We start from the raw sequence: 459818 nt of genomic DNA on the forward strand, positions 1-459818 counted from the left end.
ACAAGTGCCGAGCATGGGAGACACACGGCGGGTGCTAACGTCCGTCGTGAAAAGGGAAACAACCCAGACCGTCAGCTAAGGTCCCAAAGTTATGGTTAAGTGGGAAACGATGTGGGAAGGCTTAGACAGCTAGGAGGTTGGCTTAGAAGCAGCCACCCTTTAAAGAAAGCGTAATAGCTCACTAGTCGAGTCGGCCTGCGCGGAAGATGTAACGGGGCTCAAACCATACACCGAAGCTACGGGTATCACCTTCGGGTGATGCGGTAGAGGAGCGTTCTGTAAGCCTGTGAAGGTGAGTTGAGAAGCTTGCTGGAGGTATCAGAAGTGCGAATGCTGACATGAGTAACGACAATGGGTGTGAAAAACACCCACGCCGAAAGACCAAGGTTTCCTGCGCAACGTTAATCGACGCAGGGTTAGTCGGTCCCTAAGGCGAGGCTGAAAAGCGTAGTCGATGGAAAACAGGTTAATATTCCTGTACTTCTGGTTATTGCGATGGAGGGACGGAGAAGGCTAGGCCAGCTTGGCGTTGGTTGTCCAAGTTTAAGGTGGTAGGCTGGAATCTTAGGTAAATCCGGGATTCTAAGGCCGAGAGCTGATGACGAGTGTTCTTTTAGAACACGAAGTGGTTGATGCCATGCTTCCAAGAAAAGCTTCTAAGCTTCAGGTAACCAGGAACCGTACCCCAAACCGACACAGGTGGTTGGGTAGAGAATACCAAGGCGCTTGAGAGAACTCGGGTGAAGGAACTAGGCAAAATGGCACCGTAACTTCGGGAGAAGGTGCGCCGGTGAGGGTGAAGGACTTGCTCCGTAAGCCCACGCCGGTCGAAGATACCAGGCCGCTGCGACTGTTTATTAAAAACACAGCACTCTGCAAACACGAAAGTGGACGTATAGGGTGTGACGCCTGCCCGGTGCCGGAAGGTTAATTGATGGGGTTAGCTAACGCGAAGCTCTTGATCGAAGCCCCGGTAAACGGCGGCCGTAACTATAACGGTCCTAAGGTAGCGAAATTCCTTGTCGGGTAAGTTCCGACCTGCACGAATGGCGTAACGATGGCGGCGCTGTCTCCACCCGAGACTCAGTGAAATTGAAATCGCTGTGAAGATGCAGTGTATCCGCGGCTAGACGGAAAGACCCCGTGAACCTTTACTATAGCTTTGCACTGGACTTTGAATTTGCTTGTGTAGGATAGGTGGGAGGCTTTGAAGCGTGGACGCCAGTTCGCGTGGAGCCAACCTTGAAATACCACCCTGGCAACTTTGAGGTTCTAACTCAGGTCCGTTATCCGGATCGAGGACAGTGTATGGTGGGTAGTTTGACTGGGGCGGTCTCCTCCTAAAGAGTAACGGAGGAGTACGAAGGTGCGCTCAGACCGGTCGGAAATCGGTCGTAGAGTATAAAGGCAAAAGCGCGCTTGACTGCGAGACAGACACGTCGAGCAGGTACGAAAGTAGGTCTTAGTGATCCGGTGGTTCTGTATGGAAGGGCCATCGCTCAACGGATAAAAGGTACTCCGGGGATAACAGGCTGATACCGCCCAAGAGTTCATATCGACGGCGGTGTTTGGCACCTCGATGTCGGCTCATCACATCCTGGGGCTGAAGCCGGTCCCAAGGGTATGGCTGTTCGCCATTTAAAGTGGTACGCGAGCTGGGTTTAGAACGTCGTGAGACAGTTCGGTCCCTATCTGCCGTGGACGTTTGAGATTTGAGAGGGGCTGCTCCTAGTACGAGAGGACCGGAGTGGACGAACCTCTGGTGTTCCGGTTGTCACGCCAGTGGCATTGCCGGGTAGCTATGTTCGGAAAAGATAACCGCTGAAAGCATCTAAGCGGGAAACTTGCCTCAAGATGAGATCTCACTGGGACCTTGAGTCCCCTGAAGGGCCGTCGAAGACTACGACGTTGATAGGTTGGGTGTGTAAGCGCTGTGAGGCGTTGAGCTAACCAATACTAATTGCCCGTGAGGCTTGACCATATAACACCCAAGCAATTTGCTTACTTCGAAAGAAGCATCAGATTGCGGTGTGTGAAGACGAAAGAACCGAAAGTTCGAGATACTCACAAAACACCAAGCTATTACATACCCAATTTGCTGAAGCGCGGCCATCTGGTCACGACTCAGTACCCGAATTTCTTGACGACCATAGAGCGTTGGAACCACCTGATCCCATCCCGAACTCAGCAGTGAAACGATGCATCGCCGATGGTAGTGTGGGGTTTCCCCATGTGAGAGTAGGTCATCGTCAAGATTAAATTCCGAAACCCCAATTGCGAAAGCAGTTGGGGTTTTGTTTTTGTCCGCAGAAAAACTCATACAGCAATACCGGACAGGTTCACGCTGTCACCGTCTCCCGACAATGCTAAGGTTCGCCCCTGGCGTTTGTATTTTCCAAGGAAGCCTTTATGCCGGACGCGACGTCCCTCAGTGCTGGTTTTATGGTGGTTCACGGCAACCGCCTGGACGAGTTGCGCAGCCTGGTGGTCAGCTGGATGCGGCGCTACCCGCTGGCTCCCCTGGAGAATGAAATCGCGTTGGTGCAAAGCAATGGCATTGCCCAATGGCTGAAGCTGGCACTGGCGGAAGATTCTGAAGAAGACGACATGGGAGGCTGCGGCATCGCTGCCGCCATCGACGTGCAGTTGCCCGGCAGCTTCATGTGGCAGCTCTATCGCATGGTCCTGGGCCGCGACGAAATTCCGGTCAAGTCCCTGCTCGATAAAGCCCCGCTGACCTGGCGCCTGATGCGCCTGCTGCCGCAATTGATCAACCAGCCGCACTTCGAGCCGTTGCAGCGTTTCCTGACCCATGACACCGATCTGCGCAAACGCTATCAACTGGCTGAGCGTCTGGCGGATCTGTTCGACCAATACCAGGTGTACCGAGCCGACTGGCTCGAAGACTGGGTGGAAGGTCGCCATCAAACACGAAACGCCAGGGGCGAAGCCAAACCCCTGACCCCGGCCAATTGCTGGCAGGCAGAGTTATGGCGCGCACTCTTGCTGGATGTGGGAGAAGAAGGCATGGCGCAAAGCCGTGCCGGTGTCCATCAACGATTTGTCGAACGTATCAACCATCTCGAAGCCGCCCCCAAGGGATTACCCTCGCGAGTGATCGTTTTCGGGATTTCTTCCCTGCCTGCTCAAGCCCTGGAAGCACTGGCGGGGCTGGCACGATTCAGCCAGGTCCTGCTGTGTGTGCATAACCCGTGTCGTCACCATTGGGCGGACATCGTCGCCGATAAAGACCTGTTGCGGCATCAATACAAGCGTCAGGCTCGCAAGAGCGGCATGCCGGTAGTGATCGATCCGCAAACCCTGCATCAGCATGCTCACCCGCTGCTGGCCGCATGGGGCAAGCAGGGGCGGGACTACATCAACCTGCTCGACAGTTACGACGATCCCAACAGCTATCGTTCGGCATTCCGCGACGGGCGCATCGACCTGTTCAGTGACGGTCAGCCGCTGAATGTGCTCAACCAGTTGCAGGACGACATCCTCGAGTTGCGTCCCCTCAACGAGACTCGGGAGCGATGGCCCGCTATCGATCTTGAGCAGGACGAATCGATCCGTTTTCACATTGCCCACAGCGCCCAGCGAGAAGTCGAGATCCTCCACGATCAACTGCTCGCGCGCTTCAGCGCCGATCCGACACTGCGACCCCGGGACATCATCGTGATGGTTCCGGACATCGACAGCTACGCCCCGCATATTCGTGCCGTGTTTGGGCAGCTTGACCGCCAGGATCCTCGCTTCATTCCGTTTACTCTGGCTGACCAGGGCCAGCGTGGTCGTGATCCTTTGCTGATCGCTGTTGAGCACCTGCTCAAGCTGCCTGACAGCCGATTCCCCGTCAGTGAGATTCTCGATCTGCTGGACGTCCCCGCACTTCGCGCTCGTTTTGGCGTCGAGGAGCGTGACCTGCCGACCCTGCACCGCTGGATCGAAGGTGCCGGCATTCGCTGGGGCATGAATGCCGAGCAACGTGCCGGGCTCGGGCTGCCTGATGAACTTGAGCAAAACAGCTGGCGTTTCGGCTTGCGACGGATGTTGCTCGGTTATGCCGTTGGCAGCGCCGATGCTTATGAAGGTATCGAACCCTACGACGAGATCGGTGGCCTGGACGCTGCGCTCATCGGCCCGCTGGTTGCGTTGCTCGACGCGCTGGAAGTGGCTCACCACGAACTCTCTCAGCCTGCATCGCCGGGGCAATGGGGCTTGCGCTTGCAGGCCTTGGTGCAGTTGTTCTTCCTTGCTGGTAACGAACACGATGACTACTTGCTGGCCCAGCTCGAGGAGCTGCGTGAGACCTGGCTCGAGACCTGCGAATCCGTCGGGTTGCAGGATGAGTTGCCGTTGACCGTCGTCCGTGAAGCCTGGCTTGCAGGTCTGGATCAGGGCCGTTTGTCCCAACGCTTTCTGGCCGGTGCGGTCAACTTCTGCACCTTGATGCCCATGCGCGCCATCCCGTTCAAACTGGTGTGCCTGCTGGGCATGAATGACGGCGATTATCCGCGCGCGCAGCCGCCGCTGGATTTCGATCTGATGGGCAGTGATTACCGTCCGGGCGACCGCTCCCGGCGCGAAGACGACCGCTACCTGTTACTGGAAGCCTTGTTGTCGGCACGGGACCAGCTCTACATCAGTTGGGTGGGCCGCAGCATCCGCGATAACAGCGAGCGGCCTGCGTCGGTACTGATCGGCCAGTTGCGTGATCACTTGGCCAGCGGTTGGCGATTGTTGCAAGGCGACGAGGATCTGCTGGAGGCCATGACGCGGGAACACCCGTTGCAACCCTTCAGTGCTCGCTACTTTCACGACGGGGATGAATCGTTCAGCTACGCCAGCGAATGGCAGGTGCTTCATCAGGCGGCAGAGCAACAGGCAAGCGCCGAAGTGCTCGGGCCCCACGTTCAGGACGAACCACTGAGTCTCGGTCAGGTGCAGGATTTCCTGCGCAATCCGGTACGGCACTTTTTCAGCCAGCGACTGAAGGTCTTCTTCGAGGCGGCAGAAGTGCCGTTGGCCGATGAAGAGCCTTTTGTCCTGGATGCGTTGCAGCGTTACAGCCTCAGCGACCGTTTGCTCGAAGCGGCGCTGGCAGATCCGGGTAATTCCGGGCGGGCACTGGAGGATCAGGCGAAACGTTTGCAGAACAGCGGTCTGCTGCCCATGGCCGGATTCGGTGAGTGCCTGCAACGCGAGTTGATCGAGCCATTGCCTGACTTGCTGCAACGCCACCAACAGCTCCTGGCGTTGTGGCCAACACCGCTCAGCAGCGCGTTGCCGGTCAGTCTTGAACTGCAGGGCTTGCACATTGAGGGCTGGCTCAGCGGCCTGCATCAGCGTGCTGATGGTGGTTTGTTGTCTGTCACAACGATCCCCAACAGTATCGGCTCGATCAAGTCGCGCAAATGGCATCGACTGACACGCCCGTGGGTCAATCATCTGATGGCTTGTGCCAGTGGCATGACGTTGACCACCGCATTGGTGGCCAGCGACGACAGCCTGTTGCTCGGTCCGCTGGACCCGTCCACGGCGCGGACAATTCTCGGTGACCTGTTGATGGCCTGGCAGTCGGGTATGCGCCAGCCTCTGCCGATCGCGGTCAAGACAGCCTTCGCGTGGCTGGGGCAAATCGACCCGGTCAAAGCCGAGGCCGCTGCGCGCAAGGCCTATGAAGGTGATGGGCAGACAACGGATGGAGAGCGCCGCGAAAGCCCGGCACTGGCTCGCCAATTTGCCGATTACGATGCCTTGGTCGCCGATGAGACGTTCCCCCAGTGGTGTGACGCGCTTTATCGCCCGCTTCTTGAAGCACCCTGGCGTTCACTGTCCGGCGAGGAGTTGCGCTGATGAGCACGAAGACACCTCTGGCCCTGGCATTCCCGCTGCGTGGCAGTCAACTGATCGAAGCCAGCGCCGGGACCGGCAAGACGTTCACTATTTCCGCGTTGTACCTGCGTCTGGTGCTTGGCAATGGTGAGGAGGACAGTGGTTTCGGACGTGAGCTGCTGCCGCCGCAGATCCTCGTCGTGACCTTCACCGACGCCGCGACCAAAGAGCTGCGCGAACGCATTCGCACGCGGCTCGCCGAGGCCGCACGATATTTCCGCGATGAAACACCGCCCCCCGACAGTCTGATTGCCGAGTTGCGTGATCAGTACTTGCCCGAGCAATGGCCCGGCTGCGCAAACCGCCTGGATATCGCCGCCCAGTGGATGGACGAGGCGGCGGTGTCGACCATCCATAGTTGGTGCCAGCGCATGTTGCGCGAGCACGCATTCGACAGCGGCAGCCTGTTTACCCAGACCCTGGAAACCGACCACAGCGACTTGCTGGGGGAAGTCCTGCGCGATTACTGGCGGCTGTTCTGTTACCCGATGCAAGGTGACGCCTTGAATTGGGTGCGCAGCAATTGGGGCGGGCCGGCGGCGCTGCTGCCGCGGATTCGTGCACTGTTCGCCAGCGAGCGCGATACCCTTGAAGGGAAAGAACCCGCCGAAGTGATTTCGCAATGCTTGCAAGAGCGACGGGCGGCCCTGATCGAACTCAAGAAACCCTGGCTGCAGTGGGCGGACGAGCTGCTTGCGATCTGTCACCAGGGCGTTGCCGGCAAGGCTGTCGACGGTCGCAAGATGCAGGCACGCTATTTCGAGCCCTGGTTTGAAAAGATCAAAGCCTGGGCCGAGGACGAATCCCTCGAGCAACTGGATATCGGCACCGGTTTCACTCGCCTGACCCCGGATGGCATGGCCGAAGCCTGGAAGGGCGAAGCGCCTCGACATCCGGGGCTCGACGCGATGGCCGGCCTCAAGACCTGTCTCGATGGGTTGCCAACGCCTGATGCCGCCGTACTGCAACATGCGGCCCGCTGGGTCGGTGCGCGATTCGAGGAAGAGAAGCGCCGTCGCGCGGAAATGGGTTTCGACGACATGTTGTTGCGCCTTGATGCGGCCTTGCAGTCCGATGGCGGCGAACGACTGGCAACTCTGATTCGTGAACAGTTTCCGGTCGCCCTGATCGATGAGTTCCAGGACACCGACCCGGTGCAATACCGGATCTTCGAGAGCATCTACCGCATTGAAGAGAACAGCCCCGAGTGCGGTCTGTTCCTGATCGGCGACCCGAAACAGGCGATCTACGCTTTTCGCGGCGCCGACATCCATACCTACCTGCGCGCCCGCCAGGCCACCACCGGCCGCCTGCACACCCTGGGTACCAACTTTCGCTCAAGCCACGGCATGGTCAGCGCGGTGAACCATGTGTTCGAGCGCGCCGAAGCCCGGGGGTCAGGGCGCGGCGCTTTCCTCTTTCGGCAGAAGAATGGCGACAACCCGGTGCCGTTCACGCCGGTTGCCTCCCAGGGCCGCAAAGAAGTCTTGCGCATCAATGACCAGGCAATCCCGGCCTTGAACATCTGGCATTTGCCGGCCGAACAATCGTTGTCCGGTGCGGTGTACCGGCAACAACTGGCGGCTGCCTGCGCCAGTGAAATCACGGCATTGCTCAATGGCGGGCAGCAGGGGCAAGCGGGGTTCACCCAGGACGGAAAAGCCTTCAGGGGCTTGTTGCCGGCGGACATCGCCATCCTGGTGCGCGACGGCAAGGAAGCGCAGGCGGTTCGTGCGCAATTGGCCGCCCGTGGCGTGCGCAGTGTTTACCTGTCGGACAAGGACTCGGTGTTCGCCGCCCAGGAGGCGCATGACGTGCTGACCTGGCTCAAGGCCTGTGCCGAGCCGGATGTCGAGCGACCGCTGCGGGCTGCATTGGCCTGCATCACGTTGAACCTTTCGCTGACTGAGCTGGAGCGGCTGAATCAGGATGAGTTGGCCTGGGAATCCCGGGTCATGCAGTTCCGGGGCTATCGCGAAGTCTGGCGCAAGCAGGGCGTACTGCCGATGCTGCGACGCCTGCTGCACGACTTCCGCCTGCCCCAGGCGCTGATCGCCCGCAGTGACGGCGAGCGCGTCTTGACCAACCTTCTGCACCTTTTCGAACTGCTGCAACAAGCCGCCGCCGAACTCGATGGCGAGCAAGCCCTGATCCGGCATTTATCCGAGCATCTGGCGTTGTCCGGGCAGGCTGGCGAAGAGCAGATCCTGCGTCTGGAAAGTGATGAGCAATTGGTCAAGGTCGTGACCATTCACAAGTCCAAAGGCCTTGAATACCCGCTGGTGTTCCTGCCGTTCATTTGCTCGGCGAAACCGGTGGATGGCAGCCGCCTGCCGTTGCACTACCACGATGAATCAGGCAATGCCCAGGTCACGTTGAAGCCGACGACAGAATTGATTGCCCTGGCTGACGATGAGCGTCTGGCCGAGGATCTGCGCTTGCTCTATGTCGCCCTGACCCGGGCGCAACACGCCTGCTGGCTGGGGGTGGCCGACCTCAAGCGCGGCAACAACAATGGCTCGGTGCTGCATCTGTCGGCATTGGGTTATCTGCTGGGCGGCGGTGCGCCGTTGGCCGATTCCCCGGCGTTGCAGCTTTGGTTGCGGGATCTGCAACAGGACTGCCCGGCGCTGGCGTATGCCGAGATGCCTGAAGCGACTGCAGAGCATTACCGGCCACCGCAAAACGACGCGGCGCTGCTGGTTCCGCTGGTTCCGAAACGCAAGGCCAGTGAAAACTGGTGGATCGCTTCCTACAGCGCGTTGCGCATTGGCGACACCCTGAGTGTCGGCACCGACGAGGCGCCGGAGAGCCCGCAGGCGCAAAAACTGTTCGATGACGAACGCCTCGACCCACAGGCCCCCAGGGAAGTGGTAGCCGGCGGCGGCGATATCCATCGCTTCCCGCGCGGCCCGAACCCCGGCACCTTCCTCCATGGCTTGCTCGAATGGGCGGGAGGCGAGGGTTTTGCTGCGGCACCGCAAGAGGTGATCGACGCCATTGCCCGTCGCTGCAACCGTCGAGGCTGGGAGGGCTGGATCAGCACCTTGAGTGACTGGCTGCAGCATCTGCTCAAGTCTCCGCTGCAGCTGGGCGGCGGTCAGGCACCGGTGATATTCGGCCAGCTGACGCAGTATCAGGTCGAGATGGAGTTCTGGTTCGCCAGCCATAAGGTCGATGTGCTCAAGCTCGATGCGCTGGTGTGCCAATACACCCATAACGGCGTGGCCCGGGTGGCCGCGGAACCGGTGTTGCTCAATGGTATGTTCAAGGGTTTCATCGACCTGACGTTCGAACATGACGGCCGCTACTACGTTGCCGACTACAAATCCAACTGGCTCGGCGTCGATGATGCGGCCTACACCGCGCAGGCCATGGAGCAATCGATTCTCGACAACCGTTATGACCTGCAATACGTGTTGTACCTGTTGGCCCTGCACCGCCAGCTCAAGGCGCGGCTCGCCGATTACGACTACGACCGGCATGTCGGCGGTGCGTTGTACCTGTTTTTGCGGGGTACGCGTGCGGCCAGCCAGGGTGTGTTTTTCGCCCGCCCGCCAAGAGAGCTGATCGAGCGTCTGGACAGACTGTTCCAGGGCAAGCCAGAGCCCAAGGCCGAACCCGCCTGGGAACAGGGAGTACTGTTATGAATCGCACATTCGCCGATTTGCTGCCCACATCGCTGGCAGCCGAAAGCCTGGCCGAGCTGGCGCCGCTGAGTCGTGCCGACGACTTGCTGTTGTTGCTCACGCGTTGGGTCGAGCGTGGCTGGTTGCGCGCGCTGGACAAAGCCTTTGTGGCGTTTTTGCATGAACTGGCCCCGGAAGATGATCCGTTGGTGTTGCTGGCAGCCGCGCTGACCAGCCACCAATTGGGCCACGGGCATGTCTGCCTCGACCTGTTCGAGACGCTGAAAGAACCGGACTTCGCCCTGTCGTTACCACCCGAAGGTGACGTGCAAGGCGGCGCGATGCTGTTGCCCTCGCAATTACTGGGATCGCTGGACGGTGCTCACTGGTGCAAGGTGCTGGCCGCCAGCAACCTGGTCGCACTGGCCGCTGACAGTCGTGACAACGTGCGCGACCGGCCTTTGGTTTTATCGGGCAAACGCTTGTACCTGCGCCGCTATTGGGCCTACGAACGGCGGATCGACCTTTCGTTGCGCGAACGTTTGACGCAACACGAATCCACGCCGAGCGACTTGCTCCAGCGCCTCACCGGTTTGTTTGGTCCTGCCCGCTCCGGTGAGGTGATCGACTGGCAGAAGCTGGCCTGCGCCCTGGCGACACGCAGTGCCTTCAGCATCGTCACGGGGGGGCCGGGAACCGGCAAGACCACCACCGTCGTGCGCTTGCTGGCGTTGCTCCAGGCGCCGGCGGTCGAGGCTGGCATGCCCCTGCGCATTCGCCTCGCCGCACCGACCGGCAAGGCCGCTGCGCGTCTGACGGAATCCATCAGCCAGCAAGTCCGGACCTTGAAGGTCACCCAAGACATACGAGACAAGATCCCCTCCGACGTCACCACCGTTCACCGCCTGCTCGGCAGCCGACCCGGGACTCGTCATTTCCGCCATCACGCGGGCAATCGCCTGCCGCTGGATGTGCTGGTGGTGGATGAGGCCTCGATGATCGACCTGGAAATGATGGCCAACCTGCTCGACGCCTTGCCGGCCCATGCGCGCCTCGTGCTGTTGGGTGACAAGGATCAACTGGCTTCGGTAGAAGCCGGTGCGGTATTGGGGGATCTGTGTCGCGACGCGGAGGCTGGCTGGTACAGCCCGCAGACACGCCAGTGGCTGGAAGCCGTCAGTGGCGAAAACCTGCAGGCCAGCGGCTTGCAGGAGGACGCGCAGGGCACTCATCCATTGGCCCAACAGGTCGTGATGTTGCGCCATTCCCGGCGATTCGGTGAAGGCAGCGGCATTGGCCAACTGGCTCGCTGGGTCAACCAGCAGCAACCCGAAGAAGCCCGCAAGTTGTTGTCGGCGCGAAGCCATGACGATGTGTATTGCCTGGCCCTCAAGGGGGAGCAGGATCGGGCCCTGGAACGTTTGCTTCTCGACGGCCATGGTGAGGCCCCGCAGGGTTATCGACATTACCTGAGCGTGCTGCGCAATCAGCGTCCGCCACTGGACAGCCCGCTGGAAGATTCGTGCTGGATTGATTGGGCTCGACAAGTGCTGCAGGCCTTCGACGCGTTCCAGTTGTTATGTGCCGTGCGCAAGGGGCCGTGGGGTGTAGAGGGCTTGAACCAGCGGGTGACGGAGGCATTGCTCAGGGCACGCCTGATCGACAGCGACCAGCAGTGGTACGAAGGTCGCCCTGTCTTGATGACCCGCAACGATTACGGGCTGGGTTTGATGAACGGCGATATCGGTATTGCCCTCAAGCTCCCGGAACAGGAAGGCCACGGGACTGGGAAGCAGGTTCTGCGTGTGGCGTTCCCACGCAATGATGGCCAGGGTGGTGTGCGATTTGTCCTGCCCAGCCGTCTGAATGATGTCGAAACCGTCTACGCCATGACCGTGCATAAATCCCAAGGCTCGGAGTTCGCACATACCGCGTTGATTCTTCCCGATGCCTTGAATCCGGTACTCACCAAGGAACTGATCTACACCGGCATTACCCGGGCCAAGGACTGGTTCACCTTGATCGAGTCGCGTGCGGGCGTGTTTGAAGAGGCGGTGAAACGCCGGGTCAAACGCTTGAGCGGGCTGATGCTGGAGCTAAAGGAAGCCAGCGAGCCGATAGGCTGAAAGGTCAGTAATCGGCAAACAGCATCTCCCGGCTTTCCCCCATCAGCAGGCCCTGATTCTGCTCGGTGACCGCGCGGATGTAATCCCACAACAGGGTGATCCGCTTGAGCTTGCGCAGGTCTTCGCGGCAGTACATCCAGAATTGTCGGGTGATATTGATTTCCTGCGGCAACACCGGCAGCAGGCGCGGGTCCTGGGTGGCGAGGAAGCACGGCAGGATCGCCAGTGAGCGTCCTTGCTGCGCGGCCACGAACTGCGCGATCACGCTGGTGCTGCGCAGGTTGGCGCTGGCGCCGGGCAATACGTTGGCCAGGTACAACAGCTCCGAGCTGAACGCCAGGTCGTCGACGTAACTGATAAACGAATGTTTGGCCAAGTCTGCCGGGCGGCGGATTGGCGGGTGGTTGTCCAGATAGTCCTGGGTCGCGTACAGCTGCAATCGGTAGTCACACAGTTTGCAGCAGACGTATGGACCATGCTCCGGGCGCTCCAGGGCGATGACGATGTCGGCCTCGCGCTTGGACAGGCTGATGAAGTGCGGCAGCGGCAGGATATCCACCGAAATGGCCGGATAGGTGTCGACGAAGTGACTCAGCTGCGGCGTGATGAAAAAGCTGCCGAAGCCTTCGGTGCAGCCCATGCGCACATGACCGGACAGCGCCACGCCAGACCCGGAAACCTGCTCGCACGCCATGTGCAGGGTACTTTCGATCGACTCGGCATACCCCATCAACCGCTGGCCTTCGGCGGTCAGGACAAAGCCGTTGGTCCGGGATTTTTCGAACAGCAATGTGCCCAGCGCGGTTTCCAGGGAACTGATGCGTCGCGACACCGTGGTGTAGTCCACCGCCAGGCGCTTGGCCGCGGTGCTGGCCTTGCGGGTGCGGGCGACTTCAAGGAAAAACTTGAGGTCATCCCAGTTCAGCGAACCGAGGGAGGTGATGTTTTTTTGCATGTTGGACCGGTTTTTATGTGCGTTCTTATTAGAAGTTTGCACATCTATACTCCAAAAACAGTCCGTTAACCAATTCGCGGCACACGCCTCATCTCAAGGCGAACTTTTCGTCTTGGCTCCTAGATAAAAACAACTTCCGGAGACCCACATGAACGTATCGCTCACGCCCAACGAAACCACCGTGCAAAAGGTCAAACTGTTGATCGACGGTCAGTGGGTCGAATCCAAGACCACCGAATGGCACGACATCATCAACCCGGCGACCCAGCAAGTGCTGGCCAAAGTGCCGTTTGCCACCGCCGAAGAAGTCGACGCAGCCATCAGCGCCGCCCATCGCGCTTTCCAGACCTGGAAGCTGACGCCCATCGGCGCGCGGATGCGCATCATGCTCAAGCTCCAGGCGCTGATTCGCGAACACTCCAAGCGCATCGCCGCGGTTCTGAGTGCAGAGCAGGGCAAGACCATTGCCGACGCCGAAGGCGACATTTTCCGTGGCCTGGAAGTGGTCGAGCACGCCTGTTCCATCGGCAGCCTGCAAATGGGCGAGTTCGCTGAGAACGTCGCCGGTGGCGTCGACACCTACACCCTGCGCCAGCCAATCGGCGTGTGCGCCGGCATTACCCCGTTCAACTTCCCGGCGATGATTCCGCTGTGGATGTTCCCGATGGCCATCGCCTGCGGCAACACCTTCGTGCTCAAGCCGTCCGAACAGGACCCGATGTCGACCATGCTCCTGGTGGAACTGGCGATTGAAGCGGGCATTCCAGCCGGCGTACTCAACGTCGTGCATGGCGGCAAGGACGTGGTCGACGGGCTCTGCACCCACAAGGACATCAAGGCGGTTTCCTTCGTCGGTTCAACCGCCGTCGGTACTCATGTCTACGACCTGGCCGGTAAACACGGCAAGCGCGTGCAATCGATGATGGGCGCGAAGAACCACGCCGTGGTGCTGCCGGACGCCAATCGCGAACAAGCGCTGAATGCGCTGGTGGGTGCCGGATTTGGTGCCGCCGGTCAACGCTGCATGGCCACCTCGGTGGTGGTGCTGGTGGGCGCGGCCAAGCAATGGCTGCCGGATCTCAAGGCGCTGGCGCAGAAGCTCAAGGTCAATGCTGGCAGCGAGCCGGGCACCGATGTCGGCCCGGTGATCTCGAAAAAGGCCAAGGCGCGGATTCTCGACCTGATCGAAAGCGGCATCAAGGAAGGCGCGAAACTGGAGCTGGACGGTCGCGAGATCTCGGTTCCCGGTTACGAGAAGGGCAACTTTGTCGGCCCGACCCTGTTCTCCGGCGTGACCACCGACATGCAGATCTACACCCAGGAAATCTTCGGTCCGGTGCTGGTGGTGCTGGAAGTCGCCACCCTCGATGAGGCCATCGCCCTGGTCAACGCCAACCCGTTCGGCAACGGCACGGGTCTGTTCACCCAGAGCGGCGCGGCGGCGCGCAAATTCCAGAACGAAATCGACGTCGGTCAGGTCGGTATCAACATCCCGATTCCAGTGCCGGTGCCGTTCTTCAGCTTCACCGGTTCGCGCGGTTCCAAGCTCGGCGACCTCGGCCCGTATGGCAAGCAAGTGGTGCAGTTCTACACTCAGACCAAGACCGTCACCAGTCGCTGGTTCGATGACGACAGCGTCAACGACGGTGTGAACACCACCATCAACCTGCGTTAAGGAGCCGGACATGAAAATCGCTTTTATCGGTCTGGGCAACATGGGCGCGCCGATGGCGCGCAACCTGATCAAGGCTGGTCATGCACTGCGCCTGGTGGACCTGAACAAAGCCGTGCTGGCGGAGCTGGAGCAACTGGGCGGCAGTATCAGTGCATCGGCCCGCGAAGCGGCAGAGGGTGCCGAATTGGTCATCACCATGCTGCCTGCCGCGGTGCATGTGCGCAGTGTGTGGCTGAGCGAAGACGGCGTGCTCGCCGGTATCGGCAAAGGTGTTCCGGCCGTGGATTGCAGCACCATCGATCCGCAGACCGCGCGGGACGTAGCCACCGCCGCTGCCAAACAGGGCGTGGCCATGGCCGATGCACCGGTCTCTGGCGGCACCGGTGGTGCAGCCGCCGGGACGCTGACCTTTATGGTCGGCGCCACCCCCGAACTGTTCGCCACCCTGCAACCGGTACTGGCGCAAATGGGCCGCAACATCGTCCATTGTGGTGAGGTCGGCACCGGGCAAATCGCTAAAATCTGCAACAACCTGCTGCTGGGGATTTCCATGGTCGGCGTCAGCGAAGCCATGGCGCTGGGCGATGCCCTGGGCATCGACACCAAGGTGCTGGCGGGCATCATCAACAGCTCCACCGGGCGTTGCTGGAGTTCGGAGATGTACAACCCGTGGCCGGGCATCGTTGAAACAGCACCGGCGTCGCGCGGTTACACCGGTGGTTTCGGTGCCGAACTGATGCTCAAGGATCTGGGGCTGGCCACTGAAGCGGCGCGTCAGGCGCACCAGCCGGTGGTACTCGGCGCGGTGGCCCAGCAGTTGTATCAGGCGATGAGTTTGCGTGGGGAGGGGGGGCAGGACTTCTCGGCGATCATCAACGGCTATCGCAAGCCGCAATAGCAAGGCTGTGGCAAAAAACTGTGGGAGCGAGCTTGCTCCGGGCGGCGTTCCGACGATGAGGTCGTTACAGTCGACATTGATGGTGACTGACCCACCGCTATCGCGAGCAAGCTCGCTCCCACAGGGTACGGCGTTTACCTATAGATATTGACCGGGAGATCACGTCGGGTGATCCCCCGGTTTTTTTGTATCAGGCAAACACGAAATATTTGCGCACGGTTTCCACCACTTCCCAGGTGCCTTTCATCCCCGGCTCAACGACGAAAATGTCGCCGGCGCGCAGGTGGATCGGCGCCATGCCTTCCGGAGTAATGATGCAGTAGCCTTCCTGGAAGTGGCAGTACTCCCACTTCACGTATTCCACATACCACTTGCCCGGCGTGCAGATCCAGGTGCCCATGATCTTGCTGCCGTCTTCGCTGGTGTAGGCATTGAGGTTGACGGTGTGCGGGTCGCCTTCGAGTTTTTCCCATTTGCAGGCGTCGAGCACGGGCAGCGGGTGGGTGTCGCGAAGAACGGTAATCGGTGCGGTCATGATGACTCCGGGCAGTGGGCTCAAGAACTGAAGTCGCACCCTATAGCGCCTGCCCAACCCTCAGTTGTCTGTGCTCGACACTGAGCTGTCCAGAAACGCACGCTCCTCAATTACGGTTCAGCGGGCAGTCGAGCCTGGATTGTTCGAGGCTGTTCCCGAACTCGACCAATTGCGAGTGCTGTTGCGACAGCGCCGCTATCCGCTCGGCGATTTCCTGTTTTTTGCTGGCGATGACCTGATGTGCCTGTTCCCACGGCAGCTGTGGGCCATGATGTCCGGCGAAGATCGGCTGCAATTCCTTGAGCCTGAAACCCAACTGCTGGGCACATTTGATGAACATCAGCAGGTCGACGCTGTGCTGGTCATAGATGCGGTACTTGCCCTGACGGCGAGCGGCAGGCAGCAGGCCAATCGACTCGTAGTGACGGATGCTTTTGACAGTGGTGCCGGAGCGCTGCGCGGCTTGGCCGATGTACATGGGAAGGTCCTTTTCTCCGAGGATAAAGCTCGGCGCATTATCGACCGACTCAAGCGCCGGCGATAGCTTCGGCTTGGCGTAACCAGGCCGCATGCCGGTCTGCGCTGGCGCCGAGAATTGGCCCGAAGGTGAGGGTTCGGGTTGGCTTGATGCCACAGAATTCCAGCGTGGTTTTGCGGACCTGATGCAAGCCGGGCATGCGGTAGATCCATCGGTAGTACCAGGGCGGTGTGTCCATGGTCACCAGCAGGTGAGCGGTTCGGCCGCGCAGGAGTTTGTCGGGGAAGGCTTTGCCCTGGCGATATTTGAAGGCAAAACCCGGCAAGAACACCCGGTCGAAAAAGCCTTTGAGCAAGGCCGGTACGCCGCCCCACCAGATCGGATATACCAGCGTCAGTTGTTCGGCCCACAGGATATCAGCCTGGGCGTTACGCAAGTCGTCTTCCAGCGGCTGGATCTGCTGATAGCCTTCGCGCAGTACCGGGTCAAAATCCATGCTGCCCAGAAACAATTGACGCACTTCATGCCCGGCGCGCACTGCCGACAATGTGTAACGCTCGGCAAGGGCGGCGCAGAAGCTGTTGCCGGACGGATGCCCGAGGATCACCAGTATTCGCTTACCCATCATCGCTGTCCTTGAGGATCAAACCTCAAGGATAAAGTCTGCCCCTCAGGGGAGAGTCAAGGCGTGCAGCAGGGCCTTGGCATAGCCGGGTAATGCGGCGAAGTCCCGGGCACAAAGCAACAGTTTGCGTTGGCCCCAGGGTTCTTGCAGGGCGAGGCTTTTGAAGGACAGTCCGCCAGGCCCGCGTTCGACCGCGGCCAGCGGTACGATTGCCAGTCCCGCCCCTCGGGCGACCATGCGCATTACGCCATCGAAGCCATCGGCACGGATGCGAATCTGCATGCGCAGGCCGGCGTGAAGCGCCTGTTCTTCCAGGTACACCGCCAAGGCGCTGTTGGCATTCAGGCTGACGTAGTCGTGATGCAGTGTGTCGGTGAAACTCACTGAGGTCGCATGAGCCAAGGGATGATCTCGAGGCATGATCAGCACCAGCGGATCATCGCGGAACGCTTGGGTCTGCAGGTCATCGGTGTCCACCGCGTCGGAAACGATGCCGAGGTCTGCCGCCCCCTGGCGCAAGGCATGGGTGATGCGGGTGCTGGGCAGTTCCTGCAGGTCGATGTCGAGATTGGGGTGGCGGTGCAGAAAGTCCGCGAGCAACTCTGGCAGGTACTCGGTGATCGCTGTGGTGTTGCACAGCAGCCGCACCTGGCCTTTGACGCCTTGGGCGTATTCGGCCAGTTCCTGTTGCAGGCGTTCGGCCTGTTGCAGCAGGACCCGGGCGTGTCGGGCCAGGGCATTGCCGGCCGGCGTCGGGCTGACCCCACGACGATTGCGCTGAAGAAACTCGACGCCCAGCGACGCCTCCATGGCGCGAATTCGTGCACTGGCCGCTGCCAGGGACAAATGACTGCGTGCGGCGCCGGCGGTGATGTTGCCGGTGTCGAGGATGTTCAGGTACAGGCGCAGGTCGGTCAGGTCGAAGTGCATTGCAGCAACCTCTAGATAGGTGTTGTCTGGGCCGGCCTCTTCGCGGGCAAGCCCGCTCCCACAGGGGATTTGTGAACAACACATAACCACTGTGGGAGCGGGCTTGCCCGCGAAGAGGCCAGTCGCTGCAGTGAAATACTCAGCCTCTGCCAAGGCAAGAGGCAGCCTCAGTATATGGCAGATTTTCAATCAACCCCCGCGGGCTCACCATGGCCCCATGAATACACTCTCGGCGTTTTATCAGAATCTCGGTTTAGCCCTTTCAATGCTGGTCATTGGCACCTTTGTGCTGGCCGGCATGATCAAGGGCGTGATCGGCCTCGGCCTGCCGACCGTTGCCATGGGCCTGCTCGGTCTGGCTATGGCGCCGACACAGGCTGCGGCGCTGCTGATCATTCCGGCGACCCTGACCAACGTCTGGCAATTGGCATTCGGCGGGCATCTGTCGGGGCTGGTCAAACGGCTGTGGCCGATGTTGCTGGCGATTTTCATCGGCACCGGGGCAGGCACGCTGTGGGTGGGCATGAGCGGTGGCCATTGGGTGGTGCGGGGGTTGGGCGCGGCATTGTTGCTGTATGCGCTGAGCGGTTTGTTTCTGCCGACTGTGCGCGTGGGGCGGCGCAGCGAACGCTGGCTCGGTCCGCTGTGTGGCGTGCTGACCGGCGTCATCACTTCGGCCACCGGCGTGTTCGTGATTCCGGCGGTGCCCTATCTGCAAGCGCTGGGTTTGAGCAAGGACGAGCTGGTACAGGCGCTGGGCCTATCGTTCACCGTCTCGACCCTGGCCCTGGCTGGGGGATTGCTATGGCGTGGCGCGCTCGGCGGGGGCGAGCTGAGCGCATCGCTGCTGGCGCTGATTCCCGCCATGCTCGGCATGTGGCTGGGGCAATCGCTGCGCCAGCGGATCAGCGCCCTGTGGTTCAAGCGCGTGTTCTTCGTTGGCCTGGGTGTGCTCGGCGGCCATTTACTGATCAGCGGCTAGCGGACGACGGGCTGATCATCTCGATGGCGCGGATCTCGAAGTCCCGTTCCAGGTATTCATCGCGCTGTTCGAGGAACTGCTTCATGTGCGGCAGGTTCGAGTGCACGTCGAGGTGGGCCTGGGATTGCCAGATCTCGTAGAAGATGAACAGGGTCGGGTCCTGTTTGTCGCGCAACATGTGGTATTCGATGCAACCGGGTTCGGTTCGGCTCGCTTGCACGTAGCCGCTGAAAAACGCTTCGAAGGCGTCGGATTTTTCCGGGTGGGTCTTGGCGTGCAGGATGAAGCCCTGGATTTCACTCATCTACATCTCTCCTCAAGTCAGAACTGGCGTCAGTCTAAGGCAACAATCAGCTGTTGATTCGTGCTTGTAGATCAAATGAATTTTGCTCAATCGAGGCTTACTCCGCGCGAGGCCGATCGGTACTCTGCCGCCATCCGATTCCCGACCTTCCCGAGACCTCCCATGAAAAAAGTCCTGCTACTCAATGGCGGCAAAAAATTTGCGCACTCCGACGGCCGCTACAACACCACCCTGCATGAAACCGCGTTGAGCGTGCTGGATCGCGGTGGCATGGATGTCAAAACCACCTTCATCGACGAGGGTTACGACGTCGCCGAAGAAGTGGCCAAGTTCCTCTGGGCCGACGTGATCATTTACCAGATGCCCGGCTGGTGGATGGGCGCGCCGTGGACCGTGAAAAAGTACATCGATGAAGTCTTCACCGAAGGCCATGGCAGCCTCTATGCCAGCGACGGTCGCACCCGTTCGAACGCGTCGCAGAAGTACGGCAGTGGCGGCCTGATTCACGGCAAGCAATACATGCTGTCGCTGACCTGGAACGCCCCACAGCAAGCCTTCGACGACCCGACCGATTTCTTCGAAGCCAAAGGCGTGGACGTGGTGTACTTCCCGTTCCACAAGGCCAACGAGTTCCTGGGCATGACCGGTTTGCCGACGTTCCTCTGCGTGGACGTGATGAAGCGTCCGAACATCGAAGGCGACGTGGCGCGCTATGAGCAGCATTTGGCTGAGGTGTTTGGCCTCAAGGCTTAACGCTCGGCTACTATCCGATGCAACGGCCAGGAAGATCGCAGCGCCGATTCGCAAACGAGGACACACGTGAAAGCCAGATCCGATGAATTGCAGGTTTTCGTCTGCGTGATTGAATGCGGGTCGATTTCCGCGGCGGCCGAGCAGGTCGGGCAAACGCCTTCGGCGGTCAGTCGTACGCTGTCGCGGCTGGAGGCCAAGCTCGACACCACCTTGATCAATCGCACCACGCGGCGCATGGACCTGACCGAAGAGGGCAAGTACTTCTTCGAACACGCCAAGCGCATTCTCGATCAGATGGACGAGCTCGAAGAGCGCCTGTCCTCACGCCAGCAAACACCGTCCGGGCGGCTGCGGATCAACGCGGCATCACCTTTCATGCTGCACGCCATCGTGCCCTACATCGATGAATTCCGCAGGCTCTACCCTGACATCCAGCTCGAGCTCAACAGCAATGATTTGATCATCGACCTGCTGGAACAGAGCACCGACATCGCCATCCGCATCGGCACCCTGAGCGACTCGACGCTGCATGCCCGCTCCCTGGGTTGCAGCCCGCTGCACATCGTCGCCAGCCCGGCCTATCTGGAAAAGCACGGCACACCGCAAGCCGTGGCTGACCTGGCCAACCATACGCTGCTGGGGTTCACCCAGAACGAAGGCCTCAACCAATGGCCGCTGCGTTATGTGCATGGCGATCGCTGGCCTATCCAGGCATCGATCAGCGCCTCCAGCGGCGAAACCATCCGCCATCTCGCACTGGACGGCCAGGGTATCGCCAGCCTGTCGCATTTCATGACCATCGAAGACATTCGTGCCGGACGCTTGAAAGTGTTGCTGGCCGAGTTCAACAGCGGATATCGCCAGCCGATCAACGCGGTGTACTACCGCAACTCGCAACTGGCCCTGCGGATTCAATGCTTTCTGGACTTTATCCAGGGCAAGTTGGCCGATTATGCGAGCGCGGATTTCAAGGGCTGATTCGTGATTCCTGCGCAAAAGTGAATTGGGTCGGCAGGGATTTTTCCTCAGGGATCGCTGCCGGATACTCCTTGCATCACTTATCCACGCAGGGAGTTGCTCCATGAATGTATTCGTTACCGGTGCCGCCGGTTTTATCGGCGGCTCCATCGCCACGGGCCTGGTCCAGGCTGGCCACAACGTCACCGGTCTGGTGCGCAGCGTCGAACAAGCCGATGAACTGCGTGCACTGGGCATCACCCCGGTGATCGGCACCCTCGACGACTCCGCCCTGTTGGCCGATCAGGCGCTTGCTGCCGACGCGGTGATCAACGCCGCCAGCAGCGATCATCGTGGCGCGGTGCAAGCCTTGCTCGATGCCTTGCGCGGTTCTGGCAAAGTGTTCCTGCACACCAGCGGTTCGAGCATCGTCGGTGATGCCTCGGGCGGTAAATCCAGCGATGTCATCTACTTCGAAGACAACCTGCCGAAACCGACAGTCGACAAGGCGGCGCGCGTGGCCATCGACAACCTGATCCTGGCGGCGGCCATGGACGGGGTGAACTCGGCGGTGATCTGCAACACGCTGATCTACGGCCACAGCTTGGGCGTAAGTCGTGACAGCGTGCAGCTGCCGCGTCTGCTGAAACAGGCGCGCAAAAGCGGTGTGGTGCGTCATGTCGGCCCGGGCCAGAACATCTGGTCCAATGTGCACATCGAGGACGTGGTGGCGCTGTACCTGCTGGCGCTGACTGAAAACGTGCCTGGCACCTTCTACTTTGTCGAAAGCGGTGAAGCGTCGTTCATCGACATGACCACGGCCATGGCCCAGGCGCTGAATCTGGGCGAACCGCAGGACTGGGCGCTCAAGGATGCGGAAGCCGAGTGGGGGTATGAAATGGCCAACTATGGTTTGGGCTCCAACAGCCGGGTGCGTGGCAAGCATGCGCGGGAATTGCTGGGTTGGGTGCCGAAGCGGACGTCGGTAGTTGAGTGGATTCGGGCCGAGATGGTGTGAGTTCGCTTTAGACCGCGTTATCGTTCTTCGCGAGCAAGCCCGCTCCCACATTCGACCGCATTCTTTCTGACGGGGCGCGATCAATTGTGGGAGCGGGCTTGCTCGCGAAGACTTTTTCGATGACACAGATGATGGCCGGTCGGCCCCCGATTCCGTAACATCCGCACACTCTTTTTCGTCTCTCCCTGTGTGCGGTTCCCCATGAAAGCAAAACGTCTACGCGCCGATGTCCTGGCCGGACTTACCACCTCCTTCGCCCTGTTGCCCGAGTGCATCGCTTTCGCGCTGGTGGCCCATCTCAATCCGTTGATGGGGCTCTATGGCGCGTTCATCATCTGCACCCTGACTGCGCTGTTCGGCGGGCGACCGGGCATGGTGTCCGGCGCGGCCGGCTCGATGGCCGTGGTGATCGTCGCGCTGGTGGTGCAACACGGCGTGCAGTATCTGCTGGCCACGGTGTTGCTGGGCGGGTTGATCATGATGGCGTTCGGGCTGCTCAAGCTCGGCAAACTGGTGCGCATGGTGCCGCACCCGGTGATGCTCGGCTTCGTCAACGGCCTGGCGATCATCATTGCCCTGGCGCAACTGGAGCACTTCAAGAGCGGGGAGGCCTGGTTGAGCGGTACGCCGCTGTACATGATGATCGGGCTGGTCGCGGTGACCATGGCCATTGTCTACGTGCTGCCGCGCCTGACCCGTACGGTGCCGCCAGCACTGGTGGCGATTCTCGGCGTGGGCCTGGCGGTGTATCTGCTTGGCCTGCCGACCCGCACCCTGGGCGACATGGCGCACATTGCCGGTGGCTTGCCGACGCTGGCGCTGCCGGACATTGCATGGAACCTGGACACTCTGCGCATCATCGCGCCCTACGCGATCCTGATGGCGCTGGTCGGGTTGCTGGAAACCCTGTTGACCCTGAACCTCACCGACGAAATCACCGAGAGCCGTGGCTACCCGGATCGCGAGTGCGTGGCGCTGGGGGCGGCGAATCTGGTGTCCGGTGCGTTCGGCGGCATGGGCGGTTGCGCCATGATCGGCCAGACTATGATCAACCTCAGTTCCGGCGGGCGCGGGCGCTTGTCCGGGATGGTGGCCGGGGTGTCGATCCTGTTGTTCATCCTGTTTCTGTCGCCGCTGATCGAGCGTATTCCGCTGGCCGCGCTGGTGGGGGTGATGTTCGTGGTGGCGCAACAGACCTTCGCCTGGGCTTCGTTGCGGGTGCTGAACAAGGTGCCGCTCAACGACGTGCTGGTGATCATCGCGGTGACCGTGATTACCGTGTTCACCGATCTGGCAATGGCGGTGCTTTGCGGGATCATCATCGCGGCGCTGAACTTTGCCTGGCAGCAGGCCCGACAGTTGTATGCCGACAGCCACCTGGAGAACGACGGCAGCAAGCTGTACCGGGTGCATGGCACGCTGTTTTTTGCCTCGACCACACCCTTTCTCAATCAGTTCGATCCGGCCAACGACCCGGCACAAGTGACACTTGATTGCCAACACCTGAGCTTCGTCGACTACTCGGCCATCGCCGCGCTGGGCACCTTGCGCGAGCGCTACACCAGGGCCGGCAAGCACTTGCGGGTGCTGCATTTGTCCGAGCGCTGCAAGAAATTGCTCAAGCGCGCCCGGATGCAGCACGACTGAAATCAAACAGGCAGGTGCGATGAAAATCCGCCTGCCTGATTTTCATTATTTGCGACAACTCATACCTCTGTGCGACACCCCTTACCTCTGCACGAAAATTACTTTCACCTCGTTTGAAAATCACCTGCCGAAATGTTTTAAGAGTTTCACAAATATTTCGACGTGACCCTCTCGAGGAGTACCGCATGACCCTGTCCTTCGGCTATTGGCTGCTGGTGTATGCCGCCATCGCCATCATTGCACTGATCGTTCTGATCGCCCGTTACCGACTCAACCCGTTCATTGTCATCACCCTGATTTCCATCGGCCTGGCGCTGGTGGCGGGCATGCCGCCGTCGGGTGTGGTGGGGGCGTACGAGGCCGGGGTCGGCAAGACCCTGGGGCATATCGCATTGGTGGTGGCGCTGGGCACCATGCTCGGCAAGATGATGGCCGAGTCCGGTGGCGCCGAGCAGGTGGCGCGGACCTTGATCGACCGTTTCGGCGAGAAGAACGCGCATTGGGCGATGGTGACCATCGCGTTTCTGGTGGGGCTGCCGCTGTTCTTCGAAGTCGGTTTCGTCTTGCTGGTGCCGATTGCCTTTACCGTGGCGCGGCGCGTGGGCGTGTCGATCCTGATGGTCGGCTTGCCGATGGTCGCCGGGCTTTCGGTGGTGCATGCGCTGGTGCCGCCGCACCCGGCCGCGATGCTGGCGGTGCAGGTGTATCAGGCGTCGGTGGGGCAGACCTTGATGTACGCGATCCTGATCGGCATTCCGACCGCGATCATCGCCGGTCCCCTGTACGCCAAGTTCATTGTGCCGCGCATTCAGCTGCCGGCGGAAAACCCACTGGAGCGCCAGTTCCTCGAACGCGAGCCGCGCGACAGCCTGCCGGGTTTCGGTATCACCATGGCGACCATCCTGTTGCCGGTGGTACTGATGCTGATCGGCGGCTGGGCCAATCTGATTTCCACGCCGGGCAGTGGTTTCAACCAGTTCCTGCTGTTCATCGGCAACTCGGTGATCGCGCTGTTGCTGGCCACATTGCTGAGCTTCTGGACCCTCGGCCTGGCCCAGGGCTTCAACCGCGAATCGATCCTCAAGTTCACCAACGAATGCCTGGCGCCGACCGCCAGCATCACCTTACTGGTGGGCGCCGGCGGTGGTTTGAACCGGATTCTGGTGGACGCCGGCGTCACTGACCAGATCGTCGGCCTGGCCCACGAATTTCATTTGTCGCCGCTATTGATGGGTTGGCTGTTTGCCGCGTTGATGCGCATCGCCACCGGTTCTGCCACTGTGGCCATGACCACCGCTTCAGGCGTGGTTGCTCCCGTAGCCATTGGTCTGGGTTATCCCCATCCGGAGTTGCTGGTGCTGGCGACTGGCGCCGGGTCGGTTATCTTTTCCCACGTCAATGACGGCGGCTTCTGGTTGATCAAGGAATACTTCAACATGACCGTTACCCAAACCTTCAAGACCTGGACCGTGCTCGAGACGTTGATCTCGGTCGTTGCTTTCGCGTTGACCGTTGGCCTTTCTTACCTGATTTAGCCGGAGCCACTTGCATGGACATCCTCTACCAGATCCGCGCCCGTCAGGACTCCTTCAGCGCCGGTGAAGGACGCATCGCCCGCCTGATGCTCGACGACGTAGGATTTGCCGCCTCCGCCAGCCTCGATGAACTGGCGCTACGGGCGGAGGTCAGCAGCGCCACGCTGTCGCGCTTCGCCCGTACGGTCGGCTGTAAGGACCTGCGTGACTTGCGTTTGCAACTGGCCCAGGCCAGCGGCGTCGGCAGCCGGTTTCTCGACCCGGCGGGCACGCCCGAGCAGTCGGCGTTCTACGGGCAGATCGTCGGTGACATCGAGTCGACCTTGCGCCAGCACCTGGCAGCGTTCGATGAGTCGCGTTTCGCTGATGCGGTGAAACTGCTGGGCAAGGCGCGGATGATTCATGCGTTCGGCATGGGCGGCTGCTCGACCCTGTGCAGCGATGAACTGCAAGTGCGCCTGGTGCGTCTCGGCTATCCGATCGGGGTGTGCCACGATGCGGTGATGATGCGCGTCACCGCCGCCAGCCTCAGTGCCGAACAGGTGGTGATTGTCTGCTCGTTGACCGGGATCACCCCGGAGCTGATTGAAACGGTGGAGCTGGCGCGCAACTACGGCGCACGCATTCTGGCAATCACCCGGGCCGATTCACCGCTGGCGCAACTGGCTGACATCGTCCTGCCGCTGCAAAGCGCCGAAACCTCGTTCATCTACAAACCCACGGCAGCGCGCTACGGCATGCTGCTGGCCATCGACGTGCTCGCCACCGAGTTGGCCCTGGCCAATCCTGAAGACAATCAAGAACGTTTGCGGCGGATCAAACTCGCCCTCGACGAATACCGCGGCGGCGACGATCACTTGCCGCTGGGAGACTGACATGCAGTACGACACGCTGATTCGCAACGCCCTGATCATCGACGGCAGCAACAGCCCCGGTTACCCCGCCGACGTGGCCATTCTCAACGGGCGCATCGAGCGTATCGGCGACTTGCGCGATGCCCGTGCCAGCGAAGAAATCGACGCGCAGGGCCATGTGCTGGCGCCGGGTTTCATCGACGTGCACACCCATGACGACACTGTGGTGATTCGTCAGCCGCAGATGCTGCCAAAGCTCAGCCAAGGCGTGACTACGGTCATCGTCGGCAACTGCGGGATCAGTGCGTCACCGGTGAGTTTGCGCGGCGATCCACCGGACCCGATGAACCTGCTGGGCACGGCCGCTGCGTTCGTTTATCCGACCTTCGGCGACTACCGCGCGGCCGTCGAAGCGGCGAACACCACGCTGAACGTCGCCGCACTGGTCGGCCACACGGCGTTGCGCAGCAATCATCTGGACGACCTGTTTCGCACCGCCACGGCAGAAGAAATCAGCTCGATGCGCGAGCAGTTGCGCGAAAGCCTTGAGGCCGGTGCCTTGGGCCTGTCCACCGGCCTTGCCTATGCCAGCGCCTTCTCGGCATCCACCGAGGAAGTGATGCAACTGACCGAAGAGTTGACCGCGTTCGGGGCGGTCTACACCACCCATTTGCGCAGCGAATTCGAACCGGTGCTGGAGGCCATGGACGAGGCGTTCCAGATCGGTCGCCATGCGCAAAGCCCGGTGATCATTTCCCACCTCAAATGCGCTGGCGCCGGTAACTGGGGGCGTAGTCCGCAGCTGCTGGCGTCCCTGGAACAGGCGGCGAAGACCCACCCGGTGGGTTGCGATTGTTATCCGTATGCAGCGAGTTCTTCGACGCTGGATTTGAAGCAGGTTACTGACGCCCATCGCATCACCATCACCTGGTCGACCCCGCACCCGGAGATGGGCGGCCGCGACCTGATGGACATCGCCGCCGAATGGAATGTGCCGTTGCTGGAGGCCGCTCGCCAACTGCAACCGGCCGGTGCGGTGTACTACGGAATGGATGAGGCGGATGTCCGCAGAATCCTCGCGCATCCGCTGTCGATGGTCGGCTCTGACGGCTTGCCGGAAGACCCGTTTCCACACCCACGCTTGTGGGGCGCATTCCCTCGGGTGCTCGGACATTTCAGCCGTGACGTAGGACTATTCCCGCTGCACACCGCCGTGCACAAAATGACTGGGCTGTCGGCGGCACGCTTCGGTTTGAAGGCGCGCGGTGAAATACGCGAAGGCCATTGGGCGGACCTGGTGTTGTTCGATCCGGCGACCATCCGTGATGTCGCCGATTTCAACGACCCGCAGCGGGCGGCGCAAGGCATCGAAGGGGTATGGGTCAACGGTGTGTTGAGCTACCGCGATGGCCAGGCCAACGGGCGCAGGGAAGGGCGGTTCCTGGCCCGGGAAGGGGATTTGCGCACGGGTTTTCAGTGAGTTTCGAGGACTGCGTCAAACCCGGTGGGTTTGGCGAAACTCACCCGGCGGCATCCCGCGCCGGCTTTTGAACGTGCGGTGAAACGAGCGGGGTTCGGTGAAACCCAGGTATTGGGCGATGTCCTGAATCGGCAGGGTGCTGTTGAGCAGGTAATGCTCGGCCAGCTCCTGGCGCAGGTCATCGAGGATCTGCTGGTACGACGTACCGGCCAGATGCAGCTGGCGTTGCAGCGTGCGCACTGACACCGCGAGATGCTCGGCCACCTGCTCCTTGCGTGGCAGACCTTCCTTGAGCAACTTTCGCAGGATGCTTTTGACCCGCTGTTCCAGCGACGCGTCCTCCAGTGTGGCCATCAATCCCTGGGCATGTTCTTCCAGCGTGCGCAGCAATTGCGCATCGGCCTGGCGCAATGGCAACTGCAAATACGGCAACGGGACAATCAGCGCCGAATAAGGCTGGTCGAACAGCACCGGACAGTCGAAGAACTGCTCGTACTCTACCAGCGTCGTGTCGGCCGGACAGGCATGTTCCAGCCAGACGGCGGCCGGCGACATTTGCGTGTCGGCGATCCAGCGCGCGTATTGCAGCCAGGAACCGAGCACGTTTTCCACCAGGTGACGGCGAATTCGCGGGCGCTGATGGCGGCATGTCCAGATCAGGTGCACCTCGCTGCCTTGCACCTCGGCGCGGCTGACGCCCATGTCTCCCACCAGCTTCTCGAACGGCATGATGCGGCTCATGGCGTCGCCCAGTGTCGCGCAGTTCATGGTGATGTAACCCAGCACGCTCCAGGAGTTGGGCAACACGAAACGTGCGGCGTTGAGACCGAACAACGCATCGCCCGAGTGTTCGCAGAAATAATCGAGCAGCCGCTCATGGGCTTCACCCGGCAACCGCAGGCTGTTGTCACTCAACTGCTGTGCCTGCAACCCGGCAGCCGCCAACGCAGGCTCGATGGCCATGCCCAGTTGTTCGGCATGACGCAGGTATTTGAGCAGCGGCGGAACTGAAGTGAAACCCAGGGATTGCATGATCGTATTCCTTTGATCAAGGCCCGCGTGCGCGGATGAATGCCCTGAAAGGTAATTTGAAACCACGGCTAAAGTAAATGGCTGGCGCCTGCGCGACGTTTGACTCAATTGGCTACTCGAACTGGCCGGATGCGACCGTGACACTTTCGGGCGGCTGACTAGTATGGGGGCCTGAAAATATCACTGATCAGAACCGCAAAAGGACACACGCATGCGACGCTGGAACGGCTGGGGAGATGCAACCACGGTGGTCGAACTGCCGGCCCAGGGCGCGAGTTTTCTCGCCCGGCGGGTGGGTGACGGTCGAGCGCTGCCCGATGCGACGCTTGAGACGGCATTGGCCCGCGTGCCCCCGTCGCGGTTGCAGCAACACTTCTTGTACAGCGTGGATGCCCATGATCGTTTGCTGCATGCTCGCGGCCAGAGCCTGCCGGACTGGCTGGCGTTGCGTGAGGGCGCGTTGGGGAATTATCCCGACGCCGTGGCCTATCCCGTGAGCGCTGAACAGATTCGCCGGTTACTGCTGCTCGCCCATGAACAGGACCTGTGCCTGATTCCTTATGGCGGCGGCACTTCGGTGGCCGGTCACATCAACCCACCGAGTTCCACGCGGCCGGTGGTGACGGTTTCCCTGGCCCGCATGAATCGCCTGCAGGACCTCGACGAAGAGAGCCTGCTGGCCACCTTCGGCCCCGGCACCAGTGGACCGCAGGTGGAAAGTCAGTTGCGCGCCCGTGGTTACACCCTGGGGCATTTCCCGCAGTCGTGGGAGCTGTCGACCCTGGGTGGTTGGGTCGCCAGCCGTTCCAGTGGCCAGCAGTCGCTGCGCTATGGGCGGATCGAGCAACTGTTCGCCGGCGGGACCCTGGAAACCTTTGCCGGACCTTTGGAAATTGCCTCCTTTCCCGCCTCGGCGGCCGGGCCCGATCTGCGCGAAGTGGTGTTGGGCTGTGAGGGCCGTTTCGGGATCATTTCCGAAGTGAAGGTGCGGGTCAGCGCACTGCCTGCCGATGAGCGTTTCTATGGGGTGTTTCTGCCCGATTGGCCCAAGGCGCTGCAAGCCATCCGCCAGTTGGCCCAGGCGCGGGTGCCGCTGTCGATGCTGCGCCTCTCCAACGCGGTGGAAACCGAAACCCAGCTGGCGCTGGCCGGTCACCCGCAGCAGATCGCCTGGCTGGAAAAGTATTTGGCCCTGCGCGGCGCCGGTGCGGGCAAATGCCTGCTGACGTTCGGCGTGACCGGCAACCGGCGGCAAAATGCGCTGTCCCTGCGTCAGGCCCGGCAGCATCTCAAGGCGTTCGGCGGGGTGTTTACCGGCACCTTGCTCGGCAAGAAGTGGGCGCAGAACCGTTTTCGCTTTCCCTACCTGCGCGAGAACCTGTGGAACGCCGGTTACGTGGTGGACACCCTGGAAACGGCCACTGACTGGAGCAACGTCGATAACCTCCTCACGCTGATCGAAAACAGTCTGCGCGACGCCTTGGCTGCCGAAGGCGAGCGGGTGCATGTCTTCACCCACCTTTCCCATGTCTACGGCGAAGGATCGAGCATCTACACCACCTATGTGTTTCGCCCGGCGGCGGACTACCCCGCCACCCTGGCGCGCTGGCAGGCACTCAAGCAGGCGGCCAGCCAGACCATCGTCGACAACTGCGGCACCATCAGTCACCAGCATGGCGTGGGCAAGGACCACGCACCGTACCTGCGGCGGGAGAAGGGCGCGCTGGCGATGGAAACCCTGCAGGCACTGAGTCGGCATTTTGATCCGGCCGGGCGACTGAACCCTGGCACGCTGTTGCAGGAGTGACGGCCATGAGCCTGGACTGGAACGCGGCGTGGCGACAGCAGGTGCTGCCGAGGCTGGCGGATGAAACCTGGGACCTGATCGTCATCGGCGGCGGCATCAGCGGTGCCGGTATCCTGCGTGAAGCCGCGCGCCGAGGGTGGCGTTGCCTGCTGCTGGAGCAGCGTGATTTCGCCTGGGGCACCTCCAGCCGCTCTTCGAAAATGGTCCATGGGGGCCTGCGTTATATCGCCAAGGGCCAGTGGCGCCTGACCCGCGATTCGGTCCGCGAACGCCAGCGCCTGCTCGACGAAGCGCCGGGGCTGGTGGAGCCAATGAGTTTCATGATGCCGCATTACCGTGGCGGTTTTCCCGGACCGCGGGTGCTGGGTGGTTTGCTGTCCATCTATGACGCCTTGGCCGGGCGGCGCAGCCATCACTTCCATGACGCGCAACAACTGCGTTACCTGGCGCCCGGGGTGAAGGAAGATAACCTGCTGGGCGGCACCTGTTTTATCGATGCGCTGACCGATGATGCCCGCCTGGTGATGCGCGTATTGGGCGAGGCCCGGGCCGACGGCGCCGTGGTGCTCAATGGCGTGCGCGTGCAGCAATTGCTGCGTGAGGAGGGGCGCGTTTGCGGGGTTCAGGTCGAAGACTGCGAGGGCGGCGGATTACAGACATTGCGTTGTGCTGTGCTGGCCGTGGCCACCGGCGCGTGGGCCGAGCGCTTGCGCCTGCCCGATGCACCTCGCCAGTTGCGCCCGTTGCGTGGCAGTCATCTGTTGTTGCCGGGCTGGCGCCTGCCAGTGGCGCAAGCCTTCACCTTCCTGCACGAGCGCGACCGTCGACCGGTGTTCGTTTTCCCTTGGGAGGGCGCCACGGTGGTCGGCACCACGGACCTCGATCATCACGGCGATCTGGACCAGAGCGCGAGCATCAGCTTTGATGAACTCGACTATCTGCTGGCGGCCTGTAGCCAACAGTTCCCCCAGGCCGGGGTGGTCGCAGCCGATGTGCTGTCGACCTGGTCGGGCGTGCGCCCGGTGGTGGGCAGTGCGGCGGGTGAGCATCAAGACAAGCCGTCGAATGAAACCCGTGAGCATGTGCTGTGGCAGGAACCTGGTTGCGTGACCCTGGCCGGCGGCAAGCTGACCACTTTTCGCCCGCAGGCGATCGAAGTACTCAAGGCCTGCGCGACCATGCTCGAGCGCCCCTTCAAAGATGACGCCGCGCCGGTGTTCGCCCCCGTGCCGCCGCTGGCGATACCGGGACTGAGTGCCAATCGGTGGCGGCGCCTGGCCGGGCGGCATGGCCGTGACCTGCCGAGGCTGGCGCAACTGATCACCGAACTGGGCCACGACAGCGTCGGCGGCACTGACACCTTGTGGGCGGAACTGGCCGTTGCCTGCGATGGGGAAATGGTCCTGCACCTGGATGACCTGCTGCTGCGCCGAACCCGCCTGGGCCTGTTGCTGCCGCGCGGTGGCGAGGATTATTTCGCTGCCATTCGCCAACTCTGCCAACCGCGACTGGGCTGGGACGATGAGCATTGGCAGCAGGAATTACAGCGTTATCGGGCGTTGTGGCAACGCCATCATGGTGTGCCGGATGCCGCGCATTGATGCCCATTGAAGAGAGCTCCATGGATAACCACCCGAACAAGCGTTACCTGTTGGCCATCGACAATGGCACCCAGAGCGTGCGCGCGCTGCTCTTCGACCTGCAGGGCAATCTGCTGGGCAAAGGCAAGGTCGAGTTGCAGGCCTATTACTCCACTCAACCCGGCTGGGCCGAACAGGACCCGGAATATTACTGGGCAAAACTGGGTGAGGCCTGCCAGCAGTTGTGGCAACAAACCGGCATCGATCGTTCACAGATTGCCGGTGTATCCCTGACCACCCAGCGCGGCACCGTGATCAATGTCGATGCCCAGGGCAAGGCGCTGCGCCCGGCGATCCTGTGGCTCGATCAACGCCAGGCTGAAGTCAAAGGCGGCATCAAGGGACCGTGGGGCTGGCTGTTCAAACTGGTCGGCGCGCAAGCCACGGTGGACTACTTTCGCGCCCAGGCCGAGGCCAACTGGATCGCCCGCAATCAGCCTGAGGTCTGGGCGGTGACCGACAAGTTTTTGCTGCTCTCGGGGTTTCTCACCCATCGCCTTTGTGGGCGCTTTGTCGATTCCGTGGGCTGTTGCGTCGGTTACCTGCCGTTCGACTTCAAGCGCTTGCGCTGGGCCGCACCCGCCGACTGGAAATGGCAGGCGCTTGCGGTGCGTCCCGAGCAACTGCCGAGCCTGCACAAGCCCGGTGAAACCCTGGGCTACATTAGCGCCGAGGCCAGCCGCCACACCGGGATTCCCGAGGGGCTGCCGCTGATCGCCGCGGGTGCCGACAAGGCCTGTGAAGTCGTGGGGTCCGGCGTCGTCGACCCAAGCACCGTGTGTCTTTCCTACGGCACCACGGCGACGATCACCAGCACCCGGTCGCGCTACCTGGAAATCGTCCCGTTGATTCCGCCTTACCCGTCCGCGGTGCCGGATCAATACAACTGCGAGGTGATGATTTATCGCGGCTACTGGATGGTCAGCTGGTTCAAGAACGAATTCGGCCTGCGGGAAATGCAGCAGGCCAAAGCCCAGGGCGTGGAGCCCGAGCAACTCTTCGATGCGCTGGTCGACGCCGTGCCGCCGGGCTCCATGGGGTTGATGCTGCAACCCTACTGGTCGCCCGGTATCCGCGATCCGGGTGTGGAAGCCAAGGGTGCGATGATCGGCTTCGGCGACGTGCATACCCGCGCGCACATTTACCGGGCGATCCTCGAAGGTCTGGCGTACGCCTTGCGTCAGGGCATGGAGAAGATCGAGAAACGTTCGAGGGTCTCCATCACGCGCTTGCGCGTCGCCGGAGGAGGTTCGCAGAGTGATGCCGCGATGCAACTCACGGCGAACATTTTCGGCCTGCCGGCCGAGCGTCCGCATGTCTACGAAGCGTCCGGCCTGGGCGCGGCCATTTGCTGCGCGGTGGGGCTGGGGCTGCACGCGGATTTCCCCACGGCGATGGCCGCCATGACGCGGGTCGGTGCGGTATTCATGCCGCAACCCGAGGCGCAGCAGATCTATGAGCGACTGTACAAAGAGGTCTACCTGCGCATGTATCGACAGCTCAAGCCGTTGTACCAGAGCATCCGCAAAATCACCGGTTACCCCGCCTGAAAGAACACCGCAGATCCCCCTGTGGGAGCGGGCTTGCTCGCGAAGGCGACGTGTCAGTGACATCAATGGTGACTGACACTCCGCATTCGCGAGCAAGTCGGATCGCCGCACCGCCGCTCCCACAATGGTCAGCGGTGTTTTCACGCCACCTCATGTGGCGCTATCGGAGAACTTTTCTGGTGAGATTGGACAGTGTCAGGGGCGGGGTCGGTTGTTAGGCTCAACCCCCACTGCACATCCAATAAGAACCAGGCAATGAAGCTGACATTCCCCCTGTTGCTGCTTTGTGCAACGGCCCCGACAGCCTGGGGCTGGTCGAACCATACGGTGGGCAGCTACCTGGCGTTGCAGGATTTGCCGACGTTGCGTGATGCACCGCAGGTCGAAGTCGAGCCGCTGGAACAGTTTCTTTCGCAGCAATACCAGGCCGTGAGTGCGTTGCTCGATGAGCAGGAGCGTTTCGCCCGCGAGCACTTCGCCCAATACCCGCCGCGCCCCGACAACCTGCGATTGCCAGCGGTGCCTGGGGACAATCTGCGCCACGACTTCCTCACCGCACTGCGCATCAATCCCGGGATTCATCTGGCGATGGTCATCCAGCCGATGCCGGGCAAGGATCTGCCCGAGCGTGAACACCTCAAGGCCGAACAAGTCATGGTGGAGCAGACGCTCTCACCGTGGAATCGCCAGCGCTTCATCCTTGTGGCTGACCACGAGCAAGTCGCGCCCCTGGCCGTGTTGGCCAGCGCCGCCGACGAGCCGGATTACGGCCACGACATCAACCTGTTCAGCGACAACCCCGGCGAAGTCGGCGCGTTGTACGGCTTCGGCCCGCAGCCCTTCGGTGACGCGCGGTTTCAGTACAGCTCCCAGGCGCCCTTCCATATGGGCTTCTTCCATGAGAGCCCGGTGGTGTACGCCGCTGCCGGATTTCTTCAGCGCAGCTGGCCGGACTGGCGCGCCTACCAGTACATGGGCTTGGCGCGACTGGCGTTTGCCACTGGCCATCCATATTGGGGTTATCGATTTCTCGGTTGGGGCCTGCACCACGTTCAGGACATGACCCAGCCGTATCACGCCAAGCCGCTGCCCGGTGTCGAACTGGCGAGCCTGCTGGTGCTGGAAGGCAAGGCCCTGGCCGGCTTCGATGCCGACAAGCATGCAGCCATCGAACGAGTCGCCACCCGGCACATGGAAGTGGAGAAGTATCAGTCGACCTGGCTTCGTCGCCTGCTGCGCGCCGGCCAGGCACACCCGATGCTCGGCGCTTATGCCGACTTTGCACAGGACGCCCGTTATCCGCCGTACTCGGTGGACTACCTGCGCGAAGTGGTGAGCGCCGAGTCCGTCGACCAATCCGCAGCGTTTGATGAAGCCATCGGCCAGTGGCTGGACACAGCACCGATCACCAGCGATTTCAGCAGCGGTAATCAGCTGCAGCGCGAAGACTTCGACCATCCGGCACTTAACCGGCAGCTTTTCAAACTGCTGGGGCATTTCGGCGCCCACAGCCGGATTTACGCCAGTGCGGGATTGGTACCATAGCCATCGCTGCAACGGCGTCAGAAGACAAAAACAATAAAACCAGGGAAAGAGGAACGGATCATGAGCACTCGATTTCGCCTGTCTGGCGCGGCGCTTCCCGGCGTGGGCCTGGCAGGGCTGCTGCAACTGTGCGCAGTCGACGGCGTGCAGGCCAAGGAGTTCAGCGTGCTGGACAACCAGATCACCGGTTCATTCGACAGTACCTTGTCTTATGGCCGCTTGTGGCGGGTCCAGGGCCGGGACAAGAACAACGATGACGTCAACACCAACGACGGCAATCGCAACTTCGACACCGGGCTGGTTTCCGAGGTGTACAAGATCACCTCGGAGCTCGAGGCCAACTATCAGAACTACGGGATGTTCGTGCGCGGCACCGCGTTCTATGACACGCAACTGATGGACAAGCGCAACGATTACTACCGCAACAACAACCCGTCGCAACCCAGTCAGAGTTTCCCGCAGGACGACCACTTCACTGACCAGACCCGCGATATCGCCGGCAGCCGGGTGGAGATGCTCGACGCGTATCTCTATGGCAACTGGGACGTCGCGCAGATGCCGCTCACGGCACGTATCGGGCGCCAGGTGTTCAACTGGGGTGAGGGGATTTTCTACCGAGGCGGGATCAACACCACCAACCCGGTGGATGCGGCCAAGTACCGTCTGCCCGGGGCCGAAGTCAAGGAGGTGCTGGTACCGGTGGAAGCGCTGAGCTTCAACATTGGCCTGACCGACAGCCTGACCATGGAAAGCTTTTACCAGACGAACTGGAAGGAAACCCGCATCGACCCGGTCGGCACGTTCTACTCGCAGACGGACCTGTTCGCCGACGGCGGCAACACCGCCTACAACAACTTCAGCGGTACCGCGCTGGACACCCCGGTGCCTGGCTTCGGCAACGTCATCGATCTGTACAGCGCGCTAGGCAACAACCCGTTGCTCAACCAGGCCCTGAGCACCACCGGCCTGTACGCCAACGGGGTCACCCCGGCCTTTGGCAACACCGTCAAAGTGGCCACGGTCGGCAAGGATTTCAATGCGCGCAACGACGGCCAGTTCGGTTTCGCTTTTCGCTACATCGCAGAAGAACTCAACAGCACCGAGTTCGGGTTGTACATGGTCAACTACCACGCCAAGGAGCCGACCATTTCCGCCGATCTGGGCGGGTACCAGGGCATCGACATGAATGCCCTGACCAACCTGTTGGCCGGTGTCGCCGGCAGTCAGGCGGGGCAACTGGCCAACGGCCTGGCGACCATGGACGTGCTGGGCAATATTCAGGCGCATCGGCGCTACGCCGAAGACATCCGCATGTACGGCTTCAGTTTCAACACCACCCTGGGCCAGGCGTCGGTGTTTGGTGAAGTGGCCTATCGGCCGAACCTGCCCATCGGGGTTGCCGCCACCAACGACCTGATCGGCGACCTGGCCAACGGCGCCGCCGCAGCGGCAGGTGGCCAGACCATCAACATCGGCGGGCAGCAGGTCACGCTCGACAGCCAGATCAATAACGCCGAGCGGGTGGAAGCGTTCAACACGTCCATGGGCACCATTTACAACTTTGGCCCGAGCCTGTCATTCGACTCGCTGTTCGGCGTATTCGAGCTGGCGTCCGAGCACCTGCGCGGCAGCAGCCTGCAATACACCGCGTATGACGGCAGTACCCGTTACTTTGCTGGCACCGGCAACTTTTCCTACGTGTCCGGCGGCGAGCGCAGCGACCAGGTCAACCGCAATTCCTACAGCTACACCGCGATGCTCAACGGCACCTGGAACGACGTGTATGCCGGGGTCAACGTCTCGCCTTATGTCGTCTACAAGGATGACTTCGAGGGCAACAGCTATCAGGCGGGCAACATCATCGAGGGCCGCAAGGCCTACACCCTGGGGGTCAAGGCCAACTACCAGAACAAGCTGGAGGCCGAGCTGCAATACACCGAGTTCTACGGCGGCGGGCAGGACAACGGCCTGCGTGACCGCGACAACGTCGGCTTCAACCTCAAGTACTTCCTTTGATTGCTACACGCAGACCCTGTGTGGGAGCGGGCTTGCTCGCGAAGAGGGCGGCACATCCAAAACACATGTCGCCTGACACACCGCTTTCGCGAGCAAGTCGGATCGCCGCACCGCCGCTCCCACAGGGGATCTGCTGTGTTTTGCAGGCCAGCTGGATTTTTTCGGAGAACGATCATGTTTCACACTTCACGACTGACCAAGACCGCGCTGGCGCTGTTCCTGAGCCTGGCCGCCGGCAGTGCGCTGGCCGCGGTCACGCCCCAGCTAGCCGAGCAATTGAAGACCACGCTGACGCCGCTGGGGGCCGAGCGTGCCGGCAACTCCGCCGGCACCATTCCGGCCTGGAACGGCGGTATCAGCCAGGCGCCGGCGGGCTACAAGCCGGGCCAGCATCACCTGGACCCCTATGCGGCGGACAAGCCGTTGTTCACCATCACCAAGGCCAACCTTGAACAGTACAAGGCCCACCTCAGCCCGGGTCAGATCGCACTGTTCAACAGCTACCCCGACACCTTCCAGATGCCGGTCTATCCCTCTCGCCGGTCGGGCTCGGCGCCGCAGTGGCTGTATGACAACACCTTGAAAAATGCGACCGCGACCAAGCTGCTCGATGGCGGGAGCGGTTTTGCCGATGCCTATGGCGGTGTGCCATTCCCTGTGCCCAAGGATGGCATCGAGGTGCTGTGGAACCACATCACCCGTTATCGCGGCATCTATGTGGTCCGTCGTGCCTCCGAAGCGCCGGTACAACGCAACGGCAGCTTCGCGCTCGTGACCTCGCAGCAGGAAGGGCTCTTCAACTATTACCGCCCGGGCGGGCAGTTTGCCGACCTGAAAAACATCCTGTTCTACTACCTGGCGTTCGTGAAGAGCCCGGCCCGGCTGGCGGGCGGTGCGGCACTGGTTCACGAGACCCTGGACCAGCTCAAGGACCCGCGTCAGGCCTGGGTCTACGACGCCGGCCAACGCCGTGTGCGCCGGGCGCCGAACCTCGCGTATGACACCCCGATCGCCTCATCCGACGGCCTGCGCACGGCGGACGATACCGACCTGTTCAACGGCTCGCCAGACCGCTACGACTGGAAGCTCAAGGGCAAGCAAGAGGTCTACATTCCCTATAACAACTACAAAGTCGGCAGCCCTGAGGTGAAGTACGAGCAGTTGCTCACACCGGGCCACCTCAACCCTCAATTCACCCGTTATGAGCTGCATCGGGTCTGGGTGGTCGAAGGCACGCTCAAGCCGGGTGCACGGCATATCTATTCCAAACGCGTGCTGTTTCTGGACGAGGACAGTTGGGGCGCCGCATTGGTGGATCAATACGACGGGCGAGGGGAGTTGTGGCGGGTGTCGATGGCTTACCTGAAAAACTTCTACGACCTGCCCACTACCTGGAGCGCGCTGGACGTATTCCATGACTTGCAGGCGCGTCGTTACTACGTGCAGAACCTGGATAACGAAGAGCCGGCCACAGTGGACTTCGCCCAACCGGTGCCGGAAGACGCGTACTTCATGCCGTCGGCATTGCGTCAGCGCGGGACGCGGTGATATTGGCCATTGGGAAGATTGCCGGGTTTTGGTTTACCAGGATGTGCTAACCTGCAATCAATGATTTCATTGATTGCAGGAGGCATCATGGCCAGCATCACAATTCGAAACCTTGATGAGAAGCTCAAGGAGCAGTTGCGTATCACAGCGGCTCATAACGGACATTCCATGGAAGAAGAGGCTCGCCTGATTCTGGGCCGGGCCTTGGCGACTGTTGATCGCGCCGGTGGACTTGGAAGCAGGATCCGCAACAGATTCAGCGCTCTGGGCGGAGTCGAGCTTGATCTGCCAGAGCGTTCAGAGAAAGCAACGGCGGTGGATTTTTCTGAATGATCGTGCTCGATACCAACGTTCTTTCAGAGTTTATGCGGGTTGAGCCTGAAACCCGGGTGCTTGCCTGGGTTGATGCGCAGCCGGCGATGGATCTGGCAGTCAGTGCGGTAACGGTGGCAGAAATACTCCACGGCATCGCACGCCTGCCTTCGGGCAAGCGCAAACAAAAACTTGAAGCCCATGCCATGGCCATGTTCGAAGAGGACTTTGCCGGACGCATTTTGCCGTTCGATGCTCATGCCGCTGTTGAGTACGCAACGCTGACAGCCGGTGCTGAAGCAAATGGACGTGCGGTTTCAATGGCAGATGCGCAAATTGCCGCCATTTGCCGAAGCCATGGGGCGGCCATAGCCACCCGCAATGTACGAGATTTCGAGTTCAGCTGTGTTGAAGTGATAGATCCCTGGATGAGCTGAGTTCCCCTGTAGGAGCGAGCTCGCTCGCGAAGAATTTGCCAGCGCCGCGATCATTCAGAATGCACGCGTTATCGTTGACCACCATCGTCGGAGCGCCGCCCGGAGCAAGCTCGCTCCTACAGGACGAGCCTGAAGTCATCACACGCGGAAGTGGCTCACCATCTGCTGCAATTGACCACCCAGCCGCGCCAGTTCAATGCTGGACTTGGCGGTCTCATCGCTCGCCGCAGCGGTCTGTTCGGACACGTCACGCACGTTGATGATGCTGCGGCTGATCTCCTCGGCCACGGCGCTTTGCTGTTCGGCAGCGGCGGCGATCTGCTGGTTCATCGACTGGATGTTGGACACCGTGCGGGTGATGTTCTCCAGTGACTCGCCGGCCTTGCGGGTCAGGGCCACGCTGCTGTCGGTGAGGACGCGACTGTTGTTCATCACCGCCGACACTTGTTGCGTGCCGTTCTGCAGGCCGGCCACCAGGCCTTCGATTTCCTCGGTGGATTTCTGCGTGCGCTGGGCCAGGCCGCGGACCTCGTCGGCCACCACCGCAAAACCACGACCGGCTTCACCGGCACGGGCCGCTTCGATGGCGGCATTGAGCGCCAGCAGGTTGGTCTGTTCGGCGACTGCCTTGATCACGTCCATGACGCTGCCGATCTTGTCGCTTTCCCGTTGCAGCACGCTCATGGCCTCGGTGGAACGTACCACCTCACTGGCCAGGCGCTCGATCTGGGCGATGGCTTCGTTGACCACTTTGTCACCTTCACGGGCTTCGCCGTCGGCTGCCGCAGCAGCTTGCGAGGCTTCTTCGGCGTTGCGCGCGACTTCCTGCACGGTGGCGGTCATCTCGTGCATGGCGGTGGCCACCTGATCGGTCTCGACTTTCTGGCTGTTGACCCCGGCACTGGTCTGCTCGGTCACGGCCGACAGCTCTTCGGCGGCGCTGGCGATCTGGGTCACGCCGTCGCGGATGCCGCTGATCAAGTCGCGCAGGGTTACGCCCATGCGCGCGATGCCTTGCTGCAACACGCCGAGTTCGTCGCGACGGGTGACCAGCACGTTGTGGGACAGATCACCGCTGGCGATGCGATCGACCACCGCCAGGGTTTCGCGCAATGGTCGGGTGATCTGGCGAGTGATGACCACGGCGGCAATGACGCCCACCAGTAACGCCAGCAACGTGCTGATCAGCTGCAGAGTGCGCGCCCGGGCGCTTTCGGCGTCACGGCGGTCGAGCTGGATCTGGTACAGCTGATCGCTCTGGGACACGATGGCGGCGCCCTGGTCGGTCATTTCCTGGCGCGCTTGCACCGCGGCATTGCTGGCGGCCTTGTAGGTCTGCAAGGCGCTGCGGTAGTTGCCCAACGCGGTTTCCAGCTGACGCAGGGCGTCTTGCCGGGAGTCGGCGAAATGCACGTTAAGCGGTTTCAGGCTGGCGATGGCGGCGTCCAGTTGGCCGACGGCTTTTTGCTCGGTCTCGGCATTGGTACTGGCGGTGTAGCCGCGCACTTCGTAGCGGGCCAGCAGGAACGCTTCCTTGGCCGCGGTGATGGCCTGGAACTGTTCGAAGCGCTGGTCGCTCAACGGCATTTGTTGCACGCGGGTATTGATGTCATTGATCAGCGTGTTGGCGGTTTCGGCGTTGGCACTCATGGCGTCGCGGGCACTGTTGCCGGCGAGATAGGCGCTGCGCATCTTGCCCAGGGACGTCCTGTAGGCATCGATGACAGTGCCTTGCTCTCGCAGCAGCTTGAGGTTTTCCGGGCTCTTGAACTTCGCCAGCAGGGCTTGCTGCTGGGCCGAGAAGGCGTCGAGGGTGGTCTGCACGTTCTGCGCGGCGGTTTCGTCGCCGTTGGTCAGCATGTATTGCAGGCGAACCACGCGCAGCTTGGTCAGGCCGGCGTTGAGCTGGGTGATGTCGCTCATCCAGTTGCTGCGGTCGATCAACCCGCCCAGGCTGGTCCAGCCGGTCAGGGCCAGGACGCAGGTCAGTGCCAGGACCAGGCCAAATCCCAGGCCCAGTTTCAGGTTCACGCTGATGTTGCCGAACCAGCTATTCATCACATTCCTCCAGGAACTTGGTACTTCTTTATCGTCGGTTGGCTGGAAGATTGTTTTTATTGGAAGCCGCCAAGCTGTGTAAGCAGGATGTATCGGCAGCAATCCCGGGAGCTGAAAGGATTTTTCCGCAGGGTTTGTGTAACAAGATTTTTACAGCGCTTTTAAGCTTTTTTTCACATGCGTTTCACCAGTCACCGACGCGCCTTTCTTTAACCTGCCGGGATCTAATGAGGTAGTGCGTGCCGGCGAGGCGGCTTGATGTGGAATTAAGACTGAGTCTTTTCGGGATAAAACGCTCGATCGATCTGAGCCGCTTCGCCCGTTATCGCAACGCTGCGGTGGTGTTAGCCTCGGCGTTGCTGGTGATCCCGTTGACGGTGTTCTTGCTGCGACCTGCCGCCGTTGCGGACCTGGCTCACGGCAATGTGCCCGGTGCACAGGCGTTGATGACCGGGTGGGCCAAGGGCGACCTGATCGTGCTGGTGCGCCACGTCGAACGCTGCGATCACTCCTCGGCGCCTTGCCTGGTCGGCAATGATGGCATTACCGAGCGCTCGCGCCGTGTCGCCATGGGTGTCGGTGCGCACTTCCAGAACCTGGGCCTGGACAACGCTGATATCTACAACAGCCCGATCCTGCGGACGGCGCAGACCGCCAGCTTCATGTTCAACAAGGTCGGCACGGGCGAAGACTGGTTGATCAGTTGCAAGGGCACCATGCTGCGCGACGCGTTGGCGCACAAGGTGGCCGGGCGCAACCTGATTCTGGTGACCCACAGCGAATGCATGGACCAACTGGAAAAAGACCTCCATTTGCCGACTTCGACCCTGGGTTACGGGGCCTCTTTGTTTATCTCCGCCGAAACGCCGCACACTCCGCGCATGCTTGGCTTTATCGAAGCCTCGGATTGGCCGACCGTGACGCCCCGTTGAATTTAACCATCCCTTCGAATCAGGACTGAGCATGCAGACCGCTTCCCGCTTTTACTGGGTGAATTTTGGTATTCCGCTGGCCTGCGCGGTCGCGGTGTTCCTGATGTTCGACATGACCAGCATCGACATCGCCTTCAACAATTACTTTTTTGATCCGGTGACGCAGACGTACCCGTTGGACCAGGTCCATCTGTTCGAAAAAATTACCCACAAATGGGCGAGGATCATTCCGAACTGGACCGGCGAAATTGCAATTGTCGGTGCCTTGCTGTCATTTCTCTGGCCGCGTCTGAAGGCTGAAAAGCACTCGAAAATCATCGCCTTCCTGGAAAAAATCAAAGTCGCACCGGTACTGCGCTTTGCCAACCGTCATCGACGCGACTTTCTCTACGTGGTGTTCGCGTTCTCCATCAGCACCGGGGTGATTCACTATCTCAAGGGCCACACCAGCGTGTATTGCCCGATCGAGACGACCCTGTACGGCGGCAAGATGGAGCACATTGAGTGGTATGAAAATTTCGACCTGCTGAAAGTCGCCGGTGAGGGGCGCTGCTGGCCGGGCGGACATGCGTCGGGCGGTTTCACCATGCTGGCGTTGTACTTCGTGGCGCGCCGTTATCGCTGGCGCTATTCGAAAGCGATCATGTACGGCTCGCTGACCCTCGGATTCATCTATGGCACAACGCGGGTATTACAAGGGTGGCACTACATGTCCCACACCTTCTGGGCCGGGATCTTCGTGTGGCTGGCGTGTTTGCTGACGGCGCTGGCGTTTTACGGGCGAGCGAGGCTGGAACAGCCGGTGCTCACCAGAGCGGAACAACCGGTGTTGGCGGCTCAGCCTCAATCTGTGAATTGAGTTGACGATTGAACCGCAAAACCCGCACTCCGAAAGGGCTGCGTTTTTTTTTAAAAAAAAGCCCGCGGGAGGGCGGGCAAACCGTAGTTTCTTGAATGAGCGAGCGAAATGTACAGGCTGGCGCGGGGTGGTGGGGTGAAGAAAAATTCATCTCGCTCCAAGCCCCGTACCAGAGCCTGCGACACCGCTACGGCAAATGATCGGCGGCAAAGTCGGTTTCCGACCGGGCACGCAAGCGGCCCTTGCGGCAGGCTTGCTGGAACCGCTCGAAATCACGCTCGTTGTGCTCGGTATAGCCCTGGGCATATTTATAGAGCGCGTCGGCCAGTGCATCGCTCTTGCCGATGTAGCCGCTGATCACCGCCGCGTGTCCGGAAGACTTGGCATGAGCGCGAGCCAGGGCCCGGCCGCAGAGCCGGCCATAGGCGGCGAATGCGTCGCCATCGAAGGTCTCGAGTTCGGCGGAGATTTTCATATCGCGCAATTGCCGCACATAGAAATGCCGCCCGCTGGGACCGGTGGTCCAGCCGAGGAACAAGTCGCTGGCCGATTGCATCAACCGCTGGCCGTCGACCACCCGTTGCCCCTCATGCCGCACCCGCGACCTGGTCTTCACGTAGCCGGCGAGCACCGAGCGTCGCGCTTCCTTGAATTGCAGGAACAGCGGGAACTGCTGATCGTCGGTCAGCAGCGCCACCAGGCAACGGGTGCCGACACTGCCCACGCCCACCACTTTGAACGCCATGTCCTGAACGTGAAAACGCGATAGCAGTTCACGGCGGTCCGCTTGCAGGGTGCCGCGATAGTCGCGCATGAAGGTGTCGTAGAGCGGACGCCAGTCCGAGAGGCGCAACCAGTCGTCATCGGCGTCCAGCAGCGTGGTGTTTTTGTGCAGGTGGAAAATTTCCGGCAGGTCATCGCGAATGATCAGACGGCCATGGGTGTCGCGTTCGCTGATTTTCGGCAGCAGTTCGGCATGGGTGCGACGTTCGGCTTTGGCGATGGCGCGTTCCACATGGTCCAGGGTGCTTTTGTTGGCCTGCGCCAGCAGGTCGTCATAGCTGATGGATTCGTACCAGGTTTCCAGCGAGCTCTGTTCGGCGCACTCCAGCATGGTTTTTTGATAGGCACTCACCACGTCATGGCAGATGTTTTCCTCAACGGATTCCCCATGGCGCAAGTCGCGGGCGGCCACCAGGAAACTCGCCACCAGGCGTTTCAAGTCCCACTCCCACGGCCCGGGATGGGCTTCGTCGAAGTCGTTGACGCTGAACAGCAGATTGCGCTCAGGCGTCGCGAAACCGCCGAAGTTCATCAAGTGGCTATCGCCACAAATCGGCGAAACCAGCCCCATGTTCGAGGTGCCCGCCAGGTCGTGGGCCTGCAGCAGCGCATTGCCGCGATAGAAGGTGAAAGGCGACACCAGCATGCGTCCGTAGCGCAACTCCACCAGCGATTTGACGCGTCCTTCACTCGATGCCTTGATCAGCGGTATGGGGTCGCGGTCGACATTGCCCAAGGCTGCTTGCGAACTGCGGGAGCACTTCTTGCGCGCATCCTTGCCTTGCTTCAAACGGTCGCTGAGGGTGGTCATGGAGGCCTATTCGACAGGGGTTACAGGGCGATTGCGAAATGAGTGTAGAAGGGCTTTGCGGGTTCGTCCGAAACCACGTTCAAGTATCCGTGGTGTGCTGCGATGACCGTGGCTCTGGCGTTGGACGGTCCCAATGAGACCGCCCATTTTCCAGGATCAAACCTGCATCTGCAGCCGTCGCCCAACCACATCCAGCAAATCGCCGGCCATCAGGACGTATCGATCCATCTCAAGCCTCCACTTCGTCGAGTGGCGCGATGTTGTCCAGTGCCCGGTTCACCAGCAATTGCGCCAGCACGGCCAACTGCTGGATCGCCAGGGCGATGTTTCGACGCGAACTCTCAAGCTCGCAGGCAAGGTCGGTGCTCATGACGTTGAGCGAGGCCAGGGTTTCACTGGCGTGGGTGAGCAGGGACGGTGTGTCGATGTTGGGGCGGAGGGTGAAGACGTGGCTGATGGGGTCGAGGTGATTGGGGTTGCGGAGGCGGGCGCTGATGGCGGGTTCGGTGAGGTCGGAGAGGTTGGAAAAGTCGGGTGTTTCGGTTGTTGAGTCAGGTGCAGTGTTTGGCGGATTGGGACTATGTTTTTTCATGATTGTGCTCCGTCTTTGGTTGAAGGAGCTGCCAGCTATCTGCTGTCAATCAGATGTGGGTGGCAGCTGTACGCGGGTTGACAGACCGGAGAGCAACAAAACCGGTGCATCCGAAGATGCCCCACGCACAGCCACCATAAGACAGAACGCGCAGAAGCATGCCGTTTTATCGGGAAGAGTGGAAGGTAGCTCTTCAGCCTGTCAAAGCCGATCACTGATTTGCAGTGACCGACGAAGGCTATCTTCGAGAGGCAGCATCCGCCAGTTCATGAAAGACGATGCGTTTTGCGGGAAATGTCCTAGGACGTGAGGAAGGCGTCGAGATGGGTAACCGCTTGGATGCTGAGCCAAATCGATTCGCAGTAATGTCCTGTATGCAATACATTCGATCACCAATGTCACGGTAACCGAACATGGATCAATCTCTTCTGCTATCCCGCCTGGGACACCAAATACGTGAAAAGCGTAAGAGTCACGGACTGACGCAATCAAGAGTTGCCGAGCTTTCCGGGTTGCCGCGGCAGAAAGTTATTGCCGTGGAAAAGGGTACATCCACCGTTGCGATGGTCGCGTATGCCCGAGTTTTGTGCGCATTGGATTGTGAGCTTTCTGTGAATCCGGCAGCACTGCCAACGCTTGAAGAACTAGGTGAACTTTTCGAGTGAAACGACGGCTTTTGCGTGAGCACAACAGCTTACAAGTCCGCCAATTTTACCGTGTGCTTGAAATGATGCTCCCAAAGCCTGACCCCCAACCTACCCGTCCGGTCCAGCGAAGACCCCACCGTCAAATCCGTGATCAACGTCGGCTGCAACCCCGCATCAAACAGAGCAAACCCCGCCGCCAGGCAGCAGGTCTCGGTCTGCAGGCCGCACACCAGCACGCGTTCGACGTTGAGGCTTTTCAGGTAGTCGATGGTTTCCGGTGTGGGCGCGTAGCCGTGCTTGATAAAGATGCGGTCGGCCGGGATCAGGCTGTCATCGTCCGGTGCGGGGTGCCAGCCGAGCTGTTTTTCGAAGGGGGTTATGGATTCGTCGTGGTGCTCGACCGTGGCGACACTGGGCAGGGTGCCGATCAGCTTCTGGATACCGTCGATCAGCCACTGCGGCGGGGCGAAGCCGGGTTGTACGTCGATGATCAGGAGGGCTTGGCGCATGGGCTTCTCCGAGGGGATGGCAGTGATAGGGGCGACCGTGGATGCAAAATATTCTGGAGGGTTTCGCTGGGCTCTTCGCGGGTAAACCAGCTGCGAAGCTCAGCCGTTACCGATGCCCATATTGCACCATGCACATAACAGCCTAGCGCGACGGCCTATGTGGCCCTATCGTCAGATTTCACCTGCCACAAAGTGCTTTTGTGAGTTGTGAGCGTACGATGTAACTCACGTTTTCGCTGAATTCCCGGGGGAGCGAAAGAGGCGACTGAGCGGTATGGCATTGGAGAAAAATCATGATTCGCAAGCACTACTTGAAAGCCCTGGCGATGCTGCTGATCGCCGCTGGCGTGCAGTGGGTGACGCTACCCGCTTACGCGACCGAGCAGGGTCAACAACGGCGTGAAGCTCGCGATACCAGGCAGGAAGGGCGATCCACCGCCCGGCAAACCAAGGATGAATGCAGAAAGGGTAGTGACAAGAGCAACGTGGAATGTCGCCAGGACAAGCGCAGCACCAAGCAGGATACCCGTCGCACAGCCCGGGATATCAAGTACTGATCGTTAGCGTGGGTCCTGATTGCGCCTGCCGGCAGGCCGGTCAAGCGCTTCGGGATTTCGAGAGATGGTGGATGTCCGCTTCGATCCAGGGCGGACATCATCGAAATGCGCTGTAGTCATGGTGGTCGTTTGCGCAAGAACGATGATACAGCCGTACCATCTCCATGTTCTGGCTTGAGACTCATCCGAACGTCACCAATACCTTGGCCGATTCATCCGCACGCGCGGCGGTAGCGAAGGCTTGTTCGAAGTCTTCGAAGGCGTAGCGATGACTGATCAGCGCGGTGGTGTCGATCCGGCCTGCGGCGAGGATCTCCAGCACCTCGCCAAACTCGGTGGGATAGGCCATGGCGGTGGTCACTTCCATCTCCTTGCCCAGCGCCATCGCCAGATCCATGGCGACCGGTGCGTGATGCACCGCCACCACCGTCAGATGCGCCCCGAAACGTGCGCGGGCGATGATTTGGGGAATAACCGGCGCTGCGCCCGACACCTCGATGAATTCGTCGGTATCCACCACTGGCATCCCGTAGAGCGTGCTTGCGCCATGGCGCTGGCCGATTTCAGCCCAGAGATCGCAGTTGTCGGGATTGAAGGTGGCGTTTGCACCGAGTGCGCGCGCACGCTCCAAACGTGAGTCCACTCGATCGACGGCAATGATGTCCGCGACGCCGCGCAGACGGAGCATTGCCACGACGCCGAGCCCGATGGGACCCGCGCCGAAAACGACTACTTTGCTGCCAGCGCCGGCACGCGACCGGTTGACGCCGTGCAGCGCGACGGCGAGCGGCTCGACCAGTGCAGCGGTTTCGAAGTCCAGCGTGTCGGGAATGGGGTAGACCGACGACTCGGCCATGACATTGCGCACGAGAATGTGCGAGGCGAAGGCCCCAGGACCTCCGGAGCCGATCATGTTCGCAGGCGTCGTCGGGTTGACCACCACGCGCTGGCCTTTATGCAGCGCCGTCACTCGCGCGCCCACCTCCTCGATCACGCCCGAGAATTCATGCCCGAGCGACAAGGGACCATCGCCCCCCATCGGCAGGCCACCGGCGCGCGCATAACCGAGGTCAGAGCCGCAGATACCGCAGACCACGACCTTGACCACAATATCGTCCGGCCCGGCACTGGGGCGCTGTACCTGCTCGACACGAATATCGTCAGGTCCGTGAACCGTTGCATGAAGCATCAATTTCGTCATAGCAGAGTCCTTCATTTCAGATTGTGATCCAGGCGCGCTTGCGCGCCGACAGTCGAATTGCATCGAGCACCTGTTGGCCTCGCGCAGCGTCGTTGAATGTGGCGGCACGCTCGGGGATCGCGGGTGCGCGATTTTCGATCCGCGTGCGCATCTCGGCGAACAGGCGCGCATAGGGCGCAACATCGAAGCCCATGGTGTGCCAGCGGTCCTGCTCGGTCTGGATCAGCTCGGCGACGGGAAAAGCTGTCGGCATTGCGTTGACCAGATCCGCGGGCATCTCGATGCGCCGCACGCCATCGGCGTCGCTCACCCAGACTTCTTCGGGGTCACCAAACGTCGCGCCGCTCTGAATCCACGCGCCGCCTGCGCTGCCCACTACTTTGGTGGCCATCACCAGCGGCCCCGGCGCGGCCAGCGCGGCGATGATTGACCCGGCAACACCGCTGTCCGTTTCGAACTGCACGCTGTAGCAATCGTCGGCTGTCATGGTGGGGCGCCCGGGCGCCAGCGTCTGCAGCATGCCGCTGACACGAGCGATGGGGCCGAACATGTATTCGACCTGATCGATCATGTGCGAGCCGAATGCGCCAAGGAAACCGCCGCCCTGGTCAGCGTCCTCCCACCAGTCGCTGAGCTTGCTTGTCGAGTCCTGCAGGCCCGGTTGATGGTAGATGCGCAGGAAATGGCGCGGCGTGCCGATCAGCCCCGACTGAACGACGCGCCGCAACAGCGCCTGCGCGCTGTCGAAGCGGAATTCGGCGCCGAGCAGGTGATGAACACCTGCCTTTGTCGCGGCTTCGCGCATCTGCGCCGCTTCGGCGGCGTCGCGGGCAAAGGGTTTTTCGCACACGACATGCCGCCCGGCGGCGATCGCGGCCATCACCGGTGCATAGTGTGCGTGCGGGGGCGTTGCCACCGTAACGAGCTGTATCGCCGGATCAGCCAGCACCTGGGCCAGACTATCGGTCGTCAGTGGGATACCCAGCGGCGCGGCGCGGGCGATGGTGCGGGCACGGTCTCGGCCGACGATGGCGCGCACCTCGAACCCGGCCTCGCGCAGCGCACGGACATGGGTGAACAGGCCGAAGCCGGTGCCGACCACTGCGGCACCTATGGGATGAGTCATCAGAGGTCGCCTCCATGCAGGACATGATTGAGCGCCGCGATGCAGTGCCGTGCAATTTCGCCGGACAGCACGCTCATTGCGCCACCTCGCCACTGATGATCGGCACGATGTCTTGCAGCGCCTCTTCACCACGTTCTTGCAGCACGGCCAGCGCAATACGGCGCAGCGTTACCTGCGGCGGCTCGCCCTGTGTGCCAATCAGGCGCAAACTCATGCCGCCATGGACATGGCCGAAGGACTGGACCCAATTGCCGGCGATGCCGGGCTGGCCTTGCGCAACGATGACGCGCACCGAGCCGTCGTGGCGATATCTGGCCTTGTACTTCTGTACACAACCGCCGCCGTCCTCGTAGTTGTCGAGGTTCTCTTGCCAGATCGAACAGAGCTGGAATATCCAGTAATCACAGGCTGAGGGCAGGAAATCGATAACCAGCGCCTCGTCGCCAGCACACTCCCAGGTACCGAAGCCGTGGTGTCGGTCCGGCACGCCGCCATTGGACAGGTACACCGCGCGGTCGAAGCGGATGCGGTTTGGCCGCTGGCTGAGATTGTCCTGCCACCAGCTGCGCACCAGTTCGCAATAGCCAAGTACCATCTGGCCCGCCTTGGCGAGCGCATCGCTTATTTCAGCGGCGGTGACGGGGCGCGGTTGCGGGCTATCGATCCGTTCGATGGTGAAGTGAGGCGGCGCGGTATTCGCGCGATCATGGTAGAGCGTGCGCACCAGGAGACCGACGCAGTCCGGTGAGATCGACAGCCAGTCGCGCCCGTCTGCGGGTTTGTTCTGGCTGACAACGATCTCGAAGTTGCCCTGCGCATCGAACTTCACCTGGCGTGAGGAGATGAAGCCGGTGGTCTGCAGCGCAGCGGGATCGAATTCGTCAAGACCGGATACACCACACGTTGCCCAGTCCTGAGCGCCGGGATGGCGCGGTTGTGGCGCGCGCCATGAGGCGATGACGAAGTACGGCAGCCCGCCACGATGGCCACGAATGACATAGTCATGACTACCGTCGACGAACTCTGCAAGCAGATGATCCTGATCGGGAGACTGGAAGTTGATGGACTGGCGCCAGGGCGCATCGCGCAGGCGCGGCCGTTCTGGCTCGCAGTTCTCCAGGTAGCGTTCGAACCCGTTGCGCATGAGCCGGGTCATGAATCGATACCATTCGGCGCGGTCGAGGGTATCGGCCTCGGCGCCGAAAGCATCGACCCTGTGGCCGGCCTGGCGAACTGTTTCGCAGAAGTCGTCCCACGCGCGGCCGGACAACAGACGTTCCGTAGCTAGATCGGTCATGGCCGCTCTCCTTCGATGCGCTCTGGCCTGACCGAGAAGCGCTCATAGTAAAAGCCGAATCGCTCGCGCAAAGCGGCAATATCAACCCCGAAATCGCCTTTCAGGTCATAGACGACGCGACCATGCTTGCCCCGTGGATTGGCGTTCAGATAGGCCTGGATCTGCACCTTGGCATCGGCGGTCAGTGGCAGGCCGGCCATGGCATAGATGCGTTCGATCACCGTCTGTTGGTCGGCCATGTAGTCGTCGAAGAGCACATCGAGCGATTGGCCGGCGGGAACACTGTCCCGGTCCCGAACGCAGGCGCGCAGCAGATGTTCCACTCGATCTGTCCAATAGCGCGCCAACGCCTTTACGTCGACGGTATGGCGGCGGATGCGGTCGCCATAGGCGATCATGGTGATGGCGGACTGGAGCACGGCAACGGGGTCGCGGTGGGTGATGACGAGCGTGGCGTCGGGATAGGTCGTCATCAGCGGCCGCAGGTTCTCCATGTGCGGCGGCGATTTCATCACCCATCGGTTCGGGCCCTGGAGCCAGGTGAGCGCCTGCAGGACTCGGCGACCATAACGGTAGTGCGGCGTCTGATCGTGGCTGTAGTAGTAGTCGCGCCAGCGACACGGGCGAGACTGCCATTCCGGCAGATAGGACGAGAAGTCCAGGCCTTGCAGTTCGATGTCTTCATGCACGTGGGTGGGGGACATTTCGTGCATCGCCGGCATGAACGGCAATATGGCTTCGAATTCGCCCCAGGCCTGGCGGGTACGAACGATACGTGGATCTTCCCCGTCTGATTTTTGGTCTTGCGGCGCAGGAATCGGCTCCATCGCTTCCCAAAGCGGCATCGAACGCAGTCGCGGATCGGCTGCCAGGATGTTGACCAGGTGGGTCGTGCCTGAGCGGGGAAGGCCGGCGACGATGATCGGCCGATCAATCGCGACGTCGTTGATTTCCGGGTGTCGCTTCACCAGATCTTCGAAGCGCAGGCGCGAAGATGCGTAGCGCACGGCATCGCCGAACATCCCCGCGCGCCCCAGGGGGCCGAGCTCCGTGTCCTCGTCAAAACTCTTCAGCCAGATTCGCAGCCGTTCGCGGAAGTCCTCCGAACCGAAGTCGGAAAGCCCCGTGCGCTGGCATGCGGCTGCCAGGACGGCCTCCTCGCGCATTTCCACGGGGGGGACGCCCGCGATCGCTCGACGCTGCCGCTCGGTCAGCTCGGGGGCGCCCAGGTCTGTGATACGGATGATGTCAGGTTTCATGCGCTGCTCCATAAGTGTGAGGAGAGGTGTTGGCGACAGGCAGTACGGGAAGGGCCGACGCCGGACTCAGCCGGCGACCGTGAAACCGCCATCGACAGGCAGTGTCTGTCCCGTGATCCAGCCGGCAGCGGCGCTCGTCAGGAAAAGGACTGGACCGGCGATGTCCAGCGGCACCCCAAGCCGTGCTGCCGGCGTACGCGCAAGCGTGGGCGCGGACCACTGCGGATTGGCGACGGTCGCTGCCGTCATGCGGCTTGCGGTAAGCCCCGCCGCGACCGCGTTGACGCGAATGCGTCCGCCCCAATGGACCGCCAGTGCCCGGGTCAGCCCGACGACGCCAGTCTTCGCCGCGCCATAGCCGGGCACCACATCGATCCCGAAGAACGAGCTCATTGATGCAATGCCGATGATCGAAGGGCCGCCTGGCAGCGTGCTTTTCAGGAGTTTGTCGGCGCAGCCATGCGCCATGCGATAGCCACCGACCAGGTGCATGCGCACCGCGCGTTCGAAAACGTCCGGTTCGTACTCGTCCAGGCCACAGCTTGGCAGCGCAAAGCCGGCGTTGTTGACGAGGATGTCCAGGCGCGGTAGCGCTGCTGCGACGGCAGAGATGTTGTCTGCGTTCTCGATGTCGAGCTGCAAGTAGCGGTAGCCGTCGAGGTCAATGTCGTAATCGGCGGCGCAGGGCCGGGTGCCGGTGATCGTCACTTGCGCACCTGCTGCTCGGTACGCTGCGGCGATGCCGGCCCCGATGCCGCTGGTGCCACCGGTCACCAGGACATGGCAATTGCTGTAGTCAAACTGAAGGTTCGGCCAGTCGGCCTGTTGAGTGTTCATGGGGCGTTGCCTCCAATAGGTACACCTGATTGCTGTGGCGCAATGGGCCAGTCGATCAGGAGCAGCAGCTATCGCCCCGACCGACTGGCGGTTCAAGATAAGGCGATAGTATTAAAAGCGTTTGAGCTGCGAATAGTCTAAACGGACGATGATCCATGCAATTGCGAGATCTACCTTTAAAGCCAGTTTAAGTAACACGGCTTAAAAAAGAGGTGGGCGATAAACGTCCACACGCAATCGCACCTCGAGTGACTGGGCCGGGCATCGGATTCTCGGTGGCATCACGACCCAGCGCAGAGGAAGGAGGAAATACATGCTGACGCACTTGCAGCGTCTTGAGGCCGAGAGCATTCACATCATGCGAGAAGTGGTCGCTGAGTGTGAGAACCCGGTAATGCTCTACTCCGTCGGTAAGGACAGTGCAGTGATGCTGCACCTGGCCCTGAAGGCGTTCCATCCGGGAAAACTGCCGTTCCCATTGCTCCACGTCGACACGACCTGGAAGTTCCGCGAGATGATTCAGTTCCGCGACGCCATGGCGAAAAAGCACGACTTCGACCTGCTCGTCCATATCAATCCCGAGGGGCTGGAAAAGGGCATCAGCCCCTTTTCCCATGGTTCGGCCATACACACCGACATCTGGAAAACCGAGGGATTGAAGCAAGCGCTGGACAAGCACGGTTTCGATGCGGCCTTTGGCGGCGCACGGCGGGACGAAGAGAAGTCGCGGGCCAAGGAGCGGATATTCTCGATCCGCTCCGAGCAGCACCGCTGGGATCCCAAGCTGCAACGCCCGGAACTGTGGCGGATGTATAACGCCCGCAAGCACAAGGGCGAAAGCATCCGGGTGTTTCCCCTGTCCAACTGGACCGAGCTCGACATCTGGCAATACATCTATCTGAACGACATTCCGATCGTGCCGCTTTACCTGGCGAAAGAGCGACCGGTGGTGGAGCGCGACGGCACGCTCATCATGGTCGATGACGAGCGCATGCCACTGAACGACGGCGAGGTTCCCGAGATCAGGAAAGTGCGTTTCCGCACGCTGGGTTGCTACCCGCTGACCGGCGCAATCGAGAGCGAGGCCGACTCCTTGACGGCCATCATTCAGGAAATGCTTCTGGCCAGGACGTCCGAGCGCCAGGGTCGCCTGATTGATCACGACTCCGCGGGCTCGATGGAGAAAAAGAAACAGGAGGGGTATTTCTAATGGCACACGTATCCGATTTGATTTCCGAAGACATCGAACAATATTTGAAATCCCACGAGAACAAGAGCCTGCTGCGTTTCATCACCTGCGGCAGCGTCGACGATGGAAAAAGCACGCTCATCGGGCGCCTGCTCTACGAATCGAAGATGCTCTTCGAAGACCAGTTGAGCCAGTTGGAAGCGGATTCAAAGAAGGTGGGAACGCAAGGTGGCGACCTGGATTTCGCACTACTGGTCGACGGACTTTCCGCCGAGCGTGAACAAGGCATCACCATCGATGTTGCCTATCGCTTCTTCTCGACCGACAAGCGCAAGTTCATCGTCGCCGATACACCGGGCCACGAGCAATATACGCGCAACATGGTCACCGGAGCCTCGACAGCGGATGTCGCCATCATTCTGATCGACGGGCGCAAAGGGGTGCTGACCCAGACGCGGCGACACAGCTATCTGGTGTCGCTGATCGGCATTCGCCATGTCGTGCTGGCCATCAACAAACTGGATATGGTGGGTTACTCGAAAGAGATCTACGACAAGATAGACGCGGACTATCGCGCTTTCGCCAGCCAGATTGGCCTGCAGAATATCGTCACCATCCCGATGTCAGCCCTGAAGGGCGACAATATCACCGAGCCGAGCGCGAACACCCCCTGGTACCAGGGGCCGACACTGATGGGGTACCTTGAGACGGTGCAGGTCGAGGATGCTGCGGATCAGTCCGGGCCGTTTCGCATGCCGGTGCAGTGGGTCAACCGACCGAACCTCGACTTCCGCGGCTATGCCGGGATCGTTGTCGGCGGCAGCGTCAAGCGCGGCAATCGCCTCCGTGTCTTGCCTTCGGGGAAGGAAAGCCGGGTCGCGCGTATCGTGACGCGCGAGGGTGACCTTGAGGAAGCCGTCTCTGGCCAGTCGATCACGATTACGCTCGAGGACGAGATCGATATCAGCCGGGGCGACATTCTCGCGACGATCGATGCACCGGCCAGGGTGGCAGACCAGTTCGAGGCAACGATCGTCTGGATGAGCGATGAACCGATGCTGCCGGGCCGCCCCTATCTGTTGAAGATCGGCACCAAGACCGTGACGGCCACCAGCGCGACACCGAAATACAAGGTCAACGTCAATACGCTCGAGCATCTTGCCGCCAAGACACTGGACCTGAATGAAATCGGCGTCTGCAACCTGAGCTTTGACCAGCCAATCGCATTTGATCCCTACAAGGAAAATCGCGATACCGGCGGTTTCATCATGATTGACCGCCTGACCAACAATACGGTCGGCGCCGGACTCCTGCACTTTGCCTTGCGTCGCTCGCAGAACATCCACTGGCAGGCGATTGACGTTAACAAGCAGGCGCACGCCACCCTCAAGGGGCAGAAGCCTTGCGTACTCTGGTTCACAGGGCTGTCGGGTGCCGGCAAGTCCACGATCGCGAACCTCGTCGAGAAGAAACTGCATGCATTGGGCAAACATACCTATCTGCTTGATGGTGACAACGTGCGCCACGGCCTCAACAAGGATCTCGGTTTCTCCGAAGCCGACCGGGTCGAGAACATCAGACGCGTAGGTGAAGTCGCCAAGTTGATGGTCGATGCGGGGCAGATCGTTCTGGTGTCCTTCATCTCTCCATTCCGTTCTGAACGCAGAATGTCGCGCGAGCTGGTGGAGCAGGGCGAGTTCTTCGAGGTGTTCGTCGACACGCCGATCAGCGTGGCCGAACAGAGGGATCCAAAAGGCCTCTACAAGAAGGCTCGCCGTGGCGAACTGACGAATTTCACCGGCATCGACTCCCCCTACGAGCCGCCGGAAAACCCGGAAATTCGCATCGACACCACCGCTTGCTCTCCTGAGGAAGCAGCCGAACTGATCGTCAGCCATCTTGTCGCTCGCGAGGCCCTATGAATCGCTACGTTGCATTCAATGGGGATGCCGATGGGCTGTGTGCGTTGCAACAACTGCGGCTTGCCGCGCCTGAGGAGTTCGCCAGCGCGAGGCTGCTGACCGGTGTCAAACGCGACATTCAGTTACTGCGGCGTATCGAAGCGTGCGAGGGTGATGCCATCACCGCACTCGACATCTCCCTCGATCAGAATCGTACCGATCTGCTTCGCCTGCTTGAGGCGGGCGCATCGGTGCGCTACTTCGATCACCATCACGCAGGGGAGATGCCTCGGCATGGGCGCTTCGAGCCCTATATCGACGAGGCTGCCGACGTCTGCACCAGCATCCTGGTCGACCGCTATCTTGGCGGTCGCCATCGTGCATGGGCGATTGCTGCGGCATACGGCGACAGCCTGCCTGAGGTGGGCTGCACCATGGCCAAGGCGCAAGGCATAGACGCTGGAGCGGTCAGGACCCTGGAGCGGCTCGGCCTCTATCTCAACTACAACGCTTATGGCGAGACCGTTGCCGATCTGCATTTCGATCCGGCCGAGCTGTCGACCCTGATGCAGCCGTTCGCCGATCCGCTGGAGTTCGTCGCCGGCTCGGACGCCTACGCGCGGCTGGCGGCAGGCTATGAGGAGGACATGGATCTGGCTCGCCGACTTACGCCGACGCACCAGATACCCGGCGCGATGCTGCTGATGTTGCCTGACGCGCCATGGGCGCGGCGGGCCATCGGAACCCTGGCCAACGAGCTCATGCAGGCACAGCCAGATCGCGCGCTCGGTATCCTGTCGCCCAAAAGGCAAGGTGGATTCACGGTAAGCGTGCGCACTCCCGGACATAGTCCGGTGGCTGCGGCTGACTTCTGCCGCACCTTTGACACCGGCGGTGGCAGGAAACTGGCGGGAGGTATCAATCATCTGCCCGAATCGGAAGTCGACCGCTTTACGCGCGAGTTCGAAACGAGCCTCTCCAGGTAGCAGTCATTACCCATGCAATGTTTACAGCTGCCTCATGAGGGCAAGCTGTAAACGTGGGCTGGAACCTGTTCGGGTACGTCAAGGCGGGAAAGAAGGGAGACAGTTTCGGGCGACATGGGGCTCGCCAGCAGTGCCACCAGGCAGTCTTCGATGTTCTTGATGAACAACTCGGTGTCCATAACCAAGGTCTTCTTATCGCTCGCATCAAGCATGCGAGAGTGGTCGGCTAGCCCATGGAGGAGCAAAACTGCCGCCAAGTGCAGGCGCTGCTGGGCCACGGACTCGGGCAGGTCCTGGAGGACGCCGAGCAGCGCCCGCCTCAACCGATCAACCTGACCCAGATTGAGCGTGGAAGCGCGCAGGTTCTGTACGGAGAGCGTATGCACCGCCACCAGTTGGGCATCCAGACGGATAAAGTCCTTCCCACCGTTGGGATCGAACATCTTGTCGGCCACCGGATACATCAGCGCGCGGACTACGTCTCGCACCGAAGGATTACCTCGCTTCTCCAGTTCATCGAGCAATGCGTTACGCCGGCTGGCAATACCAGGCTCATGCTTGTCGAGGATGGCCTGCAGCAAGCCATCCTTGCTGCCGAAGTGGTAATTCGTGGCGTTCTTGTTCCGCTGCCCGGCGGCTTTGTTGATGTCGCTTAACGACACCCCTTCGATACCGCGCTCGGCGAACAGCCGTTCGGCAATTGACACGAGCTTTGCTCGAGTGACGACGCTTTTCAGTGTCAAACGTTCGATTTTCCTGACTTGCTGGGTCATCACACCAATCTTTTGAGTCGACCAATGGTACGAAACGAATCGCAGTTTAACATCGGCCATAGGGTGGATCGTACAAGTAAACTCACCGGCCGGCCGGCGCGCTTCACAGGACGCAAAGTTACACGATCTGGCAGGTAGGCCTACCTCCTTTCAGACTATAGATCCGGGTGTTGCGCTCAATCGACGACGGCACCTATTCTCGACCATCTCCAACACTAATAAATATAAAAGGATTGTCCATGCAGAGCCTCAGCCTCGAGACGTTCAGCGAGTTCGTCGGCAATCTCTATCAAGGACCGCTGGAGAACATCCCCTGGACGACCTTCCTCAACCGGCTCAATGTGTATCTGCAAAGCAAGTTCGTCACCTTCATCCTGCGCCCGCCGAGTCAACACGACACTGGCCTGATGATCCACACCACGGGTTCCTCAGCCGAAACCACTGCCTCTTATAACCAGCACTTTTTCACCCTCGACCCCTTTGTCGACCTGCCCAACCGCCAAGTCGTCACCCTGGCCGAATTCGTCTCCGACGACGACTGGCAAAACTCAGAGTTCTGCAAGAATTTCCTCGAACCGCAGGACGTGTTCCATGTCCTCGGCGCCGACATCAACACTGCCGACGGCGCTCAGTGCCGCATCCGCATCAGCCGCGGTCGAGACGACAGGGCCTTCAACAATGATGAAAAGGCCCTGTTGGCACAGTTCATTCCGCACCTGGAACGCTCGATCGAGATCCATATGCGCTTGAACCGCATCGAAACCGAACGCAACCTCTATGCCGGCGCGGTAGATCAGATGGCGGTTGGCACGATCATTCTCGACGAAGCCGGCAAAGTGCTGCGGACCAACCAGGTGGCCGACCGCCTGATCCAGGAAAAAGACGGTATCAAGCTGGTCAACGATGGCCTGCAGATCGGCACCGCGCGTGACACCCAGGAGTTTCGCCGCCTGGTGAAACAATCACTGCTCTCGCAAAAAAGCAGCAACCCCTCGGTGGTCGAAGCCCTACGCGTGCAACGGCCTTCGGGCCGCGCGGACCTGGGCATCATCGTGCGCTCAGTACCGTTGTCAGACTGGAGCGAAGGCAAACAGTGCCCAGCGGTGGTGATCTTCATCAGCGACCCGGAACAGCAATCCAGTGCACCGCAAGAGATTGTCCGCGCCCTGTTCGACTTCACCCCGGCCGAAACCCAGCTGGCCATGCTGCTGGCCAACGGCCTGACCCTGGACGAAGCCTCCGAAGAACTGGGCATCAGCCGCAACACCTCACGGGCACACCTGCGTTCGACTTTCTCCAAGACCGGAGTGACCCGCCAGACCATGCTGGTGCGGTTGATCCTGCGCAGCGTAGCGACCCTCGGTTATTGCAAGTAGTCGCCGCGTTGGATGCATCGGTGTCGGGGCCTGGCGAAAACGGTTGATTAACCATGAGTAACGCCGGCAACCTCATCCTCGGCCGCCGCCAGTACGCGGTCTGGAGCGGCTCACCATCGGTGAGGATTTAATCCTTGTCTTTTGGTTTGACAACCTTGAGTTGGCGGTCTGAGAGGCGGGTGGATTTCAGGCACAAAAAAAGACGTCCGTGGACGTCTTTAGATGTTGAAGTGCCGGGGTAATTTGAATCAGTTCGGCAAGTTATTGATTTATAACATTAATAACTATTTTAATTTTTAGTTGGAATACCAATTGGAATACTGCACGTCACTTGACCAGCCGTTTGCACTCGATCTGACCAGCACACTTCTGAACCATGATTGGCAGTGAACTGCCCAAAGCGGACGTTCACCAAGGTCTGTTTTCGGCCAGTTGCTGTCACGTGAGCAACTGGTCGAAAAATGTTTGTAGCTGTCCAGACCACGGGTTTACAGCTTATGCCGCGCGGCATACAGGCAGATCATCTCCATCGCCAATGCGGCCCCGGCGAGCGCAGTAATCTCGGCGTGGTCATAGGGCGGTGCCACCTCCACCACGTCCATGCCGATCAGGTTGATACCGCGCAGGCCGCGCAGAATCGCCAAGGCCTGATGGCTCGATAGTCCACCGCAGACCGGCGTCCCCGTGCCTGGGGCAAATGCCGGGTCGAGGCAGTCGATATCGAAGGTGAGATAGACCGGATGGTCGCCAACGCGCGCCCGGATAATCTCCGCTAGTTCCTTGGTAGAGCGATCATGCACCTCACTGGCATTCAACACCTGAAAGCCCATGACGTCGTCATTGGTCGTGCGCTGGCCAATCTGGATGGACCGCGCAGGATCAACCAGCCCTTCGCGGACGGCGTGATAGAACATCGAGCCGTGGTCGATGCGCTTGTCCTCGCCGTCGGACTCCAGGTCATGGTGTGCATCGAAATGGATCAGGGACAGCGGACCATACTTGGCCGCGTGAGCTTGCAGCAGCGGATAGCTGATGAAGTGATCGCCGCCCAGGGTCAGCATCGCAGTACCTGCCGCCAGGATCCGCTCGGCATGGGCCCTGATCGCCGCCGGGGTCTGCTCCGGGGCGCCGTAATCGAAATAGCAATCGCCATAATCGACACAAGCCAGCAGATCGAACGGGTCAAATTCCCACGGCCAGTGACGCGCCCAGGCAGACTGGACCGATGCCTCGCGGATGGCCCGCGGTCCGAAGCGGCTGCCCGGTCGATTGCTGGTCGCGGTATCGAATGGGATGCCGCTGATGGCGATATCCACGCCACGTAAATCGCGGGTGTAGCGACGCCGCATAAAGCTGGTGATACCACCGTAGGTCGGTTCACCCTCGGTGCCATACAGGCTGTCACGTGTCATCGCCTGATCGATTATCGAATTGTCATTTAGCATGGGATTCTCAATGCGGGTTACTGAAGCTGACCCAGGCATGCGTACGCTCACGCAGTGCTCGCTGGGGCAAAGGTTGGTTTCTGTTGCTCGGGCTTGCCGTGAATAGGTAGGATTGGCGCTTTATCGCGCCAGACCCATTGCGGTTTTCAGCCGCCTGGCGAGGGTGGGGTTCGCACCGGGATCAAGCGCTTCGATCCGGTGGCCTCAAACGCCGACGCCAGGCGCAGCAGTGCTGAGTCGTCGTAGGCGCGCCCGGCAAACGTCAGACCGACGGGCATGCCGATGTCCGGCATCACGCCCATCGGCACGGTGACCGTTGGCACGCCGAGGTGGCGGATGGCGAGGTTGCCGTTGGCGACCCAGACGCCGTTGCTCCAGGCGATATCCGCCGATTGCGGATCGACATCGGCATTCGCCGGGCCTACGTCGGCGACCGCCGGGAAGATCACCGCGTCGAGCCCCAGCCGATCCATCCACTCCTCAAGATCGATACGCCGGGTCTGTTCCAGCCCGCGCAGGCCATCAGACAGCGTGGCGATCTGATCCCACGGGGTGATGCCACGCTCCGCTATGCGCACGTATTCGTCCATGCCAATGGCCGGGCCATCTTCGCGGTCAGGCAGAGCGCCTGGGTCGTGCGGAAAAATCTGCGGGCCGTCGACGTCAGCCAGACGGTTTAGTTTGGGATCGTCGTTGGCCTGCAGGAAGTCATCGAATGCCCAGGCGGTCAGGTCCCACAGTTCATGCTGTAAAAATTCTTTGGAGACGATGCCGCGATTGAACACGGTCGGCGCGCCAGGACGATCGCCCTCGCAATTGGAGACCAGTGGGAAGTCCGTCTCGACCACTTCGGCACCGGCCGCTTCCAGAGTCTTTCGCGCGTTTTCCCAGAGGGCAATCACCGAGGGGCGAGTGTTGATCCGCTGGCCTGTCGCCCACCCGATACCCGGCGCTTCGCTGGTGCCCGCGTCGGGGTCGGCGTTGATGTACATGCGCGGTACGCCCAAGCGCTTGCCGGCGAGTGCGGCGGGCCTGGCAGCCAATTCCAGGTAGGAAGCGGGGCGCACCGAGGCGACGCTGGGGATCGGCACCCAAGGCTGCAAGCGCCATAGGTCGCCACGTTTGTCGGCGTCTTCGGCCACCACCACGTCGAGCACTTCGAGCAGGTCGGCCATGGTCCTGGCATAGGGCACGACCACATCCATGGTTGGCGTCAGTGGCCAGTTGCCGCGCACCGAGATCACCCCGCGCGACGGTGTATAGGCGCACAGACCATTGTTTGAGGCCGGCCCGCGACCGCTCGACCAGGTTTCCTCAGCAAGGCCGAAGGCGGCGAAACTGGCAGCGGTGGCCGTGCCTGCGCCATTGGAGGAACCCGAGGCGAAGGGTGCAGTGAGGTAGTCCGCGTTGTACGGGCTCTCGGCACGGCCATACACGCCGCGCTGCATGCCGCCGTTGGCCATGGGCGGCATATTGGTCTTGCCCAGGCAGATCGCACCGGCGCCGCGCAAGCGCTCGATGGTGAACGCATCGCGATAGGCAACCAGGTCCTTGAAGGCCGGGCTGCCGGATGCCGCGCTCAGGCCTTTGATCAGATAGCTGTCCTTGGCTGTATAGGGAATACCATCGAGCGGGCCGAGGGTCTCACCACGGGCACGACGGGCGTCGGAGGCCTGCGCTTCTTCAAGCGCATTCGGGTTGCGCACCACCACTGCGTTGAGGGCGGTGGGCGTGTTGGGGCCGTCGTAGGCATCGATCCGTGAGAGATAGGCCTGGACCAGCTCAACTGCCGTGGTTCGGCCAGCATCGAGGGCTGCGCGCAACTCGGCAATGGAAACTTCGGTTACTTCAATCATGTTTTTGCCAATGGCTACTGGGTCTGCAAGGTGACTAGATTGGCGCCGCGTGCCAGCGAAACCGCATCGGCCATGTGCCTGGTTCCGTTGAGTTTCACTGGCGCAGCGCAATTTACTGTCAGGTTCCCGACTTGAGCTTGGTCCATGCACGGGTGCGAGCGCGTTCTGCACTGGACGGCAGAGGCACCAGCGCGAATAGAGAAGTCTGGATGTCGGCGGCGGGGTAGAGATTGGGGTTGTTGCGGATTTCCGGGCTGACCAGGGCAGTGGCGTCCTTGTTCGGGTTGGGATAACCGACGAAGTCGCTGATCGGAGCAATCACCTGCGGTTGCAGCAGGTAGTTGATCAAGGCATGGGCATCATCCGGGTTCTTCGCATCCTTGGGGATGGCCAGCACGTCGAACCAGACCGGTGCGCCTTCCTTGGGCAAGCGCATGTCCACCACCACGCCGTTACCGGCCTCCTTGGCGCGATTGGCCGCCTGGGAGAAACTGCCGGAGTAACCCACGGCCACGCAGATGTCACCATTGGCGATATCGGTCATGTATTTTGAGGAGTGGAAGTAGGCGACGTTGGGGCGGATCTTTTTCAGCAGTTCTTCGGCCTTCGCGTAGTCCTTGGCCTGAGTGCTGTTGGGCGGCAGGCCCAGGTAGTGGAGGGCGATGGGGATCATATCCGTCGGCGAATCGAGAAGGGCCACGCCGCACTGTTTGAGCTTGGCAATGTTCTCTTCCTTGAAGATCAGATCCCAGCTGTCCACCGGCGCGTTTTCGCCGAGCGCAGCCTTGACCTTGGCCGGGTTGAAACCGATCAGTACGGTTCCGTACAAATAAGGCACGGCGAAACGGTTCCCCGGATCGTTGGCTTCGATCAGCTTCATCAGTTGCGGGTCCAGATGCTTCCAGTTGGGTAGCTTGCTGCGGTCAAGTGGCTGGAAAGCGTCGGCCTGAATCTGCTTGGCGAGGAAACTGTCGGACGGCACCACCACGTCATAGCCGGAGTTACCGGTGAGCAGTTTGGCCTCCAGGGTTTCATTGCTGTCGAAGATGTCGTAGACCAGTTTTGCGCCGTTCTCCTTCTTGAAGTTGTCCAGGGTCTGCGGGGCGACGTAGTCGAACCAGTTGTAGACACGCAGGGTGCGCTCCTCCGCATTCGCGTTAGCGGTCAGCAGGCCCAGGCTGCAGATCGTAGCGAGGAGCGAGCGGGGGAGTTGATGCTTGATCCATTTCTCACAGCTTTGGGAGATGGTGCCCACTCGTTCGGCTGCCAGCGCCGGGCCAGCAAGCATCGTCAGAGCTTTCAGCAGGACGGCACGCAGGCTGCCGACTCCAACGCGGGCGGTGCGCCAGGACACCGAGTCCGCTCCCATATCGATTTTTTGCAACGGCTGTTGCTGCTTGTACTTCATAGGACCACCTTTTGAATTATTGTCTTTGGCCTAGCTCCAAATGAATTGTTACGGCTGCTTGAATCACAATCAATCTATATAAACTACAAGTAATTAAAGCAAAAAAACTAAACGATATGGTCTGACGCCGATGTCTCCTACGCTTCGTGCAGGCGCTGACGGGATGCACCAGGCAGCGGCATGCACAAACGCGGGCACGTCATCTTTTGGAGTTAGGCGGTGATTCCCCGCGCAGGGCTGGATCAGCCGAACTGGCCCAACCCTGCGAGGGAAAGCAGTCTGGCTATTGTTTGCGTCTCATAGGCGGCAATTCTTTTCAGCGCTAACCGACACTAGGAATGTGTTGGGTGATGCAATGCACACCACCGCCATTGTTGGCAAGGATGGTGCCATCGATACCCACGACTGGCCGTCCCGGAAAAATCTCCCGGAAGAGATTCAAGGCAATCTCATCTGCAGGAGTGCTTGAAGTAGGAACCACGATGCCGACGTTGGATTTGTAGAAGTTGATGTAGCTGAAGTTCTCCACCGTCAGGCCTGACACCTTGAATGTTGGCTGAACGGGCATCTTGGTAATCTTGAAGGGGCGGCCCCTTGCATCGGTGCTTTGTTGCAGCACTGTCAGGTTTGCCGCCATCCTGGGCACGTTGGGGTTGCTTGGGTCCGACGGGTAATTCAATAACAGATGGGCTGGCTCGATGTAGGCAGCAACCAGGTCGACATGCCCATCGGTAGCGGCAGCGCCGTCGTCGCCGTACACCCCATACGGCAGCCAGATCATCTTGGTCGCGTTATAGGCACGCAGCAGCGTGGTCTCGATCTGAGCCTTGGTCATGCTCGGGTTGCGATTGGGATTGAGCAGGCACTGTTCGGTGGTAATGAGCGTGCCCTGCCCATCGGTAATCACCGCGCCACCTTCAAACACCATATTGATTGGTGATTTAGGCACGTTAAGGGTGGCGCACACACCGACGGGCAATTGATCATCCAGGGTGGCCGACCACCTGTTACCCCAGCCGTTGAAAATGAAATCGCGTCCCAGCATGTCGTGCCCTGATGGGCTCAGCGCGAATACTGGCGCGGTATCACGGGTCCAGCAATCGTTGTATGGATACTCGATGACAGTAACGTTAGGGCCGCAGCGCTTGCGTACAACCTCGGTATTGCCGGTAATCGCCATCATCAAGACCGGCTCGAACTGCGCAATGGCATTCGCTACGTTGATGACAGAATCCTGCATGGGTTTCAGCTGGTCCTTGTAGCTCTTGTCATAGGGGTACGCCATCAATACGCTCTGGTGTGGCTCCCACTCTGCGGGCACCCGATAGCCATCGGAGGTAGGGTTGGACTCCGTTGCTTGGGCCAGGCGTCCAAGCCCTGATGTACCGATGGCAGTTGCAGCAACCGCCACCAAAGCGCCCATATTGAACCGGCGCCTTCCCGGATTCGAGGGCCCCTCCATCGCGGCTTGATCTGCCATCAACTGCTCTGTTGCCAACTGAATATCTTGTTCTTTATCCATGTAACGAGTCCCCCAGGTTATCCAGCCAGATATTTCATTTACCAAGGCACACGAGCGAAACAGGCAGTAGTGCAAGCAACCGACTCCCGTGCTGACAGTGCACCAAAGCACCGAGCACACCCCCCTCATCGCTTCCTTGCCACGCCTGTTGTTGCCTGTGCGTCGTAGGGCAACCTATTGAATTGTTGTCTTGGCCTCCCTCCGCTGAATCTTTGCGGTTGCTGAAGGCGCAATCAACCTATATAAACTGCCAACAAAATAGGCAGAAAAACTAAATGGTAGACCCGCATGCCCTTGCCTCCGCTCCATGCGTTTCGCGTATTTGAATGTGTTGCAAGGCTGGGCCATGTCGGCGCTGCCGCCGCTGAACTGCATGTGACTGCAGGCGCCGTCAGCCAGCAAATCAGAGCCTTGCAAGGTTCACTTGGCATCAAACTGTTCTATAAGCAGGGGCGCCACCTGGTGCTGACGGAGCGTGGTTTGGCACTACAACGTTCGGTAGCGCGAGGCATCGGTGAAATCACTGAAGGGGTGCGACAGATCTGCGAGGCGGATTTCCAAGAGCCGACGGCGAAAGTCTTGACCATTTCGACAGAGCCGGTTTTTGGCGCGGCCTGGCTGATGCCGAAGTTGTTTACCTTTCGTGCAGAACATCCGCATATTCATCTGCGCGTCATTACTGCCGACGACATCAGCGAGGTGGACTGGCGCAGGGCTGATGTTGCCGTGCTCTATGACGCCCCGATCTGGGAAGGTTTCTGGTGGCGACCATTGCAGAACCTGCACATGTTTCCGGTTTGCTGCCCGCAATTGCTGCGCGGCCCCCACGCGCTCAAGCAACCCTCTGACCTGATTCACCATCGTCTTTTGCATGAGGATGACGGCACTCAATGGCGGCGCTGGTTGCTTGAGGCTCGCTTGCCCTATCCGGGCGATGCCGATGTCCATCTGGAAGACCTCGGCATCGCCTTGCAGGCCGCTCGCGATGGCTATGGTGTTGCACTCAGCGATGAGATCAACTCGTCACGCGACCTAGATGAGGGACGCCTGGTGCAACCCTTTGCGCTGAAGGTGCCGACAGGGATGGATTATTTCTGCATTTGCAACGAGGAGAGTCGCGATATCCCTGAGATAGCTTTGCTCATCGATTGGCTGATCGAGCAGGCAAAGATAGTCCCGGCCTACCCGTAAGCGTTGTTGGGAGATGAAGGCGGACAAGCGAGCCTGGAAGGCTTCATACCCATGAATCGAGCGTTAGATCAGCATTTCTCGGTCATTCCCTAATCGCCTCCAGACCAATAGAGCGGTGAGTCGATAGTAATACCGGGTAGCGTCGGAATGGACTTTCAGGTGCTGAGTGAAAAACCAGCGCACATGCTTGAGCTGCCAGGTCCAGGGATTGTCTCGCTGCCATCGCTGTTGAATGGCCGCTTGCATGATTCGGGCTTGCCGTAGGTGTCGTCGCTGCGTGATCTTGGAGCCAGTCAGTACCCCGCTCAGGAACAGCGCCATATCGAAGGGCTTGGTCACGCTCGACCTCCAATGTAGGCCGAAACCACATCGATCCGGTTATGCCCGAGCTCAAGGCTGATTTGTTGGCGCGCCTGTTGATCAAGGTCGCGGTCAATGCGATAGCAGCGGCCACCATTGACTGGCGCCGCGTGGTCAGTGAGGTGCTCGTAACGCTCGCAGGCGTAGGCCGCGCGCAATTCATGAAAGCCCTTCAGCCCGTGTTCATGCAGCGTTTCGCGGGCAGGGAGCACGGTCTGTTGTAGGAACGCGGCGTAGCTTTCGTCTCGGGCCAGCAAGTTGCGGCTATGGGGCGGCGACACATGACGAGCCAACTGCAGCGCCGCCTTCACCTCTTCATTGACCACAACCCATCGCGGCGCTGATGCCCCTGAACGGCCGCCTTTGGTGCCGTCCTGGATGTTGATGCGGCCTAAGTGTTCGGCTTCGCGTTGCAGTCGTGGCAGGTCAGCCAGGATCGCTTCGCGCAGGCGCATACCGGTTGTTCGGGCCAAAAGGACAATCGCTGCCACCCGCTCCTGTTGCTGTTCGCCAAGCGCCTCAATCATTCGCCGCACCTGTTGGTGGTCTTGGCCATCTGGCGCGCGGGTGCGTACGGTCGAACGCTTCTGTCCCAACGCCTGACTCGGGCTGGCGATCCTCACGTCCTGATCACCGCGCAGCGCGGCGAGGGTGCGGTTAACGCTGCTCAGGCGGTTCTGTGCGGTAGCGATGCAGAGTTCACCTTGCTGGATCTGCTGACGCAGGTAATCGGCGTAGTCCAGCAGCGTTAGTTGATCGATCTGGCGCGCATCGTTGTAACCAGGGCCGTCTTCGGATCGACACCAACGCACGAACGCTTGCCAGCGATCGCTATGCGCTTTGACCGTGGCGAAGTGGCCGCCGGCAAACAGATCCTTGAGCGCTTGTGGGCCGGCGTAGCTCAGCTGGCGGCCATAGCCAAAGTTGCGACCATCACGCCGACCAACCAAGGTCATCATCATCACCGTTTTCGTTTTCTTGCAGAAAGCGCAGCAGGGCTTTCCAGTGGGGGCTGAGCCGGTCCACCTGCTGCCAGTGTGTCGGGCGGATCAGGAGGGCGTTCTCCTGGTATTGCAGCAGTGCCCCTTCCTCACGCAGTTGCTCGATCAGCAGGGCGATGTTGGCAGGGGGAAGGGGTGGTGTGGCGACAGCGGCGACAGTGGCGACAACCCGCGTCGTTTCTGGCCTGGCACGTGGCGACAGGGTGGCGACAGAGGCGGCGACACGCCGCGATTCTGGTTGCGATTGATGTTGCGCCTGGTAGCGGCGCACCGCGTCATTGAGGCGAAACATGGCGGACCTCGAAGGTTTTTCCGTCGTGGCTGCTCAGCCAGCGATGAGTGATCAGCACGACCAATAAAGAGGCGGTATGGTCAGCGCTCTTGCGGGCAAAGCGAGGGCCGTTGCGATTGACGTCACGGATGCTGAAATGAGTCCAGCCTTTCTGCACCAGCCAACGTAGCAGTCGATCCGCCTCTTCGCATCGGCTATTGACCGGCTCCTGTTCGGTCAGGCGCTGGATCTCGGCCAGGTAGTAATCCATCAACGTGGAGGCGCGCTGGATGTGTGCTTCGTCCAACGCACTGGCCTCTTCAACCATGGTCAGCACGCCCGCGATACGCAGTACATTCGCCGCCGCTTTGCTCGCGACAGGCTGGACGCCGGCCAGTTCGCCGAACTCGCCAGACTGGCACTCGATGGTGTCGTGAATATCAATCCAGGCCCGGCGGGCACGGGCAGTCAGCTCCAGAGCGGCGGGATTGAGAGAGCCATCCTGGTGAAGTGACCAGGGCTTTTGCAGCAAGGCGGTGATCCGTTGCTGGTAGCGCTGTACTCGGGCATCTCGGGTCAGGTCAATTGCCTTGTAGAGTCGCTGGCCGGCCAGGCGCTCGGGCCAACTGATCAGGCAACGGCCGAGGATGCCTTGGCCATTGATCACCGGGTCTTTGAACAGCTGGTTGGCCAGGTAGGGCTGCAGCATCAGATGCAGGCTGAGGCGACGGTCATAGGCGCGCAGACTTTCTCCGGCCATGGAGCGTGCCCGGTCGATCGGGCTGCCATCCCACAGTGTCGACAAGGTGGTGATCGCCTTGAGTAGGTTCTCTTTACTCATGGTGCTGCTGCCCAAGAATTGGCCGCCTTCATCATTGAACAAACCCATGCTGGGCAAGCCCTGGCACAGACTTTTGACCAGGGCCTCAATGGTGGGCTCGGCAATGATCAGTCTCGGTGGTACCGGCTCGGACAGCTCACTGCCTTCCGCCTCCGTGTGTTTCTTTGCGGTTTTGGGTTTGGCCATGATGTTGCTGGCTGCGCGATAGGCTTTGAGCTTTTCCCCATACAGGGTCCACTGCTGCCGCTCCCAGTCGCGAGCCGCCCTTAATGCCAGGTGATCCACCGCGCTTTTGCGATCCCCCGAGGACGCCACCGTCAGTAGGTAGAGGGACAGCGGATAGGTTCGACCGTCGAGTTGGACATTGGCATGACCCTGGCTCACCAGAGCAGCGCTGGCCAGCACCGATTGTGCAGCCATGGCGCAGGGCACGCCGATCACCTCGGCCAGTCGTTCGACCGCAGGGCCTAACAGTTCCCCGAGTGCTTCGACCGGATAGGGCAGAGGCGCCTGCTTGTATTCCAGCAATGGTTGTGGGGGCTCGAACGCTTCGCACAGTTGCATCGCTATTCTCCTGAGATTATCGACTTCGTCCTCACTCATCCCGCCACGGTTGTTGAGTGTTATCAGGGATCAAGGCCCCTGCGACCTGTGAGGGTTGTCCACTAACGCGGGACTGGCGGCTCCTTACGGCCGGGAGCTTGGGCATCTCATGACCTGGCCTCCTGAACACTTCAGATGAAGTGGGCGGGTGGAGGCTGCGCTGGCTGACGAGACCGGTGCCGCGAGATCCTGAGTCGGGTGAAGGCAGTGATGCGATGACCGGGGCATGCCTGACTGTCAGTCAGGTGCAGTCCATTCCGTGGGCTGCGGCACCATCATCGGCATCGCTGTGGCGGGTGAGCATTCGGTGTTTGTCACGCCGATTGTCACGAGGGGGAAAGCCGCAAAGCCCCGTGCGAGTAGGGCTGCAGCAGTGTGAGATGCGCCCGTCTCTTTAGGGGGCAAAGAGACGGGCAAAAGGTTGGCGCAAGAAATGGCCAAGCGGATAAGTTGCTGCAGAGCAGCCAGGAGGGGGCATGAGTTGCCGCAGTGGGCATTCTGGAAGAAGTGGCATCCATCACATCGCTGTGACCGTGCGAGCCGCCGGACGCTAATCGCACTTGGGGAGAACCACCACGATGTGGTGTAGCCTCAAAGGTTCTGGCTACCTGGGTGCTGTCGAGGACAGCGCTTGTACGGTTCTGGTTTAGAGCTCGTTCTGCTGGCGGTCAACAGTATTTTGGGGGCGACTCTTGCGCCAATCAGTAGCGCTGGAAGACCTTGGTAATTGGTGGCTTTCCATGGCCGGGTGGTCGTTCGTCGGTTTTTAATGTGAGCCCATGCGAGTGGGAATGCGGAGCCTTCCCGCTCACGTGGGCTTGGCCGAAAAAGCCCCACGAGCGAGGCTTGCAACGGCGACAGTCGCCATATCTGTCGCCATGCTGCAGGCCAGATATTACGCAGGTTGTCGCCGCTGTCGCCGCTGTCGCCAAATCAACCATCACTCCATCTGGGGAGTCATTTTCGGTTACCGGCGGCGTCCGGTGAACGCTCACCGTATCGGCACGACGTTGTGGTCCCTGGTTTGATTGATCGCAGATGCCGACAGGTTGCCAGTGGCCGCTTTCTGGATGTGCTCACTCCACCAAGCCATCATCGGACGCCGGCGCTCGATGTAGTCAGCTCGGTTGTAAGCGCTTCGGACTTCGTCCTTGTCAACATGCGCCAGCGCGACTTCGATTAGCTCCGGATCCCACCCATGCTCGTTCAGGATGGTGCTGGCCATGGAGCGCATGCCGTGGCTGACCAAGCGGTCCTGGAAGCCCATGCGTTTCAACGCCATGTTGGCAGTCTGACTGTTGGCGTGGGTGCGCGGGTTTCTATCTGCCGGGAACACGTATTCCCTGTGGCCGCTGTGGGACTTGAGCGCCTCCAGTAACGCGAGTGCCTGTTCGGTCAGCGGGATGGTGTGCGGACGACGCTTCTTCATGCGCTCCGGCGAGATGGTCCAAATGCGTTTGTCGAAATTGATGTCTGCCCAACGGGTGGTCGCCGCTTCGGCAGGACGGGTCATGGTGTGCAGTTGCCATTCGATCAGGCAGCGGGTGATCCGCTTGATGCTGGCGTTCGCGATTTCGATCATGAGCTCGGAAAGCTCGTCTGGTCGTAGCGCGGCCATGTTCTCTTTCTTGGGCTTCTTGAATACCGCCCGAATACCACTGAGGGGGTTAGAGAAAATCAGCCCGGAGTTTACCCCGTAGGTCATGATCTCGTTGAGCCGTTGGCTCAGTCGCTTCACTGTCTCGAGGCTGCCTTTGGCCTCGATTGGGCGAAGCAGTTCGATGACCATCGGTGCGGTAATTTTCGAGAGCGGCGTTGTTTTCAGGTCTGGAAATACATGCAGCGTGAGCGATCGCCAAATGTCTTCGGCGTACGCCGGCGTGACGGAGTCCTTCTTCAGCTCGAACCAGGCGGTGGTCACGTTCTCGAACGTATGTTCCGTCTCCGCTCGTTTGGCTTCGTCCTGTGCATTGCGTTGCACCTTGGGATCAATGCCTTGTGCAAGCAGCTCGCGCGCTTCCACCACTTTTTTCCTGGCGTTCGCTAGTGAGAGCTCTGGGTACGTGCCCAGCCCCATATTGATACGATTTTTGGTAACCGGCTCGCGGTAGTTGAAGTTCCACAGCATCGAGCCGTTGCTCCTGACTCGGAGCTGGAGGCCGTCACCATCGCTGAGGACGTAATCCTTGTCTTTTGCCTTGATAGCCTTGAGCTGGCGGTCGGAAAGGCGAAGGGCTGGAGCAGGCATGAGAGCTACCTCTGACACCGTTTTGGTATTCCAAAAAATAGCACCGGATGGCTTGGAATACCATTTGGAATACCCAAACGGCTGGAACTCAAAAAACCTCTGCGGAGCCCGGTAGCGCTTAAACCCTTGATTTCACTGGATTTCAGGCACAAAAAAAGACGTCCGTGGACGTCTTTAGATGATGAAGTGGTGGAGCCGGGGGGATTTGAACCCCCGTCCGCCAGTACTCCGCTGTCGGTACTACATGCGTAGCCGTGTCTATTAAGTTAACCCTCAGCGACCCGACGGGCAGGGTGCTTTGGGCGAGTTGTGTAAGTTTTAGCCGCTTCGTCCACAACGTACTGCACGGCGATTCTGTTCTATATGACAATCACTTTGGGTTTACAGACATCCCCTGATGATTGCTGGACCCGAAGGTACCAGGAGGGAAGGGCTAAGGCTGCTTACGCAGCGAGAGCGTATTCCCCGTAGGTTTCGTCATTGGCAACTATAGGAAGTTGCAACAGTGGATTTACGAGTTCTGTTACCAACTCGGCATGCACCTAAAGTTTCGCAACCGGCGTCGAATCCTAAACGGCCCCGAGCCTGATGCTCTTTGAATCAAGTGAGCAGCAGGCCTGTACAGTGTACGTCATCACGCTCCGGAAGGCCAACCCGAAGGTTGACCACCACAGATCATGGGTTTGGTTCGTTGCTCAGTTTGTCAGCGAGTGCCAATGCCTGGGTGGCCTCGGTGGCGCATTTTTTGTCGTCTCCGGAGGCTTGTGAGGCTTCGGCGCTGGACATCAGTCTTTTGATCTCCATCGTGGTGTTTGCGGAGGTCGCCGGCAACGCATTCACTTTGCCTTTGAGCTCTTGCAACTTGCTCGTACAAAGGTTGTTGTCCGCAGCAAATACAGGAGAGGCCAGCATGGCGGCAGCAATGAACAGGCCAGCGAGTGTGGTGCGTTTCATGGGTATCTCCTTGAGCTGATGGTCTCGGTGCTGCCGTATGAGCGGACGGCCAAGCCGAGCCCGAAAAATCAGCCACGATCTGATGGGGCGTACCTCAAAGACTACGATTCAACGCAAGAATTCGTTTTTTTCTGAAAACCTGTCGAGCTTTTCCAGAGAAGCGGGCGGTTACACATTTTCAGACCCCGGATGCAACAAAACCCGCAACTGGCGGGTTTTGTTTTGCTTCGTAGCGGGCGCAGCCGGGCTTTGAGCTCCCGGCTGCCAGTACTCCGTTGTTGATGTACGCCAGCGCGGCCCAGAAGGCCAACCCGAAGGTTGGCCTTGGGCTGAGTTACTTCGCGCCTTTTTTCGAGTCGGTGACGGCCTTGATGATGTCGTTGGTCTCGGCGACGCAATCATCAATGCCTTCCTTGGTGCCTTTTGCCTGGTCGGCTTTGGCTTGCTCGACGGAGGCTTTTACCTGGTCAGTCATTTCTGGAGGAATCTGTGCCTTGCCGTTTTCGATGGTTTGCAGGTTGACCGCGCATAGGTCTTTTTCGGCCGCAAACGAAGTGGAAGCCATGATGGAAGCAGCAACGAACAAACCTAAAAGCACAGAACGATTCATGTGTTTCTCCTTGAACTGAAGGGCCAGCATTGCTGGCCATCAAATCGGTCTACCGAGTTTTTGGAAGGTCCCGCATTTGCGGGACTTGATCAGTGGACTGCGGCGGCACATCAGGGTTCTTTTTTTCTGCTGTAGAACTGTTGATTCCGGCAAGAAGCATTAAGGAAGGCGCATTGATGCGCCTGCCTTGAGGTCCAGATTTCAGGGCTCCCTAGCCTGGGTAACGCGGTCCACCAGATAGACTAGTCCGTGGTAGTCAATGCCGCCATGTTGCGTCAAACCGATCTCACAGGTGCGGCTGGTGGAAATCCCCTCGCTGCACTGCTGCACCGCGTCCTTGAGCGTGCGCAGCGAATGGGCGTTCAGTTCCGGGGTGGTGAAACCCTTGTCGCCAGCGAAGCCACAGCAGTGAATGCCTTCGGGAATCACCACGGTTTTGCTGCATTTGCGCGCCAGGTCGATCAGCGCTTGGCTTTCCCCGAGGTGTTGCGTACTGCACGTCACGTGCACGGCAATCGGTGCGTCCTGTGGCGTGAACGCGAGGCGATCCATCAAGTGCGTACGGATGAAACGCACCGGGTCGTACAGGTCCAGACGGGTTTCGCCGAGGTCTTGAACCAGGCGCAAGGTGCAGGGGCTGGTGTCGCAGTAGATCGGGTCGAGACCGCCGCGGCTGGCGTGCAGCAGGGCGCCGATCAGTTCCTGTCGTTTGTGCTCGGCTTGTTCGACATAGCCTTTGGAGGCGAACGGCTGACCGCAGCACAGGTTGTCCAGGTTGTCCGGGAATACCACTTGATAACCGGCCTTTTCCAGCAGACCACGGGTCTTGTCGTGCAGCGACATTTGCTCCGTGTCGCCTGCTGCCGGCCCCATGGCGCGGGATACACAGGCCGCCAGATAGACCACGCGCGGGCGCGCGTCGGTCACCGCCGGACTGAAGCGAATGGCTTTTTCCGGTTGCGGCATCGCGTTGGTCCATTGCGGGACCTGACCCTTGGACAGGCGCGTCAACGTCGCCGACAACTTCGCCAATCTCGGCGCCCCCAGCAACATCCGCGCGCCATTGGCCACGTGCAAGGTGAAACGTGCACCTTGCAGTGCCGTGGCGAAATTTCCTTCAAGCCAGTTGGCGGTTTTCGTATGCGTCGCCTTCCGGCTACGCAGCTTTTTCACCAGCTCGCCGGTATTGATGCCTACAGGGCAACGTTGTGCGCAGAGGCCGGTCGCGGCGCAGGTATCGATGCCTTGATAGTCGTAAGCGGCTTCGAGTTCGGACGTATCGATGCCTGCGCGTTTCTTCGCCTGAATGTCGCGCCAGATCACGATGCGCTGGCGCGGGCTCAGGGTCAGGCCTTTCGACGGACAGACCGGTTCGCAGAAGCCGCATTCGATGCACTTGTCCACAATCTCGTCAGCGGCCGGCAAGGGCTTGAGGTGCTTGAGGTGGATCTGTGGATCTTCGCTGAGCACCACGTCCGGGTTGAGAATGCCATTGGGGTCGAGTAGTCGTTTGAGCTGCCACATCAACTGGTAAGCATCGCTGCCCCATTCCAGTTCAACGAAGGGTGCCATGTTGCGCCCGGTGCCGTGTTCGGCTTTCAGCGAGCCGCCAAACTCCACCGCCACCAGTTGCGCCACGTCGTCCATGAACGCCTGATAGCGTGCGACTTCTTCCGGGTTGTTGAAGCCTTGGGTGAAGACGAAGTGCAGATTGCCTTCCAGGGCATGTCCGAAAAGGATCGCTTCGTCATAGTGATGTTTGTCGAACAGTTCGATCAGGCGGTTGACGCCAATGGCCAGCTGTTCGACCGGGAAGGTGACGTCTTCGATGATCACCGTGGTGCCGGTCTTGCGCACTGCGCCGACGGCGGGGAAGGTGTCCTTGCGGATGGCCCAGAGACGGGCGTTTTCCTGCGGGTCTTCGGTGAAGTCGACCTGCTTTTCCACCGGGAACGCCTTCAGCGACGCCATGATCTGCGCCAGTTGTTCGTGCAGCAAGGTGGACGACGCGGCGCGGGATTCGATCAGCAAGGCGCAGGCATTGTTCGACAGATGCTGTACGAAAGCGGGCATGCCGGGTTTGTTCTGTACCGAGCGCAGGCTGCGGCGGTCCAGCAGTTCCACGGCTGATACCGGTTGGCTTTTCAGCACAGTCACAGCGTTGCAACAGGTTTCCACGTCCGGGAAAACGATCAATGCCGAGGCTTTATTCGGGTGATCGATTACGGTGTCGTAGGTCACCGCGCTGATGAAGCCGAGCGTGCCTTCGGAGCCGACCAGCAAGTGGCTCAAGATATCCACAGGCTCGTCGAAATCCACCAGGGCATTGAGCGACAGGCCGGTGGTATTTTTCAGACGGTATTTGTGGCGAATTTTTGCAGCTAGTTCGGCGTTTGCGCGGGTCTCGCGGCCCAATGTCGCCAGACGCTCCAGCAGCGTGGCGTGACTCTGACGAAAGACTGCAACACTGGCAGCGTCTTCGGTATCGATACGGCTGCCGTCAGCCAGGACCAAGCGAATCCCGGCCAAGGTGTGATAGGTGTTTTGTGCCGTACCACAGCACATGCCGCTGGCATTGTTGGCGACGATGCCACCGATTTTGCAGGCGTTGATCGAGGCCGGATCCGGGCCGATCTTGCGTCCGAACGGTGCCAGCCAGGCATTGGCCTGAGCGCCGATCACACCCGGTTGCAATCGAATTTGTGTGCCTTGGCCGCGAATCTCGCGACCGTTCCAGTTATCCCCCAGCACGATCAGCACCGAGTCGCTGATGGCCTGGCCGGACAGGCTGGTGCCGGCCGCGCGGAAGGTCACTGGGACCTGATCGCGCTGGGCGAGTTTCAGCAGGGCCACCACTTCATCTTCGGACTCGACGCGTATCACCAGTTTTGGAATCAATCGGTAGAAACTTGCGTCGGTACCGAAGGCGAGGGTCGATAACGGGTCGTCGAAACGTCGCACCTGGGGAATCAGTTGCTGCACATCATGCAGGAAAGCGGCCGGTAGACTCATTGGTCCTCCAGGATCAGCACCACCAGGTCCTTCGGACCGTGTGCGCCGTAGGCGAGAACCTGCTCGATATCGGCTGTTTTCGACGGGCCGGACACCAGCAACGCATTGGTCGGCATACCCTGGGCCCATTCGAATTCTTGCTGCACTTGATAGAAGTTGTCGCGGATGTCGCTGGCCTTGAGCAGGGCAAAATGCACGGGTGGCACAAGACTCATCAAGCGCGGTTCTTCCCGGGTTGGCCAGAGAATCAGACTGCCCGTGGCAGCGATGGCACCGAGGGTGCCGGTCAGGCTCGCCGGGGTGTCGTTGAACAACTCGGCTTTCCATTCTTCAACCGGACGATCGTAGGCCTTGAGTGCGGGCAGCCCCGGACTTTTCGCCCAGTGCTGTGAGACACGTTGCCCGTGCGGTGTGGTCGGTGCGATCAACAGGCTGGGTATCTGGCGATCCTGCAACAGTTGCGCGAGCAACGCGGGCCAGACTTCGCTCGACGTCAGATGAATTTCCGTGTGCACCGATTCCATTAACTTGCATAACTGCGGGATACGTTGCTCAGGCGTGTAGGTGTAAGGCTGGGTCACCAGATCGACATCGAAGTTGTCGGCCACGGGCGTGGTGCCTGTCAGGCTTTTGCGCAGTTTGGCGAGGATATTTTGTTTGGCGCTCATCAACGGTCTCCCTGTTTGGCCAAATGTTCGCGGGCCATGTCATGCAGCGAGCGGGCAGCGGGTTTCGGTGCGCTGTGGTTTTGCGTCCACGGGCCGACGTTGCTCGGCGTGAGGGCGCGCAAACGGGTGGCGAAGAAACCGAACAGGCGATACAGCGTCGGCGAACTGTTGAGCTTCGCCCAGGCATTCCAGACGAACCGCTCCTTGCGTGAATACTTGCTGCCTTGACCGCGCATTACTTGATGGGGGCTGTCCGGGGCCTTGACGTTTTCTTCCCGCAGGCGCCGCAAAAGAGCAGGGATCGGAATTTTCACCGGGCAAACTTCACCGCAGGCACCGCACAGCGACGACGCGCTTGGATGATCCGGCACCTTCGCCAGGCCGACCATGTGTGGGGTGATGATTTTTCCGATAGGCCCGGGGTAAACCTCCCCATAGGCGTGACCACCGATTCGGGTGTAGACCGGGCAATGATTCATACAGGCGCCGCAGCGAATGCAGTTCAGGGTCTGGCGTAATTCGCTGTCGGCAAAGGCCTGGCTGCGGCCGTTGTCGAGCAGTACCAGATGCACTTCCTGCGGGCCGTCGAGTTCATGTTCCTTGCGCGGGCCGGAGATCATGTTGACGTAGGTGGTGATCGGAATGCCCAGGGCCGAGCGGGTCAGCAATGACAGCAGCGGCACCACATCGCGCAGGTTCTCGACGACTTTCTCGATGCCGGTGACGGCAATATGCACCGGCGGCACCGTGGTGGTCATGCGCCCGTTGCCTTCGTTTTCCACCAGCAGCAGGGTGCCGGTTTCGGCCACGGCGAAGTTGACGCCGGAGACGCCGATGTCCGCTTCGAAGAATTTCTGCCGCAGGACTCTGCGGCCGATCTGAATGAGTTGGTCAACGTCCTTGGTGTATTCCACGCCAAGTTTGTCGTGGAACAAGGACGCGACCTGACCGGCGTTCTTGTGGATCGCCGGCATGATTATGTGTGAAGGCTTCTCGTGGTCGAGCTGGACGATGTACTCGCCCATGTCCGATTCCAGGCATTCAATGCCCTGTTCAGCGAGGACATGGTTCATCTCCATCTCTTCGCTGACCATCGATTTACCCTTGATCACTTGCCGCCCCTCGTGAGCGCGGATGATCGAGAGGACGATGCCATTGGCTTCGTCCACCGTTTCCGCCCAGTGCACTGTCACACCGTTGCGGGTCAGGTTCTGTTCCAGTTGCTCGAGCAGGTCGGGCAACTTGGAGAGCGCGCGGGCACGGATTGCATTGCCCAGTGCGCGCAAATGTTCTCTTTCATGGGCATCGCTGAACGCCGCTGCCCGTTTGCTCATCAATGAATCCATCGCCTTGCGAAAGTTGCCTCGCAATTGCGCGTCACCCAGCGCCTTGTGGGCGCGGGTGCGGAAATCTTCTTCTACGGCGACCGTAGGAATAATCGCGGAAGTACTCATCGGGCACCTCCGGTACGCTGCCAGAGGAAACTGGCCAGATGCTGACCGCGTAACGCTTCCTGCTGTTTTTCCAGCGAGCCGTTGATGTTCATCAAGCAGCCGCAGTCGGCACTCAATACCTTGTGCGCGCCTGATTCCTTCAGCGCCCGGGTCTTGTCAGCCACCATCGCACCGGAAATGTCTGGCATACGGACGCTGAATGTCCCGCCGAAGCCACAGCATTCGCTTTCGTGGTCGTGGTTGACCCGTTCCACGTTGCTCAACTGCGCCAATAATTCGCGGCCGTGCAGGTGGGTGTTCATCTCGCGGCGTGCCGAGCACGAGGTGTGCAGCGCCACTTTTACCGGTTCGCCGCTGTCCTTGAGCTGCACCTTGCAGACAAACAACAGGAACTCGGCCAGTTCGTAGGTTCTGGCCGCCAGGGCCTGGACCTGTTTCAACGTGTCCGGCTCGTCCTTGAACAAGTCGGCGTAATGTTCGCGCAGCATGCCCGCGCAAGAACCTGACGGCACCACCACCGGATAGTCGCCGGCAAACAGCGCCAGTTGCGAGCGCGCCACGGTCCGTGCCTGTTCGGTGTAACCCGAGGTGTAGGCCGGTTGGCCGCAGCAGCTTTGCCCTTGCGGGTATTCGACACGAATGCCTTCGCGTTCCAGCAGGTGGATCGCATCCATCCCGGCTTCCGGGTAGAACAAATCGACCACGCAGGTCCCGAACAGGTAGACCCGTGACGGTTTCTCGCTGGGGTACTGCCGAGGCTCGGGCAGTGGCGGGGCGACACGGGTCGCATTCGGCACGGCGTTGTAAAAAAGCTCGCTCATCAGGCGGTCTCCGGGTGGTCCCGGTTATTCGTCTGTCGAGGCTGCTGAATATAGAGCCGGAAGCTTTCAGCAGCCTTACAGACCGGGGTGTGAATAGCGGACGCCGGGGGCGTGGCCCGGCGTCGGTTTTTATCGTGTTGCCTGTAGCCCTTAGTGCACCAGCATGCCGGTGAACCAGTAGGCCTGGGCCAACGTGATCACGCCGACAATCGTTGCAAAGAATAGGCTGTGCTTGAGGGTGAAGCGGAACAGATCCGATTCTTTGCCCACCAGGCCGGTCGCGGCACAGGCCACGGCGATCGATTGTGGCGAGATCATCTTGCCGGTCACGCCGCCGCTGGTGTTCGCCGCCACCAGCAAGGTGTCGTTGACACCGATCTGGTGTGCGGTGGTCGCTTGCAGCGAGCTGAACAGGGCGTTGGACGAGGTATCGGAGCCAGTGAGGAATACGCCCAGCCAGCCGAGGAATGGCGAGAAGAACGGGAACGCCGCGCCGGTTCCTGCCAATACCAGCGCCATGGTCGAGGACATGCCCGAATAGTTGGTGACGAAGGCGAAGGCCAGCACCATACCGATGGACAGGATCGGCCAGCGCAGTTCGTAGAAGGTCTCTTTAAAAGTGGTCAGACCAGTTTTGAGATTGATCTTCAGCACCAGCATGGAGATCAGGGCCGAGAAGAAAATCGCCGTGCCGGTGGCGGAAATCGGGTCCAGTTTGAACACTGCCGGAAGGGCGGTTGGTGCGACCACGATGGGTGCGACCTTGATCACCATTTGATCCAGGTGCGGGATGGCGAAGTTGAATACGAAGCTGTACATCGAACCGCCGGCGGCGAACATCGCCTTGAACGGTTTCAGGGTCCAGATGGTGACCAGTACAGTCAGGATCAGGAACGGCGACCAGGCCTTGAAGATTTCCCCAAGGCTGTAAGGCGAAGCCACGGTAGTGCGTTTCTGGCCGAATCCACCGACGCTGGCGCTTACCACGGAGGCCGAGACAGCGCCGACGATGTGTTGGCCGGCGGCGCGTTTTGGTTGCCAGACTTTCAGGAACAGGGTCAGGGAAATCAGGCTGGCCAGGGCCGAGGTGATGTCCGGCAGTTCCGGGCCGATGAAGTTCGAGGTGAAGTACTGGGTCACGGCAAAGCTCAAGCCGGCCACCAGCGCTGCCGGCCAGGTTTCCCGCACGCCGCGCAGGCCGTCCATCATGAACACCAGCCAGAACGGCACGAACAGCGACAGCAGCGGCAGTTGGCGACCGGTCATGGCGCCGATCTTGAACGCGTCGATGCCGGTGACTTGCCCGGCCACGATGATCGGAATGCCCAGGGCGCCGAAGGCTACCGGCGCGGTGTTGGCGATCAGGCACAAGCCAGCGGCGTACAGCGGGTTGAAGCCAAGTCCTACCAGCAGAGCAGCGGTAATTGCCACCGGTGCGCCAAAACCGGCTGCACCTTCGAGGAAGGCCCCGAAGCAGAAACCGATCAGCAAGACCTGCAGGCGCTGGTCATCGGTGATCGACAAGACCGAACTGCGGATGACTTCAAACTGCCCACTCTTGACTGTCAGTTTGTAGAGGAACACCGCTGCCACAATGATCCAGGCAATCGGCCACAGGCCATAAGCGAAGCCATACCCGGCGGCGGCGAACGCCATATCGACCGGCATCTGGAAAGCGAAGATCGCCACCAGAATCGACAAGGCCAGGGTGATGCTGCCGGCCACATGCCCTTTGAGGCGGAACACGGCCAAAGCCAGAAAGAAAAACACGATGGGGATGACGGCGGCGAGTGCGGACAGGCCGAGGCTGCCGAGCGGGGTATAGAGCTGTTGCCAGGTTTGCATATGGGGTGGCCCCTAATTGTTGTTGGTCAGGCACTGATCAGCGTTCTTGGATAATTGGTAAGACCAATTTACAATCGCTGTTGGCTAGGGTAAAAGCCTTGTAGGCGGTGTGTCAATTTGCCGCCCTAAAACTTTTGTCGAATGCGAAGTGCGCAGGTCGTCTGTCTGGTATGACCAAATGCGTTGTGGCAGGTGCTGGCGCAGCGCGGATAGGCCAGAATAGAGCCCCGGCGAGCCGTCGGATCGTGGAGTAATCGAGTTATGGGGTTTGATCAGATTCGTCAGCGCCGTTTGTCTGACGATATTGTCGAGCAGCTTGAGGGCATGATCCTCGAGGGCACGCTGAAAGCGGGTGAGCGTTTGCCGGCCGAGCGCGCGCTGGCCGAGCAATTTGGTGTGTCACGCCCTTCGTTGCGCGAAGCCATTCAGAAGCTGACCGCCAAGGGTCTGCTGGTCAGTCGCCAGGGCGGCGGCAACTATGTGGTGGAATCACTGGGTAGCACCTTCAGTGACCCCTTGTTGCATCTGCTGGAAAGCAATCCCGAGGCGCAACGCGATCTGCTGGAGTTTCGCCATACGCTGGAAGCGTCTTGCGCCTACTACGCGGCGCTGCGTGCCACGGAGGTGGATCGCGAGCGGCTGACCGCGGCATTCAACGAATTGCAGGACTGCTATTCGCGTCACGAAGAGGTGAGTCGTGCCGAAGAGGGGGCGGCGGACGCAAGGTTTCACCTGGCGATCGCCGAGGCCAGCCACAATGCCGTGTTGCTGCACACCATTCGCGGGCTGTTCGACCTGCTCAAGCGCAACGTCGTGACCAACATCGGTGGCATGTACAAACAGCGCACCGAAACCCGCGACATGTTGATCACGCAGCACCGGGAGTTGTATCAGGCAATTATCGAAGGGCGTGCGGAGCAGGCGCGGGAAGTTTCCAGCCGGCATATTTTGTATGTGCAGGAGGTGCTGGAAGAAGTGCGTCAGGAAGTGCAGCGCATGGCCCGGGCGGAGCGGCGCAAGGGGATGTAGCCAGTCGGTTCTATATTGTTTGTGAGATTGCTTTCGTCGGATCGCCGCCCGGACCAAGCCCGCTCCCACAGGTTCCAGGTCTGCCGCATAACGTCGGCATCCATGGATCTTGTGGGAGCGGGCTTGCCCGCGAAGGGGGCTCAAGGCGAAAGAATTACTCTTCTTTGCCCTTGTTGCGCACCGCACGCTGCAACTCGCGACCGGCGTCGCGTTCGCGCTCGGTGTCGCGCTTGTCGTATTCCTTCTTGCCCTTGCCCAGGGCGATCTCGCACTTGACCATGTGCTTGCTCCAGTACCAGGACAGGCACACGCAGGCGTAACCCTTTTGCTGCACGGCCGCGGCCAGCTTTTCCAGCTCGCGCCGGTTGAGCAGCAACTTACGGGTGCGCACCGGATCCGCGATGACGTGGGTACTGGCGGTCGTCAGGGGCGTAATGTGGCTGCCGAGCAGCCAGGCTTCGCCATCCTTGAGCAGCACGTAGCTGTCAACCAGCTGCAGCTTGCTTGCCCGCAGACTTTTTACTTCCCAGCCGGCCAGGACCAGACCAGCCTCGAACCGATGTTCGATGAAGTAATCGTGTCGCGCCTTTTTATTTTGCGCGATGGTCCCTGTTGGGTGTTTCTTCTGTTTAGCCATAGGGGCGGCATTATAGGGAGTTGCACGCGAGTCGGCTACGGTGTTGCTACGTGCTTGAGCAGGTTGATTGAATCCCGGACAATGCGGCCTCTTTTTTGAACGCTTGGGCGTGATAACGATGTCGACAGACAAGGTTTCTGTCCACGGCAGTTGGGCTAGCCGCTGGGTCTTCATACTCGCCGCGACCGGTTCGGCCGTGGGGCTGGGTAGTATCTGGAAATTCCCGTACATGGTCGGCGTCTATGGCGGCGGTGCCTTCGTCCTGATGTTCCTGGCCTGCATCGCGCTGATCGGGGTGCCGGTCATGCTGGCGGAAACCCTGATCGGCCGGCGTGCCCGGCAGAGCCCGGCCAATGCCTTGAAGATCCTGGCGGTCGAGGCGGGGCACTCCGCCAAATGGTCCTGGGGCGCATTTGCCGGGATGATCACGGCATTGTTGATCCTGTCTTTCTACAGTGTGGTCGGCGGCTGGTCGCTGGATTACATCATCGACATGGGGCGTGGCGACTTCCAGGGCGCGACGCCGGATCAGGTGGGGGCTTACTTCGGCAATGTGATCGCCGATCCCTGGCGCCTGACACTTTGGCACACGATTTTCATGCTGTTGTCCGCGGTGGTGATCGCCAAGGGCGTGGTTGCCGGGCTTGAGCGCAGTTTGCGCATCATGATGCCGCTGCTGTTCGTGATGATTCTTGTGTTGTTGGGCTACAGCATGACCACCGGGCATTTCATGGAGGGCGTGCATTTCATGTTCGACTTCCACCCGGAAAAGGTCATGGACGGCTTGTTGCCCGCGATGGGGCATGCGTTCTTTTCCCTGAGCGTGGGCGTGGGCTCGATCATGATCTATGGCGCCTACATGCCGAAGAACTCGTCGATATCAGGTACGGTCGTTGGCGTAGCGCTGCTCGACACTTTCGTTTCCCTGGTGGCCGGCCTGGCATTGTTTCCGATTGTGTTCGCAGCGGGCCTGAATCCGAGCGAAGGGCCGGGCCTGATGTTCGTCAGCCTGCCGTTTGCCTTCGGTAACGTGGCGTTCGGGCAATTGATGGGTGTGGTGTTCTTCGTGCTGGTGGCGGTCGCTGCCTGGAGTTCGGCGATTTCCCTGCTTGAACCGATGGTGGCCTACCTGGTCGAGCGCACTAAAGTGAGTCGTGCCTGGGTCACCTTCTGGCTGGCTTTCAGCTGCTGGTTTGTCGGTCTGGGCACGGTGTTCTCCTTCAATATCTGGAAAGAGGCCAAGTTCTTCGTGAACGAAGGCGGGATGTTCCACCTCTACCAATGGGGAGCAACCGGTGGTCTGGACTTCTTCGGTGTGATCGATTTCTTCACCTCGCGACTCATGTTGCCGCTTGGCGGTTTGTGTTTCGTGGTGTTTGCGGGCTGGATCATGGGGCGTGAAACGGTGCGCGACGAGTTGTCGATCCGCAACCCTGCGCTGTTTGGCCTGTCCTTGTTCTTGATGCGCTATGTGGCGCCCATCGGCATTCTCGTAGTGTTTGCCGCCCAGCTGTGGAAGTGACGCTGACATGACGACACACATTTCACGTTCGGCCTTGCTGCCGTACCCGGCGCAAGCGCTGTATGACCTGGTTAACGACGTGGCGCGCTATCCGGAGTTTCTGCCGTGGTGCTCGTCGGCCGAAGTCCTGGAGAGCTCACCTGAGCATATGCGGGCGAGCGTTGGCGTGGCGAAGGGTGGCCTCAGTCAGCATTTCGTGACGCGCAATACCCTGGTTCCCGGTCAATCAATCGAAATGAACCTTGAGGAAGGCCCGTTCAATCAGTTGCATGGCGTGTGGGTATTCAAGCCGCTGGGCGAGAAGGCCTGCAAGATCAGCCTCGATCTGTCGTTCGATTATGCCGGGCCGCTGGTTCGCGCCACCCTGGGGCCACTGTTCAACCAGGCGGCCAATACCTTGGTGGATGCGTTCTGCCAGCGCGCCAAGCAGATACATGGTTGAGGTCATGATTGAAGTCGAGGTGGTCTACGCGGCCGTAGACCGTCAGGTGCTGCTGACAGTGGCCGTGCCTGTCGGGACGAGCGTGCGGGCAGCTCTGCTCAGGTCAGCCGTGGCTGAGGAGTTTCCGGAGCTGGATCTGGCCAATTGCCCTGTGGGGATCTTCGGCAAGGTTGTAGCCGATCCAGAGCGTCGGTCTGTCCAGGCGGGGGATCGTATCGAGATTTACCGGCCACTGCTGGCCGATCCGAAAGAGGTGCGTCGGCTGCGCGCGGCGAAAGCTGCCGAGGCCAAGGCGCGGAATCAGTGAGTGGCTTGAACGCCAGACAATAAAAAGCCCGGGCAAGCCGGGCTTTTTATTGCGTCGCAAATTATTGCGGCGAGGTTTCCAGTGGTTGCGGCGTCGGGACCGGAACGGTTTCTACACCGTCGACGTCCTTCTGGATCTGATCCAGCAACGAACCTGGCTTGACCGGTTTTTCCGGTTTTGGCTTCTCGACGTTTTCTGCCGGGGCAGCCACTGTAGTGCCGCTGTCCTTGCCGAGAATGGCTTCGTCACGGCTCACGCCTGGCATGAAGTCACCGGAGAGGCTGACAAGCTGATCATTTGGGTTGAAGATAACGCTAATGCGTTCCTGTTGGCGTTCACCGCCACCCGGTTGCAGGCTGTACAGATAATCCCAGCGATCGGCATGGAACGTGTCAGTCAGCAGAGGGTTGCCCATGATAAACCGTACTTGCTTACGGGTCATTCCCGGGCGTAACTGGTCTATCATGTCCTGCGTGACGACATTGCCCTGCTGGATGTCGATTTTGTAAACCCCGGGGAATGAACAACCGGCGAGTGCGAGCAGTCCCACAAAGGTGAAACTGGTTAGCAAGAGCTTGGTGTTTTGCATCGGTGGGCGACTTCCACTATCTTGGCTGGGACAACGTAAACGCCGATCATACCCGCATTAAGAGAAGCTGCGAAGCAGCATCGCGAGAAAGCTGACCATGGTTGAAAATAGCGAACTACGCAAAGCCGGCCTCAAAGTGACCCTGCCACGGGTCAAAATTCTGCAAATGCTCGATTCCGCCGAGCAGCGCCACATGAGTGCCGAGGATGTCTACAAGGCCCTTATGGAGGCTGGTGAGGACGTCGGTCTGGCCACGGTTTACCGTGTTCTGACCCAGTTCGAGGCAGCTGGCCTTGTGGTGCGGCACAACTTCGACGGAGGCCATGCGGTCTTCGAGCTGGACGACGGAAAGCATCACGACCATATGGTCAACGTCGAAACCAGTGAAGTGATCGAATTCTTCGACGAAGAAATCGAGCGGCTTCAGAAAGCAATCGTCGACAAGTATGGCTTCGAGATGGTTGATCACAATCTGGTGCTGTACGTGCGCAAGAAAAAGTAAGCATGTCGCGCGAACTTGAGGTTCGCGAAACGAACGAAGGCGACCCCAGGGTCGCCTTCGTGCTTTCTGCCTTTATTTATTCAGGCTTTTGCGGCCACCACCATTTTCCTGGCGTGCGCCAGGGATTCCTTGGTGAGGTCGATGCCGCCCAGCATCCGTGCGACTTCTTCGACGCGGTCGTTTTTGCTCAATTTGGAAACGGCCGTGCGGGTGGCATCTTCGCCGCGCACTTTATGCACAAATAGATGTTGATGACCTTGCGCCGCCACTTGCGGCAAGTGGGTCACGGTCAGTACCTGCCCGCGCTCGCCGAGCCTGCGCAGCAACTGGCCGACGATTTCCGCGGTCGGACCGCCGATACCAACATCCACTTCGTCGAACACCAGGGTGGGAACGCGAGATGTCTGCGCGGTGATGACCTGAATCGCCAGGCTGATCCGCGACAGTTCGCCTCCGGATGCGACTTTTGCCAAAGCTTTCAATGGTTGGCCCGGGTTGGCGCTGACCAGCAGTTCAACCTGTTCAAGTCCGTTAGGCAGCAGTTCGTTGCTGCTGTTTGGGCGCAGTTCGATGGTGAAGCGGCCGCCAGGCATGCCCAGGCGCTGGATTTCCTGTTCCACGGCGCTGGCCAGGCTGCTCGAGGCTTGATGACGTAGATCGCTCAGCTCCCGAGCCTTTTCCTGATAGTGACGAGCATATGAAGACAACTCGTCGCTCAGCCGCTCGATGGATTCGTCGTTGGCGTTGAGGGTTTCGATTTCATCCAGCAGCTTCTGCTGCATCTCGGCGACTTCGGTCGGCTGGATGCGGTGTTTGCGCGCCAGGGTGTAGATCGCGTCGAGGCGCTCTTCAAGGTATTGAAGGCGCGACGGGTCGGCGTCGAAATTGTCGAGGAAGCGGTTCAGCTCACCAACGGCCTCTTCAACCTGGATCTGTGCACTGGTCAACAAGCTGCTGGCTTCGCCTAGCGCACCGATCGAGCTGTTCACGCTCGACAGGCGGTTGAGGCTGGCGGTGAGGGCGTTCAGTACATTTCCGGAATCACTTTCACTGCATTGCTCGACGACTTGCCGGCAGATCCCGAGCAAGGTCTCGGCGTTGGTCAGGTTCTTGTGTTCCTGCTCTAGCTGCTCCAGTTCGTTGTCGCCAAGGCCAAGGTTTTCCAGTTCTTCGAGTTGATAGCTGAGCAACTGATGGCGGGCGCGTTGCTCGTCGCCGGAATTGGAGAGTCGCTCCAGTTCCTGACGGGTCTGACGCCAGCGTTGCGCGGCCAACTGAACCTGGCGGGCCAGATCGGTCGCGCCGGCATATTCATCGAGCAGGCGACGGTGGGTATCGGTCTTGAGCAGGGATTGGTGCTCGTGCTGGCTGTGAATGTCGATCAGCAGCTCGCCCAGCGCCTTGAGGTCGCCAAGCGGGCAGGGCGTGCCGTTGATGTAGCCGCGCGAACGACCTTCGGATGTGATGACCCGGCGCAGGATGCACGGGCCGTCGTTTTCGAGGTCGCGTTCGGCCAGCCAGGCGCTGGCTTCCGGAATGTCGACCAGGTCGAAGGTGGCCAGGATGTCGGCCTTGTCGGCGCCGGGGCGGACCACGCCGCTATCGGCGCGATCACCCAGGGTAAGGCCCAGCGCGTCGAGCATGATCGACTTGCCCGCGCCGGTTTCCCCGGTGATCACGCTCATCCCGCGATCGAGTTCGAGGTCGAGATGTTCAACGATGGCGTAGTTGTGTACGGACAGGTGCACCAGCATATGGGCCGCTCCCAGGTGTTAGGTCTGGTTATTTATACAGTGTTTTGTTTCTGGCTGACAATGCCCCTCGTTAGCTCGATTCGCTTGGTCCGACGAAAGCTTTATCGCGACCGGCAATGACAAAGCAGTTGTTTTTTGTAGGGTTAATCGTTGAGCCCCCTTGAAGCCGGGTTTTGCGGCCCCATATAGCTGGGCAGAAGCGCGAGTTGAGCTCGCGGACGAAATTGAAAGGAGAAATCTATGGCTGACGAACAGACAGTGGATACGCAAAACCCAGACGCCAACCAGGCGCCCGAGGCTTCGGGTGATGACCTGGCGGCTCGTGTACAAGTGCTCGAAGAGCAACTGGCAGGCGCTCAGGATCAGGCTTTGCGTGTAGCCGCCGATCTGCAGAACGTCCGCCGTCGCGCCGAGCAGGATGTGGAGAAGGCTCACAAGTTCGCGCTGGAAAAATTCGCCGGCGACCTGCTGCCGATCGTCGACAGCCTGGAGCGTGGCCTGGAACTGTCCAGCCCGGACGACGAAAGCATCCGTCCGATGCGCGAAGGCATCGAGCTGACCCTGAAAATGTTCCAGGACACTCTCAAGCGTTATCAGCTTGAAGCGATCGATCCGCATGGCGAACCGTTCAACGCCGTTCACCATCAGGCAATGGCCATGCAGGAAAGCGCCGATGTCGAGCCGAACAGTGTTCTGAAGGTGTTCCAGAAGGGCTATCAGCTCAATGGTCGCCTGCTGCGCCCGGCGATGGTCGTGGTCAGCAAGGCGCCTGCGCCGGTTTCGCCTTCGATTGACGAGCAGGCTTGAAATCCGCCGCAAGGCCCCCATTTATAAGTCAAGCGTTTAAGTGCTACCGCAGTTAGCCACCACTGCTGCGGCAACCAAATCCAAAGTTTCGGGAGAGTGAACATGGGCAAAATTATCGGTATCGACCTGGGGACTACCAACTCCTGCGTCTCCGTGCTGGAAAACGGCAAGGCAAAAGTTATTGAAAACGCTGAAGGCGCGCGTACCACGCCGTCGATCATCGCTTACGCCAACGATGGCGAAATCCTGGTTGGCCAGTCGGCCAAGCGTCAGGCCGTGACCAATCCGCACAACACCCTGTATGCGGTGAAGCGTCTGATCGGTCGTCGTTTCGACGAAGAAGTCGTGCAGAAAGACATCCAGATGGTCCCTTACAAGATCGTCAAGGCTGACAACAGCGACGCCTGGGTTGAAGTGAACGGCCAGAAAATGGCACCGCCACAAATCTCGGCTGAAATCCTGAAGAAAATGAAGAAGACCGCCGAAGACTACCTCGGCGAGACCGTGACTGAAGCGGTGATCACCGTTCCGGCCTACTTCAACGACAGCCAGCGTCAGGCGACCAAAGACGCCGGCCGCATCGCTGGCCTTGACGTAAAACGTATCATCAACGAACCAACCGCAGCCGCTCTGGCTTACGGTATGGACAAGGCCAAGGGCGATCACACCGTGATCGTTTACGACCTGGGCGGTGGTACTTTCGACGTTTCCGTGATCGAAATCGCTGAAGTCGATGGCGAGCACCAGTTCGAAGTACTGGCCACCAACGGTGACACGTTCCTGGGTGGTGAAGACTTTGACATTCGTCTGATCGACTACCTCGTCGACGAATTCAAGAAAGAAAGCGGCATGAACCTCAAGGGCGACCCGCTGGCCATGCAGCGCCTGAAAGAAGCTGCTGAAAAAGCCAAGATCGAACTGTCCTCGAGCCAGTCGACCGACGTGAACCTGCCGTACATCACTGCAGACGCTACCGGTCCTAAGCACCTGAACGTGAAGATCTCCCGCGCCAAGCTCGAAGCGCTGGTGGAAGACCTGGTTCAGCGCACCATCGAACCTTGCCGCATCGCCATGAAAGATGCCGGTATCGACGTTGGCGCGATCAACGACGTGATCCTGGTGGGCGGTCAGACCCGTATGCCGCTGGTTCAGAAGCTGGTAACCGAGTTCTTCGGTAAAGAAGCTCGTAAAGACGTCAACCCGGACGAAGCGGTTGCCATGGGTGCTGCTATCCAGGGCGCGGTACTGGCTGGTGACGTGAAAGACGTTCTGCTGCTCGACGTCAGCCCGCTGACCCTGGGTATCGAAACCATGGGGGGCGTGATGACCGCGCTGATCGAGAAAAACACCACGATTCCTACCAAGAAATCGCAAGTGTTCTCGACTGCCGACGACAACCAGGGCGCCGTGACCATCCACGTGCTGCAAGGCGAGCGTAAGCAAGCCGCACAGAACAAGTCCCTGGGCAAGTTCGACCTGGCCGACATTCCACCAGCTCCACGTGGCGTGCCGCAGATCGAAGTGACCTTCGACATCGACGCCAACGGCATCCTGCACGTCGGTGCGAAGGACAAGGCTACCGGCAAGACTCAGTCGATCGTGATCAAGGCCAACTCCGGTCTGTCCGACGAAGAAATCGAGCGCATGGTGCGTGATGCCGAGGCGAACGCCGAGGAAGACCGCAAGTTCGAAGAGCTGGCTGCTGCCCGTAACCAGGGTGATGCACTGGTTCACTCGACGCGCAAAATGGTTGCCGATGCCGGCGATAAAGTGACTGCCGAAGAGAAGACTGCAATCGAAGCTGCCGTAGTTGCCCTGGAAGCCGCTGTCAAAGGCGACGACAAGGCTGCTATCGACGCCAAGGTTGAAGAACTGTCGAAAGTCTCCGCTCCAGTGGCGCAGAAGATGTACGCCGAACAGGCTCAGCCTGCTGAAGGCGCTGCACCGCAGGGCGACAAGGCGGAAAAGGCTGACGACGTTGTCGATGCCGAGTTCGAAGAAGTCAAAGACCACAAGTAAGTTGTTGGTCGGCCGGTTGACTGCCTTCAGGCGGTGACTGGTAGGATGTCGCCGCGCGGGAGCTTGCTCCCGCGTTGGCGTATCTGGAATACGCGAATTTTTACAGCATGCGACAAGGTTCGCGTGTTGTTGGCATGGTCGGGAATGCTCCTGCTTTCCGAGCTGAAAGTGCCATCGAAATAAAGACCAGGATCGTTGAATTGACGTGAGTTGGGTCCGGGCCTGTATTGGGGCTCAACGAGTTCGGCAGACTCAGGAGGGTTGTGCCGGACGTCCTCAAGAGTGCAAAGACTTATGGCAAAGCGTGACTATTACGAAGTGTTGGGTGTTGAGCGTGGCTCAAGCGAAGCAGACCTGAAGAAGGCCTACCGTCGCCTGGCGATGAAGCATCACCCGGACCGTAATCCCGATGACAAAGCGTCGGAAGAAATGTTCAAGGAGGCCAACGAGGCCTACGAAGTGCTGTCCGACTCCAGCAAGCGCGCGGCCTACGATCAGTACGGTCATGCCGGTGTCGACCCGAGCATGGGTGGCGGCGGTGCCGGTTTCGGTGGTCAGAACTTCTCCGACATCTTTGGCGATGTCTTCAGTGACTTCTTCGGTGGCGGTCGCGGCGGTTCCCGTGGCGGCGCGCAGCGCGGCAGTGACTTGCGCTACACCCTGGAACTGGACCTCGAAGAGGCGGTGCGCGGTACGACCGTGAACATCCGCGTTCCGACGCTGGTCAACTGCAAGCCTTGCGACGGCTCCGGCGCCAAGAAGGGTTCTGCGCCGGTGACCTGCCCGACGTGCGGCGGTATCGGCCAAGTGCGCATGCAGCAAGGTTTCTTCTCGGTGCAGCAGACCTGCCCGCGCTGCCATGGCCAGGGCAAGATCATTTCCGATCCGTGCGATTCCTGCCACGGCGAAGGTCGTGTCGAAGAGTACAAGACCCTGTCGGTGAAAGTGCCGGCCGGTGTCGATACCGGTGACCGCATTCGTCTGTCCGGCGAAGGCGAGGCGGGTGCCCAGGGTGGGCCGACTGGCGACCTGTACGTGGTGATCAACGTGCGCGAGCACTCGATTTTCCAGCGCGACGGCAAGCATCTGTTCTGCGAAGTGCCGATCAGCTTCGTCGATGCGGCGCTGGGTGGCGAGCTGGAGATTCCGACCCTTGATGGTCGGGTCAAACTGAAAATCCCTGAGGGGACCCAGACCGGCAAGCAGTTCCGTGTGCGTGGCAAGGGTGTCGCGCCTGTGCGTGGCGGTGGTGCCGGTGACTTGATGTGCCGTGTGGCGGTCGAGACTCCGGTCAACCTGAGCCGTCGCCAGCGTGAAATGCTCGAGGAATTCCGTAGTTCGCTGGCGGATGACAACAGCCATTCGCCAAAAACCACCGGTTGGTTCGAAGGCGTGAAGCGCTTCTTCGGCGATTTGTAAGGAGGCAGGCATGCGACGTATTGCAGTGATGGGCGCCGCCGGGCGCATGGGCAAGACTTTGATTGAAGCGGTGCAGCAAACCCCGGGCGCCGGTCTGACGGCGGCGGTGGATCGTCCCGACAGCACGTTGGTTGGCGCGGATGCCGGTGAGCTGGCTGCGCTGGGTCGTATCGGTGTGCCTCTGTCCGGTGATCTGGACCGGGTGGTCGATGAGTTCGACGTGCTGATCGACTTCACGCACCCGACGGTGACCCTGAAGAACCTGGCTTTCTGCCGTAAACACGGCAAGGCCATGATCATCGGTACCACCGGTTTCAGCGTTGAAGAAAAGCAGTTGCTGGCGGAAGCGGGCAAGGACATTCCGATTGTCTTCGCCGCCAACTTCAGTGTCGGCGTCAACCTGTGCCTGAAGTTGCTCGACACGGCAGCTCGCGTATTGGGCGACGATGTCGACATCGAAATCACTGAAGCTCACCATCGGCACAAAGTCGATGCGCCGTCCGGCACTGCCGTGCGCATGGGTGAGGTGATTGCCGATGCGTTGGGTCGCGATCTGAAGAAGGTGGCGGTGTATGGCCGTGAAGGTCAGACCGGTGCTCGCGAGCGCGAGACCATTGGTTTCGCTACCGTGCGCGCCGGCGACATCGTTGGAGATCACACCGTGCTGTTCGCTGCTGATGGCGAGCGTGTCGAGATCACCCACAAGGCGTCCAGTCGCATGACCTTCGCCAAAGGCGCGGTACGTGCTGCATTGTGGCTGGACGGGCGCGAGCCTGGCCTTTACGACATGCAAGACGTGCTCGATCTGCGTTAAGATGCACCCGAAATCGGGCTCGCGCACAGCGTTTGAGCCCGGTTTTGTTCCGCCTAGCGACGTCCTGTCGCATTCTCCAGCCTTTAAGGCTCATTGGCGGTAGACCAAAAAGGCCTTTTTCTGTAAGCTACAGCTTTAGTGTGTCCACTAAAAGCGCGCAGAATAATTCAGTGAAGAAGCGGGGTGACGTGTCCATACGTCACTCCGCTTTTTTACAACCTGCGATCGCCCTTTCAGGCTTTATTTACGGGAGGTCTTCTTGACTAAGCCAGCCATACTCGCCCTTGCTGATGGCAGCATTTTTCGCGGCGAAGCCATTGGAGCCGACGGTCAGACCGTTGGTGAGGTGGTATTCAACACCGCAATGACCGGCTATCAGGAAATCCTTACCGATCCTTCCTACGCCCAACAGATCGTTACCCTGACTTACCCGCACATCGGCAACACCGGCACCACGCCGGAGGACGCCGAGTCCAACCGCGTCTGGTCTGCCGGCCTGGTCATCCGTGACCTGCCACTGGTGGCGAGCAACTGGCGTAACACGATGTCCCTGTCCGACTACCTGAAGGCCAACAATGTTGTGGCCATCGCCGGTATCGACACCCGCCGCCTGACGCGCATCCTGCGTGAAAAAGGCGCGCAGAACGGCTGCATCATGGCCGGTGACAACATTTCAGAAGCCGCCGCCATCGCCGCCGCCCAGGGTTTCCCTGGCCTCAAGGGCATGGACCTGGCGAAAGTCGTCAGCACCAAGGAAAGCTACGAGTGGCGCTCGACTGTCTGGGATCTGAAAACCGACAGCCACGCGACCATCGAAGCCTCCGAGCTGCCGTACCACGTGGTGGCCTACGACTACGGCGTCAAGGTGAACATCCTGCGCATGCTGGTCGAGCGCGGTTGCCGCGTGACCGTCGTGCCTGCGCAAACCCCTGCTGCCGATGTGCTGGCGCTGAAGCCGGACGGCGTGTTCCTGTCCAACGGCCCTGGTGATCCGGAGCCTTGCGACTACGCGATCCAGGCGATCAAGGACGTGCTGGAAACCGAGATCCCGGTCTTCGGTATCTGCCTCGGTCACCAACTGCTGGCCCTGGCCTCCGGCGCCAAGACCCTGAAAATGGGTCACGGCCACCACGGTGCCAACCACCCCGTCCAGGACCTGGACAGCGGTGTGGTGATGATCACCAGCCAGAACCACGGTTTTGCCGTAGACGAAGCGACCCTGCCGGCCAACGTTCGCGCGATCCACAAATCGCTGTTCGACGGCACCCTGCAAGGTATCGAGCGTACCGACAAGAGCGCCTTCAGCTTCCAGGGTCACCCGGAAGCCAGCCCTGGCCCGAACGACGTAGCGCCATTGTTCGATCGCTTCATCACCGAGATGGCCAAGCGACGCTGATCGCTCGCCCTGATGTAGCAAAGCTTGAGGGTGGCCCCGTACTGGCGGCCCCCTCAAGGCTTCAGAGATTGAACAAGACGGCTTGCCGACTGACCTGCGGATTTGAGTGACAAACCCATGCCAAAACGTACAGACATTAAAAGCATCCTGATTCTTGGTGCTGGCCCGATCGTGATCGGCCAGGCCTGCGAATTCGACTACTCCGGCGCCCAGGCCTGCAAAGCCCTGCGCGAAGAGGGTTACCGCGTCATCCTGGTGAACTCCAACCCGGCCACCATCATGACCGACCCGGCCATGGCCGACGCCACCTACATCGAGCCGATCAAGTGGCAGACCGTTGCCAAGATCATCGAGAAAGAGCGCCCGGACGCGCTGCTGCCGACCATGGGTGGCCAGACCGCTCTGAACTGCGCCCTGGACCTGGAGCGCGAAGGCGTCCTGGAGAAGTTCGGCGTAGAAATGATCGGTGCCAACGCCGACACCATCGACAAGGCTGAAGACCGTTCGCGTTTCGACAAGGCGATGAAATCCATCGGCCTGGCGTGCCCGCGTTCCGGTATCGCCCACAGCATGGAAGAGGCCAATGCGGTCCTCGAAAAGCTTGGCTTCCCGTGCATCATCCGTCCGTCCTTCACCATGGGCGGCACCGGCGGCGGTATCGCTTACAACCGTGAAGAGTTCGAAGAAATCTGCGCCCGTGGTCTGGATCTGTCGCCGACCAAAGAGCTGCTGATCGACGAATCGCTGATCGGCTGGAAAGAATACGAAATGGAGGTTGTCCGCGATAAGAAGGACAACTGCATCATCGTCTGCTCCATCGAAAACTTCGACCCGATGGGCGTGCACACCGGTGACTCGATCACCGTGGCTCCTGCACAGACCCTGACCGACAAGGAATACCAGATCCTGCGTAACGCCTCCCTGGCGGTACTGCGCGAGATCGGCGTGGAAACCGGCGGTTCCAACGTTCAGTTCGGTATCTGCCCGAACACCGGCCGCATGGTCGTGATCGAGATGAACCCGCGTGTATCGCGGTCCTCGGCACTGGCTTCGAAGGCCACCGGCTTCCCGATCGCCAAGGTCGCGGCCAAGCTGGCCGTGGGTTACACCCTCGACGAACTGTCGAACGACATCACCGGCGGCAAGACCCCGGCGTCCTTCGAACCGTCCATCGACTATGTCGTCACCAAGCTGCCACGCTTCGCTTTCGAGAAGTTCCCCAAGGCTGACGCGCGCCTGACCACTCAGATGAAGTCGGTGGGTGAAGTCATGGCCATCGGCCGTACCTTCCAGGAATCCCTGCAGAAAGCCCTGCGCGGTCTGGAAGTGGGCGTTTGCGGTCTGGACGAGAAGGTTGACCTGGCCAACCCGGAAAGCATGAGCGTGCTCAAGCGCGAGCTGACCGTGCCGGGTGCCGAGCGTATCTGGTACGTGGCGGACGCAATGCGCGCCGGCATGACCGTCGAAGACATCTTCGGCATGACCATGATCGACCCTTGGTTCCTGGTGCAGATGGAAGACCTGATCAAGGAAGAAGAGAAGGTCAAGACCCTGGGTCTGACCAGCATCGACCGCGACCTGATGTTCCGCCTCAAGCGCAAAGGCTTCTCCGATATGCGCCTGGCCAAGCTGCTGGGTGTGACCGAGAAGAGCCTGCGCGCTCACCGTCACAAGCTGGAAATCTTCCCGGTCTACAAGCGCGTCGACACCTGCGCTGCCGAGTTCGCCACCGATACTGCCTATCTCTACTCGACGTACGAGGAAGAGTGCGAAGCGGCGCCATCGGGTCGCGACAAGATCATGATCCTGGGTGGCGGTCCTAACCGTATCGGCCAGGGCATCGAGTTCGACTACTGCTGCGTACACGCGGCACTGGCCCTGCGCGATGACGGCTACGAGACCATCATGGTCAACTGCAACCCGGAAACCGTTTCCACTGACTACGACACTTCCGATCGCCTGTACTTTGAACCAGTGACCCTGGAAGACGTGCTGGAAATCGTCCGCGTCGAGAAGCCAAAAGGCGTGATCGTCCAGTACGGCGGCCAGACCCCGCTGAAACTGGCGCGTGCCCTGGAAGCCGCCGGTGTGCCAATCATCGGTACCAGCCCTGACGCCATCGACCGTGCCGAAGACCGTGAGCGCTTCCAGCAGATGGTCCAGCGCCTGAACCTGCGTCAGCCGCCAAACGCCACCGTGCGCAGCGAAGACGAAGCGATTCGTGCCGCCAGCAAGATCGGTTACCCGCTGGTGGTGCGTCCGTCCTACGTACTGGGCGGCCGTGCGATGGAAATCGTCTACGAAGAAGAAGAACTCAAGCGCTACCTGCGCGAAGCGGTTCAAGTGTCCAACGACAGCCCGGTGCTGCTGGACCACTTCCTCAACTGCGCCATCGAAATGGACGTGGATGCGGTATGCGACGGCAAGGACGTGGTAATCGGCGCGATCATGCAGCACATCGAGCAGGCCGGCGTTCACTCTGGTGACTCCGCGTGCTCGCTGCCGCCGTACTCGCTGCCGGCGCACATCCAGGACGAGATGCGCGAACAGGTCAAGAAAATGGCCCTGGAACTGGGCGTGATCGGCCTGATGAACGTGCAGTTGGCGCTGCAAGGCGACGACATCTACGTCATCGAAGTCAATCCGCGTGCTTCCCGTACCGTGCCGTTCGTGTCCAAGTGCATCGGTGTTTCCCTGGCAATGATCGCGGCTCGCGTCATGGCTGGTAAGACCCTGAAGGAAATTGGCTTCACCAAGGAAATCATCCCGAACTTCTACAGCGTGAAAGAGGCGGTGTTCCCATTCGCCAAATTCCCTGGCGTTGACCCGATCCTCGGCCCAGAGATGAAGTCCACCGGTGAAGTGATGGGCGTGGGCGACACCTTCGGTGAAGCGTTCGCCAAGGCCCAGATGGGTGCCAGCGAAGTGTTGCCGACCGGTGGTACCGCGTTCATCAGCGTACGTGACGACGACAAGCCACTGGTTGCGGGCGTGGCCCGTGATCTGATCAACTTGGGCTTCGAAGTGGTCGCCACTGCCGGTACTGCCAAGCTGATCGAGGCTGCAGGCCTGAAAGTGCGCCGTGTGAACAAGGTGACCGAAGGTCGTCCGCACGTGGTCGACATGATCAAGAATGACGAAGTCACGCTGATCATCAACACCACCGAAGGTCGTCAGTCGATCGCTGATTCGTACTCCATTCGTCGTAATGCCTTGCAGCACAAGATTTACTGCACCACCACTATTGCTGCTGGCGAAGCCATCTGCGAAGCGCTGAAGTTCGGTCCCGAGAAGACCGTACGCCGCTTGCAGGATCTACACGCAGGATTGAAGGCATGAGCATAACGAAGTACCCAATGACCGTTCAGGGCGCTCGCGCCCTGGAAGAAGAACACACTCACCTGACCAAGGTCGTTCGTCCGAAGCTCAGCCAGGACATCGGTACGGCCCGCGAGTTGGGTGACTTGAAGGAAAACGCCGAATACCACGCTGCCCGCGAGCAGCAGGGTATGGTCGAGGCGCGCATTCGTGACATCGAGGGCCGGATTCAGAATCAGGTCATCATTGATGTCACGACCATTGCGCACACCGGCAAAGTGATTTTCGGCACCACCGTTGAAATCGCCAACGTCGAGACGGATGAGCGCGTCACTTACCACATCGTGGGTGAGGATGAGGCTGACTTCAAACTCGGCAAGATTTCGGTCGGCTCGCCACTGGCCCGCGCCTTGATTGCCAAGGAAGAGGGTGATGTGGTCGCCGTGAAAACGCCTGGTGGCGTTATCGAGTACGAGATTGTCGAAGTTCGCCACGTCTGAAGGCCAGCGCCCGTTTCGTGCGGGCGCCATGCTTTGGCAGCTGACCCAGATGTTGTGGGTCGGCGGCTTGTGGTTGTTGCAAATCGGTCTGTTGCCGGTGCTGGGACGAATTGGCCTGGCGCCGCTGCTGATCGATGAAATCGCAGGCACGCTCAATACGTTGGTAGTGGGATTCGCTACGGCGTGTGTGATTTTTCAGGCTTTGGTGCTGGTTAAGGCCGAGGGCCTTGTCAGTCTATGGCGGGATATTCGCGGGCAACTGCTGTTGATGGCGCTGTATGCGTGCGCGATGTACTTCGCGGTGCGTTTCGGCTGGCCGGATGCCGATCGTTGGCAGGCGTTCAGCTATCTTGTCCTGGGTTTTTCCGGGTTGGTGCTGGTGTTGCAGCCGGTGCCGGGGTGGAGTGGCAGGGTGCGCGAAGCACACCCTTGACCCTTGCCATCACTTGAAGCGATGGACGTTCGACAGCTGCTTGTTGACGCTGAAGTTCTTGCGGTAGATCAGTGCCATCTTGCCGATGACCTGGACCAGATCCGCTTTGCCGACCTTGCAGAGCTCTGCAATGGACGCCAGGCGCGATTCGCGATCGAGGATGTTGAGCTTGATCTTGATCAGCTCGTGATCCGCCAATGCGCGTTCGAGTTCGGCTAACACACCTTCAGTCAAACCATTGTCTGCCACAATCAGAACCGGTTTCAGATGGTGGCCAATGGATTTGTACTGTTTCTTCTGCTCTTGAGTGAGCGGCATAATCTGACCCCTGCGTCTGATCTTGTAAAAAGCGGCGGCCAGTTTACCCGAGCGAGTCCGGGACCGCCCAGTTAATCACGACCCGTTTTATTTTCGAGGTGGCCCGTGGCCCGTTCCAAGACAAGTCTTAAATGGCTGCAAGAGCATTTCAACGACCCATTCGTGAAAATGGCGCAAAAAGACGGGTACCGTTCCCGCGCCAGCTACAAACTGCTGGAGATCCAGGAAAAGGATCGTCTGATCCGCCCGGGCATGAGCGTAATCGACCTGGGCGCGGCTCCCGGTGGGTGGTCCCAGGTGACCAGTCGTCTGATTGGTGGGCAGGGCACACTGATCGCTTCTGACATTCTGGAAATGGACAGCATCCCGGACGTGACCTTCATTCAGGGGGACTTTACCGAGGATGCCGTGCTGGCTCAGATCCTCAATGCCGTCGGAAATAAGGAAGTAGACCTTGTGATTTCCGATATGGCCCCCAATATGAGTGGATTACCGGCCGTAGACATGCCGCGAGCGATGTTCCTGTGCGAGTTGGCACTGGATCTCTCGACTCGGGTGTTGAAGCCTGGTGGTGATTTTTTGATCAAGATCTTTCAGGGCGAAGGCTTCGACGAGTTCCACAAGAGCGTTCGCCAGCAGTTCGAGAAGGTGCAGATGCGCAAGCCGACCTCGTCGCGCGACCGTTCTCGCGAGCAGTACTTGCTGGGCCGTGGTTTCCGCGGACGCACTGAGGGTTGAGTGAATTTTCGATCGGGGCGATAGGATTTTTGTATTACGCCTTGTCAGAATTAGCGAATATTGTGTAGGAAGTGTTTCACAAAGGGTTACAGACGGCGCCTGCCAAGTTGTAGGTAATGTAGTAAGTTAGGCCGGTGAATATCATGCGAAGCGCGCGCCAGTAGCGGAGCTTGCTTCAGAGGGTAGTTAATTGAACGATATGGCAAAGAATCTGATCCTGTGGTTGATCATCGCGGCTGTCCTGGTGACGGTGATGAACAACTTCTCCAGCCCTAACGAGCCGCAGACCCTCAACTATTCCGACTTCATCCAGCAGGTCAAGGATGGCAAGGTCGAACGCGTGGCGGTTGATGGCTACGTGATTACCGGCAAGCGCAACGATGGCGACAGCTTCAAGACCATTCGCCCGGCGATCCAGGACAACGGCCTGATCGGCGACCTGGTGGATAACCACGTCGTGGTCGAAGGCAAGCAGCCTGAACAGCAATCCATCTGGACTCAGCTTCTGGTCGCCAGCTTCCCGATCCTCGTGATCATCGCCGTGTTCATGTTCTTCATGCGGCAGATGCAGGGCGGTGCCGGTGGCAAGGGCGGGCCGATGAGCTTCGGCAAGAGCAAGGCGCGCCTGCTCTCCGAAGATCAGGTCAAAACCACTTTGGCTGACGTTGCCGGTTGCGACGAAGCCAAGGAAGAAGTTGGCGAACTGGTCGAGTTCCTGCGTGATCCGGGCAAGTTCCAGCGTTTGGGCGGTCGCATTCCTCGTGGCGTGCTGATGGTCGGTCCTCCTGGTACTGGTAAAACCTTGATTGCCAAGGCGATTGCCGGCGAAGCCAAGGTGCCGTTCTTCACCATTTCCGGTTCCGACTTCGTCGAAATGTTCGTCGGCGTGGGCGCCAGCCGTGTTCGCGACATGTTCGAACAGGCCAAGAAACACGCTCCATGCATCATCTTCATCGACGAAATCGATGCGGTCGGTCGCCATCGTGGTGCTGGCATGGGTGGTGGTCACGACGAGCGCGAGCAGACGCTCAACCAGTTGCTGGTTGAGATGGACGGCTTTGAAATGAATGACGGCATCATCGTGATTGCCGCGACCAACCGTCCCGACGTACTGGACCCTGCGCTGCTGCGTCCGGGCCGTTTCGACCGCCAGGTTGTGGTTGGTCTGCCGGACATCCGTGGTCGCGAACAGATTCTCAAGGTTCACATGCGCAAAGTGCCGATGGGCGACGACGTTGCTCCGGCCGTGATCGCTCGTGGTACTCCAGGTTTCTCCGGTGCTGACCTGGCGAACCTGGTGAACGAGGCATCGTTGTTCGCTGCCCGTGCCGGCAAGCGCATCGTCGAAATGAAAGAGTTCGAACTGGCCAAAGACAAGATCATGATGGGCGCTGAGCGCAAATCCATGGTCATGTCCGAGAAAGAAAAACAGAACACGGCTTATCACGAAGCGGGCCACGCCATCGTGGGTCGTGTCGTGCCTGAGCATGATCCGGTGTACAAGGTGTCGATCATCCCGCGCGGTCGTGCGCTGGGTGTGACCATGTTCCTGCCGGAAGAAGATCGTTACAGCCTGTCCAAGCGTGCATTGATCAGCCAGATCTGCTCGCTGTACGGCGGTCGTATCGCTGAAGAAATGACCCTGGGCTTCGATGGCGTCACCACCGGTGCCTCCAACGACATCATGCGCGCCAGCCAGATTGCGCGGAACATGGTGACCAAGTGGGGTCTTTCGGAAAAACTCGGTCCGTTGATGTATGCCGAAGAAGAGGGTGAAGTGTTCCTCGGTCGCGGCGGTGGCGGTCAGAGTGCAAGCTTCTCCGGTGAGACAGCCAAGCTGATCGACTCCGAAGTGCGCAGCATCATCGATCAGTGCTACGGCACGGCGAAGCAGATTCTCACGGACAACCGTGACAAGCTCGATGCGATGGCCGATGCCTTGATGAAGTACGAAACGATCGATGCCGAGCAGATCGACGACATCATGGCGGGTCGTCCGCCTCGCGAGCCGCGCGATTGGTCGGGTGGCACGGGTACTTCCGGGACCCCGCCGGTGGTGCAGGATGAGCGTCCGGAAACACCGATCGGTGGTCCTGCTGCTGACGTATAAGGTTTGAAATGACTTCTGTTCAGTCCTCGACCCGGTTGCCTTGCGGCAACCGGGTTCTTGATTTGGCCCAGACGCATGTCATGGGTATTCTCAATGTCACTCCTGATTCTTTCTCCGATGGTGGCCAATACAGCCAGCTCGACGCGGCCATGCGCCACGCCGAAGCCATGGTGGTGGCCGGCGCGACGCTGATCGATGTCGGTGGCGAATCTACCCGTCCTGGCGCCAGAGCGGTGTCGCCACTGGAGGAGCTGGAGCGCGTAGCGCCCGTTGTCGAGCGCATCAGTCGCGAACTGGACGTCATCATCTCGGTCGACACCTCCACGCCAGCGGTCATGCGTGAAACTGCGCGCCTGGGTGCCGGGTTGATCAATGACGTACGTTCGTTGCGTCGCGATGGCGCCCTGGATGCTGCGGCGGCCACCGGGTTACCGGTTTGCCTGATGCATATGCTTGGAGAGCCAGGCGATATGCAGGACAATCCGCAGTATCAGGACGTTACAAGGGAAGTCGGTGAGTTTCTCGCCGAGCGCATGCATCAGTGTTCATTGGTGGGAATTGCGGCTGAGCGGATCATTCTTGACCCCGGCTTTGGCTTCGCCAAAACCTTGCAGCACAATCTGAGTTTGTTCAAACATATGGAAGCCCTGCATGCCTTGGGGCGGCCCCTGTTGGTCGGGGTTTCGCGAAAGAGCATGATTGGTCAGGCGTTGAGTCGCCCGGTGGGGGACCGACTGTATGGCGGTTTGGCGCTCGCGGCGCTGGCTTCAGCGAAGGGTGCGCGTATATTGCGCGTCCATGATGTAGCCGAAACAATGGATGTGGTGCGGATGATTGCCGCAGTGGAATCAGCCGAATAAGAATGATGGAGCACTTATGAGCAAAAAATATTTTGGCACCGATGGTATTCGTGGGCGTGTCGGTGAATACCCGATTACTCCTGATTTCATGCTCAAGCTCGGCTGGGCTGCAGGTATGGCGTTCCGCAAGATGGGCGCCTGCAAGGTATTGGTAGGTAAGGACACCCGGATCTCCGGCTACATGTTCGAGTCTGCGCTTGAAGCAGGGCTGACGTCGGCAGGTGCTGATGTGATGCTCCTTGGGCCTATGCCGACCCCGGCTATTGCCTACCTGACGCGTACCTTTCATGCCGAGGCTGGCATCGTGATCAGTGCGTCGCACAATCCGCATGATGACAATGGCATCAAGTTCTTCTCCGGCAATGGCACCAAGCTGCCGGATGAAGTCGAACACATGATCGAAGAGTTGCTCGATACCCCAATGACTGTGGTTGAGTCGAGCAAGATCGGCAAAGTGTCGCGAATCAATGACGCGTCGGGTCGGTATATCGAATTCTGCAAGAGCAGTGTGCCGACCGGTACCAGCTTTACCGGCCTCAAGATTGTGATCGACTGCGCCCATGGTGCGACCTACAAGGTGGCGCCGAGCGTGTTTCGTGAGTTGGGTGCCGAAGTCGTGGTCTTGTCCGCACAGCCCAACGGTTTGAATATCAATGACAACTGCGGCTCGACCCATATGGGGCAACTGCAGGCCGCTGTGCTGGCTGAACACGCCGATCTGGGTATCGCCTTCGATGGTGATGGTGACCGGGTGTTGATGGTGGATCACACGGGGGCGATCGTCGATGGTGATGAGTTGCTGTTCATCATTGCTCGCGACCTGCATGAGCGAGACAAGCTGCAAGGTGGTGTAGTCGGTACATTGATGAGCAATCTGGGATTGGAGTTGGCCTTGGCCGACCTGGCGATTCCATTTGTCCGCGCCAATGTTGGTGATCGTTATGTGATTGCTGATCTGCTGGAGCGCAACTGGCTGGTCGGTGGCGAAAATTCGGGTCATATCGTTTGCTTCAATTACACCACCACTGGTGATGCGATTATCGCCGCGTTGCAGGTGCTGAAGGCGTTGAAAGCCCGTGGGCAAGGTTTGGCTGAAGCGCGTCAGGCGCTGCGCAAGTGCCCTCAGGTGCTGATCAATGTGCGTTTCGGTGGCGGCGCAAGCCCACTCGACCATCCGTCGGTCAAGGAAGCCAGCGAGCGTGTGACCAAGGCCATGGCGGGTCGGGGGCGTGTGCTGTTGCGCAAGTCCGGAACCGAACCACTGGTGCGTGTGATGGTCGAAGGCGAAGACGAAACGCAGGTTCGTGGCTATGCCGAAGAGCTGGCAAAACTGGTTACTGAAGTTTCTGCCTGAATTCGGCTTGCCAGCCATGATTGTGTTGGGTAACATCTGCGCCCACTTTGACCGACGAGGTACAGCATGCGTCGCCCTATGGTAGCTGGTAACTGGAAGATGCACGGTACCCGCGCCAGCGTCGCTGAGCTGATCAACGGCCTTCGTGACTTGGCCTTGCCGAGCGATGTTGATGTCGCGGTATTCCCGCCTTTCCTGCATATCAATCAAGTGATTGATGGCCTGGAAGGAAAGTCGATTTCGGTCGGCGCGCAGAATTCTGCGGTGGAATCCGGACAAGGTGCGTTGACCGGTGAAGTTGCACCGAGTCAGTTGGTGGATGCAGGTTGTTCCCTGGTGCTTGTCGGGCACTCCGAACGCCGCCAGATCATGGGCGAGCAGGACGGAATGCTGATCCGCAAGTTCGCAGCGGCACAGGCATGTGGCTTGATTCCGGTGTTGTGCATAGGGGAAACCCTTGAGCAGCGTGAAGCCGGAAAGACTCTTGAGGTTGTCTCGCGTCAGCTGGGCAGTATCATCGAGGAGCTGGGTGTCGGTGCCTTTGCCAAGGCAGTGATCGCTTACGAGCCGGTCTGGGCCATTGGCACCGGGCTGACTGCAACGCCACAACAGGCGCAGGATGTGCACGCAGCCATTCGCGCCCAGTTGGCGGCAGAGAATTCTGAAGTCGCACAAGGTGTGCGGCTTCTATACGGCGGCAGCGTGAAGGCGGCCAATGCGGTCGAACTGTTCGGCATGCCGGATATCGATGGGGGCCTGATTGGTGGGGCTTCCCTGAATGCAGATGAGTTCGGTGCGATTTGTCGCGCCGCGGGAAACTGAAAAAATGCTGGAAACAGTCGTAGTCGTTTTTCATCTGCTGGGTGCATTGGGCGTAGTAGCTCTGGTTTTGCTGCAGCAGGGTAAAGGTGCGGATGCTGGCGCGTCTTTCGGAGCAGGTGCTTCAAATACTGTGTTCGGAAGCCAAGGTTCCTCTACCTTTCTTAGTAAGTTTACTGCTATACTTGCCGCAGGTTTTTTCATAACCAGCTTGGGGTTAGGTTACTTTGCTAAAGAGAAGGCTGAACAGCTGACTCAAGTAGGTCTCCCAAACCCAGCGGTACTGGAAGTTCCAAAGCAACAACCGGCTTCTGATGATGTCCCGGTGCTTCAAGAGCAAAAGTCGGCTACTCCAGCGACTGACGTGCCTCCAGCTCAAGAGCAGAAGTAAGAAGGGTTTCAAACGTAGTATTGCCGAGGTGGTGGAATTGGTAGACACGCAACCTTGAGGTGGTTGTGCCCATAGGGTGTAGGGGTTCGAGTCCCCTTCTCGGTACCAATTAGTCAGGAGAGCCCGCTGTTGCGGGCTTTCTTGCAGGTGGAAGGTTACATTGACCCTGTAGGGGATCGGTCGTATACTTCCGCCCCAGCTTTGTCGCGGGGTGGAGCAGTCTGGTAGCTCGTCGGGCTCATAACCCGAAGGTCGTCGGTTCAAATCCGGCCCCCGCAACCAGTTTAAGGAGCCCCTTTTAAGGGGCTTTTTGTTAGCTGGACACTTTCAACGCCGCTGTTCGACGGCGTTTCAAGGATGGGCGTTTCGCCCATTTTTTTATTTTGCATAGCATGCACATACATGCACTAGGGGGTTCAGGTGTCGAGCAAGCTAGAAGAGTTGCAGGCCTTGCTGGCCCCGGTGGTCGTGGCCCTAGGCTATGAATGCTGGGGTATCGAGTTTTCGGCTCAGGGTCGTCACTCGATGTTGCGCGTTTATATCGATAAAGAAGGCGGCGTGCTGGTGGACGATTGCGCCATCGTCAGCCGTCAGATCAGCGGTGTGCTGGATGTTGAAGATCCAATCACCGTTGAATACACCCTTGAAGTTTCCTCGCCTGGCATGGAACGCCCGCTGTTCACTCTTGAGCAGTTTGCAAAATTTGCCGGTGAACAAGTGAAGATCAAGCTGCGCTCGCCTTTTGAAGGACGACGCAACTTTCAGGGCCTTCTGCGCGGCGTAGAAGAGCAGGATGTCGTGGTGCAGGTAGAAGACCATGAGTTCCTGTTGCCGATCGATATGATCGACAAGGCCAACATTATTCCCAGTTTTGACTGAGGCGTGCCAGATACTGCGGATCCCGCGGATCCAATGGCTTGCGAAAGGCGAGGCGTACGATGAGCAAAGAAGTACTGCTGGTTGTTGAGTCGGTATCCAATGAAAAGGGCGTACCGGCAAACGTTATTTTTGAAGCGCTGGAGCTGGCTCTGGCCACTGCTACCAAAAAGCGTTTCGAAGACGAAGTTGATCTGCGTGTGGAAATCAATCGCCACACGGGTGCATACGAGACATTCCGTCGCTGGACGGTCGTCGAAGAAGCAGACCTGGACGATCCGGCCATCGAAACCTGGCCGAGCAAGGTTGCCGAAACGCATCCTGGCGCCAAGGTCGGTGATGTCGTAGAAGAGAAAATCGAGTCCATCGAGTTCGGCCGCATTGCTGCACAGACTGCCAAGCAAGTCATTGTGCAGAAAGTTCGCGAAGCCGAGCGCGCTCAGGTTGTTGACGCTTACCGCGAGCGCCTGGGTGAAATCATCTCCGGCACCGTGAAAAAAGTCACCCGCGACAACGTGATCGTTGATCTGGGCAACAACGCTGAAGCGTTGCTGGCCCGTGAAGACATCATTTCTCGCGAAACTTTCCGGGTTGGCGTGCGTCTGCGTGCGCTGCTCAAGGAAATCCGCACCGAGAACCGCGGCCCGCAGTTGATCCTGTCGCGCACCGCGCCGGAAATGCTGATCGAGTTGTTCCGCATCGAAGTGCCGGAAATTGCCGAAGGCCTGATCGAAGTGATGGCTGCGTCCCGTGATCCGGGTTCGCGCGCCAAGATCGCCGTTCGCTCCAAAGACAAACGCATCGACCCGCAAGGCGCTTGCATCGGTATGCGCGGTTCGCGCGTCCAGGCAGTGTCGGGTGAGTTGGGCGGTGAGCGTGTTGACATCGTTCTGTGGGACGACAACCCGGCTCAGTTCGTGATCAACGCCATGTCCCCGGCCGAGGTTGCGGCAATTATCGTTGACGAAGATGCCCACGCAATGGACATCGCCGTTGGCGCAGACAATCTGGCTCAGGCCATCGGTCGCGGTGGTCAGAACGTGCGTCTGGCTAGCCAGTTGACTGGCTGGACCCTGAACGTGATGACCGAATCGGACATCCAGGCTAAGCAGCAAGCAGAAACCGGCGACATCCTGCGCAACTTCATTGACGAGCTGGAAGTCGACGAAGACCTGGCACAGGTGCTGGTAGATGAAGGCTTCACCAGCCTGGAAGAGATTGCCTACGTACCGTTGGAAGAAATGCTCAACATCGACGGCTTTGACGAAGATACCGTCAACGAGCTTCGCGCTCGGGCCAAGGATCGCTTGTTGACTAAAGCCATCGCTACTGAGGAAAAGCTGGCAGACGCCCATCCGGCCGAAGACCTGCTCTCGCTTGAGGGTATGGACAAGGATTTGGCGATGGAACTGGCGGTGCGCGGCGTAATTACCCGCGAAGACCTGGCCGAGCAGTCTATTGACGACCTGCTCGACATCGACGGCATTGACGATGATCGTGCCGGCAAGTTGATCATGGCCGCCCGAGCCCACTGGTTCGAGTAATTAGGCGCGGCCTGAGGAGAGAAGTGCATGACGCAAGTCACGGTGAAACAACTGGCCGATGAGGTCAAAACACCGGTAGAGCGCCTGTTGCAGCAGATGCGTGAGGCAGGTCTGCCGCACACCGCCGCCGAAGAACATGTGACTGACAGTGAGAAGCAATCGTTGCTGACTCACTTGAAAAGCAGCCACAAGGCGAAAGTGGAAGAACCACGCAAGATTACGCTGCAGCGTAAAACCACCAGCACCCTGCGTGTTGCTGGCAGCAAAAGCATCAGCGTTGAAGTACGCAAGAAGAAAGTCTTCGTACAGCGCAGCCCGGAAGAAATCGAAGCCGAGCGCAAGCGTGAACTGGATGAACGTCGCGCAGTAGAAAATGCTGCTCGTCAGAAGGCTGAAGAAGAAGCCAAGCGTCGCGCCGAAGAAGAAGCGCGTCGCCAGCCTGCTGCTGCGCCGACCGCTCAAGCCGTACCTGTTGCAGCGTCTGCTGTGGTGGCCGAGCCAGTTCGCGAAAGCGCACCGGTTGTGGCAGCTGCTCCGGCTCCTGCGGCCGATACCCGCAAGCGTGACGAACAGCGTCGTCCGGACAAGCCACGTGCCGACGACAACAGTCGTCGCGGTAGCGGCGATGGCGAGCGCAAAAACGCTCCGCATCGTGCTTCGGTCAAGGAAAAGGCACCGGCTCCACGCGTTGCCCCACGTACTACCGACGAAGAAAGCGATGGCTTCCGTCGTGGTGGTCGCGGCAAGGCCAAGCTGAAGAAGCGCAACGCCCACGGTTTCCAGAGCCCGACCGGCCCTGTCGTGCGCGAAGTGAAGATCGGCGAAACCATCACTGTTGGCGACCTCGCCCAGCAGATGTCGGTGAAGGCTGCTGAAATCATCAAGTTCATGTTCAAACTGGGTACTCCAGCGACCATCAACCAGGTACTGGATCAGGAAACTGCTCAACTGGTTGCCGAAGAGCTGGGCCACAAAGTGACCCTGGTCAGCGACACCGCCCTGGAAGATTCCCTGGCCGAGTCCCTGAAGTTTGAAGGCGAAGCCGTTTCCCGTGCACCAGTCGTGACCGTAATGGGCCACGTTGACCACGGTAAGACTTCCCTGCTCGACTACATCCGTCGTGCCAAGGTAGCTGCTGGCGAAGCCGGTGGTATCACCCAGCACATCGGCGCATACCACGTTGAAACCGACCGTGGCATGGTGACGTTCCTCGACACCCCTGGTCACGCTGCGTTTACCGCAATGCGTGCCCGTGGTGCCAAGGCGACCGACATCGTGATCCTGGTGGTTGCAGCGGACGACGGCGTGATGCCGCAGACCATTGAAGCCGTACAGCACGCGGTAGCGGCTGGTGTGCCACTGGTTGTTGCAGTGAACAAGATCGACAAGCCGGGCGCTGACCTCGATCGCATCCGTAGCGAACTGTCGGTTCACGGCGTGACGTCGGAAGAGTGGGGTGGTGACACTCCGTTCGTACCGGTCTCGGCGAAGATGGGTACTGGCGTCGACGAACTGCTCGAAGCTGTTCTGCTGCAAGCCGAAGTCCTGGAACTGACCGCAACTCCGTCGGCTCCTGGCCGTGGTGTCGTGGTTGAATCCCGTCTCGACAAGGGCCGTGGCCCGGTGGCTACCGTTCTGGTTCAAGACGGTACCCTGCGTCAGGGCGACATGGTCCTGGTCGGTTCGAACTATGGCCGCGTTCGCGCCATGCTCGACGAGAACGGCAAGTCAATCAAGGAAGCCGGTCCGGCCATCCCTGTCGAGATCCTCGGCCTGGACGGTACCCCGGATGCTGGCGACGAGATGAGCGTTGTTGCCGACGAGAAGAAAGCCCGTGAAGTGGCTCTGTTCCGTCAAGGCAAGTTCCGCGAAGTCAAGCTGGCCCGTGCTCACGCCGGCAAGCTGGAAAACATCTTCGAAAACATGGGCCAGGAAGAGAAGAAGACGCTCAACATCGTCCTCAAATCCGACGTCCGTGGCTCGCTGGAAGCGTTGAACGGTGCCTTGAACGGCCTGGGTAACGACGAAGTGCAAGTGCGTGTAGTGGGTGGCGGTGTCGGTGGTATCACCGAGTCCGACGCCAACCTGGCACTGGCCTCCAACGCTGTACTGTTCGGCTTCAACGTGCGTGCCGATGCCGGCGCGCGCAAGATCGTCGAGCAGGAAGGTCTGGATATGCGTTACTACAACGTGATCTACGACATCATCGAAGACGTCAAGAAAGCCCTGACCGGGATGCTCGGCAGCGATGTTCGCGAGAACATCCTGGGTATCGCCGAAGTACGTGACGTGTTCCGTTCGCCGAAGTTTGGCGCGATCGCCGGTTGCATGGTTATCGAAGGTGTCGTGCACCGTAACCGTCCAATCCGTGTACTGCGTGAAGACATCGTTATCTTCGAAGGCGAGCTGGAATCCCTGCGCCGCTTCAAGGATGACGCTTCCGAAGTACGTGCCGGCATGGAATGCGGTATCGGCGTGAAGAGCTACAACGACGTCAAGGTCGGTGACAAGATCGAAGTCTTCGAGAAGGTTCAGGTTGCTCGCAGCCTCTAACTCGCGCACTTCAAGAGCCGTGATGGGCCGCCACATGCAAATGCACGGCGCATCACCCGGACTCTAAACGCAACGCCCGGTCTGGCTTCTGTCAGGCCGGGCGTTTGCCGCTTTCAGACCACACGGGTTTCACCGTGAGGCAGTAACAGGTAACAAGACATGGCAAAAGAATATAGCCGTACCCAACGTATCGGCGATCAGATGCAGCGCGAGCTGGCACAACTGATCCGTCGTGAAGTCAAAGACCCGCGCGTCGGCCTGGTCACCATTACCGCAGTGGAAGTCAGCCGTGACGTCGGTCACGCCAAGATTTTCATCACTGTGATGGGGCAGGACAGCGCCGAAGAAATCGCACAAAGCATCAAGGTGCTGAACTCTGCCGCCGGTTTCCTGCGCATGCAGTTGGCCCGCGAGATGAAGCTGCGTAGCGTTCCTCAGCTGCACTTCCACTACGACGAAAGCGTCGTACGCGGTGCGCATCTGTCGGCCCTGATCGAGCGCGCAGTGGCTGAAGACAATCAGCATCCGGTTGCGGCAGAAGCCGAAGACACCAAGGAGTAATCGGTGGCTCAGGTCAAACGTATCCGTCGTAACGTCAGCGGCATCATCCTGCTCGACAAGCCGCTGGGGTTCACCTCCAACGCGGCCTTGCAGAAGGTTCGCTGGTTGCTCAATGCCGAAAAGGCAGGTCATACCGGCAGTCTCGATCCCTTGGCCACCGGCGTGTTGCCGCTGTGCTTCGGCGAGGCCACCAAGTTCTCGCAATACCTGCTCGATTCCGACAAGGGTTATGAAACCCTGGCGCAACTGGGCAAGACCACCACCACGGCGGATGCCGAAGGTGATGTTTTGCAGGAACGCCCGGTGACCGTTGGTCGCACCGATATCGAGGCTGTACTGCCAAAATTTCGTGGGCAAATCAGTCAGATACCGCCGATGTACTCGGCACTCAAGCGCGATGGCCAGCCGCTGTACAAGCTGGCTCGTGCAGGCGAAGTAGTGGAGCGCGAACCGCGTTCTGTTACTATTACGCGCTTGGAATTGCTGGCCTTCGAAGGTGATACTGCGCGGCTGGCGGTGGATTGCACTAAAGGCACCTATATCCGCACCCTGGTGGAGGATATTGGTGAGCAACTCGGTTGTGGCGCTTACGTTGCAGAACTGCGACGTACCCAGGCCGGGCCATTCACCCTGGCGCAGACAGTTACCCTCGAAGAGCTGGAAGCGGTACATGCCGAAGGCGGCAACGAAGCGGTCGATCGCTTCCTGATGCCATCGGACAGCGGCCTGCTGGATTGGCCTCTGCTGCAGTTCTCGGAAGCGAGCGCGTTCTACTGGCTCAACGGCCAGCCGGTACGTGCCCCGGATGCTCCGAAGTTCGGCATGGTGCGGGTACAGGATCACAATGGTCGCTTCATCGGTATCGGTGAAGTGAGCGAAGACGGGCGCATCGCGCCACGTCGTTTGATTCGGTCGGAGTGACCGAAACCAGTCTGTGTAACAGCAGGCTGGCGAGGGTGGCTGTCAACAGGCACGGTCACTACTCATTTTTAGATACAGGGATTTGTCCCTGGCCTGTTGAAACTGTTTTTTTGAAACAGTTTCCTGATAAAAGGATTGCCTCATGGCTCTCGACGTTCAAGAAAAAGCTCAAATCGTAGCTGACTACCAGCAAGCTGTTGGTGACACCGGTTCGCCAGAAGTGCAAGTTGCACTGCTGACCGCCAACATCAACAAACTGCAAGGTCACTTCAAGGCCAACGGTAAAGACCACCACTCCCGTCGTGGTCTGATCCGCATGGTTAACCAGCGTCGTAAGCTGCTGGACTACCTGAAAGGCAAGGATCTGGGTCGTTATCAGACTCTGATCGGTCGCCTGGGTCTGCGTCGCTAATAAGCGATTGCGCTAGAGGTTGGTTGTCTGTCGTGCACCAGCGGGTTTCCCGCCGGCGCATGGCAGGCTCCCAGCCTCAAGTTTTATCTGGATACCTGCTTTACCTGAGTTACACCTGGACAAACCAGTCGGGCCGACTCCCGGCGTTGCCCAAGAATTTCGCAAGAAACCAGTTCCCCAAGAGCCACAATGAAGGTAGGACACCGTGAACCCGGTAATCAAAAAATTCCAGTTCGGTCAGTCGACCGTTACCCTCGAGACTGGCCGTATCGCCCGCCAGGCCTCCGGCGCAGTATTGGTCACCGTTGACGACGACGTCAGCGTATTGGTGACCGTAGTCGGTGCAAAACAAGCCGATCCAGGCAAGGGCTTCTTCCCTCTGTCTGTTCACTACCAGGAAAAGACTTACGCTGCCGGTAAGATCCCTGGCGGTTTCTTCAAGCGCGAAGGCCGTCCTTCCGAGAAAGAAACCCTGACTTCCCGACTGATCGACCGTCCGATCCGTCCGCTGTTCCCGGAAGGCTTCATGAACGAAGTGCAGGTAGTCTGCACCGTCGTTTCCACCAGCAAGAAGACCGATCCGGACATCGCTGCGATGATCGGTACCTCGGCTGCCCTGGCTATCTCCGGCATTCCTTTCGATGGCCCGATCGGCGCTGCCCGCGTTGCGTTCCACGAAAGCACCGGCTACCTGCTGAACCCGACCTACGAGCAGCAAGCTGCTTCGAGCCTGGACATGGTCGTTGCCGGTACTTCCGACGCTGTGCTGATGGTTGAATCGGAAGCCAAAGAGCTGACCGAAGACCAGATGCTGGGCGCGGTACTGTTTGCTCACGACGAGTTCCAGGTTGTGATCAACGCTGTTAAAGAACTGGCCGCTGAAGCTGCCAAGCCAACCTGGACCTGGGCTCCTGCGCCAGAAGCCACCGAACTGCTGGGCGCTATCCGTGCCGAGTTCGGCGAAGCGATCTCCCAGGCCTACACCATCACCGTCAAGGCCGACCGTTACGCTCGCCTGGGCGAGTTGAAGGACCAGGTCGTTGCCAAGCTGTCCGGTGAAGAAGGCCAGCCTTCTTCCAGCGAAGTCAAAGCGGCTTTCGGCGAAATCGAATACCGCACCGTTCGCGAGAACATCGTTAACGGCAAGCCACGTATCGACGGTCGCGACACCAAGACCGTACGTCCGTTGAACATCGAAGTCGGCGTTCTGCCAAAGACTCACGGTTCGGCTCTGTTCACCCGTGGCGAAACCCAGGCTCTGGTCGTTGCAACTCTGGGTACTGCCCGTGATGCACAGCTGCTCGACACCCTGGAAGGCGAGAAGAAAGACCCGTTCATGCTGCACTACAACTTCCCTCCGTTCTCGGTAGGCGAGTGTGGTCGCATGGGTGGCGCTGGTCGTCGCGAAATCGGTCACGGCCGTCTGGCCCGTCGTTCGGTTTCGGCCATGCTGCCTGCCGCCGACGTGTTCCCGTACACCATCCGCGTGGTTTCGGAAATCACCGAATCCAACGGTTCGAGCTCGATGGCTTCCGTTTGCGGCGCTTCCCTGGCCCTGATGGATGCTGGTGTGCCGATGAAGGCGCCGGTTGCCGGTATCGCCATGGGTCTGGTTAAAGAAGGCGAGAAATTCGCCGTCCTGACCGACATCCTGGGTGACGAAGACCACCTGGGCGATATGGACTTCAAGGTAGCCGGTACCGCCAAAGGCGTCACCGCGCTGCAGATGGACATCAAGATCAAGGGCATCACCGAAGAAATCATGGAGATCGCTCTGGGCCAAGCCCTGGAAGCGCGCCTGAACATCCTCGGCCAGATGAACCAGATCATTGGCCAGTCGCGTACCGAACTGTCGGCCAACGCTCCGACCATGATCGCGATGAAAATCGACACCGACAAAATCCGTGATGTCATCGGTAAAGGCGGCGCGACCATTCGTGCGATCTGTGAAGAAACCAAGGCTTCGATCGACATCGAAGACGACGGTTCGATCAAGATCTTCGGCGAAACCAAGGAAGCGGCAGAAGCTGCTCGTCAGCGCGTTCTGGGCATCACCGCTGAAGCCGAGATCGGCAAGATCTACGTGGGCAAGGTTGAGCGCATCGTCGACTTCGGCGCATTCGTCAACATCCTGCCGGGCAAGGACGGTCTGGTTCACATCTCCATGCTGAGCGACGCTCGCGTTGAGAAAGTGACCGACATCCTGAAAGAAGGCCAGGAAGTGGAAGTACTGGTACTGGACGTGGACAACCGCGGCCGTATCAAGCTGTCCATCAAAGACGTGGCAGCAGCCAAGGCTTCGGGCGTTTAATCACGCCTCACGCCTGACCGCTTCAACGTTGTAGAAAATGCCCCGCAGTGAAAGCTGTGGGGCATTTTTTTGTCTGCAGGAAATTGAGACGTTCCGGAAGTTGCCTGCCCCTGAAGTCAGTGCTAGGTTTAGCCCACCGCCCGTGTAGCTCAGCCGGTAGAGCAGCGCACTCGTAACGCGAAGGTCGCAGGTTCGATTCCTGTCTCGGGCACCAGCAAGACTTGTTTTCAGATGATCCCGAATGGTTCTGAAGGCCAGACAAACCGCGCTTCATACGGTTTTTTTGCGTCAGAGAGATCCTTGATGATCCAGATCCATCTTCCATTCCCCCGATCAACGAGAACGCCATGACAATAAAAGAATTGACCCAAGAAGCCAGACACGAAGAAGCACTGAAAAAGTACGTGCTGGATGTGCCGGATCTGATGGAAGAGATCAAGGACCTGAGTGCCGATGATCAGAAGGACCAGATTCAGTGGGCGTTCGAGGATGAAGCCGAAGCCCAGGGCTTGCAGCCGTGGGAGTTGAGCCTCAAGTACACCTCGACACCGGAAGAGTACGAGACAGAACGCCTGAAGCTGCATAAAGAAGCGGCCGAGGTGCTAGGTGTCGAGTGGGAAGAGTACTGCGAGATGAACAATCTGGTGGTTTGAACAAAAACGCCAGCCTCAATGGGGCTGGCGTTTTTCATTGCACGAGAGCGATCAGATGCTCAGGCGCATCGAAAGGTCTACAGCCTTCACATCCTTGGTCATCGCACCGATCGAAATGTAATCCACCCCGGTTTGTGCAATCGGCAGCAACGTGCTTTCGTTGATCCCGCCGCTGGCCTCCAGTTTGGCTTTACCGGCATTCAGGCGCACGGCTTCGCGCATGTCGTCCAGGCTCAGTTCGTCGAGCATGATGATGTCGGCACCGGCCGCCAGCGCTTCTTTGAGTTCATCCAGGCTTTCCACTTCAATCTCGACCGGTTTGCCCGGCGCGATCTTGTGCGCGGCGGCGATGGCCTGCGCGATGCCGCCACTGGCGGCGATATGGTTTTCCTTGATCAGGAAGGCGTCATACAGGCCGATGCGGTGGTTGTGGCAACCGCCGCAGGTCACAGCGTACTTTTGCGCCAGGCGCAGCCCCGGCAAGGTTTTGCGGGTGTCGAGCAGCTTGACCTGAGTTTCGGCCACGAAGTCCGCCAGGTATTGCGCGCGGGTCGCCACGCCGGAGAGCAATTGCAGGAAGTTCAGGGCGCTGCGTTCGCCGGTCAGCAGCGAGCGCGCAGGGCCTTCGAGGTGGAACAGCACCTGATTGGGCGTCACCCGTTCACCATCGGCAACCTGCCAGTGCACCGCCACCCGTGGGTCCAGTTGCCTAAACACGGTATCCACCCAGGCGGTGCCGCTGATGACGGCCGCGTCACGGGTAATGATGGTGGCTTTGGCCAGGCGTTCGGCCGGGATCAACTGCGCGGTGATGTCGCCGCTGCCAATGTCTTCACGCAACGCACGGCGCACGTTGGCTTCGATTTCGGCGGTCAGATCGGCGAGACGTAGATTCGGCATAACGGACTCCACAAACAAAGTGGCTCGATTATAGGGCCATGGCACGGACCAACCCAAGGCATCAGAGCGTTACGTTGGTGCTGGCGCCTGCATTTGGTCGAATCCCTGCCGTTGTCGGCGTTGACCGTCGATTCCGAACAAACGCCTGTTTGAGATCAGCAACCTCCAGCGCCTCAAACACGGCAAGGGATCGCGCCCCGGGGGATTATCGCGGCATACTGTGCCAACACTGTCGCCGTTGAAGGAATATGTATGCAGTTGGACCCCGCGAGCGGTTGGATTCAGGGTGTGCATGTCTGCCCCTCACCCAACTTCAATGCGCGCCCCACAGGCGAAGTTTCCCTGCTGGTCATCCACAACATCAGCCTGCCGCCGGCGCAGTTCGCCACCGGCAAGGTGCAGGAATTTTTCCAGAATCGTCTGGATGTCACCGAACACCCCTATTTTGAAGGGATCGCGGATTTGCGGGTGTCGGCGCACTTTCTGATCGAACGTGACGGTACCGTCACCCAGTTTGTTTCATGTCTTGAGCGTGCTTGGCATGCGGGTGTCTCGAGCTTCGAGGGGCGGGAAACCTGTAACGATTTTTCCGTGGGCATCGAGCTCGAAGGCACGGATGATCTGCCGTTCACCGACGCGCAATACAGCGCGTTGACAGCCCTGACCCGCCAATTGCAGCAGGCGTTCACGGCAATCACCACAGAGCGCATCTGCGGGCACAGCGACATTGCTCCGGGACGCAAAACCGATCCAGGGCCGGCGTTCGACTGGGCACGCTATCGTGCCGCCCTGGCACAAGAGGAAGGACGATGAATTTTCTGGTGTTGCTGTTGGCGGTGTGGATCGAGAAGTTCTCGGCCTTGCGTCATCGGGTTCAGCGGGACAGCGGCTGGATACACGAGCTGAACAAGCTTGAGGCCAGCCCGCGATTTTCTGGCCGGCCATGGCTGGTGTTGTCGGTAGTGGTCTTGTTGCCAGTGGCGTTGCTGGGTTTGCTGCTGCTGGTCATCGAACCGGTGGCCTACGGGTTGCTGGCGTTGCCGATCCATTTGCTGGTGGTGATCTACAGCCTGGGGCGCGGTGATCTGTTGGGCGATCTCGGGCCGTTCCGCGATGCCTGGCGTCGGGAGGACCTGCAGGCCGCGGCCCATGTCGCCCAGCGCGATCTGGATATCTGCGCAGACAGTGGCGAGCAGCTGCTGGAACAGGTCGAAGGGCATTTGTTGTGGGAGGCCTACCAGAGCTTTTTCGCGGTGATTTTCTGGTACTTCCTGTTGGGTCCGGTCGCGGCGCTGAGTTATCGGCTGCTGGCGCTGGCCGAAGAACACGGGAAAAACCCTGCAGTGGTCGAACGCGCCGGGCAACTGCGTCACGCCTTCGACTGGTTGCCGGTTCGTCTGCTGGCGGCGAGCCTGGCGTTGGTCGGCAATTTTGTCGCGGTCAGTCGGGTCATGCTGCATGAGCTGCTGAACTGGAACATCAGCGCCGCGCAATTGATCGTGAAAGTCGGGCTGGTGGCCGGTGAAATTCCGGCGCCGGTGGCCGGCGTGGAAGGTATCAACAATCTGGACCGCATTTGGGCGCTGCTGCTGCGTGCGGCGGTGCTCTGGTATGCCGGGTTTGCGTTGTGGACGGTCCTGCATTAGTCCAGCAGTTAATGCCCCCTCGCCACAGGGCGATCACTTGTCCGAAGTGCTTCGCCCTGTCGTTAACCTTAAGTTACAAAACCTCCTGCCGATTTAAGTTATACAGAGATAGCGCTGAATAGTGGCTATCTGCCGCCTGTCTGCGCCTGCCAATAAAAAAAATAAGAAATCGAAGGGAGACATCCAGTGAAGAGCTTGCTCTATCCCGCTGTCGCACTGATGAACCGCCTGAGCTTCGGCATGAAGTTCAGCCTGATCAGCGTACTGTTCCTGGTGCCGATGCTGGTGACCAACTTCTATCTGGTGCGTGACTCCTATCGCGAATTCCAGGGCACGCGCATCGAACTGCAAAGTCTCGACCTGTTGGGCAGCAGCCTGACGTTGCGGCGCGATCTGGAAACCCTTAACAACCTGGTGCAGATCAATGTCAGCCTCGGCCAATCCGGCAAGGCCGGCAATGTCGAATCGAAAATCGGCGTCCTTGAACAGAGTATCCTGACTCGCCTGCAAGGGTTGACGGCGATGACCAGCGACCCGGAGCAGGTCGCGGTGTTTGATGGCAAACGCGATGAAATGATCGCCGCGTTCAAGGCCCAGCAAACGGAAAACTCCCTGCAAAGCAAAAGTGCCTTGATCGGCAAGCTGGTGGGCAGCGCGCAGGTTTTCAGCCAGCTCATCACCAGCCAGTCCGGCCTCAGTCGCGACAACCAGAGCGACATGCGCCAGTTGAGCGAGCTCGTCACCCTCGTCACGCCACGGGTCACCCAGATCCTGGGCGAAGGTCGGGCAATGGGGTCTTATTCGCTGGGGCAGGGGTTCATCAACTCGGCTTCGAGTACCCGTTTCGATGAATTGCTGGCGCAGATTGAAAAGCTCCAGGCCGAGTATGGCCTGAAGTTGCAGGATGCCTTGGGTTCCAGCAAAGCCGCACGCGATAGCCTGGCCGCTCAGGCCGATAGCAGCCGGGCATCCTTGAAGAAAGCCAGCGAGCTGTTCGAAGAACAAGTGGTCATGGCCGACACCCTCGATGCGCCGTGGCAGGGCTTTTACGATCAGGTCAGCGCCCTGATGGACCAGACCTATCAACTCAACGAAGCAACCCTGAAGTATCTGGGCCCGCAGTTGCAGCAACGCCTGGACCAGAACCGTACACACATGATCTTGCAGGCCGTGGCGTTGTCAGTCGTGTTTGTGTTGATCTTTTATCTCTACGGCGCGTTCTATGCCTCGACCCGCACCACGCTCAAGCGCCTGGGGGCGGTGATGGACAAGGTGGCGGCCGGCGACATGACCGTGACCTTCAGCGCCCACAGCCGCGATGAGCTGGGGGAGTTGGGCGAGGTGTTCAACGGCACCGTGAAAAAAATCCATGACCTGATCGAGCGGGTGGGGCAGACCGTCAGTGAAGTCGAGCGTCAGGCCGGGCAAGTGGAAAACGTTTCCGCGCAAAGCAACCAGGCCGTCGCCGGGCAGCGCACACAGATCGAACAAGTGGCCACGGCCATGAACCAGATGTCGGCCACTTCCCAGGAAGTGGCGCGCAGTGCCGCCGCGGCGGTGAGCAGTGCCCACAGTGTCAACGATGAAACCATCAGTGGCCGCAGTCTGGTGGAGTCGCAGCAAGGCAGCATTGCCGCGCTGGCCAGCGAGATCGATCAATCGGTGCTGGTGATCAACCAACTGGCCAGCGACAGCCAGTCCATCAGCCGCGTGCTCGAAGTGATCAAGAGCATCGCCGAACAGACCAACCTGCTGGCGCTCAATGCCGCCATCGAGGCAGCACGGGCCGGTGAGCAGGGCCGTGGTTTCGCCGTGGTAGCCGACGAAGTCCGGACCCTGGCCAAGCGAACCCAGCAATCGACCGAAGAAATCGAGCAGATGATCGCCAGGCTCCATGGCGGTGTCGGCGCGGCGGTCAAGGCCATGGGCACCAGCCATGAAATGGCCAACGGCACGGTCGGGCAGTCGGAGAAGGTCCAGCGGGCGCTGGAAAACATTCTGGGAGCGGTCGGCATGATCGTCGACCAGAACCAGCAGATTGCCGCCGCTGTGGAGCAGCAAACCGCCGTGGCCCACGACATCGACCAGAACATCGTCGAGATCAATCGCGCCGGCGAGCGCACCGCTGAAGGTGCGCATCAGACCGAAGATGCCAGCCGGGCGCTGTCGGCCCAGGTCGTGGAGTTGAAACAGTTGATCAGTGCATTCCGGGTTTGAAAGACCGCTCGGGAATCCTGTAGGAGCGAGCTTGTTCCGGGCGGCGATCCGAAGAAAGCGGTTTTTCAATCGCATTGATGTTGAATGTGCCGCCGTCTTCGCGGGCAAGCCCGCTCCCACAGTTGGCGGGTGCTGGAAGTTATGACCAGTTGAACAACTCGCAGGCATTGGCCGTACTGGCCGCGGCCAATTGCTCGGGGCTGATCGCCATGATGTCGGCCAGTGCCGCGCAGATTGCCGGCAGGTGTGTCGGGCTGTTGCGCTGGCCAGGAAACATGGCGGGCGCCATGTCCGGCGAGTCGGTTTCCAGCACCACCGAATCCAGCGGCAGTTCGCCGAGCACGCGGTGCATGCGCAGCGCCTGCGGCCAGGTCGGGGCGCCACCAAGGCCGAGCTTGAAACCGAGCTTGATGTATTCCCGCGCTTCTTCCTGGCTGCCGGCAAAGGCGTGGATGATGCCGGCCCGTTTCAGGCGAAAGCGTTTGAGCGTGGCAATCACCGCGGCATGGCTACGCCGCACATGGATCAATGCCGGAAGCGCGAAATCCGCCGCCAGTTGCAATTGCGCCTCGAACAACGCCTGCTGGCGGCCGCGGTCCAGGGTTTCGATGAAGTAGTCCAGGCCGATCTCGCCGACTGCGCACAGTTGCCGATGGCCGGCCAGGCGGGTCAGCCAATCGCCGAGTTCGCTCAGGTGTTGCGGGCGATGATCGTCCAGATACACCGGATGCAAACCGAACGCAGCGTGCAGGTCGGGATCACTCTGCACCAGCTCCCAGACCCGCTGCCAATTGGCCTGATAAACCCCCAGCACCACGATCCGTCGCACCCCGAGGGCGCGGCTTTCGGCCAGCAGCGCCTGGCGGTCGGCGTCGAAGTCCGGAAAATCCAGATGGGTGTGGGTGTCGATCAGCTCCACGGTTCAGTCCTGGCGAATACGCTGCTTGAACGTGCGCGCGATGGCTTGCACGCCGGGCCGGTAATCCGATTGCTCGATGGCTGCCAGGGCCAGCGCGAGGGCCTTGTCGGCGATCAACTGGTGTTGCTGGGCCATGGCATTGACCGGCAGCGGCAGGAAGTCCAACAACTGGGTGTCGCCGAATGTGCCGAGGCGCAGCGGGCGGTTTTTCAGCGGGAAGTCGTGCAGCGCATCGAACACGCCCTGAAGCAGCACGTAGGATGTGGTCACCAGGGCATCGGGCAAATGGCCCAGGCGCTGCAGCAACTCTTCCATCAATTGTTTGCCGCATTCACGGCTGAAGGACTCGCCTTCTTCGATCAGCACCTCACCGTTGAACCCGGCGAGCGCCTCTTTGAAGCCGGCGCAACGTTCCTGGCTGATGCTCAGCTCCGGGCGGGCGCCGATCAACGCGATCTGTTTGGGCAAGGGGTCGAGCAGGCTGCGGGTCAGTTGCAGGCTGGCCTCGCGGTCGTCACTGATCACCGAGCAGAAATGCTCGGGTTCCATGACCCGGTCGATGGCGATGATCGGAATGCCTTTGGCCTGCAATTGGCGATAGCTGTCGTCGCCGGCCGGCAGGCAACTGGCAACGATCAGTGCGTCGCAGCGCCGGGCGCGGAACAGTTGCAGCAATTGCCGTTCACTGTCCGGTGCATCGTCGGAACTGGCGATCAGCAACTGATAACCCCGGGCCCGCGCACCTTGCTCCAGCAATTTGGCGATTCGCGCGTAACTGGGGTTTTCCAGATCCGGCAAAATGAATCCCAATGTGCGGGTGTGCCGGCTGCGCAAACCGGCAGCCTGTGGGTTAGGCGTGAAGCCATGTTGTTCGACGACCGCGCGCACGCGTTCGACGGTAGCGCTGCTGATGCGCTGTTGTTCGGCCTTGCCATTGATGACATAGCTGGCGGTGGTGACGGACACACCGGCCAACTGGGCGATATCACTGAGTTTCAACCCGCTGTTTCCTTGTTTTTTCGAGATTGCCTCGACATTTTCGTCAATCCTAACCGATTAAGGCAGGCGACCATTGTCGCAACGCATCCGACAAGTTGGACTTCAAGGATGGGCCAATATCGAGTAACGTGCCAATCGATCTAGATTAAACGTTTCAGCAGGCGTATTTTCTACGTTTTAGGCGCCTTTGGCCGGTTCAGCCATGAAACCGCCAAAAGCGATGACCAAGCGCCTAAGCTGACTCATTCAAAACAATACCTGGTGCTCCAAGGCGCCAAAAAGGAGAAAGCATGCTCGAGCTCACTGTAGAGCAGATTTCCATGGGCCAGTCGGCTGTGGATAAGTCCGCAGCGTTGCAATTGCTGGCCCGGCACCTGGTCGCCGACGGCCTGGTGGCCGAGGGGTATCTCGCTGGTTTGCAAGCGCGGGAAGCGCAGGGCTCGACCTTTCTCGGTCAAGGTATTGCCATCCCCCACGGTACGCCCGAAACCCGCGAACTGGTGTTCACCACCGGTGTGCGCCTGATGCAGTTCCCCGATGGCGTGGACTGGGGTGACGGTCATATCGTTTACCTGGCGATCGGTATCGCCGCCAAATCCGATGAGCATCTGCGCCTGTTGCAATTGCTCACCCGCGCCCTCGGCGAGACTGACCTGGGCCAGGCCCTGCGTCGCGCCGGTTCCGCCGAAGCCTTGCTGAAGTTGCTGCAAGGCGCGCCGCAGGAGCTGGCGCTGGATGCGCAGATGATCGGCCTCGGTGTGGCGGCCGAAGATTTCGAAGAGCTGGTCTGGCGCGGCGCACGTCTGTTGCGGCAGGCCGACTGCGTGAGCAACGGTTTCTCCGCCGTGTTGCAGCAGGTTGAAGCGCTGCCCCTGGGCGATGGCCTGTGGTGGCTGCACAGCGAACAGACGGTGAAGCGTCCGGGCCTGGCCTTCGTCACCCCCGACAAACCGCTGCGCTATCTCGGCCAGCCACTCAATGGACTGTTCTGCCTGGCCAGCCTCGGTGAGGCCCATCAAGCACTGCTCGAACGCCTGTGCGCGTTGTTGATCGAAGGGCGTGGCCATGAATTGGGGCGCGCCACCAGCAGCCGCAAGGTCCTCGAAGTGCTCGGTGGTGAAGTGCCCGCCGACTGGCCCAGCGCGCGAATTGCGTTGGCCAACGCCCATGGTTTGCATGCGCGGCCGGCGAAAATCCTCGCGCAACTGGCAAAGAGTTTTGACGGTGACATCCGCGTGCGGATCGTCGATGGCCACGACAGCGCGGTGTCGGTAAAGAGCTTGAGCAAGTTGCTCAGCCTCGGCGCCCGTCGGGGGCAGGTCCTGGAAATCATCGCCGAACCGGGCATCGCGGCTGATGCGTTGCCGGCCTTGTTGGCCGCCATCGAAGAAGGCCTTGGTGAAGAAGTCGAACCGCTGCCGCCGGTAAGCCAGGTGCGTGAAGTCGTTGCCGATATGGCCGAAGTGATCCTCGCCCCGGTGTCAGGCAGCGTGGTCCAGGCGATTGCCGCGGCTCCGGGGATCGCCATCGGCCCGGCGCATATTCATGTGCTGCAATCCATCGATTACCCGTTGCGCGGCGAGTCCGCCGGCATCGAGCGTGAGCGTCTCCAGCAAGCCCTGGCGCAGGTACGCCGTGACATCCAGGGCCTGATCGAGCGCAGCAAGAGCAAAGCCATCCGCGAAATCTTCATCACCCACCAAGAGATGCTCGACGACCCGGAACTGACCGATGAGGTCGATACGCGCCTCAAGCAGGGTGAAAGCGCCGAGGCGGCGTGGATGGCCGTGATTGAAGCGGCGGCCCGGCAGCAGGAAGCGTTGCAGGATGCCTTGCTCGCCGAGCGTGCGGCCGACTTGCGCGACATCGGGCGTCGGGTGTTGATGCAGCTCAGCGGCATCGAAACCCCGAGCGAACCGGACCAACCGTACATTCTGGTGATGGACGAGGTCGGCCCGTCTGACGTCGCGCGTCTCGATCCCGCGCGCGTGGCGGGGATTCTCACCGCCCGGGGTGGCGCTACGGCGCACAGTGCGATTGTCGCCCGGGCCCTGGGCATTCCGGCACTGGTCGGCGCCGGCCCCGGCGTGTTGCTGCTGGCGCCGGGCACGCCGTTGCTGCTCGATGGCCAGCGGGGTCGCCTGCATGTGAACGCTGACGCAGCGACCTTGCAGCGCGCCACGGCCGAACGCGATACCCGCGAGCAGCGCTTGAAGGCTGCAGCTGAACTGCGCCATCAACCAGCGCTGACCACCGATGGCCATGCCGTCGAAGTGTTTGCCAACATTGGTGAGAGCGCTGGCGTGACCGCCGCGGTCGAGCAGGGCGCCGAAGGCATTGGCCTGTTGCGCACCGAATTGATTTTCATGGCTCACCCACAAGCGCCCGACGAAGCGACCCAGGAAGTCGAGTACCGCCGCGTCCTCGACGGTCTGGCCGGGCGACCGCTGGTGGTGCGCACCCTCGATGTCGGTGGCGACAAACCACTACCGTACTGGCCGATTGCGAAGGAAGAAAACCCCTTCCTCGGCGTGCGCGGCATTCGCCTGACCTTGCAGCGCCCGCAGATCATGGAAGCGCAATTGCGCGCCTTGCTGCGGGCTGCCGACAACCGGCCGCTGCGGATCATGTTCCCGATGGTGGGCAGCGTCGACGAGTGGCGCCAGGCCCGTGACATGACCGAGCGCCTGCGTGTGGAAATCCCGGTCGCTGACCTGCAGCTGGGGATCATGATCGAAGTGCCGTCGGCGGCATTGCTGGCGCCGGTGCTGGCCCAGGAGGTCGACTTTTTCAGCGTCGGTACCAACGACCTGACCCAATACACCCTGGCCATCGACCGTGGCCATCCGACGCTGTCGGCCCAGGCCGATGGCTTGCATCCGGCGGTGCTGCAACTGATCGATATCACCGTGCGCGCGGCCCATGCCCACGGCAAGTGGGTCGGTGTATGCGGCGAGCTGGCGGCCGATCCGCTGGCAGTGCCGGTGCTGGTCGGCCTCGGGGTGGATGAGCTCAGCGTCGGGGCGCGCAGCATTGCCGAAGTCAAGGCGCGGATTCGCGAACTGAGCTTCACTCAGACTCAAACCCTTGCCCGACAGGCCTTGGCCGTGGGCAGCGCCAATGAAGTGCGCGCATTAGTGGAGGCCCTGTAATGGCCCGTATTCTTACCCTGACCCTCAACCCGGCGCTGGACCTGACCGTCCAGTTGCCGCGCCTTGAAGCCGGCCAGGTCAACCGCAGCGATGTGATGCACACCCACGCCGCCGGCAAAGGCGTGAACGTGGCGCAAGTGCTGGCGGACCTCGGGCATCAGCTGACCGTCAGCGGCTTTCTTGGCGAAGACAACCTGCAAGCGTTCGAAACGTTGTTCGCCAAACGCGGTTTCGTCGACGCTTTCATCCGCGTTCCGGGCGAGACCCGCAGCAATATCAAACTGGCGGAAAGCGACGGGCGCATCACCGACATCAACGGGCCGGGGCCGCAGGTCAGCGAGGCGGCGCAGCAGGCCTTGATCGATCGACTGGAGCAGATTGCCCCGGGGCACGATGCGGTGGTGGTCGCCGGAAGCTTGCCGTTGGGCGTCAGTGCGCAATGGTTGCAGGCGTTGATCTTGCGCTTGAAAAACCTGGGGCTGAACGTCGCCCTCGACACCAGCGGCGAGGCGTTGCGTGCAGCGCTGAAAGCGGGGCCATGGCTGATCAAACCCAACACCGAAGAGCTGGCCGAGGTGCTGGACTGCGAGGTCGTGTCGGTCAGCGCCCAGGCCACAGCGGCGGAGCGATTGCACGCCCAAGGCATCGAGCATGTGGTGATTTCCCATGGTGCCGAGGGTGTGAACTGGTTCAGCGTCGGCTCGGCGCTGCATGCCACGCCACCCAAGGTCAGCGTCGCCAGCACGGTGGGCGCGGGTGATTCGTTGCTGGCGGGGATGCTCCACGGTTTGCTCAGTGCCGATACGCCGGAGCAAACCTTGCGCACCGCCACGGCGATTGCCGCCATGGCAGTGACCCAGATCGGTTTCGGCATTGGCGATGCAGCGCAACTGGCGCAGCTCGAACAGGGTGTGCGCGTGCGTCCCCTGACAGAACAATAAGAGGGTTTGTCATGAAGTTAGCCATCGTTACGGCCTGCCCGAACGGCATGGTCACCAGTGTGCTGTGTGCCCGGCTGCTCGACGCCGCGGCCCAGCGTCAGGGCTGGAGCACCAGTGTCGAAGTCACCGATGCCGCGCATCCCGAAAAACAACTGTCGGCGGCCACCCTCGACGCAGCCGAGTGGGTGCTGCTGGTGACCAGCGCGCCGGTGGACATGTCGCGGTTTGTCGGCAAGCGGCTGTTCCAGAGTACCCCGGCCCAGGCCCTGCAGGACGTGGAAGCCGTGCTGCGGCGAGGAGCGCAGGAGGCACAGGTCTACGTCGCTACCGAAGCCGCTGTCGAACCTGTGGCGGCTGTCCAGAACGCGCCGCGACTGGTGGCCGTCACCGCCTGCCCGACGGGTGTCGCTCACACGTTCATGGCCGCCGAGGCCTTGCAGCAAGCGGCCAAGCGCCTGGGCTATGACCTGCAGGTGGAAACCCAGGGCTCGGTCGGCGCGCGCAATCCATTGAGCGCACAAGCGATTGCCGAGGCCGATGTGGTGCTGCTGGCGGCCGATATCGAAGTCGCCACCGAGCGTTTCGCCGGCAAGAAAATCTATCGCTGTGGCACCGGCATTGCCCTCAAGCAAGCGGAAGCGACCTTGAAAAAAGCCTTGGCCGAAGGCCAGCAGGAAAGCGCATCGAGCGCTGCCAAGACAACGGCCAAACAGGAGAAGACGGGCGTCTATAAACACCTGCTGACCGGCGTGTCGTTCATGTTGCCGATGGTGGTGGCCGGCGGCTTGATGATCGCCTTGTCGTTCGTGTTCGGCATCACCGCGTTCAAGGAAGAGGGCACGCTGGCGGCGGCGTTGATGCAGATCGGCGGCGACACTGCGTTCAAGCTGATGGTGCCGCTGTTGGCGGGTTATATCGCCTATTCCATCGCCGACCGTCCGGGCCTCGCTCCGGGGATGATCGGCGGCATGCTGGCGAGCACCCTGGGCGCCGGTTTCATCGGCGGGATCATTGCAGGTTTTCTTGCCGGTTACGCGGCCAAGGCGATCAACCGTTATGCGCGATTGCCGCAAAGTCTTGAGGCGCTCAAGCCGATCCTGATCATCCCGCTGCTGGCGAGTCTGTTCACCGGTTTGGTGATGATCTACGTGGTCGGCAAACCGGTGGCCGGGATGCTTGCCGGACTTACGCATTTTCTCGACAGCATGGGTACCACCAACGCGATTCTGCTGGGTGTGCTGCTGGGTGGGATGATGTGCGTCGACCTCGGCGGGCCGATCAACAAGGCGGCCTATGCGTTCTCGGTGGGGTTGCTGGCGTCGCAGAGTTACGCACCGATGGCGGCGACCATGGCGGCCGGCATGGTGCCGCCGATCGGGCTTGGCATCGCCACGTTCATTGCCCGACGCAAGTTTGCCCAGGCTGAGCGCGAAGCCGGTAAGGCAGCACTGGTGCTGGGGCTGTGCTTCATCTCCGAAGGGGCGATTCCGTTTGCGGCGAAAGACCCGCTGCGAGTGATTCCGGCGAGCATCGCCGGCGGTGCGCTGACCGGTGCGCTGTCGATGTATTTCGGCTGCAAATTGATGGCGCCCCACGGTGGGTTGTTCGTCCTGGCGATCCCGAATGCGATCAACCATGCACTGCTTTATTTGTTGGCGATTGTGGCGGGGAGCCTGTTGACGGCGGTGGTGTATGCGCTGGTGAAACGGCCGGAGACGGTGGAGTTGGCGGTAGAACCCGTCACCGCCTGACACTTGCCCCTGCGCCTGCCCCCTGTGGGAGCGAGCTTGCTCGCGATGACGGATTCACACTCAACAAATTTGTTGGCTGAACGACCGCTATCGCGAGCAAGCTCGCTCCCACAGGGATCTTCAGCGCTGGGAAGATCTGTGTCATGCCAGGGTCATAGGTCCATGCTTTAGTTTTTCCTTTTTCAGGGAGAACACCATGAGCGATTTCAACCTCGGGCGCCGTCGTGTCATCCAAGCGGTCGGCGCCGGGCTGTTGTTGCCGGGGCTGGCGCCGGCGGTGATCGCTTCGGTCAAGGATCGGCCGCAACTCACCGACGGCGTGCAGTCCGGTGACCTGCTGGGCGACCGGGCGATCATCTGGAGCCGCTGCGACCGCCCCGCGCGGATGGTGGTGGAGTGGGACACCCGCAGCCTGTTTCCCAACCCCCGGCGATTCGTCTCGCCCCTGGCGGATGCGCGCACCGATTTCACTGCCCGGGTCGAACTCACCGGGCTGCCCGCCGACCAGGCGATTTTCTATCGCGTGCAGTTCGAGGACGCCCAGAGCGGCGTTGCCAGCGAGCCCTGGTTCGGTCACTTGCGCAGCGTGCCGCAAACCCGCCGTGACATCCGTTTCGTCTGGAGCGGCGACACCGTCGGCCAGGGTTTCGGCATCAACCCGGATATTGGCGGCATGCGCATCTACGAAGCAATGCGCCTGCGTCTGCCGGACTTTTTTATCCACAGCGGCGACACCATTTACGCCGACGGCCCGATCCCGGCGCAGCTCACCACGGAAGGCGGCCGGGTGTGGCGCAACATCACCACCGAGGCCAAGAGCAAAGTCGCCGAGACCCTCGATGAGTATCGCGGCAACTATCGCTACAACCTGATGGACGAAAACATCCGTCGCTTCAACGCCGAGGTCCCGCAGATCTGGCAGTGGGACGACCACGAAGTGGTGAACAACTGGTCGCCGGGCAAGCAGCTGGATGCGCGTTACCAGGACAAAGATATCCACAGCCTGGTGGGCCGCGCACGCCAGGCCTGGCTCGAATACGCGCCGATGCGTTTGCAGAGCGGCGATGGCGGCGGGCGGATCTATCGCAAGTTGGGTTACGGGCCGCTGCTCGATGTTTTCGTGCTGGACATGCGCAGTTATCGCGGGGCCAACGATGACAATCTGGGCGCTGAAAAACCCTTCCTCGGGCGTGAGCAACTGGACTGGCTCAAGCGGGAAATGCAGGCCTCGAAGGCGCAATGGAAAGTCATCGCCGCCGACATGCCCATTGGCCTCGGCGTGCCCGACGGTGAAGTCAGCCCCGGTGTCGCGCGCTGGGAAGCCGTGGCCAACGGTGACGCCGGCCCGGCTCAGGGGCGCGAACTGGAAATCGCCGAACTGCTCGGTTTCCTGCGGGCGCAGCAGGTGCGCAATTTCCTGTTCCTGACCGCGGATGTGCATTACTGCGCGGCCCATCATTACCACCCGGATCGGGCGGCGTTTCAGGATTTCGAACCGTTCTGGGAATTCGTCGCCGGACCGCTGAATGCCGGTAGCTTCGGACCGAACTCGCTGGATAAAACCTTTGGTCCTGAAGTGGTGTTCGAAAAGGCGCCGTCAGCGCAGAACGTCTCGCCGTTTGCCGGGTTTCAGTTTTTTGGCGAGGTGAATATCGATGGGCAGAGCGGGGAGTTGAGCGTGGTGTTGCGGGATCTGGACGGGGTGTCTGTATTCGAGCGCAAGTTGCAGCCGGTTTGACCGGCACCTTGCCCCCTGTGGGAGCGGGCTTGCTCGCGAAAGCGGAGTGTCAGCAAAGATGATTTCGACTGACACGACGCCTTCGCGAGCAAGCCCGCTCCCACATTGGGATTTGGTGAATCAGTACACGTCGCGGCGGTAGCGGCCCTGTTCGATAAGGCATTCCACTTCGACGGCGCCCAGCACCTCGTTGAGCACCTGGTCCACGCCCGAAGCCATGCCTTGAAGGCTGCCGCAGATGTAGATCACGGCACCGTCCGCCAGCCACTTCTTGAGCTCGGCTGCCGATTCACGCAGGCGATCCTGTACGTAAATCTTTTCAGCCTGGTCGCGGGAAAATGCCAGGTCGAGGCGCGCCAGATCACCATTGATCAGCCATTCCTCCAGCTCCTTTCGGCACAGGTAGTCGTGCTCGCGATGACGCTCGCCAAACAACAGCCAGTGACGTTGCTGACCGTCGGCAATCCGGGCCTTGAGCAGGCTGCGCAACCCGGCCAGCCCCGTACCATTGCCCAGCAGGATCATCGGCACCGGTTGGGCCGGCAGATGGAAACCACTGTTGCGCCGCACGCGCAAGTTGATGGAACTACCCACAGGCGCGTGTTCGGTCAGCCAGCCGGAGCCGACGCCGAGGTTGCCGTCGGCGTGTACTTCCTGGCGCACGATCAACTCCAGCACGCCATCGGCCGGGATCGATGCAATGGAATACTCGCGCATGGCCAGCGGCACGAGGGCTTCTGCCAGCGCTTGGGCGTGCAGGCCGACCAGATGGGCGCGGTTTTCCGGCAACTGGCGGCTGGCCAGGGCCTGTTCGAGGGTTTCTTCCAGTCCGTTGAGTTGCACCTTGGTTTCACCGTGGATCCCCATGCCGTCGAGGAAGTGCTCGATGGCCCACGGGCAATTGCGCGGCATCACCTCCACCAGGTCGCCCGCCAGCCAGCTGCTGGTGGAAGGAGACTTGAGGCCTAACAAGTACACCGGCGAACCACTGCTGTCCGGGTTCAGCAGTTCACGACGCAGCAGGGTCCAGTTGTCGTAGCTGGGCGCTTGCCAGGTATCCACGGGGGCCTGGCCGGTCAACAGGCCCAGTTGCTGTTGCCAGTGACGCAAGGCGTAAGGGTCACCGCTGTCGACCTCCACGGGGGCAAACAGGGTCTTTGCGCCATGTTCGCCCAACCAGGCGTGCAGGCGTTTGGCGAAACCGCAAAAGTGTTGATACTGCCGGTCGCCCAGTCCCAGGACGGCGTAATTCAGGCGTCCCAGGCTCGGTGCCCGGCCCAGTACCTTGCGCTCGAAACCGCGGGCGCTGTCCGGTGCTTGGCCGTCGCCGAAGGTGCTGACGACAAACAAGGCATTGTTCGACTCATGCAAGTCCTGCTCGCTGACGTCGGCCAACGGTTGCACTTTCACTGGTAGCCCTGCGGCCTGCAATTGCCCGGCGGTTTGCCACGCCAGTTGTTCGGCAAAACCACTTTGGCTGGCAAAGCCGATCAGCCACGCCGGCGCATCGCTGGCGGTTTGCACGAGGTCTTTGCGCGCATCCTTGATCTGGCGTTTTTTGCGCCGACGATCCAGGTACAGCATCCAGCCGGTGATGAAGAACAGCGGCATGGTCAGCGCGGTGATGGTCAGGATGATGCGTCCGACGATGCCGAAGTAACTGCCGACGTGCAGCGCATAGATGCTGGTCAGCAGTTGCGCCTTGAGGCTCTTGTCGCTGTAGCGATCAACGCGCTTGACCACGCCGGTGGCCGGGTCGAGGGTGATCTGGTTCAGGGCGCGGTCGTGAGGCGAATTTTTCAGCAGGAAGTACACGGTCGCTGGTTGGCCGGCCACTGGCGGCATGCGCACGTTATAGGAACTGAGTAGCGGACCGGCCGCGCTGTAGATGCTGCTCCACATCGCCGCGTAATCGGCCGTCGGTGCCGGACCGCTTGGTGCAGGCCCGCGTCCGCCGCGCACGCGTTCGCTCTGCGGTGAGTCGGAGAGCAACCGGGTCAGGCCCTTGTTGTACCACTCGTAGGACCAGGACAGCCCGGTCAGCGCCGCCAGGAGATAAAACACCAGGCACCAGGTGCCGGCCACCGAGTGCAGGTCCCAGTTGAAACTGCGGCCCTTTTTCTTCCAGTCCAGGGTCAGCCAGGCGCGCCAGCTTCTCCATTGGCGAGGCCAGCGCAGGTACAGGCCGGACAGGCAGAAGAACACCAGGATCAGCGTGCACGCGCCGGTGATCTGCCGACCCGTGTCGCCCATGGCGAGGAAGCGGTGCAGTTGCAGCATCAGGCCGAAGAAGCCCTGGCCGGTAGCATCGCCGAGGAACTCGGCGGTGTACGGATCGAAGTAACGCATCTCGCCACGGCGTTCACCCGGTGGCGGGGTGAACCACACTTTGGCGGCGTTGCCGCTGTCGGTTTCCACCGTGAGCATCGAGACTTTTTTGCCCGACGCGGCTTCGATTCGCTCCACCAGTTCGGCAGGCGGCAGCACACCGGCGACCTGTTTTTCGACCTGCAATACAGACGGGTTGAGTGTGCTCAGGATTTCATCCTGAAACGACACCGCCGCCCCGGTGATGCCCATCAGGGCCAGGACCAGCCCGGCGCTGATGCCGAAAAACCAGTGCAACTGGAACAGGGTTTTCTTCAACACGTCGCTCGCCTTGTTCGTTCAAATTGATTCATCACGGCGCGCATTATGCCGTGGGGTTGTCGAGAAGCATTCTTTTTTACACACAAAAGCCCCGTTCACCTGGATGAACGGGGCCCGACCAACTGCCTGTACTGTAGGAGCGAGCTTGCTCGCGATAGACTCGAGAACGACGCGGAGAATCAGGTTTGCCGCGTTATCGTTGACGACCATCGCGAGCAAGCTCGCTCCTACAACATCAGAAGTGGAAGTTGGTGCTCAGCAAAGCGGTACGACCGGCCGCCTGGTTGGCGAAGTGAGTCGAGAACGCCTTGTCGTAGTAGGTTTCGTCGGTCAGGTTCTGCACGTTCAGTTGCAGGTCGACGTTCTTGGTCAGCTTGTAGGCCGCCATTGCGTCGTAACGAACGTAGGAATCGACCATGGTGGTGTTGGCGGCACTGCCGAACACGTCATCGACATAGAACGCACCGCCACCGATGGTCAGCCTTGGCGTGACCTGATAGGTCGTCCACAGGCTGGCGCTGTTTTTCGGCGTGTTAGGCAGTTCGTTGCCATCGTTCGCTTTGTTTGCCGGCATGTCGCCGCCATCGACTTGCTCGCTGTCCATGTAGGCGTAGCCGGCGAAGACCTGCCATTTGTCGGTGAGCTTGCCGGTGGCCGACAGTTCGACACCTTGAACGCGGGTTTTGCCGACGTTTTCGAAGGTGGTGGTGTTGGTCTGCACTCGAGCGTTTTCTTTCTCGGTGCGGAAGATATCGGCGGTCAGGGACAGACGGTTGTTAAGCAGATCCCACTTGGTGCCGATTTCGTAGTTCTTGGTGGTTTCCGGCTCCATGTCGCTTTTCAGCAGGTTGCCGTTGCGATCCGGCGTGCCGCCCAACGGGTTGCCTTCCGAACCTTCGCCCAGGGTGTTGCCCGGTGGCGTGGCAGACGTCGCGTAAGATGCATAGATGCTGCCGTTCTCGGCTGGTTTGTACACCACGCCGAACTGACCGGTAACGAATTCGCTGGTGTCATCGCCCTTGGACGTGGTCACGCTGGAACCGTTGAAGGTTTTGTATTCGGTGTCGAAATGGTCGTAGCGCAGGCCCATGTTCACCAGCCACTGCTCGGTCAGCGTCAGGGTGTCGAACACGTACAGCGCGTAGGTGTTGGCCTTGGTGTCGGTGCCCGCATAGTTGCGCGAGATGGCGCCGCTCCACGGATCATTCGGGGTCGGGTTGGACAGCGAGGTGCAGTTGTAACCGCTTGGTGCGCCGATCTGTGCCGGCGAGCAGTTGTTGGTTACCGCCGCTGTTCCCGGGGTGGTGTCCGTGTTGACGTTGTACGAGGATTTTTCACCTTCCTCATGGGTGTATTCGACACCGGTGGAGAAACTGTTCTTGAACCCGGCGATATACACATCACCAAACAGGTCGGTCTGGTTGGTGGTGGTCTCGGTGTTGCTCACGCGGGTGTTCGCCCGGCGCCAGACGCTGCCGTTGTTGACGTTGCCCTTGCTGTCGTCCGGCTGGGTCAGGATGTAATCCTGCATGCTGTTGCCGTGGCGCAGGGTGTTCTTGATGGTCAGCGAGTCACTCAGGTCGTGCTCGATGGCAAAGGTCGCGGTGTCGGTGCGGGTCTTGCGGAAGTCGCGATCGGTCAGGCCATAGAAGTTGCTGCTGTCGCCGCCGTCATTCGGCTTGTCCGGATTGGACTTGGTGCGTCCAGCCGCGAGAGTGGTCGGGATCGAGTACGGAATGCCCGAATCCGGCGTGTCGTTGCTTTCGAGGTGGTAGTAGTCGAGGTTGACGCGGGTGTCCGTGCCCAGGCCGAAAGCCAGGGACGGTGCGACACCCCAGCGGTCGTAGTCGACGCTATCACGTCCGGCGACGTTGCTCTCATGGCTCAGCAGGTTCAGACGGCCAGCGGCGGTGTCGGTGAACTGGTAGTTGCCGTCGAAGGTGTAGCGCTGGGTCTGGTCGGAGCCCCAGGTGAAACCACCGTCGAGCGAATCGCCCAGGTGAGCTTTCTTGCTGACCAGGTTGATGCTGCCGCCCGCAGCGCCACGACCGCCAATGGCGGAGTTCGGGCCTTTGCTGACCTCGATCGATTCAACGGCGAAGATTTCGCGGCTCTGGGAACCGGTGTCGCGCACGCCGTCCAGGTAGGTGTCGCCCTGGGCGTCGAAGCCACGGATGAACGGACGGTCGCCTTGCGGGTTGCCACCTTCACCGGCACCGAAGGTGATGCCTGGAACAGTACGCAATGCGTCCTGCATGTTGAGGGCGCCCGTGTCTTTCAGAACCTGTTGCGGAATGACCGTCACTGAGCGCGGAGTGTCGATCAGCGGCGCGGTGTACTTGGGCGAGGAGGCTTTCTCGACGTTGTAGGTTGTCTCGTCCTGGGCTTCGCCGGTGATGGCGGTGGCGCCCAGTGAAATCACTTTGTCCGGTGCTTTTTCGTCGGTTTTTTCCGCCGCGAAAACCATGTGGCCCGCAGAGCCGGCAGTAATCGCCATGCCGATGGCGGATGCGAGCAGACGTGGTGAACTGACCGGTACTTGTGGTTGTTGACGCGACATTTGAATTCCCCTCCCCAAGGATTTGAGGCCGCGGAATATAGGGTAAATAGGTATTCGTAACAATTGCGAAATATTACTATTCGCACTGAATTTACAATCTTTACAATTTAGCCTTACGGTTTCTGCTGACTCATTCGTCAGATGAGTTTTACACAGGCAATAAGAATCAATACCATTGGTATCCCTTTGGTTTCAGGTGCCTCTGTCATGCTGCTGCACATTCCCGGCCTGTTTGAAAAAGACGAGGTGCAGCGCATTCGCGAGGCTCTGGAACAAGCCGATTGGGCCGATGGCAAGATCACCGCCGGGTACCAGTCGGCCAAGGCCAAGCACAATTTGCAGTTGCCGGAAGGCCACCCGCTGGCCAAGGAGATCGGCGCGGCGATGCTGGAACGGTTGTGGAAAAATCCGCTGTTCATGTCGGCAGCGTTACCGCACAAAGTCTTTCCTCCGTTGCTGAACTGTTACACCGCCGGTGGCAGTTTCGACTTTCATATCGACAATGCGGTGCGTCAGCCCAAAGGCGGCATCGAGCGGGTACGCACTGATTTGTCCGCCACGCTGTTCTTCAGCGAGCCTGAGGATTACGACGGCGGCGAACTGGAAATCCAGGACACCTTCGGCACCCAACGGGTGAAGCTGCCCGCCGGCGACATGGTGCTGTACCCAGGCACCAGTCTGCACAAGGTCAACGCGGTGACACGCGGAACGCGACTCGCCTCGTTTTTCTGGACGCAAAGCCTGGTACGCGAGGACAGCCAGCGCGCCCTGTTGTTCGAGATGGACGGGGCGATTCAGCAACTGACTCGCGACATGCCCGATCATCCATCGCTGATCCGCCTGACCGGCACGTATCACAACCTGTTGCGTCGCTGGGTCGAGGTGTAAGTGGCGGATTTCCGTTTACGCCGCGAGGAAATGCTCGACGGTGAGCGCCTGCGCGCGATGCTCGACGAAAGTCCGGCCCGGGCGGCCCAGGCCATTCTGATTGCCGCACGTGAAGGTGAAGTTGAGGCCCAGGCCTTGCTCGGGCAGATTCTGCTCGACGGCCAGGGCATCGCGCAGGACCAACCGCTGGCGCTGAGCTGGTTCGGCATCGCCGCGCGCCAGGGGCATCTGATGGCGCGCAACATGCTCGGTCGTTGTCATGAACATGGCTGGGGTTGTGTTGCTGATGCTTCGCTGGCCGCGCGTCATTACCGGAGTGCCGCAGACGGTGGTCTGGACTGGGCGATGTACAACTACGCCAACCTGTTGGCCACCGGACGCGGTGTGACCGAGGATCAGGTGCGGGCGCTTAGCTGGTATCGGCGTGCGGCGGATCTCGGTCATGCGAAGTCGATGAACCTGCTGGGGCGCTATCTGGAGGAAGGCCGATTTTGCCAGGCCGACCCGGATGCCGCTTTCGAGTGGTATCGACGTTCTGCAGAGGGTGGGGATTTTCGTGGGCAATTCAGCTATGCGGCGGTACTGGCGAGCGGTGGAAAAATCGAAAAGGCCTTGGTGTGGTTGAACAAGGCATTGGCGGCAGGAAATCTGAACTTCCTGCGTGTCAGTGGCGAGGCTCTGTTACACGCTCCTCACCCCGATCTCCGGGCGTTGGCGCCGCGCTTTTCGCAGCGCGCCGTTCAATTGCAAAATCGGGCGCTGGCATGAGCATGTGGGTAGGACCGTCATTGAGGCGAGCGAAAAGGCACTACTCAGGTTTTTCGCTCGCATCAATCGAAGTGCCGCAATCAACCGGATCGAAACCGGTTTAGCTCTTCCATTTCTCGCGCAGAGACTTCATATGCTTCATGAAAATGTCTGATTGTTCAATGAAGCGTTTAACAACCGACTCGAGATCGTCGCTCTCGTGATGTTCGGTAAGTTCCAGGAACTTATTAATGGCGTCGGCGATAACACTCAATTCTTGCGTATAGGAATCTCTGGGTGTTTGTACGGATTGGAATTCTTCCAACTGATTTTTTTGATCCTGCAGGGCATTTATATCTTGTTTGATGCTAGCCAGATTGCGGCGGCGTTCATCCAGTCGTTTTTGGATCTCGCGTCTGGCCTGGATCAGGTCATCATATTTTATTCTGTCACTGATTAAGTTGAGGAGCTTGCTGGCGGCAGAAATTCCTGCCTTGACAAGCTGGAGTTGAGGGGCTGAAAGGTTGAGGTCGGCGAGTTTTTCAGCAGTCAGGAAAAATTCCTTGATGAGCGAGAAGGTGTCTGTCGCTTCAATGAGTTTTATCGCCTCGTTCAGTTCTGATTCGTCTTTGAGCAGTCCTGTTATTGCACTTTCTTCTACTTCGATATACGGAGTAGCGTTGCTGATTGAAGTTTCCAGTTCCTTGATCCGGTATTGGTTGTCGCTGAGTGTCACTGCTTTCAGATTTGTCAGGTTGTTGTTAAGTGCAGTCGAAAGATTTAATGTTTCGGATGTCCCGTCTTCAATTAATTTTTTGATCTCTTTGTAAAAGCTGTCTATCGCCTCCAGCTGTTCTGGTGTGGGTGTTCCTGGTTTCAGGTTTTCAATGGCGCTATGAAAGTATTGGATTTCTTCTATGGGTAGTACCGCGGGGATCAGGGTCAGGGTGCTGAGTGCCTGCTGGTCGGTTGAGTTTATTTCTTCCTGTAGCGACTTTAATTGTTCCCCGAGTACGGGTAAATAAATGGTGCTCAATGTACGGATTTTATAATTGAGCGCATCTCTGCTCTCCTTGATTTTTTTCATGTCGGGTGCGGGGTATTGAAATGAGGTGTCTAGTGTATGTACGGTCATGATTGTCCTGTCTTTAAAAAGGAAGATAAATGGTAGGTGTGTAAGTTGGCATTTGCGGAGTGTCAGGCGTTGCGGGTGACGTTGTTAAAGGCTGTCAATAAGTCGCCCGCCTGCTTTTTTATCGCTGACCAGTTTTCTATCATCGTGTTTAGTCTCGAGACAAAAGACACCAGGTACATGGCGTTGGTGACGCCATCGAGTTTTTTACTGGAAGAGTCGACATATTTCTCTATCAGCTCCCAGAGGCTTTCGAGGTTCGATGAACTGCCAGCAGCATCTTCAATCCTGATTTGCAGGTCCAGGAGGCTGGTTTCGAATGCCCGTAACGACGCAAACGCTGCGCTGATGGTTGCAATCTTTGCTTCGATTTCACGTCGTTCAGTTGTTAGCTGATCCAGTTCTTTCCGAGCTTGCTGGGCCTTGTTTCCATAAATGGTGGACGTGACGATGAAACCAACTGCGCCACCGAGCAGCCCCCACCATTTGCTCTCGGAGTATTCTTCGATTTCCGCCAATTTTTGGTTGATACGCTGGTTGAGGATGTCGAGACTTTCATTGAGCAGTTTTATTTCTTCGTTGAAGTTATGGCTGTTGCAAAGGGCTAATTTTAAACCCATCGCCGGCTTCAGCGAATTGCTGATTTCACGTTTGAATTCGGTGATCTGAGCTTTGGTGGTCTGCGTGCTTGCGCTGTGTTCGGTAATAACTGTTTTGAGCTCGTCAACCAATGCCAATAAAGCCGGAATTTTTTGTTTCTCATCTCCGGTTAATTGAATTTCTGGCAGGTTTTCGATTTCCTCTGGGGTCAGGCCATCGATTTTTTCGGTTCCACTGATGTAGCTGGGTAATCCCTTCAAGTAGTCGATGATGGATTGACTGCTTGAAGTGAAGTTGTCGGAAAATACATGAAGGTCCGTGCCAACTTTCTTCATGTTGGATTCCAGTGGTGACCAGGTTTTAGCGTGTTCTCTCATGGATTTAAACAAGGCTTGCATATCGGCAGATTTAAGCCCGGCGATATTCAGTTGGTCGTACTTGTGTATCTGTTCTATTTCCTCGATTTCGATGGGTAGTTCCAGTCCGGCATTGACGTAGCGCCTGATTTTTCTGATGTCGTCGTTTGTAATCAATAGTCCTTGTTTACGCTCGACACCTTCGAGGGTACCGGAAACGGCCCCCAAGAAATCCGATGTCAGTGAGTTGAGCTCTTCGGCGGTAATGGTCTGTTCTTGAATGGCTAACATGAAAATCCCTTTTATGTATTCTCGTCATTGAGATGCTTGTTGTCGCCACTGAAAAAGTAATGGTGGTTGTGGTTAAAGTTAAGTCTGGAAGAATTTCAATGTGTGTCGGGTAGGAAGTGAAACTCTGCGCTTTGCTGTTTCTATTGGACAAGATGCAGATTTTTGATATCGAAACTTAATGTGTTGTGAAGTTGCTTTGAAATCGCTTTCAAGAGGAAATGGTAGAAACAAAAAAAGGCCTGTGATTACTCACAGGCCTTTTTTGTACAGCAGGCAGGATTTAAACGTAGAACGACTTCAGCGGCGGGAAACCATTGAACTCGACGGCGCTGTAGCTGGTGGTGTACGCACCAGTCGACAGCCAGTACAGGCGATCACCAATCGCCAGGTTCAGCGGCAGGCCATACTTGTAGTTTTCGTACATGATGTCGGCGCTGTCACAGGTCGGGCCGGCGATGACCACTTCTTCCATCTCGCCCTTTTTCTCGGTCCAGATCGGGAACTTGATGGCTTCGTCCATGGTTTCGATCAGGCCGGAGAACTTGCCCACATCCGTGTACACCCAACGCTCTACCGCGGTACGGGATTTACGTGCGACCAGCACCACTTCGCTGACCAGGATGCCGGCGTTGGCGATCAACGAACGGCCCGGCTCGAGGATGATTTCCGGCAGGTCATCACCGAAGTCTTCCTTCAGGAAGCGAATGATTTCTTCGGCGTAGGTTTCCAGGCTGTTGGTGCGGGTGATGTAGTTGGCCGGGAAGCCGCCGCCCATGTTGATCAGCTTCAGGTGGATGCCGTCTTCTTCCTTCAGGCGTTCGAAGATCACTTTGACCTTGGCGATTGCCGCGTCCCAGACGCTGATGTCGCGCTGCTGCGAGCCGACGTGGAACGAGATGCCGTAAGGCACCAGGCCCAGGTCGCGGGCGAGGATCAGCAGGTCCATGGCCATGTCGGTCTGGCAGCCGAATTTGCGCGACAGTGGCCAGTCGGCGGTGGTCGAGCCTTCGGTCAGGATACGAACGTAAACTTTCGAACCCGGGGCGGCCTTGGCGATGTTGCGCAGGTCGGCTTCGGAGTCGGTGGCGAACAGGCGCACGCCCTTCTCGTAGAAGTAGCGGATGTCCTTGGACTTCTTGATGGTGTTGCCGTAGCTGATCTGGTCGGCGCTGACGCCGCGATCGAGCACTTTGTCCAGCTCGTAGATCGAGGCGATGTCGAAGCTCGAGCCTTTCTCTTTAAGCAGGTCGATGATCTCGACAGCCGGGTTGGCCTTTACCGCGTAGTAGACCTTGGCGAATTCGAAACCGGCGCGCAGGTCGTCATAGGCCTGGCTGATCATCGCGGTGTCGATCACCACGAACGGGGTTTCCTGTTTGTCGGCGAACGCCTTCATTTTCTGAAAGGTTTCACGCGCGAAATAGTCTTCGACCTGGATCGACATACTTGGGACTCCTAGTGGCAAACATTAGTAATCAATGGGTGCAAATGAACGTCCTCCGTATCCCCACTTTGGTTCGCCTACTTCCCAAGGCATGTCGCCGAAAGCAAAAAGGCCATGGGAGCGCTGCGCCCTTGGCCTTGCTGTCTCGTCGTCAGTACTTGAGCCGGATGGATCGTTTCCAGCATGGACGTTCGGCGCGAACTTTAGGGCGTGAGGGGCTTGAGATCAACAAAAAATGTCGCGTTTTTGCACTCTTCTGACGCGCGTTACGAGCATCACTCTTTGTAACCGACTCAGATGACAGTCGGATGTTCCCGAAGAATTTTGAAGTGTTAAACATACCTGCACGTTCGACGCTTTTGTGCACAAACTCTCTGATAACTACGATGGCGTCAAAATCGGCGACGTTGGCTGCGAGAAGGTGAGCTGAGAGGGGGTTTGGCTATTTCACAAGGTATTTCTGGATGGCTTTTGCAGGCGCTACTGTTGATATTTTTTTCCGGCCTGTGAGTCTCTGAAAAAACGCACAGAACCTGTGGGAGCGAGCTTGCTCGCGATAGCGTAATGTCAGTCAACGACGTTGTTGGCTGTGAAAATGCCATCGCGAGCAAGCTCGCTCCCACAGGTTTTGCATTTTTATCGAGCCATATGAGCTGTCAGGCGACTACGGCTGCTGTGCTCCCGAACAGGAGCAAGGTCGATCAGGGCGACACTGTTTGACCGACGAAATACGGGAACGGTCGCCGATCAATAGACGTTAAGCCTAAGGCTTACGCTCTTGCGAATGGCTGGGTACTGCTGCGTGGTAACGGTAAATTGAATAATGGTGTTTTGTTGCACATTGTTTAACGTGAATGTCCCGTTCATGTTTCCAGGACCTCGATTGATAGTGGCGCCAGCTGTAGTTGTCGTCCACACGGAGGTAACGCCTGTAATTTCCCGGCCGTCTTTATCGACGAGTTTTGCCGCGATCACCAGTTTGAAGTTTCCCCCTTTTTTGACAAGCTGCGGGTCTGCTAGACCTCCAATGATGATTTGTGTGGGTGGACCAGCCATGACCTTTTGCTCCACGGAGTTGGCCTCTGGTGTCGGTGTGGCAGGTGATGTCGAATCGTTGGTTTTCATGGGTGACCTCTATAACCTGGTAAGTTTGTTTTTGAGAGCATGTCGCTGTGCTCCCGATTGAGTAGAACTTTTTCCAGGCAATAGCGGACCTATCACTTTTGACAGTCTCTAATATTCGTTTGTTAACGATTGCGAATTTACATAGCACCAGCACTTGACCCTGTCTCCGTTTTTCCTCTTGAGGTGGTGATGGGCCAAGCGAAATGGACTATGGAAGATAATCTATCAAGTGAGTGCTACTTCAGCCGGTGAAACAATACTGGTCTTGACGCCGCGGGAGCGACCTGAGCTCAGGTAAGCCGCAATCGACTCCTGAGTGACCTCGCCAAGGAACACCCGCTCGGCATCCATCACCGGCAGCCACGCCCGATTGAACTCGTACATGCGCGACAGCAGGATGCGCAAATGTTCGTCGTACGCTGCCGTGGCGTTGAACTCGCGTTGGTACTGCGCGCAGGTGCCGGTCTGACGGTGCAGGTCGCGACGGCGTACATAACCCAGGGCTTTATTCTCGGCGCAGGTGACCACCACGTAGCGTCGGTCATGCTCGTCCATCAACTCCAACGCTTCGGCCACCGGGGTTTGCGGGCTTACGGAAGGTGCGTTGTCCGCTGCGTCTTCGGCTTTCACCAGCAGCAGGCGTTTCAGCGTGCTGTCCTGACCGACGAAGTTGCTGACAAACTCATCCGTCGGGTGCGCGAGCAGAGTGTCCGGGTGATCGATCTGTAACAGTTTGCCGGCACGGAAGATGGCGATCTTGTCGCCGAGCTTGATCGCCTCGTCGATGTCATGGCTGACCATGATCACGGTCTTGTTCAGCGCTCGCTGCATCTCGAAGAACTCGTTCTGGATCATCTCGCGGTTGATCGGGTCGACCGCGCCGAACGGTTCGTCCATCAGCAACAGCGGCGCATCGGCCGCCAGTGCGCGAATCACGCCGATCCGCTGTTGCTGGCCACCGGACAATTCGCGGGGATAGCGATGCAGATACTGCTTGGGTTCGAGCTTGATCATGCTCATCAACTCGCGGGCGCGGTCGTGGCATTTCTGTTTGTCCCAGCCGAGCAGTTTCGGCACCACCACTATGTTCTCCTCGATGGTCATGTTCGGGAACAAACCGATCTGCTGGATCACGTAGCCGATGTTGCGACGCAGGGTCACTTCGTCGAGGCCGGTGGTGTCTTCGCCGTTGATCAGGATCTTGCCCGAGGTCGGTTTGATCAGGCGGTTGATCATTTTCAGCGTGGTGCTTTTGCCGCAACCCGATGGCCCGAGGAACACGCAGATTTCGCCTTCATTGACGGTCAGGCTTACCGAGTCCACGGCTTTCACATCTTTGCCGTTGCTTTGGAAGGTCTTGCTGAGGTTTTGAAGTTCGATCATTTCAGGAGTCCTTTTGGAGTCAGCGAGCGTTGCAGCCATTGCAGAAGCAGGTCGGCGAAGATGGCCAGCACACTGACCAGCACAGCGCCGACGATCAGCATCGACATGTCGCTGCGGCTGATGGAAGCGAGGATGAGTACGCCCAGGCCACCGGCGCCGATGGTGGCGGCGATGGTCATGACGCCGATGTTCATCACCACGGCGGTGCGCACACCGGCGAGGATCACCGGCACGGCGATGGGAAGTTCGACCATGCGCAGGCGCTGGCCGAAGGTCATGCCAATGCCGCGGGCGGCTTCGCGGATGCCCGGCTCGACATTGGTCAGGGCCAGGTAGGTGTTACGCATGATCGGCAGCAGCGAGTACAGGAACACCGCGGTAATCGCCGGCATCGGCCCCAGGCCCTGGCCGAACTTTGAGTAGAACGGCAGTAGCAGACCGAACAGGGCAATCGACGGCACGGTAAGCAGCACTGTGGCGCTGGCTTGTAACGGAGCGGCGAGGCTCGGGAAGCGTGTCATCAGGATGCCCAGCGGCACGCCAACCAGAATCGCCAGGGTCACGGCGATGCCGACCAGCGTGATGTGCTGCCAGGTTAGGTGAAGCACTTGTGCCCAGTCGAGATGGGAAAAGGCGTTGAGAAAATTCATAACGTCTGCTCCTCAGTTCAACGGATGCTGACGCAGAAAGTCTGCGGCAACGGATGACGGGCTTTGGTGATCGACATCGACCCGCGCGTTGAGCTGGCGCATGGTTTCGTCGTCGAACAGGTCGGCCAGCGGCTTGAGCTGCGCGGCCAGTTGTGGGTGCGCGTCGAGGTAGTCCTGACGCACCACCGGTGCAGCGGTGTAGTCGGGGAAGTAGTGTTTGTCGTCTTCCAGCAGTTTGAGCTTGAAGGCGCTCAGGCGTCCGTCCGTGGTGTAGACCAGACCGGCAAACACCTGACCGTTGCGCAGGGCGGTATAGACCAGTCCCGCGTCCATTTGACGGATATTGCGACGGGTCAGGTCCATGTCGTAGAGCTTGACCATGCCGGCCAGACCGTCGGAGCGGTTGGCGAACTCGGTGTCCAGCGCCACCAATGGATTGTCTTTGGCTTCGTCACGCAATGCCCGGTCGAGATCGCTGATGGTGTGGATCTGCGGATACTGGGCCGCGATCTTTTCCGGCAGTGCCAAGGCGTAGGTGTTGCTGAATTTCGACGGCGAGAGCCAGGTCAGGCCTTTCTTCGCGTCCAGCTCGGTGACTCGTGCCAACGACTGCTGACTGTCGAGTTTTTCCGTGACGTGGTTGTAGGAAACCAGCGATACGCCGGTGTACTCCCAGACCATGTCCAGTTGGCCACTCTCCTGTGCACTGCGGGCCAGATTGCTACCCAAGCCGCCGGTGACCTGAGCGTCGTAGCCTTTGGTTCGCAGGTATTGGGCGGTGATTTCCGCCAGCAGGGTTTGTTCGGTAAACACCCGGGCGCCAATGCGGATCAAGGGTTTGTCAGCGGCTTGGGCAAATCCTGCGAACAGCAGGACGCAGCCTAGTAAAAAGCTTGAAGTTTTCATGACGATTCCTTTGCCGAGGCTTAAGACGGGCGCAAGCCGCGTTCGAGCCAGAGGCGGCTGGCGAGTGTCACCAGGCCGTCGAGCAACAAGGCCAGCAGGGCGGTGAAAGCGGCGCCGAGCAGCAATTGCGGCTGATTGTTCAGGGCAATGCCGGGGAAGATCAGGCTGCCAAGGCTGTTGGCGCCAATCAGGAACGCCAGCGGCGCCGTCCCGACATTGATCGCCAATGCCACGCGTACACCACCGATGATGATCGGCACGGCGTTGGGCAACTCGACTTTCCACAGCACCTGGCGCGGGGTCATGCCGATGCCTACCGCGGCTTCCTTGAGCGAACCCTGAACGTTTTTCAGGCCTTCATAGGTATTGCGCACGATGGGCAGCAGCGAGGCGAGGAACAGGGCGAAGATGGCAGGGCCGCTGCCGATGCCAAGGATGCCCAGCGCAATGGCGAGGACGGCGAGAGGCGGAACGGTGTTGCCGATGTTGAAGAACTGCATGAAGCGTTCGGCGCGGCCGACCATGGACGGGCGGCTGAGGAGGATGCCGGCGGGGATGCCCACGACAAGGGCGGCCAGCATGGAAGCGAGGACGAGAACCAGATGAGCTTGCAGGTAAAACAACAAATCGTCGCGGTAGTGTTCGATCGTGTTGATGCCGATCCATTGGATCAGCAGGGCCAGAAGGGCGATTACCAGCGCGCCTCCTATCAGCCCTTTGCCATAGTGGATAGCCACAGGCGGACTCCTTTTTTCAGTCGGCGAACACTTTTTCGTGTGGCAACGCCATTCCTGGCTGCCGAAAAAATGATCGCGATAAGCAGCTCTTGCCGAGCGCGTTCCACTGTAGGAGCGAGCCTGCTCGCGATGGGCGTCCAGACAACGCGTACATTCAGGTACCCAGCGTTATCGTTGACGTTCATCGCGAGCGAGCTCGCTCCTACAGAGGGTAGGCGCACGACTGTTGAGCCATGAGCACAGCCTCGTCAGGCCGATTTGCAGGTGTTTCAGGCCCCCGACGAGTGGTCGTAACGGGGGAGTGGACGTCTCCGTGCTTTAAAAGGTTCCCATCTGCGGCAGCATTTGGCCACCCCTAATGTGCTCAACGGTTCGGTTCTTGGATCAACTTGGGCTATAATCTGCGCCCTTTTTTGAATCACCTGCCAGGCGATTTCCCATGACCAAACAGGCCGCCGAAGTCGCGAAACGCCGCACTTTCGCCATTATTTCCCACCCCGATGCCGGTAAGACCACCATCACCGAGAAGCTCTTGCTGATGGGCAAGGCGATTGCGGTAGCCGGTACGGTGAAATCTCGTAAATCCGATCGCCATGCCACCTCCGACTGGATGGAAATGGAAAAGCAGCGTGGTATCTCCATTACCACGTCGGTCATGCAGTTCCCGTATCGCGAACACATGATCAACCTGCTCGACACCCCGGGCCACGAAGACTTCTCCGAAGATACCTACCGCACCCTGACCGCGGTGGACTCGGCGTTGATGGTCCTCGACGGCGGTAAAGGTGTAGAGCCACGGACCATCGCCCTGATGGACGTCTGTCGTCTACGTGACACGCCGATCGTCAGCTTCATCAACAAACTCGACCGTGACATCCGCGACCCGATCGAACTGCTCGACGAAATCGAAGCAGTCCTCAAGATCAAGGCTGCGCCGATCACCTGGCCGATTGGTTGCTACCGCGACTTCAAAGGCGTGTATCACCTCGCCGATGACTACATCATCGTGTACACCGCCGGTCACGGCCACGAGCGCACCGAAACCAAGATCATCGAGAAGCTCGATTCCGATGAAGCCCGCGCCCACCTGGGTGACGAGTACGAGCGTTTCATCGAACAGCTGGAACTGGTGCAGGGCGCCTGCCACGAGTTCAACCAGCAGGAGTTCCTCGACGGTCAGTTGACCCCGGTGTTCTTCGGTACGGCACTGGGCAACTTCGGTGTCGACCACGTGCTCGACGCCGTGGTTGATTGGGCGCCGCGCCCACTGGCACGCGTGGCCAACGAGCGCACCGTGGAGCCGGTGGAAGAGAAGTTCTCGGGCTTCATCTTCAAGATCCAGGCGAACATGGACCCGAAACACCGCGACCGTATCGCCTTCATGCGTATCTGCTCCGGCAAGTACGAAAAAGGCATGAAGATGCGCCACGTGCGCACCGGCAAGGACGTGCGGATCGGCGACGCGCTGACCTTCTTCTCCTCCGAGCGTGAGCAACTGGAAGAAGCGTTTGCCGGCGACATCATCGGCCTGCACAACCACGGCACCATCCAGATCGGCGACACCTTCAGCGAAGGCGAAGTCCTGGGTTTCACCGGCATCCCGCACTTCGCCCCGGAACTGTTCCGTCGCGTACGCCTGAAGGATCCGCTGAAATCCAAGCAACTGCGCCAGGGTCTGCAACAGCTGGCCGAAGAAGGCGCGACCCAGGTGTTCTTCCCGGAGCGCAGCAACGACATCATCCTCGGCGCCGTCGGTGTGCTGCAGTTCGATGTGGTCGCCAGTCGCTTGAAAGAGGAATACAAGGTCGAGTGCTCCTACGAGCCGATCACCGTTTATTCCGCGCGCTGGATCGAATGCAGCGACAAGAAGAAGCTTGAGGAATTCTCCAACAAGGCTGTGGAAAACCTGGCACTGGACGGCGGTGGTCACCTGACCTACCTCGCGCCTACGCGGGTCAACCTGGCGTTGATGGAAGAGCGCTGGCCGGACGTGAAATTCCGTGCGACGCGTGAGCATCACTAAGCGCTGAGTTGCAAATCCCAAAAGCCCCGTTGCGAAAGCTGCGGGGTTTTTTATTGCCGGTCACATACCTCTGTGGGAGCGAGCTTGCTCGCGATAGCGGTCTGTCAGTCGCAAGTGATGTTGACTGACATGACGCCTTCGTCGGAACGCCGCCCGGAGCAAGCCCGCTCCCACAGGGTTCCTCGGTGTTAGTGGAATTGTGAATAACCCCTATTCCAAACCAATCTCCCAACCCTCTGCATTTTCCCCCGCTCGACAGCGTCCAATCTGGAGAACCCGGCTGATCGGAACTAGATTTGACTCAGCGCCAGACAGGCACTCAACGAAAGGAAGGAATCGGCTATGAATAGGTTGTTTCGCGTTTTACTGCTGTTGAAGGTGATGGTGATGCTCTCGCTCGGCACTTCGATGGCGTGGGCCGAGTGTATCGATCATGGGGAGCAGGCTTCGAGCGGGCAGGCGGGTTACGCGGGGTTGATGCTCGCCAAGTCCGAATCGGAACCGGGAGATCAGGGGCAGGGTGGTGCGGACAACGACGATGACTCGACCACCGACGAGCCAGACTCCGATGAGGAAGAGGGCGACAGCCAGACGTAGTCGCTCGATTGCAGGCAAAAGAAAACCCCTTCTACCTGAGTGATGCGCAATCGAGGCGGAAGGGGGCGGGTTAACGCTTGACTACTTGAGCTACTCAATCCCTGTGGGAGCGGGCTTGCTCGCGAAAGCGATCTGTCAGTCGACTTTGATACTGACTGGAATGACGCCTTCGCGAGCAAGCCCGCTCCCACATTTTTTATGCCGCGCCGTCGAGGAATTGCTCGGCGTAGTGGCAAGCCACCTGGCGGCCGGCGAGCAGGCGCAGGGGCGGCTCTTCAGTGCTGCATCGCTCGGTGGCGTACGGACAGCGCTTGTGGAAGGCGCAGCCGGACGGCGGGTTCAGCGGGTTGGGCAGTTCGCCGACGATCTTGATTTTCGGCTTGTTCGGATCCGGGTGGATGGCCGGCGTCGCCGACAACAGCGCCTGGGTGTAGGGGTGCAGGGGACGGGAGTAAATGTCCTCTTTCGTGCCCATTTCCACCGGACGACCGAGGTACATCACCATCACGTGGTCGGCAACGTGACGTACCACCGCCAGGTTGTGGGAGATGAACACATAGGCGGTGTTGAACTCTTGCTGCAAATCCATGAACAGGTTGAGCACCTGCGCCTGAATCGACACGTCCAGCGCCGAGGTCGGTTCGTCCGCCACCAGCACTTTCGGTTGCAGCATCATTGCACGGGCCAGGGCGATCCGCTGGCGCTGACCGCCGGAGAACATGTGCGGATAACGCTGGTAGTGCTCGGGGCGCAAGCCCACCTGCTTCATCATCGCCTGGACTTTCTCACGACGTTCCGCGGCGCTCAGGTTGGTGTTGATCAGTAATGGCTCTGCAAGCTGATCACCGACTTTCTGCCGTGGGTTCAACGAGGCGTACGGGCTCTGGAACACCATCTGCACGTCTTTGCGCAGTTGCTTGCGCTGGGCCTTGTCGGCACCGGCGACTTCCTGCCCGGCGATTTTCAAGGAGCCGGAGGACGGCTCTTCGATCAGGGTCAGGGCACGGGCCAGGGTGGATTTGCCGCAACCCGACTCACCGACGACAGCGAGGGTCTTGCCGGCTTCCAGTTCGAACGACACGCCGTTGAGGGCGCGCACGGTGGCGTGACCCTTGAACAGGCCTCGGGACACCTCGTAGTGACGGGTCAGGTCGCGGGCGGTAAGAACGACGGCCATTACGCCACCTCCTGGTTCAGCGGGTAGAAGCAGCGAGCGAGGCTGTTGCTTTTCTGGTCAAGGGCCGGACGTTGTTGACGGCAGTTGTCTTTCACGTACGGGCAGCGCGGCGACAGCAGGCAACCCTGCGGACGGTCGTAGCGACCGGGAACGATGCCCGGCAGGGTCGACAGGCGCGCGGCGCCCAGGCTGTGTTCCGGAATCGCCTTGAGCAGCGCTTCGCTGTACGGGTGCGCCGGGATGTCGAACAGTTGCGGCACCTGACCGACTTCGACCGCTTGGCCGGCGTACATCACGCACACACGCTGGGCGGTTTCGGCAACGACCGCGAGGTCGTGGGTGATCAGCACCAGACCCATGTTCTGCTCTTTCTGCAATGCCAGCAGCAGGTCCATGATCTGCGCCTGGATGGTGACGTCCAGTGCCGTGGTCGGTTCGTCGGCGATCAGCAGTTTCGGTTCGCCGGCAATCGCCATGGCAATTGCGACACGCTGGCTCATACCACCGGACAGTTGATGCGGGTAGGCGTCCATACGGCTGGCGGCACCCGGGATTTCAACCTTTTCCAGCAGTTCGATGGCGCGCTTGCGGGCGGCTTTGCCGGACATTTTCAGGTGCAGGCGCAGCACTTCTTCGATCTGGAAGCCGACGGTGTAGCTCGGGTTCAGCGCGGTCATCGGATCCTGGAAGACCATGGACAGGTCTTTACCGACGATCTGCCGACGCTGGTGATTGTTGAGCTTGAGCATGTTCTTGCCGTCGAAATTCAGGGCGTCGGCGGTGACGATCCCCGGATGTTCGATCAAGCCCATCAGCGCCATCATGGTCACGGACTTGCCGGAACCCGATTCGCCAACGATGGCCAGCACTTCGCCCTTGTCCACTTGCAGGTCGAGGCCATCGACCACTGGCGTGGCATTTTTGTCGCCGAAGCGAACGTTGAGATTCTTGATTTCTAGCAGTGACATGGGAATCTCCTCAGGCGGCGTTCTTGAGTTTCGGGTCCAGCGCGTCGCGCAGGCCGTCACCCATCAAGTTGATTGCCAGCACGCTGAGCAAAATGGTCAAACCAGGTAGGCTCACCACCCACCAGGCGCGTTCGATGTAGTCGCGGGCCGAAGCCAGCATGGTGCCCCACTCAGGGGTTGGCGGTTGTACGCCAAGACCGAGGAAACCCAGTGCGGCGGCATCGAGGATTGCCGAGGAGAAGCTCAGGGTGGCCTGAACGATCAGCGGCGCCATGCAGTTAGGCAGCACGGTAACGAACATCAGGCGCGGCAGGCCGGCACCGGCCAGGCGTGCGGCGGTCACGTAGTCGCGGTTCAGTTCGCCCATCACCGCAGCACGGGTCAGACGAACGTAGGACGGCAGGGACACCACGGCGATGGCGATCACGGTGTTGATCAGGCCAGGGCCGAGGATGGCGACGATCGCCACGGCCAGCAGCAGGGACGGCAGGGCCAGCATGATGTCCATCAGGCGCATGATGGTCGGGCCGAGCACGCGCGGGAAGAACCCGGCGAGCAGGCCCAGCAGGATGCCCGGAATCAGCGACATCACCACCGACGACAAACCGATCATCAGCGACAGGCGCGAACCATTGATCAGGCGCGACAGCAGGTCGCGGCCCAGTTCGTCGGTGCCGAGCAGGAATTGCAGTTGCCCACCTTCCAGCCAGGCCGGCGGGGTCAGCAGGAAATCGCGGTACTGCTCGCTCGGATCGTGGGGGGCAACCCACGGGGCGAAGATGGCGCAGAAAATCACCAGCAGCATGAACATCAGGCCGGCGACGGCACCTTTGTTCTTGGAGAACGCTTGCCAGAATTCTTTGTACGGTGACGGGTACAGCAGGCTTTGATCGACTGCTACCGATGGAATTGGAGTGGTCATGTTCATGATCTCAGCGCTGATGACGGATGCGTGGGTTGGCAAAGCCGTAGAGGATGTCCACTACGAAGTTGACCACAATCACCAGGCAGGCGATTAACAGGATGCCGTTTTGCACGACGGGGTAATCCCGGGCGCCAATGGCTTCGATCAGCCATTTGCCGATGCCCGGCCACGAGAAGATGGTTTCGGTGAGGACCGCACCGGCCAGCAGGGTGCCGACTTGCAGGCCGACCACGGTCAGTACCGGAATCAGCGCGTTACGCAGACCGTGCACGAACACCACGCGCGATGGCGACAGGCCCTTGGCCTTGGCGGTGCGAATGTAGTCTTCACGCAGCACTTCGAGCATCGAGGAACGGGTCATCCGCGCGATCACCGCCAGCGGGATGGTGCCCAGCACGATGGCCGGCAGGATCAGGTGATGCAGGGCATCCAGGAACGCGCCGACGTCATCGGCCAGCAGCGTGTCGATCAGCATGAAGCCGGTGCGTGGCTCGATGTCGTACAGCAGGTCGATCCGCCCGGAAACCGGAGTCCAGCCAAGGCTCACCGAGAAGAACATGATCAGGATCAGGCCCCACCAGAAGATCGGCATCGAGTATCCCGCCAGGGAGACGCCCATCACCCCGTGGTCGAACAGGGACCCTCGCTTGAGTGCCGCGATCACCCCGGCCAGAAGGCCCAGGATGCCGGCGAACAACAGGGCGGCCATGGACAGTTCCAGGGTCGCGGGGAACAGGGAGGTGAACTCGCTCCACACGCTTTCACGGGTACGCAGGGATTCCCCGAGATCGCCGTGGGCCAGCTTGCCGATGTAATCCAGGTACTGGGCATACAGGGGTTTGTTCAGACCTAGGCGTTCCATTGCCTGAGCGTGCATTTCGGGATCGACCCTACGTTCTCCCATCATGACTTCTACGGGGTCGCCCGGGATCATGCGAATCAACGCGAAAGTCAGCAAGGTGATGCCGAAGAACGTGGGGATCAACAACCCCAGTCGGCGGGCAATAAAACTAAACATCGTGTGTTGTACCTCATCAGCCGGTTAGGCGTGCCCGGCATGCCTGGGTCAGGAATGCCGGGAGTTTTCTTATTACTTCACCTGGGTGGTGGCGAAGTTATTCGTGGTGAGGGGGCTAATGTGATAGCCCTCTACGTTGTTGCGCATTGCGGTAAACATTCTAGTGTGTGCCATGCTGATCCACGGCTGGTCCTGGTTGAAAATAACCTGCGCCTGCTCGTACAGGGCTGCACGCTCGGCCGGGTCGGTTTTTTCCCGGGCCTGATCGATCAGGGCCTGGAACTTGTCATTGCACCAGCGTGCGTAGTTTTCGCCGTTCTTGGCCGCTTCACAACTGAGCATAGGCGTCAGGAAGTTATCCGGGTCGCCGTTATCGCCCGCCCATCCGGCGGAAACCATATCGTGCTCGCCGTTTTTCGCGCGCTTGAGCATTTCGCCCCATTCCATCACGCGGATGTCGATCTTGATCCCGACCTTGGCCAGGTCGGCTTGCATCATCTGCGCGCCGAGCATCGGGTTAGGGTTGGTCGGACCGCCACCGTTGCGGGTGAACAGGGTGAAGGTGGTGCCTTCCGGTACGCCGGCTTCCTTGAGCAGGGCGCGAGCCTTGTCCAGATCGCGGGCCGGGTTCTTCAGGCTGTGGTTGTAGCCCAGAAGGGTGTCCGGGAACGGGTTGACCGCTGCGGTCGCATTGCCCTTGCCGAACAACGCATTGACGTACGCCTCTTTGTCGAAGGCGATGTCGATGGCTTTGCGCACCCGCACGTCACTCATGTACTTGTGCGTGGTGTTCATGGCGACGTAGGAAACGGTCATCGCGTTCAGTTCGTCGACCTTCAGGTTCGAGTCTTTCTTGATGCTCGGGATGTCATCCGGCTTCGGATACAGCGCGACCTGGCACTCGTTGGCCTTGAGCTTTTGCAGGCGCACGTTGTTGTCGGTGGCGATGGCCAGGATCAGCGCCTCGGCTGGCGGCTTGCCACGGAAGTAGTCCGGATTGGCCTTGAAGCGAACCTGGGCGTCCTTGTTGTAGCGCTGGAAGACGAACGGGCCGGTGCCGACTGGCTTGTTGTTGAGGTCGCCGGCCTTGTTGGCCTTGAGCAACTGGTCGGCGTACTCGGCAGAGTAGATCGACGAGAAGGCCATGGCGATGTCGGCCAGGAACGGCGCTTCGCGACGGGTCAGGGTGAACTTGACCGTGTTGTCGTCGACTTTCTCGACGCTCTTGAGCAGTTCCTTGAAACCCATGCTTTCAAAGTACGGGAAGCCCACGCTCGACAGTTTGTGCCACGGATGATTCGGGTCCAGCTGACGCTGGAAGCTCCAGACCACGTCGTCGGCATTCATGTCGCGGGTCGGCTTGAAGTAGTCGGTGGTGTGGAACTTGACGCCTTTACGCAGATGGAACGTGTAGCTCAGGCCGTCTTCGCTGATGTCCCAGGAGTCGGCCAGTGCCGGAATCACGTCGGTGGTACCGGGCTTGAAGTCTGCCAGGCGATTGAAGATGGTTTCGGCCACGGCATCGGCGGTGACTGCAGTCGTGTACTGGACCATGTCGAAGCCTTCGGGGCTGGCTTCCGTGCAAACCACCAGGGGTTTGGCCGAAACGCCGACAGCGACACTGAGCAACGCGGCCGCGATGGCCGCACGTAGGGGAAGCATTTTCATCAAGAACCCTCTGCAATCAGTTAAAAGACAAAAACCGAACGGCCGACTCGTCATTGAATCAGCCGTTCGGCACGTGCATTACAGGATGTTGAACGGAACCGTGGTCACGAGACGGAACTCGTTGATGCTGCCGTCAGCCTGGTTTTCGCTGGCACGGTGAGCGGTGTAGGTGCCGCGGATCGTGGTGGCCTTGAGCGGGCCGCTCTGCACGGCGTAGGTCGCGCCGATGCCGTATTCATAGTGGTGTTCGCCATCCTGGGACTGGATGCCGTCGTAACCCTTGCCTGCCACGCCGCCGTTGCCGGTGTAGTGAGTACCGTCGATGCCCCAGCCGCGAGCCTGGTAGATGTTGAACTTCAGGCCTGGCACGCCGTATTCGGCCATGTTCAGACCGTAGGCAACCTGGAACGATTTTTCGTTCGGGCCGTTGAAGTCCGACAGCAGGGAGTTGGCCAGGTAGATGCCGTTGGTTTCGTGCAGGTAGTCGAAGTACTCGTTACCGTTCACTTCCTGGTACGAGAAGGTCAGGGTATGGGCCTGGTGGGTCAGGCCGAACGACAGCGAGTAGGTGTCGTTGTCGATATCGCCGATCAGGGCTTTACCGGTTTCCTTGGTTTTGTAGTAGTTCAGGCCGGTGGTCAGGCTCAGTACCTGGCTGTCGCCCAGTACATGAGAGGCGCCTAAGTAGTACTGGTTCCAGATGTCTTCAGCCTGGGTCGCCCAGAGGCTGGTGGTCAGGCTGGCGAACGGGTTGTAAGTGATGCCGCCGGTGTAGACGTGGTCGGTTTCGACGATGCCGTTGGCGTATTCGGTGCGGAATTTGCGCTGGCTTTCTTCGGTACGCGGTGAGTTGCGGTCGAAGGTGGCCAGGTCGAAGGCCAGGTTGTTCAGCTCTTCGCTGTGGAGGGCCACACCCTGGAAGCTCGAAGGCAGTGCGCGGTTACCGATCACGTCGACCATCGGGCTGCTGAAGTTCATGCGGCCGGCGGTCAGGGTGCTGTTGGAGACACGGGCCTTGACGTTGGCCAGGCCCAGTTTGCTCCACTGGCCTTGAGCGTCGCCGCCCTCTTTGGTCAGGGTACGGTTGTTGCCCGCGCCTGGACGAGTGCCCGGTGCGCCACCGTTGTTGGATGCCAGGTCTTTGCGGTCCCGGTCCAGGGCAACGGCGTTGTAGGCGGCGATTTCAGTGCTGAAACCGACAGTGCCTTCGGTGAAGCCCGAGTTGTACTTGAGGATGGTGCCCTGGACCCAGTTGATCCGGCGATCGGTCGGGGTCGAAACGCCGTCCTTCTTGTAGGCGAACTTGGCGCCGCGATGCAGTTGCTCGTTGGCGTACCAGTTACGCGTGGTGCCGGTGATCGACTGGCCTTCGACAAAGCCGGTGGCTTCGCTTTGGGCGCTTTTCTCGTTCACGGTAACCGGGGTGAAAGCCTGGCTTTGGGTTTCTGCGTAAGCCGTGGCGGTTACGCTGCTTATGGCCAAGGCCAATAACGCGGTGCTGCTCAGTTTCATGGGTAAAGCTCCTTACTTTCTTTTTTTTATGCCGGTCTTTTTTTGTGATCCGGCTATTGGTTTAGAACTCATTCACGGCATCGCAAACGTTTGCTGTAAGCCAAATTGGCAAAAGACGGCAAAGCGTCTGCGTGAGGGCGGAAAATCCGCCCCCCGGCATTTCTGGCTAATCGGTTATTTTTCTATGCTGACACCCGAGAAAACGTTGCGACCGAACGGGCTCACCTTGAACCCTTCGATTTTGGCGCTCAGCGGCTGGTTGACCGTCGAGTGGGCGACTGGCGTGATCGGCACTTGCTGCTTGAGGTACTGCTGCGCCTGTTTGTAGAGCAGAGTGCGCTGGTCGCGGTCGGTGACGACCTTGGCCTGCTTGATCAGCTTGTCGTAAGCCGGATCACACCACATCGAGTAGTTGTTGCCGCCAATGGCATCGCAGCTGTAGAGGGTGCCCAGCCAGTTGTCCGGGTCCCCGTTGTCACCGGTCCAGCCAATCAGGCTGATGTCGTGTTCGCCATTCTTGGTGCGCTTGATGTACTCGCCCCACTCATAGCTGACGATCTTGACCTTGAGGCCGATCTTCGCCCAGTCAGCCTGGAGCATCTCGGCCATCAACTTGGCGTTGGGGTTGTACGGACGCTGGACCGGCATGGCCCAGAGGGTGATTTCGGTGCCTTCCTTGACGCCGGCAGCCTTGAGCAATTCCCTGGCTTTTTCCGGGTTGTAGGCGGCGTCCTTGATCGTGTCGTCGTAGGACCATTGGGTCGGCGGCATGGCGTTGACCGCCAGTTGCCCCGCACCCTGGTAGACGGCATTGAGAATGCCTTGCTTGTTCACCGCCATGTCCAGCGCCTGACGCACTTCGAGCTGGTCGAAGGGTTTGTGGCGCACGTTGTAGGCGATGTAGCCGAGGTTGAAGCCAGGCTTCTCGATCAGTTGCAGGGCCGGGTCGTTCTTCAGCGCGGTCACATCGGCAGGGCGCGGGTGCAGGGTGATCTGGCACTCGCCGGCCTTGAGTTTCTGCACGCGTACCGAGGCGTCGGTATTGATGGCGAAAATCAGGTTGTCGAGCTTGACCCGGCTCGGGTCCCAGTAATGCTGGTTGCCGGTGTAACGGATGTTCGAGTCTTTCTGGTAGCTCTTGAACACGAACGGCCCGGTGCCGATCGGCTTCTGGTTGATGTCGCTCGGCTTGCCCTCGGCCAGCAGCTGGTCGGCGTATTCGGCCGAAAGGATGGCGGCGAAGCTCATGGCGATGTTCTGGATGAACGCGGCGTCCACGCTGTTGAGCGTAAAGACCACGGTCAGCGGCCCGGTCTTTTCGACCTTGGCGATGTTCTTGTTCAGGCTCATGCCGTTGAAGTACGGAAACTCTGTCGGATAAGCCTTACGGAAAGGTTGTTGCGGATCGAGCATGCGATTGAAGGTGAACAGCACGTCATCGGCGCTGAAATCGCGGGTCGGCGTGAAGTACTTGGTGGTATGAAACTTCACCCCTTCGCGCAGGTGAAAGGTGTATTTGAGGCCGTCTTCGGAAATATCCCAGCTCGTGGCCAAGCCCGGTACGACGTTGGTCGCGCCTTTTTCAAACTCGGCCAACCGGTTGTACAGCGGCTCAGCGGCGTCGTTGTCGGTCGCAGTGGTGTACTGCGCCGTGTCGAAACCGGCGGGGCTGCCTTCGGAGCAGAACACCAGGCTGTTGTTGGCGGCCTGGCTGATGGAAGTGGCGGCCAACAGGCCGGTGCCCAGCAATGCGGATAAAACCAGGGTATGGCGCATAACGCTTCCTTTTCTCTCAAAGTGTTGTCAATGAGCCGCCGTCCCGTGCGCGGACGTAGAGGCATCACTGATTTCAAGCCATGCACACAGCAGTAACCGATGACCCACGCATGCACTGGTCGGATCCCGACGGTATGAGCCACGGGTCCGGCAGTAAATGCGTAGAGTCCTAAAGACTCGTAGGAAATGGCGACGCGTCCTCCCCCGATGCTGTAGTCAGCTGCGGATTTGGATGTAGGCGAATTCCTGCTTTCTCGGTAGATAAAGCAACGGCGACGTCAGAAACGTCGCCGTTGCAAAACCTTATTTGCTGACGCTGACGCCGTAGAAGGAGTTCAAGCCAAATGGGCTGATCTTGAAGTCCTGCACGTTGGCGCGCATGGGTTGGAACACCGTCGAGTGAGCGATAGGTGTCATAGGCACAGCATCTTTGAGGACGTGTTGCGCTTGTTTGTAGAGCTCGGTGCGCTTGCCTTGGTCTGAAGTGCGCTTGGCTTGCTTGACGATGTCGTCAAACTTCTTGTCGCACCATTTGGAGAAGTTGTTGCCTTCCAGCGAGTCGCAGCCGAACAGCACGTTCAGCCAGTTGTCCGGATCACCATTGTCACCGCTCCAGCCAATCAGCATCGCCTGGTTCTCGCCACCTTTGGAGCGCTTGATGTACTCGCCCCACTCGTAGCTCTGGATCTTGACCTTGAGGCCGATCTTGGACCAGTCGGACTGCAGCATTTCTGCCATCAGCTTGGCGTTCGGGTTGTATGGACGCTGTACCGGCATCGCCCACAGAACGATCTCGGTGCCATCCTTGACGCCGGCTTCCTTGAGCAGCTCCTTGGCTTTCTCAGGGTTGTACGGCGCATCCTTGATGGTGGTGTCGTAGGACCACTGGGTCGGCGGCATGGCGTTGACGGCCAGTTGGCCGGCGCCCTGGTACACGGAGTCGATGATCTGTTGCTTGTTGACCGCCATGTCCATTGCCTGGCGTACCTTCAGGTCAGCCAGCGGGTTCGCATCGGTTTGACCCTTGACCTTGGGCATCACGTTGTAGGCGATGTAGCCCAGGTTGAAACCGGCCTGGTCAGGCAGTTTCAGGTCCTTGTCTTCCTTCAGCGCCTTCAGGTCAGCCGGACGAGGGAACAGGGTGACCTGGCACTCGTTCTTCTTCAGCTTCTGGATACGTACCGACGGGTCGGTGGTGATGGCGAAGATCAGGTTGTCGATCTTCACGTCGTCAGGCTTCCAGTAGTCCTTGTTCCCGGTGTAGCGGATGTTGGAATCTTTCTGGTAGCTCTTGAATACGAACGGGCCGGTGCCGATCGGCTTCTGGTTGATGTCGGCGGTCTTGCCATCCTTGAGCAGCTGGGCAGCGTACTCGGCGGACTGGATCGAGGCGAAGCTCATGGCCATGTTCTGGATGAACGCGGCATCAACGTCTTTGAGGGTGAACTTGACCGTGTGGTCGTCGACTTTATCGATCTTGGTGATGTTGGTATCCATCCCCATGTCGGTGAAGTACGGGAATTCGGTCGGGTACGCTTTGCGGAACGGGTCATCCTTGTTAATCATGCGATTAAAGGTGAACAGCACGTCGTCGGCGTTGAACTCACGAGTTGGCTTGAAATACGGGGTGGTGTGGAACTTGACGCCTTCACGCAGGTGAAAGGTGTAGCTCAGGCCGTCATCGGAGATGTCCCACTTGGTCGCCAAACCAGGAATAACGGCGGTGCCGCCGCGCTCGAACTGGGTGAGGCGGTTGAACATGGTTTCTGCAGAGGCGTCGAAGTCGGTTCCGGTGGTGTATTGACCTGGATCGAAACCGGCCGGGCTCCCTTCGGAGCAGAACACCAGGTTAGTCGCTGCTTGGGCGAACGGTGCGCTGGCTAACAAGCTTGCGCCAACTAAGAACGGAATGACCGCGTGTTTAAGCATGGTGGCCTCATGATTTGTTGTCATTTTTGGAATTAGAGGACGACCTCGTGAGTCGTGCCTGCGGATACTTATGCAGGGGCCATACCCAATGCAAGATCCAGAGTGACTACAAGCCTTAAACGGTGGTACGAACGTACCTTAATGTCGCATTTGTATAAAACCTGACGCATATGACCGTTTGCGCGGCATATTTACGGTGTAAACGACGCACTTTTAGGGTGCGCTCCTGACTCGGGTTGCTCCCGCGTGGGGCGGGGGTGTTACTTATTCATACCCCGGATTGTGGGGTGGGCATGGCGTGAATAAGAGTGGTTATTGTTGCACTGATAGTGGCCAATCGACGGCTTTTCTCGGGTGGACCCATCCAGTTATAGCTCATGCCTGAAAACTGCCAAAAAAAACGGCGATCATTTTTATGATCGCCGTTCTTGTTTACGGGCTATCGATTCAAGGCATCAGCACTTCAATCGAGCCATCGGCGGTCATGCTGACCTGGCTGGTGCCGGCCTCGACATCCGGCGTCACCGGTGCGCTGTCCATGGCGGCGGCTTTCATCATCATTGGCGCGCGCAGGTAAGGCTGTGGATAACCGTTGCTGTTGAGGTTCAGGTTGACGATCTTGTAGCTCTTGCCGCCCAGAGCATCAGTCGCAAGCTGGGCGCGGGCCTTGAAGGCGGTCACGGCGTCCTTGAGCAAGGCGTCTTCGCTGGCCTTGCGGGTCGGGGTGGCGATGGCGAAGTCCATGCCACCCATTTTCAGGTCGGTGAGCAGTTCGCCGGTCAGTTTCGACAGTGCGGCGAAGTCCGGGCTTTCCAGGCGCAATTCGGCGCGCTCGCGCCAGCCGGTGATTTTCTGTCCCTTGGTGTCGTAGATCGGGTAGCTGTTGCGGCTGCCCTGGCGCAGGGTGATGTCCTTGACTTGCTTGGCCTTGGCCAGCGCCTTGTTCATGGTGGTGCTGACGTCGGCGGCGAGTTTGGCCGGGTCGGTGTTCTGTTCTTCGGTGTAGAGGGTCACGATCATCAGGTCGCGGGCCACTTCCTGACTGACTTCGGCGCGCAGGGAAATCTGGTTGTAATGAAGCTCGTCGGCGGCCAGGGCCGGGAGGCTGGCGACGGTGCCAACGCTCAGGGCGAGGAGGGCGGCGCTGCGGCGGAATGTGTGCATGAAGGCTCCTTGAAAGGTGCGCAGGGGTATGGTCCGGGCCTGCGTGAAACCATCAGACTCTAGCTTTTATGCTCCGGTTCGCACAGTTACAACTTCTATACAGATGCATCCCTGTAGGAGCGAGCTTGCTCGCGAAAAAACCGAAAGCGCCACAGGGTATCAGGACTCCCTCGTAATCGTTGACGACCATCGCGAGCAAGCTCGCTCCTACAGGCATGTGGCCGTTTGCCGCACTTTTGCCTGTCAGCCCCCGCGCTTGGTTATACTCCCGGCGATCCGCCTGGAGCGCTCATCAGGAGAGCTCATGCTCGCCCCCGTTCAAATCACTTCCGCCACTCGCCAGAACCTCTGGCGGCTGACGTTCATCCGCACGTTGGTGCTGGCCGCCCAGGCCGGTTCCGTTGGCCTGGCCTACTGGTTCGAATTGCTGCCACTGCCCTGGTTTCAACTGGCGGCGACACTCGCCTGTTCAATGCTGCTGTGCGTGTTCACGGCGATTCGCCTGCGCACCTCGTGGCCGGTGACCGAGCTTGAATACGCCGTGCAACTGGCCTGCGACCTGTTTATCCACAGCGCATTGCTGTACTTCTCCGGTGGCTCGACCAACCCCTTCGTGTCCTATTACCTGGTGCCGCTGACCATTGCCGCGGTGACGTTGCCATGGCGTTATTCGGTGATCCTGTCGGGTATCGCGCTGACGATGTACACGCTGTTGCTGGCGCAGTTCTACCCGCTGCAAACCTTCCCGATCGCTCGGGAAAACCTGCAGGTGTATGGGATGTGGTTGAGCTTCGCCCTTGCCGCCGCAGTGATCACCTTCTTCGCCGCGCGCATGGCAGAAGAACTGCGTCGCCAGGAAGAGCTGCGCGCCATCCGTCGCGAAGAAGGCCTGCGCGATCAGCAACTGCTGGCCGTGGCCACCCAGGCCGCCGGCGCGGCCCATGAGCTGGGCACGCCGCTGGCGACCATGAGTGTGCTTCTCAAGGAAATGCGTCAGGATCATCATGACCCGATGTTGCAGGACGACCTGAGCGTGCTGCAGGATCAGGTCAAGCTGTGCAAGCAAACCTTGCAGCAACTGGTGCGCGCCGCCGAGGCCAATCGCCGGTTGGCGGTGGAAATGCAGGACGTTACCGATTGGCTCGATGAAGCCCTCAATCGCTGGCACCTGATGCGCCCGGAAGCCAGTTATCGCTTCCAGCGCCTCGGCCAGGGCCCGGTCCCCCGCATGGCGCCGCCGCCAGACCTGACCCAGGCTTTGCTGAATCTGTTGAACAACGCTGCCGATGCCTGCCCCGAAGGGCTGCAAGTGACGCTGGACTGGGACTGGGAAAACCTCACCATCAGCATTCGTGACCATGGCGCCGGTGTGCCGCTGGCCATCGCCGAGCAAATCGGCAAACCGTTTTTTACCACCAAGGGCAAAGGTTTCGGCCTGGGCCTGTTTTTGAGCAAGGCCAGCGTGACACGCGCCGGCGGCTCAGTGAAACTCTACAGTCATGAGGAAGGTGGCACGCTCACCGAGCTGCGCCTGCCCCGTGTCGCCCGAGGAGACGAACATGAGTGAAGAGATCCAAGTCGAAGGCGAAGAACTGCCGCATTTGTTGCTGGTCGATGACGACGCCACATTCACCCGCGTCATGGCCCGCGCCATGGCTCGCCGCGGTTTTCGCGTCAGCACTGCCGGTTCCGCCGAGGAAGGCCTGGAGCTGGCCAAGGCCGATCTGCCGGATTACGCCGCCCTGGACCTGAAGATGGACGGCGATTCCGGCCTGGTGCTGCTGCCCAAGTTGCTGGAAATGGACCCGGAAATGCGCGTGGTGATCCTCACCGGTTATTCGAGCATTGCCACCGCCGTGGAGGCGATCAAGCGCGGTGCCTGCAACTACCTGTGCAAACCGGCGGACGCCGACGACGTGCTGGCGGCGCTGCTGTCCGAGCACGCCGACCTCGACAGCCTGGTGCCAGAAAACCCGATGTCCGTGGACCGCCTGCAGTGGGAGCACATCCAGCGCGTGCTGACCGAGCACGAAGGCAACATCTCCGCCACGGCCCGTGCCCTGGGCATGCACCGCCGCACCCTGCAGCGCAAACTGCAGAAGCGTCCCGTTCGTCGCTGAACATGCGCTGAACGAATGCGGGCCGTATCTCGCGACAAACCGGACCGATCATCTATGATCGGTTCGTGTGTGTGTTTTTCTCTATCGAGCCTTATCCATGAATCAGAACGCTGAGTATTCCGCGGTCAACGACGCCGTGCGCGGGCAGTTTTTTCGCAAAGTGTGGGCGATGATCACGCCTTACTGGCGTAGTGAAGAGAAGGTCAAGGCCTGGACACTGTTGATCGCGGTGATTGCGCTGTCGCTGATCAGCGTGGGGATCTCGGTGTGGTTCAACACCTGGTACAAGGACTTCTACAACGCCCTGCAAAAGAAGGACGAGGCCGCATTCTGGCAACTGATCCTGTACTTCTGCGCGATTGCGGCGGTGGCGATTATCGGCGCGGTGTATCGGCTGTACCTGACGCAGATGCTGACGATCCGCTGGCGGGCGTGGCTTACTGAAAAGCACTTTGCACGCTGGCTCGCCGACAAGAATTACTACCAGCTGGAGCAGGGCGGTTACACCGATAACCCGGACCAGCGGATTTCCGAAGACCTCAACAACTTCACCTCCAACACCCTTGAACTGGGTATCGGACTGCTGCGCAATATCGTCAGCCTGGTGTCGTTCTCGATCATTCTGTGGGGCGTGTCGGGCAGCATTGAAGTATTCGGCATCACCATTCCCGGCTACATGTTCTGGTGCGTGCTGGTTTACGCGGTGGTCGGCAGCTGGTTGACGCATTTGATCGGTCGTCGCCTGATCGGCCTGAACAACCAGCAACAACGCTTCGAAGCCGACCTGCGTTTCTCCATGGTGCGAATTCGCGAGAATGCCGAAAGCATCGCGCTGTACAACGGCGAACCGAACGAAAACCGTCGGTTGAGCAGCCGCTTCGGGATGGTCTGGCATAACTTCTGGGACATCATGAAGGTGTCCAAGCGCCTGACGTTCTTCACCGCCGGTTACAGCCAGGCTGCCATCATCTTCCCCTTCATGGTTGCCGCGCCGCGTTACCTTTCCGGCAAGATCGAACTGGGCGAACTGATGCAAATCAGCTCGGCGTTCGGCAATGTGCAGGAAAGTTTCAGCTGGTTTATCAGTGCCTACCAGAGCCTCGCTTCCTGGCGCGCCACCTGTGATCGTCTGTTGAGCTTCCACCAGGCCATGCGTGACAACGAAGAGCGTGCGCCGGCCATCGACGTACAGAATTCGGGCTCGGTGTTGAAGGTGCACAACCTCGGCCTCGACCTGGCTGAAGGTCGTCACCTGCTGACCAACGCCGACATGACCGTGAAGGAGGGCGAGCGTGTGATGCTCAGCGGTCGTTCCGGCAGCGGCAAATCGACCCTGCTGCGGGCGATGGGGCATCTGTGGCCGACCGGCCACGGCAGTATTCGCCTGCCATCGGCGCGCTACCTGTTCCTGCCGCAAAAACCGTATTTGCCGATTGGCACCCTGCGTGATGTCCTGAGTTATCCACAGCCAGGCGATACCTATCCGAACGAGCGCTACGCGCAGGTGCTGGAAACCTGCCGCTTGCCGCACCTGATTGCCCGTCTCGACGAAGCCAACCACTGGCAGCGCATGTTGTCGCCAGGTGAGCAGCAGCGCCTGGCCTTTGCCCGTGCGCTGCTTTATGCACCGCAATGGCTGTACATGGACGAAGCGACCTCGGCAATGGACGAAGAGGACGAGGCCACGCTGTATCAGGCGCTGATCGATGAGTTGCCGGGGCTGAGCATTGTCAGCGTCGGCCATCGCAGCAGCCTGAAGCGTTTCCATCCGCGGCACATTCGTATCGAGAATGGCCATTTGGTGGACCAGGCCGTGACTGCATAACCACCACAAATCCCAATGTGGGAGCGGGCTTGCTCGCGAAAGCGGTCTGACATTCGATATTGATGGTGTCTGACACATCGCCTTCGCGAGCAAGCCCGCTCCCACAGGGGGCAGTGCTCATCTTGACGGTGATCGTACAACTGCGTTGCGTTATGATGCGCTTTCAGCAGCCGCATTTTTCGAGACAGATGTTCACCATGGAAAACCCGAACGACGCACCACGCCTCCCACGCAAGCGCCGCAGCCTCGCTCAGGAACTGGTGACGGTGCTGTCCGAGCAGATCCGCGACGGTCATCTCAAGCGTGGCGACAAATTGCCCACCGAGTCGGCCATCATGGATGCCCATGGTGTCAGCCGCACGGTGGTGCGCGAAGCGATTTCCCGTTTGCAGGCGGCAGGGCAAGTGGAAACCCGCCACGGTATCGGCACCTTCGTGCTCGACACGCCGAGCCCGAGCGGTTTCCGTATCGACCCGGCGACCGTGGTGACCTTGCGAGATGTGCTGGCGATCCTGGAACTGCGCATCAGCCTGGAAGTGGAGTCCGCCGGGCTGGCGGCGCAACGTCGCAGTGCGGAACAACTGGCCAACATGCGCGCCGCCCTTGATGCCTTGAATGAAAGTGCTGCTCACGCCTGTGACGCCGTGGCTTCGGACTTCGCCTTCCACCTCGAAATCGCGCTGTCCACCGGCAACCGCTATTTCACCGACATCATGACCCACCTGGGCACCAGCATCATTCCGCGCACACGGCTGAACTCCGCGCGCCTGGCCCATGACGACCAGCAGCACTACATGAGTCGCCTGAGCCGTGAGCATGAGGAAATCTACGACGCCATTGCCCGTCAGGATTCCGATGCGGCGCGGGCCGCCATGCGTTTGCACCTGACCAACAGCCGTGAGCGGTTGCGTCATGCCCATGAAGAGGCTGAGGCGCAGCGGGGCTGAGTGTTCTGATTCCAATCCTGTATTGGCTGACAGATTGCCTTCGCGAGCAAGCCCGCTCCCACATTTGATCTGCGTCGTTCACAAATAGTGAGTTCGCAGAAATTCAAATGTGGGAGCGGGCTTGCTCGCGAAGAGGCCGTAAGCCATCCCACAAAACCTTCAGTCAGCCTCTCTTTTACTTATCCCTTGCTTCAATCTTCCGACAACGTATCTCTTGAGCGCCTGTTTTTCGAGGTGTGATCATTCCTGTTCTCCTCCGTATAAACCCTCTAGAACCCGGACTCGACGTATTTCTTGTCGAACAATTTTTCCTCGCAGCGATGAAATGCAGTTGACGGTTGTATTTTAAGTTGTACGATGACCTACAACTTCAGCGCGGGCTGAACGGTTTTTCACACAACGTCGCAATTCAGGGTGTTCGAATAATGAATCCACAAGAACTGAAGTCCATCCTCTCTTCCGGTCTGCTGTCTTTCCCGGTTACCGATTTCAATGCGCAGGGCGACTTCAACCGCGCTGGCTATATCAAGCGTCTGGAATGGCTGGCCCCATACGGCGCCTCGGCGCTGTTCGCCGCAGGCGGCACCGGTGAGTTCTTCTCTCTGGCGGCCAGCGAATATTCGGAAATCATCAAGACTGCGGTCGATACCTGCGCTACCAGCGTGCCAATCCTGGCCGGTGTCGGTGGTTCGACCCGCCAGGCCATCGAATACGCACAGGAAGCCGAGCGTCTGGGCGCCAAGGGCCTGTTGCTGCTGCCGCACTACCTGACCGAAGCCAGCCAGGACGGCGTTGCCGCCCACGTTGAGGCCGTGTGCAAGTCGGTCAACATCGGCGTGGTGGTCTACAACCGTAACGTCTGCCGCCTGACCGCGCCGCTGCTGGAACGTCTGGCCGAGCGCTGCCCGAACCTGATCGGCTACAAGGATGGCCTGGGTGATATCGAGTTGATGGTGTCGATCCGTCGCCGCCTCGGTGATCGCTTCAGCTACCTGGGTGGCTTGCCGACCGCCGAAGTCTACGCCGCGGCCTACAAGGCGCTGGGCGTACCGGTCTACTCCTCGGCGGTGTTCAACTTCATCCCGAAAACCGCGATGGATTTCTACCACGCGATCGCTCGTGACGATCACGCCACCGTCGGCAAGATCATCGACGACTTCTTCCTGCCGTACCTGGACATCCGTAACCGCAAGGCCGGCTATGCCGTGAGCATCGTCAAGGCCGGGGCAAAAATTGCCGGCTACGACGCAGGTCCTGTGCGTGCACCGCTGACCGATCTGACCGGCGAAGAGTACGAAATGCTCGCCGCGCTGATCGACAAGCAGGGTGCGCAGTAACACATCCGATTAAGTAAGGCCGCTGAGCAATCAGCGGCCTTTTGCGTGAGGAGATCTCAAAGTGGCAGATGCAAATCGTTTCGATAACTACATCAACGGCGAGTGGGTTGCCGGTGGCGACTATTCGACCAACATCAACCCGTCCGAACTGAGCGACGCCATCGGCGACTACGCCAAGGCTGACCTGGCTCAGGTCCGTGCCGCCATCGACGCCGCCCGTGCCGCGTTCCCGGCCTGGTCCACTTCCGGCATTCAGGCGCGTCACGATTCCCTGGACAAAGTCGGTACTGAAATCCTCGCCCGTCGCGAAGAGCTCGGCACTCTGCTGGCCCGGGAGGAGGGCAAGACCCTGCCTGAAGCCATCGGCGAAGTGACCCGCGCCGGTAATATCTTCAAGTTCTTCGCCGGCGAGTGCCTGCGCCTGTCCGGCGACTACCTGCCGTCGGTGCGTCCGGGCGTCAACGTTGAAGTCACTCGCGAAGCCCTGGGCGTGGTCGGTCTGATCACCCCGTGGAACTTCCCGATTGCCATCCCGGCATGGAAAATCGCCCCGGCCCTGGCCTACGGCAACTGCGTCGTGCTGAAACCCGCGGACCTGGTTCCAGGTTGCGCCTGGGCCCTGGCTGAAATCATCTCCCGCGCAGGCTTTCCTGCCGGGGTGTTCAACCTGGTGATGGGCAGCGGTCGCGTGGTGGGCGATGCGCTGGTCCACAGCCCGAAAGTCGACGGCATCAGCTTCACCGGTTCCGTGGGCGTGGGTCGTCAGATCGCCGTCAGCTGCGTATCGCGCCAGGCCAAGGTCCAGCTGGAAATGGGCGGCAAGAACCCGCAGATCATTCTCGACGACGCCGACCTCAAGCAAGCGGTCGAGTTGTCGGTACAGAGTGCGTTCTACTCCACTGGCCAGCGTTGCACCGCTTCCAGTCGCTTTATCGTCACCGCTGGCATCCACGACCAGTTCGTCGAAGCCATGGCCCAGCGCATGAGATCGATCAAGGTTGGTCACGCGCTGAAGGCCGGCACCGACATCGGTCCGGTGGTTTCCCAGGCTCAGCTTGAACAGGACATGAAGTACATCGACATCGGCCAGTCCGAAGGTGCGCGTCTGGTCAGCGGCGGTGGTCTGGTGACGTGTGACACCGAGGGCTACTTCCTCGCGCCAACCCTGTTTGCCGACAGCGAAGCTTCGATGCGCATCAGCCAGGAAGAGATCTTCGGCCCGGTGGCCAACATTGTGCGCGTCGCCGACTACGAAGCTGCGCTGGCCATGGCCAACGACACCGAGTTCGGGCTGTCGGCGGGTATCGCTACCACGTCCTTGAAGTACGCCAACCACTTCAAGCGCCACTCCCAGGCCGGGATGGTGATGGTCAACCTGCCGACCGCCGGTGTGGATTACCACGTTCCGTTCGGTGGGCGTAAAGGTTCATCCTATGGATCACGTGAGCAAGGTCGCTATGCGCAAGAGTTCTACACGGTCGTGAAAACCAGCTACATCGGTTCGTAAGGCAACACCCCTGTTGTAGGAGCGAGCTTGCTCGCGATGGTCGTGAGGTCGCGGCGGTAAACCTGATGCCCCGCGTCATCGTTGACCACCATCGCGAGCAGAGCTCGCCCCTACAGGGGAAACAAAGATTCACCCGCGCATAAAAATAATCAGTGGGAGTACATCTACATGCAATCGACCCAGAAGCCGACTCACGTCCGCTATTTGATCCTGCTCATGCTTTTCCTCGTGACCACGATCAATTACGCCGACCGGGCTACCATCGCAATCGCCGGCTCCAGCCTGCAGAAAGACCTCGGCATCGACGCCGTTACCCTTGGCTACATCTTCTCCGCATTCGGTTGGGCGTACGTGGCCGGGCAAATTCCCGGTGGCTGGCTGCTGGACCGTTTCGGTTCGAAAAAAATCTACGCACTGAGCATCTTCACCTGGTCGCTGTTCACCGTGCTGCAGGGTTATGTCGGCGAGTTCGGCATGTCCACCGCCGTGGTCGCGCTGTTCATGCTGCGCTTTTTGGTGGGCCTGGCCGAGGCGCCATCCTTCCCGGGTAACGCACGTATCGTGGCGGCCTGGTTCCCGACCGCTGAACGCGGCACCGCCTCGGCGATCTTCAACTCGGCGCAGTACTTTGCCACTGTGTTGTTCGCACCGCTGATGGGCTGGATCGTCTACAGCTTCGGCTGGCAGCACGTGTTCATCGTCATGGGCGTGATCGGCATCATCTTCTCCGGGATCTGGCTGAAAGTGATCTACAGCCCGCGCCAGCACCCGATGATCAACGAGGCCGAGTTCAAGCACATCGCGGACAACGGCGGCATGGTCGACATGGACCAGGACAAGGGCAAAAAGACCGACGGTCCGAAATGGGACTACATCCGCCAGCTGCTGACCAATCGCATGATGCTCGGCGTGTATCTGGGCCAGTACTGCATCAACGGCATCACCTACTTCTTCCTGACCTGGTTCCCGGTGTACCTGGTGCAGGAACGCGGCATGACCATCCTCAAGGCCGGTTTCATCGCCTCCTTGCCGGCGATCTGCGGTTTCATCGGTGGTGTGCTCGGCGGGGTGATTTCCGATTACCTGTTGCGCAAAGGCCACTCCCTGACCTTCGCCCGCAAGGCGCCGATCATTGCCGGCCTGCTGGTTTCCAGCAGCATCGTGGCGTGCAACTACGTCGACGTTGAATGGATGGTCGTCGGCTTCATGGCCCTGGCGTTCTTCGGTAAAGGCGTGGGCGCGTTAGGTTGGGCGGTGGTATCCGACACCTCGCCGAAGCAGATCGCCGGTCTGAGCGGTGGCCTGTTCAACACCTTCGGTAACATTGCATCCATCACCACGCCGATCGTGATCGGCTACATCATCAGCTCCACCGGTTCGTTCAAATGGGCGCTGGTGTTCGTCGGTTGCAACGCGCTGGTCGCGGTGTTCAGCTACCTGGTGATCGTGGGCCCGATCAAGCGTGTGGTGCTCAAAGAGCCACCAGCGAACGGTACTGAAGCCCCTGGCAAATTGTCTCAAGCGCATTCCTGAGGAGCGGCGTCATGCAGTTGATTGAACATTCCGACTCGCCGCGCTACATCCGCCTTCACGAGCGGGACAACGTGGTGATCGTGGTCAACGATCAGGGTGTACCGGCCGGCACCGAGTTTGCGGACGGCCTGGTTACCGTGGACTTCGTGCCACAGAGCCACAAGGTCACCCTGGAGGATATTCCAGAGGGTGGCCAAGTGATTCGTTACGGCCAGGTCATTGGCTATGCCTTGCAGCCGATCCCCCGTGGCAGTTGGGTCAAGGAAGATCAACTGCGCATGCCGACCGCGCCACCGCTGGACAGCCTGCCGCTGTCCACCGATGTGCCGGCCGCGCAAGCACCGCTGGAAGGTTTCACCTTCGAGGGTTATCGCAACGCCGACGGCACCGTTGGCACGCGCAACATTCTTGGCATCACCACCACCGTGCAGTGCGTGACCGGGGTGCTGGATCATGCGGTCAAGCGCATCAAGGATGAGTTGCTGCCCAAGTACCCGCACGTCGATGACGTGGTGGCGCTGACCCACAGCTACGGCTGTGGCGTGGCGATCACCGCCACCGACGCGTACATCCCGATCCGCACCGTGCGCAACCTGGCACGCAACCCGAACCTGGGTGGCGAAGCCTTGGTGATCAGCCTGGGTTGCGAGAAATTGCAGGCCGGGCAGGTGATGCACGACAACGACAGCTCGGTGGATCTCAGCGAGCCTTGGTTGTACCGCTTGCAGGACTCCAGTCACGGTTTCACCGAGATGATCGAGCAGATCATGGAACTGGCCGAGACGCGCTTGAAGAAGCTCGATCAGCGTCGCCGGGAAACCGTGCCGGCGTCCGAGCTGATCCTGGGCATGCAATGCGGCGGCAGTGATGCGTTCTCCGGCATCACCGCCAACCCGGCGCTCGGTTATGCCTCTGACCTGCTGCTGCGGGCCGGTGCGACGGTGATGTTTTCTGAAGTCACCGAAGTGCGCGATGCCATTTACCTGCTGACCTCCCGCGCGGAAAACCAGGATGTCGCCCAGGAACTGGTGCGGGAAATGGACTGGTACGACCGCTACCTGGCCAAGGGCGAGGCGGATCGCAGTGCCAACACCACGCCGGGCAACAAGAAGGGCGGATTATCGAACATTGTCGAGAAATCCCTGGGATCGATCGTCAAGTCCGGTAGCAGCGCGATCAATGGCGTGCTTGGCCCTGGCGAGCGTTTCAAGCGCAAAGGCCTGATCTTCTGCGCGACCCCGGCCAGCGACTTTGTCTGCGGGACCTTGCAGTTGGCGGCGGGGATGAACCTGCACGTGTTCACCACCGGTCGCGGCACGCCTTACGGGCTGGCCATGGCGCCGGTCGTCAAGGTCTCGACCCGGACCGAACTGGCGCAACGCTGGCCGGACCTGATCGACATCGACGCCGGGCGCATTGCCACCGGCCGCGCCTCGATCGAGGAACTTGGCTGGGAGCTGTTCCACTACTACCTGGACGTGGCCAGCGGCAAGAAACAGACCTGGGCCGAGCAGCACAAGCTGCATAACGACATCACCCTGTTCAACCCGGCGCCGATCACTTAAGACCGAGTCGCCTGCTTCGCGAGCAAGCCCGCTCCCACACTGGATTGTCGTCGCGCACAAATTTTGTGTTCGACACTGATCAAATGTGGGAGCGGGCTTGCTCGCGAAGGCGATCTAGCAGGCGCCGAAGTGTCCAGTGGCTTATCATTAGCCCCCTAACGACGCCCACCCCAAGGTCCTCCCGGCATGCTGGCAATTTTCCTCGAAACCCTGAACATCACCGCGCCGGTGTTTGCCATGCTGTTTCTGGGGGTGTTGCTCAAGCGCATCGACTGGATCAACGACAACTTCATCCACACGGCGTCGGCCCTGGTGTTCAACGTCACCATGCCGGCGTTGCTGTTTCTGGGTATCCTGCATGCCGACCTGCACGCGGCGTTGCAGCCGGCGCTGCTGATCTATTTCTCCCTCGCGACCCTGGTGTGTTTTGCCATCGCCTGGGGCTGGGCGATCTGGAAGTGTCCGCGGGAAGATCGTGGGATCTACACCCAGGGGGCCTTTCGCGGTAACAACGGGGTCATCGGCCTGGCGCTGGCGGCAAGCATGTACGGCGACTACGGGATTTCCCTCGGGGCGATCCTCGCGGCGCTGGTGATCCTGTTCTACAACACCCTCTCGACCATCGTGCTGGCGGTGTACAGCCCGGTGATCAAGTCCGATCCGTGGAGCATCTGCAAAAGCGTGTTCAGCAATCCGCTGATCATCAGCGTGATCGCGGCTGCGCCATTTGCCTATTTCAAGATCGGCTTGCCGGGCTGGCTGGAGACCTCCGGCCAGTACCTGGCGCAAACCACCTTGCCGCTGGCGCTGATCTGCATCGGCGGCACGCTGTCGCTGGCCGCACTGCGCAAAAGCGGCAACATGGCGCTGAGTTCAAGCCTGGTGAAGATGATCGGCTTGCCGGTGCTGGCGACGCTGGGGGCGTGGTTGTGGGGTTTTCGCGGTGCAGAGTTGGGGATTCTGTTTCTGTACTTCGGTAGCCCGACTGCCGCCGCCAGTTTCGTCATGGCCCGGGCGGCGGACGGCAATCACGAGTTGGCGGCGGCGATCATCGTGATCACCACGCTGATGGCGGCGGTCACCACCAATATCGGGATCTTCTTTTTGCAGTGGGGTGGGTGGATCTAGCCTGACTCAAGCAGTGTTCTTTAGAACCATTCGCGAGCAAGCCCGCTCCCACAGGGGATTGCGTTCCAAATGTGGGAGCGGGCTTGCTCGCGAAGACGGCGGAACTGTCACAGCCCCTTTCGGATAATTACTCCGGCTTCTGGTAACTATCAATCACTTCCTGCGCCGCCCGAAACGCATCAATCGCCGCCGGCACACCGGCATACACCGCACAATGCAGCAACGCCTCGCGAATCTCATCCACAGTGCAGCCGTTGTTCAGCGCACCGCGCACGTGACCTTTCAATTCCTGCGGGCACTTGAGTGCAGTCAGGGCGGCGAGGGTGATCAGGCTGCGGGTCTTCAGCGGCAGGCCTTCGCGATTCCACACACCGCCCCAGGCGTGTTCGTTGACGAAATCCTGCAGCGGCTGGGTGAATTCGGTGGCATTGCCCAGTGCGCGGTCGACGAAGGCGTCGCCCATCACTTGGCGGCGGACTTCAACGCCGGGTTTTTTATTCTCGGTCATGGGACTTCCTTCTTATGGTGTTGGCGACGCCAGGCGCGTAGCGACGTGAACAGCAAAAACGCCACCAGCGCCGGCAGGACGAAAAACAGCATCAAGTGTTCCAGCTTGCCGGCCAGTGGCATGCCGGTGGTGAAGGACACCACGTGCAGCCCATACGCCAGGTACAAACCCAGAAACAGCAAGCCTTCGGCGCGGGTCACCCGGTAGCCGGTGTAGAACAGCGGCAGGCACAGTACCGCGACGCCGAGCATCACCGGCAGGTCGAAATCCAGGGCGTTGGGCGATACCGACAGCGGCGACGGTGCCACCAGCGCGGTAAAACCGAGCACACCCAGGAGGTTGAACAGGTTGCTGCCAATCACGTTGCCCACGGCAATATCGCGCTCGCCGCGTATGGCTGCGATCAACGAAGTGGCCAGCTCAGGCAGTGAGGTGCTGACGGCGACGATGGTCAGGCCGATAATCCGTTCCGACAACCCAAGATCGGTGGCAACCACAACGGCTGCACCCAGCAACAAGTGCCCGGCGTACACCAGCATTGCCAACCCGGCGACGATCATCAGCAGACTGCTCAGCCATGGCGCCTCGCCGTGGTGGTCATGGCTCGATACCGGCCGACCCGAATGCCGTGACTGGCGCAGCAACAAGCCCAGGTAAACGGCCAGCGCCATCAGTAGCATCACACCGTCGGCGCGGGTCAGCTCTTCATTCCAGGCGAGTACGAACACCAGCAGGCTGGCGCCGATCATCAACGGAATATCCAGGCGCACCAATTGCCGGGAAACCCGCAAAGGAATGATCAGCGCGGACAACCCGAGGGTGACGAGGATGTTGAAAATGCTGCTGCCGATCACACTGCCGACGGCGATGTCGGCATTGTGCGCCAGGGTCGCTTGCAGGCTGACTGCCATCTGCGGTGCGCTGCTGCCGAGGGCGACAATGGTCAGGCCGATGATCAGCGGTCGTATGTGCAACCGCGCGGCGATGCGTACGGCGGCGCGCACCATCAATTCGGCGCCGACAATCAGCAGGAGCAATCCGCTGAGCAATTCGATCACACTGATCAGGGGTAAATCGGCTAGTCCGAAAATGGTCGGGGCTCCATCGGTCAGTCGTCGAGGGCTTGCACGCGAACCTTCGCAGTGCCGCTGCGCAGCATGCCCAGGCGCTCGGCGGCTTCCCGGGACAGGTCGATCAGGCGGCCACGGGTGTGTGGCCCGCGATCATTGATGCGTACCACGCAGGATTTGTCGTTATTCAGATTGGTGACCTTCACCCGTGTACCAAAGGGTAGCTGGCGATGGGCGGCGGTCATGGAATTCATGTTGAAACGCTCGCCGTTGGCGGTGCGTTTGCCTTGGTGTTTGGCGCCGTAGTACGAAGCCACGCCGGTTTTGTCGTAGCCATGCGGATCGACGGTGTCGGTGCTGGCGCAACCGGCCAGGAGCGAGAGGAGGGCGCAGGCGCTGAACAGACGCTTCATTTGGGCGTTCCAAAAAACAAATGTGGGAGCGGGCTTGCTCGCGAATGCATTCTGACAGTCAACATTGAATTGAGTGCCAAACCGCATTCGCGAGCAAGCCCGCTCCCACAGGGAATGGAGCCAGATTTTAGAGCTGGCTCCATCCTCATCAGCCTTCGAGCTTGCTTTTGAGCAGTTCGTTGACCTGTTGCGGGTTGGCCTTGCCTTTGGAGGCTTTCATGGCCTGGCCGACAAAGAAGCCGAACATCTTGCCGCGCTTGGCTTCGTCTGCCGCGCGGTATTGTTCGACCTGCTCGGCGTTGGCCGCGAGCATTTCGTCCAGCACCGCCGAGATGGCGCCGGTGTCGGTCACTTGCTTGAGGCCGCGCTTGTCGATGATCTCGTCCGCGCTGCCTTCGCCGTTGGCCATCGCTTCAAACACTACCTTGGCGATCTTGCCGGAGATGGTGTTGTCCTTGATGCGCAGCAGCATGCCGCCCAGAAGCTCGGCGGAAACCGGCGATTCTTCGATGTCCAGGCCTTGCTTGTTGAGCAGGCTGCCCAACTCGACCATCACCCAGTTGGCCGCCAGTTTGGCGTCGCCGCCGATGCTCGCGACCTTCTCGAAGTAATCGGCTTGCTCGCGGCTGGTGGCCAGGACACTGGCGTCGTAGACCGACAGACCGAATTGCTCCTGGAAGCGCTCGCGCTTCTGCGGTGGCAATTCCGGCAGGGTGACGCGTACTTCGTCGAGGAAGGAGTTCTCGATGACCACCGGCAGCAGGTCCGGATCGGGGAAGTAACGGTAATCGTTGGCTTCCTCTTTGCTGCGCATCGGACGGGTTTCGTCCTTGTTCGGATCGTACAGGCGAGTCTGCTGGATCACCTTGCCACCGTCTTCGATCAGCTCGATCTGACGCTGGATTTCGCTGTTGATCGCTTTCTCGATGAAGCGGAACGAGTTGACGTTCTTGATCTCGCAGCGGGTGCCGAACTCGACCTGGCCTTTCGGACGAATCGATACGTTGCAGTCGCAACGCAGCGAACCTTCGGCCATGTTGCCGTCGCAGATGCCCAGGTAGCGCACCAGCGCGTGGATCGCCTTGACGTAGGCCACGGCTTCCTTGGCGCTGCGCATGTCCGGTTCGGAGACGATTTCCAGCAGCGGCGTGCCGGCACGGTTCAGGTCGATGCCGGTGGCGCCGCTGAATTCTTCGTGCAGGCTCTTGCCGGCGTCTTCTTCCAGGTGTGCGCGGGTGATGCCGACGCGTTTGACCGTGCCGTCTTCCAGGGCGATGTCCAAGTGGCCCTTGCCGACGATCGGCAATTCCATCTGGCTGATCTGGTAGCCCTTGGGCAGGTCCGGGTAGAAGTAGTTTTTACGCGCGAACACGTTGTGCTGGCCGATCTCGGCGTCAATCGCCAGACCGAACATCACCGCCATGCGCACCGCTTCCTGGTTTAGCACCGGCAGCACACCGGGCATGCCCAGGTCTACCAGGCTGGCCTGGGTGTTCGGCTCGGAACCGAAGGTGGTGGAACTACCGGAAAAGATTTTCGACCGGGTGGTGAGCTGGGTGTGAATCTCCAGCCCGATCACGACTTCCCATTGCATGTGTGTCTCCTCAGAAGCCGGTTGGGGTGCGGGTGTGCCAGTCAGTGTTGAGCTGATACTGGTGCGCAACGTTGAGCAAGCGGCCTTCCTGGAAATACGGAGCGAGCAGTTGCACGCCGACCGGCAGACCGTCGACAAAACCTGCCGGCATGGACAAGCCCGGCAGGCCCGCGAGGTTGGCGGTGATGGTGTAGACGTCTTCCAGGTACGCAGCGACCGGGTCGCTGTTCTTGGCGCCGAGCTTCCAGGCCGGGTTCGGCGTGGTTGGGCCGAGGATGATGTCGACCTCATTGAAGGCCGCCATGAAGTCGTTCTTGATCAAGCGACGAATCTTCTGCGCCTTCAGGTAATAGGCGTCGTAGTAACCGGCGGACAGCGCGTAGGCACCGACCATGATCCGGCGCTGCACTTCCGGGCCGAAACCTTCGCCACGGGAACGCTTGTACAGGTCTTCCAGGTTTTTCGGGTCTTCGCAGCGGTAGCCGAAACGCACGCCGTCGAAACGCGACAGGTTGGAAGACGCTTCCGCCGGGGCGATCACGTAGTACGCCGGAATCGCGTGCTGCATGTTCGGCAGGCTGATTTCCTTGACCACGGCGCCGAGCTTTTTCAGCTCTTCAACGCTGGCCATGACCAGGTCGGCGATGCGTGGGTCGAGACCGGCGCTGAAATACTCTTTAGGTACGCCGATGCGCAGGCCTTGCAGCGAACCGTTGAGGCTGGCGCTGTAGTCCGGCACGGGTTCATCGATGCTGGTGGAGTCGTTCGGATCGAAGCCGGCCATGCCTTGCAGCAAGATCGCGCAGTCTTCGGCGGTGCGGGCCAATGGACCGCCCTGATCGAGACTGGACGCGTAAGCGATCATGCCCCAGCGCGAAACGCGACCGTACGTCGGTTTCAGGCCGGTGAGGTTGGTCAGGGCCGCAGGCTGCCGGATCGAACCGCCAGTGTCGGTACCGGTGGCTGCTGGCAACAGACGAGCGGCAACTGCCGCTGCCGAACCGCCGGACGAACCGCCCGGTACGTGTTCCAGGTTCCACGGGTTTTTCACCGCGCCGTAGTAGCTCGACTCGTTGGCCGAACCCATGGCGAATTCGTCCATGTTGGTCTTGCCCAGGGTCACGGCGCCGGCGGCAGCCAGCTTGGCGACGACGGTGGCGTCGTACGGTGCCTTGAAGTTGTCGAGCATCTTCGAGCCGCAGCTGGTGCGAATGCCCTGGGTGCAGAACAGGTCTTTGTGGGCGATCGGCGCGCCGAGCAGGGCGCCGCTCTCACCATTGGCCCGGCGGGCGTCAGCGGCTTTCGCCTGCGTCAGCGCCAGGTCTTCGGTGAGGCTGATGAAACTGTTGAGCTGCGGATCGAGCTGGGCGATGCGCGCCAGCAGGACCTTGGTCAGCTCTTCGGAGGAAAACTTTTTATCGGCGAGTCCGCGGGCGATCTCGGCCAGAGTCAATTGATGCATTGCAGGCTCTTTCCCTATTAGTCGATGACTTTCGGAACCAGGTACAGGCCGTTTTCGACCGCTGGTGCGATGGACTGGTAGGCCTCGCGGTGATTGGTCTCGGTCACGACGTCCGCGCGCAGGCGCTGGCTGGCTTCCAGTGGGTGGGCGAGCGGCTCGATACCGTCGGTATTGACCGCCTGCATTTCGTCGACCAGCCCGAGAATGCTGTTGAGGGCCGAAGTGATGTGTGGAAGATCGGCATCATTGAGGCCAAGGCAGGCCAGATGAGCGATTTTTTCCACGTCGGAGCGTTCAAGCGCCATTGGGATTCTCCAGTGGAAAACAAAACGGACGGCGTCCGTGTGTTAGATTGTCGGAACACTACCGCACTTCTACGGTCATAAGGCCGCGATTGTGGGGCTTGGTGCACAGAAAAGCGGCCAATTTAACATATTGGCGCCTTGCCCAAAATCCCTGTCGTTGTTAGAGTTTGCCGCACTTTTTTACCCACGCGTTGCCTAGGGTCCCTTTCCCATGTTCAAGAAACTGCGTGGCATGTTTTCCAGCGATCTTTCCATTGACCTGGGCACTGCCAACACCCTTATTTACGTGCGCGAGCGCGGTATCGTCCTGAATGAGCCCTCCGTTGTGGCCATTCGGACACACGGTAACCAGAAAAGTGTCGTTGCTGTCGGCACCGAAGCCAAGCGCATGCTGGGCCGTACGCCGGGCAACATTGCTGCCATTCGTCCGATGAAGGACGGTGTTATCGCCGACTTCAGCGTTTGCGAAAAAATGCTGCAGTATTTTATCAACAAGGTTCACGAAAACAGCTTCCTGCAGCCTAGCCCTCGCGTGTTGATCTGCGTTCCATGCAAATCCACCCAGGTTGAGCGTCGTGCCATTCGCGAATCGGCCCTCGGTGCCGGTGCCCGTGAAGTGTTCCTGATCGAAGAGCCAATGGCCGCTGCGATCGGTGCCGGCCTGCCGGTTGAAGAAGCTCGCGGTTCGATGGTCGTGGATATCGGTGGCGGTACCACTGAAATCGCACTGATCTCCCTGAACGGTGTGGTTTACGCCGAATCCGTGCGCGTTGGCGGCGACCGCTTCGACGAAGCGATCATCACCTACGTGCGTCGCAACTACGGCAGCCTGATCGGTGAATCCACCGCCGAGCGCATCAAGCAGGAAATCGGTACGGCCTACCCGGGCGGCGAAGTTCGCGAAGTCGACGTTCGCGGCCGTAACCTGGCCGAAGGCGTTCCACGGGCATTCACCCTGAACTCCAACGAAGTGCTGGAAGCTCTGCAAGAGTCCCTGGCTACCATCGTTCAGGCCGTGAAAAGCGCCCTGGAGCAATCGCCTCCGGAACTGGCGTCCGACATCGCCGAGCGTGGCCTGGTACTGACCGGTGGTGGCGCCTTGCTGCGTGATCTGGACAAATTGCTGGCCCAGGAGACTGGTCTGCCGGTGATCGTTGCCGAAGACCCGCTGACCTGCGTTGCTCGCGGCGGTGGCCGTGCATTGGAAATGATGGATAAACACACCATGGACCTGCTTTCCAGCGAATAAGTCGCCGGATTGCCTCTATGCTGTTGAGCGCGCAGGCGGCACTTTGCAGTGCTGCCTGTTCGCGTTTATCTTCTGTCAGTCTGCATCCAGGCCGGATTGCTGCCGTATGAATAAACAGAACATTTGCCTGGGAGGAGCGGCTTATTAAACCGCTTTTCACCAAGGGCCCTTCACTGGGCGTGCGCCTGTTGGTGCTGGTCGTGCTATCGGTCGCGCTGATGGTGGTCGATGCCCGTTTCAGTCTGCTCAAGCCTGCACGCAGCCAGATGTCGCTGGTGCTGATGGACGCCTACTGGATCACCGACCTGCCCGGACGACTGTGGGAAGGCGTTGCCAGTCAGTTTGGCAGCCGGACCGAACTCGTCGCCGAAAACGAAAAACTCAAGACCGAGAACCTGCTGTTGCAGGGGCGCATGCAGAAGCTTGCCGCCCTGACCGAGCAGAACGTTCGGCTGCGCGAATTGCTCAACTCTTCGGCACTGGTCAACGAGAAGGTCGAAGTGGCCGAGTTGATTGGCATGGACCCCAACCCTTTCACCCATCGCATCATCATCAATAAAGGTGAGCGCGACGGCGTGGTCCTCGGTCAGCCGGTACTCGATGCCCGTGGCCTGATGGGCCAGGTAGTCGAGTTGATGCCCTACACCTCCCGTGTCTTGCTGCTGACCGATACCACCCACAGCATTCCGGTGCAGGTGAACCGTAACGGTTTACGGGCGATTGCCAGTGGCACTGGCAACCCGGAGCGTCTCGAGTTGCGGCATGTGGCCGATACCGCCGATATCAAGGAAGGCGACTTGCTGGTCAGTTCCGGCCTCGGTCAGCGTTTCCCGGCCGGTTATCCGGTGGCGACGGTCAAGGAGGTGATTCACGATTCCGGCCAGCCGTTTGCCATTGTCCGCGCCGTTCCGACCGCCGCCTTGAACCGTAGCCGTTACCTGCTGCTGGTGTTCAGTGACAACCGGACCGCCGAAGAACGCGTCAACGCTGCCGCCCAGGCCCAGGAAAGCCTGGATGCACAGGGCGGTGGGCCGACCATTCCGGCGACGGTTCCGAAACTGGTCAGCCCCGCGGCACCCGCTGCACCGGCCGCCGCACCGGCGATTCCTGCCACGGCGACGCCTGCGGCCACTGCGCCAGCCAAGCCAGCTACCACGCCAGCCAAGCCTGCGGCCTCGCATCCTGCGGCGGCTAAACCGCCGGCGGCGCAACCCGCTGCCGCGAAGCCTGCCGCCAAACCGCCAGTCTCCGCGCCGGCCACTCCAGTGGGGAGAGAATAATGGGCGGTGTAAAAGCATCCCGAAACGGCTGGATAGTCTGGCTGACGTTTGCCGTCGGCCTGCTGTTGAGCGTTTCGCCTCTGCCGCAATTCATGGAAATCCTGCGCCCGCTGTGGCTGGCCTTGTTGCTGGCATTCTGGGCGTTGAACCTGCCGCAGACCGTCGGGATGGTGACGGCGTTTTGCCTGGGACTGGCTGAAGACGTGCTCTACGGCACGCTGCTTGGGCAGAACGCCTTGATCCTGACCCTCATCACCTACTTGGTACTGGCGCTGCAGCAACGCCTGCGGATGTTCCCGATGTGGCAGCAGAGCCTGGTGATCCTGGTGATATTCGGCCTCGCCCAGCTTGTACAACTATGGCTCAGCGCCTTGACCGGCAATCGTCAGCCAACGCTGGCGCTGGTGCTGCCGGCACTGGTCAGTGCATTGCTCTGGCCCTGGATCAGTTTCGGTTTGCGCGGACTGCGTCGACGCTACAAAATCAATTAATTCGCTCAGGCATTGGACTAAGGAGAGGTCTTGATGAAACGGTTGTACCTCGCCTCTGGTTCGCCGCGTCGACGTGAACTGCTCACGCAGATCGGCGTTCCGTTCTGCGCCACCAGCGCGGACATCGATGAAACTCCTTTAGCTCAAGAATCCCCGTCGTCCTATGTCGAGCGTCTGGCGCGCGGCAAGGCCGAGGTCGGGCGCGGCAGCGTCGTGTCTGACGAACCGTTCTGCGTGCTCGGCGCCGATACCGCCGTGGTGCTCGATGGAAAAATTCTCGGCAAACCGGTTGATCAAGCGGATGCGTGCGCCATGCTGATGATGCTGTCAGGGTGTGAGCATGAAGTCCTGACCGCGATTGCCGTACTTGATGGCGAACGTTGCGAATCCCGGGTTGTCACCAGTCGCGTGCGTTTTCGGGATATCAGTCGTGAAGAAGCCGTGGCCTACTGGGCCAGCGGTGAACCACAGGACAAGGCGGGCGGTTATGGCATTCAAGGGCTGGGTGCGGTGTTTGTCGCCGGGCTCGATGGAAGTTATTCAGCGGTGGTCGGACTGCCGCTTTGCGAAACCGCGGAACTGCTCGGCCATTTCGGCATACCCTGTTGGCAACCCCGGAACGCGCTTTAAGCGTCTTCCTGAACAGATGCGGCCATTATCGTGAACATGCCTGAACGAGACCCTGCCATGAGTGAAGAGATCCTGATCAACATCACGCCGATGGAGTCGCGCGTGGCGGTGGTCGAAAACGGTGTCCTGCAAGAGGTCCACGTCGAGCGTACGCAAAAGCGCGGGATCGTCGGCAACATCTATAAAGGCAAAGTCGTGCGGGTATTGCCGGGAATGCAGGCGGCCTTCGTCGATATCGGCCTGGACCGTGCTGCGTTCATTCATGCGTCGGAAATTTCCCTGCGCGAAGGCCCGGCGGTCGAGAGCATCAGTGCACTGGTGCACGAAGGCCAGAGCCTGGTGGTGCAAGTGACCAAGGACCCGATCGGTTCCAAAGGCGCACGCCTGACCACCCAGCTGTCGATTCCTTCGCGTTACCTGGTGTACATGCCACGCACGGCCCATGTCGGCATTTCCCTGAAGATCGAAGACGAAGCCGAGCGCGAGCGCCTCAAGCAAGTGGTCACCGATTGCGTGGCCAAGGAAGGGATCAAGGAGGCCGGCGGTTTCATCCTGCGCACGGCGGCCGAAGGTGCTGGCGCCGATGAAATCCTCATGGACATCCGCTACCTGCGCCGGCTCTGGGATCAGATCAGCGCCCAGATCAAAACCATCAGCGCGCCCAGCGTGATCTACGAAGACCTCGGTTTGGCGCTGCGCACCCTGCGTGACCTGGTGAGCCCGAAAATCGAGAAGATCCGCATCGACTCCCGGGAAACCTTCCAGAAGACCACGCAATTCGTCGCCGAATTGATGCCCGAGATTGCCGACCGCCTGGAGCATTACCCGGGCGAGCGACCGATTTTCGACCTGTATGGCGTCGAGGACGAAATCCAGAAGGCTCTCGAGCGCAAGGTCCCGCTCAAGTCCGGCGGTTATCTGGTGGTCGACCCGGCGGAAGCCATGAGCACCATTGACGTCAACACCGGAGCGTTCGTCGGCCATCGCAATCTCGAAGAAACCATCTTCAAGACCAACCTCGAGGCCGCGACGGCCATCGCCCGCCAATTGCGCCTGCGCAACCTCGGCGGAATCATCATCATCGACTTCATCGACATGGAAGATGAAGAACACCAGCGCCAGGTGTTGCGCACGCTCGAAAAGCAACTGGAGCGCGATCACGCCAAGACCAACATCATCGGTATCACCGAGTTGGGCCTGGTGCAGATGACCCGCAAGCGCACCCGCGAAAGCCTTGAACAAGTGTTGTGCGAGCCATGCAACGCCTGTCAGGGGCGCGGCAAGCTCAAGACCCCGGAAACCGTTTGCTACGAAATCTTCCGCGAAATCCTGCGTGAGGCTCGCGCCTATCAGGCGGAAGGCTATCGTGTATTGGCGAACCAGAAAGTTGTCGACCGTCTGCTGGACGAAGAGTCGGGCAACGTTGCCGAACTGGAAGGGTTTATCGGGCGCACCATCCGGTTCCAGGTAGAAACCATGTATTCCCAGGAACAATACGACGTGGTGTTGCTCTGAGTCGCTGCGTTTTAACTTTTCCTGAACGGCTGGCCTCAGCTTTTTGCAAAACTTTTGCCATGGGGGCCACCTGACATGGACCGTCTTACACGCATTTTGGCCGCACTGACCCGCTGGGGTCTGGGCCTGTGCGCGTTGGTTTTGGTGTTGATGGCGCTCTACGTCAGCCTGGGCCGGGAGCTCACGCCGTTAGTCGCCGAGTACCGTGCCGACATCGAAACCAAAGCCAGCGATGCCTTGGGCATGCCGTTGCAGATCGGCGAGCTGGAAGGCAACTGGAGTGGTTTCGCGCCGATATTGATGGCCCGCGATGTGACCGTCGGCGAGGGTGCCAACGCCTTGCATCTGGATCAGGTGCGTGCGGTGCCGGACCTTTGGGGCAGTCTTCTGGCGCGACAGGTACGCATCGCTCATCTGGAACTCAGCGGCCTGAAGATCAACCTCAAGCAAGGTGAGGACGGTCAGTGGGCGCTGGAAGGTTTGCCGGTGCGCCAGGACCAGCCCACCGATCCGGAGCAACTGCTCAATCAGATGCAGATGCTACAGCAACTGTCGGTGCTAGACAGCCAAGTGACCTTGCAGCCGTTTGGCGAGTCGCCGCTGACCCTGACTTATGTCGGCCTTAATCTGAAAACCGGGGTGTCGCGGCAGCGGCTCGACGCACGGCTGACCCTGCCTGACGGGCAGCCGGTGGCGATGAGTCTGCGTACCCGCATTCGTGCCAGCCAATGGCAGGACGGTGAAGCCGAGGTCTACCTTAGCCTGCCGCAAAGCGACTGGTCGAAATGGTTGCCTGAACGTCAGACCCAACAGTGGAATTTTTCCGAGATCAAGGCCGGTGGCGAGCTATGGGTAACTTGGGGCAAAGGCACCTTGCAAAGCGCTGCGGTGCGCTTGAACGCACCACAAGTCAAGGGTGCCTACGCCGAGCGCAAGCCGATCCAGATCAATAACCTGGCGCTCAATGGATACTTCCAGCGCAGTGCCGAAGGCGCGTCAGTGACTCTGGATTCCCTGGCGATGAACCTCGGCGAGACCCGCTGGGAAACGCATTTGCAGCTCAAGCAAAGCGCGGCCACCGACAAGACCGAAGAACTGTGGCATTTGCAAGCCGACCGCGTCGACCTGACCCCGCTCACGCCGCTGCTCAATGCCCTTGCGCCGTTGCCAGAAGGTTTTGCCACGCTCGTCGAGCGGCTCAAAGTCACGGGTGGCCTGCGTAACGTGCTGGTCGACTTCCGCCCGAATGCCACCGACGACAGCAAGTTCGGCTTTGCCGCCAACCTCGACCAGGTTGGCTTCGATGCCTATCACGGTGCGCCGGCGGCGCGCAATGTCAGCGGCAGCATCAGTGGTGACCTGGGGCACGGCGAACTGCGCATGGACAGCAAGGATTTCATGCTGCACCTGGACCCGATTTTCGCCAAGCCATGGCAGTACATTCAGGCCAATGCACGGCTGACCTGGAAGCTCGATAAAGAAAGTTTCACCCTGATCGCGCCGTACCTGAAAGTGTTGGGCGAGGAAGGCAAGATCGCTGGCGACTTCCTGATTCGCCTGCATTTCGATCCCACCCAGGAAGACTACATGGACCTGCGGGTCGGCATGGTGGACGGTGACGGTCGCTACACCGCCAAGTACCTGCCGGCAGTCCTCAGCCCGGCGCTGGATGAATGGCTGCGCACGGCGATTCTCAAGGGCGCGGTGGACCAAGGGTTCTTCCAGTATCAAGGGTCGCTCAGTCACGGTGCCGCGGATGTGGATCGCAGCATCAGCCTGTACTTCAAGGTTCACGATGCCGAACTGGCCTTCCAGCCGGGCTGGCCCCACGTCAGCAAGGTCAGCGGTGATGTGTTTGTCGAAGACAGTGGTGTGCGGATTCTGGCCAGCAAGGGTCAATTGCTCGACACCCAGGTCAGCGATATCTACGTCAACATTCCCCATGTACCGGCGGGGCAAAACGTTCATTTGTTCCTCGATGGCGGATTTGCCGGCGGTTTGGGCGATGGCCTGAAAATCCTCCAGGAAGCGCCGATAGGCACCGGGGCAACCTTTGCCGGCTGGGAAGGCGAGGGAGACCTGCAAGGCAAGCTGAAGCTGGATATTCCGTTGGCAAAAGGCGAGGAGCCGAAGATCCTCGTCGACTTCAAGACGTCCAAGGCACGCTTGAAACTGGCCGAACCTGTGCTGGAACTGAACCAGCTCAAAGGTGATTTCCGTTTTGACAGCGCCAAAGGCCTGAGCGGGCACAACATCAGCGCACGGGCGTTCGACAAGCCGGTCACCGCACAGATTTTTGCCGATGGCCGCCCGGGCAAACTCAATACCCGGGTGACTGCGTCGGGCCAGGTCGAGGTCAAGAAACTGACCGACTGGCTGAAGGTGACCCAGCCTCTGCCGGTGAGCGGTGTGATTCCGTATCAACTGCAACTGACCCTGGACGGCGCAGACAGCCAATTGATGGTCAATTCCAACCTCAAGGGCGCGGCCGTCGATTTGCCTGCACCGTTCGGCATGACCGCCGATGCAGAGCGCGACACGACGTTCCGCATGACCTTGCAGGGCGACGAGCGGCGCTATTGGGCCAACTACGGGAACCTGGCGAGTTTCACGTTTGTGGCCCCGGCCAGCAATTTCGCCGACGGTCGCGGGGACTTGTTCCTCGGTGGCGGCGAGGCCGTGTTGCCTGGCACCAAAGGCCTGCGGATAAGGGGCGTGCTGTCGGAGCTGGACGTTGGCCCGTGGAAGGATCTGGTGGATAAATACGCCGGGCAGGACCCCGGCGGCAGCGCCAAGCAATTGCTCAGCGGCGCGGACTTCAAGGTGGGCAAGCTCAGTGGTATCGGTACCACCCTCGATCAGGCGTCGATCCAGTTGGCGCGCAAGCCTTCCGCCTGGGCGCTGCAGCTCGACAGCCAGCAGATCAAGGGCAGTGCCAGCCTTCCTGATTCGAAGACCACGCCAATCACGGTCAATCTGCAAGCCGTGCGCCTGCCTGCACCGGACCCGACCGTGCTGGCCGATGAAAACTCGCCGGATCCACTGGCGTCGGTGGACCCGACGAAAATCCCCGCGATGGACATCATCATCAATCAGCTATTCCAGGGCCAGGATCTCGTGGGGGGCTGGTCGCTGAAGATTCGTCCTACGCCCAAGGGCATCGTGTTCAACTCCCTGGACCTGGGCCTCAAGGGCATGCTGTTGGTGGGTAGCGGAGGTTGGGAAGGGGTGCCGGGTGCCAGCAACAGCTGGTACAAGGGCCGTATCAGCGGCAAGAACCTCGCCGATGTGCTCAAGGGCTGGGGTTTTGCGCCGAGCGTCACCAGCCAGGACTTTTATATGGATGTCGATGGCCGCTGGCCCGGCTCGCCAGCCTGGGTGGCGACCAAACGCTTCTCCGGCTCGCTCGATGCGACGCTCAATCAGGGCCAGTTCGTCGAGGTCGAAGGCAGTGCCCAAGCGCTGCGGGTATTTGGTTTGCTCAACTTCAACTCCATCGGCCGGCGCCTGCGCCTGGACTTCTCCGACCTGTTCGGCAAAGGTCTGAGTTATGACCGGGTCAAGGGGCTGCTGGTTGGGACCAATGGCGTGTATGTTACCCGTGAGCCGATCCGGCTGACCGGGCCTTCGAGCACCATCGAACTCGACGGCACCCTGAACATGGTGGCCGATCAGATCGATGCGAAACTGCTGGTGACCTTGCCAGTGACCAATAACTTGCCGATCGCCGCACTGATCGTCGGTGCACCCGCGGTCGGCGGAGCGCTATTCCTGATCGACAAGCTGATCGGTGACCGTGTCTCCCGTTTCGCCAGTGTGAAGTACAGCGTCCAGGGGTCGTGGAAAGAACCGAAAATCACCTTCGACAAGGCTTTTTGAGATCCTTTTGAAAAGGCACTCGGCAAGCCTATGGAGTAGCATGGCCGCATACGATTCCAGGAGTGCGCCATGTCTGTAGCGGTGATTCAAATGGTCAGCCAGAGCGATGTGCTGGCCAATCTGGCCCAGGCCCGTCGCCTGCTCGAACAGGCGGCCACCGGCGGCGCGAAGCTCGCGGTATTGCCGGAAAACTTCGCCGCCATGGGCCGGCGCGACATTGCCGACATCGGGCGCGCCGAAGCACTGGGCGAAGGCCCGATCCTGCCCTGGTTGAAACAGACCGCACGCGACCTCAAGTTATGGATTGTGGCCGGTACATTGCCGTTGCCGCCGGTGGATCAGCCGACGGCCAAAGTGCATGCCTGTTCGTTGCTGGTCGATGACCAGGGCGAAACGGTGGCGCGCTACGACAAGCTGCACCTGTTCGACGTCGACGTGGCGGACAATCGTGGCCGTTATCGTGAATCCGATGACTATGCTTATGGCAGCGGTGTGGTCGTGGCGGACACGCCCGTCGGCCGGGTTGGCCTGACGGTCTGCTATGACCTGCGCTTTCCCGAGCTGTACAGCGAACTGCGCGCGGCCGGCGCGGAACTGATTACCGCCCCCTCGGCCTTCACGGCGGTGACCGGCGCGGCGCATTGGGATGTGCTGATTCGTGCGCGAGCCATAGAGACGCAATGTTACGTGCTCGCGGCTGCCCAGGGCGGGACGCACCCGGGACCGCGGGAAACCTTTGGACATGCCGCCATCGTCGACCCGTGGGGGCGTGTGCTGGCGCAACAGGATCAAGGCGAGGCCGTGCTGCTGGCCGAACGCGACAGCAGCGAACAGGCGTCCATCCGGGCGCGGATGCCGGTGTCCAGTCACCGGCGCTTTTTCTCGCAGGGCGCCCAGCGACCTGCATCAGAACGACGAATTTAAGGCGTAAAGCATATGAGCGAGTTGTTGTCCTCAGTCAGTGAACACCTCCTGGCGCCCGGTGGCGTCACGATCGAGAGCCTGCAAGGTGTGCTCGGCGATCTGGCCGGGCCGGGCATCGATGCGGCCGACCTGTATTTCCAGGGGCAGATCTCCGAGTCCTGGGCGCTGGAAGACGGCATCGTCAAGGAAGGCAGCTTCAACCTTGACCAAGGTGTTGGCGTGCGCGCGCAATCGGGCGAAAAAACCGGTTTTGCATATAGCAATGCCATCACCCTGGAAGCCCTTGGCGCGGCGGCGCGGGCCGCCCGTTCGATTTCCCGGGCCGGGCAGCACGGCACCGTACAGGCATTCACCAGCCAGGATGTCGCGCAGTTGTATGCGCCGGACAATCCCCTGGAGGTGCTGACCCGTGCCGAGAAAGTCGATTTGCTCAAGCGAGTCGACGCCGCGACCCGCGCTCTTGACCCACGCATCCAGCAAGTCACCGTGAGCATGGCCGGTGTCTGGGAGCGGATTCTGGTGGCATCCACCGATGGTGGTCTGGCGGCGGATGTGCGGCCGCTGGTGCGTTTCAACGTCAGCGTGATCGTCGAGCAGAACGGTCGCCGCGAGCGCGGCGGTCATGGCGGTGGCGGTCGGACCGATTACCGCTATTTCCTCGGTGAAGACCGTGCCATGGGCTATGCCCGTGAAGCGTTGCGCCAGGCGCTGGTCAACCTTGAAGCCATTCCGGCACCGGCCGGTACCTTGCCGGTGGTGCTCGGTTCCGGCTGGTCGGGCGTGCTGTTGCACGAAGCGGTCGGTCATGGTCTGGAAGGCGACTTCAACCGCAAGGGCAGTTCGGCCTACAGCGGGCGCATGGGCGAGATGGTTGCGTCGAAGCTGTGCACCATTGTCGATGACGGCACCCTGGCTGGTCGCCGTGGCTCGTTGAGCGTCGACGACGAAGGCACGCCGACCGAGTGCACCACGCTGATCGAAAACGGCGTACTCAAGGGCTACATGCAGGACAAGCTCAACGCGCGCCTGATGGGCGTAGCGCGCACCGGTAACGGTCGTCGCGAATCCTACGCGCACCTGCCGATGCCGCGCATGACCAACACCTACATGCTTGCCGGCGAAAGCGACCCGGCGGAAATCATCGCCTCGGTGAAGCGCGGCATCTACTGCGCCAACCTGGGTGGCGGTCAGGTGGACATCACCAGCGGCAAGTTCGTGTTCTCCACCAGCGAGGCGTACCTGATCGAGGACGGCAAGATCACCGCTCCGGTCAAGGGCGCGACCCTGATCGGCAACGGGCCGGAAGCCATGAGCAGGGTGTCGATGGTCGGTAATGATCTGTCGCTGGACAGCGGCGTGGGCACATGTGGCAAGGATGGGCAGTCGGTGCCGGTGGGTGTCGGCCAGCCAACGCTGAAGATTGATGCGATCACCGTGGGTGGCACGGGTTCGTAAGAAGTGAGGCTGCGGGTGAGCTGCGAGGCAGCTCACCCGATTCGAGAGTTAACGCAGACCGCGTTGAGTCTCGTCCAGCTCACGGATGTACTTGAAGATTTTACGGCTGGAAGCAGGAGGCTTGTTCTGCGCAACCTCATGCTGGGCCTGACGGATCAGGGAACGCAATTGCTGGCGGTCCGCGTCCGGGTAGTCGACGACGAATTTTTCCAGTACGGCATCGTCGCCGGCAATCAGACGATCGCGCCAGCGCTCCAGGTTATGGAAGCGTTCGTTGTATTGACGGGTGGAGGCATCGAGTTGATCGAGCAGAACCAGAATGGCGGCAGTGTCCTGATCGCGCATCAGTTTGCCGATGAACTGAAGGTGCCGTTTACGCGCGATGTTCGCGGTGTGCTTGGGCGCATCGGCCAGAGCCCGACGCATTCCGTCGGTCAAGGGCAGTTTTGCCAGCAAGTCAGGCTTGAGTGTTGTAAGGCGCTCGCCAAGGTCAACCAGAGCATGCAGCTCGCGTTTAACCTGGGATTTGCTTTTTTCTCCCGTATCGAGGGAGTCGTCGTAAGAATCAACCATGGTGGCCGTCCGCAAAGAAACGCCGCCATGATAACCAGTCGGGGGCCGCTTGTCCGGCCCGGTCGCTCGATGACCGTTACCGAAAGCAGAATTTGAGTGGAGAACAGCATGAGTGCAGTTGAAAGCGTCGGCCCACAAGCGTTGCCGGCACTGCAGGAACAAGTCGAGCAGATCATCGCTGAAGCCAAACGCCAGGGCGCCAGTGCCTGTGAAGTGGCGGTGTCACTGGAGCAGGGTTTGTCGACCACGGTGCGCCAGCGTGAAGTCGAAACCGTTGAATTCAACCGTGATCAGGGTTTCGGCATCACCTTGTACGTCGGCCAGCGCAAAGGCTCCGCCAGCACCTCGGCTAGCGGTCCGGAAGCGATCCGCGAGACAGTTGCCGCAGCACTGGCCATCGCCAGGCATACCTCTGAAGACGAAGCCTCGGGCCTGGCGGATGCCGCGCTGATGGCGCGGGATATTCAGGATTTCGACCTGTTCCATCAATGGGACATCACTCCGGAACAAGCCATCGAACAGGCCCTGGCTTGCGAAGCCGCGGCGTTTGCCGCCGATAGCCGGATCAAGAACGCCGACGGCACTACCCTCAGTACCCATCAAGGCTGCCGCGTTTATGGCAACAGCCATGGGTTTATCGGCGGTTACGCATCGACTCGCCATAGCCTGAGCTGCGTGATGATCGCCGAGGCCGATGGCCAGATGCAGCGCGATTACTGGTACGACGTGAACCGCCAGGGCAATCTGCTGGCCGACCCGGTCAGCATCGGCCAGCGCGCTGCGCAACGGGCGGCGAGTCGTCTGGGCGCGCGTCCGGTGCCGACTTGCGAGGTGCCGGTGCTGTTTTCCGCCGAGTTGGCTGGAGGGCTGTTCGGCAGTTTCCTGTCGGCGATTTCCGGCGGCAGCCTGTATCGCAAGTCGTCGTTCCTTGAAGGCACTCTCGGTCAGAAGCTGTTTCCGGAGTGGCTGACCATCGACGAGCGTCCGCATCTGATGCGGGCATTGGGCAGTGCGGCGTTCGATGGCGATGGCCTGGCAACCTACGCCAAACCGTTCGTCGAAAAAGGTGAGTTGGTGTCGTACATCCTCGGCACCTACTCCGGTCGCAAGCTCGGCATGCCGAGCACCGCGAATGCGGGCGGCGTGCACAACCTGTTCGTCACCCATGGCGATGAAGACCAGGCCGCCTTGCTGCGCCGCATGGGTCGCGGTTTGCTGGTGACCGAGTTAATGGGCCAGGGCCTGAACATGGTGACCGGTGATTATTCCCGGGGCGCGGCGGGTTACTGGGTCGAGAACGGCGAAATCCAGTTCGCGGTGCAGGAAGTGACCATTGCCGGCAACATGCGTGACATGTTCAAGCAGATCGTTGCCGTGGGTAACGATCTTGAGTTGCGCAGCAACATTCGCACCGGTTCGGTGCTGATCGAGCGGATGACGGTGGCGGGTAGCTAAGCCTCGACCGCTTCACCAAAAGGCGCGCCACCCATTGGGTGGCGCGCCTTTTTTATTGGCTACAACTCAGATCCCCTGTGGGAGGTAACTTGCCCTTACAGTCTTGTTTTGTTTCTCATTATCATTTAATAATAAATCTCATTACCGAATAGGCCCCGGATCATGAGTTCTGCATTGCACGAGCAGCCGTGCCTCGAAAGCTGGCGCTGGATGAGTCGTCAGATCCGTTGTGCGATGAACCCCGACGAGCCTCGGCTGATCGACCACTACCTGGCCGAAGGCCGGTATCTGGCGTGTTGCACGGCAACCTCACCCTGGACCGTCGCCGAAACCTCCTTCCGTTTGTTGCTCGATACCGCCGCCGATGTCGCGCTGCCGTGGCACTGGCGCACTTACTGTCTCGACCAGGCCTGGCGCCCGCTGCGCGAACTGGAACGTCTTTCGTTGTGCAAATGTCGCCTCAAGCGCTGGCAGAGCTACACCTGGCAACTCGCGACCTGTGAGTTGCAGCCGTCGATTCCTTTAAATGAACTGGTGCAAGGATTTACAGATGACCAAGACACGTATTGAGCGCGACAGCATGGGCGAGCTTCAGGTCCCGGAAGACGCCCTCTACGGCGCACAGACCCAGCGAGCGGTGGATAACTTCCCGATCAGCGGCAAACCGATGCCGGTTCAGTTCATCCGCGCGTTGATCCTGGCCAAAGCGGCAGCGGCCCGCGCCAACGTCGAACTCAAGCAGATCAGCGAAGCCCAGGGCAAAGCCATCGTCGATGCGGCCCAAGGGCTGCTCGAAGGCGATTTCATGCAGCACTTTCCGGTGGATATCTTCCAGACCGGTTCCGGTACCAGCTCCAACATGAACGCCAACGAAGTGATCGCCACGCTGGCCAGTCGCTTGCTCGGCGAGGCGGTGAACCCCAACGATCACGTCAACTGCGGGCAAAGCAGCAACGACATCATCCCGACCACGATTCACGTCAGTGCCGCGCTGGCGTTGCATGAGCAGTTGCTGCCGGCGCTGACGCATCTGGTGCAGGTCATCGAGCACAAGGCCGGGCAAGTTCATCACCACGTCAAGACCGGGCGCACACACCTGATGGACGCCATGCCAGTGCGCATGAGTCAGGTGCTCAACGGTTGGGCGCAGCAGCTCAAGGCCAACATCCGCCATCTGCAGGACTTGCTGCCAAGCCTGCAATCACTGGCCCAGGGCGGCACAGCGGTGGGTACGGGTGTCAACGCTCACCCCGAGTTCGCGGCGCGTTTCAGCCAGCAGCTAAGCAAATTGACTCAGGTTCAGTTCCAGCCAGGCAAGGACCTGTTCGCGCTGATCGGTTCCCAGGACACCGCCGTTGTCGTCTCCGGGCAGCTAAAAGCCACCGCCGTATCGCTTATGAAAATCGCCAACGACCTGCGCTGGATGAACTCCGGCCCGCTGGCCGGCCTTGGCGAGATCGAGCTGCAAGCCTTGCAGCCGGGTTCTTCGATCATGCCGGGCAAGGTCAACCCGGTCATTCCCGAGGCCACCGCGATGGTCGCGGCTCAGGTCATCGGCAACGACAGCGTGATCACCATCGCCGGTCAATCGGGCAACTTTGAATTGAACGTGATGCTGCCGATCATCGCCCAGAACCTGCTGAGCAGCATTGAGTTGCTGGCCAGTTCCAGTCGTCTGCTGGCGGACAAGGCCATCGCCAGCTTCAAGGTCAACGAAGGGCGGATCAAGGAGGCGCTGTCGCGCAACCCGATTCTGGTCACCGCGCTCAACCCGATCATCGGTTACCAGAAAGCAGCCGAGATTGCCAAGAAGGCTTATCAGCAAGGCCGGCCGGTGATTGACGTTGCGCTGGAACACACCGACCTGTCGCGCAGCCAACTGGAAGAATTGCTCAACCCGGAAAAACTCACCGCGGGCGGCGTGTAAGCCCCGTTACCGCTTTGGAGGCGCACCATGGAGCACTGGAAACGCACGATCGAAAGAGCCAATCGTTTTTTCATGCTGGGTGAACTGGTCGATGCTCGCGAGACGTACCTGCAGGCATTGGCCCTGGCCCAGGTGCTGTTCGAGCGCTGGGCGGATGCCGACGAAGCGGTGGCGGCCTGCGTGATTTCCCATCACAACCTGGCGGACCTGCACTTGCGTCTGAATCAGCCGGAGGAGAGCGCCGAATACTTGTGTGCCATCCACCAACGGCTGCTGCAGACCATGCAGGACCCACGGCTACCACAAGCATTGCGAGAAGCCGCGTTGCGCCAGAGCAGCAAGACCTACGTTGAGCTGCTGAATTTCATCAGTGAATACGGTGAGTATCCGCGCACCCATCGGCTGCTGCACATCGATGTCGCTTCGCCTGCGCCTCATCATCATGGAGTCCATTGAACATGGCTTTTACCTTGCCTGCCTTGCCGTACGCCTACGACGCCCTGGAACCGCACATCGATGCGCAGACCATGGAGATTCACTACACCAGGCATCACCAGACGTACATCAACAATCTCAACGCGGCCGTTGAAGGCACCGAGTATGCCGAGTGGCCCGTGGAGAAGCTGGTGTCTTCCGTTCAACAACTACCGGAAAAACTGCGTGCGGCGGTGATCAACCAAGGGGGAGGGCACGCCAACCATTCGTTGTTCTGGGAAGTCATGGCGCCCGGCGGTGGTGGCAAGCCCGAAGGCGCGCTGGCCAAGGCCATTGATGAACAACTGGGCGGTCTCGACAGCTTCAAGGATGCTTTCACCAAGGCGGCCTTGACCCGCTTCGGCAGTGGCTGGGCCTGGCTGAGTGTGACTCCGCAAAAGACCCTGGTGGTGGAAAGCAGCGGCAACCAGGACAGCCCGTTGATGAACGGCAATACCCCGATTCTGGGCCTCGACGTCTGGGAGCACGCCTATTACCTGCGTTATCAGAACCGTCGTCCGGAATACATCAGCGCGTTCTACAACGTGATCAATTGGCCGCAAGTCGCTGCGCGCTATCAGGCCGCACTGGTTTAAGTCTTTTATAAAAACAATCCAAGGCAGGGCTATGGGCACTGAAACACTGGCGATCGGAAGTGGACGGATGTTTCGTTACGCGATTGGATCGCTGTTACTGCTGGCGGGAATGAGCCTTTTGGTTGCCCATGGGCTGGCATGGCTTGATCTTGAGCCGAAGTTGCTACGTGCACTGCAGGGCGGTGCGATCTGCGCCTTGGGTACCGCGCTGGGCGCGGTGCCGGTGTTGGTGATTCGGCGGATGCCGCAGATGCTCAGCGACACTTTGCTTGGCTTTGGCGCTGGCGTGATGCTCGCGGCGACGGCATTTTCGCTGATCGTTCCGGGCATCTCTGCCGCCGAAGGGCTTGGATTGTCACCCTGGGCTTCCAGTGGGTTGATCAGCTTCGGCATTATGCTCGGCGCGTTCGGGTTGTTCCTGGTGGATCGGAAGGTCTCCGGGGCCAGCCCGGACATGCTGGTCGGCACGCTGGAGCGACCGGTCATTGCTCCGCGGATCTGGTTGTTTGTGTTTGCGATCATCGCCCACAACATACCCGAAGGCATGGCGGTCGGCGTTTCTGCCGGTGGCGGAATGCCTGACGCCGACAGTCTCGCCATGGGCATTGCCTTGCAGGATGTGCCGGAGGGGTTGGTCATCGCTTTGGTCTTGGCCGGGGCAGGGATGTCCAGGGTCAAGGCGTTCCTGATCGGTGCTGCATCAGGGTTGGTAGAACCGGTGTTCGCGCTGATGTGTGCCTGGCTGGTGAGCCTGGCCGAGTTGCTGTTGCCTTTGGGATTGGCACTGGCGGCGGGGGCGATGTTGCTGGTGGTGACCCACGAAGTCATTCCCGAGTCGCGCCGCCATGGTCATGACAAGCTTGCCAGCCTTGGGCTGCTGATGGGGTTTTGTTTGATGATGGTGATGGATACGGCGCTGGCTTGATTTGTGGCAAAGAGCCCTCGCCACAAAAGCTCACCCGTCGGAGTGTTATTCGCCTTCGTCGAAGAAGTTGTTGATCAACGCCACCAGCGCGTTCAGCGCTTCCTGTTCCTGCTCGCCTTCGGTGCTCAAGTGAATCGTGGTGCCTTTGCCGGCGGCCAGCATCATCATCGCCATGATGCTTTTGCCATCGACCATGGACTCTGGTGTACGACCGGCCCGGATCTGGCACGGGAACTGACCCGCCACCCCAACGAATTTTGCAGAAGCGCGAGCATGCAGGCCCAGCTTGTTGATGATTTCGATTTCCAGAGCAGGCATCGCGGTGTGAATCCTTTAGCTGAGGTCGCGGTGGCGAACCTGGACGTTCTTCAGTGATTTTTGCAGCGCCTGCCCCAGACGCTCGGTCAGGTAGACGGAACGGTGATGTCCGCCAGTGCAGCCAATGGCAATGGTGACATAGGCGCGGTTGCTGGCGGCAAAACGCGGCAGCCACTTTAGCAGGTATGTGGAAATGTCCTGGAACATCTCTTCGACATCCGGTTGTGCCGCCAGATAGTCGGCAACCGGTTGATCGAGCCCGGACTGCTCGCGCAATTCCGGTTTCCAGTAAGGGTTGGGCAGGCAGCGCACATCGAACACCAGGTCGGCGTCCACCGGCATGCCACGCTTGAAGCCGAAGGACTCCACCAGGAACGCTGTGCCCGGCTCGGGCTGATTCAGCAGTCGCAGTTTGATGGCGTCGCGCAGCTGGTACAGGTTCAGGCTGGTGGTGTTGATCTTGAGATCGGCGAGGTCGGCAATCGGCCCGAGCAGGTCGCTCTCGACGCTGATGGCTTCGGCCAGCGAGCGGTTGGCGTTGGTCAGGGGGTGACGTCGGCGGGTTTCCGAGAAGCGCTTGAGCAGGGTTTCTTCATCGGCGTCCAGGTACAGCACATCGCACTGGATGTGGCGGGCACGGACTTCCTCGAGCAGGTCGGGGAAGCGTGACAGGTGGCTGGGCAGGTTGCGGGCGTCAATGGAAACGGCGACCAGCGGCTGTAACAGCTCGGTATGAACCAAGGCGCGTTCGGCCAGCTCCGGCAGCAGGCCGGCAGGCAGGTTGTCGATACAGTAGTAGCCGTTGTCCTCAAGAACGTTGAGGGCGGTACTTTTACCTGAGCCGGAACGGCCACTGACGATGATCAAGCGCATGATTACTGACCGTTTTGCTCGTTCAGAACAACCTGATACAGGGCTTCGTTACTTGCAGCATTACGCAGTTTTTCACGTACTTCCTTGCGGTCGAGCATGCTGGCGATCTGTCGCAGCAGCTCAAGGTGCGCATCGGTGGCGGCTTCCGGCACCAGCAGTACGAACAGCAGGTCAACCGGTGCGCCGTCGATGGCGTCGAAATCGATAGGGGCGTCCAGGTGCATCAATGCACTGATGGGCGAAACACAGCCCTTGAGACGGCAATGTGGAATAGCGATGCCATTGCCAAACCCGGTGGAGCCGAGTTTTTCACGGGCAATCAGTGCCTCGAAGACATCTTGCATCTCCAGGGCCGGCACTTCGCGGGCGATCAGATTGGCAATTTGTTCGAGGGCTTTCTTTTTACTGCCTCCCGGCACGTTCACCAGGGAACGGCCGGGGGTCAGGATACTTTCAAGTCGGATCATGGGTAGGGAGTGTTAACGACCGGTTGCGCCCTGGAGGAGGCTCTGGGTCTTTTCCTTATGCTTTTTGAGTTGTTTATCCAGCTTGTCGGTGAGTGCGTCGATCGCGGCGTACATATCGGTATGTTCCGCGTTTGCGACCACTTCATTCCCGGGAATATGCAGCGTGGCTTCGATTTTCTGCTTCAGTTTTTCGACGGTCATCGTGACCTGCACATTAGTGATCTTGTCGAAATGTCGCTCCAATCGTTCGAGTTTTTCGCCGATGTAGGTGCGAAGAGGTTCGGTCACTTCCAGTTGGTGTCCACTGATGTTGACTTGCATACAGCTTCTCCTTCGTTGCCAGTGCATAAAGCGGTAGATCAGATGATCTACCACTGGAACGCTGTGGCGTGGCTCTACATCAACCGCTTGCGTTCGCTCGAAGGCGCGATCCCGAGGGATTCGCGGTACTTGGCGACGGTGCGGCGAGCCACCTGAATGCCTTGTGCCTCCAGTAAACCAGCGATCTTGCTGTCACTCAACGGCTTTTTCTGATTTTCCGCGGCAACCAGTTTTTTGATGATCGCCCGGATCGCCGTGGACGAGCATTCGCCGCCTTCGGAGGTGCTTACGTGACTGGAGAAAAAGTACTTCAGTTCATAAATGCCCCGGGGGGTGTGCATGAACTTCTGGGTGGTCACCCGTGAAATCGTCGATTCATGCATGCCGACCGCTTCGGCGATGTCATGCAGGACCAGCGGCTTCATGGCTTCGTCGCCGTACTCCAGAAAGCCGCGTTGATGCTCGACGATCTGGGTGGCAACCTTCATCAGGGTTTCATTGCGGCTTTGCAGGCTCTTGATGAACCAGCGGGCCTCCTGCAACTGATTGCGCATGAATGTGTTGTCGGCGCTGGTGTCGGCGCGGCGCACGAAACCGGCGTACTGGGCGTTGACCCGCAGACGTGGCACCGACTCCTGATTGAGCTCCACCAGCCAGCGCTCGTTGTCCTTGCGCACGATAACGTCGGGAACGACGTACTCGGCTTCGGCGGACTCGATCTGCGAGCCCGGGCGCGGGTTGAGGCTCTGGACCAGTTCGATGACCTGGCGCAGTTCATCTTCCTTGAGCTTCATGCGGCGCATCAACTGGCTGTAGTCGCGGCTGCCAAGCAGGTCGATGTAATCGGTGACCAGGCGCTTGGCCTCGGTCAGCCAAGGTGTCTTGGCAGGCAACTGACGCAATTGCAGCAACAGGCATTCACCCAGGTTGCGGGCGCCGATGCCGGCGGGCTCGAACTGCTGGATGCGGTGCAGGACGGCTTCGATTTCGTCCAGTTCGATGTCCAGTTCCGGGTCGAAGGCTTCGAGGATTTCCTCGAGGGTTTCGTCCAGGTAGCCCTGATTGTTGATGCAGTCGATCAGGGTCACGGCAATCAGGCGATCGGTGTCGGACATCGGGGCCAGGTTCAGTTGCCATAGCAAGTGGCTCTGCAGGCTTTCGCCCGCCGAGGTGCGGGTGGTGAAGTCCCACTCGTCGTCGTCATTGCTGGGCAGGCTGCTGGCGCTGGTCTGGTAAACGTCCTCCCACGCGGTGTCGACGGGGAGTTCGTTGGGAATACGCTCGTTCCAGTCACCTTCATCGAGGTTATCAACCGTCGGGGCGCTTTCCTGGTAGGAGGGTTCCTGGATGTCAGTGTTGGGCTTTTGTTCGGCGTTGTCGGCCAAGGGGTCGGAATTGTCGAAGTCGTCGCCTTCTTCCTGGCGTTCGAGCATCGGGTTGGACTCCAGGGCCTCCTGGATTTCCTGTTGCAGGTCCAGGGTCGACAATTGGAGCAGGCGGATGGCCTGTTGCAGCTGCGGTGTCATCGTCAGCTGCTGGCCCATTCTCAAGACTAGCGATGGTTTCATGGCAGGGGCTTAACACCTTATTCGCCGGCGCACATGCGCCATCCACTACAGGGCGCCGGGGCGCCAAACATAAGCAAATTATATGCCTGAAACTGAAGGGTTTGCCTAGAGCGCTGTAACAATAAAAGCTGCAAAGTTTTGTTGACAGGTTGCTCCGGCTGGCTCCTGAACATCTTTGAAGCGTCGGGTTTGCCTAGAGCGCTGTAACAATAAAAAAGAGTTGATTTTTTATCGAGACAAGCGCCCGTCGACTGCTCTGGCACCTCGGTGTCTTACAGGCGGAATTCGTGGCCCAGGTACACTTCCTTCACCAGGTCGTTGGCCAGGATGGTTTCAGCGTCGCCTTCAGCGATCAGTTGACCGTCATTGACGATATAGGCGGTTTCACAGATATCCAGGGTTTCACGAACGTTGTGGTCCGTGATCAGCACGCCAATGCCTTTGGCCTTGAGGTGGTGAATGATCTGCTTGATGTCTCCGACCGAAATCGGGTCCACGCCGGCGAAGGGTTCGTCGAGGAGGATGAATTTCGGGTTGGTGGCCAGGGCGCGGGCGATCTCCACGCGACGGCGCTCACCACCGGACAGGCTCATGCCGAGGTTGTCGCGGATGTGGCTGATGTGAAATTCCTGCAGCAGGCTTTCCAGCTCTTTGCGACGACCGGCCTTGTCGAGTTCCTTGCGGGTCTCGAGGATGGCCATGATGTTGTCGGCCACCGACAGTTTGCGAAAGATCGATGCTTCCTGCGGCAAGTAGCCGATACCGGCCTTTGCGCGGCCATGCATCGGCTGGTGGCTGACGTCCAGGTCATCGATCAGGACGCGGCCCTGGTCGGCCTGTACCAGGCCGACAATCATGTAGAAGCAGGTGGTCTTGCCGGCGCCGTTCGGGCCAAGCAGGCCGACAATCTGACCGCTGTCGATGGACAGGCTGACGTCGCGCACGACCTGGCGGCTCTTGTAGCTCTTGGCCAGATGCTGAGCTTTCAGAGTTGCCATTACTGGGCCTTTTTCTCGTCGGTTTTCTTCTTCGGCTGGATCACCATGTCGATACGCGGGCGCGCCTCGGTGACCTTGCTGCCTGTGGCGCGACCGGCGCTGGCGAGTTTCTTGTCCGTGTCGTAGACAATTTTCTCGCCTTGGGTGACGTTGTTGTCCTTGTCGACAACTTTGGCCTTGTCGATCAGTACGACGCGATTTTGCGCGGCGTGATACTGGATCGTCACGCCCCAGCCCTGAACAGGCTTGGTATCGCCAGCTGTTTGCAATTGCTCGAAGTACGCCAGGTTGCCCACCGAGGTCACTACGTCGATGTCGCCAGCCGGGGTGCGGGTAATGGTAACGGTGTTGCCTGTCACCTTCATCGAGCCTTGAGTGATGATCACGTCACCCTTATAGGTAGCAATACCTTGCTTGTCGTCCAGTTGGGCATCGTCGGCCTGAATGCGGATAGGCTGCTGTTGATCTTCCGGCAGAGCCCAGGCGCTCACGCTTCCCAGTGCTGCGCCCAGACTGAGCAAAATCGGGAGGGTTTTAACGAGCCTCATACTGTCCTCTTACGTTCGATAGCAGGTGTATCCTGCTTTCTTTCAAATACGCCTTCATTCCCTTGCCAGTCGATACACCGCCAGCGCCGTCGATTCTAACGTCTTGCTCGGTCTGCGCATATTGCTGCTGCGGGAACACGGTCATGCGGGTGCTGGTGATCAGGGTTTTACGGTTTTTCTCGTCAAAGCGCGTGATGCGCACGTCATCGATCAGTTCGACCTGTGTGCCATCAGGGTTGACCTCGCCGCGCAGGCTCTGGACGTGCCACGGGAATTCAGTGCCGCGGAACACATTCAGGTCGGGGTTGGTCAGCAATGTCACCTCGGTCGCTTTCAGGTGCTCGACCTTGTCGGACACCAGATCATATTGCAGCTTGCCGTCCGGCAGGTACTGCACGCTGTGGGCGTTGATGGCGTAATAGTCGATCGCGCTTTCATCGACCGGCGTTACCGGCTTGTCGAGGAAGCGTTCCGGGCTGATGTTCCAGTAGCCAACCGCGGCGAATATCGCCGCGATGCAACTGAACATCAGGGTGTTGCGAAACTTTTTGCTCAGCATAGTGGGCTCACAGGTACGCCGCATTGGCCGCATCGAGGCGGTCCTGGGCGCGCAGGATCAATTCGCAGAATTCGCGAGCGGCACCTTCGCCGCCACGGGCGAGGGTGATGCCGTGAGCGTGTTCACGCACGAAACTGGCGGCATTGGCCACCGCCATGCCCAGGCCGACGCGGCGAATCACCGGCAGGTCCGGCAGGTCATCGCCGAGGTAGGCCACCTGTTCATAGCTCAGGTTGAGTTGGGCCAGTAGCTCATCGAGTACCACCAGTTTGTCTTCGCGCCCCTGATACAGATGCGGGATGCCGAGGTTTTTGGCCCGTCGCTCGACCACCGGGGTCTTGCGGCCACTGATGATGGCCGTCTGCACGCCGGCGGCCATCAGCATCTTGATGCCCTGGCCGTCGAGTGTGTTGAACGTCTTGAATTCGCTGCCGTCTTCGAGGAAGTACAGGCGCCCGTCGGTCAGCACGCCATCGACATCGAACACTGCCAGTTTGATCTGTTTGCCGCGTTGCAACAGGTCCGCACTCATTACATTACTCCTGCACGCAGCAAGTCGTGCATGTTCAAGGCACCGACCGGGCGGTCTTCACGGTCGACCACGACCAGCGCGTTGATTTTATGGTCTTCCATGATTTTCAGCGCTTCGGCGGCGAGCATCTCGGCGCGGGCAGTCTTGCCATGTGCAGTCATGACCTGGTCGATTGTAGCGCTATGGATGTCGATGCTACGGTCCAGCGTGCGGCGCAAGTCACCGTCGGTAAAGATCCCGGCCAGCTTTCCATCGGCTTCCAGGATCACGGTCATGCCCAGGCCTTTGCGGGTCATTTCCATTAGCGCGTCCTTGAGCAGGGTGCCACGCTGTACTTGCGGCAACTCTTGCCCGGCGTGCATGACATTTTCCACTTTCAGCAGCAGGCGTCGGCCCAGAGCGCCGCCGGGATGGGAAAAGGCGAAGTCTTCGGCGGTAAAGCCACGGGCTTCCAGCAGCGCGACGGCCAGGGCGTCGCCCATGACCAGGGCGGCGGTGGTCGACGAGGTGGGTGCCAGGTTCAACGGGCAGGCTTCGTGTTCGACGTGAACATTCAGGTTGACCTCGGCGGCCTTGGCCAGTGCGGAGTCAGGATTGCCGGTCACACTGATCAACTGAATGCCCAGGCGTTTGATCAGTGGCAGCAGGGTCACGATTTCATTGGTGGAGCCGGAGTTCGAGAGCGCCAGAATGATGTCGTCGCGGGTAATCATGCCCATGTCACCGTGGCTGGCTTCAGCCGGGTGCACAAAAAATGCCGTGGTGCCGGTGCTGGCCAGGGTCGCGGCAATCTTGTTGCCGATGTGCCCCGACTTGCCCATGCCGACCACGACCACGCGGCCTTTGCTGGCCAGAATCATCTCGCAAGCGCGTACGAAATCTGCGTCGATATGGGGTAGCAGGCCTTGCACGGCTTCTACTTCGAGGCGGATGGTGCGTTGTGCTGATTGAATCAGGTCGCTGGATTGGCTCATGTCAGAAATCGTATAGCCTGATGAAAAGGCGGCGATTATAGCGGTTATGATCGAATCCCTCACGCTAGTTCGTCGCGCATTGTCATCCTTGTTGCCGGAAACCTTCTAAACAGGGCTTTCAACCTGTCATACAGTTGAACATGTCCTGGCTTTGGCCTTGGGGGCGCAGCCTTTGCAGTGATATAGTTCGCCGCCAGTTCGGCCTGCCCGGGAGGTATGTGCTTTCGTGAGAAAGTCAGGCGTCCGAGTGAGAGGCTGCATCGCAAGGAGTTTAGATGAGTGCCGATAACGCCTACGCGGTCGAGCTGAAGGGACTGTCCTTCAAGCGCGGTGCGCGCAGCATTTTCAATAATGTCGATATCCGTATCCCACGCGGCAAGGTCACCGGCATCATGGGGCCTTCCGGGTGTGGCAAGACCACGCTCTTGCGTCTGATGGGCGCCCAGTTGCGGCCCACCAAGGGCGAAGTCTGGGTCAACGGTCAGAACCTGCCAAAACTGTCGCGCAGCGATCTGTTCGATGCGCGCAAGCATATGGGCGTACTGTTTCAGAGCGGTGCACTGTTTACCGACCTCGATGTCTTCGAGAACGTCGCTTTTCCGCTGCGGGTTCACACGCAACTGCCGGACGAAATGATCCGCGACATCGTCCTGCTCAAGCTGCAGGCCGTGGGTTTGCGCGGTGCCATCGAACTGATGCCCGACGAGCTTTCCGGCGGCATGAAGCGCCGTGTCGCGCTGGCCCGGGCGATCGCGCTCGATCCACAGATCCTTATGTACGACGAGCCCTTTGTCGGCCAGGACCCCATCGCAATGGGCGTTCTGGTGCGCCTGATTCGTTTGCTCAACGATGCGCTGGGCATCACCAGCATCGTGGTATCCCACGACCTGGCCGAGACCGCGAGCATTGCCGATTATATTTATGTGGTGGGCGATGGTCAGGTATTGGGGCAGGGCACGCCGGACGAGTTGATGAACTCGGATGAGCCGCGCATTCGTCAGTTCATGACTGGTGAACCCGACGGCCCGGTTCCGTACCACTTTCCAGCGACGGATTACCGCGCAGATCTTCTGGGGAAGCGCTGATGCGCAGAATTTCATTGGTAGAACGCGTTCGCCGCTTCGGCCAGGCCGGCATCGATGTGCTGGCGGTGTTCGGGCGTTCGAGCCTGTTCCTGTTCCATTCCTTGCTTGGCCGGGGCGGAATCGGTGGCGGTTTCGGGCTGCTGGTCAAGCAGTTGCATTCGGTGGGCGTGATGTCCCTGGTGATCATCGTGGTCTCCGGGGTATTCATCGGCATGGTGCTGGCGCTGCAAGGCTTCAACATTCTTTCCAGCTATGGTTCAGAACAGGCCGTCGGGCAGATGGTGGCGCTGACGCTGCTGCGTGAACTGGGGCCGGTGGTGACCGCCTTGCTGTTCGCCGGGCGCGCAGGTTCGGCGTTGACCGCCGAAATCGGCAACATGAAGTCCACCGAGCAGTTGTCCAGCCTGGAAATGATCGGGGTCGACCCGCTCAAGTACATCATCGCGCCACGCTTGTGGGCCGGTTTCATTTCCCTGCCGGTGCTGGCGATGATCTTCAGCGTGGTGGGTATCTGGGGCGGCTCGTGGGTGGCGGTCGACTGGCTGGGGGTCTATGAAGGCTCCTACTGGTCGAACATGCAGAACAGCGTGACTTTCGCGGACGATGTGCTCAACGGGATCATCAAAAGCATCGTCTTTGCCTTTGTCGTGACCTGGATCGCCGTATTCCAAGGCTATGACTGCGAACCCACTTCCGAGGGGATCAGTCGTGCCACTACCAAGACCGTTGTGTATGCCTCGTTGGCAGTACTCGGCCTGGACTTTATTCTGACCGCCTTGATGTTTGGAGATTTCTGATGCAAAACCGCACCCTGGAAATCGGTGTCGGCCTTTTCTTGCTGGCTGGCATCCTGGCTTTGCTCTTGTTGGCGTTGCGGGTCAGTGGCCTGTCCCCGACTCCGAGCACCGACACGTATAAACTTTATGCCTACTTCGACAATATCGCCGGTTTGACGGTCAGAGCAAAGGTGACCATGGCCGGTGTGACCATTGGCAAGGTCACGGCCATCGATCTGGATCGCGACAGTTTCACCGGTCGGGTGACCATGCAGCTGGAAAAACGCATCGATAATCTGCCGGCGGACTCTACTGCATCTATCCTGACCGCTGGCCTGTTGGGCGAGAAGTACATCGGTCTCAGCGTGGGCGGGGAAGACACCCTGCTCAAGGATGGTGGAACCATCCATGACACGCAGTCATCGTTGGTGCTCGAAGACCTGATCGGTAAATTCCTGCTCAATACCGTTAGCAAAGAAGCTAAATGAGGAACTGTTAAATGATCTCTATCTTGCGACGTGGCCTTTTGGTACTGCTCGCGGCGCTGCCGCTGGTAGCCAACGCCGTGGCGGCGCCTTCGGCGCACGATCTGGTACAGGACACCACTAATCGGATGCTGGCCGATCTGGCGGCCAATAAAGAAAAGTACAAGCAGGATCCGCAAGACTTTTATGCGGCGCTGAACACCATCGTCGGGCCGGTTGTGGATGCCGAGGGTATTTCCAAGAGCATCATGACGGTCAAATACTCGAAGAAAGCTACGCCTGCGCAGATGAAGACCTTCGAAGAAAACTTCAAGAAGGGTCTGTTCCAGTTCTATGGCAATGCCTTGCTGGAGTACAACAACCAGGGCATCACCGTTGATCCGGCCAAAGACGAATCGGGCGACCGTACCAGCGTTGGCATGACCGTCAAGGGCAGCAGCGGCGCGATCTATCCAGTGTCCTACACGCTGGAAAAGATCAACGGCGAGTGGAAACTGCGTAACGTCATCATCAACGGCATCAACATCGGCAAGCTGTTCCGCGATCAGTTCGCCGATGCGATGCAGCGCAATGGCAACGACCTGGACAAGACCATCAATGGTTGGGCCGGGGAAGTCGCCAAGGCCAAGGAAGCCACCGACAAGAAACCAGAGCAGTCAGCCCAATGAGTGAGTCGGCAGTCCAGATGGACGAAGCGGGCGAGCTGCGACTCAGTGGCGTGCTGGATTACCGCACCGGTCCTGGCCTGCGTGAGCAGGGCAAGGCGCTGATCAAGGCCTGCAAGGCCGCGGCGCTGGTGGTCGATTGCTCGGCGGTGACCAAGTCCAGCAGTGTCGGTTTGTCGTTGCTGCTGTGCTTCATCCGCGATGCGCAGGCGGCCGGCAAGGCCCTGAGCATCCGTGGGATGCCGGATGACATGCGTGAAATCGCTCAGGTCAGCGAGATGACCGAGCTGTTGGCGCACCCCTGACACGCATCTATAAAGAAGCCCCCCGTCCGAGTCCTGCTTGGCGGGGTTCGCAGGCGCGGGGCTTTTTTGTATGATGTCCGACCCGCGCGCACAGGGCGCCGATTGAGGTTGAGCATGCAGGCCAACGAAGTTAAGAGCTTTCTTGAAGGAAAGCTGCCCGGAACGAAAGTAGAAGTCGAGGGCGAAGGCTGCAATTTCCAGCTGAACGTGATTAGCGATGAACTGGCGGCGTTGAGCCCGGTGAAGCGTCAGCAGCAGGTCTATGCCCATTTGAACCCGTGGATCACAGATGGCAGCATCCATGCGGTCACTATGAAATTTTTCAGCAGCGCGGCCTGGGCCGAGCGCACCTGAGCCCAAGGGCGTCGAGATTCTTATGGATAAATTGATTATTACTGGCGGTGCTCGTCTTGATGGCGAAATCCGCATCTCCGGGGCAAAGAACTCTGCCCTGCCGATCCTGGCTGCCACCTTGCTGTGCGATGGCCCGGTGACCGTGGCCAACCTGCCGCACCTGCACGACATCACCACCATGATCGAACTGTTCGGTCGCATGGGCATTGAGCCGGTGATCGACGAGAAACTCTCCGTCGAAATCGACCCGCGCACCATCAAGACCCTGGTCGCACCGTACGAACTGGTTAAAACCATGCGTGCGTCGATTCTGGTACTGGGCCCGATGGTTGCCCGTTTCGGTGAAGCCGAAGTCGCCTTGCCTGGCGGTTGCGCCATCGGTTCGCGTCCGGTTGACCTGCACATCCGTGGCCTGGAAGCCATGGGCGCAGTCATCGACGTCGAAGGCGGCTACATCAAGGCCAAGGCGCCTGAAGGCGGCCTGCGCGGTGCGCACTTCTTCTTCGACACCGTCAGTGTGACCGGTACCGAAAACATCATGATGGCCGCAGCGCTGGCCAAAGGCCGCAGCGTCCTGGCTAACGCCGCGCGCGAGCCTGAAGTGGTCGACCTGGCGAACTTCCTGAACGCCATGGGCGCCAGGGTTTCCGGCGCCGGCACCGACACCATCACCATCGATGGCGTCGAGCGTCTGCACACCACCACTTACAAGGTGATGCCGGACCGTATCGAAACCGGTACCTACCTGGTTGCCGCTGCCGTGACCGGCGGCCGAGTGAAGGTCAAGGACACCGATCCGACCATCCTCGAAGCCGTTCTGGAAAAGCTCCGTGAGTCCGGTGCCGAAATTACCTGCGGCGAAGACTGGATCGAGCTGAACATGCACGGTAAGCGTCCGAAAGCCGTCAACGTGCGGACCGCTCCGTACCCGGCGTTCCCGACTGACATGCAGGCGCAGTTCATCTCCCTCAACGCCATTGCCGAAGGCACCGGCGCTGTGATCGAGACGATCTTCGAAAACCGCTTCATGCACGTCTACGAGCTGCACCGCATGGGCGCCAAGATCCAGGTCGAAGGCAACACCGCCATCGTTACCGGCACCGAAAAACTCAAGGGCGCGCCAGTCATGGCCACCGACCTGCGTGCTTCGGCCAGCCTGGTGATCTCGGCCCTGATCGCCGAAGGCGACACCCTGATCGACCGCATCTACCACATAGACCGTGGCTACGAGTGCATCGAAGAAAAACTGCAGATGCTGGGCGCCAAGATCCGTCGCGTTCCGGGCTAGTACCTGCTGCATGGGCATAAGGACGTGCCCGTTGATTTGTTGAAGTCGAGCCGTTTTCGGCTCGATGTGTGTCCGGCGCCATTTGCGACCGGGCATGAGTACCTTGATAAGGACTGACGTTTCCCATGTTGACCATCGCACTGTCCAAGGGCCGCATCCTTGACGACACCCTGCCGCTTCTGGCTGAAGCGGGCATCGTGCCGACCGAGAATCCGGACAAGAGCCGCAAGCTGATCATTCCCACGACCCAGGAAGATGTACGCCTGCTGATCGTGCGTGCCACCGATGTGCCGACCTATGTCGAACATGGTGCCGCCGACCTCGGTGTCGCCGGTAAAGATGTGCTGATGGAATATGGCGGCCAGGGCCTGTACGAACCACTGGACCTGCAAATTGCCCAGTGCAAGTTGATGACGGCCGGCAAGGTCGGTGCGGTCGAGCCCAAGGGCCGCTTGCGCATCGCCACCAAGTTCGTCAACGTTGCCAAGCGTTACTACGCTGAGCAGGGTCGTCAGGTCGACATCATCAAGCTGTACGGCTCGATGGAGCTGGCACCGCTGATCGGCCTTGCCGACAAGATCATCGACGTGGTCGACACCGGTAACACGCTGCGGGCCAACGGCCTGGAGCCACAGGATTTCATTGCTGCCATCAGCTCCCGGCTGATCGTCAACAAAGCTTCGATGAAGATGCAGCACGCCCGTATCCAGGCGTTGATCGACACCCTGCGCAAGGCAGTGGAGTCTCGACACCGCGGCTGATTCACTCGCGCGACGTTAAGTCGCGCCCGTCTATCCGCCTCATAGCCAGAATTCTCAGGTGCCCAAGCGGAAACGACTGCTAAGTTAGGGCGCCTGAGTTTTTGCCATTCCTATGAGGCTCTCGCTATGACCGCACCGACTGCAATTCGCCGACTCAACGCTGCTGACCCGGATTTCGCGCATCATCTGGATCATCTGCTGAGCTGGGAAAGTGTGTCTGACGACGCGGTCAATCAGCGGGTGCTGGACATCATCAAGGCCGTGCGTGAGCGTGGCGACGCGGCACTGGTGGACTTTACCCGGCAGTTCGACGGCCTGGACGTGAAGTCCATGGCCGACCTGATCCTGCCGCGCGAGCGTCTGGAGCTGGCGCTCACCCGCATCTCCGTGCCTCAGCGCGAAGCCCTGGAAGTCGCTGCCGCCCGTGTGCGCAGCTACCACGAAAAACAGAAGCAGGACTCCTGGAGCTACACCGAGGCCGACGGCACCGTGCTGGGCCAGAAAGTCACGCCGCTGGACCGCGCCGGTCTGTACGTACCGGGCGGCAAGGCGTCCTACCCGTCGTCGGTGTTGATGAACGCGATTCCGGCCAAGGTTGCCGGTGTCACCGAAGTGGTCATGGTGGTGCCGACCCCGCGCGGTGAAATCAACGAGCTGGTGCTGGCCGCTGCCTGCATCGCCGGTGTCGACCGCGTGTTCACCATCGGTGGTGCTCAAGCCGTTGCAGCATTGGCTTACGGCACCGAAAGCGTGCCGAAGGTCGACAAGGTCGTCGGCCCGGGCAACATCTATGTGGCCACCGCCAAGCGCCACGTATTTGGCCAGGTCGGTATCGACATGATCGCCGGTCCCTCCGAGATCCTCGTGGTGTGCGACGGCCAGACTGATCCGGACTGGATCGCCATGGACCTGTTCTCCCAGGCCGAGCACGACGAAGACGCCCAGGCGATTCTGGTCAGCCCCGACGCCGAGTTCCTCGACAAGGTCGCCGCCAGCATCGCCAAGCTGATGCCGACCATGGAGCGCGCCGCGATCATCGAAACCTCGATCAATGGCCGTGGTGCACTGATCAAGGTTCGCGACATGGAGCAAGCCATCGAAGTGGCCAACCGCATCGCGCCGGAGCACCTCGAATTGTCCGTTGCCGATCCACAAGCCTGGCTGCCGCAAATCCGCCACGCCGGCGCGATCTTCATGGGGCGTCACACCTCCGAAGCCCTGGGCGACTATTGCGCAGGCCCCAACCACGTGTTGCCGACTTCCGGCACCGCCCGGTTCTCCTCGCCACTGGGTGTGTACGACTTCCAGAAACGCTCGTCGATCATTTTCTGTTCCGAACAGGGTGCTTCCGAGTTGGGCAAAACCGCTTCCGTGCTGGCCCGTGGCGAGTCGCTGACCGCCCATGCCCGCAGCGCCGAGTACCGCATCGTTGACGACAAGCAGGTGAAATGAACATGAGTAAATTCTGGAGCCCGTTCGTCAAGGATCTGGTGCCTTACGTGCCGGGCGAACAACCCAAGCTGACCAAACTGGTCAAGCTCAACACCAACGAAAACCCGTACGGCCCATCGCCAAAAGCCCTCGCGGCGATGCAAACCGAACTCAATGACAACCTGCGTCTGTACCCGGACCCGAACAGCGACCTGCTCAAGCAAGCCGTTGCCAGGTACTACGGCGTGCAAGGCAATCAGGTGTTCCTCGGCAACGGTTCCGATGAAGTGCTGGCGCACATCTTCCACGGTTTGTTGCAACACGATCAGCCGCTGCTGTTCCCGGACATCAGCTACAGCTTCTACCCGGTCTACTGCGGGTTGTACGGCATCAAGTTCGACGCGGTGCCGCTGGACGAGCAGTTCCAGATCAACCCGGCGGACTACGCCAAACCGAACGGCGGGATCATCTTCCCTAACCCGAATGCGCCGACCGGTTGCCTGTTGGCGCTGGAAGCGGTGGAGCAGATTCTCAAGGCCAGCCCGGATTCCGTGGTGGTGGTCGACGAGGCCTACATCGATTTCGGCGGCGAGACGGCAATCTCCCTGGTCGATCGTTATCCAAACCTGCTGGTGACCCAGACCCTGTCCAAGTCCCGTTCCCTGGCGGGCCTACGGGTTGGTTTGGCGGTTGGCCATCCGGACCTGATCGAGGCGCTGGAGCGGATCAAGAACAGCTTCAACTCCTATCCGCTGGATCGCATGGCGAATGTCGGCGCTGCCGCCGCATTCGAGGATCGCGAGTATTTCGACAAGACCTGCCGGTTGGTGATCGAGAATCGCGATAAGGTCGTTGCACAGCTAGAGGAGAAGGGTTTTGAAGTGCTGCCATCGGCGGCGAACTTCATTTTCGCCCGTCATCCCCGGTACGATGCAGCGGGGCTTGCGGCGAAGCTGCGCGAGCAAGGCGTAATCGTCCGGCACTTCAAGCAGGAGCGGATTGCCCAGTTCCTGCGGATCTCCATCGGCACGCCAGAGCAGAATCAGGCGCTGATCGACGGCCTCGGCGACTTGTAAACCAGGCACGACCCTGTGGGAGCAAGCTCGCTCCCACAGGTTTTTGGGTTGTCTGCTTACTTTTCTTCTGTGTCCTTGACCGGAGCCGGCGGCGGACGCAGGCCGACTTCCGCGGTCAGCTTGAGCTCCTTGCCGTTGCGCATCACCTGGATCGCGACCTTGTCGGTCGGCTTGATCCGCGCCACCTGATTCATCGAGCGACGGCCATCACCGGCCGGTTCGCCATCGATGGCAAGAATCACATCACCCAGTTGCAGGCCGGCCTTCTGTGCCGGACCGTCGCGGAAAATCCCCGCCACGACAATGCCAGGGCGCCCGGACAAGCCGAACGACTCGGCCAGCTCCTGGGTCAGCGGCTGCACTTCGATACCCAGCCAGCCACGAATCACCTGGCCGTGCTCGATGATCGACTTCATCACTTCCATCGCCAGCTTCACCGGGATCGCGAAACCAATGCCCTGGGAGCCCCCGGACTTGGAAAAGATCGCCGTGTTGATGCCGGTCAGGTTACCGATGGCATCCACCAGCGCACCGCCTGAGTTGCCCGGGTTGATCGCCGCATCGGTCTGGATGAAGTCTTCGTAGTTGTTCAGGCCCAGTTGATTGCGCCCGGTGGCGCTGATGATGCCCATGGTCACGGTCTGGCCGACGCCGAACGGGTTGCCGATGGCCAGCGCGACGTCGCCGATGCGGATGTTGTCGGAGCGCCCCACGGTGATCGATGGCAGGTTTTTCAGGTCGATTTTCAGCACCGCGAGGTCAGTCTCCGGGTCGCTGCCGATCACCCGCGCCAGGGTTTCCCGGCCGTCCTTGAGCGCCACCACGATCTGGTCGGCGCCGCTGGTCACGTGGTTGTTGGTCAGGATGTAGCCTTCCGGGCTCATGATCACGCCGGAGCCGAGGCTCGACTCCATGCGTTTCTGCTTGGGCGAGTTATCGCCGAAGAAACGCCGGAACTGCGGATCTTCGAACAACGGATGGTTGGGTTTGTTGATGACTTTGGTGGTGTACAGGTTCACCACCGACGGCGCCGCGGTGGATACCGCTTCGGCATAAGACACCGGGCCCTGCTGCATGCTGGTGGTTTGCGGCGCTTGTTGCAGATTGACGTCGAGGCTCGGGAGCCCGACCCACTGCGGGTAACGCTGGATTATCAAAAGAGCGACAAGCACGCCGGCCAACAGCGGCCAGCCGGAAAAACGCAGCGCCTTGAGCATTAAGCAGTTCCTGAGAGAGTTGCAGGCGGTATGAGACCGCTCATAATGACGCGCATTATACGAGGCCGCACGCGCCTCTGAACGGGATATTTAGGAGTCTTTCATGGCCGTCGCCCTGAGCACCCTGGTCGAAGAAGCCGACCGTTACCTCAACAGCGCCAAAATCGCCGATTACTGCCCCAACGGCTTGCAAGTCGAAGGCCGTCCGCAAGTGATGCGCATTGTCAGTGGCGTCACCGCCAGCCAGGCCTTGCTCGACGCGGCCGTGGAGGCCAACGCCGACCTGGTGCTGGTGCATCACGGCTACTTCTGGAAAGGCGAGAACCCGTGCATCACCGGCATGAAGCAGCGCCGCTTGAAGACCCTGCTCAAGCACGATATCAGCCTGTTGTCCTATCACCTGCCGCTGGACCTGCACCCGGACGTCGGCAATAACGTGCAGCTCGCGCGGCAACTCGACATCACCGTCGAAGGTCCGCTGGACCCGGACAACCTGAAGATTGTCGGCCTGGTCGGCTCGCTGAATGAGCCGATGATGCCCCGGGATTTTGCCCGCCGTGTCCAGGAAGTGATGGGGCGTGAGCCGCTGTTGATCGAAGGCAGCGCCATGGTCCGCCGTATCGGCTGGTGCACCGGTGGTGGCCAGGGTTACATCGATCAGGCCATTCTGGCAGGCGTCGATCTGTACCTCAGCGGCGAGGCTTCCGAGCAAACCTTCCACAGCGCCAGGGAAAACGACATCAGCTTCATTGCCGCCGGTCACCATGCCACCGAGCGCTACGGCGTTCAGGCGCTGGGGGATTATCTGGCGCGGCGTTTTGCGCTGGAGCACATCTTCATCGATTGCCCGAATCCGATTTGAGGTACACCATCGATCAAAATGTGGGAGCGGGCTTGCTCGCGAATGCGGTGGATCAGTCAGCATCACGTTTAATGACACATTGCCTTCGCGAGCAAGCCCGCTCCCACAAAGGGTCTGCGATGCCCAAACGGGCAGGCATATTCATATGCTCTTTCGATCTAGTTGGCGTCCTGATTAGAAGAGGTCGCTGTGCTAGGATCCCCGCTCGAACACGGCCCGCTGGCCGTTCATAAGAAAGCTTTCGTGAGTAGCCATGGTCGACAAACTGACGCATCTGAAACAGCTGGAGGCGGAAAGCATCCACATCATCCGCGAGGTGGCCGCCGAGTTCGACAACCCGGTGATGCTGTATTCCATCGGTAAAGACTCCGCCGTGATGCTGCATCTGGCACGCAAGGCGTTCTTCCCGGGCAAGCTGCCGTTTCCGGTGATGCACGTCGACACTCGCTGGAAATTCAAGGAGATGTACAGCTTCCGCGACAAGATGGTCGCCGAGCTGGGCCTCGACCTGATCACCCACGTCAACCCGGACGGCGTGGCGCAGGACATCAACCCGTTCACCCACGGCAGCGCCAAGCACACCGACATCATGAAGACCGAGGGCCTGAAGCAGGCACTCGACAAGTATGGTTTCGACGCAGCATTCGGCGGCGCCCGTCGCGATGAAGAGAAATCCCGCGCTAAAGAGCGTGTGTACTCGTTCCGCGACAGCAAGCACCGCTGGGATCCGAAAAACCAGCGTCCCGAGTTGTGGAACGTCTACAACGGCAAGGTCAACAAGGGCGAATCCATTCGTGTATTCCCGTTGTCGAACTGGACCGAGCTGGACATCTGGCAGTACATCTACCTTGAAGGCATCCCGATCGTTCCGCTGTACTTCGCCGCCGAGCGTGAAGTCATCGAGAAGAACGGCACGCTGATCATGATCGACGACGAGCGCATCCTCGAGCACCTGAGCGATGAAGACAAAGCGCGCATCGTCAAAAAGAAAGTGCGTTTCCGTACCCTTGGTTGCTACCCGTTGACGGGCGCGGTGGAGTCCGAGGCCGAAAGCCTCACGGACATCATTCAGGAAATGCTCCTGACGCGAACTTCCGAGCGCCAGGGCCGTGTCATCGACCACGATGGCGCAGGCTCCATGGAAGACAAAAAACGTCAAGGTTATTTCTAAGGGGCTGTCATGTCGCATCAATCTGATTTGATCAGCGAGGACATCCTCGCCTACCTGGGCCAGCACGAACGTAAAGAGCTGCTGCGCTTTTTGACCTGCGGTAACGTCGACGACGGCAAGAGCACCCTGATCGGGCGCCTGCTGCACGACTCCAAGATGATCTACGAAGATCACCTGGAAGCCATTACCCGCGACTCGAAAAAAGTCGGCACCACCGGCGAAGACATCGACCTGGCGCTGCTGGTCGACGGCCTGCAGGCCGAGCGTGAGCAAGGCATCACCATTGATGTCGCGTACCGCTATTTCTCCACCGCCAAGCGCAAATTCATCATCGCCGACACCCCCGGCCATGAGCAGTACACCCGCAACATGGCCACCGGTGCCTCCACCTGCGACCTGGCGATCATCCTGGTCGACGCCCGTTACGGCGTGCAGACCCAGACCCGTCGCCACAGCTTCATCGCCTCGCTGCTGGGCATCAAGCACATCGTCGTGGCCATCAACAAGATGGACCTCAAGGACTTCGACCAGGGCGTGTTCGAGTCGATCAAGGCCGATTACCTGCAGTTCGCCGAAGGCTTGAAGATGAAGCCCACCACGATGCACTTCGTGCCGATGTCGGCTTTGAAGGGCGACAACGTGGTGAACAAGTCCGAGCGTTCGCCGTGGTACACCGGCCAGTCGCTGATGGAAATCCTCGAGACCGTGGAAGTGGCGGGCGATCGCAACTTCACCGACCTGCGTTTCCCGGTGCAGTACGTCAACCGTCCGAACCTGAACTTCCGTGGCTTCGCCGGTACGCTGGCCAGCGGCATCGTCAAGAAAGGCGACGAAGTCGTGGTGCTGCCGTCGGGCAAGAGCAGCCGCGTGAAATCCATCGTCACCTTCGAAGGTGAACTGGAGCACGCCGGTCCTGGTCAGGCGGTGACGCTGACCATGGAAGACGAAATCGATATCTCCCGTGGCGACCTGTTGGTTCACGCCGACAACGTGCCGCCGGTGACTGACAGCTTCGAAGCCATGCTGGTGTGGATGGCTGAAGAGCCGATGCTGCCGGGCAAGAAATACGACATCAAACGCGCCACCAGTTACGTGCCGGGCTCCATCGCCAGCATCGTCAACAAGGTCGACGTCAACACTCTGGAAGAAGGTCCGGCCAGCGCGTTGCAACTCAACGAAATCGGCAAGGTCAAGATCGCGCTCGACGCGCCGATTGCCCTCGACGGTTACGACAGCAACCGCACCACCGGCGCCTTCATCATCATCGACCGCTTGACCAACGGCACCGTTGGCGCGGGCATGATCGTCGCCCAGCCGTTGGCCCATGGCACCAGCACGCACCACGGCAAGCTGGCCCACGTCGCCACCGAAGAACGCGCACAGCGCTTCGGCCAGCAACCGGCCACCGTGTTGTTCAGTGGCTTGTCGGGGGCGGGCAAAAGCACCCTGGCGTATGCGGTTGAACGCAAGTTGTTCGACCTTGGCCGTGCGGTGTTCGTACTCGATGGCCAGAACCTGCGTCACGACCTGAACAAAGGTCTGCCACAGGATCGTGCCGGGCGTACCGAAAACTGGCGTCGTGCCGCGCACGTTGCGCGTCAGTTCAACGAAGCCGGTCTGCTGACCCTCGCTGCGTTCGTTGCCCCGAGTGCTGAAGGTCGTGAGCAGGCCCGGGAACTGATCGGCAAGGAGCGTCTGCTGACAGTCTACGTCCAGGCTTCGCCGACGGTTTGCGCCGAGCGTGATCCGCAAGGTTTGTACGCAGCGGCCGGGGATAACATCCCGGGCGAGTCCTTCCCGTACGACGTGCCGCTGGATGCCGACCTGGTGATCGACACCCAGTCCGTGTCGCTGGAAGAAGGCGTCAAGCAAGTGCTGGGTCTGCTGCGTGAGCGTGGGGCGATCTAAGCGTAAGCCGGTAAAAAGAAACCCGTCGATGAGTGATCATCGGCGGGTTTTTTTGTGTTCTTGAAAACGCCTTCGCTGGCAAGCCAGCTCCCACAGTTTTGAAGATGTTCACAAATTTTGTGAGCGACGCGATCTTTGTAGGCGCTGGCTTGCCGGCGAAGAGGCCCTTGCAGCCACATCACTTGCTGGGGCTGGATAAGTCCAATGCAAGTCGTGTAAGCAATCGGCAATTTCGCGTGAATTTCCAGCGCTGTTAGCGCTTGGGAAATGGACTACAGGAATATCGGAAACGGGTAAGTTATATTTATTCGCATGGAGAGATATTGTCCTTGGTAGATGCAAGGTAGAAGTCTATTCGGGTTTATGTTGGGTCGATTGCACATAGGCAGATATCAAAGGTAGGAGACGTGCCCCTAGTGTGCGCGTTAATTATTCTGGGCGTTGCGTGCCGCGCCAAAGAGTGTGTAATAGCGGAATTTTGATCGATCCAGAAAACACTCAACCCTTAGGTGCATAATGTTGTTGGTCAGCGTTCATGGGGGTTGTATGCGTGCAAAAGATTTATACATTCCTCCTGGGTATGTTGCAGGTGCTGGTGAAATTGTTTTTTGTGTAATTGTGTTTTCTTTTCTGGTTTTTGCATCGGCTTATATGCTCGGTGACGTAAAGGAGATTCCTCCCTTGCCAGAAAGACTGGTTATGGAGAGTGCTTACATATACAGAGACGTTTCGCAGTCAAAGGCTGACTCATATTTGTATTTGAGGGTCGGTCTCGGTGATGACGCATATAAATACACTATTGTAGCTCGTAGTAGTGATGTTTTGCATCTGGATTTGAGGAAGTCGCGAAGGCTGTGGGTCGCTGTAGACCCAGATCGGAGTAAGCGGTTTGTTTGGTGGATTTATGATTTTGATAACAATTTGATTATCAGTCGTAAAGAGATATTGGATTGGATAAGGCGCTACAATAGTAGGAACTATTTTGTGGCGATTTTGGGAGCTGCTTCGTCCTTGTATTTGTTTCTGATAATTGTTCGGAACGGAGTTTGGAATAGAGTTGTAGCGAAAAGGAAAGCGCATGAAAGTCGAGCGGATTGATAATGAGATATATGTAGTTGACGATTTCCTCACGGAAAGCGAAGAGGTTGGTATAAATCTTCAGCTTAAGGGGGCTGTTTGGAGATACAACTGGCCGAATTATGAAGAACTCCCCTTCGTTAGACCCTGTTGGCACGTGTTTATTGCGGGTAAAGGTCGTCCTGATCGGCAGTCCTGTTTAGAAGAATTGAACAGCAATGAATCATGGCGTTTTCTGATCGGTTTTTGGGAGCGATTTTCAGCCTTACATAAATTTAACATGACATTATTAGGTGTTTATGCAAACGGGCAGACGTTCGGGCAGGACACCATTATACACCGTGACAACAAAACGCACCCAGGATTGACCGTGATCGTTTTCTGTAACGAGCACTGGCCGACGTCTTGGGGAGGGGAGCTCGTTTTCTATGATGATACGAAAGAAAATATCATTAAGGCTGTGCTACCAAAGTCTCGTCGCATAGTGATTTTCGATGGACGAATTCCACATGCTGCGAGATCACCTTCCGTGAAGTGTGATCAGGTAAGAATGACACTTGCGTTTAAAACTGTGATTAAGGAGTAGTATATGGCCGGGAAAGCCGAGATATTTGTAGGTGTCGTAAATGATGGAGTGACTGTAGGTTCGGGTGCAACTGCGATATCAGACCAGTTCTTGGTTAACGGTAATGGGATGGTGTTGTTGAACCAAGCTGCGCAAACGGGTGCCGTAATAGCCAGCGTGACGTCAGTCACCAAGCTGGCAGGTCCATATGTGCCGATTGTGAGTATGCCAGCCAATGTAGTTGCAGGTACCATTACCTTTCTAAAAATAGGTGTGGATATCCGGGATGGTGCAGGATTTAAAGAAGGTGATCTTATTAGTCTTGTGGGTAATGTAGCAGGCGTGATCGCCACCATGGCTGTTTTAGCCGCCGCACCGTTCGTAGTCGTTGGTACTGCAAGTGTTGTATCAATAGCAGCTGGCCTGTATTCTATTGGTGTATCAAAAACGGTTGAAAATCTAGCGATGAGTGCTGCGGACTTCTTTAGGAATAACCCTGCAGATAGCTACGTTGACTATGTCTGGGCGCCCGATATGAAACTTGTGCATAGAGACATTCTGGGGGCGTCATACAACAATTATATGCTTTCATTTAATTGGTCGCCTGAAACCGGGGAGTTGGTGCCTTCGGCATTTTATACAGTCAGTGAAAATAGCGGGGGTGGTGGTTTTGTTCCGCCCACAAATCCGGTGCTTCCGGTTCCTCCTCCCGAGATGGTTCCAGTAGTTACCATCGGTCCCCTTGAGTTTGGCAATGAAAATGCTGGCGCAGACGATAACGGTGATGAATATGGGTGCTGTACTGGGGGAAGTGATGGTTATGTGTAGCGAAACCCATATATAAGTTATCTGTTCCTCATTTTTGTCTTCAGATTTTCAGTAAAAACCAACTAGATATTCGACAGTCTTAAGCACCAAGCCCGAGTCAGGCTGAACTTAAGAGTGCGCTGGTGAGTGGGTAATCGTCAGCTTCATCGCTTGGAACTGAGTTCCGTTTCGCTGGACGAAGGCGTCAAGCAAGTGCTGGATTTGCTACGCAAGCGTGGCGCGATCTAAACGCTAGCCTGAAATGAAAAACCCGCCGATGAGTGATCATCGGCGGGTTTTTTATTTGAGGTCGACTCGATCAAATGTGGGAGCGGGCTTGCTCGCGAATGCGGTGTGCCATTCAGCATTGAAGCTGGCTGATCCACCGCTTTCGCGAGCAAGCCCGCTCCCACAGGGGATTAGTGTTTGCCTGGAAATTCGCGGTGCATCTGGTCCAGCAACGCATCCTTGTCCTGCCACAGCTGGTTGATCCAGCCCTGAAACTGCAGGCGGTATTCGCCGTCCTGGTCATAGTTCTTGCCAATGAACTGCGGCGGAATCTTCAGCTCTTCAAAGTGCACCACCACGTCCGCCACATTCCCGCACAGCAAATCCCAGAAACCCGGACGCCCGGCGGGGTAGTGGATGGTCACGTTGACCAGGGATTCAAGCTGCTCGCCCATCGCATCCAGCACAAAGGCAATGCCGCCTGCCTTGGCCTTGAGCAGGTACTTGAAGGGTGACTGCTGTTGCTTGTGCTTGCCCTCGGTGAAGCGCGTGCCTTCGACGAAGTTGAAAATGCCCACCGGGTTGTTGCGAAACTTCGCACAGGTCTTGCGGGTGGTTTCCAGGTCCTTGCCTTTCTTTTCCGGGTGCTTCTCCAGATAGGCCTTGGAGTAGCGCTTCATGAACGGAAAGCCCAGCGCCCACCAAGCCAGACCGATCACCGGGACCCAGATCAGTTCTTGTTTGAGAAAGAACTTCAACGGTTGAATGCGTCGGTTGAGCACGTATTGCAGCACCAGGATGTCGACCCAGCTCTGGTGGTTGCTGGTGATCAGGTACGAATGCTGATAGTCGAGGCCCTGCAGGCCGCTGATGCGCCAGCGCGTGCGACGGACCAGATTCATCCAGCCTTTGTTGAGGCTGATCCAGGCTTCGTGGGTATGGCTCATCAGCCAGCCCGCGAGGCGCTGGGTGAAGGCGAACGGCAATACCTTGACGAGCGCCACGCAGAACAGGAACGAGCAGAGCAAAATCGTGTTCAGCGCCAACAGCAGCGAGGCGATCACGCCTCGCAGCGGAGCAGGTAGGAAGTCCAGCATTTACACATCCATAGGTCGGTTGGCGGCTTGGATCGCGGTCAGGGCGATGGTGTAGACGATGTCATCGACCTGCGCGCCGCGGGGCAAATCGTTCACCGGTTTGCGCAGGCCTTGCAGCATCGGCCCGAGGCTGACGCAGTCGGCGCTGCGCTGTACGGCCTTGTGCGTGGTGTTGCCGGTGTTGAGGTCGGGGAACACGTACACCGTGGCACGGCCGGCCACCTGACTGTTCGGCGCCAATTGCCGGGCCACGCTTTCGTTGGCGGCGGCGTCGTACTGCAGGGGGCCGTCGATCAGCAGCGAGTGCTGTTGTTCGTGGGCGAGCAGGGTGGCTTCGCGAACCTTCTCGACTTCTTCGCCGCTGTCCGACTCGCCGCTGGAGTAGCTGATCATTGCCACCCGTGGCGTGATGCCGAAGGCGGCGGCCGAATCAGCGCTTTGCAGGGCGATCTCTGCCAGTTCGCTGGCACTTGGATGCGGGTTCATCACGCAGTCGCCGTAGATCAGCACCTCTTCCGGGAACAGCATGAAGAACACCGACGACACCAGGGTGCAGCCCGGCGCGGTTTTAATCAGTTGCAGGGCCGGGCGGATGGTGTTGGCGGTGGTGTTGATCACGCCCGACACGAGACCGTCGACTTCATCCAGGGCCAGCATCATGGTGCCGATCACCACGGTGTCTTCCAGTTGTTGCTCGGCCATCGGCGCGTTGAGGCTTTTGCTTTTGCGCAGCGCGACCATCGGTTCGACATAGCGCTCGCGGATCAAGTCCGGATCGATTATTTCCAGTCCCGGCGGCAGCTCGATGCCTTGGGCGCGGGCGACGGCCTGCACGTCCTCGGGCTTGGCCAGCAACACACAGCGCGCGATGCCACGGGCCTGGCAGATCGCGGCGGCCTGCACGGTTAGCGGCTCGCTGCCTTCGGGCAACACGATGCGCTTGTTGGCCGCCTGGGCGCGCTGGATCAGTTGATAACGGAAAACCGCTGGCGACAGGCGCATTTCCCGTGGCGTGCCGCAGCGCTGATGCAACCAGTTGGCATCGAGATGGCCGGCGATGAAATCGGTAATGATCTCGGCGCGTTCGCGGTCGTCGATGGGGATTTCCTTGTTCAGGCCATTGAGCAGGTTGGCGGTGTCATAGGAACCGGTACTCACCGACAGCACCGGCAACCCGGCCTGCAGGGCGCCGCGGCACAGGTCCATGATGCGTGGGTCGGGCAGGGTGTCGCTGGTTAGCAGCAGGCCAGCCAGCGGCACGCCGTTCAGGGCCGCGAGGCTGACGGCGAGGATGATGTCGTCGCGGTCGCCGGGGGTCACCACCAGCACGCCGGGCTTGAGCAACTCCACGGTGTTGCGCATGGTGCGGGCGCAAATGATGATCTTGGTCATGCGCCGGGTTTCGTAATCACCGGCGTTGAGTACCTGCGCGCCCATCAGGTCGGCAACGTCGCGGGTGCGCGGGGCGTTCAGTTCCGGCTGGAACGGAATGCAGCCGAGCAAGCGGAAGTCACCACTGCGCAGCAACGGCGAATGCTCCTTCAGGCGTGTGGCGAAGGCCTCCATGCTTTCCTCGGTCTTGACCTTGTTGAGGATCACACCAAGGACTTTCGGGTCCTTCGGGCCGCCGAACAATTGCGCCTGCAACTCGACGCGACCGGAGAGCTCGGTCAGCACTTCGTTTTCCGGTGCCGAGACCAGGATCACCTCGGCGTCGAGGCTCTTGGCCAGGTGCAGGTTGACCCGCGCGGCATAACTGGCGCTGCGGGTCGGCACCATGCCTTCAACGATCAGCACGTCCTTGCCGATGGCAGCCTGCTGATAAAGGGTGATGATTTCTTCGAGCAACTCATCGAGCTGACCGTCGCCGAGCATGCGCTCGACATGGGCCAGCCCCAAGGGCTGGGGCGGTTTCAAGCCATGGGTACGCGCCACCAGTTCAGTGGAACGTTCCGGGCCAGTGTCGCCCGGGTGCGGCTGGGCAATCGGCTTGAAAAAACCGACCTTGAGCCCGGCCCGCTCAAGGGTACGCACCAGCCCGAGGCTGATGGAGGTCAGACCCACACCAAAATCGGTGGGCGCGATAAAAAAAGTTTGCATGCGGATTCTCTAAAGGTGCATTGCAAAGGTGATGACCTATAACTGGTCGTCTACCGAAATTCAGTCGCCAAGGTTATCGCTAACCGAGCCCTGTGCGCACCAACCGCAGGCAAAGGGTTGGCCTATTTTTTCCTGGCGCTGCGCAGGGTCCATGACCCAGGCACGTGATTGCCATGGCGGTTGGTGCCGCAGGTGTTGGGTGTGGCCGCAGGAAAGCTCGGCCACCCAGTGTCCGTCCTCGTCCTGGTGGAAGCCTGTGATCGTCGAATCCCGTTTGTCCGGGTTGTGTTCGCTTTCGGTCGATTGCTTCGCTAAACTTGGCCTTTCAATCTTCTTATGCAAAAGGTCTCGCCCCATGCTGATCGCCGCCAATAAGGCTGTCTCCATCGACTATACCCTGACCAACGACGCTGGTGAGGTCATCGACAGCTCCGCCGGCGGCGCGCCGCTGGTCTACCTGCAAGGCGCAGGCAATATCATCCCGGGCCTGGAAAAGGCTCTGGAAGGCAAGACTGTCGGCGACGAGCTGACCGTAGCCGTTGAACCGGAAGACGCTTACGGCGAATACGCTGCCGAACTGGTCAGCACCCTGAGCCGCAGCATGTTCGAAGGCGTCGACGAGCTGGAAGTGGGCATGCAGTTCCACGCTTCCGCTCCGGACGGCCAGATGCAGATCGTGACCATCCGTGATCTGGACGGCGACGACGTCACCGTTGACGGCAACCACCCGTTGGCCGGTCAGCGCCTGAATTTCCAGGTCAAGATCATCGACATCCGTGACGCCAGCCAGGAAGAAATCGCTCATGGCCACGTCCATGGCGAAGGTGGCCATCACCACTGATTTCTGCGCTAAGCTCAGATAACTGGAGAGGCGCCCTATGGGCGCCTCTTTAGTCTGCGGCTGTCCCTGACGACACCGCCAAGTGGCTGTTTCGAGAAGAACACGGGAATCTGGAGTACGCCATGAGTGCTTTTCACGACCTTAAATTGACAGCCCTGGATGGACAGGAGCTACCTCTGGCGCCTTTCAAAGGCCAAGTCGTACTGGTGGTCAACGTCGCCTCAAAATGCGGCCTGACCCCGCAGTACGCGGCGCTGGAAAACCTCTATCAGCAATACAAGGGCAAAGGCTTCAGCGTGCTGGGCTTGCCGTGCAACCAGTTTGCCGGGCAGGAACCGGGGACCGAGCAAGAGATCAAGGATTTCTGCAGCCTCAACTATGGCGTGACCTTTCCGTTGTCCAGCAAGCTGGAAGTCAACGGGCATGAACGTCATCAGTTGTACCGCCTGCTGGCGGGCGAGGGCGCGGAGTTTCCCGGCGACATCACCTGGAACTTCGAGAAGTTCCTGCTGGGCAAGGACGGCCGAGTACTGGCTCGGTTCTCGCCACGTACGGCACCGGATGATCCGACCATCGTTCACGCGATTGAAAAAGCGCTGAGCTGATTCCCCCCTGTAGGAGCGAGCTTGCTCGCGATGGACGTCAACGATAACGCTGCAAGCCTGATACGGCGCGGCGTTCTCCAGTCCATCGCGAGCAGTCGAGCGTCGACCGGCTGCTCCTACAATATTCCCTATCTTTTGATCCTTAATCACTGCAATCAATAGTGCTGTTCAAAGCGACGCCCACTCCATATTATCGCCGTCATAAAATTACTTCCCGTGGAGCGTCCCATGCCAGTCAAAGCCCTGTTCAAACCGTTCCACCTCGGCACCCTCGAACTGCCGACCCGCGTCGTCATGGCGCCGATGACCCGCTCCTTTTCCCCGGGCGGCGTGCCTAATTCCAAAGTGATCGAATACTACCGTCGTCGCGCCGCCGCGGGCGTCGGCCTGATCATCACCGAAGGCACCACCGTCGGTCACAAGGCTTCCAACGGCTACCCGAACGTTCCGCATTTCTACGGTGAAGCGGCCCTGGCCGGCTGGAAGAAAGTCGTCGACGCCGTTCACGCCGAAGGCGGCAAGATCGTTCCGCAGTTGTGGCATGTGGGCAGCGTACGCCGTATCGGCACCGAACCGGACGCCAGCGTGCCGGGTTATGGCCCGTCGGAAAAAGTGAAGGAAGGTCAGGTCGTGGTGCACGGCATGACCAGGCAGGATATCCAGGACGTGATCGCCGCGTTCGCCCAGGCCGCCAAGGATGCCCAGAGCATCGGCATGGACGGCGTGGAAATCCACGGTGCCCACGGTTATCTGGTGGACCAGTTCTTCTGGGAAGGCAGCAACCAGCGTAGCGACGAATACGGCGGCAGCCTGGCCAACCGTTCGCGCTTCGCCATTGAATTGATTCAGGCCGTGCGGGCCGCGGTCGGTGAAGGTTTCCCGATCATCTTCCGTTTCTCCCAGTGGAAGCAACAGGACTACACCGCGCGTCTGGTGCAAACCCCGGAAGCCTTGGGCGAGTTCCTCAAGCCGCTGGCCGACGCAGGCGTGGATATTTTCCACTGCTCGACCCGCCGCTTCTGGGAACCGGAGTTCGACGGTTCCGAGCTGAACCTTGCCGGCTGGACCCGCCAACTCACCGGCAAACCGACCATCACCGTGGGCAGCGTCGGTCTGGATGGCGAGTTCCTGCAATTCATGGTCAACACTGACAAGGTCGCGCAGCCCGCCAGCCTGGAAAAACTGCTGGAGCGCCTGAACAACGATGAGTTCGACCTGGTGGCGGTCGGCCGTGCCTTGCTGGTGGACCCGGACTGGGCGCAGAAAGTGCGCGACGGCCGTGAGGAAGACATTCTGCCGTTCAGCCGTGAGGCGTTGATGACGCTGGTTTAAGCGGCGACCGGGAAGGCCTCATCGCGAGCAAGCTCGCTCCCACATTGATCGATGGTGACCACAAATCCTGTGACCACCGCAGAACTACTGTGGGAGCGAGCTTGCTCGCGATGGCGGACTTCAAATCACCCAAGATTCAGGGAGCAATCGGTGCATTCGGCACCACCATCTCCCCCGCACACGCCCCGCGCAACTGCCCTTCGAACTGCTCGATAATCGACGCCCAACCCTGGCGACTGGCGTGCTGGCGCGCATTGAGCCTCACATTGCGCAAGGCTTCCCTTTCCTCCAGCAGCCATGCCGCTGCATCGCAGAACGCCTCTTCATCCCCGGGCATCGCCAGCACGCCGTTGTAGCCATGACGAATATGCTGGGCGGCTGCCGCCTGGTCGTAGGCGACCACGCCAAGCCCCGAAGCGAGTGCTTCAAGCACCACATTGCCGAAGGTTTCGGTCAGGCTCGGAAACAGAAACACGTCGCCCGAGGCGTAGTGACACGCCAGGGCTTCACCCCGTTGGGTGCCGCAGAAAATCGCCTCAGGCATTTCGTTTTCCAGTTCCTGGCGCTGCGGGCCATCGCCGACCACGATCAGTTTCAGCGTGCGCTGGGGATAACTCGCCTTGAGGGTATTGAAGGTGCGCTTGAGCAAGCCGAGATTCTTTTCCGGGGCCAGGCGTCCGACATGAATGACGGCGATGTCTGCCTCGGCCAGTCCCCATTGCTCGCGCAGGGCATTCAAGCGTTTGGCCGGGTGAAACAATTCGCTGTCGACCCCACGGGACAGCAACGCCAGTCGCTCGAACTGACGTCGCTCCAGTTCCAGGCGCTGGCTGACGCTGGGCACCAGGGTCATGGTCGAGCGATTGTGGAACCAGCGCAGGTAGTGAGTCAGCAGGCGCGTGAGCAAACCAAACCCGTACTGGTTAGAGTATTGCTGGAAATTGGTGTGGAAACCGCTGACCACGGAAATCCCCAGTCGCCGTGCCGCACGCAACGCAGAGAGACCCAGCGGTCCTTCGGTGGCGATGTAGAGCACATCCGGGCGGTGACGCGTCCAGCGCCGCAGCAGTTTGTGCATCGACGACTGACCCCATTGCAGGCCGGGATAGCCCGGTAGTGGCCAGCCGCGGCACAACAGCAATTCATCGTCGCTGCCCAGCTGCTGGTCGCAGCCCTGGCGCGGCCGCACCAATTCCACTTGATGCCCGCGCGCGCGCAAACCGTCGCACAAGCGACCAAGGGTATTGGCCACGCCGTTGATTTCCGGTGGGAAGGTTTCGGTGATCAGGGTGATATGCAGAGCTGTCGTCATGACCCCAGTGTCGACCGGGGCCATGTCGTCAGTGTGACGTCAGGATGATGTATTTGTGACTTAGCGTTGGGTCACCAGGTTTTCCGCGCCGCGTTCACGTACCCAGAACAGCGTCGCGCCGGCCACGGCCGCCGGCATCATCAGGATGTTGACCACCGGAATCAGCAGCACCAGATACACGCTGCCGCCGAAGCTCATGCTCTGCCAGCGCTTCTGGCGCAGCCAGGCGAGCATTTCGTTCCAGCCCAGCTTGTGGTTGTCCGCCGGGTAGTCGATGTACTGGATCGCCATCATCCACACCCCGAACAACAGCCACAGCGGCGCGGCGACGATGTTCACCACCGGGATGAACGAGAGGATGAACAGCCCGATGGCCCGGGGCAGAAAGTAGCCGAGCTTGCGCATCTCCCGGGCCAGGGTGCGCGGAATCATCGCGATCAGCTCGCCCCAACTGAAGGCCGGGAAGTCATCGGTACCGCGTACCACCACTTCGACTTTCTCCGCGAGGAAGCCGTTGAACGGCGCGGCAATGACGTTGGCGAGCATGGTGAAGGTGAAGAACACCATCAACACCACCAGCACCACGAACAATGGCCAGAGGATGTAGTTGAGAAAACTCAGCCAGTCGGGCAGAGACGGCATCAGGGTGTCGACCCACAGGCTGAATTGATGGCCGGCCAGGTAGATCAATCCGACGAACAGCACCAGGTTGATTGCCAGCGGCAACAGCACAAACAAACGCAGGCTGGGGCTCAGCACCAGCTTGAGGCCTTCGCGCAGGTATTGCGGGCCGGACAGAACAGGGGCGGGCATAAGAGGCTCCAAGCAGAGGGAAAACGCGCCGACCTTACCGGCTTTGCTTCACAGGCGAAAGCGCGGTGGCGGTATCGACATTCACTGTAACAAAGACGTCGATATCGTCGGCCAGATGGCATAGAGACCACCTATGAGCTGGATTGTTAAACCGTATTTCCTTAATCTTCGCCCCCTCGATACGCTGCACCCAATCTTTTTACAGGACGGTCGGGTTCAAGCCTTCCCCAAGTGCTTTCAACCGTTCTTTTTTATTCCAGCCGGCAATCCGGCGTTCCGTGCCAGGTGTACCAGGCCGGTCAACAGGAGCAGGTCATGTCTGAAGTCCGTCATTCGCGAGTGATTATTCTCGGTTCCGGCCCTGCCGGTTACAGCGCTGCGGTCTATGCCGCCCGTGCCAACCTCAAGCCACTGCTGATCACCGGCATGCAGGCCGGCGGTCAACTGACCACCACCACCGAAGTCGACAACTGGCCGGGCGACGTCCACGGCCTGACCGGCCCGGCGCTGATGGAGCGGATGCGCGAGCACGCCGAGCGCTTTGAAACCGAGATCGTGTTCGATCACATCAATGCCGTCGACTTCGCTGCCAAGCCGTACACCCTGACCGGCGACAGCGCGACTTACACCTGCGACGCACTGATCATCGCCACTGGCGCCAGCGCTCGTTACCTGGGCCTGCCGTCCGAAGAAACGTTCATGGGCAAAGGCGTTTCGGCCTGCGCGACCTGCGACGGTTTCTTCTATCGCAACAAGCCGGTTGCTGTGGTCGGCGGCGGCAACACCGCTGTCGAAGAAGCCCTGTACCTGGCCAACATCGCCAGCAAGGTCACCCTGATCCACCGTCGCGAAACTTTCCGCGCCGAGAAGATCCTGATCGACAAGCTGAATGCCCGTGTTGCCGAAGGCAAGATTGAGCTGAAGCTGAACGCGACCCTGGACGAAGTGCTGGGCGACAACATGGGCGTGACCGGTGCCCGCCTGAAGAACAACGACGGCAGCTTCGACGAAGTGAAAGTCGACGGCGTGTTCATCGCCATCGGCCACACCCCGAATACCTCGCTGTTCGAAGGCCAGTTGACCCTGAAAGACGGCTACCTGGTAGTGCAGGGTGGCCGTGACGGCAACGCCACTGCCACCAGCCTCCAAGGTATCTTCGCCGCCGGTGACGTGGCTGACCACGTGTACCGTCAGGCCATCACCTCGGCTGGCGCCGGTTGCATGGCGGCACTGGATGCCGAGCGTTACCTCGACGATCTGCAGAACGCTTGATTCTGCTTTCGTTGAAATGAAAAACCGGCTTCGGCCGGTTTTTTGTGCCCACGATTTACAACCCGATCACATTCCAATGTGGGATTTTTGTTCAGGTCAATTTCTTCAGGCAGGCTTCAAGGATATCCAGTCCTTCTTCCAGAACTGTCGCCTCAATGGTCAACGGCGCCAGCAAGCGAATGATGTGCCGCGATTTGCCACTGGGCATCAACAGCAGACCCGCATCCCGCGCCAGAGCCAGCAGTTGGGTCAATTGTGCCGGTGCGGGCGAGCCATCGGCGTTGATCAACTCTATGCCACGCATGGCGCCGACGCCGGTCAGGCGTCCCAGGTACGGCGTCAGGTTGTTCGCACGCCAGCTTTCATGGCGACCGACAATCGCTTCTTCCTGTTGGGCGCCCCAGGCATGCAGGTTGGCATCGGTCATTTCGTCCAGGGTTGCCAGTGCCGCTGCGCAGGCGATGGGATTGCCGGAGTAAGTGCCACCGAGTCCGCCCTTGGGCAAGTTGTCCAGCAGCGACTTGCGCCCGACCACCGCACCCAGCGGCACGCCGCCGGCGATGCTTTTGCCGAGCAGGATCAGGTCCGGCTCGATGCCCAGCCGCGAGAACGCGAAGCGCTGGCCGGTTCGGCCGAATCCGGACTGGATTTCATCGGCGATCAGCACGATGCCCTTGTCGTCGCAGAACTTGCGCAGCACCTGGGCGAACTCGGCCTCCATGGCCAGGAAGCCCGCTTCGCCCTGCACCGGTTCGACGATAAAGCAGGCGACGTCTTCGACATCAATCTCGACGCTGAACAGGCGCTCCATGGCTTTGCGGGCTTCGGCACCGGTGACGCCGTTGTCCTGGCTGGGGAAGGGCAGGTGAAACACCGGCCCTGGCAGCACGCCGACTTTCTGTTTGTAGGGCGCGACTTTGCCGTTGAGGTTGAGTGTCGCCAGGGTGCGACCGTGGAAGGCGCCATCAAAGGCAATCACAGCGCTACGACCGGTGGCACCACGGACGATCTTCAGGGCGTTTTCCGCCGCTTCCGCGCCGCTGTTGGTGAGCATGCCGCTGACCGGGTAACCCACCGGCATGAACGCACTGAGGCGATCCATCAGTTCGAGGTAAGGCACATGGGGTGCAGCGTTGAACGCGTAGTGGGTCAGTCGGGTGGCTTGTTCGCGAATGGCTTCGACGATGCGCGGATGGCAATGGCCGAGGTTGAGCACGCCGATGCCGCCGACAAAGTCGATGTAGCGCTTGCCATCGGTGTCCCAGACCTCGGCGTTTTTGCCGTGGCTGAGCGTGACAGGGTGAACGATGTTGATCGACTGGCTGATGGTTTCGCTGCGCATGAATGACCGGCTCGGAAGAAGGAGGACTTCTTTTTATCTAAGCCGTGAGCGGTGGTGCGGGGCAAACGAAATAAAGTTGCCGGGTCAATCTTAAAAGTCGGGTTGTACTGTCGATCATCTGTAGGAGCGAGCCTGCTCGCGATGGTGGTGAACGATTACGCGTAAAACCAGATGCCCAGCGGTGCTCTTGGGTTTTTCGCGAGCAGTCGTGCGTCGACCGGCTGCTCCTACAATTTGAATCAGCGGCGGGTCAGCGGCTGTTGGGTGAAATTCACACCAGCCAGGCCATGGGCAATCAACGCGCGGATGTTGCCGTGGTCGCTGCCTTCAGGCGTCGCCAGCACCGAGCGGTAATGCTCGCCGAAAGCCAGCAACGCTTCTTCATCACTCAAACCTTCGAGCAGCGCCAGGCCCAGGGTCTTGCACGAGCCTTCGTTCTGCCCGGCCGCGTTTTCCACGCCACCGTTGTTGAAGGCCTGAGGCTGGTAGTCGTAACCGGCTGCGATGAAGGCCAGGGTGTCGGCGAAGGCGTGTTCGCCGCTTTTGAGGCTGGCGCGCAGGGTGTTCAAATCACTCATTGGGTTTTCCTTTGGCGAACGCCGCTTGCTGGTCGGCGCTGGCTTCTTGCTGATATTGGGCTTTCCATTCGGCGTACGGCATGCCGTAAACCACTTCACGGGCTTCGTCGAGGCTGACCTCGATCTGGCGGTCGTCGGCTGCGGCCTTGTACCACTTGGACAGACAGTTGCGGCAAAAGCCCGAGAGGTTCATCAGGTCGATGTTCTGCACATCCTTGCGGCTGTCCAGGTGGGCCACCAGCCGACGAAAGGCGGCGGCTTCGAGTTCCAGGCGTTGTTGATCGGTCATGGCGGTCTCTGCGAGTCAGCTTCAAGCGGCACGCTTGAAGCTGCAAGTTGGATGGCGGTGGCTGCAAGTTTACAGCTTGGCGCTTGTGGCTTGAAGCTAGCGGCTCGCTGCAAGCGTAATCGACACCGACTCGGCGAATCGCAGCGCGTGGGGCTTGTCGACCTCGACCTCGGCGTACAGCACCGATGCGTTAGCCATCACCAGGTCGAGAATTTCCTGGGTCAGGCGTTCGAGCAGCGCAAAGCGGTTGCCTTCCACATGGGCGATGATCGCCTTGGTAATGGTCCGGTAGTTCAACGCGTGATCGATGTCGTTGTCCCTTACCGCTTCCTGGGCTGCGTACAGAATGGTGAGGTTGATCAGTACATCCTGCTTGTTGAGGATTTCATCCTCGTTGATGCCGATGAAGGTACGCAGGCCCAGGTCTTTGACCCGGATGCGTGCCATGCCTGGCTGAAGTTGTGGCATTGCTACTTGCTCCGTCCAATCAATTGCAGGAACTCCTGGCGGGTGTTGCTCGACTCGCGGAAGGCGCCGAGCATCACCGAGGTGTTCATGGTCGAATTCTGTTTCTCGACGCCGCGCATCATCATGCACATGTGCTGCGCCTCGATGACCACTGCGACGCCTGCCGCGCCGGTCACCTGTTGCACCGCGTCGGCGATTTGCCGGGTTAGGTTTTCCTGGATCTGCAGGCGCCGGGCGAACATGTCCACCAGCCGCGCGATCTTCGACAGGCCCAGCACCTTGCCGGTTGGAATATAAGCCACATGCGCCTTGCCGATGAAGGGCAGGATGTGGTGTTCGCAAAGCGAGTACAGCTCGATGTTGTCGACGATGACCATTTCATCGTTGTCGGAGGCGAACAGCGCGCCATTGACGATCTCTTCGACACTTTGCTCGTAACCATGGCAAAGGTACTGCATGGCTTTGGCTGCACGCGTCGGCGTATCGAGCAAGCCTTCGCGGTCGGGGTTTTCACCGAGACCGATGAGGATCTCTCGATAGTTCTGGGGCAGGGATAACGTCATGGAAAATCCTCGCGGGACACTATTTGATGTGCCTTCCGCCATTGACGGTCAGGGTGGTGCCGGTGACATAAGGGTTGTCGAGCAGATAGCGCAGGCTCTGGTAGATCACTTCGCAGCCGGGTTCGATGCCCAGCGCGGATTTGGCCAGCACTTTGGCGCGGTAGGCCGCGTCGTCTTCAGGGTTGAACAGTAGCAGGGCCGGCGCGATCCCGTTGACCTTGATGGCCGGCGCGTACCTGGCGGCGAAGGACAGGGTCAGGCTGTCGAGCCCGGCTTTGCTGGCGCAATAGCCGATGTGCTTGCTGCTGCCCTTGCGGGTCACGTCATCGCTGATGTGCACGATGTCGGCGGGGCTCGAGCGTTGCAGCAGGTCGGCGCAATGCAGGTTGATCAGGTAGGGCGCCAGCATGTGCACGCTGAACATGCGGGTGAATGCCGCGGCGTCGGTGTCGGGCGTTTCGGCCAGCCATTCGGAGGCGTTGTGGACAATCGCCCGCAAACAGTCGGTGTGGGTTTTCAGTTCGCTGATGAAGGAGAGGATCCCGGTCTCGCTGGCGAAGTCCGCGAACACCGCGGTGGCTCCCAGGTCGCGCAGGGCTTGTACACCGGGACGCTCGCTGCGGTAGCTGAAAATCACCCGATGGCCATCTTCCAGCAATCGCCGGGCGCAGTGCAGGCCGACACGCTGGCCGGCGCCGGTAATGAGAATAGGGGCTGCGGAAGAAGTCATGAACGGCTCGCATCGCGGTGAGAGCAAAACTATACCAGCGACGGGAGTGCTATACCTATTGTGCAAAAACGGGCCTGTGTGGGAGCGGGCTTGCTCGCGAAAGCGTGGTGTCAGACAGTACAAATATTGACTGATACATGGCCTTCGCGAGCAAGCCCGCTCCCACAGGGGGATCAGCGATTTTGGACGGTGGGTTCTGCGGGCAGCGGTCGCGCTGGCGCACTGATAAGCCAATTGGCCAGCAAACGGGTCGACAACGGAATGAACAGGTAAACCATCAGCGGCGTCAGGCACAGTGTGCTGATGAATACCCGCGGCAGCAGGCTCATGTCACTCATCAGCGGACCGAGCACAAAGTTGAACAGCAGCGAGACCGGAAAGAACGCCAGCCAGATCGCCACGGCCTGTTTCCAGCGCGGCGGGCGTTGACCGACGGCACCGAACCAACCTTCGATACCGCTGACCCGGTGTTCTATCGGGTGGGCGAACAGGTCGCTGCCACGTGCCAGCCAGGCAGTGCGCGAGGCCGAATGCTCCCAGACGTGCAGGGACTGTTCGTCGGCGAAGCGGAAAATGATCTGGAATTCGTCATCGCCGGGTGGCGGTGCGAGTACGCCGGAGCCGAGGTAGCCGGGAAAGTCGGTGGCCAGTTGTTCGCCTTCGCGCAACCAGGCGATCAGGTCCTGGTAACGTCCATTGGCAACGCGGCGCGCAACCATCAGCGTGACGGGTGGGGTAGACATTGTGTATCTCCGTAAGGCATTTGCGTCGCTCCGGATAGGAGCTTCGCCAGGCACAGCGCCGGGGTGGTGGGCTGCGACTCGAAACAAGCAAGGATTATTCCTGATTCTGCCCGTGGCGTCTGTGACGTTTATCCGCTGATTCGCGGCATCGATTCTTTACGGAAATTTTACGGGGCAGGGGCGTTAGAATAACGCTCGGACGATACAGGGATGTTTCAACAGGATGCCCATATTTACTGACGTCGCTTCAGGCTCCACGCAGGCCGTCGCTCTCGAACAGGAAGAACTCTTTCCCATTCGCGAGGTGGCGCGACTGACAGGTGTCAACCCGGTCACGCTTCGAGCCTGGGAACGACGCTACGGCCTGATTGTTCCAACACGCACCGATAGCGGGCATCGACTGTATTCGATGTCCGATATTGAGCGTGTCCGTAGCATTCTCGGCTGGATCGAGCGCGGTGTTGCGGTCAGCAGGATCGGCAAGATCCTGGCCAGGACCGAGCCGCTCCAGGCGCTGTCCCACATCATCCCCAACAGCCTCGTGGAAGCCGATTACGCGCAGTGGCAGCAGTTGGTGCTTGCTGCGGTCAACGGGTTTGACGACATTCGGCTGGAGCAGGTCTACGGGCAAATCTTTTCCAGTTACTCACTGCCGGTGGTGTTCCAGGACATTCTGATCCCTGTCTGGAAGCAGTTGTTGCAACGCCAGGACCAGTTCGGTGGAACCAGCGAGTGGCTGTTCCTGGATGGTTTTCTGCGTTCCCGGGTGGTGCAGCGTTTGTTGTTGCTGCGCGACAAACAGCCACGTCGTGTGGTCATCTGTGCCCTGGTAGGCCAGTGCCGGGAGCTGGAGCTGCTGGTCGCCGCCCTGTTCCTGAGTTCCGGGCCAGTGGCCGTTCGCGTGCTGAACATGGGCCAGCCGTTCGAGGAACTGGCCCTGACGTGTGAAAGGATCAAGCCCTTGGCGTTGGTGCTGTTTTCCAATCATGCGCCGACTGCCGAGTTGCCACGGCGCTTGAATCGCCTGGCCATGAGTCTGGAGTGTCGATTGTTGTTGGCCGGCGATGCTTGCGACCTGGCACAGGAGAGCCTGGCCGGGTCATCGATCGGTTGCCTGGGCAATGCAGGGGAGGTCATGAGCCAGCGTCTGAAGCAGTTCCTGGCGGGTAATCTGGATACTTGAAGTTCAGAGATGCAGCGCTGGATGAGTCAAGCGATGCTGTTGCAGGATGAACTGGCGCAGACGCTCGGTTTCATCCGTATCGTTCTGGCTCAGCTGATAGGCAAAGAAACCCTGTTCGTTTTCTTTCTCGAAAGTGCCACGCAAGGCAATTCGCTCATAGCCTGACGGGCTGAACCACAAGGCGAAATGCTTCGGTGGCTTGGTCTTGTTGCGAACCTCCAGCAGAACCCCTTTGCACGACACTTCGTGTACCCACAGGGTGCCGGGTTGACCCTTGGCGTTTTCCAGCGCTACCGGTTCGTCCAGTACCAGGCGCCAAGGCCGGGCCATCGGCCCGTCTTCATAGATGCTCGGCACACCGAGGCGCAAATGCAGCGCATGAAACTCGTCTTCCACCAGGTGCAGGGGGAAGGTCATTTGCTGGTTTTCGAAACTGGCTTGAATGGTGACCTGCTCATGGGCCGCCAGACGGGTGAGCAGGTCACGGATTTGTGACCCACCGTTGACGAGCAGACTCGACGTCGCGTCCCGCACATTGAGTTGCGGGTTGTGTTGCATGGCCTGGATGAAATCCAGCTCATCCTGGGTCAGGAGCGCGTCGCGTTGCATGGCCAGCTCGAAAGATAGGGTTACAAAGTCATTGGTGATTGTAGTTACTGACCATTAATTCTGAATTTTGTTTTTACCGTTCGTCGCCTTGAGCGCGGCAATCTCGGCCTGGAGTTCAGCCAACTGCCCCTCCAACTGGGCCACGCGCTGTTGCGCCTTGACCTGCACGGTGACGTCTTTCTGCACACCGACAAAATAGGTTTGCCCGTCCGCTGGATTTTTCACCGTGGAAAGGGACAGCTCGTTCCAGAACGGTGTGCCGTCCTTGCGGTAGTTGCGCAGTATTTCCCGGCAGCATCCTTCACCGTTCAAGGCGTCGCGAATCAGCGGCAGGGCTTCCTGGTCGCGATCCCCCGACTGCAGGAAGCGGCAATCCTGATAGAGGATTTCTTCGCTGGAGTACCCCGTCAGGCGTTCGAACGCGGGGTTGACGTAAATGAGGATTTTGTCCTGATCACCTTCCTTTTCGGCAATCACGATACCGTCGTTGGAGGCGTTGATCACCATTTGCAGCAGCTGTGCATTAATCATCGGAGTATCCTTTCCTGATTGATTGTCAATTGCATTCTAAAAGAATAATCACGACCGTGGTGTTAATATCCGGGTCTTTTACTCGGATTCAGGATCAGATTGATGAAAGTCGCCATCATTTCCGGCTCGGTGTACGGCACGGCCGAAGAAGTTGCCCGCCACGCCGCCAGCCTGTTGAAAGCCGCCGGTTTCGAAACCTGGCACAACCCGCGTGCGACCCTCGCCGATGTCCAGGCGTTTGGCCCCGAAGCCTTTCTGGCGGTGACGTCGACCACCGGCATGGGTGAGCTGCCGGACAACCTGCAACCGCTGTATTCGAGCATTCGTGAGCAATTGCCAGTGGCTTGGCGCGGTTTGCCAGGTGCAGTGATCGGATTGGGCGATGCGAGTTATGGCGATACTTTTTGTGGCGGCGGCGAGCAGATGCGCGAATTGTTCGGTGAACTGGGCATTCGCGAAGTACTGCCGATGTTGCGTCTGGATGCCAGCGAAACGGTGACCCCCGAGACGGACGCCGAGCCTTGGCTGGCGGACCTGATCAGCGCATTGCGCGCCTGATCGTTACCCCGGCATCCATGCCAGTCAGGGGGCTGACAGTGCGGTAAAAACTGCCTGTCAGACCCTTGCTGACGCCGGTCATTCGACATGGATCCAGGGCAACAGGACGACTGACTCGCAGGGCCACCAAGCTGGCTGCGAATGCAACTACACGAACCTCAAGGGCTGACTAGACTCGGTAATCATTGGAAACACTCCATCATGAAAACACCGAGGCTCCTTGCCGTGACTGTCGCTCCCGTCCAATCGCCACACAGTGTCAAAGACCAGGTCAGTGCTGCCGAGTGGCAGACCCGCGTCGACCTGGCGGCCTGTTATCGCCTGGTCGCCCAACATGGCTGGGATGACCTGATCTTCACCCATATCTCCGCCAAGGTGCCCGGCACCGAAGATTTCCTGATCAACCCGTTCGGGTTGATGTTTCACGAAATAACCGCGTCGAGCCTGGTCAAGGTGGATCAGGCCGGCAACAAGCTGATGGACAGTCCTTACGAGATCAATCCGGCGGGCTACACCATCCACAGCGCCGTGCATGAAGTCCGTCACGATGTCGTCTGCGTGCTCCACACTCACACGGCTTCGGGGGTTGCGGTGTCGGCACAGAAGCAGGGCGTTCTGCCGATCAGCCAACAGTCGTTGTTCGTGCTTTCCAGCCTGGCCTATCACGCCTACGAAGGCGTGGCGCTCAACCATGAAGAGAAAGTGCGGCTGCAGGCCGACCTCGGTGAAAACAATTTCCTGATGTTGCATAACCACGGTCTGCTGACCTGCGGCAGCACCATCGCCGATACGTTCCTGATGATGTTCACCTTTCAGCGTGCCTGCGACATTCAGGTCATGGCGCAAAACGGTGCCGCTGAACTGATCGCCATCGAACCGCAGATTCTGGCCGGCGCCAAAGCCATGATCGCGGGAGTCACCCGAAGTGCTCAAGGAATGGGCGGTGCGCTGGCGTGGCCGGCGCTGCTGCGTAAACTCGATAAACTGGACCCGGGTTATAAACTCTAATGGCACTCGCCGAGATCCCTCTGTGTGTCTGGCGCAAGCGCAGCCAGACATTCATTTTTCGTGACCAGAGCATCCGTTACTGGACAGCAGGGCAGGGTGAGCCACTGCTGCTCATTCACGGCTTTCCGTCCGCCAGTTGGGACTGGCATTACCTGTGGCAGCCATTGGCCCAGCGCTTTCGCGTGATCGCTTGCGACATGCTGGGCTTTGGCGACTCGGCCAAACCGGCGAATCACGAATACAGCCTGCTGGAGCAAGCGGATCTGCAACAGGCACTGCTTGAACACCTGAATGTGGAGCAGCCAGTGCACCTGCTCGCCCACGATTACGGCGACAGCGTGGCTCAGGAACTGCTGGCCCGGCATTACGAATCGCGGTTGGAGCTGGCCAGTTGCGTGTTTCTCAACGGCGGGTTGTTTCCGGAAACCCACCACCCGCTACTGATGCAAAAACTCTTGCTCAGTCCTTTGGGCTGGATGATTGGTCGCGCCTTCAGCCGTGATGGCCTGGTGAGAAGCTTTCGGCAGATTTTCGGTCCGCAAACCCGTCCCAGTGAAAGCCAGATGGATGATTTCTGGAGCCTGGTCGAAAGCCATCGCGGGCCACGGATCATGCACAAATTGATCGCCTACATCCCGGAGCGACGCGTCTGGCGCAACCGCTGGGTGAGCGCGATGCAACGCGGTGAAGTGCCGCTGCGAGTGATTGATGGCGGGGTCGATCCGGTCTCCGGCGTGCACATGGTCGAGCGTTACCGGGAGCTGATCCCGGAGGCGGACACGGTGGTGTTGCCCGACATTGGCCACTACCCACAGATCGAGGCGCCCTGCGAGGTGCTCAAGCACTACCTGGCGTTTCGCGATCAACTGCTCTTGCCGCCGCGCAAGGTGGCGTGTTCCTGATTCGCAGCGTTGAATCTGTTCTGCTTCTGTGGGATCGCGTCATCCTGTCCGACGCGATCATCATCCCCCAGCCTTATCGCCCACCATTCAGCCTCCCCCGTGTTCATTGTGACCCGCTGCGCCGTGCCTGAAACTCGGCCTCACTGTCCCTTGGCCTGCTGGAGTCCCCCATGAATGAGTCTGTGCGCTTCGAAGATAAAGTCGTGATCATCACCGGAGCTGGTGGCGGCCTGGGACGGGCGCATGCACTGCTGTTCGCCAAACAGGGCGCCAGGGTGCTGGTCAACGATCTTGGCGGCTCGACTCAGGGCGAAGGCGCCAACGCCTCGGCCGCCGACCGCGTGGTCGCGGACATTCGCGAGGCTGGCGGCATCGCCGAGGCCAACCACGACTCGGTCACTGACGGTGACAAACTGGTCCAGCACGCCCTGGACGTCTTCGGTCGCGTCGATGTGGTGGTCAACAACGCCGGGATTCTGCGCGACAAGACCTTTCACAAAATGGATGACGCCGACTGGGACCTGGTTTACCGCGTCCACGTCGAAGGTGCCTACAAAGTCACCCGCGCCGCCTGGCCACACATGCGCGAGCAAAACTACGGCCGGGTCATTTTCACCGCGTCGACCTCGGGCATCTATGGCAACTTCGGCCAGTCCAACTACGGCATGGCCAAGCTCGGTCTCTATGGCCTGACCCGCACCCTGGCCATCGAAGGCCGCAAGAACAACATCCTGGTCAACGCCATCGCCCCCACCGGTGGCACGCGCATGACCGAAGGCTTGATCCCGCCGCAAGTCTTCGAACAGCTCAAGCCCGAACTGGTCAGCCCGCTGGTGGTGTACCTGGCCAGCGAGAACTGCCAGGAAACCTCCGGTCTGTTCGAAGTCGGCGGCGGCTGGATGGGCAAGGTCCGCTGGGAGCGCAGCCTCGGTGCCGGGTTCGATCCACGGACGGGTTTCACCCCGGAAGACGTGGCGGCGCACTGGCAGCAGATTTGCGACTTCGAAGGCGCGGCGCATCCGAAAGACAACATCGAAGCGCTGAAGGAAATGATGGGGAATTTACATAAATATACGCTCTGATAGCGCCGGCAAGGTCGTATTGACTGACCTTGCCGGTTGTTGCATTTGTCGGCTGGAAGCCGTTTGCCAATGATCAGCGGGGAAAGTATTTGACTACCAGCGCCTTCAGATTGGCGGCGGTTTGTGCGTCCATTTTTCCATCGAAGTTATCCGGACGAAAATGCATCTGGAATGCCCGCACCAACTGTTGAAAACCGCCTTCGGTTGACGCCCCCGAAACATCGTATCCATAGGATTTGAACAACCCCAGCAATTCGCTTCGGGCTGGAACGCCCGATGTGGTGTATTGGCGCAGATACTCGTCCCGAGTGGTTGCTTCGAACCAGGCGCCGACGCCTTTCAAGTACAGCGCCTGCCAGGGAAACATCGGCCCCGGGTCACTTTTGCGGCCGATCGCAATATCTGAGTGGCCCAAAACCTGCGTCGGTGTGATATCCGGGTAGCGCTTGAGGATGTTCAGCGCCAGTTGTTCAATCGCAGCAATCTGCTCGGGGTGATACGGCGGGAAGGTGAATTCGCCGTTGTTGTCAGTCGCCAGGTTGACGACTTCAATGCCGATGGACGTGTCATTAAGATTGCTGCGGTTACCCCACTGACTGACACCTGCGTGCCACGCGCGATAGGTTTCATCCACCAGGCTGAAAACTTCCTGCCCGGTATGGCCGGCTTTCAGGTAACTGGGGTCAGTGATATCTGGAATCAGATAGTGCGCGCTGACATTCGGGCCGGTGAGGGCACTGACAGAACTTGAAAAGTTAGCGGCCGTGTAGTGAAGAATCAGAAAGCGTATTCGACTGTTGAAGCTTCGGGTTGAGCGATACTGGTTGTAGTTGATGGGTTTCATGGTTGCACTCGCAATAAGTAAGTTTGAAGCCGGACGAAGATAAAAGTCGTTCGCCGACTTGCTGTTCAACTTAATGGCTCGAGTGCTATTGGTGTTTACCTATGCTTGTAGGCGCTTTCTGAAAGAAATGTAGGTATTCGAAGTTTTGCCTGGCAGCTGTTACTCATCAAAAACTGCGCCCATAAAAAAGGCCGCTGCAAACGCAGCGGCCAAGGTAAGACGTTGGATCAGGAGCTACAAATCAACGTCGGTGAACACGGGGCGATGAACCGAATCCTCAATTCATCTGAAATCTTTCAGTCACGGCGCAGGCCGGTACAGGGTGCCTGCGGTGGTTTACTGTGATAGCGAGGTAAGAATAAGCCCTTGGTGTCGTAGGAAAAATACCAATTACGGACATGCACTGTTGCAGCCCCGGCAACAGTCAGGAATCGGGTGCTCGTCGTCTGTGCCAGTCATCCTTAAGAGGTACACCGCGAATACCTCCTTGGTGCGCTTATCGACCCCGATGCCCGGCAGTAGGGTGAGGCCTTCTGTCACTCACCGGGGAAGACGCATGACAAAAACAACAATGCGCGCCATCTTCACACCGCAGGCACTGGCGGCTGCGGTCGCCTTGGGTTGCTGTGCCCAGGCACAGGCCATTTCGTTCAACATCGGGGAAATCGAGGGGACGTTCGACTCCTCGCTGTCGGTCGGCGCGAGCTGGGGCATGCGTGATGCGGATGACGCCCTGGTGGGCACCGTCAATGGCGGTTCCGGCCAGTCTTCGACCGGTGACGACGGGCGACTGAACTTCAAGAAGGGCGAAACCTTCTCGAAGATCTTCAAGGGGATTCATGACCTCGAACTGAAGTACGGCGACACCGGTGTGTTCGTGCGTGGCAAGTATTGGTACGACTTTGAACTGAAGGATGAAAGCCGCCCGTTCAAGGACATCAGCGATCACAATCGCAAAGAAGGCGCCAAGTCTTCAGGCGGGCAAATTCTCGACGCCTTCGTTTATCACAACTATTCCCTCGCCGATTTGCCGGGCACTTTGCGCGCCGGCAAGCAGGTGGTCAGTTGGGGGGAAAGCACGTTCATCGGCAACTCGATCAACAGCATCAACCCGGTGGACGTGTCCGCGTTCCGTCGTCCTGGTGCCGAGATCAAGGAAGGCCTGATTCCGGTCAACATGCTGTTTGCCTCCCAGGGCCTGACGGACAAATTGACGGTCGAAGGCTTCTATCAACTGGAGTGGGACCAGACGGTTGTCGATAACTGCGGCACTTTCTTTGGTGTCGATGTGGTGGCGGACGGCTGCAACAAGGGCTACACCGTCGCCAACCCGGCCATTGCACCGCTGCAGCCGATTGCGGCTGCCTTTGGCCAGGGCTTCGAGGTCAGCAAGGAGGGCGTGATCGTTCCCCGTGGCGGTGACCGCGATGCCCGGGATTCCGGGCAGTGGGGTACGGCGTTGCGCTGGCTGGGGGACGACACCGAGTACGGCCTGTACTTCATGAACTACCACAGCCGTTCGCCGAATGTCGGAACCACCACCGCCGGCCTCAGTACGCTGGCGAGCCTTCCGGGGATCGTTGCCGCCGCCAACCGCATCGCGCCCGGCAGCGGTTCGGGCCTGGCCCAAAGTGTGATGCTCGGTCGCGGCCAGTATTACCTCGAATACCCGGAGGACATCCGCCTCTACGGGGCGAGCTTCTCCACCACCTTATCCACCGGCACCGCGTGGAGCGGGGAAATCAGCTACCGCCCCAACCTCCCGGTGCAGGTCAACACCAATGACCTGACCCTGGCCATGCTCAATCCGATTGCAGGCGGTGCGGCATCGCCCATCGCCACTTCACCCGGGGCTGACAACAAAGGTTATCGCCGCAAGGAAGTGACGCAAATCCAGAGCACCCTGACGCACTTCATCGATCAGGTCGCAGGTGCGGATCGCCTGACCCTGGTGGGCGAGGCCGCGGTGGTTCGGGTCGGTGGTCTGGAAGCACGTACCAAACTGCGCTACGGCCGCGACTCGGTGTATGGCCAGTATGGATTCGGCGGTGATACCGGCGGCTTCGTGACCTCGACTTCATGGGGTTATCGCGGCCGGGCCATCCTCGACTACAACAACCTCATCGCCGGGATCAACGTCAGGCCCAACCTTTCGTGGTCCCACGATGTCTCCGGCTATGGCCCCAACGGTCTGTTCAACGAAGGCGCCAAGGCCGTCAGCCTCGGTGTCGATGCGGACTATCGCAACACCTACACCGCGAGCCTCAGTTACACCGACTTTTTCGGCGGGGACTACAACGTCCTCACTGACCGTGACTTCGTGGCGTTGAGCTTTGGTGTGAACTTCTGATCTGGCTGAAAAGGATGAATTCAATGCGCAAGATGATTCTGCAATTGGGCACCGTTCTGGCCCTGAGTCTGCTGGCCGCTAACGTGATGGCCGCGGTGTCGCCGGAAGAAGCCAACAAGCTCGGGACCAGCCTGACCCCACTCGGTGCCGAGAAGGCCGGCAATGCCGATGGCTCGATTCCGGCCTGGACCGGCGGCATCCCGAAAAACGCTGGCGCCGTAGACAGCAAAGGTTTCCTGGCCGACCCCTTCGCCAGCGAGAAGCCGTTGTTCGTGATCACCGCAGCGACCGTCGACAAGTACAAGGACAAACTCTCCGATGGCCAGATCGCGATGTTCAAACGCTATCCCGAGACTTACAAGATTCCGGTCTATCCGAGCCACCGCACCGTGGCGTTACCGGCAGAAATCTATGATTCGGCCAAGCGCAGCGCACTGAACGTAACACCGATCAATGACGGTAACGGTCTGGCCAACTTCACCGGCAATCGCTACTACGCGTTCCCGATTCCGAAGAATGGCGTGGAAGTGATCTGGAACCACGTCACGCGTTACCACGGCGGCAATCTGCGCCGCACCATCACCCAGGCGACACCGCAGTCCAATGGTGACTTCACCGTGATCCGCTTCAAGGACGAGGTCGCCGTGCCGTCGTTGCTCGGTGATCTGAAACCGGGCAGCGACGATAACGTCCTCAACTACTTCAAGCAGGAAGTGACCGCCCCGGCACGGCTGGCGGGCAACGTGTTGCTGGTCCACGAGACCCTCGACCAGGTCAAGGAGTCGCGCAAGGCCTGGGTCTACAACGCAGGCCAACGCCGGGTACGGCGTGCGCCACAGGTCGCTTATGACGGCGTCGGCACCTCATCCGACGGCCTGCGCACCACCGACAACTTCGACATGTTTTCCGGCGCGCCGGATCGCTACGACTGGAAACTGATCGGCAAGAAGGAGATGTACATCCCCTACAACAGCTACAAGCTCGACTCGCCAGACCTCAAGTACACCGATGTGATCAAGGCCGGGCACATCAACCAGGACCTGACCCGCTATGAGTTGCACCGGGTCTGGGAAGTCGTCGCCACGGTCAAGCCGAGCGAGCGGCATGTGTACGCCAAGCGCCACATGTACATCGATGAAGACAGCTGGCAAGTGGCGCTGGCCGACCACTACGACGGGCGTGGCCAGCTCTGGCGCGTCGCCGAAGGGCATGCCCAGTTCTACTACGATCACCAGGTGCCGGCCTACACCGTCGAAGCGCTGTATGACCTGATCGCCGGCCGCTATATCGCCCTGGGAATGAAGAACGAAGAGAAGCGCAGCTTCGAATTCAACATCGATGCAAAAGCGGGGGACTACACGCCAGCAGCCTTGCGTAGTACGGGGGTTAGGTAGGTTTCCTACAGGCTCCTACACAAAGGGGTGACTTTGCGGTCACCTTTTTTATAGCGGTCGATCAGTGTGTTGAATACTTCTTCAACAAGCGCTTGGGAGGGGGCTAGGGTGGCGCCAGAATTATAAAAAAGGCGCACCACAAATGACCGCAATGACGCACTGTCTGGACCGCCCTGGCTTCCTGCCCCGACTGTCGTCCCATCATCTGTCCCGCGAGCGGCTGATCGAGCCCATGCTGGTCTCGACCGCGCGGGTGAAGTTGCTTTGCGCACCGGCCGGTAGTGGCAAGAGCGCATTGCTCACCGAATGCCTGCAGCGGGCACCGGAGCACTCCCGGGTCTGTTGGCTGCCGCTGGCGGGGGAGTCGTTGAGTGCAGCCGATTTTCTGTTGCGCCTGACGCAAGCGCTGGGCCTGCCCTCGACGGACGAGCCCGGGCTGCTGGTGCATCTGGCCCGATTACAGGCGCCGATCTGGCTGTTTATCGATGATTACTGCCGAGCACCCAATCCGGAACTCGACCGGATGCTCGATCGCCTGTTGGCCGTCGCCAGCCCGGCGCTGACCTGGTGGCTGAGTTCCCGTCGACGACCACCCTGCAACTGGCCGCGGCTGCTGCTCGATGATGAATTGTACGAGTGCGAAGGCCGGGCGCTGGCGTTTACCGAGGACGAAGTCGGGCAGTTGCTCGGTCATGTCGAGCCGACCCTGGCGGCACAAACCGCCAAAAGGGTGGTTCAGCGCAGCGCTGGCTGGTGCGCTGGCGTGCGGATCGCGTTGCTCAATGGTTGTCCGTGGTCGGGTGAGCAGGGGCGTTCGGCGACTATGCTCGATTATCTGCAACACGAGTTGTTCAACACCTTGCCATCGGAGTTGGTTGAGGTCTGGCAGGTGTTGGTTTATCTGCCACGCTTCAACGCCAGCTTGTGCGAGCATCTTTTTGGTACGGGTGAGGGCGCGCAGTGGCTGCACGCGTTGCAGGACATGGGCTGCTTCATTGAACCCTGGGAAGACTCCGTCGAGTGGTTGCGGATCTTCGAGCCATTGGCCCGGGAGATGCGTGAAGAACCGACCCCGGCCGGGCGATCCTGGCATCGCCGCGCGTGCCAATGGTTCAGCGCCGAAGAAGACTGGCAGGGCGCCTTCGAGCAGGCGTTGCTGGCGCAAGAGCACGAGGTCGCGGTCAGCCTGTTGCAACACTTCAGCATTGAGCATCTGTTCAAGCGTCAGAACGTCAGCTGGTTACTCAAACTGCACGAGCAGCTGGGTGAACAGTTGACCTTGGGCACGCCGCAACGGGTGGGGTTGATTACCGCAGCGTTGCTGTTTGCCGGGCGTTTCGAGCAGGCGGTTGCCTGCATTGGGCAGCTGTCGCGATTTGCCCCACAACCGACGGCATCCTTGCAACGGCAACTGCTGGCGCGTTGGCAGGCGCAACAGGGTTGGTTGTTGCATTTGCAGGGACGCCTGCCGGCGGCACGGGCGCATTTTATCGAGGCGCTGGACGATCTGGCGGCCGAGGGGTGGTCCGCGCGGTTGTTGTGTCTGTCCGGGTTGACCCAGCAAGCGCTACTCAACGCCGACCTCGATGCCGCCCAGGCCTTCAATCGTGACGCACTGTGCCTGGCGCGGGCACAAGGCTCGTTGTTGTTTGAAGGCTTGCTCGAACTCGATCATGCGCAGCTGCTGGAGCAGCGTGGTGCACCGCGGCGGGCAAGCCATTTGCTGGCCGACATCCATGAAATGCTCGGACGGCAGGCTGATCGACCGACGCCGCTACTGGGACGAATCGCCCTGCGACGAGGACGATTGGCCCTCTGTCAGGGGCAAGATGAGTTGGCCGCTGGTTTCCTCCAGACCGGCCTGGAGGACTGCCTGCACAGTCAGGACAAGCACGTGTTGTACGGGTTTCTCGGACAGGCGCAAATGGCGGCCAATCAACGCGAATACGCCCATGCGTTTGATCGTCTGCGCGAGGCCGAACGGTTGATGCAGCAACGGCAGATCCCCGATACGGTTTATCGCGGCGTGCTGCTGCAAATCAGCAGTCATTTCTGGCTGCAACAAGGGCGCCCGGAGTTGGCACGGGAAGCGCTGACCCGGGTCTTGCGTCATTACCGTGGGGCCCTCGCGCGCCAGGCACCGCCAGCCACGCTGCAGCTGATTGCACGTATCGAATACCAGTTGGTGTTGGCCGAGACTCATTTGCAACAGGCGCAACGTCCATTGGATCGGCTCAAGGCGTTACTCGAGCATGCGCAACAACACGCCATGCAGGCGCTGGAAACGGAGTTGCAACTGGCGATCTGCGAAGTGGCGGACCTGACGGGCGAGCCGGAGATGGCCCACGCAGCACTGGAAGCCGGACTGGCGTTGGTGAAGCGTTGTCAGGGGCAACAGGCATTGCGTGATTTGAACTTGCGCCAGCCGAACCTGATCTGTCGTTTACAAGGCGAGGAGACGGTGACCGCGCTGGCCTTGGATGCCAGCCTGCTGAGCAGTCGGGAGCTGGAAGTGCTCGGCCTGATCGCCCAAGGCAACTCCAATCAGCAAATTGCCGAGCAGCTGTTCATTTCGTTGCATACGGTGAAAACCCATGCCCGGCGCATTCACAGCAAGTTGGGTGTGGAGCGGCGTACGCAGGCAGTTGCCATGGCGAAGAAGTTGGGGTTGATAGTGCAGAGTTGGTAGTTGTTGGTTTCTCGTTTGGAAATGAATTAAAACATACTGTTGCGTGCATAAATAACTGTGTCGATTAATATGCTTGCCGGCGCTGACAAACAAGCAATTAGTTGTGTTGTCAGTATATTGGTCGACAGGTCGAGCAGGATGCTCGGCTCTTTAATGTGACAGGAAGTCTGTATGAGTGAGAGTTTTTTTTCTAACAGTAAGATTGTGCTATTGAAGCGTGTTCGTGCGGATTTCGCCGTCGAGGTGCTGTTGGTTGAGCGCTTGGGGGAACTCGGAATCAACCCGTTCACGACCTATCTGAATACGCTGGATGATAGTGTTGGCGCTGACGTCATTCAGTCCAGGACGTTATTCGATGAGACGCTGGAGTGGGTTGAGAAAGAGTCACTGCCTACTTATGTCCAGGTTATCAATGGAATCTTCAATCGGCGGTATTCTTTCGAACCGGAGCATCAGGTTAAAGGGCTGGACCTGCTAGAGTTTGAAAGAATAGTAATGGATATCGTCCGTTGGCTGACCGATGCGCCCTCAATCAACCTTTCAAAGCGCTCGATCAAGGTTTCTGGCATCGAGCAGGTCCACGCAGCGTTAAAGTATCAGATCCCGGAAATCAATATTGATAACGTGTACTTGACCAGTTATGTGACGGAAGCGGACGGGCGAAAGATACTTCAATCCCGAAGTCTGTCCGAAGATGTCTTTGCTTATTTTCAACATAATGAAATTCCTTACTATCACGGCGAAGGACAGGGCGTTTATTCGATCGCCTACAGTTCCCGGGAATCTGATTTGCACCCGCAACTCACGATCAAGGACATCAGTGACCTGGTGATCGAAATTGCTCCGGATTTTCTGATCTGATATTCAGGGGCTTTCGTAGCCCATTCAATTATGGAGTTTTAAGGCATGGAACAACTGACAAAGGAGTTGGTGCGGGCCAAGCTGCACGCAAGGCTCAGCGGTCGCGGTATTGATGTCGATAAGGTATATATAAATGCAGTTGCGTCGGCTAACGATTCGACGGTTATTTACTCTCAATCACTGGTGTCGGCATTTTTCCTTAAGTTGCAGGATGGTGAAGTTCCAAGGTTCGTCAGTGAGAATTTGGGGATCTTTTCCGAGCCTTACACGTTTGACCGGAAATATCGTTTCGATGGTGTGAAACTTGATGAGCTCAATGAAATGGGGGCAGCAATTGCCCGGGATTTACTGAGCTGATTGGTGGTTCTATCAAAGTAGTTGTGCCAACCCCTTGGTTGGCACAGCTGCCGCAATCAGTTTGCGGATACGGCGGGTTCAAAACCCATGCGCCAGCTGACTGCATGACTGGCGGATAACAGGCGCTGCGCCGCCGGACCGTTTTCATCGGCATGGAACAACGATGTCGGCCCCACCACCGTCAGCACGGCAACCACTCTGCCCATCGCGTTGAACACCGGTGCCGACAAGGCATCGACCCCTGGCAGCAGCAAACCATGTACATGGTGCAAGCCGCGTGCGCGGATTTGTTCGCATTGGGCCGCATAGGCCTGATCGTCTGCCAGCGCGTGGGCTGTGTGGGACTGCAATTCCTGCACGCGCAGATCCTCGGTTTCGCGTTTCGGCAGGTAGGCGCCAAACACCAGTCCCGTCGAAGAACTGAGCAATGGCAACACCGAACCCAGTTGTGTCACCACCGTCACCGCACGCACCGCCGGTTCGATATGCACCACGGTCGCGCCCTGATTGCCCCACACCGCCAGAAAACAGGTTTCGTTCAAGTCATCGCGCAATTCGGCCAGGGGCAGGGCGGCGACTTTCAGCACGTCCATGCTGTTGAGTGCCGCCAGCCCTACGCGCAAGGCTTCGCGGCCCAGGCCGTAATGGTTGGTGGCGGCGTTCTGTTCGGCGAATCCGCTGGCGATCAGGGCCTGTAAATAGCGGTGAACCTTACTCGCCGGCATCTGCACGTGTTCGGCCAGGCGCGACAGCGAAGTCGAAGGCGACAACTCGGCCAGAGCCTTGAGGATGTCGGTGCCAACCTCGGCCGAGCGGACTTTCTGTTTACCGTTGTTGTCGCTGGTTTTTTCCATGGTGGCTGGGCTCCCGGGACGAATGGGCGTCTTTATAGCTTGACGGTCAATACCAATCAAATTACGTTATGCGTAATCAAATTACGATAAAAACAACCCGGACGTGCCTCGACCTCTGCAACAGAGCGAGCGGCCACTGTCGACTCCCTGTTCAGGAGGCTCCATGAACCCCGATTCAACGACGCCAGCGCTGGCCTACCTGTCAGGCTTCGGCAACGAATTCAGCAGCGAAGCGTTGCCCAGCGCACTGCCTGTCGGCCAGAACTCCCCGCAAAAAGCCCCGTACGGCCTTTACACCGAACTGTTCTCCGGCACGGCATTCACCATGGCGCGCAGCGAGGCGCGGCGAACCTGGATGTACCGCATTCAGCCGTCGGCCAATCATCCGGCATTCGTCAAACTGGACCGGCAACTGGCCGGCGGCCCGCTGGGTGACGTGACCCCCAACCGCCTGCGCTGGAACCCGCTGGAAGTTCCCGCCGAGCCGACCGATTTCATTGACGGCCTGGTAAGCATGGCCGCCAACTCGGGAGCAGAAAAACCGGCCGGGATCAGCATCTACAACTACCGCGCCAACCGTTCCATGGAGCGCGTGTTCTTCAATGCTGACGGCGAAATGTTGCTGGTGCCTGAACTGGGGCGCCTGCGCATTGCCACCGAACTGGGCATGCTTGAACTGGAACCGCTGGAAATTGCCGTACTGCCTCGCGGCCTTAAATTCCGCATCGAACTGCTCGACCCGCAAGCCCGCGGTTACGTCGCCGAAAACCATGGTGCGCCGCTGCGTCTGCCGGACCTGGGGCCGATTGGCAGCAATGGCCTGGCCAATCCGCGGGATTTCCTGACCCCGGTGGCGGCCTACGAAAACCTGCAACAACCCACCACGCTGGTGCAGAAGTTCCTCGGCGAGTTGTGGGCCTGCGAGCTCAATCATTCGCCGCTCAACGTGGTTGCCTGGCACGGTAACAACGTGCCGTACAAATATGACCTGCGCCGTTTCAACACCATCGGCACCGTCAGTTTCGATCACCCCGATCCGTCGATCTTCACCGTGCTGACCTCGCCGACCAGCGTTCATGGCCTGGCCAACCTCGACTTCGTGATCTTCCCGCCACGCTGGATGGTGGCCGAGAAAACCTTCCGTCCACCTTGGTTCCATCGCAACCTGATGAACGAGTACATGGGTTTGATCCAGGGCGAATACGACGCCAAGGCCGAAGGCTTTGTGCCCGGCGGTGCTTCGTTGCACAGCTGCATGAGCGCCCACGGTCCCGACGGAGAGACTTGCACCAAAGCGATCAACGCTGACCTCAAGCCGGCGAAAATCGACAACACCATGGCGTTCATGTTCGAGACCAGCCAGGTGTTGCGCCCAAGCCGTTTCGCCCTCGATTGCCCGCAACTGCAAAACACTTACGACGCCTGCTGGGCTACGCTGCCCGCCACTTTCGACCCGACCCGGAGATAACCCATGACGCAGACTTCCATCACTCGCAGCTGGGTTGCTTCGGCCAACGGCCACGCGGATTTCCCCCTGCAAAACCTGCCACTGGGCGTGTTCAGCCTCAACGGCTCGGCACCGCGCAGTGGCGTGGCCATTGGCGAACATGTCTTTGACCTGCAAGCCGCCCTTGAGGCCGGGTTGTTCGATGGCGTCGCGAAAACAGCGGTCGAAGCGACCCGTGGCGGCCAGCTGAATGCGTTCTTCGAACTGGGCCGCGAGGCTCGTGTCGCCTTGCGCGAGCGTTTGCTGGAATTGTTCGTCGAGGGCAGCACCCTGCACGGCAAGATCGAAGCCCAGGGCGCAAAACTGCTGCCGCTGGCGGCGGATTGCCAGATGCACCTGCCGGCGAAAATCAACGATTACACCGACTTCTACGTCGGCATCGAGCACGCGCAGAACGTTGGCAAGCTGTTCCGTCCCGACAACCCGTTGCTGCCGAACTACAAGTACGTGCCAATCGGCTACCACGGTCGTGCGTCGACCATTCGCCCGTCCGGTACTGATGTACGCCGCCCGAAAGGCCAGACCCTGCCGGCCGGCCAAACCGAGCCGACCTTTGGCCCTTGCGCTCGCCTGGACTACGAACTGGAGCTGGGCATCTGGATCGGCCAGGGCAACGACATGGGCGACTCGATTGCCATTGGCGACGCCGCTGATCACATCGCCGGTTTCTGCCTGCTCAACGACTGGTCGGCACGGGACATCCAGGCCTGGGAATACCAGCCTCTGGGGCCGTTCCTGTCGAAAAGCTTCATCACCAGCATCTCGCCGTGGGTGGTCACCGCCGAAGCGCTGGAGCCGTTCCGTCGTGCCCAGCCTGCGCGTCCCCAAGGTGATCCGCAGCCGCTGCCGTACCTGCTCGACAAGCGCGATCAGGCCGCTGGCGCGTTCGACATCGAACTGGAAGTGTTGCTGCTCACCGAGGCCATGCGCGAACAGAACCTGCCAGCCCATCGCCTGACCCTGAGCAACACTGGGCACATGTACTGGACGGTGGCGCAAATGGTCGCGCACCACAGCGTCAATGGTTGCCAATTGCAGGCCGGTGACTTGTTCGGCTCGGGCACGTTGTCGGGGCCGGAGAACGGTCAGTTTGGCAGCCTGCTGGAAATTACCGAGGGCGGTAAAAAGCCGATCGAACTGGCCTCGGGCGAGGTGCGTAAATTCCTCGAGGACGGTGACGAAATCATCCTGCGCGGCCGTTGCCGCCGCGACGGTTTCGCTTCCATCGGTTTCGGCGAATGCCGCGGCAAAGTGCTGCCGGCGCGCTAACAGGAGCGGGGCATGGAACTCTATACCTACTACCGTTCGACATCTTCGTACCGGGTGCGTATCGCGTTGGCGCTCAAGGGCCTGGATTATCAATCCTTGCCAGTCAACCTGATCGCACCGCAGGGCGGCGAGCATCGACAACCGCCTTATCTGGGCATCAACCCGCAAGGCCGCGTGCCGGCCTTGCGCACCGATGAAGGCGAATTGCTGATCCAGTCTCCCGCGATCATCGAGTACCTGGAGGAACGTTATCCACAGGTGCCACTGCTGTCCGGGGACCTGGCTGCCCGCGCTCACGAGCGCGGTGTGGCGGCAGTGATCGGCTGCGATGTGCACCCGCTGCACAACGTCAGCGTGCTCAATCGGCTGCGCCAGTCGGGCCACGACGAACCGCAGGTGGTGGAGTGGATCGGCCACTGGATCGGCCAGGGGCTGGCCACGGTGGAGCAGTTGATCGGTGATGACGGTTACTGCTTCGGCCCCGAGCCTGGGTTGGCGGACGTCTACTTGATCCCCCAACTGTACGCGGCCGAGCGGTTCAATGTTTCTCTTGAGGCTTATCCGCGAATCCGGCGAGTGGCGGCACTGGCGGCGACGCACCCGGCGTTCATCAAGGCGCATCCGGCGAATCAGCCAGACACGCCATAACGATTCACACCGTCCCAATGTGGGAGCGGCGGTGCGGCGGTCCGACTTGCTCGCGAATAGGGCGTGTCAGGCAACAATAATGTGGCTGACACACCGCTTTCGCGAGCAAGCCCGCTCCCACAAGTTTTTTGTGATCAGTGAACGATGGAATTCGGCGGCAAATGCCCCAGCCGTTCCGTCAGGCGAATCCGCTGGATCGGGTCGTCGCTGAGCAGCAGCGCATGCTCCAGGTCAAAACGCTCGGCGTTCGGGCAGTCCAGCCGTTGGTACAGGCTGGCCCGGGCCAGATAGTCGGTGGCAGTGGCATTGCCCAGTTCCAGGACGCGCTCGGCGTCGATCAGGGCATTGATGACATCGTCGTGGGACAGGTACAACTGGCGCAGGTTGCGCGACAGCCGTTGCAGCATCTGCAGCGGCTCGGCGGTTACCAGGTGCTCGGCACTGAGCTTCATGTTCGGGCCATATTGGCGGTGCAACAGTTCCCGACAATCGTTCGGATAAAGGCGACGGCCGCCGCAGGGGTCGAGCAAATGATCGGCGCCCGGTACCCGCAGCAGGAAATGCCCGGGGAAGTTGACCCCGACCATGGGAATTTCCAGGCCCCTGGCCAACTCCAGCGCAATCAGCCCCAGCGTCAAGGGTTGCCCTCGTCGGCGCTCCAGAACCTTATCAAGCAGTGCCACTTGCGGGCGCAAGGGTGTGAAGTCGTCCTGGGCATAGCCAAGGTCGTTCATGCGGCGCAGCAGCGGCTGGGCCAGTTCACTGACCGGCAGCATCGGCAAGCCGCCGCTGACCCGTTGTTGCAACAACTGAAAATCGGCCAACAGCGCTTGCGGCTCCACCTCGCTGTCGTGCTCGGCTGCAATCCACAGTGCCGCCTCGAACAGCGCGGGCGGTGAACGTTGCAGGCAGGCGAAGAACGATTGGCGCGGGGTCATCAAAATCTCCGGGCAATGCCTCGTTTTAGCCCCCTCTCCGGCATTCGTCCAGTACCGCACAAGGGCGATCACAGGTTATTTCCGAAAGCCTGTATTGGGACCGTTCTTATTCCGGTGCGCTTCTGCAATTTTTGGGCGCAAGCCTATACTGGCGACTACAAGAAGTGATTCGGGAGCCTTACGATGTTCGCTCTCATGCAAAGCACTCGCCTTGAATCGCTGCATCTGAGTGTTGACTCGGTCACCGGGTTGAAGGCGGTCATTGCCATTCATAACAGCCGGCTGGGGCCTGCCCTGGGCGGTTGTCGTTACCTTGCCTACCCCAATGACGAATCAGCGGTCGAAGACGCTGTGCGCCTGGCCCAAGGCATGAGCTACAAGGCTGCGCTGGCCGGCCTGGCCCAGGGCGGCGGCGTGGCGGTGATCGTGCGCCCGGCCCATGTGGAAAACCGTGCGGCGCTGTTCGAAGCCTTCGGGCGCTGCATCGAACAGCTCGAAGGCCGTTACATCACTGCCATCGACAGTGGCACTTCAGTGGCGGACATGGATTGCATCGCCCAGCAAACCCAGCACGTCACCAGCACCACCTCGGCGGGCGACCCTGCGCCACACGCGGCGATGGGGGTGTTTACCGGTATCCGCAGCACCGCCATGGCCCGGCTCGGCAGCGACAACCTCGAAGGCTTGCGCGTGGCCATCCAGGGCCTGGGCAATGTCGGCTATGCATTGGCAGAACAGTTGCACGCTGCCGGTGCCGAACTGCTGGTCAGCGACATCGATCACGGCAAGGTGCAACTGGCCATGGAGCAACTCGGCGCGCACCCGATTGCCAACGAGGCGCTGCTCAGCACACCTTGCGACATCCTCGCACCCTGCGGGCTGGGCGGTGTGCTCAACAGCCATACCGTGTCGCAATTGCGCTGCTCGGCGGTGGCCGGTTCAGCGAACAATCAGCTGACGCATCTGGATGTCGCCGACCAACTGGAACGCCGCGGCATCCTGTACGCACCAGATTATGTGATCAACGCCGGTGGGCTGATTTACGTGTCGCTCAAGCACCGCGGCGAAGAACTGTCGACCATCACCGCGCACCTGTCGAAAATCAGCTCGCGCCTGACCGAAGTGTTCGCCCACGCCCAGGCGGAAAAACGCTCCCCCGCACGGGTGGCGGACGAGTTGGCGGAGAAAGTGTTGTACCGCTGAATTGGGCATGCGTTATCCACAGGCATGAAAAAGGCCCTGGGTCATTCGACTCAGGGCCTGTTCAATTCGGGCTTTGCTTACTTGGCGGCTTTGGGGGCCTTGGCAGGCTTGGCCGGGGTGATCGGCTCCGCGACCTCAACGATCTCGACTGCTGCAACAGGTTGTGCGACTTCAACCGGTGCGCTGAGCAGTTCGGACAGGGCGTCCGGTTGGCTCTTGAACGCTTTGGCGAACACGTCGCGATTTTTCGCCATATAAATCCCGGCTTCTTCCACTTGCTGCTCGGTCAGGGACGGAACGGCTTTTTGCAACACTTCAGCCAGCAACTCGGCCAGTTCGAGCATTTTGTCATGACGGTCAGCTTCGGCTTTATCCATGAACAAGCGCTCCAGATCTCGGCTGCTGCGGTATACCACTTCGACGGCCATTCACCACCTCACATGCCTTCACATTGGTTGTCGATTTCGACTACTGTATCTATATACAGCGAAAGGATAAGCGAAACCCTGTCTTTTGGATAGTGGCTTTTCAATGTAGACCGGATTCGAGATTTGTCAGGTGAAGCGCTGCACGGGTGCGACCAAACGCCACGGCGCGCGATCCAGAGCGGCTCGCCATCATGGGCTGGCCTTTTTTCTGCATGCAGAAAAATCGTCACGTCCAACCCGCATCATCCGGTCGAACCAACCTAAGGAAGCAGCATCGTGAAAATCAACTGGGCCGAAAAACTGCGGCAGAACGTGCATGAACTGGCCGAGTCCCTGGGCAATCTGTTCGTCGAAACCTTTCACTACCTGGCGCTGTTCGCCATTGGTGCGGTGACTGCGTGGGCGGCTGTGATGGAGTTTCTCGGGATGATCGAAGAGGGGCACATCAAGATCGATGACATCTTGCTGTTGTTCATCTACCTGGAACTGGGGGCGATGGTCGGGATTTACTTCAAGACCAACCACATGCCCGTGCGCTTCCTGATCTACGTGGCGATCACCGCGCTGACGCGGTTGCTGATTTCCAACGTTTCGCACCACAACCCGCCGGACCTGGGGATCATCTACCTGTGCGGCGGAATTCTGCTGTTGGCGTTTGCGATTCTGGTGGTGCGTTACGCTTCGTCGCAATTTCCTTCGGTGAAGATCGAGAACCCACACCGCAAGTCAGGTGCGGGCTCCAGTGAACATCCAGAAGTAGAAAAGGGCGAGCTTTAAAGCCCCATGGCGGGTCGGGGACGGCCTTTGGCTGGTGGCGGCAGGCTGTGCGTGCCGCCATCGGTCATGGATTCGAGGATGGCCACGGCACTGTGGCCCTGCTCGATGGCAATGCCGAACTGAATGCTCTGCACCAGTCGTTTCAGGCGCTCGGGGTCATTGCGTTGTTCGGCGCTGATCATGCGCTTGGCCACCACGCGGCCACTGTTGGACAGGGTCAGCATGATGCTGCCATCGAGGCCCTGAATGCTCAGGTTGATCTGGTAATCCGCTGCAAAAACATCGGTAATGAGCTGGAAAGGGTTGTCCATGATGCGTCACCGCCTGATTGAACGTGCAGTTGTTGACCGGCCGTGATCGGGTTGGTTCGCAACGCCTGACCACCGGCCATCTCGTCATCATTGTTCCAACCAGGATGTAGCAAGGGGCATGCCGACAAAATTGTCGGACAAAAAAACAAGTTCTGTAGGAGCGAGCCTGCTCGCGATGGTCGTGAACGATAACGCGTCAAACCAGATGGTTCGCGGCGCCTGAGAGTTTTTCGCGAGCAAGCTCGCTCCTACAGGGGCCGCGTTTTCTGCACGTTTCAGGGCAATTAACCTCGACGTGCCTCCAAAGCGATCAACATTCCACCCAGTTCACCGCCAGTCCGCCCCGTGACGTTTCTTTGTACTTGTCGTGCATGTCGGCGCCGGTGTCGCGCATGGTGCGGATCACCCGGTCCAGGGAAATGAAGTGTTTGCCGTCGCCGCGCAGGGCCATTTGCGTGGCGTTGATGGCTTTCACTGCGGCGATCGCGTTGCGCTCGATGCACGGCACTTGCACCAGTCCGCCGACCGGATCACAGGTGAGGCCGAGGTTGTGTTCCAGGCCGATTTCGGCGGCATTTTCCAGCTGCTCCGGGGTGGCGCCAAGCACCTCTGCCAGGCCTGCGGCGGCCATGGCGCAGGCGGAGCCGACTTCACCCTGACAACCGACTTCGGCCCCGGAGATCGATGCGTTTTTCTTGCACAGGATGCCGACGGCAGCTGCACCCAGGAAGAACGCGACCACGTCGTCGTCAGACGCATCGGCATTGAATTTCATGTAGTAGTGCAGCACCGCCGGAATGATCCCCGCCGCGCCGTTGGTCGGTGCCGTGACCATGCGCCCGCCAGCGGCGTTTTCTTCGTTCACGGCAAGGGCGTACAGGTTGACCCATTCCATCGCTGACAAGGTGGACGTAATGACATTCGGCTTGCCGATTTCCTGCAGGCTGCGATGCAGTTTCGCCGCTCGACGCGGAACATTCAGACCGCCGGGCAAGATGCCATCGTGGCGCAAGCCCTGCTCGACGCATTCGCGCATCACCGACCAGATATGCAACAGGCCCTGGCGGATCTCTGCGTCACTGCGCCAGGCCCGTTCGTTGGCCATCATCAGTTCGCTCACCCGCAACCCGTGCTCGTTGCAGAGCTTGAGCAGTTCGGCGGCGCTGGAAAAATCGTAAGGCAGCACCACATCGCCAGCCGGTGCGATCCCGGATTCGGCTTCGGCCGCTTCGATGATGAAACCGCCGCCCACCGAGTAGTAGGTCTGCTCGAACAGTTCGCCGGTTTCACCGAAGGCTGTCAGGGACATGGCGTTGGGGTGGTAGGGCAGGCTTTCGTTGAGCAGCAGGAGATCGCGTTGCCAGTCGAAGGCAATTTCCGTTATGCCTGCCAGACACAGTTCGCCGGTTTCACGCAGGGTGTGAATACGGCTGTCGATGGTGGTTGGATCGATGCGGTCGGGCCATTCGCCCATCAGGCCCATGACGCAGGCGCGGTCCGTTGCGTGGCCGACGCCGGTCGCTGAAAGAGAACCATAGAGGCGGATTTCCACGCGTCGCACGTCAACCAGAAAACCCTGATCGACCAGCGCTTGGGCAAAGGTTGCGGCAGCGCGCATCGGACCGACGGTATGGGAACTGGACGGGCCGATGCCGACTTTGAATAGATCGAAAACACTGATAGTCATGCTAAAGCCTGTACATGCAATGGAAGGGAAATCGCTGCCATTTCTGTAGGACAAGCGCAATTTGGGCGATACTGCCTGTCACGGTCCTGCGTGACCAACGAAAATTCCTAAGACATTCTTTAGCAGGACTAAACGATGAGTCGTCAATTACACGCCCAGACGTATGTCTGGCTGAACGTGTTTGCCTGTGCCGCGCGGCACCTGTCGTTCACCCGCTGCGCCGAAGAACTGCACATCACACCGGGGGCCGTCAGCCAGCAGATCCGCCAACTGGAAGAACGCCTGGGCTTTCGCCTGTTTCACCGCCGCGCCCGCGGGGTGGAGCTGAGCGCAGAAGGCCAGCGCCTGGCCATTACCGTCAACGAGGCCTTTGGTAGTATCGACGCGGAATTGCGACGACTGGATGCGGGCATGATCAGCGGGATTCTGCGGGTGCGTTCGATTCCGTCGTTCCTGAGCAAATGGCTGACGCCGCGACTGCCGCGTTTGCAGCAGCGTTTTCCGGACATTCAGTTGCGCCTGGTGGCCGAGGACAGCAGCGTGCCGTTGCATGAAGGCGATTTCGACCTGGCGATCGACCTGAACGACGGCAGCTATCCGGGCCTGTTATCCACAGCCTTGCTGGATGAACAGATTTTTCCGGTGTGCGCGCCGAGCCTGTTGCGTGGTCGTCCGCCGCTGCACGGTCCGGCAGACCTGATGCACTTTCCCTTGCTGCACGACATCACCGCCTGGCGCGGCAGCTACGAGTACGCGGAATGGGAGTTTTACCTCAATGCCATCGGCTTCGAGGGGGCGGATGTGCGACGTGGCCATACCTTCAATCGCAATCACCTGACCATCGAAGCGGCCATCGCCGGCATGGGCGTGGCGATTGCGCGACGAACGTTGCTCAATGATGAGTTGGAGCGTGGTGCGTTGATCGTGCCGTTTGGCCTGGCGGTGCCCAATCACAAGCGCTACATGCTGCTTTACGCACCGGGGGCGTTGAGCCATCCGGGTGTGCGCGCGGTGCACGATTGGTTGGTGGAGGAGGCGGGTGCTTTTCGCAGCCTGCACCCGTTGGGGGAGCGGCAAATGTGAGCAATTATTACGTAAGAGCGGGGCGACCCAACTCCCGACCTTAACAGCGCTTTTACCGGTTGTCCGGCTTTTTTTGCGATTGAAAATTTATCTTTTTTAGGGGCTTGAATTGTTCAGCGTACAGACCGATTGTGTAAGTAAGAGGTCACGGTGATGACGCCCAAGGGCTTAGCTGACCGGCCTCTCGCGAGCTAGCTGAAATAAGGGATGAACTATGCAAATCCAAGTCAATAGCGATAACCATATTCAAGGCAGTAAACGACTGGAGGAGTGGGTACGTACGACCATTGAGAGCACGCTCGAACGCTACGAAGAGGACCTGACACGAGTCGAGGTTCACCTGCGGGACGAGAACGGCGACAAGCCGGGTCCCCACGACATGCGCTGCCAACTGGAGGCGCGGCCAAAAGGCCATCAACCGGTTTCCGTCACCCATAAAGCCTCCACCATGGAGCAGGCGATCGACGGAGCGGCCACAAAACTTGAACATGCGCTGGAGCATATGTTCGGCAAATTACGCGGCAAACGAGCCAATGTGGTGCCCATCGAGAGTGGCGCCCATGCCGACCAGCTGCTGGAAGAAGAGTTTCTTGAGAACGAACAGGCAGCGCTTAACGGCTGACACCTGATTCACTTTTTTACCTTCCCATGAAAACGGGCCTGCATTGCAGGCCCGTTTTGTTTTGGGTGGCTTTTGGATTCCATGGCGATTGGCATGCGCTGTGGAGACAGCCGAGTTTGCGCCGCAACCAACCGGCTAATAGAGGGGTTCACCCGCTCCCTTTGCGTATGAGAATATTTATCATTAATATTGCGTCCTTGCCGGCCCCCTGACGCTGTCGTGGCCTCATCCGGTTTCCAGGTCCAGACATGAACGCCAAACCCCGCACACTTCCCGTTTCCTACCGATTGGCGGTCGCTTCGCGGGTGCTTGCGGCCGTCTTCGGCGGTTACCTCGTCGCATCGCTGGCCAGTGTTTGCCTGAGCCTTTGGCTGCCTGTCGCTCGCGCCGATGCGGTGGTGATCGGGATGATGACCTCGTTTCTGGTGTACTTGCTGGCCGTGATCTGGTGCTTTACCTGCGACAGTGCACGACGAGCCTGGTTAGGCCTGATCGTACCGGGCTTGATGCTGGCGGCGGTGGTCGGTCTGGCGCACGGGATGGGCCGTTCATGAAAGAGGGCTTTCGCCAGTCGATGGCCTGGCTGCACACCTGGGCCGGGTTGATTTTCGGCTGGTTGCTGTTCGCGATTTTCCTGACTGGCACGCTGGCCTATTTCAAAAGTGAAATCAGCCACTGGATGCAGCCGGAAATTCCGGTTCGTTCCGTATCCGCCGAAACCGGTTTGAGCGTGGCTCAAAACTACCTCGAGCAACACGCAGCAGGTGCCTCACGTTGGTGGATCGAGTTGCCCAGTGCCCGGCGGCCGGACTTGTCAGTGCACTGGGAGCCGACAGCGGACGAGCGCGGCCAACCTGATGAGCAACTGCTCGACCCGCTGACGGGCACCGAAGTGCACCCCCGCCAGACGCGGGGCGGCGAGTTCTTCTATCGCTTCCACTTCGAGTTGCAAATGCCCTATCCGTGGGGGCGCTGGTTGGCGACTGTCGCTGCCATGTTGATGTTTGTGGCACTGATCAGCGGCATTATCATCCACAAGAAAATCTTCAAGGACTTCTTCACCTTCCGCCCGCGCAAGGGGCGGCGTTCCTGGCTCGACGGGCACTACTCGGTAGGCGTGCTGGTGTTGCCGTTTCACCTGACGATCACCTACAGCAGCCTGGTGATGTTCATGATGATGGTGATGCCGGCGGGGATTGAGGCCAGGTACAAGGGCGATGCCCAGACGTTTTATCATGAGGCGATTCCTGAGTCCGAAGTCCCGTCAGCCGTGGGCAGTTCCGGTCTGTTGATGCCTTTGGCGCCGTTGCTGGAGCAGGCCAACCGACTTCGGCCAAGCGGCCGGATTGCCGAGGTGACGGTGAACCACCCTGGCGACGCCAATGCTTCGGTGGTGATGCAGTTCGACGGGGCCGACCGTGTGGGCCACGATTTCGGCCGCACCGTGTCCTTCAATGGCGTAACGGGTAAGCAGCTGGAGGCGATGCCGGAGCGCTCGTTGCCTGTTGCAATCGCCGGTGGGTTCTTCGGTCTGCACATGGGCCATTTCGCCAGCCCGGTGTTGCGCTGGATGTACTTCATGTGTGGTCTGGCCGGTACGGCCATGATCGGTACCGGGCTGGTGATCTGGCTCGGCAAACGTCAACTCAAGCATGCCAAAAGCGCTGTGATGCCTTTCGAGCTAAGGCTGGTGGACGTGCTGAACATCGCCAGCATGTCGGGGCTGATACTCGCAGTGGCGGCGTTCTTCTGGGCCAATCGATTGTTGCCGGTGACCATGGCCGGACGCTCGGATTGGGAGGTCAACGGCTTCTTCATCGTCTGGGGCTTGAGCCTGCTACATGCCATGCTCCGCCGAGGCCGGGCGGCCTGGGTCGAGCAACTCGCGTTGGCGGCGTTGCTGTTTGGTGCAGTGCCGCTGTTGAACGCCCTGACGACACCGTATCACCTGGGTGTGTCGTTGGCGCAGGGCGATTGGGCCATGGCCGGGTTCGATCTGGCATGCCTGGTCAGCGGCCTGTTTTTCGTCTGGGCAGCCTGGAAAATACGCCGCTCGGAAATGGCTCAAGTCGTCGGCACAAAACGCCCGCGATCGATGGCGCTCGAACGGGAGGCGAACTGAATGTTGCTCGCCGCGTTGCTTTGTTATGCCGGTTTTACCGCGCTGTGTTTATCGATGGACCGGCATCACGCCGAACTGCTGGGGCGTAAACCGACACAGCGTCGGCGTCTCGGCCTGAAACTGCTTGGCTGGCTTTCGCTGAGCCTGTCGTTGTGGGCGGCAGGTTGGGGATTGGGCCTGGTTCAGTGGTTCGGCCTGTTGATGCTCAGTGCATTGTTGCTGGTTTTGCTGATTCCCTATCGTCCGCGTCTGGCCTTGTCTCTGGCCGGGCTGAGCCTGCTGGCCAGTCCGATTGCCGTGTTTGCGCAGTGTTGAATCGATGATCACTCTCCCCCCCGAACCCCGCGATATCGAGGGTGATCAACAGCGCGGAGACCGTGCGCATTTTCTCCAGGTGTTTCTCTCCCAGCGTTCGCAAATGGAAGCGCTGGTGAGTCGGCGCGTCGGTTGCCGGGCGACGGCGGCCGACCTGGTACAGGATTTGTTCCTGCGTTTCTGGCGGCGGCCGCTGGTGCAAGTCGAGGAACTCAGCACCTACCTGTTGCGCTGCGCCGGCAACATCGCCATCGACCACTTGCGCAGTGAAGGCACGCGGGTCCGAGCCAGCGAAGGCTTGATGGTGGAGCCACCGGACAGCCATGGCTGCGGACCGCAAGCGGCGCTGGAGGCGGGCAACGATTTGCGCCACGTCGAAGCCGCGTTGCGCGCGTTACCGGAGCGCACGCGGCAGATCTTTTTGCTCAACCGCATTCACGGCCGCAAATACGCCGAGATCGCCAAGGCCATGGGCTTGTCCCAAAGTGCCGTGGAAAAACATATGATGCGCGCCCTCGAAGCCTGCAAGGCCAGCCTTCGGGAACCCGAATCGCGTACGCCAGGGAAAGCACCGTGAACCACTTCGAACGCGTCACCCCGACGCCCGCACAGGAGCAGGCCGCGCTGGCCTGGCTGAGCCTGTTGCATGACCAGCCCAGCAGCGCTGACCAGGCGACGTTCAGCCAATGGTTGCAGGCCGATCCCGCCCATGCCGAGGCGTATGCCCAGGTGCAGGTCTTGTGGGAGTTGAGCGAAGGGCCGGCGCGCACGCTCGCCAATGAAGACGCTTTTGCCTTGCAGGGCTATCTCAACGCCATGGACAAACCGCGGCGCAGCACGGTCGGGCGCTGGTCCGGTGCGCTGGCGATGGCCGCGTGCCTGCTGTTGATGGTCAGTCTCGGCACAGGTTGGCAGCCGATGCGCTGGATCGATGACCTGGGGGCGGATTACGTCTCGGCACCGGGGGAAATCCGCACCGTCACCCTGGCCGATCAGTCGCAGGTGACACTGGATGCCGACAGCGCCATCGCCGTGGATTTCAGTCGCGGTGAGCGGCATGTGCAACTGCGTCGCGGCGCCGGTTATTTCAGTGTCACCCACACCGGCGAGCCGTTTGTGGTGGACGCCGAGAAAGGGCAGGCGCGGGTCCTGGGTACACAGTTCGAAGTCCGTTTGCAGCCCCACGGTGCACAGGTCACGGTGCTGTCGGGACGGGTTGGCGTGACGGCGGACCAGAACGCCGATCAGCAAGTTCTCACCGCCGGCCAGCAAGTTGCCTACGGCGAAGGCTCAGCGCAAACACTCCACGCGGTGGACAGCGAAGCGCAGTTGGCATGGCGCCAGGGCTGGCTCAATTACTACAAGGCGACGTTGGCCGATGTGGTGCAGGATTTGGCGCGCTATTACCCCGGTCGGATCGTGATACTCAACGATGAACTGGCGACGCGCCGGGTCAGTGGCAGCTTTCCGAGCAGGAACCCGCAGGCGGTGTTGAGTTCATTACAGGGCGTGTTGGGGTTTGAGCAGCATCAGGTTTTGGGGCATCTGATTATTTTGCGTTGAGGCGACTGACCTCTTCGCGAGCAAGCCCGCTCCCACAGGTATTGAGTCGGTCACAGTATTGGGGCAACACATAACCCTGTGGGAGCGAGCTTGCTCCGGGCGGCGTTCCGACGATGACGGCCGAACAGGCACCCAATAACTCAAGGTAAAAATATTTTCAAAATTGTAGTGAGGTAAACCCGATTGCCATCCGTGTAGTGACTGAAACTGCGAGTCATTCGCATCCGTTGCGGTTCTACACAGGTCATGAGTCATGAAGTCCAGGGCAAAATCGGGTTCGGTCAAACAATGGTTGGGTGTGTCTGCGTTGAGCTTTTCGGCATTGGCGTTGTTACCGCTGAGCGTGGCGCTGGCCGCAGAGGCGGGCAGCAGTCAGTCGCGTGGGCAATTCAATTTCGCGCTGGCCGCCAAACCGCTGCCCCAGGCCCTGAGTGATTTCAGTCGAGTGACCGGCATCAGCGTGGTCTACACCGATGAAGCGCCGTACGGTCTCAATGCGCCGGCCATCAATGGCCAGATGAGCGCCGAACAGGCTCTGCAGCGACTGCTCACTGGTTCGGGCTTGACGTTCCGTCGCACTGACGGCCACACCATTGCACTGGAACCACGGCCGACTGAAGGCGCGTTGAACCTGGGCGCGACCTCCATCACCTCGGTGATGGATGACTCCATGAGCTACCAGCCGCCCCCCACCACTTCAGTGATGCGCTCCACGGCCCCGATTCAGGACATCCCGCAGACGATCAACGTCGTCCCGGCCCAGGTCATCCGCGACCAGGCGCCGCGCAATCTCGATGACGCCCTGGCCAATGTCAGCGGCATCACCCAGGCCAACACTTTGGGCGGCACCCAGGACTCAGTGATGGTCCGCGGCTTTGGCGACAACCGTAACGGCTCGATCATGCGCGACGGCATGCCGATCGTGCAGGGGCGTGGCCTCAACGCCAGCGTGGACCGGGTCGAAGTGCTCAAAGGGCCGGCCTCGTTGCTCTATGGCATTCAGGATCCGGGCGGCGTGGTCAACATGGTCAGCAAGAAGCCTGAGCTTGAGCAGTACAACGCACTGACCGCGCGCGGTTCGAGCTATGGCGACGGCAAGAACGGCAGCGGCGGCGGTCTCGACAGCACCGGAGCCCTTGGCGATTCCGGACTGGCCTACCGCATGGTGCTGGACTACGAAGACGAAGATTACTGGCGCAACTTCGGTGTGCATCGCGAGAGCCTGATCGCGCCATCCCTGGCCTGGTACGGCGAAAGCACCAGCGTGCTGTTCTCCTATGAACACCGCGAATTCCTCACGCCGTTCGACCGCGGCACGCTGATCGATCCACGCACCAACCATCCGCTGGACATCTCGCGCAACGAGCGTCTCGACGAGCCGTTCAACAACATGGAAGGGCGTTCGGACCTCTATCACTTCGAGGCCGACCACGAACTCAACGACAACTGGAAAGCCCATTTCGGCTACAGCTGGAACCGCGAAACCTACGACGCCAGCCAAGTGCGCGTGACCGCCATCGACACCAAAAAGGGCACCCTGACCCGCAGCATGGACGGCACCCAGAATGCGATCAGCACCGACCGTTTCACCACCGCCAGCCTCGAAGGCAACGTGAATGTGCTCGGCATGCAGCATGACCTGCTGTTCGGCGTCGATGACGAATACCGCAAGATTTATCGCGAAGACCTGATCCGCCAGAAAAGCCTGACCACATTCAGTTACGTCAGTCCGGTCTATGGTCGGGAAGTGGCGGGCACCACCGTCAGTGCGGCCGACAGCGCGCAGACCGATGAACTGCGCAGCGATTCGGTCTTCCTGCAGGACTCTATCCACCTCACTGACCAATGGATTCTGGTAGCCGGCGCGCGTTTTCAGACGTACGACCAGTACGCCGGCAAAGGTGTGCCGTTCCACGCCAACACCGACAGCAACGGGCAGAAATGGGTGCCGCGCGCGGGCCTTGTGTACAAGTACACCGATGCCTTGTCGTTCTACGGCAGTTACACCGAGTCGTTCAAACCCAACTCCACCATCGCGCCACTGAGCGGCAGCAGTACCGTGCTTGACGGCGGTATGGCGCCGGAAGAAGCCAAGTCCTGGGAGCTGGGTGCCAAGCTTGATCTGCCGGGCCGCGTCACCGGCAATATCGCGCTGTTCGACATCAAGAAACGCAATGTGCTGGTGGCCAACGCCGAAGGCCCGACCACGATTTACAGTGCCGCCGGTGAAGTGCGTTCCCGTGGCCTGGAAGTGGACCTGAGCGGTCAGCTCACCGATCACTGGAGCATGATCGGCAGCTACGCCTACACCGATGCCGAGGTTACCGAAGACCCGGTTTACCAAGGCAATCAGTTGCAGAACGTGGCGAAGAACAGCGGCTCGTTGTCAGCCGTCTATGACTTCGGCAGCGTCATTGGCGGCGATCAGCTGCGGGTCGGCGCCGGAGCGCGTTATGTGGGCGAGCGCGCGGGCAACGCTGTGAACGATTTCGACCTGCCGAGCTACACCGTGGCCGATGCGTTCGCCACCTACGACACCAGGGTGGAGGGGCAGAAGGTCAAGTTCCAGCTCAACGTGAAGAACCTGTTCGACCGTACCTACTACACCTCGGCGGCGAGTCGGTTCTTTGTGTCGATGGGCGATTCGCGGCAGATTTCGCTGTCCAGCACGCTGGAGTTCTGATGACAGACCGCGTCATCGTTCTTCGCGAGCAAGCCCGCTCCCACAGAGGAATAGGGTAGCCACAAAACCGGTGAGCACCGCCAATTCCTGTGGGAGCGGGCTTGCCCGCGAAGGCGGCAATTGAGGCGCCGAAGATCCCAGGCCTAGCGCAAAAACGCCTGCCGATATTCACCGGGCGTCCCGCCAAGTGACTGGCGAAAGCGGTTGGTGAAATGGCTGGCACTGGAAAAGCCGCAAGTCAGTGCAATCTCCCCCAGCGGCTGCGAGGTCGTGCGCAGCAACTCCCGCGCCCGGTCAAGGCGCCGCGCCAGCACGTACTGGTGGGGTGGCAAGCCGAAGCTTTCGCGGAACATCCGCGCGAAGTGGTATTCCGACAACGCGCACAACGCCGCCAACTGACCGAGACTGATGGCCTCGTCCAGATGGCCGTCGATGAACTCCACCAGGTGCCGCCGCTGATGCGCGGCCAAGCCGCCTTTAAGGCGCAAACCCTGACGCACGTTGACCTGGCTGAGCAGGGCGTGGCTGAGCAATTCGTGAGCCAGGCTGCTGGTGAGCAGGCGCTCGCCCGGCTCGTCCCAGTTCAAGGTGATCAACTGCCGAAAGCGCAGCGCCTGCTGTGGATCATCGAGAAAGGTCTGCTCGCGCAGCTGCATTTGCCGTGGTTCGCGATCGAGCAGGGTGACGCAGCCGAGGGCAAATTGTTCGGGGCTGAAATACAGGTGTGCCAGGCGAATATCGCCATTGATCACCCAGCCTGACTGGTGATCGGCCGGGAGGATGCACAGTTTGTCCGGGCCACCCTTGTTGCCGGGCTGGTCGCGGCGAAAGGTGCCGGTGCCGCCGGCGAGGTAACAGGACAACGTGTGATGGCTGGGCGCTTCGTATTCCTGGGCGTCGTGGTGATTGCTCCACAAGGCTGCAGACAAACCGTCACCGAGCTCGGCGCTGTGCTCGAGGCGAGCATTGGGCGAGCGGTTGAGGGCTTGAAAGACTTGCAGGTTGTCCAGTGCGGCCATATAGGTTCTCTCCAACGCCTTGCATCCTACTCCGTAGACGCGCGCCTGCCAGCGTGTCGCCAGACAAAAGCGCAAGTTTATGCAAGTGCGCCAGGGCGTAGCGCCGGACACTGGGCACCTATCGAGGAGCCTTAGTCATGAACCTTTCTTTGTACCTGCTGACCGTGCTGATCTGGGGCACCACCTGGATTGCCTTGAAATGGCAACTGGGCGTGGTGGCCATTCCCGTGTCGATCGTCTATCGCTTCGGCCTCGCCGCGCTGGTGCTGTTCTTGATCCTGCTGCTCAGCCGGCGCCTGCAAGTGATGAACCGACGCGGGCACCTGATCTGCCTGGCTCAGGGCTTGTGCCTGTTCTGCGTCAACTTCATGTGCTTCCTCACCGCGAGCCAGTGGATCCCCAGCGGTCTGGTGGCCGTGGTGTTTTCCACCGCCACCCTGTGGAATGCCCTCAACGCGCGGGTGTTCTTCGGTCAGAAAATCGCCCGCAATGTGCTGATGGGCGGTGCGTTGGGCCTGCTTGGACTGGGACTGCTGTTCTGGCCGGAGCTGGTCGGGCATACCGCGAGTCCGGAAACCTTGCTCGGTCTCGGTCTGGCCCTGTGCGGCACCTTGTGTTTCTCGGCGGGCAACATGCTTTCGAGCCTGCAACAGAAGGCCGGTCTCAAGCCGCTGACCACCAATGCCTGGGGCATGGCTTACGGGGCGGCGATGCTCACGGTGTGGTGCCTGGTCAAAGGCATTCCCTTCGACATGGAAATGAGCGCGCGTTACATCGGGTCACTGCTGTACCTGGTGATTCCGGGATCGGTGATCGGTTTCACCGCCTACCTGACGCTGGTCGGCCGCATGGGGCCTGAGCGGGCTGCGTATTGCACGGTGCTGTTTCCGGTGGTGGCGCTCAACGTGTCAGCGTTCGCCGAGGGTTATCAGTGGACGATGCCGGCGCTGTTAGGGCTGGTGTTGGTGATGTCGGGGAACGTACTGGTGTTTCGCAAACCCAAAGCTCCATTAGAGCTGGGCAGCGGAAAATTGGCCTGACAGGGTGACGTCGAGTGCCGATGTTCTCAGCGCTCGACTTTCATTGCGATGAAAATCAATAGCGGAAAGAGGAAGCCGACAATGTGCCGGGCCCAGTCCTTGTAGTTCCATGTTTCCGACCTGTCCATGTTGAACCATTCTGTGCCTATCACTTGAAAGCCGAAGTAATAGAGGAAAAGTGCGATCAGTAATCCGATTAATGCAGGTTTTTTGGCATCGTGAAAAATCTTCGGGCTAGCGCTGATGCTTTTAAAAAGGTGATAGGTGCCGAGCAGGCAGAAGAGGGTGTAGACCACTTCAAGTGTAATGATCACCCAGTAGATACGGTGTTGCAATAGGGTTGAAGTAATGGCCCTGTCACGGTATTTGTGGCCATCACTGGTGGTGTCCATGCTCAGGATATGGGCGAGGTATTCAAAGTTTGTCGTGTAGTCGGTGAAGTTGCTGTATAGCACAAGCAATCCAAAGAAACTGAAGGACAACATCAGTATGGCTTTGCTGAATCGAATGATTTGGCTTGTTGTTAGTGGGTTCAAGTTGTTGATCTCCGTTATTGTTCCCGTTGTGTTCGGGTAAGTAGGGAGAGTCTATCGCGTGGTTTTATTATTTGTTTATTGACTGAATTGCAGGGTGTGTATTTAGTGGGTTGCTTAATAGGATGCAAACGACTTTTTTGTTGTTTGTTCTAAATGGGCAGGCACCTGCAATGCCTGCCCCTTTACATTAACCCTTCCAGACTTGCGGGTTGACCAGGTCCTGCGGCCGCTCGCCCAGCAGCGCACTGCGCAAGTTGGCCAGGGCACGGTTGGCCATGGCATCGCGGGTCTCATGGGTGGCCGAGCCGATGTGCGGCAAGGTCACGGCATTTTTCAGTTGGAACAGTGGCGACTCGGCCAGCGGTTCTTTTTCGTATACGTCGAGCCCTGCACCACGAATGCGGTTGTTTTGCAGCGCTTCGATCAGTGCTGGCTCATCCACCACCGGACCACGGGAAATGTTCACCAGAATGGCACCCGGCTTCATCAGCGCCAGTTCGCGATGGCTGATGAGGTGTTTGGTCTTCTCGCTGAGCGGTACCACCAGGCAGACGAAATCAGCTTCGGCCAGCAATTGATCGAGGCTGCGGTACTGTGCGCCGAGTTCCTGTTCCAGCCCGGTCTTGCGGCTGTTGCCGCTGTAGATGACCGGCATGTTGAACCCCAGGCGACCGCGTCGGGCGATGGCCGCACCGATATTGCCCATGCCGACAATGCCCAACGTCTTGCCGTGCACATCGCAACCGAACAGCTGCGCACCGACAGTGGCCTGCCATTGCCCGGCCTTGGTCCAGGCATCCAGTTCGGCGACGCGGCGCGCGCTGCTCATCAACAGGGCAAACGCCAGGTCGGCGGTGCTTTCGGTGAGCACATCCGGCGTGTTGGTCAGCATGATCCCGCGCTCGTTGAAATAGGCCAGGTCATAGTTGTCGTAGCCCACCGAGACGCTGGACACCACTTCCAGGCTGGCGGCGTTCTCCAGCTGCGCACGACCGAGTTTGCGACCGACGCCGATCAGGCCGTGGGCGTGGGGTAGGGCTTCGTTGAATTGGGCGTTGATGTCGCCGTTTTTCGGATTCGGCACGATGACGTCGAAATCCTGTTGCAGGCGTTCAACCATTTTTGGAGTGACGCGGCTGAACGCAAGGACGGTCTTTTTCATGGGGGGAGGGCTCGTCGGGCGGTGAAGAATGATGAGCACGCTAACATTCTTCGCGGGATTTGTGCGAGTCGTCAGGCGGTCAATGCAAGCTTGCAGCTTACGGTGCTTCATCCAGTTATACTGCCGCCCTTCTTATACTGTGGCATGCGGCTCGCTCACCGGGCCCGACATTTCATGCACCACCCGGAGCTTTCATGACTTCCCCGAAACAACCGCCAGTCGCCGACGCCCTGAGCGACGCACAGGCAGAGCTGCCAGACAGCGTCGACTCCAGCGCCGACAGCGAGACCAAAGCCGAAATCCCGGCATTCAAGTTCCCGTTCAAGCCGGGTGATCTGGCGGCCGCCAAAGGCTCCAACCAGCCGTGGTACAAGAACGGCGCCAAGAATGGCCACACCAAGACGCCGGGCATGGCGCCGCCGGGGACTCGGCGGTCGATGGGTAAGCGCTGAGTTCTTAAGTCTGCGGTGCCTGATCTGCCGTCTTCGCGAGCAAGCCCGCTCCCACATTTGGAATGCATTCCTCCTGTGGGAGCGGGCTTGCTCGCGAAGGGGCCGGCACAAACACTGCAAATCCCGAATCAAACCGCCCGCAACGAAATAAACGAGTAATTCGTCGGCGCATCCGCCGTCACTTGCGCACCGGCGGCCAGCACTTGCTCCGCAATATCATCCCCCGACACATGAAACCGCCATTCGCTGCCCCACTGCGGCAACGTTTGCCCGGCCAGGTCGTCGATGATCGCGGCGAACTCCGCCATATCCGGAAGATAAGCGGTAAACCCGTCGCCCTTCAGGGCCGTCGTGCGAATCCCCAGCAACGCACAAATCGCGTCCTTCATCAGAATGTCATTACGATCCGCCTGACGGGAGCGCTGGATCAGTTCCGACAATTCCCGGTCGACCAACTCACCACCGACAATCAGGTCCGGTCCTTTTTCCCACGACTCAGGCGGACATTCCTTCACGGCGGTGTTCAGAGGTAGGTGCGGATTGATTTCCATCGGATAGATACGGCACACCAACGGCCGGCGTTCGTAGATACGGCATAGGTTGTCTTCGTCAAGATTTCGGCAGGGGCCGACATTGCAGGCGGCGAAAGTGATGGCCACGTACGCCTCGGATTCACCGCTGCGCACCGCCGCCGAACGGCGTTCGGCGTGTTCCCGTTGTTGCACCGGCAGACCCAGGCCATTACCCAGAAACGCTTCCACCAGCACGATCACCTGACCACCTTCGGCTGCCCACATCCGGGCTTCGCTCAGGGTCAGGGGCACATGGTGGTCATTGCAGCATTTGCCGCAGCCTACACAGGAAAACGTTGTATTCATCGAGCGTTAGTTCGCATCACAGGGCATGACACGGCGACAGAATGCCGCCGCAAAAGCCGCTATCGAAGCAAATTATGCGCCACTCAGTTTGCCTTGCCGGCCGGGCGGATGGAGTCCCATTCGGTGACGTACGCGGTTTTGCTCTTTTTGTTGTACAGGCACAGTTCGGTGCCTTGTGCGCCTTTCATGTGCTTTTGCGGGTACTGGCCCTGGAGCAGGAGCGCGGTATAGCCGACCCGGTCATCGAACTGCGCGGCGTTGCCGAGCGGTTTGCTGTCCTTCAGGCCGCTGGCCTTGGTGCAGCTGGTGAGTACGGCTTTATCGTAGGTGGCCCAGGCGTCGGGGCTGGAGGCGTGGGCTTGGGTGGTGAGGGCGGTGAGGCAGAGAATAGTCAGGGTTGCTGCTTTCATTGTTCAGGCATCCTTGGGCTGAGTGGCCAAGGCAGGAGTATGCCTGAAAGGTTGATTGAGACTTTGCTGGCCTCTTCGCGGGCAAGTCGGAACGCCGCACCGCCGCTCCCACAGTGGTCGAGTGTGGCCACAGATTTTGTGTACGACGGGTAACCTGTGGGAGCGGGCTTGCTCGCGAAGGCGGTACATCAGTCGGGAACCGGCTCCCGGCGGACCGCACGCATTCCGACGCTTTCATACAAGCGCCGCGCCCGAAGGTTGTCTTCACGTACCTTCAGGTCTACGAAACCTTCACGCCGCTGCTGGAACACCTTGAACGCCTGCAACAACAGTGCACGCCCCAACCCCCGGCCCTGAAACCGCGGATGCACCACCAGGTTCTTGATATAGGCACTGGTCCAGCACTGACACACGCCCACCACTTCTCCGGCATCCAGGGCAATCAAGCACAGGGCCTGGTCATATTCCGGGTCGGTTTCGAACTGCCGTTGCCACATCTCCAGCGCGGCTACGCGACCGCCGCCTTCTATATAACCGAACTCCATCAACCGGTGCACGGCGGCGCCCAGTTCGGGGCGGTACTCGCTCAATTGCAGGCCGGTTGGCCAATCGGGGGCCGGCACGACGACAGAGAGGTCGCGCCGCATCAGCCAGCAGAATTCTTCGTTCAACACTCAATAACCCTGTTCGGCGACAGACTTGGCCGCGGTGATCAGGCACTGGGTCAATTCCGGCGAAGAGAATTTGGTCAGCACCGCGTTCGCCCCCGCCAGTCGTGCTTTCTCGGCGTTCATCGCACTGTCCAGCGAGGTGTGCAGCAGTACATAAAGATGCGCGAAATCCGGGGTTTCCCGCAGGGTGCGGGTGAAGGCGTAGCCATCCATCTCCGACATCTCGATGTCCGAGACGATCAGGTTGATCTGCTGCGCGGTGCCTTGCAGGTCCAGCAGGCAGTCGATGGCTTCCTTGGCGCTGCGGGCGGTATGGCATTGCAGGCCAAGGTTACGCAGGGTGTGCACCGATTGCTGCAAGGCGACCTGGCTGTCATCGACCACCAGGATGCGCGCGTTGCCGAGCAGTTCGGCGTCTTCCATGCTCAGTTCGGTTGGCGCCATCTCGATTTGCGCCGGGGCGATGCCGTGGATGACTTTTTCGATGTCCAGCACTTGCACCAGGGTGCCATCGACCGACGTCACGCCGGTGATGTAGGCGCGCAATCCACCGGAGCCGAAGGGTGGCGGGCGGATGTCGGTGGTCAGGCAATGGACGATCTTGCTCACGGCCTGCACGTGCAGGCCCTGCTTGGAACGGCTGACGTCGGTGACGATCAGGCAGCCTCCGTTCGGGTCTTCCAGCGGACGCTCGCCAATGGCCCGGCTGAGGTCGATCACCGACAGCGAGGCACCGCGCAGGGTGGCGATGCCTTTGACGTGGGGGTGCGACTCCGGCAGCCTGGTCAGCGGCGGGCAGGGAATGATTTCACTGACCTTGAGCAGGTTGATCGCCATCAGCTTGCCACTGCGCAAGGTAAACAGCAGAAGCGAAAGTGAGTCTGCGCGGGCTTTGATGGAGGACATAGGAACCTTCTCTGGAAAAAGGTGACGGGCAATCCCGGGATCGCCAATGACTCGATGCCGGGTTATCGACTTGTCGGGGGCAGGCTTTAGCATTTCCGTTGAATGTCAGGCCGCCATCGCGAGCAGGCTCGCTCCCACATTAGATCGTCGTCGTTCACACATCCTCTGGGAGCGAGCCTGCTCGCGAAGGGGCCTTCACTTCATGCCGAGCCTTTTAGCCATCCGCCCCAGGTTCGCCCGATCCAGGCCTAGCTCACGGGCCGCGCTTGCCCAATTGTTGTTGTGCCGCTCCAGGCAGGCACCGATCAATTGGCGCTGATAACGCTCGGTGGCCTCGCGCAAATCGCCGGTCAGCGCTTGCGTGATGGTGGCGATGGGTTGCTCGGCGGCGGCTTCAACGCTGGCATTGGGCAAGTCCAGGTCGGCGGCGCTCAGGCTGAGAATCTTTGGCCGTTCCTTGCAGTTGCCCAAGGCTTTCAAGGCGCTGCGGCCGATCAAGTGTTCAAGCTCGCGCACATTGCCGGGCCAGTCGTAGGCCAATAGCGCGGCCTGGGCGTCACTGTTCAGGCGCAGGCTGTTGAGGCCCATGCGCGAGCGGTTCTGCTCCAGGAAGTAACCGCTGAGCAGCAGCACATCGCGCCCGCGATCGCGCAGGGCCGGCACCAGCAGTGGATAAACACTGAGGCGATGGTAGAAGTCGGCGCGGTAACGGCCGCTGCGCACTTCTTCGGCGAGATCGCGGTTGGTCGCCGCGATCAGGCGCACGTCGACCTGATGCTCCTGGTCCGAGCCCAGTCGCTGCAGTTGACCGCTCTGCAGCACCCGCAGCAACTTGGCTTGCACGGTCAGCGACAACTCACCGACCTCATCGAGAAACAGCGTGCCGCCATTGGCCAGTTCGAACTTGCCGCGGCGGTCGTTCATCGCCCCGGTGAAGGCGCCGCGGACATGGCCGAACAACTCGCTTTCCACCAAGGTGTCGGGCAACGCGGCGCAGTTGAGGCTGATGATCGGCTTGTCGGCGCGGGGTGAAGCGGCATGGATGGCCTGGGCCACCAACTCCTTGCCGACCCCGGTTTCGCCGGTGATCAACACGGTCAGGTCGCTGCCGCCCACCAGGCTGATTTCTTCGACCAGACGCTTGTGGGCCTTGCTCTGGCCAATCATCTCGCGATTCTGCTGGCCGCTGGCCTGGCGGTAGACCTCGGCGCGTTGATGTTCATCTTCGACCCGATTGTTCAAGCGCTCGATGCGCTCGGCGGCGTTGACCGTGGCGGCCGCGAGGCTGGCGAAGGCTTGCAGGGCATCCAGTTCGATCGGTTCGAAGCGCTCCGGATCGAGGGCGTCGAGGGTCAGCAGGCCCCATGGGCGCTCGTCGATGAACAATGGGCAACCCATGCAGTCGTGGACTTCCAGATGATCATCCAGGCCATCGACCAGGCCGTCATAGGGGTCGGGCAAGTCGCTATCGGCAGCGAAACGGGTCGGGCCGGGGCCGCTGAGCAGCGCTTCGAAACGCGGGTGCTCGCTGACCTTGAAACGCCGACCGAGGGTGTCGGTACTCAAGCCGTCGACGGCCAGCGGCACCAGCCATTCACCATCGAGGCGCAGCAGGGCGGCGGCGTCACACGGGAGCAGGGCGCGCATGGCTTCCAGCAGGCGGCGATAACGCTCGCCTTCGGGCAGCTCGCGGGACAGGTCGGAGACCAGGGGTAGCAGGGCGGTGAGCAGAGATTTTGCAGTCATAGTGACTCCGTGTAGTCGGTATGACTATAAATCAGGCAGTGTCGAAATGACTATTACGTTTTTAACTTATTGATTTTTAACGATTAAATAGTTGGCATGAAAACTGATAAGCATAGGGTAATCCGTTAGCAACCCAAGAAGACCAGGAGTCACCTTATGCTGAGCGCTCAAGACCGTGCCATCGTCAAATCCACCGTGCCGCTGCTCGAAAGCGGTGGTGAAGCGCTGATCACGCACTTCTACCGCATGATGCTCTCCGAATACCCGGAAGTCCGCCCGCTGTTCAACCAGGCCCACCAGTCCAGCGGTGATCAGCCGCGTGCGTTGGCCAACGGCGTATTGATGTATGCGCGCCATATCGACCAGCTCGACCAGTTGGGTGACCTGGTGGCCAAGATCATCAACAAGCACGTGGCCCTGCAGATTCTGCCTGAGCACTATCCGATTGTCGGCAGCTGCCTGCTGCGGGCCATCGCCGAAGTGCTGGGCGAAGAGATCGCCACCCCGGAAGTGATCGCGGCCTGGGGCGCGGCCTACGGCCAACTGGCGGACATCCTGATCGGTGCTGAAACCAGCATCTACGACCAGAAAGAACAGGCACCGGGCGGCTGGCGCGGGGCGCGGGAATTCATCGTGGTGGACAAGGTCGAGGAGAGCGCCGAGATCACCTCGTTCTACTTCGAACCTGCGGACAAAGGGCCGATCCTGGAGGCAGAACCCGGCCAGTACATCGGCATGAAACTGATCCTCGACGGTGAAGAGATCCGTCGTAACTACTCGCTGTCGGCGCTGGCGAACAAAGGCCAGTACCGCATCAGCGTCAAGCGTGAAGCCGGTGGCCGCGCTTCCAACTACTTGCATGATCAGTTGCATGTCGGCGCCAGCATCCAGTTGTTCCCGCCATCGGGCGAGTTCATCCTGACCGCCAGCGACAAACCACTGGTGCTGATCAGTGGCGGCGTCGGCATTACCCCGACCCTGGCGATGCTCGAAGCGGCGCTGGAGACTCAGCGGCCGGTGCATTTCATCCACTGCGCGCGCAACGGTAGCGTCCATGCCTTCCGCGACTGGATCGACGGCCTGGCCGAGCGTCACCCGCAGCTCAAGCGCTTTTATTGCTATTCCGAGGACGACGGCGTGAGCCCGGCGGCGCACAAGGTCGGTTTGTTGAGCCAGCAGCAGTTGCATGCATGGCTGCCGGAGCAGCGTGACCTGGATGTTTACTTCCTGGGGCCGAAAGGTTTCATGGCGTCCATCAAGCGCCACCTCAAGGCACTGGGTGTGCCGGAGAAGCAAAGCCGCTATGAGTTCTTCGGGCCGGCAGCGGCGCTGGAGTAAGGGGTTGCGGCGGCTCGGGAGACCGAGTCGCCTGCTTCGCGAGCAAGCCCGCTCCCACATTTAACCTTTGTCGTTCACAGAATATGTGTTCGCTGGAGATCCAATGTGGGAGCGGGCTTGCTCCGGGCGGCGCTCCGACGAATGCCGCACTGCGGTCTTGATTTGAAAAAACACTAGAAAGTTAATCCCTTCTTAACCGCTTTATCGTCTATTCCCCCCCGAATCCCCCTCACATGCTCCAGACTCTCAAAGGTCCGGGCCAGCGTGTAGACTGGCGGGCAATCGATATCTTGAAGGGAAACGCGATGAGCGATGAATCCATGCGGTTGGGGCGTGAACGGCGCTACCTGGTGTTGTTGGGCATCATTTGCCTGGCACTGATCGGCGGCGCGCTGTACATGCAAATTGTTCTGGGCGAGGCCCCTTGCCCGCTGTGCATCCTGCAACGTTACGCGTTGCTGCTGATCGCGATCTTCGCCTTCATCGGCGCGGCCATGCGCGGCCGTCGCAGCATCACGGTGTTTGAAACCCTGGTGGTGATCTGTGCCGTGGCAGGTGCAGGCGTTGCCGGGCATCACGTCTATACGCAGTTCTATCCGGCGGTCAGCTGTGGCATCGATGTGCTGCAACCGATTGTCGATGACTTGCCGCTGGCGAAGATCTTCCCGCTGGGTTTCCAGGTCGACGGTTTCTGCTCCACGCCATACCCGCCGATCCTCGGTCTGTCGCTGGCGCAGTGGGCGCTGGTCGCCTTCGTGCTGATCGTGGTGCTGGTGCCGCTGCTGACGTCGCGTAACCGCAAGGCGTTGCGCTGAGGTCATCTGCCGCCACGCATTGTTGGACAAAAAAGCCCCGGTCCTCGAAGAGAGGGCCGGGGCTTTTTTTGTCGTGCAGAGCACATTTCAGAGGCCGGGTAAAAAGACCGTGACGGGCGGCAATCAAGGGTGCGACACGTGTGCGACATGTTGTCACAGAGCGAGTGCCGCAGGGCGTTCGAGGAGGCCGGATTGGTGCATGGAAACGTAATGAAATCGGGTAGTTTTTCAGGCTTGCGGTTTTTTCCATTGCGGGCCCGAACAGGCAGTTTTAACAGGCTCGGGCGAATGGCCGGAGCCCCCGTCATATCGGGCCTTGGGCAAGGTCAAGGGCAGAGAGGAAAGACTCGATACTGTCTGAACCGTGGGTGGAAGACCTACTTATTTTGGTGTTTTTGTTGAGAATGAATTTCGATAAGATGCGCCACTTTTGCGAAAACGGGTAATGATTGTTGCCGGTTCGGATAAAAATTATTTCGGGATGAGACATGGTTTATAAAACGCTACATATCTACAATCGCCCGCACTGAATTCCCGGCACTGCTCAAATCTTAACCAGGGGTGAGCAGAAACAGGGTGTCGAGAGGTCTGGTGGCTTCATGCGATGCCCAGGTGTCGGAGCCTCCAACTACCCGCACCAAATGGAATTGGTCTGTAACAAGGCCTTTGACCACGTATTCGAATAAGAACTCACCGCAGGCCCGGGATTTGTCGTACAGCGTCTGACGCACGATGGGCATGCCCTTATTCAATCCAAGAAAAATGCCAACCCTTGGCAGGGTGAAGTGTTGGCGATCAAAACCCAACTGCATTGCGCAAGCTGCTTTAGAGGTCGTGAGATGAGTAAAAACAGGTACCCCAGACTACTAGGCTTATTGCCGCTGATCGGCACGTTGTTGCTGTCAGGCTGCAACATGACCTTGCTCAATCCCAAGGGCCAGGTTGGTCTGGACGAGCGAAACCTGATCATCACCGCAACGCTGCTGATGCTGTTGGTCGTGGTTCCGGTCATCGTCATGACCTTCCTGTTCGCCTGGAAATACCGCGCGTCCAACACCAATGCCACCTACACCCCGAAATGGAACCACTCCACCAAGATCGAGATCGCGGTGTGGGCTGTTCCTGTGCTGATCATCGTTGCCCTGGGTTACGTCACCTACAAGTCGACCCACGCCCTTGACCCGTACAAGCCGCTGGAATCCGACGTGAAGCCTGTGACCATCGAAGTGGTCGCGCTGGACTGGAAGTGGCTGTTCATCTACCCGGAACAAGGCATCGCCACGGTCAACAAGATCGTGTTCCCGGCGCACACCCCGATCAACTTCAAGATCACTTCCGACGCCGTGATGAACTCGTTCTTCATCCCTGCGCTGGGCGGCCAGATCTACGCGATGGCGGGCATGCAGACCAGGCTGCACCTGATCGCCAACGAAAACGCCGAGATGGACGGTATCTCCGCCAACTACAGCGGCGCAGGTTTCACCGGTATGAAATTCAAGGCGATCGCAACGAGCCAGGAAGATTTCGACGCTTGGGTAAGTGAAGTCAAAAAGGCACCTAAACAGCTTGAACAAGCTGAATACGCAGCCCTTGCCAAGCAGAGCCAGAACAACCCAGTCGAGCTCTACTCCTCGGTGACGCCGAACCTGTTCCAGACCATCGTCGACAAGTACGAAGGCATGAAACCGGGTCCGAAAGTGAAGCACGAGAAAGAAGAGAAAGAAGTGGCCGCTACGCAAGGAATGGACATGAACGCGCATTCAGCTGCCGGGGCAGAGGAGTAAACGATGTTTGGTAAATTAAGTTGGGAAGCAGTCCCGTTCCACGAGCCGATCGTAATGGTGACCATCGCCATGATCGCGCTCGGCGGTCTGGCACTGTTCGCGGGTATCACTTACTTCAAGAAGTGGACCTACCTGTGGACCGAGTGGCTGACGTCGGTCGACCACAAGAAAATCGGCGTGATGTACATCATCGTCGCCATGGTCATGCTGCTGCGCGGCTTTGCCGACGCCATCATGATGCGTACCCAGCTGGCCATGGCCACCGAGGGTTCGCCTGGCTACCTGCCACCTGAACACTATGACCAGATCTTCACCGCTCACGGTGTGATCATGATCATCTTCATGGCGATGCCATTCTTCACCGGCCTGATGAACCTTGCAGTGCCGCTGCAGATCGGCGCGCGTGACGTTGCCTACCCGTTCCTGAACTCCCTGAGCTTCTGGCTGCTGGTTTCCGGCGTGGTGCTGATCAACCTGTCCCTGGGCGTCGGCGAATTCGCCAAGACCGGCTGGGTTGCCTATCCGCCGCTGTCGGGCCTGCAATACAGCCCTGGCGTGGGGATGGACTACTACATCTGGGCGCTACAGCTGTCGGGTCTGGGTACAACGCTGACGGGGGTCAACTTCCTGGCCACCGTGCTGAAAATGCGTACCCCTGGCATGAAGCTGATGGACATGCCGATCTTCACCTGGACCTGCACCTGGGCCAACGTCCTGATCGTGGCTTCGTTCCCGATCCTGACCGCTACCCTGGCACTGCTGACGCTTGACCGTTACATGGATTTCCACATTTTCACCAATGAACTTGGTGGCAATCCGATGATGTACGTGAACCTGTTCTGGGCGTGGGGTCACCCTGAGGTGTACATCCTGATCCTGCCAGCGTTCGGTATCTTCTCCGAAGTCATCTCGACCTTCACCGGCAAGAAACTGTTCGGCCACCACTCGATGGTCTACGCATCGGGCGCGATCTCGATCCTGGGCTTCATGGTTTGGCTGCACCACTTCTTCACCATGGGTTCGGGTGCCAGCGTCAACGCCTTCTTCGGTCTGGCGACGATGCTGATTTCCATCCCGACGGGTGTGAAGCTGTTCAACTGGCTGTTCACCATCTACCAGGGCCGTCTGCGTTTCACCAGCCAGGTGCTGTGGACCCTGGGCTTCATGGTGACCTTCGCCATCGGCGGCATGACCGGCGTTCTGCTGGCCATCCCGGGTGCCGACTTCGTTCTGCACAACAGCCTGTTCGTGATCGCGCACTTCCATAACGTGATCATCGGCGGTGCGGTATTCGGTTACATCGCAGGTTTCGCGTTCTACTTCCCTAAAGCGTTCGGCTTCAAGCTGCACGAAGGCTGGGGCAAGGCAGCGTTCTGGTTCTGGATCAGCGGTTTCTTCGTCGCGTTCATGCCGCTCTACGCTCTGGGCTTCATGGGCATGACCCGTCGCCTGAACGCCACCACCAACCCTGAGTGGGTGCCGTACCTGTACGTCGCCATGTTCGGTGCGGTGATGATCGCCGTGGGTATCGCTTGCCAGCTGATCCAGCTGTACGTCAGCGTGCGTGACCGCAACAAGCCGGAAAACATGTGCGAACACGGTGACCCGTGGAATGCACACACCCTGGAATGGTCGACCTCGTCGCCACCTCCGTTCTACAACTTCGCCGTGCTGCCGAAAGCCGACTGCATCGACCCGTTCACCGAAGCCAAGGAAAACGGCACCGCGTACAAGGCTCCGGCCAAGTACCAGCCGATCCACATGCCTAACAACACCGCTACCGGTGTGGTCATGGGCGCGCTGTTGACCGTGTTCGGTTTCGCGATGATCTGGCACATCTGGTGGCTGGCAATCGCTAGCCTGGCCGGCACCGTGATCTACTTCGTGATCCACGCGGCCCGTGATGATCAAGGCTATATGGTGCCGGTCGACGTGATCGAGCGCATCGAAGCCGAGCAGCACAAGCGTCTGGTAGCGGCAGGGAAAGTCCCGGCCACCGCCACCCGTGTTGAAACCTCGTTGGAACAGGCTTAAACCATGTCGAATTTAGTGACCAATGCTGGACACGCCCATGGTGACCATGGGCACGATGACCACCACCACGACTCGGGCGAGATGACCGTATACGGTTTCTGGCTCTACCTGATGACCGACTGCATTCTGTTTGCGTCGATCTTCGCGGTGTACGCGGTACTGGTTAACAACGTAGCGGGTGGCCCGTCGGGCCACGACATCTTCGAACTGCCATACGTGCTGGGCGAAACCGCTCTGCTGTTGTTCAGTTCGATCACCTACGGCTTCGCCATGCTGGCGTTCTACCGGGGCAACAAGAAGCAGGTCCTGGGCTGGTTGGCCATGACCTTCCTGTTCGGCCTGGGCTTCATCGGCATGGAGATCAACGAGTTCCACATCTTGATCTCCGAAGGCTACGGCCCTAGCCGTTCCGGCTTCCTGTCCGGGTTCTTCACCCTGGTCGGTACCCACGGTCTGCACGTGACCAGCGGTCTGATCTGGATGGCGATCATGATGTATCAGGTCAACAAGCATGGCCTGACCTCGACCAACAAGACCCGTCTGAGCTGCCTGAGCCTGTTCTGGCACTTCCTGGACGTCGTCTGGATCTGCGTATTCACCGTTGTTTATCTGATGGGGACTATGTAAATGGCTAACCCAGCTCATTCCCACCATGGCCACGACGACGCCGGTCACGGCAGCTACAAGTCGTACGCCATCGGCTTCATCCTGTCGGTGATCCTGACCGTCATTCCATTCGGTCTGGTGATGTACCCGACGCTGCCGAAATCGATCACCCTGTTGATCGTCCTCGCGTTCGCGATCGTCCAGGTGCTGGTGCACCTGGTGTACTTCCTGCACCTGGACCGTTCGGCCGCGCAGCGAAACAACGTGATTGCGTTTGTCTTCGCCGCGATCGTGATCGTCCTGCTGGTTGGCCTGTCGCTGTGGATCATGTTCAGCATCCACACGTTCATGATGGCGAAGTGAGGTAAGTCCGCATGTCCCTCAAGCACTTTATCCAAATCACCAAACCGGGGATCATTTTCGGTAACGTGCTTTCTGTGGCAGGCGGATTTTTCCTGGCCTCCAAAGGGCATGTCGATCTGGCCATCTTCCTGGCCGCCATGATCGGCACGTCCCTGGTGGTTGCCTCCGGTTGCGTATTCAACAACTGCATCGACCGCGACATCGACATCAAGATGGAACGCACCAAGAACCGCGTGCTGGTCCAGGGTTTGATCTCCCTGAAACTGGCCCTGATCTATGCGACCGTCCTGGGTGTCGCCGGCGTTGCGCTGTTGTACAAGGTGGCCAACCCGTTGGCCGCCTTGTTCGCGGTGATCGGCTTCGTGATCTACGTCGGCTTCTACAGCCTGTACCTCAAGCGCAAGTCGGTTCACGGCACGCTGGTGGGCAGTCTGTCGGGCGCCATGCCGCCAGTGATCGGTTATGTCGCAGTCAGCAACACCTTCGACATGGCCGCGCTGACCCTGCTGGTGATGTTCAGCCTGTGGCAGATGCCGCATTCCTACGCCATCGCGATCTTCCGCTTCAACGATTACCTGGCCGCATCGATTCCGGTGCTGCCAGTGAAGCGCGGCATCCAGGTGGCCAAGAAGCACATCCTGCTCTACATCCTGGCGTTCCTCGTGGCGACCTTGATGCTGACCTTCAGCGGCTACGCCGGCATGAGCTACCTCGCCGTCGCCGCGGCCATGGGCATGTACTGGTTGTACATGGCCTGGACCGGCTACAAGGCAGTGGATGACACGGTCTGGGCACGCAAGCTGTTCGTGTTCTCGATCTTCACCATTACCGCGTTGAGCGTGATGATGTCCCTGGACTTCAAAGTGCCGGCCGAGTTGTTGCTGACGTACGCGCCTTAAGCGTCGGATGCTGTAAAGAAAAGCCCCGCCTTCGAGAGAAGAGCGGGGCTTTTTGTTGGGTGCTTTCTGCTGGACCGAGTTGCCGCCATCGCGAGCAGGCTCGCTCCCACATTGGATCTGCGTCGCAGCCAATGTTGAATGCAACCCCGATCACCTGTGGGAGCGAGCCTGCTCGCGATGGCTGCGACGTGGTGTTTCAGGCACGAACCATAGTCGTCTGGCCAAACGGGTTCGGCGCAGCCCCTGTGTCATGAGTCATTGAGGAAAATGGAACATGGCATTTAGGAAAAGTCCTAACGCCAGCACCTGCGTTGCTTGGGTAAGGTCTCTCTCGTCAATTGATAGATCGTTGAGGCACAAGACAGCGGCAACGTATTCGTCTTCGATGACAGGAAAGTGGGGTTGAATGAGAGAACGTAACCTATTTGACGAGTTGATCCAGGGCGTTGAGGAAATGAGAGCTCAACGCGAAGCCATGCGCCGCAATGCGGTGGAAGACGTGCGGACCACTGATATTGGTACGCAAGAACACGTTCATATTGAGGCGCCACCAAACTCCGTCCTCACAAATATTTTGCATGATTATCTGGAGAGCACAGATGACGAAGCCCCATAGCGGCCACGTCCTCTCATCCGCCTTGGACACGCTGGTAAAAAAACCTTTGAATCAAGCGGATGACGCAGCCTTGGTGAGCGCCGCCAAAGCTGTCTGGTACTCGGACTCAAATCTTGAAAGCGAGATAAGCGTTTTTTTGAATCGTCACTCTGACGAAGTGGAGGTTCGGCGTGCTGGCTATCTGCTCGAGCGATTCACTCGATTTACTTGCTTATCCGATCTCCGGGTGTCGGAAACTCTCAATGTCCTCGAGCTTTTTGCTCATTCGACTTGCGTGCAAGCCGTGACGCTACAAGCCGTCACGCCATTGCGTCGACGCCGTGATGAGCTCGCTGTCTCTTGGGGGTTAAGTGAGGGCCTCGGCCTGAAAGCCCAAGCCCTCATGCCTTTCCAGACCCGGCATTACGAAGCTGAGCAACGCGCCATGTTTTCCTGAACGCTGGTTGCAGCGAAGAGGTCGCATCGTATGGTCCAAACGCTGTAACGGCCTGCATCGTAAAAGCCCCGCATTCAAAAGAATCGCGGGGCTTTTTCATTTACGCGCGGTTGTTACACGGTGCGTCGAGCACTTTCACCACGTCATCGATGATTGCTTTGCTCATGTCCTGCAAAAAATGCGAGGCCCAGGCGTGTCGGTCGGAGTCGCGAACCATGGCGGCGTCTGAGGCGAGCAGTTTGGCTACGTGGAGCAGGTCGGAGGCGTGGTAGAGGGCTTCAATCACCGGGACACCGGCGTTGATGCGGAATAGCGGTTCGTTGGTGTGGTAGGAGAACGGGGTGAGGCCGATGGTTTTCAGGTCTTGGGGGGTGGTCATTGGGCTTCACCTCTTGTTGATTGGGAGGTGGAGGGGCACGACTGGTGTAGCAGACGGATCGATCGCGTTCATTTGTAACTCCTGCAAAAGTGAAGCTGTCCCGTTCGTTCTCAGGCGAATGGGTGGCAGCTGTGCGCAGGCTGAGAAACCGGAGATGCAGGACCCGGCAGACCCTAAGGTCTCCCACACACAGCCGCCATAACACGAAAATTCAGGCGTAGAAAAACGCCAACAATCGTGGGGCGTAGCTGCGTGGCATCTTACTCGGGTTCTCAGGCCCGGTCGCTGAATTGGCAGCGACCGGGCGAAGTTAGCCGGCAAGGATGAGGGCGGCAATCGTAGCGATCTGGTGGCCGGGGATCTCATTGGACACCGCAATCCCTGTGGGAGCGGGCTTGCTCGCGAAGGCGGTGTGTCAGGCAACATTGATGCTGGATGTGACGGCCCCTTCGCGGGCAAGCCCGCTCCCACAGGGTCGAGGGCAGTCAGCTATTTGTGGGGGTTGTCCAGTAACCGGAAAAACCGCTCGCGCACCTGCAAGCTGTCACTGTGCGCCACATTGAATCGCAGGAAATGGCTGGCATCCGGCCCTTTGCTCAGCAAGGTCCCCGGCGCCAATACCATATTGTTCTCCAGCCCTTGTCGAGCCAGGTTCTCGGCATGCACGCCGTCCGGCAACCGTGCCCAGATAAACACGCCTTCGCCGGGCAACGAGGAAAGCGAACACCCGGCCTGCGCAAGCCAACCGGCCACACGGCTATTGGACTCATACAACCGATCCACCGTGCGCCGCGCATGTTTGGCATAGCTGCCATCACTGAGCATGGTGCAGGTGATCTGCTCCGCCAGTTCCGACGTCACCCCGCCGCAGGCCATTTTCAGGGCGACCATGCGTGCCGCCAATTGTGGCGAGAGCACGGTGTAGCTGACGCGGCTGTTGGCGGTCAGGGTCTTGGAGAAACCGGAGACATAACTCACATTGTCCAGCCCGCTGGCGGCCAGGCGCGGGGTGCGGCGTTGCTGGATGTCGCAGTACAGATCGTCTTCGACGATGTGCAAGCCATGGCGGTGGCTCAGTTCCAGCAAGCGGTAGACCTGGGCCGGGGTGAACGAGTGGCCGGTGGGGTTATGCAGCGTGCTGTTGGTCATGTACAGCACGGGTTTGTGGGCGATCAGCAGTTGCTCGAAGGCGTCGAGGTCCATGCCGTCGCAATCCCGGGCGATGGTGATGACTTTGGCCCCGTGCAGCGCCAGGTTGGCGTGCATGTTGAAGTAGCAGGGGTCGTCGAGCAGCACGGTGTCGCCGGGTTTGACCAGCAGGCGCATCAGCAGGTCGATGGCCTGCATGGTGTTGGCGGTGGTGATGATCTGGTCCACCGGCGCTTCGATGCCGAAGGTCGCCAGTTTGACCCGCAGGGCCTGGCGCAACGGCAAGTAACCGCCGGCTACGCCGTACTCGCCCATGCGCAACGACGTTGCTCGCAGGGTACTGCGCACGGCTTTCTGCAATTCTTCGGCGGGTAGCCACGAGGTCGGCAGAAAACCGCAGCCGGGGCGCAGCGTGCCGTTGTCCAGCAGCAAGGCGCGACGAATCACGCTGAGGGTGTCCTGGGGTTGCAGGTCCGGGCCGGTGCCACTTTTCAGCGCTGCTTCGGAGCGATGCACGTAATGCCCTGAGCCCTGGCGAGACACCACCAGCCCCTTGGCCCGCATGCGGTCCAGCGCATCGACCACCGTGGATTTACCCACGTTCATCAAGTCGGAGAGTTCGCGAATCGGCGGCAGCTTGGCGCCGTGGGGCAGGCCGCCGGTGCTGATGGCTTGCGTCAGCTGATCGACGATCTGCTGCACCAGCGGTACGCCGGGCTGGAATTCAATGGCGGCAATGACTGCACGTTGAACCTGCATTTTACTGGTCTCTCCGGCAGTAAAGTTCGTTGGATTCTATACGAACTTGCACTGATCAGGACAAGCCTCTCTCTCTACCATGCCCTTACAGACTTTTCTGAATGTCAGCCTTTGTCGGCGGGCATTCACCCGGTTCCTGAGGTGTTGCATGAGTGTCGAAACAACGGTCGCGGTGGCTAAACCGGTCATTAACCTGCGGTTATTCACGATCCGGATCATCACCGCTGTCTCGCTGTTCGCAGTGCTGGGCAAGGCCAACGTCTGGCTCGACACGGCCACCAACAGCATCCTGGCCCTTGGATATCGCGCCTTGTTGCTGCTGTTGCCCCTGACTTTACTGGTGCTTGGCCGCCGTTCCCTGAGTGTCACGCTGCTGTGTGCCGGCCTTGGCCTGGTGTTGCTGGCGCTGACCAGTAATCAAGGCATGGTGATGTTTGCTGCCGCGCTGTTTGCCTACGGCATTGCCATTGCCGGTTACCTGATCAAGAGCGAAGCGGCCCAGACCAAGGAAGGTGCGGCCTACAACCGCGTGGCCATGAACATGGGCAGCCTGGTGGCCGGTTTGATCCTGTTGTCGCCGCTTCTCACTCCAACCATGTTTTTTCTCGGTGCGGCGGCGTTCGTGCTGCTGTGCCTGCCGATCGCCCTCGGTGCGACCTTCACCTCCGAACCGCTGGTAGCCCGCCCGGCCACTCAGGCCGGCAGCAACTGGGGCAACAAACTGCCCTGGGTGATCGCCGGGATCATCATGGGCATCAAGCTGTTCGGGGTGTTCTCGATCCTGCCACAGGCGATCCTGCTCAAGACCGGCGAGTTGCCGGCCTGGTACGGCTTGATGCTGATCCTCAACAGCGCCGTGGTGGTCTTCGCCCAGGTGCCGGTGATGAAGCTGATCGAGCGCACCGGGCGCTTCAAGGTCGTGGCGGTGATCGCGATCATCGTCGGCGGCTTTGCGGTGCTGTCTTCGCCTGCCGCGTTCCACGTCGAAACCCTCGCCGGGGCGCTGGTCTGGGTGGCGCTGCTGTCCATTGCCGAATGCGCCTTCAGCTACCTCGATTACTTCTCGGTCAAGCAGAACAACATGTTCGTCAAGGAGGTGTCCCTGGGGGTGGGGGCCGGGCTGACCGTGTTGATCATGCGGGTGGTGCCTGCGCCGTACAACGCGCTGGTGCTGGCCGCCATCGGTGCCGCAGGGATCCTGGCCTGGTATTGGCTCAACCGTAAATCCAATGCGTCGTTGCATGACTGAGTCATCGCCGTTGCGGATTTCACCTTGCAGGTCGGGGGCATTATGAATACGACTTCATGCGTAGTAGTGGTCGGTTACAACGGCAATCGGGTGCACGACATCCAGAAACTGCGCGAGCTGTGCAAGTCGCTCTACAACGCCAGGCTCATCCTGCTGGTCGAGAAAATTCAGCCCGATGACGACCAGGTGGCCGATCACGTCTGCAGCACCTCACTGGCCGAAGACGATGTGGCGGCGTCCCTTGAACTGGTGGTGGGGTGCCTGAATGCCGACAGCTGGAAGCTGATCGGCGTACTGCCGTTCTCCGATCGCGGCGTGCTGCTCGGTGCGGCGCTGGCCAGTCATTTCGACCTGCCGGGCATTACCCCGGGCGAAGCGCGGGCGGGTCTGGACAAGCAGATCTTCCGCCAACTCGAAGCGGCGGCCAGCACCGCCCCCGAAGAATACCGGCCGGTGTTTTCCGCGCGGGTCGCAAGCCTGTCGGAACTGCGCCAGCGCGTCGTCGAACTGGGCGGCAAGGCCTTCATCAAGCCGGCCTGCGAAGGCGCGAGCCGGGGCTGTCGTGTCATCCATCACCCTTCGGAATGCGAGGATGCCTGGCTCGCCCTGAAGCCTTACCGCGAAGGCGGCATTGTCCTTGAAGAGCTGGTGCAGGACGCCCGCGAATACAGCTGGGACTGCGTGGCCGGCAGCACCTGGGTGACGGAAAAGACCACCACCGAAGGCGCCTACCGCGCAGAGATCCAGCAAGTCGTACCCGCACCACTTGCGGCTGAGGTACAGGCGCGTTTGATGGCAGCCGGTCGGCATATGGCGGGCTTGGTGTCCCAGGACAATGGGGCCTGGCACAACGAAGTGTTCTTGCGCCGCGACAACCTGACCTCGGCCGTGGAAACCAACATGCGCCCCGGCGGCATGCACATCTGGGACCTGGCCAAACGCGCCTTCGTCAATTTCGATCCGTGGGAACGCTGGGTGCGCTGGGCGGTGGAAGGCCAGACCGAACAGCACGAGCCAGTGGCCCGCGGCTACTGCGGCATTCGTCTGCTCAGGGCGCCGGCCGGCGGCATCTTGCGCACGATGCCTGACATCGAGGCCCTGGCCCGCGCCCTGCGTATCGACCTGGTGGAGGGCCAGTACGCCAAGCGTATCGGCGACTCCGTCGAAGCGTTAGTGAAAGACAACTTCTCATTCATCGGCCACATCGTGTTGTTCAACGAGCACTACGGGCAACTGAGCAACGACCTGTTGCGTCTGGCCGAGGCGATTGAGTCACGCATTGAGGTGACTTGCCTGGCACCGGCCACCCGCGCCGTGTGTTGAGCCCGCAAGCACCCGTTTTTTGCATTACTGATTAAGAGGGTTCGATCAATGATCCAGCACATGACCTGCGATGAACGCTTCATCGCCCTGGCCAAAGAGTTTGGTTATGACATCTACGGCGAAAACACCGCAGGCGGGCATTACGCACCGCTGATCCGCCATCACGATGAGTTGTACATCAGCGGTCTGGTGCCGCGCATGAACGGCAAGATCCATTACCCCGGCCGCGTCGGGCTGGACCTCAGCTTGGCCGATGCGCAAGCGGCCGCCAGCATCAGCGCGATGCGTGGACTGGCGTTGATCGTCGATGCCATTGGTTCGCTGGACAAGATCAAGTCATTGATCCGGGTAACGGTCTATGTGAAGTCCACGGCGGATTTTGTCGATTTGAGCGAAGTGGCCAACGGCGCCTCGGATGTGTTCAGCCATGTGCTGGGCGATGCCGGTAAACATACCCGCACCACGGTGGGTGTTTATCAGTTACCCAAGAATGCCGCGATAGAAGTGGACATGATCGCCGCCTTGCGCCCCTCGGTTTTGTAAGTTGTTTCCCGACTTTACAGTGCTGAACCGTTAACTTAAGGTTTAGCGCTAAAGTATGGGAAATAAAAAGAAAGGACGTGCGAATGGATAACTTTCAAGGTGCGTTTTTTTCATATAAGGACTTTCGTCAGAGCCTGCACCATCGAACGCCAAGTCCCAAGGTGTGGAAGGGTACCGAACTGGCGGGCATGCGTCAGACCCTTGAAGCCAGCGACGTTGATATTGTCGCATTGGCTCACGACAAGAGCATTGAAGGCTGTGAGGTGACGCCTGGCATGGCGATCGCCATGCAATGGCTGAACCCCGGTGTGACGCTCAACGGTCATGCCCATTCCTGGTGGCATCTGTTTGTCATCCAGTGCGGCAGCGGCGTGTTGACCCTCGGCGATGCCGACGGGGTCAACGTCAGCAGCGGCGACGTGTTGCTGGTGCCGGCGTGGACCAGGCACGGCTTCGTCAACACCAGTAAACACGAGCCTCTGGCGATGCTGAACATGAGCAATATGCCGCAAATGGCACTGCTTTCGAACTTCGCCGACAGCCATGGCCTGATCACCACCCAGCCGTAATTTCCCAGCGCATCAGCCCAGGGAGCCCACCTTCGTCGGCTCCCTTTTTTGTTTTTCAGACCTGCCCCGGTATCGCCTTTTGCAGCGTTATTGCCGGGTTTTTGGCTGCGTGTCTGTCGGTGGAAAATAACTTTCTGTATCGATTGAAACGGACAAATTCTGTATCTATTCAGCCTTAATACAACTAACTACGATCACTTCCAATGCACGTTGATCCCTGCAGTCAGTGAATGGAGTGTTCTATGGAAAACAGGAAGCTAAAACTGTATGTCGGCGCCGATCATGTCAGCGCTTTTGCGATGTCGGCTTTTGTGGCGCTCAAGGAAACGCAACTTTCATTTGAACTTGTTGCTGTTGATCTAAAAGCGCGCGAAAACTATCTGGCGAGTTATCGCGATCTTTCACTGACCTGCAAGATTCCAACGTTAGTTCACGACGATTTTGCCTTGTCGGAATCATCGGCGATTGCCGAATACCTCGATGAACTCTCCCCAGGGCATAAAAAACTCTATCCGCAAGACATCCAGCAGCGCGCCCGTGCCCGTCAATTGCAGGCCTGGTTGCGCAGTGACTTGCTGGTGGTGCGCAAGGAGCGCCCGTTTGACCTGGTGTACTTCGGCAAGAAAAACACCGCGCTGTCCGACGAGGCCCAAACCGCCGTCGAGCGTTTGTTCTTCGTCGCCGGGCATTTGCTGGAGGAGGGCGCCGAGCATCTGTTCGGTGACTGGAGCATTGCCGACACCGACCTTGCAATCATGCTCAACCGACTGGTTGCCAACGGCGATCCGGTGCCGGCACGGCTCTCTGCGTATGTGCGTCGCCAGTGGGATCGCGACAGCGTCCGGGCGTGGATGGACATAGAACGCAAAGCGCCGGCCATCGCGTAACAACACTCAGGGCAATCACCAGGAGCGCGGCCATGCAAGGACTGTCGGAGCACGAACGCTACAAACCCTATAACTCACGCACCATCCGCGACACACCTTACTGGCACAAGCTGACGCCGGCGTTGCAGGAGGCCATGACCGTGGTGGCGCGGGTCATGCCGTTTCGCACCAACGAATACGTGCTGGGCACATTGATCGACTGGAACAACGTTCCGGACGATCCGGTTTTCCGCATGACCTTTCCCCACAAGGACATGTTGCTGGCGGAGGAGTATGCCTCGCTCAAACAACTGATCGATCAGGATGACAGCGCGGCGATCAAGCGTCGGATCGAGGCGATCTGGCGGCGCATGAACCCGCATCCGGCCGGTCAATTGACCCACAACGGTGTCACCCACAACGGCAAAGTCCTGCCGGGCATCCAGCACAAGTACCGCGAAACCGTGCTGTTTTTCCCCGGCGCCGGCCAGACCTGCCACGCGTACTGCACCTTCTGTTTCCGCTGGGCGCAGTTCATCGGCGAGGAAGAACTCAAGTTCAATGCCCGCGAGTCCCAGGAGCTGGTCAGCTACTTGAGGGTGCACAGCGAAGTGACCGACGTGCTGATCACCGGCGGTGACCCGATGATCATGAACACCCGCTCGCTGGCCGGTTACATCGAGCCACTGCTGGCGTTGCCACACCTGAAGAACATCCGCATCGGCACCAAGTCCGTGGCGTACTGGCCGCAGCGTTTTGTCAGCGACAAGGATGCGCCCGAGTTGCTGGAGCTGTTCCAGCGCATCGTCGCGGCGGGGAAAAACCTGTCGATCATGGGCCACTACAACCACCCGGTGGAGATCCGCCAGGCCATCGCCCGCCAGGCCATCGAGCGCATTCGCTCGACGGGCGCGACGGTGCGCATGCAGGCGCCGCTGATCCGCCACATCAACGAAAACCCTGCCGATTGGGCCGCGCTGTGGACCGAAGGGGTGCGGCTCGGGGCGGTGCCTTATTACATGTTCGTCGAGCGCGATACCGGCCCCAGTCACTACTTCGCAATGCCGCTGGCCCGGGCCTTCGAGATCTTCCAGGCGGCGTACCGCACGGTATCGGGGCTTGCGCGCACGGTGCGCGGGCCATCCATGAGCACCTTCTACGGCAAGGTGTTGATCAACGGCATCGAGACCGTCGCCGGGGAAAAGGTCTTCGTCTTGCAGTTCCTCCAGGCACGCAATCCGCAATGGGTGTTGCGCACGTTCTACGCGCGCTTCGATCCGCAAGTGACCTGGTTCGACGACCTGCAACCGGCCTTCGGCGAGCGTGCGTTCTTCTTTCAGACCGAGCTCACCGCCGTGCCGGAATTGATACCTGTGTTGCTGGAAACAGCGTAGGAAAATTCATGAACAATGGGAGATATGGATATGAGCAGTATCCCGTTTGATCAGCGCGAGGGCGTTATCTGGCTCGACGGAGAGTTCGTCGAGTGGTCCCGGGCGCAGTTGCATGTGCTGACCCATGGCCTGCATTACGCGAGCACCGTGTATGAGGGCGAGCGGGTCTACAACGGCAGGATCTTCAAGCTGCGCGAACACAGCGAGCGCTTGTATCGCTCGGCGCAACTGATGGACTTTGCCATCCCCTTTGAGCTGGCTGAACTGGAGGCGGCCAGCCACGAACTGCTGCAACGCAACAAGGTCGTCGATGGCTATCTACGCCCGGTGGCCTGGCGCGGCAGTGAGATGATTTCCACCTCGGCGCGTTTCAACCGTGTGCACGTGGCTATCGCGTGCTGGCAGTGGCCGAGCTATTTCGACCCGGCGGCGCGCATGGCCGGCATCCGCTTGAAAACCGCGACCTGGCGTCGCCCGCCACCGAGTAGCAGCCCGTTTCAAGCCAAGGCCTCCGGGCATTACCAGATCGCCACGCTGAGCAAGCACGACGCCGAGAACACGGGTTACCACGATGCGCTGATGCTCGACTGGCGCGGCCACGTGGCCGAAGCCACCAGCGCCAATGTGTTCTTCGTCAAAGGCAGGACGTTGCACACCCCGGCACCGGATTGTTTCCTCAACGGCATTACCCGCCAGACCGTGATCGAACTGGCCAGGGCGCTGGACTACCAGGTGGTCGAACGCACGATTTTGCCTACGGAGCTTGGCGACTTCGACGAGTGTTTTCTCACCGGCACCGCCGCCGAAATCACCCCGGTGCAGAGCATCGATGAGCAACGCTATCGACCGGGTGACGCCTGCCGCGACTTCATTGCCGCGTACACCTCAACCGTCAACGCCGGATAACCCGCCAGGAATCTCACCATGTCAGACCAAGGGATTGTTGCGTCTCAACCTTGCATTTCGCTCGGCCATCGTCATGAAGAACTGTCGACGTTGGGCTGGACAGTGCTGACCCCAGACGAATTTGCCGATGATGTCGAAGGTACCTTGCGCGAGTTCGGCCCGATCATTCCGCAGTTCAACGGCCAGATGGCCTTTCCCATTACCCGCAAGCCGGGTTACGAAGACTTGCCGTATTCCCAGAGCATGAACGGCATCGGCCCGCACACCGAAGCGCCGGTGTACGGGCCGCCGCCGCGCTACCTGGCGTTGCATTGCCATAAACAGGCCACGTGCGGTGGCGGGCACACCGGATTGGTGGACGGTTACGAATTTCTCAAGTCCCTGGAACGCAGTGAACCAGAACTGCGTGGGTGGCTGGATGACACGCCGGTAGAGTTTGTCGCCACCGCGAAACCGGGGGAGCCGGGACAACGGCGGGTCAAGGAGTACATCCTCACGCCTACGGAGGACGGGGATATTTTCCGCTTCAGCTTCAACCAGTTTCACTACGGCGACGTGAACCCGTCCAAGGAGGCCCTGCAGCAATCGCTGGTCGCCAACAGCACCTCGCCGCTGGCCAGGTTTGCCGTGCTCGGCGAAGCGTACTTCGTCGAGCACAACGTTCCGGTGCTGATTCCCGACGGATGCCTGCTGATTTGGGACAACTGGCGAATGATCCACGCCCGCAGTCGTTACACTGATCCGGCGCGCAACCTGACCCGCTATTGGCTGGCCTGATTTTTCCGTCGCCCTTCATTCTTTTGGCGTATCCCTTGGCGGGTACGCGCCTTACAGGTATCGCGTCATGCAAACAGCAATCGAGATCGCCCAGGTCGATCATCAACTGATCGTGCGGCTCAACCAGGCCTGGACCAAGCGCGCCACGGTGTGTTCGCCGGACAGGGGCCAGGTCGAAGAAGTGTTCGACCCGGCGCGCCCGGATTACCCGGAGTGCATGGTGCCGTTCTTTCACCATCCGAAATTCCAGGCCTTGAGCGACGAGCTCAAGAGCAGCGTGGTGACCTGGGGCTGGATCGGCTACAACCTGCGCACCGTCACCGCCGAAGAACATGTGGTCAATCCGGCGCTGAGCGTCATCGCCAATCAGTACCTGGGCAAGGATGACTGGCACTTTCGCGAGGCCATGCAACAGACCCTGATCGACGAGCACTACCACACGCTGATGCACCTGCGCGCCATCGAGCGGACCAAGCTGGATCGTGCGCTGGATCAGGACTTGGATCTGCCGCCCTCCGTCACTTACCTGCGCCTTAAAGCCCAGCGTGAAGAGCTGTCCGAGCAATGGCAGCGGGATCTGGCAGCGATCACCTTTGCCGTGGTGGCCGAAATCAGTGTCAACGCCTATCTGGACCTGTTGGCGGACGACCAGACCATCCAGCCGCAGAACCGCCGTGTGGCCGAACTGCACAACCGTGACGAGTACGCCCACAGCAAGGTGCTGGCCGAAGTGGCCAAGGTCATGTACGCGAACATGCAGCCGGCCCAGCGGGAATTTTTCGCACGCAACCTGTCGGTGGCGCTGAGTGCTTTTATCGCTCAGGACTACTCGATGTGGGAGGCGATTCTGACGCAACTCGGGGTCGAGGATGCGGCGCTGATCATTGCCGACACCCGCGAGAGCAACAAGAACGCGACCATCATGCGCGACTACAGCGGCCTGCATAAGCTGGCTCAGGACCTGGGCATCAGCGACCAGATCGATTTCGATTTCCGCCCGACCCTCAAAACCACGGCGGTCGCCTGAACCCGGAGGTGTCCATGTCTGCTCCTGTGTATGAAGTGTTCGCTATTCGTGTCGGCGCAAATGCCCAGCGCACTGCCAGGGAGAACTTTCTCTACGACGCCTGCTGCGGTGATCCGAATGCGCCGATGCCGCTGGACTACTACTTCTGGGTCATCCGCAACGAGCAACAGGTGATCGTGGTCGACACCTGTTTCCAACCGGCCACGGCGGACCGGCGCAATCGCCAGATGTACCGCCTGCCGGAAGAATCTCTGCGGCAACTGGATATCGATCCGACGCAAGTCGAGCACCTGATCCTGACCCATTTGCATTGGGATCATGCCGGCAACCTCGGGCTGTTCCCGAAGGCGACGGTGCATTTGCAGGAAGCGGAATTGCGTTTCTGCACCGGGCCGAAGATGGCCCATCGCACGGTGAACAAAACCTACGAGGTCGAGGACGTGATGTCGGCGCTGCCGCCGCTGTTCGAAGGACGGATGCGTTTGCACAACGGTGTTGTCGAGGTAGCTCCCGGCGTGACCCTGCACCCGGTGGGCGGGCATACGCCGGGCAGCCAGGTGGTGCGGGTCAATACCGGACGCGGCTGGATTGTGCTGGCCTCGGATGCCGCGCATTTGTGGGTCAACATTCGTCAGCGCAGTCCATTTCCGATTCTCGATGACCTGGCGCAAACCCTCGAAGCCTTCACCGAGATCGACCGCCTGGCCGATGGCGAAGACCACGTCATCCCCGGCCACGACCCGCTGATCGCCGAGCGCTTCCCGCACTGGAATGACGACCCGCATATCATTTGCCTGCACCAGAATCCGCTCTGAAGTTCACCTTCAACCCTGTGGGAGCGAGCCTGCTCGCGAAGACGTCAGCACATTCAAAATTGATGTGTCTGACACACCGCTTTCGCGAGCAAGCCCGCTCCCACAGTTGATTGCTGTCGTTCACCGATGTTGTGTTCACCGAAAATCCCCTGTGGGAGCGGGCTTGCTCGCGAAGGCGTCAGCACATTCAAAACTGATGTGACTGATACACCGCTATCGCGAGCAAGCTCGCTCCCACAGGGTCGCGGTCAACCCTGATGTTGGAGCAGGCGGCCCAAGGTCTGCACGGCCTCATTAATCCGCGGCGAATACGGTGCGCCACAGCCAATTCGCACAAAATGATCGAAGCGCCTGGCATTGGAAAAGATATCCCCAGGGGAAATCTGGATGCCGACCTTCAGCGCCTCGTGAAAAAACGTCATCGATGAATGCCGGCGAGGCAGTTCAACCCATAACAACGTGCCGCCCTGGGGATTGGTCACGCGGGTGCCGAGGGGGAAGTAGCGAGTAATCGCCTCGCTCATCTGTTGACGTTGTTGGGTCAGGGTTTTCCTCAGCCGTCGCAGGTAGCGCTCGTAGGACGGTGTGCGCATGAACTCGCTGGCCGCCAATTGCGATAGCGCCTCGCACCCCCGCGACTGCGCATGTTTGAGCATCTCCACGCGGTCGTGCCATCTGCCGGCGCTGATCCAGCCCAGGCGCATGCCCGGTGCCAGGGTTTTGTTCAGCGAGGCGCAATAGATCACGTTGTCGGTGCGGTCCCAATGTTTGAGCGTGGACAGCGGCTGCTCGGTGTCCACCAGGTCGCCGTAGGTGTCGTCCTCGATCAGCACGGTGTTGTGCTCGGCGCACAGTTTCACCAGCCGTGCCTTGTTGGCGTCGGGCATGATGCTGCCCAGCGGGTTTTGCAGGTTGGGAATGACGATAAGCACCTTGACCCGTTCGGGGCCTTGCAGCAGCCGTTGCAGGGCCTGCAGATTGAGCCCGGTGTGGGCCGAAGCCGGGACTTCCAGCACACGCAGGTTCAGGCTCTCGAGAATTTGCAGCAGACCGTAGAAGGTCGGCGACTCCACGGCCACGGTGTCGCCGGGGCGGGTGACCGCACGCAAGGCCAGGTTGATCGCTTCGGTGGCACCGTTGGTGATCACGATCCGCTCGGGGGCCAGGTGGGTCTTGCTGGCCAGAGCCCGCCGGGCCAGGATGTTGCGCAAATCGCTGTTGCCGCAGGCGCCGCCCGCGGTGCCGAGCAGGCAGGCGTCGTAGCGCAGCGCCTTGATCATGTGGTCTTGCAAGGTCTTGAGCGGATATAGCTCCGGCGCGCAGTAGGCGCTGGCGAAGTTGACCTTGATCGTCGCGCGCTGACTGGCCTTGAGCACCGCGCAGACCTGTTCATGAATGCCGACATACGCGCGGGTATCCAGCGCTGGCGCCAGGGCAATCGGGGCGGGCCTGGGCAGGGTGTCGGGCTGGCGGATGTAGTTGCCGGAGCGCGGCCGGGCCTCCAGCACACCGCAGTCTTCCAGTTCCCGACACACCTGCACGGCGGTCGACAGGCTGACGGCGTGTTTTTCCATCATCAACCGGATCGAGGGCAGGCGTTCACCGGTTTTCAGGGTGCCGCTGCGGATAGCGTCCAGGTAGTGGTTGGCCAACTGGCGATACAAGGGGGGCGTGTTCATGATGACCTCGGCAGTTGCACCACTGAGGTCTGGGCTGGAAAGTGAGTTGACGCTCCCCGCAGGCGGACCCGTGGTGCTCATGGGTGAAGGGAAGTGGTGTTCTGCGTCGATACTGGAAGAGTAATCGCGGTTTTGCCCGAATCACGGGCAATAAAAAGCCCCGCTCTGATGGCGGGGCTCTTAGGGGGGCGCTGAGGACTGTGTGTCGAGGTCGCCTTACTGTGCGGCGATGGAATAACCATCGAACGCGGTCTGCTGCTGCAGGGCGGTGATGATGTTCTTGCGGTTGACCGCTTGCTCGGCGCCGCTGTTGTCCAGGAATGTCTCGCTTTGCAGCTCCGCTTCCTCGCCTTCGCCAACGAAGGTGAAACCGAGGAATTCCAGGGCTTCACGGTCGACGTTCAGGCGCGAGCGCGGGGTGCGCAGCGGCAAGGTGACGCTCATGCCGTCCTTGCTGATGGTGAACACTTCGATTTCTTTCTTGGCCTTGGCGGCTTTGCTCTTGCCGCCGCTCGGGTTGCTGATGGCCTGGTGGGTCTGGTTCAGCACTTTCAGGGCCAGGCCGTAGACGATTTCCTGGAACGCCGGGTCGTCCTTGAAGCTGGACAGGATGCGGCTGATCGGGAATTTGCTGCTCAGGTCTTCGAGGGCGGCGATGTCGGCGGCCTCGGCGTCCTTGAGTTGCTTGAGCTGGCCCATCAGTTCGTAGGCTTTGTCATCGTCGAAGCTGTCGTGGGCCTGACGGATCGCGGTGCGCAGTTCGCGGATCTGGTCGCTTTCGCGGGTGGACTGGAAAGCGTCCAGCACCATCTCGCTGATGGTCTTGGCCTGGGACACGTGTTGTGAAAGATTGATGGAGTTTTCGTATTCCGCTTTGGACGACAAGGTGACTACGGTTTCAGCGGTATTGGAATCGGACATTGAAATTTCACTACTTCTATAACTTGAATTGGGGCGAGAAAGCCCGGGGGCTTTTTCAGGTCGCCTAATCTATTGGACCGGGGCGGCGTTGTCACGGATGAACAGGCGACTGGTCATGATTTCGCCTCCCTGTAGGAGCGAGCTTGCTCGCGATGGACGTTAACGATAACGCGTTCATTCTGGATGAGCGCGGTACCCTTGAGACCATCGCGAGCAGGCTCGCTCCTACAGTTGATCCGATGTGTCGCTGATTTTGTGATCGACACATAAGCCCTGTGAGAGTGAGCCTGCTCGCGATGCAGGCGCCTCGGACTGTCAGGCCTGTCTGGGTGTATTCAGGTTCATCGACCGCACCGCCAACGCAGTCGCCGTTTCCTCATCGATCGGCAACGAAAACCGGAACGTCGCACCCCGCCCCGGCACATCGATCAACTGAATCTCGCGCCCGTGCAATTGCAGGATGCGATGCACGATCCGCAGCCCCAGCCCGCCATCACGCCGTGCGCCGCCGATATTGAACGGACGCAGGAACAACCCTTCGCGCAGTTCCGGGGCGATGCCGGGGCCGGTATCGCTGACCGTGACTTCGATGAATGAGCCTTGCGGGCGCAGGCCTAGCTCGACCTCGCCACCGGCCGGGGTATGGCGCAGGGCGTTGTCGAACAGGTTGGTCAGCACCCGTTCGATCAACCCGAGGTCCGCGCAGGCCGCCGAGGCATTCGGCGCGAAGGTGGCCTTGAGTTCGACTTTGCGCGCTTCGGCAGTGAGTTCGAATTTCTGGAAGATGTCCTGGGCCAGGTCGGTCAGGGAAAAACGTTCCAGCACCGGCTGTACGAAGCCATGTTCCAGCCGCACCAGTTCCAGCAGCGACTGCGCCAGACCGCCGACCTTGCGGCTCTGGTCCAGCGCGATGCCCAGATAGCGACGGCGGTCGGCAGGGGACAGCGTGGCGTCCTTGAGCGACAGGGTTTCCAGATAGCCGTGCAGCGAGGCCAGCGGCGTGCGCAAGTCGTGGGATATGTTTGCCACCAGTTCGCGGCGTTCCTGGTCCTGACGGGTCAAAGAGCGCCATTGTTCGCCCAGGCGTGCCTGCATCTGCCGGAACGCGGCATCGAGCACAGCGATTTCATCGTGGCTGGCGGCTTTTTCCACCGTGACGGGCAGGGCCGGTGTGACCGGCACGCCATCGATGTCGAACTGGCTGACGGTTTCGGTCAAGCGGCGCAACGGCCGGGTAATCAGGGCAAACGCCGTGAGACCGGCAATCAGGCACAGCAGCGCCACCAGGCCGATGGACAACAACGCAGTGTTGAGCGCCGCGCTGGTCGCACCGCGTTCGGCCAGACGGTCGTGATCCTCGCCGAGCAACACTACGTAGAGATAACCGGCCGGCTTGCCGTCGACCTTCAGCGGTGCCGCGCTGAACACCTTGCGCGCATCGACGCTGCGCGGGTCGTCGCCGAGAATCGGCAGGGCATCGCCCCGCAGAAGGCGCTGGATCGGCGCCAGGTCGATCCTTTCGCGACGGATCCGGCCCTCGGGCGCGGCGCTGCCGACAATTTTGCCCTCGGTGTCCAGCAGGTACACCTCGACGCTCGGGTTGACCTGCATCAGTTTGCTGAACAGGTCACGCACGGCATTGGGCATCAGGCCCTGGGTGTCCATCAGCACCGTGTCACTGGCGATGTGCTGCGCCAGGTCCCGGGACAAGCCTTGCACCACTTCCTGCTCATGCATCTGGTTGGAGCGCACCTGCAGCCACGCCGAGGTGCCGCAGCACACCAGCAGCAGCACGGCGAACACCAGGGACAGGCGTTGCGTCAGGGTCAGCCTCATGGCTGCGGCTCCTCACCGGTGGCGAATTTGTAGCCGCGGCCCCAGACCGTGAGGATGCGCACCGGTTGCGCCGGATCGGCCTCGATCTTGGCGCGCAGGCGGTTGATGTGGGTGTTGACCGTGTGCTCGTAGCCTTCGTGGCTGTAGCCCCACACGGCATTGAGCAGGTCCATGCGCGAAAACACCTTGCCGGGCTGGCGGGCGAAGAAGTACAGCAAGTCGAATTCCCGGGGCGTGAGGTCCAGGCGCCGTCCGTCGAGGGACACTTCGCGGGTGATCGGGTCGATGGCCAGGCCGTCGGTGAGCAGGCTGCCGGCGTCCATCTTCAGGTTGCGCGCCATGGCGTCGACCCGGCGCAGCAGCGCCTTGACCCGGGCCACCAGTTCGAGCATGGAAAACGGCTTGGCCAGATAGTCGTCGGCACCCAGTTCCAGGCCGAGAATCCGGTGCACTTCGCTGGAGCGCGCGCTGGTGATGATGATCGGCGTGTAGCGGGCCATGGCCCGGGCGCGGCGGCAGATTTCCAGGCCGTCGACACCGGGCAGCATCAGGTCGAGGACCAGTGCGTCCCAGTTGCCTTGCTGCAGCAGGCGCATGCCTTCATCGCCATCGGCGCTGTGCACCACCTCGAACTGCTCATCGCGAAGATGCAGGCAGATCAGGTCGGCGATATGCATATCGTCCTCGACCACCAGGACGCGTTTGGTCTGTTCCATACAGCTCAATCCTTCGGCGCGATGGGCGCATGCCATTCGGCTAATGTGCAAAAAAAACCTGTGGGAGCGGGCTTGCTCGCGAAAGCGTCAGGTCAGCCAGTATCACCATCGACTGACACTCCGCCTTCGCGAGCAAGTCGGATCGCCGCACCGCCGCTCCCACAGGAATAGCAGTGTTCAAGATCGGCGTTAGGCATTGTGCGGGTTTTTCGGGGTCTGAGTTATCACGAATTGTTTAACTTCCCGTGAGGATTTGGCGATCACCCAAAGCCTAGGCTGTGTTCCATGAAACACCCCTGGATTTTTTGGAGACGAGCATGTTTTCACGACGGCAATTTCTTCTAGTGAGCGGCGGACTGGGGGTGACAGCCCTGGCGATCGGCCTGTTGCCGAAGTTTTCCACAGGCACCGCATTAATCAGCGAGGCCAGCGCAGCGGAGGCATTCGAAGTGACCCACAGTGACAAAGAATGGCACGCCATCCTCAGCGATGAGCAGTACGACATCCTGCGCGAAGAGGGCACCGAACGGGCCTACAGCAGCCCGCTGAACAACGAGCACCGCGATGGCACCTTCGTCTGTGCCGGTTGCGACCTGCCGTTGTTTTCCTCGACGACCAAGTTCGACAGCCGCACCGGTTGGCCGAGTTTCTGGGCACCGCTGGACAAGGCCGTGGCGACCCGCCAGGACCGTGCGTTCGGCATGGTCCGTGAAGAGGTTCATTGCCGGCGCTGTGGCGGGCATCTGGGTCATGTCTTCGACGACGGCCCGAAACCCACCGGCCTGCGTTACTGCATGAACGGCCTGGCGATGAAATTCGTGCCGAAGACGGTGTGATTCCCTACCACTCACTTTTTGCAGGTAATCGCCATGTGGCTGCTGGTCCTCGCTTATCTCGGTGGTGTGCTGACGATTGTCAGCCCGTGCATTCTGCCGGTGTTGCCGTTTGTCTTCGCACGCACCGGGCAACCCTTCGTCAAAAGCGGGTTGCCGCTGCTGGTGGGGATGGCGCTGACCTTCGCGCTGGTCGCCACGTTGGCGGCGGTGGGCGGTGGCTGGGTGGTGCAGCTCAACCAGTACGGGCGCTGGCTGGCGCTGGTGTTCGTGGCGTTGTTCGGTCTGACGTTGTTGCTGCCGCAATTGGCCGAGCGCCTGACCCGGCCATTGGTGGCGGCGGGCAGTCGTTTGTCGGAGGCGGCGGGCGCCGATGCGCGGCCACGTCCCGCTGCTTCGTTGCTGATCGGCGTGGCCACCGGCCTGTTGTGGGCGCCCTGCGCCGGGCCGATTCTCGGTTTGCTGCTGACCGGTGCGGCCCTGCAAGGCGCCAGCATTCAAACCACCTTTTTGCTGCTGGCGTATGCCGCCGGTGCCGCCACGTCCCTCGCGCTGGCCTTGTTGCTGGGCGGCAAAGTCTTCACCGCGATGAAGCGCTCGATTGGCGCCGGCGAATGGCTGCGTCGCGGCCTGGGCGCGGCGATGCTGGCCGGTGTGGCGGCGATTGCCCTGGGCCTGGACACGGGAGTTCTGGCGCGGCTCTCCACGGCATCGACCGGTGGTATCGAGCAAGCGCTGGTGGAAAAACTGAGCGGCAAGTCACCGCGTAACAGCGGCGCGATGATGGCGCAAAACACGACCGCCGGGGGCGCGGCGCAAGTGGCCGAGAAATCCCCGGGCACCTTGCCGGTCGAAGGCAACCTGCCGCCACTGGAGGGCGCCGTGCAATGGCTCAACTCGCCACCCCTCGATGCCCAAGCCTTGAAGGGCAAGGTCGTGCTGGTGGATTTCTGGACCTACTCCTGCATCAACTGCCTGCGTTCGCTGCCCTATGTGAAGGCCTGGGCCGAGAAGTATCGTGATCAGGGCCTAGTGGTGATCGGCGTGCATGCGCCGGAGTTTGCCTTCGAGCGCGACGTCAGCAACGTCACCAAGGCCATGAAAGACCTGGGCATCAACTACCCGGTGGCCATCGACAACGAGTTCAAGATCTGGCGCGCCTTCAACAACGAGTATTGGCCGGCGCATTACTTTGCCGACGCCCAGGGACGCATTCGTTATCACCACTTCGGCGAAGGCAAGTACGCCGAATCGGAGCGAGTCATCCAGCAATTGCTGCGCGAGGCGGGGGCGGCCAAGGTCGCCGACGGGCTGATCAGTGCCAAGGCCGACGGCGTGCAAATGGCCCCGGACAAGGACGCCGTACAATCGCCGGAAACCTATGTCGGCTACCAGCGCGCAGAACATTTCGTGCCGGAAACCGCGTTGGTGCCGGACAAGGTCGCGGTCTACAACCCGCCGGCGCAACTGGCCCTCAACGACTGGAGCCTGGGCGGCCAGTGGCATGTCGGTCCGGAGCGGGCCACCGCCAGCGCACCGGCCAGCCGCATCGTCTATCGCTTCCACGCCCGTGATTTGCATTTGGTGCTCGGCCCAGGCGCCGATGGCAAGCCGGTGCGCTTCAAGGTGCTGATCGACGGCAACGCGCCGGGCGATGACCACGGCATGGACGTGGCCCCCGATGGCAGCGGCACCGTGACCGACCAGCGCTTGTATCAACTGGTGCGCCAGAACGGCGGCGTGATCGACCGGACCTTCAGTATCGAGTTTCTTGACCCGGGTGCGTCGGCTTACGCCTTCACCTTCGGCTGATAACTATCAACGCTTCAGGAGTTCGCCCCATGAAAACACTCTTTACCTGGCGCCGTACCCTGCTGGGGCTGGCGGCTGCCGGCATCATCAGCCAATGCTCGGCCTTCTCCTTCGGTGGCGCCGAAGAGGGGGTAATCCTTCCACCGCCGGCCCTCGACGAAACCACCCAGGCCCGCAGCGAAACCGCGGTGTTCGCCGGTGGCTGCTTCTGGGGCGTCCAAGGGGTGTTCCAGCATGTCAAAGGCGTGAAGAACGCCGTCTCCGGCTACGCGGGCGGGGCGGCCAATACCGCGCAATACGAGCGCGTCAGCAACGGCAATACCGGCCATGCGGAGTCGGTCGAAGTCACTTTCGATCCCGCTCAGGTCAGCTATGGCACCTTGCTGCAGATCTACTTTTCGGTGGCGCACAACCCGACCGAACTCAACCGTCAGGGGCCGGACAGCGGCACCCAGTATCGTTCGGCGATCTTTACCAAAAGTGCCGAGCAGCAGCGGGTCGCACAGGCCTACATCACCCAGCTCGACGCCGCCCATGCTTTCGACAAGCCGATCGTGACCAAGCTCGAAACCTTCAATGGTTTCTACCCGGCGGAGGAGGAGCATCAGGACTTCCTGACCGAGCATCCGACCTATCCATACATCGTGATCAACGATTTGCCGAAAGTGGCGCAGTTGAAGCAGCTGTACCCGAATCGTTATCAGGAACAGCCGGTACTGGTGAAGGCGGGGATGTAAATGGCGATCAGCGACTGCATGGCCTGTTCGGCCGGCTAGTGCTTGCCCCACATCTGCACGGCGAATTCGACGAATCGCCGCAGTTTCGGCAAACGGTGGCGATCCTGGGCATAGACCAGGTGCATCGGGCGGCTGGGCGGGCAGTAGTCGGGCATCAGGGCGAGCAGCTTTCCGTCCTTGAGGTCCTGCTCGACCAGGGCGTCGGGCATCATCACGATGCCCATGCCTGTTCGCGCCGCCTGATGCAGGCCGGCCGAACTGTTGATCAGCATCGGTCCGCCGACCCCCACGCTGACTTCGCCATCGGGACCGGCCAGGCGCCATTCCTTTTGCACCGATTGCCAGTCATCCCCGGCCGGATAGGCAAAGGACAGGCAGTCGTGGAGTCGCAGGTCTTCAGGAGTCTGCGGTGTGCCTCGCCGTGCGAGATATTCCGGCGAGGCACACATGGTCAGGGTGTAGTCGATCAGCGGGCGGGCGATCAGGTTGGAGGGCTCCAGCGCCCCGAGGCGAAACGCTACATCAAGGCCGTTTTCCAGCAGATCCGGGCGTCGGTTGGTCAGGACCACGTCGAGTTTCACCCGCGGGTTTTGCCGACTGAACTCACTCAATGCCGGCGCCAGGCGTTCGGTTCCGAAGGTCAGGGGCGCGGTGATGCGCAAGATGCCGCTCGGTTCGTCCAGCGCCTGCTCGGCCAATCGCTCGGAGTCGGCCACCAACCCCAATACTTCCAGGCAGCGCTGGTAATACGCGGCGCCGAACTCGGTCAGCCGCTGGCGCCGCGTGGTGCGGTTGAGCAAGCGCACACCCAGCCGTTGCTCCAGGGCCTTGAGGTGGTTGCCGACCATGGTCGTGGACATTTCACACTGCAAGGCAGCGGCGGTCATGCTGCCGGTCTCCACCACTTTCACGTAGACGGTCATTGCCTGGAACAGATCCATTATCAAGCTCTGCTTTTAAATGATTGAAGTTTTACGGTGTTTATCCAGCTCGGGTGGCTAACCATACTGCAAAAACACCGACCCTTGCTGGAGCTTGATGTCATGACCGCCGCCTGCCTGATGAGCACTTACCAACCCTTGGCCCTGAGTTTCAACAAGGGCCTGGGCACTCGCCTGTGGGATCAGGCCGGTCGCGAATACTTGGATGCGGTCGCCGGTGTGGCAGTGACCAATGTCGGCCACTCTCACCCGAAAATCGTCGCCGCCATCACTGAACAGGCCGGGTTGCTGCTGCACACCTCGAACCTCTACAGCATCGACTGGCAACAGCGGCTGGCGCAGAAACTGACGCGGCTGGCGGGCATGGACCGGGCGTTCTTCAACAACTCCGGGGCCGAAGCCAACGAAACCGCGCTGAAAATCGCCCGGCTGCATGGCTGGCACAAGGGCATCGAGCAGCCGCTGGTGGTGGTCATGGAGAACGCGTTCCATGGCCGCACCCTCGGCACCTTGTCGGCCAGCGATGGCCCGGCGGTGCGCCTGGGTTTCAACAAGCTGCCGGGGGACTTCGTCAAAGTGCCGTTCGGCGACCTCGACGCGCTGGACAAGGTGCAACAGGCCTTTGGCTCGCGGATCGTGGCGATCCTGATGGAGCCGATCCAGGGCGAAAGCGGCGTGCAACTGGCGCCACCGGGCTATCTCAAGGCCGTGCGCGAACTGTGCAACCGGCGCTCATGGCTGATGATGCTCGATGAAATCCAGACCGGCATCGGCCGCACCGGCCAGTGGTTCGCGTTCCAGCACGAAGGCATCGTCCCGGACGTCATGACCCTGGCCAAGGGCCTGGGCAACGGCGTGCCCATCGGCGCGTGCCTGGCCCGTGGCAAGGCAGCCGAACTCTTCACGCCGGGCAGCCACGGCAGCACCTTCGGCGGTAATCCGCTGGCCTGCCGGGTCGGATGCACCGTGCTGGATATCGTTGAAGAACAAGGCCTGCTGGAAAACGCCCGGCTTCAGGGAGAGCGCCTGCTCGAAAGATTGCGCACAGAACTGGCGGGCAACCCGAACGTCTCGCAAATCCGCGGCCAAGGCCTGATGATCGGCATCGAACTCAAGCAACCGATCCGCGACCTGAGCCTGATCGCCGCCCGGGATCACGGCTTGCTGATCAACGTCACGCGGGGCAAGACCATCCGCCTGCTACCGCCGCTGACCATTGATGAGCGGGAGGTGGAAATGATTGTCAGAGGGGTGAATTGCGTGGTGAAAGAGGTTTGAAATACTCACCTTGGGCACCGCAAAACCTGTGGGAGCGAGCCTGCTCGCGATGACGATTGCACAGTCAACATCGTTGTTGGCTGAAAGTACGCTATCGCGAGCAAGCTCGCTCCCACAGGTTTGCGTCCTAACTGATCGGTATTCTTCCGACTTCTGAAGCGAAGTCGGTGATTTCCTTCCGATCCATCAGTTGAATCCTGGATCCGGCAAACCCTTCGAACAACCGCTGATGCGCGGCAAAGCCACTTGAATCATCACGGGTGCGATAGCTGCCAGCCCATTCCAGCATTGCAGCCAGCCGTTCGTCATCGTTGGCTTCTCGCCGGCGAATGTTGGCAACGCAATCAACGTCATCAATACACAACCAGATCAACGCGGTGGCGCGGCGGCGGATTTCGCTGACGATCCAGCCGTAAACCCCTTCGATCAGCCAGCGCTCTTCATCGGCCGCGATCCGCGCCATGCCCAGTGCCTGTGAACGGGAACGGGCGATGCTGTGCTCGTCCGACAGCCAGTGAATCGAATCCAGATCGAGCCATGGCACTTGCAGGTGTCCGGCCATTCTTTCGGCCAGCCAACTCTTTCCTGAGCCGGAGTTGCCGATGATCAGGGTTCGGGTGAGGTCCATGAGCGACTCCGATCAATTGTGGGAGCGAGCTTGCTCGCGATGACGGTGTGACAGTCACCACTAAAGTGACTGACAGATTGCAATCGTCGGTACGCCGCCCGGAGCAAGCGCGCTCCCACAGTTTTTTGTGATCACTCGTCGCTTTCGGGCGCCACCATCCGTGTCTTCGGCGAGCCATTGGAGTTGTGCTGAAAAATGTCCTGCGGCTGACCTTTTTCATTAAAGAACACCTGCCCGATCCCCGCTGAATTCCAAAGCCGCTCACCCGCTTCAGCATGCTCCGGAACATGCGGCACGATGCGCATGCGTCGACGCTTTGTCAGCCAGTTCAGCGGTGAGCGTGGCGAGTACAGCCAGCGGTTGAGGCGGTCGAACCACTCAAGCAGGGTGGCGGGGAATTCGTTCTTGATGCCGCTGCTGGTGATCTGCCAGATGCGTGGCCCGGCCTTGCGGTGGCGGATCAGCACTTCGTAGACGAAGGAATAATGCACATCGCCCGACAGCACCACGTAGTTACCCGGCGTGCGCGAGTGGCGAAAAATGTTCAGGATCACCTGTGCCGCGCCGCGATGGGCCATCCAGTTTTCCGCGTCCACCAGCAGTGGAAAACCGCACCAGCTGAATACCCGCTGCACGGTTTCAATCAGCTTGACGCCGAAGATCGGCGCGGGCGAAACGATGATCGCACTCGGGTGGTCCAGCAGTTCCTGTTGCAGTTCGCTGAGGGCTTCCCAGTCGAGCAAACCGGAAGGCTGCTTGAGGTTCATTTCGCTGCGCCAGCGCCGGGTGCGGGTGTCGATCACCACCATGGCCGGGGTGGTCGGCAGCACGTAATGCCAGTGCTGAAACTTCAGCAGATCACTGATCAAATCATCCTGAACCGTGCTGTCGAGGTGACTCTGGTGAGTGCTGGCGCTCAACGCACCGGCCTTTTTCAGCGCGGCAGTGAACGCATCTGGATTGTTGCCCCAGCCCTGGCACAACATATACGCCAGCAACGCATTGCCGATGATGCGCCGGGAGAACGGATGGCCGTAGGCCGTTTCCTCCCATTGCGCGGAAAGGTTCCAGTCATCGGTGATGTCGTGGTCGTCGAAAATCATCAGCGTCGGCAGATGCGCCAGCGCCCGCGCGACGTTGCCAAGGCCTGCCTTGAAGGCATCGATGCGCGTCTGTTCAAGGGTGTAGCGCTTGAGCCGTTCCGGCGTCAGTGTCGGTGCCTGGGGCGCGATCAGGGTCCAGGGCACTGGCGACCAGACCAGCACATACATGGCCATGACTTCGGCGAAGGTCACCAGGTGATTGTCGGCGCTGCTGCTGGTGAAAATCGGCTTGCGCGCGCCACCGAAAAATCGCTCGCGCAGGGTTTCATTGCTTTGCAGTGCCGGCAGCAGATCCGCGCGGTGGTAGTAACTGGCCGGATGCTCGTAGAGCCTGGCGCTGTCGCTGACCACCGCGCCTTCGAGGTGTTCCCCGAACAGGCCCAGGCGCTCGATCAAGGCGTGAATCGCCCGCAACATCGGCCCCGCGACATCGTCGGCGTACACCTGATCACCCGTCATCATCAGCAGTGCCGGGCGGTCCTTCGCGGCGTGTTCCTGCGCCAGCAACCGGTCGACGCACAGCAAGCCGTCTGTCGCCGGGTGATGAGGCTTGCGGCAAGAGCCGTGCAGCAACTGGTCGACCCGTGCGCGCAGGACGAAGTTCGGGCAACGGGCGTTGCCATACAGCAGGTGCGGCGCCCAGTCAGCGATGCCTTGTTCTGTGCCATCGATCAGCAGGTCATAGTCGATCGATTCATCGCAGGGTAGGGCGCCATCGAGTTGCACATCGATCAAGTGCACAAAGGCATGGGCACCCACTGCAATCACCGTGCATTGCCCGGCATCGAGACGGATATCGCCGACGCCCTGCAAGCGCAAGGTCAGTGTCAGCGCCCGGGAACCCACCAGCCACAGCACCAGCCGCGTGGGCTCCAGACGCCGCAACAGCGGGCCGGCCAGGACTGGCGGCAGGGCTTGGTGATCGTCGGGCAGTGGCAGCGTGTCGGACATCCGGGTTCAAGACTCTTGGGGCGTGGAAGCGGGCGATGATAGCGCAGGTGGCGGTGGGACCGGCTAGACGATCCCGTTTCCGCCTGTCACCAAATGAAAAGCCATTGTCGTCTGATGAGAAGCGTCCCGACAGGCCTCGTCCTACAGTCCAATCAGCGCAATTCGATGCAACACGCCCATATTGCAGATTGGAGAATAAGAAAAATGGCCAAAGCCGTACGCTTCTACGAAACCGGTGGTCCCGAAGTTCTACGTTATGAGGACGTCGAAGTCGGCGAACCCGGTCCGGGTCAGGTTCGCCTTCGTCATGTGGCGGTTGGCCTGAACTATGCCGACACCTACTTCCGCAACGGCACCTACCCGATTCCGATGCCCAACGGCATGGGCGTCGAGGCCTCTGGCGTAGTCCAGGCCGTTGGTGAAGGGGTTACCAACGTCGAGGTCGGTGATCGTGTCACCTATACCGGTTTCCTCAACACCCTCGGCGCCTACAGCACCGAGCGCCTGATCCCGGCCGCGCCGCTGATCAAGCTGCCGGAAACCATCAGCTTCGAGACCGCTGCCGCGATGACCATGCGCGGTTTGACGTCCTCCTACTTGATGCGCCGCATCTACGACTTCAAACCGGGCGACAGCATCCTGTTGCATGCCGCCGCTGGCGGTGTCGGTTTGATCGTTTCGCAGTGGGCCAAACTGCTGGGCTTGAACGTGATCGGCACGGTTTCGACCGAGCAAAAAGCGGAAATCGCCCGGGCTCACGGTTGCGACCATACGATCAATTACAGCCATGAAGACGTCGCCGCTCGCGTTCGCGAACTGACCGATGGCGTGGGCGTCAACGTGGTGTTCGACAGCGTTGGCAAGAACACCTTCATGGGTTCGCTGGATTCGTTGAAACCCCGTGGCCTGATGGTCTGCGTGGGTACCGCATCCGGACCGATCCCGGCGTTCGATCCGGTGATGCTGGCGATGAAAGGTTCGCTGTACCTGACCCGTCCGGCCCTGGCCAACTACATCAGCGACCCTGCGGAAAAAGCCGCGCTGGCTGGCGAGTTGTTCGACCACGTCGGCAGCGGCCGGATCAAGATCGAGATCAACCAGCACTACGCCTTGCAGGATGCCGTGCAGGCCCATCGCGACCTTGAATCTCGCAAGACTACCGGTTCGTCGATTTTCGTCATTTAAGGAGCAGCCAGCCATGAAAGTCGAACAATTGACCTGCAGCATTGGCGCCGAACTGATCGGCGTCAACCTGGCCGACGCGGTGCATGACGACGGTCTGTTTGCCGAGATTCGTGCCCAGTTGCTCAAGCACCGCGTGGTGTTCCTGCGTGACCAGGACATCACCCGCGCCGAGCACGTGGCCTTCGCCCGACGCTTCGGCGAGCTGGAAGATCATCCGGTGGCCGGCAGCGATCCGGATCATCCGGGGTTGGTGCGAATCTACAAGAATCCGGACCAGCCGATGGACCGCTACGAAAACGCCTGGCACACCGACGCCACCTGGCGCGAGGCGCCGCCGATGGGCTGCGTGCTGCGTTGCGTGGAATGCCCGCCAGTGGGCGGCGACACCATGTGGACCAACATGGTCCAGGCCTATGCGAACTTGCCGGAAGACGTAAAGGTCAAGATCGCCGACCTGCGTGCCCGCCACAGCATCGAAGCGAGCTTCGGTGCCGCCATGCCGATTGAAAAACGCCTGGCGCTCAAGGCGATGTACCCGGACGCCGAACACCCGGTGGTGCGCACCCATCCGGAAACCGGCGAGAAGGTGCTGTTCGTCAACGCCTTCACCACCCATTTCAGCAACTACCACACCCCCGAGCGGGTGCGCTTCGGTCAGGACGCCAACCCCGGCGCCGGCGAGTTGCTGCGCTACCTGATCAGCCAGGCGTACATCCCTGAGTATCAGGTGCGCTGGCGCTGGAAGCCCAACAGCATTGCCATCTGGGACAACCGCAGTACCCAGCACTACGCCGTCATGGATTACCCGCCGTGCCATCGCAAGATGGAGCGCGCCGGGATTATCGGCGACAAGACGTACTGATCGAACGTCACCTGTATTCGCACTCGCAGCATTCGCACTCGTAAACACGTCTGCCCGGCACGACCCCGGGTGGGCGGGACAATCATAAGAACTGGCATAAGAACTGGAGTAACCATGCAATTCTTCGACGATTCCCTGCACCCGGAAAACATGGAAAAAGTAGTCATTACCGTGGCCCCGTACGGCCCGGAATGGATGCCTGAAGACTTCCCGGAAGACATCCCGTTGACCATGGATGAGCAAGTCCAGAAAGCGGTCGAATGCTATGAAGCCGGCGCCACCGTGCTGCACCTGCATGTGCGTGAACTGGACGGCAAGGGCTCCAAGCGCCTGTCGAAGTTCAACGAGCTGATCGCCGGTGTGCGTGAAGCCGTGCCAGACATGATCATCCAGGTCGGCGGTTCGATTTCCTTCGCCCCGGAAAGCGATGGCGAAGCGGCCAAGTGGCTGTCCGACGACACCCGCCACATGCTGGCCGAGCTGACGCCGAAACCGGATCAGGTCACGGTGGCGATCAACACCACCCAGATGAACATCATGGAGCTGCTGTATCCGGAATACCTGGAAGGCACCTCCCTGGCCAACCCGATGACCCAGGCTGCCTATAGCGAGATGACCGTACCGGCAGGCCCGGCCTGGGTTGCCGAGCACCTCAAGCGCCTGATGGACAACGGCATCCAGCCACACTTCCAGCTGACCGGCATGCACGCCATGGAAACCCTCGAGCGCCTGGTGCGCAGGGGCATCTACAAGGGCCCGCTGAACCTGACCTGGATCGGCATCGGCGGCGGTTTCGATGGCCCGAACCCGTTCAACTTCTTCAACTTCATCCACCGCGCGCCGGACGGTTGCACCCTGACCTCCGAATCGCTGCTGAAAAACGTCATGCCGTTCAACACCATGTCGATGGCCATGGGCATGCACCCGCGTGTGGGCAACGAAGACACTATCATTGACCACAAGGGCGACCGTTTCGGCTCGGTGGCACAGATCCAGCAAACCGTGCGCATTGCCCATGAACTGGGCCGTGAAATCGCCACCGGCAAAGAAGCCCGCGAGATTTACCGCATCGGCGTGCAGTACGAAACCATCGAGGAAACCCTGTTGGCCAACGGCATGGCCCCCAACCGCAAGGCTGGGCAGAAAGGTGTGCCGCAACGCGGCTGACCTGTAGTCGGGGACGAGAGGCCGTGACCTCTCGTCCACCGCACTGCAAACGCTTGATAACAACAATAAAACAAAGCTTTGAGGAGGCTGCATGGCCTTTCACCCAATCGCCGCCGACGATGACGACGCAGGTTGCGTCGGCGTTGCGCGCCAATATGCCTGGATCGTCTTTGCACTGACGTTCGGCCTGTTGATTTCCGATTACATGTCGCGTCAGGTGCTGAACGCGGTATTCCCGTTGCTCAAGACTGAGTGGGCGTTGAGCGACGGACAGCTGGGTTTGCTCAGCGGCATCGTTGCCCTGATGGTCGGCCTGCTGACGTTTCCCCTGTCGTTGCTGGCTGACCGTTTCGGCCGGGTCAAGAGCCTGGCGCTGATGGCGTTCCTGTGGAGCGTGGCGACCCTGGGTTGCGCGTTGGCCCAGGACTACCAGCAGATGTTCATCGCGCGATTCATGGTCGGCGTCGGCGAAGCCGCCTACGGCAGCGTGGGCATCGCCGTGGTGATCTCGGTGTTCCCCAAACACATGCGCGCCACCCTGGCCAGCGCCTTCATGGCTGGCGGCATGTTCGGTTCGGTGTTGGGCATGGCTTTGGGCGGTGCGATTGCCGCCAAGCTGGGCTGGCGCTGGTCGTTCGCCGGCATGTCGCTGTTTGGCCTGGTGCTGGCGATGCTTTATCCGCTCATCGTCAAGGAAGCGCGCATTGCGCCACAACGTGCCGCGCAGATTGCGAACAAGACGGCTGCCGCGGTCAAGCGTCCGCTGCGCACGCTGTGGTCCAGCCGTTCGGTGGTCGCGACCTACGTCGCCAGCGGTTTGCAGTTGTTCGTCGGCGGTACGGTGATGGTGTGGATTCCCAGCTACCTCAACCGCTACTACGACATGCCCACCGACAAGGCCGGTGGCATGGCGGCGATCATCGTGTTGTGCAGCGGCGCGGGGATGATCCTGTGCGGCATGCTCAGTGACCGCCTGTGTCGGAACTCGCCGGAGCGCAAGGTCAGCCTGGCCATTGGTTTTTGCCTGGGCAGTTGCCTGCTGCTGTCGGCAGCGTTCGCATTGTCGGCAGGGCCTGTGCAACTGGCGCTGATCTGTCTGGGCATGGCGATTGCCACCGGCACCACTGGCCCCGCCGGTGCGATGGTTGCCAACCTGACCCATTACTCCGTCCACGGTACGGCGTTCGCCACGCTGACCCTGGCCAATAACCTGCTGGGGCTGGCACCCGGGCCGTTCCTGACTGGCCGTGTGTCCGACCTCATCGGCCTGCATGCCGCGTTTCAACTGGTGCCACTGGTCAGCCTCGCGGCGGCAGCGGTGTTCTTTTATGCCAAGTGTCATTACCACAAAGATATCGCCCGGCTTGAGGGTCAGAGCGTGCCTGAGCCCGTCAGTGCAGCCGGGATAGAGGTGAAGTTGTGAGTCGTCGTTTACGTATTGATGTGTTTTTCGATTTTATCTGCCCCTGGTGCCTGATCGGCAAACGCCAACTGGAGCATGCGCAGGTGCAGTTTCGCAGTCGCTACCCGGATGTGCAGATCACCACGGTGTGGCATGGCGTGCAGCTTTTGCCTCAGATACCGGTAGAAGGTGAACCCTTCGCCGATTTCTACCGCAAGCGTCTGGGCAATGCCGACGCAATGACCATGCGCCAGAAACAGGTACAGCAGGCTGCCGGGGCGGTTGGACTGGCCATCGACCTCAGCCGTATCGAGACGATGCCCAACACCGCCGACGCCCATCGCTTGTTCGAGCGTGCCAGCGCATTGGGCAATGCCAGTCAGCGTGAAATGTTGCTCGAACGACTGTTCGCCGCTTATTTCCTGAGACGCGAAAACCTCGGTTGCCGTGAGACCTTGCTTGCCATTGCCCGCTCCTGCGGCGTCGCCCCGGACGGGGTACTCGATTGCCTGAAGGGCGATGCCACGCCGTTTGAAGGATCTCCCGGCGCGAGCAGTGGCGTGCCGAGTTTTCAGTTCGACCGCCGCATGACGGTCGTGGGCGCGCAACCTGCCGAGGCATTGCTCGCAGCCATGAGCCAGGCACTGAAAGACAGTGATCGCGAGCGGCAGCCAGCATGACCCGGCGCATTCCCGTGCCAGCCGGCAAGCACCCGCAGGCCGGTGGCCGAGCGTTGTACGAGTTCGAAGACAAAAGCCTGGCGTTGTTCAACGTCGACGGGCAGCTGTTTGCCATCGACGACAGCTGCCCGCATCAGGGCGCCTCGTTGTGTGGCGGGCGTCTTGAGGGGCGGGTGATTCAATGCTGCGCCCATGGCCTGCGCTTCGATTTACGCAGCGGCTACATGCTCAATTCCACCCTGGTCAAAGTCACCAACTACCCGGTCGAGATCATCGACGGCCAGGCGTTTATCGTCATCGCATCCGAGGAGTCCGCGCCATGAGCGCCATTGCTCTCACCCGTATCCACACTCGCACGCGCGAACTGGCACCGGGGCTTATCGTCAGTCTGATCGTTGCAGCTGCCGCATCGTTCTTGTCCGAGCACTACGGTGCGCCGGTCATGCTGTTTGCCTTGCTGCTGGGCATGGCCCTGAATTTTCTCGCCGATGACGGCCCCTGCAAGGCCGGCATCGAGTTCACCGCCCGCACCGTGCTGCGCATCGGTGTGGCGTTGCTGGGCATGCGCATCACTCTGGAGCAAATGGCGGCGCTGGGCTGGAAGCCGATTGCGCTGGTGGTGATCCTGGTGGTGGTGACCATCAGCGTGTCTGTGATCGCCGCCAAGGCCCTGGGCTTCCAGCGCCTGTTCGGTATGCTCACCGGCGGCGCGACGGCCATCTGTGGCGCCTCGGCGGCCCTGGCACTGGCGGCGGCACTGCCGAACCATCCGCAGAAAGAGCGGGCGACCCTGTTCACAGTGATTGGCGTGTCGGCGCTGTCGACTCTGGCGATGATCGTCTACCCGATGATCGCCAACTGGCTGGAGTTGTCGCCGCAGGTGGCGGGCGTGTTCCTCGGCGCCACGATCCACGACGTGGCCCAGGTGGTCGGCGCCGGCTACAGCATGTCGACCGAGACCGGCGACACGGCCACGGTGGTCAAGCTGATGCGCGTTGCGATGCTGCTGCCGGTGATCGTCACCGCGGCGATGATCACCCGCATGCAAGGCGCCGATCCGACCGGCAAGCGCCCGCCGCTGTTGCCGTGGTTCGCCGTCGGCTTTCTGATTCTGGCCTGTATCAACAGCACCGGATGGATTGCGCCTGCGGTGCAAGGCTCGGTCAACGAACTGTCGCGCTGGTGCCTGGTGATTTCCATCAGTGCCCTGGGCATGAAGACCCGGCTCAAGGAGCTGGCGGCGGTCGGGATCAAACCGATTCTGCTGATGGTCGGGGAGACGGTGTTCCTGGTCGTGCTGGTGCTCTTGTTGCTGCGCTGGGGGCTCTGAACGCGTCACACCCTTACGTTTTATGGCAGGGCTGCACGGCGTTGACTCCTCATGCCGTGGGGCTCCAGACCGGTGCTACAAGCACCGGTCTTTCGCGGCGACTGTACCAGCAGTCGCCGTTTTTTTATGGCGGTCAATCAAGGGTTTTTTCCACCAACCTGTAATTTCTGACAGTAGACGCTAGCCGACAGCGAATGCTATCCAGAGCCTATGAACAATCCCGGTGTGCACCACGCAACACCCACCCTCGCGGTCATGGATCCGCGAGGGCTCGCTGTGCGCGGCGTGGGCTACTGGCGTGCGCAGACTGGGCAAGCGCCGCAGGCGCGGGTCACGCGGAAGGTGTTTGATGCGGCGGGGCGAGGGGTTGAGCAGTGGGATGCGCGGTTGTCGAAACCGGCGCTGGAGCATCACTACAGCCTGAACGGGCAGACGCTCGCGACAGACAGCGTCGATGCCGGCTGGCGTGTTTCGTTGTGGGGGCAAGCGGAAAAAAACCTGAGCCTTTGGGACAGTCGCGGCACGCGGCAGGACCATGAATACGACACGTCGCTGCGTCCAACGGCGGTGATGGAACAGGCGCGGGGTGAGCCGGTGCGGGTGGTCGAACGCTTCGAGTATGGCACCGCCGAAATTGAGGTTGGCAATCAGTGTGGTCGGTTGATTCGCCACGACGACCCGGCCGGCACCCGGCATATGCCCGAGTACGATGTGCTGGGGCTGGCACGGAGTGAAATCAGCCACTTTCTCACTGAGTTGGGCACGCCCGATTGGCCGCTGGACGAGTCGGCACGTGAGGCACTACTTGAATCCGGGATGGGGTTCGAGAGTCGCTGGGCCTACAACCCCGCCGGGGATTTGCTGCGCCTTACCGACGCCAACGGCCACCGTCGGCGCTTCAGCTACAGCGTGGCGGGCCAGCTCAAGGCCGGTTGGCTGCTACCGGCGAATAGCCCCGCGCCGGGACAGTGCCTGGTGCACGACATCTGCTACAACCCGAGCGATCAGGTCGAACGGGAAACCGCGGGCAATGGCGTGGTGACTGAGGCCGAGTACGCACCCAACGACGGGCGTTTGCTGCGCTTGGCCGCCGGATTGCCCGGCGCGTCACCCTTGCAGGATCTGCGTTATGAAGTCGACGCGGTCGGCAATATCCTTGAGATTGACGACCGCGCGCTGCCCGTGCGTTTCCATAAGAACCAACTGGTCGAGGCACGGCGCACCTTCGGCTATGACAGCCTCGGCCAGTTGATCAGCGCCACCGGCTGGGAAGCCGAGCAAGCCGTTTCTTATCCAATCGCCCATTACCGCACCTCGAGCGACGCCAACGTCGTGGTGAACTACCGCGAGGACTACGCCTACGACTCCGCTGGCAACATGACCGAACTGCGGCACCTCGGCGCGCAGCCATACACCCGGCGCTGGGCCGTCGACCCGAACAGCAATCGCAGCCTGCTTGAGGATGACCAGCCGCCGGATTTCGATAGCCACTTCGACCGCAATGGCAACCTGCGCTTTCTGCAGCGCGGCCAAGCCATGACCTGGGATTGGCGCAACCAACTCGCCAGCGTTTCGCCGGTACAACGCGAAAACGAAGCCGACGACACCGAACGCTACCTCTACGGCGGCGGAGGCAAACGCCTGCGCAAAGTCCGCACCGCCCTGACCGACGTTCGAACCGTAACCACCGAAGTGCGCTACCTGCCGGGGTTGGAAATCCACTTTCGCAACGGCACCCCGACGCACCAGGCACTCGACCTGGAGGCCGGACGCAATCGGGTGACATGGCTGCAAGGGCCGCACGCGCCTGCGTTTGCGTTGCGCTACCACCTGACCGACCATTTGGGCTCCGGCACGCTGGAACTGGATGAACAGGCCAATGTGCAAAGCCGCGAAGCGTATTACCCGTTCGGCGGCACGGCGTGGGAGGACCACCGCGATCAGAGTGGCGCCTGGAAAACCCTTCGTTACTCGGGCAAGGAGCGGGATGCCACCGGGTTGTATTACTACGGGTATCGCTACTTTGCGCCATGGTTGAGCCGCTGGATCAACCCCGACCCGGCGGGGGCGGTGGATGGGTTGAATTTGTATGGGTTTATCGGGAATTCGCCGGTGAGTTTCGCTGACAGCGATGGGCGGATGAAGGTGTCTGTCGCAGATTTTTTAGCCACTGACGGAGAGTTGCGCAGCAGAGATGAATTGGCGTCGGATAATCGACAGGTCATGTGGAGTTTGATCGCAGAAGAACTCCAATCGGACACCGCTCCATTAGCACCGTCGGCCATTATCGAAAATTTCGAAGTCGACTCCCAAGCGTCTGTGAGTTCCATCGAGTCTGAGGCAGGGTTGTTATCGTTTGCAGGCTTGGCAGGGGATCAGGAAGCACCTTCAGGTCTGGAGGAAATAGAGTTGGCTCCACTGACAACGGGCGCTCCGTCGTCTTCCGTCCCCGGCCCGTCGGGTGTCTCATCTGGAGTGCAAAACCCACATACCTGTCCCATCTGCGACAAAGTCTATCGACACAAAGGAAACCTTAACCAACATTTGAGAATACATACCGGTGAGAGGCCTTACGCTTGTACAGACCCGAATTGTAAAAAAAAATTTACGACGACCACAGCCCGGACTCAACATATTCGAACGCATACCGGCGAGAAGCCTTTTGCCTGTAGATATCCGGAATGCAGCAAAGCGTTTACCGCATCGGGTGATTTGAAATCACATCTTCGAATGCATACCGGCGAGCGTCCCTACCACTGCACGGCACCGAGATGTAACGCGGCGTTCAAGCAGCAAGGGGGACTCTCTCTCCATCTTCGAACGCATTCTGACGAGCGGCCCTATCACTGTGGGATAGATGGATGTAACGCAAAATTTAGATTTGCGCATCACCTCACTTCACATCGTCAAGTGCATACTGGCAAGCGACCTTATAGCTGCGACGAACTGAACTGTAATGCGACATTTACGCAGTCGGGACACCTAGGTCGACATCGTCGAAAACATCATCCTGTTTAGACTTTTTCAATATCGCGACCGAGTGAGGCGCGAAGTAAGAGGTGCCGAGATTCCGATTGTCCTGCCGAATCAGAGCTCTTTTGGACCAATCTGGCCCGCAGCATCCACCTGAACTTTCACAGCCCCCTGCTTCTGCGCCCGCCAACTCGCCGGCGGCATCCCAAACTGGCTGATAAACCACCGCGTAAACGAACTCGCCATCGAATAGCCAAGCATGTCGGCAATCCGGCTCAGCGGATAATTCGGATTATCCAGATAACGCAGCACCAGGTCGCGGCGCACGTCGTTGATCACGTCGTTGAACGCACAGCCATCGTCCTTGAGGCGGCGTTGCAGGGTGCGCACGTTCATGCCCTGGCTCTGGGCCACCTGCTCGATGGTGGCGCGCCCCATGGGCAACAGCAGGTAGATGGCCTTGCGCACCTCGAAGAGCATCGAGGCGCCTTCGTGGTTCTGCAGCGAGTCGAGGTAGCTCTGGGCGTAGCGGGCCATGGCCGGGTCGGCGTTGGGGTTGGTCACGTCGAGGCTGACGTCAGGGCAGACGATGCCGTTGAATTCGCTGCCGAACTCCAGGTTGCAGCCGAACAGCCGGCGGTGCAGGTGCAGGTTGTCCGGTGGCTGGTGCATGAAGTTGACGCTGTAGGGATGCCAGTGTGAGCCCAGCAAGGCCGAGCACAGCCGGAACATCACGCCGATGGCCAGCTCCGTGGCCTGGCGGCTGGGCATCGGCGATTCGGTGACCACCTCTTCGCGAATGATCACCATCTTGCCGGCCTCTTCAATGAAGATCGCCAGCGAGTCGTTCATCAGGTGCCGGTAATCCACCACGACCTGCAAGGCATCGCGCAGGGTGCGCTGGTGGCTGAGCAGCAGGCTGACCACGCCGAAGTCCGAGAGCTGGCGCGACTCGGCCATGCTCAGGCCGAAGGTCTGGCAGCCGCTGGCGGTGGCCGAGTCTTCCAGCAAGCGGACGGCGGCATCGATCTGGATACGGTGTTCAGGGGCTTGCAGTTGGGCCCTGCTCAGGCCGACAGCGGCCAGCACGTCGCGCGGGTTGAAACCCAGGTACTGGGTGACCTCCAGGTAGTTGGTCAAGACGGCGGCGCGAACAAGCTTGGTCATGCAAAGTCTTCCCTGGGCCGATGGCGGTTGGCGTGAGCGTGGCGACTATATCCAGCGTATCAACAGTTGAACAGTTGTCATGTCGTTGATGGATTTCATGCTGTCCGGTCACCAGTCCTCTACGCTGCATGGAGCCATCAGCGCTCATCCGTTGATTACAGTGACCTTGCGCCAACCTGCGGGATTTTTCGACCAACGGTCGCGTTGTCCTGGTGTCCTACAATTTGTCATCAAAAGAAAAGTGCCTGACGTCCAATGTAAAGCGCTTCGGGTGGGCGCTCTTTAATGTCGACCCTACAAAAAGCCTCTGGCGAAAACAGCCAGTCGAGTTATCGAGAAAGCGAAGGTGCTGACCGTGGACAAACTGCAAACTGCCGCCACCATTCTGATCGTTCCGGGTCTGCGCGAGCACGTGGCCGAACATTGGCAAACTTTGCTTGCAGCCAGGCTGAGCAACGTGCGCAGTGTGGCGCCGCTGGAGACCGACAAGCTCGATTGCATGGCCCGTGTGCGGGCGATTCAACACGAACTCGAACAGATCGACGGCCCCGTGATTCTGGTGGCCCACAGCGCCGGCGTGCTGATGGTCGCGCACTGGGCGGCGCACTACAGCCGTCCGATCAAGGGCGCCTTGCTGGCCGCGCCACCGGACCTCGATGCGGTCTGGCCGTCAAACTATCCATCGTCCGAAACCCTGCGTAGCCAGGGCTGGAATCCTCTGCCACAAGGCCCGCTGCCATTTCGCAGCATCGTGGCCGGCAGCACCAACGATCACCTTGCCAGTCTGCCTGCGGTCACCCGCATGGCAGAAGGCTGGGGCGCCGAATTGCTCAATCTGGGCGATGTCGGCCATCTCAATCCGGCCGCAGGATTTGGCCATTGGCAGCAAGCTGAAGCACTTATCCAGGAGCTGGATCGCTAGTACAAGGAGCTGGACTGGCAGTACGCCAACCGGCATTTGCCCTCATTCCTTAAACGCAAACCCGAAGAGGCTTGCGCGAGGGCGGCTGCGCTTAAAACAAAGACAAAAAGGCGGAGACAACGCAATGCACAACAATAAGAGTCACGGCTTCACCGCTCCACGCTGCACCTTGCTGGCCTCAGCCATTCTTGCGGCAACCGTACCGGTGGCCCATGCGGCCGAGATCGAGACGGGGAATCCGGACTGGAACGTACGCGTGGATAACACCATCAAGTACAACTACGGCGTGCGCACCGAAAGTGCCGACAAACGCATGTTGGCAACGCCGAACAACAACGACGGCGACTACAACTTCCGCAAGGCCGGTACCAACATTACCAACCGTATCGACCTGTTGACCGAAATGGACGTGGTCTACAAGAACGCCATGGGCTTTCGCGTCAGCGCCGCCAGCTGGTACGACAAGGCCTATGACAACACCGGTTCCAATTCCAACCCGTTCGTCAACGGCAACGATGCGCGTTCGGGCTTGATTGCCAACGACCCGCGCCTGGCCGGGGTCACCCGTGACAACGTCGGCAATGGCAGCCCGCACCTGAGCAACTATGCCCAGCGCTACTACAGCGGTCCTTCGGGCGAAATCCTCGATGCCTTCGTGTTCTACAGCACCGAAGTGGGCGAGGAATCGATGTTCAGCGCCAAGGCCGGTCAGCACAACGTGTTCTGGGGCGAGACCATTCTCAACCCGGTGCACTCGGTCAGCTACGGCCAGTCCGGCCTCGACCTGGCCAAGCTTGCCGCGTCGCCGGGTACCGAGGCCAAGGAACTGTTCGTTCCGCGTAACCAGTTGTCGATGTCGTTCACCGTCAATCCCGAGCTGACCGTGGGTGCCCAGTATTTCCTGAATTGGGATGCCGCGCGTCTGCCGGAAGCGGGCACCTATTACGGTGGTTCCGATCTGGTCGGCTTCGGCGCGCAATCGTTCCTGTTGGGCAACACCAACGCCGTGGTACCGGGCAGCCCGCTGGGTTGTGGCCTGGCGCCGTGCAACGCCTTGACCAATGTGCGTCGTGGCAAGGACCTGACGCCGCATGACAGCGGCGACTGGGGCATCATGGCCAAATGGTCGCCGGCCTGGCTGGATGGCACCCTCGGCGTTTACTACCGCGAAACCTCGGAAATCCTGCCGCAAGCCTGGCTGGACGCCAGGGGCATTACCTCGGCCAATCCGAACGGCACCCGTCCGGCAGGGCAAGTGCCTGCGGTGATCAACACCCTCAATTCGCTGGACACCGCCACCTATCAACTGGCCTATGCCGACAACATCAAGATCCTTGGCCTGAGCTTGTCCAAGGACGTGGGTGGAATCAGCGTGGGTTCGGACCTGAACGTCCGTCACAACATGCCGCTGGCCAGTATCCCGGCGATCGTCAGTACCCGCAGCCCGCTGGGCCTGGGTCAAGGGCTTGGTCTGCTGCCTGCACGTACGGACGCCACCGGTGTGGTCTATGACACCCCGAGCCGTGGCGACAGCATGAGCGCCACCGGTGACACCCTGCACTGGACGCTCAACGGTCTGATGACCCTGCCGAAAACGCCGGTGTTCGACCAGGCAACTGTGCTTGCCGAGCTGTACTACAGCAACCTGCTCAAGCTCGATGGCAAGAACGAAGCGCTCTACAAGGGCAAGGGCAGCTATCGCGGCATCGACGCGCCGACTCGGGACAACTGGGGTCTGGCCGTCAACTTCACACCGACCTGGTACCAGGTATTCCCGGGTGTCGATCTCAACGCGCCGATGTCGGTCAACGTCGGTCTCGACGGCGTATCGCCGGTCTCCGGTGGCGGTGCCAAGGACACCGGTAACTATGCCGTGGGCGTCGGTGCCGTTGTGTACAACAAATACTTTGTCGACCTGAAGTACGTGGACTCCTTTGGTCAAACCGACAAGTGCAACACCAGCGGTGTGAGTACCGGCCCGACCGGCGGTGACGGCTCCACCCCGAACGCCTTTAGCGGCAACGAAAACTACGCCTGCTTCGCTGGCGGCTACTCGTCCTTCTCCGGCGGTGGTGCCACGACTGAGGACCGTGGCGCCGTGTACCTGACGATGAAAACTACATTCTGATTCACCACTGATTTGCTCAATGCAAGCAGGAGAATAACAAGATGAAATTTGTAAAAACCGTGTTGGCCGCTTCGCTGGCCATGGTCTTCGCCGCTCAGGCACAGGCTGCTGTTTCAACTCAGGAAGCTGCCAAGCTCGGCGCCAGCCTGACCCTGGTAGGGGCTGAAAAAGCCGGGAACGCTGATGGTTCCATTCCTGCCTACAACGGTGGCCTGACCACCGCACCGGCCAGCTTCAAAGCCGGCGACAGCATGCGTCCGGATCCGTTTGCCAGCGAAAAACCGCTGATGGTGATCGACGGCAAGAACGTCGATCAATACAAGGGCATGCTCACAGCGACCACGGTAGAACTGGCCAAGCGTTTCCCGACGTTCCGTGTCGACGTGTTCCCGACGCACCGCACCGTTTCGCTGCCTCAAGCGATCCTGGACAACGGCGTGAAGAACGCCAGCGGCGCCAAGTCCCTGGAAGGTGGCCTGGCCATCGACAACGTGCTGCCGGGCATTCCGTTCCCGATTCCGCAGTCGGGCAACGAAGCGATGTGGAACTTCCTGTTGCGCTACCAAGGCGTCAGCATCAGCTCCAAGTACGACTCCTGGAACGTCGACTCCGCCGGTGTGCCAAGCCTGGCGACCACCGGGCAAGCGAACATCTCCTACCCGATCTACGAAAACCTCTCGCAGCCGATCAGCAGCGCCGACGTGTACTACCAGATGAAGCTGGCATACACCGGGCCTGCGCGCCGGGCTGGCGAGGCGATCATGCTCAAGGACGCCGCCAACCCGTTGCAGCAACCGCGTCGCGCCTGGCAGTACTTGCCGGGGCAGCGTCGGGTGAAACTGGCGCCGAGCCTGGCCTACGACACGCCTAACCCGGGTACCGCTGGCGCGGGCACCTACGATGACGTGTTCGTGTTCAACGGTGCGCTGGATCGCTACGACTGGAAACTGGTCGGCAAGCAGGAAATGATCGTGCCTTACAACACCTACAAGCTGACCTACGTGCAGGATCCTAAGTCGCTGACCACTGCCAATCACCTGTCACCGGACTTCGTGCGTTGGGAAAAACACCGCGTCTGGGTCGTTGAAGGCAACCTCAAGGCCGGTGCTCGTCACATCTACCAGAAGCGCCGCTTCTACCTCGACGAAGACAGCTGGACCGCTTTGGCCTCGGATCAATATGACGCCCGTGGTCAGCTCTATCGCGGTTCCTTCGCCTTCCTGAGCCAGAGCTATGACAAGCAGGTTCCGGACTCCACGCCGTTCATGATCTATGACCTGGTCGGCGGTTCCTACAACATCAACGGTGTAGTCGGCCCTTACGGCGGCATCAAGTACATCGAGCCGCTCTCCAAGGCCCAGTGGTCTTCGGAATCCCTGGCCGGCGCCGGTATTCGCTAAGCCAACTGCAAAAACGCGCTCGCACGATCCACCGGCACTGTAGGAGCGAGCTCGCTCGCGATGGACTCAAGGACACCGCGGGGAACCAGACTCCCCGCGTCATCGTTAACGCCCATCGCGAGCAAGCTCGCTCCTACAAGCAGCATGATCTGCACGGCGTGAGGTTTTACCGTCAGGCACACGGATGTGTGCCCCGACGCGGTTTTCCGAAGAGGACGCAGTATGTGTTCGTATAAAAATAATATGTTGCAGCTGGCGTTTGGCGTTGTGCTTTGCCTGTCGCAGGGCATCACCCAGGCGGCCGATTACGTCGATGTGCTGGACCTGCCCGCCAGGGTCAGTGCCTTGGCCATCAACAGCCCGTTGTCCGGCATGACCCGCGCCGGTGGGCGGGTGATTACCGTCGGCCAGCGTGGCCATATTCTGTTTTCCGATGATTCGGGAAACCACTGGCAACAGGCCGCCGTACCGGCCAGTGCCGACCTCACCGCGGTGAGTTTTCCGACCACCACCCAAGGCTGGGCGGTGGGTAATGACGGCGTGGTGCTGCACAGCAGCGACGCCGGCGCGACTTGGCACAAGCAGCTCGACGGTCGTCAGATCGGCGCCTTGCTGGTCAAGCATTACACGGCGCTGGCCAGCGCCGAACCGGGCAATGAGCAATGGCCGCTGCTGGTCGCCGAGGGCCAGCGCCTGGCCGAGCAGGGCGCGGACAAACCGCTGCTCGACGTCTGGTTCGCCAACGACAAGACCGGCTATGTGGTCGGGGTATTCAACCTGATCCTGCGCACCGACGACGGTGGCCTGACCTGGACGCCATTCCAGGACCGCACCGACAACCCCCAGGGTTTCCACCTCAACGCCATCGCCTCCACCGGCGACAGTCTGTACATCGCCGGCGAGCAAGGCCTGCTGCTCAAATGGGACGACAGCACCCAACGCTTCGCCGCCGTGCCGACGCCTTATCAAGGCAGCTTCTTCGGCGTGCTCGGCAAGCCCGGCGAAGTGCTGATCTACGGCCTGCGCGGCAACGTGTTGCGCAGCACCGACGGCGGCCAGCGCTGGACCGCACTGGACAGCGGCCTGCACGTCAGCATCACCGCCGGCCTGATCGACGCCCGTGGCAATTATCGCTTGTTCACCCAGGGCGGGCAGATGCTGGTCAGCCAAGGGACGGGCGTGCAGTTGCGTCTGAAGCAGCAACCGGCACCGACGCCGGTCGCCGGTGCCACCCAGTCCGCCGCTGGCGCGTTGGTGGTAGCGGGCAGCCGTGGCGCCCGGACGCTGTCCGCCGATCCAGCCCTCGAACCCTAAGAGCGAGAACCCAGACATGGGCAATATCAAACAAGACGCCATGCCGGTGATCCGCGAACTGCGCGATTTCGACCAGCGCTCCGGCAACCTCCTCGAACGGCTGGTATTCAATTACCGCCCGCTGTTCATGCTGCTGATGGCGCTCGCCACCGTGGTGCTGGGCTTCATGGCGCTGACTCGCCTGGAGTTGCGCCCCAGCTTCGAAAAAATGATTCCGCAGAGCCAGCCGTACATCCAGAACTTCCTGGAAAACCGCCACTCGCTGCGCGGTCTGGGCAACTCGGTGCGGGTGGTGGTCGAGAACACCCAGGGCGATATTTTCGATCCGCAATACCTCGACGTGCTCAAGCAGGTCAACGACCAGTTGTTCCTCACCGAAGGCGTCGACCGCGCGTGGATGAAGTCGCTGTGGAGCCCGGCGGTGCGCTGGACCGAAGTCACCGAGGACGGTTTCCAGGGTGGCCCGGTGATGCCCGACAGTTATCAGGGCTCGCCTTCCGACATTGAACAGTTGCGCCAGAACATCTCCCGCGCTGGCTTGGTGGGCAGCCTGGTGGCCAGCGATTTCAAGTCGACCATGCTGATCGTGCCGCTGATGGACAAAGCCGCCGCCGGTGGCCAGCGCATCAACTACCACGCCTTCTCGCAGATGCTCGAAGAGCAGTTGCGCGACAAGATCGAATACGCCGGCGACAGCGCGGCGCGTCAATCCGGGGTCGAAGGCACCGGCCAGTACAAGGTGCGGGTGATCGGCTTCGCCAAACTCATGGGCGACCTGATCGACGGCCTGATCCAGGTGATGATGTTCTTCGGCCTGGCCGTGGTCACCTCGCTGATCATCATCTACGCCTACACTCGTTGCGTGCGCAGCACCCTGCTGGTGGTCGGCTGCTCGCTGATCGCGGTGGTCTGGCAACTGGGCATTGTCGCCTGGCTCGGCTACGCCATCGATCCGTACTCGGTGCTGGTGCCGTTTTTGATCTTCGCCATCGGCGTGTCCCACGCCGCGCAGAAGATGAACGGCATCATGCAGGACATCGCCCGTGGCACCCATAAACTGATCGCTGCGCGCTACACCTTCCGCCGTCTGTTCATCGCCGGCGTCACCGCGTTGCTGGCCGATGCCGTGGGCTTCGCCGTGTTGATGCTGATCGACATCCCGGTGATCCAGGACCTGGCGATCACCGCCAGCATCGGCGTCGCGGTGCTGATCTTCACCTCGCTGTTGTTGATGCCGGTGGCCCTGTCCTATGTCGGTGTCGGGGCGAAAGCCGCCGAGCGTGCGCTGAACATCGACAACCGCGCCGAGAAGCACAAAGGCTTTGGCAAACTGTGGGACGCGCTCGATCGCTTCACCACCGCCAAATGGGCCACGGGCGCCGTGCTGGTTGCGGTGTTGATGGGCATCGGCGGTTTCATGGTCAGCCTGAACCTGAAGATCGGCGACCTCGACAGCGGGGCGCCGGAGTTGCGCGCCGACTCGCGCTACAACCGCGACAACGCCTACATCACCCAGCATTACGCGCTGTCCAGCGACCTGTTCGCGGTGATGATCAAGACCGCGCCGGAAGGCTGCCTGAACTACAAGACTTTGGTGCTCGCCGATCGCCTGGCCTGGGAGCTGCAACAGTATCCGGGCGTGCAGGCGACCGCGTCCTTGGTCAACGCGGTACGCCAGATCACCGCCGGCACCTACGAAGGCAACCCCAAGCTCAACAGCATCCAGCGCAACCAGGACGTGCTCAACTACGCCGCCCAGCAAGCCTCGGTCAACTCGCCGGAGCTGTTCAACACCGACTGCTCGCTGATGCCGGTGATCACCTTCCTCAAGGATCACAAGGCCGAGACCCTGGACGCGGTGGTGGCGATTGCCGACCAGTTCGCCAAGGAAAACAGCACCGCGGATCGCCAGTTCCTGCTCGCCGCCGGCACCGCCGGTATTGAAGCCGCGACCAACATCGTGGTCCGCGAAGCCAACCGCACCATGCTGCTGTACGTCTACGCGGCGGTGACGCTGTTCTGCCTGATCACCTTCCGCAGCTGGCGCGCCACGCTGGTGGCCCTGTTGCCGCTGGTGCTGACCTCGATCCTCTGCGAAGCCTTGATGGTGGCCATGGGCATCGGCGTGAAAGTCGCGACCCTGCCGGTGATCGCCCTCGGGGTGGGCATCGGCGTGGACTACGCCTTGTACCTGCTCAGCGTGCAGTTGCACTTCCAGCGCCAGGGCTTGCCGCTGTCCGAGGCCTACCGCAACGCCGTGTCCTTCACCGGCCGCGTGGTCGGGCTGGTGGGCATCACCCTCGCCGCCGGCGTGGTGTGCTGGGTCTGGTCGCCGATCAAGTTCCAGGCCGACATGGGCATCCTGCTGACCTTCATGTTCCTGTGGAACATGCTCGGTGCGTTGATCCTGATTCCGGCCCTGTCCTACTTCCTGCTGCGCGAACGGGCTCCTCAGCCCGGTGCTGTCGCGGCAACCGAAACCGCTGAATCCACTGAACGTCCCGGCATGCCGCATGCCGTGACCACTTCCGAGTAAGCCAAGATGTCTGATTACAAAGCTCCCCTGCGCGACATGCGCTTCGTCCTCAACGAGGTTTTCCAGGTGTCCCGGCTCTGGGCACAATTGCCCGGCCTGGCCGAGGTGATCGATGAAGAGACCGCCGCCGCCATCCTCGAAGAGGCCGGCAAGATCAGCGGCGAAGTGATCGCGCCACTGAACCGCGCCAGTGACGAACAGGGCTGCACCTGGAACGACGGCGCGGTCACCGCCCCGGACGGTTTTGCCCAGGCCTATCAAGCCTTCGCCGAAGGCGGTTGGGTGGGTGTCGGCGGTGATCCGCAGTACGGCGGCATGGGCATGCCCAAGGCCATTTCGGCGCAGGTCGAAGAGATGGTCAACGCGGCCAGCCTGTCGTTCGGCCTGTACCCGATGCTGACCGCCGGCGCCTGCCTGTCGATCAAGGCCCACGCCAGCGAAGAACTGAAAGCGGCTTACTTGCCGAACATGTACGCCGGCACCTGGACCGGTTCGATGTGCCTGACCGAAGCCCATTCCGGTACCGACCTGGGCCTGATCCGCACCAAGGCCGAACCCCAGGCCGATGGCAGCTACACCATCAGCGGCAGCAAGATTTTCATCACCGGTGGCGAGCACGACCTGACCGAGAACATCATCCATCTGGTGCTGGCGCGCTTGCCCGATGCACCGGCCGGGCCGAAAGGCATCTCGCTGTTCCTGGTGCCGAAAGTGCTGGTCAACGCCGACGGTTCGCTGGGTGAAAACAACGCGCTGTCCTGCGGCTCCATCGAACACAAGATGGGCATCAAGGCCTCCGCCACTTGCGTGATGAACTTCGACGGCGCCACCGGCTGGATCGTCGACGCACCGAACAAAGGCCTGGCGGCGATGTTCACCATGATGAACTACGAGCGTCTGGGCGTGGGCATCCAGGGCCTGGCGCAGGGCGAGCGTTCGTACCAGAACGCCGTTGCCTACGCCCGTGACCGCCTGCAAAGCCGTGCACCGACCGGCACGCAATTCAAGGACAAGGCCGCCGACCCGATCATCGTGCACCCGGACGTGCGCCGCATGCTGCTGACCATGAAAGCCTTGAACGAAGGCGGCCGTGCGTTCTCCAGCTACGTGGCCCTGCAACTGGACATCGCCAAGTACAGCGACGACGCCCCGACCCGCCAGCGCGCGCAGGACCTGGTCTCGCTGCTGACCCCGGTGGCCAAGGCCTTCCTCACCGACATGGGCCTGGAGACCACCATTCATGGCCAGCAGGTCTTCGGCGGTCACGGCTACATCCGCGAATGGGGCCAGGAGCAACTGGTGCGCGACGTGCGCATCACCCAGATCTACGAAGGCACCAACGGCATCCAGTCCCTGGACCTGGCCGGGCGCAAGATCGTCGGCAGCGGCGGGGCGCTCTACCGTCTGTTCGCTTCGGAAATCCGCGACTTCACCGCCAACGCTGGCGCTGATCTTGCCGAGTTCACCCAACCGCTGAACGCTGCCGTCGACACCCTCGACGACCTGACCGCGTGGCTGCTGGACCGGGCACAAAACAACCCGAATGAAATCGGCGCGGCCTCGGTCGAGTACCTGCACGTGTTCGGCTACACCGCGTACGCCTACATGTGGGCACGCATGGCCAAGGCCGTGATGAGCGGCGATGCCGAAGACGATTTCTACACCAGCAAACTGGCCACCGCGCGTTTCTACTTCGCCCGGTTGTTGCCGCGTATCCACTCGTTGAGCGCATCGGCCAAGGCCGGCAGCGACTGCCTCTACGAGCTGCAAGCCGATCAGTTCTGATCGAAAGAACAAGGAACCTTAAACATGATGGCGACAAAAATAATTCCGCCCGCCGACGGCGCCTATGCCTATCCCTTGCTGATCAAGCAATTGCTGCTGTCCGGCGTGCGCTACCAGCCGGGCCGGGAAATCGTCTACGCCGACAAGCTGCGCTACAGCTACGAGACCCTCAACAAGCGCATCCGCCGCCTGGCCAATGCGCTGACGGCGGCCGGGGTCAAGGCCGGTGACACCGTGGCCCTGCTCGATTGGGACAGCCACCGCTACCTGGAATGCTTCTTCGCCGTGCCGATGATCGGCGCGGTGCTGCACACGGTGAACATTCGCCTGTCGCCGGAGCAGGTGCTGTTCACCATGAACCACGCCGAGGATGACCTGGTGCTGGTGCATGATGATTTCCTGCCTCTGGTCGAGCAGATCCACGGTCGGCTGGAAACCGTTAAAGGCTACCTGCAACTCACCGATGACGAGGCGACCACGACCTCGCTGCCGGTGCTGGGCGAGTACGAGCACCTGCTGTCCCTGGCCCCGGAGCAGTACGACTTCCCCGATTTCGACGAGAACTCGGTCGCCACGCTGTTCTACACCACCGGCACCACCGGCGACCCGAAAGGCGTGTACTTCAGCCACCGGCAACTGGTGCTGCACACCCTGAATGCCGTCGGCACCCTGGGCGTCTATCAGGGCCAGCCGCTGCTGCGCTCCGACGATGTGTACATGCCGATCACGCCGATGTTCCATGTGCATGCCTGGGGCGTGCCGTATGTCGCGACCCTGATGGGCATCAAGCAGGTCTACCCCGGCCGCTACGAACCCAACAGCCTGGTCAAGCTGTACCGCGAAGAGAAGGTGACCTTCTCCCACTGCGTGCCGACCATTTTGCAGATGATCCTCAACTGTGAAGAAGGCAAGGCGACCCGTTTCGACGGCTGGAAAATGCTCTTGGGCGGCAGCGCGCTGACCCTGGGCGTGGCCAGCGAAGCCAATGCCAAAGGCATGGTGGTGCACGCCGGCTACGGCATGTCCGAGACCTGCCCGTTGCTGTGCCTGACGTACTTGCGCGATGAAGACCTGCAGCTATCTGCCGAAGCGCAACTGCCGATCCGCATCAAGACCGGCACGCCGGTGCCCATGGTCGATCTGAAGATCATCGACGCCGACGGCAACGACGTGGCCCATGACGGCGAGTCCCTGGGCGAGATCGTGGTGCGCGCGCCGTGGCTGACCCAGGGCTATCTGAAAGCCCCGGACAAAGGCGCGGAGCTGTGGCACAACGGCTGGCTGCACACCGGCGACATGGCCTCGATCGACCCGCTGGGCGGCGTGGAAATCAAGGACCGCATCAAGGACGTGATCAAGACCGGCGGCGAGTGGATCAGCTCACTGGAACTGGAGAGCCTGATCAGCGAACACCCGGGCGTGATGTCCGTCGCCGTCGTGGGCATTGCCGACGAACAATGGGGCGAACGCCCGATGGCCATGGTCGTGTGTGAGCCGGGGCAATACCTTGACCGCAAGATCCTGGAGGTTCATTTGCAAGCCTTCGTCGACGGCGGGCGCATCAACAAATGGGCGATTCCGAAGCAGTTCAAGTTCGTGACCGAAATCCCCAAGACCAGCGTCGGCAAGATCAACAAGAAGCTGATTCGGGAAACTGAAGCGAACTGAGGGATAAACCTGCCACCGTCGCCGATGGTCGCAACTTAATTGTAGGAGCGAGCTTGCTCGCGATGGACTTGAGGGCGCCGCGTTTAACCAGTAAACACGCGTAATCGTTAACGACCATCGCGAGCAAGCTCGCTCCTACAACGAGTCCAGCAGCAGGCGGTTTCTGGATAGCCCGGTCGGCGTCATCTTTGTCATAGTCCCCGGCAAAGATAACGCCCCGTCGGTCGCGGTTTTCAGCGCTTGTGCCAAGCTGAACGGGGTATTGAACCGCCGCGCATTCAAATGCCGGCCAGTCAGACCCCAGGAAGCCCACGACATGAACCTCGCCCGTGCATCAAACGTCCGCAAAGAGTTCTACAAAGCCGTCTGGTTCTATTTCAAAGTGGTGTGGCCGATCTTCTCGGTACTGCTTTTAGTGATCATCGCAATCGGCCTCATCATCGCCCAGTTGGAAGGGTGGAGCCCTGATGACGGTGTCTACTTTGCCTTCGTGACGGGCCTGACCATCGGCTATGGAGAGCTGGTGCCAAAACTGGGTATTTCACGGGTGCTGGCGATCCTGCTGGGTTTCAACGGCGTACTGATGACCGCGACATTCGCGGCGATCAGTGTCCGGGCGATTGAAGTGACCGTGACGGCGTCACGGCAGAAGGAAGAGTAGGGGAGGTCAACCGTGTGAAGCCAACACACAACCCCCTGTGGGAGCGGGCTTGCTCGCGAAGAGGCCAGTACATTCAACATCGATGTCGCCAGAACTGACGCCTTCGCGAGCAAGCCCGCTCCCACAGTTATTCAATCGGGATCCTCCAGACTAAGCCTCCCAGCCCGCCCCAGTCACCGCCGCCTGCACCAGCGGGTGCAAGTCCGCCCCCTGATGCTCCGTCTGCCAGGCCAGCAACTCCTTGCGCATGCTGGGCGCCCAGTACATCTGCATATGATTGCGCACGCTGAGCACCGCCTGTTGCTGGTCCGGCTGGCTGGCAAAGTACTGGGCGATCTGGTTGGCCATCTTGATCAGGTTGTCCGTGCTCATCGGCGTACCTCGGCTTTGGTCCCGCGTTCCTTGCGACGAGCGTCAAGCAAACGCTGCTGTTCCTCGCTGAACTCCTGGAAGCGCTTCTGCCACTCCGAAGGGTGGTACACGCGGCTGACTTCCACGGCGGTGACCTTGTACTCCGGACAGTTGGTGGCCCAGTCGGAGTTGTCGGTGGTGATCACGTTGGCGCCCGATTCCGGGAAGTGGAAGGTGGTGTACACCACGCCCGGGGCGACCCGTTCGGTGATCCGCGCCCGCAGCACGGTCTGCCCGGCGCGGCTGCCGATGCCGACCCAGTCACCTTCGTTGATGCCACGACTCTCGGCGTCGGTAGGGTGGATTTCCAGGCGGTCTTCGTCATGCCAGGCGACGTTGTCGGTACGTCGGGTCTGGGCGCCGACGTTGTACTGGCTGAGGATGCGCCCGGTGGTCAGCAGCAGCGGGTAGCGACTGTTGACCTTTTCCTCGGTAGGCACGTAGCCGGTGAGCATGAAGCGCCCCTTGCCACGCACGAATTCTTCGATGTGCATGGTCGGCGTGCCGTCCGGTGCCTCGGCGTTGCACGGCCATTGCAGGCTGCCGTGGCGCTCCAGTTCGGTGTAGCTGACGTTGGTGAAGGTCGGCGTCAGGCTGGCGATTTCATCCATGATTTCTGATGGATGTTTGTAGTTCATCGGGTAGCCCAAGGCATTGGCCAGGGCCACCGTGCCTTCCCAGTCGGCCTTGCCGCCCAGCGGGTCCATGACCTTGCGCACCCGGGATATGCGTCGTTCGGCGTTGGTGAAGGTGCCGTCTTTTTCCAGGAACGAGCAGCCCGGCAGGAACACATGGGCGAACTTGGCGGTTTCGTTGAGGAAAATGTCCTGCACCACCACGCACTCCATGGCCGACAGGGCTGCGGTGACGTGCTGGGTGTTCGGATCGCTCTGGGCGATGTCTTCGCCCTGGCAATACAAACCCTTGAAACTGCCGGCCAGGGCCGACTCGAACATATTGGGGATGCGCAGGCCCGGGTCAGGTTGCAGGGTGACGTTCCAGGCCTGTTCGAACTGCGCTCGTACCACCTCGTTGGAGATATGCCGATAGCCAGGTAGTTCGTGGGGGAAGGAGCCCATGTCACAGGAGCCCTGCACGTTGTTCTGCCCACGCAACGGGTTCACGCCCACGCCTTCGCGGCCGATGTTGCCAGTGGCCATGGCCAGGTTGGCGATGCCCATCACCGAAGTACTGCCCTGACTGTGTTCGGTGACGCCCAAACCGTAGTAGATCGCCGCATTGCCACCGGTAGCATACAGGCGGGCGGCGGCACGGATATCGGCAGCGGGTACACCGCAGATTGGGCCAAGGACTTCCGGCGAGTTATCCGCACGGCTGACGAACTCGCTCCACTGGGCGAAATCGCCAGGCTCACAACGGGCGTCGATAAAGTCTTGTTTGAGCAGTCCTTCAGTCACGATGACGTGGGCCAGTGCGTTGAGCATGGCGACGTTGGTACCGGGGCGCAAGGCCAAGTGATACTCGGCGCGGGCATGCACCGTATCCACCAGATCGATGCGACGCGGATCGATGACAATCAGCCGAGCGCCTTCACGCAGGCGGCGTTTGAGCTGGGAAGCGAACACCGGGTGGGCGTCGCTGGGGTTGGCGCCCATCACCAGGATCACGTCGGCCTGCATCACCGAGTCGAAACTCTGGGTGCCGGCGGACTCGCCAAGGGTTTGTTTCAGGCCATAGCCGGTCGGCGAGTGGCAGACCCGCGCACAGGTGTCGACGTTGTTGTTGCCGAACGCGGCGCGCACCAGTTTTTGCACCAGATAGGTTTCTTCGTTGGTGCAGCGGCTGGAGGTGATGCCACCAATGGAATCGCGGCCATATTTTTGCTGCAACCGACGGAATTCGCTGGCGGCGTAGGTCACCGCTTCATCCCAGCTGACTTCCTGCCACGGGTCGCTGATGTGTTTGCGGATCATCGGCTTGGTGATGCGATCCGGGTGGGTCGCATAGCCCCAGGCAAAGCGCCCTTTGACGCAGGAGTGGCCGTGGTTGGCCTGGCCGTTCTTGTCCGGAACCATGCGTACCAGTTGGTCGCCCTTCATCTCGGCGCGGAACGAGCAGCCCACACCGCAATAGGCACAGGTGGTGATCACGCTGCGTTCGGGCTGGCCCAGTTCGACCACGCTTTTTTCCATCAGCGTCGCGGTGGGGCAGGCCTGCACACAGGCGCCGCAGGACACGCATTCCGAGTCGAGGAAATTCTCGCCACCAGCGGCGGCGACCCGGGATTCAAAACCGCGCCCGGTAATGGTCAGGGCAAAGGTACCCTGGGTTTCTTCGCAGGCGCGCACGCAGCGGTTGCAGACGATGCACTTGCTCGGGTCGTAGTCGAAATAGGGGTTGGAGGTGTCTTTCACGTCCTCCAGATGGTTCTCGCCTTCATAGCCATAACGCACTTCCCGCAGGCCAACCTGGCCGGCCACGGTTTGCAGCTCGCAGTTGCCGTTGGCCGAGCAGGTCAGGCAGTCCAGCGGGTGATCGGAGATGTACAGCTCCATGACATTGCGCCGCAGGGTCGCGAGCTTGGGCGTCTGGGTGTGCACGCTCATGCCTTCGCTGACCGGCGTGGTGCAGGACGCCGGATAACCGCGCATGCCGTCGATCTCTACCAGGCACATGCGGCAGGAGCCGAAGGCTTCCAGGCTGTCGGTGGCGCAGAGTTTGGGAATGGTGGTGCCCAGCAACGCAGCGGCGCGCATCACCGAGGTGCCTTCGGGCACGCTGATGCTGCGGCCATCGATGTTCAGGGTGACTTGCACCTGGCTGTCGCGAGCTGGTGTGCCGAGGTCGATATCGGTTTTCGGGTCGAAGAGAGTGATCATTGTTCGGCCTCCGAGGCTTGCAGACCGAAGTCAGCGGGGAAGTGCTTGAGGGCGCTGGCCACGGGATAAGACGTCATGCCGCCCAACGCGCACAGCGAACCGTATTGCAGGGTGTCGCACAGGTCCTTGAGGATGATCACCTGCTCATCACGACTGCTCTGGTCAGGCGCGGCCAGCAGACGGTCGATCACCTCGACACCACGGGTGGAGCCGATACGACACGGCGTGCATTTGCCACAGGATTCCTCGGCGCAGAACTGCATGGCGAAACGCGCCATGCGGGCCATGTCCAGGGTGTCGTCAGCCACCACCACACCACCGTGACCGAGCATCGCGCCGATGGCCATAAAGGCTTCGTAATCCAGCGGCGTGTCGAATTGCGCAGGTGGCACCCAGGCGCCGAGCGGGCCGCCCACCTGCGCAGCCTTCAGCGGTCGGCCACTGGCGGTACCGCCGCCGTAGTCTTCCACCAGTTCCCGCAGAGTCAGGCCAAAAGCCCGTTCCACCAAGCCGCCGTGTCGAATATTGCCTGCCAACTGGAAAGGCATGGTGCCAAGTGAACGGCCCATGCCGTAGTCGCGGTAGAACTGCGCACCCTTTGCCAGTATCAGCGGCACCGAGGCCAGGGTCAGCACGTTGTGCACCAGCGTCGGTAGGCCGAACAACCCCTGCAAGGCCGGAATCGGCGGCTTGGCGCGGACGATCCCGCGTTTGCCTTCGAGGGAGTCCAGCAGCGCGGTTTCTTCACCGCAGATATAAGCACCGGCCCCGACCCGCACTTCCATATCGAAGGCCAGGCCGCTGCCGCCGACATTGGCGCCGAGGTAACCGGCTTCTCGGGCGATGTTCAACGCTGCACGCAGCGTGGCCACGGCATCCGGATATTCCGAGCGCACATAGATGTAGCCGAAGGTGGCGCCGACGGTAATGCCGGCAATCGCCATGCCTTCGATCAGCAGGAAAGGGTCACCTTCCATCAACATGCGGTCGGCAAAGGTGCCGGAGTCGCCTTCGTCGGCGTTGCACACGATGTACTTTTGCGCAGCCTGAGTGCCGCGCACCGTGCGCCATTTGATCCCGGCAGGGAAGGCCGCGCCGCCGCGGCCACGCAGGCCCGAATCGAACACAGCTGTCGCGGTCTGCTCGCCGCCAATGGCGATGGTCTGGGTCAAACCCTCGAAACCGCCGTGGGCCCGGTAATCCTCCAGGGACAGCGGCCGGGTGATGCCGGCGCGGGCGAACAACAGGCGTTGTTGAGACTTGAGATAAGGCAACTCTTCTACAAGACCCAAGGCCAGCGGATGAGCAGACGGTTCACCTTGCAGCGAATCGAGTACCGACGGCACATCGTCAGCAGTCAGCGGCCCAAAGCCGATCCGACCTTGCGGACTGTCCACCTCCAGCAACGGTTCCAGCCAATACAGGCCGCGTGAACTGGTGCGCTGCAATTCCAGCGGCAAATTACGTTCCCGGGCCTGAGTGATCAGGGCCACAGAGACCTCATCGGCCCCCACGGCGCGGGCAAGGGAATCACAGGACAGATAAAGAGTCGGCATCACGCGTCCTCCCGGCAAGCATCGAGCAATGCATCCAGACGCTCGGCACTAAGCCGCGCATGCACCCGGCCATCCAGCTCCAGAGCCGGCGAACAGGCGCAGGCACCAAGGCAGTACACCGGACGCAAACTGATGCTGCCATCGGCGCTACTGCCGTGATCGTCCAGTTGCAGACGCTCGCGCAACTGCGCGGCAAGCTGCTCGGCACCACGGCTCTGGCACGACTCGGCCCGGCACAGCCGCAGGATATGCCGCGCAGGCGGCGCGGTACGGAAGTCATGGTAAAAACTGATCACCCCACGAACCTCGGCCTGGCTCAGGTTGAGGGCATGGGCAATCTCGGGGACGGCGGCATCGGGGACGTAGCCGATGCGCTCCTGAATATCATGAAGAATAGGCAACAGCGCACCCGGGGTGCCCTTATGGCGCTCCAGCAGACTGTTGACCACAGGCAGGTGCAACATCTCATCAGGCATTCAGCAATCCTCACGGTCACGGACAAACCAGGCGGTCGTCGGTTGTCCGAAAGTGTCGGCTGCGGCATTCACACCACGTCACGGTATCGTGGCATCTACAGACCGTCGGCCAGGGCACCCTGAGCGGGCATCTTGTTGCGCCCGGCACGGTCTTCGCCGCGCCTCTATAGGGGCATAAAAACCAGATTGCCACGCGGCCCTTGATTCGGCCGCACCAGAGCGACGTGTTTGGTTCTGTCTACGACCTTGTATTGAGTCTAGAAGAACGCGGCATCAGGCGCCGTGCCAGAGGGGAGGTTGCTGGAGTTATGCACAGGGGATTGCCTGTGGAGAAGGTGGCGATCAAGCCCACCAGATAGACCTGGAGGCCTGAAATCCCAAAACCGATTCCCCAGCATTTACTTCGAACCCAAGCAATCAAAAGCCCCGAAAACCTCGAGGCTAATCCCAAATGTCACTCAACACACAAAGCCCCCCTGTGGGAGCGAGCTTGCTCGCGATGGCGCCAGCCCAACCACCATCAATGCTGATGATGCACCGCAATCACAGCCCATTCTCCCTCTGGGGCCAAACAATGCCAGTCAGCTCACCGCAATCCCTGTAGGAGCGAGCCTGCTCGCGATAGCGCCAGCCCAGCCACCATCAATGCTGAAGATGCACCGCAATCACAACCCAGTCACCCAGTCGGTCCAAATAATGCCTGTCTGCTCACCGCAATCCCTGTGGGAGCGAGCTTGCTCGCGATAGCGCCAGCCCAACCAACACAAATGCTGAACCAGCTACCACCATCACAAGCCACCCACACCCCACAGGCCTCAACCACTAACCCTCAGCCGTCGCCCCCGCCCGCTTCGATACCGGCGCACAAGTCCGATCCCGAGTCAGCACCTTCACCGCATCATCCACCAACGCCTTGCTCATCGAAGTCAGATAATGCGCAGCCCAAGCGTGACGATCGGTGTCTCTGGCATAAGCAGCATCTTCAGTGAGCGTCTTGGCCAGGAACAGAAAATCGGAGGCCATGGATAACGCATCACCAAGAGGAACCCCGCGAGTGACATGAAACAGCGCTTGATCCGCGCAATAGATGGCTGGTGTCAGGCCGATGGTTTTGAGTTCAGTTTGTTCAGTCATTGGCCACCTCCGAGGATGGAGAGGCAATGGGGGAGGGTGTTACGCGATTGGGAATCGCATAGAGAGAAAAGCCAAATTTCAAACGGATTGATGCTGCGCATTATCCAACTCCTTGATATGAGGAGCTGCCACGTTCGTTTCCACACGAATGGGTGACAGCTGTGCGCAGGGTGGAAAACCGGGAATCAAGGAAACCGGCACGCCCGAAGACGTCCCACGCACAGCCGCCATAACTCACGCCGCAGGCATAAAAAAAGCGCCGGCAGACGTGATGGGGGCGCTGTTGCGCCTTGAATTACACGGGTTTCCACACCCGGTCGCTGAATTGGCAGCGACGGTGGGAGGGTATCGTGCGGACCCTTTTCCTGCAACTTCTGAATATGAGCAACATCCGCTAACGAAGAACTGTGACGCAATGGCATAACCCTACCTATGCTCTTTTAGCCGCTGCTTAAAAAAGAATATGGCTGTGATTTTTACAGTTAATGCTTGCTCGTGAAGTTCCTAGCGGTAAGGGCAAACGGTCCGAAGATAGCCTGTTTACGATCTTGAATCTGGATCGATTCAGAAGGGCTGTCTGTTCCACACACCATGGAGAAAAATACATGCGACAAGGAAATGTCACCCTCCCACCTATTGTTGTAACTCCTGAGCCGCCACTGCCCAAGCCTCCGGGCCCCCTCCCCGGTAGTGGGGTAATTGCCAAGCCGTTACCGTGGGACGGCAAAGTTGTCAGCAGTTTCGAAATTGATATGTTCTTCAGTCAGAAAGGTATCAGGGTTAGTGATCGCTACACGATATCCGTAATAGTTACTGTCGCCACAGCTCAACGAAATATCGAGCAATCCTACACCGCCTATTTGCCACAATTACCGGCGGACATTGACTCGGAAATTGCTGTGGCAGTGGGTATCTACTCACTTTCCAAGCTGGAACAGAGCAAAGCAGAAAAAAACGTTGTGGACAGTCTGATCATTCAGAACAACGCGGAACTAGCTAAGAGCATCGCTGAAGCCAACGCCTTTTTCGGTAGAAATGTCCTGGCGTTGGAAGTCAGGAAAAGTGCGGTGGATTTTGCGAACATACTCCAGAACTCCCGTATTCCCGGCACAGGTCTCGGCATTTACAAAAGTTGGGAGGCATCCGCTACAGCTGCTTACAGGGCAAAAATACTGGCAGAGAAAATCCGAATTCTTTCGGGAAAATCCGTAGTCCTAGCGCAGGCTGTTGCCACTGCCCAGGCGGAAGAGGACGCTCGTCTGTTAGCGGAGGCAGAAGCAAGAAGGCTGGCTGAGGAAGCCGCTCGCATTGCAGCAGAAAAGGCCAGTTATGACGCTGCAGTAATGTTTCTATCCGACGTCAATAAAGACATTCTGATCAGATACGGCGAAAACATGAGCAAAGTCGCGTTGGGTCTACAGGAAAATATTTCAGGCAAGAAAGTGCGAAGCTATGCGCAAGCCATGGAAACCTTTGAGAAGGTGCGAATAAACCCCAACACAAAGCTCAACTCGCAAGACACCAAGGCCGTAGTGAACGCGCTAAAGGCTCTCGATCAGGCAACACTGGCTGACAATGTCGCACGATTGGGCAAGGCGTTTGGCGTCGTTGGCAAAGTTTTCCAGATCAATACAATTCGTGAGCACACGATCGTTGGTATGGAAACTGGCGATTGGAAACCCCTCGGTCTGGAGCTGGAAAGCATCGCCGTTGGTATAGGAGCCGGAGCGGTACTTGCGGGCGTCATGGTGCTGGCCATGCCGGCGTTTGTCGGATCCGCAGTCGGGGTAGTGACGGTGGCAATATTGATGGCACTGGCAGGCTCTTATTTCGACGCGAAAAAGGTCGATGAGATCAACACCACTGTCCTCAATGCACTTCCGCAACAATAATAAAAAACAGTTTGTTACAGTAAAATGGCCCGATGCTCCATTGCATCGGGCTTAATACCGAAATCATGGGCTTCACCAATTTTCCAAAGCTTTTTCGGTTCGTACCAAGGGCAAGGTAGTCTCAATGAGTAAAAAGGTTACTCAAGTTATTCCCATTCCTTATCTGCTGATCTCGTTTAGCCTGATACCTATATTCCTGATCGCCAATTTTCTACCGGCATACGCTAGTAACGAAATGTATCTGCGAATCGACAATTTTTTAGACCAGCATCTTTTGGGGACGGTGGGTTTTTGGTCTTCATTTTTTCCGTTCAGTTCCCGATTGAGCACGAGCTATATCAGCCTTTTTGGTCCAATCTTCGCAGCGGTTGCCGTCTACCTGACCCACGCAAAAATAGTCATAGACCCAGAGCAATACCGGAGCTTGACACTCAAAAAGTACGTGTATGCATTGTTTGTAATAGTAGTGTTGCTAGCAGTATTCGTCTCGATTAACTACTTCGGCGATGTAGATTTGGCCGAGCATAATCGCAGGTTTCGCCTTTTTGGACTGAATACCTTGATGTATTCGATATTTGCCTCAGCCATGTTGCTGTGTTTCTACGCGATTACGTTATTGGGGTACGTTGCGTTTTGTTACATTCCTCGGTTGTTTATAGAGCGTTGGAGAGGTGGCGATGTTTAAGAAAAGATTGGATAGGAAGACGTGGCGACCAATGTCAGTCTGGTTATCGAGCGTTCTCGCTTTTTAGGCCATCTGCCTACATTCACTGAATGTCTTTTAGATAATCCTTGAGCGCGATGAGCGGGGCATCAAGCTGCGCCAACGTCTCAATGCTGGAAAATTCACCCGCTAACCTCCGCAACTCCCGCCCCAACGGCTTATCCACGCCCCCAATAGCTTCCAGCGCCAACCCCACACACTCATCCACCTTCACCTGAATCCCCTCAACATCCCCCTGCCGCACCAGCAACTCAAACACATCCCGCTGGTAGTCACCCATGACCAAATCATCACGCAAAATCGGACTTGAATTTTCCGTCTCATAAGCCAGTTTGAGTGAGAAGAGAGCAACGCTTTCCAGCTGCAATTCCATGGGGAAAATCCTTGTGAAATGTTCCGCGGGTGTGGGCTGCGGGGAAGAGCAAGATCAAAAGATCGCAGCCTTCGGCAGCTCCTACACAGGACAGTAGGGTGTCAGGTACTTTTTTGCAGGCGAAAAAAAAGGCCTTGCAAAGCAAGACCTTTCTTAATTTTGGTGCCCCGAGGGAGACTCGAACTCCCACTCCTTTCGAAAACGGATTTTGAATCCGCCGCGTCTACCAATTCCGCCATCAGGGCTCAATGGCGGCGAAGTATAGAGATGAGATAACCGCTGGTCAATCAGGTACATGGAGAATTTTTGATATTTCCGCTAGACTTCCCGGCCCTGCTAGACGACACCCCATCATGCGCGTTGCTGACTTTACCTTCGAGCTCCCTGATTTGCTGATCGCCCGCCATCCGCTGGCCGAGCGGCGCAATAGTCGCCTGTTGACCCTGGATGGGGTCAGCGGCGCCCTGGCACACCGTCAATTCACTGATCTGCTGGAGCATTTGCGCCCCGGCGACTTGATGGTGTTCAACAATACCCGGGTGATTCCGGCGCGACTGTTTGGCCAGAAGGCTTCCGGCGGCAAGCTGGAAATCCTGGTGGAGCGGGTGCTCGACAGTCATCGCGTGCTGGCCCATGTGCGTTCCAGCAAGTCGCCCAAGCCTGGGTCGAAGATCCTCATCGACGGCGGTGGTGAGGCCGAGATGCTGGCGCGGCACGATGCGTTGTTCGAGCTGGGGTTCACTGAGGAGGTGTTGCCGCTGCTCGACCGTGTCGGGCATATGCCGCTGCCTCCTTATATAGACCGCCCGGATGAAGGCGCCGACCGCGAGCGTTACCAGACCGTCTACGCCGAGCGTTTGGGCGCGGTGGCGGCGCCGACGGCGGGGCTGCATTTCGATCAGGTGCTGATGGAGGCGATTGCCGCCAAGGGCGTCGAGACCGCGTTCGTGACCCTACACGTCGGCGCCGGCACTTTCCAACCGGTACGGGTTGAGAAGCTCGAAGACCACCACATGCACAGCGAATGGCTGGAAGTCGGCCAGGACGTGGTCGATGCCGTTGCCGCCTGCCGCGCTCGCGGTGGTCGCGTGGTGGCGGTGGGGACCACCAGCGTGCGTTCCCTGGAGAGCGCCGCCCGCGATGGCGTGCTCAAGCCGTTCAGTGGCGACACCGACATTTTCATCTTCCCGGGCCGGCCGTTTCATGTGGTCGATGCCCTGGTCACCAACTTCCATTTGCCCGAATCCACGCTGTTGATGCTGGTTTCGGCGTTCGCCGGTTATCCCGAAACCATGGCCGCCTACAAGGCTGCCGTGGACAACGGTTACCGCTTTTTCAGCTACGGTGATGCGATGTTCATCACGCGTAATCCTGCGCCGACTGCCCCTAAAGAATCGGGCCCAGAGGAAACAGTATGAGTCGCACCTGTCGTATGTCTTTCGAGCTGCTGGCCACTGATGGCAAGGCTCGTCGCGGTCGTTTGACCTTCCCGCGCGGTACCGTCGAGACCCCGGCCTTCATGCCGGTGGGCACCTACGGCACGGTCAAGGGCATGCTGCCACGGGATATCGAGGCGACTGGCGCTGAAATCATTCTGGGAAACACCTTCCACCTGTGGCTGCGCCCGGGCACGGAAGTGATCAAGAAGCACGGCGACCTGCACGATTTCATGCAGTGGAAAGGCCCGATCCTGACCGACTCCGGCGGTTTCCAGGTGTTCAGCCTGGGCGCCATGCGCAAGATCAAGGAGGAGGGCGTGACCTTCGCTTCCCCGGTCGACGGCGCCAAGGTGTTCATGGGCCCGGAAGAGTCGATGCAGGTCCAGCGCGACCTGGGCTCCGACATCGTGATGATTTTCGACGAATGCACGCCGTACCCGGCTGACGAAGACGTCGCCCGTATCTCCATGGAATTGTCCCTGCGTTGGGCCAAGCGTTCGAAAGAAGCCCATGGCGACAACACGGCGGCGCTGTTCGGTATCGTGCAGGGCGGCATGCACCAGGACCTGCGCATGCGCTCCCTGGAAGGCCTCGACAAGATCGGTTTCGACGGCCTGGCCATCGGCGGCCTGTCGGTGGGCGAGCCCAAGCACGAAATGATCAAGGTGCTGGATTACCTGCCGGGCATGATGCCGGCTGACAAACCTCGTTACCTTATGGGCGTTGGCAAACCGGAAGATCTGGTTGAGGGTGTGCGCCGCGGTGTGGACATGTTCGATTGCGTGATGCCAACCCGTAATGCCCGCAACGGGCATCTGTTCATTGATACCGGCGTGCTGAAGATCCGTAACGCGTTCCATCGCCATGATGATTCGCCGCTCGATCCGACCTGCGATTGCTATACCTGCCAGAACTTCTCCCGCGCTTATCTGCATCACCTGGACAAATGCGGCGAAATGCTGGGAAGCATGCTCAATACCATCCATAACTTGCGCCATTATCAAGTGCTTATGGCTGGTTTGCGCGAGGCTATTCAACAGGGTACATTGGCCGCCTTTGTCGATGCCTTCTACGCCAAACGCGGGCTTCCCGTGCCGCCTTTGGACTGAGTTTACTGACCCCAAGATTCAACATTTGCAACTGGAGTGCTAAATGAGCTTTTTTATCTCTAATGCCATGGCTGACGCCGCTGCACCTGCTGCCGGCCCAATGGGCGGCGGTTTCGAGTGGATTTTCCTGGTCGGTTTCCTGGTCATCTTCTACCTGATGATCTGGCGTCCACAGGCCAAGCGCGCCAAAGAGCAGAAAAACCTGCTGAGCAGCCTGCAGAAAGGCGATGAAGTTGTGACCACCGGCGGCATCGCCGGCAAGATCACTAAAGTGGCCGACGATTTCGTCGTTCTGGAAGTTTCCGACACCGTCGAAATGAAGTTCCAGAAAGGCGCCATCGCCGCCACGCTGCCAAAAGGCACGCTGAAAGCGATCTAAGTTTCAACTTCATTTTCAATCGACGGGGCGCGCAAGGCGCCCCGCGTCATAAACGGGCGGCGTGATGCTGAACAAATATCCTCTGTGGAAATACATTCTGATCCTGGCGGTGCTGGCGATCGGTCTGATTTATTCCGCTCCCAATCTTTATCCTGATGACCCGGCCATTCAGGTCAGCGGTGCAAGCACTGCGCTGCAAGTCAATCAGGCTGATCTGGATCGTGTGAGCGCTGCGCTCAAGGAATCCGGGATCAACGTCAAGGCTGCCACCCTGGCAGAGGGCGGCAAGGGCGGTCTGATTCGCCTGACCAAGGCTGAAGACCAGCTGCCGGCCAAAGACGTCGTGCGCAAGGCATTGGGTGATGACTACGTCGTTGCACTGAACCTGGCACAAACCACCCCGCAATGGCTGCGCAACCTCGCTGCGCACCCGATGAAGCTGGGTCTGGACTTGTCCGGTGGTGTGCACTTCCTGCTGGAAGTGGACATGGACAAAGCCCTCGACGCGCGCCTGAAAGTCTACGAAGGCGACGTCAAGAGTCTGTTGCGTAAAGAGAAACTGCGCTATCGCAGCCTGCCGCAACTCGATGGTGCCATTCAGCTGGGCTTCTCTGATGAAGCGACCCGCGAACAGGCCCGTTCGATCATTCGCAAGAACTTCAACGATTTCGACATTGTTCCGGCCGACCTCAATGGTCAACCGGTGCTGCGTCTGGCGATGACCCCGGCCAAGCTGGCGGAAATCCGCGAATACTCCATCAAGCAGAACTTGACCACGGTACGTAACCGCGTCAACGAGCTGGGTGTTGCCGAACCGATCGTCCAGCGTCAGGGCGCCAACCGTATCGTGGTTGAGCTGCCGGGCGTGCAGGACACCGCCGAAGCCAAGCGTATCCTCGGCAAGACGGCCAACCTCGAGTTCCGTCTGGCCGCTGAGCCTGGTGCTTCGAAAGCCACTTCCGAATCCTTCGAGTTCCGTGAGGGCAACCGTCCTCCTGCGCTCATCGAACGTGGCCTGATCATCACCGGTGACCAGGTGACTGACGCCAAGGCCGGTTTCGGTGAGCAGGGCTCGCCGGAAGTGAACATTCGCCTGGACGGTCACGGCGGCGAGCTGATGAACCGTGCGACCCGTTCGAACGTCGGTCGCAGCATGGCGGTGATCTTCATCGAGCAGCGTCCGGTTACCACTTACGTCAAGCAAGTGGTCAACGGCGTCGAGAAAGACGTGCCGGTGCAGACGTTCAAGGAGGAGAAGAAGATCATCAGCCTGGCGACCATTCAGTCGCCGCTGGGCGCGCAGTTCCGCATCACCGGCCTGAACGGCCAGGGCGAATCGTCCGAACTGGCGCTGCTGCTGCGTGCCGGTGGTCTGGCGGCGCCGATGTACTTCGCTGAAGAACGCACCATTGGCCCGAGCCTGGGTGCCGACAACATCACCAAGGGTATCGATGCATCGCTGTGGGGCATGCTGTTCGTCTCGCTGTTCATCATGGCCATCTACCGCTTCTTCGGCCTCATCGCCACCGTCGCGCTGACGGTGAACATGGTGATGCTGCTGGCCTTGATGTCGCTGCTGGGTGCAACGCTGACCCTGCCGGGTATCGCCGGTATCGTGTTGACCATGGGTATGGCGGTCGACGCCAACGTGCTGATCTTCTCGCGGATCCGTGAAGAGATCGCCGCCGGCATGACCGTGCAGCGTGCAATCAACGAAGGCTTCGGCCGGGCATTCACCGCGATTCTCGACGCCAACCTGACCACCTTGCTGGTCGGCGGCATCCTCTTTGCCATGGGCACCGGCCCGGTGAAGGGCTTCGCAGTGACCATGTCCCTCGGGATCTTTACCTCGATGTTCACGGCCATCATGGTGACCCGCGCGATGGTCAACCTGATCTTCGGCGGTCGTGACTTCAAGAAGTTGTGGATTTAAGGGGCTGCCATGTTACGTACAATCAACTTCATGGGCGTTCGCAACTTCGCGTTCGGCGTCACATTGTTCCTTACCGCACTGGCAATATTCAGTGTCTTCCATAAGGGCATGAACTGGGGCCTGGACTTCACCGGCGGTACGCTCATCGAGCTGACCTACGAGCGTCCGGCCGACGTCTCCAAGGTGCGTGAGCAGCTGGTGAGCGCCGGTTATAACGATGCGGTCGTGCAGAACTTCGGTGCAACCACCGACCTGCTGGTGCGCATGCCTGGCGAAGACCCGCAACTGGGTCACCAGGTAGCCGAAGCCTTGCAGAAGGTCGGCGGCGATAACCCGGCGACGGTCAAACGTGTCGAGTTCGTCGGCCCGCAGGTGGGTGAAGAGCTGCGCGACCAGGGCGGCCTCGGCATGCTGATGGCGCTGGGCGGGATCCTGATCTACCTGGCTTTCCGCTTTCAGTGGAAGTTCGCGGTCGGTGCGATCGTGTCCTTGATCCACGACGTGATCGTGACCATCGGTATCCTGTCGTTCTTCCAGATCACCTTCGATTTGACGGTGCTGGCGGCGGTACTGGCGATCATCGGTTACTCGCTCAATGACACCATCGTGGTATTCGACCGGGTTCGCGAGAACTTCCGGGTACTGCGCAAGGCCAGCCTGATCGAGAACATCAACATCTCGACCACGCAAACCCTGCTGCGGACCATGGCGACTTCGATCTCCACCTTGCTGGCGATCGCGGCCCTGTTGTTCTTCGGTGGCGACAACCTGTTCGGCTTCTCCATCGCCCTGTTCATTGGTGTTCTGGCGGGTACTTACTCGTCGATCTACATCGCGAACGTGGTGCTGATCTGGCTGAACCTGAGCACGGAAGACCTGATTCCTCCGGCCAATACCGAGAAGGAAGTCGACGACCGTCCTTGAAGGGCTCTCTATCCCAAGGCAGTCTTCGGGTGATGTAGTCCAAAAAAGGCGCGAGTTGAACTCGCGCCTTTTTTTGTGCTCCAAGGCAGGGAGAAGCGCGGACACGTTCCGCATGTGATGGTCCAGGAGGTTCATGTGAACAAGTCGATGCTGGTTGGTGCTGTACTGGGTGCTGTCGGTGTTACTGCCGGGGGTGCTGTGGCCACCTACAGCCTGGTTAAAAGCGGCCCGGAGTACGCACAAGTACTCGCCGTTGAGCCGGTCAAGACACAAATCAAGACTCCACGTGAAGTGTGCAAGGATGTAGCGGTCACCCGGCAGGCGCCGGTGAAAGATCAACATCAGATCGCCGGTACGGTGGTCGGTGCATTGGCAGGTGGTTTGCTGGGTAACCAGATCGGTGGCGGCACCGGTAAGAAGATCGCCACGGTCGCGGGTGCTGTCGGTGGTGGTTACGCCGGCAACAAGGTGCAGGAAGGCATGCAAGAGCGTGACACCTACACCACGACCCAGACCCGCTGTAACACGGTTAATGACATCAGCGACAAAGTTGTAGGTTACGACGTGCGGTATTCGCTGGACGGCAAGGAAGGCAAAGTGCGCATGGATCGTGATCCAGGCAACCAGATTCCGGTGGATAAGGAAGGCAAGTTGATCTTGTCGGAGAATCAGGCAGCTCAGTGATCTGCTGAAGCCGGATTAAAAAAGAAGCACCCTGCGGGGTGCTTTTTTTGTGCCCGCGATTTATGCGCCACAGCAATCCCCTGTAGGAGCGAGCTTGCTCGCGAAGAACTCAAAGGCACCGCGTTCATCCAGAATGCCCGTGTTATCGTTGACGACCATCGCGAGCGAGCTCGCTCCTACAGTGGGGTTGTGGTGTTATCGAAGGCGAATTGTAGGCATAAAAAAAGCACCCCGAAGGGTGCTTTCTCTGTCGCAGGAAGCTTAGCGCTTCAGCGAGGCCGGCAGGTGCGGCTGGATCGCCGTCAATACGGCCTTGAAGCACTTGGTGTTGCCGGCAACGACGTGGCCTTTTTCAAGGAAGTCGTGACCGCCGGTGAAGTCGCTCACCAAACCGCCGGCTTCCTGGATCAGCAGGGCGCCTGCAGCCATGTCCCACTCGGACAGGCCCGACTCCCAGAAGGCGTCGAAACGGCCGGCGGCCACGTAGGCCAGGTCCAGGCTCGCCGAGCCTGCGCGGCGGATGCCGGCGGTCTGGCCAACCAGGGCGCGGAACATGCCCAGGTAGTTGTCGAGGTTGTCCATCTGATCGTCACGGAACGGGAAGCCGGTACCCAGCAGGGCGCCGTCCAGGCTGGTGCGGCCGCTGACGCGCAGGCGACGACCGTTCAGTTGAGCGCCGCGACCACGGCTGGCGGTGAATTCTTCCTGGCGAACCGGGTCCAGGACAACAGCGTGTTCCAGGCGACCGCGGTATTTGCAGGCGATGCTGACAGCGAAATGAGGAATGCCGCGCAGGAAGTTGGTGGTGCCGTCCAGTGGATCGATGATCCACAGGTACTCTTCGCCTTCGATGCCGGTGCCGGCGTGCATGCCGGTCTCTTCACCCAGGATCGAGTGGTTCGGGTAGGCCTTGCGCAGGGCGTCGATGATTTTCTGTTCGGCGGCGCGATCCACCTCGGATACGTAATCCTTGGCGTCTTTTTCGTCGACCTTGATGGTATCCAGGCGCTCGATGGAGCGGAAGATCAATTCACTGGCGCTGCGGGCGGCGCGCAGCGCGATATTCAGCATGGGCTGCATGGATGTGTCACCTAAGGTTGTTAAAGAAAGCCGGGCATTCTATCAGAAAGTTTCTACAGGAGAAGGACGACGTTCGCTTTCATGGCTTAACGGTAGGATGAGCTGTAAGATTCTGCTCCCGATTATTGTGTTCGAGAGCGCCTCCCTTGCTGCAAAACATTCGTGTCGTCCTGGTCAATACCAGCCATCCGGGCAATATCGGCGGGGCTGCGCGTGCCATGAAGAACATGGGGCTGTCGCGGCTGGTGCTGGTCGAGCCGCGCCTGTTCCCGCATCACGAGGCCGATGCCCGTGCCTCCGGTGCCGGGGACATCCTTGAAAACGCGCAAGTCGTCGCCACCTTGGAAGATGCCCTGGTCGGCTGCAACCTGGTGCTCGGTACCAGCGCCCGCGACCGGCGCATTCCCTGGCCGTTGCTCGATCCCCGCGAATGCGGAACGAAGGTGGTCGAGGAAGCCGGGCAGGGTGCGGAAATTGCCCTGGTGTTCGGTCGTGAAGATTCCGGCCTGACCAACGAAGAGCTGCAGCGATGTCATTATCACGTGCACATTCCATCGGACCCTGAGTTCAGTTCGCTGAACCTTGGGGCGGCGGTGCAGGTATTGGGTTATGAAGTGCGCATGTCCTGGCTGGCGGCCCAAGGTCAGCCGAGCAAGGTCGAGAAGGAAGAAGTGGCTTCGGTCAAAAGCGCTGAGCTTGCGACCATGGACGAGCTGGAGCGATTCTATGAGCACCTGGAGCAGACCCTGGTGGCCATCGAATTCCTCGATCCGGAAAAGCCACGGCACTTGATGGCGCGCCTGCGCCGGTTGTACGGACGCAGCTCGGTCAGCCGGGCGGAAATGAATATTTTGCGTGGCATCCTCACGGAAACCCAGAAAGCGGCCCGTGGTGAGCTCCTTAAGCGGAAGGATTAATGATGTTCGAGCGTTTGCGTGAAGATATCCAGAGCGTATTCCACCGAGACCCGGCGGCGCGTAACGCTTTTGAAGTCCTGACCTGCTACCCCGGCATGCATGCCATCTGGATTCACCGTTTGTCGGCAATGCTGTGGCGCGCGGACCTGAAATGGCTGGCGCGGCTGGTGTCGAACTTCGGGCGCTGGTTGACTGGGATCGAGATCCATCCGGGTGCCAAGGTCGGTCGACGCTTCTTCATTGACCATGGCATGGGCATCGTTATCGGTGAAACCGCCGAGATTGGCGATGACGTCACTATTTACCAGGGCGTGACCCTGGGCGGCACCAGCTGGAACAAGGGCAAGCGTCACCCGACCTTGGGTGATGGCGTCGTGGTCGGGGCGGGCGCGAAGGTGCTGGGCCCGTTCACTGTCGGTGCCGGGGCCAAGGTGGGTTCCAATGCCGTCGTGACCAAGGAAGTGCCGCCGGGTGCCACTGTGGTAGGTATTCCGGGGCGGATCATCGTCAAGCCCGACGAAGAGCAGGACGCCAAGCGCAAGGCCATGGCCGAGAAAATCGGCTTCGATGCCTACGGCGTGACTGAAGACATGCCCGACCCGGTGGCGCGTGCCATTGGTCAGCTGCTCGATCACCTGCAGGCGGTCGATGGGCGTCTGGAGGGGATGTGCGGGGCGTTGAAGGACCTGGGCAGCAATTACTGTGCGAAAGATCTGCCTGAGCTGCGCGAAGAAGACTTCGCGTGTGTGAAGGACAAGGATCAGAGTCAGGCCAGCTAGACCGAGTCGCTCCCTTCAAGAGCAAGTCGAATCGTCGCACCGCCACTCCCACATTTGAAACGCATTCCCCTGTGGGAGCGGGCTTGCTCGCGAAGAGCGGTAACTCGGTATTGCTGGCTGTCCACAGCCAGGCTTTGCTATGATGCTGCCGCTCTTTTGCGGGTAAACCTGACTAAAGTACTAGGTCTTATAGTTGACTTAAATACTCGGGAATTGCATACTCGCCTCATTCCGAACTCCGTGGTAATTGTCCATGCGACTGACTACAAAAGGCCGATACGCCGTGACCGCCATGCTCGATCTGGCATTGCACGCGCAGCACGGGCCCGTGTCCCTGGCCGATATCTCCGAGCGCCAAGGCATCTCCCTGTCGTACCTCGAACAGCTTTTCGCCAAATTGCGCCGCAGCAATCTGGTGTCCAGCGTGCGCGGTCCGGGCGGTGGCTACCAATTGTCCCGCGACATGCAGGGCATCCAGGTCGCCCAGGTGATCGATGCAGTGAACGAATCGGTCGATGCAACCAAATGCCAAGGGCAGGGTGATTGCCATTCCGGCGACACTTGCCTGACTCACCACTTGTGGTGCGATCTGAGCCTGCAGATTCACGAATTTCTGAGCGGTATCAGCTTGGCTGATCTTGTGACTCGCCGTGAGGTGCAAGAAGTAGCCCAGCGTCAGGACCAACGCCGTTGCAACAGCAAGGCGCCACGCCTGGACAAGATTGAAGCGTCCGCCGTCGAATGACAGCCGAAGAGCTAGCGGCACGCCAGCCAGCCTGATTTAGGAGATAGTCCATGAAATTGCCGATTTACCTTGATTACTCTGCGACCACCCCGGTTGATCCGCGTGTTGCGCAAAAAATGAGTGAATGCCTGCTGGTCGACGGAAACTTCGGTAACCCGGCGTCCCGTTCCCACGTGTTCGGCTGGAAAGCCGAAGAGTCCGTCGAAAACGCCCGTCGTCAGGTCGCTGACCTGGTCAACGCCGACCCGCGTGAAATCGTCTGGACCTCCGGTGCCACCGAGTCCGACAACCTGGCAATCAAGGGTGCGGCGCATTTCTATGCCACCAAGGGCAAGCACCTGATCACCACCAAGATCGAGCACAAGGCTGTCCTGGATACCATGCGCCAACTGGAGCGTGAAGGTTTCGAAGTGACCTACATCGAGCCTCGTACCGATGGCCTGGTGACCCCTGAGATGATCGAAGCCGAACTGCGCGACGACACCATCCTGGTTTCGGTCATGCACGTGAACAACGAAATCGGCACCATCAACGACATCGCAGCGATCGGCGAACTGCTCCGTTCCAAGGGCATCCTGTTCCACGTCGACGCCGCTCAGTCCACTGGCAAGGTCGAGATCGACCTTTCGAAGCTGAAAGTCGACATGATGTCGTTCTCCGCCCACAAGACCTACGGTCCTAAAGGCATCGGCGCCCTGTACGTAAGCCGCAAGCCGCGCGTACGTATCGAGGCGACCATGCACGGTGGCGGCCACGAACGCGGTATGCGTTCCGGCACCCTGGCGACCCACCAGATCGTCGGCATGGGTGAAGCTTTCCGCGTAGCCAAGGAAGACATGGCTGCCGAGAACGCACGCATCAAGGCGTTGAGCGACCGTTTCTACAAGCAGGTCGAGCACCTGGAAGAGCTGTACGTCAACGGCAGCATGACCGCCCGCGTTCCGCACAACCTGAACCTGAGCTTCAACTACGTTGAAGGCGAGTCGCTGATCATGGCGCTCAAGGACCTGGCGGTTTCGTCCGGTTCGGCTTGCACTTCGGCGTCCCTTGAGCCTTCGTACGTGCTGCGTGCCCTGGGCCGCAACGACGAACTGGCCCACAGTTCGATCCGTTTCACCTTCGGCCGCTTCACCACCGAAGAAGAAATCGACTACGCCGCGCAGAAAGTCTGCGAGGCCGTTATCAAGCTGCGCGCTCTGTCGCCGCTCTGGGACATGTACAAAGACGGCGTCGATATCTCGAAGATCGAGTGGGCGGCACACTAACTATAGAAGCCGCCGGATACAGGTCCTGTAGCAACGCGGCGGTAAACGCAGCGCAACTGCAGGGCCTCAAGAGCGGCCCCGATGAGTGAGGATTGAGAATCATGTCTTACAGCGAAAAGGTCATCGACCACTACGAAAACCCGCGCAACGTCGGCAAGATGGACGCGGAAGACCCTGATGTCGGCACCGGCATGGTCGGCGCTCCGGCGTGCGGCGACGTGATGCGCCTGCAGATCAAGGTCAACGACGCCGGCATCATCGAAGATGCCAAGTTCAAGACTTACGGCTGCGGTTCGGCTATCGCTTCCAGCTCCCTCGCCACCGAGTGGATGAAGGGCAAGACTCTGGACGAAGCGGAAACCATCAAGAACACCCAGCTGGCTGAAGAACTGGCCCTGCCGCCAGTGAAAATTCACTGCTCGGTACTCGCTGAAGACGCCATCAAGGCCGCTGTACGCGATTACAAGCAGAAGAAAGGCTTGATCTGATTTTCGAGTTTTGGCGACGAGTAAGGAGTCACCGATGGCTATCAGCATGACAGAAGCGGCTGCTCGACACGTGCGGCGCTCCCTCGACGGGCGCGGCAAAGGTGAAGGGATTCGTCTGGGTGTTCGCACCACAGGCTGTTCCGGCCTTGCCTACGTGCTGGAGTTTGTCGACGAGGTGGTTGCAGAGGACCAGGTGTTCGAAAGTCACGGCGAAAAAGTGATCATCGACCCGAAAAGTCTGGCCTACCTGGACGGCACCGAGCTCGATTTCGTCAAGGAAGGGTTGAACGAAGGCTTCAAGTTCAACAACCCCAACGTACGCGGTGAATGTGGCTGCGGCGAAAGCTTCAACATCTGAGGCTTGTCGTGGGTACTCCTTGTCATTTTGCTTTATTTGAGCTGCAACCGAGTTTCGATCTGGACCTCGATCAGCTGGCTACGCGCTACCGAGAGTTGGCGCGCGGCGTTCATCCGGACCGCTTTGCTGACGCTTCCGAGCGCGAGCAGCGGTTGGCGCTGGAGCAATCCGCGAGCCTCAACGAGGCCTACCAGACGCTCAAGAGTCCACCCAAGCGCGCGCGTTACCTGCTCGCCTTGAATGGTGGCGAGCTGCCGCTGGAGGTCACGGTGCATGATCCGGAGTTTCTGCTGCAACAGATGGAGTTGCGCGAAGAGCTCGAAGACCTGCAGGACAGCGCCGACCTCAATGGCGTTGCCGTCTTCAAACGTCGCCTGAAGGCTGCCCAGGATGAACTGAACCAAAGCTTCGCAGCTTGCTGGAACGATGCTGCGCACCGTGAACGGGCCGAACGCCTGATGCGGCGCATGCAGTTCCTCGACAAGCTCACCTACGAAGTGCGCCAGTTAGAAGAGCGCCTCGACGATTAACCCAGTGCCGCTCCGGTCGCACGCCTGATATACAGATAAGTCCTGATAACGATGGCCCTACTGCAGATCGCCGAACCCGGCCAAAGTCCTCAACCGCACCAGCGTCGTCTGGCTGTGGGGATCGACTTGGGCACTACCAATTCGCTGGTCGCTGCATTGCGCAGTGGTCTTTCCGAGCCACTTGCCGACGCAGAAGGGCGGGTCATCCTGCCGTCTGCCGTGCGCTACCACGCCGATCGCGTCGAGGTTGGCGAATCCGCCAAACTGGCCGCCGCTACCGATCCCCTGAACACCGTGCTGTCGGTCAAGCGCTTGATGGGTCGTGGTCTGTCCGACGTCAAGCAGCTTGGTGATCAGTTGCCATACCGCTTTGTCGATGGCGAGTCGCACATGCCGTTCATCGAGACGATCCAGGGCCCGAAAAGCCCGGTCGAAGTCTCTGCCGATATCCTCAAGGTCTTGCGTCAGCGTGCTGAAGCGACCCTGGGTGGCGAACTGGTGGGTGCGGTGATCACTGTTCCGGCCTATTTCGACGACGCTCAGCGTCAAGCCACCAAGGACGCGGCCAAGCTGGCCGGTCTGAACGTGCTGCGCTTGCTCAATGAGCCGACCGCGGCAGCCGTGGCTTACGGTCTGGACCAGCACGCTGAAGGCCTGGTCGCGATTTACGACCTGGGCGGCGGCACCTTCGATATTTCGATTCTGCGCCTGACCGGCGGTGTCTTCGAAGTTTTGGCTACCGGAGGCGACAGCGCCCTGGGTGGCGACGACTTCGACCACGCGATCGCTGGCTGGATCATCGAGAGCGCTGGCCTGTCCGCCGACCTCGATCCGGGTGCGCAGCGCAACTTGCTGCAAACCGCCTGTGCGGCCAAGGAAGCCCTGACCAATGCTGCGGCCGTTGAAGTGGCCCATGGCGACTGGAAAGCCGAGCTGACCCGCGAAGCCTTCAACGCGCTGATCGAGCCGATGGTCGCTCGCAGCCTGAAAGCCTGCCGTCGTGCGGTGCGTGATTCAGGTATCGAACTGGAAGACGTGCATGCCGTGGTCATGGTCGGTGGTTCGACTCGCGTTCCTCGCGTTCGTGACGCCGTCGCCGAAGCCTTTGGTCGCCAGCCGCTGACTGAAATCGACCCGGATCAAGTGGTAGCCATCGGTGCTGCGATCCAGGCCGATACCCTGGCCGGCAACAAGCGTGACGGCGGCGAGTTGCTGCTGTTGGACGTGATTCCGCTGTCCCTGGGGCTGGAAACCATGGGCGGTCTGATGGAGAAGGTGATTCCGCGCAACACCACCATCCCCGTCGCCCGCGCCCAGGACTTCACTACTTATAAAGACGGCCAGTCGGCCATGGCCATCCACGTATTGCAGGGCGAGCGCGAGCTGATCAGCGACTGCCGCTCCCTGGCGCGCTTCGAATTGCGCGGCATTCCGGCGATGGTGGCTGGCGCGGCGAAGATCCGCGTGACCTTCCAGGTCGATGCTGACGGTCTGCTCAGCGTTTCCGCCCGTGAACTGGGTTCGGGCGTTGAGGCGAGCATTCAGGTCAAGCCGTCCTACGGCCTGACCGACGGCGAAATCGCCAGGATGCTCAAGGACTCGTTCCAGCACGCCAATGACGACAAGGTTGCCCGCGTGCTGCGCGAACAGCAGGTCGACGCCCAGCGCCTGATCGAAGCGGTGCAGGCCGCTCTGGAGGCGGATGGCGAGCGTTTGCTCGATGCCGAAGAGCGCCTGGTCATCGACATGCAGGTGCAGGAACTGACCGAACTGATGAATGGTACCGATGGTTACGCCATCGAGCAGCAGACCAAGCGTCTGTCGCAAGTGACCGACGCCTTTGCTGCCCGCCGCCTGGACTCGACGGTGAAAGCCGCGCTGGCGGGGCGCAACCTGAATGAGATTGAGGAATAACGATGCCGCAGGTCATTTTTCTGCCACACGAGAAGTTTTGCCCCGAAGGCATGGTTGTGGAGGCTGAGACCGGTACGTCCATCCTCGAGCTGGCCCATGAGCACCATATCGAGATGGAAAGTGCCTGTGGCGGCGTCTGCGCCTGCACCACCTGCCACTGCATCATCCGCGAGGGTTTCGACTCGCTGGAAGAGGCTGACGAGCTGGAAGAGGACTATCTTGACAAGGCTTGGGGGCTGGAAGCTCAATCGCGCCTGGGTTGCCAGGCCAAGGTCGGTACCGAAGACCTGACCGTCGAAATTCCGAAGTACTCGCTCAACCACGCAGCCGAGGCAGCGCACTGATTCAAGGAATTGTCATGAAACTCAAGTGGACTGATGTGCTGGAGATCGCGATCCAGCTGGCTGAAAGCAAGCCGGATGTGGATCCGCGTTACGTGAACTTCGTCGATCTGCACCAGTGGGTGCTGGCATTGCCGGGGTTCAGCGATGATCCGACCCGCGGTGGCGAGAAGGTGCTTGAAGCCATTCAGGCCGCCTGGATCGAAGAAGCGGACTGAGTCTGCACCGTACGCAGTTAGGCAATACCCGAGAACCCGCGTATAATTCGCGGGTTTAATTTTTCGTAAATTACCGTTTCTGGAGTTACACCATGGCTGTTCAACGTACTTTCTCCATCATCAAGCCTGACGCCGTTGCAAAAAACGTTATCGGCGAGATCACCACTCGTTTCGAAAAAGCTGGCCTGCGCGTTGTAGCTTCGAAGCTGAAGCAACTGTCCAAAGCCGAAGCTGAAGGCTTCTACGCTGAGCACAGCGCTCGTGGTTTCTTCAACGACCTGGTTGCTTTCATGATCTCCGGTCCGGTTGTCGTTCAGGTTCTGGAAGGCGAAAACGCTATCGCTCTGAACCGTGAGCTGATGGGCGCTACCAACCCTAAAGAAGCTGCTGCCGGCACCATCCGTGCTGACTTCGCTGACTCCATCGACGCCAACGCTGTACACGGTTCGGACTCCGAAGCCGCTGCCGCTCGCGAAATCTCGTACTTCTTCGCAGCTACTGAAGTAACCACTCGCTAAGCATTGGCTTAAGAGTGAAGGTGAATCCATGACTACATCGACTGTAAAAATTAACCTGCTGGGTCTGACTCAGCTGGAAATGGAAAAATTCTTCGACTCAATCGGGGAGAAGCGTTTCCGTGCCGGTCAGGTAATGAAATGGATTCACCATTTTGGCGTCGATGATTTCGATGCCATGACGAACGTCAGCAAGGCCTTGCGTGAAAAACTCAAGGTTGTTGCTGAGGTCCGTGGTCCGGAAGTGGTCAGCGAGGACATCTCCAGCGACGGCACCCGCAAGTGGGTGGTGCGCGTGGCGTCCGGCAGCTGCGTCGAGACCGTGTACATTCCCCAGGGCAAGCGCGGCACCTTGTGCGTTTCGTCCCAGGCAGGCTGTGCCCTGGATTGCAGTTTCTGCTCCACCGGCAAGCAAGGCTTCAACAGCAACCTCACCGCCGCCGAAGTCATCGGCCAGGTGTGGATTGCCAACAAATCCTTTGGCAGCGTCCCGGCAACCGTCGACCGTGCCATCACCAACGTGGTGATGATGGGCATGGGTGAGCCGCTGCTGAACTTCGACAACGTCGTCGCGGCCATGCATTTGATGATGGACGACCTGGGCTACGGCATTTCCAAGCGCCGTGTGACCCTGTCGACCTCCGGCGTGGTGCCGATGATCGATGAGCTCTCCAAGCACATCGACGTCTCGCTGGCGTTGTCCCTGCACGCACCGAATGACGCATTGCGTAACCAATTGGTGCCGATCAACAAGAAGTATCCGCTTAAGATGCTGCTCGAGTCGTGCCAGCGCTACATGTCGAATCTCGGCGAAAAGCGCGTGCTGACCATTGAGTACACCTTGCTCAAAGACATCAATGACAAGGTCGAGCACGCGGTGGAAATGATCGAGCTGCTGAAGAACATCCCGTGCAAGATCAACCTGATCCCGTTCAACCCGTTCCCGCATTCCGGTTACGAGCGTCCGAGCAATAATGCGATTCGTCGTTTTCAGGATCAGCTTCACCATGCAGGTTTCAATGTCACCGTCCGCACCACCCGTGGTGAAGACATCGACGCCGCATGTGGTCAATTGGTAGGGCAGGTGCTGGATCGCACCCGTCGCAGCGAGCGTTATATCGCCGTGCGTGAACTCAACGCCGACAGCGATGTAGCGCAAGACGCCGCGAAATAACCAAGAGAGGAACTCTATGTCCCTGCGCTTTGCGCTGCTTTTGCTGTTGGCCAGCCTGTGTGCTGGCTGCGTGCTTTCGGGCGATTACAACCCGATGAAGACCAGCAAGGGCCGCGATGAAGCGCGTCAGGCATATGTGCAACTCGGTATCGGGTATTTGCAACAAGGCATGACCGAGCGCGCCAAGGTTCCGCTGAAGAAAGCGTTGGATCTGGATGGCTCCGACCCTGATGCCAATGCGGCGTTGGGGCTGGTGTTCCAGGCCGAGATGGAACCGGAACTTGCCGACGAGCATTTTCGCAAGGCGCTGGCTTCTCGTCCCGCCGATGCACGAATCCTCAATAACTACGGCAGTTTTCTGTTCGAGCAGAAGCGTTACAAGGAAGCCTACGAGCGCTTTGAACAAGCCGCTGCCGATACCCTGTATCCTGAGCGTTCGCGGGTGTTCGAGAACCTGGGCATGACCGCTGCAATGCTCGGTCAGCGCGATCTGGCCCTGCAGCAACTGGAAAAAGCCCTGCGCCTGAACCGCCAACAACCTCGTGCATTGCTGGAAATGGCTGAGTTGTCTTACGAAGACAGGCATTATGTGCCCGCGCGTGACTATTACGACCGTTTTAGCCAGCTCTCCGAACAAAATGCACGTAGTCTGTTGCTCGGCATTCGGCTGGCAAAAGTGTTCGAAGACCGCGACAAGGCCGCAAGTGCCGGCCTGCAACTAAAAAGACTCTATCCCGGTACGCCGGAATATCAGCAATACCTGTCGGAGCAATGATGAAAGCGGCGCATCCCGAAGTTGTAGCAGCGAATCGCGTAAACCCCGGTGAGATTTTGCGCCAGGCCCGCGAAAGCAATGGCTGGTCGCTGGCCGAAGTGGCCCTCAAGCTCAACCTCACCACCACTTCCCTGAGCAATCTGGAAGCAGGCGCCTTTGACAAGCTGCCCGGGCATACTTTTGCCCGTGGTTACATTCGTGCCTATGCCAAATTGCTCGGCATGGACCAGGCCGTTCTGGTCCAGCAATTCGATCAATCCACCGGTACCGATTCCCAGGGCAGCAGTGTTCACAGCCTGGGTCGCATCGAAGAACCGGTCCGGGTTTCCCACACCATTTTGCGAATCGTCAGCCTGCTGTTGCTGGTCGCGGTGATTGGCGGCGGTTTTGTCTGGTGGCAGGATCAGACCTCGATGCGCACCAAGGACCTGATCGGTCTGGCACCAGAGCACGTTGAAGTCGAAGGCGCCGACGGTACGACACAGATTCATCCGCTGGACGAGCCGGAAGACCAGGCCGTCGTGGAAGGTCAGACCGAAGGCGGAACCGCCCTCGCGCTGCCACAGGCCGACGCTCCGGCTGAAGCACCAGAGCAGGCTCAAGCGACTGCACCCGTCGCCCCGGCAGCGCCGACCACACCAGCCGTACCCGCGCACACCACGCCGGCAACTCCGGTTCCGGCAGCTCCTGCTGTCCCGGCCCCTGTGGTGACTGCACCGGTGGCCCCTGTCGCTCCGGCTCCTGCTCCAGCGGTAGCCGCGCCAGTGGCCGGTCAAGGCCAGGTCAAGGTGCAGTTCACCGCCGATTGCTGGACACAAGTGACCGACGGTAGCGGCAAGGTGCTGTTCAGCGGTCTCAAACGCAAAGGCGACAGCCTGGCAGTCAATGGCAAACCACCGTTTACCGTGCGCCTGGGCTTTGCCCGCGGCGCTCAGGTCAGCTACAACGGCCAGCCGGTTGATGTCGCTCCGTTCACCAGTGGCGAGACTGCTCGCCTGAAATTGGGTCAATAAGTCATGCACGGCGAATCTCCAATCAAACGTCGCGAATCCCGCAAGATCTGGGTCGGTAACGTGCCTGTTGGCGGCGATGCGCCTATCGCTGTGCAGAGCATGACCAACAGCGACACCAACGATGTCGCGGCCACTGTCGCGCAAATCAATCGCCTGGAAGCGGCCGGCGTCGATATCGTGCGGGTCTCCGTACCGGACATGGACGCCGCCGAAGCCTTCGGCAAGATCAAGCAGCTGGTCAAAGTACCCCTGGTTGCCGACATTCACTTCGACTACCGGATCGCTTTGCGCGTAGCCGAACTGGGTGTCGATTGCCTGCGGATCAACCCGGGCAATATCGGTCGCGAAGACCGCGTGCGTGCGGTGGTGGATGCCGCCCGTGACCGCGGTATCCCGATCCGTATCGGCGTCAACGCCGGTTCCCTGGAAAAAGACCTGCAAAAGAAATACGGCGAGCCGACCCCGGCTGCGCTGGTCGAGTCTGCCTTGCGTCACGTCGAGCACCTTGAACGCCTGAACTTCCAGGACTTCAAGGTCAGCGTGAAAGCCTCCGATGTGTTCATGGCCGTCGAAGCCTACCGCTTGCTGGCCAAGGAAATCGTCCAGCCGCTGCACCTGGGCATCACTGAAGCCGGTGGATTGCGTTCCGGTACGGTGAAATCTGCCGTGGGCCTCGGTATGCTGCTCGCCGAAGGGATTGGCGATACTATCCGCATCTCGTTGGCGGCCGACCCGGTCGAGGAAGTGAAAGTCGGCTACGACATTCTCAAATCCCTGCACCTGCGTTCCCGTGGCATCAACTTCATCGCCTGCCCGAGCTGCTCGCGGCAGAACTTCGATGTGGTCAAGACCATGAACGAGCTGGAAGGGCGCCTCGAGGATTTGCTGGTGCCGCTGGATGTCGCGGTTATCGGTTGCGTGGTCAACGGCCCGGGCGAAGCCAAGGAAGCCCATATCGGCTTGACCGGTGGCACGCCGAACCTGATTTACATCGACGGCAAGCCGTCGCAGAAGCTGACGAATGACAATCTGGTGGATGAGCTTGAACGCTTGATCCGCCAGAAAGCGGCCGAAAAGGTCGAAGCTGACGCTGCCGTTATCGCGCGCGGCTGAACCTGACTGAAGAGCCGAACGAATTTAAGGATTTATAGTGAGCAAGTCTCTGCAAGCCATTCGTGGCATGAACGACATCCTGCCCGAGCAGACCCCTCTGTGGCGTCATTTCGAAGGCACCGTTTCGCGCCTGCTGGATAACTACGGTTACAAGCAGATCCGCATGCCGATCGTCGAGTTCACCGAACTGTTCAAGCGTTCCATCGGTGAAGTGACCGACATCGTCGAAAAAGAGATGTACACCTTCGACGACCGCAACGGCGACTCCCTGACCCTGCGCCCTGAAGGCACGGCGGCCTGTGTGCGCGCGGTGCTGGAACACGGCATCACCGGCGGCGGCCAGGTTCAGAAACTCTGGTACATCGGCCCGATGTTCCGCCACGAGCGTCCGCAGAAAGGCCGTTATCGCCAGTTCCATCAGATCGGTGTCGAAGTGTTCAACCTCGACGGTCCGGACATCGACGCCGAGTTGATCGTGCTGACCTGGCGCCTGTGGGGCGAGCTGGGCATCCGCGATGCGGTGAAACTCGAGCTCAACAGCCTGGGCACCAGCGAGTCCCGTGGTCGTTATCGCGAAGCACTGGTCGAGTTCCTGTCGCAACACCTGGACAAGCTGGACGAAGACAGCCAGCGCCGCCTGAAGACCAACCCGTTGCGGGTCCTGGACACCAAGAACGCCGAGACACAGGCGATTCTGGTCGATGCGCCGAAAATGGCCGACTACCTCGACGAAGAGTCCCGTGTGCACTTCGAGGGCCTCAAGGCTCGTCTGGACGCCGCCGGCATTCCTTACGTGATCAACCCGAAGCTGGTTCGCGGGCTGGATTACTACAGCAAGACCGTTTTCGAATGGGTCACCGACAAACTCGGCGCCCAGGGCACCGTGTGTGCCGGTGGCCGTTACGACGGCCTGGTGGAGCAGATGGGCGGCAAGCCGACCGCCGGTGTTGGCTTTGCCATGGGCATCGAACGCCTGGTGCTGCTGCTGGAAACCCTGGAGCAGATCCCGCAAGAGATCTCCCGGCAGGTCGACGTCTACCTCTGTGCCTTCGGTGAAGCTGCCGAACTGGCCGGCCTGACCCTGGCGGAGCGCGTTCGTGATCAGTTGCCCAACCTGCGCCTGCAAGTGAATGCCGGCGCCGGCAGTTTCAAAAGCCAGTTCAAGAAGGCCGACAAGAGCGGCGCGCTGTACGCGCTGATCCTCGGTGACGACGAAATGGCCCAGCAAGTGGTAGGTTTCAAACCCCTGCGTGGCCAGGGCGAACAACAAAGCATTGCCTGGGATGCGCTTGCAGCACACCTGGCCACCTGCGTCGTGCAGGGTTGAAGCTGTCTAAACAGCCGAATTAGCGATTAAGGAGTATTGGGGTGTCGAGTACCGAAGACGAACATCTGGCGGATTTCAAGGAGTGGTGGTCACGCAACGGCAAGCCCCTGGTAACTGGCGGCCTGTTGGCGCTGGTCATCGTGTTCGGCTGGCAGGCGTTCCAGAAATATCAGAGCAATCAGTCGCAAGGCGCCTCGATTCTCTATCAGCAATTGCTCGAAACCACGCTGACGCCTGACGGCAAGCCTGATGCGGCCCGTGTTTCGGACCTGGCCGGCAAGCTCAACAGCGAGTTCGGCGGCAGCGCCTACGCGCAGTACGGCAGCCTGTTTGTGGCCAAGGTAGCGGTCGACAGCGGCAAGCTGGACGACGCGGCCACCGAGCTCAAAGCCATTGTCGCCAAACCGGCCAACCCGGCGCTGGGCGAAATCGCCCGTCAGCGTCTGGCCCAGGTACTCGGCGCGCAGAACAAGGCCGACGAAGCACTGAAGCTTCTCGAAGGCGATGCCGACAAGGCATTCCTGGCCACTCGCGAAGAGCTCAAGGGCGACCTGCTGGTGCAGCTGGGTCGTACCGACGAGGCGAGCGCGGCGTATCAAAAAGCCAAGGCGGCACTGTCGGATGAAGCGGCGGTCGGTGGCCTGCAAATCAAGCTGGACGACCTGGCCAAAGGGGATGCGTGACGTGATTCGTTGGAAACATGCAGCATTGCTGGCTCTGGCCTTGTTGGCCGCGGGTTGCAGCAGCAACAGCAAAAAAGAACTGCCTCCGGCCGAACTGGTCGACTTCAAGGAAGAGGTGGTTCTGCAGAAGCAGTGGAGTCGTTCGATCGGTGACGGTCAGGGCGAATCCTACAACATGCTGGTTCCGGCCATCGATGGCGATACCATCTATGCCGCCGACGTCACTGGCGTGTTGATGGCGATGGACCGCAACACCGGCGACGTCAAATGGAAGAAAGACCTCGAGCTGCCTGTCTCCGGCGCCGTTGGCGTAGCTTACGGTCTGGTCACCATTGGTACGATCAAGGGTGAAATCGTTGCCCTGGACGCGATCAACGGTGAAGAAAAGTGGCGCGCTCGCGTGTCCAGCGAAGTACTGGCGCCGCCAGCCAACAACGGTGACGTCGTGGTGGTTCAGACCCAGGACGATCGTCTGATCGGCCTGGATGCCTCCACCGGTAACCGTCGCTGGATCTATGACAGCACGCCTGCGGTACTGACCCTGCGTGGTACTAGTGCGCCGATCGTGACCAACCGCCTTGCGGTGGCTGGCCTGTCGACCGGTAAAGTGGTTGCCGTGGACATCTCCAACGGCGTGCCTGTGTGGGAACAGCGCGTAGCGATCCCGCAAGGTCGTTCGGAGCTGGAGCGCGTGGTCGACATCGACGGTGGCTTGCTGCTGTCGGGCGAGACGCTGTATGTCGCCAGCTATCAGGGGCGCGTTGCCGCTCTGGACTTGCAAAGCGGCCGTCAGCTCTGGCAGCGTGATGCTTCCAGCTATTCCGGTGTCGCCCAGGGTTTCGGTACCGCTTATGTGAGCCTGTCTTCGGGCACCGTTGAAGGCATCGACGAGCGTTCCACCACAGCCTTGTGGAGCAACGACTCTCTGGCCCGCCGTCAACTGTCGGCTCCGGAAGTGTTCTCCAGCTACGTTGCAGTCGGTGACCTGGAAGGTTACCTGCACCTGCTGAGTCAGGTGGATGGTCGTTTCGTCGGCCGCGAGCGCATCGACAGCGACGGCCTGCGTGCCCGTCCGCTGGTGGTGGGTGACACGATTTATGTGTATGGCAACAGCGGCAAACTGGAAGCCCTGACCATTAAGTAAAGGTTTGACTATGCTTGGGGTTAACCCCCCAGGCTGCTTCACTTGTAGGAGCGAGCTCGCTCGCGATGGACGTCAACGATTACGTTTGCTGTCTGAATAAACGCGGTGTTTTTGCGTTTTTCGCGAGCAAGCTCGCTCCTACAGTGATTGCCCCGAGCACCAGCCGCTGCCTCGCAGCGGCTTTTGTATTTTCTGAAATAACGAAGTGGAGAGCCGCATGGTTCCCGTAATCGCCCTGGTGGGCCGACCAAACGTCGGCAAGTCCACCTTGTTCAACCGCCTGACCAGGACTCGTGACGCCATCGTCGGCGACTTGTCCGGTCTGACCCGTGATCGCCAGTACGGTGAGGCCAAGTGGCAAGGGCGTTCCTACATTCTGATCGACACCGGCGGTATCTCCGGTGACGAGCACGGTATGGACGAAAAGATGGCCGAGCAGTCGCTGCTGGCCATCGAAGAAGCAGATGTCGTTCTGTTCCTGGTAGATGCCAAGGCCGGCTTCACCGCCGCCGACCAGATGATCGCCGAGCATTTGCGCAAGCGTAACAAGCGTTCCTACGTGGTTGCCAACAAGGTCGACAACATCGACCCGGAAATGGCCCGCGCCGAATTCGCTCCGTTGGGCATGGGCCACGCGATCCCGATCGCCGGTGCTCATGGTCGTGGCATCACCCAGATGCTGGAAATCGCCCTGAGTGACTTCCCGAAAGACGACGACGAGCTGGAAGAAGGCGAGGAAGAAGACGTCGCCGAAGGCGAGGAAGCCAAGCGCATTCCTGGCCCAAGCGAAAAAGACGGGATCAAGATCGCGATCATCGGCCGGCCGAACGTCGGCAAGTCGACCCTGGTCAACCGCATGCTCGGGGAAGACCGGGTAATCGTCTACGACCAACCCGGCACCACCCGCGACAGTATCTACATCCCGTTCGAGCGTAACGACGAGAAGTACACGCTGATCGACACCGCCGGTGTGCGCAAGCGCGGCAAGATCCACGAAGAAGTCGAAAAGTTCTCCGTGGTCAAAACCCTGCAAGCGATCAAAGACGCCAACGTGGTGATCTTCGTGATGGACGCCCGCGAAGGCGTGGTGGACCACGACCTCAACCTGCTGGGCTTTGCCCTCGAGGCCGGTCGTGCATTGGTCATCGCGATCAACAAGTGGGACGGCATGACGCCGAGCGAGCGCGACTTCGTCAAGATCGAGTTGCAGCGTCGCCTGTTCTTCGTCGAGTTTGCCGATATTCACTTTATCTCGGCACTGCACGGCACCGGCGTGGGCAACCTCTACGCGTCGGTACAGAACTCGTTCAAGTCCGCAGTAACCCGCTGGCCGACCAACCGCCTGACCCAGATCCTGGAAGATGCAGTCGGTGAGCACGCCCCTCCGATGGTCAACAACCGCCGGATCAAGCTGCGTTACGCCCACTTGGGTGGTGCGAACCCGCCGATCATCGTGATTCACGGCAACCAGATCGAGAAGGTGCCGAAGTCTTACGTTCGTTACCTGGAAAACACTTACCGTCGTGTCCTGAAGCTGGTCGGTACGCCGATCCGCATCGAGTTCAAGGGTGGCGAGAACCCGTACGAAGGCAACAAGAACACGCTCACCGACCGTCAGGTCAACAAGAAGCGTCGTTTGATGTCGCACCACAAGAAGGCCGACAAGAAGCGTCGCGATAAGCGCTGATCGAGGTTTTTCCCGTGGGATGGAAAGGGCGCCAATGGCGCCCTTTTTCATGCCTGCCGTTTGGGCTATCCTCGGACTCCCCCGCGCCGCCGTAGAGCCGGGTGTAGAGCAGGGAACCACCGATGATCACCAGCAAGCTGCCGAATGTCGGCATCACTATCTTCACTCAGATGTCTCAGCTCGCGGCTCAGACCGGCGCGCTCAATTTGTCCCAGGGCTTCCCCGATTTCGATGCCCCGCAGGCCCTGTGCGATGCGGTCGGTCGGCATATCGCCAGTGGCCATAACCAATATTCGCCAATGACCGGGCTGCCCGCCTTGCGTCAGCAGATTGCGGCAAAGATCACCCGTAGTTACGGCGTGCAGGTGGATGCCGATAGCGAAGTGACGGTCACCCCCGGCGCGACCCAGGCGATTTTCTGTGCCATTCAGGCGGTTATCCACAGCGGTGACGAAGTCATCGTGTTTGACCCGGCGTACGACAGTTACGAACCTTCGGTGGAGCTGGCCGGCGGTCGATGTGTGCATGTGCAACTGGGCCTCGACGATTTCAGCATCGATTTCCAGAAGCTCGCCGAGGCCTTGAGCCCGCGCACGCGGATGATCATTCTCAATACCCCGCACAACCCCAGTGGCGCATTGATCAGCCGTGCCGAACTCGACCAGTTGGCAGCCTTGATCCGCGATCGCGACATTTATGTGATCAGCGACGAAGTCTATGAACACCTAGTGTACGACGGTGTGCCCCATGTCAGCGTGCTGGCCCATGAAGAGCTGTATCAGCGTGCCTTCGTGGTCAGTTCGTTCGGCAAGACCTACCATGTCACCGGCTGGAAAACCGGCTATGTGATCGCGCCACCGGCCCTGACGGCGGAATTGCGCAAGGTGCACCAATACGTCAGTTTCTGCGGCGTGACCCCGCTGCAATACGCCTTGGCCGATTACATGGCCGAGCATCCCGAGCACGTCGAGGAGCTACCGGATTTCTATCAGGCCAAGCGTGATTTGTTCTGCGATCTGCTGGTGCCGTCGCGTTTCAGCTTCACCCGGGTGACCGGCACCTATTTCCAGTTGGTCGATTACTCGCAAATCCGTCCGGACCTCAATGACGTCGAGATGGCCCTGTGGATGACTCGCGAGCACGGCGTGGCCAGTATCCCGATCTCGGTGTTCTACCAGACGCCACCGGTCGGCCAGCGCTTGGTGCGGCTGTGCTTTGCCAAGCGTGAGGAGACCCTGCGTGAAGCAGCGGAAAAACTATGCGTGATCTGAGTGCATTGCCGAAGCTGACCGTTGCGCTGATCCAGACTTCCCTGGCCTGGCACGACCGCCAGGCCAACCTCGAACATTTCGAGCCGTTGCTGGAACAGGCTCGCGGCGCCGACCTGATCATTTTGCCGGAGATGTTCACCACCGGGTTCTCCATGGAATCCGAGACCCTCGCCGAAGCGGAAAACGGCCCCACCAGCAAATGGCTGCGGGTTCAGGCGGCAAAGCTTGATGCGGTGATCACCGGTAGCGTGATCGTCCAGGCCGCCGATGGCAGTCATCGCAATCGTCTGTTGTGGGCGCGCCCGGATGGCGAGGTGCTGCATTACGACAAGCGTCACCTGTTCCGCATGGCCGGTGAGCATAACCACTACACCCCCGGCGAGCGCCAGGTGCAGTTCGAGCTCAAGGGCTGGCGAGTGCGACCGCTGATTTGCTACGACCTGCGCTTCCCGGTGTGGAGCCGTGACGCCCAGGACACCGATCTGCTGCTGTACACCGCCAACTGGCCCGGTGCGCGGCGCCAGCACTGGAACCGTTTGTTGCCGGCGCGGGCGATCGAGAACCTGTGCTATGTGGCGGCGGTGAACCGTATTGGCACGGATGGCAAAGGTTTTGCGTATACCGGTGACAGTCAGGTGCTGGATTTCCAGGGTGAGACGCTGCTCAGTGCCGGAGAGGCTGACGGGGTGTTCAAGGTGGTGCTGGATGCGGCTGAGCTGGCGGCGTATCGGCAGCGGTTTCCGGCGAATCTGGATGCCGATACCTTTGAGTTCACCTAGTATTTTCGGCGCCTGACAGGGCCTCTTCGCGGGCAAGCCCGCTCCCACAGTTGACCGTTGCGAACACAAATTTTGTGTACGCCCACATACCCTGTGGGAGCGGGCTTGCCCGCGAAGGGGCCTGATCAGACAACACAAAACAAGCAGGCAAAAAAAGGCCCCGAGGTTCACACCCCGGGGCCTTTTGCTTTTCGGCTGACAGCTTACGCCGCTTTCGCTTCCGGTTGGCTCAGCGAGCGGTTCAGTGCGCTGAACAGGGCCTTGAAGCTGGCGGTGGTGATGTTTTCATCGATGCCGACGCCATGCACCGCACGCTCGCCGTTCACACGCAGTTCAATGTAGGCCGCAGCCTTGGCATTGGTGCCCGCGCCGATGGCGTGCTCGTTGTAGTCCATGATTTCCACCGGTACCGGCAGGCCGGCTACCAGCGCTTCCAGGGCGCCGTTGCCCTTGCCGCGCCAGTGCAGGTTGGTCTCGCCCTGGCCTTGGCTGGCCACTTCCACTTCAACGGCGCTGTGACCGTTTTCTTCCTGCAGGCGATGGCTGACCAGCGCGTACGGGGTGTTGGCCTGCAAGTATTCGCTGTGCAGCAATGCGTGGATCTGCTGGGCGGTCATTTCCAGGCCGAGGCGGTCGGTTTCACGCTGCACGACCTGGCTGAACTCGATCTGCATGCGACGCGGCAGGCTGATGCCGTATTCCTGTTCCAGGAGGTAGGCGATGCCGCCTTTGCCCGACTGGCTGTTGACGCGGATGACCGCCTCGTAGCTGCGGCCGATGTCGGCCGGGTCGATCGGCAGGTACGGTACTTCCCACAGAGCATCGAATTTCTGTTGGGCAAAGCCCTTGCGGATCGCATCCTGGTGCGAGCCGGAGAATGCGGTATGCACCAGGTCGCCGACGTACGGGTGACGCGGGTGCACCTGGATCTGGTTGCACTCTTCGACGACTTTGCGCACGCCGTCGATGTCGGAGAAGTCCAGCTCAGGGTTCACGCCCTGGGTGTAGAGGTTCAAGGCCACGGTCACGAGGTCGACGTTACCGGTACGCTCGCCGTTGCCGAACAGGCAGCCTTCGACACGGTCGGCGCCGGCCATCAGGCCCAGTTCGGTGGCGGCAACGCCGGTGCCACGGTCGTTGTGGGTGTGCAGGCTGATGATCACGCTGTCACGACGGTTGATGTGACGGCCGAACCATTCGATCTGGTCGGCATAGATGTTCGGCGTCGCGCATTCCACCGTGGCCGGCAGGTTGAGGATCATCTTGTGCTCAGGCGTCGGGTTCCAGACTTCGATCACCGCATCGCAGACTTCCTTGGCGAACTCCATTTCGGTGGCGCTGAAGGTTTCCGGCGAGTATTCGAAGGTCCACTCGGTGTCCGGCTGCATGGCCGCGTATTTGACGAACAGCTTGGCGGCGTTCACGGCGATGGCCTTGACCCCGTCCTTGTCCTGGTTGAAGACAATGCGGCGGAAGGAAGGGGAGGTCGCGTTGTACAGGTGAACGATGGCTTTCTTCGCGCCGCGCAGGGATTCGAAGGTGCGCTCGATCAGGTCTTCACGGCCCTGGGTCAGCACCTGGATGGTGGTGTCGTCCGGGATGTGGTTGCCTTCGATCAGGGTACGAACGAAGTCGAAGTCGGTTTGCGAGGCGGCCGGGAACGACGCTTCGATTTCCTTCACGCCGACCTGCACCAGGGTTTTCCAGAAGCGCAGTTTCTTGACGGCGTCCATCGGTTCGATCAGCGACTGGTTGCCGTCGCGCAGGTCGGAACTGCACCAGATCGGCGCGGCGGTGATGGTTTTCGATGGCCAGGTGCGGTCCGGAATGTCGATGGTCGGGAACGCGCGGTATTTCGAAGACGGGTCTTTGAGCATGCTCATCAGGAAATCCTTATTGTGTTGGCCGAAAAAAGGCGGCCTGCCGGTGGATCAAAAGTTCTTGGACTAACGCTTGGGACGAGGCGCCACGATTCAGCCCGGCAGTCGTGCACTGACGAGGCACAGGCTGCTGTGTTGGCGGAGCTGAATGAGGGTGTGAGAGGTTTTCATGCCTTCAACCCTAACCTTGGGGGGGAAAGATGGCAAGCAGTCGAAAAAAATTGAGAGGAATACTCGTGAACGGGTGTTTATCGATATTTTATTGCTGTGATTGGCAGTGATTGTTTTGTTGTTTGCGCTAGGTTTGAGTGGTGCGCAATTGGAGAGAGCGAGATTTCAGGGCGGCGAGGTTGGGGGCAACCCTGGATTCTCTGGTGATTGGAATGCCGTCTTCGCGGGCAAGCCCGCTCCCACAGGGATTGCGCTGTACCTGTGGGAGCGGGCTTGCCCGCGAAGAAGCCATCAGCCTCGGCGAAGATTCAGGGCTGAAACGCACCAATGAAGATAGCCGGATCGACCCGCGCATCGTTCAGGCTGATGTTCCAGTGCATGTGCGGTCCGGTCGCTCGGCCGGTCGCACCGACTTTACCGACCACGTCACCACGGGCCAGTGACTGCCCCACCTTCACGTCGATTTTCGACATGTGGCAGAACATGCTGATAAAGCCCTGGCCATGGTCGACGAACACCGTGTTGCCATTGAAGAAGTAGTTGCCGATCAGGATCACCTTGCCGGCGGCCGGGGTCTTGATTGGCGTACCGCCGGGCACGGCGAAGTCCAGGCCTGAGTGGGGGTTGCGCTCTTCACCGTTGAAAAAGCGCCGCACGCCGAACTTGCTCGACAGTGGCCCGTTCACCGGTTTGTCCAGCAGCAGGTTACTCGGGGTGTTGGGGCTGAACGTGCGGTAGGCAGTAATCTGCTCGGCCAGTTCACGCTCGATGCGCTTGAGATTTTCCGGGTCCGGATTGACCTGTTGGGTGTTTTTCAGGGTGATGCGCTGTTCCGGGTATTGCTTGTTGCCAACCGTAAAATTCAGATTACGACCACCGCTGCTGACCGATTGAGCCCCCGGCTTGACCGTGAGCGGCACGCCGACAATCGCCAGCCAGTTGTTCTGTTCCTTGACCACCAGCACCGGTTTGCCTTGATACGTGGCTTTTGGCGCCTGGGCGGACGTGCCCAGGTCCACCACCGCCACGCCGCCCGGCACCGGTTTGTTCAACTGGCGGGTGATGTAGCTGTCGGCGTGGGCGTTGACGGTCAGGAGCAGCAACAGCAACGGAGCAAAGAAACGCGGCATGGATCAATCCAGTAAAGAAAGGGTGACAGGCGTCAGGTGATTGTCTTCGACCCGCACGTGCAGTTCGCCTTCGCCCAGTTTGGCCTTCAGGCGCTGGCCGGTATGGGTTTGCGCGGCGTTGCGGATCGCGTTGCCGCGCTCGTCCAGCAAGATGCTGTAGCCGCGGCCGAGGGTCGCCAGCGGGCTGACCACATGCAGTGTCTGCATCTGGCTGTGTAATTGCAGGCGACGGTTCTTCAGCCCTTCGCGGATCGCGCGGGGCAGGCGTTCGGCCAGGCTGTCGAGGCGCTGGCGCAGCATTGCCAGTTGCCGGCCCGGATGTTGTGCGGCCAAACGGGTTTCCAGGCGGATCAAGCGTTCGCGGCGGGTGTTGAGGCTGCGCTCGAACGCGCGGCGCATGCGCATGTCCAGGTCATCCAGGCGTTGCGCTTGCTGGCGCAGGCGCTCACCGGGATGACGCAGGCGCCGGGAAATGCCTTCCAGGCGCAGGCGGTCGCGCATCAAACGGTCACGCATGCGCATCACCAGCCGTCGATGCAGGCTTCCGACCCGACGCACCAGGTCGCTGGAGTCCGGTGCCAGCAATTCGGCGGCAGCGGAAGGGGTGGGCGCGCGAACGTCGGCCACGAAGTCGCTGATCGACACGTCGGTTTCATGGCCGACCGCACTGACAATCGGCGTCACGCAAGCGTCTACGGCACGGGCCACGGCTTCTTCGTTGAAGCACCAGAGGTCTTCCAGCGAACCGCCGCCCCGGGCCAGGATCAGTGCGTCGAACCCGCGGGCATCCGCCAGTTTCAGGGCGCGGACAATCTGCGCCGTGGCTTCGCGGCCCTGTACGGCGGTAGGGATCAGGGTTAATTGCACCTGCGGTGCACGACGGCGGAACACGCTGATGATGTCGCGGATCACCGCCCCGGTGGGCGAACTGATGATGCCGATGCGTTGCGGATGCGCCGGCAGCGGCACCTTGCGTTCGGCACTGAACAGGCCTTCGGCGCTGAGCTTTTCCTTGAGCGCATCGAAGGCCAGGCGCAAGGCGCCGTCGCCGGCCGGCTCCACGGTGTCGAGGATCAGCTGATAATCACCGCGCCCCTCGAACAGCGAGACCTTGCCGCGCACCTTGACCGCCAAGCCGTCCTTCAAGGCCTGGCGAACCCGTGCCGCGTTCTGCCGGAACAGCGCGCAACGCACCTGGGCGCCGCTGTCCTTGAGGGTGAAATACACGTGGCCGGAAGCCGGGCGGGCGAGGTTGGAGATTTCGCCTTCGACCCAGATGTTGCTGAACACGTCTTCGAGCAACACCCGCGCGCGGCCGTTGAGCTGGCTGACGGTCAGGACTTCGCGGTCCAGGCCGAGTCTTGCAAAGGGATCTTTAATCATGGGGCGCAGTTTAATGGCTTTTGCCTGGCAATCTCCATGATCCAGCATAAATCCCTTGTGGAGCCACTTGATGTGGGAGCGGGCTTGCTCGCGAAGACGGTGTGTCAGTCCCATTGAGCGGGGGTGTTAGTCCGCTTTCGCGAGCAAGCCCGCTCCCACAGGGGTAAAGTCGTGGCGCAAATTCATGGAAGACAGGGAAATGGACGTGATTGAGTTATTGAACCAATGGCCTTTCGGCCCACTAGACTGGCTGATCATCGGTGCAGGCATCGCCCTGGCCTACATAGTGTTCGGCATCGCCGGTTTCGGTACAGCACTGGTCGCCGGACCGATTCTGATTCTGTTCATGCCGTTGTCGAAAATTGTCCCGCTGCTTGTGCTGCTGGATTTTGTCGCGGCATTCGGCAATCTGTTGCCTTCGCGGCGCGATGTGGCCAAACCGGAGCTGTTGCGGTTACTGCCCTGCATGGCTGTGGGGTGCACGCTGGGGGTGATTTTCCTGCTGAACCTCAAGTCCGACCTGTTGCTGTTGTTGATGGGGCTGTTTATCAGCGCCTATGCCATTTACAGCCTGTGGATAAAGGTCCGTCCGGCGCAGTTGTCCGCCGCGTGGGCGCTGCCGATGGGGACGGTGGGCGGGATGTTTGGCGCGTTGTTTGGCAGCGGCGGCTTTCTCTATGCGATTTATTTGAACAGCCGGTTGCCCAAGGAGGCGGCCCGGGCCACTCAGAGTGCGCTGATCAGTTGCAGCACGGTGGTGCGTTTGAGCCTGTTTGCAATCGCCGGTGTGTATGCCGATTTGCCGTTGCTGGTGCTGGCGGTTTGTCTGTTGCCGGCGATGGTGCTGGGGCTGTGGTTTGGTCGGCGGCTGACCATGAGGTTGTCCCGCGAGGCGTTCGTGCGGCTGGTGACGTGGCTGGTGCTGGCCAGCGGAATTGCGTTGATCGGGCGTTACTTGAGCATCTGAAGATTCAACCTGTGGTGGGGCTTTGTGTGGGAGCGAGCCCCCACCACAAGCTGTTCAGTCGTTGTACTGGCTCAACAACCGCTCAAGCCGCGCACTGAGGCGACGTTTGATTTCGGTCTCGATGTGCGGGGCGAAATCGTCGATCACGTCTTGCATGATCAACTGCGCGGCGGCGCGCAATTCGTTGTCCAGGTGCAGCAAGTCATCCGGGTTCTTGCTGACGGCAGGCGCCGGCGTCGCCGTGGTGACGGGTTCAACGGTGGGGGCAGGGGGTGCCGGTACGACGGCTGGCGAAGGCTCGCTCACGGCGTCGAACAACATGGGGATCTGTTCCTGGTCACCGTCCTCGACCGTGTCGGTCAGCAGGGGTGGTTGCAGGTTGTCATCGCCGAGCAATTGGCGGATCGACTCAAGGTCGTCCAGCAGGTGCGCGGACTGTTGCAGCGGTTTTGGAGTGTCCATTGAAAGGCTCAGAGTCGCTGTAAACGGTGATCTTGCAGAGGATAGCCCTGTTCGCGGTAGAAACGGAAACTCTCCCGCGCGGCCGCTCTGATCGTCGGATCCTCCACCACCACTTCCGCCACCCGGGCGAACCTGTTGGCGAAGGCCGGGACTTTCAGGTCGAGATTGACCAGCAAATCCTGGTGCTGACCGCAGTCATCGCCCAAGCCCAAAACAATCAAGCCGTCAGGTTCGCTGTCGGCAGGGCCGTGGGGCACGAAGCTTTCGCCCTTGAACGCCCACAACCGCGCATCGAGATCGTCACGCTGGGCCGCGTCGCTGCAATGCAGGTAGATGCGGTGGCCCATGCGCCAGGCTTTCTCGGTGAGCTTGCAGGCAAAGTCCAGGCGTGCCGAGGGATCGGCGCTGGGCAGGATATAGAAGTCGACTTTGGTCATTGCGGTTCCAGAGCGGCAAGCGGCGTCACCGGAAAGTGACGCCGCCGCCCATCAACGGTTTCAGGCTTTGGCGCGGTCCAGCAGGTATTGGGTCAGCAGGGGAACCGGACGGCCAGTGGCGCCCTTGTCCTTGCCGCCACTGGTCCAGGCCGTGCCGGCGATGTCCAGGTGCGCCCAGTTCAGGTTCTTGGTGAAGCGCGACAGGAAGCAGGCCGCGGTGATGGTGCCGGCTTTCGGGCCGCCAATGTTGGCGATGTCGGCGAACGGGCTGTCCAGCTGTTCCTGGTACTCATCGAATAGCGGCAGTTGCCAGGCGCGGTCGTCGGCAGCCTTGCCGGCGCTCAGCAGTTGGTCGATCAGTTCATCGTTGTTGCCCAGCAGGCCCGAAGTATGGGAACCCAGTGCAACCACGCAGGCGCCGGTCAGGGTCGCGATGTCGATGACCGCTTGCGGCTTGAAGCGCTCGGAGTAGGTCAGGGCGTCGCACAGCACCAGACGGCCTTCGGCGTCGGTGTTGAGGATTTCCACGGTCTGGCCGCTCATGGTGGTGACGATGTCGCCCGGGCGCGAAGCGTTGCCGCTCGGCATGTTCTCGGCGCAGGCCAGGATGCACACCAGGTTGATCGGCAGCTTCAGTTCGAGCACGGCACGCAGGGTACCGAACACGCTGGCGGCGCCGCCCATGTCGTACTTCATTTCATCCATACCGGCGCCCGGCTTGAGGCTGATGCCGCCGGTGTCGAAGGTGATGCCTTTGCCGACCAGTGCGTACGGCTTCTCGGATTTCTTGCCGCCGTTGTACTGCATGACGATCAGGCGCGGAGGCTGGGCGCTGCCCTGGCCGACCGCGTAGAACGAACCCATGCCCAGGGCCTTGATCTTCTTCTCGTCGAGGACTTCGACTTTCAGGTCCTTGAATTCCTTGCCCAGGTCTTTCGCCTGCTCACCGAGGAAGGTCGGGTGGCAGATGTTCGGCGGCAGGTTGCCCAGGTTGCGGGTGAAAGCCATGCCGTTGGCGATGGCGGTGGCGTGGGTCACGGCGCGCTGCACTTCAGCCTGGGCAGCCTTGATGGTCAGCAGGGTGATTTTCTTCAGGGTGCGGGGTTCGGCTTTCTGGCTCTTGAACTGGTCGAAGCTGTACTCGCCGTCCACCAGGGTTTCGGCCAGCAGGCGGGTCTTGCCATAGCTGTCGCGGCCTTTGACGACCACTTCATCCAGCGCGAGCACTGCATCGCTGCCGCCCAGGCCTTTGAGGGTATTGAGGATGCCGGCGATGATTTTGCGGAACGGGCGGTCACCCAGTTCGTCGTCCTTGCCCACGCCCACCAGCAGCACACGCTCGGCCTTGAGGTTCGGCAGGCTGTGCAGCAACAGGCTCTGGCCAACCTTGCCGGCGAGGTCGCCGCGCTTGAGCACTGCGCTGATCGCGCCGCCGCTCAGTTCGTCGAGTTGTCCGGCAACCGCGCCGAGCTTGCGGCCTTCGCCGACGGAGACCACGAGAGTGGCGGTCTTCAACGTTTCTGGGTTGACGCTTTTTACAACCAGTTCCATGTCCGGGTCCCTGAATTGATGGTTATCACGCATGCGCCCGACACCTTATGTGCGTCGATTGCTTATAAACAGAAAGGCGCCAGGATCGACCGGCGACAAAGGCCGCAGTTTGAACCTCGCTACCGGCGGCTGACAACCCTCGGTTGTACGATGTTCATGGTTTTGTGGGCCACTGTAGGAGCGAGCTTGCTCGCGAGAAACCCGAGGACGCCGCAGGGTGTCAGGCATCCAGCGTTATCGTTCACACCCATCGCGAGCGAGCTCGCTCCTACACTCCCCCAATGTATTGCGCAGTGACAGGCGCACCCAATCACAGGATAATGCGCCATCTTTTTTCGGCGGCTCTGCCTTGCGGGCTGTCCGATACGTTTGCTTGTTTGGCCGCCTTAGCCTGACAACCCTGGAGTGTCTGGTTTGATCGTCTTCCGTTATCTATCCCGCGAAGTCCTGTTGACCTTGAGCGCCGTCAGCGCCGTGCTGCTGGTCATCATCATGAGCGGCCGCTTCATCAAGTACCTCGCCCAGGCGGCCTCGGGCCTGCTGGATCCGGGCTCGCTGTTCCTGATCATGGGCTTTCGCCTGCCAGGGTTTCTCCAGCTGATCCTGCCGCTGGGGCTGTTTCTCGGGATCCTGTTGTCCTACGGGCGCCTGTACCTCGAAAGCGAAATGACCGTGCTCTCGGCCACCGGCATGAGCCAGCAGCGGCTGTTTTGCATGACGCTGTTCCCGGCCACCCTGGTTGCGCTCCTCGTGGCGTGGTTGAGCCTGAGCCTGGCGCCACAGGGGGCCAATCAGTTTCAGTTGCTGCTGAACAAACAGGATGCCCTGACCGAATTCGATACCCTGGAACCGGGACGCTTCCAGGCTTTGCGTGACGGCACCCGGGTTACCTACACCGAGCGCATGTCGGATGACCGCGTCAATCTGGGTGGTGTGTTCATCTCGCAGAAAAACATCAGTTCCAATAACAAGGATCGCGGGATTTCTGTGCTGGTGGCGGAAACGGGGCGTCAGGAAATTCGTCCGGACGGCAACCGCTACCTGATCCTTGATAACGGCTATCGCTATGACGGTAGTCCGGGGCAGGCCGACTACCGGGCGATCAAGTACGACGAGTACGGCGTATTGCTGCCAAAGCCGGACGTCAGCGACGAAGTCACCGACCGTGACGCGATGCCGACCAGAACGTTGATCGGCAGTGAAGACATTCGCATGCGCGCCGAGCTGCAATGGCGCCTGTCGCTGCCATTGCTGGTGTTCATCGTGACCTTGATGGCGGTGCCGTTGTCGCGGGTCAACCCGCGTCAGGGCCGATTCCTCAAATTACTGCCGGCGATTCTTCTTTATATGGCTTACCTGACCATTCTGATTGCCGCCCGCGGTGCCCTCGACAAGGGCAAGATCCCTGCGGTGTTTGGTTTGTGGTGGGTGCACGGGATTTTCCTGTCCATTGGCCTGGGCCTGCTCTATTGGGAACCCTTGCGCTTGAAGAGGGCGAGTCGCCGCAGCGCGCTGGAGGTGGCCCGTGGTTAAGCTGGATCGCTACATTGGTAGCAGCGTGTTCATGGCGATTCTGGCGGTGCTCGGGATCATTCTTGGTCTGGCGACTCTGTTTGCCTTCATCGACGAGATGGGTGAAGTCAGCGATACCTACACCCTGGTCGATGTGCTGAGTTATGTGTTGTTGACCGCTCCGCGCCGGATGTACGAAATGCTGCCGATGGCCGCGCTGATCGGTTGCCTGATCGGTCTGGGCAGTCTGGCCAGCAACAGTGAGCTGACGATCATGCGCGCCGCCGGTGTGTCGACCGGCCGGATCGTCTGGGCGGTCATGAAGCCGATGCTGGTATTGATGCTCGCCGGTGTGCTGGTCGGCGAGTACGTCGCTCCGCCTGCTGAAACCGCCGCGCAGGCCAATCGCTCGCTGGCCCAGGGCAGCGGCGATGCACAAAGCGCCAAGCACGGCTTGTGGCACCGCCAGGGCGATGAATTCATTCACGTCAACTCGGTGCAACCCAACGGCATCCTGTATGGCGTGACCCGCTATCGTATCGACAGCGAACGGCACATGCTGTCGGCGAGCTTCGCCAAGCGTGCCGAGTTCGACACCGATCACTGGCAGTTGACGGATGTCACGACCACGCTGTTCCACGAGCGCAGCACTGAAGTGGTGTCGACTCCGGTCGAGCGTTGGAACGTGGCCTTGAGTCCGCAATTGCTGAGCACTGTGGTCATGGTGCCAGAGTCGCTGTCGATAAGCGGGTTGTGGGGTTATATCCACTATCTGGCGGACCAGGGGTTGAACAACAGCCGCTATTGGCTGGCATTTTGGGTCAAGGTTTTGCAGCCGCTGGTGACTGCCGCTCTGGTGTTGATGGCGATTTCCTTCATCTTTGGTCCGCTGCGTTCGGTGACCCTGGGGCAACGGGTGTTCACCGGCGTGCTGGTGGGCTTTACCTTCCGCATCGTTCAGGATCTGCTGGGGCCTTCGAGCCAGGTGTTCGGCTTCCCGCCGTTGCTTTCGGTGCTGGTGCCGGCAGGTGTTTGTACCGTGGCGGGGCTCTGGTTGTTGCGGCGAGCAGGCTGATGGCGGGCATTTTCCGACCGCATTGACGATAAAAAACGCCCTTGTCGCAAGACCGGGGCGTTTTTGTAGGCGCCGTCTGACCTGCGAACGTGACGCTTGCGCCGCGGATCAGGTACAATTCCCGGCTATTTTTCGGCGGGCTATGCCTGCAGCCTTTTTGAGTGTTGATCCGTGAGTGATTTGAGTCATATCCGCAATTTCTCCATCATCGCCCACATTGACCATGGCAAGTCGACGCTGGCCGATCGCTTCATCCAGATGTGTGGCGGCCTCGCCGAGCGCGAAATGGAAGCCCAGGTCCTGGACTCCATGGACCTTGAGCGTGAACGCGGGATCACCATCAAGGCGCACAGCGTCACCCTGTATTACAAAGCTCGCGATGGTATCAACTACCAGCTCAACTTCATTGACACCCCCGGCCACGTTGACTTCACCTATGAGGTGAGCCGTTCGCTGGCCGCCTGTGAAGGCGCGCTGCTGGTGGTCGATGCCGGTCAAGGTGTTGAAGCTCAGTCGGTTGCCAACTGCTACACGGCGATCGAGCAGGGCCTGGAAGTGATGCCGGTGCTGAACAAGATCGACCTGCCACAGGCCGATCCGGACCGTGTTAAAGAAGAAATCGAAAAAATCATCGGCATCGATGCCACCGATGCGGTCGAGTGCTCGGCCAAGACCGGCCTGGGCGTCGACGAAGTGCTCGAGCGCCTGGTCGCCACCATTCCTGCACCGACCGGCAACTACGAAGATCCGCTGCAAGCGTTGATCATCGACTCCTGGTTCGACAACTACCTGGGCGTTGTTTCCCTGGTACGCGTGCGCCACGGTCGTGTGAAGAAGGGCGACAAGATCCTGGTCAAGTCCACCGGCAAGATCCACCTGGTAGACAGCGTCGGTGTATTCAACCCGAAGCACACCCCTACCGCCGACCTCAAGGCCGGTGAAGTGGGCTTCATCATCGCCAGCATCAAGGACATTCACGGTGCGCCAGTGGGCGATACCCTGACCTTGAGCACGACGCCGGACGTTGACGTGCTGCCGGGGTTCAAGCGCATCCAGCCGCAGGTCTACGCCGGTCTGTTCCCGGTCAGCTCCGACGACTTCGAAGATTTTCGCGAGGCGCTGCAAAAGCTCACCCTGAACGATTCGTCGCTGCAATACACGCCGGAAAGCTCCGACGCACTGGGCTTCGGCTTCCGTTGCGGCTTCCTCGGCATGCTGCACATGGAAATCATCCAGGAGCGCCTGGAGCGCGAGTACAACCTGGACCTGATCACCACGGCGCCGACGGTAATCTTCGAGCTGTTGCTCAAGACCGGCGAGACGATCTACGTCGATAACCCGTCGAAGCTGCCGGATCTGTCTTCCATCGAAGACATGCGCGAGCCGATCGTGCGCGCCAATATTCTTGTGCCGCAAGAGCACCTGGGCAACGTCATTACCCTGTGCATCGAAAAACGTGGTGTACAGGTCGACATGCTGTTCCTCGGCTCCCAGGTACAAGTGACCTACGACCTGCCGATGAACGAAGTGGTCCTGGACTTCTTCGACCGCCTGAAATCCACCAGCCGCGGCTATGCTTCGCTGGACTACCATTTCGATCGTTATCAATCGGCCAGCCTGGTGAAACTGGACGTGCTGATCAACGGTGACAAGGTCGATGCCCTGGCGCTGATCGTGCACCGTGACAACTCGCACTACAAAGGTCGCCAGTTGACCGAGAAGATGAAAGAACTGATTCCACGGCAGATGTTCGATGTGGCAATCCAGGCCGCCATTGGCGGGCAGATTGTGGCGCGGACAACCGTCAAGGCGCTCAGAAAGAACGTATTGGCCAAATGCTACGGTGGTGACGTCAGCCGTAAGAAGAAACTGCTGGAAAAGCAAAAGGCCGGTAAGAAACGCATGAAGCAGGTCGGCAACGTGGAAATTCCACAGGAAGCCTTCCTTGCAGTGCTCAGGTTGGATAGTTAGGTCCTATGTCACTAAATTTCCCGCTGTTGCTGGTCATCGCCGTGTTCGTCTGCGGCCTGTTGGCGTTGCTCGATCTGTTGGTCCTGGCCCCGCGTCGGCGTGCCGCCATCGCCTCCTATCAGGGCAGCGTCAGCCAGCCTGACATGGTCGTGGTCGAGAAGCTGAACAAAGAGCCGCTGCTGGTTGAATACGGCAAGTCGTTCTTCCCGGTGTTGTTCATCGTGCTGGTGCTGCGTTCGTTCCTGGTGGAACCGTTCCAGATTCCTTCCGGTTCGATGAAACCAACCCTGGATGTCGGCGACTTCATCCTGGTGAGCAAGTTTTCCTACGGGATCCGCTTGCCGGTGATCGACAAGAAAGTCATCGAAGTCGGTGATCCGCAGCGCGGCGATGTGATGGTGTTCCGCTACCCGAGCGACCCGAACGTCAACTACATCAAGCGTGTAGTTGGTTTGCCGGGCGACACGGTTCGCTACACCGCCGACAAGCGCCTGTTCGTCAACGGTCAATCGATTGCCGAGCAACTGGTCGGCGCCGAGCCGGGCACGCTGGGCAGCGCTGAGCTCTACAAGGAAAAACTCGGCGCGGCCGAGCACATGATCCGCAAGGAAATGAGCCGCTACCGCGCAATGCCGGACCATTCGTGGACCGTGCCGACCGGGCACTACTTCATGATGGGCGACAACCGCGACAACTCGAACGACAGTCGCTACTGGGATGATCCGAGCATTCCCAAGGATCTGCTGGGCATGGTTCCCGACAAGAATATCGTCGGCAAGGCCTTCGCGGTCTGGATGAGCTGGCCGGAACCCAAACTCAGTCACCTGCCGAATTTCTCGCGGGTTGGCCTGATCAAGTAATCAGACACGGCGCTGTTGAACACAGCGCCGAATGCATTTCTGGAACCGGCACAATGGGCGCCAGATGCATGAAAACAATGATATTCAGGACGTAATTTTTGAACACAGCGTTAATTGTCCCAAGCCTGCGCCGCCTCGCGGCGATGGCGGTGGAATCCAGCCACGAACTCAGCGTGGGTAAACCGTGAGCGTCTCCTTAAGCCGTCTAGAGCGTCAGCTCGGCTACACCTTCAAGGATCAGGAACTGATGGTCCTGGCCCTGACTCACCGCAGCTTTGCCGGGCGTAACAACGAACGCCTGGAATTCCTCGGTGATGCCATTCTCAACTTCGTCGCCGGCGAGGCGCTGTTCGAGCGCTTCCCGCTGGCCCGCGAAGGCCAGTTGTCGCGTTTGCGCGCGCGTCTGGTGAAAGGTGAGACCCTGGCCGTACTGGCCCGTGGTTTCGATCTGGGTGAATACCTGCGCCTGGGCTCGGGCGAGCTGAAAAGCGGCGGTTTCCGTCGCGAGTCGATTCTGGCCGATGCCCTCGAAGCGCTGATCGGCGCGATCTACCTCGATGCCGGCATGGAAATGGCTCGCGAGCGTGTGCTCGCCTGGCTCGCTGGTGAGTTCGAAGGCCTGACGCTGGTCGACACCAACAAAGATCCAAAGACCCGCCTGCAAGAGTTCCTGCAGTCCCGTGGTTGTGAGCTGCCGCGTTACGAAGTGGTGGATATCCAGGGTGAGCCGCATTGCCGGACGTTCTTCGTCGAATGCGAAATCATCTTACTGAATGAAAAAAGCCGAGGTCAGGGTGTGAGTCGTCGTATTGCCGAACAGGTAGCGGCCGCCGCAGCACTGATTGCCCTGGGTGTGGAGAATGGCAATGACTGATACAAACGCAACTCGCTGTGGCTATGTTGCCATCGTCGGCCGTCCGAACGTGGGCAAGTCCACGCTGCTGAACCACATCCTGGGTCAGAAGCTGGCGATCACCTCGCGCAAACCGCAAACCACCCGTCACAACATGCTCGGTATCAAGACCGAGGGCGATGTGCAGGCGATCTACGTCGACACCCCCGGTATGCACAAGGGTGGCGAGAAGGCCCTGAACCGCTACATGAACAAGACCGCTTCGGCGGCGTTGAAAGACGTCGACGTGGTGATCTTCGTGGTCGACCGCACCAAGTGGACCGAAGAAGACCAGATGGTTCTCGAGCGCGTCCAGTACGTGACCGGCCCACTGATCGTGGCGTTGAACAAGACCGATCGCATCGAAGACAAAGCCGAGCTGATGCCGCACCTGAGCTGGTTGCAGGAGCAGTTGCCGAATGCACAGATCATCCCTATTTCCGCACAGCACGGGCACAACCTCGATGCACTGGAGCGCGTGATCGCCGATCACCTGCCGGAAAACGATCACTTCTTCCCGGAAGACCAGATCACCGACCGCAGTAGTCGTTTCCTCGCCGCCGAACTGGTGCGCGAGAAAATCATGCGCCAGATGGGCGCCGAGCTGCCGTACCAGATCACCGTTGAAATCGAAGAGTTCAAGCAGCAGGGCAAGACCCTGCATATCCATGCCTTGATCCTCGTCGAGCGCGATGGCCAGAAGAAAATCATCATTGGCGACAAGGGCGAGCGCATCAAGCGTATCGGCACCGAAGCGCGCAAGGACATGGAGCTGCTGTTCGACTCCAAGATCATGCTCAACCTGTGGGTCAAGGTTAAGGGCGGCTGGTCCGATGACGAGCGTGCGTTGCGTTCGTTGGGTTATGGCGACCTGTAAACCCGGTTGGCGTTGCACCGTAGAACCCTGTGGGAGCGGGCTTGCTCGCGAAGAGGATGTAACATTCAGCAGTGATGTTGACTGTTACGCCGCTTTCGCGAGCAAGCCCGCTCCCACATTGGTTTTGGGTTGTATGTAAAACGGCATTCCTTCATTGAGCACTGCGATTTTTATGTCCCAACCCATCGCCCAACCCGCCTACGTCCTGCACTCCCGCGCCTACCGTGAAAACAGCGCGCTGGTGGACTTCCTCACGCCGCAAGGCCGGCTGCGGGCGGTGTTGCGCAGTGCGCGGGGCAAGGCCGGGACGCTGGCGCGGCCATTCGTGCCATTGGAAGTCGAATTCCGGGGCAAGGGCGAGCTGAAGAACGTCGGGCGCATGGAAAGTGCCGGGGTTTCCACCTGGCTCAGCGGCGAGGCGCTGTTCAGCGGTCTTTACCTCAATGAACTGTTGATTCGCCTGTTGCCCGCTGAAGATCCGCTTCCCTCGGTGTTCGATCACTACGCCGCGACTTTGCTGGCGCTGGCCGAAGGTCGGCCGCTGGAGCCGTTGCTGCGCTCCTTCGAGTGGCGCTTGCTCGATGACCTCGGCTACGGTTTTTCCCTGACTGCTGATATTCATGATCAACCCATCGCACCGGACGGTCTCTACCGTTTGCAAGTGGATGCGGGGCTTGAACGTGTCTATCTGCTGCAACCGGGCCTGTTCAACGGCACCGAACTGCTGGCGATGGCTGAAGCCGACTGGTCCGCCCCCGGCGCCCTGTCTGCCGCCAAGCGCTTGATGCGCCAGGCGTTGGCCGTTCACTTGGGCGGCCGTCCACTTGTCAGTCGCGAACTGTTTCGCAAGCCCTGATCACACCGTATGCTGTGCACCGAACTTTCTCTTCTTCTGGAGCGCTTCCGTGACCACCAGCACCCGCATTCTTCTTGGCGTGAACATCGACCACGTTGCCACCCTGCGTCAGGCCCGGGGCACCCGTTACCCGGACCCGGTCAAGGCAGCACTGGACGCGGAAGAGGCGGGCGCCGACGGCATCACCGTGCACCTGCGCGAAGACCGTCGGCACATTCAGGAGCGCGACGTTCTGCTGCTCAAGGACGTGCTGCAAACGCGCATGAACTTCGAAATGGGCGTCACCGAAGAAATGATGCAGTTCGCCGAACGCATCCGCCCAGCGCACATTTGCCTGGTACCGGAAACCCGTCAGGAGCTGACCACCGAAGGTGGCCTGGACGTGGCGGGGCAGGAAGCGCGGATCAAGGCAGCGGTCGAGCGCCTGTCGAAGATCGGCTCCGAAGTGTCGCTGTTCATTGACGCCGATGAGCGCCAGATCGAAGCCTCCCGCCGTGTCGGCGCGCCGGCCATCGAACTGCACACCGGGCGTTATGCAGATGCCGAGACGCCGACCGAAGTCGCCGAAGAACTCAAGCGTGTGGCCGATGGCGTGGCCTTCGGCCTGGCCCAGGGGCTGATCGTCAATGCCGGCCATGGCCTGCACTATCACAACGTTGAAGCGGTGGCGGCGATCAAGGGCATCAACGAGCTGAACATCGGCCATGCGCTGGTGGCCCATGCGCTGTTCGTTGGCTTCAAGTCGGCTGTTTCGGAGATGAAGGCGCTGATTCTGGCGGCTGCCAAGGCCTAAAAGCCAACACAAAACCCTGTGGGAGCGGGCTTGCTCGCGAAGGCGATTTATCATTCAACATCTCTGTTGGCTGACACTCCGCTTTCGCGAGCAAGCCCGCTCCCACAATTGTTTTAGGTTGGCTGTCAGAGCGGCGCTGGCTCTTGAGACGGCTTGCTCTTGTCGATCCCCGGAACAAGCAGTTTGCCCTCGGCGACCTGATCGCCCTCAAGCTGCGGCTGCGTGACCCAGGTCAGGATGTCGTAGTAGCGACGGATGTTCGCCACGAAATGCACCGGTTCGCCGCCACGGGCGTAGCCGTAACGGGTTTTGCTGTACCACTTCTTTTCTGAAAGGCGCGGCAGGATCTTCTTCACATCCAGCCATTTGTCCGGGTTCAAGCCTTCCTTGGCCGCCAGTTTGCGTGCGTCATCCAGGTGGCCGCTGCCGACGTTGTAGGCTGCCAGGGCAAACCAGGTACGGTCCGGTTCCTGAATCGAATCGTCGAGCTGGTCTTTCATGTAGGCCAGGTACTTGGCGCCGCCCATGATGCTCTGCCTGGGGTCCAGGCGGTTGGACACACCCATGGCCTGCGCGGTGTTCTGAGTCAGCATCATCAGGCCGCGCACGCCGGTCTTGGAGGTGACCGCCGGTTGCCACAACGACTCCTGGTACCCGATGGCCGCGAGCAGGCGCCAGTCGACTTTCTCTTTCTTGGCGTATGACTTGAAGTGCTGTTCGTACTTGGGCAGGCGTTGCTGCAAGTGTTGGGCAAACGTGGTGGCGCCCATGTAGCCGAGGACGTCGACATGCCCGTAGTAGCGGTCCTTGAGGCGTTGCAGGGTGCCGTTCTTCTTGACCTTGTCGAGATAGTCGTTGATTTCGTTGAGCAGGCTGTTGTCGTCGCCCGGGGCGACAGCCCAGCTCTGATTGCTGGCGTCACCGAGGTCGAAGGCGACCCGGATGTTGGTGAAGTACACCTGGTTCATCGCCACTTCGTTGGAGTCGACCAGTGTCAGGTCGATCTGACCTTCGTCGACCATGCGCAGGAGATCGACGACCTCGACTGCGTCAGACTCTTCGTATTCGATGCCGGGAAATTTCTGTTTCAGCTGCGCGAGTTGTTCGGCGTGGGTGCTGCCCTTGAGCACCATGATCTTCTTGCCCACCAGATCTTTCGCATCGGTCGGCCGGGACTGGCCGTTGCGGTAGATGATCTGCGGGGTGACTTCGAGATAGGAGTGGGAGAAGCGCACCTGCTTCTTGCGCTCTTCGCTGCTGACCAGGCCGGCCGCCGCCAGCACCGGGCCATTGGGCTTGCCGACCTGGTTGAACAGGTCATCGAGGTTGTCGGCGGTCTCGATCTTGAGCTCGACCCCCAGATCGTCGGCGAAGCGCTTCACCAGCTCGTATTCGAAGCCGGTTTCACCGTTGCGATCCTGAAAGTAGGTGGCGGGGCTGTTTCGGGTAACCACCCGCAGCACACCATCCTCCTTTACGCGCTCGAGCGTGTTGGGTTTATCAACACAGCCACCGAGCATCAGGAAGAGTCCGGTTGCGATGAGCCATTTGGCGTACCGCGGACGCAAAGCCGTTGGGAAAAACATTTGCGCAGTATACGCAAAGGACCACGGGCGCCATATCTCGACAGTGAGGGGCTAGTCTGCTAGAGATCACAAAACCGGCTGGAACCCCGCAGGAATGGGCTTTGTCTGCATTTTGTTACAGTAAAAATAAGCTGTCCTCACACGCCCGGTTAACCTGACTTTCGAGGCAGAAACACAGATCGACACCCGAGTGCAACCGTGCGTAGCGTTTCGGGTGCTGTCGCGGGCTGTTTAGGCTAGAATGCACGGCCTCAAAGCACACCCCTTCCCGAGGCTGTCCCGAAGATGTTGATCCTGCGCGGCGCTCCTGCCCTTTCTGCCTTTCGCCACAGCAAACTCCTTGAGCAACTGAGCCAGAAGGTTCCGGCTGTCAGTGGCCTGTATGCTGAATTCGCTCACTTCGCCGAAGTTACCGGCGTCCTGACCGGCGACGAACAGCAGGTGCTTGCGCGCCTTCTGAAGTACGGTCCAAGCGTTCCGGTACAGGAACCGACCGGTCGTCTGTTTCTGGTGCTGCCGCGTTTTGGCACCATCTCGCCATGGTCGAGCAAGGCCAGCGACATCGCCCGCAACTGTGGCCTGGCGAAAATCCAGCGCCTGGAGCGTGGCATCGCGTTCTACGTGGCCGGCCAGTTCAGCGACGCTGAAGCCCAGTTGATCGCCGACGGTCTGCACGACCGCATGACCCAGATCGTCCTGGGCAACCTCGAACAGGCCGCCGGCCTGTTCAGCCACGCCGAACCGAAGCCCTTGACCGCCATCGACGTGTTGGGTGGCGGCCGCGCCGCGCTGGAAAAAGCCAACACCGAGCTGGGCCTGGCCCTGGCCGAAGACGAGATCGACTATCTGGTCAACGCCTTCGTGGGCCTTTCGCGCAACCCGCACGACATCGAACTGATGATGTTCGCCCAGGCGAACTCCGAGCACTGCCGTCACAAGATCTTCAACGCCAGTTGGGATATCGACGGCCAGAGCCAGGAAAAAAGCCTGTTCGGCATGATCAAGAACACCTACGTGATGCACAGCGAAGGCGTTCTGTCGGCTTATAAGGACAACGCTTCGGTGATCGTCGGCTCCGTGGCCGGTCGTTTCTTCCCGGACCCTGAAACCCGCCAGTACGGCGCGGTGCAGGAGCCGGTGCACATCCTGATGAAGGTTGAAACCCACAACCACCCGACCGCGATTGCCCCGTTCCCGGGCGCATCCACCGGTTCCGGTGGCGAAATCCGCGACGAAGGCGCCACCGGTCGCGGTGCCAAGCCAAAGGCTGGCCTGACCGGTTTCACCGTGTCGAACCTGCAGATCCCGGGCTTCGAACAGCCGTGGGAAGTGCCGTACGGCAAGCCTGAGCGCATCGTTACTGCGCTGGACATCATGATCGAAGGCCCGCTCGGAGGCGCTGCGTTCAACAACGAATTCGGTCGTCCGGCCCTGACCGGCTACTTCCGTACCTTCGAACAATCGATCACCACCCCGCACGGTGACGAAGTTCGCGGTTACCACAAGCCGATCATGCTGGCCGGCGGTATGGGCAACATCCGTGAAGAACACGTCAAGAAAGGCGAGATCCTGGTCGGCTCCAAGCTGATCGTGCTCGGCGGCCCGGCGATGCTGATCGGCCTGGGTGGCGGCGCGGCTTCCTCCATGGCCACCGGCACCAGCTCGGCGGACCTGGACTTCGCTTCGGTACAGCGCGAAAACCCGGAAATGGAACGTCGCTGCCAGGAAGTCATCGACCGTTGCTGGCAACTGGGCGACAAGAACCCGATCAGCTTCATCCACGACGTGGGTGCTGGCGGTCTGTCCAACGCCTTCCCGGAACTGGTCAACGACGGCGACCGTGGTGGCCGTTTCGAACTGCGCAACATTCCAAACGACGAGCCGGGCATGGCCCCGCACGAAATCTGGTCCAACGAATCCCAGGAGCGTTACGTCCTGGCGGTCGGCCCGGCTGACTTCGAGCGCTTCAAGGCGATCTGCGAACGCGAGCGTTGCCCGTTTGCCGTAGTCGGCGAAGCCACTGCCGAACCGCAGCTGACCGTCACCGACAGCCACTTCGGCAACAGCCCGGTGGACATGCCGCTGGAAGTGTTGCTGGGCAAAGCCCCACGCATGCACCGTTCGGTGGTTCGTGAAAACGAACTGGGCGACGATTTCGATCCGTCGACCCTCGACATCGCCAACTGCGTCGAGCGCGTCCTGCATCACCCGGCCGTGGCCAGCAAGAGCTTCCTGATCACCATCGGCGACCGCACCATCACCGGCCTCGTGGCCCGTGACCAGATGGTCGGCCCGTGGCAGGTTCCGGTGGCCGACGTTGCCGTCACCGCCACCAGCTTCGACGTCTACACCGGTGAAGCCATGGCCATGGGCGAGCGCACTCCGCTGGCACTGCTGGACGCTCCGGCGTCGGGTCGCATGGCCATCGGCGAAACCCTGACCAACATCGCGGCTTCGCGCATCGGCAAGATCTCCGACATCAAGTTGTCGGCGAACTGGATGTCCGCTGCCGGTCACCCGGGTGAAGATGCACGCCTGTACGACACCGTGAAAGCGGTCGGCATGGAACTGTGCCCTGAGCTGGGCATCACCATTCCGGTGGGCAAGGACTCGATGTCCATGGCCACGCGCTGGAACGATGAAGGCGTGGACAAGTCCGTGACTTCGCCGATGTCCCTGATTGTGACCGGTTTCGCGCCAGTGACTGACATCCGTCAGACCCTGACCCCGCAACTGCGCATGGACAAGGGCACCACCGACCTGATCCTGATCGACCTGGGCCGTGGCCAGAACCGCATGGGCGCCTCGATCCTCGCGCAGGTTCACGGCAAGCTCGGCAAGCAGGCTCCGGACGTCGATGACGCCGAAGACCTCAAAGCCTTCTTCGCGGTGATCCAGGGCCTCAACGCCGACGGCCACCTGCTGGCTTACCACGACCGTTCCGACGGTGGTCTGCTGACCAGCGTTGTCGAGATGGCGTTCGCCGGTCACTGCGGCCTGAGCCTGAACCTTGACGGTCTGGCGGAAACCTCGGCCGACATCGCCGCCATCCTGTTCAACGAAGAACTGGGTGCCGTGATCCAGGTTCGCCAGGACGCCACCCCGGACATCCTTGCGCAGTTCAGCGCTGCCGGCCTGGGTGATTGCGTGTCGGTGATCGGTCAGCCAATCAACAATGGCGAGATCGGCATCACCTTCAATGGTGACACCGTGTTCGAAGGCCAGCGTCGTCTGCTGCAACGCCAGTGGGCCGAGACCAGCTACCAGATCCAGCGTCTGCGTGACAACGCCGACTGCGCCGAGCAAGAGTTCGACGTGCTGCTGGAAGAAGACAACCCGGGCCTGAGCGTCAAGCTGAGCTACGACGTCAACCAGGACATCGCCGCGCCTTACATCAAGAAAGGCATTCGCCCACAGGTTGCCGTACTGCGTGAGCAGGGCGTCAACGGTCAGGTGGAAATGGCGGCGGCGTTCGACCGCGCCGGTTTCAACGCGATCGACGTGCACATGAGCGACATTCTGGCCGGCCGTGTCGACCTGAACGAGTTCAAGGGCATGGTCGCTTGCGGCGGCTTCTCTTACGGCGACGTACTGGGTGCCGGTGAAGGCTGGGCGAAATCCGCGCTGTTCAACAGCCGTGCCCGCGATGCGTTCCAGGGCTTCTTCGAACGCAACGACAGCTTCACCCTCGGCGTGTGCAACGGTTGCCAGATGATGTCCAACCTGCACGAGCTGATCCCGGGCAGCGAGTTCTGGCCGCACTTCGTGCGTAACCGTTCCGAGCAGTTCGAAGCCCGTGTTGCCATGGTACAGATCCAGGAGTCGAACTCGATCTTCCTGCAAGGCATGGCCGGTTCGCGCATGCCGATCGCCATCGCCCACGGCGAAGGCCATGCCGAGTTCGCCAGCGAAGAAGCACTGCTGGAAGCCGATCTGTCCGGTTGCGTGGCGATGCGTTTCGTCGACAACCACGGCAAGGTCACCGAAAGCTACCCGGCCAACCCGAACGGCTCGCCGCGCGGGATCACCGGTTTGACCAGCCGCGACGGTCGCGTGACCATCATGATGCCGCACCCGGAGCGTGTGTTCCGCGCCGTGCAGAACTCGTGGCGTTCGGACGACTGGAACGAAGATGCACCGCTGATGCGCATGTTCCGTAACGCGCGCGTCTGGGTGAACTAAGCGCCGTGTACAAGCTCAGTTTTTTTGTTCCCGACAGTCATGTCGAAGTGGTCAAAAGTGCCGTATTCGCCGCCGGTGGCGGACGGATCGGTGCTTACGACCACTGCGCATGGCAAGTGTTGGGCCTCGGCCAGTTTCGCCCACTGGATGGCAGTCAGCCATTCATTGGCGAGGCAGGGCAGGTCGAGCAGGTCGAGGAATGGAAGGTTGAGCTGGTGGTGGCGGATGAGTTGATTCGCTCGGTGGTGGCGGCTCTGAAACAGAGCCATCCCTATGAGACACCGGCTTATGAAGTATGGCGGTTGGAGGATTTCTGATCTTCCTGGCTGCTGAAATGAGAAACCCGCTGAAAGTGATTTCAGCGGGTTTTTTATCGCCCAGGATTCAGTGGTGTCAGTGAGGGCCTCATCGCGAGCAAGCTCGCTCCCACAGTGGTCCGGTGTATGCAGATCCAATGTGGGAGCGAGCTTGCTCGCGATGGCGGCCTGTCAGGCACCAAGAATCTAAACCTTGGCACTCACCTCACTACGATTGACCAACGCCTCCAGCGCCTCGCTCAAACTCGGTGCCTTGTCGCCAATCAGCAGATGCCACACGCCACCGTCCAGCTGACTCACACCCTGGCAACCCAATGCTTTCAAATCACACTCCGACAACGCCTTGCCATTGTCCAGTTGCAGGCGGATGCGGGTCATGGCGATGCAGTCGAGTTGCAGCACGTTGTCGCCACCACCCAGGGCATTGAGCCATTGCTGCGCCTCGGGTGTCGCCACGGCGGCAGGTGGCGGTGCGTCGATTTCTGCCGCTGGTGACGACACCAATGCGCGACCCAGCGCCGGCATCGCCAGGCGAATCTCATCGGCAATCGCGTCGGCCATCGGCCCCACCACCACCTGCAAACTCCCGCCCTTGCCCGGACGCACCACAGCCATGGCGCCGAGCGCTTTCAAGTCAGTATCCGAGGCCTTGTTGCGATCCACCATGTCCAGGCGCAAGCGCGTGGTGCAGGCGCCGACGGTGATCAGGTTTTCGGCACCGCCCAAGGCCTTGATGTAAGCTCCGGCGCGTTCATTGTCGGCCACCGCAACCTGCGGGGTGGCAGCACTGGTTTCACGGCCCGGGGTTTTCAGGTCGAAGCGGCGAATACAGAAATCAAACACCACGTAATAGATCACGGCATACGCCAGGCCCACCGGGAACACCAGCCAGCCGTTGGTGGACTTGCCCCAGCCAAGGATCATGTCGATGAAGCCGCCGGAGAAGGTGAACCCCAGGTGGATGTTCAGCGCATTGGTGATGGCCATCGACAGGCCGGTCAGCAACGCATGCAGCAGAAACAGCAATGGCGCGAGGAACATGAAGGCGAATTCGATCGGCTCGGTGACGCCGGTCAGGAACGCGGTCAACGCCATCGACAGGAAGATCCCGCCCATCACCTTGCGCCGCTCCGGCAGGGCGTTGCGGTACATCGCCAGGCAGGCGGCGGGCAGGCCGAAGATCATCATCGGGAACATGCCGGTCATGAACTGGCCGCCTTTCGGGTCGCCGGCGAAGTAGCGCGACAGATCGCCAGTCACCAGCGCGCCGGTGGTGGGGTCAGTGAAATTGCCGAACACGAACCACGCCATGTTGTTGAGGATGTGGTGCAGGCCGGTGACGATCAGCAGGCGGTTGAACACACCGAAGACGAACGCGCCGAAGCTGCCGCTTTCCATCATCAGCGTGCCGAAGCTGTTGATGCCGTGCTGGATCGGCGGCCAGATATAGCCGAACACCACGCCCAGGCCCACGGCGGCGAACCCGGTGGCAATCGGCACAAAACGCCGGCCACCGAAGAACGCCAGGTACTCCGGCAACTTGATGTCCTTGAAGCGGTTGTACAGCGCGCCGGCCATCAGGCCGCTGACTATCCCGGCGAGCATGCCCATGTTGATGCTCGGGTCGAGCACTTTGAGGGTGGAGATCATCACCAGGTAGCCGATCACCCCGGCGAGCCCCGCCGTACCGTTGTTGTCCTTGGCGAAACCGACCGCGATGCCGATGGCGAAGATCATCGCCAGGTTGGCGAAAATCACCTGGCCGGCGTCGTGGATGATCGCGATGTTCAGCAGGTCGGTATCGCCCAGGCGCAGCAGCAGGCCGGCAATCGGCAGGATCGCGATCGGCAGCATCAGCGCGCGGCCGAGGCGTTGCAGGCCTTCGATGAAAAGTTGGTACATGGCGGTTCTCCGTGGATTCTTGTTGTTCTTTAGCTCAGAGGCCAATGCTGGTGACAGGCATGACGCACCGCGCTGGCGCTGCTCAGCTTGAGCAGGCCCTGGCTGATGCGCCGGCATTCGCTGGCGTCGAGATGACGCACGCGGTCCTTGATTTCCCCGATCTGCACCGGGCTCACCGACAACTCACTGACCCCCAGGCCGATCAACACCGGCGTGGCCAGTGGATCGGACGCCAGTGCGCCGCATACGCCCACCCAACGGTTGTGCTGTGCCGCTCCGGCGCAGGTCTGGGCGATTAGCCGCAGCAGTGCCGGGTGCAGCGCATCGACGCGGGCGGCGAGCCCTGCGTGGTCGCGGTCCATGGCCAGGGTGTATTGCGACAGGTCGTTGGTGCCGATGGACAGGAAGTCCGCGTGTTCGGCCAGTTGCTCGGCCAGCAGCGCGGCGGCCGGAACTTCGATCATCACCCCCAGCTCCGGGCGTTGCGCCAGGCCGAGTTCACCGCACAAGGCGTCGAGGCGCTGGCGGATGTGCAGCAGTTCATCGACTTCCGTGATCATCGGCAGCAGGATCCGACAACGCGACAGCGGGCGCAGGTGCAGCAGTGCGCGCAGTTGCTGGTCGAGCAGTTCAGGGCGAACCTGAGCCAGGCGAATGCCGCGCAGGCCGAGCACCGGATTGGCCTCGGCGGGCAGTGGCAGGTAGTCGAGTTGCTTGTCGCCGCCGACGTCGATGGTGCGGATGATCACCAACTTGTCGCCCATGGCATCGAGCACCGCTTGATAGGCTTGGTGTTGTTCCTGTTCGTCCGGGGCGGTGTGGCGGTCGACGAAGAGAAATTCGGTGCGCAGCAAGCCGACGCCGTCGGCGCCATTGGCCAGTGCGTCTGCCGCTTCCGTGCTGGACGCCACGTTGGCGGCGACTTCGATGCGCAGGCCATCGCTGGTCAGTGCCGGTGTGTGGGCCTGGGCCTGCTGTTCGGCCCGGCGTTGTTGCTGTTGCTGTTGCAGCTGGCGCACGTCGGCCAGACGCTCCGCACTGGGTGTCAGTTCGAGGCGGCCACCGTCGGCGTCCAGCACTACCGCTTGCCCCTGTTGCTGATCGAGCAGCGTCGAACCCAGTGCGACCATGCACGGCAGGCCTTTGCCCCGGGCCAGAATCGCCACGTGGGAGGTCGCGCCACCTTCGGCCATGCACAGCCCGGCGACGCCTTGCTGGCTCAGTTGCAGCAAATCCGATGGCGTCAGTTCATGGGCCGCGACGATGGCGCCGGCCGGCACCTCGTAATGCCAGGTATCGCCGAGCAATGCGCGCAGCACCCGTTGCTTGAGGTCGCGCAGGTCGTTGGCGCGCTCGGCCAGCAGCGTGCTGCCGGTTTGCTGGAGGACTTCGCATTGCACGTCGATGGCCTGGCTCCAGGCATGGGTCGCAGCCGTGCCCAAGGCGACGGTTTGACTGGCGGCGTCCAGCAAGGCCGGGTCTTCGAGCAGCGCGAGGTGCGCGGCGAAAATCGCCTCTTCAGCGGTGTCCTTGTGTTTTTTCGCCTGGGCCAGCGTGTGCTCGATTTCGCTGCGCACCTGGCTCCGTGCCGCGTCCAGCACTTGCTGTTGTTGCTGCGGATCATGGTGGCCGGCATCCACCGGCAGGCTGATCGCATTCAGGCGAAACAGCGGCCCACCGACCAGGCCGGGTGCCGCGCAGACGCCGTGCAACACGCCGGCTTCGGCGGGGCGATTGCGTTGGGCAATCGTGGCTGGCGCGGCGGCGTGGTGGTCTTCAGCCAGGGCTGTGGATAACGCGGTCAACAAGGCTTGCAGCGCGGCTTCGGCGTCCGGGCCCTGGCAACTGACCTGGACTTCTGCCTGTTCGCCGATGGCCAGCCCCATCAGGCCGATCAGGCTGTCGCAGGTGGCCGACTTGCCGGCGAAATGCAGCTGCGATTTGCTTTTGAATCCTTGTGCGGTCTGACGGATCAACGCCGCCGGCCGCGCGTGCAGACCGCCACGGTGAGCGATGCGCACCAGACCGACAATCTCTGCGCCGGCAAACTCGGCATCGACCTGTGCGCTCGACGTCTGTCGACGAATGATGTGCAGCAGCGGCTCGCCGACCTTGACCGACTTGAGGGTGATGGGGCGTGCCTGAAAGTCCTGGCTGTTGGTGAGGATCAGCAGGCTGACCAGGCTCTTGCACTGTTGCGCGACCTTGTCCAGGTCGTAGCGCAGCAGCGGTTGGCCGTTGGCGACGCGCGCGCCTTCCTTGACCAGCATCGAGAAGCCCTGGCCCTGCAACTCGACCGTGTCGAGGCCCAGGTGCAGGAGCAATTCCGCGCCGTTATCGGCACGCAAGGTTACCGCGTGACCGGTGCGGGCGACATGCACCACCACGCCGGCGCAGGGGGCGTGGAGTGTGTCGTTGAGCGGATCGATGGCGATGCCGTCACCCATGGCACCGCTGGCGAACACCGGGTCCGGGACTTTGGCGAGCGTGAGCACCGGGCCGCTGAGCGGGGCGCTTAAGGTCAGCTCTTTATTGTTGTTATGCATGGCTCGGTCTCATAAAAAAATACGGTTCGGATCAACGTGCCCCTGTAGGAGCGAGCTTGCTCGCGATGGACTAAAGAACGCCGCGCTTATCCAGCAAACGCGCGTTTTCGTTGACGACCATCGCGAGCAAGCTCGCTCCTACAGGGGGGGCGTTCAGTGCGTACGCGTCACTTTGCTCAGGTGTCGCGGCTGGTCCGGGTCCATGCCACGGGCCACGGCCAGGCCGGCGGCCATTACGTAGAAACTCTGGATCGCGAGAATCGGGTCGAGGGCCGGGTGTTCGGCGCGGGTCAGGGTCAGGTCGCGTTCAAGCACGTCATCCGGCGCGGCCAGCAGGACCCGGGCGCCGCGTTGGCGCATGTCGGCGGCCAGGCTCAACAAACCAGCCTGTTCGGCACCCCGTGGGGCAAACACCAGCAGCGGGTAGTTGTCGCCGATCAAGGCCATCGGACCGTGACGGACTTCGGCGCTGCTGAAGGCTTCGGCCTGGATCGCCGAGGTCTCCTTGAACTTGAGCGCAGCTTCCTGGGCGATGGCGAAACCGGCGCCACGGCCGATCACCATCAGCCGCTGGCAATCGCGCAAGGCGTCGATGGCCGGGCTCCAGTCCTGTTGCGCGGCGTGGCGCAGGCCATCGGGCAAGGCAGAACCGGCCTCGAGCAATTCGGCGTCTTCTTTCCAGTGGCCAATCAACCGGGCGCTGGCGCTGAGGGTGGCGATAAAACTCTTGGTCGCGGCGACGCTGCTTTCGGTGCCGGCACACAGTGGCAGGCTGAATTCGCAGGCAGCTTCCAGCGGCGAGTCTTCGGCGTTGACCAGCGAAATGCTCAAGGCGCCGCGCTTGCGCAGCAGGCGCAGGCTGTTGACCAGGTCCGGGCTTTGCCCCGATTGCGAAAAGGCGAATGCCACCTGGCCGCTGACCTTCAAGGGCGCCTGCTGCATGGTCACCACCGACATCGGCAGCGACGCCACCGGGATGCCCAACAGTTGCATGGTCAGGTAGGCGAAGTAACTGGCGGCGTGGTCGGAGCTGCCGCGCGCCACGGTCATGGCCACTTGCGGCGGCTGACGACGCAGGCGCCCGGCGATCTCGATCATCTGCGGGTCGAGTGTTTGCAACTGGGCCTGCACGGCCTCGAACGAGGACAGCGCCTCTTCAAGCATTTTTGAAGTCAATGTCTTCTCCTTCGACCATGACAGCGGTCAGTTTCAGTGAGCGATCCAGCCGCACGCAGTCGGCCCAGGCCCCCGGTTGCAGGCGCCCGCGTTCGGTGATGCCGAGGTAGTCGGCGGGGAATTGCGACAGGCGCTGCGAGGCTTCGGCGATGGGCAGGCCGATCTTCACCAGGTTGCGCAGGGCCTGATCCATGGTCAGCGTGCTGCCGGCCAGGGTGCCGTCGGGCAGGCGCACGCCGCCCAGGCATTTGGTCACGGTGTGGCTGCCGAGCTTGTACTCGCCGTCAGGCATGCCGGCGGCGGCGGTCGAGTCGGTGACGCAATACAGGCACGGAATCGAACGCAGGGCCACGCGGATGGCACCGGGGTGCACGTGCAGCAAATCCGGGATCAGTTCGGCGTATTTGGCGTGGGCCAACGCGGCGCCGACGATCCCCGGTTCGCGGTGATGCAGCGGGCTCATGGCGTTGTAGAGGTGGGTGAAACTGCTGGCGCCGGCCTCCAGTGCGGCCACGCCTTCCTCATAACTGCCCAGGGTGTGGCCGATCTGCATGCGGATGCCGCGGTTGCTGAGGTCGCGGATCAAGGCATCGTGACCGGCGATTTCCGGGGCAATGGTAATCACCCGGATCGGTGCGAGTGCCAGGTACGCTTCGACTTCGGTCATCAGCGCGGTATGGGCGAAGTTGGGTTGCGCGCCGAGTTTGCCGGGGTTGATGTAGGGGCCTTCGAGGTGCACGCCGAGCACCCGGGCGCAGCCTTGGGGTCGCTGCTCACAGAACTCGCCGACGGCCTTGAGCACGCTGGATATCTCGTCGCTCGGTGCGGTCATGGTGGTGGCCAGCAACGACGTGGTGCCGAAGCGCACGTGGGTACGGGTGATGGTTTCGAAGGCCGGCGCGCCTTCCATGATGTCCTTGCCGCCGCCGCCGTGAACGTGCAGGTCGATGAAACCCGGCAGCAGGTACGGCAGATCATTGTCCGCCGGATCGCAGGGCTGGCCTTCGATCGACACGACTTTGCCGTGTTCGTGCACCAGTCGGCCGCGAACCCAGCCGTGGGCGGTGAGGATGTTGTCTTCTGACATGTCGGGATCTCGGTTTTTTATCTACGAAGCTCTGCGACAAAGTCGTAGTAGTCGTTACGGCAATAGGTGTCGGTGACTTCGATGGGCGTGTTGTCTTCGAGGTAGCCGACCCGGGTCATCAGCAACATGGCGGTGCCGGGGGCAATGCCCACCAGCGCGGCGAACTCGTCCGAGGCGTTGATCGCCTGGATGTGCTGCAGGGCGCGGACCACCGGTTTGCCGATGCCGTCGAGGAACTCATAGAGGGAATCGCCCACCGCCTGCGGCTTGGGAATGATCGAGGCGGGCAGGGTACTCATCTCGATGGCCATCACCGTGTCGTCGGCCTTGCGCAGGCGTTTGAGGCGCGCAACCTTGTCGTTGGGCGACAGGCCGAGGCGGATCAGCTCTTCGTGGGTCGGCAGGGTGATTTCCCGTTCCAGCCATTGCGAACCGGGCACGAAACCCTTGAGGCGGAGCATTTCACTGAAACCGGAAAGGCGCGACAACGGTTGTTCGAGGCGCGGCGTGATGAAAGTGCCGGAGCCCTGGTTGCGGCGGATCAGGCCTTGTTCGAACAACACCTCCAACGCCTTGCGGGCGGTGACGCGGGAGATGCCCAGCGTCTCGCTCAAATTGCGTTCCGATGGCATCGCCTGCTCGGCTTTCCACTGGCCGGCGTGGATCGCCGCTTCCAGATTGCGTGCCAGTTGCAGGTACAACGGCGTGGGTTGGGTGTCGTCGGGGCGCAGGGCCTGGAGATCGTTCATGGCGGGTGTCCGGGGCGGATGTTGGAATGTTTTTGCCCGTGAATGGGCGAAAACTAATACCACTTGAATACCATGTCAACGCCAGAGCTTTGCTGTTTGTGTAGGGAAACCTGCCTTGCCGGCTGGTTGGAATGGGGGTTGGTTTGAAGTGGTATTAGAGGAGGGTATTTTGAAGGCAAAGATCGCAGCCTGCGGCAGCTCCTGCAGGCGAGATTGGTATCAGCCCTGCAGGCGCTGCCGAAGGCTGCGATCTTTTGAATTTATTTTTTGCGGGCGACCAATGGTCGTGGGGAATTACGGGCGGATTTCGATCATCGTGCCGTCCGGCACCAGGTTCCAGACTTCGCGCATGTCCATGTTGCGCATGGCGATGCAGCCGTCGGTCCAGTCCAGGGTGTGGAACAGGTTTTCCGGGGTGTCTTCGCTGTCCGGGGTGCCGTGGATCATGATCATGCCGCCGGGCTCGACGCCTTCACGACGGGCGCGGGCAGAATCGCTGATGTTCGGGTAGGAAATGTGCATCGCCAGGTTGAAGCGGTCGCTGATCTTGCGCCAGTCGACCCAGTAGAAGCCTTCCGGGGTGCGCTTGTCGCCTTCCATCAGCTTCGGCCCCTTGGGACGCTTGCCCAGGGAAATGCGATAGGTCTTGAGCGGCTTGCCGTCATTGATCAATTGCAATTGATGGGAAGACTTGAGAATCAGGATCTTCTCGATGACCTTGCCGTCCAGGGTTTCCACGGCAGAAGCCTGGGACACCGTGACAAACGACAAACAGAACAGGGCAAGCAACCAGCGCATTGAAACGATTCCCCAGGAGGTGTCGCGACTATTTATGTATAGAAGTTTTTGCAGGAGCTGTCGCAGGCTCGTGCCGCGTTCGGGCGATCTTTCGGCGCCTTTGTGTGATGCCGAGATGACATCAGATAATGGCAGGCTGAGCAAGTGGCGGGATCGATTCAGACCGAACGGGATAGACCTCGGTCCGCCGGTCAGCGAAGAAGCATTCTAAGGTACGGCCCACCGTGCGGAAAGCCAGCTCATCCCATGGAATGTCCGCTTCGTCGAATAGTTGCACTTCCAGGCTCTCGGGGCCGGCAGAAAAGTCCAGGTCCGCAAGCGTGGCACGGAAGAACACATGCACCTGGCTGATGTGCGGTACGTCGATCAGGGTATAGATGCTCAGGTTGCGCACCCGGGCGCAGGCTTCCTCGGCGGTTTCGCGAATGGCGGCCTGTTCGATGGTCTCGCCGTTCTCCATGAAGCCGGCGGGCAGGGTCCAGTAACCGCGACGTGGCTCGATGGCCCGCCGGCACAACAACACCTTGGTACCCCAGGTCGCCACGCAGCCGGCGACGATGTTGGGGTTCTGGTAGTGAATGGCGTGACAACTGTCGCAGACAAAACGCAGTCGCGAATCGCCTTCGGGAATGCGCTGGGTCACCGGGTTACCGCACTGGCTGCAAAATTTCATGCTGGGGTTCCTGAATGCTGCGCCTATCTTGGCGTGCGGCAGTGCCGGTCGGCAAGTTGTCGTTTCGCGACATGGGGCGGTTGCGGGGGTTGGGCGGCCGCAGCGATTGGTGCATGATGCCGGGTAAGGCACAGATCGAGAACACTCATGCTGGATGAGCTACTGCATCGGGTTAGTAACCACACTCCACGCACACTGGAGACCGACCGTCGTTTTCCCGAGGCCGCGGTGCTGGTGCCCATCACCCGCAGTGACGAGCCCGAGCTGGTGTTGACCCTGCGTGCCAGCGGCCTGTCGACCCATGGCGGCGAAGTCGCCTTCCCCGGTGGGCGCCGTGACCCCGAAGACCCTGACCTGATTTTCACCGCCCTGCGTGAAGCCGAAGAAGAGATCGGCCTGCCGCCGGGGCTGGTCGAGGTGATCGGCCCGCTCAGCCCGCTGATCAGCCTGCATGGCATCAAGGTCACGCCCTATGTCGGGGTGATCCCGGATTTTGTCCAATACCAGGCCAACGATGCCGAGATCGCCGCGGTGTTCAGCGTGCCCCTGGAGTTTTTCCGCAAAGACCCCCGCGAACATACCCATCGCATCGATTATCAGGGCCGCAGCTGGTACGTGCCGAGCTATCGCTTTGGCGAATACAAGATCTGGGGGCTGACGGCGATCATGATCGTCGAGTTGATCAACCTGCTGTATGACGCCAAAATCAGCCTGCATCAGCCTCCCAAAAGCTTTATCAATATCTGAAGCCATCGTTCGAATGGCCTGAATCCTGGTTTTGCTGAAAAAAGCCTGCCTGAGCCTTGAGGAATACCACAATGAAATACCGCCTGGGCGACGCCCGCGTCGAAACCCATCCACAGAGCTGGGTCGCACCCAATGCCGTGCTGGTGGGCAAGGTCAAGCTGGAAGAGGGCGCCAACGTCTGGTTCAACGCCGTATTGCGCGGCGACAACGAATTGATCCTGATCGGCAAGAACAGCAACGTCCAGGACGGTACCGTGATGCACACCGACATGGGCTACCCGCTGACCATCGGCACCGGCGTGACCATCGGCCACAACGCCATGCTCCACGGCTGCACCGTCGGCGACTACAGCCTGATCGGCATCAACGCGGTGATTCTCAATGGCGCGAAGATCGGCAAAAACTGCATCATCGGCGCCAACTCGCTGATCGGCGAAGGCAAGGAGATTCCGGACGGATCGCTGGTCATGGGGTCGCCCGGCAAAGTGGTGCGCGAATTGACCGAGCCGCAAATCAGGATGCTGGAGGCCAGCGCTGCTCACTACGTGCACAACTCGCAGCGCTATGCCCGCGACCTGGCCGAGCAGGAACAATGACCACCACCGAACGCCCGGTAGCATCGCCCTGCGTGAATATTTGTGCGCTGGACGACGATGATGTCTGTACCGGTTGCCAACGCACGGTGGAGGAGATTACCCGCTGGAGCCGCATGGACAACGACGAGCGGCGCAAGGTGCTGGGGTTGTGTCATGAGCGGGCCAAGTCCAGTGGGTTGATCTGGATGCTCCCTGGGAAATCTGGCGCCTGACAGGCCGCCTTCGCGAGCAAGCCCGCTCCCACATATGATCTGTGGCGTACACAAGACCAATGTGGGAGCGGCGGTGCGACGATTCGACTTGCTCGCGAAGAGGCCGGCACAGTCGCCACTTCTATTGGCCCAAAGCCATCCCTGAAGTACCCTGTGCACAAAATTGACAGGTACTTGTACACGCCATGCTCTTCCTGATCGCCTACATCAGCAGCGTCGTGCTGATCAACTACGCCTTTTCCACCGCGCCGCACCTGGACATCATCTGGTCGGCCTGGGGCGGGCTGGTGTTTGTGTTGCGCGACATGGTGCAAGCCCGATTCGGGCATGGCGCCCTCGCGGCGATGCTGGTGGCGCTGGTGTTGTCCTATGTCACCTCTGATCCGTCCATCGCCTTGGCCAGCGCCACGGCGTTCGCGGTTTCCGAGTGCATCGACTGGCTGGTGTTCAGCATCACCAGGCGTCCGCTGCATGATCGCCTGTGGATAAGTTCGGCCCTGAGCATTCCCCTCGATACCTTTATCTTTTTCGGCATGATCGACGCCCTGACGCCGGGGGTGATCCTCACCGCCCTGGGTTCGAAATTCGCCGGGGTCACCGCCGTGTGGCTGATCATGGCCTGGCGCCTGCGCAAACAGGCTGTCGTCGGCTGAAGTTCATGTAAAATGCCGCGCTTTCTCCCCATGGGAAGCGCGCATGGCGACGCGTCCCTCGATGATCCGCTCCTTGAGGACCTTCAGATGACCCGTATCGGAACCCCATTGTCGCCGACCGCGACCCGCGTATTGATGTGTGGCTGTGGCGAGTTGGGCAAGGAAGTGGTGATCGAGCTGCAACGCCTGGGCGTTGAAGTGATTGCCGTGGACCGCTACGCCAACGCGCCGGCCATGCAGGTGGCGCACCGCAGCCACGTGATCAACATGCTCGATGGCGCTGCCCTGCGTGCCGTGATCGAAGCCGAGAAGCCGCACTTCATCGTGCCGGAAATCGAAGCCATCGCCACCGCGACTCTGGTGGAGCTGGAGGCCGAAGGTTTCAATGTGATCCCGACCGCCCGCGCTGCGCAATTGACCATGAACCGCGAAGGCATCCGTCGCCTGGCCGCTGAAGAGCTGGACCTGCCAACCTCGCCGTACCACTTCGCCGACACCTTCGAGGACTACAGCAAAGCCGTCGAAGACCTCGGTTTCCCATGCGTGGTCAAGCCGGTCATGAGTTCCTCGGGCAAGGGCCAGAGCCTGCTGCGCAGCGCCGATGACGTGCAGAAAGCCTGGGATTACGCCCAGGAAGGCGGCCGTGCCGGTAAAGGCCGGGTGATCATTGAAGGCTTCATCGATTTCGACTACGAAATCACCCTGCTGACCGTGCGCCACGTCGGCGGCACCACCTTCTGCGCGCCGGTCGGCCACCGTCAGGAGAAGGGCGACTACCAGGAATCCTGGCAGCCGCAAGCCATGAGCGCGATTGCCCTGGCTGAGTCCGAGCGTGTTGCCAAAGCCGTGACCGAAGCCTTGGGTGGCCGTGGTCTGTTCGGCGTCGAGCTATTCATCAAGGGTGATCAGGTGTGGTTCAGCGAAGTCTCGCCGCGCCCACACGACACCGGCCTGGTGACCCTGATCTCTCAGGACCTGTCGCAGTTCGCCCTGCATGCACGGGCCATTCTCGGTCTGCCGATCCCGTTGATCCGTCAGTTCGGGCCTTCGGCCTCGGCGGTGATCCTGGTGGAAGGGCAGTCGACCCAGACCGCTTTCGCCAACCTGGGCGCCGCCCTGAGCGAACCGGACACCGCGCTGCGCCTGTTCGGCAAGCCTGAAGTCAACGGCCAGCGCCGCATGGGCGTGGCCCTGGCGCGCGACGAATCGATCGAAACCGCCCGCGCCAAGGCGACCCGTGCTTCGCAGGCGGTTGTCGTAGAGCTGTAAAACTTCTCGGGCAAGTCTGCAATCCCTGTGGGAGCGGGCTTGCCCGCGAAGGCGTCGGCACATCAAACATAGGTGTTGACTGACCCACCGTCTTCGCGGGCAAGCCCGCTCCCACAGGATCGGTGCCAGGCATCAGGTCTGGGTCGACCTATAATTTGTGGATGCTCAAGTCCCTTTATCAAAGCTCCAGGCCTGTACCCATGAATTCCCAAAGCATCATCGTCCCGAAAATCTCCACCCTGCCGGTGCACGAACCCCGGGCCCGGGCCGTCGTGCGTTGGCTGGTGCGCAAGAACATCATCGAGGAAGAACTGACCACCTGCGGCCGCACCGGCAATCGCATGGCCCACGCCATCGCCGACGGTGCCCGCGCAGTGGTCCTGCACCCCGAAGCCCTGCCGTTCGGCGAGCCGATCAATGGCCTGGAGATCATCACCAAGCGTTGCATCTATACGCCTGCCAAGGGTTTCCTTGAAGAGGCGGGCTGCGCCGAGTGCCGCAAGGAAATCGGTGAGGCCCTGTTCGAAAGTCTGGAAGACTGGATGCCGGGGCGTACCGACAACTTCACCTGCCCCGAATGCGGGCATGAAGACGACATCAACGGCTTCCTGTTCCTGCAGGAATGCGGCTTCTCCAACCTCGGTTTCATCTTCAATAACTGGGCCGAAGCCGGGTTCAAGCAGGGCTTTATCGATGAATTCGCCGATTGGCTCGATCAGCCGGTCAGTTGGGTGAAAGTCGAGTTGTAGACGGCGCCAATCTCCGTATGTCAGTAATGCCAATAATAGACAGAGTTTTACATTGAACCCGAGGGGGTGTCTGACTATAATGGCGCGCTTCCATTTTCCCGCTCGGGAGCCCCCGCGATGCTGCGTATCAGCCAAGAAGCTCTGACATTCGACGACATTCTCCTAGTGCCCGGTTATTCCGAGGTGCTTCCTAACGAAGTCAGTCTCAAGACCCGCCTTACCCGTGGCATCGAGCTGAATATTCCACTGGTTTCCGCCGCCATGGACACCGTCACTGAAGCCCGTCTGGCAATCGCCATGGCTCAGGAAGGTGGTATCGGTATCATCCACAAGAACATGACCATCGAGCAGCAAGCTGCGGAAGTCCGCAAGGTCAAGCGTTACGAAGCTGGTGTGGTCAAAGACCCGATCACCATCGTCGCCGACGCCACCGTGCGCGAGTTGTTCGAACTGACCCGCATGCACAACATCTCCGGCGTTCCGGTGCTGCACAATGGCGACCTGGTCGGCATTGTCACCTCCCGTGACGTGCGTTTCGAGAACCGTCTGGAAGCCACTGTCCGTGAAGTGATGACGCCTAAAGAGCGTCTGGTCACGGTCAAGGAAGGCGCCGACAAGAACGATGTGCGTGAACTGCTGCACAAGCACCGCATCGAACGCGTGCTGATCGTCGACGACAAGTTCGCCCTCAAGGGCATGATGACCGTCAACGACATCGAAAAAGCCAAGGCTTACCCGCTGGCCAGCAAGGACGATCAAGGTCGTCTGCGTGTTGGCGCTGCAGTCGGCACCGGTAAAGACACCGGTGACCGCGTTGCCGCCCTGGTCGCTGCCGGCGTTGACGTGGTGGTGGTCGACACCGCTCACGGTCACTCCAAGGGCGTGATCGACCGCGTTCGCTGGGTCAAGCAGAACTTCCCTGAAGTGCAGGTCATCGGCGGCAACATCGCCACCGGCGCTGCCGCCAAGGCCCTGGCCGAAGCCGGCGCTGACGCAGTCAAGGTCGGTATCGGCCCTGGCTCGATCTGCACCACCCGTATCGTCGCCGGTGTCGGCGTGCCGCAAATCAGTGCCATCGCCAACGTCGCCGCTGCCCTTGAAGGCACTGGCGTACCGTTGATCGCCGACGGCGGCATCCGTTTCTCCGGTGACCTGTCCAAGGCCATCGTAGCCGGTGCTTCCTGCGTGATGATGGGCTCGATGTTCGCCGGTACCGAAGAAGCGCCGGGCGAGATCGAACTGTTCCAGGGCCGTTCGTACAAGGCTTACCGCGGCATGGGTTCGCTGGGCGCCATGTCCCAGGCTCAAGGTTCCTCCGACCGTTACTTCCAGGACTCCTCGGCAGGCGCCGAGAAGCTGGTTCCGGAAGGCATCGAAGGGCGTGTTCCTTACAAAGGCACCCTGAGCGCGATCATCCACCAGCTGATGGGCGGCCTGCGTTCCTCGATGGGCTACACCGGCAGCGCCGACATCGAAGAAATGCGCACCAAGCCTGAGTTCGTGCGGATCACCGGCGCTGGCATGGCCGAGTCCCACGTTCACGACGTGCAGATCACCAAGGAAGCGCCAAACTACCGCGTAGGTTGAGCCTTCAAGCAACAAGCTAAGCAACCGGGGCTGTTTTATTCAGCCCCGAGTTGTTTCTGAATCACGACTGTTTCCGAATTTTTTAGACGAGACTGAATCATGGCCCTCGACATTCACGCCCACCGCATCCTGATCCTCGACTTCGGTTCCCAGTACACCCAGCTGATCGCCCGCCGCGTGCGTGAAATCGGTGTGTACTGCGAACTGCACCCGTTCGACATGGACGAAGATGCGATCCGCGAATTCGCTCCTAAAGGCGTCATCCTCGCCGGCGGCCCGGAGTCGGTTCACGAAGCCAACAGCCCGCGCTGCCCGCAAGCGGTGTTCGACCTGGGCGTGCCGGTCTTCGGTATCTGCTACGGCATGCAGACCATGGCCGAGCAACTGGGTGGCAAGGTTGAAGGTTCCGAGCTGCGTGAGTTCGGTTATGCCCGCGTTGACGTAGTCGGCAAGAGCCGCCTGCTCGACGGCATCGAAGATCACATCGACGCCGATGGCCTGTTCGGCCTCGACGTGTGGATGAGCCACGGTGACAAAGTCACGAAGATGCCGGAAGACTTCCACATCCTGGCCAGCACCCCGAGCTGCCCGATTGCCGGTATGTTCAACGATGCTCGCGGCTACTACGGCGTGCAGTTCCACCCGGAAGTGACCCATACCAAGCAAGGCGGTCGCATCCTGTCGCGCTTCATCCTCGACATCTGCGGCTGCGAAGCCCTGTGGACGCCATCGAAGATTGCTGAAGACGCCATCGCCCAGGTTCGCGCCCAGGTCGGCACCGACAACGTCCTGCTCGGCCTGTCCGGCGGTGTTGACTCCTCGGTGGTTGCCGCGCTGCTGCACAAGGCCATCGGCGACCAGCTGACCTGCGTGTTCGTCGACAACGGCCTGCTGCGCCTGCACGAAGGCGAGCAAGTGATGGCCATGTTCGCCGAGAACATGGGCGTCAAGGTGATCCGCGCCAACGCCGAAGAGCAGTTCCTGAACAACCTGGCCGGCGAAGCCGACCCGGAGAAGAAGCGCAAGATCATCGGCCGCACCTTCATCGACGTGTTCGATGCCCAGTCCAACAAACTGGACAACATCAAGTACCTGGCCCAGGGCACCATCTACCCGGACGTGATCGAGTCGGCTGGCGCGAAAAGCGGCAAGGCCCACGTGATCAAGTCGCACCACAACGTGGGCGGCCTGCCGGAAGAGATGAACCTGAAACTGGTCGAGCCACTGCGCGAACTGTTCAAGGACGAAGTCCGTCGTCTGGGCCTGGAACTGGGCCTGCCGTACGACATGGTCTACCGTCACCCGTTCCCGGGCCCGGGCCTGGGCGTACGCATCCTCGGTGAAGTGAAGAAGGAATACGCCGACCTGCTGCGTCGCGCCGACCACATCTTCATCGAAGAACTGCGCAAGGCCGACTGGTACCACAAGGTCAGCCAGGCCTTCGTGGTGTTCCAGCCGGTGAAATCGGTCGGCGTGGTCGGCGATGGCCGTCGTTACGCCTGGGTCGTAGCCCTGCGTGCCGTAGAGACCATCGACTTCATGACCGCGCGTTGGGCACACCTGCCTTACGAACTGCTGGAAACCGTTTCCGGCCGCATCATCAATGAAATCGAGGGCATCTCCCGCGTCACCTACGACGTGTCGAGCAAGCCGCCGGCGACCATTGAGTGGGAATGATCCCGCGCCAGCCCTGAGGGCTTGAGCGCCGGATAAAAAGCCGTGTGAACGAGAGTTCACACGGCTTTTTGCATTGCTGTGGGACCTTCCTGCGGCCCGTCGTCACGCCCGCTCTGCTGTTTCTTTCACAATTGCAGGTGTATCGTATTCGCCTTTTGCGGGCCGCCGGGCCTGTTGCTGATACGTGAGGTAGTTGAGTTCATGTCGTTTACCCGTCGCCAAATCCTCGGTGGCCTGGCCGGTCTTGTTGTCGTTGGTGTCGGTGCGGGGGGCGCTTCGCGCTACTGGTTGGGCAAGATGGCTGACGCCGAGGCGGGCCACGACTACGAGCTGATTGCAGCGCCGCTGGACGTGGAGCTGGTAGCCGGGCACAAGACCCAGGCCTGGGCCTTCGGCCCGTCGGCGCCGGGCACTGAATTGCGGGTGCGCCAGGGGGAATGGCTGCGGGTGCGCTTCATCAACCATCTGCCGGTCGCCACCACCATTCACTGGCACGGCATCCGCCTGCCGCTGGAAATGGACGGTGTGCCTTACGTGTCGCAATTGCCGGTGTTGCCGGGTGAGTACTTCGATTACAAATTCCGCGTGCCTGACGCCGGCAGCTACTGGTATCACCCGCACGTGAACAGCAGCGAAGAGCTCGGTCGTGGCCTGGTCGGCCCGTTGATCATCGACGAACGCGAGCCGACCGGTTTCAAGTATGAAAAGACCTTGAGCCTGAAGAGCTGGCATGTCGACGAGGTGGGCAATTTCGTCGAGTTCAGCATTCCCCGTGAAGCGGCCCGTGGCGGTACGGCGGGGCGCCTGGCGACCATCAATGGCGTGCCGCAAGCGGTGATCGATCTGCCGGCCGGGCAGATCACCCGTGTACGCCTGCTCAACCTCGATAACACCCTGACTTATCGCCTGAACATTCCCGGCGTCGAAGCGCAGATCTATGCGCTGGACGGCAACCCGGTCGAGCCACGACCGCTCGGCAAGGAATACTGGCTCGGTCCGGGCATGCGTATTTGCCTGGCGATCAAGGCCCCGCCGGCCGGTGAGGAGTTGTCGCTGCGTAACGGTCCGGTACGCCTGGGCACGTTCCGTTCAGTGGCCAATACCGATGCGCCGACCGAGTGGCCGCCGGCACTGCCGGCCAACCCGATCGCCGAGCCGGACCTGGCCAATGCCGAGAAACTCAACTTCAATTTCGAATGGGTCGGCTCGGTGTCAGTCAACGTTGATAACGGCAAGCCACCGAGCTTGTGGCAGATCAACGGCAAGGCCTGGGACATCACCGACAAGACCTGCGCCGACCGCCCGATTGCCAAGCTCGAGAAGGGCAAGAGCTATATTTTCGAATTGAAGAACATGACTCAGTACCAGCACCCGATTCACCTGCACGGCATGAGTTTCAAGGTCATCGCCTCGAACCGGCACAAGGTCATTCCGTATTTCACCGACACCTACCTGCTGGGCAAGAACGAGCGCGCGCAGGTAGCGCTGGTGGCGGATAACCCGGGTGTATGGATGTTCCACTGCCATGTGATCGATCACATGGAAACCGGCCTGATGGCCGCCATCGAGGTGGCGTGATGCGTCAGATTCGTCCCGCCGCCATCATCGACCGCAGCCGTGATCGCGAATTCATGCGTGAGGCCCTGGCATTGGCGGCCCAAGGCGCGGCCCTCGGCGAAGTGCCGGTGGGCGCGGTGCTGGTGCAGGATGGAGAGATCATCGGTCGCGGCTTCAACTGCCCGATCACTGGCAGCGACCCGAGCGCTCACGCCGAGATGGTCGCCATCCGCGCCGCCGCCCAGGCCGTGAGCAACTATCGCCTGCCGGGCAGCACGCTGTATGTGACGCTGGAGCCGTGCAGCATGTGCGCAGGCCTGATCGTGCACTCGCGGATTGCACGGGTGGTGTACGGGGCGCTGGAGCCGAAGGCGGGGATCGTGCAGAGCCAGGGGCAGTTCTTCACCCAGGGCTTTTTGAATCACCGGGTGTTGTATGAAGGCGGGGTGTTGGCGCAGGAGTGCGGGGCGGTGTTGAGCGAGTTCTTCAAGGCCCGGCGCGCAAAACCTTCAGACTGAACACGGACCCCCTGTGGGAGCGGGCTTGCTCGCGAAAGCGGTGGGTCAGACACATTCATGTTGACTGACACTCCCTCTTCGCGAGCAAGCCCGCTCCCACATTTTGATCTCCATTGAGCGGGAGATCGGGTTACTTCTTGACCACAATCACCGCCCGCATCGGCGCCGGCAGCCCTTCAACGGTCTTGCTGTGATCCTCGGGGTCGAGGAAGTCACTGAGCGATTGATACTTCATCCACTCCGTCCCGCGCTGTTCCTCGACTGTGGTGGTGCTCACATCCACGCATTTCACATCGGTGAACCCGGCACGCCGCAACCACAGTTCCAGCGCCGGCACCGACGGCAGGAACCACACATTACGCATCTGCGCGTAGCGGTCTTCCGGCACCAGCACCTGATGCTTGTCGCCTTCCACCACCAGGGTTTCCAGCACGAGTTCCCCGCCCTTGACCAGGCAATCCTTCAGCGCCAGCAAATGCTCGATGGGCGAACGGCGGTGGTAGAACACGCCCATGGAAAACACCGTGTCGAAACCTTCGAGGTTCGGCGGCAGGTCTTCGAACGGGAAGGGCAGGTGCCAGGCATTCGGTTCGGACAGGTAGCGTTGCACCGCCTGGAACTGGCAGAAGAACAACCAGTTCGGGTCGACACCGATCACGCTGTCGGCACCGGCGCCGAGCATGCGCCACATGTAATAACCGTTGCCGCAGCCGACATCGAGGATGCGCTTGCCTTTCAGGTCCAGGTGCGGGGCGACCCGCGACCACTTCCAGTCCGAGCGCCATTCGGTGTCGACGTGCACGCCGAACAGGTCGAACGGCCCCTTGCGCCACGGCGACAGGCCCATCAACGCGGTGCGCATTTGCGCGCGGGTCTCGTCGCTGCAGTCGGTGTCCAGCTTCAAGCCATTGAGCAAATCGACTTCGCTCGGCTGGATCTTCGGCAGGGCGTCCAGCGCACTCTGCCAGCGCTCAAGGTCGCCATGACCCTTTTCCATTTTCTTGTCGAGTTGCGCTTGCAGGGTGTTGGCCCAGTCGGCCAGCGGAGTGCCGGCCAGACGGCGGGCGAGGGGGGACAGATCAATCATGGCAAGGCAATCAACGAGGCAAAGTTAAGACACTGGAACCACGGCACGACTTTCGAGAACCCGGCAGCCAGCAGGCGTTCGCGGTGTTCTTCGAGGCTGTCGGGCTTCATGACGTTTTCAATGGCGCTGCGCTTCTGGGCGATTTCCAGCTCGCTGTAGCCGTTGGCGCGCTTGAAGGCGATGTGCAGGTCGGTGAGCAGTGCGTGTTCCTGCTCGTCTTCGAAGCGCAGTTTTTCCGAGAGGATCAGGGCACCACCAGGCAACAGCGACTGACGGATGCGCGACAACAACGCCGTGCGCTGCTCCGGGGCGATGAATTGCAGGGTGAAGTTCAGCGCGACCACCGAGGCCGGCTGGAACTCCAGCGCGAGGATGTCGCCTTCGATCACCTCGACCGGTAGCAACTCCTGGAACATCGAATCCTGACCGTTGAGGTACTCGCGACAGCGTTCGACCATCGCCGCCGAGTTATCCACAGCGATCACCCGGCAACCGTCGGTGCGCACGTGCCGGCGCAGGGCCTGGGTCACGGCACCCAGCGACGAGCCAAGGTCGTAGAGCACGCTGTGGGGCTGGGCGAACTGCGCGGCGAGCACGCCGAGGTTTTCGACGATGGTCGGGTAACCCGGCACCGAGCGCTTGATCATGTCCGGGAACACCCGCACCACGTCCTCGTTAAAGGCGAAGTCAGGCACCTGGGCCAAAGGCTGGGCGAAAAGGCGATCGGGTTCTTTGCTCACGGCGGTTCCAGCGGTGTAGGTGGAAAAGGCCGGCATTTTAGCCAAGTTGGCGCGGGGATGCGCGGGTTGTCTGATAAAGCGGCGAGGGAGCTTGCTCCCTCGCCACAGGGTTAGCGTGTTCTTTGGGAGAAAGCCGAGGCAGTGATCCCCCATTGCCCCAGCCAGTAACTGAGGATGATCACATAAGGCGCCGCGTCGAACGGCACCACAAACCGGCTGATGCCGATCACGCTGTCGGAGAACACAAAGGCCACTGCCCCCGCTGCTGCCAACAGTGCCGAGCGTTTGGGCACGTCGGTCCCGAGGCGGGCCAGGGCGCGCCAGAGCATGGCGCTGATCGCCGTGCCATAGACAATCACTGGAACCAGCAATGGGCCGAGGCCGTTGGAAATCAGAATCCCGAGCAGGACGGCGCCGACACCGAGGGCCAGCACCAGCGGCAGCACGGCCAGGCGTCGGCAATCGCTCAGATAAGCCTTGAGATAAGCCAGGTGCGCGACCAGAAAAGCGCCCAGCCCAAACACGAACAAATCCCCCGGCCATGCCAGCAACACGTCGCCGACCAGGGAGAAAATCAACCCCAGGCTGATCCAGCGTCGATATTCACCGGGCGGTGCGTCGTGCAGCCAGCCGAGCAGGGCCAGCACTGGCAGCGGCTTGACCAGCAGGCACAGCAGAGACGCATGCACGCTCACGCCATAAAGAAAGGTCACCGCGCCCATCAGCGCCAGAATCAGCCAGCCCACGGTCAGTTGACCGAGATCGCGCAGTCGAACGACTCCACCGGCAGCACTTCCGGCGCCCATGGCTGTTGCGAGGTCAGGCGCAAACGCCCGGTGCCAGTCGCAAAAGCCTGAAAGCGCCAGGTCGAGACCCCGGCCGCGCCGACGATGCCGGCATCTTCCGGATTTCGATAAACCTCTGGCCCCAGGGCGTGCAGCACTCCGCCGGCCGAATCCTGGATCGCCCAGCGATAACCCGTGGTCGGATTGCTCGGCAAGGTCAGGATCAGGTTTTGCCCGTTGCTGAGCTGCACCGGACATTCGCTTTGTTTTTCCACGGTCACGTTGTGCGCAGGTTGCATGGCGCATCCGGCCAGCAGGGCGAGGGCGAGGGGGACAAACAGGCGAATGGGGGACATGGGGTCAGGGGCTCCGGCGTTCACGACGAACGGCGAGCATAACTTAAGATGAGACAAAGTGTGACAGTCAGCCTTGGGCTGTGGTGCCAGAGCTGACGCCATCGCGAGCAAGCTCGCTCCCACAGGGTTTTTGCAGTGAACACAAAATTTGTGAACAGCATCGATCATTGTGGGGGAGCAAGGCCTGCACAGGGTTTTGCAGTGAACACAGATTCTGTGAACACCGCCAACCACTGTGGGAGCGAGCTTGCTCGCGATAGCGGTAGTGCAGTCGCTACAGGAACATCAGAAAAGCACCTTCGCCACATCCGCAAACCGCTTGGCAAAGTGCACGGTAATTCCTTCCTTCAGATACTCCGGCAGCTCCTCGAAATTGCCCTGATTCGCTTCCGGCAGAATCAGCTCGAAAATCTTCTGCCGCCGCGCCGCAATCACTTTTTCCCGCACTCCGCCAATGGGCAGTACATGCCCGGTCAATGTCAGTTCGCCGGTCATGGCCACGCCTTTTTTCGGTGGCTGGTTGCGCGCCAGCGACAGCAGGGCACTGGCCATGGTCACGCCGGCGCTCGGGCCGTCTTTCGGGGTGGCGCCTTCCGGCACGTGCAGGTGGACGAAGGCTTCGTCGAAGAACTTCGGATCGCCTCCATAGGACTTCAGGTGCGAGCTGACGTAGCTGTAGGCGATTTCCGCCGACTCTTTCATCACGTCACCCAGTTGCCCGGTGAGCTTGAACCCACGGTTGAGGGTGTGGATGCGCGTGGCTTCGATCGGCAGGGTTGCGCCGCCCATGCTGGTCCAGGCAAGGCCGGTGATCACGCCGACACCCGACAGCACCTGCTCGTTGCGGAACACCGGCTTGCCGAGGGATGTTTCGAGGTCTTTCGGGCCGAGCTTGATCACCGCCTTTGGGTCGTCGAGCAGTTTCATCACCGCTTTGCGCACTAGTTTGCCGAGGTTTTTTTCCAGCTGACGCACGCCGGCTTCACGGGCGTAACCGTCAACCAACGCCTTGAGCGCGCTGTCGCTGATGCTCAGGCTGCCTTTCGACACACCGGCTTTCTCAAGCTGCTTGGGCCACAGGTGACGCTTGGCGATGGCGACTTTTTCTTCGGTGATGTAGCCCGACAGGCGAATCACTTCCATGCGGTCCAGCAGCGGGCCGGGAATCGAATCCAGGGTGTTGGCGGTGCACACGAACAACACTTTCGACAGGTCCATCCGCAGATCGAGATAGTGGTCGAGGAATTCGACGTTCTGCTCCGGATCGAGGGTTTCCAGCAACGCCGAGGCCGGGTCGCCCTGGTAGCTCTGGCCCATCTTGTCGATCTCGTCGAGCATGATCACCGGGTTCATCACTTCGACGTCTTTCAACGCCTGCACCAGTTTGCCCGGCTGTGCGCCGATGTAGGTGCGGCGGTGGCCCTTGATCTCGGCTTCGTCGCGCATGCCGCCGACGCTGAAGCGGTAGAACGGCCGGCCCAGGGATTCGGCGATGGATTTGCCGACGCTGGTCTTGCCCACGCCCGGCGGGCCAACCAGCAGCACGATGGAGCCGCTGATTTCGCCTTTATAGGCACCAACGGCGAGAAATTCGAGGATGCGGTCCTTGATGTCGTCGAGGCCGGCGTGGTGTTTGTCCAGCACCTTGCGCGCGTGCTTGAGGTCGAGTTTGTCCTCGCCGTACACGCCCCACGGCACTGAGGTCGCCCAGTCGATGTAATTGCGGGTCACCGCATATTCCGGCGAGCCGGTTTCGAGGATCGACAGCTTGTTCATTTCCTCTTCGAGGCGTTTCTGCACCTGCGTTGGCAGGACTTTGCCCACCAGCCGCTGTTCGAACTGTTCGAGGTCGGCGCTGCGGTCGTCTTTGGTCAGGCCCAGCTCCTGCTGGATGACCTTGAGTTGCTCCTTGAGGAAGAACTCGCGCTGATGTTCACCGATCTTGCGGTTAACTTCGGCGGAAATCTCTTTTTGCAGGCGTGCGACTTCGACTTCCTTGCGCAGCATCGGCAGGACTTTTTCCATGCGCTTGAGCATCGGCACGCAGTCGAGCACTTCCTGCAGCTCACTACCGGTGGCCGATGTGAGCGCGGCGGCGAAATCGGTCAGCGGCGACGGATCGTTGGGGCTGAAGCGGTTGAGGTAGTTCTTCAGCTCTTCGCTGTACAGCGGGTTGAGCGGCAGCAGTTCCTTGATCGCATTGATCAGCGCCATGCCATAGGCCTTGACCTCATCGGTCGGCTCGGAGGGCTGATGCGGGTATTCGACTTCCACGAGGTACGGCGGGCGGTGATGCTTGAGCCAGGTCTTGAGGCGGACGCGGGTCAGACCCTGGGCGACGAACTGCAGCTTGCCGTTTTCGCGGCTGGCGTGGTGCACCTTGACCAGGGTGCCGTAGAGCGGCAGGGCCGAGGTGTCGAAGTGGCGCGGGTCTTCCTGGGGGCTGTCCATGTAGAACAGGGCCAGGGAATGGTGTTCGGACTTGGCCACCAGGTCCAGGGTCTCGGCCCACGGCTCTTCGTTGACGATGACCGGCAGCACCTGGGCCGGGAAGAACGGGCGATTGTGGATCGGGATGATGTAGACCTTGTCCGGCAGGTTCTGGCCAGGCAGGGCCAGGCCTTTGCCAGGTTTGTGCTGTGGGGCGTTTTCCGGGTCGGCGTATTCGCTTGGGTCTTCGGGGAATTCCTGCTGGTCGCTCATGAGGGCACCTGCGCAATGGGTATGGGTCTTAGATGGGGCAGGTTGGCGGTGGTTTCAACGGTCATTTTCTGCGATGCGGTGTTTCGCAGGTGTGTTCAGCGCAGAGACAGGTTAGCTGAACCAAGGCTGTGCGCGGTCAAAATGTGGGAGCGGGCTTGCTCGCGAAGAGGGAGTGTCAGTCGATGTAAATGTTGCCTGACACACCGCTTTCGCGAGCAAGCCCGCTCCCACAAGGGTGGCGGTGTGGCACAAAAAAAGGCGACGTCCTCACGGGCGTCGCCTTTCGTTTTACTGCCGCTAAGACTTACTCGGACAGTTTGTACGCAATCACATAGTCACCCATTTTGGTGCCCAGTGAGCCGTGGCCACCGACGACCAACAGCACGTACTGCTTGCCGTCCTTGCCGGTGTAGGTCATCGGCGTAGCCTGACCGCCAGCCGGCAGGCGCGATTTCCAAAGCTCGTTGCCGGTGTTGACGTCATAGGCGCGCAGGTATTGATCCAGCGTGCCGCTGAGGAAGCCGACGCCACCGGCGGTGACCATCGAGCCGCCCATGCTTGGCACGCCGAGTGGCAGGCCGATAGGCAATGGCGAGCTGTCGCGGCTGGTGCCGTTCTTGCGTTTCCACACGACTTTGCTTGTGGTCAGGTCGATGCCGGCCACGTAGCCCCAGGCCGGAGCCTGGCACGGTACGCCGAACGGCGACATGAACGGGTGCATGATCACCGCGTAAGGCGCGCCGGTGTTCGGTTGCACGCCCGCTGTTTCGCTCTCGCGCTTGCTGTCGGCCGCGACTTCGGCGCGAGGCACCATTTTCGAGACGAAGGCCATGTAGTTCGGGCTGGTGAACAGCATCTGGCGAACCGGGTCGACCGAAACGCCGCCCCAGTTGAAGACGCCGACGTTACCCGGATAGATCAGGCTGCCCTGTTCCGACGGCGGGGTGTACTGGCCTTCGTAGCGCAGTTCCTTGAACTGGATGCGGCACAGCATCTGGTCGAACGGGCTGGCGCCCCACATGGCTTTTTCGGTCAGTTCCGGGGCCAGCAGGTTCAGGTCCGAACGAGCCTGGGTCGGCGCGGTGTGGTCACCTTTCACGGCGCCTTGCGGAGCCGGGATTTCCTTGATCGGGATGATCGGCGTGCCGTCGCGACGGTCGAGGACGTACAGGCTGCCTTGCTTGGTCGGTTGGATCACAGCCGGCTTGATGCCGTCGGCGGTTTTCATGTCCAGCAGGGTTGGCTGACTGCCGACATCCATGTCCCACAGGTCGTGGTGAGTGAACTGGTAGTTCCAGCGCACCTTGCCGGTGGCCAGGTCCAGCGCGACCAGGCCGGCACTGAACTTTTCGGCGCCCGGGGTGCGGTCTGCGCCCCACTGGTCAGGGGTCTGGTTGCCCAGTGGCAGGTAGACCATGCCGAGTTTTTCGTCGACGCTGGCCAGCGACCACATGTTGGCCGAGTTGCGGCTGTAGTGTTCGCCCTCAGGCAGCGGTTCGGTCGCGTCAGGATTGTTGCTGTCCCAGTTCCACACCAGATGACCATCGTGTACGTCAAAGGCACGGATCACGCCGGATGGCTCGTTGGTCGACTCGTTGTCGGTGACGTGGCCGCCCATGATCACCAGGTCACGGGTGATCGCTGCTGGCGAGGTGGAGTAGTAGCCGCCGGGGGTGAACGGCCCGATGCCTTGAGTCAGGTCAACCACACCGTTTTTACCGAAACCTTCGCAGACCTTGCCGGTGTCGGCGTTGAGTGCGATCAGGCGTGCATCAGCGGTTGGCAGGTACAGACGACGCGGGCAGGCCTGGGCGACGGCTTTGCCGGCCTCGGAAATCACTGCCGAGGCAGCGCTTTCAGACTTGGCGTAGGCCGCTTCGTCGTAGTACGACACGCCACGGCAGGTCATGTGGGCGAAGCCCTTGAAGCCCACCGGGCTCTTGATCTGCGGGTCGAAACGCCACAGTTCCTTGCCGGTGTCCGGGTCCAGCGCCAGCACCCTGCTATGGGCGGTGCAGGCATAGAGCATGCCGTTGGCCTTGAGCGGGGTGTTTTCGTTGGTCAGTTCCACCGGGTCATCGGCGGTTGGCAGATCGCCGGTCTGGATACGCCAGGCTTCTTGCAGCTTGCCGACGTTATCCGGGGTGATCTGCTTGAGTGGCGAATAGCGGTCACCGAATTCGCTGCGGCCATAGGCCTGCCAGTCTCCGTCAGGCATTTGTGGCGCAGTGCTGGTCATGTCAGCCGAATCACGACCCAACTCGCCGAGGGTCTCGCCCGGATGGGTGAACAGGCTGGCCACGGCGGTGACACCGGCCAGGACCACGGCCACGCTCAAGGCGCCAGTGCCCATGGGGGCAGGGCCGTTGATCAGCAATGGACGACGGAACCACGGCAGCAGCATCACCACACCGAGGGCGAACCACAGCGCCAGGCGCGGCACCAGTTGCCACCAGTCCAGGCCAACTTCCCACAGCGCCCACAGGGTGCTGGCGAACAGCACCAGTGCGTACAGGCCCAGCGCCGCGCGGCGGGCGGCGATCAGCAACACGCCGCTCAGCGCGATGCCGATACCGGCCAGCAGGTAATACAGCGAGCCGCCGAGCATGCTCAGCTTGATCCCCCCGGCCAGCATGGCCAGGCCCATCAGTAGAAGCAGGATGCCGAGCAGGGTCGGCAACAGACGGCTTCGACTCAAGGCACTATCAGTGCTCATAGTGTGATTCTCCGTGATGTTTCAAGTAGTCCTGCGCAAGTTCACTTTAGATGACGATCTTGTGCGGGCAGGTTCAGATAAAACCGGTTTGGTTGACACATACCCTGTGGGAGCGGGCTTGCTCGCGAAAGCGGTGGTTCAGGCAACACAAATGTTGGCTGTGATGACGCCTTCGCGAGCAAGCCCGCTCCCACAGGTTTTTTCGGTGTTTTTTAGAACGAGGACTGGACCTTGATCCCGCCGATCAGCGCGTCATCGACCTCGTTCACGCCACCGGGGTGGCGGATGTATTGCAGGTTCGGGCGCACGGTCAGCCAGTGGGTCACGTGCACGCCGTAATAAAGTTCGGCGCTGTATTCGGTGTCCTGGGGTGGCAGGTAGGACGGATTGTCGTAGTCGAATACGGCGTTGGCCTGGTTGGTCGCCTCGGCATTCTTGCGAAAGGCCGGGTTGACGTGGACGCGGGCCATGGCAAAACCGATGTCGTCCCGGGCGCGCGCGTCGAACGGGCCTTTGTAGACGAGGCCGGCCTGGACGTAGTTGTCGATGGCGTTGGTCTTCTTGTCGTGCATCGTGCCGTTGGCGAACAGGCTCAGGCCGCGGGAGTGGTCGCTGGCGACGCTGGTGACTTGCTGCTGAAGGCCCAGCCATACGCCGTGCTTGCTCGACGCGCTGCGGTAGGCTTCGCCACTCAGGGCGGCAGGCTGGCCATTGCTGTCCTTGTAGACGTCGGTGGCGCTGGCGCTGCTGTAGTAGTAACCGGCGCGGTATTCACCCGGCAGGCCGTTGAGCTTTGGCGTCCACACCAGCTCCACCGGCAGGACCGCGCCCTGGGTGCCGCTGCCGCTGAGCTTGAAACCGTTGTCGCGGTCAAGGTTCGACGGGTTCTGCTCGTACGCGCCGACCTGTGCATAAAGCTCTGGCGTCAGGTGATATTTGACCCGCATCGCCCACTGGCTGACCGGCCAGTTGTACCAGATGTCGCCCGCCCAGTTGCCGACCTGGGAGCCGCAGAACGCCAGGTTCTGGAAGTCGCAGGGGAAGCTGTTGAAATCTTCGCCTTCGCCGAATCGGCCGACCTTGATGTCGAGTTTTTCATCGAGGAACTTCTGCTGATACCACATCTGCGTCAGGCGCCAGGTCTGGCCGCGGCCCCAGACTTCCTGGGCCGAGGTGAAGCCGCCGACACGCGGGTCGTTGATGCGGTCGTTGCTGATGTTGTTGCCGTTGCGTTCGGTGATGGTCAACTGGAACTCGGCGTCGTCCCAGCCAAGGATCTTCTGCAAGTCCAGGTGGGTGCCCAGGCCGAACTGGTCGCTGTAGCGGGCCGTGCGGTCGTGGTCGTAGCCGCCGTGCAGATTGCTGCCCATTTCACCGGTGTAATCGACTTTGAAGTCGTAGCCTTTTTCCGCGAGTTCTGTGCGAGTGCCGTTCCAGTCGCCGAGCATCCACGGTGAATCGCTATCGAAGGCAGGCGCCGCCTGAACGCAGGAGGCAAGGCCCAGCGCGGTGATGCCACCGATCAGGGGCAGGATGTTTCGGTGGGCAGCAGTTGCAAAGACAGCGCTGTCTCGCAAGGATTTAAAGTCAGGCATAGAGACGGAGTTCTTGATCTTTTTCTGGGGGATAAACGGAAAGCAGCAGGCTTGAAGCGAAAGCAGAAGCGTTTCAGCAGGCAGCGGGGCGCAAGGATAATGTTCTGTTACAAATAGAGAAAGTGCTTTTGCTGACATGCAGCCTTTCGGATTTGGTAACAGTGACAAAAGATCGCAGTCTTGAGGGACTCCATCCGCGCGTGTTCCCACGCAAACTCGGGACGTATCCGGACGATCTTTTCCGTTTCACCTACATTTAACGTAAGGTGCGCGGCTTCCAATTCCCACTCTGCTCGAAGGCCCGGCATGACCGAACACAACACCGATCCGTTGCATGGCGTGACGCTGGAACAGATCCTCAACGCGCTGGTTGAACACTACGAGTGGTCGGGGCTGGCCGAGCGCATCGATATCCGCTGCTTCAAGAGCGAACCGAGCATCAAGTCGAGCCTGACGTTCCTGCGCAAGACCCCGTGGGCGCGGGAGAAGGTCGAACGCCTGTATGTGAAGTTGATGCGCACCAAACGACCGCTTTGAACATGGCCGACCCGTCTGCGTTACGCCGTCATTTTGTGGCCGTGGCTGCCATGCTCGGCTGGGCGGGATTGAGCATCCAGATGTACCTGATTCTCCATTCACGCTGGACGTTGGGCGCCAGCCTGATCGGCGGGCTGATGAGTTTTTTCAGCTTTTTCACCGTGCTGAGCAACACCCTGGTGGCGACCGTGCTGACCTGCGAATGGACATCCCGCGAGTCAGCCGCGCGCCGCTGGTTCCTGCAGCCTTGGGTCAGCAGTGCGATTGCCGTGAGCATCGCCGTGGTGAGCCTCGCCTACAACCTGTTGCTGCGCCACTTGTGGCATCCCGAGGGCTGGCAATGGCTGGCCGATGAACTGTTGCACGACATCATGCCGTTGCTGTTCCTGGGGTATTGGTGGTGGTGTGTGCCCAAGGGCACTTTGCGCGTGTGGCATATCGCGCTGTGGGTGATTTATCCGCTGCTGTATTTCGCCTATGCGCTGTTGCGCGGGCATCTGCTGGCGGTTTACCCGTATCCCTTCGTGGATGTGGACAAACTGGGTTATCCACAGGTGTTCATCAATGCCGGCGGGTTGTTGGCGGGGTTTGTGGTGATTGGGTTGCTGGTGATCGGGCTGGATCGGTGGCTGGGACGGCGTGGCAAAAGCGTGGATTTGTAGCGATTGTGGCAACGCCTTCGCGAGCAAGCCCGCTCCCACAGTAGATCTTCAGTGTGCGCAGAATTTAGGTGCGACCAAGACCAAGTGTGGGAGCGGGCTTGCTCCGGGCGGCGTTCCGACGAAGAGGCCCGAGAGCAGATCACTCCTCGTCGCTTTCCCCCAATTTCCAGTACCCAACCGCCTTGACGAACTGCTCGTCCAGCCCATGCTCATCGAGCAACACCCGCCGAATCTGCCGCGACACCTTGCTCTCGGTCGCCACCCACGCGTAAAGGCTGCCGGCTGGCACCTGGATCTGGCGCACGGTGGTCAGCAGATTGTCCTTGCCACCTTCGCGCAGCACCCAGATCACATTGACCTCGGCCGCACTGTGCAGCACTTGCTGCTCCTTGCCGTTTTCCACTTCGACGATCACCAGCGCACGGCGGTTGGCCGCCAGGCCTTCCAGGCGCCGGGCAATGGCGGGCAGGGCGGTTTCGTCGCCGATCAGCAAGTAGCTGTCGAAAATGTCCGGCACGATCATCGAACCCCGTGGCCCGCCGATGTGCAGGAACTGCCCGGGTTGGGCCTGCGCCGCCCAGGTCGAGGCAGGGCCGTCGCCGTGCAGCACGAAGTCGATGTCCAGTTCCAGGGTGTTCAGATCATAGCGGCGCGGGGTGTAGTCGCGCATCTCGGGCAGCGGACCGTTGTTCTTGCCGGCGCCCAGCACCAGGGTTTCCAGCGCCGCAGCCTGCTCGGCGTTCTGCGGGAACAACAGTTTGACGTGATCGTCCGTGCCCAGGCTGACGAAGCCTGCCAATTCAGGCCCGCCCAGGGTAATCCGGCGCATGCGCGGGGTCAGGTCGACCACGCGCAACACTTCCAGGCGACGGCGTTTGATGTCGTGCATGACACGGTAAATGGTTGAGGCGATCACTTCAGTCATTCGGCGTTCTCCTGAACGGGTTGAACGGCAGGGCCGTCGACGATGGCTTTGGCGGTGTTGTTGAGCAGGTCACGTACCCGCAGGATTTCGTCCGGGCTCCAGCGCCCATGGTGCATTTGCAGGGCGTGGCGCAGGTTATGCACAGCCTCGTGGATTTCCGCCGGGCGATCATGGCCGCGCAGCGAACGCTTACTGACGTCGATGCGCGTGCGCACGCCATCCAGTGCAACGGCTTGTTCTTGCAGGAACAGACGTCCGGCATCGGTGATGGTGTAGCGTTTTTTTCCGCCTTCGGCGTCGCCCAGGATCAGTTCGCTTTCCTCCAGGAACGTCAGGGTCGGGTAGATCACGCCGGGGCTGGGGCAGTAGGCGCCCTCGAACATGCCTTCGATCTGGCGGATCAGGTCGTAGCCATGGCACGGCTGTTCGGCGATCAATGCCGGCAGCAACAACTTCAGATCGCCGGGGGCGAACACCCGGGGCCCGCGGCCGCCGCGTTCGCGGGCGGGACGTTTCTCAAAGCCGTCGCGGCCATCGCCATGCTCGCGGTGGGGGGAATGATGGTCTCTCATTTTCTGCTTTCTCTCGTCGTGTTTAGATACAACTTAAGATATATCTTATCTGAAAGGCAAAGGTTCCCGACTAACGGCAATCCCTGCATCGGCCCTGGCTTGAAGGTCAAATCGAAAAAATAGTGCTTATTAGTACAGGTAAAATCTCAAAGATTAGTGTTAAGTCTCTAATGTATTAGTTTGCTCCATTGTTTACTGGGGCTGTGGTATTGGTCTTACAGAAGGTACTTTGTCGATATCTCGCCTGTCATTGCAGGTAGGGTGCTGTTTGTAGTCTGTCTCTTACAGCAAGGCATTGATTTGTAGTTATTTCAGGTTTTTTCTTTCTGCTGTCATGGCGCTTCGGCTACGCACTCGTGGGAATTGTCTTACTTACTTTCAGGAACAATTGGTCGATCATCTTTCGGCGTTGAAAGTTCGGTTGGGCAAATAGCTGCCCGTGACAGTTTTACTCATCATGAACTTTCAGCACTTCGATCCTTTATACAAACAGGTACTGAAAGATGTTCAAGAAAATTGCGTTCGCTGCTCCTCTGGCTGTTTTGGCTTTGAGTTCTTCGATGGCATTTGCTGCAGAAGAAGTGCGTAGCTCCATCAATATCAGCGCCACCATTCCAAGCCAGGTATTTCACGCCCAGCCGGTGAACCCTGACTTCGGTAAAGATGAACAAATGAATTACAACCTGGTTGATGGCACCCTGAGCTCACTGCGGGCGGCTTACGATATCCGGCACACCAACGGCGCGGTCGGCGCTTATGTGGAAGGGGGGCCGCAGCCCCTGTTCAACGGTGCCAACAACATTGCACTGACTTACACCTTCAACGGGGTGACCTTGACCGGAGCTTCTCAAGAAGTGGTTGGCGATACTGAGTCCAACGGCGGTATGCGCGCTGACCTGGTGATTGCCGCGGCCAAACCATTGGCCACTCAAACGGGTCTTTACACGGCCACCCCGGTTGTGATTTTCGACGCAATTCCTCGCGTCACTCCGTAAGTACGGTTATGAAATAAGGTCTTTCCTTATTTGGTAATTCTTCCCGGTCGATGGGTAATCACTACCTGTCGATCGGGTTTTAACGCACTGATCTTCAGAGTATTTCGTTCATGTTCCCGATGACTCCCATCGCGGCGGCGCTTGCCTTGCTTTTTTGCGCAAACGCACTGGCCGCGCCAGCGGAAAACCGCCATACCCCTCGAAGTTTGCTGGCACAGGCCAAGGGGCTGCCGACCGAGTTCGAAGAGCACTTCTTTGATGTGCCGTTGGCGGTGCGCGTGGAACTTGACCAGCAATTTCTCGGTGAGGCGATGGTGGTGTTAACCCGCGACGATCGTATCACCCTCGTTGACTTCGCCGATGTCGGCGACAGCACGATCAAGGCCAGTGAGCGCGACACCTGGTCGAACTATCTGAAACAAGGGGTAGCGCTGGGCGGCTGCCAGGCCAAGTGCCCGGAGCAACTGTTGGCGGTGCACTACAGCCTTGAAAACTCGCTGGTGTCGATCCTCACGGAAAATGCCGAGCGTGACGGCCAGGCGCAGAGTTACTACACACTGCCTGAAGGCGGCAGCACCGGGCTGATCGTGCGCAATCAACTGAACCTCAACGGTGGCCAGAATCAGGATCTGGGTGGGCGTTATGGTCTTGAGGCCAGTAGCAGCCTGGGCAACTGGACTCAGGCGATCAATATGCAATTGTCCCGACTGGGCGGCATGGACAACACGCTCTATCACTCGGTGAATGAGCTTTACACTCAGCGCGAACTGGAGGGCAGCTTCCTGCGCCTGGGCCTTTTCACACCCTCGTCCGAGGGGTTGACCCGACAGCCGCGTACCTTTGGCACCAGTCCGGACACTGCGCTAGGCGTCATGTACGGCAGCTCCGACAGTCTGGCCATCAATAATCTGAAACCGGCGGTCTATCCGATTTACGTCACCGCCAATCGCCAAGGCTCAGTGGAAATCTACCGTGATGGGTTATTGATCAACACCCAGGCAGTGCCCGCCGGGTTGCAGACCCTCGATACCCGGCCGTTGCCAGGAGGGATCTATGAAGTGGAGGTACGTCTGATCGAAGACGGTCAGATCACCTCCAGTACCCAGGAACTGGTCTACAAGCCCAGCAATTGGCGCAATCACGACGAGCGCTGGCGCTACAACCTGTTCGCCGGTCGTGAATCCAAAGTACTCAGCAATTGGGACGAACAGGACGACGGCGACATGACCGCCGGTGCGGCGATCAACTACCTGTTACACCCACGGGTCATCCTGGGCCTGAGCGGGCGGCAGGTGGGTGACGCCTTGCAATACGGCACCTCGGTCGACTGGGCGGTCGTCAACAATGCCAGCCTCTATGCCAGTGTCTACCAGACCGAGGACTACGGCACCGGCCTCGACGTGCAGGGGCTCTATTCCTATGGCAGCGGCAGCATCGTCGCCAGCCACAACCGCAGCTGGCTCGACACGACTCGGCTCTACGACACGTTGCCGGACGGTACACGAGTGCGACAGCGCAATGTGTTTGTCGGTCAGACCAGTAACTCTTCGCTGTCGGTCAATCATCGGTTGACCAGCAAAAGCTCGGTCAATGCCCGGGTGTCCCACAGCGAAGGCAACACCGAAGGCACGGGCGTTGATCTTGGCTGGACCCAACGCACCCAACTGTTTGGCAGCGATGCTAACTGGCGGTTGTCCCTGTTCGACCGGCCCGGCAGTTTCAGTTCGGGTGATGACAGGAATCGCGGCATCGACCTGAGCGTCAACATCGCCCTTGGCGGCCCGGGTGAGCAGATCTCCGGCAGTATCGGTACCCGCACTGCCCGCGAAGGTGGCCGGGATAACAACGCGTCGATCACCTATCGCAAAGACCTTCAGGATCACCTGTTGCAAAGTGTCTCGGCCACGGCCATTACCGATACCTACGGCGTCGGTTTGAATGCCATGGCGAACATGCAATCGGACCTGGTCAATGGAGACGGATTCATACAGCGCTCCTCTTTCAACAACGACCTCACCGGTGGCTTGAACCTGGACAGCACCGTGGCCGTCGGCGCGAGCAAGATGGTCATGACCAGCCAGTATCACCGCGACGGTGCTGGCATGATCATCGATGTGGAGTCGGACATCGAAGATATCGCGCTACGCGCCGATGATTTGAGCGGCGGCAGTGCGTTACTCAAGCCGGGGCGCAACTTTGTGCCGATCACCGCCTACAAAAGCAGTTCCGTGAGCTTCGATTTCGAGGGCAATCATGTGCCCGCGGCGAGTATCCAGCCGGCCCGTTCCAGCTATCACCTGAACAAGGGCGGCGTGGAGTACCGCAAGATCACTGTCAGCAAAACCGTCACCGTGCTCGGCCGCCTGGTCGACCCCCAAGGCAAGCCGCTCAAGGGCCATCACATCATCAACCACGCCAGTCGTGGCGTGAGTGAGGTCGACGGATTCTTTTCGATGGAAATGAACGCTGGTTCGCCAACGCTGGAAGTCCGTTCCGGCAATCAGTTGCTCTGCCAGTTCCGTCTCGATCCGGACAACGCCCAGCGGGAAAACGATGTGCTGATGATTGGTGATCTGCGCTGTACGCCGGATACGTTGGCGGATGCGACTGGCAACGTTGAGGCGGCCGGTTAAGTAGCTGTCGAAGCTCTAGAGGAGGTTTTGTGTTTATCAGAATGAATGCGGTGTGTGCCATAAAAAAAGCGATGAGTTATTGTTTTTTGTTCCTGGCTCTCAGTACTGCTCCATTGTTTGCTGGCGCGGCGTCGATGGATATTCAGGCCAGGTTCAGTCCTGATCCGGCTAATCCGTTGGTCAATAAATTTATCAATACGACGCCGTCTTCCGGTTATTGCGCTGACTACTATACTACTTGTGATCTCCATAATATTTTCAGTTTAAGAACGCCACTTGAGTTTAGTTCAAGTAATGCCATCCCGGGACGACATAGCGATCCACGGCAGGGCGCGATGTTCAAGGTTCCTGCTGACTGGAAAACATTCTCTGTCACGAAAGTTTCGGGTGATGGCTCGGCCGCCAGCGAAACTGTAGAAATGAAAGTGCGTATTGCCGGTTTAGGTGCTCGATACAGGCTCAGCGATACAGCCAGCAATTTAGTTGGGCGCCCTGATGGTGATCACAGAATTTTGTGGACAGGGCAGTCTTGGATTACTGCTCCATCTCCTTGTAGAAACAGTAATTTAAGCACGCTCAATGAACGGGAATACAATTTTTTTTGGCTCACGCCGGTTGCCGGTACATGTGCAAAAACGGCGGCGTATACCATTCCTGGTTTTGAATATTTGTTCTTTGACATTGGTTATGCCCTTGAAACACCCGAACCTCTAAAAATGAGCCAGGGGATCTACACTGGCAGTGTCACTTATCAGATAGGGCCCCATGGTGATTTTGATATGGGCGACAATATGTTACCCAGTGAAAACAGCCTGACGCTTAACTTTACGCTGGAAGTTCAGCACACTCTAAAAGTTGAAATTCCACCCGGTGGTAATCACATCGAGCTTGAGCCTCAAGGTGGTTGGCAAGCCTGGCTCAATCAAGGGCGCAAACCGGTTCGGTTGTTCCGGGACCAGACCTTTAATGTTTCGGCGTCATCACGATTCAAGATGCAGCTCGAATGCCAGTACCTGGCCGGCAATACCTGTGCGTTACGCGACGCCGAGTCCGCACAGTTGGTGCCGTTGAATACCAGTGTGACCTTGCCCAATGGCCTGACCGATGCAGCGGGGCAAGCAGTCAATCGTCGCCCATTGCGTCTGGATGGCAGTGGCTCGGAGCTTTTTCAACCCGGTTTTTATCTCGATCGCAAGCCGGGAACCCTGCACTTTGAAATTGCCCGTGAACACGTCGAGTCGATGCTGAGTGAGGGCGTTAGAAAAACATACTCGGGTGATGTCACGGTGATCTGGGATTCGGAAGTTTAAACCCATGTCGGTGGATCCGATTCGGGGGGTTTAATTTATTGAGGTGGTATGTCATGAAACGTCTGTTGGTACTCTTTGGTTTTTCTGTGTTTTCCCATGCTGCTCTGGCCGGGCCGCAAATCAATGTCGGAGTTGTTTACGACTATCTGGATGGCGATAAAAGTACTTATTTGAAACGTGTATTCAACGGTGGTGACAGCACCGCTTTCGTCAAGATCAACATCCTCGAAATTATCTATGACATCGATGGCAAGGCCCGGGAAATTCCACTGGAGAACCAGGCAGATGGCACTTCCCGCAATGGCTTGATGGCCAGCCCCGCGCGCTTGATCGTGCCGGCCAACGGCATGCAGGGTTCGCGGTTGTTGTACATGGGGGAGCGTGAAAAAGAACGTTACTTCCGTGTGCGCTACGTGCCTGTGGTGCCGGAGAAGGAAGATGAGTTTGCTGTGTCCGTCGAAGAGCGTGAAGACTACAAAAAGAGCCTGTCGGCAGGGGTCAACGTACTGGCCGGGTATGGCACTGTATTTTTCGTACGTCCAAAAGATACTCGTTACGACAGTGTGATCGAGAACGACGTCAGCCAGTACCGAATCCGTAACAACGGCAACACCGTGGTGGTGATCGATGAGTTCAAAGACTGTTCAGTCAAGAATGAACAGGAATGTCAGCCCGTTACCAAGCATCACATTCTGGCCGGTCGAACATTCAAGTTCGATAAGCAGGCAGGCCGTGAATACCGTTTCACCATGGTTGAAGGATCCAAAGCCACGAAGCTGGACGTAAAGGGATAACGCTGAGCATTGGGCGGAAGTTGTGTTACGGCTTTCAGCCTTTTTAATTGCGTGCAGTGCAAACAGGTGATGACACATGTTTAAAAAATTAATGACCCTCATTTCGATGGTGGCGCTGACGCTGGGCAGCGTTTATGCCTATGCACTCGTCGAGCGAGAAACCTTTGAAGTCTCAGTCACTATCCCGACCGCGGAATTCTATGTGTTGCCGGTTGATCCGGACTGGATTGGACGGGAACAAAAACTGAGTTGGGGTTTGACTGCGCAGGAACTAAGTTCGCTGCGTAAACAATTCGATGTCAAAAACAGCAATGGCGAGATCACTGCACGATTAAGTGATGAGCCTTATTTGAGCAATGGCAGAGACGTAGACAATATTGCATTGGATGTTCAGTTCAACCGGGTAAAGCTCACGGTGCATGATGCACCTGTCATTTCGGAAACTGACGGAAAAACCGGTAAACGCGTGGAGCTGGTGATTGCGGCAGTCAAACCGGATGACGGTTACAAACCCGGTGAGTACTACGGCAGCGTGCACATGATCTTTGAGGCGAGTGCTCCTTGATCCTGTTTTAGAAACAAATGACGAGCGTTTTCGTCACGTTTAAATTTCAGGTTGGTTAACAATGAAACTCTCTTTTTCGCTAAAAGTGTTAACTGTGCTTTCCTTGGCGGGAGGTTTTTTAACAGGACTGTATGCTCCGCCCGCCAATGCGGTGGTTCAGGAGATTCGGGCGGAGTTTGTGCCTGATCCGACAAATCCAATGCTTAACAAGTTTAAGAACACAACACCGGAAAGTGGTGTGTGCGTCCATTGGATTTCTGCTCGTTGCAGGAGTCTGGGCATCTTCAGTCTGACGATACCCGGTCTGCGATTCAATTCGTCACAACCTATAGCTGCCGATCATGCCGACCCTAGAATGGGCGCGACTTTTAGTGTGCCATCCAGTTGGAGGAGTCTGGAGGTCTTCCACAGTCGTACTGGTGAGAGTGAGACTGTTCAGATGCGAATCGCGGGAATTGGTGGTAGCTGGACTATGGCGAGACCTCCGGGGGTCAGTGCATGGGCCCGACCGGGTGTCGGTTGGTTTAGTCAATGGAAGAATGCTCCAGCGCCGTGTATCGGTGTGAACGTGGGGGTTGCCGGTGTTGCTTCGTCGCCCTTTTTCTGGCTGGTACCGGAAGGTGCGGGGGCTTGTGGCAGAATTCCTTCTGTCGACATTCCCTGGTTCAATTACAGTTCAGTCGAATATGTCTACGAACTGAGGACGCCCAACCCCCTGAGGATGTCATCAGGAGAATACAAAGGCTCACTGACCTACACCACAGGTCCGGGAATGGACTTCGACATGGGCGATGTGCTGATCCCCAACGACAACGCCATTACCCTCAATTTCACCCTGGATGTCATGCATGCGCTGAAAGTCGACGTCCCACCGGGAGGTAATCGCATTGAGCTGGTGCCTCAGGGCGGTTGGCAAGCCTGGTTGAATCAGGGACGCAAGCCGGTGCGGTTGTTCCGGGACCAGACATTCAATATCTCCGCTTCATCGCGGTTCAAGATGCAGCTCGAGTGCCAGTTCATCGCTGGTAACACCTGCGGTTTGCGCGACGCGGGCTCTGCCGATCTTGTGCCCTTGAACACCAGCGTGACACTGCCATACGGCTTGACCGATGGAGCGGGACAACCCGTTGATCGTCGTCCCCTGCGACTTGATGGCAGTGGCACTGAGTTGTTTCAACCTGGTTTATACGTCGACCGAAAGCCGGGAGTCCTGCACTTTGAAGTGGCTCGGGAACACGTCGAACAGATGTTGCGTGAAGGGGTTGCCAAAACCTATACGGGAAATGTCACGGTGATCTGGGACTCGGAAGTGATCTGACAGACCGTCCCTGAAGGCTCATTCTAGGAACTCTTCAGGGGCGGTATCAGTTATTGATCGTTTAAATGTTGGCTCTTGTCATGGCCTCTCGGGTCAAACGTCTTGCCAGTTCTTTTTCTTCGTCTCCCAAGTTGATGAGCAGCCGATTATAGATGTCCTCACTTATTGGCGTGCCGGAAAACACGGAGCCTTCCTGAATCGAAAAGCCGTTCATGAGTTCAATGAGCCTGTTTCGCAAGTCCATACGTTGGATTTTCGTCAATTGCGTCGAGTTGACCCATTCGAGCTGGGTGCTTAGTAAAGTATCGAGCTGTTCTGATTTACTCAGGTAGACCTGTCTGTTTTCTTCGAACTGCGAAGGGTATGTTTCACGAAGAAAGCGTTCCCAGAAGTCCAGTTCAAGCATTCTGTTAACCAGACCGTCACCTTTTTCCATGGATAGCACCGTGTCGTACGCGTTATCGATCATGTCATCGGTGACGCCGGACACCGGCCGGTAAAGCATGGATTCGGATTGCCAAGGCAGGCCCAAACGTTCAGCCAAGCCGGTCTGATATGCCAGGTAGACTTCTACTTCGTCAGGGTTGCCCTCACGACTGCTCATATCGGCCCGGGCGATATCGTTTACAAGTTCCAGTCGCGCGGAACCTTTGGCCAGCATCACCAGTTTATTTTCAAGTATCTCTGGATCAGTGGAGTAGGCGTGCGCCTCAAAGGCGAGTACCTCAATCCCCATATTGTTGAATAGCTGCGCACCCGCATCAGCACATCTCACTGGATCCTTTGCCATTGTGAATAGCTTTTCCCTAAGCTGAGTGTCGATGTAGACGGCATCAAGCATGCGCCACAGGCGATCCAGTAGCTGTGTCCGAGATTCGCCTCCAACACGATAATCAGCAAAGCCCTCTGCCCCGTTGACGAAAGACAGAAATGGCCCGGAGTCGGTTTCATGCTTAAGTTCCTCCCAATGATTGATGCGTTCAGGACTCACGTCGGGAGCACCGGCCCATATCGATATGGGCGGCGGCATCTGGATAATAGGCGACGCACCTATCTCATTGGGAAGGCCCAACCACTGACGTATCTGATTAAACCTGAGACGGTCTGAAACCGATAAGTTCTCGATATCGAGACGTGTTTGACCTACCACCCATGCATTTGGCGATTGATGAATCACTTCTGGTATCAGATTGATTGGATTGCCACGCATGTCCAAAACAAACTCCTGAGGTCTGCGTCTGGTAAACGTGCCAGTGGGCCAAGTAGTAATACCGGTATTTCTCAAACCGACAGTCTTCAGTCGGGGCATGCGCCCAATATCCGGCAGCAGGGTTAGTGGATTGTCATCCAGCTCAAGAGTTTCCAGATAAGTCAGATTCCTCAGTTTTTCGACAGCGGGCGGGTCCAGGGTAATAGCGTTTGAACTCATTCGCAGACATTCCAAGCGATGCATGGCACCGATGCTATCTGGCAGGCGAGTCAGTTCGCAGTGGTTGGCATTGAGTTCCCGCAGGTTTGGAAAGTCCTTCAGCACCCCGTATAACTCGCTGGAAAACCTTGTGTTGTCGAGTTTAAGCACGGTGACTTTGTCGAGATATTTTTTTAATTTTGGACGTTTTGACCACCAGGTTTCCAGATCCAATGGTATTAACTCTCTAGAGAGATCGAGAGAGTAGGAGTACGGATCGGTGCGGCTACCGAGCCCGGTATTTTTCCGCTCGTAACAGTCGATGAGCCGTTCGACTATGTGCCTTCCACCCCCGCCAAGGAACCCGCGGTTGTCCGAAACCGAACTGGAAGGTTGCTGGCGCTCCCAATGAATGAGTATTCCCCGCAACTCTGCGAGATCCTTTTCTTGCTCGTCCATCGCCCTGAGCGGCTCACCTCTGGAGTTCAAGGCCTGAGCAAATACCTCAACCTCGGCCTCACTGAAGTGCGGATGAAGATCCTGAATTCGTTCGTGCAGTGTTTTTCCTTCCTTGCTGAGGCCACCTCCACGAACCAAAAGCATCGTTTCATGCTCGACAATCGGTCGGATGGGGGGCATGGCGAGGACAGTCCTTCGCTCGCTTGGCGGTGCTGACTTTACAATGACCCACTGCCTGAAAAACTTGGCATCGCCTGGTTTGTATCCCAACGCTCTTTTACCTTCGTTGCCCATGGCATGCAGCAGGGCCTCAAAAAAGACATCAGCATCGTGGATAGACTGATTCGAGGCATCGCGCACCTGATATTTCCCCGAGTTGTCTCGAATCAATACCCGAACCTGCGTTGCGTCCTCGGGCCCGGCACTGCAACGAAGTTCGCCATCGAGTGTTCCCTGACGGATTTCTATGCGCAGGTCGCCAAACATATCTGTATTGAGTCGTAACGCTCCCAATGCCAAGCGTTCGGTGTCGATATTGCTCAATGCGTCGAGGTACAGACCTTGGGCTGCACGGACCGATTGCACTTCGAACTGGAGCTCTCGTGCCTGGGTTTTGAGACGCAAGGGGAGCCGAAGCTTTCGCTCAATATATTGATGCTCCGAGGGTGTTGCGCCCGCCATGATGTTTTCCACAACTCGGGCAGGCAGCTCGGGGAAGTCGCTGAACAGTAAGGTGATCTCGGGAGATAACGCAGGAGGCGGATTCACCGGCGCACCCAGGCGTTGCAGGGTATCGGTCAGCAAGGGCGGCGGAGGGGCGTGCTCGATGTGCATCCTGCGCAGCGCGGCCTCTTCAGTACCGCTGATCTGACGAATCCGCTCCAGTTGCGTGTCGCTGAAGGCATCGGTCGTATGGCCCAGGCGACGCATCAGGGTCGTGCCTTCCCACTCGCGTGGGTTCTCCGTTTCGCAGACCCAGGCACCCTGGCCGTTGTGTCGCAGGGTTGGTGCATAGGCATCGAACCGCTGCGGATGGCGAATGCGCTGTTGCCCGGTAACCGGGTCGTCCAGTACTTCGAAGTGTTGATTGTTCAGGCGCAAAATTCGCCGGCCGCGATGCTGGTGAATACCCTGTCGATCAGGCCGTGCATCCGCCGGCAAAACCATGTCGGCTCGTTGATAGGGGCTGAGGTCAGGGTTCCACAGCCGTGTCTCACCGTTTGCCAACTGCACCGGTTTCAGATTTTCGAAGAACGGCGAGAGTTTCGCCCGCGCGACATTACCGATTGCGCCGCCCGCCGCAAATGCGCCCAACTGGACGACGCTTTCCAGCACGTTGATGGTCTGTTCTGCCGCCTCGGCAAAATGACCTTCGGCCAGATCGACGATACCCTCGACCACTTCATCGGTCAGTTGCCAGGCGGTGTAGGCCAGCATCAGTTCGCCCAGGCCGGGGACAAACGGTGTGACCACCAGCAGCGCGACGTTGAGAATGTCCGAAAGCATTTTTTCCAGGTTATCCCACCAGGCCCAGCGGGCCATGCGATCGGCGTACTCGGTGGAAATCGCGATTTCCCGCCCATCGTTGAGAATCTTGTTGAGCTTCTGTCGGTAGTAGTAGCCCCAAAGATCATTCTTGTAAGCAGTCTCTCTGTCGGTCTTGACGCTCGACAGGCTGAACTTCAAGTCGGGGTTGGCCACGGGTGTTTCGCGCCAACTGGGCAAGTTGGAGCCAGGTGGGGCCGGCTGCCATTTGATTGTGCTCAGGCGGTCATTGAGTCCGGCAAAGAAATGTCCGCGCTGCTGATGGGGCACGAACTGGCTGAAGTACTGTTGATAACTTTTGCTGGAGCTGCCATCGCGCAGCTGGCGCGTCAGTTCTGCCATGAAGTCGAGCGTCGACGGGTACAGCTTGAGCGGATGCTCCGGGTCATGGGGAACATACGCCATGACCGGGACGGTGCTAGTGGTGGTGAAGACATCAGGGGCGATCAGCACAATGCCGACCAGGCGCGTGTCCATCATCGACAGGTTGTAATAACCGACGGGCTGCCCCCGCCATTGCAGTTGTGAACGATCGTCGAGCATGCCTTGCACGACGTCATAGGCCTCCTGGTCGATGTCCTTTTTCATCAGGGCCATTTGTGCCGCAACATTCAGCGCGTTTTTCTGACTGCGAATGACGATGTAACGCAGGTAATTGCTCGCCACTCTGTTGGTCGACAGCAAAAACTCGTTCAGATGCTGCTGGTACCTGGCACCGATGTTCAGTTCGCGGCACAGTGATTTGAACTGATCGATGCTCAATTTGTGCTTGAGGTGTTTGACCAAAAAGTGCCCACGAACGTCGGGGCGGGTGATGAACTCGGAGTCTTGGTGAAACGACTCGTCGAGCGAAAAATTATGCAGGGCGGCGTCCAGCAGCGAAATGGTTCGGCTGGTGGTTCCGCCGGAAAAGTCATGCACCCACCAGGATGTTTTCACCGGTGCATACAATCGCAGCCAGGTCTGCTCGACATCGTCGTCGACGCCGAAGCGGTCCTTCAGCGCCTGTTGCAGGATGGGCCGGGCAAACGCGTAGACATCCTGCAGTTCGCTCAGTGCGCGATTTACCTGGTTTTGTGCAGTCCAGCTGAGCTTGATGTCATTCTTCAGGCGTTGCTGCAGCGCCCGGGTGGCTTCCCGTAGCGGGTCTGGAAGGATCACTCTGTCGGCTTTCAGTTCGTTGACACGAGCGATGGAAGTTTCTTTCAGCCAGTAAGGGATGGCCTGTTCGACCCGTTCGAAATGGATACTTTTATCGGCCAGATCATTGGCGAGCGAGTCTGGAGTTTTATCGGGGGTGGGCATTGTCTGATCGTCCGTTGATCAATAATGGAACGGACAGACTAGGTACGCGTGGCCCCCGAAAAAAGCTCAAAAACTGGTTTGAATGGATGTCTGTTTTGCCCTGATCCTCCAAAAATCAAGGAGTGAAAAATAAATAGTTACCGCCACCTGGGTCCCGTTTTTTTGTAATGGTCAGCGGACAACCGTTGCCTCGGTTGGCTGGCACATCGTGTGGGTGCCCGGTTGCAGGTACGGCGTCAGAATCGGTGCCATGCCCTTGAGCACCTGCACCGGCAACGCCGAGGTGAAGGTGAAGCTTTCCGCCGAGCGGCCCGGCACGAACGCCGTCAGGGTGCCGAAGTGGGTATCGCCGATGTAGAACACGAACGTGGCCGTGCGGTTGAGCGATTTCGAACTCAGGATCCGTCCGCCGGAACCGATGGCTTCGATGCGGTTGTCACCGGTACCGGTCTTGCCGCCCATGGCCAGCGGGCTGCCATCCGGCAATTTGAAACTGCCGGCCACGCGTTTGGCCGTACCGGCATCCACCACTTGTGAAAGAGCCTCGCGCATGGCGGTCGCCACCTCGGATGGCATCACCCGTTTGCCGACGTCCGGGTCATTGATCAGTTGGGTTTCATAGGGCGTGTTCGCAGCGAAATGCAGGCTGTCGATGCGCAGGGTTGGCATGCGCACGCCATCGTTGAGGATGGTGCCGATCAGTTCGGCCAGGGCGGCGGGGCGGTCGCCGGAGCTGCCGATGGCGGTGGCCAGCGACGGCACCAGGTGGTCGAACGGATAGCCGACCTTCTGCCAGCGCTGGTGGATGTCGAGGAAAGCTTCGATCTCCAGCATGGTGCGGATGCGACTGTCGCGGGCGCCCTTGTGCCGGCTTTTGAACAGCCAGCTGTAGACCTCCTGGCGCTCGAACTTACTGGCTTTGACGATGTCGCCCCACTTGGCGTCGGGGTGATTGAGCAGGTAGCCAATCAGCCACAGGTCCAGCGGGTGAACCTTGGCGATGAAGCCCTGGTCCGGCAAGTCGTAGGAGCCGGGACCGTAGGCCTCGTAGAGCCGCACGAGACGCTCGTCAGTGAGTTTTTCCGTGAGCTTGGCGCCGGTGAGGTGCGAGCGCACGAAGGCGTTGAAGCTTTCCTGACTGGCCTGTGGCAGCAGGTAGCGGTGCACTGCGGCCATGCGGATCGGGGTTGGCCGCATGCTGTCGAGGAAGGTCTCGAGCCGGTCCTGGGTGTCCTTGTTCTTGTACTTTTTCCAGAACTTGAGCAGGAACGACGTGCCCTCGCGGTCGGCGAATTCGGCCAGGTATTCCTGGCGCCGCGGGTCGCGGTCGTCTTTGAGCAGTTCGGCACTGCTGTTCGGGCCGGAGTAGGTGGTGTAGCGCACCAGGTCACGCATCAGGCGAATGAACGGCAGGTTGATCGACTCGCGCAGGGCGTCGCGCAGGGGCGGTATCCGGCCGTTGTCTTCCTTGCGGAAGTTGTTGAACACGTGCAGGCCGCCACCGGTGAAAAACGCCTCGCCGGGGCTGGCGGAGTATTTGCGGTCCAGGGCTGCGCCGAGCATTATTTTCAGGTCGCGGTCCTTGTTCTCGATCAGGTAATCGACCGCCCAGCGGCTCAGGCGGTCCTGGTCCGGTACGTCGACTTTCTTCAGTTCCGCAACGGCCATGCCGGCGTATTTGTCGTGCAGCTCGGCGATGATTTGCAGGTAGGTGGTCAGCACGCGCATTTTCGCGGTGGAGCCCAGTTCCAGTTTGCTGCCTTCGTTGATGTCGAATGGCTGGTCGGTGCTGTCGGTCTGTACCCGAACCCGCGAGCCGTCCGGGGTCAGTTCGAACAAGGTGAAGCTGTAGCGTACCTGGGTGGTGCTGGTGGTGGTCAGGAGGCGTTCGCCGATCAGGCCGATTTGCGTGGCAAACTCAGGGTCGGCGAGTTTTTTCAGGTACTCGGTGGCCTCGCTTTGCAACTCGCCTTGCAGGGTGCTGGTGGCGGAGAGGTCAAGGCGGTCGAGGTCATACAGCGGACGGTTGAGCATGCCGGCCAGACGGCTGCGGGCGACACTGATGCCCTTGTTGGTTTCGATCGGTTGAATGGTCGGCTGGGTGGCCCAGTCGCGGTAGGTCACTTTGCTGGCCAGGGCTGCTGCGGCGAGCTGAGCATCGATTACATTGTTTTGTGCCAGCAGGCGAATATGGCTGTCGGTGAGGTCGGCCAGTTCATCATGACCCTTGGTCAGGTAATGCGACGGGCGGCGCTGGGCAATCATCAACGACAGCATTTCACGCAGGGCCAGGCCTTTTTCCGCGATGGTTTTTGGATCCGTCGCGGTGCTGGCAAGCGCTTCGTTGGCCTGATTGAAGTCGGAGCCGTACCACACGCGCAACCCTTCAGCCATGCCATGCACTTCACCATGGCCCGGTACGGCCGACAGCGGCACGCTGTTGAGGTAATCGCGAACCACGTTCTGCCGGGCTTCGAGGGTTTGTGGCCCGGCCTGGTAGGCGCGTACGGTGGCGGAAATCATCTGGCGAATTTTTTCCGCGCCACTGACCGTCAAGCCATCGGGGGAATGCCGGTACTTCTCCAGTTGCGTGGCCAGGGTACTGCCACCGGCGGACTGGCCGGGCACGTGCAACATCTTGGCCAGCTGGGACCACGCCGCCATGCCGAACCGTGGCCAGTCCACCGCCGGGTTGGCCAGCGGTTGCCTGGGGTCGAGCAGGAAGCGGTTTTCGATGAACAGCAGGCTGTTGACCACCACCGGCGGGATCGAGGCAAAAGTTGAATAGAGCTGCTGTGGATAGTTGTACTGGTACAGCGGCGCTGCACGGCAATCGGTGATCGACAGCCCGGCCTGGATTTTCTCGGCATAAGGCAAGAACAGGCCCTTGTCGCTGTACTTCAACAGCGCCGGGGAAAAGCGGGTTTGCGCTTCGACGACGAAATTGCGCTTGATCAGGCGCGGCAGGAACTCATCCAGCGAGCTGTAGCCCAGGCGCCGATCGAACGGACCTTCCCCCGGATAGCGAATCGCATCGCTGGGGCCGGGTTTGAGCTCATAGCTCAGGGACGCGGCGTATTTGCTGACTTCCTGGGCCTGGAACTTCGAGGTACGCATCTCCCTCGCGGCGGCCAGCCCCACGACAACCGCGATTATCAACAGCAATAGCCAGAACGCTCCCCATCCGTGCCTGGAGCGACGGGGTTTTTCAGGAATAGGCGCTTCATCCTCACCTTCATTCGGAACCACGGTTTTACTCGAATCGGTTTGCCACAAAGCGCCCATAGTCGACTGATCCATTCACGCAGATTGATCGGACTTCACTGAAGCTTAGACGGTGGTTGGCGAGGGTGAAAAAAATGTGAAGGGCAAAATGATGCACGGACGCACCGATAATCAGGCTGATTGAAGCAGTTGTGGCTGTGCGGCGTTCCGACGGGCCCCCTCGCCACAGTTGTGATAGCACCTGAAGCAGGGTGGTGGTCTGTAATGGCCGGACTAGAGCTATTTCGAGGGTGAATGCGGCTTTCGTAGGGGCATGACGATGCACCAATGCTGTGCAATACTCCGCGCCCTTTAAATGATGAAAATTCCTACAAAGTCCAGGTGATGCCCCTCCGCAAGTTGGGTTATTGCCGGGATTTATGGCTGAATTTAGTGGTTTATAGAGTGAATATCTCTGTCGTCAGCTTTTTATACTGCACGCCCCGCTGATCTTGCAGGTTTTGTCCTGCAGGACGGTTCTGCTTACAACGCAGGCCCGGTTACGCGAAGCAACTGGCTTATCGGTCGGGGGCTTCAACGCTCGGTGGTCATATCCAAAAACAAGATGAGGTGCCCCTTATGCCCGTAGGCAATCACCAGCCCAACGGCGAGACCGCTCAGGGCGGTCCGCTTAAACGTGAACTCGGCGAGCGGCATATTCGCCTGATGGCACTCGGTGCCTGTATCGGCGTCGGCCTGTTCCTGGGCTCGGCCAAGGCCATCGAAATGGCCGGTCCGGCCATCATGCTGTCTTACATCATCGGCGGTCTGGCGATCCTGGTGATCATGCGCGCCCTCGGCGAGATGGCCGTGCATAACCCGGTCGCCGGCTCGTTCAGCCGTTACGCCCAAGACTACCTCGGCCCGTTGGCGGGTTTCCTGACCGGCTGGAACTACTGGTTCCTGTGGCTGGTGACCTGCGTCGCGGAAATCACTGCCGTGGCGGTCTACATGGGCATCTGGTTCCCCGACGTGCCGCGCTGGATCTGGGCGCTCGCTGCGCTGATCAGTATGGGCTCGATCAACCTGATCGCAGTCAAGGCCTTCGGTGAGTTCGAGTTCTGGTTTGCCCTGATCAAGATCGTCACCATCATTGCGATGGTGCTCGGCGGCATCGGTATCATCGCTTTCGGTTTCGGCAACGACGGCGTGGCCCTGGGGATTTCCAACCTGTGGACCCACGGTGGCTTCATGCCTAACGGCGTAACTGGCGTGTTGATGTCGCTGCAAATGGTGATGTTCGCCTACCTGGGCGTGGAGATGATCGGCCTGACCGCCGGTGAAGCGAAGAACCCGCAAAAGACCATCCCCAACGCCATCGGCTCGGTGTTCTGGCGGATTCTGCTGTTCTACGTCGGTGCGTTGTTCGTGATCCTGTCGATCTACCCGTGGAACGAAATCGGCACCCAGGGCAGTCCGTTCGTGATGACTTTCGAGCGGCTGGGCATCAAGACCGCGGCGGGCATCATCAACTTCGTGGTGATCACCGCGGCGTTGTCGTCCTGCAACGGCGGCATCTTCAGTACCGGGCGCATGCTCTACAGCCTGGCGCAGAACGGCCAGGCCCCGGCCGGCTTTGCCAAGACCTCGAACAACGGCGTGCCGCGTCGTGCATTGCTGCTGTCGATTGGCGCGTTGCTGCTGGGCGTTCTGCTCAACTATCTGGTGCCGGAAAAGGTGTTTGTCTGGGTGACGGCGATCGCCACCTTCGGCGCGATCTGGACCTGGGCGATGATCCTGCTGGCGCAGCTCAAGTTCCGCAAAGGCCTGAGCGCCAGCGAAGCGGCCGGCCTGAAATACCGCATGTGGCTGTACCCGGCCAGTTCGTACCTGGCGCTGGCGTTCCTGGTGCTGGTGGTCGGCCTGATGGCGTACTTCCCGGACACCCGCGTGGCGCTGTATGTGGGCCCTGCGTTCCTGGTGCTGCTGACGGTGCTGTTCTACGTGTTCAAGCTGCAACCGACCAATGCCTCGCAGGGTGCGGCGCGTTCGGTTTCGTAAGCTCCAACGCTTGAAATGAAAAAGCCCCGGTCGTAAATGATCGGGGCTTTTTGGTTTTTGAAGATCAATGGATCGCAGCCTGCGATCTTTTGATTGTCTGGTTCAACCGCTTGTTGAACTCAAGCCAGGTCGCCAGCAGCGCCATCAACCCTGCACCCACCAGAGCCGTAAATATCTGCATGGCAAAAGCATCGTCGGTCAACGCATTGACCATATCCGCCAATGGCGCCAGCAGCACGCCCAGACAGAAAATCTCCAGCGAGAAACGGCCCATGCGGCAACTTTGCTGCGCGAGCCAGTTTTGCGTCCATCCGCTGTCGGGAATCAGTTTCGCCGTGACGTAGGCCAGCGCGAGGAAGTGCAGCAGGCGCACGGGCGAAAGGTCAGTCTTGCTGATGGGGTACAGGACGTTTTGCAGGCTCGCCGGCACCATCGCATCGTGTATGTCCGGCCAACGCCACAGAACGGTCAACACACCTGCGACCACGACATACAGCGCCGCGCTGACAAACAGTGGTCGGCGTAGCAATGGGCGAGTCTCGGGCAAGCGCGGGCGCTGGCTGTGAATCGCAGCGGCACCGCCGAGCACGAACAGCAACTGCCAGGCGACCGGGTTGAAATACCACACACCGTCCTTGATGGCCGCCAGGTTCCAGCCAGCCAGTGGCACCATCAGATACAGCGCCAATGACATCGCGACCACCACCCAGGCCTTGCGCACCAGAATCGGCAGCACCAGGGGCAAGCCCGCCAACAGCACGATGTACAGCGGCAATGGGTCCATCAGGTTCGGCTTGAAGCGCAACAGCAGTTCATCGATCAAGGCCTGCTGCGGGTTGCTGATGAAGTGATGCATGCCCATTTCTTCCACCAGATCCCGTGTTTCCACGTGGCTGTTGGCGAAAAACACAATGCCCATCAGCATCGCCAGCAGAAAGATATGCACCACGTAGAGCACCCACGCCCGGCGCAGGATTTTCACGCAGGCGATCAGAAAGCCTTCGCGCGCCAGGACTTTGCCGTACGCCAGTACCGCCGCGTAACCTGCCAGAAACACGAAAACCTCGGCCGCATCGCTGTAACCGAAGTTACGCAGGGTGATTTGTCCCAAGGGGTTGTGGGGCACGTGATCCCAAAAGATAAAGATCAGTGCCAGACCACGAAAAAAGTCGATCCGGTGATCGCGTGCTAACGTCATGACAGCAAACTCGTAACAGCGGGTGAAAATGGGATTGGCCGTGGGCGCAAAGGCCACGTGCCCAATCGGCGGCGCGCAGGGTGGACTGATTCGTGGGCAATTGCAAAGTCGGGATATTACCGGATGTCTCGGGCGTTGCTTCAAGGCTCAACCGCTGGTCTGAAAGGTCCAAAAACCTGCGATTTCTGACAGTAGACAGTCTCAAATATTAATGAGTGCAACGTTCTTGAAACGGGAGCCTCCCATGAGACTGTTATGGAAAGGGCTGTCCAGTTACACGGTGATCGGGGTCGCCAACACCCTGATTCACTGGCAGATCTTTTTCCTGCTGAGCGTGGCGGCCGGCCTCAGTCAGGCGATCAGCAACCTGGCGGCCTTCTGCGTGGCTGCGTCGTTTTCCTTCTATATGAACGCGCAATTTACCTTCGCCGCCCATGCCACGGTCGCAGGTTATCTACTGTTTCTTTTTGGCATGGGGGCATTGAGCCTGGGTGTCGGCCATCTGGGCGACGCCTGGCGATTGCACGGTTTGTTCACCGTGGCCCTGTTTTCGGCGTTGAGCCTGGTGTTCGGTTTCCTGTATTCCAAATACGTGGTGTTTCGCGAGCGTGATCGATGAAAATCTCGCTCATTGTCCCGGTGTTCAACGAAGAGCAGTCAATCAACCTGTTTTATCAGGCGGTGCGACGGGAGTTGAAGCTGGGCGGCACCGAAGTCGAGATCGTGTTCATCAACGATGGCAGCTCCGACCGCACGGCCGAACAGGCTACGGCACTGGCCCAGGCGGATGATCAGGTCATGCTGATCAATTTCTCGCGCAACTTCGGCAAGGAGCCGGCACTGTTTGCCGGCCTGGAGCACGCCAGCGGCGATGCCGTGATTCCCATGGATGTCGATCTGCAGGACCCGATCAACGTCATTCCGTTGTTGATCGAGCAATGGCAAAAGGGTGCCGACGTGGTCCTCGCCAAACGCCGAAACCGGGCCGCCGACGGCTACCTCCGACGCCACAGCGCGTCGATTTTCTACCATGTGCTCAATCGCATCGCCTACACCCGCATCGAGGAAAACGTCGGGGACTTTCGGCTGATGGATCGTAAGGTGGTCGACGTGATCCGGTCCCTGCCCGAGCACCAGTTGTTCATGAAAGGCGTGTTGTCGTGGGCCGGGTTCAACACCGTGGTGGTGGAGTACGAGCGGCCAGGAAGGGTGGCGGGGAGCAGCAAGTTCAATGTCTGGAAGCTATGGAACCTGGCCCTGGAAGGCGTGACCTCGTTCAGTACCGTGCCCCTGCGCTTGTGGACTTACGTCGGTAGCGGCATTTCGATTTTCGCGGTGCTCTATGCGGTGTACATGGTGCTGGACAAGATTTTCTTCGGCAACAGCGTCCCCGGTTATCCGTCGCTGATGACCGCCATCCTGTTTCTCGGCGGCGTGCAACTGATCGGCATCGGCATCCTCGGCGAGTACATCGGTCGCATCTACATCGAGGCCAAGCACCGGCCGCGCTATGTGATCAAGGACATCGTCGGCGGTAAAGACCGGAGCAGGCGTTAGCATGGGCCGGTTCAGCGACTTCTTCGTTCGCGAGCTCAGCCGGCATCAGGTCTGGCGGTTTTTTCTGTTCGCCACCCTGGTGTATGTCCTGCCGTTGATCCTCGCCGATTATCCCTACATCGATGACAACTGGCGTTCGCTGTCGGCGGGCATGGCCTGGGCCGAACAGGGCCGACTCTTCACCCAGCTGTTCTACAACGCGCTGACCTTCAGCCATGCCGCGCCAAACATCTTTCCCTTGCCCTTGTTGATCACCACGCTGGCCATGGCGTCGGCGCTGACCAGCCTGACGTTCCATTACTTTCACAAGCCAAGCGTCGCTTGTTGCCTGGTGCTGTTGCCGCTCTGGTACAACCCGTTCTTCTTGCAAAACCTGTCCTATCAATACGACGGTCCGGCGACGACCCTGAGCCTGGTGGCGGTGATCTATGCCATCACCTTTCGTCACCCGTGGCGTAGCGTTCAATGGCTGGTGCCTGCGTTCCTGATAGCACTGGCGCTGGGGTTGTATCAGATCAGCCTGAATGTGTTCCTGGGCCTGTGTTGCCTGGAGTTGCTCAGGGCCGCCAACGATAAAACGGCCCCGGTGCCTTGGCGCGACTTGCTGGGCTGGAAAGCCGCCCAGGTCATCCTCGGCGGGTTGATCTACAGCGTCAGTGCTTATCCGTTCATGGACTTGAATCGCACATTGCTGCTCGATTGGACGGCGCATCCTTCATTGCAGATCCAGATCAACATTGCCCGGGTCCTGGAAAAAGTCGTGCTGTTGTTCCATGGCGGATGGCTCTGGGTGTCTGGCGGGTTGCTGTTGATTGCGATAGCCGGGGCGGTGCGGTTGGGATTGAACGTAGCGGCGCGTCAGGAAGGCGGGCCGAAGAAGCTGTTGATCGGCCTGATGTGCTTGCTGACATTGCCCTTGGTGACGCTGCTGGTGTCCGGTGTGGCGCTGATTTTCCGCGACTTCAACGAAGGCGCCCGCACCTTGATGGGCTTCGCCGTGCTGCTGGTGTTGCTGTTCTACCTGGGGCATCTGGCGCTGGCGTCGATCCATGAGCGCCTGCCGCTGCTGTTGATGATTCCTCTGCTGGCCATGTTGTCGCTGTCGTTCGCCCATGGCCGGGTGCTGACGGTGCAGAAAACCTTTGCGTCCATGGCGCTGGCCGGTCTTGCGTACGACATCGCCAGCCATCAGTCGCTGCGCGAGGCCAGGCGGATCTACATCTCGGTGAGTTATTCCGACTATTGGTTAGTGGCGGCGGCAGGTTCATTCAAGCAGTTGCCGGTGCTGCACTACCTGCTCAATACCGACTTTTACATGCTGGCCGAGAATCTGCCGAAAGCCGGGATCACCAACGTGGTGGCGGAGCGGGAACGGCGCAACGCGACGCGGGTCGGTTATCAGGGCTATCCGGCGCTGGTGGACAGCCAGTTCTACCGGATTTACCTGATCGGTGATTACGGTTTTATCGTGATGAAGGAACCGACCCCGAGCAAAACACTGCGTTGGTGACACGCGATTTTGATCGGGGTGGCGAGGTCATGCCGCCGCTATGTCATGGGGCTCGAAACTGTCGGCCCGGGCCATCTGCCACATCCGCGAGTAGAACTCGCCGTTCACTTCGCCGGTCAGCAACTCTCCCGGTTTGAGGAAAACGTGCAGCTGCGAGAACAGCTTGATCTCGGTCGCCGACATGCGTCGCACCAGATGCTTGGCGGACAACTGCGACGGATGTTCGAGGCCGGCGGCGGCGAGCATTTCCGCCAGGGCCTTGAGGGTGTTGCGGTGGAAGTTGAACACGCGCTGGGCCTTGTCCGGCACCACCAGCGCGCGCTGGCGCAGGGTGTCCTGGGTGGCGACGCCGGTCGGGCATTTGTTGGTGTGGCAGCTCTGCGACTGGATGCAGCCGATGGCGAACATGAAGCCGCGCGCGGAGTTGGCCCAGTCGGCGCCGATGGCCAGCACGCTGGCGATGTCGAAGGCGCTGACGATCTTGCCGCTGGCGCCGAGCTTGATCTTGTCCCGCAGGTTCAAGCCCACCAGGGTGTTGTGCACGAACAGCAGGCCTTCGCGCATCGGCACACCGATGTGGTCGGTGAACTCCACGGGCGCGGCACCGGTGCCGCCTTCCTTGCCGTCCACCACGATGAAGTCCGGGAGGATGCCCGTTTCCAGCATGGCCTTGGCAATGCCCATGAACTCCCACGGATGGCCGAGGCAGAACTTGAAGCCCACCGGTTTGCCGCCGGACAGTTCACGCAGTTGTGCGATGAAATGCATCATTTCGATCGGCGTGGAAAACGCCGTGTGGCGCGACGGTGACACGCAGTCCTCGCCCATCAGGATGCCGCGGGTTTCGGCGATTTCCCGGGTGACCTTGTGCTTGGGCAGGATGCCGCCGTGGCCGGGCTTGGCGCCCTGGCTCATCTTGATTTCGATCATCCGCACCTGCGGCGTCCGGGCTTGTGCCGCAAAGCGTTCCGGGTCGAAGCGGCCGTCGTTGGTGCGGCAGCCGAAGTAGCCGCTGCCCAGTTCCCAGGTCAGGTCGCCACCGTTTTCCCGGTGATAGGGGCTGATGCTGCCTTCGCCGGTGTCATGGGCGAAGTTGCCGAGCTTGGCACCCTGGTTCAACGCGCGGATGGCGTTGGCGCTGAGGGAGCCGAAACTCATCGCCGAGATATTGAACACCGACGCCGAATACGGCTGGGTGCACTGTGGGCCACCGACGGTGACGCGGAAACTGCTCGGGTCGCTCAACGGCGCCGGGCGCATGGAGTGGCCGATGAATTCGAAACCCGACTGGTACACGTCAATCAGCGTGCCGAAGGGTTTGTCGGCGGTTTCATTCTTGGCCCGGGAGTAGACCAGCGAGCGCTGGGCCCGGGAGAAGGGCAGGGCGTCGCTGTCGGATTCGAGCAGGTACTGGCGGATTTCCGGGCGGATGCCTTCGACCAGATAGCGGATATTGCCGAGGATCGGGTAGTTGCGGCGCACTGCGTGTGGGCTTTGCAGCAGATCGAACAGGCCGATCAGGCTGAGGACAGCGGTGACGGCGGTGATCGGCCAGAGCCAGTCGTATTCAATAAACGGCAGGCTGGCGAGGGTGAAGATCACGCAGACGGCAAAGAAGGCGTAGCGGCTCAGGAGTGACAGGCTCATACGGTTTCCTTGGGTTCGGACTCAATGGTTTCAACGCAGCAGGTGCATGGATATGAAGATCCCTGTGGGAGCGGGCTTGCTCGCGAAGACGGATTCACTTTCAGCATTTTTGTTGACTGACACACCGCTTTCGCGAGCAAGCCCGCTCCCACATGAAGCAAAGCACCTCACCGGGCATTCAGGCATTTTGTGCCTGGAGAAAAATCGAAAACAGCTCGGACTGGGATTTGATTCCCAACTTGCTGTACATGTGTTTCTTGTGGACTTTCACGGTTTCGACCGAGATTTCCAGCTTACGGGCGATTTCTTTACTGGAGCAACCGCTGAGCATCAAACGCCCGACATCCAGCTCCCGAACCGTCAACTGCGCGCCTTTGAGCTGCTGCACCGAGGCCTCCAGCTGTACCCGCCAATCAGCTTGCGGCGGTGCGGGGGCCAGGGCCACGGCTTCGTTGATTTCATAGGGTAGACGCTGACGCAACAGGCCGAGCACCCACGGCTGGATCAACGACAACAAGGCGATCTGTTGGCCGCTGAAGCGCTGGGTGCTGCCCAGGGACAGGCACAGCGTGCGGTCGCCCTCGAGCTGGCAATTGAACTGGATTTCGTCGGCCACCACATTCAGACGAAAGTAGCGCTGGTAATACTCGGTCAGCTCGAAGTGCTCCGGGGCCACTTCCGACAGGCGATACAGACCGGTGCGCGACTGCTCGCGGCAGGCGATGTAGAAGGGGTCGAGCAGGTACAGGCCGCGCAGGTAATCCTGGAACAACTGGTCAGGGCTGCCGTCCTCGCCGGGGCATTCGGCGAACACCTGCGGGCGCTGATCGGCACTGAAAAGCAGCGCCACCCAGCTGTCGAAGGGCACGTACTGGTCCAGCAGGCGGACAAGCTGGGTCCAGAAATTGGGCTTGTCCAGGGCGTCGATCAGTTGCCCCACCGAGCGGTGCCAGGCGATGTCGTCCAACGAGAGTGTCATGCATCTACCCCTATCGTGTTACCCCAGCGGCGTAATTCCCCGCCCGGTTGCTTGCTGCGCATACTGGCGCACAGACACCGACCGGGCAATCTTTCTGCCGCCCGGTCCATGACAAGGAATACCCATGAAGGTCGAACTCGCCCAATTGGCAGGCCGTGACAACGACACGGCCTACAACCTCGAACGCACCCTGACGGCGATGGCTGCGTGCGCAGCCGATACGCAGCTGATCCTGTTTCCCGAAGGCCACTTGATGGGCTTCCCTTCGGCCGAGTCCGTGGCTGATGTGGCCGAGGCGCTGGACGGCCCGTCGGTCAGTGCGGTGATCGCCGCCGCCCGCGAGCGCAATATCGCCGTGGCCATCGGCATGGCCGAGAACGACAACGGCCGCTTCTACAACACCACGCTGCTGATCACGCCTGAAGGCATCGCGCTGAAGTACCGCAAGACTCACTTGTGGGCCTCGGATCGCGGTGTCTACGAGGCGGGCGATCGCTACGCCACCTGCCTGTGGAACGGCGTGCGCGTGGGCCTGCTGATTTGCTACGACATCGAATTCCCCGAAAGCGCCCGCGCCCTGGCGCAACTGGGGGCCGAACTGTTGATCGTCACCAACGGCAACATGGACCCGTACGGCCCGACCCACCGCACCGCGATGATGGCCCGCGCCCAGGAAAACCAGGCGTTTGCGCTGATGGTCAACCGGGTGGAAGAGGGTGACGGAGGTTTGCTGTTTGCCGGTGGCAGCGCATTGGTCGATCCGTTGGGCACCTTGTTGTTCGAAGCCGGACGCGAGGAAGGGCAGTTTGCGGTCGAGCTGGACCTGAACCAACTGACGGCGGCGCGCCAGGATTATCGCTATCTGGATGATCAGCGGCTGAGGTTGCCAGGGGAGGTGGTTGAGCATGTTTCCGGGGTGCGGGAGCTGCTGATTCCCAAGAGCTGATCCGGATTCCGTGTTGGCTGGACTGACGCCTTCGCGAGCAAGCCCGCTCCCACATTGGTTGTGTGAACGCCCGAGATCAAATGTGGGAGCGGGCTTGCTCGCGAAGGGGCCCTGACAGACGACACACCTATTTGCCAGTTGAACCAAGAACAACAATGCAACACCCGTAACTTGCGCCGAACTCGGCTCTGCCATAAATCCAATAAAATCCGGAGTAGTCGCTCATGGCTCGTTTGCAACGCACCCTGTCACTAGGGTCGGTGGTGCTGTTTGGCATCGCCTACATGACGCCGATCATTGTGCTCGGCACCTTTGGCATCCTCGCCCAATCCACCGCCGGCATGGTCCCGGCCGCGTACCTCGCGGCGCTGGTGGCGATGTTCTTCACCGCCATGAGCTACGGGCGCATGGCCTCGGCGTTCCCGGTGGCCGGCTCGGCCTACAGCTATGTACGCAAGGCCATCAGCCCGAAACTCGGGTTTATCGCCGGTTGGGCGGTACTGCTCGATTACCTGTTCCTGCCCATGGCGATCTGGCTGATCGGCGCGGCCTACCTCAACTCCGCCTTCCCGGCGGTGCCGCAGTGGGTCTGGGTGCTGGCGTTCATCGGCATCACCAGCGCGATCAACATCGTCGGCCTGAAACTGGCCAACGGTATCAACGCCTTGCTGATGTTGGTGCAGTTTTTGGTGCTGATCGCCTTCGTCGCGCTGTGCGTGCATTACGTCGGCGGTGATGCGAGCACGCCGCTGTGGTCGATTAAGCCGTTCTTCAACGGCGACATGCAGATGCCGCTGATCATGAGCGGCGCGGCCATCGCCTGTTACTCGTTCCTGGGCTTCGACGCGGTCAGCACCCTGACCGAAGAAACCCGTGATCCACGCCGCACCATTCCCCGGGCGATCATGCTGATCACCCTGATCGGCGGGCTGATTTTCGTCGGCGTGTCGTACTTTGTGCAGATCGCCCATCCGCCGTTCCGGTTCGACAGCGTCGACTCGGCGGCCTATGAAATTGCCCGCAACATCGGTGGCGACCTGTTCGTGTCGATCTTCCTGATCGGCCTGATCGTCGGCCAGTTCGCCTCGGGGCTTTCGGCCCAGGCCAGCGGTTCGCGGCTGCTGTACGCCATGGGCCGCGATGGCGTGTTGCCGAAGTCGTTTTTCGGCACCTTGCACGAACGCTTCGGCACGCCGATCAACAGCATCCTGCTGTGTGCGGTGGTGGCGTTGCTGGCACTGAAACTGGATGTCACCACCTCGACCTCGTTCATCAACTTCGGCGCGTTCCTGGCGTTCAGCCTGGTCAACCTGTCGGTGATCTTCCATTACTGGATCGGTGGCGAGAAAAAAGGCCCGCGTGAGTTCGTGCTGTTCCTGCTGTTCCCGTTCATCGGTCTGGTGGCGGACCTGTGGCTGATGGTCAGCCTCGATCATCTCGCGATTTACCTGGGCCTGAGCTGGCTGGCGATTGGCGTGGTGTACCTGGCGGTGCTGACCGGCGGGTTCCGTCGCCAGCCGCCGGAATTGGATTTTCAGGAAGCGCTCTGAGGCGCCGTCAGGCGGCCGGTCGGGTCTGGCGTAGCGGAAGTTGTACGCGAAACGTCGTACCGACCCCCAGTTCGCTGCGCACCGAAATATCGCCACCATGTTTTTTCACGATGCCATAGGACAGGGACAGGCCAAGCCCTGTCCCTTGGCCCACCGGTTTGGTTGTGAAAAACGGATCGAAGATTTTTTGCAGGGTGTCGGGCGCGATGCCTGATCCTGTATCGGCGATTTCGATCCACGCCGTCTCGCCCTGCGTCCCGGTGCGAAGGGTGATGGTGCCGCGTTCGGGGCCCATGGCCTGCGCGGCGTTGACCACGAGGTTCATGATGACCTGGTTGATTTGCGACGGCAGGCACTCGATTTCCGGCAGCGCCTGGTAGTCTTTGACCACATCGGCCTTGTACTTGAGTTCGCTGGCGACAATGTTCAGTGTCGACTCGATGCCCTGTTGCAGATTGGCCCATTGCCATTCCTGATTGTTGTCGATCCGGGAGAAGTCTTTCAGGTCCCTGACGATCTGCCCGACCCGGCTGATGCCCTCCTTCGACTCCTTGATCAGCAGCGGCACGTCCTCGCGCAGATACTCAAGTTCGACCTGCTCGCGCAGGTGCTCCAGTTGCAGCGCTATCTGGCTGCCCGCCAGGGCCTGTTCCGCGCGGTGATAAGCGTCGAGCATGGTCAGCAGTTGCTGAAAGTAACCATCCAGAGTGCCAAGGTTGGAGGAGATGAACCCGATCGGATTGTTGATCTCATGCGCGACACCGGCCGCCAGTTGGCCCAGCGAAGCGAGCTTTTCCGATTGCACCAACTGGCCTTCCAGTTGCTTGCGCTCGTCGATTTCCCGCTGCAAGGCCTCGCTGGCATGCTTGAGCTGGGCGGTGCGCTGATCCACCAGGTGTTCCAGGTGATGCATCTGCAGCGAGGCCCGTTCGGTCATTTCCCATTTGGTCAGCAGGGTGTTGGCCATCTGCTTGACTTCGATGTTGTCGAACGGTTTCTTCAGGATCAGCAGCCGGTCATGGGCATTCAGACGATTGAGCAGATCGTCCCAGGAATAATCGGAATAGGCGGTGCAGACCACTACCTGTAGTTGCGGATCCTGCTGCCACAGGTGTTCGATGGTTTTTGCCCCGTCCCAGCCGTCGGGCATTCGCATATCGACAAACGCCAGCGCGTAGGGTCGTTGTTCCTGCAGCGCCCGGTTGAGTTTGCCCAGGCCTTCTTCGCCACCATAGGCCGAATCCAGTTCGAACGTCGGGTGGTCGGTTTTGGCCTGTTTGCCAAACAATGCGGCCTCCATCTCGTCGAGTTCTGCCGAGTGAGCCTGGGGCGGGGCGAGGATCTTGCGAAAATCGTCGTGAATCGACGGCATGTCGTCGATCAACAGAATACGGCGGTTCGAGAGCTCACTCATGCGTTCTCCACTACGGTGATCAGCGGTATCTGCAAGGTAAACAATGCGCCCAGGCCCGGGCCGTCGCTGTGGGCGGTGAGGTGTCCGTTCATCTCGATGGCCGCCAGCGCACAGCTGTGCAGGCCGAAACCATGACCTTCCTTGCGGGTGGTGAAACCGTGGGCAAAGATCCGCGTCATGTTTTCCGGGGCGATACCTTCGCCATCATCCCTGACGCTGATTTCCAGGAAAGTGTCGTCGACGACTCGCATACCGAGGGTCATTTCCCTTGAGCGGTTGCTGAGGTCGGACATTGCGTACTTGGCGTTGCTGATCAGGTTGATCAGGATCAGCAGCAAGCGGTGCTTGTCCCCCATCACCTGAGGCACCTCGCTGTATTCCTTGATCACCGTGACGTGATGCCGGGTCAGTGCTCCTGCATTCATGCGCAGGGCGTCTTCGAGCAGTTCGCTGATGTACAGCGGTTCGGTGATGCTGTTGGCCCCGGCATAGGATTGCTGGGTGGCAACGATGTCCTTGATGTGGTCGACGCTCTTGCTCATCTGCCCCAGTTCGTCGGCCATCTCCTGCTGTTCCTGGGCGATGGCGTCGACCAGTTGATTGAGATAACCGGGCAGTAGCTTGCCCTTGTCGTCCTCGGTCAGGAAATGGCCAAGGTCGTCCGGATGCCCGTTGATCAGTTGCATTGCCTTGCCCAGTCCGAGGGTCTTGCTGCCGCGAAGCTTTCGCGCAATCAGGTCGGCAGAGATGTTCACGCTATTGAGCACGTTGCCGACGTTGTGCAGCACGTTGGTCGCGATTTCGGCCATGCCGGCCTGGCGTGCGGTGGCGAGCAGTTCACTCTGGGCATTCCTGAGCTCGCGGGTACGTTCCTCGACCCGCTGTTCGAGTACGTCGTTGGCGGTTTGCAGAGCACTGTTGACCCGGTTGATCTCGGCGAAGCTGCGGATCAGGCGAAATGCCAGCCACATCAGCAGCAACACCAGCAGGCCGGAAAACACCAGCAGGTAGAAATGGTACTTTTTGTCGATTTTCTCGGCCCGTTGCTGATCCTGGTTGATCATGTTGGTGATGTCGTCCAGACGATCCGCCACGGGAACCGCTTCGATGTCTTCGAGCAAAGCGTTGACAAGCGGCTGCTCGCGCAGGATCAGGGCGACGTGATTGCTGAGGATCCTGATCGGGTCATGAAATTCTCCAGGCAAGCGTTGCGCGTTGACCGCCAGTTTGCTCAGCCCCACCTGAATGTCGGCGGCTTTGTCGGTGGAGGTGACCTGGGCGAACTCCAGGGCACTGAGCAACAGGTCATAGGTATCGGTGGCGATGTTTTGCACTTGCAGCTTGTCGAGGTCAGGCAGGTCGGCCAGTTGTGCCTGGATGTCGTCCTCGGCGGTGGGCAGGAAGGCCAGCGAGTTGCGCAGCAAGGCGTTGTGCGACTTGAACTGCTCCACCAGGTGGGTCTTTTCCTGCATCGCCTGCAGAAAAGCTTCATGGGCATCGTTCCATTGCTGTGATTCGTTGCGCCTTTGACCCGATTCTATGCTGTCGAAGTGCTCCCATAGCCGGTTCATCTCGTTCATTGGCGAAACCAGAGGGTCGTAGTTATGCGAAATCGCCACCCGGGACTTGAGGACCTCGTTTTCCCACTGGGCGTCCTGCTGTTTGATCAGGCGGATCAGATCCCGGGATTCCGAGTAGGTCACGGTATGTTCCGAGTTGGAATTGAAGTACAGAAAAACCAGGATCGAGGCCAGGAGCACGGCGACGAGCCCGAGTAACAGCAGGCTGGCACGACGCGAGATTCTTTTCATGACTTGCCCGCCCTTTCGCCGGTCAGCGTCTTGAGAAACTTCACAATCAGCGCTTTGTCTTCAGCGCTCGGCATGCGCCCCAACTGATACTGGAACATGACGTCCACGGCTCTTTCGAGGGTGGGCGCCGAGCCGTCGTGAAAGTAGGGGGCGGTCAGGGCGACATTGCGCAGGCTCGGGACCTTGAACACCGAGCGGTCCGCTTCGTCACCGGTAATGTTGAACCGTCCCTGGTCGGCGGCGGTCGGGTTACCGCGATCGGCGATGTAATCACCGAACACCCCGAACTTCTGGAACATGTTGCCACCGATGTTCACGCCCTGATGACAGGCGATGCAGCCGTAGTCCTTGAAGCGCTGATAGCCGTATTTCTCGTCGAGGGTCAGGATGCTCGTATTGCCCAGCAGGTATTGATCGAAACGCGATCCGGGCGTCAGCAGGGTGCGCTCGTAGGCGGCCAGTGCGCTCTGTATATTGGCCTTGGTCACTCCATTCGGGTACGCCGCGCTGAAGCCTGCGCGGTAGTCTGCATCCTCGGAAATCCGCTGGACGATGGTCTTCCAGTCGCTGCCCATTTCGTGGGGACTGGTAATGACGACGTTGCTTTGCGCCTCGAGCGTTTCGACGCGGCCGTCCCAGAATTGGCGAAAGTTGAGGCTGGCGTTGAACACTGTCGGCGTGTTGATCGATACCGGTTGTCCATCGAAGCCGAGGGAAAGTGCGCGGGTGTCAGCTCCGTTTCTGTCCAGTTGATGACAACTGGCGCAGGACAGGGTGTTGTTGACCGACAGGCGCGGATCACTGAAGAGCCTGCGACCGAGTTCGACCTGACCGGGGTTCTGTTTCGGTATCTCGGGCAAAGGTTTGAGCGGTTCGTCCAGCGGCGCGGCACCGGCGATTGCACTGAGCCCGTAAAGCAGGATTGCAAGGGAGTGGGGGACAAGGGACATGGGCCATCGTCTCGCGAATTTACCGCCGGACTGTCGTTTCTGCCTGTTCATGAGTCGTCTCGCTGTTCTGCCCAGCCAACGGCCAGCAGCCGCGCAAAAGCGTCTGCCGGCAGGGCCTTGCTAAAGTAGTAACCTTGGCCTTCCTCACATTGATGGGCCTTGAGAAACGCCAGTTGCTCCTCGGTCTCGACGCCTTCGGCGATGACATTCAGATCGAGGCTCCTGCCCAGACTGATGATCGCGCTGACCAGGGCGGCATCGTTGGTGTCATTGCTCAAGCCATGAATGAACGACTGATCGATTTTCAGCACATCGATGGGGAACCGGCGTAGATAGCTCAAGCTGGAATAACCGGTGCCGAAGTCATCGATGGCCAGCCGCACCCCCAGCGTCTTCAGCCGGTTCAGCGCGGTCATGGTCGTCTCGACGTTCTGCATCAGTACACCTTCGGTGATCTCCAGTTCCAGCAGGCAGGGGGGCATTCCCGTCTGTTCGAGTATCTGTTTGACGCCTTCGACGAAATCACGTTGACGAAAGTCGATGGCCGACGTGTTGACTGACATGCGGATCGCCGGCAGTCCGGCCGCTTGCCAGAGTCGTGTCTGGCGACAGGCTTCGGCCAATACCCACTTGCTCAGTGGCACGATCAGGCCGCTGTCTTCGGCCACGGGGATGAAATCGGAAGGGTAGACCCAGCCATTCCCGGGTTTTTTCCAGCGCACCAGCGCCTCGGCACCGACCACCCGTCCGCTGCGCAGTTCGATTTTCGGTTGGTAGTGCAGGACGAATTCGTGCCTTTGCAGGGCCTGACGAATGCCCGATTCGATACTGTGCTGCTCCCGGGCACGCTGGTTCATGGCTTCGATGAAAAAACCGATGTCGTTCGGGCCGCTTTCCTTGATGTTGCGCATGGCGGATTCGGCTTTTTTGATCAGGTCGATGGCGTCGAGCCCGTCATCGGGATAAACGCTGATGCCCAGGCTGGCGGTGATGCTGATCTCCTGGCCAGCGATCGACTGTGGGCAGCGCACGGCACTCAGCAGTTTTTCGGCGATGCCACGAGTCTGCTGGGGGTGGTTGATGTCGGTGAGGATCACCACGAATTCGTCGGCGCCATAACGAAAGACCGAGTCGGACTCGCGCACGTACTTGAGCAGTTGTTGCCCGACCCGTTTGAGCATTTCGTCCCCGGCCGGGTGGCCCAGAGCGTTGTTGATGCGCTTGAATCGATCCAGACCGAGAAACATCACCACCAGATGCTTGTCATGGCGTCGGGCAGCGGCCAGCGACTGGCTCAGTCGATCACCCAGCAATGTGCTGTTGGGCAGCCCTGTAAGGGCGTCGTACTGCAGCAGGTGCGACACCTTGAGCAGTTCGTGCACACGTGCCTCGATGGTCTGCTCAAGGCTCAACAACTTCAGCGCCGCGTCCTGTGCCAGCTGCCATTTCCAGGTCAGGGCATTGGCCATCTGGCGGATTTCCAGGGTATCGAAAGGTTTTTTCAGAATCAGCAACTGGTCACCGAACTCCAGTCGTTCGGCCATGGCCTCCCAGCTGTAGTCGGTATAGGCGGTGCACAAGGCAATTTGCAGGTTCGGGTCGGCATTCCACAGGTGTTCAATGGTTTCCAGGCCGTCCCAGCCGGGCGGCATACGCATGTCGATAAATGCCAGGGCATAGGGGCGGCTATCGGCCAGTGCACGTTCGACCAGCTCCAGGGCTTCCTTGCCCTGGTAGGCGGAGTCGAGCTGGAAGGTGAGACGTGGTGATTGCGGAGTCCCGAACAGGGAGTGTTCGAGACTGTCCAGATTCACCTCGTCGCTGGTGCCCGGGGTGAGGATCTTGCGAAAATCGGCATGGATCGCCGGTGCATCGTCAATGATGAGGATACGTCGGTTGGTCTGGGGGAAAAGTGTTGTCATCCCTCATCCTCCCTGGAGGACGGGGGAGCCATGCTCCCGTCCCTGAGCAATCGGGCCGCTTGTTCAGGATTCACGGCCTCGCTGAAGTAGAGGCCTTGCGCGCTTGATAGCGGGGCGGCTGACTCTGGTGTGCGGGGTTGATCCGACGTCTGGACGCCTTCAGTAATGATGCCGATACCCAGGTCCCGGGCGAAGTTGACGATTGCCCGCAGGCTGTTGGCGCCAGCCGCATCCTGGGTCGCGCCATCGAGAAAGGATTGGTTCAGCTTCAGGTGATTGACCCGGTAGGTTTTCAGGTAATCGAATGATGAATATTCGGTGCCGAAATCATCGATGGCGATCTTTACCCCCAGCTCCCGCAGGCGCGGCAATACATCGTTCTGGGTCCACTTGGTTTGCGCCAGAGTCGCTTCGGTCACGTCGAAACGCAGGTCCCAGGGGGCGAGTTCCCATCGTGCAGTGGTGCGCAGCACGTCGTAAATGAGCTCCGGACCACTCTTGAGCTGCGCCAGGGACAGTTTGATCGCCATCACGGGGGGCGCCATTCGCTCGTTACGCCACAGGCTCATCTGCCTGCAGGCCTGATTCAGCACCCAGCGTCCGAGAGGGATGATGGCACCGGTCTTTTCCGCCGCGGGCACGAAAGCCGACGCCTGCAGTTCGCCACGCCGGGGATGGCACCAGCGCACTTGCGCTTCCATGCCCAGGATCCTGCCGCTGTGCATATCCACTTCCGGAACGTAATGCAGCGCCAGTTCATCGCGTTCGATGGCCGTCATCAAGTCATTGGCGATGGCCATGCGTTCGGCCACCTCCTGAGTGATCTCCTGAGAGTGGAAGTGATACTGATTGCGGCCCATTTCCTTGGCGCGGTACAGCGCCATGTCCGCCTGGCTCAGCAGGCTGTCGGCGTCGAGACAGGCGACGCTGTAGCTACTGATACCGATGCTGACTGAAAGGTGCAGGGCATTGCCGGCGAGGTTGTACGGCGTCAGCAGCGCATCGCGGATATTGGCCGCCATGGCGGCGGACTGGGTCGGGTCGCTGACGTCCAGTTGCAGGATCGCGAACTCGTCCCCGCCCAGGCGTGCCACCACATCGTTTTCCCGCACGCCGGATTTGATGCGCCGGGCCACTTCCTGCAACAACAGATCACCCACCGGGTGGCCAAGGGTGTCGTTGATCCGCTTGAAGTGATCCAGATCCAGATAAAATACCGCGAATGCCGCTGCGCCTCGACGTGCGGCAGCAAAGGCCTGATGCAGGCGTTCGATCAGGGTGGCGCGGTTGGCCAGGCCGGTGAGCCCGTCCGTGCGGGCGAGCAAGGCCATTTTTTCCTCGGCCAGCCGGCGTTCGGTAATGTCGAGAATGATTCCCTCGACTTCCAGCAGGCGACCGTCATGGTCGCGTACGGGAATGTAGCGGTTCTCCACCCAACGCCATGCACCCTGGCCGGTGCGCAGGCGAAACTCAATCGAGGCGCCCAGCGCATGCCGGTCCAGCACCCGGGCCATGGCCGTATCCACACTGGCCTGGTCGTCCGGGTGGATCAGCTGCTGGGCCCAGTTGGCCGAGTTCAGCAGGTCGGCCGCAACGTGACCGTAGCGTGTGATGTTATGGGAAATGTACATCAGCGGAAACGACGGCTCGCCACGCAACCGGTAAAGGATGGTCGGGCTGTTCTGCACGATGATGTTGGCGTCGGACAGTTCCCGGGTGCGTTCCTGGACCGCCTGTTCCAGCAGGTTCATCTTGAGCGCGGCGTCTTCGGTCATTTGCCATTTGACCGTGAGTGCGCTGGCCATCTGGCGTATCTCAATGGCGTCGAAGGGCTTCTTCAGAATCAGCAGGCGGTCGTTCAGCGCCAGTCGTTGGTCGATGTCCTCCCAGGAGTAGTCGGAGTAGGCGGTGCACAGCGCCACCTGCAATTTGGGATCGACCTGCCATAACCGTTCGATGGTCTCCAGGCCATCCCAGCCAGGCGGCATGCGCATATCGATGAATGCCATTGCATAGGGACGATCATCGGCCAGGGCGGCTTCGAGCTTGTCCAGGGCTTCGCGGCCCTGGAACGCCGAGTCCAGTTCAAAGTGTTGTGTCTGCGCGGGGGACAGGGTGCCGAACAGGAGGCTTTCGGTTTGTCCAAGACTGTCATCTTCGACAGTGGCCGGGCTGAGTATCTTGGCAAAATCGGCATGGATCGACGCAGTGTCGTCGACGATGAGCACACGGCGGTTGATGCACGTCTGCCAGGTGTTCATGGGGCGGTACCCGCAGGAGTACACGCGTTCATTATCGGGAGCATCCTTTTCCCTCCTCACATGCCTGCTTGCAGGCCGGTTGTACAGTCCATTGCGCTGAGCATAGTTGCCATTGGCCACTTTGCCTGCAGAACTCAAAACAATAATTAGCGCGAGCGATACGGAAAATCATCTAGCCTGTCATTCAAGCGTCGGCAGGAAAAACGGCAGGCCCGCGCTGCCTGTCACACTCAATGACTCGCTTGAGACCATGCCATGGAAGAGCAATCCGTACCGATGTTGAACAATCGCCCCAAAGTGTTGCTGGTCGATGACGAGGAGTCGATCCTCAACAGTCTGCGTCGCCTGTTGCGCGGCCAGCCCTACGAGGTGCTGCTGGCCACCAGCGGTGCCCAGGCGCTGGAAATCATGGCATTGCAGCCAGTGGATCTGGTGATGAGCGATGCACGCATGCCCAATATGGACGGCGCCACGTTGCTGGCCCATGTCCGTCAGCGCTATCCGGCAACCATGCGGATCATGCTCACCGGTTATGCAGACCCCTCGGCGATCATCAAAGCCATCAATGAAGGGCAGATCCACCACTACACCAGCAAACCCTGGAATGACGACGAAATGCTCCTGACCCTGCGCCAGGCCCTGGACCACCAGCATTCGGAGCGTGAGCGCCAGCGCCTGGAACAATTGACCCGGGTGCAGAACGACCAGCTCAAGTTGCTCAATAGCACACTGGAAAAACACGTCGCCGCCCGCACCGCCGAATTGCAGCAGACCGCCGACATGCTCGACCTGGCTTACGAGGAGCTCAAGCACAGCTATGTCACCGGCATTGAGGTGTTTTCGCTGCTGGCCAACCTGCGCCTGCCTCCGGCCAAGCAGACCAACCGGCAGATCATCGAACTGGTGCGCGGCTACTGCACGGAACACGGGCTGGACGAAGCCGCCAGCCGCGACCTGACCATGGCGGCCGCTCTGTACAACATCGGCAAGCTGAGCTGGTCCGACAGCATGATGGTCACCCCTTCGGATCTGCTGAGGCACACTGACCGTGACCGCTATCGTGGCTATCCGAAGCAGAGCGAATCGCTACTGATGACCTTGGACCCGATGAAGGATGCGGCGCGGTTGATCCTGCACCATCAGGAACGCTGGGACGGCAGCGGTTTCCCCGACCGGCTCAAGGGCGAAGCCATTCCGTTCGGATCGCGATTGCTGAAGCTGGCGGTCGACTTCGTCGAGTTGCAGCGAGGATTGATTCTCGAACGACAGATGAACAGCGACGAAGCGCTGCTCTACCTGCGCCAGTACGCCGGACGGCTTTACGATCCTGACCTGCTCGAAGATTTCATTAAGGTATGCATCACCTTCCTGAGCGATATCACCTTGGCCGATCCGCAGGTCAAGGTCCTGACCACCCGGGAACTCACGGCCGGGATGGTGCTGGCGCGCAATCTCAACGCCGATAACGGCATGCTCCTGCTCAATGCCGGCAAGGTGTTGAGCAGCCCACTGGTGGAAAAACTGATCGCCTTCGAAGCCATGGAAGGCGGCAAGTACAGGATTTTCGTGAAGGTCCCGCAGGATACGCCGGAGCCGCTTCAGGCCAAGGCATGACGGCGGACGGTCGGACATGGGATCCTTGTGATTTCCATCAGGGTCCATGGCTGACACATGACATCTGCATCCGCTGTTTCACCACGCATTATCCATATCGCCGCCGCCCTGCTGATCGGCCCTGGTGGCCGCACACTGTTGGTACGCAAGCGCGGCACCACGGCGTTCATGCAGCCGGGTGGCAAGATCGAGCCCCATGAATTGCCGGTTCATGCGCTGGCCCGGGAGCTGGAAGAAGAGCTGGGTCTGGACATCGACCCGGTGCAGGCCGTTTACCTCGGTCACTTCTCGGCACCGGCCGCCAACGAGCCGGGCTTTGTCGTACACGCCGAGATTTTTCAGCTGCACATCGATGTCGACGTGACGCCTGCGGCGGAGATCGAAGAAGTGATCTGGATCGACCCGTCCAGCGATGGCGGTATCAGCCTGGCGCCATTGACACGGGACCTGATCCTGCCGTTCTATCGTGCATCGCTGACTGCGATCGCCTGATCATTACGCAAAGGACTTCGCCCATGATCCCGCTTCAAGACCTGCTGATTTTTGCTGCTGCCGCGTTGCTGATGGTACTGACGCCGGGGCCGAACATGATCTACCTGATCTCCCGTTCGATCTGCCAGGGTCGCAAGGCCGGGGTGATTTCGTTGCTTGGGGTGGTTGCGGGATTCTTCGTGCACCTGTTCGCTGCCGCCGCCGGTTTGACCGCGGTGTTCCTGGCGGTGCCGATGGCCTATGAGGTGTTGAAGTGGGCCGGTGCGCTGTACCTGTTGTGGCTGGCCTGGCAGGCGGTCAAACCCGGTGCGCGCTCGCCGTTCGAGGCGCAGCAGTTGCCCCCGGATTCATCGCGCAAGCTGATCACCATGGGCTTTCTGACCAGCGCCTTGAACCCGAAAATCGCGGTGTTCTATCTGTCGGTGTTTCCGCAGTTCATCACGCCGGAGCACGGCTCGGTGTTCAGCCAGAGCATCATTCTCGGCCTGACCCAGATCAGTGTCAGTTTCTGCGTCAACCTGCTGATCGCCATGTTTGCCGCGGGCATCGCCTCGTGGTTCGTCAACAATCCGACCTGGCTGGCGATGCAGCGCTATTTCATGGGCTTTGTGTTGTCGGCGTTGGCGCTGCGGCTGATGCTTGAGCAAAAACGGATGGTCTGAGGATGTGGATCGAACGACTGGATGCCAGCCATGCCCTGGACTACCGGGCGCTGATGCTCGAAGCCTACGACCTGCACCCGCAAGCCTTCACCTCGAGCGTGCGTGAGCGGGCGGTGATGCCGCTGAGTTGGTGGGAGTCGCGCCTGACCGGCAAGCTGGACGTGGTGCTCGGGGTGTTCGAAGAAGGCCGGTTGGCCGGCATCGTCGGCCTTGCGTTCGAGCCTCGGGAAAAGGCCAGGCACAAGGTGACGTTGTTTGGCATGTATGTTTCACCGACTATCCGCCGGCGCGGGCTCGGTCATCAACTGGTTCAGGCGGCATTGGCCGAGGCGCAGAACCATGGAGGTTTGCGCCTGATCCAGTTGACTGTCACCGCCGGCAACGATGCCGCGTTCAACCTCTACCAGCGCTGCGGTTTCGTCCAGTTCGGCCTGGAGCCGATGGCCGTGCGGGTGGGTGAGGACTATTTCGACAAGATTCATATGTGGCGCGAACTCTGAAGTTACCGCAGATCCCTTGTGGGAGCGGGCTTGCTCGCGAAAACGGTGTGTCAGACAACTTCAATCTTGAATGTAATGCCGCCTTCGCGAGCAAGCCCGCTCCCACATTTGATCGGTGTTGATCAAGCAACCTTTATCGAACCGCACTCACCCCATCCAGCGTCGAAAACGACGTGTCCTTGGCCGTCAGCAAGAAGTCGCGCATGTACGGCGCATCGAGCATGTCGGCGCGGATCGCCGCATACAGTGTGGCGAACAAGCCTTTCTCACCCAGCCGCTTGGCTTTCACATAGCCTCGCGAACTGTATTCATGCAGTGCCCAATGAGGCATGCCGCACACACCGCGACCGCTGGCCACCAGTTGCATCATCATCACTGTCAATTCCGAGGTGCGGACCTGGGCCGGTTCGATGTCGGCGGGTTCGAGGAAGCGGGTGAAGATGTCCAGTCGGTCCCTTTCCACCGGGTAGGTGATCAAGGTTTCCGGGAGCAAGTCTTCGGGGACGATATAGGGCTTGCTGGCCAGGCGGTGCTGGTTGGCCACGGCGAGCATCGCTTCATAAGTGAACAGCGGTACATAGGTGATTCCGGCCAGGTCCACCGGATCGGAGGTCACCACCAGGTCCAGGTCGCCACGGGCCAGGGCCGGTAGCGGGGCGAAGGAGAACCCCGAGGCCAGGTCCAGTTCGACTTCCGGCCAGGCGTCGCGGAACTGGTCGATGGTCGGCATCAGCCATTGGAAGCAACTGTGGCATTCGATGGCCATGTGCAGACGACCGGCGGTGCCACCGGCCAGGCGGCTGATATCGCGTTCGGCGGCGCGCAGCAGCGGCAGGGTGGCGTCGGCCAGTTGCAGCAGGCGCAAACCGGCGCTGGTGAAGCGCACCGGTTTGGTCTTGCGCACGAATATCGGCATGCCCATGCGCTCCTCCAGCTCCTTGAACTGATGGGAAAGGGCCGATTGGGTCAGGTGCAGGCGATCGGCCGCATCCACCAGGCTGTCGGCTTCGCGCAAGGCGTGCAGGGTCTTGAGGTGACGGATTTCAAGCACCGGGGGCTCCATGAGGAAAACTTGTCGATAAATCGAAAAGGTTGAGTTTGTCTCATGTTGGTGCCGCTGTCGACCACCAGCACGGCGGAGCACATTGCGTGCCCCGCCGTTGCTACTTTACAGCGTGGAAAAGTGTTTGTTGCCCAGTGGTTTGCCGATGTCGCCGCGCCAGATCGCCTCGACCGTACCCCCACTGGCGGCCACGTCCTTCTGCCATTGCAGGCCCAGGTTGCGTTGTTCCGGCCGTTTCAGATGGCCTTTGACGAAGTCGCTG

At 60.0% G+C, this 459818-nt stretch carries 401 protein-coding genes, 4 tRNA genes, 2 rRNA genes, 1 other RNA gene and 2 pseudogenes (2 of these 410 only partly in view); 249 read left to right on the forward strand and 161 right to left on the reverse strand.

The window, feature by feature from the left end:
- The 5 genes from AC3IT6_RS03230 to recD form a co-directional block, all read left to right on the forward strand.
- A 23S ribosomal RNA gene (locus tag AC3IT6_RS03230) occupies positions 1–1981 on the forward strand; it begins 913 nt to the left of the window's first position.
- 158 nt (positions 1982–2139) lie between these two features.
- Positions 2140–2255, forward strand: a 5S ribosomal RNA gene (gene rrf / locus AC3IT6_RS03235).
- A 154-nt stretch (positions 2256–2409) separates the two neighbouring features.
- Positions 2410–5859, forward strand: a complete 3450-nt coding sequence (gene recC, locus AC3IT6_RS03240; protein WP_489354271.1) for an exodeoxyribonuclease V subunit gamma — start codon at positions 2410–2412, stop codon at positions 5857–5859.
- Positions 5859–9548: an exodeoxyribonuclease V subunit beta gene (gene recB, locus AC3IT6_RS03245; RefSeq protein ID WP_489354272.1), complete on the forward strand. Its 3690-nt coding sequence runs from the start codon at positions 5859–5861 to the stop codon at positions 9546–9548. The genes recC and recB overlap by 1 nt, the downstream gene beginning before the upstream one ends.
- Positions 9545–11653, forward strand: a complete 2109-nt coding sequence (gene recD / locus AC3IT6_RS03250; RefSeq protein WP_489354273.1) for an exodeoxyribonuclease V subunit alpha — start codon at positions 9545–9547, stop codon at positions 11651–11653. Before recB ends, recD begins: the two co-directional genes overlap by 4 nt.
- Positions 11654–11657: 4 nt before the next feature.
- On the opposite strand, the gene AC3IT6_RS03255 is transcribed toward recD, so the two are convergent.
- Entirely contained in the window at positions 11658–12608 is a 951-nt protein-coding gene (locus AC3IT6_RS03255) for a LysR family transcriptional regulator (RefSeq protein WP_489354274.1), read from the reverse strand.
- 148 nt (positions 12609–12756) lie between these two features.
- Between AC3IT6_RS03255 and AC3IT6_RS03260 the strand changes: the two genes are divergently transcribed.
- Positions 12757–14283, forward strand: coding sequence for a CoA-acylating methylmalonate-semialdehyde dehydrogenase (locus AC3IT6_RS03260; protein WP_489354275.1), 1527 nt, complete (start codon positions 12757–12759; stop codon positions 14281–14283).
- Positions 14284–14293: 10 nt separating this feature from the next.
- Complete coding sequence (gene mmsB, locus AC3IT6_RS03265; RefSeq protein ID WP_489354276.1) at positions 14294–15181, forward strand: 3-hydroxyisobutyrate dehydrogenase; 888 nt, start codon at positions 14294–14296, stop codon at positions 15179–15181.
- A gap of 190 nt (positions 15182–15371) precedes the next feature.
- Here mmsB and AC3IT6_RS03270 read toward each other — a convergent pair whose 3' ends face one another.
- The 4 genes from AC3IT6_RS03270 to AC3IT6_RS03285 all read right to left on the reverse strand — a co-directional run bounded on the left by AC3IT6_RS03270 (position 15372) and on the right by AC3IT6_RS03285 (position 17749).
- Positions 15372–15716, reverse strand: a complete 345-nt coding sequence (locus AC3IT6_RS03270) for a cupin domain-containing protein (RefSeq protein WP_046038617.1) — start codon at positions 15714–15716, stop codon at positions 15372–15374.
- A 106-nt stretch (positions 15717–15822) separates the two neighbouring features.
- A complete protein-coding gene (locus AC3IT6_RS03275; protein ID WP_489354277.1) occupies positions 15823–16194 on the reverse strand; it encodes a MerR family transcriptional regulator in 372 nt (123 codons plus the stop codon).
- A 49-nt stretch (positions 16195–16243) separates the two neighbouring features.
- A complete protein-coding gene (locus AC3IT6_RS03280) occupies positions 16244–16822 on the reverse strand; it encodes an NAD(P)H-dependent oxidoreductase (protein WP_489354278.1) in 579 nt (192 codons plus the stop codon).
- Positions 16823–16864: 42 nt separating this feature from the next.
- Positions 16865–17749 carry a LysR family transcriptional regulator gene (locus AC3IT6_RS03285; RefSeq protein WP_489354279.1) on the reverse strand — a complete coding sequence of 295 codons (885 nt, stop codon included), beginning with the start codon at positions 17747–17749 and terminating at the stop codon, positions 16865–16867.
- A 217-nt stretch (positions 17750–17966) separates the two neighbouring features.
- Here AC3IT6_RS03285 and AC3IT6_RS03290 point away from each other — a divergent pair, with 217 nt between their 5' ends.
- Positions 17967–18731, forward strand: a complete 765-nt coding sequence (locus tag AC3IT6_RS03290) for a sulfite exporter TauE/SafE family protein (RefSeq protein WP_489354280.1) — start codon at positions 17967–17969, stop codon at positions 18729–18731.
- On the opposite strand, the gene AC3IT6_RS03295 is transcribed toward AC3IT6_RS03290, so the two are convergent.
- Positions 18721–19035, reverse strand: coding sequence for a putative quinol monooxygenase (locus tag AC3IT6_RS03295; protein WP_489354281.1), 315 nt, complete (start codon positions 19033–19035; stop codon positions 18721–18723). The two genes, AC3IT6_RS03290 and AC3IT6_RS03295, sit on opposite strands and share 11 nt — an antisense overlap.
- A 162-nt stretch (positions 19036–19197) precedes the next feature.
- Between AC3IT6_RS03295 and mdaB the strand changes: the two genes are divergently transcribed.
- From mdaB to AC3IT6_RS03330, 7 genes are all read left to right on the forward strand, one after another.
- Positions 19198–19788 carry an NADPH:quinone oxidoreductase MdaB gene (gene mdaB / locus AC3IT6_RS03300; protein ID WP_489354282.1) on the forward strand — a complete coding sequence of 197 codons (591 nt, stop codon included), beginning with the start codon at positions 19198–19200 and terminating at the stop codon, positions 19786–19788.
- A gap of 66 nt (positions 19789–19854) precedes the next feature.
- A complete protein-coding gene (locus AC3IT6_RS03305) occupies positions 19855–20766 on the forward strand; it encodes a LysR family transcriptional regulator (RefSeq protein ID WP_489354283.1) in 912 nt (303 codons plus the stop codon).
- 103 nt (positions 20767–20869) lie between these two features.
- Positions 20870–21763, forward strand: a complete 894-nt coding sequence (locus tag AC3IT6_RS03310; RefSeq protein WP_489354284.1) for an NAD-dependent epimerase/dehydratase family protein — start codon at positions 20870–20872, stop codon at positions 21761–21763.
- A 201-nt stretch (positions 21764–21964) separates the two neighbouring features.
- Positions 21965–23410 carry a SulP family inorganic anion transporter gene (locus AC3IT6_RS03315; RefSeq protein ID WP_489354285.1) on the forward strand — a complete coding sequence of 482 codons (1446 nt, stop codon included), beginning with the start codon at positions 21965–21967 and terminating at the stop codon, positions 23408–23410.
- A 185-nt stretch (positions 23411–23595) separates the two neighbouring features.
- Positions 23596–24945, forward strand: a complete 1350-nt coding sequence (locus AC3IT6_RS03320; RefSeq protein WP_223448189.1) for a GntT/GntP/DsdX family permease — start codon at positions 23596–23598, stop codon at positions 24943–24945.
- A gap of 14 nt (positions 24946–24959) precedes the next feature.
- Entirely contained in the window at positions 24960–25820 is an 861-nt protein-coding gene (locus AC3IT6_RS03325) for a MurR/RpiR family transcriptional regulator (protein ID WP_489354286.1), read from the forward strand.
- A 1-nt stretch (position 25821) separates the two neighbouring features.
- Entirely contained in the window at positions 25822–27279 is a 1458-nt protein-coding gene (locus AC3IT6_RS03330) for an N-acyl-D-amino-acid deacylase family protein (RefSeq protein WP_489354287.1), read from the forward strand.
- Between the two features lie 15 nt (positions 27280–27294).
- On the opposite strand, the gene gliR is transcribed toward AC3IT6_RS03330, so the two are convergent.
- The gene (gliR, locus tag AC3IT6_RS03335) at positions 27295–28311 is read right to left on the reverse strand and encodes an AraC family transcriptional regulator GliR (protein ID WP_489354288.1); all 1017 of its coding nucleotides are present in this window, start codon (positions 28309–28311) and stop codon (positions 27295–27297) included.
- A 211-nt stretch (positions 28312–28522) separates the two neighbouring features.
- Here gliR and AC3IT6_RS03340 point away from each other — a divergent pair, with 211 nt between their 5' ends.
- From AC3IT6_RS03340 to AC3IT6_RS03375, 8 genes are all read left to right on the forward strand, one after another.
- Positions 28523–30118 carry an FAD-binding oxidoreductase gene (locus AC3IT6_RS03340; RefSeq protein ID WP_489354289.1) on the forward strand — a complete coding sequence of 532 codons (1596 nt, stop codon included), beginning with the start codon at positions 28523–28525 and terminating at the stop codon, positions 30116–30118.
- Between the two features lie 5 nt (positions 30119–30123).
- Positions 30124–31719: a glycerol-3-phosphate dehydrogenase/oxidase gene (locus tag AC3IT6_RS03345; protein ID WP_489354290.1), complete on the forward strand. Its 1596-nt coding sequence runs from the start codon at positions 30124–30126 to the stop codon at positions 31717–31719.
- Between the two features lie 20 nt (positions 31720–31739).
- The gene (locus tag AC3IT6_RS03350; RefSeq protein ID WP_489354291.1) at positions 31740–33308 is read left to right on the forward strand and encodes an FGGY-family carbohydrate kinase; all 1569 of its coding nucleotides are present in this window, start codon (positions 31740–31742) and stop codon (positions 33306–33308) included.
- A 255-nt stretch (positions 33309–33563) separates the two neighbouring features.
- Positions 33564–34853: a phospholipase gene (locus AC3IT6_RS03355; RefSeq protein ID WP_489354292.1), complete on the forward strand. Its 1290-nt coding sequence runs from the start codon at positions 33564–33566 to the stop codon at positions 34851–34853.
- A 60-nt stretch (positions 34854–34913) separates the two neighbouring features.
- Entirely contained in the window at positions 34914–36869 is a 1956-nt protein-coding gene (locus AC3IT6_RS03360; protein WP_489354293.1) for a DUF1302 domain-containing protein, read from the forward strand.
- A gap of 174 nt (positions 36870–37043) precedes the next feature.
- Complete coding sequence (locus AC3IT6_RS03365; RefSeq protein ID WP_489354294.1) at positions 37044–38417, forward strand: DUF1329 domain-containing protein; 1374 nt, start codon at positions 37044–37046, stop codon at positions 38415–38417.
- A gap of 87 nt (positions 38418–38504) precedes the next feature.
- Positions 38505–38750, forward strand: coding sequence for a FitA-like ribbon-helix-helix domain-containing protein (locus tag AC3IT6_RS03370; protein ID WP_046038645.1), 246 nt, complete (start codon positions 38505–38507; stop codon positions 38748–38750).
- Positions 38747–39166, forward strand: a complete 420-nt coding sequence (locus AC3IT6_RS03375) for a type II toxin-antitoxin system VapC family toxin (RefSeq protein WP_489354295.1) — start codon at positions 38747–38749, stop codon at positions 39164–39166. Before AC3IT6_RS03370 ends, AC3IT6_RS03375 begins: the two co-directional genes overlap by 4 nt.
- A 138-nt stretch (positions 39167–39304) precedes the next feature.
- On the opposite strand, the gene AC3IT6_RS03380 is transcribed toward AC3IT6_RS03375, so the two are convergent.
- Both AC3IT6_RS03380 and AC3IT6_RS03385 read right to left on the reverse strand, forming a co-directional pair.
- Positions 39305–40168: a methyl-accepting chemotaxis protein gene (locus AC3IT6_RS03380; protein ID WP_371918218.1), complete on the reverse strand. Its 864-nt coding sequence runs from the start codon at positions 40166–40168 to the stop codon at positions 39305–39307.
- Between the two features lie 42 nt (positions 40169–40210).
- Positions 40211–41224 (reverse strand): annotated as a pseudogene (locus tag AC3IT6_RS03385) (methyl-accepting chemotaxis protein); the annotation flags it as partial.
- 260 nt (positions 41225–41484) lie between these two features.
- Here AC3IT6_RS03385 and pmrG point away from each other — a divergent pair.
- The gene (pmrG, locus tag AC3IT6_RS03390) at positions 41485–42156 is read left to right on the forward strand and encodes a lipopolysaccharide core heptose(II)-phosphate phosphatase PmrG (RefSeq protein ID WP_489354296.1); all 672 of its coding nucleotides are present in this window, start codon (positions 41485–41487) and stop codon (positions 42154–42156) included.
- A gap of 31 nt (positions 42157–42187) precedes the next feature.
- Entirely contained in the window at positions 42188–43015 is an 828-nt protein-coding gene (locus AC3IT6_RS03395; protein WP_489354297.1) for a phosphatase PAP2 family protein, read from the forward strand.
- A 187-nt stretch (positions 43016–43202) separates the two neighbouring features.
- On the opposite strand, the gene AC3IT6_RS03400 is transcribed toward AC3IT6_RS03395, so the two are convergent.
- Positions 43203–44609 (reverse strand): DUF2252 domain-containing protein, encoded by a 1407-nt coding sequence (locus AC3IT6_RS03400; RefSeq protein ID WP_489354298.1) that lies wholly within the window; start codon positions 44607–44609, stop codon positions 43203–43205.
- A 229-nt stretch (positions 44610–44838) separates the two neighbouring features.
- Positions 44839–45201, reverse strand: coding sequence for a DUF6124 family protein (locus AC3IT6_RS03405; protein ID WP_223448175.1), 363 nt, complete (start codon positions 45199–45201; stop codon positions 44839–44841).
- Positions 45202–45614: 413 nt separating this feature from the next.
- Here AC3IT6_RS03405 and AC3IT6_RS03410 point away from each other — a divergent pair, with 413 nt between their 5' ends.
- Positions 45615–45866: a helix-turn-helix transcriptional regulator gene (locus AC3IT6_RS03410; protein ID WP_489354299.1), complete on the forward strand. Its 252-nt coding sequence runs from the start codon at positions 45615–45617 to the stop codon at positions 45864–45866.
- Between the two features lie 29 nt (positions 45867–45895).
- On the opposite strand, the gene AC3IT6_RS03415 is transcribed toward AC3IT6_RS03410, so the two are convergent.
- Positions 45896–46357, reverse strand: coding sequence for an isochorismatase family protein (locus AC3IT6_RS03415; protein WP_489354300.1), 462 nt, complete (start codon positions 46355–46357; stop codon positions 45896–45898).
- 293 nt (positions 46358–46650) lie between these two features.
- Between AC3IT6_RS03415 and AC3IT6_RS03420 the strand changes: the two genes are divergently transcribed.
- Positions 46651–46914, forward strand: coding sequence for a hypothetical protein (locus AC3IT6_RS03420; RefSeq protein WP_223448172.1), 264 nt, complete (start codon positions 46651–46653; stop codon positions 46912–46914).
- Positions 46915–47095: 181 nt separating this feature from the next.
- Here AC3IT6_RS03420 and AC3IT6_RS03425 read toward each other — a convergent pair whose 3' ends face one another.
- The 5 genes from AC3IT6_RS03425 to AC3IT6_RS03445 all read right to left on the reverse strand — a co-directional run bounded on the left by AC3IT6_RS03425 (position 47096) and on the right by AC3IT6_RS03445 (position 52634).
- Entirely contained in the window at positions 47096–48115 is a 1020-nt protein-coding gene (locus tag AC3IT6_RS03425; protein WP_201783896.1) for a zinc-dependent alcohol dehydrogenase, read from the reverse strand.
- A gap of 16 nt (positions 48116–48131) precedes the next feature.
- A complete protein-coding gene (locus AC3IT6_RS03430) occupies positions 48132–49241 on the reverse strand; it encodes a Gfo/Idh/MocA family oxidoreductase (protein WP_489354301.1) in 1110 nt (369 codons plus the stop codon).
- Positions 49242–49314: 73 nt separating this feature from the next.
- The gene (locus tag AC3IT6_RS03435; RefSeq protein ID WP_489354302.1) at positions 49315–50538 is read right to left on the reverse strand and encodes a hypothetical protein; all 1224 of its coding nucleotides are present in this window, start codon (positions 50536–50538) and stop codon (positions 49315–49317) included.
- Positions 50535–51797: a sulfotransferase family protein gene (locus AC3IT6_RS03440; RefSeq protein ID WP_489354303.1), complete on the reverse strand. Its 1263-nt coding sequence runs from the start codon at positions 51795–51797 to the stop codon at positions 50535–50537. Before AC3IT6_RS03440 ends, AC3IT6_RS03435 begins: the two co-directional genes overlap by 4 nt.
- Before the next feature lie 66 nt (positions 51798–51863).
- Positions 51864–52634, reverse strand: coding sequence for an SDR family NAD(P)-dependent oxidoreductase (locus tag AC3IT6_RS03445; protein WP_489354304.1), 771 nt, complete (start codon positions 52632–52634; stop codon positions 51864–51866).
- 313 nt (positions 52635–52947) lie between these two features.
- Here AC3IT6_RS03445 and cysD (AC3IT6_RS03450) point away from each other — a divergent pair, with 313 nt between their 5' ends.
- The 3 genes from cysD (AC3IT6_RS03450) to AC3IT6_RS03460 are packed head-to-tail and all read left to right on the forward strand — an operon-like array spanning position 52948 to position 56710.
- A complete protein-coding gene (gene cysD / locus AC3IT6_RS03450) occupies positions 52948–53844 on the forward strand; it encodes a sulfate adenylyltransferase subunit CysD (protein WP_151214238.1) in 897 nt (298 codons plus the stop codon).
- A complete protein-coding gene (gene cysN, locus AC3IT6_RS03455; protein ID WP_223448166.1) occupies positions 53844–55745 on the forward strand; it encodes a sulfate adenylyltransferase subunit CysN in 1902 nt (633 codons plus the stop codon). The genes cysD (AC3IT6_RS03450) and cysN (AC3IT6_RS03455) overlap by 1 nt, the downstream gene beginning before the upstream one ends.
- A complete protein-coding gene (locus tag AC3IT6_RS03460; RefSeq protein ID WP_489354305.1) occupies positions 55742–56710 on the forward strand; it encodes an acetyltransferase in 969 nt (322 codons plus the stop codon). Before cysN (AC3IT6_RS03455) ends, AC3IT6_RS03460 begins: the two co-directional genes overlap by 4 nt.
- Before the next feature lie 32 nt (positions 56711–56742).
- On the opposite strand, the gene AC3IT6_RS03465 is transcribed toward AC3IT6_RS03460, so the two are convergent.
- Positions 56743–57483, reverse strand: a complete 741-nt coding sequence (locus AC3IT6_RS03465) for a TetR/AcrR family transcriptional regulator (protein WP_191624931.1) — start codon at positions 57481–57483, stop codon at positions 56743–56745.
- Between the two features lie 239 nt (positions 57484–57722).
- Between AC3IT6_RS03465 and AC3IT6_RS03470 the strand changes: the two genes are divergently transcribed.
- Positions 57723–58859: a helix-turn-helix transcriptional regulator gene (locus tag AC3IT6_RS03470; protein WP_489354306.1), complete on the forward strand. Its 1137-nt coding sequence runs from the start codon at positions 57723–57725 to the stop codon at positions 58857–58859.
- A gap of 488 nt (positions 58860–59347) precedes the next feature.
- Here the strand turns inward: AC3IT6_RS03470 and speB are convergent, their stop codons facing one another.
- From speB to AC3IT6_RS03490, 4 genes are all read right to left on the reverse strand, one after another.
- On the reverse strand, positions 59348–60304 hold the full coding sequence (speB, locus tag AC3IT6_RS03475) for an agmatinase (protein WP_095945754.1): 957 nt from the start codon (positions 60302–60304) through the stop codon (positions 59348–59350).
- A gap of 146 nt (positions 60305–60450) precedes the next feature.
- Positions 60451–62160: an amidase gene (locus tag AC3IT6_RS03480; RefSeq protein ID WP_489354307.1), complete on the reverse strand. Its 1710-nt coding sequence runs from the start codon at positions 62158–62160 to the stop codon at positions 60451–60453.
- 118 nt (positions 62161–62278) lie between these two features.
- A complete protein-coding gene (locus tag AC3IT6_RS03485; RefSeq protein ID WP_489354308.1) occupies positions 62279–63568 on the reverse strand; it encodes a polyamine ABC transporter substrate-binding protein in 1290 nt (429 codons plus the stop codon).
- Positions 63569–63890: 322 nt separating this feature from the next.
- Positions 63891–65090, reverse strand: coding sequence for an agmatine deiminase family protein (locus tag AC3IT6_RS03490; protein WP_489354309.1), 1200 nt, complete (start codon positions 65088–65090; stop codon positions 63891–63893).
- Between the two features lie 288 nt (positions 65091–65378).
- Between AC3IT6_RS03490 and AC3IT6_RS03495 the strand changes: the two genes are divergently transcribed.
- Positions 65379–66281 carry a LysR substrate-binding domain-containing protein gene (locus AC3IT6_RS03495; protein ID WP_108216501.1) on the forward strand — a complete coding sequence of 301 codons (903 nt, stop codon included), beginning with the start codon at positions 65379–65381 and terminating at the stop codon, positions 66279–66281.
- 63 nt (positions 66282–66344) lie between these two features.
- Here AC3IT6_RS03495 and AC3IT6_RS03500 read toward each other — a convergent pair whose 3' ends face one another.
- The 13 genes from AC3IT6_RS03500 to AC3IT6_RS03560 form a co-directional block, all read right to left on the reverse strand.
- Positions 66345–66620 carry a hypothetical protein gene (locus tag AC3IT6_RS03500; RefSeq protein WP_280944677.1) on the reverse strand — a complete coding sequence of 92 codons (276 nt, stop codon included), beginning with the start codon at positions 66618–66620 and terminating at the stop codon, positions 66345–66347.
- Complete coding sequence (locus AC3IT6_RS03505) at positions 66617–67597, reverse strand: integrase domain-containing protein (protein WP_489356475.1); 981 nt, start codon at positions 67595–67597, stop codon at positions 66617–66619. The genes AC3IT6_RS03500 and AC3IT6_RS03505 overlap by 4 nt, the downstream gene beginning before the upstream one ends.
- Positions 67575–67934, reverse strand: a complete 360-nt coding sequence (locus tag AC3IT6_RS03510) for a hypothetical protein (RefSeq protein ID WP_489354310.1) — start codon at positions 67932–67934, stop codon at positions 67575–67577. The genes AC3IT6_RS03505 and AC3IT6_RS03510 overlap by 23 nt, the downstream gene beginning before the upstream one ends.
- Positions 67918–69318, reverse strand: coding sequence for a YfjI family protein (locus AC3IT6_RS03515; RefSeq protein ID WP_489354311.1), 1401 nt, complete (start codon positions 69316–69318; stop codon positions 67918–67920). The genes AC3IT6_RS03510 and AC3IT6_RS03515 overlap by 17 nt, the downstream gene beginning before the upstream one ends.
- Before the next feature lie 1030 nt (positions 69319–70348).
- Positions 70349–71605, reverse strand: coding sequence for an integrase domain-containing protein (locus tag AC3IT6_RS03520; RefSeq protein WP_489354312.1), 1257 nt, complete (start codon positions 71603–71605; stop codon positions 70349–70351).
- Between the two features lie 187 nt (positions 71606–71792).
- Positions 71793–72186: a transfer-messenger RNA gene (ssrA, locus tag AC3IT6_RS03525) on the reverse strand.
- Positions 72187–72280: 94 nt separating this feature from the next.
- Positions 72281–72559, reverse strand: a complete 279-nt coding sequence (locus tag AC3IT6_RS03530; RefSeq protein ID WP_223448150.1) for a hypothetical protein — start codon at positions 72557–72559, stop codon at positions 72281–72283.
- A gap of 334 nt (positions 72560–72893) precedes the next feature.
- The gene (locus AC3IT6_RS03535; RefSeq protein ID WP_489354313.1) at positions 72894–73169 is read right to left on the reverse strand and encodes a hypothetical protein; all 276 of its coding nucleotides are present in this window, start codon (positions 73167–73169) and stop codon (positions 72894–72896) included.
- Between the two features lie 201 nt (positions 73170–73370).
- Positions 73371–76181: an FAD-binding and (Fe-S)-binding domain-containing protein gene (locus AC3IT6_RS03540; protein ID WP_489354314.1), complete on the reverse strand. Its 2811-nt coding sequence runs from the start codon at positions 76179–76181 to the stop codon at positions 73371–73373.
- A complete protein-coding gene (locus AC3IT6_RS03545; RefSeq protein ID WP_489354315.1) occupies positions 76178–76849 on the reverse strand; it encodes a LutC/YkgG family protein in 672 nt (223 codons plus the stop codon). The genes AC3IT6_RS03540 and AC3IT6_RS03545 overlap by 4 nt, the downstream gene beginning before the upstream one ends.
- Entirely contained in the window at positions 76849–78303 is a 1455-nt protein-coding gene (locus AC3IT6_RS03550) for a LutB/LldF family L-lactate oxidation iron-sulfur protein (protein ID WP_489354316.1), read from the reverse strand. The genes AC3IT6_RS03545 and AC3IT6_RS03550 overlap by 1 nt, the downstream gene beginning before the upstream one ends.
- On the reverse strand, positions 78300–79124 hold the full coding sequence (locus AC3IT6_RS03555; protein WP_046038683.1) for a (Fe-S)-binding protein: 825 nt from the start codon (positions 79122–79124) through the stop codon (positions 78300–78302). Before AC3IT6_RS03555 ends, AC3IT6_RS03550 begins: the two co-directional genes overlap by 4 nt.
- A gap of 150 nt (positions 79125–79274) precedes the next feature.
- Positions 79275–80969, reverse strand: a complete 1695-nt coding sequence (locus tag AC3IT6_RS03560) for a lactate permease LctP family transporter (protein WP_489354317.1) — start codon at positions 80967–80969, stop codon at positions 79275–79277.
- Positions 80970–81230: 261 nt separating this feature from the next.
- On the opposite strand from AC3IT6_RS03560, the gene AC3IT6_RS03565 reads away from it, so the two are divergent.
- The gene (locus AC3IT6_RS03565) at positions 81231–81998 is read left to right on the forward strand and encodes a GntR family transcriptional regulator (RefSeq protein WP_150754333.1); all 768 of its coding nucleotides are present in this window, start codon (positions 81231–81233) and stop codon (positions 81996–81998) included.
- A 154-nt stretch (positions 81999–82152) separates the two neighbouring features.
- On the opposite strand, the gene smpB is transcribed toward AC3IT6_RS03565, so the two are convergent.
- Positions 82153–82635 carry an SsrA-binding protein SmpB gene (gene smpB / locus AC3IT6_RS03570; RefSeq protein WP_007993569.1) on the reverse strand — a complete coding sequence of 161 codons (483 nt, stop codon included), beginning with the start codon at positions 82633–82635 and terminating at the stop codon, positions 82153–82155.
- 118 nt (positions 82636–82753) lie between these two features.
- On the opposite strand from smpB, the gene AC3IT6_RS03575 reads away from it, so the two are divergent.
- Genes AC3IT6_RS03575 through AC3IT6_RS03585 form a run of 3 tightly spaced genes read left to right on the forward strand, consistent with a single transcriptional unit; the run spans position 82754 to position 84906 of the window.
- Complete coding sequence (locus AC3IT6_RS03575) at positions 82754–84157, forward strand: sodium-dependent transporter (RefSeq protein WP_489354318.1); 1404 nt, start codon at positions 82754–82756, stop codon at positions 84155–84157.
- A 7-nt stretch (positions 84158–84164) separates the two neighbouring features.
- Positions 84165–84599 carry a type II toxin-antitoxin system RatA family toxin gene (locus AC3IT6_RS03580; RefSeq protein ID WP_103394085.1) on the forward strand — a complete coding sequence of 145 codons (435 nt, stop codon included), beginning with the start codon at positions 84165–84167 and terminating at the stop codon, positions 84597–84599.
- Positions 84592–84906, forward strand: a complete 315-nt coding sequence (locus tag AC3IT6_RS03585; RefSeq protein ID WP_223448142.1) for an RnfH family protein — start codon at positions 84592–84594, stop codon at positions 84904–84906. Before AC3IT6_RS03580 ends, AC3IT6_RS03585 begins: the two co-directional genes overlap by 8 nt.
- Before the next feature lie 61 nt (positions 84907–84967).
- Here AC3IT6_RS03585 and AC3IT6_RS03590 read toward each other — a convergent pair whose 3' ends face one another.
- The gene (locus tag AC3IT6_RS03590) at positions 84968–85495 is read right to left on the reverse strand and encodes an outer membrane protein assembly factor BamE (RefSeq protein WP_110657812.1); all 528 of its coding nucleotides are present in this window, start codon (positions 85493–85495) and stop codon (positions 84968–84970) included.
- Between the two features lie 97 nt (positions 85496–85592).
- Here AC3IT6_RS03590 and fur point away from each other — a divergent pair, with 97 nt between their 5' ends.
- Positions 85593–85997 carry a ferric iron uptake transcriptional regulator gene (fur, locus tag AC3IT6_RS03595; RefSeq protein ID WP_003197684.1) on the forward strand — a complete coding sequence of 135 codons (405 nt, stop codon included), beginning with the start codon at positions 85593–85595 and terminating at the stop codon, positions 85995–85997.
- Between the two features lie 80 nt (positions 85998–86077).
- On the opposite strand, the gene recN is transcribed toward fur, so the two are convergent.
- A complete protein-coding gene (recN, locus tag AC3IT6_RS03600) occupies positions 86078–87751 on the reverse strand; it encodes a DNA repair protein RecN (RefSeq protein WP_489354319.1) in 1674 nt (557 codons plus the stop codon).
- 240 nt (positions 87752–87991) lie between these two features.
- Here recN and grpE point away from each other — a divergent pair, with 240 nt between their 5' ends.
- The 8 genes from grpE (at position 87992) to AC3IT6_RS03640 (ending at position 98457) form a co-directional block, all read left to right on the forward strand.
- Positions 87992–88558 (forward strand): nucleotide exchange factor GrpE, encoded by a 567-nt coding sequence (grpE, locus tag AC3IT6_RS03605; RefSeq protein WP_008047467.1) that lies wholly within the window; start codon positions 87992–87994, stop codon positions 88556–88558.
- 102 nt (positions 88559–88660) lie between these two features.
- Complete coding sequence (dnaK, locus tag AC3IT6_RS03610; RefSeq protein WP_223448140.1) at positions 88661–90577, forward strand: molecular chaperone DnaK; 1917 nt, start codon at positions 88661–88663, stop codon at positions 90575–90577.
- 294 nt (positions 90578–90871) lie between these two features.
- Positions 90872–91996, forward strand: a complete 1125-nt coding sequence (dnaJ, locus tag AC3IT6_RS03615) for a molecular chaperone DnaJ (RefSeq protein WP_057716482.1) — start codon at positions 90872–90874, stop codon at positions 91994–91996.
- Between the two features lie 10 nt (positions 91997–92006).
- Positions 92007–92810 (forward strand): 4-hydroxy-tetrahydrodipicolinate reductase, encoded by an 804-nt coding sequence (gene dapB, locus AC3IT6_RS03620; RefSeq protein ID WP_056728226.1) that lies wholly within the window; start codon positions 92007–92009, stop codon positions 92808–92810.
- Between the two features lie 259 nt (positions 92811–93069).
- Positions 93070–94206: a glutamine-hydrolyzing carbamoyl-phosphate synthase small subunit gene (carA, locus tag AC3IT6_RS03625; protein WP_046038697.1), complete on the forward strand. Its 1137-nt coding sequence runs from the start codon at positions 93070–93072 to the stop codon at positions 94204–94206.
- 117 nt (positions 94207–94323) lie between these two features.
- On the forward strand, positions 94324–97545 hold the full coding sequence (gene carB / locus AC3IT6_RS03630) for a carbamoyl-phosphate synthase large subunit (protein WP_095942405.1): 3222 nt from the start codon (positions 94324–94326) through the stop codon (positions 97543–97545).
- Between the two features lie 2 nt (positions 97546–97547).
- Positions 97548–98024, forward strand: a complete 477-nt coding sequence (greA, locus tag AC3IT6_RS03635) for a transcription elongation factor GreA (protein WP_223448209.1) — start codon at positions 97548–97550, stop codon at positions 98022–98024.
- 28 nt (positions 98025–98052) lie between these two features.
- Positions 98053–98457 carry an MFS transporter gene (locus AC3IT6_RS03640; protein WP_150727522.1) on the forward strand — a complete coding sequence of 135 codons (405 nt, stop codon included), beginning with the start codon at positions 98053–98055 and terminating at the stop codon, positions 98455–98457.
- A 9-nt stretch (positions 98458–98466) separates the two neighbouring features.
- Here AC3IT6_RS03640 and AC3IT6_RS03645 read toward each other — a convergent pair whose 3' ends face one another.
- Complete coding sequence (locus AC3IT6_RS03645) at positions 98467–98775, reverse strand: YhbY family RNA-binding protein (RefSeq protein WP_007942889.1); 309 nt, start codon at positions 98773–98775, stop codon at positions 98467–98469.
- Between the two features lie 105 nt (positions 98776–98880).
- Between AC3IT6_RS03645 and rlmE the strand changes: the two genes are divergently transcribed.
- The 17 genes from rlmE (at position 98881) to AC3IT6_RS03730 (ending at position 114878) form a co-directional block, all read left to right on the forward strand.
- On the forward strand, positions 98881–99513 hold the full coding sequence (rlmE, locus tag AC3IT6_RS03650; protein WP_489354320.1) for a 23S rRNA (uridine(2552)-2'-O)-methyltransferase RlmE: 633 nt from the start codon (positions 98881–98883) through the stop codon (positions 99511–99513).
- A 199-nt stretch (positions 99514–99712) separates the two neighbouring features.
- Positions 99713–101623 (forward strand): ATP-dependent zinc metalloprotease FtsH, encoded by a 1911-nt coding sequence (ftsH, locus tag AC3IT6_RS03655; RefSeq protein ID WP_150727492.1) that lies wholly within the window; start codon positions 99713–99715, stop codon positions 101621–101623.
- Positions 101624–101631: 8 nt separating this feature from the next.
- Positions 101632–102483 (forward strand): dihydropteroate synthase, encoded by an 852-nt coding sequence (gene folP, locus AC3IT6_RS03660; protein WP_489354321.1) that lies wholly within the window; start codon positions 101632–101634, stop codon positions 102481–102483.
- Between the two features lie 16 nt (positions 102484–102499).
- Complete coding sequence (gene glmM, locus AC3IT6_RS03665; protein ID WP_150727490.1) at positions 102500–103837, forward strand: phosphoglucosamine mutase; 1338 nt, start codon at positions 102500–102502, stop codon at positions 103835–103837.
- A gap of 66 nt (positions 103838–103903) precedes the next feature.
- Entirely contained in the window at positions 103904–104659 is a 756-nt protein-coding gene (gene tpiA / locus AC3IT6_RS03670) for a triose-phosphate isomerase (protein ID WP_489354322.1), read from the forward strand.
- A 4-nt stretch (positions 104660–104663) separates the two neighbouring features.
- Complete coding sequence (gene secG, locus AC3IT6_RS03675; RefSeq protein WP_150727488.1) at positions 104664–105047, forward strand: preprotein translocase subunit SecG; 384 nt, start codon at positions 104664–104666, stop codon at positions 105045–105047.
- Between the two features lie 22 nt (positions 105048–105069).
- Positions 105070–105155: transfer RNA gene (locus AC3IT6_RS03680), tRNA-Leu, on the forward strand.
- Between the two features lie 97 nt (positions 105156–105252).
- A tRNA-Met gene (locus AC3IT6_RS03685) sits at positions 105253–105329 on the forward strand.
- 138 nt (positions 105330–105467) lie between these two features.
- The gene (gene rimP, locus AC3IT6_RS03690) at positions 105468–105926 is read left to right on the forward strand and encodes a ribosome maturation factor RimP (protein WP_064387885.1); all 459 of its coding nucleotides are present in this window, start codon (positions 105468–105470) and stop codon (positions 105924–105926) included.
- A 59-nt stretch (positions 105927–105985) separates the two neighbouring features.
- Positions 105986–107467 (forward strand): transcription termination factor NusA, encoded by a 1482-nt coding sequence (gene nusA, locus AC3IT6_RS03695; protein ID WP_008057419.1) that lies wholly within the window; start codon positions 105986–105988, stop codon positions 107465–107467.
- A gap of 27 nt (positions 107468–107494) precedes the next feature.
- Positions 107495–110020 (forward strand): translation initiation factor IF-2, encoded by a 2526-nt coding sequence (gene infB, locus AC3IT6_RS03700; protein WP_489354323.1) that lies wholly within the window; start codon positions 107495–107497, stop codon positions 110018–110020.
- Between the two features lie 159 nt (positions 110021–110179).
- On the forward strand, positions 110180–110581 hold the full coding sequence (gene rbfA / locus AC3IT6_RS03705; RefSeq protein WP_007973108.1) for a 30S ribosome-binding factor RbfA: 402 nt from the start codon (positions 110180–110182) through the stop codon (positions 110579–110581).
- Between the two features lie 3 nt (positions 110582–110584).
- Positions 110585–111502 carry a tRNA pseudouridine(55) synthase TruB gene (gene truB, locus AC3IT6_RS03710; protein ID WP_489354324.1) on the forward strand — a complete coding sequence of 306 codons (918 nt, stop codon included), beginning with the start codon at positions 110585–110587 and terminating at the stop codon, positions 111500–111502.
- Between the two features lie 142 nt (positions 111503–111644).
- On the forward strand, positions 111645–111914 hold the full coding sequence (rpsO, locus tag AC3IT6_RS03715) for a 30S ribosomal protein S15 (protein WP_015093441.1): 270 nt from the start codon (positions 111645–111647) through the stop codon (positions 111912–111914).
- A gap of 205 nt (positions 111915–112119) precedes the next feature.
- Entirely contained in the window at positions 112120–114225 is a 2106-nt protein-coding gene (gene pnp / locus AC3IT6_RS03720) for a polyribonucleotide nucleotidyltransferase (protein ID WP_007915263.1), read from the forward strand.
- A gap of 138 nt (positions 114226–114363) precedes the next feature.
- Positions 114364–114439: transfer RNA gene (locus AC3IT6_RS03725), tRNA-Thr, on the forward strand.
- A gap of 133 nt (positions 114440–114572) precedes the next feature.
- Entirely contained in the window at positions 114573–114878 is a 306-nt protein-coding gene (locus AC3IT6_RS03730) for a DUF6388 family protein (protein ID WP_223448135.1), read from the forward strand.
- A 51-nt stretch (positions 114879–114929) separates the two neighbouring features.
- On the opposite strand, the gene nadC is transcribed toward AC3IT6_RS03730, so the two are convergent.
- A complete protein-coding gene (nadC, locus tag AC3IT6_RS03735; RefSeq protein ID WP_223448134.1) occupies positions 114930–115778 on the reverse strand; it encodes a carboxylating nicotinate-nucleotide diphosphorylase in 849 nt (282 codons plus the stop codon).
- Between the two features lie 252 nt (positions 115779–116030).
- Between nadC and ampD the strand changes: the two genes are divergently transcribed.
- The 3 genes from ampD to AC3IT6_RS03750 all read left to right on the forward strand — a co-directional run bounded on the left by ampD (position 116031) and on the right by AC3IT6_RS03750 (position 119641).
- Positions 116031–116591 carry a 1,6-anhydro-N-acetylmuramyl-L-alanine amidase AmpD gene (gene ampD / locus AC3IT6_RS03740; protein ID WP_150727484.1) on the forward strand — a complete coding sequence of 187 codons (561 nt, stop codon included), beginning with the start codon at positions 116031–116033 and terminating at the stop codon, positions 116589–116591.
- Positions 116588–117424 carry a regulatory signaling modulator protein AmpE gene (gene ampE / locus AC3IT6_RS03745; RefSeq protein WP_489354325.1) on the forward strand — a complete coding sequence of 279 codons (837 nt, stop codon included), beginning with the start codon at positions 116588–116590 and terminating at the stop codon, positions 117422–117424. Before ampD ends, ampE begins: the two co-directional genes overlap by 4 nt.
- A gap of 1512 nt (positions 117425–118936) precedes the next feature.
- The gene (locus AC3IT6_RS03750; RefSeq protein WP_458371270.1) at positions 118937–119641 is read left to right on the forward strand and encodes a methyl-accepting chemotaxis protein; all 705 of its coding nucleotides are present in this window, start codon (positions 118937–118939) and stop codon (positions 119639–119641) included.
- 139 nt (positions 119642–119780) lie between these two features.
- On the opposite strand, the gene AC3IT6_RS03755 is transcribed toward AC3IT6_RS03750, so the two are convergent.
- Together AC3IT6_RS03755 and cra are read right to left on the reverse strand one after the other, a co-directional pair.
- The gene (locus AC3IT6_RS03755) at positions 119781–120560 is read right to left on the reverse strand and encodes a TatD family hydrolase (RefSeq protein ID WP_489354326.1); all 780 of its coding nucleotides are present in this window, start codon (positions 120558–120560) and stop codon (positions 119781–119783) included.
- A gap of 3 nt (positions 120561–120563) precedes the next feature.
- Entirely contained in the window at positions 120564–121559 is a 996-nt protein-coding gene (gene cra / locus AC3IT6_RS03760) for a catabolite repressor/activator (protein ID WP_046038732.1), read from the reverse strand.
- A 290-nt stretch (positions 121560–121849) separates the two neighbouring features.
- Between cra and ptsP (AC3IT6_RS03765) the strand changes: the two genes are divergently transcribed.
- From ptsP (AC3IT6_RS03765) to AC3IT6_RS03780, 4 genes are all read left to right on the forward strand, one after another.
- A complete protein-coding gene (ptsP, locus tag AC3IT6_RS03765) occupies positions 121850–124711 on the forward strand; it encodes a phosphoenolpyruvate--protein phosphotransferase (protein WP_489354327.1) in 2862 nt (953 codons plus the stop codon).
- Positions 124711–125652, forward strand: coding sequence for a 1-phosphofructokinase (gene pfkB / locus AC3IT6_RS03770; RefSeq protein ID WP_489354328.1), 942 nt, complete (start codon positions 124711–124713; stop codon positions 125650–125652). Before ptsP (AC3IT6_RS03765) ends, pfkB begins: the two co-directional genes overlap by 1 nt.
- A gap of 11 nt (positions 125653–125663) precedes the next feature.
- Positions 125664–127403 (forward strand): PTS fructose-like transporter subunit IIB, encoded by a 1740-nt coding sequence (locus AC3IT6_RS03775; RefSeq protein ID WP_489354329.1) that lies wholly within the window; start codon positions 125664–125666, stop codon positions 127401–127403.
- 196 nt (positions 127404–127599) lie between these two features.
- Positions 127600–129141, forward strand: a complete 1542-nt coding sequence (locus tag AC3IT6_RS03780; RefSeq protein WP_489354330.1) for an alkaline phosphatase D family protein — start codon at positions 127600–127602, stop codon at positions 129139–129141.
- Positions 129142–129261: 120 nt separating this feature from the next.
- On the opposite strand, the gene AC3IT6_RS03785 is transcribed toward AC3IT6_RS03780, so the two are convergent.
- Together AC3IT6_RS03785 and AC3IT6_RS03790 are read right to left on the reverse strand one after the other, a co-directional pair.
- On the reverse strand, positions 129262–131790 hold the full coding sequence (locus tag AC3IT6_RS03785; protein ID WP_489354331.1) for a PepSY domain-containing protein: 2529 nt from the start codon (positions 131788–131790) through the stop codon (positions 129262–129264).
- Positions 131791–132025: 235 nt separating this feature from the next.
- Positions 132026–134350 carry a TonB-dependent receptor gene (locus AC3IT6_RS03790; RefSeq protein ID WP_489354332.1) on the reverse strand — a complete coding sequence of 775 codons (2325 nt, stop codon included), beginning with the start codon at positions 134348–134350 and terminating at the stop codon, positions 132026–132028.
- Positions 134351–134557: 207 nt separating this feature from the next.
- Here AC3IT6_RS03790 and AC3IT6_RS03795 point away from each other — a divergent pair, with 207 nt between their 5' ends.
- Positions 134558–135238 (forward strand): Fe2+-dependent dioxygenase, encoded by a 681-nt coding sequence (locus AC3IT6_RS03795; RefSeq protein WP_489354333.1) that lies wholly within the window; start codon positions 134558–134560, stop codon positions 135236–135238.
- Positions 135239–136006, forward strand: coding sequence for a tetratricopeptide repeat protein (locus AC3IT6_RS03800; protein ID WP_489354334.1), 768 nt, complete (start codon positions 135239–135241; stop codon positions 136004–136006).
- A 100-nt stretch (positions 136007–136106) separates the two neighbouring features.
- Here AC3IT6_RS03800 and AC3IT6_RS03805 read toward each other — a convergent pair whose 3' ends face one another.
- From AC3IT6_RS03805 to AC3IT6_RS03840, 8 genes are all read right to left on the reverse strand, one after another.
- Positions 136107–137120: an alpha-xenorhabdolysin family binary toxin subunit B gene (locus AC3IT6_RS03805; RefSeq protein ID WP_489354335.1), complete on the reverse strand. Its 1014-nt coding sequence runs from the start codon at positions 137118–137120 to the stop codon at positions 136107–136109.
- A gap of 62 nt (positions 137121–137182) precedes the next feature.
- Positions 137183–138364, reverse strand: coding sequence for an alpha-xenorhabdolysin family binary toxin subunit A (locus tag AC3IT6_RS03810; RefSeq protein ID WP_489354336.1), 1182 nt, complete (start codon positions 138362–138364; stop codon positions 137183–137185).
- Between the two features lie 280 nt (positions 138365–138644).
- The gene (locus tag AC3IT6_RS03815; RefSeq protein WP_150727471.1) at positions 138645–139808 is read right to left on the reverse strand and encodes a type III PLP-dependent enzyme; all 1164 of its coding nucleotides are present in this window, start codon (positions 139806–139808) and stop codon (positions 138645–138647) included.
- A 747-nt stretch (positions 139809–140555) separates the two neighbouring features.
- Positions 140556–140933, reverse strand: a complete 378-nt coding sequence (locus tag AC3IT6_RS03820) for a hypothetical protein (RefSeq protein ID WP_489354337.1) — start codon at positions 140931–140933, stop codon at positions 140556–140558.
- Positions 140934–141158: 225 nt separating this feature from the next.
- Entirely contained in the window at positions 141159–142316 is a 1158-nt protein-coding gene (locus AC3IT6_RS03825) for an osmoprotectant ABC transporter ATP-binding protein OsmV (protein WP_489354338.1), read from the reverse strand.
- Positions 142313–142966, reverse strand: a complete 654-nt coding sequence (locus tag AC3IT6_RS03830) for an ABC transporter permease (RefSeq protein WP_489354339.1) — start codon at positions 142964–142966, stop codon at positions 142313–142315. The genes AC3IT6_RS03825 and AC3IT6_RS03830 overlap by 4 nt, the downstream gene beginning before the upstream one ends.
- Positions 142967–142978: 12 nt before the next feature.
- On the reverse strand, positions 142979–143872 hold the full coding sequence (locus AC3IT6_RS03835) for a glycine betaine ABC transporter substrate-binding protein (protein WP_489354340.1): 894 nt from the start codon (positions 143870–143872) through the stop codon (positions 142979–142981).
- Between the two features lie 20 nt (positions 143873–143892).
- Positions 143893–144609 (reverse strand): ABC transporter permease, encoded by a 717-nt coding sequence (locus tag AC3IT6_RS03840; RefSeq protein ID WP_489354341.1) that lies wholly within the window; start codon positions 144607–144609, stop codon positions 143893–143895.
- Between the two features lie 439 nt (positions 144610–145048).
- Between AC3IT6_RS03840 and AC3IT6_RS03845 the strand changes: the two genes are divergently transcribed.
- Complete coding sequence (locus AC3IT6_RS03845) at positions 145049–146632, forward strand: peptide chain release factor 3 (protein WP_060541686.1); 1584 nt, start codon at positions 145049–145051, stop codon at positions 146630–146632.
- Between the two features lie 342 nt (positions 146633–146974).
- Positions 146975–147229 carry a hypothetical protein gene (locus tag AC3IT6_RS03850; protein WP_223458639.1) on the forward strand — a complete coding sequence of 85 codons (255 nt, stop codon included), beginning with the start codon at positions 146975–146977 and terminating at the stop codon, positions 147227–147229.
- 196 nt (positions 147230–147425) lie between these two features.
- Here AC3IT6_RS03850 and AC3IT6_RS03855 read toward each other — a convergent pair whose 3' ends face one another.
- The 9 genes from AC3IT6_RS03855 to AC3IT6_RS03895 all read right to left on the reverse strand — a co-directional run bounded on the left by AC3IT6_RS03855 (position 147426) and on the right by AC3IT6_RS03895 (position 159366).
- A complete protein-coding gene (locus AC3IT6_RS03855) occupies positions 147426–148406 on the reverse strand; it encodes a peptide ABC transporter ATP-binding protein (protein WP_223448115.1) in 981 nt (326 codons plus the stop codon).
- Positions 148406–149374: an ABC transporter ATP-binding protein gene (locus AC3IT6_RS03860; protein ID WP_489354342.1), complete on the reverse strand. Its 969-nt coding sequence runs from the start codon at positions 149372–149374 to the stop codon at positions 148406–148408. Before AC3IT6_RS03860 ends, AC3IT6_RS03855 begins: the two co-directional genes overlap by 1 nt.
- 10 nt (positions 149375–149384) lie before the next feature.
- Positions 149385–150296: an ABC transporter permease subunit gene (locus AC3IT6_RS03865; RefSeq protein ID WP_150727462.1), complete on the reverse strand. Its 912-nt coding sequence runs from the start codon at positions 150294–150296 to the stop codon at positions 149385–149387.
- Positions 150297–150306: 10 nt separating this feature from the next.
- Positions 150307–151317, reverse strand: a complete 1011-nt coding sequence (locus tag AC3IT6_RS03870; protein WP_150727461.1) for an ABC transporter permease subunit — start codon at positions 151315–151317, stop codon at positions 150307–150309.
- 72 nt (positions 151318–151389) lie between these two features.
- The gene (locus AC3IT6_RS03875; RefSeq protein WP_489354345.1) at positions 151390–152985 is read right to left on the reverse strand and encodes an ABC transporter substrate-binding protein; all 1596 of its coding nucleotides are present in this window, start codon (positions 152983–152985) and stop codon (positions 151390–151392) included.
- Positions 152986–153063: 78 nt separating this feature from the next.
- Complete coding sequence (locus AC3IT6_RS03880) at positions 153064–154497, reverse strand: OprD family porin (RefSeq protein ID WP_489354347.1); 1434 nt, start codon at positions 154495–154497, stop codon at positions 153064–153066.
- A 174-nt stretch (positions 154498–154671) separates the two neighbouring features.
- On the reverse strand, positions 154672–156273 hold the full coding sequence (locus AC3IT6_RS03885; RefSeq protein WP_489354348.1) for an ABC transporter substrate-binding protein: 1602 nt from the start codon (positions 156271–156273) through the stop codon (positions 154672–154674).
- Between the two features lie 303 nt (positions 156274–156576).
- Entirely contained in the window at positions 156577–158202 is a 1626-nt protein-coding gene (locus tag AC3IT6_RS03890; protein ID WP_458370674.1) for an ABC transporter substrate-binding protein, read from the reverse strand.
- Positions 158203–158649: 447 nt separating this feature from the next.
- Positions 158650–159366 carry an SIMPL domain-containing protein gene (locus AC3IT6_RS03895; protein ID WP_223501408.1) on the reverse strand — a complete coding sequence of 239 codons (717 nt, stop codon included), beginning with the start codon at positions 159364–159366 and terminating at the stop codon, positions 158650–158652.
- Between the two features lie 304 nt (positions 159367–159670).
- On the opposite strand from AC3IT6_RS03895, the gene AC3IT6_RS03900 reads away from it, so the two are divergent.
- From AC3IT6_RS03900 to AC3IT6_RS03940, 9 genes are all read left to right on the forward strand, one after another.
- Positions 159671–160933 (forward strand): ATP-binding protein, encoded by a 1263-nt coding sequence (locus tag AC3IT6_RS03900; RefSeq protein WP_489354349.1) that lies wholly within the window; start codon positions 159671–159673, stop codon positions 160931–160933.
- Positions 160926–161486, forward strand: coding sequence for a response regulator transcription factor (locus tag AC3IT6_RS03905; protein ID WP_007973041.1), 561 nt, complete (start codon positions 160926–160928; stop codon positions 161484–161486). Before AC3IT6_RS03900 ends, AC3IT6_RS03905 begins: the two co-directional genes overlap by 8 nt.
- A 97-nt stretch (positions 161487–161583) precedes the next feature.
- On the forward strand, positions 161584–163311 hold the full coding sequence (locus AC3IT6_RS03910) for an ABC transporter ATP-binding protein/permease (RefSeq protein ID WP_489354350.1): 1728 nt from the start codon (positions 161584–161586) through the stop codon (positions 163309–163311).
- 197 nt (positions 163312–163508) lie between these two features.
- Positions 163509–164258 carry a FadR/GntR family transcriptional regulator gene (locus AC3IT6_RS03915; protein ID WP_489354351.1) on the forward strand — a complete coding sequence of 250 codons (750 nt, stop codon included), beginning with the start codon at positions 163509–163511 and terminating at the stop codon, positions 164256–164258.
- A gap of 425 nt (positions 164259–164683) precedes the next feature.
- Positions 164684–165595 carry a 5-dehydro-4-deoxyglucarate dehydratase gene (gene kdgD / locus AC3IT6_RS03920; protein ID WP_489354352.1) on the forward strand — a complete coding sequence of 304 codons (912 nt, stop codon included), beginning with the start codon at positions 164684–164686 and terminating at the stop codon, positions 165593–165595.
- Between the two features lie 61 nt (positions 165596–165656).
- Complete coding sequence (locus tag AC3IT6_RS03925; RefSeq protein WP_489354353.1) at positions 165657–167102, forward strand: aldehyde dehydrogenase family protein; 1446 nt, start codon at positions 165657–165659, stop codon at positions 167100–167102.
- 168 nt (positions 167103–167270) lie between these two features.
- On the forward strand, positions 167271–168635 hold the full coding sequence (locus tag AC3IT6_RS03930) for an MFS transporter (protein WP_489354355.1): 1365 nt from the start codon (positions 167271–167273) through the stop codon (positions 168633–168635).
- An 11-nt stretch (positions 168636–168646) separates the two neighbouring features.
- Entirely contained in the window at positions 168647–170200 is a 1554-nt protein-coding gene (gene garD / locus AC3IT6_RS03935) for a galactarate dehydratase (RefSeq protein WP_223448107.1), read from the forward strand.
- A gap of 186 nt (positions 170201–170386) precedes the next feature.
- Entirely contained in the window at positions 170387–171328 is a 942-nt protein-coding gene (locus AC3IT6_RS03940; protein WP_150727448.1) for an AEC family transporter, read from the forward strand.
- A gap of 127 nt (positions 171329–171455) precedes the next feature.
- On the opposite strand, the gene AC3IT6_RS03945 is transcribed toward AC3IT6_RS03940, so the two are convergent.
- The 6 genes from AC3IT6_RS03945 to gatC form a co-directional block, all read right to left on the reverse strand.
- Positions 171456–171836, reverse strand: coding sequence for a carboxymuconolactone decarboxylase family protein (locus AC3IT6_RS03945; protein WP_046040018.1), 381 nt, complete (start codon positions 171834–171836; stop codon positions 171456–171458).
- Positions 171833–172894: a calcium/sodium antiporter gene (locus AC3IT6_RS03950; RefSeq protein ID WP_489354356.1), complete on the reverse strand. Its 1062-nt coding sequence runs from the start codon at positions 172892–172894 to the stop codon at positions 171833–171835. Before AC3IT6_RS03950 ends, AC3IT6_RS03945 begins: the two co-directional genes overlap by 4 nt.
- A 50-nt stretch (positions 172895–172944) precedes the next feature.
- A complete protein-coding gene (locus tag AC3IT6_RS03955) occupies positions 172945–173319 on the reverse strand; it encodes a septal ring lytic transglycosylase RlpA family protein (protein ID WP_489354357.1) in 375 nt (124 codons plus the stop codon).
- Positions 173320–173467: 148 nt separating this feature from the next.
- Positions 173468–174913, reverse strand: a complete 1446-nt coding sequence (gatB, locus tag AC3IT6_RS03960) for an Asp-tRNA(Asn)/Glu-tRNA(Gln) amidotransferase subunit GatB (RefSeq protein WP_223448102.1) — start codon at positions 174911–174913, stop codon at positions 173468–173470.
- Between the two features lie 10 nt (positions 174914–174923).
- Positions 174924–176375 (reverse strand): Asp-tRNA(Asn)/Glu-tRNA(Gln) amidotransferase subunit GatA, encoded by a 1452-nt coding sequence (gatA, locus tag AC3IT6_RS03965; protein ID WP_489354358.1) that lies wholly within the window; start codon positions 176373–176375, stop codon positions 174924–174926.
- 17 nt (positions 176376–176392) lie between these two features.
- Positions 176393–176680 (reverse strand): Asp-tRNA(Asn)/Glu-tRNA(Gln) amidotransferase subunit GatC, encoded by a 288-nt coding sequence (gene gatC / locus AC3IT6_RS03970; RefSeq protein WP_007901429.1) that lies wholly within the window; start codon positions 176678–176680, stop codon positions 176393–176395.
- A gap of 211 nt (positions 176681–176891) precedes the next feature.
- Here gatC and mreB point away from each other — a divergent pair, with 211 nt between their 5' ends.
- From mreB to tldD, 8 genes are all read left to right on the forward strand, one after another.
- The gene (mreB, locus tag AC3IT6_RS03975; RefSeq protein ID WP_002555108.1) at positions 176892–177929 is read left to right on the forward strand and encodes a rod shape-determining protein MreB; all 1038 of its coding nucleotides are present in this window, start codon (positions 176892–176894) and stop codon (positions 177927–177929) included.
- A gap of 179 nt (positions 177930–178108) precedes the next feature.
- The gene (gene mreC / locus AC3IT6_RS03980; RefSeq protein ID WP_489354359.1) at positions 178109–179209 is read left to right on the forward strand and encodes a rod shape-determining protein MreC; all 1101 of its coding nucleotides are present in this window, start codon (positions 178109–178111) and stop codon (positions 179207–179209) included.
- Positions 179209–179700, forward strand: coding sequence for a rod shape-determining protein MreD (gene mreD, locus AC3IT6_RS03985; protein ID WP_007970244.1), 492 nt, complete (start codon positions 179209–179211; stop codon positions 179698–179700). Before mreC ends, mreD begins: the two co-directional genes overlap by 1 nt.
- A gap of 33 nt (positions 179701–179733) precedes the next feature.
- Complete coding sequence (locus AC3IT6_RS03990) at positions 179734–180330, forward strand: Maf family protein (protein ID WP_489354360.1); 597 nt, start codon at positions 179734–179736, stop codon at positions 180328–180330.
- Positions 180331–180387: 57 nt separating this feature from the next.
- On the forward strand, positions 180388–181845 hold the full coding sequence (gene rng / locus AC3IT6_RS03995; RefSeq protein WP_007970246.1) for a ribonuclease G: 1458 nt from the start codon (positions 180388–180390) through the stop codon (positions 181843–181845).
- 75 nt (positions 181846–181920) lie between these two features.
- The gene (locus AC3IT6_RS04000) at positions 181921–185724 is read left to right on the forward strand and encodes a YhdP family protein (RefSeq protein ID WP_489354361.1); all 3804 of its coding nucleotides are present in this window, start codon (positions 181921–181923) and stop codon (positions 185722–185724) included.
- A gap of 69 nt (positions 185725–185793) precedes the next feature.
- Complete coding sequence (locus AC3IT6_RS04005) at positions 185794–186648, forward strand: carbon-nitrogen hydrolase family protein (RefSeq protein WP_150727440.1); 855 nt, start codon at positions 185794–185796, stop codon at positions 186646–186648.
- A gap of 12 nt (positions 186649–186660) precedes the next feature.
- A complete protein-coding gene (tldD, locus tag AC3IT6_RS04010; protein ID WP_489354362.1) occupies positions 186661–188103 on the forward strand; it encodes a metalloprotease TldD in 1443 nt (480 codons plus the stop codon).
- A 48-nt stretch (positions 188104–188151) separates the two neighbouring features.
- Here the strand turns inward: tldD and yjgA are convergent, their stop codons facing one another.
- Entirely contained in the window at positions 188152–188676 is a 525-nt protein-coding gene (gene yjgA, locus AC3IT6_RS04015; RefSeq protein ID WP_056728351.1) for a ribosome biogenesis factor YjgA, read from the reverse strand.
- A gap of 108 nt (positions 188677–188784) precedes the next feature.
- On the opposite strand from yjgA, the gene pmbA reads away from it, so the two are divergent.
- The 6 genes from pmbA (at position 188785) to AC3IT6_RS04045 (ending at position 194053) form a co-directional block, all read left to right on the forward strand.
- The gene (gene pmbA / locus AC3IT6_RS04020) at positions 188785–190131 is read left to right on the forward strand and encodes a metalloprotease PmbA (RefSeq protein ID WP_489354363.1); all 1347 of its coding nucleotides are present in this window, start codon (positions 188785–188787) and stop codon (positions 190129–190131) included.
- 162 nt (positions 190132–190293) lie between these two features.
- The gene (locus AC3IT6_RS04025; RefSeq protein WP_489354364.1) at positions 190294–190701 is read left to right on the forward strand and encodes a FagA protein; all 408 of its coding nucleotides are present in this window, start codon (positions 190294–190296) and stop codon (positions 190699–190701) included.
- Positions 190682–192058 carry a class II fumarate hydratase gene (locus AC3IT6_RS04030; protein WP_489354365.1) on the forward strand — a complete coding sequence of 459 codons (1377 nt, stop codon included), beginning with the start codon at positions 190682–190684 and terminating at the stop codon, positions 192056–192058. The genes AC3IT6_RS04025 and AC3IT6_RS04030 overlap by 20 nt, the downstream gene beginning before the upstream one ends.
- Positions 192059–192085: 27 nt before the next feature.
- Entirely contained in the window at positions 192086–192514 is a 429-nt protein-coding gene (locus AC3IT6_RS04035) for a DUF2753 family protein (RefSeq protein WP_489354366.1), read from the forward strand.
- Positions 192515–192516: 2 nt separating this feature from the next.
- Positions 192517–193128 carry a superoxide dismutase gene (locus tag AC3IT6_RS04040; protein ID WP_489354367.1) on the forward strand — a complete coding sequence of 204 codons (612 nt, stop codon included), beginning with the start codon at positions 192517–192519 and terminating at the stop codon, positions 193126–193128.
- 31 nt (positions 193129–193159) lie between these two features.
- Positions 193160–194053, forward strand: a complete 894-nt coding sequence (locus AC3IT6_RS04045) for a ZIP family metal transporter (protein ID WP_489354368.1) — start codon at positions 193160–193162, stop codon at positions 194051–194053.
- A gap of 45 nt (positions 194054–194098) precedes the next feature.
- On the opposite strand, the gene AC3IT6_RS04050 is transcribed toward AC3IT6_RS04045, so the two are convergent.
- The 10 genes from AC3IT6_RS04050 to AC3IT6_RS04095 form a co-directional block, all read right to left on the reverse strand.
- Entirely contained in the window at positions 194099–194371 is a 273-nt protein-coding gene (locus AC3IT6_RS04050) for an HPr family phosphocarrier protein (RefSeq protein WP_046040042.1), read from the reverse strand.
- A gap of 15 nt (positions 194372–194386) precedes the next feature.
- Positions 194387–195244, reverse strand: a complete 858-nt coding sequence (rapZ, locus tag AC3IT6_RS04055; protein WP_150727432.1) for an RNase adapter RapZ — start codon at positions 195242–195244, stop codon at positions 194387–194389.
- Between the two features lie 2 nt (positions 195245–195246).
- Positions 195247–195711, reverse strand: a complete 465-nt coding sequence (gene ptsN, locus AC3IT6_RS04060; RefSeq protein WP_458370681.1) for a PTS IIA-like nitrogen regulatory protein PtsN — start codon at positions 195709–195711, stop codon at positions 195247–195249.
- Positions 195712–195723: 12 nt separating this feature from the next.
- The gene (gene hpf, locus AC3IT6_RS04065) at positions 195724–196032 is read right to left on the reverse strand and encodes a ribosome hibernation-promoting factor, HPF/YfiA family (protein WP_007941242.1); all 309 of its coding nucleotides are present in this window, start codon (positions 196030–196032) and stop codon (positions 195724–195726) included.
- Between the two features lie 74 nt (positions 196033–196106).
- Positions 196107–197600 carry an RNA polymerase factor sigma-54 gene (locus AC3IT6_RS04070; protein ID WP_489354369.1) on the reverse strand — a complete coding sequence of 498 codons (1494 nt, stop codon included), beginning with the start codon at positions 197598–197600 and terminating at the stop codon, positions 196107–196109.
- Between the two features lie 272 nt (positions 197601–197872).
- Positions 197873–198598: an LPS export ABC transporter ATP-binding protein gene (gene lptB / locus AC3IT6_RS04075; protein ID WP_008054366.1), complete on the reverse strand. Its 726-nt coding sequence runs from the start codon at positions 198596–198598 to the stop codon at positions 197873–197875.
- The gene (lptA, locus tag AC3IT6_RS04080; protein ID WP_150727430.1) at positions 198598–199146 is read right to left on the reverse strand and encodes a lipopolysaccharide transport periplasmic protein LptA; all 549 of its coding nucleotides are present in this window, start codon (positions 199144–199146) and stop codon (positions 198598–198600) included. The genes lptB and lptA overlap by 1 nt, the downstream gene beginning before the upstream one ends.
- Positions 199133–199705 (reverse strand): LPS export ABC transporter periplasmic protein LptC, encoded by a 573-nt coding sequence (gene lptC / locus AC3IT6_RS04085; protein ID WP_150727429.1) that lies wholly within the window; start codon positions 199703–199705, stop codon positions 199133–199135. Before lptC ends, lptA begins: the two co-directional genes overlap by 14 nt.
- A gap of 7 nt (positions 199706–199712) precedes the next feature.
- Entirely contained in the window at positions 199713–200237 is a 525-nt protein-coding gene (locus tag AC3IT6_RS04090) for a KdsC family phosphatase (protein ID WP_008018712.1), read from the reverse strand.
- Positions 200237–201211, reverse strand: coding sequence for a KpsF/GutQ family sugar-phosphate isomerase (locus AC3IT6_RS04095; RefSeq protein WP_007986704.1), 975 nt, complete (start codon positions 201209–201211; stop codon positions 200237–200239). Before AC3IT6_RS04095 ends, AC3IT6_RS04090 begins: the two co-directional genes overlap by 1 nt.
- Positions 201212–201486: 275 nt before the next feature.
- On the opposite strand from AC3IT6_RS04095, the gene AC3IT6_RS04100 reads away from it, so the two are divergent.
- The 10 genes from AC3IT6_RS04100 (at position 201487) to hisC (ending at position 209437) form a co-directional block, all read left to right on the forward strand.
- Positions 201487–202296 carry an ATP-binding cassette domain-containing protein gene (locus AC3IT6_RS04100; RefSeq protein ID WP_007986707.1) on the forward strand — a complete coding sequence of 270 codons (810 nt, stop codon included), beginning with the start codon at positions 201487–201489 and terminating at the stop codon, positions 202294–202296.
- Positions 202296–203093, forward strand: coding sequence for a lipid asymmetry maintenance ABC transporter permease subunit MlaE (mlaE, locus tag AC3IT6_RS04105; protein WP_150727426.1), 798 nt, complete (start codon positions 202296–202298; stop codon positions 203091–203093). Before AC3IT6_RS04100 ends, mlaE begins: the two co-directional genes overlap by 1 nt.
- Positions 203093–203560, forward strand: a complete 468-nt coding sequence (mlaD, locus tag AC3IT6_RS04110; protein ID WP_150727425.1) for an outer membrane lipid asymmetry maintenance protein MlaD — start codon at positions 203093–203095, stop codon at positions 203558–203560. Before mlaE ends, mlaD begins: the two co-directional genes overlap by 1 nt.
- 11 nt (positions 203561–203571) lie before the next feature.
- Positions 203572–204225, forward strand: a complete 654-nt coding sequence (locus tag AC3IT6_RS04115; RefSeq protein WP_489354370.1) for an MlaC/ttg2D family ABC transporter substrate-binding protein — start codon at positions 203572–203574, stop codon at positions 204223–204225.
- Positions 204222–204527 carry an STAS domain-containing protein gene (locus AC3IT6_RS04120; protein WP_223448089.1) on the forward strand — a complete coding sequence of 102 codons (306 nt, stop codon included), beginning with the start codon at positions 204222–204224 and terminating at the stop codon, positions 204525–204527. The genes AC3IT6_RS04115 and AC3IT6_RS04120 overlap by 4 nt, the downstream gene beginning before the upstream one ends.
- A gap of 114 nt (positions 204528–204641) precedes the next feature.
- Positions 204642–204881, forward strand: coding sequence for a BolA family protein (locus AC3IT6_RS04125; protein WP_020796650.1), 240 nt, complete (start codon positions 204642–204644; stop codon positions 204879–204881).
- A gap of 22 nt (positions 204882–204903) precedes the next feature.
- A complete protein-coding gene (murA, locus tag AC3IT6_RS04130) occupies positions 204904–206169 on the forward strand; it encodes a UDP-N-acetylglucosamine 1-carboxyvinyltransferase (protein ID WP_489354371.1) in 1266 nt (421 codons plus the stop codon).
- Positions 206170–206294: 125 nt separating this feature from the next.
- Positions 206295–206930, forward strand: a complete 636-nt coding sequence (gene hisG, locus AC3IT6_RS04135) for an ATP phosphoribosyltransferase (RefSeq protein WP_008018703.1) — start codon at positions 206295–206297, stop codon at positions 206928–206930.
- 126 nt (positions 206931–207056) lie between these two features.
- Positions 207057–208382: a histidinol dehydrogenase gene (gene hisD / locus AC3IT6_RS04140; protein ID WP_489354372.1), complete on the forward strand. Its 1326-nt coding sequence runs from the start codon at positions 207057–207059 to the stop codon at positions 208380–208382.
- 2 nt (positions 208383–208384) lie between these two features.
- The gene (gene hisC / locus AC3IT6_RS04145; protein ID WP_489354373.1) at positions 208385–209437 is read left to right on the forward strand and encodes a histidinol-phosphate transaminase; all 1053 of its coding nucleotides are present in this window, start codon (positions 208385–208387) and stop codon (positions 209435–209437) included.
- 56 nt (positions 209438–209493) lie between these two features.
- On the opposite strand, the gene algW is transcribed toward hisC, so the two are convergent.
- Positions 209494–210654, reverse strand: a complete 1161-nt coding sequence (gene algW, locus AC3IT6_RS04150; protein WP_150754384.1) for a Do family serine endopeptidase AlgW — start codon at positions 210652–210654, stop codon at positions 209494–209496.
- Between the two features lie 103 nt (positions 210655–210757).
- On the opposite strand from algW, the gene AC3IT6_RS04155 reads away from it, so the two are divergent.
- The 6 genes from AC3IT6_RS04155 (at position 210758) to AC3IT6_RS04180 (ending at position 217065) form a co-directional block, all read left to right on the forward strand.
- Positions 210758–211516 carry a Nif3-like dinuclear metal center hexameric protein gene (locus AC3IT6_RS04155; RefSeq protein WP_489354374.1) on the forward strand — a complete coding sequence of 253 codons (759 nt, stop codon included), beginning with the start codon at positions 210758–210760 and terminating at the stop codon, positions 211514–211516.
- A 253-nt stretch (positions 211517–211769) separates the two neighbouring features.
- Positions 211770–212687, forward strand: coding sequence for a sulfate adenylyltransferase subunit CysD (gene cysD / locus AC3IT6_RS04160; protein ID WP_008046199.1), 918 nt, complete (start codon positions 211770–211772; stop codon positions 212685–212687).
- Positions 212688–212696: 9 nt separating this feature from the next.
- Entirely contained in the window at positions 212697–214595 is a 1899-nt protein-coding gene (gene cysN, locus AC3IT6_RS04165) for a sulfate adenylyltransferase subunit CysN (protein WP_489354375.1), read from the forward strand.
- Positions 214596–215141: 546 nt separating this feature from the next.
- Positions 215142–215693, forward strand: coding sequence for a hypothetical protein (locus tag AC3IT6_RS04170; protein ID WP_489354376.1), 552 nt, complete (start codon positions 215142–215144; stop codon positions 215691–215693).
- A complete protein-coding gene (locus AC3IT6_RS04175) occupies positions 215674–216258 on the forward strand; it encodes a 2OG-Fe(II) oxygenase (RefSeq protein WP_489354377.1) in 585 nt (194 codons plus the stop codon). Before AC3IT6_RS04170 ends, AC3IT6_RS04175 begins: the two co-directional genes overlap by 20 nt.
- Before the next feature lie 3 nt (positions 216259–216261).
- Positions 216262–217065, forward strand: coding sequence for a hypothetical protein (locus tag AC3IT6_RS04180; RefSeq protein ID WP_489354378.1), 804 nt, complete (start codon positions 216262–216264; stop codon positions 217063–217065).
- 398 nt (positions 217066–217463) lie between these two features.
- Here the strand turns inward: AC3IT6_RS04180 and yihG are convergent, their stop codons facing one another.
- Genes yihG through AC3IT6_RS04195 form a run of 3 tightly spaced genes read right to left on the reverse strand, consistent with a single transcriptional unit; the run spans position 217464 to position 220856 of the window.
- Positions 217464–218369, reverse strand: a complete 906-nt coding sequence (yihG, locus tag AC3IT6_RS04185; RefSeq protein WP_489354379.1) for a 1-acylglycerol-3-phosphate O-acyltransferase, YihG family — start codon at positions 218367–218369, stop codon at positions 217464–217466.
- A complete protein-coding gene (gene pta / locus AC3IT6_RS04190; RefSeq protein ID WP_489354380.1) occupies positions 218370–220469 on the reverse strand; it encodes a phosphate acetyltransferase in 2100 nt (699 codons plus the stop codon).
- 60 nt (positions 220470–220529) lie between these two features.
- The gene (locus AC3IT6_RS04195) at positions 220530–220856 is read right to left on the reverse strand and encodes a DUF3565 domain-containing protein (protein WP_489272152.1); all 327 of its coding nucleotides are present in this window, start codon (positions 220854–220856) and stop codon (positions 220530–220532) included.
- Between AC3IT6_RS04195 and AC3IT6_RS04200 the strand changes: the two genes are divergently transcribed.
- The 3 genes from AC3IT6_RS04200 (at position 220825) to AC3IT6_RS04210 (ending at position 223247) form a co-directional block, all read left to right on the forward strand.
- Positions 220825–221310 (forward strand): FKBP-type peptidyl-prolyl cis-trans isomerase, encoded by a 486-nt coding sequence (locus tag AC3IT6_RS04200; RefSeq protein ID WP_008150718.1) that lies wholly within the window; start codon positions 220825–220827, stop codon positions 221308–221310. The genes AC3IT6_RS04195 and AC3IT6_RS04200 overlap by 32 nt on opposite strands.
- A 122-nt stretch (positions 221311–221432) precedes the next feature.
- Entirely contained in the window at positions 221433–221915 is a 483-nt protein-coding gene (locus AC3IT6_RS04205; protein WP_103394180.1) for a glutathione peroxidase, read from the forward strand.
- 228 nt (positions 221916–222143) lie between these two features.
- Positions 222144–223247 (forward strand): NADH:flavin oxidoreductase, encoded by a 1104-nt coding sequence (locus AC3IT6_RS04210; protein WP_489354381.1) that lies wholly within the window; start codon positions 222144–222146, stop codon positions 223245–223247.
- 136 nt (positions 223248–223383) lie between these two features.
- Here the strand turns inward: AC3IT6_RS04210 and AC3IT6_RS04215 are convergent, their stop codons facing one another.
- Both AC3IT6_RS04215 and cysZ read right to left on the reverse strand, forming a co-directional pair.
- Positions 223384–224583 carry a glycosyltransferase family 4 protein gene (locus AC3IT6_RS04215; protein ID WP_489354382.1) on the reverse strand — a complete coding sequence of 400 codons (1200 nt, stop codon included), beginning with the start codon at positions 224581–224583 and terminating at the stop codon, positions 223384–223386.
- A 36-nt stretch (positions 224584–224619) separates the two neighbouring features.
- Positions 224620–225372, reverse strand: a complete 753-nt coding sequence (gene cysZ / locus AC3IT6_RS04220; RefSeq protein WP_489354383.1) for a sulfate transporter CysZ — start codon at positions 225370–225372, stop codon at positions 224620–224622.
- A gap of 315 nt (positions 225373–225687) precedes the next feature.
- Here cysZ and trxB point away from each other — a divergent pair, with 315 nt between their 5' ends.
- Complete coding sequence (trxB, locus tag AC3IT6_RS04225; RefSeq protein WP_489354384.1) at positions 225688–226644, forward strand: thioredoxin-disulfide reductase; 957 nt, start codon at positions 225688–225690, stop codon at positions 226642–226644.
- Positions 226645–226735: 91 nt separating this feature from the next.
- On the opposite strand, the gene AC3IT6_RS04230 is transcribed toward trxB, so the two are convergent.
- From AC3IT6_RS04230 to AC3IT6_RS04260, 7 genes are all read right to left on the reverse strand, one after another.
- A complete protein-coding gene (locus AC3IT6_RS04230; protein WP_489354385.1) occupies positions 226736–227986 on the reverse strand; it encodes a 2-aminoadipate transaminase in 1251 nt (416 codons plus the stop codon).
- A 239-nt stretch (positions 227987–228225) separates the two neighbouring features.
- Positions 228226–228564 (reverse strand): HopJ type III effector protein, encoded by a 339-nt coding sequence (locus AC3IT6_RS04235; RefSeq protein WP_223448078.1) that lies wholly within the window; start codon positions 228562–228564, stop codon positions 228226–228228.
- Positions 228557–228853 (reverse strand): DUF1244 domain-containing protein, encoded by a 297-nt coding sequence (locus tag AC3IT6_RS04240; RefSeq protein ID WP_046040093.1) that lies wholly within the window; start codon positions 228851–228853, stop codon positions 228557–228559. Before AC3IT6_RS04240 ends, AC3IT6_RS04235 begins: the two co-directional genes overlap by 8 nt.
- 96 nt (positions 228854–228949) lie before the next feature.
- Positions 228950–229321, reverse strand: a complete 372-nt coding sequence (folX, locus tag AC3IT6_RS04245) for a dihydroneopterin triphosphate 2'-epimerase (RefSeq protein WP_056728405.1) — start codon at positions 229319–229321, stop codon at positions 228950–228952.
- Positions 229322–229323: 2 nt separating this feature from the next.
- A complete protein-coding gene (gene folE, locus AC3IT6_RS04250) occupies positions 229324–229884 on the reverse strand; it encodes a GTP cyclohydrolase I FolE (RefSeq protein WP_008046221.1) in 561 nt (186 codons plus the stop codon).
- Positions 229885–229903: 19 nt separating this feature from the next.
- Positions 229904–230614, reverse strand: coding sequence for a dihydromonapterin reductase (folM, locus tag AC3IT6_RS04255; RefSeq protein WP_489354386.1), 711 nt, complete (start codon positions 230612–230614; stop codon positions 229904–229906).
- A gap of 173 nt (positions 230615–230787) precedes the next feature.
- Entirely contained in the window at positions 230788–231357 is a 570-nt protein-coding gene (locus AC3IT6_RS04260; RefSeq protein ID WP_489354387.1) for an antibiotic biosynthesis monooxygenase, read from the reverse strand.
- 223 nt (positions 231358–231580) lie between these two features.
- Here AC3IT6_RS04260 and AC3IT6_RS04265 point away from each other — a divergent pair, with 223 nt between their 5' ends.
- Positions 231581–232540: a MerR family transcriptional regulator gene (locus tag AC3IT6_RS04265; RefSeq protein ID WP_489354388.1), complete on the forward strand. Its 960-nt coding sequence runs from the start codon at positions 231581–231583 to the stop codon at positions 232538–232540.
- A 3-nt stretch (positions 232541–232543) separates the two neighbouring features.
- Here AC3IT6_RS04265 and AC3IT6_RS04270 read toward each other — a convergent pair whose 3' ends face one another.
- Positions 232544–233149 (reverse strand): hypothetical protein, encoded by a 606-nt coding sequence (locus AC3IT6_RS04270; RefSeq protein ID WP_150727404.1) that lies wholly within the window; start codon positions 233147–233149, stop codon positions 232544–232546.
- Positions 233150–233203: 54 nt separating this feature from the next.
- Positions 233204–233680, reverse strand: coding sequence for a PAS domain-containing protein (locus AC3IT6_RS04275; RefSeq protein WP_489354389.1), 477 nt, complete (start codon positions 233678–233680; stop codon positions 233204–233206).
- A 102-nt stretch (positions 233681–233782) separates the two neighbouring features.
- On the opposite strand from AC3IT6_RS04275, the gene AC3IT6_RS04280 reads away from it, so the two are divergent.
- From AC3IT6_RS04280 to AC3IT6_RS04295, 4 genes are all read left to right on the forward strand, one after another.
- A complete protein-coding gene (locus AC3IT6_RS04280; protein ID WP_489354390.1) occupies positions 233783–234238 on the forward strand; it encodes a flavodoxin in 456 nt (151 codons plus the stop codon).
- A gap of 201 nt (positions 234239–234439) precedes the next feature.
- Positions 234440–235246: a class II aldolase/adducin family protein gene (locus AC3IT6_RS04285; protein WP_489354391.1), complete on the forward strand. Its 807-nt coding sequence runs from the start codon at positions 234440–234442 to the stop codon at positions 235244–235246.
- Positions 235246–236148 (forward strand): alpha/beta fold hydrolase, encoded by a 903-nt coding sequence (locus AC3IT6_RS04290; RefSeq protein ID WP_489354392.1) that lies wholly within the window; start codon positions 235246–235248, stop codon positions 236146–236148. The genes AC3IT6_RS04285 and AC3IT6_RS04290 overlap by 1 nt, the downstream gene beginning before the upstream one ends.
- A gap of 170 nt (positions 236149–236318) precedes the next feature.
- Complete coding sequence (locus AC3IT6_RS04295; protein ID WP_489354393.1) at positions 236319–237230, forward strand: SDR family oxidoreductase; 912 nt, start codon at positions 236319–236321, stop codon at positions 237228–237230.
- Between the two features lie 73 nt (positions 237231–237303).
- On the opposite strand, the gene AC3IT6_RS04300 is transcribed toward AC3IT6_RS04295, so the two are convergent.
- A complete protein-coding gene (locus tag AC3IT6_RS04300) occupies positions 237304–238074 on the reverse strand; it encodes an N-acetylmuramoyl-L-alanine amidase (RefSeq protein WP_489354394.1) in 771 nt (256 codons plus the stop codon).
- Between the two features lie 556 nt (positions 238075–238630).
- Between AC3IT6_RS04300 and AC3IT6_RS04305 the strand changes: the two genes are divergently transcribed.
- The 5 genes from AC3IT6_RS04305 to AC3IT6_RS04325 all read left to right on the forward strand — a co-directional run bounded on the left by AC3IT6_RS04305 (position 238631) and on the right by AC3IT6_RS04325 (position 245725).
- The gene (locus AC3IT6_RS04305) at positions 238631–240424 is read left to right on the forward strand and encodes a DUF1302 domain-containing protein (protein ID WP_489354395.1); all 1794 of its coding nucleotides are present in this window, start codon (positions 238631–238633) and stop codon (positions 240422–240424) included.
- A gap of 23 nt (positions 240425–240447) precedes the next feature.
- A complete protein-coding gene (locus AC3IT6_RS04310) occupies positions 240448–241818 on the forward strand; it encodes a DUF1329 domain-containing protein (protein ID WP_489354396.1) in 1371 nt (456 codons plus the stop codon).
- 142 nt (positions 241819–241960) lie between these two features.
- Positions 241961–244507 carry a LuxR C-terminal-related transcriptional regulator gene (locus AC3IT6_RS04315; RefSeq protein WP_489354397.1) on the forward strand — a complete coding sequence of 849 codons (2547 nt, stop codon included), beginning with the start codon at positions 241961–241963 and terminating at the stop codon, positions 244505–244507.
- Positions 244508–244678: 171 nt separating this feature from the next.
- The gene (locus tag AC3IT6_RS04320) at positions 244679–245368 is read left to right on the forward strand and encodes a hypothetical protein (RefSeq protein WP_489354398.1); all 690 of its coding nucleotides are present in this window, start codon (positions 244679–244681) and stop codon (positions 245366–245368) included.
- 45 nt (positions 245369–245413) lie between these two features.
- Positions 245414–245725: a hypothetical protein gene (locus AC3IT6_RS04325; protein WP_489354399.1), complete on the forward strand. Its 312-nt coding sequence runs from the start codon at positions 245414–245416 to the stop codon at positions 245723–245725.
- Positions 245726–245781: 56 nt separating this feature from the next.
- Here AC3IT6_RS04325 and AC3IT6_RS04330 read toward each other — a convergent pair whose 3' ends face one another.
- Entirely contained in the window at positions 245782–246579 is a 798-nt protein-coding gene (locus tag AC3IT6_RS04330) for an IclR family transcriptional regulator (RefSeq protein WP_489354400.1), read from the reverse strand.
- Positions 246580–246742: 163 nt separating this feature from the next.
- Between AC3IT6_RS04330 and hmgA the strand changes: the two genes are divergently transcribed.
- Genes hmgA through maiA form a run of 3 tightly spaced genes read left to right on the forward strand, consistent with a single transcriptional unit; the run spans position 246743 to position 250003 of the window.
- Entirely contained in the window at positions 246743–248047 is a 1305-nt protein-coding gene (gene hmgA, locus AC3IT6_RS04335) for a homogentisate 1,2-dioxygenase (RefSeq protein ID WP_489354401.1), read from the forward strand.
- A 3-nt stretch (positions 248048–248050) separates the two neighbouring features.
- A complete protein-coding gene (fahA, locus tag AC3IT6_RS04340) occupies positions 248051–249355 on the forward strand; it encodes a fumarylacetoacetase (protein ID WP_489354402.1) in 1305 nt (434 codons plus the stop codon).
- Positions 249356–249367: 12 nt separating this feature from the next.
- Entirely contained in the window at positions 249368–250003 is a 636-nt protein-coding gene (gene maiA, locus AC3IT6_RS04345) for a maleylacetoacetate isomerase (RefSeq protein WP_423502702.1), read from the forward strand.
- Between the two features lie 134 nt (positions 250004–250137).
- Here the strand turns inward: maiA and AC3IT6_RS04350 are convergent, their stop codons facing one another.
- Positions 250138–250941, reverse strand: a complete 804-nt coding sequence (locus AC3IT6_RS04350) for a SirB1 family protein (protein ID WP_489354403.1) — start codon at positions 250939–250941, stop codon at positions 250138–250140.
- A gap of 183 nt (positions 250942–251124) precedes the next feature.
- On the opposite strand from AC3IT6_RS04350, the gene AC3IT6_RS04355 reads away from it, so the two are divergent.
- Entirely contained in the window at positions 251125–252144 is a 1020-nt protein-coding gene (locus AC3IT6_RS04355) for a Glu/Leu/Phe/Val dehydrogenase family protein (protein ID WP_150727387.1), read from the forward strand.
- Between the two features lie 188 nt (positions 252145–252332).
- Here AC3IT6_RS04355 and AC3IT6_RS04360 read toward each other — a convergent pair.
- Positions 252333–252572, reverse strand: a pseudogene (locus AC3IT6_RS04360) (YebG family protein); the annotation flags it as partial.
- 276 nt (positions 252573–252848) lie between these two features.
- Here AC3IT6_RS04360 and AC3IT6_RS04365 point away from each other — a divergent pair.
- On the forward strand, positions 252849–253349 hold the full coding sequence (locus AC3IT6_RS04365) for a phosphate-starvation-inducible protein PsiE (protein WP_150718070.1): 501 nt from the start codon (positions 252849–252851) through the stop codon (positions 253347–253349).
- On the opposite strand, the gene AC3IT6_RS04370 is transcribed toward AC3IT6_RS04365, so the two are convergent.
- Together AC3IT6_RS04370 and AC3IT6_RS04375 are read right to left on the reverse strand one after the other, a co-directional pair.
- Positions 253346–253660, reverse strand: coding sequence for a DUF3509 domain-containing protein (locus tag AC3IT6_RS04370; RefSeq protein WP_489354404.1), 315 nt, complete (start codon positions 253658–253660; stop codon positions 253346–253348). The two genes, AC3IT6_RS04365 and AC3IT6_RS04370, sit on opposite strands and share 4 nt — an antisense overlap.
- A 310-nt stretch (positions 253661–253970) precedes the next feature.
- Positions 253971–255347, reverse strand: a complete 1377-nt coding sequence (locus tag AC3IT6_RS04375; protein ID WP_489354405.1) for an L-serine ammonia-lyase — start codon at positions 255345–255347, stop codon at positions 253971–253973.
- A 135-nt stretch (positions 255348–255482) separates the two neighbouring features.
- Here AC3IT6_RS04375 and AC3IT6_RS04380 point away from each other — a divergent pair, with 135 nt between their 5' ends.
- The 8 genes from AC3IT6_RS04380 to AC3IT6_RS04415 all read left to right on the forward strand — a co-directional run bounded on the left by AC3IT6_RS04380 (position 255483) and on the right by AC3IT6_RS04415 (position 263735).
- Positions 255483–256430, forward strand: a complete 948-nt coding sequence (locus AC3IT6_RS04380) for a LysR substrate-binding domain-containing protein (protein ID WP_008046773.1) — start codon at positions 255483–255485, stop codon at positions 256428–256430.
- A gap of 214 nt (positions 256431–256644) precedes the next feature.
- Entirely contained in the window at positions 256645–257052 is a 408-nt protein-coding gene (locus AC3IT6_RS04385) for an HPF/RaiA family ribosome-associated protein (protein WP_007970346.1), read from the forward strand.
- A 248-nt stretch (positions 257053–257300) separates the two neighbouring features.
- Positions 257301–257606 carry a DUF3649 domain-containing protein gene (locus AC3IT6_RS04390; RefSeq protein ID WP_489354406.1) on the forward strand — a complete coding sequence of 102 codons (306 nt, stop codon included), beginning with the start codon at positions 257301–257303 and terminating at the stop codon, positions 257604–257606.
- On the forward strand, positions 257603–259174 hold the full coding sequence (locus AC3IT6_RS04395; protein WP_489354407.1) for a PepSY-associated TM helix domain-containing protein: 1572 nt from the start codon (positions 257603–257605) through the stop codon (positions 259172–259174). Before AC3IT6_RS04390 ends, AC3IT6_RS04395 begins: the two co-directional genes overlap by 4 nt.
- Positions 259175–259489: a DUF3325 domain-containing protein gene (locus tag AC3IT6_RS04400; RefSeq protein WP_489354408.1), complete on the forward strand. Its 315-nt coding sequence runs from the start codon at positions 259175–259177 to the stop codon at positions 259487–259489.
- A gap of 4 nt (positions 259490–259493) precedes the next feature.
- Complete coding sequence (locus AC3IT6_RS04405) at positions 259494–260066, forward strand: RNA polymerase sigma factor (RefSeq protein WP_150727380.1); 573 nt, start codon at positions 259494–259496, stop codon at positions 260064–260066.
- Positions 260063–261052, forward strand: a complete 990-nt coding sequence (locus AC3IT6_RS04410) for a FecR family protein (RefSeq protein WP_489354410.1) — start codon at positions 260063–260065, stop codon at positions 261050–261052. Before AC3IT6_RS04405 ends, AC3IT6_RS04410 begins: the two co-directional genes overlap by 4 nt.
- A 253-nt stretch (positions 261053–261305) precedes the next feature.
- Positions 261306–263735: a TonB-dependent siderophore receptor gene (locus tag AC3IT6_RS04415; protein WP_489354411.1), complete on the forward strand. Its 2430-nt coding sequence runs from the start codon at positions 261306–261308 to the stop codon at positions 263733–263735.
- Positions 263736–263878: 143 nt separating this feature from the next.
- Here the strand turns inward: AC3IT6_RS04415 and AC3IT6_RS04420 are convergent, their stop codons facing one another.
- Entirely contained in the window at positions 263879–264754 is an 876-nt protein-coding gene (locus AC3IT6_RS04420) for a helix-turn-helix domain-containing protein (RefSeq protein ID WP_489354412.1), read from the reverse strand.
- Between the two features lie 137 nt (positions 264755–264891).
- Between AC3IT6_RS04420 and AC3IT6_RS04425 the strand changes: the two genes are divergently transcribed.
- The gene (locus tag AC3IT6_RS04425; RefSeq protein ID WP_489354413.1) at positions 264892–265794 is read left to right on the forward strand and encodes a DMT family transporter; all 903 of its coding nucleotides are present in this window, start codon (positions 264892–264894) and stop codon (positions 265792–265794) included.
- A 26-nt stretch (positions 265795–265820) separates the two neighbouring features.
- Here the strand turns inward: AC3IT6_RS04425 and AC3IT6_RS04430 are convergent, their stop codons facing one another.
- Positions 265821–266330 (reverse strand): DUF2165 domain-containing protein, encoded by a 510-nt coding sequence (locus AC3IT6_RS04430; protein ID WP_223459134.1) that lies wholly within the window; start codon positions 266328–266330, stop codon positions 265821–265823.
- A gap of 187 nt (positions 266331–266517) precedes the next feature.
- On the reverse strand, positions 266518–267492 hold the full coding sequence (locus tag AC3IT6_RS04435) for a 2-hydroxyacid dehydrogenase (protein ID WP_489354414.1): 975 nt from the start codon (positions 267490–267492) through the stop codon (positions 266518–266520).
- A 194-nt stretch (positions 267493–267686) separates the two neighbouring features.
- On the opposite strand from AC3IT6_RS04435, the gene AC3IT6_RS04440 reads away from it, so the two are divergent.
- Complete coding sequence (locus AC3IT6_RS04440) at positions 267687–267944, forward strand: hypothetical protein (RefSeq protein ID WP_150727373.1); 258 nt, start codon at positions 267687–267689, stop codon at positions 267942–267944.
- A gap of 128 nt (positions 267945–268072) precedes the next feature.
- Here AC3IT6_RS04440 and AC3IT6_RS04445 read toward each other — a convergent pair whose 3' ends face one another.
- The 5 genes from AC3IT6_RS04445 to norR all read right to left on the reverse strand — a co-directional run bounded on the left by AC3IT6_RS04445 (position 268073) and on the right by norR (position 272555).
- Entirely contained in the window at positions 268073–268822 is a 750-nt protein-coding gene (locus AC3IT6_RS04445) for a YkgJ family cysteine cluster protein (RefSeq protein ID WP_489354415.1), read from the reverse strand.
- Positions 268823–268905: 83 nt separating this feature from the next.
- Complete coding sequence (locus tag AC3IT6_RS04450) at positions 268906–269232, reverse strand: hypothetical protein (protein ID WP_489354416.1); 327 nt, start codon at positions 269230–269232, stop codon at positions 268906–268908.
- A 188-nt stretch (positions 269233–269420) separates the two neighbouring features.
- Positions 269421–269879 carry a GNAT family N-acetyltransferase gene (locus AC3IT6_RS04455; protein ID WP_489356478.1) on the reverse strand — a complete coding sequence of 153 codons (459 nt, stop codon included), beginning with the start codon at positions 269877–269879 and terminating at the stop codon, positions 269421–269423.
- Between the two features lie 27 nt (positions 269880–269906).
- Complete coding sequence (locus AC3IT6_RS04460; RefSeq protein WP_489354417.1) at positions 269907–270809, reverse strand: chemotaxis protein CheV; 903 nt, start codon at positions 270807–270809, stop codon at positions 269907–269909.
- A 195-nt stretch (positions 270810–271004) separates the two neighbouring features.
- On the reverse strand, positions 271005–272555 hold the full coding sequence (gene norR, locus AC3IT6_RS04465) for a nitric oxide reductase transcriptional regulator NorR (protein WP_489354418.1): 1551 nt from the start codon (positions 272553–272555) through the stop codon (positions 271005–271007).
- Positions 272556–272711: 156 nt separating this feature from the next.
- Here norR and hmpA point away from each other — a divergent pair, with 156 nt between their 5' ends.
- Positions 272712–273893 (forward strand): NO-inducible flavohemoprotein, encoded by a 1182-nt coding sequence (gene hmpA / locus AC3IT6_RS04470; protein ID WP_489354419.1) that lies wholly within the window; start codon positions 272712–272714, stop codon positions 273891–273893.
- Positions 273894–274198: 305 nt separating this feature from the next.
- Entirely contained in the window at positions 274199–274708 is a 510-nt protein-coding gene (locus AC3IT6_RS04475) for a disulfide bond formation protein B (RefSeq protein ID WP_056728475.1), read from the forward strand.
- Between the two features lie 551 nt (positions 274709–275259).
- On the opposite strand, the gene AC3IT6_RS04480 is transcribed toward AC3IT6_RS04475, so the two are convergent.
- Positions 275260–275520, reverse strand: a complete 261-nt coding sequence (locus AC3IT6_RS04480) for a hypothetical protein (protein WP_489354420.1) — start codon at positions 275518–275520, stop codon at positions 275260–275262.
- A 27-nt stretch (positions 275521–275547) separates the two neighbouring features.
- Here AC3IT6_RS04480 and cyoA point away from each other — a divergent pair, with 27 nt between their 5' ends.
- The 7 genes from cyoA (at position 275548) to AC3IT6_RS04515 (ending at position 281446) form a co-directional block, all read left to right on the forward strand.
- On the forward strand, positions 275548–276492 hold the full coding sequence (gene cyoA / locus AC3IT6_RS04485) for a ubiquinol oxidase subunit II (RefSeq protein ID WP_489354421.1): 945 nt from the start codon (positions 275548–275550) through the stop codon (positions 276490–276492).
- Positions 276493–276495: 3 nt separating this feature from the next.
- Positions 276496–278526, forward strand: a complete 2031-nt coding sequence (gene cyoB / locus AC3IT6_RS04490; RefSeq protein WP_150727364.1) for a cytochrome o ubiquinol oxidase subunit I — start codon at positions 276496–276498, stop codon at positions 278524–278526.
- A gap of 3 nt (positions 278527–278529) precedes the next feature.
- Positions 278530–279153, forward strand: a complete 624-nt coding sequence (locus AC3IT6_RS04495; RefSeq protein ID WP_150727363.1) for a cytochrome o ubiquinol oxidase subunit III — start codon at positions 278530–278532, stop codon at positions 279151–279153.
- The gene (gene cyoD / locus AC3IT6_RS04500; protein ID WP_030128696.1) at positions 279154–279495 is read left to right on the forward strand and encodes a cytochrome o ubiquinol oxidase subunit IV; all 342 of its coding nucleotides are present in this window, start codon (positions 279154–279156) and stop codon (positions 279493–279495) included.
- A gap of 11 nt (positions 279496–279506) precedes the next feature.
- Positions 279507–280394, forward strand: coding sequence for a heme o synthase (gene cyoE / locus AC3IT6_RS04505; RefSeq protein WP_489354422.1), 888 nt, complete (start codon positions 279507–279509; stop codon positions 280392–280394).
- 406 nt (positions 280395–280800) lie between these two features.
- Entirely contained in the window at positions 280801–281010 is a 210-nt protein-coding gene (locus tag AC3IT6_RS04510; protein ID WP_489354423.1) for a hypothetical protein, read from the forward strand.
- On the forward strand, positions 280994–281446 hold the full coding sequence (locus AC3IT6_RS04515; protein ID WP_489354424.1) for a hypothetical protein: 453 nt from the start codon (positions 280994–280996) through the stop codon (positions 281444–281446). Before AC3IT6_RS04510 ends, AC3IT6_RS04515 begins: the two co-directional genes overlap by 17 nt.
- Positions 281447–281546: 100 nt before the next feature.
- On the opposite strand, the gene AC3IT6_RS04520 is transcribed toward AC3IT6_RS04515, so the two are convergent.
- Together AC3IT6_RS04520 and AC3IT6_RS04525 are read right to left on the reverse strand one after the other, a co-directional pair.
- Positions 281547–281825, reverse strand: a complete 279-nt coding sequence (locus tag AC3IT6_RS04520; protein WP_489354425.1) for a DUF3077 domain-containing protein — start codon at positions 281823–281825, stop codon at positions 281547–281549.
- Between the two features lie 489 nt (positions 281826–282314).
- Positions 282315–283733, reverse strand: a complete 1419-nt coding sequence (locus AC3IT6_RS04525) for an aminotransferase-like domain-containing protein (RefSeq protein WP_489354426.1) — start codon at positions 283731–283733, stop codon at positions 282315–282317.
- Between the two features lie 148 nt (positions 283734–283881).
- Here AC3IT6_RS04525 and AC3IT6_RS04530 point away from each other — a divergent pair, with 148 nt between their 5' ends.
- The 10 genes from AC3IT6_RS04530 (at position 283882) to AC3IT6_RS04575 (ending at position 293202) form a co-directional block, all read left to right on the forward strand.
- Positions 283882–284982: a hypothetical protein gene (locus tag AC3IT6_RS04530; protein ID WP_489354427.1), complete on the forward strand. Its 1101-nt coding sequence runs from the start codon at positions 283882–283884 to the stop codon at positions 284980–284982.
- Positions 284983–285024: 42 nt separating this feature from the next.
- Complete coding sequence (locus AC3IT6_RS04535) at positions 285025–286305, forward strand: ATP-grasp domain-containing protein (protein WP_489354428.1); 1281 nt, start codon at positions 285025–285027, stop codon at positions 286303–286305.
- Between the two features lie 48 nt (positions 286306–286353).
- Positions 286354–286848 carry a RidA family protein gene (locus tag AC3IT6_RS04540; protein ID WP_150727357.1) on the forward strand — a complete coding sequence of 165 codons (495 nt, stop codon included), beginning with the start codon at positions 286354–286356 and terminating at the stop codon, positions 286846–286848.
- Positions 286849–286931: 83 nt separating this feature from the next.
- Positions 286932–287417 (forward strand): cupin domain-containing protein, encoded by a 486-nt coding sequence (locus AC3IT6_RS04545; protein WP_489354429.1) that lies wholly within the window; start codon positions 286932–286934, stop codon positions 287415–287417.
- A gap of 242 nt (positions 287418–287659) precedes the next feature.
- On the forward strand, positions 287660–288304 hold the full coding sequence (gene yfcF, locus AC3IT6_RS04550; RefSeq protein WP_489354430.1) for a glutathione transferase: 645 nt from the start codon (positions 287660–287662) through the stop codon (positions 288302–288304).
- Positions 288305–288336: 32 nt separating this feature from the next.
- Positions 288337–289677, forward strand: coding sequence for a KamA family radical SAM protein (locus AC3IT6_RS04555; protein ID WP_489354431.1), 1341 nt, complete (start codon positions 288337–288339; stop codon positions 289675–289677).
- Between the two features lie 30 nt (positions 289678–289707).
- Positions 289708–290583, forward strand: coding sequence for a branched-chain amino acid aminotransferase (locus AC3IT6_RS04560; protein WP_489354432.1), 876 nt, complete (start codon positions 289708–289710; stop codon positions 290581–290583).
- 18 nt (positions 290584–290601) lie between these two features.
- Positions 290602–291360 carry a TauD/TfdA family dioxygenase gene (locus tag AC3IT6_RS04565; RefSeq protein WP_489354433.1) on the forward strand — a complete coding sequence of 253 codons (759 nt, stop codon included), beginning with the start codon at positions 290602–290604 and terminating at the stop codon, positions 291358–291360.
- A gap of 67 nt (positions 291361–291427) precedes the next feature.
- A complete protein-coding gene (locus AC3IT6_RS04570; protein ID WP_489354434.1) occupies positions 291428–292387 on the forward strand; it encodes a diiron oxygenase in 960 nt (319 codons plus the stop codon).
- A 14-nt stretch (positions 292388–292401) separates the two neighbouring features.
- On the forward strand, positions 292402–293202 hold the full coding sequence (locus tag AC3IT6_RS04575) for an N-acyl homoserine lactonase family protein (RefSeq protein ID WP_489354435.1): 801 nt from the start codon (positions 292402–292404) through the stop codon (positions 293200–293202).
- 248 nt (positions 293203–293450) lie between these two features.
- Here the strand turns inward: AC3IT6_RS04575 and AC3IT6_RS04580 are convergent, their stop codons facing one another.
- The 4 genes from AC3IT6_RS04580 to AC3IT6_RS04595 all read right to left on the reverse strand — a co-directional run bounded on the left by AC3IT6_RS04580 (position 293451) and on the right by AC3IT6_RS04595 (position 298354).
- Entirely contained in the window at positions 293451–294881 is a 1431-nt protein-coding gene (locus tag AC3IT6_RS04580) for an aminotransferase-like domain-containing protein (RefSeq protein WP_489354436.1), read from the reverse strand.
- Positions 294882–295097: 216 nt separating this feature from the next.
- The gene (locus tag AC3IT6_RS04585; RefSeq protein WP_489354437.1) at positions 295098–295802 is read right to left on the reverse strand and encodes a hypothetical protein; all 705 of its coding nucleotides are present in this window, start codon (positions 295800–295802) and stop codon (positions 295098–295100) included.
- A 315-nt stretch (positions 295803–296117) separates the two neighbouring features.
- Entirely contained in the window at positions 296118–297638 is a 1521-nt protein-coding gene (locus AC3IT6_RS04590) for a sensor histidine kinase (RefSeq protein WP_489354438.1), read from the reverse strand.
- Positions 297635–298354 carry a response regulator transcription factor gene (locus AC3IT6_RS04595; protein ID WP_008000098.1) on the reverse strand — a complete coding sequence of 240 codons (720 nt, stop codon included), beginning with the start codon at positions 298352–298354 and terminating at the stop codon, positions 297635–297637. Before AC3IT6_RS04595 ends, AC3IT6_RS04590 begins: the two co-directional genes overlap by 4 nt.
- Before the next feature lie 317 nt (positions 298355–298671).
- Here AC3IT6_RS04595 and msrB point away from each other — a divergent pair, with 317 nt between their 5' ends.
- The 3 genes from msrB to msrA are packed head-to-tail and all read left to right on the forward strand — an operon-like array spanning position 298672 to position 301736.
- Positions 298672–299190 (forward strand): peptide-methionine (R)-S-oxide reductase MsrB, encoded by a 519-nt coding sequence (gene msrB / locus AC3IT6_RS04600; RefSeq protein WP_489354439.1) that lies wholly within the window; start codon positions 298672–298674, stop codon positions 299188–299190.
- Positions 299191–299223: 33 nt separating this feature from the next.
- Complete coding sequence (locus tag AC3IT6_RS04605; RefSeq protein ID WP_489354440.1) at positions 299224–300999, forward strand: cytochrome c biogenesis protein DipZ; 1776 nt, start codon at positions 299224–299226, stop codon at positions 300997–300999.
- 29 nt (positions 301000–301028) lie between these two features.
- Positions 301029–301736: a peptide-methionine (S)-S-oxide reductase MsrA gene (msrA, locus tag AC3IT6_RS04610; RefSeq protein WP_489354441.1), complete on the forward strand. Its 708-nt coding sequence runs from the start codon at positions 301029–301031 to the stop codon at positions 301734–301736.
- A 35-nt stretch (positions 301737–301771) separates the two neighbouring features.
- Here msrA and AC3IT6_RS04615 read toward each other — a convergent pair whose 3' ends face one another.
- Entirely contained in the window at positions 301772–302677 is a 906-nt protein-coding gene (locus AC3IT6_RS04615) for a LysR family transcriptional regulator (protein ID WP_489354442.1), read from the reverse strand.
- A 102-nt stretch (positions 302678–302779) separates the two neighbouring features.
- Between AC3IT6_RS04615 and AC3IT6_RS04620 the strand changes: the two genes are divergently transcribed.
- Entirely contained in the window at positions 302780–303955 is a 1176-nt protein-coding gene (locus tag AC3IT6_RS04620) for an aspartate aminotransferase family protein (RefSeq protein ID WP_489354443.1), read from the forward strand.
- A 127-nt stretch (positions 303956–304082) separates the two neighbouring features.
- Here AC3IT6_RS04620 and AC3IT6_RS04625 read toward each other — a convergent pair whose 3' ends face one another.
- Entirely contained in the window at positions 304083–304583 is a 501-nt protein-coding gene (locus AC3IT6_RS04625) for a P-loop NTPase family protein (protein WP_489354444.1), read from the reverse strand.
- A 131-nt stretch (positions 304584–304714) separates the two neighbouring features.
- A complete protein-coding gene (locus tag AC3IT6_RS04630; RefSeq protein ID WP_489354445.1) occupies positions 304715–306637 on the reverse strand; it encodes an alkaline phosphatase D family protein in 1923 nt (640 codons plus the stop codon).
- 204 nt (positions 306638–306841) lie between these two features.
- Here AC3IT6_RS04630 and AC3IT6_RS04635 point away from each other — a divergent pair, with 204 nt between their 5' ends.
- The 8 genes from AC3IT6_RS04635 to AC3IT6_RS04670 all read left to right on the forward strand — a co-directional run bounded on the left by AC3IT6_RS04635 (position 306842) and on the right by AC3IT6_RS04670 (position 316281).
- Positions 306842–307822, forward strand: a complete 981-nt coding sequence (locus AC3IT6_RS04635) for a quinone oxidoreductase family protein (RefSeq protein WP_223448320.1) — start codon at positions 306842–306844, stop codon at positions 307820–307822.
- Positions 307823–307835: 13 nt separating this feature from the next.
- On the forward strand, positions 307836–308684 hold the full coding sequence (locus AC3IT6_RS04640; protein WP_150718989.1) for a TauD/TfdA dioxygenase family protein: 849 nt from the start codon (positions 307836–307838) through the stop codon (positions 308682–308684).
- A gap of 114 nt (positions 308685–308798) precedes the next feature.
- Positions 308799–309851, forward strand: coding sequence for a beta-keto acid cleavage family enzyme (locus AC3IT6_RS04645; RefSeq protein ID WP_150727336.1), 1053 nt, complete (start codon positions 308799–308801; stop codon positions 309849–309851).
- Positions 309852–309942: 91 nt separating this feature from the next.
- Entirely contained in the window at positions 309943–311274 is a 1332-nt protein-coding gene (locus tag AC3IT6_RS04650) for an MFS transporter (RefSeq protein WP_489354446.1), read from the forward strand.
- Complete coding sequence (locus tag AC3IT6_RS04655; RefSeq protein ID WP_489354447.1) at positions 311271–311933, forward strand: DsbA family oxidoreductase; 663 nt, start codon at positions 311271–311273, stop codon at positions 311931–311933. Before AC3IT6_RS04650 ends, AC3IT6_RS04655 begins: the two co-directional genes overlap by 4 nt.
- Entirely contained in the window at positions 311930–312256 is a 327-nt protein-coding gene (locus AC3IT6_RS04660) for a Rieske (2Fe-2S) protein (protein ID WP_489354448.1), read from the forward strand. The genes AC3IT6_RS04655 and AC3IT6_RS04660 overlap by 4 nt, the downstream gene beginning before the upstream one ends.
- Positions 312253–313263 carry a YeiH family protein gene (locus AC3IT6_RS04665; RefSeq protein ID WP_056728555.1) on the forward strand — a complete coding sequence of 337 codons (1011 nt, stop codon included), beginning with the start codon at positions 312253–312255 and terminating at the stop codon, positions 313261–313263. The genes AC3IT6_RS04660 and AC3IT6_RS04665 overlap by 4 nt, the downstream gene beginning before the upstream one ends.
- 210 nt (positions 313264–313473) lie before the next feature.
- On the forward strand, positions 313474–316281 hold the full coding sequence (locus AC3IT6_RS04670) for an RHS repeat-associated core domain-containing protein (RefSeq protein WP_489354449.1): 2808 nt from the start codon (positions 313474–313476) through the stop codon (positions 316279–316281).
- 69 nt (positions 316282–316350) lie between these two features.
- Here the strand turns inward: AC3IT6_RS04670 and AC3IT6_RS04675 are convergent, their stop codons facing one another.
- Positions 316351–317403: an AraC family transcriptional regulator gene (locus AC3IT6_RS04675; protein ID WP_489354450.1), complete on the reverse strand. Its 1053-nt coding sequence runs from the start codon at positions 317401–317403 to the stop codon at positions 316351–316353.
- A gap of 355 nt (positions 317404–317758) precedes the next feature.
- On the opposite strand from AC3IT6_RS04675, the gene AC3IT6_RS04680 reads away from it, so the two are divergent.
- The 8 genes from AC3IT6_RS04680 (at position 317759) to AC3IT6_RS04715 (ending at position 329817) form a co-directional block, all read left to right on the forward strand.
- Positions 317759–318325 (forward strand): RBBP9/YdeN family alpha/beta hydrolase, encoded by a 567-nt coding sequence (locus AC3IT6_RS04680; protein ID WP_489307892.1) that lies wholly within the window; start codon positions 317759–317761, stop codon positions 318323–318325.
- A gap of 124 nt (positions 318326–318449) precedes the next feature.
- The gene (locus AC3IT6_RS04685) at positions 318450–320453 is read left to right on the forward strand and encodes a DUF1302 domain-containing protein (protein WP_489354451.1); all 2004 of its coding nucleotides are present in this window, start codon (positions 318450–318452) and stop codon (positions 320451–320453) included.
- Between the two features lie 41 nt (positions 320454–320494).
- On the forward strand, positions 320495–321853 hold the full coding sequence (locus AC3IT6_RS04690; RefSeq protein WP_489354452.1) for a DUF1329 domain-containing protein: 1359 nt from the start codon (positions 320495–320497) through the stop codon (positions 321851–321853).
- A 222-nt stretch (positions 321854–322075) separates the two neighbouring features.
- Complete coding sequence (locus AC3IT6_RS04695; protein WP_489354453.1) at positions 322076–323167, forward strand: WD40/YVTN/BNR-like repeat-containing protein; 1092 nt, start codon at positions 322076–322078, stop codon at positions 323165–323167.
- 16 nt (positions 323168–323183) lie between these two features.
- A complete protein-coding gene (locus AC3IT6_RS04700) occupies positions 323184–325703 on the forward strand; it encodes an efflux RND transporter permease subunit (RefSeq protein WP_489354454.1) in 2520 nt (839 codons plus the stop codon).
- Between the two features lie 6 nt (positions 325704–325709).
- On the forward strand, positions 325710–327488 hold the full coding sequence (locus AC3IT6_RS04705; RefSeq protein ID WP_489354455.1) for an acyl-CoA dehydrogenase C-terminal domain-containing protein: 1779 nt from the start codon (positions 325710–325712) through the stop codon (positions 327486–327488).
- Positions 327489–327512: 24 nt separating this feature from the next.
- The gene (locus AC3IT6_RS04710; RefSeq protein WP_489354456.1) at positions 327513–329156 is read left to right on the forward strand and encodes a fatty acid--CoA ligase; all 1644 of its coding nucleotides are present in this window, start codon (positions 327513–327515) and stop codon (positions 329154–329156) included.
- 316 nt (positions 329157–329472) lie between these two features.
- Entirely contained in the window at positions 329473–329817 is a 345-nt protein-coding gene (locus AC3IT6_RS04715) for a potassium channel family protein (RefSeq protein WP_489354457.1), read from the forward strand.
- A 150-nt stretch (positions 329818–329967) separates the two neighbouring features.
- Here AC3IT6_RS04715 and AC3IT6_RS04720 read toward each other — a convergent pair whose 3' ends face one another.
- The 5 genes from AC3IT6_RS04720 to AC3IT6_RS04740 all read right to left on the reverse strand — a co-directional run bounded on the left by AC3IT6_RS04720 (position 329968) and on the right by AC3IT6_RS04740 (position 336234).
- On the reverse strand, positions 329968–330189 hold the full coding sequence (locus AC3IT6_RS04720; RefSeq protein WP_046040259.1) for a formate dehydrogenase subunit delta: 222 nt from the start codon (positions 330187–330189) through the stop codon (positions 329968–329970).
- Positions 330186–333068, reverse strand: a complete 2883-nt coding sequence (gene fdhF / locus AC3IT6_RS04725) for a formate dehydrogenase subunit alpha (RefSeq protein ID WP_489354458.1) — start codon at positions 333066–333068, stop codon at positions 330186–330188. Before fdhF ends, AC3IT6_RS04720 begins: the two co-directional genes overlap by 4 nt.
- Positions 333065–334624 carry a formate dehydrogenase beta subunit gene (locus AC3IT6_RS04730; protein ID WP_489354459.1) on the reverse strand — a complete coding sequence of 520 codons (1560 nt, stop codon included), beginning with the start codon at positions 334622–334624 and terminating at the stop codon, positions 333065–333067. Before AC3IT6_RS04730 ends, fdhF begins: the two co-directional genes overlap by 4 nt.
- A complete protein-coding gene (locus AC3IT6_RS04735; protein ID WP_103394280.1) occupies positions 334624–335100 on the reverse strand; it encodes a formate dehydrogenase subunit gamma in 477 nt (158 codons plus the stop codon). Before AC3IT6_RS04735 ends, AC3IT6_RS04730 begins: the two co-directional genes overlap by 1 nt.
- An 822-nt stretch (positions 335101–335922) precedes the next feature.
- Positions 335923–336234 (reverse strand): DUF3077 domain-containing protein, encoded by a 312-nt coding sequence (locus AC3IT6_RS04740; protein WP_489354460.1) that lies wholly within the window; start codon positions 336232–336234, stop codon positions 335923–335925.
- Between the two features lie 605 nt (positions 336235–336839).
- Here AC3IT6_RS04740 and AC3IT6_RS04745 point away from each other — a divergent pair.
- Together AC3IT6_RS04745 and AC3IT6_RS04750 are read left to right on the forward strand one after the other, a co-directional pair.
- Positions 336840–338126, forward strand: coding sequence for a colicin-like pore-forming protein (locus AC3IT6_RS04745; RefSeq protein ID WP_489354461.1), 1287 nt, complete (start codon positions 336840–336842; stop codon positions 338124–338126).
- 124 nt (positions 338127–338250) lie between these two features.
- The gene (locus AC3IT6_RS04750) at positions 338251–338811 is read left to right on the forward strand and encodes a hypothetical protein (protein ID WP_489354462.1); all 561 of its coding nucleotides are present in this window, start codon (positions 338251–338253) and stop codon (positions 338809–338811) included.
- 82 nt (positions 338812–338893) lie between these two features.
- Here the strand turns inward: AC3IT6_RS04750 and AC3IT6_RS04755 are convergent, their stop codons facing one another.
- Together AC3IT6_RS04755 and AC3IT6_RS04760 are read right to left on the reverse strand one after the other, a co-directional pair.
- Positions 338894–339223 (reverse strand): hypothetical protein, encoded by a 330-nt coding sequence (locus AC3IT6_RS04755; RefSeq protein ID WP_489354463.1) that lies wholly within the window; start codon positions 339221–339223, stop codon positions 338894–338896.
- Positions 339224–339383: 160 nt separating this feature from the next.
- Positions 339384–339468: transfer RNA gene (locus AC3IT6_RS04760), tRNA-Leu, on the reverse strand.
- A gap of 108 nt (positions 339469–339576) precedes the next feature.
- Between AC3IT6_RS04760 and queA the strand changes: the two genes are divergently transcribed.
- The 6 genes from queA (at position 339577) to AC3IT6_RS04790 (ending at position 345691) form a co-directional block, all read left to right on the forward strand.
- Positions 339577–340641, forward strand: a complete 1065-nt coding sequence (queA, locus tag AC3IT6_RS04765; protein ID WP_489354464.1) for a tRNA preQ1(34) S-adenosylmethionine ribosyltransferase-isomerase QueA — start codon at positions 339577–339579, stop codon at positions 340639–340641.
- Between the two features lie 14 nt (positions 340642–340655).
- Positions 340656–341771 carry a tRNA guanosine(34) transglycosylase Tgt gene (gene tgt / locus AC3IT6_RS04770; RefSeq protein WP_162130301.1) on the forward strand — a complete coding sequence of 372 codons (1116 nt, stop codon included), beginning with the start codon at positions 340656–340658 and terminating at the stop codon, positions 341769–341771.
- A gap of 43 nt (positions 341772–341814) precedes the next feature.
- Positions 341815–342150, forward strand: coding sequence for a preprotein translocase subunit YajC (gene yajC / locus AC3IT6_RS04775; protein ID WP_007982729.1), 336 nt, complete (start codon positions 341815–341817; stop codon positions 342148–342150).
- A gap of 64 nt (positions 342151–342214) precedes the next feature.
- Positions 342215–344083: a protein translocase subunit SecD gene (gene secD, locus AC3IT6_RS04780; protein ID WP_489354465.1), complete on the forward strand. Its 1869-nt coding sequence runs from the start codon at positions 342215–342217 to the stop codon at positions 344081–344083.
- Between the two features lie 9 nt (positions 344084–344092).
- The gene (secF, locus tag AC3IT6_RS04785; protein ID WP_150728288.1) at positions 344093–345007 is read left to right on the forward strand and encodes a protein translocase subunit SecF; all 915 of its coding nucleotides are present in this window, start codon (positions 344093–344095) and stop codon (positions 345005–345007) included.
- A 135-nt stretch (positions 345008–345142) separates the two neighbouring features.
- The gene (locus tag AC3IT6_RS04790; protein ID WP_150728289.1) at positions 345143–345691 is read left to right on the forward strand and encodes a glycine zipper 2TM domain-containing protein; all 549 of its coding nucleotides are present in this window, start codon (positions 345143–345145) and stop codon (positions 345689–345691) included.
- A 261-nt stretch (positions 345692–345952) separates the two neighbouring features.
- Here AC3IT6_RS04790 and suhB read toward each other — a convergent pair whose 3' ends face one another.
- A complete protein-coding gene (gene suhB, locus AC3IT6_RS04795) occupies positions 345953–346771 on the reverse strand; it encodes a type III secretion system regulator SuhB (RefSeq protein WP_008053258.1) in 819 nt (272 codons plus the stop codon).
- Between the two features lie 146 nt (positions 346772–346917).
- On the opposite strand from suhB, the gene trmJ reads away from it, so the two are divergent.
- The 21 genes from trmJ (at position 346918) to AC3IT6_RS04900 (ending at position 365807) form a co-directional block, all read left to right on the forward strand.
- Positions 346918–347688: a tRNA (cytosine(32)/uridine(32)-2'-O)-methyltransferase TrmJ gene (gene trmJ / locus AC3IT6_RS04800; protein WP_103394285.1), complete on the forward strand. Its 771-nt coding sequence runs from the start codon at positions 346918–346920 to the stop codon at positions 347686–347688.
- Between the two features lie 2 nt (positions 347689–347690).
- Positions 347691–348467 carry a serine O-acetyltransferase gene (gene cysE / locus AC3IT6_RS04805; protein WP_095945783.1) on the forward strand — a complete coding sequence of 259 codons (777 nt, stop codon included), beginning with the start codon at positions 347691–347693 and terminating at the stop codon, positions 348465–348467.
- Between the two features lie 253 nt (positions 348468–348720).
- Positions 348721–349212 (forward strand): Fe-S cluster assembly transcriptional regulator IscR, encoded by a 492-nt coding sequence (gene iscR / locus AC3IT6_RS04810; RefSeq protein ID WP_003227911.1) that lies wholly within the window; start codon positions 348721–348723, stop codon positions 349210–349212.
- Positions 349213–349262: 50 nt separating this feature from the next.
- On the forward strand, positions 349263–350477 hold the full coding sequence (locus tag AC3IT6_RS04815; RefSeq protein ID WP_489354466.1) for an IscS subfamily cysteine desulfurase: 1215 nt from the start codon (positions 349263–349265) through the stop codon (positions 350475–350477).
- A 101-nt stretch (positions 350478–350578) separates the two neighbouring features.
- Positions 350579–350965 (forward strand): Fe-S cluster assembly scaffold IscU, encoded by a 387-nt coding sequence (gene iscU / locus AC3IT6_RS04820; RefSeq protein ID WP_007982746.1) that lies wholly within the window; start codon positions 350579–350581, stop codon positions 350963–350965.
- A gap of 34 nt (positions 350966–350999) precedes the next feature.
- Positions 351000–351323, forward strand: a complete 324-nt coding sequence (gene iscA / locus AC3IT6_RS04825; protein ID WP_003227904.1) for an iron-sulfur cluster assembly protein IscA — start codon at positions 351000–351002, stop codon at positions 351321–351323.
- A gap of 8 nt (positions 351324–351331) precedes the next feature.
- Positions 351332–351853, forward strand: coding sequence for a co-chaperone HscB (gene hscB, locus AC3IT6_RS04830; protein ID WP_057716302.1), 522 nt, complete (start codon positions 351332–351334; stop codon positions 351851–351853).
- A gap of 51 nt (positions 351854–351904) precedes the next feature.
- The gene (gene hscA, locus AC3IT6_RS04835; RefSeq protein WP_489354467.1) at positions 351905–353767 is read left to right on the forward strand and encodes a Fe-S protein assembly chaperone HscA; all 1863 of its coding nucleotides are present in this window, start codon (positions 351905–351907) and stop codon (positions 353765–353767) included.
- A 2-nt stretch (positions 353768–353769) separates the two neighbouring features.
- The gene (gene fdx / locus AC3IT6_RS04840) at positions 353770–354111 is read left to right on the forward strand and encodes an ISC system 2Fe-2S type ferredoxin (protein WP_007982752.1); all 342 of its coding nucleotides are present in this window, start codon (positions 353770–353772) and stop codon (positions 354109–354111) included.
- Positions 354112–354125: 14 nt separating this feature from the next.
- Complete coding sequence (gene iscX / locus AC3IT6_RS04845; protein ID WP_489354468.1) at positions 354126–354326, forward strand: Fe-S cluster assembly protein IscX; 201 nt, start codon at positions 354126–354128, stop codon at positions 354324–354326.
- A gap of 92 nt (positions 354327–354418) precedes the next feature.
- Positions 354419–354844, forward strand: a complete 426-nt coding sequence (gene ndk / locus AC3IT6_RS04850; RefSeq protein ID WP_007903599.1) for a nucleoside-diphosphate kinase — start codon at positions 354419–354421, stop codon at positions 354842–354844.
- A 28-nt stretch (positions 354845–354872) separates the two neighbouring features.
- Positions 354873–356015 (forward strand): dual-specificity RNA methyltransferase RlmN, encoded by a 1143-nt coding sequence (rlmN, locus tag AC3IT6_RS04855; protein ID WP_223446973.1) that lies wholly within the window; start codon positions 354873–354875, stop codon positions 356013–356015.
- Between the two features lie 16 nt (positions 356016–356031).
- A complete protein-coding gene (gene pilW / locus AC3IT6_RS04860) occupies positions 356032–356790 on the forward strand; it encodes a type IV pilus biogenesis/stability protein PilW (RefSeq protein WP_223446975.1) in 759 nt (252 codons plus the stop codon).
- A complete protein-coding gene (locus tag AC3IT6_RS04865) occupies positions 356790–357803 on the forward strand; it encodes a RodZ domain-containing protein (RefSeq protein WP_151213885.1) in 1014 nt (337 codons plus the stop codon). The genes pilW and AC3IT6_RS04865 overlap by 1 nt, the downstream gene beginning before the upstream one ends.
- A gap of 3 nt (positions 357804–357806) precedes the next feature.
- The gene (ispG, locus tag AC3IT6_RS04870) at positions 357807–358916 is read left to right on the forward strand and encodes a flavodoxin-dependent (E)-4-hydroxy-3-methylbut-2-enyl-diphosphate synthase (RefSeq protein ID WP_003185136.1); all 1110 of its coding nucleotides are present in this window, start codon (positions 357807–357809) and stop codon (positions 358914–358916) included.
- 37 nt (positions 358917–358953) lie between these two features.
- On the forward strand, positions 358954–360243 hold the full coding sequence (gene hisS, locus AC3IT6_RS04875; RefSeq protein ID WP_046040930.1) for a histidine--tRNA ligase: 1290 nt from the start codon (positions 358954–358956) through the stop codon (positions 360241–360243).
- 41 nt (positions 360244–360284) lie between these two features.
- A complete protein-coding gene (locus tag AC3IT6_RS04880) occupies positions 360285–360926 on the forward strand; it encodes a tetratricopeptide repeat protein (RefSeq protein ID WP_223446979.1) in 642 nt (213 codons plus the stop codon).
- Positions 360919–362070: an outer membrane protein assembly factor BamB gene (gene bamB, locus AC3IT6_RS04885; protein WP_150726782.1), complete on the forward strand. Its 1152-nt coding sequence runs from the start codon at positions 360919–360921 to the stop codon at positions 362068–362070. The genes AC3IT6_RS04880 and bamB overlap by 8 nt, the downstream gene beginning before the upstream one ends.
- A gap of 217 nt (positions 362071–362287) precedes the next feature.
- On the forward strand, positions 362288–363757 hold the full coding sequence (der, locus tag AC3IT6_RS04890) for a ribosome biogenesis GTPase Der (RefSeq protein ID WP_150754505.1): 1470 nt from the start codon (positions 362288–362290) through the stop codon (positions 363755–363757).
- A gap of 122 nt (positions 363758–363879) precedes the next feature.
- Positions 363880–365028 carry a pyridoxal phosphate-dependent aminotransferase gene (locus AC3IT6_RS04895; RefSeq protein WP_489354469.1) on the forward strand — a complete coding sequence of 383 codons (1149 nt, stop codon included), beginning with the start codon at positions 363880–363882 and terminating at the stop codon, positions 365026–365028.
- Positions 365016–365807 carry an amidohydrolase gene (locus AC3IT6_RS04900; protein ID WP_046040937.1) on the forward strand — a complete coding sequence of 264 codons (792 nt, stop codon included), beginning with the start codon at positions 365016–365018 and terminating at the stop codon, positions 365805–365807. Before AC3IT6_RS04895 ends, AC3IT6_RS04900 begins: the two co-directional genes overlap by 13 nt.
- 203 nt (positions 365808–366010) lie before the next feature.
- Here AC3IT6_RS04900 and leuA read toward each other — a convergent pair whose 3' ends face one another.
- The 3 genes from leuA to xseA form a co-directional block, all read right to left on the reverse strand.
- Positions 366011–367690, reverse strand: a complete 1680-nt coding sequence (leuA, locus tag AC3IT6_RS04905; protein WP_489354470.1) for a 2-isopropylmalate synthase — start codon at positions 367688–367690, stop codon at positions 366011–366013.
- A 476-nt stretch (positions 367691–368166) separates the two neighbouring features.
- Positions 368167–368988: a peptidoglycan DD-metalloendopeptidase family protein gene (locus tag AC3IT6_RS04910; RefSeq protein ID WP_489354471.1), complete on the reverse strand. Its 822-nt coding sequence runs from the start codon at positions 368986–368988 to the stop codon at positions 368167–368169.
- A 3-nt stretch (positions 368989–368991) separates the two neighbouring features.
- Positions 368992–370371, reverse strand: a complete 1380-nt coding sequence (gene xseA / locus AC3IT6_RS04915; protein ID WP_489354472.1) for an exodeoxyribonuclease VII large subunit — start codon at positions 370369–370371, stop codon at positions 368992–368994.
- 199 nt (positions 370372–370570) lie between these two features.
- Here xseA and AC3IT6_RS04920 point away from each other — a divergent pair, with 199 nt between their 5' ends.
- Positions 370571–371338: a sulfite exporter TauE/SafE family protein gene (locus tag AC3IT6_RS04920; RefSeq protein WP_458370716.1), complete on the forward strand. Its 768-nt coding sequence runs from the start codon at positions 370571–370573 to the stop codon at positions 371336–371338.
- Positions 371339–371392: 54 nt separating this feature from the next.
- On the opposite strand, the gene AC3IT6_RS04925 is transcribed toward AC3IT6_RS04920, so the two are convergent.
- The 3 genes from AC3IT6_RS04925 to AC3IT6_RS04935 are packed head-to-tail and all read right to left on the reverse strand — an operon-like array spanning position 371393 to position 373788.
- On the reverse strand, positions 371393–371800 hold the full coding sequence (locus tag AC3IT6_RS04925; RefSeq protein WP_489354473.1) for a DNA polymerase III subunit chi: 408 nt from the start codon (positions 371798–371800) through the stop codon (positions 371393–371395).
- Between the two features lie 8 nt (positions 371801–371808).
- Entirely contained in the window at positions 371809–372237 is a 429-nt protein-coding gene (locus AC3IT6_RS04930; RefSeq protein ID WP_458370717.1) for a DNA polymerase III subunit chi, read from the reverse strand.
- Positions 372238–372297: 60 nt separating this feature from the next.
- Positions 372298–373788 carry a leucyl aminopeptidase gene (locus tag AC3IT6_RS04935; RefSeq protein WP_489356480.1) on the reverse strand — a complete coding sequence of 497 codons (1491 nt, stop codon included), beginning with the start codon at positions 373786–373788 and terminating at the stop codon, positions 372298–372300.
- A 414-nt stretch (positions 373789–374202) separates the two neighbouring features.
- On the opposite strand from AC3IT6_RS04935, the gene lptF reads away from it, so the two are divergent.
- From lptF to pdxJ, 8 genes are all read left to right on the forward strand, one after another.
- A complete protein-coding gene (gene lptF, locus AC3IT6_RS04940; protein ID WP_489354474.1) occupies positions 374203–375321 on the forward strand; it encodes an LPS export ABC transporter permease LptF in 1119 nt (372 codons plus the stop codon).
- Positions 375314–376375, forward strand: coding sequence for an LPS export ABC transporter permease LptG (gene lptG, locus AC3IT6_RS04945; protein WP_150726773.1), 1062 nt, complete (start codon positions 375314–375316; stop codon positions 376373–376375). The genes lptF and lptG overlap by 8 nt, the downstream gene beginning before the upstream one ends.
- Positions 376376–376546: 171 nt before the next feature.
- Complete coding sequence (gene lepA / locus AC3IT6_RS04950) at positions 376547–378346, forward strand: translation elongation factor 4 (protein WP_150754497.1); 1800 nt, start codon at positions 376547–376549, stop codon at positions 378344–378346.
- Positions 378347–378351: 5 nt separating this feature from the next.
- A complete protein-coding gene (gene lepB, locus AC3IT6_RS04955; protein WP_489354475.1) occupies positions 378352–379206 on the forward strand; it encodes a signal peptidase I in 855 nt (284 codons plus the stop codon).
- A gap of 184 nt (positions 379207–379390) precedes the next feature.
- Positions 379391–380080 carry a ribonuclease III gene (rnc, locus tag AC3IT6_RS04960; protein ID WP_008053221.1) on the forward strand — a complete coding sequence of 230 codons (690 nt, stop codon included), beginning with the start codon at positions 379391–379393 and terminating at the stop codon, positions 380078–380080.
- Positions 380073–380975: a GTPase Era gene (era, locus tag AC3IT6_RS04965; RefSeq protein WP_053162286.1), complete on the forward strand. Its 903-nt coding sequence runs from the start codon at positions 380073–380075 to the stop codon at positions 380973–380975. The genes rnc and era overlap by 8 nt, the downstream gene beginning before the upstream one ends.
- Before the next feature lie 172 nt (positions 380976–381147).
- Complete coding sequence (gene recO / locus AC3IT6_RS04970) at positions 381148–381831, forward strand: DNA repair protein RecO (RefSeq protein WP_150726770.1); 684 nt, start codon at positions 381148–381150, stop codon at positions 381829–381831.
- Positions 381832–381880: 49 nt separating this feature from the next.
- Positions 381881–382624: a pyridoxine 5'-phosphate synthase gene (gene pdxJ / locus AC3IT6_RS04975; RefSeq protein ID WP_007994841.1), complete on the forward strand. Its 744-nt coding sequence runs from the start codon at positions 381881–381883 to the stop codon at positions 382622–382624.
- 125 nt (positions 382625–382749) lie between these two features.
- Here the strand turns inward: pdxJ and mltF are convergent, their stop codons facing one another.
- Entirely contained in the window at positions 382750–384210 is a 1461-nt protein-coding gene (gene mltF / locus AC3IT6_RS04980; RefSeq protein ID WP_489354476.1) for a membrane-bound lytic murein transglycosylase MltF, read from the reverse strand.
- A 285-nt stretch (positions 384211–384495) separates the two neighbouring features.
- Here mltF and purL point away from each other — a divergent pair, with 285 nt between their 5' ends.
- Both purL and AC3IT6_RS04990 read left to right on the forward strand, forming a co-directional pair.
- Positions 384496–388392: a phosphoribosylformylglycinamidine synthase gene (gene purL, locus AC3IT6_RS04985; RefSeq protein ID WP_489354477.1), complete on the forward strand. Its 3897-nt coding sequence runs from the start codon at positions 384496–384498 to the stop codon at positions 388390–388392.
- 5 nt (positions 388393–388397) lie between these two features.
- A complete protein-coding gene (locus AC3IT6_RS04990) occupies positions 388398–388709 on the forward strand; it encodes a YqfO family protein (protein ID WP_008053216.1) in 312 nt (103 codons plus the stop codon).
- A 186-nt stretch (positions 388710–388895) separates the two neighbouring features.
- Here the strand turns inward: AC3IT6_RS04990 and nagE are convergent, their stop codons facing one another.
- The 7 genes from nagE to AC3IT6_RS05025 form a co-directional block, all read right to left on the reverse strand.
- On the reverse strand, positions 388896–390611 hold the full coding sequence (gene nagE, locus AC3IT6_RS04995) for an N-acetylglucosamine-specific PTS transporter subunit IIBC (RefSeq protein ID WP_489354478.1): 1716 nt from the start codon (positions 390609–390611) through the stop codon (positions 388896–388898).
- A 29-nt stretch (positions 390612–390640) separates the two neighbouring features.
- Entirely contained in the window at positions 390641–393157 is a 2517-nt protein-coding gene (ptsP, locus tag AC3IT6_RS05000) for a phosphoenolpyruvate--protein phosphotransferase (RefSeq protein ID WP_489354479.1), read from the reverse strand.
- Between the two features lie 153 nt (positions 393158–393310).
- The gene (locus AC3IT6_RS05005) at positions 393311–394333 is read right to left on the reverse strand and encodes an SIS domain-containing protein (RefSeq protein WP_223444092.1); all 1023 of its coding nucleotides are present in this window, start codon (positions 394331–394333) and stop codon (positions 393311–393313) included.
- Entirely contained in the window at positions 394314–395420 is a 1107-nt protein-coding gene (gene nagA / locus AC3IT6_RS05010; RefSeq protein WP_489354480.1) for an N-acetylglucosamine-6-phosphate deacetylase, read from the reverse strand. Before nagA ends, AC3IT6_RS05005 begins: the two co-directional genes overlap by 20 nt.
- 17 nt (positions 395421–395437) lie before the next feature.
- Positions 395438–396169 (reverse strand): GntR family transcriptional regulator, encoded by a 732-nt coding sequence (locus AC3IT6_RS05015; protein ID WP_046040977.1) that lies wholly within the window; start codon positions 396167–396169, stop codon positions 395438–395440.
- 294 nt (positions 396170–396463) lie between these two features.
- Positions 396464–396967, reverse strand: coding sequence for a L,D-transpeptidase family protein (locus tag AC3IT6_RS05020; RefSeq protein WP_489354481.1), 504 nt, complete (start codon positions 396965–396967; stop codon positions 396464–396466).
- A 121-nt stretch (positions 396968–397088) separates the two neighbouring features.
- Positions 397089–397640 carry an NUDIX hydrolase gene (locus AC3IT6_RS05025; RefSeq protein ID WP_056721207.1) on the reverse strand — a complete coding sequence of 184 codons (552 nt, stop codon included), beginning with the start codon at positions 397638–397640 and terminating at the stop codon, positions 397089–397091.
- A 14-nt stretch (positions 397641–397654) separates the two neighbouring features.
- Here AC3IT6_RS05025 and AC3IT6_RS05030 point away from each other — a divergent pair, with 14 nt between their 5' ends.
- The 11 genes from AC3IT6_RS05030 to tadA all read left to right on the forward strand — a co-directional run bounded on the left by AC3IT6_RS05030 (position 397655) and on the right by tadA (position 407205).
- A complete protein-coding gene (locus AC3IT6_RS05030) occupies positions 397655–397798 on the forward strand; it encodes a hypothetical protein (protein ID WP_172435319.1) in 144 nt (47 codons plus the stop codon).
- Positions 397788–398387, forward strand: a complete 600-nt coding sequence (locus tag AC3IT6_RS05035; protein WP_150754488.1) for a CoA pyrophosphatase — start codon at positions 397788–397790, stop codon at positions 398385–398387. The genes AC3IT6_RS05030 and AC3IT6_RS05035 overlap by 11 nt, the downstream gene beginning before the upstream one ends.
- A 71-nt stretch (positions 398388–398458) precedes the next feature.
- Positions 398459–398983 carry a gamma carbonic anhydrase family protein gene (locus AC3IT6_RS05040; RefSeq protein ID WP_218429474.1) on the forward strand — a complete coding sequence of 175 codons (525 nt, stop codon included), beginning with the start codon at positions 398459–398461 and terminating at the stop codon, positions 398981–398983.
- Positions 398980–399195: a DUF1289 domain-containing protein gene (locus AC3IT6_RS05045; RefSeq protein WP_489354482.1), complete on the forward strand. Its 216-nt coding sequence runs from the start codon at positions 398980–398982 to the stop codon at positions 399193–399195. Before AC3IT6_RS05040 ends, AC3IT6_RS05045 begins: the two co-directional genes overlap by 4 nt.
- A 185-nt stretch (positions 399196–399380) precedes the next feature.
- On the forward strand, positions 399381–399848 hold the full coding sequence (locus AC3IT6_RS05050; RefSeq protein WP_095943066.1) for a VUT family protein: 468 nt from the start codon (positions 399381–399383) through the stop codon (positions 399846–399848).
- Between the two features lie 87 nt (positions 399849–399935).
- Complete coding sequence (purT, locus tag AC3IT6_RS05055) at positions 399936–401117, forward strand: formate-dependent phosphoribosylglycinamide formyltransferase (protein ID WP_489354483.1); 1182 nt, start codon at positions 399936–399938, stop codon at positions 401115–401117.
- Between the two features lie 200 nt (positions 401118–401317).
- Entirely contained in the window at positions 401318–401866 is a 549-nt protein-coding gene (locus tag AC3IT6_RS05060) for a sugar ABC transporter ATPase (protein WP_489354484.1), read from the forward strand.
- A 117-nt stretch (positions 401867–401983) separates the two neighbouring features.
- Complete coding sequence (gene guaB, locus AC3IT6_RS05065; protein ID WP_008053208.1) at positions 401984–403453, forward strand: IMP dehydrogenase; 1470 nt, start codon at positions 401984–401986, stop codon at positions 403451–403453.
- 99 nt (positions 403454–403552) lie between these two features.
- Positions 403553–405130: a glutamine-hydrolyzing GMP synthase gene (gene guaA, locus AC3IT6_RS05070; RefSeq protein ID WP_150754483.1), complete on the forward strand. Its 1578-nt coding sequence runs from the start codon at positions 403553–403555 to the stop codon at positions 405128–405130.
- Positions 405131–405331: 201 nt separating this feature from the next.
- Entirely contained in the window at positions 405332–406708 is a 1377-nt protein-coding gene (locus tag AC3IT6_RS05075) for a multicopper oxidase family protein (protein ID WP_489354485.1), read from the forward strand.
- Positions 406708–407205, forward strand: coding sequence for a tRNA adenosine(34) deaminase TadA (tadA, locus tag AC3IT6_RS05080; RefSeq protein ID WP_489354486.1), 498 nt, complete (start codon positions 406708–406710; stop codon positions 407203–407205). The genes AC3IT6_RS05075 and tadA overlap by 1 nt, the downstream gene beginning before the upstream one ends.
- A 130-nt stretch (positions 407206–407335) precedes the next feature.
- On the opposite strand, the gene cmoB is transcribed toward tadA, so the two are convergent.
- The 7 genes from cmoB to AC3IT6_RS05115 form a co-directional block, all read right to left on the reverse strand.
- Positions 407336–408292, reverse strand: a complete 957-nt coding sequence (gene cmoB / locus AC3IT6_RS05085; RefSeq protein WP_489354487.1) for a tRNA 5-methoxyuridine(34)/uridine 5-oxyacetic acid(34) synthase CmoB — start codon at positions 408290–408292, stop codon at positions 407336–407338.
- Positions 408289–409068: a carboxy-S-adenosyl-L-methionine synthase CmoA gene (cmoA, locus tag AC3IT6_RS05090; RefSeq protein WP_489354488.1), complete on the reverse strand. Its 780-nt coding sequence runs from the start codon at positions 409066–409068 to the stop codon at positions 408289–408291. The genes cmoB and cmoA overlap by 4 nt, the downstream gene beginning before the upstream one ends.
- Before the next feature lie 74 nt (positions 409069–409142).
- Positions 409143–409778 carry a lysoplasmalogenase gene (locus tag AC3IT6_RS05095; RefSeq protein ID WP_489356482.1) on the reverse strand — a complete coding sequence of 212 codons (636 nt, stop codon included), beginning with the start codon at positions 409776–409778 and terminating at the stop codon, positions 409143–409145.
- A 2-nt stretch (positions 409779–409780) separates the two neighbouring features.
- The gene (locus AC3IT6_RS05100) at positions 409781–410173 is read right to left on the reverse strand and encodes a protease inhibitor I42 family protein (RefSeq protein WP_489354489.1); all 393 of its coding nucleotides are present in this window, start codon (positions 410171–410173) and stop codon (positions 409781–409783) included.
- A gap of 285 nt (positions 410174–410458) precedes the next feature.
- Positions 410459–412876 carry an endopeptidase La gene (gene lon / locus AC3IT6_RS05105; RefSeq protein ID WP_489354490.1) on the reverse strand — a complete coding sequence of 806 codons (2418 nt, stop codon included), beginning with the start codon at positions 412874–412876 and terminating at the stop codon, positions 410459–410461.
- 304 nt (positions 412877–413180) lie between these two features.
- A complete protein-coding gene (locus AC3IT6_RS05110; RefSeq protein ID WP_489354491.1) occupies positions 413181–415592 on the reverse strand; it encodes a glucose/quinate/shikimate family membrane-bound PQQ-dependent dehydrogenase in 2412 nt (803 codons plus the stop codon).
- 212 nt (positions 415593–415804) lie between these two features.
- Positions 415805–417187, reverse strand: coding sequence for a carbohydrate porin (locus tag AC3IT6_RS05115; protein WP_489354492.1), 1383 nt, complete (start codon positions 417185–417187; stop codon positions 415805–415807).
- A gap of 306 nt (positions 417188–417493) precedes the next feature.
- On the opposite strand from AC3IT6_RS05115, the gene AC3IT6_RS05120 reads away from it, so the two are divergent.
- Together AC3IT6_RS05120 and AC3IT6_RS05125 are read left to right on the forward strand one after the other, a co-directional pair.
- A complete protein-coding gene (locus tag AC3IT6_RS05120) occupies positions 417494–417724 on the forward strand; it encodes a VF530 family protein (RefSeq protein ID WP_046041003.1) in 231 nt (76 codons plus the stop codon).
- 2 nt (positions 417725–417726) lie between these two features.
- Positions 417727–418386, forward strand: coding sequence for a Pr6Pr family membrane protein (locus AC3IT6_RS05125; protein WP_489354493.1), 660 nt, complete (start codon positions 417727–417729; stop codon positions 418384–418386).
- 139 nt (positions 418387–418525) lie between these two features.
- Here the strand turns inward: AC3IT6_RS05125 and AC3IT6_RS05130 are convergent, their stop codons facing one another.
- Positions 418526–419311 (reverse strand): siderophore-interacting protein, encoded by a 786-nt coding sequence (locus AC3IT6_RS05130; protein WP_489354494.1) that lies wholly within the window; start codon positions 419309–419311, stop codon positions 418526–418528.
- Positions 419308–419883: a PadR family transcriptional regulator gene (locus tag AC3IT6_RS05135; RefSeq protein WP_223444120.1), complete on the reverse strand. Its 576-nt coding sequence runs from the start codon at positions 419881–419883 to the stop codon at positions 419308–419310. Before AC3IT6_RS05135 ends, AC3IT6_RS05130 begins: the two co-directional genes overlap by 4 nt.
- Before the next feature lie 503 nt (positions 419884–420386).
- Here AC3IT6_RS05135 and AC3IT6_RS05140 point away from each other — a divergent pair.
- The 6 genes from AC3IT6_RS05140 (at position 420387) to AC3IT6_RS05165 (ending at position 427498) form a co-directional block, all read left to right on the forward strand.
- Positions 420387–420878: a CS1 type fimbrial major subunit gene (locus AC3IT6_RS05140; protein ID WP_489354495.1), complete on the forward strand. Its 492-nt coding sequence runs from the start codon at positions 420387–420389 to the stop codon at positions 420876–420878.
- Between the two features lie 110 nt (positions 420879–420988).
- Positions 420989–423511: a TcfC E-set like domain-containing protein gene (locus AC3IT6_RS05145; protein WP_489354496.1), complete on the forward strand. Its 2523-nt coding sequence runs from the start codon at positions 420989–420991 to the stop codon at positions 423509–423511.
- A 71-nt stretch (positions 423512–423582) separates the two neighbouring features.
- On the forward strand, positions 423583–424821 hold the full coding sequence (locus AC3IT6_RS05150) for a hypothetical protein (RefSeq protein WP_489356484.1): 1239 nt from the start codon (positions 423583–423585) through the stop codon (positions 424819–424821).
- Positions 424822–424874: 53 nt separating this feature from the next.
- Positions 424875–425615 carry a molecular chaperone gene (locus tag AC3IT6_RS05155; protein WP_489354497.1) on the forward strand — a complete coding sequence of 247 codons (741 nt, stop codon included), beginning with the start codon at positions 424875–424877 and terminating at the stop codon, positions 425613–425615.
- A gap of 76 nt (positions 425616–425691) precedes the next feature.
- On the forward strand, positions 425692–426180 hold the full coding sequence (locus tag AC3IT6_RS05160) for a CS1 type fimbrial major subunit (RefSeq protein WP_489354498.1): 489 nt from the start codon (positions 425692–425694) through the stop codon (positions 426178–426180).
- Positions 426181–426241: 61 nt separating this feature from the next.
- Positions 426242–427498: a hypothetical protein gene (locus AC3IT6_RS05165; protein ID WP_489354499.1), complete on the forward strand. Its 1257-nt coding sequence runs from the start codon at positions 426242–426244 to the stop codon at positions 427496–427498.
- Between the two features lie 61 nt (positions 427499–427559).
- Here AC3IT6_RS05165 and AC3IT6_RS05170 read toward each other — a convergent pair whose 3' ends face one another.
- A complete protein-coding gene (locus tag AC3IT6_RS05170; protein WP_489354500.1) occupies positions 427560–432215 on the reverse strand; it encodes a dermonecrotic toxin domain-containing protein in 4656 nt (1551 codons plus the stop codon).
- Positions 432216–432386: 171 nt separating this feature from the next.
- Positions 432387–435500, reverse strand: coding sequence for a transglycosylase domain-containing protein (locus AC3IT6_RS05175; RefSeq protein WP_489354501.1), 3114 nt, complete (start codon positions 435498–435500; stop codon positions 432387–432389).
- Between the two features lie 558 nt (positions 435501–436058).
- On the opposite strand from AC3IT6_RS05175, the gene AC3IT6_RS05180 reads away from it, so the two are divergent.
- Positions 436059–437480 carry an amino acid permease gene (locus tag AC3IT6_RS05180; RefSeq protein ID WP_489354502.1) on the forward strand — a complete coding sequence of 474 codons (1422 nt, stop codon included), beginning with the start codon at positions 436059–436061 and terminating at the stop codon, positions 437478–437480.
- Between the two features lie 64 nt (positions 437481–437544).
- On the opposite strand, the gene AC3IT6_RS05185 is transcribed toward AC3IT6_RS05180, so the two are convergent.
- Positions 437545–438678, reverse strand: a complete 1134-nt coding sequence (locus tag AC3IT6_RS05185; protein WP_489354503.1) for an OpgC family protein — start codon at positions 438676–438678, stop codon at positions 437545–437547.
- 244 nt (positions 438679–438922) lie between these two features.
- On the opposite strand from AC3IT6_RS05185, the gene AC3IT6_RS05190 reads away from it, so the two are divergent.
- Genes AC3IT6_RS05190 through AC3IT6_RS05200 form a run of 3 tightly spaced genes read left to right on the forward strand, consistent with a single transcriptional unit; the run spans position 438923 to position 441745 of the window.
- Entirely contained in the window at positions 438923–439297 is a 375-nt protein-coding gene (locus tag AC3IT6_RS05190; protein WP_489354504.1) for a GtrA family protein, read from the forward strand.
- The gene (locus AC3IT6_RS05195) at positions 439294–440235 is read left to right on the forward strand and encodes a glycosyltransferase family 2 protein (RefSeq protein WP_489354505.1); all 942 of its coding nucleotides are present in this window, start codon (positions 439294–439296) and stop codon (positions 440233–440235) included. Before AC3IT6_RS05190 ends, AC3IT6_RS05195 begins: the two co-directional genes overlap by 4 nt.
- 1 nt (position 440236) lies before the next feature.
- Positions 440237–441745 (forward strand): glucosyltransferase domain-containing protein, encoded by a 1509-nt coding sequence (locus AC3IT6_RS05200; protein WP_489354506.1) that lies wholly within the window; start codon positions 440237–440239, stop codon positions 441743–441745.
- Positions 441746–441772: 27 nt separating this feature from the next.
- Here the strand turns inward: AC3IT6_RS05200 and AC3IT6_RS05205 are convergent, their stop codons facing one another.
- Entirely contained in the window at positions 441773–443392 is a 1620-nt protein-coding gene (locus tag AC3IT6_RS05205) for an FMN-binding glutamate synthase family protein (protein ID WP_489354507.1), read from the reverse strand.
- Positions 443393–443570: 178 nt separating this feature from the next.
- Positions 443571–444371, reverse strand: coding sequence for a helix-turn-helix transcriptional regulator (locus tag AC3IT6_RS05210; RefSeq protein WP_489354508.1), 801 nt, complete (start codon positions 444369–444371; stop codon positions 443571–443573).
- Between the two features lie 124 nt (positions 444372–444495).
- Between AC3IT6_RS05210 and AC3IT6_RS05215 the strand changes: the two genes are divergently transcribed.
- Together AC3IT6_RS05215 and AC3IT6_RS05220 are read left to right on the forward strand one after the other, a co-directional pair.
- On the forward strand, positions 444496–445317 hold the full coding sequence (locus tag AC3IT6_RS05215) for a carbon-nitrogen hydrolase family protein (RefSeq protein ID WP_489354509.1): 822 nt from the start codon (positions 444496–444498) through the stop codon (positions 445315–445317).
- 224 nt (positions 445318–445541) lie between these two features.
- Positions 445542–446867, forward strand: coding sequence for an APC family permease (locus AC3IT6_RS05220; RefSeq protein WP_489354510.1), 1326 nt, complete (start codon positions 445542–445544; stop codon positions 446865–446867).
- A gap of 7 nt (positions 446868–446874) precedes the next feature.
- Here the strand turns inward: AC3IT6_RS05220 and AC3IT6_RS05225 are convergent, their stop codons facing one another.
- The 5 genes from AC3IT6_RS05225 to AC3IT6_RS05245 are packed head-to-tail and all read right to left on the reverse strand — an operon-like array spanning position 446875 to position 455225.
- Positions 446875–448281 carry an ATP-binding protein gene (locus AC3IT6_RS05225; RefSeq protein ID WP_489354511.1) on the reverse strand — a complete coding sequence of 469 codons (1407 nt, stop codon included), beginning with the start codon at positions 448279–448281 and terminating at the stop codon, positions 446875–446877.
- Entirely contained in the window at positions 448278–450092 is a 1815-nt protein-coding gene (locus AC3IT6_RS05230) for a DAHL domain-containing protein (protein ID WP_489354512.1), read from the reverse strand. The genes AC3IT6_RS05225 and AC3IT6_RS05230 overlap by 4 nt, the downstream gene beginning before the upstream one ends.
- Positions 450089–451042 (reverse strand): cytochrome-c peroxidase, encoded by a 954-nt coding sequence (locus AC3IT6_RS05235; protein WP_489354513.1) that lies wholly within the window; start codon positions 451040–451042, stop codon positions 450089–450091. The genes AC3IT6_RS05230 and AC3IT6_RS05235 overlap by 4 nt, the downstream gene beginning before the upstream one ends.
- Positions 451043–451089: 47 nt before the next feature.
- A complete protein-coding gene (locus AC3IT6_RS05240) occupies positions 451090–452964 on the reverse strand; it encodes a putative bifunctional diguanylate cyclase/phosphodiesterase (protein ID WP_489354514.1) in 1875 nt (624 codons plus the stop codon).
- Positions 452961–455225, reverse strand: a complete 2265-nt coding sequence (locus tag AC3IT6_RS05245) for a GGDEF/EAL domain-containing response regulator (RefSeq protein ID WP_489354515.1) — start codon at positions 455223–455225, stop codon at positions 452961–452963. Before AC3IT6_RS05245 ends, AC3IT6_RS05240 begins: the two co-directional genes overlap by 4 nt.
- Positions 455226–455480: 255 nt before the next feature.
- On the opposite strand from AC3IT6_RS05245, the gene nosR reads away from it, so the two are divergent.
- From nosR to AC3IT6_RS05265, 4 genes are read left to right on the forward strand one after another with little or no spacing between them, the layout of a single operon-like run.
- The gene (nosR, locus tag AC3IT6_RS05250; protein WP_489354516.1) at positions 455481–456839 is read left to right on the forward strand and encodes a response regulator c-di-GMP phosphodiesterase, NosR family; all 1359 of its coding nucleotides are present in this window, start codon (positions 455481–455483) and stop codon (positions 456837–456839) included.
- Positions 456840–456896: 57 nt separating this feature from the next.
- Positions 456897–457331, forward strand: coding sequence for an NUDIX hydrolase (locus AC3IT6_RS05255; protein WP_489354517.1), 435 nt, complete (start codon positions 456897–456899; stop codon positions 457329–457331).
- A gap of 23 nt (positions 457332–457354) precedes the next feature.
- A complete protein-coding gene (locus AC3IT6_RS05260; RefSeq protein ID WP_489354518.1) occupies positions 457355–457993 on the forward strand; it encodes a LysE family translocator in 639 nt (212 codons plus the stop codon).
- A 2-nt stretch (positions 457994–457995) separates the two neighbouring features.
- Positions 457996–458493, forward strand: a complete 498-nt coding sequence (locus AC3IT6_RS05265) for a GNAT family N-acetyltransferase (RefSeq protein WP_489354519.1) — start codon at positions 457996–457998, stop codon at positions 458491–458493.
- A gap of 133 nt (positions 458494–458626) precedes the next feature.
- Here AC3IT6_RS05265 and metR read toward each other — a convergent pair whose 3' ends face one another.
- Both metR and AC3IT6_RS05275 read right to left on the reverse strand, forming a co-directional pair.
- Entirely contained in the window at positions 458627–459544 is a 918-nt protein-coding gene (gene metR, locus AC3IT6_RS05270) for a transcriptional regulator MetR (protein WP_489354520.1), read from the reverse strand.
- A gap of 117 nt (positions 459545–459661) precedes the next feature.
- Positions 459662–459818: the end of a hypothetical protein gene (locus AC3IT6_RS05275; protein ID WP_489354521.1), read on the reverse strand. Its footprint extends 653 nt past the window's final position; the window shows 157 of its 810 coding nt (coding positions 654–810); the start codon falls outside the window, past its right edge; it ends in the stop codon at positions 459662–459664.

The organism is Pseudomonas sp. KH_017, assembly GCF_057840285.1.

What these genes read in the sequence shown, in the direction of transcription:
- recC (WP_489354271.1), top strand. Translation starts at nt 2,410, where the DNA reads ATGCCGGACGCGACGTCCCTCAGTGCTGGTTTTATGGTGGTTCACGGC.
- recB (WP_489354272.1), top strand. Translation starts at nt 5,859, where the DNA reads ATGAGCACGAAGACACCTCTGGCCCTGGCATTCCCGCTGCGTGGCAGT.
- recD (WP_489354273.1), top strand. Translation starts at nt 9,545, where the DNA reads ATGAATCGCACATTCGCCGATTTGCTGCCCACATCGCTGGCAGCCGAA.
- AC3IT6_RS03255 (WP_489354274.1), bottom strand. Translation starts at nt 12,608, where the DNA reads ATGCAAAAAAACATCACCTCCCTCGGTTCGCTGAACTGGGATGACCTC.
- AC3IT6_RS03260 (WP_489354275.1), top strand. Translation starts at nt 12,757, where the DNA reads ATGAACGTATCGCTCACGCCCAACGAAACCACCGTGCAAAAGGTCAAA.
- mmsB (WP_489354276.1), top strand. Translation starts at nt 14,294, where the DNA reads ATGAAAATCGCTTTTATCGGTCTGGGCAACATGGGCGCGCCGATGGCG.
- AC3IT6_RS03270 (WP_046038617.1), bottom strand. Translation starts at nt 15,716, where the DNA reads ATGACCGCACCGATTACCGTTCTTCGCGACACCCACCCGCTGCCCGTG.
- AC3IT6_RS03275 (WP_489354277.1), bottom strand. Translation starts at nt 16,194, where the DNA reads ATGTACATCGGCCAAGCCGCGCAGCGCTCCGGCACCACTGTCAAAAGC.
- AC3IT6_RS03280 (WP_489354278.1), bottom strand. Translation starts at nt 16,822, where the DNA reads ATGATGGGTAAGCGAATACTGGTGATCCTCGGGCATCCGTCCGGCAAC.
- AC3IT6_RS03285 (WP_489354279.1), bottom strand. Translation starts at nt 17,749, where the DNA reads ATGCACTTCGACCTGACCGACCTGCGCCTGTACCTGAACATCCTCGAC.
- AC3IT6_RS03290 (WP_489354280.1), top strand. Translation starts at nt 17,967, where the DNA reads ATGAATACACTCTCGGCGTTTTATCAGAATCTCGGTTTAGCCCTTTCA.
- AC3IT6_RS03295 (WP_489354281.1), bottom strand. Translation starts at nt 19,035, where the DNA reads ATGAGTGAAATCCAGGGCTTCATCCTGCACGCCAAGACCCACCCGGAA.
- mdaB (WP_489354282.1), top strand. Translation starts at nt 19,198, where the DNA reads ATGAAAAAAGTCCTGCTACTCAATGGCGGCAAAAAATTTGCGCACTCC.
- AC3IT6_RS03310 (WP_489354284.1), top strand. Translation starts at nt 20,870, where the DNA reads ATGAATGTATTCGTTACCGGTGCCGCCGGTTTTATCGGCGGCTCCATC.
- AC3IT6_RS03315 (WP_489354285.1), top strand. Translation starts at nt 21,965, where the DNA reads ATGAAAGCAAAACGTCTACGCGCCGATGTCCTGGCCGGACTTACCACC.
- AC3IT6_RS03320 (WP_223448189.1), top strand. Translation starts at nt 23,596, where the DNA reads ATGACCCTGTCCTTCGGCTATTGGCTGCTGGTGTATGCCGCCATCGCC.
- AC3IT6_RS03325 (WP_489354286.1), top strand. Translation starts at nt 24,960, where the DNA reads ATGGACATCCTCTACCAGATCCGCGCCCGTCAGGACTCCTTCAGCGCC.
- AC3IT6_RS03330 (WP_489354287.1), top strand. Translation starts at nt 25,822, where the DNA reads ATGCAGTACGACACGCTGATTCGCAACGCCCTGATCATCGACGGCAGC.
- gliR (WP_489354288.1), bottom strand. Translation starts at nt 28,311, where the DNA reads ATGCAATCCCTGGGTTTCACTTCAGTTCCGCCGCTGCTCAAATACCTG.
- AC3IT6_RS03340 (WP_489354289.1), top strand. Translation starts at nt 28,523, where the DNA reads ATGCGACGCTGGAACGGCTGGGGAGATGCAACCACGGTGGTCGAACTG.
- AC3IT6_RS03345 (WP_489354290.1), top strand. Translation starts at nt 30,124, where the DNA reads ATGAGCCTGGACTGGAACGCGGCGTGGCGACAGCAGGTGCTGCCGAGG.
- AC3IT6_RS03350 (WP_489354291.1), top strand. Translation starts at nt 31,740, where the DNA reads ATGGATAACCACCCGAACAAGCGTTACCTGTTGGCCATCGACAATGGC.
- AC3IT6_RS03355 (WP_489354292.1), top strand. Translation starts at nt 33,564, where the DNA reads ATGAAGCTGACATTCCCCCTGTTGCTGCTTTGTGCAACGGCCCCGACA.
- AC3IT6_RS03360 (WP_489354293.1), top strand. Translation starts at nt 34,914, where the DNA reads ATGAGCACTCGATTTCGCCTGTCTGGCGCGGCGCTTCCCGGCGTGGGC.
- AC3IT6_RS03365 (WP_489354294.1), top strand. Translation starts at nt 37,044, where the DNA reads ATGTTTCACACTTCACGACTGACCAAGACCGCGCTGGCGCTGTTCCTG.
- AC3IT6_RS03370 (WP_046038645.1), top strand. Translation starts at nt 38,505, where the DNA reads ATGGCCAGCATCACAATTCGAAACCTTGATGAGAAGCTCAAGGAGCAG.
- AC3IT6_RS03375 (WP_489354295.1), top strand. Translation starts at nt 38,747, where the DNA reads ATGATCGTGCTCGATACCAACGTTCTTTCAGAGTTTATGCGGGTTGAG.
- AC3IT6_RS03380 (WP_371918218.1), bottom strand. Translation starts at nt 40,168, where the DNA reads ATGGGCGTAACCCTGCGCGACTTGATCAGCGGCATCCGCGACGGCGTG.
- AC3IT6_RS03395 (WP_489354297.1), top strand. Translation starts at nt 42,188, where the DNA reads ATGCAGACCGCTTCCCGCTTTTACTGGGTGAATTTTGGTATTCCGCTG.
- AC3IT6_RS03400 (WP_489354298.1), bottom strand. Translation starts at nt 44,609, where the DNA reads ATGACCACCCTCAGCGACCGTTTGAAGCAAGGCAAGGATGCGCGCAAG.
- AC3IT6_RS03405 (WP_223448175.1), bottom strand. Translation starts at nt 45,201, where the DNA reads ATGAAAAAACATAGTCCCAATCCGCCAAACACTGCACCTGACTCAACA.
- AC3IT6_RS03410 (WP_489354299.1), top strand. Translation starts at nt 45,615, where the DNA reads ATGGATCAATCTCTTCTGCTATCCCGCCTGGGACACCAAATACGTGAA.
- AC3IT6_RS03415 (WP_489354300.1), bottom strand. Translation starts at nt 46,357, where the DNA reads ATGCGCCAAGCCCTCCTGATCATCGACGTACAACCCGGCTTCGCCCCG.
- AC3IT6_RS03420 (WP_223448172.1), top strand. Translation starts at nt 46,651, where the DNA reads ATGATTCGCAAGCACTACTTGAAAGCCCTGGCGATGCTGCTGATCGCC.
- AC3IT6_RS03425 (WP_201783896.1), bottom strand. Translation starts at nt 48,115, where the DNA reads ATGACGAAATTGATGCTTCATGCAACGGTTCACGGACCTGACGATATT.
- AC3IT6_RS03430 (WP_489354301.1), bottom strand. Translation starts at nt 49,241, where the DNA reads ATGACTCATCCCATAGGTGCCGCAGTGGTCGGCACCGGCTTCGGCCTG.
- AC3IT6_RS03435 (WP_489354302.1), bottom strand. Translation starts at nt 50,538, where the DNA reads ATGACCGATCTAGCTACGGAACGTCTGTTGTCCGGCCGCGCGTGGGAC.
- AC3IT6_RS03440 (WP_489354303.1), bottom strand. Translation starts at nt 51,797, where the DNA reads ATGAAACCTGACATCATCCGTATCACAGACCTGGGCGCCCCCGAGCTG.
- AC3IT6_RS03445 (WP_489354304.1), bottom strand. Translation starts at nt 52,634, where the DNA reads ATGAACACTCAACAGGCCGACTGGCCGAACCTTCAGTTTGACTACAGC.
- cysD (WP_151214238.1), top strand. Translation starts at nt 52,948, where the DNA reads ATGCTGACGCACTTGCAGCGTCTTGAGGCCGAGAGCATTCACATCATG.
- cysN (WP_223448166.1), top strand. Translation starts at nt 53,844, where the DNA reads ATGGCACACGTATCCGATTTGATTTCCGAAGACATCGAACAATATTTG.
- AC3IT6_RS03460 (WP_489354305.1), top strand. Translation starts at nt 55,742, where the DNA reads ATGAATCGCTACGTTGCATTCAATGGGGATGCCGATGGGCTGTGTGCG.
- AC3IT6_RS03465 (WP_191624931.1), bottom strand. Translation starts at nt 57,483, where the DNA reads ATGACCCAGCAAGTCAGGAAAATCGAACGTTTGACACTGAAAAGCGTC.
- AC3IT6_RS03470 (WP_489354306.1), top strand. Translation starts at nt 57,723, where the DNA reads ATGCAGAGCCTCAGCCTCGAGACGTTCAGCGAGTTCGTCGGCAATCTC.
- speB (WP_095945754.1), bottom strand. Translation starts at nt 60,304, where the DNA reads ATGCTAAATGACAATTCGATAATCGATCAGGCGATGACACGTGACAGC.
- AC3IT6_RS03480 (WP_489354307.1), bottom strand. Translation starts at nt 62,160, where the DNA reads ATGATTGAAGTAACCGAAGTTTCCATTGCCGAGTTGCGCGCAGCCCTC.
- AC3IT6_RS03485 (WP_489354308.1), bottom strand. Translation starts at nt 63,568, where the DNA reads ATGAAGTACAAGCAGCAACAGCCGTTGCAAAAAATCGATATGGGAGCG.
- AC3IT6_RS03490 (WP_489354309.1), bottom strand. Translation starts at nt 65,090, where the DNA reads ATGGATAAAGAACAAGATATTCAGTTGGCAACAGAGCAGTTGATGGCA.
- AC3IT6_RS03495 (WP_108216501.1), top strand. Translation starts at nt 65,379, where the DNA reads ATGCCCTTGCCTCCGCTCCATGCGTTTCGCGTATTTGAATGTGTTGCA.
- AC3IT6_RS03505 (WP_489356475.1), bottom strand. Translation starts at nt 67,597, where the DNA reads ATGACCTTGGTTGGTCGGCGTGATGGTCGCAACTTTGGCTATGGCCGC.
- AC3IT6_RS03510 (WP_489354310.1), bottom strand. Translation starts at nt 67,934, where the DNA reads ATGTTTCGCCTCAATGACGCGGTGCGCCGCTACCAGGCGCAACATCAA.
- AC3IT6_RS03515 (WP_489354311.1), bottom strand. Translation starts at nt 69,318, where the DNA reads ATGCAACTGTGCGAAGCGTTCGAGCCCCCACAACCATTGCTGGAATAC.
- AC3IT6_RS03520 (WP_489354312.1), bottom strand. Translation starts at nt 71,605, where the DNA reads ATGCCTGCTCCAGCCCTTCGCCTTTCCGACCGCCAGCTCAAGGCTATC.
- AC3IT6_RS03530 (WP_223448150.1), bottom strand. Translation starts at nt 72,559, where the DNA reads ATGAAACGCACCACACTCGCTGGCCTGTTCATTGCTGCCGCCATGCTG.
- AC3IT6_RS03535 (WP_489354313.1), bottom strand. Translation starts at nt 73,169, where the DNA reads ATGAATCGTTCTGTGCTTTTAGGTTTGTTCGTTGCTGCTTCCATCATG.
- AC3IT6_RS03540 (WP_489354314.1), bottom strand. Translation starts at nt 76,181, where the DNA reads ATGAGTCTACCGGCCGCTTTCCTGCATGATGTGCAGCAACTGATTCCC.
- AC3IT6_RS03545 (WP_489354315.1), bottom strand. Translation starts at nt 76,849, where the DNA reads ATGAGCGCCAAACAAAATATCCTCGCCAAACTGCGCAAAAGCCTGACA.
- AC3IT6_RS03550 (WP_489354316.1), bottom strand. Translation starts at nt 78,303, where the DNA reads ATGAGTACTTCCGCGATTATTCCTACGGTCGCCGTAGAAGAAGATTTC.
- AC3IT6_RS03555 (WP_046038683.1), bottom strand. Translation starts at nt 79,124, where the DNA reads ATGAGCGAGCTTTTTTACAACGCCGTGCCGAATGCGACCCGTGTCGCC.
- AC3IT6_RS03560 (WP_489354317.1), bottom strand. Translation starts at nt 80,969, where the DNA reads ATGCAAACCTGGCAACAGCTCTATACCCCGCTCGGCAGCCTCGGCCTG.
- AC3IT6_RS03565 (WP_150754333.1), top strand. Translation starts at nt 81,231, where the DNA reads ATGGGGTTTGATCAGATTCGTCAGCGCCGTTTGTCTGACGATATTGTC.
- smpB (WP_007993569.1), bottom strand. Translation starts at nt 82,635, where the DNA reads ATGGCTAAACAGAAGAAACACCCAACAGGGACCATCGCGCAAAATAAA.
- AC3IT6_RS03575 (WP_489354318.1), top strand. Translation starts at nt 82,754, where the DNA reads ATGTCGACAGACAAGGTTTCTGTCCACGGCAGTTGGGCTAGCCGCTGG.
- AC3IT6_RS03580 (WP_103394085.1), top strand. Translation starts at nt 84,165, where the DNA reads ATGACGACACACATTTCACGTTCGGCCTTGCTGCCGTACCCGGCGCAA.
- AC3IT6_RS03585 (WP_223448142.1), top strand. Translation starts at nt 84,592, where the DNA reads ATGGTTGAGGTCATGATTGAAGTCGAGGTGGTCTACGCGGCCGTAGAC.
- AC3IT6_RS03590 (WP_110657812.1), bottom strand. Translation starts at nt 85,495, where the DNA reads ATGCAAAACACCAAGCTCTTGCTAACCAGTTTCACCTTTGTGGGACTG.
- fur (WP_003197684.1), top strand. Translation starts at nt 85,593, where the DNA reads ATGGTTGAAAATAGCGAACTACGCAAAGCCGGCCTCAAAGTGACCCTG.
- recN (WP_489354319.1), bottom strand. Translation starts at nt 87,751, where the DNA reads ATGCTGGTGCACCTGTCCGTACACAACTACGCCATCGTTGAACATCTC.
- grpE (WP_008047467.1), top strand. Translation starts at nt 87,992, where the DNA reads ATGGCTGACGAACAGACAGTGGATACGCAAAACCCAGACGCCAACCAG.
- dnaK (WP_223448140.1), top strand. Translation starts at nt 88,661, where the DNA reads ATGGGCAAAATTATCGGTATCGACCTGGGGACTACCAACTCCTGCGTC.
- dnaJ (WP_057716482.1), top strand. Translation starts at nt 90,872, where the DNA reads ATGGCAAAGCGTGACTATTACGAAGTGTTGGGTGTTGAGCGTGGCTCA.
- dapB (WP_056728226.1), top strand. Translation starts at nt 92,007, where the DNA reads ATGCGACGTATTGCAGTGATGGGCGCCGCCGGGCGCATGGGCAAGACT.
- carB (WP_095942405.1), top strand. Translation starts at nt 94,324, where the DNA reads ATGCCAAAACGTACAGACATTAAAAGCATCCTGATTCTTGGTGCTGGC.
- AC3IT6_RS03640 (WP_150727522.1), top strand. Translation starts at nt 98,053, where the DNA reads ATGCTTTGGCAGCTGACCCAGATGTTGTGGGTCGGCGGCTTGTGGTTG.
- AC3IT6_RS03645 (WP_007942889.1), bottom strand. Translation starts at nt 98,775, where the DNA reads ATGCCGCTCACTCAAGAGCAGAAGAAACAGTACAAATCCATTGGCCAC.
- ftsH (WP_150727492.1), top strand. Translation starts at nt 99,713, where the DNA reads ATGGCAAAGAATCTGATCCTGTGGTTGATCATCGCGGCTGTCCTGGTG.
- folP (WP_489354321.1), top strand. Translation starts at nt 101,632, where the DNA reads ATGACTTCTGTTCAGTCCTCGACCCGGTTGCCTTGCGGCAACCGGGTT.
- glmM (WP_150727490.1), top strand. Translation starts at nt 102,500, where the DNA reads ATGAGCAAAAAATATTTTGGCACCGATGGTATTCGTGGGCGTGTCGGT.
- tpiA (WP_489354322.1), top strand. Translation starts at nt 103,904, where the DNA reads ATGCGTCGCCCTATGGTAGCTGGTAACTGGAAGATGCACGGTACCCGC.
- secG (WP_150727488.1), top strand. Translation starts at nt 104,664, where the DNA reads ATGCTGGAAACAGTCGTAGTCGTTTTTCATCTGCTGGGTGCATTGGGC.
- nusA (WP_008057419.1), top strand. Translation starts at nt 105,986, where the DNA reads ATGAGCAAAGAAGTACTGCTGGTTGTTGAGTCGGTATCCAATGAAAAG.
- infB (WP_489354323.1), top strand. Translation starts at nt 107,495, where the DNA reads ATGACGCAAGTCACGGTGAAACAACTGGCCGATGAGGTCAAAACACCG.
- rbfA (WP_007973108.1), top strand. Translation starts at nt 110,180, where the DNA reads ATGGCAAAAGAATATAGCCGTACCCAACGTATCGGCGATCAGATGCAG.
- rpsO (WP_015093441.1), top strand. Translation starts at nt 111,645, where the DNA reads ATGGCTCTCGACGTTCAAGAAAAAGCTCAAATCGTAGCTGACTACCAG.
- AC3IT6_RS03730 (WP_223448135.1), top strand. Translation starts at nt 114,573, where the DNA reads ATGACAATAAAAGAATTGACCCAAGAAGCCAGACACGAAGAAGCACTG.
- nadC (WP_223448134.1), bottom strand. Translation starts at nt 115,778, where the DNA reads ATGCCGAATCTACGTCTCGCCGATCTGACCGCCGAAATCGAAGCCAAC.
- ampD (WP_150727484.1), top strand. Translation starts at nt 116,031, where the DNA reads ATGCAGTTGGACCCCGCGAGCGGTTGGATTCAGGGTGTGCATGTCTGC.
- ampE (WP_489354325.1), top strand. Translation starts at nt 116,588, where the DNA reads ATGAATTTTCTGGTGTTGCTGTTGGCGGTGTGGATCGAGAAGTTCTCG.
- AC3IT6_RS03750 (WP_458371270.1), top strand. Translation starts at nt 118,937, where the DNA reads ATGTCGGCCACTTCCCAGGAAGTGGCGCGCAGTGCCGCCGCGGCGGTG.
- ptsP (WP_489354327.1), top strand. Translation starts at nt 121,850, where the DNA reads ATGCTCGAGCTCACTGTAGAGCAGATTTCCATGGGCCAGTCGGCTGTG.
- pfkB (WP_489354328.1), top strand. Translation starts at nt 124,711, where the DNA reads ATGGCCCGTATTCTTACCCTGACCCTCAACCCGGCGCTGGACCTGACC.
- AC3IT6_RS03775 (WP_489354329.1), top strand. Translation starts at nt 125,664, where the DNA reads ATGAAGTTAGCCATCGTTACGGCCTGCCCGAACGGCATGGTCACCAGT.
- AC3IT6_RS03780 (WP_489354330.1), top strand. Translation starts at nt 127,600, where the DNA reads ATGAGCGATTTCAACCTCGGGCGCCGTCGTGTCATCCAAGCGGTCGGC.
- AC3IT6_RS03790 (WP_489354332.1), bottom strand. Translation starts at nt 134,350, where the DNA reads ATGTCGCGTCAACAACCACAAGTACCGGTCAGTTCACCACGTCTGCTC.
- AC3IT6_RS03795 (WP_489354333.1), top strand. Translation starts at nt 134,558, where the DNA reads ATGCTGCTGCACATTCCCGGCCTGTTTGAAAAAGACGAGGTGCAGCGC.
- AC3IT6_RS03805 (WP_489354335.1), bottom strand. Translation starts at nt 137,120, where the DNA reads ATGACCGTACATACACTAGACACCTCATTTCAATACCCCGCACCCGAC.
- AC3IT6_RS03810 (WP_489354336.1), bottom strand. Translation starts at nt 138,364, where the DNA reads ATGTTAGCCATTCAAGAACAGACCATTACCGCCGAAGAGCTCAACTCA.
- AC3IT6_RS03815 (WP_150727471.1), bottom strand. Translation starts at nt 139,808, where the DNA reads ATGTCGATCCAGGTCGAAGACTATTTCGCGCGTGAAACCTTTCAGAAA.
- AC3IT6_RS03820 (WP_489354337.1), bottom strand. Translation starts at nt 140,933, where the DNA reads ATGAAAACCAACGATTCGACATCACCTGCCACACCGACACCAGAGGCC.
- AC3IT6_RS03825 (WP_489354338.1), bottom strand. Translation starts at nt 142,316, where the DNA reads ATGATCGAACTTCAAAACCTCAGCAAGACCTTCCAAAGCAACGGCAAA.
- AC3IT6_RS03830 (WP_489354339.1), bottom strand. Translation starts at nt 142,966, where the DNA reads ATGAATTTTCTCAACGCCTTTTCCCATCTCGACTGGGCACAAGTGCTT.
- AC3IT6_RS03835 (WP_489354340.1), bottom strand. Translation starts at nt 143,872, where the DNA reads ATGAAAACTTCAAGCTTTTTACTAGGCTGCGTCCTGCTGTTCGCAGGA.
- AC3IT6_RS03845 (WP_060541686.1), top strand. Translation starts at nt 145,049, where the DNA reads ATGACCAAACAGGCCGCCGAAGTCGCGAAACGCCGCACTTTCGCCATT.
- AC3IT6_RS03850 (WP_223458639.1), top strand. Translation starts at nt 146,975, where the DNA reads ATGAATAGGTTGTTTCGCGTTTTACTGCTGTTGAAGGTGATGGTGATG.
- AC3IT6_RS03855 (WP_223448115.1), bottom strand. Translation starts at nt 148,406, where the DNA reads ATGGCCGTCGTTCTTACCGCCCGCGACCTGACCCGTCACTACGAGGTG.
- AC3IT6_RS03860 (WP_489354342.1), bottom strand. Translation starts at nt 149,374, where the DNA reads ATGTCACTGCTAGAAATCAAGAATCTCAACGTTCGCTTCGGCGACAAA.
- AC3IT6_RS03865 (WP_150727462.1), bottom strand. Translation starts at nt 150,296, where the DNA reads ATGACCACTCCAATTCCATCGGTAGCAGTCGATCAAAGCCTGCTGTAC.
- AC3IT6_RS03870 (WP_150727461.1), bottom strand. Translation starts at nt 151,317, where the DNA reads ATGTTTAGTTTTATTGCCCGCCGACTGGGGTTGTTGATCCCCACGTTC.
- AC3IT6_RS03875 (WP_489354345.1), bottom strand. Translation starts at nt 152,985, where the DNA reads ATGAAAATGCTTCCCCTACGTGCGGCCATCGCGGCCGCGTTGCTCAGT.
- AC3IT6_RS03880 (WP_489354347.1), bottom strand. Translation starts at nt 154,497, where the DNA reads ATGAAACTGAGCAGCACCGCGTTATTGGCCTTGGCCATAAGCAGCGTA.
- AC3IT6_RS03885 (WP_489354348.1), bottom strand. Translation starts at nt 156,273, where the DNA reads ATGCGCCATACCCTGGTTTTATCCGCATTGCTGGGCACCGGCCTGTTG.
- AC3IT6_RS03890 (WP_458370674.1), bottom strand. Translation starts at nt 158,202, where the DNA reads ATGCTTAAACACGCGGTCATTCCGTTCTTAGTTGGCGCAAGCTTGTTA.
- AC3IT6_RS03895 (WP_223501408.1), bottom strand. Translation starts at nt 159,366, where the DNA reads ATGCACACATTCCGCCGCAGCGCCGCCCTCCTCGCCCTGAGCGTTGGC.
- AC3IT6_RS03900 (WP_489354349.1), top strand. Translation starts at nt 159,671, where the DNA reads ATGCTCGCCCCCGTTCAAATCACTTCCGCCACTCGCCAGAACCTCTGG.
- AC3IT6_RS03905 (WP_007973041.1), top strand. Translation starts at nt 160,926, where the DNA reads ATGAGTGAAGAGATCCAAGTCGAAGGCGAAGAACTGCCGCATTTGTTG.
- AC3IT6_RS03910 (WP_489354350.1), top strand. Translation starts at nt 161,584, where the DNA reads ATGAATCAGAACGCTGAGTATTCCGCGGTCAACGACGCCGTGCGCGGG.
- AC3IT6_RS03915 (WP_489354351.1), top strand. Translation starts at nt 163,509, where the DNA reads ATGGAAAACCCGAACGACGCACCACGCCTCCCACGCAAGCGCCGCAGC.
- kdgD (WP_489354352.1), top strand. Translation starts at nt 164,684, where the DNA reads ATGAATCCACAAGAACTGAAGTCCATCCTCTCTTCCGGTCTGCTGTCT.
- AC3IT6_RS03930 (WP_489354355.1), top strand. Translation starts at nt 167,271, where the DNA reads ATGCAATCGACCCAGAAGCCGACTCACGTCCGCTATTTGATCCTGCTC.
- garD (WP_223448107.1), top strand. Translation starts at nt 168,647, where the DNA reads ATGCAGTTGATTGAACATTCCGACTCGCCGCGCTACATCCGCCTTCAC.
- AC3IT6_RS03940 (WP_150727448.1), top strand. Translation starts at nt 170,387, where the DNA reads ATGCTGGCAATTTTCCTCGAAACCCTGAACATCACCGCGCCGGTGTTT.
- AC3IT6_RS03945 (WP_046040018.1), bottom strand. Translation starts at nt 171,836, where the DNA reads ATGACCGAGAATAAAAAACCCGGCGTTGAAGTCCGCCGCCAAGTGATG.
- AC3IT6_RS03955 (WP_489354357.1), bottom strand. Translation starts at nt 173,319, where the DNA reads ATGAAGCGTCTGTTCAGCGCCTGCGCCCTCCTCTCGCTCCTGGCCGGT.
- gatB (WP_223448102.1), bottom strand. Translation starts at nt 174,913, where the DNA reads ATGCAATGGGAAGTCGTGATCGGGCTGGAGATTCACACCCAGCTCACC.
- gatA (WP_489354358.1), bottom strand. Translation starts at nt 176,375, where the DNA reads ATGCATCAATTGACTCTGGCCGAGATCGCCCGCGGACTCGCCGATAAA.
- gatC (WP_007901429.1), bottom strand. Translation starts at nt 176,680, where the DNA reads ATGGCGCTTGAACGCTCCGACGTGGAAAAAATCGCTCATCTGGCCTGC.
- mreB (WP_002555108.1), top strand. Translation starts at nt 176,892, where the DNA reads ATGTTCAAGAAACTGCGTGGCATGTTTTCCAGCGATCTTTCCATTGAC.
- mreD (WP_007970244.1), top strand. Translation starts at nt 179,209, where the DNA reads ATGGGCGGTGTAAAAGCATCCCGAAACGGCTGGATAGTCTGGCTGACG.
- AC3IT6_RS03990 (WP_489354360.1), top strand. Translation starts at nt 179,734, where the DNA reads ATGAAACGGTTGTACCTCGCCTCTGGTTCGCCGCGTCGACGTGAACTG.
- rng (WP_007970246.1), top strand. Translation starts at nt 180,388, where the DNA reads ATGAGTGAAGAGATCCTGATCAACATCACGCCGATGGAGTCGCGCGTG.
- AC3IT6_RS04000 (WP_489354361.1), top strand. Translation starts at nt 181,921, where the DNA reads ATGGACCGTCTTACACGCATTTTGGCCGCACTGACCCGCTGGGGTCTG.
- AC3IT6_RS04005 (WP_150727440.1), top strand. Translation starts at nt 185,794, where the DNA reads ATGTCTGTAGCGGTGATTCAAATGGTCAGCCAGAGCGATGTGCTGGCC.
- tldD (WP_489354362.1), top strand. Translation starts at nt 186,661, where the DNA reads ATGAGCGAGTTGTTGTCCTCAGTCAGTGAACACCTCCTGGCGCCCGGT.
- yjgA (WP_056728351.1), bottom strand. Translation starts at nt 188,676, where the DNA reads ATGGTTGATTCTTACGACGACTCCCTCGATACGGGAGAAAAAAGCAAA.
- pmbA (WP_489354363.1), top strand. Translation starts at nt 188,785, where the DNA reads ATGAGTGCAGTTGAAAGCGTCGGCCCACAAGCGTTGCCGGCACTGCAG.
- AC3IT6_RS04025 (WP_489354364.1), top strand. Translation starts at nt 190,294, where the DNA reads ATGAGTTCTGCATTGCACGAGCAGCCGTGCCTCGAAAGCTGGCGCTGG.
- AC3IT6_RS04030 (WP_489354365.1), top strand. Translation starts at nt 190,682, where the DNA reads ATGACCAAGACACGTATTGAGCGCGACAGCATGGGCGAGCTTCAGGTC.
- AC3IT6_RS04035 (WP_489354366.1), top strand. Translation starts at nt 192,086, where the DNA reads ATGGAGCACTGGAAACGCACGATCGAAAGAGCCAATCGTTTTTTCATG.
- AC3IT6_RS04040 (WP_489354367.1), top strand. Translation starts at nt 192,517, where the DNA reads ATGGCTTTTACCTTGCCTGCCTTGCCGTACGCCTACGACGCCCTGGAA.
- AC3IT6_RS04045 (WP_489354368.1), top strand. Translation starts at nt 193,160, where the DNA reads ATGGGCACTGAAACACTGGCGATCGGAAGTGGACGGATGTTTCGTTAC.
- AC3IT6_RS04050 (WP_046040042.1), bottom strand. Translation starts at nt 194,371, where the DNA reads ATGCCTGCTCTGGAAATCGAAATCATCAACAAGCTGGGCCTGCATGCT.
- rapZ (WP_150727432.1), bottom strand. Translation starts at nt 195,244, where the DNA reads ATGCGCTTGATCATCGTCAGTGGCCGTTCCGGCTCAGGTAAAAGTACC.
- ptsN (WP_458370681.1), bottom strand. Translation starts at nt 195,711, where the DNA reads ATGATCCGACTTGAAAGTATCCTGACCCCCGGCCGTTCCCTGGTGAAC.
- hpf (WP_007941242.1), bottom strand. Translation starts at nt 196,032, where the DNA reads ATGCAAGTCAACATCAGTGGACACCAACTGGAAGTGACCGAACCTCTT.
- AC3IT6_RS04070 (WP_489354369.1), bottom strand. Translation starts at nt 197,600, where the DNA reads ATGAAACCATCGCTAGTCTTGAGAATGGGCCAGCAGCTGACGATGACA.
- lptB (WP_008054366.1), bottom strand. Translation starts at nt 198,598, where the DNA reads ATGGCAACTCTGAAAGCTCAGCATCTGGCCAAGAGCTACAAGAGCCGC.
- lptA (WP_150727430.1), bottom strand. Translation starts at nt 199,146, where the DNA reads ATGAGGCTCGTTAAAACCCTCCCGATTTTGCTCAGTCTGGGCGCAGCA.
- lptC (WP_150727429.1), bottom strand. Translation starts at nt 199,705, where the DNA reads ATGCTGAGCAAAAAGTTTCGCAACACCCTGATGTTCAGTTGCATCGCG.
- AC3IT6_RS04090 (WP_008018712.1), bottom strand. Translation starts at nt 200,237, where the DNA reads ATGAGTGCGGACCTGTTGCAACGCGGCAAACAGATCAAACTGGCAGTG.
- AC3IT6_RS04095 (WP_007986704.1), bottom strand. Translation starts at nt 201,211, where the DNA reads ATGAGCCAATCCAGCGACCTGATTCAATCAGCACAACGCACCATCCGC.
- AC3IT6_RS04100 (WP_007986707.1), top strand. Translation starts at nt 201,487, where the DNA reads ATGAGTGCCGATAACGCCTACGCGGTCGAGCTGAAGGGACTGTCCTTC.
- mlaE (WP_150727426.1), top strand. Translation starts at nt 202,296, where the DNA reads ATGCGCAGAATTTCATTGGTAGAACGCGTTCGCCGCTTCGGCCAGGCC.
- mlaD (WP_150727425.1), top strand. Translation starts at nt 203,093, where the DNA reads ATGCAAAACCGCACCCTGGAAATCGGTGTCGGCCTTTTCTTGCTGGCT.
- AC3IT6_RS04115 (WP_489354370.1), top strand. Translation starts at nt 203,572, where the DNA reads ATGATCTCTATCTTGCGACGTGGCCTTTTGGTACTGCTCGCGGCGCTG.
- AC3IT6_RS04120 (WP_223448089.1), top strand. Translation starts at nt 204,222, where the DNA reads ATGAGTGAGTCGGCAGTCCAGATGGACGAAGCGGGCGAGCTGCGACTC.
- AC3IT6_RS04125 (WP_020796650.1), top strand. Translation starts at nt 204,642, where the DNA reads ATGCAGGCCAACGAAGTTAAGAGCTTTCTTGAAGGAAAGCTGCCCGGA.
- murA (WP_489354371.1), top strand. Translation starts at nt 204,904, where the DNA reads ATGGATAAATTGATTATTACTGGCGGTGCTCGTCTTGATGGCGAAATC.
- hisG (WP_008018703.1), top strand. Translation starts at nt 206,295, where the DNA reads ATGTTGACCATCGCACTGTCCAAGGGCCGCATCCTTGACGACACCCTG.
- hisD (WP_489354372.1), top strand. Translation starts at nt 207,057, where the DNA reads ATGACCGCACCGACTGCAATTCGCCGACTCAACGCTGCTGACCCGGAT.
- hisC (WP_489354373.1), top strand. Translation starts at nt 208,385, where the DNA reads ATGAGTAAATTCTGGAGCCCGTTCGTCAAGGATCTGGTGCCTTACGTG.
- algW (WP_150754384.1), bottom strand. Translation starts at nt 210,654, where the DNA reads ATGCTCAAGGCGCTGCGTTTTTCCGGCTGGCCGCTGTTGGCCGGCGTG.
- AC3IT6_RS04155 (WP_489354374.1), top strand. Translation starts at nt 210,758, where the DNA reads ATGGCCGTCGCCCTGAGCACCCTGGTCGAAGAAGCCGACCGTTACCTC.
- cysD (WP_008046199.1), top strand. Translation starts at nt 211,770, where the DNA reads ATGGTCGACAAACTGACGCATCTGAAACAGCTGGAGGCGGAAAGCATC.
- cysN (WP_489354375.1), top strand. Translation starts at nt 212,697, where the DNA reads ATGTCGCATCAATCTGATTTGATCAGCGAGGACATCCTCGCCTACCTG.
- AC3IT6_RS04170 (WP_489354376.1), top strand. Translation starts at nt 215,142, where the DNA reads ATGCGTGCAAAAGATTTATACATTCCTCCTGGGTATGTTGCAGGTGCT.
- AC3IT6_RS04175 (WP_489354377.1), top strand. Translation starts at nt 215,674, where the DNA reads ATGAAAGTCGAGCGGATTGATAATGAGATATATGTAGTTGACGATTTC.
- AC3IT6_RS04180 (WP_489354378.1), top strand. Translation starts at nt 216,262, where the DNA reads ATGGCCGGGAAAGCCGAGATATTTGTAGGTGTCGTAAATGATGGAGTG.
- yihG (WP_489354379.1), bottom strand. Translation starts at nt 218,369, where the DNA reads ATGCTGGACTTCCTACCTGCTCCGCTGCGAGGCGTGATCGCCTCGCTG.
- pta (WP_489354380.1), bottom strand. Translation starts at nt 220,469, where the DNA reads ATGCAAACTTTTTTTATCGCGCCCACCGATTTTGGTGTGGGTCTGACC.
- AC3IT6_RS04200 (WP_008150718.1), top strand. Translation starts at nt 220,825, where the DNA reads ATGCTGATCGCCGCCAATAAGGCTGTCTCCATCGACTATACCCTGACC.
- AC3IT6_RS04195 (WP_489272152.1), bottom strand. Translation starts at nt 220,856, where the DNA reads ATGGAGACAGCCTTATTGGCGGCGATCAGCATGGGGCGAGACCTTTTG.
- AC3IT6_RS04205 (WP_103394180.1), top strand. Translation starts at nt 221,433, where the DNA reads ATGAGTGCTTTTCACGACCTTAAATTGACAGCCCTGGATGGACAGGAG.
- AC3IT6_RS04210 (WP_489354381.1), top strand. Translation starts at nt 222,144, where the DNA reads ATGCCAGTCAAAGCCCTGTTCAAACCGTTCCACCTCGGCACCCTCGAA.
- AC3IT6_RS04215 (WP_489354382.1), bottom strand. Translation starts at nt 224,583, where the DNA reads ATGGCCCCGGTCGACACTGGGGTCATGACGACAGCTCTGCATATCACC.
- cysZ (WP_489354383.1), bottom strand. Translation starts at nt 225,372, where the DNA reads ATGCCCGCCCCTGTTCTGTCCGGCCCGCAATACCTGCGCGAAGGCCTC.
- trxB (WP_489354384.1), top strand. Translation starts at nt 225,688, where the DNA reads ATGTCTGAAGTCCGTCATTCGCGAGTGATTATTCTCGGTTCCGGCCCT.
- AC3IT6_RS04230 (WP_489354385.1), bottom strand. Translation starts at nt 227,986, where the DNA reads ATGCGCAGCGAAACCATCAGCCAGTCGATCAACATCGTTCACCCTGTC.
- AC3IT6_RS04235 (WP_223448078.1), bottom strand. Translation starts at nt 228,564, where the DNA reads ATGAGTGATTTGAACACCCTGCGCGCCAGCCTCAAAAGCGGCGAACAC.
- AC3IT6_RS04240 (WP_046040093.1), bottom strand. Translation starts at nt 228,853, where the DNA reads ATGACCGATCAACAACGCCTGGAACTCGAAGCCGCCGCCTTTCGTCGG.
- folX (WP_056728405.1), bottom strand. Translation starts at nt 229,321, where the DNA reads ATGCCACAACTTCAGCCAGGCATGGCACGCATCCGGGTCAAAGACCTG.
- folE (WP_008046221.1), bottom strand. Translation starts at nt 229,884, where the DNA reads ATGACGTTATCCCTGCCCCAGAACTATCGAGAGATCCTCATCGGTCTC.
- folM (WP_489354386.1), bottom strand. Translation starts at nt 230,614, where the DNA reads ATGACTTCTTCCGCAGCCCCTATTCTCATTACCGGCGCCGGCCAGCGT.
- AC3IT6_RS04260 (WP_489354387.1), bottom strand. Translation starts at nt 231,357, where the DNA reads ATGTCTACCCCACCCGTCACGCTGATGGTTGCGCGCCGCGTTGCCAAT.
- AC3IT6_RS04265 (WP_489354388.1), top strand. Translation starts at nt 231,581, where the DNA reads ATGCCCATATTTACTGACGTCGCTTCAGGCTCCACGCAGGCCGTCGCT.
- AC3IT6_RS04270 (WP_150727404.1), bottom strand. Translation starts at nt 233,149, where the DNA reads ATGCAACGCGACGCGCTCCTGACCCAGGATGAGCTGGATTTCATCCAG.
- AC3IT6_RS04275 (WP_489354389.1), bottom strand. Translation starts at nt 233,680, where the DNA reads ATGATTAATGCACAGCTGCTGCAAATGGTGATCAACGCCTCCAACGAC.
- AC3IT6_RS04280 (WP_489354390.1), top strand. Translation starts at nt 233,783, where the DNA reads ATGAAAGTCGCCATCATTTCCGGCTCGGTGTACGGCACGGCCGAAGAA.
- AC3IT6_RS04285 (WP_489354391.1), top strand. Translation starts at nt 234,440, where the DNA reads ATGAAAACACCGAGGCTCCTTGCCGTGACTGTCGCTCCCGTCCAATCG.
- AC3IT6_RS04290 (WP_489354392.1), top strand. Translation starts at nt 235,246, where the DNA reads ATGGCACTCGCCGAGATCCCTCTGTGTGTCTGGCGCAAGCGCAGCCAG.
- AC3IT6_RS04295 (WP_489354393.1), top strand. Translation starts at nt 236,319, where the DNA reads ATGAATGAGTCTGTGCGCTTCGAAGATAAAGTCGTGATCATCACCGGA.
- AC3IT6_RS04300 (WP_489354394.1), bottom strand. Translation starts at nt 238,074, where the DNA reads ATGAAACCCATCAACTACAACCAGTATCGCTCAACCCGAAGCTTCAAC.
- AC3IT6_RS04305 (WP_489354395.1), top strand. Translation starts at nt 238,631, where the DNA reads ATGACAAAAACAACAATGCGCGCCATCTTCACACCGCAGGCACTGGCG.
- AC3IT6_RS04310 (WP_489354396.1), top strand. Translation starts at nt 240,448, where the DNA reads ATGCGCAAGATGATTCTGCAATTGGGCACCGTTCTGGCCCTGAGTCTG.
- AC3IT6_RS04315 (WP_489354397.1), top strand. Translation starts at nt 241,961, where the DNA reads ATGACCGCAATGACGCACTGTCTGGACCGCCCTGGCTTCCTGCCCCGA.
- AC3IT6_RS04320 (WP_489354398.1), top strand. Translation starts at nt 244,679, where the DNA reads ATGAGTGAGAGTTTTTTTTCTAACAGTAAGATTGTGCTATTGAAGCGT.
- AC3IT6_RS04325 (WP_489354399.1), top strand. Translation starts at nt 245,414, where the DNA reads ATGGAACAACTGACAAAGGAGTTGGTGCGGGCCAAGCTGCACGCAAGG.
- AC3IT6_RS04330 (WP_489354400.1), bottom strand. Translation starts at nt 246,579, where the DNA reads ATGGAAAAAACCAGCGACAACAACGGTAAACAGAAAGTCCGCTCGGCC.
- hmgA (WP_489354401.1), top strand. Translation starts at nt 246,743, where the DNA reads ATGAACCCCGATTCAACGACGCCAGCGCTGGCCTACCTGTCAGGCTTC.
- fahA (WP_489354402.1), top strand. Translation starts at nt 248,051, where the DNA reads ATGACGCAGACTTCCATCACTCGCAGCTGGGTTGCTTCGGCCAACGGC.
- maiA (WP_423502702.1), top strand. Translation starts at nt 249,368, where the DNA reads ATGGAACTCTATACCTACTACCGTTCGACATCTTCGTACCGGGTGCGT.
- AC3IT6_RS04350 (WP_489354403.1), bottom strand. Translation starts at nt 250,941, where the DNA reads ATGACCCCGCGCCAATCGTTCTTCGCCTGCCTGCAACGTTCACCGCCC.
- AC3IT6_RS04355 (WP_150727387.1), top strand. Translation starts at nt 251,125, where the DNA reads ATGTTCGCTCTCATGCAAAGCACTCGCCTTGAATCGCTGCATCTGAGT.
- AC3IT6_RS04370 (WP_489354404.1), bottom strand. Translation starts at nt 253,660, where the DNA reads ATGGACAACCCTTTCCAGCTCATTACCGATGTTTTTGCAGCGGATTAC.
- AC3IT6_RS04375 (WP_489354405.1), bottom strand. Translation starts at nt 255,347, where the DNA reads ATGACTATCAGTGTTTTCGATCTATTCAAAGTCGGCATCGGCCCGTCC.
- AC3IT6_RS04380 (WP_008046773.1), top strand. Translation starts at nt 255,483, where the DNA reads ATGAGTCGTCAATTACACGCCCAGACGTATGTCTGGCTGAACGTGTTT.
- AC3IT6_RS04385 (WP_007970346.1), top strand. Translation starts at nt 256,645, where the DNA reads ATGCAAATCCAAGTCAATAGCGATAACCATATTCAAGGCAGTAAACGA.
- AC3IT6_RS04390 (WP_489354406.1), top strand. Translation starts at nt 257,301, where the DNA reads ATGAACGCCAAACCCCGCACACTTCCCGTTTCCTACCGATTGGCGGTC.
- AC3IT6_RS04395 (WP_489354407.1), top strand. Translation starts at nt 257,603, where the DNA reads ATGAAAGAGGGCTTTCGCCAGTCGATGGCCTGGCTGCACACCTGGGCC.
- AC3IT6_RS04400 (WP_489354408.1), top strand. Translation starts at nt 259,175, where the DNA reads ATGTTGCTCGCCGCGTTGCTTTGTTATGCCGGTTTTACCGCGCTGTGT.
- AC3IT6_RS04405 (WP_150727380.1), top strand. Translation starts at nt 259,494, where the DNA reads ATGATCACTCTCCCCCCCGAACCCCGCGATATCGAGGGTGATCAACAG.
- AC3IT6_RS04415 (WP_489354411.1), top strand. Translation starts at nt 261,306, where the DNA reads ATGAAGTCCAGGGCAAAATCGGGTTCGGTCAAACAATGGTTGGGTGTG.
- AC3IT6_RS04420 (WP_489354412.1), bottom strand. Translation starts at nt 264,754, where the DNA reads ATGGCCGCACTGGACAACCTGCAAGTCTTTCAAGCCCTCAACCGCTCG.
- AC3IT6_RS04425 (WP_489354413.1), top strand. Translation starts at nt 264,892, where the DNA reads ATGAACCTTTCTTTGTACCTGCTGACCGTGCTGATCTGGGGCACCACC.
- AC3IT6_RS04435 (WP_489354414.1), bottom strand. Translation starts at nt 267,492, where the DNA reads ATGAAAAAGACCGTCCTTGCGTTCAGCCGCGTCACTCCAAAAATGGTT.
- AC3IT6_RS04440 (WP_150727373.1), top strand. Translation starts at nt 267,687, where the DNA reads ATGACTTCCCCGAAACAACCGCCAGTCGCCGACGCCCTGAGCGACGCA.
- AC3IT6_RS04445 (WP_489354415.1), bottom strand. Translation starts at nt 268,822, where the DNA reads ATGAATACAACGTTTTCCTGTGTAGGCTGCGGCAAATGCTGCAATGAC.
- AC3IT6_RS04450 (WP_489354416.1), bottom strand. Translation starts at nt 269,232, where the DNA reads ATGAAAGCAGCAACCCTGACTATTCTCTGCCTCACCGCCCTCACCACC.
- AC3IT6_RS04455 (WP_489356478.1), bottom strand. Translation starts at nt 269,879, where the DNA reads ATGCGGCGCGACCTCTCTGTCGTCGTGCCGGCCCCCGATTGGCCAACC.
- AC3IT6_RS04460 (WP_489354417.1), bottom strand. Translation starts at nt 270,809, where the DNA reads ATGTCCTCCATCAAAGCCCGCGCAGACTCACTTTCGCTTCTGCTGTTT.
- norR (WP_489354418.1), bottom strand. Translation starts at nt 272,555, where the DNA reads ATGACTGCAAAATCTCTGCTCACCGCCCTGCTACCCCTGGTCTCCGAC.
- hmpA (WP_489354419.1), top strand. Translation starts at nt 272,712, where the DNA reads ATGCTGAGCGCTCAAGACCGTGCCATCGTCAAATCCACCGTGCCGCTG.
- AC3IT6_RS04475 (WP_056728475.1), top strand. Translation starts at nt 274,199, where the DNA reads ATGAGCGATGAATCCATGCGGTTGGGGCGTGAACGGCGCTACCTGGTG.
- AC3IT6_RS04480 (WP_489354420.1), bottom strand. Translation starts at nt 275,520, where the DNA reads ATGCAGTTGGGTTTTGATCGCCAACACTTCACCCTGCCAAGGGTTGGC.
- cyoA (WP_489354421.1), top strand. Translation starts at nt 275,548, where the DNA reads ATGAGTAAAAACAGGTACCCCAGACTACTAGGCTTATTGCCGCTGATC.
- cyoB (WP_150727364.1), top strand. Translation starts at nt 276,496, where the DNA reads ATGTTTGGTAAATTAAGTTGGGAAGCAGTCCCGTTCCACGAGCCGATC.
- AC3IT6_RS04495 (WP_150727363.1), top strand. Translation starts at nt 278,530, where the DNA reads ATGTCGAATTTAGTGACCAATGCTGGACACGCCCATGGTGACCATGGG.
- cyoD (WP_030128696.1), top strand. Translation starts at nt 279,154, where the DNA reads ATGGCTAACCCAGCTCATTCCCACCATGGCCACGACGACGCCGGTCAC.
- cyoE (WP_489354422.1), top strand. Translation starts at nt 279,507, where the DNA reads ATGTCCCTCAAGCACTTTATCCAAATCACCAAACCGGGGATCATTTTC.
- AC3IT6_RS04510 (WP_489354423.1), top strand. Translation starts at nt 280,801, where the DNA reads ATGAGAGAACGTAACCTATTTGACGAGTTGATCCAGGGCGTTGAGGAA.
- AC3IT6_RS04515 (WP_489354424.1), top strand. Translation starts at nt 280,994, where the DNA reads ATGACGAAGCCCCATAGCGGCCACGTCCTCTCATCCGCCTTGGACACG.
- AC3IT6_RS04520 (WP_489354425.1), bottom strand. Translation starts at nt 281,825, where the DNA reads ATGACCACCCCCCAAGACCTGAAAACCATCGGCCTCACCCCGTTCTCC.
- AC3IT6_RS04525 (WP_489354426.1), bottom strand. Translation starts at nt 283,733, where the DNA reads ATGCAGGTTCAACGTGCAGTCATTGCCGCCATTGAATTCCAGCCCGGC.
- AC3IT6_RS04530 (WP_489354427.1), top strand. Translation starts at nt 283,882, where the DNA reads ATGAGTGTCGAAACAACGGTCGCGGTGGCTAAACCGGTCATTAACCTG.
- AC3IT6_RS04535 (WP_489354428.1), top strand. Translation starts at nt 285,025, where the DNA reads ATGAATACGACTTCATGCGTAGTAGTGGTCGGTTACAACGGCAATCGG.
- AC3IT6_RS04540 (WP_150727357.1), top strand. Translation starts at nt 286,354, where the DNA reads ATGATCCAGCACATGACCTGCGATGAACGCTTCATCGCCCTGGCCAAA.
- AC3IT6_RS04545 (WP_489354429.1), top strand. Translation starts at nt 286,932, where the DNA reads ATGGATAACTTTCAAGGTGCGTTTTTTTCATATAAGGACTTTCGTCAG.
- yfcF (WP_489354430.1), top strand. Translation starts at nt 287,660, where the DNA reads ATGGAAAACAGGAAGCTAAAACTGTATGTCGGCGCCGATCATGTCAGC.
- AC3IT6_RS04555 (WP_489354431.1), top strand. Translation starts at nt 288,337, where the DNA reads ATGCAAGGACTGTCGGAGCACGAACGCTACAAACCCTATAACTCACGC.
- AC3IT6_RS04560 (WP_489354432.1), top strand. Translation starts at nt 289,708, where the DNA reads ATGAGCAGTATCCCGTTTGATCAGCGCGAGGGCGTTATCTGGCTCGAC.
- AC3IT6_RS04565 (WP_489354433.1), top strand. Translation starts at nt 290,602, where the DNA reads ATGTCAGACCAAGGGATTGTTGCGTCTCAACCTTGCATTTCGCTCGGC.
- AC3IT6_RS04570 (WP_489354434.1), top strand. Translation starts at nt 291,428, where the DNA reads ATGCAAACAGCAATCGAGATCGCCCAGGTCGATCATCAACTGATCGTG.
- AC3IT6_RS04575 (WP_489354435.1), top strand. Translation starts at nt 292,402, where the DNA reads ATGTCTGCTCCTGTGTATGAAGTGTTCGCTATTCGTGTCGGCGCAAAT.
- AC3IT6_RS04580 (WP_489354436.1), bottom strand. Translation starts at nt 294,881, where the DNA reads ATGAACACGCCCCCCTTGTATCGCCAGTTGGCCAACCACTACCTGGAC.
- AC3IT6_RS04585 (WP_489354437.1), bottom strand. Translation starts at nt 295,802, where the DNA reads ATGTCCGATTCCAATACCGCTGAAACCGTAGTCACCTTGTCGTCCAAA.
- AC3IT6_RS04590 (WP_489354438.1), bottom strand. Translation starts at nt 297,638, where the DNA reads ATGAGGCTGACCCTGACGCAACGCCTGTCCCTGGTGTTCGCCGTGCTG.
- AC3IT6_RS04595 (WP_008000098.1), bottom strand. Translation starts at nt 298,354, where the DNA reads ATGGAACAGACCAAACGCGTCCTGGTGGTCGAGGACGATATGCATATC.
- msrB (WP_489354439.1), top strand. Translation starts at nt 298,672, where the DNA reads ATGTTTTCACGACGGCAATTTCTTCTAGTGAGCGGCGGACTGGGGGTG.
- AC3IT6_RS04605 (WP_489354440.1), top strand. Translation starts at nt 299,224, where the DNA reads ATGTGGCTGCTGGTCCTCGCTTATCTCGGTGGTGTGCTGACGATTGTC.
- msrA (WP_489354441.1), top strand. Translation starts at nt 301,029, where the DNA reads ATGAAAACACTCTTTACCTGGCGCCGTACCCTGCTGGGGCTGGCGGCT.
- AC3IT6_RS04615 (WP_489354442.1), bottom strand. Translation starts at nt 302,677, where the DNA reads ATGGATCTGTTCCAGGCAATGACCGTCTACGTGAAAGTGGTGGAGACC.
- AC3IT6_RS04620 (WP_489354443.1), top strand. Translation starts at nt 302,780, where the DNA reads ATGACCGCCGCCTGCCTGATGAGCACTTACCAACCCTTGGCCCTGAGT.
- AC3IT6_RS04625 (WP_489354444.1), bottom strand. Translation starts at nt 304,583, where the DNA reads ATGGACCTCACCCGAACCCTGATCATCGGCAACTCCGGCTCAGGAAAG.
- AC3IT6_RS04630 (WP_489354445.1), bottom strand. Translation starts at nt 306,637, where the DNA reads ATGTCCGACACGCTGCCACTGCCCGACGATCACCAAGCCCTGCCGCCA.
- AC3IT6_RS04635 (WP_223448320.1), top strand. Translation starts at nt 306,842, where the DNA reads ATGGCCAAAGCCGTACGCTTCTACGAAACCGGTGGTCCCGAAGTTCTA.
- AC3IT6_RS04640 (WP_150718989.1), top strand. Translation starts at nt 307,836, where the DNA reads ATGAAAGTCGAACAATTGACCTGCAGCATTGGCGCCGAACTGATCGGC.
- AC3IT6_RS04645 (WP_150727336.1), top strand. Translation starts at nt 308,799, where the DNA reads ATGCAATTCTTCGACGATTCCCTGCACCCGGAAAACATGGAAAAAGTA.
- AC3IT6_RS04650 (WP_489354446.1), top strand. Translation starts at nt 309,943, where the DNA reads ATGGCCTTTCACCCAATCGCCGCCGACGATGACGACGCAGGTTGCGTC.
- AC3IT6_RS04660 (WP_489354448.1), top strand. Translation starts at nt 311,930, where the DNA reads ATGACCCGGCGCATTCCCGTGCCAGCCGGCAAGCACCCGCAGGCCGGT.
- AC3IT6_RS04665 (WP_056728555.1), top strand. Translation starts at nt 312,253, where the DNA reads ATGAGCGCCATTGCTCTCACCCGTATCCACACTCGCACGCGCGAACTG.
- AC3IT6_RS04670 (WP_489354449.1), top strand. Translation starts at nt 313,474, where the DNA reads ATGAACAATCCCGGTGTGCACCACGCAACACCCACCCTCGCGGTCATG.
- AC3IT6_RS04675 (WP_489354450.1), bottom strand. Translation starts at nt 317,403, where the DNA reads ATGACCAAGCTTGTTCGCGCCGCCGTCTTGACCAACTACCTGGAGGTC.
- AC3IT6_RS04685 (WP_489354451.1), top strand. Translation starts at nt 318,450, where the DNA reads ATGCACAACAATAAGAGTCACGGCTTCACCGCTCCACGCTGCACCTTG.
- AC3IT6_RS04690 (WP_489354452.1), top strand. Translation starts at nt 320,495, where the DNA reads ATGAAATTTGTAAAAACCGTGTTGGCCGCTTCGCTGGCCATGGTCTTC.
- AC3IT6_RS04695 (WP_489354453.1), top strand. Translation starts at nt 322,076, where the DNA reads ATGTGTTCGTATAAAAATAATATGTTGCAGCTGGCGTTTGGCGTTGTG.
- AC3IT6_RS04700 (WP_489354454.1), top strand. Translation starts at nt 323,184, where the DNA reads ATGGGCAATATCAAACAAGACGCCATGCCGGTGATCCGCGAACTGCGC.
- AC3IT6_RS04705 (WP_489354455.1), top strand. Translation starts at nt 325,710, where the DNA reads ATGTCTGATTACAAAGCTCCCCTGCGCGACATGCGCTTCGTCCTCAAC.
- AC3IT6_RS04710 (WP_489354456.1), top strand. Translation starts at nt 327,513, where the DNA reads ATGATGGCGACAAAAATAATTCCGCCCGCCGACGGCGCCTATGCCTAT.
- AC3IT6_RS04715 (WP_489354457.1), top strand. Translation starts at nt 329,473, where the DNA reads ATGAACCTCGCCCGTGCATCAAACGTCCGCAAAGAGTTCTACAAAGCC.
- AC3IT6_RS04720 (WP_046040259.1), bottom strand. Translation starts at nt 330,189, where the DNA reads ATGAGCACGGACAACCTGATCAAGATGGCCAACCAGATCGCCCAGTAC.
- fdhF (WP_489354458.1), bottom strand. Translation starts at nt 333,068, where the DNA reads ATGATCACTCTCTTCGACCCGAAAACCGATATCGACCTCGGCACACCA.
- AC3IT6_RS04730 (WP_489354459.1), bottom strand. Translation starts at nt 334,624, where the DNA reads ATGCCGACTCTTTATCTGTCCTGTGATTCCCTTGCCCGCGCCGTGGGG.
- AC3IT6_RS04735 (WP_103394280.1), bottom strand. Translation starts at nt 335,100, where the DNA reads ATGCCTGATGAGATGTTGCACCTGCCTGTGGTCAACAGTCTGCTGGAG.
- AC3IT6_RS04740 (WP_489354460.1), bottom strand. Translation starts at nt 336,234, where the DNA reads ATGACTGAACAAACTGAACTCAAAACCATCGGCCTGACACCAGCCATC.
- AC3IT6_RS04745 (WP_489354461.1), top strand. Translation starts at nt 336,840, where the DNA reads ATGCGACAAGGAAATGTCACCCTCCCACCTATTGTTGTAACTCCTGAG.
- AC3IT6_RS04750 (WP_489354462.1), top strand. Translation starts at nt 338,251, where the DNA reads ATGAGTAAAAAGGTTACTCAAGTTATTCCCATTCCTTATCTGCTGATC.
- AC3IT6_RS04755 (WP_489354463.1), bottom strand. Translation starts at nt 339,223, where the DNA reads ATGGAATTGCAGCTGGAAAGCGTTGCTCTCTTCTCACTCAAACTGGCT.
- queA (WP_489354464.1), top strand. Translation starts at nt 339,577, where the DNA reads ATGCGCGTTGCTGACTTTACCTTCGAGCTCCCTGATTTGCTGATCGCC.
- tgt (WP_162130301.1), top strand. Translation starts at nt 340,656, where the DNA reads ATGTCTTTCGAGCTGCTGGCCACTGATGGCAAGGCTCGTCGCGGTCGT.
- yajC (WP_007982729.1), top strand. Translation starts at nt 341,815, where the DNA reads ATGAGCTTTTTTATCTCTAATGCCATGGCTGACGCCGCTGCACCTGCT.
- secD (WP_489354465.1), top strand. Translation starts at nt 342,215, where the DNA reads ATGCTGAACAAATATCCTCTGTGGAAATACATTCTGATCCTGGCGGTG.
- secF (WP_150728288.1), top strand. Translation starts at nt 344,093, where the DNA reads ATGTTACGTACAATCAACTTCATGGGCGTTCGCAACTTCGCGTTCGGC.
- suhB (WP_008053258.1), bottom strand. Translation starts at nt 346,771, where the DNA reads ATGCAGCCCATGCTGAATATCGCGCTGCGCGCCGCCCGCAGCGCCAGT.
- cysE (WP_095945783.1), top strand. Translation starts at nt 347,691, where the DNA reads ATGTTCGAGCGTTTGCGTGAAGATATCCAGAGCGTATTCCACCGAGAC.
- iscR (WP_003227911.1), top strand. Translation starts at nt 348,721, where the DNA reads ATGCGACTGACTACAAAAGGCCGATACGCCGTGACCGCCATGCTCGAT.
- AC3IT6_RS04815 (WP_489354466.1), top strand. Translation starts at nt 349,263, where the DNA reads ATGAAATTGCCGATTTACCTTGATTACTCTGCGACCACCCCGGTTGAT.
- iscU (WP_007982746.1), top strand. Translation starts at nt 350,579, where the DNA reads ATGTCTTACAGCGAAAAGGTCATCGACCACTACGAAAACCCGCGCAAC.
- iscA (WP_003227904.1), top strand. Translation starts at nt 351,000, where the DNA reads ATGGCTATCAGCATGACAGAAGCGGCTGCTCGACACGTGCGGCGCTCC.
- hscA (WP_489354467.1), top strand. Translation starts at nt 351,905, where the DNA reads ATGGCCCTACTGCAGATCGCCGAACCCGGCCAAAGTCCTCAACCGCAC.
- fdx (WP_007982752.1), top strand. Translation starts at nt 353,770, where the DNA reads ATGCCGCAGGTCATTTTTCTGCCACACGAGAAGTTTTGCCCCGAAGGC.
- iscX (WP_489354468.1), top strand. Translation starts at nt 354,126, where the DNA reads ATGAAACTCAAGTGGACTGATGTGCTGGAGATCGCGATCCAGCTGGCT.
- ndk (WP_007903599.1), top strand. Translation starts at nt 354,419, where the DNA reads ATGGCTGTTCAACGTACTTTCTCCATCATCAAGCCTGACGCCGTTGCA.
- rlmN (WP_223446973.1), top strand. Translation starts at nt 354,873, where the DNA reads ATGACTACATCGACTGTAAAAATTAACCTGCTGGGTCTGACTCAGCTG.
- pilW (WP_223446975.1), top strand. Translation starts at nt 356,032, where the DNA reads ATGTCCCTGCGCTTTGCGCTGCTTTTGCTGTTGGCCAGCCTGTGTGCT.
- AC3IT6_RS04865 (WP_151213885.1), top strand. Translation starts at nt 356,790, where the DNA reads ATGAAAGCGGCGCATCCCGAAGTTGTAGCAGCGAATCGCGTAAACCCC.
- ispG (WP_003185136.1), top strand. Translation starts at nt 357,807, where the DNA reads ATGCACGGCGAATCTCCAATCAAACGTCGCGAATCCCGCAAGATCTGG.
- bamB (WP_150726782.1), top strand. Translation starts at nt 360,919, where the DNA reads ATGCGTGACGTGATTCGTTGGAAACATGCAGCATTGCTGGCTCTGGCC.
- der (WP_150754505.1), top strand. Translation starts at nt 362,288, where the DNA reads ATGGTTCCCGTAATCGCCCTGGTGGGCCGACCAAACGTCGGCAAGTCC.
- AC3IT6_RS04895 (WP_489354469.1), top strand. Translation starts at nt 363,880, where the DNA reads ATGATCACCAGCAAGCTGCCGAATGTCGGCATCACTATCTTCACTCAG.
- AC3IT6_RS04900 (WP_046040937.1), top strand. Translation starts at nt 365,016, where the DNA reads ATGCGTGATCTGAGTGCATTGCCGAAGCTGACCGTTGCGCTGATCCAG.
- leuA (WP_489354470.1), bottom strand. Translation starts at nt 367,690, where the DNA reads ATGAGCATGCTCAAAGACCCGTCTTCGAAATACCGCGCGTTCCCGACC.
- AC3IT6_RS04910 (WP_489354471.1), bottom strand. Translation starts at nt 368,988, where the DNA reads ATGCCGCGTTTCTTTGCTCCGTTGCTGTTGCTGCTCCTGACCGTCAAC.
- xseA (WP_489354472.1), bottom strand. Translation starts at nt 370,371, where the DNA reads ATGATTAAAGATCCCTTTGCAAGACTCGGCCTGGACCGCGAAGTCCTG.
- AC3IT6_RS04920 (WP_458370716.1), top strand. Translation starts at nt 370,571, where the DNA reads ATGGACGTGATTGAGTTATTGAACCAATGGCCTTTCGGCCCACTAGAC.
- AC3IT6_RS04925 (WP_489354473.1), bottom strand. Translation starts at nt 371,800, where the DNA reads ATGGACACTCCAAAACCGCTGCAACAGTCCGCGCACCTGCTGGACGAC.
- AC3IT6_RS04930 (WP_458370717.1), bottom strand. Translation starts at nt 372,237, where the DNA reads ATGACCAAAGTCGACTTCTATATCCTGCCCAGCGCCGATCCCTCGGCA.
- AC3IT6_RS04935 (WP_489356480.1), bottom strand. Translation starts at nt 373,788, where the DNA reads ATGGAACTGGTTGTAAAAAGCGTCAACCCAGAAACGTTGAAGACCGCC.
- lepB (WP_489354475.1), top strand. Translation starts at nt 378,352, where the DNA reads ATGTCACTAAATTTCCCGCTGTTGCTGGTCATCGCCGTGTTCGTCTGC.
- era (WP_053162286.1), top strand. Translation starts at nt 380,073, where the DNA reads ATGACTGATACAAACGCAACTCGCTGTGGCTATGTTGCCATCGTCGGC.
- recO (WP_150726770.1), top strand. Translation starts at nt 381,148, where the DNA reads ATGTCCCAACCCATCGCCCAACCCGCCTACGTCCTGCACTCCCGCGCC.
- mltF (WP_489354476.1), bottom strand. Translation starts at nt 384,210, where the DNA reads ATGTTTTTCCCAACGGCTTTGCGTCCGCGGTACGCCAAATGGCTCATC.
- purL (WP_489354477.1), top strand. Translation starts at nt 384,496, where the DNA reads ATGTTGATCCTGCGCGGCGCTCCTGCCCTTTCTGCCTTTCGCCACAGC.
- nagE (WP_489354478.1), bottom strand. Translation starts at nt 390,611, where the DNA reads ATGTACCAACTTTTCATCGAAGGCCTGCAACGCCTCGGCCGCGCGCTG.
- ptsP (WP_489354479.1), bottom strand. Translation starts at nt 393,157, where the DNA reads ATGCATAACAACAATAAAGAGCTGACCTTAAGCGCCCCGCTCAGCGGC.
- nagA (WP_489354480.1), bottom strand. Translation starts at nt 395,420, where the DNA reads ATGTCAGAAGACAACATCCTCACCGCCCACGGCTGGGTTCGCGGCCGA.
- AC3IT6_RS05015 (WP_046040977.1), bottom strand. Translation starts at nt 396,169, where the DNA reads ATGAACGATCTCCAGGCCCTGCGCCCCGACGACACCCAACCCACGCCG.
- AC3IT6_RS05020 (WP_489354481.1), bottom strand. Translation starts at nt 396,967, where the DNA reads ATGCGCTGGTTGCTTGCCCTGTTCTGTTTGTCGTTTGTCACGGTGTCC.
- AC3IT6_RS05025 (WP_056721207.1), bottom strand. Translation starts at nt 397,640, where the DNA reads ATGAAATTTTGCAGCCAGTGCGGTAACCCGGTGACCCAGCGCATTCCC.
- AC3IT6_RS05030 (WP_172435319.1), top strand. Translation starts at nt 397,655, where the DNA reads ATGCTGCGCCTATCTTGGCGTGCGGCAGTGCCGGTCGGCAAGTTGTCG.
- AC3IT6_RS05035 (WP_150754488.1), top strand. Translation starts at nt 397,788, where the DNA reads ATGCTGGATGAGCTACTGCATCGGGTTAGTAACCACACTCCACGCACA.
- AC3IT6_RS05040 (WP_218429474.1), top strand. Translation starts at nt 398,459, where the DNA reads ATGAAATACCGCCTGGGCGACGCCCGCGTCGAAACCCATCCACAGAGC.
- AC3IT6_RS05045 (WP_489354482.1), top strand. Translation starts at nt 398,980, where the DNA reads ATGACCACCACCGAACGCCCGGTAGCATCGCCCTGCGTGAATATTTGT.
- AC3IT6_RS05050 (WP_095943066.1), top strand. Translation starts at nt 399,381, where the DNA reads ATGCTCTTCCTGATCGCCTACATCAGCAGCGTCGTGCTGATCAACTAC.
- purT (WP_489354483.1), top strand. Translation starts at nt 399,936, where the DNA reads ATGACCCGTATCGGAACCCCATTGTCGCCGACCGCGACCCGCGTATTG.
- AC3IT6_RS05060 (WP_489354484.1), top strand. Translation starts at nt 401,318, where the DNA reads ATGAATTCCCAAAGCATCATCGTCCCGAAAATCTCCACCCTGCCGGTG.
- guaB (WP_008053208.1), top strand. Translation starts at nt 401,984, where the DNA reads ATGCTGCGTATCAGCCAAGAAGCTCTGACATTCGACGACATTCTCCTA.
- guaA (WP_150754483.1), top strand. Translation starts at nt 403,553, where the DNA reads ATGGCCCTCGACATTCACGCCCACCGCATCCTGATCCTCGACTTCGGT.
- AC3IT6_RS05075 (WP_489354485.1), top strand. Translation starts at nt 405,332, where the DNA reads ATGTCGTTTACCCGTCGCCAAATCCTCGGTGGCCTGGCCGGTCTTGTT.
- tadA (WP_489354486.1), top strand. Translation starts at nt 406,708, where the DNA reads ATGCGTCAGATTCGTCCCGCCGCCATCATCGACCGCAGCCGTGATCGC.
- cmoB (WP_489354487.1), bottom strand. Translation starts at nt 408,292, where the DNA reads ATGATTGATCTGTCCCCCCTCGCCCGCCGTCTGGCCGGCACTCCGCTG.
- cmoA (WP_489354488.1), bottom strand. Translation starts at nt 409,068, where the DNA reads ATGCCGGCCTTTTCCACCTACACCGCTGGAACCGCCGTGAGCAAAGAA.
- AC3IT6_RS05100 (WP_489354489.1), bottom strand. Translation starts at nt 410,173, where the DNA reads ATGTCCCCCATTCGCCTGTTTGTCCCCCTCGCCCTCGCCCTGCTGGCC.
- lon (WP_489354490.1), bottom strand. Translation starts at nt 412,876, where the DNA reads ATGAGCGACCAGCAGGAATTCCCCGAAGACCCAAGCGAATACGCCGAC.
- AC3IT6_RS05110 (WP_489354491.1), bottom strand. Translation starts at nt 415,592, where the DNA reads ATGAGCACTGATAGTGCCTTGAGTCGAAGCCGTCTGTTGCCGACCCTG.
- AC3IT6_RS05115 (WP_489354492.1), bottom strand. Translation starts at nt 417,187, where the DNA reads ATGCCTGACTTTAAATCCTTGCGAGACAGCGCTGTCTTTGCAACTGCT.
- AC3IT6_RS05120 (WP_046041003.1), top strand. Translation starts at nt 417,494, where the DNA reads ATGACCGAACACAACACCGATCCGTTGCATGGCGTGACGCTGGAACAG.
- AC3IT6_RS05125 (WP_489354493.1), top strand. Translation starts at nt 417,727, where the DNA reads ATGGCCGACCCGTCTGCGTTACGCCGTCATTTTGTGGCCGTGGCTGCC.
- AC3IT6_RS05130 (WP_489354494.1), bottom strand. Translation starts at nt 419,311, where the DNA reads ATGACTGAAGTGATCGCCTCAACCATTTACCGTGTCATGCACGACATC.
- AC3IT6_RS05135 (WP_223444120.1), bottom strand. Translation starts at nt 419,883, where the DNA reads ATGAGAGACCATCATTCCCCCCACCGCGAGCATGGCGATGGCCGCGAC.
- AC3IT6_RS05140 (WP_489354495.1), top strand. Translation starts at nt 420,387, where the DNA reads ATGTTCAAGAAAATTGCGTTCGCTGCTCCTCTGGCTGTTTTGGCTTTG.
- AC3IT6_RS05145 (WP_489354496.1), top strand. Translation starts at nt 420,989, where the DNA reads ATGTTCCCGATGACTCCCATCGCGGCGGCGCTTGCCTTGCTTTTTTGC.
- AC3IT6_RS05150 (WP_489356484.1), top strand. Translation starts at nt 423,583, where the DNA reads ATGAGTTATTGTTTTTTGTTCCTGGCTCTCAGTACTGCTCCATTGTTT.
- AC3IT6_RS05155 (WP_489354497.1), top strand. Translation starts at nt 424,875, where the DNA reads ATGAAACGTCTGTTGGTACTCTTTGGTTTTTCTGTGTTTTCCCATGCT.
- AC3IT6_RS05160 (WP_489354498.1), top strand. Translation starts at nt 425,692, where the DNA reads ATGTTTAAAAAATTAATGACCCTCATTTCGATGGTGGCGCTGACGCTG.
- AC3IT6_RS05165 (WP_489354499.1), top strand. Translation starts at nt 426,242, where the DNA reads ATGAAACTCTCTTTTTCGCTAAAAGTGTTAACTGTGCTTTCCTTGGCG.
- AC3IT6_RS05170 (WP_489354500.1), bottom strand. Translation starts at nt 432,215, where the DNA reads ATGCCCACCCCCGATAAAACTCCAGACTCGCTCGCCAATGATCTGGCC.
- AC3IT6_RS05175 (WP_489354501.1), bottom strand. Translation starts at nt 435,500, where the DNA reads ATGGGCGCTTTGTGGCAAACCGATTCGAGTAAAACCGTGGTTCCGAAT.
- AC3IT6_RS05180 (WP_489354502.1), top strand. Translation starts at nt 436,059, where the DNA reads ATGCCCGTAGGCAATCACCAGCCCAACGGCGAGACCGCTCAGGGCGGT.
- AC3IT6_RS05185 (WP_489354503.1), bottom strand. Translation starts at nt 438,678, where the DNA reads ATGACGTTAGCACGCGATCACCGGATCGACTTTTTTCGTGGTCTGGCA.
- AC3IT6_RS05190 (WP_489354504.1), top strand. Translation starts at nt 438,923, where the DNA reads ATGAGACTGTTATGGAAAGGGCTGTCCAGTTACACGGTGATCGGGGTC.
- AC3IT6_RS05195 (WP_489354505.1), top strand. Translation starts at nt 439,294, where the DNA reads ATGAAAATCTCGCTCATTGTCCCGGTGTTCAACGAAGAGCAGTCAATC.
- AC3IT6_RS05200 (WP_489354506.1), top strand. Translation starts at nt 440,237, where the DNA reads ATGGGCCGGTTCAGCGACTTCTTCGTTCGCGAGCTCAGCCGGCATCAG.
- AC3IT6_RS05205 (WP_489354507.1), bottom strand. Translation starts at nt 443,392, where the DNA reads ATGAGCCTGTCACTCCTGAGCCGCTACGCCTTCTTTGCCGTCTGCGTG.
- AC3IT6_RS05210 (WP_489354508.1), bottom strand. Translation starts at nt 444,371, where the DNA reads ATGACACTCTCGTTGGACGACATCGCCTGGCACCGCTCGGTGGGGCAA.
- AC3IT6_RS05215 (WP_489354509.1), top strand. Translation starts at nt 444,496, where the DNA reads ATGAAGGTCGAACTCGCCCAATTGGCAGGCCGTGACAACGACACGGCC.
- AC3IT6_RS05220 (WP_489354510.1), top strand. Translation starts at nt 445,542, where the DNA reads ATGGCTCGTTTGCAACGCACCCTGTCACTAGGGTCGGTGGTGCTGTTT.
- AC3IT6_RS05225 (WP_489354511.1), bottom strand. Translation starts at nt 448,281, where the DNA reads ATGAGTGAGCTCTCGAACCGCCGTATTCTGTTGATCGACGACATGCCG.
- AC3IT6_RS05230 (WP_489354512.1), bottom strand. Translation starts at nt 450,092, where the DNA reads ATGAAAAGAATCTCGCGTCGTGCCAGCCTGCTGTTACTCGGGCTCGTC.
- AC3IT6_RS05235 (WP_489354513.1), bottom strand. Translation starts at nt 451,042, where the DNA reads ATGTCCCTTGTCCCCCACTCCCTTGCAATCCTGCTTTACGGGCTCAGT.
- AC3IT6_RS05240 (WP_489354514.1), bottom strand. Translation starts at nt 452,964, where the DNA reads ATGACAACACTTTTCCCCCAGACCAACCGACGTATCCTCATCATTGAC.
- AC3IT6_RS05245 (WP_489354515.1), bottom strand. Translation starts at nt 455,225, where the DNA reads ATGAACACCTGGCAGACGTGCATCAACCGCCGTGTGCTCATCGTCGAC.
- nosR (WP_489354516.1), top strand. Translation starts at nt 455,481, where the DNA reads ATGGAAGAGCAATCCGTACCGATGTTGAACAATCGCCCCAAAGTGTTG.
- AC3IT6_RS05255 (WP_489354517.1), top strand. Translation starts at nt 456,897, where the DNA reads ATGACATCTGCATCCGCTGTTTCACCACGCATTATCCATATCGCCGCC.
- AC3IT6_RS05260 (WP_489354518.1), top strand. Translation starts at nt 457,355, where the DNA reads ATGATCCCGCTTCAAGACCTGCTGATTTTTGCTGCTGCCGCGTTGCTG.
- AC3IT6_RS05265 (WP_489354519.1), top strand. Translation starts at nt 457,996, where the DNA reads ATGTGGATCGAACGACTGGATGCCAGCCATGCCCTGGACTACCGGGCG.